Genomic DNA, 461,373 nt, shown 5'->3' on the forward strand with positions numbered 1-461,373 from the left:
CTTTGCAAGTCGAGATAATTCCCTCTTCTAGTTTTATACTTTCAAAACAAGTCATTATTTTTCATGTCCGCAATGCGGAATTTCCACGCAAGACAATCCGCCTATCGGCATTTCCAGTCTCCAGACACAGGCCGATCAAAGGCTATAAATAATTGATGAAATTGATCTTCCGTAAAAACCCCTAAAACTCTTCCCGACAGCACAGCTTTCCGCGCGAATAGCTTTGACTCTGCCATCTACAGTTTCTATGGTTTCTACGTTTTCAACACTTAGTTTTCAGGCCAACGCTGCTACATGGAGTGTTTTCAATGATGAGAAAATTTTCAATTGTTTTCCTCGCTCTGCTTGCCACGGTTTTGACAGCTAGCGCTCAGGAAATTCGTTCCACGATCACCGGTCGGGTCACGGACTCGACGGACGCTGTTCTCCCTCATGCGCAGGTTCAGATCACCGACACGGATACTGGAGCTACTGCCGTGATTGTGACTAACGCTGCAGGCGTCTATTCGGCACCGTTTCTCAATCCAGGAACCTACGAGATCCGTGTTTCGGTTGTAGGCTTCAAAAACTACATCCACACCGGCCTAGTTGTGCAGAGTGAGCAGATGTTGACGGAAAACATCCGGCTGGATGTAGGCAGCAATGACGAATCAATCACCGTCTCTGCCAGCACCCCGCTGATTGACGTTACAACAGCCAATACCGGTCAGGAACTGACCGCAGAGGAAGTCTCCGATCTGCCCTCCAACGGTCGTTCGCCGCTGGCTTTTGCCCACATCGAATATGGTGTTGTGAGCAAGGGCAAGCACTCCGAATCGCAGGTTACGCCCTTTGGCAACTCCACCGCCGACGACTTCTCACTGGGTGGCGGCAGCGCTGCCAGCAACGAACTGCTTCTCAATGGTGTGCCCAACATGGAAGACTCCGGCCGCACCGCCGGTTTCAGCCCTGAACTGGATGCTGTCAACGCCGTTCACGTCGATGAGTTCTCGGCCAATGCCGCCATCGGCGATACGGCCGGTGGCGTGGTAAACATTACCACCAAGAGCGGCACCAACCAGTTGCACGGCACCCTCAGCGAGTACTACAACGGCTCACGTCCGTTTACCGCCAAACCGTACTTCACCACTGCAGGCGCAACGGTCGACTCAACTCACTTCAACCAGTACGGTGCCACCGTAGGCGGCCCGATCTACCTGCCCCATCTGATTCGCGGCAAAGACAAGCTGTTCTTCTTTTTTGCCTATGAAGGCTACAAGGGTTCAGCACCGGCCACCACCATTGCCAGCGTTCCCACCCAGGCTGAGCGCAACGGCGACTTTTCTTCTCTGACCAGCTACAGCAGCAGCGACCAGCTCTACAACCCCTGGAGCGGCACGATGAACTCCAAGGGAGTGGTCACGCGCACAATCATTCCTGGCAATATCCTCTCCAATGCCGGGCTGAGCGTCAATTCAGTTGCAGCGGCATACATGAACATGATGCCTCTGCCCAACTACAGTGGTGCCTCTACCAAGGCGGATGGCGAAAACAACTACTTTGCCAGCGATCCGACCACCAACGACTACTACTCGGAACAGGCGCGCGTTGACTACAACGTCAGCAATGCCAACAAGGTCTTCTTCGAATTCCACCGTAGCCATTACGATAATGCGGCATCCAACGTCTTCCACAACAACCTGACCGGCACTTCTTCCTATACGAACCTGCTGGGTGGCCAGATCGACGATGTACACAGCTTCAATTCTTCACTGAACCTGGAAAATCGTCTTGGCTTCAGCCGCTACGAAACCTGGGGAGGCCCCAACAGCCTTGGCATGAACCCCACCAGCGTGGGTATGCCCGGCTACATGGCCAGCAACTCGAATGCGCTGGCGCTTCCTTACATGACCTTCTCCGACACGTCCAGTATTCCCAGCCTGAGCAGCAATCCGGCCAGCACCGAGTACTACGACAACATCCAGTACTTTGCCAGCCTGACCAAAATCGTAGGCAGGCACATCCTTAAAGTCGGCCCCGACATCCGATCCAACAAGAAATCCACCCTTAACCTGGGCGCTGCCAACGGCCAGTTCGCCTTTACCTCGGCCACTGGCGACTACGTAACGGCCAACTCCTCTTCGGCCAAGCAGGGCTTCGGCGGCGCTCTCGCCCTGTTTGAATTAGGCGTTCCCTCCAGCGGCACCTATTCCGTGAACTCCGCAGCCCAGTACGACAACTGGTACACCGCCTACTTTGCGCAGGATGACTGGAAGGCAACCCACAACCTAAACGTCAGCATGGGCATCCGCATCGAGCACGAAACTCCGCTGGTTGAAAGCAACAACAAAATCGCGTCCTACTGGGACCCGAACATGACCAACGCGGTTACGGCTTCGTCCCTGGCAGCCTATACGGCATCGCCCAGCTCCATGCTGGCGGCCAGCAGCTTCTCGGCCACTGGCGGTCTTGTCTACGCCAACTCCAGCCATCGTTCGCCTTACAGCACCGCTCTGGTCTATGCCAGCCCGCGCATCGGCTTCTCGTACGCTCCGGACTTCGCCCATGGAACACTGGCCATCCGCGGCGGCGCAGGCATCTACGTCAACCCCTTCGGCGACTACTACTCCGGCTCCTCCTACGGTTATTCACAGTCAACGGCGATGACCATCGGCAACATTGCAGGTACCGCTCCTGGCACTACACTGAGTAACCCCTTCCCCACCACGGCCACCAGCACTACCGCCGCCAACCCCATTCAGACGCCCTACGGTTCGACCTATGGCATCAACACCCAGCTTGGCAGCAGCATGTCGTACTACGCCAGCGCCAAGGTCGGCTACAGCGAAAAGTGGAGCCTCGACATTCAGAAGCAGTTCGGCAAGAACTGGCTGATTGAAGTGGGATTCTTCGGTGCACATTCCGTTCACTCGATGGTTGCCGATACCCCCAGCAACACCCCGCTGCTGGCCTACTACTCGCACTCGGCCGAGGCCGACAGCACAGTGACCACCGAAATGAAGACCTCGGTGACCAACCCGTTCTACGGCCTGATGCCGACCAACGCTTCAGCCACCAGCCTGAACACCAGCAAGACCGTCACCAATGCGACCATTCTGCAGTCCCATCCGGAGTACAGCAGCCTGACCGAAAGCATGATGCCTTTCGCGAGCAGCAACTTCGACTCGCTGCTCGCACGCGTCAGCAAGCAGCTCTCGCAAGGTCTGCAGTTCACCCTCAACTACGAGTGGAGCCGCCAGTTGGGCAATGCCACCATCCTCAACACCGGCGCCAGCGCGCTGCAGAACGGCCTGTGGTACGGCGAAACAACCTCCGACTTCCCGCAGCACCTCTCCGTATATGCGCTCTACGACCTGCCCTTCGGCAGCGGCCGGCTCTTCTTCAACCACTCCAAACTTTTTGACCGCATTGGCGGCGGCTGGAAGGTTACCGGCATGTACCAGTATCTGTCGGGCACACCGGACAGCTGGGGCAATGCGATTTATACCGGCAACTGGCACGACTTCAACAATCAGCCACACAAGACCAACGGCCCCTCGTTCAACACCAGCAAATTTGACACCACCACCGCCGACCAGCCGAACAGCTACAACTGGCGCACCTTCCCGCAGTACCTGCTGCGTTCGGATCCGACCAATAACTTCGACTTCTCCATCCAGAAGAACCTGTTGATTGGACAGCGCGTGGTGATCCAGCCCCGTGTGGATGCCTTTAACGCCCTCAACCACCCACAGTTCAGTGCGCCCAACGTGAGCCCGACCTCTTCGTCGTTCGGCTACATCTCCAGCCAGCTGAACAGCAACCGCAGCCTGCAGGGCGGCATTCACATCAACTTCTAGAACAACGCAATATGAAAAGCGGGGAGATGCTGTACGCATCCCCCCGCTTTTTTGTGCCTGATGTTCTATCATGCCAAATCTTGGTTCCTGCTGTGCTCTTCCTTTAAAGCTTCTCTTCACGCAGCCGATAGCCGCGTAACCGGCCCAGCAGCGAGGCAGGACCGCTCACCTTCAGGCGCACTAGCTCCCCGTCATACTCCCGGCTGTGAATCACCGTACCAGCTTCGAGCGCGGCCAGAACGCCGCCTTCCTGCTGCGGCACTTCCAGCTCAGCCTGCAGAATCGGGTCGCTGTGCAGGGCTGCATCAATGGCCAGCAGCAGCGCATCCAGGCCTTCGCCCGCGCGGGCGGAAAGCGCCACCACGCCGGGACGACCCAAGAGCCCATCGCGCTCGTGCCCGGCCAGCAGGTCGGTCTTGTTCATGGCTTCAATGCGGGGTTTGGCCAACGCATCCAGCTCGCCCAGAACCCGCTCCACCTGCATCTTCTGCTCGTCGCCATAGGTTGAGGAGCTATCACGCACGTGGATGAGCACCTCGGCCTGGATCACCTCTTCGAGCGTGGCCCGGAAGCTGGTGACGAGGGTGTGCGGCAGGTTGCGGATGAAGCCAACCGTGTCGGAAAGCAGAATTTTACGTCGGCTGGGCAGTTCAATCGCCCGCAGCTTGGGGTCGAGGGTGGCGAACATGCGCGCCGAAGAGAGCACCTGCGCGCCGGTCAGAGCGTTGAAGAGCGTGCTTTTGCCAGCATTCGTATAGCCCACCAGAGCCACCGTGGGCACCGGCACGGCTTCACGACGCTGCCGTTGCTGGCGGCGCACGCGGCGCACAGCTTCCAGATCGAGCTTGAGCTGATCGATGCGCTTTTGAATGCGGCGACGGTCGGTTTCCAGCTGCGTTTCGCCGGGCCCGCGCGTGCCAATGCCGCCGCCCAACTGGCTCATCGCCTTGCCACGACCGGTCAGCCGGGGCAGCATGTACTCCAGCTGCGCCAGCTCCACCTGCAACTGCCCCTCGCGGGTGCGTGCGTGGCGGGCAAAAATGTCCAGAATGAGCTGCGTACGATCAAGTACACGGCAGGGCAGCGCGGCTTCCAGGTTGCGAAGCTGCGTCGGCGTCAGTTCGTGGTCAAACAGAACAAGATCCGCCTCAGTGCTGGCGGCCACCCCGGCAATCTCTTCTACCTTGCCGGAACCCACCAGAGTGGCGGGATCCAAACGCCCACGGCGCTGCAGCAGCTCAGCTACTACAACACCTCCGGCGCTGGTGACCAGCTCGCGGAACTCAGCCAGTGACTCCTCAGCGTCCATGCCCTGCCCGGAAGCAGCAGGCACAGAATCGGAACCGGCTTCCACCGGCTCCGCTGCAGACACAAGAGTACTCTGCACGTCCCGCGAAGAGACACGATCACTTTTGGAGTGGACGTGAAGATCCACACCTACCAGGACCGCACGCTCAGGCTGTACTCCTGGGTCGGCCCCACGGTCAAATTCTGCCAAACCTTGATACTCCCGCGGCGTATTAACGCTGCTCGAGAACGGCTGTCGGCGCAGGAGCAGGCGCTGCCGCCAGTCCAACACCCGCCGCAGTGATCGGCGGACGATGCTCAGTATGCTGCATCACGCTACGATTGCTTACCACGGTCGAGATGGCATGTTTAAAGATCAACTGTTCCTGACTGTTGTTCTCCAGTAGGACAGAATACTTATCGAACGACCGGATACGACCGGTCAGTTTCACGCCACTGACCAGGTAAATGGTAATTGGAGTCTTATCCTTGCGAACGGTGTTCAGGAACGTATCCTGAATATTTTGTGCCGGCTTGTTTTCCATGTGCCGATCTCCTGCTTTCCACGTAAGGGGGATTGACTGCGGTTCCGTGAAAACACAAACGAACGGTAACAGTTTCGCGGTTACGAAACCCTCTTTCCCGCAACAGTCACAACAATATCCCGGATCGTATTTGTTTTCAACCCTAAACATTGTAATTTCCGTTCCTGACAATTAAACTTTACCTCCACTTGAAACGCCTCTGGAAAACCGCCACTGATTCCTGTGGCAGCCGCAGGAGCGTGCCCACCCCAGCAACACTTATCCTCTGGCTGTTACCATAGATGCGTGCAAAAGAACGAAAGTGCTCCGTCGGCCGCAGTCCAGCCAGTGCCCATGCTGGACCTCAAACGGCAGTATCAGCCCCTTTACAGCGAGCTGATGGAAGCCATGGGCAGGGTGCTGGAGACCCAGCAATTCATCCTCGGCGCTGAAGTCGCCGCCTTTGAGCAGGAAGCCGCTGAACAGCTCGGTGTGGCGCATGCCATTGGCTGCTCTTCAGGCACGGATGCTTTGTGGCTGGCACTGGCCGCGGCCGAAATCGGCCCCGGCTCCGCCGTCGTCACTACACCCTTCAGCTTTTTCGCATCCGTCAGCGCCATTCTGCGCGCCGGGGCCACGGCCAAACTGGCCGACATCGACCCAATCACCTTTAATCTGAGCCCGAGCGCCGTTGAAGCGCTGCTGAGCAGCGAACAGGGCAAGGACGTGAAGGCCATTCTGCCCGTCCACCTCTATGGTCAGCCGGCCCATGGATTTTTCCCCACATTTGGACAAGAACATGGCGTAAAGATCATTGAGGACGCCGCCCAGGCCTGGGGCGCCGAATGGCAGGGCACCAAAGCCGGAGGACTGGGCGACGCCGCCGCCTTCAGTTTTTATCCCACCAAAAACCTGAGCGCAGCCGGCGACGCCGGCATGGTTACCACCAACAGCGACACGCTGGCCGAACGCGCCCGCATGTTGCGCCAGCACGGCATGCGCCGCCGCTATTACCATGACGAAATCGGCTGGAACACCCGCATGGACGGCTTCCAGGGCGCGGTGCTGCGCGTCAAGCTCAACTATATTGAGGGCTGGAATCAGTCTCGCCGCACCGTGGCCGAACGCTACCATACGCTCTTCCGCGCCTCCGGGCTGGCCGAAGCCGGTCCATATCCCACCAAGGGCATTGTGCTGCCCACCGAAGTGACCGGAGCACGCAGCGTGTGGCACCAGTACGTGATTCGCACCCCGCGCCGCGACGATCTACGCGCCTTCCTGGCCGAGCGCAAGATCGGCAGCGAGATTTACTACCCCGTGCCGCTGCACCTGCAGGAATCGCTCCGCTTGCTTGGCTACAAGGAAGGCGACTTCCCGGAGGCCGAACGTGCTGCCCGCGAGGTTCTGGCCCTGCCCATCTTCCCGGAACTGCGCGAAGACGAACAGGAGATCGTGGTGCGCGCCATCACCGAGTTCCTCAGCTAATGCTGTTCTTGATGCTGACAAAAGCATCGTACATCCAAGAAAAAGCCCTGGGAAACCTCAGGGCTTTTTTCAAAACACTTTTCCCCTCTACCTAAAGACCTATGGCTTCACCCCACCCTGAACGGAGTTCCTCATGCGCCTTCTTCTACGCACCAGTCTGCTTGCCCTTCTTTTTGCCAGTGGGATCAGCCTGCTGCGGGCTGAAATCATCCACGTCACCGGTGCCGATAGCGGCAAGACCGCCCATCTGAAGAGCGGCGACCAGATCGAGGTACAACTGATCTCGAATCTTTCCACCGGCTACAGCTGGAGCACCAGCCCGGCATCGACGCCGCTGCTGCGCATGTCCAAACAGTCGCAGGGCAAGCCCGGAAAACCCGGCATTGGCCGTCCCTTTCCCCAGACCTTTCTCTTCCGCACCACCGGATCCGGCCAGGGCCAACTGGTGCTGCATTCCGTGCGCACCTGGGAGCAGCCCAATCCCCACGAAAAACAGTTCACGCTTCTGGTCCAGATTGACTAGCATTCATTTGTAGCTTGAGTCCGTGCTTCCCCAGCTCCCAAAATCGGGACCTGGGGCACCCAGCGTAGATACAAGTTCTAACCGTGAAAGACCTGGAGTGCTTGAATCCTCCACCAACTGGCTCGATCATTCCACCCCGTTCGGCATACAATCAGGATGCAATGGCCAAGGTTAAGGAAAAATTCTTCGAAGTTGCCTGTCCCGACTGCGGGGCAGTGCTCAGGATCGACGCTGCGACAGGACAGGTAGTCAGCCACACACCCACACCGCGCAAACGCACATTCGAAGATCTGGAAACCGCAGCGCAAGCCATGCACGAGCAGAATGAGCGCAAGGAATCCATCTTCCGCCAGTCGCTCGACGCCGAAAAAAACAAGGAAGACATCTTCGAGAAGAAGTTTGCCGAAGCTCTGCGCAAGGCCAAGGAAGCCCCCGACGAAAAGCCCCTGCGCGTCTTCGATCTGGACTGATTTTTAGCTAGGGAATCAGAAATAAGAACCACGCAAGGAGTTGACGATGGTGGTTGTGCCGCTTACCAAAGCTGCTGAAGAACCCGCGGATGCACTGAGTGCGCTCCGTTCCCTGCCCTGGACCCGCATTGCCGCCGCCGGTACATTGATCGCCTCGGGCGGTCTGCTGCTGAGCGGTCGCCGCAAGGCTGGTCTGCTGGCTGCCACCACTGGCGTTTCACTCGCCCTGCTCGACCAGCAGAAAAACCTCCAGGACTGGTGGCGCGTTCTGCCCGGCTACATCAGCGATGTACAACGCATCCTTGATCAGGCGCAGGACGCCATCGACGACGTCTCGGCTACGCGCGAGAAAGTCGCCCAGATTATTGAGCAGATTCGGCCGGAAGAGGCTAGAGGCTAACCCCGGAGGGGCGGCGGGATGCGGTGGATCAAGGCTGTTTTCTGCAGAATTTCACAGCGCCCCTCCGGGGCGCTTCGTCTCTCTGATGCAGCAAACCCCGGGTTCCGCTACGCTTCACCCGGGGCTGTTTTCGCTTCGCCCCTACCGGGGCGAAAAACAAATTGACGCTGTGAACGCCAACAATCCCTAGCACCTAGAATCAAGAATCTAGCACCTAAAACCTAGACCCTGGCACCTGTCTTTTTCAACACCGGCAGCACCTGCTGGAACGCGGCTTCGGCCGTAATGCCGTACTTCTGGCGCAGGCCGTCCACCTTGCCATGCTCGATGAACTGGTCAGGCCAACCGACGCAGACGATGGGAACCGTCGGAATTTCGCCCGCAGCCTGCATCTCTTCGAGAGCCTCTTCGACGGCCGAACCAAAGCCGCCCATCTTGGCATGATCTTCGAAGGTGACAAAGGCGCTCACGCGGCGGGCGTAGTCGGCCAACATCTGGCGATCAAGCGGCTTCACAAAGCGCGGATCAATGACCGCAACCGACAGGCCTTCCTTTTCGAGCAGAAGAGCCAAATCTTTGGCCAGCGGCAACAGATTGCCAAGACCCAGAATCGCCACGTCGTTGCCGTCCTGCACAATGCGCGCCTTGCCTACTGGCAGAACCTCGGGCTGCGGCTTGCGCTCCACACCCACCACCACACCACGCGGATAGCGGATGGCGGCCGGGCCGTCGAGCGTAAGAGCGGTCTGCATCATATCGGCCAGCTCATTTTCGTCGCTGGGCGCCATCAGCACCAGGCCAGGAATCGAGCGCAGATAGCCAATGTCGAAGAGACCATGATGCGTCGGGCCGTCGTCACCTGAAAGTCCGGCGCGATCCAGGCAGAAGAGTACCGGCAGTTTCTGCAAGGCCACGTCGTGCACAATCGGATCAAAGCCACGCTGCAGGAAGGTGGAGTAAATGGCGCAGACCGGGCGAATGCCCCGCGTGGCCAGACCTGCGGCGAAGACCACAGCATGACCTTCGGCAATACCCACGTCAAAGTAGCGCTTGGCATGGCGGGCACGGAAAATATCGAGTCCGGTACCGTTGGGCATGGCAGCCGTAATGGCCACAATGCGCTCATCCTTGTCGGCCAAGTCAGCCAGCGTGCGGGCAAAAACCTCACTGTAAGTGGGCTTGCCGTTGGGCGCGGTGTCGCCCGTCTCGGGATCGTACGGCCCCAGGCCGTGGAACTTTTTCGTCTTGTCGAGCGCCGGTTGGAAGCCACGGCCCTTCTGCGTCAGGATGTGCAGAAGCACGGGCCGGTCGAGCGTCTTGAGGAAGCGGAAGGTACTGATCAGCAGCGGAATATTGTGGCCGTCGATGGGGCCAAAGTACTCCAGCCCAAACTCCTCAAACATGACAGAAGGCCACAGGAAGCCCTTGGCAGCCTCTTCAGCGCGCTTCACAACCTTCAGCGCGGTTCTGCCAGCATAGCGCTCCACGGCCCGCGTGGCCCGCTCGTGCAGATACTGGTAGCGCTCGTTGGTGACAATGCGGTGCAGATAGCGGGCGATTGCGCCCACGTTGCGGTCAATCGACCACTCATTATCGTTGAGCACCACGATCAGACGACGGGTGTGCTCGGCAATGTTATTGAGCGCCTCCAGCGTAATGCCGTTGGTGAAAGCGCCATCGCCCGCCACGGCAATCACATGCTCATCGCCCCCCACCAGATCGCGCGCCACGGCCATGCCCAGCGCAGCAGAAACGGAGGTGCCTGCGTGGCCCGCGCCAAAGGCGTCGTGCTCACTTTCCGTGCGCAGCATAAAGCCGTTCAGGCCGCCCGGCTGGCGGATCGTGTCAAAGCGATCACGACGACCGGTCAGAATCTTGTGGATGTAGCACTGGTGGCTGACGTCGAACAGGATCTTGTCCTTGGGCGTCTCAAAGACCGCGTGCAGAGCCATTGTCAGCTCCACCACACCCAGGTTCGGCCCCAAGTGGCCGCCGGTCTTCGAGAGGGACTGAATCAGAAACTCTCGTATCTCTTCCGCCAGCTCATCCATCTGTGGAGCGGTCAGCCGTTTCAAGTCGGCTGGCGACTGGATGGTTCCGAGCAAATTGGCCATGAAAGAGATACCCCCAAAGAATTGAAAATGCAGTAGTTGTTCCCGTTGTACACGATAAAACGAGAGCCCTTCTAGGGCTCTCGTACCGGCGTTGCCATGCTCTAGTATACGCGCTGCCGGTTCCCGGTGCCGAGCAGCTTCCAGGAAGCCTTTTTCACGAGAGTTTTTCCGCTGAACAAGCCCTTCCCGGAGCCTTGTATCGCACTCAAAGAATCCCCCGCAGCCCGGCAATTTTCTATCTCAACCGTGAATCCATCCGGCCAGAATCAACGCCAGCGAGCCGCTAGCCACGATGATCCACAGCAGAATACCCTGCAGCATGGGCCGCGGTCCCACCTGCCGCAGCGTTTTGGCTGAAAGCCCTGTGCCGATCAGGTAGAGCGTGGCCGTCAGCCCGATCACGCCCAGATGCTGCATCTGCATCATGGCAGGGTGCAGCGTCGTCAGCCATGAGTTGGCTACCGCCGCCAGACAAAAGAAAAGGATGAACCACGGCCAGTGAATGCGGGCCTTGCTTTTGCGCATCATGGCAATGCCCAGCGAGAGCGGCACAATCCACAACGCACGGGCCAGCTTGACCGTCGTGCCCACGGCCAGCGCCAGGGCACCGTATTTGGCTGTAGCGCCCACCACGGAACTGGTGTCATGAATGGCCAGCGCGGCCCACAGACCGAACTGCGTCTGGCTCAGATGCAGAGCCATACCGATGGCAGGAAAGGCCAGCAACGCCACGGAGTTCAGCACAAAGATCGTGCCCAGCGAGATAGCTGTGTCTTCCTCACTGGCCTCGGTAACCGGAGCCAGAGCGGCAATAGCGCTGCCGCCACAGATGGCGGTTCCAGCCGAAATCAGGAAGGAGGCGTTCTTTTTTACGCCCAGCAGACGGCCCAGCAGCCAGCCAGCCGTCAGGGCAAAGCTGATGCTGGCAGCCGTATAAACCACCCCGGAGCGGCCAGCCTGCAGAACCTGACCAAGATTCATGCCAAAGCCCAACCCCACCACTGAAACCTGCAGCAGAAATTTGCTGAGCTTGCGCGCCTCCAGGTGAAACGGATGCACAAACGAAAAACCGTAGGCAATGCCCAAGGCCAAAGCCACGGGCGGCGCAAGCAGCCCACTGGCAGAAAGAATCAATCCAATAAAAAAGATGTTTTTGCTCACGAAAACGAGTCTGCGCCCGATAGAGAGCCCGGGGCCAAGCAGAAGGGATGATGACTCATAAGCTGGGCTTATCGAATGCGGCTCACTTCTTGCGCACCCGCCGCGTGCGCTCGCTCACCTGCTCCAGCAGAAAGCGGCGAAACTCCTGCGCCACGCCGCGCAACTCCGCCCCACACGGAGCCACCAGCAACAGATCGCGCTCCACGCGCAGGCCAGCAACTGGCACAATGCGAAAACTTTTGCCCAGGCGCAGATCCTTGACGATGGCGCAACGCGAGACAAAGCCCGCGCCCACGCCCGCCTCCACGGCCGACTTGATCGCCTCGGTTGCATCCAGTTCCATGGCAATGCGCAGCGCGCCGGTGCGCAGGCCCTTGCGCTCAAGCGCCAGCTCCACGATGCGTCTCGTGCCGGAGCCATGTTCACGCATGAGCAGTGGAAGCTCCGCCAGCCCGGCCACTGTCAGATCTTTCGTCTTGGCCCAGCTCCGCGCCATGGGCGCGATCAACACCAGCTCATCGCGCAGGAAAGGCGCAACGGTCACACTGTTCGAGCGCGGCGGCCCCTCAATAAAGCCCAGCGCCACACGGCCCTCTTCAACGGCCTCCACAATGTGCTCGGTATTGCCGCTGGTCAACTGCGCCCGTACGCGCGGATGCATACGGCAGAACGCGCCCAACACACCCGGCAACACGTATTGCGCAATGGTGGTGGAAGCGCCCAGCGCCAGCTGTCCGCCAAAGCTGCCATCGAGCGCGGCAATCTCGTCCCGCGCCTGTTCGAGCAGCGTGCTGCTCTGCCGCGCATGATCGAGCAAAACGCTGCCCGCCACGGTCAGCCGCACACGCCGCCCGGCGCGGTCAATCAGCTGCGTGCCCAGCTCTTCTTCAAGCGCCTTGATCTGCTGACTGACCGCTGGCTGGGTCAAAAACAGCTCTTCCGCGGCCTTGCGAAAGCTCAACTGCCCGGCCACCGCACGAAAGACAACCAGACGAAAATTCTCCAGACTGGACATGCAGACTATTAAAGCATTTCGAAAGGCAGTACGAACGCCACGCACTGCGCCCAAGGTGCGGTTATTCTTGTCAGTAATGAAACTTAAGCAAGCGTGGATCCGTTCAACGAGCGAGTCGCCGAAGAGCGTTCGTATCGCCCGCTGGGCCAAACGGCTCGGCTGGTTTGTGGCTGGCCTTGTAGCGGTGGCTGCGGTCGGCTACGGCACGCTGGCGCTCTGGCTGCACGCTGCCGCCAGCGCCGCTCTGCCCCAGTTGGACGGCGAAGCCATGCTGGCCGGATTGAGCACCCCCGTCCGCGTTCTGCGCGACGGCCACGGCGTACCCCACATTGAAGCCGCCACCCAAACCGACCTCTTTACAGCGCAAGGCTACGTGACGGCGCAGGACCGCCTGTGGCAGATGGACCTGATGCGCCGCGCCGCGGGTGGCAACTTGGCCGAAATTCTGGGAAAATCCATGCTGGAGCACGACAAGGCCTCGCGCGTGCTGCTCTTCCGCCCCACCGCCCAGCGCATCTACGCCAACCTGCCCGCCGACGAACGCCAGCGCGTGGACGCTTACGCCCGTGGCGTGAACTTTTTCATCGCGCAGCATGCGAACACACTGCCAGCCGAATTCCGCCTGCTTGGCTACCGGCCCGAGCCGTGGACCGGCGTGGATTCGATCAGCATCGGCCTGCTGGTGGTGCAGATGCTCGACACGCACTGGCCCACCAAGCTGGCCCATGAGCATGTGACCAACAGGCTCCAGGACAAAAGCCTGCTCGACGACCTCTACCCGGTGGGCAGCTGGCGTGACCGTCCGCCCACCGGCCTGCCGCACGATGCGAACCGCCCGCTCCAACCCACGCTGCATCCCGCAGGCCACGACAAAAACGACGAAATCGACGAAGACGACGAGCCTGCTCAGGCAAAACTCACATTCCCGGCAGAACTGCTGCCCGGCCTGAAAGCGGTTCTGAATCTGCCCGCCTGCAGCGGCTGCATTCCGGGCTCGAACAACTGGGTGGTCAGCGGCCAACACACCGCCAGCGGCCATCCTCTGCTGGCCAACGACATGCACCTTGGCCTGACGGTGCCGAACATCTGGTACATGGCTGACCTGCAGGCCCCTGGCTATCACGCGGCCGGCGTAAGCCTGCCCGGCATGCCTTACATCATCGAAGGCCACAATGAGCACGTGGCCTGGGGCATTACCGCGCTGATGGGCGACGCGCAGGACCTTTACATTGAGAAGCTCGACGGCAAGGGCAACTTCCAGCGCAACGACGCAAGCTGGCAGCCGCTGCGCGTTTCACACGAAGTCATCAAGGTACGTGGCAGCCACGCGGTGCTACTCGACGTGCAGAGCACAGACCACGGTCCGCTGCTCAATCCGATTCTGCCCAAAGAGAAGCGCCCGCTCGCCCTCAAGTGGACGATCTACGATGCACATCTGAACTCCATGCCTGTCTACCGCGTGAACACGGCGGCCAACTGGCAGCAGTTCACCGCCGCGCTGGCTGACTGGTGCTGGCCGACGCTCAACATCGTCTACGCCGATGATGCGGGGCACATTGGCTACCACGCCGTGGGCCGCATTCCAATCCATTCCGCAGCAAACGATCTTCCTCTGCCGCTTGCTGCTAAAAATCGCCGCGAGGAATGGGGCGGATTCGACGCGGGAAGCAGACAGGCGCTGCTCTACGTACCCTTTGACAGCATGCCGTCGAGCTTCGATCCGCCGTCGGGCTTTTTGGCCACGGCCAACGCCCGCGTCACCACGGACAGTTCGAAGTACCCGATTGCCCGCGAGTGGGTTGAGCCCTATCGCGTGGAGCGCATCTATAAATCACTGGAAGGCCGCGACGGCCTCACACCTGCCGATATGCTGGCCGTGCAGACCGACGTTTACAGCGAGTTCGATCAGGAGATGGGCCAGCGCATTGCCTACGCCATTGACCACTCGACCAACGACGACCCGCGCCTGCATCAAGCCGCGAAGCTGCTGCGCGCCTGGGATGGCCGCCTGAGCACCGATTCCGCCGCGGCATCGATCATCACCCAAACCCGCATGGCGCTCTGGCCCATGCTCCTGGAGCCGAAACTTGGCAAGGACTGGAGCAGCTACGAGTGGGGCGAGTCGAACTTCGCCATGGAAGAGATCGTGATGCACGCCAAGGCTGCATGGCTGCCCAAGAAGTACAAGAACTGGGACGAATTGCTGACCGCTGCCGTCCGCCTGGGTCTACAAGACGGCCATGCGCCCAGCGATCTGCGGCGTTGGCGCTATGGCAACTGGCATGTGGTCGATCTGGAGCACCCGCTGGCCAAAATGCTGCCACTGATCGGACCCACGGCTGGCACCGGCGCGCTGCCCCTCAGTGGCGACACGACCACCGTCAAGCAGGTGGGCCGCGCCTTCGGTCCCTCGCAGCGCTTCACCATGGACTGGAGCAATGTGGACGGCTCGACGGAAAACATCGTGCTCGGCCAAAGCGGCAACCCGCTCAGCCCGCACTTCCGCGACCAGTGGAACACCTACTACAGCGGCACAACCTTCGCCCTGCCCTTCACCGACGCCGCCGTCGCACGGCAGACGCGGCATACGCTGGTGCTGAAGCCGTAAAAGCAGGGACCAGGGTATCCCTAGCTTCTAGCACCTAGAGCCTCTCACTTCGCACCTGCATTTACACTGGTCCAGGGGGGCGCATATGAGCCGTTTGACCGTGGATCAGGATCAGTGTTTGCAGGATGGAGCCTGCGTGGATGTTTGTCCCGCACGCACGCTCAAGCTCAATGAGCAGGGCTACCCGGAAGAGATTCCCGCGGCACGCTGCATTGAATGCGGCCATTGCGTGGCCGTCTGCATGAGCGGTGCACTGCACCATGCGGCGCTGCCTGACGCCGACTTTTTGCCCGTGCCTGAGAACCGGCCCTCCGCCGAGTCCATCGATGGCTTTCTGATGGGTCGCCGCTCGGTGCGCGAGTTCAAACCAGAGCCAGTCCAGCGCGAGACGATGGAAACACTGCTGGAAGTAGCCCGCCGCGCACCCACCGCATCGAACTCGCAGAAGCTGCACTGGATCGTTCTGAGCGGCCGCGACAAGGTACAGGCTCTGGCTGCGCAGGTGGTTGAGGGCGGAAGAATTGGCGGTCTTCCTCCGGCGCTGCTGGCGCAGTGGGATGCAGGCTACGACTTTGCCCTGCGCGGTGCGCCCACCGTTCTGGTGGCCTGCGCGCCCAAGGAATATAGCTGGGGTCCCGTCGACTCTGCCACCGCTCTGGCTTACGTGGAACTGGCAGCCGAAGCCCGCGGCATGGGCGTTTGCTGGGCAGGCTACCTGACGCGCATCGGCTCACTCTACCCACCGGTGCAAAAGCTGTTGCAGATTCCCGAAGGCTACGCTATTTGCGGCGGCCTGATGCTGGGCGAAGGCACCTATGGCTATCGCCTGATTCCGCCCCGCAAGCCGCTCAGCGTCCAGTGGATTTAAGACAGACGGAGGGAGCATGGACCTTCAGGCCCATGGCAACCCCTGCCCCAACCTTAGGGCCTTCAGGCCCGGCAAACTTTACCTACTCCGCATGACTTCATCTCATTCAAACCGGACGCTTCCCCGATGGGCAGGCATTGCGCTGGTGCTGGCAGCCGCGCTGCTGGCCCTGCTTCCCGAGCTTGCACGTGGCTGCTCCTGCGGCCACGACTTCGACTTCCACCTGCTCAGTTGGATGGATGCGCTGCACGCCTGGCGCTCCGGCATTCCCTATCCGCACTGGACTCCCTCGGCCAACTACGGCGCGGGCGAGCCGCGTTTTGTCTTCTATCCGCCGCTTACCTGGATGCTGGGCGCAGCCCTCGGCGCGGTCTTCAACTGGCAGTGGGTTCCGGTGGCGCTCACCTTTGTGCTGCTGGCCTTAACCGGATTGGGCGCGCGCACCATGGCCCGCGAATGGCTTGATGAAGCCCCCGCCACGCTGGCCGGAGCCATTGCCATCTTCAGCGGCTATGCACTGTTCACCGCCTACGAACGCACCGCCTTCGCCGAGCTGACCGGTGGCTTCTGGATTGCGCTGGTGCTCAAGTTTGCCCTGAGCAGGCAGGCTTCGAGCGCTCCCCTCGTCCGCCGCGCCCTCGACGGCTCAGCGGCACTACTGGCACTCTCCATCTGCGGCGCATGGCTCTCGAACCCCACCGTCGCCGTGATGGCTTGCTACATGTTGGCAGCCGTAGTGCTGGTTGCCGCGTGGTCTGTGCGCTCCTGGGCTCCGGTCGTACGTGCGGCCGTGGCCACGCCGCTGGGGCTGGGGCTTTCTGCACTCTATCTTGTGCCGGTCGCAGGCGAACAGCGCTGGGCCGATCTGAATCAGGTGAATGAAACGCCCGGCCAGATGCTCGAAAACAACTGGCTCTTCAGCCACCACGCCGATCCCGTGCTGGCCTTCCACGACGTGGTTCTGCGGCAGGTTTCGTGGACCGCCGTGGCCATGATCGTGCTCACGCTGCTGGCCACGGCACTCTGCGCCTGGCGCAAAAAACTTCCCGGCTCGCGCTCCATCTGGCTGCCGCTGGCGCTTATTCCCCTCGCGGTCCTGCTGCTGCAACTGCCGGTCTCCCGTCTGGCGTGGGAGGTGCTGCCCAAGCTGCGCTACCTGCAATTTCCCTGGCGCTGGCTCATCGCGCTAGAAGCCCCCCTCGGCCTGCTACTGGCCTCCGCCCTCTGGCCCAGCCAGAAGCAGAATCTAAAAAAGAAACAAGCCGCAGTTGTGGCCGTGGCCTGTCTGGCCTTTGCCAGCCTCACCCTGGCTGCCAACCGCTGGTACTTCCAGAGCTGCGCGGAGGAAGACTCTCCCGCCGGCATGCTGGCCGCCTGGAGTTCCGGCGCAGGCTATCGCGGCATGGATGAGTACATTCCGTTTGGGGCCGACAACGACCTGCTGGCCACGGGCCTGCCCGATGCCTGCCTCACGGCCGACGCACAAACCCCGCTCGGCCAGAAGCAACCGCCCCCGCCCGACGCCTCACCCGACGACGACCCTCCGCCGCCGCTCTGGCAACCCGCGCAGGGCAGCTGCCTGCAGACCTTCACGGCTGATCCCAAGCGCAGCGCCCACGCCGCTGAGCACTTCGAGCTGCGGGGTTCGGTCCAGCACTCCGGCTTCCTGATTCTGCGCCTGCGCCGCTATCCGGCATGGAAGATTCGCGTCAACAACCAGCCGGTAAATACGAATCAGCCGGTAAACACGCTGCCTCAGCGGGCCGACGGCCTGATCGCCCTGCCCGTCGCCGCCGGACCTCTTGTGCTTACCGCCGACTGGATTGCCACGCCCGACGTCTGGCTGGGCCGCATCCTCAGTCTGGTCAGTGTGTTCCTGCTCACAGCTCTTTCTCTACTGGAACAATCATGGAAGCCTAGCAGGCCCCGGCTCGTCTAGAATAGTTGTATGGCCGTCGATGTAAAGTTGCTCTTGAAGTCTGGCGCGGAGCTGGTGGATCGCGCTCTGGAAGAACTGCTGCCCTCGGTAAACGTCGTTCCCACGTCGATTCATGGCGCCATGCGCCACTCCACCTTTGCCGGTGGCAAGCGCTTGCGTCCGGTGCTGGCACAGCAGGCTGCGGCCACCTTGTGCGGCACAGTTCCGGCGGGCGTTGAACAGCTGGGTGCGGCGCTCGAGATGCTGCACACCTACTCGCTGATCCACGACGATCTGCCCGCCCTCGATAACGACGACCTGCGCCGCGGTATGCCCACCTGCCACAAGGCCTTTGGCGAAGCCATCGCCATTCTGGCCGGCGACGCGCTGCAGACCCGCGCCTTTGAGGTTCTGGCCGGGCTCAACTGCCCGCCCGCCGCAACCGTGCAGATCATCGCTCTGGTGGCCAATGCCGTTGGCACCGTGGAAGGCATGATCGGCGGTCAGGTGCTGGACATTGAAAGCGAGCACAAAAAACCCACCCCCGAACTGGTGGACGCTATTCACCGCGCCAAGACCGGTGCGCTGATCCGCGTGGCCGTGGTGGCTGGCGGCGTCTTTGGCGGGGCCAGCGCGGAAGACGTTGAACGCCAGACCGTCTTCGGCAGCAAAGCCGGTCTGGCCTTCCAGATCATCGACGACATTCTCGACGTCACGGTGGATTCGGCCCAGTTGGGCAAGACCGCCGGCAAGGATCTGGCCACGGAAAAGGCCACCTGGCCCGCCGTCTTTGGCCTGGAGCAGAGCAAAAAAGACGCAGCCCGTCTGATCGACGAAGCCTTTGCCGCACTCGCGCCCTACGGCGAGCGCGCCGACGGCCTCAAGGCCCTGGCCCGCTACCTGGTGGAGCGCCAGAACTAGGCAAAGCCAATCCTCTATGTTCAAGAAGAGCGCCCGGATCAACCTGCTTGATTCGGGCGCTTTTGTATCAGACCCGTACAGGGAATTCGAACCCCTTCCATCCAGAAAAATTTCCCGCCTATTTGTCTTTCCGTTTCTTCCTGTCCCACATCTGTAATGTATTCTTCGCTTTGCTGTGCGAAAATCCAATGCAGGCCATGGTGTCTGTTGACGGATGCGTACTTTTTCTTTCTTTGTTGCACTGAATGCGTTGGTTCTTGCCCTGAGCGGAGTTCCCGCCCAGCCGCAGCCTGCGTCCGGCAATACGCCGACTCTGGCGCTCACCGGAGGCACGGTCGTTGACCTTACGGCCTGGGGCGAATCTGCCCGCGACCTGGAAAATGCCACGGTCCTCATCCGCGATGGCCACATCACCGAGGTCGGCCCGTCCACGACCATCAAGATCCCCAAAGATGCCCGCGTCCTCGACTGCCACGGAAAGTACATTCTTCCCGGTCTGGTAGACGGCTATGCCGGCATGAACAATCAACGGCAGGCCAGCGCCAACCTCTACATGGGCGTGACCACCGTGGTGGTGCGCAACGACGCGCAGCACGGCGCCGTCTCTCTGAACGCCAATCCCTCGCCGCATCTGTATCTGATCGACACCGTCGGCAGCACCGATAACTGGTCGCTGCTTGGCCACCAGCCGCAGTGGGCTGAAAAACTGCAAGCTGGCACGCACCCCTCTGAATTGAGTCCGGAAGAAACAACCCGCCAGTTAAGCGACACAGCGCGCATGGGCACACGCGTGCTCTTTCTCGGGCGGAATATCACTGCGGCCAACACCCAGCGGATCATCGCCCGTGCACATCAGTTGGGCCTGATTACCTACGGTGAATTTGCCGCCACTCCTTACGAGGTGGGCATCAACGCCGGTGTGGACGTGCTCATCCGCATGGACCGCTACGACCTGGGCGATGTGCCCGATGAGTTACAGCGCCCACTGGCTGAAGACCCCTGGGGCGCGGCCGCCAACACCGCCTACGATTACGCCGGGCGCGTGCCGCCCACCGATCTGCGCCTGCGCAACTATGCACATTTTGTGGCCAGCCATCACGCCGTGCTGATGCCTGCCTTCAGCCTTTATTACGTAAATCTTCCCGGGCATCGCAATCTGTGGAAGGAACAGGCCGCGGCACTACTCGACCCCGCGCATCTGAACGAGCCATCCAATCCCGCAACCGGCGAAATGGATTATCCGCTCTCGCCCTGGACACACCGTTTGCCCGCGCCCAGCCAGCACTGGATGGAAGACAACCTGCGCAAAAAGGCCGACCAGCACGCCACCCGCCTGTGGCAGATCAATGAAGCCATCTTCTCTGAATTTCCGCACTATCTGGCCGCCAGCGGAGCCTCCGTACACGGTACGATGCCGGGAATCTCGCTACACACTGAGCTAGAGCTGCTGGTGCGCCTTGGCCTGACCCCGCGTGAGGCTCTGGCCTCGGCCACCACCAACTACGCCGTACAGTTCGGCTGGTACGAGTTGGGTGTGATTGCCCCCGGCCGCCGTGCCGATGTGCTCGTGCTCGATGCCAACCCCACCAAGAACATCTGGAATGCCCGCCGCATCAACACCCTGTTGCTTGACGGCAACATCATCGACCGCGAAGCCCTGCTGCGGCAGCGCAAATAAAGCATTATTCGCAGCGCAGCGCCGTCATCGCATCCATGCGTGCCGCGCGCCGCGCTGGAAGCCAGCCCGCCAGCAGCGCCAGCCCCAGCAACACCGCCCCCACCAGCGCGAAAAACAGCACATCCTGCGGACCGGTTCCATACAACAGCGCCCGCAACAAGGACGAAGCTGCAATCGCCAGCGGCACACCCACAGCCAGCCCCGCCACCGCAGGCAGCACGCCGCACCGGAGTGCCTGGCGCTGCACCGCCGCCCGGCTTGCTCCCAGCGCTAGGCGAATGCCCATTTCGCGCCGCCGCTGCCGCACCGCGTAATCCACCACACCGTAGACGCCAATGCCCACAATGAGCAGCGCAAAAGCCGCAAAGCCCATCATGAATTGCATCAGCATGCGCTCAACCAGCATTGCATCCGAGACCACGGCACGCATGGTGCGCACGTCCTGCACCGGCAGATCAGCATCCATGGCGGCTACGGTAGCGCGCACCGTGTTCGTCATACCCGCCGCAGCGCCGCGCGTACGTAGCGCAATCGACATATTGCGCTGCTGCTTCTGCGCATACGGGCTATAAACCACCGGCTCCGGTTCCTCCGTGGGCAGCTTTCTGCGCACTGCCGCAACCACGCCCACAATCGTGCGCCACTGGCCGTCGTAATCGTCCTTGTAGCGATGGCCGATGGGGTCTTGATGGGAGAAAAACTTGCGCGCGAGCGTTTCGTCAATCACGCTCACCGGAATGCTGCCGGCTGCGTCCTGCGCGGTAAAATCGCGGCCTGCGAGCACACGAATCCCCATGGTGCCAAAGTAGCCCGGTGTAGTCGTACTGTACTCCACCATGCTGGCTTCGCGATCGAGCTTGTCTGCGCGGCCTTCCACGGCAAAGGTTCCGCCCGTGAAGCCATCGTCCATCGGCAAACGATCTACGGCACCAACCGCCTCAACGCCAGGAGCGTTGCGCAAGCGCTCCTGAAGATCGCGGAAGAATGCGGCCCGGCTGGCCTCCGTTGCATACTTTGCACGAGGCAGGGAAATGCTGAAGGTCAGCACGCGTTCCGCCTGCAGGCCGGTGTTGGTGTGCACCGCTATTGACTACTGCATAAATAATGCAATAATACTTTCAGAGGTACGGTACCCCTATGCCCAGACTGAAGGCAAGTGCCGAGCTTTTGGAAGACCGTCGCCGTCGTGCTTTAGCGCTGTTGGATGAAGGCTGCTCGCTCAACGAAGTCGGACGACAGATAGGATGTAACGCGAGTTCAGTGATGCGCTGGCGCGATGCTCGACGGCAGCGCGGAGACGATGCTTTGCAGGTCCGTTTTTCTCCTGGACGCCCCCTGAAGTTGGGTGCTACTGAGCGCAAGAAGCTTGTTCGGCTGTTGCTCAAGGGGCCGATGGCTCAGGGTTATCGCACCAATCTGTGGACCACCGCACGCATTGCCGCGTTGATCGAGAGCGAGTTCGGCGTGAGCTACCACCCGGATCACATAGGCCGGTTGATGCACGATCTCGGTTGGACTCCGCAGAAGCCGGAACGACGCGCTCTGGAGCGCAACGAAGAAGAGATCGAGCGTTGGAAACAAAAAGAGTGGCCGCGTATAAAAAAAACGCCACAAGGCTGGGCGCCCACATCGTCTTTGCCGATGAATCGGGCTTCTTGATGATTCCCAACGTGGTCAGAACCTGGGCGCCACAAGGGGAAACACCTATCCACCGCCATCGCCAAGGACAGCGCGACAAGATCTCGGTGATCTCGGGAATTTCCGTCAGCCCTGGACGACATCATCTCGGTCTCTACTATCTTCTTTTTTACGACAACATCGGGCAGGAGGAGGTCTGTCTGTATTTGCGCGAACTGACGCGCCTCCTGCGCGGCCCGATCATTCTGCTCCTCGACAACTCATCGACGCACAAGGGAAAGCCTATCGAGCAATTTCTCGAAAAGCATCCCCGGCTGCGCATCGAGCACTTTCCGTCCTATGCCCCGCAACTGAATCCAGACGAAGGCGTCTGGTCATTGGCCAAGCGGGAACTGGCCAACAGCTGCCCAAAGGATGTGGACGAACTGATGGAAGACATACTTGGCTCCATTGACGGAATTCGGAACTCGCAGGCAAAACTGCGCGGCTGCATCGCCCAATCCGAGTTGTCCATTTCTTTGCGCTGAATCATTGCACTATTTATGCAGGAATCAATAAGACAAAACTCTTGACCAGCAGGCCAGCCGCAGCCAGCATCAGCACGGCCAAAGCAACTTCGCCCGCCACCAGCCAGTTCATGGTGCGATTGCGGGCACGTAGGCTGCTCCACGCGCCACTCAGCCCCGCGCCACCGCTTGAACGCAGCACCGCATTGGGATTCGCGCCCGTCACGGCCAGCGCCGGAATCAGGCCTGTCAGCAGGCCCGTCATGAGCGAGAGTACAACCGTAAACAGCAACACCATGCCATTCAACTGCAGACTCACGGCAAAGCCAAGCTCCGAGGGTGCAATCACACGGAAGACGCGCATGAGCGTCAGCACCAACACTATGCCCAGAGCCCCGCCGCTCACACTCAGCAGTACGGTTTCCGTCAGCATCTGCCGCAGCAGGCGCGCCCGGCCCGCGCCCAACGAGGCACGAATAGCCATCTCCTGTGTGCGATCGCTGGCCCGCGCCAGCAAGAGTCCCGCCACGCTCACCGAAGCCAGCAACAACACACAACAAGCAGCCACGGCAAAGATCGCAAGCGGCTTGCTGACTTCGCCCGCCAACCACGCGCCCATCGTCTGCACCTGCACGCGCCAGCCTTTATCGGTCTCGGGATACTGCGCCTCCAGCCGCTGCGCAATCATGCTCATCTGGTTCTGCGCTTCGGCCAGCGTCACGCCCTCCTTGAGCCGCGCCACCACACCGTATTGATGTTGCCTACGCCCGAGCGTGCCCGTCTCCGTTTCCAACAAAGGTGCCAGAAACTCGCCCGTCATCGCGCCGGGAAAGGAGTAGCCGCGCGGCAGCACGCCGATGATTGTGTAGGCAACACCGTCGAGCGTCACCGTGCGGCCCAGTACATGCACATCGGCAGCAAAACGCTTGCGCCAGGCCGCATCGCTGAGCACCAGCACGTGTGGCGCGCCCAGCCTGTCTTCCTCTTCCGTAAAAAAGCGGCCCATCTGCGGCTCAATGCCAAGCACACGCAGAAACTCCGGCGTGGTACCGCTGCCAATCACCACCTGCGGCTGGCCAATGCCCGTGAGCGTGCGCTGACGCACCTCCGGAGAAATAGCCATGGCGTTGAAGGCCGTGTTCTGCCGCTTCCAGTCCATGAATTGTGGGTAACCAGCGCCCTCATTGGTGCCACTCACGTGCTTTGCATCCAGCGCCAGAATGCGCTCGGCATGAGGAAACGGATAGGGGTTCACCAACAGCGCATGCACCACGCTGAAGACTGCCGTATTCACGCCAATGCCGCAGCCCAGAGTAAGAATCACAATAGCGCTCAGCCCGCGATTGCGCCTGATGTTGCGCAGGGCAAAACGCAGGTCCTGCCCGAGGCGATCCAGCACGCTCCAGCCCCAGGCCGCGCGGGTACGATCACGCAGCAAGGCGGTATTGCCAAAGCGCAAGCGCGCCGCCCGCGTGGCTTCTTCGTCGCTTGCGCCTTCGGCCCGCAGTTGGCTGGCACGCTGCTCCATGTGGAAGCGCATCTCCTCTTCCATCTCGCGATTAAAACGATCCGCGCCGAACCAAAACCACACCCTGCGCAACAGCTCCTGCAATCGCTCCATCCTGCGGCTCCTTCGCTCTAAGAAAACCAGGAACAAGAAAATCAGGCCGGCTGAATCACCCGCGTAATCGCCTCCATCACCCGCGTGAACTCGCTGACTTCGGTGGTCAGTTGTTTGCGGCCCGCTGCCGTCAGCTTGTAATAGCGCGCCCGGCGGTTGTTCTCGCTCAACCCCCACTCGGCCTTCACCCAGCCCTTGGCGAGCATGCGCTGCAGGGCCGGGTAGAGCGAGCCTTCTTCCACGCTCAGCACCGACTGCGACATACACTCGATGTATTGCGCAATGCCGTAGCCATGCATGGATCCCTCACTGTCCAGACTGCGCAGAATCAGCATGTGCAGCGTGCCGGGCGGAACTTCGCTCTTGCCCATCGCGTCTCTCCCATAGTTTATCTATGGGAGAGAATGCACCTACTCCCCATTCCCTGTCAATTCCCCTGCCAAAAATAAGCAGCATCGCGCAGGCTGCCAACCCGCGCGATGCTGCTCATTTCTTCCGTTGTTTTTGATGAAACAAAGCCGCTCAGTGCGCCTGCAGATGCGCCAATATGCCCGCCGTCGCTTCCACCTGCCCCAGCCGGGGAAAGATCTTCTCGATCGAGTGCTGATGCGAAGTTGCAGCGCGATCCGTCATCGCATCCGCAGCCAGCACGACGTTGTAGCCCAGCTCATAGGCCGAGCGCGCCGTTGACTCCACGCCGATGCTGGTGGAAACGCCAGCCAGCACGATCTGTGTTACGCCCAGCAAGCGCAACTGCGCATCCAGATCGGTAGTCAGAAATGCACCCCAGCTCTTCTTCGTTACGCGTAGATCGGTAGGCTGCACGTCGAGTTCCGGCACCAGTTCGGCCCAGTCGGCGGGCAGATCCCGCATGAGCCAGCTCACATCACTGCGGCCCGCCGAGCGGCCAGCCACATTCACCAGCACCACCGGAAGATTGCGCGCCCGAAAGCTGGCGGCCAACAACGCGGCGTTCGCTAGCACATCGCGGATGGGGTGCGCGGTGGGGATCTGCACGATTCCCTTCTGCAGATCGATCATCACTAAAGCTACCTTCTCGTCCAGTTGAGTCAGCGGCATCGTTTCTCCTTGGTCGCAACGTCAGCGCGAGTACTTCGCGGCTATTCTTTTTCCTTCGATGCAAAATGCATGCTCGTCGGCACAGCCAGCAGCAACACTGCGACAAAAAACACCCAGCGATGCAGCTCACAACCACCCACCAGATTGCCCACCCGCAGCAGTTCATAGCCTGCGGCAAGGTTTCCCAGCCCCCACAACACGTTCACGGTGGGCGAAGAGAGTCCACGGCCGGGCGGCTTGGCAAAAGGTGTTGGAAAACGGTCGCCGCAGATTCCCTTCACGGTGTGCGGCACAGAGTTGGCCAAAAATAAGCCCCCCACAAAACATGCGCTCAGTTCAGTCCAGATCATGCTGCCTTCTCCCTGTTTTTTCTCTCTGCAAGGGACATGCTCACGGCGGACTCCAGCGCACGCTGCACCTCGCCCCGCTGCAAGCCGTACCACAACGCGCCCACGGCACTGGCAACACCACATAACATCACCGCTGCAGATGTACCCAGCCGCGCAGCCAGCGCGCCCAACAGCAAGCTGCCCAGTGGAGCTCCTCCAAAAAACGCCATTGTGTAATAGCTCATCACCTGCGTACGCTTCTCTTCGCTCACCAGCGACTGCAGGATCGTGTTGCAGGCGCTGGCTCCCTGCATCAATCCGTAGCCGACCAGAGCCAGCGCCAGAAGCGAGAGCCAGAGGGTGTGCGAAACACCCAGCAGCAGCAACGCCACCGACTGCATCCACGCCGACCACAACAGAGCGCGCGGCAGACCCAGCGCCGTGCGACGCGAGGCCAGCAGCAGCGTGGAAAGCATGGTGCCCACACCGGCCGCGGCCAACAGCCAGCCGAGCGTCTGCGCTCCGCCCTGCAGGGTTTCCCGCGCAATGGCTGGCAGCAGCACGGTGAAGGGATAGCCCAGCAGGCTGAACAACGCAAAGACCAGCAGAATAGTGCGAATGCCGCCGACCGCGCTCACGTATTGCCAGCCGGTTCTCACCTCGCCCCACAGCTCCTTCTGCTGCGGCTTGCGCTCCATCGGACGCACATGCATCAGCAGCAACGAGGTAATCACGGCCAGGTAGCTCAGGCCGTCGATCAGAAAACACCAGCCCTCGCCCGCCATCGCAATCACAGTTCCGGCCAGCGCCGGACCAGCCAGTCTGCCACCGTTGGCCAGCAGTGAATTGAGCGCAATGGCATTGGCCAGGTCTTCGCGCTCCACTACGATCTCAACCAGAAACGCCTGCCGGGCCGGCATATCGAAGGCGTTGATTACGCCCTGCGCCACGGCCAGAGCAATCAGCTCCCACAGCCGCGCCACATGCGCCAGCGCCAACGCCGCCAGCAGCAACGCCTGCAACGATGCCGCAGCCTGCGTCATTACCAGCAGACGCCGCCGCTCCCAGCGATCCACCCACACGCCCGCCACCGGCCCCAGCGCAAAGCTAACAATTTGGCCCGCAAAGCTGACCACGCCCAACATCAGTGCCGAGCCCGTCAGCCGGTAGACCAGCCAACTGGTGGCCAGCCGCGTCATCCATGTGCCAATCACCGAAATGCCCTGCCCGGCAAAGAACAGGCGGAAGTTGGCCGAGCGCAGCGCCCGCACGGCATGAGCCTGCCGCAACCAGCTCACGAGCGCGCCCCGCGTTCTTCCACCAGACGGCGAAAGAGCCCCGTGGCTTCCCGCAGAATCAGCTGATCGCTTTCTTCCAGCTGGCCAATCGCCTGACTGAGCCAGACCAGCTTGGCCGTGCGCATGGCTTCGCGCATCGTCTGACCATTTTCCGTGAGCCGAACAATCATCTGCCTGCCATCGGTGGGGTGCGGCGTACGCTCCACCAACCCCTGCTCCTCCAGTGTGGCCACGGTTGCGCCCATCGACTGCGGCTTGACGCCCTCGGCCCGAGCCAGCTCAGCGGTGGTCGCAGCGCCCTCCCGACTCAACCGGCCCAGCACCATCGATTCGCTCATCGAGAGCCCGTCGGTATGCGCCTCGGTACGCATGCGCCGGATCAACACTCCCATCGTCTGCACCAGTTCGGCTACGTCGAACGGCTCCATCTTCGTTTCCATGCTCTGGTTATAGAAGAAGAAAGGAAAACTTGCAAGATTACCTTCCAAGTTTTCCTGTTATTTTCTTCGGACACTCCAGCGGAAGCTTCGTTGACCAGATTCGACTTTGTATTCCCTCTGCCGGGGAACCTGCAACGATCAATTAACGTAAGCTAGATACTGTAAAGGCATGCAGGCTTCCGGCCTGCTGCTCGACCACCATCCATTCCATCCCTCATGCAAAAAGCCGCCAACTCGCCCCGTACAGTCCCCCACCACAATCGCTGGCTGGTTCTGATTTCAGGCTACAAGTTCCTGCAGACATTGCTCTTTGTGGCCATCGGGCTAGGAGCACGGCACCTGATCGGCAAAGACGCCGGCGATGAGCTAGCCGCATTGGCCGATCATATGCATTTCAACTCCGAATCCCACCTGATCGACTTCCTGCTCGACAAGGCGGAGCTGCTCAACGACCCCCTGCTGCGCCGCATCGGCATAGCGGCCTTCTGCTACGGGGCCCTGAGTCTGGCCGAGGGCATTGGGTTGTATCTGGAAAAGGCCTGGGGCGAGGTTCTTACCCTGCTCATTACCGCCTCGTTCCTGCCTTTTGAACTGATAGAGGCAGTCCACAAGCTCACGCTTGTGCGAGTGGGCCTGTTGGCGGCCAATGTGTTGGTATTTTTCTATCTATTGCAATTGGTAAGCAGGCGGCGGCGGGCGCAGATCTAAAATCTTCAAGCAATTGATTCGCATAATTTTACACGAAAACACGCCGAGTTGTCTTGTGCTGGACACCCTGTGTGCTGTGGATAACTGGGACACAATTCGCCTTTTGTTCCCCAAACATAAAGACTTCCATCTGTCCACATGTAGAACCTTTTCAGTAAATACGCTCTCGTACTTTGATTTCTCTAACCTCAATTAATTGATAAATTTCCCGATTTTGAGCGCAAATTTAGGGACATTTCCACTTTTTCCCCTTGGCGTGAAATGGGAACGGAGGTAGTATCAAACCTGTTGGTGGAAATTTTTGGAGCTGAGTGGAGTTTTGGGGCTTCCGAGAGGGATTCCAGACCCACCTCACTCCGGTTTCCTCCCCTGAATGTATCTTTCCGGTAGCCGTACGCGCTGAGTTTTAGTTGGCCTACCGGCGGGACAAGTGGTCATGCTGACCCGGCTTTCCGCAGTTGCGGTAATTCGGGCAGGGCAAAAGAGGCCAATGACATGTTTCGCGGCAACCATCCGGCGAAGGTGGATGACAAGGGGCGGTTGAAGCTTCCGTCTGCGTTCAAGCAGATGTTGGAAGCCAGATCCGTCACCCAGTTCTTCATCACCAGCGAGGATGGCGAGTCAGCCCAGATCTGGCCCCTGCCTGATTGGGAAGAGCGCGAAAACAAGCTGGCCCCTTACAGCATGGACGAGTCCATACAGTGCTACCTGGACCAGACCAGTTATTACGGTCAGCAGGTAGAGATTGATTCGCAGGCGCGGGTGCTGTTGCCACAGATCCTGCGCAGCAGTGCCCAGCTCGACGAGGAAGTCGTAGTACTGGGTAAGATGCAATATCTCGAAGTGGTGCATCGCGCCACCTTTGAGAACAGGCTGCAGGCGCGCAAACTGACCAGCGAACATCGTCAGCGGGTAGCCAGCATTCTGCAACCCGGCCCGGTGGCCTAGAGCCCCTCAGGGGGGAGCACATGACGCATACAAGAGACCGCCATGTGCCGGTTCTTTTTCAACAAGCGATCGATTTTCTCCACGTGCGCCCCGATGGTACGTATGTGGACTGCACGCTGGGAATGGGCGGCCACGCCGAAGGCATTCTGCGCAGGCTTGGTCCGAAGGGTCGGCTGATTGGTTTTGACCGCGATCCCGAGGCTTTTGCCCTGGCCAGCGAACGCCTGAAGCAGGCAGCGGCCGAGATGGGTGCCGAAGCTCCGGAACTGACGTTGATTCCCGAGGCCTTCAGCTCCATTGCCAGCCACATTTCGTCCGCCTCAATGGACGGCATTCTGGCCGACTTTGGCGTCAGCAGTCTGCAACTGGACGAGGCACGCAGAGGTTTCAGTTTTCAGGCCGACGGGCCCCTGGACATGCGCATGGACACGCGCTCCGGGCCAACGGCCGAACAAGTGGTGAATGAGATGGACGAGCGTGAGCTTGCCGATCTTATTTACGAGTACGGTGAGGAAAGGAGGTCGCGGACAGTCGCCAGAGCAGTTGTGCGCGGACGACCGATTACTACCACTGGGCAGCTTGCCCGTGTGGTCGCATCGGTCGTCCACACAACAAACTCTCCGATTCATCCCGCTACCAGAACCTTTCAGGCTCTCCGTATCTACGTGAACCGAGAACTAGACGAGATTCGAGCCTTGTTGGAGGCCGCACCTGATCTGTTGAAGCCTGCGGGGCGAATCGCCGTCATCAGCTTTCACTCGCTCGAAGACCGAATCGTAAAAGACAGTCTTCGAGACGGCGCACAACGTGGCGTTTGGCAACTGCTGACGAAAAAACCAGCGGTGGCTGAAGAAGAAGAAACCTATCGCAATCCGCGCGCACGCAGCGCCAAGCTGCGCGCCGCCGAACGCACCACAGCCAAGGATCCGGGCCCACAACCAAAGATGCCCAGTTTCCATCGCTGATCAACCAGGGCCCAGCAACGAGCGGAACCAGAAAGGAAGCCAGACAGAGAACAGGGGACCATGCAGTTCTTATTCCCTATTTCTTGTTCTCTGCCTTACAGGAGTATCCCCATGGCGACCACTTCCCACAGCAACGGACGCAACTGGAGCGCTCGCATTGCCGAGCACAACGCCGAGTTGATGGCGCAGCAGCCGCTGCGTCGTCGGCGCATCCGCACCCCCGAGCACTTTCTGAATAAAGGCTTCGACAACTCCCGGTTGGTCAAGGCTCCTGATCCGACCCGCCTGCGGGAGATGCGCATCTTTGGCGCAGCCATGACGGTGCTCTTCTCGCTGGTGATGGTCTATGGGCTGCAGCACTTTTACGCCATCGAAAGCAGCTACCGCGTGGAGCAGGACAAGCAGCGCGTAGAGCAGTTGCGCGAAGACAACCGCAAGCTGCGCCTGACCCAGGCCGAGCTGACCGAACCACGCTACATTGACGCCATGGCGCAGAAATACGGCTTGCGCGCTCCGCTGCCCGGCCAGGTAATTCACGATCAGGGCCGCTACGATGTGGGCGCACCCGTGGTGGCGCAGATGACCGCGCCGCAGCCTGCCGCTCCGCCCACCGGGCAGTAAGCCCAGTGCCCAGCACAACGCTTTTTCCTGCCCGGCCCCGCAAGGCCGGGCTTGCTCTATTCTCAGCCCTCTTTTTATCGGACTAGAAACACCATGCCAGCCGCGCCTAAAACGCCCCGTCTCCGCTTTCAAGCCCAACGCGTGATTCCGCTCAAGCGGGCGCGCTTCTGGCTGATCTGTCTTTTCTTCTTCCTCTGGGCCGCTACCATCAGCACACGTCTGTTCTGGCTGCAGGTGGTGCGCCACAAGGACTTTCTCAGCCGCGCCCAGCACCAGCAGCAGCGCATCATTGAGCTGGCTCCGCGCCGTGGTGTGCTCTACGACCGCAATCTGCATGAGCTGGCCATGACGGTACAGGTGGACTCCATCTACGCCGACCCCAGCCAGGTGGACAACAAACAAGCACTTGCCCATCAGCTGGCCGCCCTCGTCCACACCGACCCGGATGACCAGCAAAGCAGCGAAGGACAGATCCTCAGCCGCCTGCAGAACGGCCATAACTTTGCCTGGATTGCCCGCCGCGTACGCCCGGAAATCAGCGACGCCATCAAAAAGCTGAACCTCAAGGGAATCTTCTTCCAGAGGGAGTTTCAGCGCTTCTATCCCGACAAGGAACTGGCCGCGCAGGTGCTTGGCTACGTGGGCGTGGACGATAACGGACTGGGCGGACTGGAGCAGAAGTTCGACAGCGACCTGCACGGCACGCCCGGCACTATGAACGCCGCCTTCGACGCCCGCCGCCACATCCTCGGCAGCCAGGAATACGATCCGCATCCCGGCCGCAGCATGGTGCTCACCCTCGACGAGAACATTCAGTTTCAGGCCGAGCAGGCGCTGGAACACGCCATGGAGCGCACCGACGCAGACAACGGCACCATCGTCGTGCAGGACGTACATACCGGCCAGATTCTGGCCCTCGCCATCCGTCCCACGTACAACCCGAACCAGTTGCGCCACACCTCGCCAGCCCTCTTGCGGGACCATGCCGTCAGCGACGTCTACGAACCCGGCTCGACCTTCAAGCTGGTCACCTACTCGGCCGCGCTCGATCAGCATGTAGTTACGCCGGAAGACATCGTCGACTGCCAGGGCAGCGTCATCAATGTTGCTGGCCGCACCATCCACGACGACAAGGGCGACCACTTTGGTCGCATCACGGTGACCGAGGCGCTGGAACACTCCAGCAACGTGGGTGCCATCAAGCTGGCCCTCGGCCTGGGCAACGACCGCTTCAATCAGTACATTCGCGCCTTCGGTTTCGGTTCGCGCTCGGGCATCGAACTGCCCGACGAAACCCGCGGCCTGCTGCGCCCGCTCAATCGCTGGAGCGCTTCGTCGATCGCCTCCATCGCCATGGGGCAGGAGATCGCAGTCACACCCATCCAGCTGGCCACCATGGTCTCCACCATCGCCAATGGCGGCGTTTATATGCCGCCCCACATCCTGCTGCCCAACCAGAACACCACGGCCACACAAGGAAGCCAGTTCAAGCCCGGCGAAGACTTGCCCAATCCTCTGCCTGCCGATGCGCATCGCGTCATCACCAGCCTGACGGCGGCCGAAATGCGCAAGATGCTGGAGGGCGTGGTGCTGTACGGCACCGGCAAACAGGCCCAGCTGAACGGCTACAGCTCCGGCGGCAAAACCGGAACCGCGCAGAAGATCGATCCCAAGACCCACACCTATTCGAAGAGCATGCACGTGGCCTCGTTCGCTGGCTTTGCGCCGGTCAACAATCCGGTGATCGCCGTGGCCGTCATCATGGACAATCCGAAAAAGGGCTACTACGGTGCCGAGATCAGCGCTCCGGTCTTTGCCGAGGTGGCGCAGCGCGTGCTCGAATATCTTGGCGTGCCACACGACACGCCGCTGCATGCCGTGCGCAATCCGGCCAGCCTGCCCGCCGTGCATGAGGACGAAGACTCCGGCGGAGCCGACCTGAACGCCCTCTACGACGCCGCCAACACGCTGCCCAGCGACGATCCGCTGCGCAATGGCGCGCCACAAAGCACGCCCGCGCCCGCACCTGCCCAACCGCAGAAGAGCACAGGCAAACAGAGCGCACCGCAAACCGTTACGCTGCCAGTCAAGCAGACGCCGCAGCCCGGCATCGCCACCAAAACCATCACCATTCAGGATGGGAAAAAGCTGAGTGTGCCTTCATTGACCGGCCTGCCCGTTCGCAAGGTGATTGAACTGGCCGCTTCGTCGGGCATCAATGTGCAGATTGTCGGCTCGGGCAACTGCCGCCAGCAAATGCCCGCACCCGGCACCATGGTCGCCGCAGGAACCCGCGTTATTGTGCGCTGCGGACGGTAGAGCAAAAAATACAAGGAAAAGGGGTACGGCAAAAGCCGTACCCCTTTTCCTTATTCAAATTCAGAACAGCTTAAGCTGACTGCCGCTCCTACTAGCCCAAAACCCTTGCAAAAATCGCATCCACATTGCCAAGCTGGCGCGTGTAGTCGAAGGTTTTTTTCAGCTTTTCAGGCGTCAGCAGAGCCGTAATCGAAGCGTCCTTGGCCACTTCGTCGCGGAAGACCAGATCTTCCTTCCACGAGCGCATGGCGTGGCCCTGCACAAGGCGATAAGCATCCTCGCGCATCATGCCGGCCTCGGCCAGATCGAGCAGTAATTGTCCAGAAAAAATCAGTCCGCCGGTCGATTCCAGGTTCTTCTTCATCCGCTCGGGGTAGACCAGCAGACGATCGATCAGGTCGGTGGTTTTGGCCAGCAGATAGTCGGTCAGAGTGGTCGAATCAGGGAAGATCACGCGCTCCACCGACGAGTGCGAAATGTCGCGCTCATGCCACAGAGCCACGTTCTCAAATGCCGCCTGAGCATTCGAGCGCAGCACGCGGGCCAGACCGCTGATCTGCTCGCTGGTGATCGGATTCTTCTTGTGCGGCATGGCGGACGAGCCCTTCTGCTTTTCACTGAAGTACTCCTGCGCCTCACGCACCTCGGTACGCTGCAAGTGGCGCACTTCCACGGCAATCTTGTCCATAGTGCTGCCGATGATGGCCAGCACGGAGATGTAATTGGCATGGTTGTCGCGCTGAATGACCTGCGTGGCTATGGGCGCGGGCTTCAGACCCAGGCGCTCGCAGATCTTTTCTTCGTGCTCCGGCTTCAGGTGGCCAAAGGTGCCCACCGCGCCCGAGAGCTTGCCGATGCGCATCTCTTCAGCAGCCGCGTCAAAACGAACCAGATTGCGCTTCATCTCGTCGTACCAGTTCAGCAGCTTCAGGCCAAAGGTGGTGGGCTCGGCGTGAATGCCGTGGGTACGACCGATGGTGGGCGTGTGCTGGAACTCAATGGCACGCTTCTTGAGCACTTCCAGAAATTTGACCAGACCGATGCGAATCTGTTCCGAAGACTCCTTGACCTGCAGCGCCTGCGCCGTATCCACAATGTCGTTTGAGGTCAGGCCGTAGTGCAGCCAACGCGACTCGGCGTCCAACCCCTGCGCCTTGAGCGTCTCAGCCACGGCGGTGGTGAAGGCGATTACGTCATGCTTCACCTCGGCCTCAATGGCCTGAATGCGCTCCACTGAAAAGCTGGCCTTGGTGGCAATAGCCTCAGCGGCGGATGTGGGAATGATGCCGAACTCCGCCAGCACGGTGCTTGCAGCCGACTCCACTTCGAGCCAGCGGCGGTACTTGTTCTCTTCGGTCCAGATGCGACCCATGGCCGCGCGCGTGTAGCGATCGATCAAAGCAAAACTCCTTGGGGGGTGGGGCGTGCAGCGCTCACTGCCGCCGGAGGTTGGGACGCCAGCCGTACCGCACAAGGGGCACAGGCCAGCCATGCAGCAAAAGGCCAACTCTTCGATTGTACTTGTTTCAGTCCGCGCCGGGCGGTCCAGAGCAGTTACGCCTGGGGAATCCCCAGCTTCTGGTGCAGTTCGTCGTAGAGCAGGCCCCGGCCCGGCTTGTAGGGCTGGAACCACTCGCCATCGATCACCAGCTGTGGCACGGCCCGCTTGCCCACGTGCTCGATCACCGCATCGCTGGCCGCCGGATCATTGTCCACATCAATCACCGTATAGGCAATGTTGTGCTGGTCAAGGAATTCCTTGGTCATGCGGCAGTCGCGGCACCAGTTGGTGGCATACATCAGGACCTTCATGGGCCCATTTTAGAGCATTTTCGGAATACACGCAGACTTTTTAAGGGGCTTGCAAGGTGCCTTTTTCTTGAGGAAAAAGGCACTTAGCATCCTGCTTTCGGTCTACAGCAATTCCGAAAATGTTATCCCCTTACTCCGCGCGGCACAAACAGACGAATTTGCCGATTCGCAAAGTTCCCACGCTGGGTGCCCCAGGTCCCAATTCTGGGACCTGGAAAAGCACAAACACAAGATGCAACTATATGCGGTCAAAGACTTAGCTCGGCTTGCGGCGCTCACGGAAGAAATTGCGCAGCATCTCTGCCGCGTCCTCTTCCAGCACACCCTGATCGACGATCATTTTGTGATTGAGCCGGGGATGATTGAGCACCTCCAGCACCGAGCCGCAAGCGCCGGTTTTGGGATCGGCGGCGGCAATCACCACACGGTCCAGCCGCGCATGAATCATGGCCCCGGCGCACATAGCGCAGGGCTCCAGCGTCACATAGAGCGTGCAGCCGGTCAGCCGGTAATTGCCCACCGCAGCCGCAGCCGCCCGCAGAGCCACCATCTCGGCGTGCGCCGTCGGGTCCACGTCGCGCAGGGTACGGTTCTGCCCCCGCGCCACGATCTCCCCCGCGCGGACGAGAACCGCGCCAATCGGCACTTCGCCAGCTGCGGCGGCTAACTGGGCTTCGGCGAGAGCTTCGCGCATGAGTTCAGGATCGGTCATAATGCAAACTCAATCCCCTTCAGATGAACCATATTCAAGACAGGCAAACTGCGCGACTCCAGAAATCCGGTCAGCGGCCAATCCACGGTCATCACCAGATACTGATTCGCCACACTGGATAGCGCGGCATCTGTAAGTCCAAAGCGGATTGCTGGCGAATCTGAAGCTATTTTGGCAGACTCTTCGTATAGCTCAGGAATCACTTGAACTCGCTGCGAAAAGAACTCTGACCACGCGGTCTTTCTCCAGTCAGGAAGTGAATTCGCCAGATTGGAAACCTCTGTAAGGACATGCGGAGTCGTAAACCATGAAGGAAAAACCTTCAGGAGTTCCGCAAGGAGAAGATAGTCGCAGGAGTCAAACATCCCCAGACGCTTGAAGGATGTGAGCAAGGAAAAATCAAACGTACAGCGAAGATGCAACAGGAGCAAATTCGTATCAAGAACAACAGAACGGCCCAGATAGGGCCGCACCTGTGGATGCTCCTTTAGCTTCATGCCGCACGCTGCTTAAGAGATACAAACTTCCCGTCTGCTCCATCTACAATCACAACTTTAGCTATTCGGTTGAATCCGAATGGACTGGACGACATTGAGGTGACAGGATAGCTGAAGGTAATGGCCCAATTGTCGCCTCCCATGCGCTTCGTCGGGATTCGCTTGATCTCCTCCAGACGAATCTGTTCTCTCGCAAGAGGATCGATTTCATGTTGATATAGCTCAGAAAAATGCAGTCGCGCAGCCTCGATTGCTTCCTTGACTGTCAATACCATCGCCCCTCCTTCAATGCCAACATTCTACCCCGAAATCACATACTCAACTCCGCCGGCTGCTGCTGGGTCATGCAGTGCAGCGTGCCCAGGCCCCACACCAGATCGACGGCGTGCACACCCACCACGTCGCGGCCGGGAAAGACCTCGGCCAGCGTGTTCAGCGCAATGCGATCGTTCTTGTCATTGAAGGTGGGAACCAGCACCACACCGTTGGCAATGTAGAAGTTCGCATAGCTGGCCGGCAAACGCTGGCCACGGAAGAGCACGGGCCGCGGCAACGGCAGCTCCACCACCGTGTACTGCTTGCCAGAAAGCGTGCGCGCGACCTTCAGACGGGCCAGATTCTCCGCCAGCGGCTCGTGATTGGCGTCGGTCGTATCGGGCTCGACGGCGGTCACAATCACGTCTTCGGCCACAAAGCGCGTGATATCGTCCACGTGGCCATGCGTGTCATCGCCAGCCACGCCGCAATTCATCCACAGCACCTGATCGATGCCGAGGTAGTCGCTGAAAATCTGCTCCATCTGCGCGCGGCTCACGCCGGGATTGCGCTGCTGCACTTCGCTGAGCAGGCACTCTTCAGTGGTGAGCAGAACGCCCGCGCCATTCGTGTCGATGGAACCACCTTCCAGCACCACGCGGCGGGTTTCGCCATTCACTTCGACGGTCGGCTGCCACGAAGGAAGCTGCAACAGATCGGCCACGCGGCCCGGCAGCTGGTCGTCGAGCTGCCAGTCCTCGTACTTGGCCCAGGCATTGAAGCGCCAGTTGTTCAGGCCGACTTTGCCTTCCGTGTTACGCACGAAGATGGGGCCAGAATCGCGGGTCCAGATGCGATTCGTCGGCCACTGATGAAAGCGCACATTTTCGCGCTTGACGCCATTGCGCTTCAGGATCGAATGCGCCCGGCTCTCTTCGCTCGGGTGCTGCACCACGATGTGCACGACTTCGTGCGCCGCGAGCATGCGGACGATCTCGGCATAAACCCAGGGAATCGGCTGGAACTTGCCCGGCCAGTCTTCCGGATTGTGCGGCCATGCCAGCCAGGTGGCTTCGTGGCGATCCCATTCAGCGGGCATGCGGTAGCCCAGTGCGCGCGGTGTCTGGTTCGCCATCTTACTTCTGCTCTCCGTCTATGTAGCGCTTGGTCAGGTCGCCAAAAGCGTCGATGCGGCGATCGCGCAGGAAGTGCCAGTTGCGGCGGGTCTCTTCGATCAAGCCCAGATCGACCTCAACCACCAGAATCTCTTCCTCGGTGTGCGAGGCCTTGGCCAGAATGCGTCCAAAGGAATCGGCCAGGAAGCTGCCGCCCCAGAACTCCAGGCCCGCGCCCTCGGCACGATTGCCCAGAATGTCACCCTGCTCATGGCCCACGCGGTTCACGCCTGCCACAAAAACACCATTGGCAATGGCATGGCCGCGCTGAACCGTCTGCCAGGCGTCGTACTGCGCCTCGCCAAACTCAGCCTTTTCAGCCGGATGCCAGCCAATGGCGGTGGGATAGAAGAGAATCTCAGCTCCGCGCAGCGCCGTCAGCCGTGCGCCTTCCGGGTACCACTGATCCCAGCAGACCAGCGTGCCAATGCGCGCCTTGGGCGTGTCTACAGCCTTGAAGCCCAGGTCGCCCGGGGCAAAATAGTACTTTTCGTAGAAGAGCGGGTCGTCGGGAATGTGCATCTTGCGATAGACGCTGGCAATCTCACCCTGCTCATTCAACGTAACGGCGGTGTTGTGATAGAGCCCGGCGGCGCGGCGCTCAAAGAGCGAAGCCACAATCGTCACGCCCAACTCGCGGGCCAGCGGCCCCAGAGTGGCGGTCGAGGGACCGGGGATCGGCTCAGCCAGATCAAAGAGCGCCGTGTCTTCCCGCTGGCAGAAGTACTGTGCGCGGAAGAGCTCCGGCAGGCAGATGACCTGTGCACCGCGTCCGGCGGCCGTGCGAATGTGACCGATGGCCGCCTGAAGATTGGCCTCCGGATCAGGGCTCATGCGCATCTGGATCAAACCGACTGTGAACTTCCGCATACTCTTTCTCTCAACCTCGCATTTGCTCTTGGCGGCGAATACCACCTCCATTGATCGTACACAAAAAGAGCACCCCCACCGACGGCAGAGGTGCCCAAACAGGAGTGATATTTATATGCCGGACCCATTCGATCCGTGGGCAGGAGGTGCCTGCTGCAGCCAGCCCCGGATCCGCCGCCGCAAGGGCACCTCGACCCCGTAATAGCAGCCCACCGCTGCGCAACCCAGAGCCGCCCAGCGCGCCAGCAGCGGAACCTGCGGAAATCCGTCCCAGAGCAGGAAGACCTGCTGCCAGATGTACAGGCTATAGGAGAGCAGCCCCAACTGGACCATCCACGGCCACTCCAGCACCCGGCGCGGCCAGCCGCCTTCGCCGGTCAGCAGCCACAGCAGAAAGAGCGCCACCGAGCCACACTCCAGGCCGATGCCCACAATGCTGCTGGCCCCCTTGGAAAACGAGCCCATCAACGGGCTAAGCCCATAGACCACCCCGCCGCACAGCCAGGGAATCGCCCTGCGGAAGCGACTGCTGCGCACCCACTCCAGCAGCGGGCCACGGGCGGCGAATGCCGCCGCCACGCCCCACAGAATCTGGTCGGCCCCGCTCTGGAACATGATCACGTCGTAGCCCCGCAGGTGCGGCCAAAGCAGATCCGTGACCAGACGCAGCAACGGCAGCAGGAAGAGCGCGCTTACCACCAGCGTTTTGGCCTTGCGCGCTCCCAGCAGCACCAGGCAGGCCGGCCAAAAGAGGTAAAACTGCTCTTCAAGCGCCAGCGTCCACAAATGCCCGAAGGTTCCTCCGGCAGCAACCGTGGGATGGGTCCACAGAAAGCCGTAGTTCCATGTGTAGGTGGCGGCGGCCAGAATCGATCCCGGATCGATGACCGCATGGCAGCCCCAAACCACCGCCAAAAGAATGAAGAAGAAGTACGCATAGAAGGCCGGAAAGATGCGGGCTACGCGGCGGGCGTAAAATCCGGCAATCGAGATTCTGCCCTTTGCCTCCAGTTCGTTGAGCAGCAGTGTGGTAATCAGAAAGCCGCTCAGGACAAAAAAGACCTTGACCCCAAAGCCGGCGCAGCAAAAGAAAAGGCGCAGTGGAAAGGCCCAGGCTTGACCGATCCAGTGCATTCTGCCCCCGGAGTGCGCCATAAGCACGGTAAAGACGGAATAGGCGCGCAGGCCATCCAGATAGGGAATGCGGGCGGAAGTTCGCAAAAGGTTGTTCTGGGGTTCGGTCTGGCGATCGATCACAGCGATTTCAGGCATGGTAAATCCTTATTTTTATAGATAGATAAGTTGAACCCAAACTAAACTTGAGCCCATACTAAAACAGTTCCGCGTAAAGTCCACGCTTTTTCCGCTTTTCCGCTTCAATTGCCTTCAGCTCTGCCTCTGCCTGTCTCCTGTTTCAGGACCACTTGCGCCGGTTTTTCGTCCTCTTTCGGAGTAAGTATCCCGAAAAATGCCCGAAGCCCCATTGATTCCATTAATTTATGAGAGTAGCCTCAACTTGAAATTTGCCCGTTTCGCTCGGCTGATTTTGTGAACCCATTTTTGCTCCACCGAATCGACTAAGAAGAAGAGGATCAGAAGCACATGCTCGAAACCTATAACGGCCTGGCGCTGCCCAAAGACGGCGAACCCATCGAATATTCCAACGGCGCGTACAAAGTTCCCGATCACCCGATCATTCCCTTCATCGAGGGCGACGGCACCGGCCGCGACATCTGGAAGGCCGCCCAGCGCGTCTTCGATGCGGCGGTGGAAAAGGCCTACGGCGGCAAGCGCGCCATCCGCTGGTTCGAGGTGTATGCGGGCGAAAAAGCCTATCGCAAATTCAACACCTGGCTGCCCGATGAGACAGTTGCCGCGGCCAAGGATCTGCGCGTCTCCATCAAGGGACCGCTCACCACGCCGGTAGGCGGGGGCATTCGCTCACTGAACGTGGCGCTGCGCCAGTTGCTGGACCTGTACACCTGCGTTCGCCCGGTCAAGTACTACCAGGGCGTGCCCAGCCCGGTGAAGCATCCCGAGCAGGTCAACATCGTCATCTTCCGTGAGAACACCGAAGACGTATACTCCGGCATCGAGTTCAAGCAGGGCACGGCCGAGGCCGCCAAGCTCATCGACTTCCTGAACAACGAGATGGGCAACAAGAAGAAGGTGCGGGCCGACTCCGGCGTAGGCATCAAGCCGATCTCCATCTTCGGCACCAAGCGCCTGGTCCGCAACGCCATCCGCCACGCCATCGAGAGCGGCCGCAAAACTGTCACGCTGGTCCACAAGGGCAACATCCAGAAGTTCACCGAAGGCGCATTCCGCGAGTGGGGCTATGAAGTGGCCCGCGAGGAGTTCCGCCAGGAGACGGTGACCGAGCGCGAGAGCTGGATCCTCGGCAATCTGGACGCCAACCCGAATCTGACGGTGGAAGAAAACGCCCTCCTGATCGAGCCGGGCATGGAGTTTGCTCCCGACAGCTTCAAACAGCAGGTGATCGCCGAGGTCAAGGCGGTGCTGGAGGCCATCGGCAAGAGCCACGGCAACGGTGCGTGGAAGAAGAAGATTCTGGTCAATGACCGCATTGCCGACTCCATCTTCCAGCAGATCATCATCCGCCCGTCGGACTACAGCGTGCTGGCCACCACCAACCTGAACGGCGACTACATCAGCGACGCCGCCGCGGCCCAGGTGGGTGGACTCGGCATTGCGCCCGGCGCCAACATCGGCGACGGCTACGCGGTTTTTGAGGCCACCCACGGCACCGCTCCCAAGTACGCCGACAAGGACGTCATCAACCCCGGCAGCGTCATTCTTTCAGGCGTGATGATGCTGGAGTTCCTGGGCTGGAAAGAGGCCGCTTCCATGATCGAAACTGCCATGGAAAAGACCATCCTGCAGAAGTTTGTAACGTACGACTTCGAGCGGCAGACGGCCGGTGCCACCAAGGTGGGCACCAGCGAGTTCGCCACCCGGATCATCGCCAACATGTAACCCGCACAACCCCGTTCCCCGGAGGTCAACATGCGCAAGAAGGTCAGCATCATAGGAGCCGGTAACGTCGGCTCCTCGGCTGCCCACTGGATCATGGCCAAGGAATTGGCCGACGTGGTCCTTCTCGACGTGGTGGATGGTCCGCCGCAAGGCAAGGCCCTCGACCTGCTGCAAGCCCTTCCCATCCAGAAGTCCGACGTGCGCATCCTCGGCACCAACGACTACGCCGACACCGCCAATTCCGACATCGTGATCATCACCGCCGGCCTGCCGCGCAAACCGGGCATGAGCCGCGATGACCTGCTGCAAACCAATTTCAAGATCATGAGCGACGTGGTTGAAAAGGTGGTTCGCTACTCGCCAGAGTCCATCCTGATTGTGGTTTCGAACCCGCTGGACGCCATGGTGCAGGCAGCATACAAGAAGTCCGGCTTCAACCGCCAGCGCGTGCTGGGCATGGCCGGCGTGCTGGACGCGGGCCGCTTCCGCAGTTTCATCGCCCAGGAACTGGACGTGAGCGTGGAGAACGTGAACGCCGCAGTACTGGGCGGCCATGGAGACACCATGGTGCCGCTGGTTCGCTATACGACGGTAGCCGGCATTCCGCTCACCGAGTGGCTGCCGCAGGAGCGCATCGACGCCCTTGTACAGCGCACCCGCGACGGCGGAGCCGAGATCGTCAAACACCTGAAGACGGGCAGCGCCTACTACGCTCCCTCGGCCGCCGCAGTTGAAATGGCCGAAGCTATCCTCAAGGACAAGAAGAAGATTCTGCCCTGCGCGGCCTACCTGGAGGGCGAGTACGGCATCAGCGGCTACTGCATTGGCGTGCCCTGCAAGCTGGGCGCGGGCGGCATTGAGCAGATCGTGGAAATCCGCCTGAACCCCGACGAAAAAGAGGCCCTCGACAAGAGTGCCGCCGCCGTCCGGGAACTCTGCGCGGTGCTTGACCTTTAGAGCATTTCTCCAATACACGTGCAGTGTCGAATTGCGTCCAAGGTGGCTTTTTCTTAAGGAAAAAGCCACTCGGCATCCAGCTTTCGCTCTACAGCAATTGGAGAAATGCTATAAATCTGCGGAGACGAACACCCAACAAAAATGCGGCCCACATGGGCCGCATTTTTGTTGCTTTGTGCAAGATAGCTCGCCCCTGAATCTCGCTTTCTGCACGCATCAAGAAAAGCCCAAAAAAGAAGGAAGCCGGTCTGACCCAGAGGGCCATGCAGGCTTCCTTGGCTTAGTACGAGAGGTAAGCGAAAATCCAACGCGCAAGCGGGCTCACACGACGGAAGGAGGTTTAGACTTTCACGCCGCAGAAGCTCACAGCGAGCCCCATGGCGTGAAACATGGTAGCCTTGGCCGCCAGCGCACGATCAGCCGCCTCGGCCGTGGGCGCATAGGCCACGCTAATGTGATTGGAAGGATGCCTCGCCATGAACTGATCCTGGGTGACGCCGTGCAAACGCACATGCTGCACCGGCCACTGCGTGGTCACCTGGGCCCAGCGGCGATTGGTTTCGGCCTCGGGCAGATCCACCACCGTAGCCCGGCCCAGATCCACCTTCAGTTCACCCGCCTCCACGTACACGCGGCTCCAGACCAGCTCGCCCGGCTTGCAGACGCCCTTCAACGTGCCGCCGCCCATGCGGAAGTACATGGAGGGTTGGCGCTCACTGACTGCGCCCTTGTAGCCACCCTTCAGATGCGAGGCCGGAACCGCGCCTGAGATCTGGAAGAGCCAGATGAAATCGTCGATCGGCTTGCCATCTGCTCCCGCGCCCTTGTACCACTCACCCCAGCGCACATCGTGCAGCGTAGTGGCGGGGTCCAGTCCCATGGCCGTCCACACCCGGTTGGTCACAATCGAATCCACACCCACGCACTCATCCACTTCATTGAAGTGGGGCAGCGGTTTGCCCGCATACAGCTCACGTCCATCCGTTGAAAACACCGGAGGCCGTTCCACGTTGTTCAGCAGGCCCTCCACCAGATCAGAGGCCGGAACCAGATCCTTCAAGCCCTGCTGGTACTGAATGCCGATGCAGTCGCAACCGAAGGCGTCGGCCATGCGCAGGGCAGCAATGTACATCTTGCACTGCAGCAGAATCTGCGCGTCGGTCAGGTCCGTCTCTTCGTTGGGCCCGGTAAGGAACTTCAGGCCGGCTGCATCCAGCCAGTTGCGCACCTTCTGCGCCTCGGCGTCGGAAATTTCGCGCATGGCGGCAAAAAGCGCCGACTGGCTCAGCCGCTCCTTGAAGATGCCGGCTGGATTCATCAGCCCATCTTCAATAATCGCGTTGGCCATGCCCATGCAGCCTTCGTCAAAGACCGCCAGAATCGCCTTCTTTGCCTTCAGCTCGGCAGCCAGAGCTTCTCCCAACTGCTTTTCAGCGGCAGGCACTTTGGCCGCATCAAAGGCGTGCACATGCGATGTATCGTGGATAAATTTCTTGTTTTTGATCCACTCGCCCAGACCTTTTTTGAAGAGCGGATCGGTGAAATCCTTGCTCCACAGCGAGGTGTACTGCACACCATACTTGCGCAGGCAGCCATTCAGGTTCAGCATGCCCACCAGCCCCGGCCACTGCCCGCTCCAGTTGGCCACGGTCAGGATCGGCCCGGTGTGTTCGAGCAGGCCAGCCAGCACATGCGCGCTGTACTGCCAGACCGACTCGGCCACCACGATGGGCGCATCTTTGGGAATGGACTCAAAGACCTTCATGCCCATGCGCTGGCTCTGGATGAAGCCATGCTTGCCCGCCGCGTCATAGGGATGGGCGCGCCGCAGCTTGATTCCCTCGGCGGCAAAGGCCGTGGTCAATTGCTTTTCCATCGCCTCCTGCGCCGGCCAGCAAACTTCGTTGGCCGAGGGGCGAAGATCGCCCGAAGCGACCAGAAAGACTTCATTGGCCGCATAGCTGAGGGGTGCGGCGACCTGGGGAAGTGCATACGTTGCTGCCATGAGGTTTCTCCTTCGGGCTCCGCCCGATCAAAGCTGCGCTCGGCCACATGGGCCGGGTAGCGCGGGAAGCAGGAAAAATCCGTTTACTTTAGCGCTACCGTAATCTCGCCCAAATCTTCTCTCCTGACTCGGACAATCGTCAAGAGAAAGTTTTTTTCAAGCGCAAATCCTTGCTGCTGCACGCGAAGAAATCCAGCCTTCCGGCACAAAGCCTCATCAAACTCCGTTTTCCTGCACATGCAACAGCCGCGCCTTTTTCTGCCGAATTCCACCCCAATTCCGCACCTCAGACTGCATGATTCCACCCTCTTGACTGTGCCGTTGACTGTAGCGCTAGAGCTAGGGCATGTAGAATGATCCCCTGAAGCAGTCGAGCAGACCGCTTCCACCTTCGAATTGCGCGAGGAATCCCCCGATGGCCACTACCATGAAGGACATTGCCCGGGAGCTGGGCGTTTCCATCATCACGGTCTCCAAAGTCCTGCGCAACCACGCCGACATTGGCGAAAAGACCCGTCAGCGCGTGCTCGACAAGGTGCGCGAGATGAACTACACGCCCAATCTGGCGGCGCGTTCGCTGGTAACCGGGCGCACCTACCTGGTGGCTCTGGTGGTACCCGATCTGCTGCACACCTTCTTTGCAGAAATCGCCAAATCGCTCTCAGCGGCGCTGCTCAAAAAAGGCTATTGCCTGACCATCTCCACTACGGAAGAGGATCCGGCTCTGGAGGAGCGCACCATCGAGCGCCTGCTGGCCCGCAGGGTGGACGCACTGATCATCGCCTCGGCGCTGAGCCACAGTGCAACGCTTGAGCGCGTGCAGAGCGAGGGCCTGCCGCTGGTGCTCATTGACCGGCGCTTTCCTATGCTCGACGCCAACTACGTGGGCGTGGACGATGAGCGTGTGGGCGAGTTGGCCACCAGCCACCTGATCACCATCGGCTGCAAGCGCATTGCCCACCTTCGCGGGCCCGACACCAGCTGCGGGCGCGGCCGCGTGGACGGCTACCGAAAGGCCATTGCCGCCCACGGCCTGAAGCTGCACGCGGCTTCCATCAGCGATCTGTCACTGGCCGACGCCCACGGCATCGCGCAGGGCGAAGCGCTCACCCGCCGTCTGCTCCAGGTGAAGACGCCGCCCGACGGCATCTTCACCTTCAACGACGCCATGGCCATCGGCGCGATTCACGCCCTGCAGGAAGCTGGCCTGCGCGTACCGGAAGACGTGGCCGTAATCGGCGCGGGCAATCTGTATTACAACGACGAGCTGCGTGTGCCGCTCTCCACCATCGACCAGCAGACCACGCAGGCAGGCGAGCACACAGCCCGGCTGGTGCTTGCGCTGCTGGAAGCCAAGACGCCGCCCAAGCCCCGCACCATTCTGCTGGAGCCGCGTCTGGTGGCGCGCGCCAGCACCCGGCGAGCAGCTGCGCACAACAAGAAGAAATAAGCACTGCGCCGGAAAACAGAATAGGCTCCAAAATCCCGGGGCTAAAGCCCGCGCTTATTTTTCCGACTTCATACGAGGGTTAAAACCCTCGCCTCCCTCCGCGACAAAAGCCCGAGGGAGAATCGGAGGGTGCCGTGGCCTTCAGGCCCGGAAAAATCGCGCAACAAAAAACGCCGGAGCATGCGCCCCGGCGTTTTCCTTTTCTGTGTACTCCGCTTACAACACCTTGTCGATGGTGACGATGTCCACCAGCCCCTTGGCTCCATAAAGCGCGGGCAGAATCTTCTCTGCCGAATGCTTGCGGCGCAGCTCGGCCACCTTGTCGGTGCCGCGACGGTAGGCAGGCAGATACATACGCCCCAGCAGCGGATGGCGGCCCCATGCACCACTGAGCTTGTCGGAGCGTTCGAGGCTGACCAGGAAGTCCTTGCGCAAGGTGGCGGCCACTTCCGGCTGCGGCTTGCCCTCGCCCCAAGTCAGGTAGGAGGACTGGTTCTTGGCGTCGTCCTGCAACAGAGCCAGCAAGACGCCAATCTGCAAATCTTCGTCAGGCAGCTGCTCTACTTCCGTCACGCCGTGGGCGATCAGGATGGCGTTGTTGGCAATACCCTCGAAGAGCGTAGCGGCGCGCGTGTTCATGGTGAGCACCGAAGCCTCAAAGCCCGCCTGCTTGCGGTAGTACAAATTCTGCAGGTAGGCAAAGGTGGTCACGTGGCCAGGAACCACTTCGTGGCTCACCAACTGCTCGAATTCGGGGTAGGAAATCGAGAGCGAAGCATTGATCTCATAGGTGGCTTCGTACTCGGGCTCGCCGCTGGCCTTGCGGGCGCGGCCCAGGTAGTTCATGGAGCCGGAAAACCACGCATCCTTAATGGGCAAAAAGCCAATGTTGGCGCGCGGCACGGGAGCGAACTCCGCAGGCAGATAGGGCAGCAGATTCTTGGCGCTCAACTGGTCAAAGTGGGCAATGACGGCCGCACCCAGACCGCGCACGCTGGCCATGGGAATATAGCGGGCGTTACGCCATGCGTCCACCGCTTCCAGCAGACCGGCTTCGGGCTTGTAACCCGCCTTGGCCAGCAGTTCAGTCACGCGGGCACGCTTGGCCTCAGGCTGGCTGGGCTCAGGCTTCAATCCGGTGGAGGCAAGCACCGAGCGCTCGTAAGGCACGGCCGCGCCGTGGCCCAGAACTTCCAGCGCCAGATCGTACATGGCCTCAACACTGATCGCAATTCCGGCCAGATACTCGCCGCGCTGGCCGCCAATCTTTGCGCCTTCGCTGCGCAATCCGGCAATCGCAGTGGGCAGATCCACAAGCTTCAAATACTGAGCAACGGCCTCGCGGTCGAGTTCCTTGGCGGAAACGCCGCCGGGCTCGCGCACCTGCTTAGCCAGCGGGTGCGTGTAGGCTTCCGGCAAGGGCTCGTCGCTGAACCAGGAGTCGGCGATAAAGCGGCCGGTGCCAGAGGCGCAGAGCACATCTCCGCCCCACAGCGTGTCAATGGCCAGAATCGCATGGGCAGTAAAAATTGCAGCTCGATCCATTTACTTCTCCTTCTTCTGGCTGATGTACCAGACGTAGAGGCAGAGGCCAACAAAAAGCACGATGGCCAGTGGCTGGCTGATGAGGTCATTGTCGTAAAACGGGCTCTGAATCAGCTCTTCACGATAGCCGGGGATAAGCCGCAAAGCCGCGCCCAGCACGCCACCAAGCGCACCACCAGCCATTAGACCGCTGGCCAGAATCACGCCCCGTTCGCGGATCGAGCGGCCCTCGTCGCCACCGGTATTCTCCGACTTTTTGTTGACAAAGTGCGAAAGCACACCGCCCGCCAACACCGGCGAGGTGAGGCTGAGCGGCAGATACATACCAAGGGCAAAGACCAGCGAGGATTTGCCCAGCATCTCCATGATCACCGAGATGACAGCACCGATGCCAAAGAGCACATAGGCCACCGGCTGACGGCTGAGAAAGCTGACCACCAGCGCCTTCATGATGGAGGCCTGCGGGGCAGCCAGCACCTGACGCGCGTCGCCCGGCGTCGCCTCGCCAAACTGGAAAGCGTGCGCCAGCAGAATGATGGTGAGGCCCGAGGCGATGGCCGCCGTAATCACGCCCAGAAACTTGACCTTCTGCTGCGCGGCCGGCGTGGAGCCGAGCCAGTAGCCCACCTTCAGGTCAGTGATGAACTGGCCCGAGACGCAGAGCGCCGTGCAGACCATGCCGGCAATGGCCATCACAAAGAACATGCCGGTGTTGCCGCTGATGCCAAAGTTGAGCAGCACCACGGAGGAGACGATGACGGTGAGCATCGTCATGCCCGAAGCAGGATTATTGGCCGTGGTGGCAATGGCGTTGCCGGCCACCGAGGTAAAGAAGAAGCTGAAGAGCAGCACCAGCGCCAAACCCGCCAGCAGCGCGGTCAAGGCTACCTTGAAGCTGGCAAAAAAGAGGCCGACAGCAAGCGTCGAGACGACCACGCCGACCAGAACCAGCAGCATCGGCACATCGCGGTCGGTGCGGTCGCTGGTGGGCTCCTCGCCGTGGCGGAAGGCGCGCAGGGCGATGGAAAGCGAGTTGAGGATAACGCGCATGGACTTGAGCACGCCGAAGATTCCAGCGGCGGCAATGGCACCTACGCCAATAAAGCGGACGTAGTTGCGATAGATTTCGAGCGCGCTCATCAGCTCCACCGGCTTGACGCCGGGATAGACCGGCGACCCCAGATGGCTGCCGAAGAACCAGATCAGCGGAACGAGAACAAAGTTGGTGAGCACGCCACCCGCGCAGAACATCAACGCAGCGCGCAGGCCCATCACGTAGCCCAGACCGAGCACGAAACCCAGCGCGTCAAAGCTGAAGACCATGCGGCCCTTGTCGGCCAGCGTACGCACGGCGGGAATGAACTGGAAGTCAACGTACTCCTTCCAGACGTGGAAGGTGGTAGCAAAAAAGTCAAAGACTGCGGCCAAGCCCGTGGCCTGAATCAGCAAGCTGGCCTGCGAGCCGCCGCGTTCGCCGGTTACCAGCACTTCGGTGATGGCAGTGGCCTCCGGGAAGGGCAGCTGACCATGCATTTCGCGCACAAAATAGCGACGCAGCGGAATGAGGAAGAGCACGCCCAGACAGCCGCCGGCCAGGCCAATGAGGATGGTCTGCCACGGATGCGGCGAGAGCTGCAAGATGTAGAGCGCGGGCAGGGTGAAAATTGCGCCCGCCGCCACACTGCCCGAGGCCGCGCCAATGCCGATCACAATCACGTTTTCGAGCACCGTGGAACGGCGTTTGAAGACCCGCGCCAAGCCGATGGCAAGGATGGAAATGGGAATGGCAGCTTCCATGCCCTGCCCGACCTTGAGGGCCGAGTAGGCCGAAGCCACGGAGAAGAGAACGCAGAAGACCATACCCCAAAAGAGGGCGCGCAGAGTTAGTTCGGGCTGGCCGGAGCTGGCCGGAACCAGCGGCTGATAGCTTTCGCCTGGAGCAAGTGGTTGGTAGGCATTGTTGGGAAGGACGGAATGGGGTTCGTTCATTGATTCCTCTATCACGGCGCGGCTTTCAGTGCGTCGCGCCTGCCCACGCCGGGGTGCGCGGGACTGTCACAGTCTAAATCAGAGAGCAGAGTACAGAGGACAGTTGGTTTGTGCCAAAGCTGGAGATATGGACTTTTTCGTACTTTCATCCTTTCCCCATGCTTTATGCATACTTTTCACCGCTTGCTGTCAGATGCAGGCGGCGATTGATCTGGCAAATGAAGCGTATTGCGTGCTTCCCCACCCTAGCCACAAAAACAAAGACGTGGCGAGGGTGAGGCACCCGAAGTGTCGTGGTATTTGTTTGCCGAGTCAATAAGCGTCCGCTGTTGGCTGCCCGCCGCCTCTGTTCTCTGTTTTTAAACTTCTTTGTATGCTTGTAACGCTGGTTGGTGCACAATAGATGCTCAGGAGAAAGAGCCTTGCCTCGCATACACTTCCATCTGCAGCTGGTTGAACTAAAAGACAAGATGATGGCCATGGCCGCCCTGGCCCAGCAAGGGGTGGAATCGGCCGTGGACGCGTTTCTGCAGCGCGACAAGGGGTTGTGCAAGTTCGTCAAGCAGAACGAGGCAGCCATCAACACGGCCCAGCGGGAGCTGGACGAGATGGCCTACGAACTGCTCGCCAAGGAACAGCCGATGGCTGTGGATCTGCGCTTTATTCTGGCCGTGATCAAGATCAACGGCGACCTGGAGCGGATTGGCGACCAGTCAATGGGCGTGGCCCGGCGCACCAAGGAGCTGATCGAGCTGGAGGATGTTGCGCTACCGGTGGACTTTGAGTCCATGGGCGAGTACGCCGGCCGCATGATCCGCACGGCGGTGCAGGCGCTGCTGGAAGGCGATGCGCGGCTGGCCGATACGGTGCTTGAGATGGACGACGAAATCGACCGCATGAATCACCGGGCCCACGACGACCTGCTCCGCATGATTCAGGAACAGCCGCAGAATACCCAGCAGGCCATGAAGGGAATTTTTGTAGCCAAGAATCTGGAGCGCATTGCCGACCATGCGGCCAACATCGCCACCGATGTCATCTTCTGGGTGCGCGGAGCCGATGTGCGCCATCAGCTGAGCCTGATGGCCGAGTAGCGGAAGACAGCTTCTAGCCACCAGCTTCCAGCTCTTTTTGCCGGAACCAAACTCCTCGATTTAGCCAAAGTCCTGTCCATGACTGGATGAGCTGACAGCTGGCTGTCAGCAAAAAGATGCTTTTCAAATACCGGATGGCCCGGGTTCCACACATGCGAGGAACCCGGGCCATCCGGTTATTTATTTTGCCTAAAAGCCGCTACAGCATCGGTCAGCAGAATGAGCCTTTAGCTTCTAGCTAGTAGCTGGAAGCTAGAAGCTGCCGTCTTACCCCTTGGCGAACATGGCCTTGATGCCGCGCAGCGCCTGCCGGGTTCTCTCCTCGTTTTCGATCAGCGAGAAGCGTACGTGGGTATCGCCGTAGTCACCAAAGCCGATGCCCGGGCTGACGGCCGTCTTGGCCTCGTTCAGCAGGAGTTTCGAGAACTCCATCGAGCCCAATTTGGCGTACTGCTCGGGGATTTTGGCCCAGACGAACATGGTGGCTTTGGGGCTGATGACGGGCCATCCCAGCTTGTTCAGACCATCGACGAGCACATCGCGGCGCTTACGATAGATTTCGCAAATTTCGGCGACGCAATCCTGCGGACCTTCGAGCGCCAGAATCGAAGCCACCTGAATCGGCGTAAAGGTGCCGTAGTCGAAGTAGCCCTTCAGGCGGCCAAGGGCGGCCACCAGCGTCTTGTTGCCGCACATGAAGCCCACACGCCAGCCGGGCATGTTGTAGCTCTTCGAAAGGGTGAAGAACTCAACGGCCACGTCCTTGGCACCGGGCACCTGCAGCACGCTGGGCGGCTTGTAGCCGTCGAAGGCGATGTCGGCGTAGGCAATGTCGTGAATCAGGTAGAAGCCATATTCCTTGGCCAGCTCCACCAGACGAGCCAAAAACGGCAGCTCCACACACTCCGTAGTCGGATTTGACGGGAAGTTGACGATGAGCGCCTTGGGCCGCGGCACCATGCGCGGAATCAGGTCTTCCAGCTCGTGCAGGAACTGCTCACGATCTACGATGGGCACACTGACGACGTGCGCACCGGCAATCACCGGGCCGTAGATATGGATGGGATAGCTGGGATTGGGCACCAGAACCGTATCGCGCGAGTCCAGAATGGCCAGACAAAGGTGGGCAATGCCCTCCTTGGAGCCGATGGTGACGATGGCCTCGGTGTCGGGGTCCAGATCGACGTCATAGCGCGACTTGTACCAGTTGCAGACGGCCTTGCGCAGACGCGGAATGCCGCGCGAAACCGAATAACGGTGGGTGACGGGCTTGAGCGCCGCCTCCACCATCTTTTCAACGATGTGTTTGGGGGTGGCTCCATCGGGATTACCCATCCCGAAGTCGATAATATCTTCGCCGCGCCGGCGGGCGGCCATCTTCATCTCGCCGGTGATGTTGAACACGTAGGGGGGCAGACGTTGGATGCGGCTGAACTCTTCCATATCGACCAGTTTAAGACAGAAAGTTCACGCTTGCCGACTGTCTGAGGCAAAGTTGCCCGTTTCCCGATGCCGCATCGAGCCTACAGAGCGGGAAAATAGAGCTCTCCAAAGTACATTCAACCGTCCGTAAATTTTCATGATCCTGCTTGCCTTGCCGATGACCGGCCCAGACCTTGAAGTCAATGCCTGCAAGGACGTAACGATGGCAATTTTGAAAAGTATCCGCGACCGCTTGATGGCCTCTGTGCTGCTGCTTTCGGCTGTAGCCACAGGCATTGGCCTGTTCGGTCTGATGAAAGCCGCGGATCTGCGCGACCGCATGGACCAGATCGCTGGCCCCATCGCCGGGCGGGCACGGCTCACCGATGAGGTTGACGTCAATCTGATCAACTACATCCGCATGCAGAAGAACGTAATTCTGGCCTCCGGCGACCAACAGCGGCAGGAATTTGAACGCCAGCAACAAGGCTATTCCACGGCTTTTGATACGGCGCTGGACGATTGGGAACCGATCGCCTCCGATTTGGGCAAGCAGGACATCCACGACATCCGCATAGCCTTTGACGAATACAAAGAACTGAACCACCATGTGTTGCAACTGGTTGATGGCGGTCATCCAGATCAGGCGCAGGCGCTTTCGGTCAGCAAGAGTTTTGAAATTTTTGCCCGCATCCGCAAACCGCTGGACACCTCAAAAAAACGCGCCGCCGAAGATCTTGCCCGCCAGAAGGATGAGACCACCACGCTTTTCCATCATCTGTGCTGGAGCCTGGGTCTGGCCATTCTGCTGGGCGTGGGCTTTGGTGTGACCTTGTCGTGGTATGTGGTGACTGAAACCGTGCGTCGGCTGAACCGTGTGCGTGACTATGTGCGCGACATGGCCGAGGGCGAGGGCGACCTGACCAAACGCATCAAAATCGTGCACGAGGACGAACTGGGCGAGGTTGGTCACTGGATCAACAAATTTCTGGAGGGCGTTGAAGAGATCATCGCGCACGTGGCCGATAACACCGAGCGGATCGCGGCAGCGGTCGGGTATATTGCTAGTTCTGCACAAAGCATTGCCACCTCCAGTCAGAGCCAAAACAGCAAGGCAATCGAAGTATCGGATGCCATGCACAATATGGCCTTCAGCGTCTCCGAAGTCAGCCAGCATGGCGAACAGGCGGCTCTTACCGCGCAGGAGGCAGGCCAGGCAGCGCAAGGCGGTAGCCGGATTGTTGATAACACAGTGGCCATCATGCGCGAGATTGCTGACTCGGCCCGCCATAGCTCCGAAACGATCCAGCAACTGGATCAATCGAGCGACCAGATTGGGCGCATCGTGGCCGTGATCAACGAGATTGCCAGCCAGACCAGCCTGCTGGCCCTCAATGCCACCATCGAAGCTGCCCGCGCCGGTGAACAGGGTCGCGGATTTGCCGTAGTGGCGGGCGAAGTGCGCCGCCTTGCGGACCGCACCACCCAGGCCACCAAGGAGATTGGTTCCATGATCTCCAGCGTGCAACAGACCACCCATCAGGCCGTTGAAGTAATGGACCAGAGCACGCGCAAGGTGGACCACGGCATGGAAATGGTGCAGCAGTGCAGCACGGCGCTTGCGCAGATCACCTCCCGCGCCGGCGATGTGGAGCACATGATCAGTCAGATTGCCGCCACCGCTACGGAACAGGCCACCACCACGCGCGAGATGAACTCCAGCATGGGTTTAATTGCCACTATGGTGCGCGAATCGTCCAGCTCCGCACAGGAGTCGGCAGGAGCCTGTCAGCAGCTCTCCCAACTCACAGGCGACCTGAAACAACTGGTTGGCCGCTTCAAAACCAGCCGGTCGGCCACAGCTTAAGCACACTCACTCCAAGAAAAAAACGGCTTCTCCGCAGGGGGAAGCCGTTTCTGTTTTCGCCGTGCGGGGTGGGCGAATTTATACTTGAAAGATCATGAGCGAGTTTCTTCCTGTCGATGAGCAGCTGGACCTGCTGCAGAAGGGTGCGGCTGAGATCATCCGCGTCAGTGACCTGCGTGAACGGCTTGAGGAGAGCCGCAAGACGGGCCGTCCGTTACGGATCAAGGCCGGTTTTGATCCGACCTCGCCCGACCTGCACCTGGGCCACACCGTGCTGATGCGCAAACTGCGCCATTTTCAGCAGCTCGGCCACACCGTTATTTTTTTGGTGGGCGACTTCACCAGCCTGATTGGCGACCCCACCGGCCGCAACGTGACGCGCAAGCCGCTCACCCGCGAACAGATCGACAAGAACGCCGAGACCTACAAGGAACAGGTCTTCAAAATTCTTGACGCCGACAAAACCGAAGTCCGCTACAACAGCGAGTGGCTCGGCAAGATTGACTACGAAAAGATCATCCGCCTTTCAGCCCACTTCACGGTGAGCCAGATGCTGGAGCGTGACGACTTCCACAAGCGCTATGAGGCCGAGCAGCCGATCAGCCTGCACGAGTTCCTCTACCCCGTCATGCAGGGCTACGACTCGGTCTGCCTGGAGTGCGACGTGGAGCTGGGCGGCACCGATCAGAAGTTCAACCTGCTGTGCGGCCGCGAACTACAGCGCCACTACGGCCAGAAGCCGCAGATCGTGCTGATGACGCCCATCCTGGAAGGCCTGGACGGCGTGCAGAAGATGTCCAAGTCGCTCGGCAACGCCATCGGCATCAATGAGCCCGCCAGCGAAATGTACGGCAAGCTGATGAGCATCAACGATGATCTGATGTGGAAGTATTTTGTCTTCCTCACTGATCTTCGTCAGAGCGAAGTGAATGCGATGAAGGCCGACGTAGCCGCGGGCAAACTGCATCCGATGGCCGTGAAAAAGCAGCTGGCCCGCACCATCGTCGCCGGTTTCCACTCCGAGACAGCCGCCGCCGAGGCCGATGAAAACTGGGCCAGGATGTTCCAGCAGAAGGAAGCGGCTGAAAATCTGGAAGAGGTCAATCTTTCCATCGCCGATCTTGCCGGACCCAATCCAGGAGAAGTCCGTCTGCCCAAGCTGCTGGTGGCTCTGGGGCTTGCCGCAAGCGGCGCTGAAGCCAACCGCAAGATCGCCGAAAAGGCAGTCAAGCTGGATGGCGAAACCGCTGCGGGCAACATCTTCTCCGTAGCCTCGCTGCCGGCCAAGGTGAATGTGCGCATGGGTAAACGCGCCAAAATCGCCGTCCTCGCATAGCTTCAAAACACCCTCATCCTTCCCAGCTCCCGCCTTTGGGCGCTGGGAAGGATGATCCATCCCTTCGCCTCCCTTCCCTTTCGTGCCCCCTCCGCCGCAAAATCAGGAAAAGCGCTTGCAGGCAGACTTCGCCTATGGGATATAACAAAATCAGGGATGCTGTACCCGCAAGCCACAGCTCCAAAGTTGCCGTGACCATCAGGGAACGGCAACCTTGCACGATTTTTCTGGGGCTACCTTTCCTGATTTTGCTCTAGTCGTCTATCCTGTTGAACGCAGTCAGGATCCTCCTGGAAAATTGCTTTTTGAAGATCCCGTGAAAAGGCGTTCCGCCAGCGCCATGCAGCTCTTTTTATGACTAATGTGGAGAGAAGTTCTTTCGACAGGAATCAGGCACGATGCAACGGGTCGCACTGATCTATAACCCGATCTCTGGCCAGCACTCAACGGCACGCAAACAACTTCTGGAGCGTGTGCTTGCAGTGTTACGCGGGGCAGGCCTCACGGTTACTCCTTTTGAAACCGATGGCCCCGGCAGCGGCCCGGAACTGGCGCAGCAGGCCGTCCGCGAGGGCTATGACACGGTGCTGGCCTGCGGCGGCGACGGCACCATGCACGCCGTATTGCAGGGGCTGGCCGGTTCGCAGACCGCCCTCGGCGTCATTCCCTTCGGCACAGCCAATGCGCTGGCAGCAGCGCTCGGTTTGGCCGGTTCGCCTGTGCGTGCGGCCAAAAAGCTGCTCACGGCCGAGCCGGTACGGATTCCCGCCGGTCGCATCTTCTATCGCGACGAAGCGGGCCAGGAGCAGTCGCGCTACTTTCTGGTGGCTGCCGGCATTGGCCCGGACGCGCTTCTGATGGCCTCGATGGATGCGGGCCTCAAGCGGCGGCTCGGCTATCTGCTCTATCTGATTCAGGGCTTCCGCATCTGGGCGCGGGGCGACTTCCCGATGTTCGCGGCACTCTTCGGCAAGGATCGCCCTTACACACGCCGCGTCTCACAACTGCTGGTAATTCGCGTCCGCTCGCTGGGCGGAGCGGTGGGGGCGCTGGTGCCCGGCGCCAGCCTGCACTCCGATTCCCTGCGCATGCTGGCCTTTGCCACCCAGAGCCGCTGGCAATATCTGAAGTTTGTCACCGGAGCGGTGCTCGGCCGCCATCGGTTTTCGCGCATTGTGGACCTGTTCGAAACCAGTCACGCCGCCTGCGCCATGCCCGACGATCCGCACACCCAGCTGCTGGCCGAGGCCGACGGCGAAGTACTCGGCCGCCCTCCCATCCGCATGGAAGTGGTGCCCGACGCCGTCACCCTGCTGGTGCCGCCGGAGAGAAAGATATAGGGTCCTCCTTAAAACACAATGGCCTCCGCCGCAGCTGCGATGGAGGCCGTTGTGTTTGCTTGCCAGCTTACTTCTTCAGCGGCTTGCGAGCGAAGTAGTAGAGAGCAAAGGCCAGAGCAGCAAAGCCCAGCACCGACACAAAATCGTTGTAGAGGATGGAGTGCGGGATGGCCAGAGGATTGTCCTTATTGAAGGCCGTTTCGTAGCCCTTGAGCGCCACGCCTACCAGACCCACCAGACCACCGGCGGCGATCAGACCGCTGGCGAACAGGGAACCGGGAGAAACCTCGCTCTCAGCCTCGGTTTCGCCATTGCGTTTGGCAGCCTGCTCCACCAACCAGCGCACGACACCGCCAATGAAGATGGGCAGCGTGGTGCCAATGGGCAGATACGCACCCACGGCAAAGGTGAGCGAGCGAATGCCGAGCAACTCCACGGCAATCACCAGCGCCACACCCAGCAGAACCAGTCCCCAGGGCAGCTTGCGGCTCAGAATGCCGTTGATGACGGTGGCCATCAGACGGGCCTGCGGGGCGGGCGCGGCAGCCGAGCCGATGCCCTGCACCCAATGCACTGCAATCGTGCCCGTAGCCGGCGCATACAGATACTTGCCGTCCTGCAGTTCCGTGGAACCGATGGCGTTCAGCAGCACGTACTCCGACTTGGGATGGATCGTGGTTTTGTTAGCCGCATCCAGAACGCGAATCTGCTCCGGCAGGTGGCGCACATCGTTCTGCACCGTCACGCCGGGATGTTGCGCGGAGAGAGTCCACGGCTGATTCATGGAGTGGAATTCCTGCAGGCCGGTGTTCATCAGGTTCAGCGTAAAGCCGATGACGAAGGTCGAGACGATCACGCCCACCATCAGCGCAATCTGCTGCAAGCGCGGCGTGGAACCGATGATGTAGCCGGTCTTCAAATCCTGCGAGGTGTCGCCGGAGTTGGAAGCCGCAATGCAGACCGCGCCGCCGATGGTAATGGCCAGCGCGCTGTAAGCGGGAGCCGTCCAGCCAAACAAGAGGAAGATGGCGGCGGTAGCCATCAACGTAGCAATGGTCATGCCTGAAACCGGGCTGGCCGAGGAACCAACCAGACCCACAATGCGTGAGCTGACTGTGACAAAGAGGAAGCCGAAGACAACCACCAGCAACGAGGCCGAAAGATTCGCGCCCCAGCCCACGTATGCGCCCGGAACCGGCTTGAACTCCAGAAAGAGAAACATGCAAAGGAAGATCAGCAGCGAGCCGATGATCACCACACGCATCGACAGATCGTCTTCGGTACGCTTGGCCTTGACCTTGGCCGCGCCCGCCCCCATGCTCTTCATACCGGCAGAAAGCGCACTGATCAGGGTAGGAATCGTCTTGAGCAGCGTGATCAAACCAGCCGCAGCCACGGCACCTGCGCCCATCGGCTTGATGTAGGTGGCCCAGATCTCGCTCGGCTCCATCTGCGCGATGGGCGTCAGTCCGGGATAGATCGGATGGCTGATTTCCTTGCCAAAGAAGTAGATCAGCGGCATAACCACCAGCCAGCTGAAGACGCCGCCAGCAAAGATCACGCCCGCAACCTTGGGGCCAATGATGTAGCCCACACCCAGATATTCACTGGTGGCATCGGCGTTGATCGACGAGCCTTTGAGCACATGCTGCGGGCCAAAGTCGGGCCGAAACTCGGGATTGCCCGGCCACAGACCGAAGAGGTTGCTGTTCTGAAAAAAAGTGTAGAGCCCGCCCAGGCCCAGGCCCAGAAAAACGCGACTAGCGAGCGATCCGCCCTTTTCACCGGCGATCAGAACGTCGGCGCAGGCCGTACCCTCGGGATAGGGCAATGCTCCATGCTCTTCGACGATCAGCTGACGGCGCAAGGGGATCATGAACAACACGCCCAGCCAGCCGCCGATCAGTGCCAGCATGAAGATGCGCGAGTACTCCAGATCAAAGCCGAGAAAAACCAGCGCCGGCAGGGTGAAGATCACGCCCGAGGCAATCGACTGGCCGGCATTGCCGGTCGTCTGCACAATGTTGTTCTCAAGGATCGAAGCCTTGCCAAAGGCGCGCAGAATGCTGATCGAAAGCACCGCGATGGGAATCGAGGCCGCCACGGTCAGGCCGGCACGCAGGCCCACATAGACCGTGACGGCGCCAAAGATGATGCCAAAGATGGAACCCAGAAGAATTGCCCGCAGGGTAAATTCGGGCGGTTTCTGGTTGGCAGGAATGAAGGGTTGAAACTCAGGCACGGGAAGCCTCCGAAAGCTTATATTTCAATTGTAAAGTGGTCAACGATGCCGAGTGTATCAGCCAGAGGATAAAGAAGGGAGGAAGAGAATTTTCTTGCTTCCCCACCTAGCCACAAAAACAAAAACGTGGCGAGGATGAGGCACCCAGGGGTGTTGCTATTGTTGCCGGATCAATCCTGCTTCGCAGGCGCAGCCGTTGAGCCACGCAGCACCAGCGAGGTGCTCACCAGAAATTCGCGCTGAATCGGCTGGCCCGAGGCAGACTCTTCCACCTGAATACGCAACGCCTCAAAGGCAGCATGGGCCAGATCCACGCGGGAAAGGCGGATGGTGGTCAGCGGCGGCAGGGTGAACTCGGCAAAGTCAATGTCGTCCAGACCAACAACCGACAGATCATGCGGTACCTGCACTCCAGCCTGATAGGCAGCGCGCAAGACGCCGATGGCTGTTGTGTCATTGGAGCAGAGAATGGCCGTGGGTCGCTGCGCATGGGCCTGCAAACGGGCAAAACCCGCCACGCCACCCTTCAGCGTGTGGTCGCACTCGATGATCCACTCCGGCCGAACCGCAAGACCCGAAGCCTCCAGAGCAGCACGAAAATCCTTTTCGCGGGTAAGCGCCGAATGCAGCTTGCGCGGCCCGGCAAGGAAGGCTACGTCCTGGTGACCGAGTGCGGCCAGATGGCGCACCGCCTCATGAATGCCGGTGGAGTAGTCGAGCAGGATGGTGCTGGCCTTAGGATCATCGAGCTGGAACTCGGCCAGCACAATGGGCACATTGCGATGGGTCAGCTGGTCAAGCACCGGCTCTTCTTCGCCGAAGGTCATCACGGCCACGCCGTCCACCTTGCGCTCCAACATGCGGCGCACGCAGTTGGTCAGCACCGCGGCATCGCTATTCGACGAGCTGACCAAAATCTCATAGCCGTGGGCCACGGCAATCTCTTCAAAGCTCTGCACCAGCTCCGGAAAAAACGGGTTGGTGATGTTTTCCACAATGATGCCAAACAGGCGACTGCGGCCAGAGACCAGCGTGCGGGCATGCGTGTTGGGAAAGTAGTTGAGCTGATGGATAGCCTGCCAAACGCGCTTGCTCAGCTTGTCGCTCACCAGCGATGAGCCGTTGATGGTGCGCGAAACCGTGGCAATCGATACCTTGGCCAAGGCTGCGACAGTACGAATGTCGGGAGTTTTGGAAGCGGATTTTGGAGCAGGCTTTCGCGGCACGACAGGGTCCTGATGCAGAAGTAAACGTTTGTAAGAGCAATGGTATTGCATTCTGAAGGATTTTGCCTGGGTCAGTTGGCAAAATCTCTCAGAATGCTGCGATGGAACCGGCCCGCTGCAAAGCAGGATCAGCTGATCGTCCTTTGTCTCAGTCGCGCTCGGCAATCAACAGACGAATATCGCGCAAATTATGGCCGGTGGGGCCGGTCACAACCGCATCGCCCAACGCCGTGAACATCGGACAGGCGTTGAAAGCCGCCAGGCTTGCCTTCAGATGGAAGCCGAAGGTGTGGGCGCGCTCCACTGTAGTGGGGTCGGCAATGGCTCCGGCCACCTGCGTGTTGCCGTCAATGCCGTCGGAACCCGCGCTGAGCACCGTCAGACGCTCGCCCGGATGCCTTTCCAGATCGAGCGCGCAGGCCATCACAAACTGCTGGTTGCGGCCGCCCGCACCGGGCGTTTTGTTGATGGTCACTGTCACTTCGCCCACCGAAATCAGGCATAGACGCTTGTGCACGGCACGCAGCGCATGGAAGCGCTCCATCAGATAGCGGGCCGCATCCTTGTAGTCCCAGTCGTCGCAACTGTTGTCTACAAATACCGTATATCCAGCCTTTTCGGCCAGATGACGGGCGTTCTCGCCCAGATCGTGCGCCGAAAGCAGCACCTCATAAACAGAGTCGCGGAAGATCTCGTCTTCGCCGCTCATTGCCGCAGCCGAGGTGGCCGTGCGTGGCGAGGAGTTCTTGCCAAGCAGCGGAAGCTGGAAGATGGGCGGAACCCAGCTCTTGTTGCCCGGCGACTCCGGCAGATCCGTGCGCTCAAAGAAGGCGCGCACCGCAGGCGGAAACTTCTCGGCCAGATGGTACTTTTCCATCAGGGTACGCACATCGTCCACGGTCGAGTGGTCAGGCGAAGTGGGCCCGGAAGAGAGCGCATCCAGCGTGCGCAGCGGCACGTCAGGCAACAGGATGTTGACCTTGGTGGCCTCAGGCGCGGCCATGGCCAGACGACCAGCCTTGACCGCCGAAAAGTGCTTGCGCAGCGTGTTGACCTCGTTGATGGGAGCTCCCGACAAGAGCAGCGCCTGATGGAAGGCCCGTGTGTCTTCCAGGCTGATCGAAGTATCCAGCGGCAGATCAAACATGGCCGAACCGCCCCCCGAAATCAGGAAGAAGACCAGCGTATCCTTCCTGGCCTTGCGCAACATGTTCAGCGCGGCACGGGCAGCCAACATGCTTTCGTCGTTGGGCAGCGGATGACCACCCTCAAAGTAGCGAATGCGCCAGGAGCGCTTGGCAGGCATCTGCGGCGAACAACAGATGCCGCGAATGCCCTTGCGGCGCTTGAGCCGGTCAAAGAGCGTTTGCAGCATGGGTTCGGCAGCCTTGCCGATGGAAACAATAAAGATGCGCTTGTAGGCCGAGATGTCAATCGTATCTGGTCCACCGCCGTCGGGCAGCAGGCGGCGCAGCGTGTTGCCGTCAAACGCAATGCGGCGATCAAAGGCCGAGCCAATGTTGCAGGCCTCGAGCGCACCTTCATAAATTTCGGTAGCCTTGGCGTGCAGCGCGTCAATCGCGATATCACCAACCGGGGTCATCTGAGCGTCTCCTGAAGCCAGCCGGCGAGTGCGTCTTGCATGGGCTCGATCCGGCCGGTAAAAAAATGATCGGCGTCCTCAATCAGGGCCAATCGTCTGGGTGAATGGGCTTGGTGAATGAGCTGCTCCAGCTCCTCGGCGGGGGCGTATTCGTCTCTGTTTCCGCTGAGGAAGAGCTTGGGGAGGAAGCAGGATTCAAGGAAGGGATATTCGTAGCGCCGGCCTTCGGCGCTCAGGGGAAGGCCCAGGCAGACCAGAGCGCACACGCGTGCAGAAGCAGAGGCGGAAGTACCGGGTGGACAACAGGCAGCTAGACTCATCGCGGCCCCAAAACTGAATCCCGCAACGACTATCGGCCGGTTGTATTCGTTCTTGAGCCATTCCAGAGCAGCCAGCACATCGCCGGATTCCGCCACTCCATCGTGCTTCCCCTGGCTGAGGCCAGTGGAACGAAAGTTGAAGCGCAGGGTGGGAAGGCCAAAGCCCCAGGCCGGGTCATTCAGCACCTTCATGGCGTGATAAACAACCTTGTTGTGCATCGTGCCTCCACCAAGTGGATGCGGGTGGCAGACGAGAGCAACCAGGTTGGATTCCGGAAGCCCTTCATTCAAAATAGCTTCTAATCTTCCTGCCGGTCCCTCCAACTCCAGACTGCGCACCCTGGCTCGCAATGGAGCGACGGTTTCTCCTGCCGGAACGGCAGGAAATACAGCTGTATTGGCAGGCTTCATTCCACGCTTATTCTAAGCGCTTTTTAAGAGGAAAAACGTCCACTGGTCAGACCTTTTCACTCTCTTTTGCGGCTTTTCCGGTAATTCAGGTAAGCAAGAGTGTTTCAATTCAGGACACTGGTGAAAAATCTCCAATTCCCCGGCAAAAAGCTCCCAATCTCCCCCTCGAAACGCCTTCCACATCGGCCTGCAACCACAGAACAGCGTGAATTCCATGCCCCAGTGGGATATTCTGGCTGCATCATGACCGAGACCAGGAAGCCTGAAGCGGTCCGAGCGAAGTTGGACCCGATCGCATTGACCCGCCAGTTGTGTGAGATTGAATCTACCACCTATCACGAGGGAAAAGCTGGAGATTTCCTTGAGCAGTTGCTCGTCGGCCGGGGCTGGCAGGTGGAAAAAATGCCGGTTCCGCAGCCCAACGACGGCAGCACCGGCGAGCGCTGGAATATCTACGCCAGCCTGCCGGGCACAACGCCGGAACTGACCTTTTCCACGCACATTGACACCGTCCCCCCCTACATTCCCTTCCGCGAAGACGACGCCTTCCTCTACGGACGCGGCGTCTGCGACGCCAAAGGCATCATGGCTGCGCAGATTGCCGCCGCCGAGGAACTGCGCGCGGCAGGCCATAAAAACATTGCACTGCTGTTTGTGAGCGGCGAAGAACGCGACTCAGCCGGCGCACTAGTGGCCAATCAGAATCCCCGCCCCAACCGCTACCTGATCAATGGCGAGCCCACCGACAATCGCATCGCTATTGCCTCCAAGGGGGCGTTGCGCGTCTCGCTCAAAGCCACCGGCAAGATGGCCCACTCAGCCTACCCCGAACTGGGCGACTCCGCCGTGCACAAGCTGATCACGCTGCTCGACCGTCTGCTCAAAACCGAGTGGCCCCGCGATGAATTCGCGGGCGACACCACGCTGAACGTCGGCCAGATTCAGGGCGGCTATGCACCTAACGTCATCGCCGACCACGCCGAAGCGCAGGTGCTCATCCGCCTGGTCACGGACTCCTCCGTCATCCGCGAAAAGATTCTGCAGGCAGCCGAAGGCCTTGCCGAAGTGGCATTTACGCTAGATCTGGCCTTTGTACGCCTGAAAGCCGTCGACGGGCTGGAGACGATGGTGGCCAAATTCGCCACCGACATTCCCGGGCTGACCCACTGGGGCGAACCACTGCTGCTCGGTCCCGGCTCCATCCACGTGGCCCACACGCCCGACGAAAAGATCGCCAAGAAAGAGCTTCTTGAGGCAGTCGATCTCTACGTGAAGGTAGCCAAACAGTTGCTCGGCTAATGTTTGTTCTTTCTCCGTCGTTGCACTGCGTTTGGTGTCCAGATCCTACTTTGCGAGTTGGACACCAAACATCCTGCGAGTGCTACCAAACAAAATCCGGGCTTTCCTCCCTGACGTTTTTCCTTCGTTTTTGCTGCACAATTTAGATCCCGAAAGCTACCCTCATGACCACGCCCAATCAGACCGAACTCGATCAGCAATGGATGCAGCACGCTCTGGCACTGGCTCGCCGCGGCACGGCGCTCACTTCGCCCAACCCATCGGTGGGCTGCGTACTCCTCAATGAACAGGGAGAAAAGACCGGCGAGGGTTGGCACGAATACGACCGGCGGGATCACGCCGAAGTGGCCGCGCTCAAGGATGCGGCAGCACGCGGCACAAAGGTTGCCGGCGGCACAGCCTATGTGACGCTGGAGCCCTGCAATCACACCGGCCGCACCGGTCCCTGCTCGCAGGCATTGATCGAGGCAAGGGTAAGGCGCGTCGTTATCGCCACACGCGACCCGAATCCCGTGGCCGTGGGCGGCGTGGAAACACTGGCCGCCGCAGGGATTGAAATGACGGTCGGCGTTTGTCAGGAAGAAGCCCGCCGCCTGAACGAAGCCTTTGCTTGCTGGAGCCAACGCAAGCGCCCCTTTGTGCTGATGAAGGTAGCCGTCTCGCTCGATGGCCGCATCGCGCCCGCTCCCGGATTTCATCGCCACAGCCAGCCCTACTGGATCACAGGCGAAGAAGCCCGCACCGATGTGCAGCGCCTGCGTTGGCAGGCTGACGCCGCAGTGGTCGGCATTGACACGGTGCTGTCCGACGACCCGCTGCTGACCGATCGCAGTGGCCGCGTGCGCCGCCGCCCACTGCAGCGCATCGTGCTGGACTCTGCCCTGCGCATGCCGCTCGACTGCAAGCTGGTGCAGACGGCTGCCGAGGATCTGACCGTCTTTACCGTCTCCAGCGACGCCGACCGCACCGAAGAATTGCGCAAGCGCGGAGTACGTGTGGTGCAACTACCCGCCGAAAGCGGCCGCGTTCCCCTCGACGAAGTGCTCACCCTGCTTGGTCAGGAGGGCATTCTGACGTTGCTGACCGAAACCGGATCGCGCATGAACACCGCGCTACTCACGGCCGGATTGGTGGACCGCCTGCGGCTCTACGTAAGCCCGCAACTGATGGGCTACGATGCTGTGCCCGCCTTCCGTGGCCTCTCCAGCCCGCTCCCGCTGCCCAACGCAACCACCGAACACTTCGGCCCGGATCTGGCTGTGGATGCGCTGCTGAACGATCCGTGGCAGAACAGTTAAAAGCAGCTGTCAGCCATCAGCTGTCAGCTTTTTGTAGTCTGCGGTTGCTTTTAAACTCTACAGAGTAGCTACGCCAGCTTTTTCAACATTCGTTTCGTGCCCGTTTTTTTTCAAAGGAAGAAACATGCCATCCGCAACGATCAAGCTTTTTCTCCCTCGGGGAGCGGCACGCAGTTTGAGAACTGCTGAGATTTCCAACTGGAGTGGTAAGGCTATTGCAGCTCCGCGTACGGAGCTTGATGAGCTACTTACCCGCGAAGAACTTGATAAACCTGGCGTGTATATTCTGACAGGAAGAAACCCTAAGACAGATGGTCCTCATGCATATATCGGAGAAGCCGAAGTAATCAGAGAACGACTCAAACAACATCGGACAAAAGAATTCTGGGTTGCTGTAACGGTTTTTGTCAGCAAGGATGAAAACCTGACCAAAGCACACGTTCGCTATCTTGAATCCAGACTTCTGGAAGAAACGATTCGGGTCAATAGATATTCAACCGATCAAAATCAAGCCGGAGGAGCCAAACTTCCGGAATCAGATCGCGAAGACATGGAAGTATTTCTGGAACGCATTCGGCAACTCCTTCCAGTACTAGGAACAGACATTCTTTCTCCTATTTCGCAACCTTCAGTACAAGGTGAATCCAATAATCAATTGTTTTGCGAAATGAAGGGTGCCAAAGCAATTGGCCAACGAACTGTGAATGGATTTGTTGTTTTTAAAGGCTCCACTGCATCCCTAAGTGAACGACCTTCTGCGGAGAACTACCCCTACTCCTTGGTCCAACGCAAACAACTTATTGCAGACAAGGTTCTTATCGAAAAAGATGGTTTTCTGTCTTTTGATAAAGACGTTGAATTTTCCAGTCCCTCTGCCGCAGCTGCCGTGATTCATGGTGGAAGTGCAAATGGCCTTACAGCTTGGCGAACCAAAGATGGCAAAACGCTCAAATGGATAGACAGCCAATAGCCTGACTATTGCAGGCTTGGTCTCCGACATCCCTGCCCCAGGCTCCCTTACAATAAAAGTATGTTCACAGGAATCATCGAACAAACCGGAACGCTGGTCAGTCTGGAGAGCCGTGGTGGCGTGCGCCGCATTACGGTGGAAGCTCCGGGGCTTGCCGCGCAGCTGCGTGAGGGCGATTCGCTGGGTATCTCCGGCGTCTGCCTGACGGCGCTCGACCTTGACCCCACCTACTTCCACGCCGATGTGGCACAGGAAACGCTCGACAAGACCTCGCTCGGCGCGCTCGCCAAGGGCTCCAAGGTCAATCTGGAGCTGCCCACCGCCGCTGGCAGTCCACTGGGCGGCCACATCGTGCAGGGCCATGTGGATGGAACCGGGACGCTGGTCTCGATTGAGCCGGTGATTTCTCGCAACGATCCGAACTTCGACGAGCAGACCACCGACTGGACGCTCAAGGTGAAGACGCCCGAGAACGTTCGCCAGTGGATGGTGCCGAAGGGCTCTGTGGCGCTTGAAGGCATCAGCCTGACCATCGCCGACTTTGACGGCGAGACGATCACGGTGGCCATTCTGCCGCTCACCTACTGGCGAACGAATCTGCATGCACTCAAGATTGGCGCGCCGATCAACGTCGAGGGCGATGTGGTGGTCAAGCTCGCCTACCAGCGCATGATCGAAGAGCGCGGCACGCAGAGCTTCGACCTGAGCGAAAGCTGGCTGGTGGCTTCAGGCTTCTAAAGCAGGCAAAAAGAAACCAGGCTGCAGACAAACCCAGGCCTGATTCTGTTTTGAAAGGTCACGGCTTCAGCCGTGACAAACCAAGCCATAAAACCTTTGGCCTTCAGGCCCCGAGGGATGTTTTTAGGCTAGCAGGAAGCATAAAACGCCCCTCAGCGGCTAAAGCCGGTCCTCTTTTTCCCTGCTTGTGGCACGACTGAAGTCGTGCCCTTTCAAAGCCCGTAACCAGAAAAAGGGAACCGCATGAAGCGGTCCCCTTTTTCTGCGTCTGCACACACTATTTGGCAGCAACCTTGGGCGGCGCAGTCAGGTACTCGTCTCCGGTGCGGTTCAGCAGGATGGCGCGGCGGTCGGTGAGCAGCTTCAACTGCGAAGTCAGCTCGATAAACTCCTTCTTCTCTTCGGTGGTCAGCTTTTCGCCATCCTTGCCGGCCAGTTTGTTCAGCTCATCCACCCGCGCCTGCAGCCGGGGAATCTCACGGTCGATCAGCACAGGCCGAATGACGTTGGTTTGATTCTTGCCCGCCGTCACGTCGTTGCGATTGTTCTCACCCCATGCGGGCAGAATGCCCACGTGGCCGAGTTCCACACGCACGCCCGCCGGACCGTAGTCGCGCTTGACCGCTGAAAACAGGCCGATGAGCGCATCCCGCGGGTCGCCGGTCGAATCCGGCATGAGCCCTTCCACGTAGGTGCGGGACTGGTTCGACAAAAAGTTGCCGAGCGAGTAAAAAATGACGGTGTTGCGATCGTCCTTGCCGTCCGGGCCTTCGTGGGTACGATAGGTTTCCACCGGCTGCAGCACATGCGGATGATGGCCCACAATCACGGTCGCGCCCGCCTCCATAATTTTGTGCGCCAGCTCCACATCTTCCGCACGCGGCTGAGTGGCATACTCCACGCCCCAATGGATGGAAACCACCAGCAGATCGCACTGGGCGCGCGCGGCCTTCACAGCAGCCAGCACCTGCTCCTCGGTGGCTTCGGTCTCCGCCCCCGGCTCACCGGGATAGGGAAAGAAGTTTACGTGGGGCAGGTCGTCGTTGTCGGGATTGCGACCGCCGTTAAGCCAGCGCGTCATGCCCAGCCAGCCAACCTTGATCCCGTGGGCCTCAGTGAAGACCGGCTTCCAGCTCTCGGCTTTCGAGTCGCCGGTACCGGAAAATTGCAGACCGACTTCGCGCAGATGCTCGCGGGTTTCGGCGAAGCCCGCCCACCCCTGATCCATGGCGTGATTATTGGCGAAGGAAACGATCTTGATCCCGCTGGCCTTGAGCGCCATGGGTAGATCGATGGGCGCATCGAAGAGAAACGCCTTGGTTCCGTGCGAGTGATTAGGCGCAACCGGCGTTTCCAGATTCACAAAGCCAAAATCAGACGCCTTGAAGACGTCGCTGACCCCGCTGAAGAGCGCAGTCCATCCGTCGACACCTGCTCCGGCGGAAGCAGCGGCGGTACGCACGGCCTCGTGCGGAATCACGTCGCCCGCCACGGCAAAGCTGACCTGCGCCACATCGTGCGGATAGGGAGTTACCGCGGCTGCGGCAGGCAGGGGCGGCGCCGTGCAAACCGCCGCAATCAGCAACGCGGTAATCACGACCAGTGCAGACCAATCGCCAGCGCGGCGCGAGGACTTTTGCAGTCCCCGAAAGGTACGAAATCCAGAAGAAAATTTCATGAGCGCTCCCCGCGTCCGAGGGGGAAAAGCCGGACGCAATCAGCATACAAGATTCGTTTCACCAGGGCTGAGGTGGACTCACACGGCCGCCTGAGGTCTCGCGCCAGGCCTGCCGCAATAATCTGATCATGCTGCCCGCCTGCTGCGCCCGCGCCTTGCGAGGCAACGCCCGGCTCAGGCGATTGCGCCAGAAACGCAGCGCATAAAAGAAGAGAAAGAGCCAGAAGACCAGCCGCGCCTTGCCGCCATGATGTTTGCCAAAGTAGAGCAGCATGGAACGCAGTTGCCACAACTCAATGCGCGGGTTGAAGGCATTTGCGCCCGGCGCGTCGCTGCTCGACCCTCCGCCCAGGTGCGTCACCACCACGTCGGGCCAGTAGTAAACGCCGTAGCCCGCCTGATGGATGCAGCGGCACAGATCGACCTCTTCGCTGAAGAGGAAAAAGCGTGGGTCGAAGAGCCCGCTTGCGGCAAGCGCCTCCCTCCGCAGGATCATGAATGCGCCCGTCACCCAGTCCACCGGCGCGGCCACGGCAGGGTCTGCCCAGCCAAACAAGCGCGTGTGGCCAAAGCGTTGGGAGAGGTTGAACAGGATCAGCGCCTCGCCGCAAAGTGAGGGAAAGGCCCGCGCCGAGGGCTGTCCACTGCCGTCTTCCGCAACCAGCCGCGCTCCGCCCGCGCCCGCATGGGGCTCGGCCCGCATGTGGGCAATGGCCCGGGCCAGTGCGCCGGGATGAAAGAAGGCATCGGAGTTGAGCAGCACCAGAAACTCGCCCTGCGCGGCCTCGATGGCCAAATTATTGGCCACGCCAAAGCCCAGATTCGCGCCCCCGTCGATCAAGCGCACGCGGCCTGCGAATTCAGCCTCGACCATGGCCGCTGAACCATCGGCAGAGGCATTGTCCACCACGACAATCTCCGCCGATTCTTCTGCAGGCAGGCGCGCGCATTCTTCTTCCACCGCCAGCAGACAGCGGCGCAGCAGCTCCCGCGTGTTGTAGGAGACGATCAGAATCGACGCCGTGAAAGCGTAAGGGCCAGTGCGCATCATCGCAGTGAAACAAGTATAGAGCGAGGCGGGCGGGGCGCGAAAAGCCTGCCCGCTCCCCTGCCCATGGGGCCAATTCCATCCTCTGCCGCACGGCTTGCCTATATGCTGGTCTTGTGCAAGTCCGCTTGTACGTTGGGTCCATCTTTCACGCCTCACCGGAGAAGCTCACATGCGCAGGACGCAATGGAAATGCCGCATTCTTCAGATCGTGGTCCGCTTATGCGTGGCATCCCTGCTGGCCGCCTGCGCCTCTGCGCAAACGCCCGGCTTCACCACGCTGCGCATTAGCAATCAGGTGCTACTGCCCCGGGTCACGCGGCTAGGCATCAACCTGGGTGAGCAGAACTACTACGACTCCGGCATCATGATCAAAAATCTGCTCTTCCGCAATCCGGGATTCGAGGGCGAGAGCTACCGCACCATCTTCCGCTGCGGACAGGCGGCGGCGCACCGCTGCACAGACCTGCGCGGCGGCATTCAGTTCCCGGCCGGCTATTGGAACGGGGCCCGCTACGAAGTAATCGACGGCGTATGGTCGGGCCATCGCGGTCGCGTCACCAGCGCCTCTGCGGAGAATGGCGGCTTCAGCCTCACGCTCGATGATGGCGCTCCAGTGGCTCCCGGTGACTGGATTGTGGCGGAGAAGACGACCAACAGCGATCCGGCGGCGGGTTGGTGGCCTGCCACGGGCGGCGGCGGCAGCCTGACGGCGGAGCATGCCGATCTTTCCCCAGGCACGGCAGGCAAACAGGCGCTGCGCTTGAATGCATCTGCTCCCGGAGCCTATGCGCAGGTGAATGCCTATCTGGATTCGGTCGAGGGCATGAGCTTTCTGCAACTGCGGGGGCGCTACCGGCTGAGCTTCCGCGCCAAGGCCGCATTGGCCGGACAAAAACTGCACATTCACGTGGCGCGGCTGGCCCCGGGAAAACCCCGCTACATCAATCTTGATCTGCCGCTGAGCGCCGCCTGGAAGCAGTATGACGAGGACTTCTTCGCGAGCGAATCGAATCTTCCGCCCGCGCCCATCGAAGTCAGCTTCCGCGTGGAAAGCGGCTCGGTACTGCTGGACGACGCCAGCCTGATGAAGGTCGATGGCGACCCGAGCAACCACACCGCCTTCCGCGATGAGGTGGTGGAAACCCTGCGCCAACTGCATCCCGGTCTGCTGCGCATGATGAGCAGCGGAGCCGGGCTGGGCAGTTCCATGGACAATCTGCTGGCCCCGGCCACGGCCCGTCTGCGCCCCGGCTATCGCAGCTGGTATGTACGCAGCGAAGATATTCCCTACGGCATCGGGGAGTTCCTCGAACTCTGCCAGGCGGTGGACGCCGAACCGTGGATCACGCTGCCCGCTTCAACCAGTCGCGAAGAAGCGCGCCTGCTGGTGGAGTACCTGATGGGCAGTACCAGGACCGATGGCGGAGCCCGGCGCACGTCTGCCGGCCACGCCACTCCATGGACCAGCACATTCCAGACCATCCACCTTGAACTGGGCAACGAGACCTGGAACGGCGTCTTTTCCGGCGAAACCATGGACGATCCTGCCGTATATGGCCGCCGCGCCAACCAGATCTTCAGCTCCATACGCACCGCCGCCGGAAGCGAGGCTGGCCACCTGGACCTGATCGTGGGCACACAGGCTGCCAACGCGGGCCGCAACCAGCCGCTGCTCAGCTCCGCGCCCCAGGCCAATTCGCTGGCCCTTGCGCCTTACCTGATGTTCAGCGTCAATGACTGGAGCAGCGACGCCAAGCTCTACGGACCGCTGCTGGCCGAGCCTGAAATGAGCGTGCGCGAAGGCGTTCTGCACAATGCCGCACGTTCCGCCGCAGGCCGTCAACTGGCTATTTACGAGGTCAATCTGCACACCACCGAAGGCAGCGCACCCGCCGCCGTGCTGGACCGTCTGACCCCTTCGGCAGCGGCTGGCATTACAGTGACAGCCTTCATGCTGCGCATGATGCGGGAGTACGGCGTACGCGATCAGGCCCTGTTCAGCCTGCCACAGTGGGAATTCAAGCGCCGCGATGGCACGCCGGTCAAGCTGTGGGGCAGCGTGGTCCAGATGGGCGCAAATGGCCGCAAACGCCCCCAATTTCTAGCCGAAGAGCTGGCCAACCGCGCCATCCACGGCGATCTGGTGCGGGTGGACGTGAGCGGCTTCCAGCCCACCCACGATCAACCCCAGGGCAACGACGGCGTCGAGCTCCGCAACGTACACGAAATCGACGCCTACGCCTTCCAGAACGGGCGCAGCCACTCTCTGCTGGTCTTCAACTACGGACTGGAACAGAGCCGGCACATTCACCTGGAAGCGCCCGGCCTGAACGGCAAAGCCAAGCTCTGGCGGTTGGTCAGCCCAGGGCCCGGCGCGACCAATGAAAGCAGCGAACAGGTCACAATCCGAGAAGAAAGCTTCTCCGGCACGGAACTGGAGTTGCCTCCCTGCTCGATGGCCGTGCTGGAGTGGAGCGAGTAGGCTGCAGACTTCCTGTAATAAGTCCTATCTTGATAAGAGACTCATTCTGAGCCAGTACAGGTAACTAACACAAGTTACCTGTGGAATAGTGACTCCACGCATCAAATCAGGATATGTTTATTCAGCACTTTACAACGATTCAATCTGGGTCCGGTTGTAGCGCGCATTTCTGCGCAGTGTTGGGATGAGTCACTGAAACTACTTTTCACTCGGAAGCTGTTTCCTTGCACTCCGCACACTTAAGCAGACGCAGACAAACCAGGAAAACCCAAAGTGCTGGAAGCACATGCGGCATTTGCCACCCCCTGGTAACCTACACGTGTTACTTATGAAGCCAGCTTTCTTTGTTTCTATCAAGCCCGTTTCATGCTTGGCTGGCAGCTTTTCATTGATTGCTTGTATTTCTGTACATTTGTATTGCTTAAGCAAGGAAATCAACGTTCAGTTATGAGGAAATTGTTGTAAGCTGACTACTGTTTCCCTCTCTCGGCCAAAAATGCAAGTATGCGGCCTGGAGCATTCCTCCCCTGACCAATTGAATCCATCTGCTTATCGCACACCCCGCGGTAATGAATTTTTCTGATTTTTTCGGACGCGCGTGCCGGAGGTCGAACTGGCGCGCAGTCAGAGATAGGAAGAGATGAACAGCAATCCGAAGTATCCGATTGCGCTCCTGGGCTTGCCCCTGAGCAGCGTAACCGCGGAAGAGGCAACAAACCGGATTGAACAACTGATTCTTTCTGGTGGCTCGCATCAGGTTTGTCCGGTCAATCTGGACGTATGGCTGAATGCGTTGGACGATCCGCATCTGCATCGCATCATGGCCGGCTGCAGCTTGGTGGTGGCCGACGGCATGCCGCTGGTCTGGGCTTCGGGCCTGCAGGGAAGCCCTCTGCCTGAACGGGTCACGGGCGTGGATCTGGTTCCTCGTCTGGCCGTGCTTTCGGCACGCAAGGGCTACAGGATCTTTCTTCTGGGCGGCAACTCCGGCGTGGCCGAACGGGCCAAAAAACTACTGGAGCGCACCTATCCGGGCGTGCAGGTTGTGGGCACCTTCTGCCCCGCCAAAGAAAATCTGATCCGCATGGATCATGACGAGATTTTGCAGCGCGTGCATGAGGCCCGGCCTGACATTTTGCTGGTAGCCTTCGGCAATCCCAAGCAGGAAAAGTGGATCTGGATGCACCGCAAGCGGCTGGGCGTGCCCATCGCGATGGGTGTGGGCGGTAGCTTCGACATTCTGGTGGGCGATACGCGCCGCGCCCCACGCTGGATTCAGCGCTGCGGAATGGAGTGGGCAATGCGCTGCGTACAGGAGCCAGCCCGGCTTGGACCGCGCTATCTGCGAGACTTCATCGGGCTCACCCGGCATCTTCCGCTGGCGCTTCTGGCCACTTGGCTGCAGCCGCACCAGCCGGGTCCATCCAGCCTGCAAACCACTGCAACGCCAGAGGTGCTGCATGTGACCCTCGATGGCCCGTTGACCTCCGAGCTTTGCGAGCCGCTGATGAAAGCGAGCCGAGAGTGCATTCAAACAGGCAAGGTCATGGTGGTGCATCTGCAAAAAGTTCGGTGCATGACGCCTGCCGGTCTGGGCGTGCTGATGGAAGCCCGCCGCACCCTATTGGACGCTGGTCTATCGCTATCGCTGGCCGGACTGAGCATGCGCACGCGTTTGCTGCTCTACGCATGGTGTGCACAGCCGCTCTTTGACGAGTGGCAGAGCTCCCTTTCGAGCAGCCGTCCGCTGGTCGAAGCAAAACATATTGACCTGAACACCAAGCCGGAATCCGCCGTGGCCCAAAGCCGGATGCAAAGCTGAACCGAATCCGTGCGGACGCTCGTCGGCACGGATTCAAGGTGCAACCGTGCGTCTTTTTCCGCCATGTATTTTGCTCCATGGATTGTAGAGTTTTCCTGAGCGGTTTTCCCGTCGGCTGCGAACCAGCAAAACTAGCGCAGGTTTGTCCGGTGGCTACAGGGATCTAAAGTAATTTAAAGAACGGGCAGCACTGGCCAGGAGAACAGACACGCGCTCATGTCGGTGATCACACTTATTCCCGGATTGATTTGCCTGCTGATGCTGGCCTCCGGCTCCTTGCGCAAAGTACTACTGAGCGTCTATCTGCCCACGCTGCTGCTGCTACCCACCTACTACGTGGCGCGGTTGGCCCATCTGCCCCCGCTCTCGTTCAGTGACGCGGTCGCCCTTCCTCTTGGCATCGCGCTGTTTTACACGTTAGGCCGCCGCTGGCACTTTTCCTGGATGGACCTTTGGGTCTTTCTCTATGCCTTTGCCGTGGTGCTGTCAGAGGGCCTGAGCACGGAGTTGGCCGACGGCAACTGGGTTCACCTGCTCAGCACCGGCCTTACCGCCTCACAACGGGTGGGCACCAACATCGCCGACTCCGGTCTTATGTTCTTCCGCAATCTGCTGACGATCGTCTTTCCCTACATGGTGGGCAAGCTGATGCTGGAGCAGCCCGACGCCTCGGGGCAGAATGCGCGCCGCCCCTTTGTGCTGCGCTTTTGCACGCTGCTTTCCATCGTCGGCTGGTACAGCATCGTGGACTTTGTCACCAAGCGGAATAGCTGGATGCGGGTTGGCTCCATCCTGTTTCCGTCACAGGAGTCGGGCTGGCCGCAGATGGTGCGCTGGGGCTTTGGCCGCATTGCCGGACCTTACGGCCATGCCATTCTGGCCGGCATGATCTTTTTGATCGGCCTGATCTACTGCATCTGGTTCCTGCAGTCGGAGCCCACGTGGGGCCAGCGCCGCCTGATCAAATCCCTGCCCATCACCCAGCGCACGCTGCTGCTGGGCGGCGTTGCGCTGGGCCTGCTGATGGCCCAGTCGCGCGGCCCATGGATGGGCATGGGACTCTCACTGGTCTTCCTGCTGCTCAACCGCTACCTGCCGCCGCTCAAGGCAGGACTGGTCTTCCTGGCCTTTCTCAGCCTCTTTGGCACGGCCAGCTACGTCTACGGCAAGCACTATACCGACAAGGAAATCACACAGGCCGTCAATGAAGAGCAGCGCAATGTGATTTACCGCCGCAATCTGCTCAAAAATTACGCGCCCCTGGTTGCCGAGCGGCCCATCTTCGGGTGGGGCATCACCACCTATCCCACGGTGCATGGCCAGCGCTCCATCGACAATCAGTATTTGCTGCTGGCCCTTACCGAAGGAGCCTTTGGACTGGGACTTTTTCTGCTGATTGCGCTCGGCAGCCTGTGGAAGATGCTGCGGCTGATCATGCGTCCCATCGACGAGGAAACCCGCCGTCTGGCCTTTGCCCACATCTCGGTTTTCATTGGACTGCTCACCTCGCTGGCCACCGTCTACATGGGCGAGCAGGTGGTCATGCTCTTCTTTTTGATGGCGGGATGGGTGCAGAGCATGCACCCCAAAGCACCAGGCGACGGATGGACGGCGGGAGCACGCTTCCGCATCCTGACATAAACACACTCCACGTAACTGCGCCGGAACGCTTGCTCCGGGGCCTGCACTGCATCAGGAACTTCAACACAGGAGAGAGAGAACAATGGCGGCAATCCTCCAGACTCTGGCATGGGCAATCACAGCCTGTTCCGCTCCCCTGTTTCTGGATCTGGCACTTTCGATCGCAGGCAATCTGATACGCCTGATCCGGCCGGGCAGGTCGCACACCACAACGATACGCAGCCTACGCATGGCCGTAGTGGTTCCGGCCCACAATGAAGCGCTGATGATCGCCCACACCGTGCGGTCGCTGCTGGCCGCTGGCTGCACGAGCGCCACGGAAGCCGCTCAAGAACCGCCACACTCCGGTCCGCAGTTCCCAGTGCGCATTTACGTAGTAGCCCACAACTGCACAGACCGCACGGTGGAAGAGGCAGCGCGCGCCGGAGCCGTGGTGGTCAGGCTCGATCAGTTTCAGGGCAAGGGAGCCGCCCTGCGTTGCGGATTTGCCGCCGCCCGAGCCGATGCGGCCGAGGCGTTTCTGGTAGTGGACGCTGATACTACGGTCCGGCCGAATCTGCTGGAAGCCATGCGTCAAACACTGGAGAGCGGAGCCGATGCCGCCCAGTGCCGCTACGAGCTGGCCGCGCCCGAGGAAAGTGGCTTGCAGGCCCGCGCCCGACTGCGCGTGCTGGCCTTTCGCGGCATCAATGTGGCCCGCGCCCGTGGCCGCGCCGCGCTGGGGCTCTCCGCCGGACTCTTCGGCAACGGATTTGCCCTGACCGCCAGCCTGCTTGAGCGTCTGCCCTTTCAGGCCGACAGCATCTGCGAAGACATTGAGTACAACGCCCGCCTGATTGCCGCTGACCATCGCGTCACATGGGTGGAAGAGACGGCGGTCTATGGCCCGCTCTCCGCGCCCGGCACCGCCCAGGCAGCCCAGGAGGCACGCTGGGAGGGTGGACGGCTGCGCGTGGCCCGGCAGTGCTCTCTACCGCTCTTAGGCGCGGCTCTGCGGAGCAATCCCGCTGCTCTCGCCATGCTGGCCGAGCTCTGGAGCCTGCCGCTCTCGCGTGGTCTGCTGCTGCTGTTGCTGGCCTTTCTGCTGCCTGTACACTGGTTGCATCTGTATGCGGCAGTCTGTCTGGCCACCACTCTTGCTTATGTGCTGGAGTCGGCACTGCTGGGCAGGCAGCCGGCGCTGGAGCTGGCCGCACTGGCTGCGGCTCCCCTCCACCTGCTCTGGAAGCTCATGATTACCCCTCTGGTGTTGCGGCAATCCCGCCGTCGCGCCGCATGGAAGAGAACCCGCCGGGAGGCCATTCAAAAATGAACGCGATTGACCCGGCGAACATTGGGACAGAGGCTATCTACCTGCAGCCGGAGCCCGCAGAAACAGCCCAGAACGAAGGCAGTCGGCACATTGGCCGTAACGTACTGGCCACCATCCTGACCCGCGTGGTGAACATGGCCCGCGGCGTCTGCATCGTCCCGTTTCTGCTGCGCCACATCGGTCTGGAAGCCTACGGCATCTGGACCACCGTCTTCATTCTGGTCTCTTACGTCGGCCTCACCACGCTCGGGCTTTCGAACGTCTACATCAAGTACACCGCCGAGTTTCATGCCCGCCGCGAATACGACCGCGCCAACGCCCTCCTCTCCACCGGACTTACCCTCACCATTCCTCTCTGCAGCGCGCTCTTTGCTGCTTTTGTGCTCTGCTGGAACTGGTACGCGCCTCTGCTGCACCTGCCCGCAGCCTACGCCGCCGAGGGCAAAGAGGCCATTCTGATCGTGCTGGCCGTCTTTTTGTCCAGCATTGCGCTGAGCGCCTTTGGCGACACCCTGACCGGCATGCAGCAGATTGCCTCCACCCAGCACTTTCTTACCCTCAGCCTTCTGGTGGAGTTTGTGCTGATTGTGGTGCTGGTCAGTCAGGGGCGCGGGGTGCGCGGTCTGGCCGAAGCCTATCTGGCCCGCACCATCCTCAACGACGGACTCACCATCTGGTGGGCGTGGCGCAAGCTGAAGTGGATGCGCATCTCGCCCCGCCTGATGAACCGCGAATCCTTCGGCTACATCGTCCACTTTGGCGGCGTGGTGCAGGTGCAGACCATGCTGGATATTTTTCTGGCTTCCGTGGAACGCGTAATCGGCCTGAGCCTGATCGGCGGCGCGGCGGCTGGCCTGATGGACGTGGCCAAAAAGTGGCCGGTAGCGTTTTCCGCCGTGCCCATGGCCTTTTTTGGAGCCATGCTGCCGGCCGCCTCGCATGTGGACGCATCCAACCAGGGCGAAGAGCGCGAGCAACAGTTGCGCAGGCTTTACCTGAACTGCGCCCGCTACTCCAATCTGTGCACCGCCCTTTTTGTGGCTGCCATTGTTTTTTGGGCCGCGCCCATTCTGCGCATCTGGCTGGGGCCGGAGCTCACGATGCGCCAGACCCTGCTGCCCCTCTTCGTGGTCTTCAGTCTGGCCACACAGATGCACATGATGACCGGGCCGGGAACCTCCATCTTCCGAGGCACGGGCCGCGTCTATCTGGAATTCAGCTACTCCATTCCCAATCTGCTGCTGCTGGCCGTTTTCCTCCCCCTGTCACGCTGGATTACGGGCGCGTGGACTCCGCTGGGGATCGGCATTGCCGTGGCTCTGGCCACCTGCGGATCGGCCTGTGTACTGATCGCGGTGGCGCACCGGGTGCTGAAGCTGACGGCCCGCGACTTTTTTGAAGCCGTTCTGCTGCCGGGCCTGATTCCTTACGCTTCCGCCCTGCTTTTAAGCTGGCCGCTAACCCAGCTGGTGCAAGCCTGCGGACGATGGACCGGAGCCGCTGTGCTCCTGCTGGTAGGGGGAATCTATCTGGCTCTCTCCCTGGCCATGCTCTACCGCTTGATTTTTACTGAAGCTGAAAAGCAACATGGCCAGGCCCTGCTGCATAAAGGAATGGCATTGATCTGCCGACAGGAGAAGGTAGCATGAGAATCCTAAAAAGCATCCTGCAATGCGCTCTGCCGCTGACCTGCGCGTTGTCGCTCGTGGCGCAACAGGCTGCCGTACCGGCGGATCCGCAACTGAAGCAGAATCCCCTCGATACTTTGCGCAATTTTCAGCCCTCGGCCGACGAGGAGTACCGTCTGGGCCGCGGCGATGAAATTACGGTGGGCTTTGCTGGCCGTCCAGACCTGCAGGCCAAGCTGGTAATCGGCCCCGATGGGCGCATCACGCTGCCTTTGGCAGGCGATCTTCCGCTAGCCGGTAAGACCCGCGCCGAAGCTGCGCAGGCCATTGAAACTGCCCTCGCCAGCTATTACCAAAATTTGACCGTGCAGGTAACAGTCACCCGCTACACAGCCAACCGCGTGCTGGTTCTGGGCGCGGTCACCACCCCCGGTCTGGTCAGCTTTGAGGGCACGCCCACGCTGCTGGAGGCGCTTTCAAAGGCTGGCATCAGCACCGCTCCCGGCAAGCCTGCCCAGATTCCCGAGCGCTGCGCCATCTATCGCGGACAGGATCAGGTGGTCTGGGTGGAGCTGAAAAAGCTGATCGACTCCGGCTCCAGTCTGGCCGATCTGCGCTTGCGCCGCGACGATGTGGTCTACGTTCCCAGCCTCTCGGAAAACTTTATTTCCGTGCTCGGCGAGGTGCAAAAGCCCGGCGCCGTGCCCCTGACCAGCTCCTCCACGCTCAGTTCCGTGCTGGCCGAAGCCGGTGGTTTTACCGCCAAAGCTGGCAACCGGCCTCACATTCAGATTGTGGACCCGGCCGGCGGCACCTCCCGCGTCGTCTCCTTCAACGATCTGCTGAATCCGGCCAAGGCGCTGGAAGTCACGTTGAAGCCGGGGGAAATGATCTTTGTGCCGCAAACCGGTTTTGCCCGGGGCACTTATGTTGTAGAGCGTCTGGGGCCGCTGATTACCGCAGGCACCTTCGCCGTTGCAACCGGAGGTCTGCTGTGAAACAACTCACGTCAAGCACCAACCAGCTTCCGGCCGTTCCCGCTGCTTCAGGCGTCTTTGCCCATGCCTCTACCGGAGCCGTCAACGACCACGCCGCCGAGCAGGCCATTCTGCAGCCGGAGATTCTGCGTTCGCTCAAAATGCATCGCATACTGGCGCTCTCCATTGCTCTGGCCGGGGCCTTGTTTGCGCTCTACTACTTCCACCGGCTCTGGCCCATCTATCAGGCGCAGGCGCTGGTCTATGTGCAGCCCGCCAGCAACGGCGTGGCCGATGCCGGGCAGAAGCAGTGGCCCTACGACAACGAATCCTACGAAACCTATCTGCAGCAGCAGATCACCAACGTTACCCGCCGTGATGTACTGCTTGCCGCGCTGCACAAACTCGGTCCCGGCCCCTGGATAAGCCCGGGCGAAAGTGAGCAGGACGCCGCCGACCGGCTGAGCCACAGCGTGGAAGTGGTGCGCAACGGTTCCTACCAGTTCTTCATTGGCGTCAGCACGCACAATGCCGATCAGGCAGCGCAGCTGGCCAACGCCATCACCCACAGCTACATTGAGAGCACGGCGCGCGACCAGAACTCCGGCAACGAGCAGCGCCTGACCGTATTGCACGAGGAACGCGACCGCATTCAGGCCGAATTGGCCGCCGATCAGGCCGAGCAGGACGCGCTGAACAAGCAGTTGGGCGTGGCCTCGGTGAGCGCCAACAACCAGACGCCCATCGACGAAGACATCAACCGCACCCACGCCGTGCTAGTGCAGGCCCGCACCGCACACGACGAGGCCGAGGCCAAGCTGGCTGCGCTCAACGCCAGCTCCGCCACGCTCGACTCCGAGGCCGACGACATTGTGGCGAACGACCCCGGCCTGACCAGCCTGAAGACCTCGCTCTACCAGCGCAAGGCCGCACTCGTCTCGCAGATGGCCAACCTGACCCCCAACCACCCACTCTACAAACAGGATCAGGTCGAGCTGGACAAGATCAACAACTCCATCGATCAGATGACGCACGAACTGCGCAGCCGCGCCTCCGGTCGCATCCAACAGAAGCTGCGCGCCGATCTGCAGCGAACATCAGCCGTGGAAGATCAGGTAAACAGCCAGTTGCGCCAGTTGGTGGGCACAGCCAGCAGCGCCAGCTCCAAGCTGCAACGTTCCAGCGACTTGAGCAGCGACATTGCCCGCCTGCACGAGCGCTACGGCAAAATCGACAGCCAGCTGCACGACGTGCAACTGGACGCCGGCAGTCCCAGCGCCGTGGTGCTGATTGCCGCCGCCGTTCCGCCCACTCATCCCAAGCGTTCCGGGGTTCTGCGCAACACCTTCTTCGTCTTTTTCGCCTCGCTTCTGTTCGCCGTAGCAGCAGCCGTGGTGCGCCACAAGCTTGATCCCCGTATCTACACCGCCAGCGATGTCCGTCAGGTTCTGGGCGTAACTCCGGTGGCCCAGCTGCCCGACATGCAACAGGTGAGCGAAGCAGTCTTTGACGAGCATCTTCTGCGTCTGGCCGGAGCGCTGGAACAGGCCCGTATGCAAACCGGCATGAAGAATCTGGTGCTGACCGGAACCGACACCGGGGTGGGCGTAACCACCCTGGCCAGCCGCCTGCGCTCCATGCTGCACGCCTCACCGCTCTCGGCCAACGTGGCCCAGGACGCAGCCGCGAGCGACTCCGCGCAGCTTCAGGTCAGCGACTCCGCTCCCCTGCGTGCCTCGGCCGACGCTGAATACCTGGCCCGCTTCTCCGACTGCACGCTGGTCGTGCTCAGCTCGGGCGTAACCACCCGCAGCCAGCTGCGCTCCACCGCCGAAGCCCTCAAGCAGCTGAATATCTCCGCCGTGGGCTTCGTGCTCAACCGCATTCCGTTGCGTGTAGCCGACAGCGAGTTCCGCAACACAGTGCGCGACTCCGAGCGGCTGATTCAGCAACAGGGCCGGGAACGCCACAGCTTGGGTCAGGAGTTTTCTCTGCGCCAGACTCCCGTGGCCGCATCCGAGCTTGCCGCCGCTCCCGCACCGCAGCTGAATGAACCGCTACCAGAAGCTGCAGCCCCAGCCGTGGCTGAGGAAACTCAACCTACCCCATCTTCCCTGCCCGACCAGCAGCAGACTGCGCCCGCTGTCGCACCGATCCCGGAAGCCCCTGCTCCGCAAGCTCTGCCCTTGCCTGCCGCCGCCACTCCGCAGATCGCAGCCCAACAGTCGCCGGTCCAAAAGCCTCCACGCCAAAATCCTATTGCCCAGCAATTTGTCGCCCAACAGTCCCTGGCCCGACCCGACCAACAGGAAACGATCCTCCCGGAGCAGGAGCAGCTCGCAACCTGGAACGCACAACAGGAAAATCTGCGCACGCTACTCTTTGAAGCCGGCCTGAAGCGGCAACGCAAAACCGGGCCCACACCGGCAAGCAACGAAGAGGCTCCCCCTGCGACTGCCAGTGCACCCAAAGCAGCCCCACCAGTTCAGCCGGTTAGGCGCAAGCCGCAAAACCCCGCGCCGATTCCGCCCCACGTGCGGGAGGTTTTGGCCACACCCGAGATTCTTCCTCCCCGGGAATACATTCCGGTCCGCGATGAGGACAGCGAGAGCGAAGACAGCGCCCGCCGTGATCGCCGCGCCGCCTTTGACGATGTGCAGATCCTGCCCTCTATCCGTGGACAGTACCGGAAGAAGACGTAACGGCAGAGAGCAGAGAACAGAGTGCGGGAACCCAGGATGAAAGTGGGGGATGGAACGGCTTTTGAGATTTGTGCTTTCCCGGGTCTGAAAATCCAGACCCGGGGCACCCAGCTTCAGAGGACAGCCTGGTTTTTATCCCTCAGCTCTCAGCTTTTCGCTCTCTGTTCTCTGGCAGCCAAAAAAGAGGGCGCGCCAACTGGCGCGCCCTCTTTTTTTTAACTGCCCAAAGCTAGTTGTGCAAGACCGCGCGATAGCGGACCTTGCCCTTCTTCACCTTTTCAATGGCCTCATTGGCCTTGTTCATCGGGAAGAGTTCGGTGGTAGCCTTCACACCGTGGCGGGCGGCCACGTCCAGCATCTCGCGCAAACGATACGGGCTGCCGATGGGGCTGCCGGTGATCGAGCGCTGGCCGGAGATGAGCGGAAACGCATGCACCGAAAGCGGCGACGGCGGAACACCCACAAAGCACAATGTGCCGGTGGGGCGTAGCGCCTGAATGTAGGTGCCCCAATCCTGATCGGCGTTGGCCGAGTTCAGAATGAAGTCCATCGTACCGGCGGCTTCCTTCAGCGCCTTCGATTCGCGGCTGTTGATGAAGTTGTGAGCACCCAGTGCGCGGGCCTCTTCTTCTTTGGCCGCCGAGGTTGAGAAGGCCGTGACCTCCGCGCCGAAGACGCGGGCAAACTGAATGGCAATGTGGCCCAGACCACCAATTCCCACCACACCCACCCGCGACGAGGGGTTGATACCGTGATCGCGCAGCGGGTTGTATACCGTAATGCCGCCGCAGAGCAGCGGAGCCGCCGTCTCGCTTGATAGAGCGTCGGGGATCGGCAGCACAAAGCGCACGTTCGCGCGCACGCTGTCGGCGTATCCGCCGTTACGGTGCACGCAGGTTGATTCCGCCTCCGGGCAAAGATTCTCCATGCCCTTCATGCACCACTCGCAACGGCCGCAGGAGTTCGACTGCCAGCCGAGTCCAACGCGCTGGCCAACTTCCAGTGAGCGCACCTCACTGCCCACCTCGGCGACCGTACCGATCACCTCGTGGCCGGGTATGAACGGATACTGGCTAATTCCCCAGTCATTGGCAATCAAATGAAGATCGCTATGACAGATTCCGCAATGTGTGACAGCGATCTCCACATCCTGGCTTCCCAGTGTGCCCGGATCGTAATGAAAGGGCAGAAGCTCTGCTCCTGCCGCGTGTGCTGCAAGTCCCTGTATTTGAGCCATGGTCGGTTTAGATTCCTCGTAAAACCCCAAAATCTTGCGCGTAGGTGTTTGTACACTATCACGTCTGAAAATTCGCAAAAAAAGACGAAATAATCCTTATCCTAGTTTAAACCGGCTCCCGGCAAGATGCGCAGGCTGATCACCTGAAATCCGGTAACCGGTCCTGCCGTGGGTATTTCCACAACCGTTTGCGGAGTTTCCCCGGAAAGTATTTCCGGGTGCGCCGCCGTCGGACGTTCCAACACATTCACCACGGAAAGCGGCAGACTCGAAAGCTCTTGCCCGTCAACGGTGGCGTCGGCTTCCGGTAAAAGAAGACTGGCATACAGGCGATTGGCCGCGTGACGCTGCCGACTTGCGGCCAGCAGAGTCTTCCAGGGACGCGTCTGCCCGGGAGGCAACGGCGGATCTGTCAGACGGTCTAAAGTACCGGAATCCGAGACAAGAAGGCGAACTACCCCCGCTTGCAGCCGCGCTGGAAGCTGCACAGCAAGCTGGACCGCATGCGGTTCCTGTCGCCAGGGCCGCAGCATGGCCGCCAGCGTCACGGTATCGCCAGCATGCACCGAATCTGTGCCCAACAGCCGCACCTGCTCCAGTTCAAGCTGTGCCCGCTCGTCCATCTGCTCCACCCGCAACTCTATACCGAGCACGGCGCTGGTGCGTTCGCCGCTGGCATACAGGCGCTGGAAAAGATCGCCCACGGCAAGGGCGGCGCTCATCTGCGCCGGAGCGCCCTCGGCCGACACTGCCCACTGATCCACAGGCACATCGGACTCTTTGCCCAACCGGATCCGGCCCGTCAGATGATAGCTGGCCTCGGCATGGCTTCGGTTCGACTCCTGCAGCGCCTGATAGAGCACGGCCATGGCCACCTGCGGCGTCAAACCCTCCTGATCCAGAATCTCCGCATGCAGTGTGCGGCCCCCTGCCATCTCCAATGAAAGCGGAATCATGCGCGCCTTCGCCCCCAGCACGCCCCGGATGGCCGAATTGCGATCCTCGGTAAACGCGCCGATCGTCCGGCCGGTGTTGATGATTTTAAAGGCGTTCAAGGGCGACGCCAGCGTGGCCACCACCACGGAAGCCGTCATGGGCAGTGAAATCGTTCCCGCCTGCAGCACGGGATGTCCGCAGGCAAGCAATTGCTTTGGATCAATATAGGTAACCGTGCAGGTGGCAGCCATCTCTACATCGCCCCGCACCAGTTGCATGCTCACGGCCGAACCGGGCACAATCCGGTCTTCCGTCTGCCCCTCTGCAGCCTGCTCTGAAGCGCCTGAACCGCCTGCCACTACCTGCTCCAACCCCGTACCCGCCATGGTCTGCTGCCAGAAGCGCACGGCTTCGGGGTTGAAACCACTGAGCACCAGCGGCGTTTCCATGGGCTGAAGGTTCAGCCCGGCAGCGCTGGCCGCAGTTACGGAAATTTCTTTCCCGGCCAAATCCCGCAGCGGTAAATCGCGCACTTCCAGCATTTGCGCAATGGGCGTGATGCCGGCAATGGGGTCGCGGCTGAACTGGCCGATGCGATAGGAAAGCGCCCCCAGCAGCTTGCCGTCCGCGTAGACCGGACTGCCGCTCATGCCCGCCACCACCCCCGTATACTCGGGCTTGGCGCCGTGCAACTGGGCCAGAATCATGTCCTGTCCGGGACCACGGGCTCCCCGCAACACACCCAGAATCTCCACGTCCATCGGCTCGGGATCCACACCGCGAAAAACAGTCCAGGCCGTGGCCTTCATGCCTGCACGGACCTGATCCAGCGGGAAAAATCCGCCTGTGGAAGGCGGCGGCGCAGCCTGAGCGGCCAGCAGGGCTCCGCCCCAGGCCAGAATCACACTGCTGACAAGTACCTGGAAGCAACTCTTCTTCACGTCTATTAGAGTACAGTGCAGGGCTGGGAGGCAGGGGCGAGAGACTTGATGAGGACTTAGGGACTGGGAACTCTGGGACCAGGGTAAAGAGAGCAATTACAAAACAGGTACGGCTTCACACCCGGTTTCAAAAAACACCCCAGACCTAAGAGCCGACGCTGTCAATGCGCTCCGAGTCCCTGGTCCCTGCCTTTAAAACACTCCCAAGTGCAGCAGAATGTCATGGGCATAATACCCAAGCACGATGACGGACATTCCAACCACTGCCCACTGCGCGACGTGCAGTGCCGGCTCAACCTTGCTGACCCGGGCAACAATCGAAGCCTGAGCGCTTCGCATCTGTTCGAAAGAATCGTCGAGAAAAACCTGATCCTCTTCATCGCGGGTCAGGCTTGAGCGATAGATGTGCAGTGCGGCCATCACAACCACCAGCACTGTCCAAACGGACCACATAAGCGGAGCAAACGCCATAGACAACCCCCGTGTTCTGCATTCGGAACCCTGCGGTTGGCGGCTCGAAAAAATAAATCCGAGCCCGGAAACCGAAGGTCCCCTTTCGGCTGAACATCATACTCCGGAAAACAAATGACTGGCTTGCCAAAATTATGCAAATTTCCCACGGGGCACACGGCCCGCTCCCGAGGCAAGCTCTGGCATACGGACGAATCGCTCCAGGTTGCGGCCTAACTTATATATTCTCAGCGGCAAAAGAGGCGGCAAGTGGGCAGTTTTCCCTTTCGGGAAGCAGCGCCGATTCTCCTGCCGCCCTGCCTGCCATTCCCTGCAGAATAGATTTCGAGCTTTTGGAGCGATTCAGGCAAAAAATCTCTTCCCGCCAAGCATCTTTTTTCCGCTGACCGCATCAGTATGTGTAAAGGTTCCGCCCGCGAGTTGATGCTCTGGCCGCAGGAACGATAGTCTGGAAGAGAGATTCGCAATTTTCACCGATTGGAGACACCATGGCCACTACCTCGCTGCCCGTTCAGGAAGAAGTTAAGAAGGCCCCCCTCACTCTGACCCCCCAGGCCATCGCCAAGGTTCGCGAGATCATGGCCAGCCAGGAACCGCTGCCCGCCGGTCTGCGCATTGGCGTGGTGGGCGGAGGCTGCTCAGGCTTCCAGTACTCAATGGCCTTTGAGAACCAGGCCGGCATGATGGACAAAACGTTCAGCTTTGACGATCTGAAGGTTTTTGTGGACGCCACCTCGCTGATGTACCTGAATGGCTGTACCGTCGATTACGTTGAAACGCTTGAGGCCGCCGGCTTCAAGTTCGACAATCCGCACGTCAAGTCGACCTGCGGCTGCGGTTCCAGCTTCAGCGTCTAGTTTTAAGAGCTTGCGCCCCGCCCGAACACGTAGACCGGGCAACGCGGCAAACCAGCCGCGCCGGCGCAGGAGATTTTCGCCCATCCGGGCAAACAGCAAGGCCCGCTCTTCGGAGCGGGCCTTGCTGTTTGCTTTCTGCTTTGCGATAAAAAAACTTCCCTACTGGGAACTGCTTGAACTGGAGCTGGTAGAAGTAGAGCTCGTTGAACCGAAACTGCTTGAACTGCCAAAGCTGGACGAGGAGCTGGAAGAGGACGAACTGGACGAACTAAAACTTCCAAAAGAAGTGGCACTGGTGCCCGTAGAGGCAGAATTGGCCGTGGTCGCCGAGCCGCCGCTGACCGTTTTGGCATCGCTGAGCGGGTCGTAAACGAACTCCCACTCGTTGTAGTGGTTCTTCTTCTTGACCAACAGGATCGATTGGTTGGGACTCATGGGCGAAACGCCGATGATGCCCAAGCCGCCAAAGGTATTGCCGGAACTGCTGCCAAAGCTACTGCCGGAGATCAGACTGGACGAACCGGAAGTGCCGCTGGAAGAGGTCGAACTGCTGGCCGATGTGCCGGACGTGCTCGCGGAAGTGTCACTCGAAGAAGTGCTTGAAGAAAACATCGAGGAAGAAGAGGTTGCGGAATTGCCAAAAAGCGAAGAGCTAGAGCTGGACGATCCGTCGCTCGGCCCGGTTCCTGACAGCATCGAACTGCCGCTCGACGATCCGGCCCCGGCCAGTGGCTGGCCGAAGAAGCCCAGCGTGGCTGTTTTGGCCTGCCCGTAGTGGATCAGCTTCCACTCATCCTTGCCGGTGGACAGATCAATATACTTGCGACGCAGAAAGCGAATCTCCTGCGTCTTGACCAGCGCATCGACGGTGGGTGGATAGGCGTGGAACTTGCGGTAGTAAAGCTGGATGGCGCGCCGGTACTGCATGCCGCGGTGCCAGTTCTCGCGCTCGCGGTCCAGCTGCAGCTCGCGCGCCACCCGCGGCGCAGCCACGGTGAGTGAAAGCGTCAGCAGAAACAGCAGGAACATGACCGCCACCAGCATATAGCCGGCCTCAGCATCTTTTCTGCGCATTGTCTGTGGCTCATTCATGCTTCACCCCTAGCTTCTAGCTCCCAGCTTCCAGCACCTAGAACCTCGTCCCCTTAAAACGGCGACAGTGTAATGTTCTGCGTGTTCTTGTAGGCCAGGTCGGTGACTTCCACGCTGCTGGGGCGGATGGTTCCGATCTGAAAGCGGCGGTTGATGATGTCGCCACTTTTGGCTACAAAAATATCTTCCCCGTGCATGAAGAAGGCTTGCAGCGTCTTGTCACGGTTCGCCTTGTAGCCGAAGTACTTCAGGTCAATCTCGGGCGGCTTGGGCGGCGGAGGCGGGCCAACCGGCACAACTGCCACACTGGCCGCGGTCTGCCGCGCACTCTTCACCGGCTGCTCAATGTGCACGGCCGGGGCCGTATCCGCTGAGAAGATGTTGCGTCCAGAGCCGGAAATCTCCACCTGCTCACTCTGCGCCAGAATGTCGAAGTGCAGGCGCGGATCGATTCCAACATTGGTGAGCTTCTGCGCCTGCGGTCCCATCGACGGCTCCTCCGGCGAGGGCTTGGGCGCATTCGCTAGCGTCGGCTGCGGAGAAGGCACGGTGCGCACCGGCGTGGAGGGTGAGGAAAGATTGTCATAGATCTCGTAGCCGCCAATCAGCGCAATCACCGCCAAGAGGATGATGAACAGCCGAAGCTGGCGCTTGTTTTCAGTTCCCAGAGCTAGAGCCATGGTTATCGCGCCTCCTTCTGGATGTTTGACTGCGTGTTTTGCTGGCGATTTTCGTTCTGTGCATTTTGCGCGTCCAGCTCTTCCTTGGTGGGCAGGCCGCTGGCCACCGCATCGGCGGGACGCAGCCAGGTGGAAACCTGCAGGCGCAGATTCACCGCGCCGCCCTGCTGGCCGGTCAGGCTCATGGCGCGAATCACAAAGAACATGGGATCACGTTCAATGCTGTTCACAAAACGCAGAATCTCTGGATAGCCGCCGCTGATGCTGATGTCGAGCAGGATCTCGGTCAGGTCATTGCCCGGTTTACCCTGCGCATACTGCACACGGGTCAGGCGCACGCCCGACTTCACCTGCAGGTCGCCCACGCGGCCAGCGATGGCCGAGTAGTTAGGCGGCACACGCTTCGAGTAGAAGCCGCCCATCTGCACACGCACCTGCTCCACGCTCTTGTCCAACCCGCGCAACGGCGCAATCTCCAGATCGAGGGCGTGCAACTGCACCTGTTTGCCGGCCAGCTCATCGCTCGCATGGCCATGAGTTGCACTCCAGTCCATGCCCAGGCGCACGCCCAGCACTATGGTCAGAAGCAGCAGAAAAGCAGCGCCGGCATAGTGCCATACGAGAGGCGAAATCAGCCGCTCACGCCAGAGGGTAGCGGAACTAGGCGCGCTCATTGAGCACCTCCGGAATAGGGGCTGGGCTTGCCGGAATGCCGGATGGGACCGGGCGGCAGTAGATGCGGCTCAAAGTGACTGGACTGCGGTGGGCGCGGATTTCCAGGACCTGCGCCCATGCCATTCATGGGCCGCGCTCCCGGCTGGGGCGGCATGGGCCTTCCCGCGATCTGCACCGGCACAGGAGCCGCAAGCGGGCCTTCCTGCTGGATGGCAACGGCGGTGGGCTTGCGTTCGCCGGGAGCTGGCGGATTGTAGTCGGCGATAATGTCGACGGTAAACCGGCTGGAGGCGCTGATCGGTTCCTGCTGCCGCATGGCATTCATGCCGGAGCTGGTTTCAGCGTTTTCACCGACGATGCGCGGCATCAAAAAGCGTTTGGAGTGTTCCAGATTCCGCACCAGATCCACGGCCCGGTCACGAGGACCAACCACACGCAGACGCACGGAAATGTGGCCGTCTTTTTCTCGCGTGGGTTCGAGCGTGGAAACCTGCACACCGGCTGGCAGCACGGTTTCCAGATTCTCCATGGCCAGCGTCCAACTAAAGGCCTTCAGCTCAAAAAGTTTGTTCAGCGCTTCGGTCTGGCGCAGCAGCAGCGCGTTGTCGGGCTTCTGCATCAGCGACTGATAGCTCAACCGCTCGGCACCGACCTCAGCAATCCGGGCGTCGAGCGCGCGGACCTGGGCACGTACCTGTTCCGCCTGATTGTGCAGCAGGTGCAGGCCAAAGACACAGCCCGCACTCAGCACCAGCAGCCCACCAATCACAATGCGCAACTGGCGGAGCGCCGGTCCCATGTCAATGTACGGGCGCGTGGCAAGATTCAGCGTAATCTTCATCTAGTTTGCCCCCGCCATGGCTCCGGTTACGCCGGCCAGCGCGGCCTGACCCAGGCTACTGGCCACGCCCGTCTGCGGATGCGGCACAAGTTCGTCCACCGCCAGCTCCGGCATTTCGATCAGGCTTTTGAATTCGTCCACCGGCAGGTAGCCGGAGTAGAGCAAGCCTGCCGGAGCGGCCTGCAGTTTGTCTTCGTAGTAGGCCACGGCCACGGCTACGCCGCGCTGAATCTCAACAACGCGCGTCGCGGCAGCCTCGGGCAGCTCCATGCTGCGGTAGAGCTGCAGATCGCTGGCCGTGCTAATGCAAGTGGTAAGTGCCTGAGGGCTCAGGTGCACGCTCAGCACAGCTTCCAGCGAACCGGCGGAGTGAATCGCCTCCAGCGCGGCCAGACTTGAAGAGAGCACCGCGCCGGGCTCGTGGCCAGCCTGCCGCACCACGGCCTCATACTCGGCGAGCACCGTGCCGGGCAGAACCACCACCAGCACGCGGGTTTCTTCTTTGGTGTGGGTCAGCACCTGATAGCTCACCATGGCGTGTTCAATGTCAAAGGGAACCATCTTGCGCAAACGGAAGCGCAGAATCGGCAAAGCCTCGCTGACCTTGGAGGAAAAAGCCTCAAAATCCAGGACGAAGACGCGTACCGAGGAATCCGGAAGCACCAAGCTTACCGCGCGCTTGCCGGGATTCACCTGGCCAAGCACCGCGCGAATGGCCTCAGCCACGGCTGCGGGGTTACATAGGTTAGCCTCGCTCCATCCGGGTACAAGCACACCCTCCGCCAGTGGGGCAAAGGCAAAAACCGGCGGCTTGCCACAGGCCGCAACCACACCCAGCGGACCGACCTCAATGGCTGCGGGCGGACGACCACCTCTGCGCACCACCAGAGAGCCCAGATTCACGTTGGCCTTGTTCAATATCGATTTCACTAGCGGGAGGCCTCGATGAAGGTGACCTTGTTGATCTCCTTGAGCGTCGTCAGGCCACGGCGGACGCGATCAATGGCCGACTCACGCAGAAACTTCATGCCTTCCTTCTGCGCCATGCGTCGGACCTCGGAGGTTGGTTTCTTGTCCAGAATCAGTTCGCGAATTGTGTCGGTCAAATCCAACAACTCGTGAATAGCGGTTCGGCCGCGATGGCCAGTGCCACCGCACTCGATGCAGCCGCGACCTTCACGGAAAGCAAAACCACGCCACTCGTCAGGATTCAAACCACTGGCAAGCAGCGCGGCGTCGTCGTAATAGACCGTTTCCACACAGTGCTCGCAGATGGTGCGCACCAGACGCTGGGCCAGAATGCAGTTGAGCGCCGACACAAAGTTGTAAGCCTCAACACCCATGTTCAGGAAGCGGCCGAGCACGTCCACCACGTTGTTGGCGTGGACGGTGGTAAAGACCAAGTGGCCGGTCAGCGCGGAGTTGATGGCAATCTGCGCCGTCTCCTGATCGCGGATTTCGCCTACCAGAATCTTGTCGGGGTCATGACGCAGAATCGAACGCAGACCGCGCGCGAAGGTCAGGCCCTTCTTCTCATTGACGGGAATCTGGGTGATGCCGCGAATCTGGTATTCGACCGGATCCTCGATGGTGATGATCTTGTCTTCGTCGCTCTTGATCTCGTTCAGCGCGGCATAGAGCGTGGTCGTTTTGCCGGAGCCGGTGGGCCCGGTAACCAGCACCATGCCGTAGGGCTCGCGAATGTAGCGGCGGAAGCTGCGCAGATCGTCTTCGGCAAAGCCCACCACATCCAGCGTGAGGTTGCGGAACTTCTCGCTCATCGACTCCTTGTCGAGTACGCGGAGCACCGCATTTTCTCCATGAACCGTGGGCATGATGGAAACACGAAAATCGATCAGGCGGCCCTTGTAGCGCACGCGAAAACGACCATCCTGGGGCACGCGACGCTCGGCAATGTCGAGCTCGCTCATGATCTTGATGCGGCTCAGAATCGTGGCGTGGTGTTCGCGGGCGATGGGCGCCATGGCGGCCTGCAGTACGCCGTCGATACGGTACTTGACCACGACGCTATCGTCGTTGGTCTCGATGTGAATATCGCTAGCCCGCCGTTCAAGAGCGGTGAAGATGGTGGTATCAACGAGGCGAATGATCGGGCTGATGTCTTCTTCGCTGGTCAGCTTCTCAATCGAGATGTTCTCGTCCTGATTGTCTTCGCTGGCCAGTACGTCGAAGGTCATGCCCTCGCTGGCTTCATCGAGCACACGCTGCGACTGCTCGGTCTTCTTCAGCAGATCGGTAATCTGCGTAAGCGTGGCCACACGGGCAACCACGCGGCTACCCAACAAGCCGGCAATCTCGTCGAGCACCATCAGACAGGAGGGATCGCTGACGGCAATCACCAGCGCATCTTCCGTCTGCTCGATGGGAATGAAGTTATAGCGAAACATCAGCTCGACCGGAACTGTACGCAGCAGGTCGTGCTGAATCTTGAAGTTCTTCAGGTCGACAAACTCGGCCCGGTAGCGGCGCGCCAGAACCTCGGCATGCTCGCGCTCGTCCTGCGGCGCGGCCAAAGGCGCGGGAAGTGTGGTGGCATCGGCCATGGCGGCTTACCCCTGTCCCCCGCCGGCACTGCCCAGCGAAAAGATGGGCAGATACAGCGAGATGAGAATGATGACGACGACAATACCCATAAGGATCAGAATCGCCGGCTCAATGAGAGCCAGCGCGGCGGCCAGGGCCGTGGCCACGTCTTCTTCAAAAAACTCGGCAACCGAGTTGAGCATCTGCGGCAACGCGCCGGTCTGCTCGCCCACCGTAATCATCTCGGTGGCCAGCGACGGAAAGACGCCGGTGCCAGCCAGCGAATCAGCCAGCGTCTTGCCTTCCTGCACTGTCACAATCGAGCTGAAAACGGCATCGGCGATGCGCTTCGAACTGATCGAGCGGGCAGCGGTTTCGAGCGACGGCACCAGCGACAAACCGCCGGTCAGCAGCGTGGAGAGCGTACGCGAAAATAGCGCCACCTGGTACTTTTGCCAGATTTTGCCAAAAACCGGCGACTTGATGCGAATGCCGTCGATGGTGTCGCGGCCGTTCTCGGTGATGGAATAGCGATAGAGGCCGAACAGCGCCAGGGCCGTCGCGCCCACAATGTAAAGAATGTTGTGCTGCAACCATTTGCCAAAGTTCAGCAGCATGGTGGTCATGGCCGGCAGTTTGCTGCCCATCTGGTCATAGAGCACGGCAAACTGCGGCACCACCACAGTGAACATGAAGGCCATCAGGCCAAAAACCAAAGTGAGCAGCACGCCGGGATAGATGAGCGAGCCAACCAGCTTTTTGCGCAGGCTCAGCGAAACCTTCTGGAAGCTTACGTAGCGCTCCAGAACCTCCTGCAGATTGCCCGAGCGCTCACCGGCCAGCAGCGTAGTGGTGTACATGACGGGAATGCCGTGCTGCGCCTCAAAGGCTGCCGAGAGCGACTGGCCCGTCTTCACCCGGCCACACACATCGGAGATCTGCGCCGCAAAAGTCGCATTCTTCTGGATTTTTCCAAGCATTTCAAGCGAGCCAAGAATTGGCAAACCGGCACGAACCAGGGTCAGAAACTGCTGGTTGAAGATCAGAAACGGCTCCAGCTTGACCTTGCGCCGGTTCATGCCCAGTCCGCCGCGAGCCTTGACCGAAAACACATGGTAGCCAGCATGGGTAAAGCGAGCGCTCAGCTCCTCGGCTGAGGCCGCCGTATGCACTTGTTCCAGCACATGGCCGCGCTCGTCGGCCATTTTGACTACAAATTCCGCCATGCTTCCTGCTGTTTTCTGACTTTCGCCTGGGGTTTTTCGCCCGTGGTCGGTCCAATAAAGCCCTACTGGTCAAGGGTATCAGCCCTGCCAGCAGAATAGACGCAAGCTTTGCGCGATCCGTTCGCCCGGGAAGCCCTGCCGGGGACGGCGTTGGGCAAGGGGACAGTCTGATCCGTGCCGCAAGTGCTGCAAAATGAGCGGGCTTAGCCCCTTAAAGGATGCTTCCGCTCAGCTCAGGTAGCTGGCCAGCGCCTCCACGATTCCCTTCCGCACCAGCTCTTCGCGGCTACTCACCGGCTGCCAGCCCAGCTGCTGTTTGGCGGCGGAGCAGTCGAAGTGCGCCTTCTGGGTCCGGCTCTCCCAATCGCGATAGCTGGGCATGCGCCGCTCCGGGAAGCGCACGGCCAGCTTGACCATCCACTTGACGATATCCTTGCGGTAAAAGCTGGCGATGAACGTTGGACGACGGTCGATGCGCATCTGCCCGGCGCGGTCCAGTTCGTCCAGATATTCCTGCGCCGTCAGGCAGGGATCGGCCACCAGATTAAAGCTGCGGCCCTCGATCCCGGGCGCGTCCAGGGCCGCAATCAGCCCCCGCGCCACGTCTTCCACCAGCACCAGCGGCAGCTTGTTGCGGCCCTCGCCCCAGATCTGGCAGACGGCGTCGGACCACCACATGCCCACCCCCCAATGGAAGGGACTGCCTCCCCGGCCAATCACGATGCCGGGGCGCACGATCACCAGCGGCAAACCGCGCTCACGGTGGAGATTTTGCAGCAGTTCCTCGCTCTCGGCCTTGGCCCGGGCGTACAGATTGCGCCGGCTGATCTGCGGATCGAGCGGCGTGGCTTCGGTAATGCTTCCGGCCCGGCCGCCCGCGTAGTAGGAGTCGATGGTGCCTGAGTAGATCAGCCGCCGGACCCCGGCAGCCAGCGCCGCCTCACCCACCAGCCGCGTGGCCTCGATCTCGTACTTCTGGTACTCCGCCCAGGTTTTCACATTGGCCCGGGCCAGATGAACCACGGTTTCCACGCCCTGCATGGCCTGCTGCAAGGAAGCGCTGTCGAGCGTATTGCCCCGCCGCACTTCCACTTTTGCATGCAAATCAGCAGGCAGACTGGCTGTGCTGCGCACCAGCAGGCGCACGCTGCGGCCCGACTCCACCAGCTGCCGCACCAGTTCGCGGCCAATAAACCCGGTTCCGCCCAGCACCAATACGCTGGCGGTTTCACTCTTTGCCGCAGCAGCTACGACCGGCGGCTCTGGGTGAGGAACTTCCGCGCCGATCCGCTCACACTGGCGCAAAACCTGCACACCACGGCTGGCGGCAATACGCTCGTCGAGCGGACCGGAGGCGTAAAACGCATCCATCGCCCGGGCAATGCTCTCGCCGTAGGGGCTGCCGCGCTTTTCCAGATGGAGCTTGGAAAAAATGTACTTTTTTAGCGTTCTATTCGCCTGCTGGCGCAACGAACGGGCCTCTTCGCTGACCGCCGCATGGGTTGCAAAGTCCAGATCCTTGGCAAAATGCTGGTGCAATGTGTAGGTGTTGTGCTCCAGATCGGCAGTAGCTGCCGCCAGACGGCCGCGCACATGGACGTAAAACTCGGCGTAGGCGGGAATGAAGCGCATACGCAGCTCGATCGCGGTTACGCCTGAGCTTCCATCCACCTGCCAGCGGCGATAAAATTTCCGCCCGGTGGGCAGGTCGATGGGGTCGCTGGCCCGCACGGCCAGATTCTGCGACTCGCCCACCAGATCGAGCACAAAGGCGATGGCGTGGGAGCCGGTTTCCAGTGCGATGTTGCGTTCATCGCGCAGCATCCATGTGTCGAAGGGACCATAGACCGACTGCGGCAAAAAGCGGTTCCACACCACGCGAATTTCATCGATGGGGCCGAGCAGACCGGCGCGCACATCGCTCCGCAGCCGCTGCCAGGGCTCCGAAAAGAGAAAATTGTGCCCCACAGCCAGACGTCGGCCGCGTTCTGCCGCAAGTGCCGCTAGCGCCTCACCCTCGGCTACGGTCGCGCACATGGGCTTTTCCAGCAGAACGTCCACACCTGCTACGAGCGCGGCCTGCGCTGCCGGAAAGTGCAGATCAGGGGGCAGAAGAATGTGGACCGCATCCAGATTTCCAGCGGCTAGCATTGAGTCCAGCGAGTTGTAGGCCTGCGCGCCCCAGCGGCCCGCCAGCGCCTCGGCCCGGCTGAGCGCCGTATCGCAGACCGCGGCCAGCCGCACGCCTGCCACCGAGGCCAGGGACTTCGCATGCCAGTCGGCAATGTAGCCGGCTCCCACCAATCCAACCTGCCGCATCTTGCCCGCCTGCACCTTGCTCATTTCGTCCTCGTCTTCCCGCTTTTATATTCGATAATTCGTAGGCCGCTGCCCGTCCGCCGACGCAGATGGTACTGCATCATTCCCTGCCAACCGGCAGGATGCGAGAGCACGGCAAAGAGCGCGTAAAGGCCCGCATCGCGGCCTGACCAGCCCCGCCCGAGCCCCACCCGGCGAATGCGCAGCCAGCGCACTGCATAGAGCAGCACAAAGGCCAGCAACGAAAACCCCCGCGTGCAGCATGCCGCCAGCAGCGCGGCCAGCGGAACCAGCAGACCCCAGAACCACAGCCGCCGCATCTCCGCTGCGAAATAGCCTTCGCCGCTGTGCAGCGCCGCCACCTGGGCATAGGCATGGCCCGCGCGACAGGCCCGCCGCCACCACTGGCCGAAGCGCAGAATCGCTGCATCGTGGCTGGCCATGGGCGCGTCCACCATGCGAATCTTCCATGCTGCCGCCCGCACACGCAGACAGAACTCATCGTCCTCGGCGGCAATCACGTCCTCGCGGAATCCACCCACCTGGCGGAAGACCTGAGCACGGATCAGAAACAGGCCGCCGCAGGCGGGAATCTCGCCCGGAGTCTGCTGCCACTCCAGATGGCAGAGCCGGTTGTAGACGCTCTGCTCGGGGTGCATCTCCACCAGTCGGCCACGCACCAGAGCTGCCTCGGGGTGGGCATGCAGTTCCACAGAGCCATAAGCCAGCCAGCCTGCGTCCAGTACACAATCGCCATCGACGAACTGCACGAACTCCGTGGCGGGAGCAAGTTCCAGCAGGCGCTGAAAGCCTTCATTGCGGGCCCGGGCCGCCGTAAAAGGACGCGCTGGGTCCAGTTCCACCACCACTGCACAGCCCAGCCCCCGCGCAAACTCCGCACTGCCGTCGGCTGAGCCGGAATCCACATAGACGACGGTGGCCGCAAGGGATTGCGCCGCGCGCAGGCAGAGCTTTAGCCGCGCGCCCTCGTTGCGTCCAATGGCCACAATCGCGGTTCTTCTATTCCAAGCGGAATCCATTGCAGACCATTCTACGAGGGCGAGGTAAAGTTTTCTCCTTAGCGGGTCGGTAGGCTGTTCAGCGCATCCAGAACCAGCCCCGGCGTGAGCACCTCAGGCAGCAGCCGTGGGCTCGATTCCCCCGGAACGTAGAGCGCATAGGCCGGCACGCCACTGCGGCCAAGCGCTGTAAGCGCCTCGGTAATGGCTTGATCGTGGCGGGTCCAATCGGCCTTGAGCACCAGCACATTGTGCGCGGCAAAGGCCTGCTGCACCTGAGGCTGGCTGAGCGCCACACGCTCGTTCACCTGACAGCTCAGGCACCAGCTAGCCGTAAAGTCCACAAAGACGGGCTGCCCGGCGGCCTGCGCCTTGGCTACCGCATCCGCTGACCACGACTGGGGTGCGCTGTGAGCGGTTCCTGTTTCGGTTGAACTCTGCGGCGCGCTGGCCAACCGCTGCGGCGCCAGAGCGTCCAGCGCCACCACGCAAAGCAGAATCAGCACGGCGATGATCGTGGCCCAGCGCTTGGCCGGCCAGCGGCCCAGGAACCAGCCCGCCACGGCCAGCAGCAGGAAGCCCGCCAGCAAAGCCGCCAGCAAGCCTGCGCCATAGCTGCCCGCAAGCACCCAAACCAGCCAGATGACAGTGGCAAAGATGGGCAAGGAGACGGCCTGCTTCAGGTAGTCCATCCACGCACCGGGCCTTGGCAGAAGGCGCGTCCAGGCCGGTTGCAGGGTAAGCACGAGGTAGGGCGCGGCCAAGCCCAGCGCCAGCGCCGTAAAGACGGCAAAGGTGACGGCGGGCGAAGCCGAGAGCGCATAACCCACCGCCGCTCCCATGAACGGAGCGGTGCAGGGCGTGGCCACCACCACGGCCAGCACACCGGTAAAGAAGCTGCCCGCAAAACCCTGCTTCTGGGCAAGCTGGCCACCTGCGCTGGTCATGGAAAGACCGATTTCAAACTGCCCGGCCAGCGACAGGCCGAGGAAAAAGAGCAGCCCGGCCATCAAGCCCAAAAAGACCGGCGACTGGAACTGGAATCCCCAGCCAAGGCCGGAACCCGCCGCCCGCAGGCCCAGCAGCACCGCCACCAGAACCCAGAAGGAAGCCAGAATGCCCGCCGTGTAGACCAGTCCGTGGGCACGCAAAGCGCCACGCTCCTCATTGCCGGAGTTCACCAACGCCAGTCCCTTCAGGAAGAGCACCGGAAAGACGCAGGGCATCAGGTTCAGAATCAGTCCGCCCAGAAAGGCAAAACCCGCCGTGCTCAGCAGCTTTCCGAAGGACTTCCCCCCGCTCGCGGGAGCCGCCGCCACGCTTCCCTGCACTGCCACAATCTGGTAGTTGCGCCCGTCGGCCAGCTCCACCACGCCCTTCAACTGCGTCGGCTGCGTGGTCAGGTACGGCCCCTTTTTCAGGTCAAGCTGGAAACCATTCGCAGTCGCGGTCAGCTTCTGCGGGGCGGGATTATCGAGAGTGTCTTCGTCCTCGGGAAAGAAGAGCGCCTGCGACTCGCTGCGGCCTGTTTCCACGGCCAGACGAAAGCCAGTGCTGGTGGGCTGGAAGACGGCCTTTGCGGCTGCCGGAAGCGGCTGGGGCAGTTGCGCCTCAAAACGCTGGAAGAGCGAGAGCGTCGCGCCGTCGGCTGCGGTTTGCGCGGCGGCCACCGGCACGTTCAGCTTGAGGTCGGCTTTGCCGGGCAGGCAGCGCTCCTGGCAGACCAGCCAGCTTACATGGGCGGTCAAGGGCAGGGTTGCGCCGGGCTTTACGCTGCCATCCAGCTTTATCTGCACCGGAAACAACGCCTCGCCCTCGTAGCCGTAATCCATCAGCGGGCCGAGCGGCAGACGTTTGGGCGCGGCAAAGCTGAGCGGACCAGCCGTCACGCCCTTGGGCAGCACCCAGTCGATTTTGGGCGGCTCACCGGCATCGCCCGCATTCTTCCAGTAGATGTGCCAACTGGGTTCGACCTTGAAGTACAGGCCCGCATCAAGCACCCCTGACGGGCTCACAGCGGCCTCTTTGCCAACCAGCTGCACCGTCACATGCGGAGCCGCAACCGGAGCGCTCACCGCGCCAGATTGAGCCGTAAGCGGCAGCGCTGCCGCAAGCACACCTAAAAAGAGGGAAAGAATACGAGACATATGCGGGGAATCCGGCTCCTGACCGGCTGCATTCAGTCTATCGAAAGCCTGCGGCTACGGAGAAGAAATGCACGGGCGAAAGTGGTTGAATTCTGCTGCGGCCCGCGTGAGTCAAGGAATGGGATCAGGCGGTTTTCCCCTGCGCACGAATTTCCAGGCAGAGTTCCTCCGCGGCCTTCTGCAACTCTCCCATGGAACGAATTGCAGCCGCCAGATCGCCATCTCCAGCATGCTTTTCCACCACCTGCGCCATGCGACGCAACTGCTCTCCGCCCACATTGGCCGCGGCTCCCTTGATGGAATGCGCATGGCGTTCGCTGGCACTCCGGTCGTCGGCCTGCAGGGCATTCTCCAGCGCAATCAACAGGCGGGGAAGATCCTCAAGAAAACCGTCAAGGACAATGCGCACGAGCTCCTCGTCGCCCATCATCCGCTCCAGAACCTCTTCCCGATGAAAGATGGCTGGGGCCGAATGAGGTGCATTCACCCCTGCGGAAGCAGGAGGAAGATCCCCGCCCGTACGGAAGGCCCACTCGGCAATCGCCTGATACAAAGCGGCCGCAGAGACAGGCTTGGAGAGAAATCCATTCATGCCAGCCTGACGGCAGAGGTCGCGATCCGTCTCCTGAATGTTGGCCGTCATGGCAAGGATGGGAATCTGCCGATTCCGCACGGAGGAGTCGTTTCGACGAATTCTGCGTGTGGCCTCCACGCCGTCCATCTCGGGCATGCGCATATCCATCAGCACCAGATCGTACTGTGCCATCTGCAAGGCTTGCAGCACTTGCAGACCGTCATCGACGGCCTCTGCCGCCACGCCCAGCTTTTTTAAGAGTCCCAGCGCCACCTGCTGATTGGTTGGATTGTCTTCCGCAACCAGAATGCGGAAATCCGGCGGCAGGGGTGGTTTTTCCTTCACTCCTGCGCCCCTGCCAGCCTGTTGCGCATCCGGTGTAAGCTGCGCATGGCTGACCACACGCAAGAGCCCAGCCAGAAGATCGGCAGAACGCACTGGTTTGCTGACGATTGCGGCCTCCAGCAAACGGGGAAATTTGTGGGTGTTCGGCTGCTCCCCCAGGCGCACAAGCAGCAGAATGCGCGTCGCGCCCCAGGCCGGACCCGCCAGCAGAGACGCGGAATCCTGCGCCATGGTGAGCATGCGCAACGGAACAATGGCCACGGGATAGGATGCTCCGGCAAGAGAAGCAGCGCGGAGTTTTTCGATCAGGGAAGTAGCTGAATCCGCCTCTTCCGTCTGCATGCCCCAACCATGCAGGCAACGCAGCAGCATCTGGCGGCTAGCCTCATTCGATTCCGCAACCAGGATGCGGCTCTGGCGCAACAAAGCAGGTAACTCGATTGCAGACTGCACCGACGCGCCCATCGCAATCTCCAGCGGCACCACAAACCAGAACTCAGAGCCCTGGCCTTCGCGGCTGTTCACGCCCATTTCGCCCCCCATCAACGCCACCAGACTGCGCGTAATGGCCAGTCCCAGACCGGTTCCTCCAAAGCGGCGGGTGGTGGAAGCATCCACCTGCGTGAAGATCTCAAAGATCGTTCCCAGCTTGCCTGCCGGGATGCCGATTCCGGTATCGCGCACGGAAAAACGCAACTGGGCACGGTCCTGCGCAATCTGCCGGACAGCCACGCGCAACTCCACCTCTCCGGCAGTCGTGAACTTGATGGCGTTTCCCAGCAGATTCGTCAGCACCTGACGCAGACGCACCGGATCGCCCCGTAGCAAAGGGGGCACATCCAGATCGACGGAAAACACCAGCTCGATTTTCTTGTCGAGGGCCTGCACGGCGATGCTTCCGCTCAACTCCTCCAGCATCGTCCCCAGATTGAACTGGACATTTTCCAGCTCCAGTTTTTTGGCTTCGATTTTGGAGAAGTCCAGAATGTCGTTGATGAGCGCAAGCAGAGAGTGGCCAGAGGAAACTGCGATTTCAGCATAACGTTTCTGCTCCGCTGTCAGCGGTGTATCCAGCAGCAGATCCAGCATGCCGGTCACGCCGTTCAGCGGAGTGCGAATCTCGTGGCTCATGTTGGCCAGGAACTCACTTTTGGCCGCGCTGGCCTCGGAGGCTTGCAGGGCCAGATGGCTGGCGCGCTCGGTAGCTTCCCGCAGGGACTCTTCCGTGCGGCGACGCTCGGTAATGTCTTCGGCGTGGGTGAGGTAGTAAAGCGGAGCCCCCTGACCGTCGTGCACCAACGAGATGCTAAGGCGAACCCAAAGAATATGCCCATCTCGATGGCGATAGCGCTTCTCCCATTCCAGCGTTCGATTCGACCTCTGCCGGAGCAGTTCCACGGCCTTCAGGGTGGAGTGCGTTTCCTCGTCCAACGAAATATTGCGCCAGGTCAAGCCCAGCAGCTGATCCTCTTCATAGCCAAGCATCTTGCAGAATGCCTGATTCAGTCGCTTCCATTGCCCGTTCAGGTCGCTGAGGCAGATGCCGATGGTGGCGTCTTCAAAGAGCTTGCGGAAGCGCTCCTCGCTTTCGAGCAGCTTCTGTTCCGCCGCCAGCCGCACACCAATATCGCGCAGAATCGCACAAGTTCCAATCAGCTCACCACTCTCATGGTGAATGGGCGAGAGGGAAACCGAAGCCCAGATCTTGCCGCCATCCAGGGCCTGCAGAAGCATGTCGAAGGGAGGAACTCTGTAACCACGCGCAATCTGTTCGCGCAGGCTTTTGGCATGTTCAGCCTCCTGCCGCGGAATCAGAATGCGAATATTTCCTCCCACGATTCCGGCAGAATCATAGCCCAGCAGCCGCTCCGCGCCATGGTTCCAGGTGGTGATGGTCCCCTTCATGTCCATGGCCAGAATCGCGTCTTCAGAAGATTCAACCACCGAGGCCAGCAGGGCCTGCGCCTGTTCCGCCTCCTGTTGCCGCGTAACGTCGCGGATGATCAGGGAAATGGCCGTCGCTTCGCCCTCGGCATTGCGTACGGACGATGCGGTCACTGCAACCTTGATGCGCACTCCATCCTTGCGCAGCCCTTCGCCGGCGGCGCGCATCGTCTCATCGCCGTTCACGACCCTCCGCGTCTGTTCGCCCAACAGCGAACGGCGCTCGGGAGCCATGATCAAAACCAGAGGCCGACCGATCATCTCTTCTTCCGTGTAGCCAAAAACCCGCTCCGCAGCGCGATTCCAGGTCAAGATGATTCCGGCAGGAGAATAGGTCACAATCGCATCTGCAGAAGACTCAACCACCGTCGCCAGAAAATGCCGCGCATCCTCTGCCGCCCGCCAGCCGCTCAAGTCCCGCGCCGAGGCCACAAAACCCGCAATGCCGCCCTGTTCTTCGAAGATAGGACAAACGTGCGTTGCCTGGGTGTAGAGCGTTCCGTCCTTGCGCTGGTTGATGAGTTCGCCTTCCCACACCTTACCGGAGAGAATCACACTCCAGAAGACACGGTAAACTTCCGGCGACTGACGGTCCGACTTGAGAATGGCGGGTGTTTTGCCGAGTACCTCTTCCCGCGTATAGCCGGTCATGGTTGTAAATGCAGGATTGACAAACAGAATGACGCCCGCGCGATCCGTAACGAGCAGCGAAGTTTTGCTCAGCGCCGCATGCGAACGCAAGCCGCTCTCGACGATCTGCTCTCCGGTCAATGGCACATACGGCTCCCGCAACAGAGTCTGTCTATCCATATATCGGCATCCGCTCCGGCTGCGCGACAGCTTTCGCAACCAGCAACGAATGAAGCGTATGACTTCTTTTGCCCGTCCGCAAGCCTTCTCCAAAGCTCTTCCGGGAGGAAAATGATCCTCCAGTTCTTCTGTCGCAAGCCGATAAAGAGCCCGGTGAACTCCTTGCCTATCCGCGCCCCATCCCCTACAGCGGAACAAGCCGCGCCGGCCACAAGCACGCAGGAACACGCCAACGTATGCTTCATTTCCAGACAGCCGATTCTGGACCGGCTTGGTCGCGTTCATGCATACAGCCTGCTGCCTCGCACGGAAGAGGGCACTGTCGCCAGCCAGCAGCACGATCTGGGAACACGCGGGCTGATCGACAATACGCTTCTGTACGGCTTTGATCAGCTTACGCAAGGAGCCGCCGCCATGATCCCCTGCACGCCTGAAACCCTGCAGGACGGGATCACCGAAATGCTGCCGCCCACGCTTACCATCCTGCAGTTGAAACCCGGTCCGGAAACCTCAGATGAGCTTCTGCAAGCCTGCAGCGCACGGAAGAAAGCCGGATTTCGCTTCTGCATGGCGGGCAGCGAAATCGGGCGCGTTCCTGCGGCTCTGGTAGAGATGATGGACTACGTGAAGGTGGATTTTTCTTCCACCCCGCACAGCGACCGGGAAGACCTGCTGCAGAAGGCCATCGCTTGCGCCGCCGCGCCCATTGCGGAAAAAGTGGAGACGGAGTCGGACTATAATCAGGCCTCCCGCGAGGGCTTCGGCCTCTTCCACGGCTTTTATTTTTGCCGCCCGGAACTCTTCCGCAAGCACGAAGTGCCCGCCAACCGGCTGGCTCAACTGCAGATTCTGCGCCTGTTGCAGCAGGAAACATGCGATCTTGCCGAGGTGGGCAAGTGGGTACGCAACGACACTTCCCTCACCTACCGCATGTTGCGTCTGGTCAACTCGCCGATCTGCGCCATCCGTCAGGATGTGCGCTCGATTGAAACCGCGCTGATGATCCTGGGTGAAATGACCTTTCGCCGCATGGCCCTGGTGGCCGTTTCCAGCGAACTGAACACCGGCAATTCGGTGGAGATTCTGCGCATGGCTTTTCTGCGCAGCTACTTTTGCGAGCAGATGGCCGAAAGCTGCAAACTCAATGCCGCGGAACAGTATCTGCTGGGCATGCTCAGCCTGCTGCCCGTCATGCTGGGCCGTCCCATGGCCGAGCTGACGGCTGGTTTGCCCCTGCGAGACGATCTACGGTTGGCGCTGGCCGGAAGCGCCAACCGGGAACGCATCCTGCTGAGCTGGCTGGAAGCCCATGAGGCTGGAAACTGGAATACTGCCAACAAGATAGCCCTGGCAAACTCGCTGTCCACCGAACGGCTGATCGCTTCCTACATGGAATCCATTGCACACGCCGAGGAACTGCTGCGGCTGGCGCTGTAGGACAAAGAGCAGAGATCAGAGAACAAAGTACAGAGGCTGAACAGGCTGCGGAAAAACTTATTTTGGGAGGGAGGCGAGGGTTTTAGAGCAAATTCAGAATGACCGTGCAGTCTGAAAGAGTGTGCAGGATGCCGTTTTCTTGAGGAAAACGACACTTTGGTCCATCAACTCCCTCTACAGCAATTCTGAATTTGCTATAACCCTCGCAAATGTCCCGGCATAAGAGTTATGCGCTTCAGCCCCGGGGACAATTCTTCTCAACCTTGCATAAATTTGGCCCTTTTCCATCGTCTGTTTTGCTGCGGGCATTTTGTGTGTCGGGAAAAATACCCGTGCCTGAAGACACGTTCTTCGGCCTCTGTCTTTCGGGGGCATGAATGCCCCCGCTCCCTCCCTGCCTGCTCCTGAAATGAGTTATTCCGCAGCCTGCAAAACCTCCCAAGAAGAGTTTTTCGCAACCAGCCCTTGCTCACTGCCATTTCCCTTGCCTCTCCTACTGCAACTGAACCTCGAAGCCCCGGGGATCGGCAGGAACTTCCGCAACCCAGGCCGCGCCTTCCTGCCGCAGCGCCGTCGAACTGCCCGGCACCCGGTTCTTGCCAGGCGTCCAGCCGTAGACCTCCAGCCGATAGCTTGTGAACCATGGATGGAAGCTTCCCTGCTGCGCTCCTGCAATCAGGTGCAATGAACCGTCCGCCGCAATGCTGCAACGGAAGTGAATCCGCAGCAGATCGCCCTGCTGATAGTTAAAGCTGTGGCCGTCGTCCTGATACAGATCGCCTGCGCACTCCGCGCCGCCAGCCGCACTGCCAAGATAAACACGCAGGGTCAGCGGCCCGCTGGGCGTTTCGCTGGTGCTCTGGGTGAGCGGCTGCATGGGAAGTATGGCACCGGCACGCACAAAGACCGGCAATTCGCCGAGCGTGGGGTTCAACGTCCGGGGCTTGGCCTGCACGACTTCATCGCGTTTTTCCAGATCGCGGCCAGCGTTGGGCACAGCCGATTGCACTGGCTGGCCGGTCCACCAGTCGTACCAGAGGCCGGGCGGCAGATGAACCTCATAGGGCGCAACCTCTTCCGGCGAAGGACTGGCCGCAATCAGCAGACTGGGTCCCAGCAGGAACTCGCCCGGAGCATCCAGATCGAGCGGATGTCCATCGGCGGCGGCATGCGGAAATTCCAGAAAGAGCGGCCGCGTAACAGGCAGGCCATCACGCGAGGCCTCTTCGGCCACGGTGTACAGGTACGGCAGCAGGCGATAGCGCTCCTCGATGAAGTGGCGGCGGATCGCCTCGTGCTCCGGCCCGTCCACCCACGGCTCGTGGTCGCGTGTGCCCTTGGCGGCGTGGTCGCGGTCAATGGGCTGGAAGGCGGCCAGTTCCAGCCAGCGCGTCAGCAGGTCGGGCGGGGGCGATCCGGCAAAACCACCCACGTCGGCACCGCTGAAGGCAAAACCGCTCAGGCCCAGATTCAGCAGTTGCGGGGTGGTCTGGCGCAGATGGTTCCACGTCGAGCTGTTGTCGCCCGTCCAGGTGGCTGCGTAGCGCTGACCACCGGCATAGCTGGCGCGGGTCAGCACAAAAGGGCGCTCGTTGGGTTCGAGCGCGCGCAGGCCATCGTAGGTGGCGCGGGCGTTCTCCATGCCGTAGACGTTATGAATCTCCTGATGGCTGGCCACGCGGGGCAGAAAGCCGGGCTCGTCGATGCGGTGCTGCACGCTGTCCGGCATGGTTTTGCTGGGGTAGCGGAAGACGGCCGGCTCATTCATGTCGTTCCAGAAACCGCTCACACCCAATCCGGCAAAATCCTTGTAGAGCGTACCCCACCACTGGCGGGTAGCCTGCCGGGTAAAGTCGGGAAAAACCGACGGCCCCGGCCAAACCGGCCCCACATACGGGGATCCATCCGAATTCTTCACAAAATGGTCGCCCGCCGCGCCGGAGTCGTACGGGACATAGTTCTGGCCCGGCAGATCGGCGATGTGCAGGTCGGTAATCAGTACCAGATGGAAGCGCTCGGCGGCCAGCTTTTTCACCATTGCGGCAAAGTCCGGGAAGGCCACGGGATCGACCGTGAAGGGACGGTTCTTCTGCTGGTAGTCAATGTCCAGATAGAGCACGTCGGCGGGAATGTGGTCGGCCCGCAGGCGGTCGGCCACTGCTTCCAGTCGCAGACGGCTTTCGTAGCTGTAGCGCGACTGCTGAAAGCCCAGCGCCCAGAGCGGCGGCAGAGGCGCGGTGCCGGTCAGCCACGCGTAGCCGCGCACCACGTCCTTGGGCTCGGGGCCGTAGATCAGGTAGTAGTCCAGCGGGCCGTCGGGTGCGCCAAAGGAGGTGCGGTCCGGCAGCTCGTGGCCAAAGTCAAAGAAGCTGCGCCAAGTGTTGTCGAAGAGCACGCCCAAGGCCCGCCCGGCGCGGAACTCGATGAAGAACGGAATGCTCTTGTAGAGCGGATCGTTCGACTCCTGCCAGCCGAAGTTGTCGGTATTCCACTGCGCATAACTCTGCCCGGCGCGGTCGAGCGGCCCCGGCTTGTCGCCCAGCCCGAAGTAGTGCGCGTCGTCAGCCTTGCGCTTGAAGACGCGGAAGCGCGTACCCTCCCAGCGCACCGGCTCGGCGTCCTGCTGAAGGATGCGCCCGCTCCGGTCGGCCACGGTGATTTCCAGATCCGGCGCAATACTGACCCGCAGAGCGGCCGTGGCAAATCCGGCGGCTTCCGGCTGCACGGCCACATGGGAGGCACGAGCGGCAGGCAGAACCGCCCAGGAGGCGTCTTCAGGCAGAGGCGCATCATGGGCCTCCCGCACCCGCAGCACGGAATCGCTGAGTGCCGTCACCCGCAGCCGGGTTGCACCCTGGCTCACTTCGATGCCATCAGGCAGGGCGTGAAAGAGTGGGGTTCCGGACTGCGCCAGAAGCGCCAACGGCCAGAGAAGACAGAGCAGGACAAGACGAATTCGCATCATGACGGGCTCAGCAGAACGCCTTACCCTGCCTCAACGCAATGCACGGCAGATCGATTGACGATCATTTTCACTTCTTCTGCCAACCTTTGCCGTTTCTGTGCCTTGGGGAAACTTTTCTCCTCTGTTACAGAGCTTTCAAACAGGAAAAGGCCTGGGAAGAGTTGCTTCCCGGGCCTTTGCTTTGCGATTTTGTTGCTTTCTTACACCCACTCGCCCTTGCGCATCAGCGGCTCTACCGTGCCCGAGGCGGTTACGCCGTCAATGTCCAGCTCGCCCGAGCCGATCATCCAATCCACATGGATCAGGCTGTCGTTGGCGCCCTTGGCGGCCAGCTGCTCGGCGTTCATCTTTTCACCCTCGCGTACGCAGGTGGAATAAGCCTGCCCGAGCGCGATGTGCGAGGCAGCATTCTCGTCAAAGAGCGTGTTCAGGAAGGTGAGTCCGCTGGCCGAAATCGCCGAGGAGTGTGGCACCAGAGCCACCTCGCCCAGGCGGCGAGATCCCTCATCGGTGTCGAGTAGCTTTTCCAGCACCTGCTGGCCACGGCTGGCACGGGCTTCCACAATGCGACCCGCCTCAAAGCGCACCTGAATCTCCTCGATCATCGAACCCTGATGGGAGAGCGGCTTGGTGGCCGTCACCACGCCCTCGGCACGCTCCTTGTGCGGGGTGGTGAAAATCTCTTCGGTGGGCATGTTGGGAATGCCGTACAGGCCATTGCCGGCCATGGAGCCACCGCCCATCCACAGATGATCGTCGGCCAGTCCCAGACGTAGATCGGTTCCGGGGCCCTTGTACTGCAGATAGGAATAGCGCTTTTCGTTCAGCAAAGCGGCCCGCTGCTGCAGGGCTGTGTCGTGGGCCTTCCAGGCAGCCACGGGGTCGGCTTCATTGATGCGGCTGACGGCAAAAATCGCCTCCCACAGCTGGGCCAGCGCCACTTCCGGCGTGGCATCGGGGAAAATGGCCTGCGCCCAGGCCGGCGATGCCGCCGCCACAATCGTCCAGTTGATGGCGTGGCGGGTGATCAGTTCCAGCGCGGGACGATAGGCGACCGAAACGGCCCGGCTGGCGCGGCTCACCTTGTCAGGATCTTCATTCGCCAGCAGCGCCGGGTTGGCACCAGAGATGGCCAGACGCGCCGCACCACTCTTGAACGCCTCGGCAAAGCCTTCGTAGAGCCACTTCGGGGCGTGATCAAAACTGGCATCCGGGGCGTGATGATAGCGGGCCAGGGTGGCCTGATCGTCGCTAAAAAGCGTGGTGACCAGCGAAGCGCCTGCCTTGTAGGCCTGCTCGGTAATGCGGCGGGCCAACTCCAGCGAGTCCAGCGAGGCGGTCATCACCAGTTCCTGACCGGGTTGAAGGCCGAGACCCACCTTGACGGCCACTTCGGCCAACAGGTCAAGTTTTTCGGCAAAGCTGCGCGGATTGGTTTCTGACATCTTCGTATTGCCTCTCAGATTCCATCATCGCAGCCGGATCAGCCTGCGGCAAGCCTGGAACGAGGCCGTGTTACCCTAATCCTGAGTTGGCGGCATGACTACTGCGCCGCGCCGAATCCACGGCCGGAATGCCCCGGTTTTTCGCAGCAAGGCATCCTCTGCCCTCTGTCAGGAAACATGAGTTCCGTGATCAATCCTCTACTGGAAACCGAGAGTCCCGACACTGCGCCTGCGTACTCCCTTGCCTTGCCGGAGACTTTTCACCCCTGCCGCGGTCTCACCAACGGCCATCTGCAAACCATTGTGGGCAATTACCTGCCCCGTCCGGCCTTCACGCTGCAAGCCGAGTCCGAGGCCGTTCTGGTGGATGCAGCCGACGGCAGCCGCGTGCTCTGCCACTGCCACTGGCAGCCGGAAGCGGTGCGCAGCCAGCGCCTGACGCTGGTTCTGGTTCATGGTCTGGAAGGCTCGTCCGACTCACGTTACATTCAAGGCATTGCCCAGCGCGGCTGGCGCTCCGGCTGCAACGTGGTGCGGATGAACATGCGCAATTGCGGCGGCACCGACGCGCTGACGCCCACGCTCTATCACTCTGGGCTCTCCGGCGATGTAGCCGCCGTGGTGCGCCACTTTGCAGAAAAATTCAGCCTGCAACGCATGGCGCTTGTAGGCTACTCGATGGGCGGCAATCTGGTGCTGAAGGCGGCCGGCGAGTGGGGTACACAGGCACCGCTGTTGGCGGTTGCCGCGGTCTGCCCGGCCATCGATCTGGCAGCCGGATCCGACGCCCTGCATGAGTCCATCAACCGATTCTATGAGCGGCATTTTCTGCGTGGCCTGATGCGCCGCTACCGGCACAAGACGGCCCTGTTCCCTGGGATCTATCAGGGATTCGAGCAACCGATCCGCTCCCTGCGCGACTTCGACGACCGGATTGTAGCCCGCTACTGCGGCTTCCGCAACGCCGACGATTATTACCACCGCGCCGCCGCCGCCCGTGTAGTGGACCGCATCGCGCTGCCCACCCTCGTCCTCTGCGCGGCCGACGATCCCTTCATCCGCCTGACCACGGAAACCCGCGCTAAACTTGAGGCCAACCCCGCCGTTCATTTTATTGAGACGGCTCACGGTGGCCACTGCGCTTATCTGGGCCGCGCCGCGGGCAATGAGATTCACTGGGCCGAATCCAACCTCATGCGCTTCCTGCTCAGCGTGGCCGGAGAAGACCATGGAAGCTGACTGGGAAGTGGAGATCGGCGGCGACGGGCCGGTGATTGAGGCACGCTGGGCTGGATTCATTGATCTGCGCACCGCGCCGCAACGCATCGACGAACTGGAAGAAGCCAGAAAATTTCCTCCGCTGGGGGAAGCGCTTGTGGCCTTGAATGCGCCCGGCTCCCCCGCGTGGAGCGCCAAATGCGATGTGTGGCTGCAACTTGAAAAGGACACATGGGATGCGGACGAACTGGACGCTCCAGCCGACGAAGCGTTCTACGCCGCTGCCGGCTACATTGATCTGCTTGCCACCGAAGAGAAGGCCGCGCTCGATGAAGCCTTCTGCCGCAAGTTGGTGCGCGCACTCCGCGCAGAGCCGCTGACCCATTGCCGGGTGGACCTGATTGTGCGCCGCGCCTGGATGAGCACAACGCTGCCGGATCCGGCCACCGCATCTGCGCCCTTCAGCACCGGCCTGACGGCTTACCTTACCGCCTGCGGGGCAAGTGAAGAATCCGCCCAGAACCGACTGGCCAACTGCCTCCGGCTGCTTGCCCATATACTGCAAACCGGTTCAACGCTACAATAAGAGAGCGACCACGCAAAATCGAGTGGGCGAGTAGCTCAATTGGATAGAGCACCGGCCTTCTAAGCCGGGGGTTTCGGGTTCGATCCCCGACTCGCCTACCATAACAGCCCGCAGTAAAAGTAGACATTGCGCAGAATTTTACGCTCCCCAGTACGGACGACCTTCGCTCGCGCCGGGCGTCTATTTTTGTTCCCTGTGAATCAGGTATTTTGAAGGCATCAGTGCCCGCGCTCTGGGCATTGCGACACCCCTCGCATCCCCTTTCTCCTGGAAAGACTGACATACCCGTTCCACAATTTAAGACTTAGAGCATCATTAAGACTTTTCTTGCTTATACCGATAAGTAGAAGACTAGGGTCTGCTCACACTACCTGCTTGGTTGCTTGTGTGAGCAAGCCCCAGAGTAAACAGATTTCCTGTAATAAAAATCATCGTTTATTTCCATGATGCGAATGACAGGAATTCTGCCTATGTAAGTCTTTTTGGGGAGCTAAGATGATTTTTCTGCAACACATGCATGTTTCACGTAAGTTTGCAGTGGCGTTTGGTTTTCTTGCCACTCTAACTCTGATTACCCTGATTTACTGCACATGCGCACTGCTGTCCGGTTAAAAGTCGAACAGAATCAGTTGGTTGGGATCGGCAGTTAGTGAGTTTGTGTAGTCCTTCTGCTGAAGTGCCTGTGAGATGGGCATTTTCTCGAACAGAGTTACCGAGAGCACTTGCAGCAAAGTGTAGAGTGAGCCGGACAGTTCGAGTCTCTTCTTGACGATGGCGACCAGGAGGTAGACCGAGACAGCTATCCATATTTGGGTCTTGACGGCGTTTTCGCTGGTGCCGAAGAAGACCTTGATGCGCAGATGCTGCTTGATCCATTTGAAGAACAGTTCCACTTGCCATCGGCTTTTGTAGAGAGCGCAGATGGTGACGGCAGGTAGTGTGAACTGATTGGTCAAGAAGAGTAGATCCTTGCCGGTCTCTGGATCATGAAAGCGAATGCGGCGCAGGTGGCTAGGATAATCCTTGCGGCTGTGATACCCGTTAAGGGCGATGGACTGGTCTGCCAAAATGCCGGTCTGCTTGTCCACCTGTTGGGAGTAGATACGTCGGGCATCCAAGTTGTTCTTGGCGCGGGTGACAAAGAATGCTCCGGCCAAGTGGAGGCGATACAACCGGGCGTAGTCGAGATAGCCACGATCCATGACATAGTAAGCGCCAGCCTGAGGAATGATCTCGTCGAGCATGTTGACGTCGTGCAGATCGCCCGTGGTGACACGGATAAATGTGGGTATGTTGCCGCGTAGATCGAGCAGGGTATGCATCTTGACGGCGGACTTGGTGGAGCGAAAATGCGCCCACGGAAACAAGGTCAGGCACAGATCGATGGTTGTAGAGTCCAAGGCGTACGCAGCGGCATCAAGGTCCATGCCGAGGTCTTCCGTGGCGTAGAGCTTGCGGGCCTGGACCATCAGTCGTTGCGCGAGTTCAGCATAGATGCGCCAATCGCGGCTCTCGTTGGCCTCAGCCAATGTCGAACGACGCACCGGAGAGCGGAATCCCATGGCATACAGCTTGGCAGGCTGTGCGCACAGGCAGGCTTCGATGTCACGCAGGCTCTCGCGATAGGTCAACTGAGCAAAGGCCATAGCACGGAACTGCTCGGTACAACTGAGGTTGCGCACCCGGCGGTCGCCGCCATAACGGGCCACACTGCGGGCAAACGAAGTCCACGGAAGGAAGTCCATCAACTGCGCGAACAGCAACTTGCCAGCGTTCACAGCCGCCTCCAGAAAGCATCTCTGGAATCAGCATCGCGGCATTTTCAAATCGACACCACCCCAAAACGTCCGCAACCCTCGGCCCATCAGACGGTTGCAGGCAGCAAGTTAGTCGTCAACCGGACAGCAGTGGCACATGCGCATTTCATTTTTTTGCTGTTCAAACCACCGACCTTATGGAAAATGGCTACCCGGCGCTCGGTGCATTGGGGGAAATGGAACATTCCTTTGACAGCATGCGCCGTACAGACCAAACGATTGGCCGATGCCAGGACGCTGACTGTGCCACAAAATCAGTCAACAAACATAACTACATGCAGAAGATCTACGAACAGTCAGAAGCTGCCTACCTAACAACAATCGATAATGAGCAGGAACGATCCCGTTACCAGAAGGTACATGAAAGTTTTGTAAGTTACTGCAACCTGAGCAATGCTGCGCTGGCTACCTTCCAGAGCGGCAAGCGCGATGAGGCTGATACACAGCTCTTTTCCAAGCAGGCTGGCTCTCTGGTAGGCGATGTAGGCTCAGGCCTTGTTGATGTCATTCAGCTCAACAAAGAGGAACATACCAAACAGTTGATTGAGTCGGCCACATACAGCCATCACGCCATGTGGACCAGCTTGACCATCAACATTGTGATTCTGCTGACCTGCCTGTATAGCTGGCGCTGGTTATCCGGAATCATTTTGACTCCGATCCGCAATGTGCATCACGGACTGGAAAGGCTTGCCGAAAAGGATCTGACCGTTCAGGTACCAGCCACAAATAATGACGAAATCGGCCAGATGGCCGAGGCACTCAATCAGTCTGTTCTCTCTCTGAGAGAGTTACTCGGGGCCGTTTCCTCTACGGCACACGATGTCGTGCTCACGGCCGAGGATGTAGGCAAAAGCGCAGCCTACACTGCGGAAAATGGTCAGAAACAGCATCTACAGACCAGACAAATTGCCGCTGCCTCGCAGGAGATGAGGGCAACGATTGGCGAAATTGGCCAAAACGCCGAACAAACCGCTCATTCCAGCCGCATTTCAGCCGAAGCTGCTTCAACTGGAAATCTGGTCATGCAGAACGCTGCTGACTCCATGGAGCACATTGCGCAAACCACCGTGCAGGTATCCGAACGCATTCAGGTTCTGGCCAAACGCTCGCAGGAAATTGACACCGTGGTTCACGTGATTCAGGAGATCAGTGAACAGACCAACCTGCTGGCCCTCAATGCCGCCATCGAAGCCGCGCGCGCCGGAGAACACGGACGTGGATTTGCTGTCGTAGCCGGCGAGGTTCGCCGTCTGGCCGAACGCACACGCAGTGCCACCGAAGAAATCACCCACACAATCAAGGGTATTCAGGAAGAAACCTCGTCCACCGTCAACATGGTGAATACAAGCCGCAACGCAGTGCAATCTGGAAGCGAGGAAACACTGCGTGCCCGCGAAGGCTTGCAGGAAATTCTCAGCGCTTCGCAGCAGGTTGAAAGCCAGGTGGCAATGATCGCCACGGCAGCCTCACAACAGACCTCCGCAGCAGTTTCCATTGCCCAATCCGCGGAAGAAATTGCAACAGCTGCCGAAGAGAGCATTCAAAGCGCCGAAAACGGCAAGATGAAGGCGCAGCAGCTTCTTAACAACGCCCATAATCTGGAGAAGCTGATTCAGCAGTTCCGCATCAGCTAGATGCCAAAATACCTCAGATAGCATCATTCAACATCACAGCTCTCTGCAATACAAAGTGGCCGCCGGTCTTCCGGCGGCCACATTTTTTTGATTCCAGGTAGTCGAAAAAAAGATGAACGACCTGTCCCTGCCATACGGCCTACACCCAGGGTTGCGGCACTGGTACATTCTTGGAACGATATACTTAGCACAATGAACCCCCGCATCTCCGACCTTACTGCCATCTTCTTTGCCATTACCGGCTTCACCTGTTGGGTGCTGGGCGATAGTTGCGTCAAGTGGGTTGGCCAGTTCGGTCTTCCTCCCGATGAAGTCGTCGCCTTCATGGGATTCTTCATGGCGCTGGTACTGGCCATACAGGCCTTTGCGCGCGGCCACGGCGACAATCTGCGTCCCCGCTCCATTCCTCGTCAGTTTGTGCGTGCGCTGCTCGATATGTCGAACAACATCTGCGTGGTGATTGCCCTGCGCCATCTGTCGCTGACCATGTTCTACATACTGGTATTCACTTCGCCGCTTACCATTGCCCTGCTCTCCGCGATCTTTCTGCGCGAACACATCACCCGGCGCAAGACGCTGGCGTTGGTGCTCGGCTTTTGCGGCGTGGTGATTGCGGTTGCACCGTGGAGCCATACGCAACACGTTGATCTGATCGGCGTGGCCAGTTGCATGGTCTGCGTTGCATGCTTTTCAGTGAACATGGTCTGGTCGCGCGTGCTCACCCGCACAGAACCGCCCGAAAGCCTAGCCTTCTGCTCAGGTGTAGTCACGGCTCTTGCCGGATTTGCTCTTTGCAGCTTCCATGCCAAGCCCCTCACGCCCACGCTGTGGCTGACCTTGATGATGATGGGCTTCTTCTGCGCAGCGGGAACACTCTGTTTTTACATCGCCGTCAAGCACACCTCGGCCAGCAACGTCTCGCAGTACCACTACACACAACTGCTGACCGGCACGTTGGTCTCCTACGCTGTGTGGCGCGACAAGCCCGGCCTGCCGATGCTGCTTGGCGGTGGGCTGATTCTTGGCTCCGGTCTGTTGATCGCTCTGGCGGCGCGGAAGCAGACCATGCCTGCCCCGCTCTCCGTTTAAAATACTGCGGACACGATATTCTGATACTCACGATTCTGTCCAACAGATCGTACATGCCTTCAGGATGGAGCAGCATTGCACCAGCAAACAGCCTTCATTGATCGCGGCGAAATACGCAGGATCTGTCTTCTTGCCTTTCCGCTGATTCTTTCCAATCTGACCCAGCCCATGCTGGCCAGCGTGGACACGATTCTCTCCGGCCATCAGAAGTCGGCCGCCGTGCTGGGCGGTGTGGCCATGGGCGGCGTGCTGTTCAACACTATCTTCTGGAGCTTTGGATTTTTGCGCATGGCAACCACGGGGCTTGTGGCGCAGGCCTGGGGCGCACGAAGGCCAGGCGACCTTTGCGCCCACGTTCTGCGCGCGCTGGGCCTTGGCCTAGCCATCGGCCTAGCGATCCTGGCCCTGCAAAAGCCGCTGATTCACTTTGCGCTGGGCCTGCTGGGCGGCAGCAATGAGGTGCATGCGCAGGCGCTTGTGTATTGCAGCATCCGCATCTGGGCCGCGCCGGCCACGCTCATCAACTACGCCGTTCTGGGCACGCTGCTGGGCCGTCAGCAATCGCGCACCGCACTGCTGCTGCAAGCCTCTATTCAAGCGGTGAATCTGGTGCTGGCCCTCTGGCTGGTCAGCGGCTTGCACTGGGGCATTGCCGGCATTGCCACGGCCACACTCAGTGCCGAATGGTTCGGCTGTCTGCTGGGCCTTGCGTTGCTTGGCTTGCAAATAAACTGGCACAGCGTGGAGTGGAACCACCTTCTGCATGCCGAACAGCTCCTGCATTTGTTCCGCCTCAATCGCGACATTCTGGTGCGCACCCTCGCGCTGGTCGCAGCCTTTGCCTGGTTCACACGCTGCGGCGCACAGGCTGGAGACGCCGTGCTGGCAGCCAATGCTGTACTGCTCAATCTGCTTTCCATTGCGTCGTACGCGCTCGATGGCTTCGGCAATGTTACCGAAGCGTTGACAGGAGAAGCACTGGGCGCACGTAACCGCGCACAGCTCGTTCAGGTGCTGCGCGCCTCGTTTGTCTGCGCTCTGCTCACTGCCGTTCTTTTGTCTCTGTTTTTTGTACTGATGGGCACGCACATCATTGGCTGGTTCACCAACCAGCCCGCTGTTGCGCACGAGGCAACCCTCTATCTACCATGGCTGATGCTACTGCCCATGGTGGCCGTGTGGGGCTATCAGTTCGACGGAATCTTCATCGGCGCAACGCGCTCCACAGACTTGCGCAACAGCATGCTGATTTCGCTGAGCCTCTTTCTTGCGCTCAGTCTGCTGCTGGTTCATCTGTGGGGCAATCACGGACTCTGGCTGGCCTTCACCTGCTTCATGGCCCTGCGCGGACTGACGCTGGGCCTGCGCGTTAAAGCCATTCCACAATTGATCGCATAAAAATGCTCAGCGCCAATGCAAAACGCTGCCTGTCTGCACCGTCACTGGCTTCAGAATCCCTGAAGGCAGCAGCGGAGAATCCTTGCGGTAGGCGCTGATGTTGGTGTGCGTGTAGTGCGTCTGACCGGTGTTTTGCAAATCACCGATCAGACGGTTGGGCCAAAGATTCGCTACTTCAATTTCAATCGTGTTCTCGCCCCCGTGCAGTTTTCCATCGATGCGCACTGCGTACGGCGACTGCCACGTAGTGCCCGCCACACTGCCATTCACGCGCACCGTAGCAATCTCCCGCACATCGCCCAACTCCAGCCACAAGGGCTTGTCATGCTCTTCTGCGCTCACCTGTAAATGGCTGTGATAGACGGCGCTGCCGGAAAAATAACGAATCCCTGCGAGCTTCGATTCTGTCCATGATTTAAAACTCTCCACCGGAATGCTGGCAGGCGCGCCCCATCCTGCTGGAAATGCCAGCGTCCACCGCGATGTTTTTGCAGGAGTCGAGTTGCTCACCGTTCGGGAGTGAGATTCTCCGCTGGAATCCAGCAGGTTATAGCTTCCAGCAGTCAGCGCGACCAATTCTCCTTCAGAAGTCGTGAACAGATCTCCGCCCTTGCGGATTGCCGGGAATGCTTCGGCTCCATTGCGTTCAATGCGTACTAAATGCAAGCCAGAAGCATGTGTGAAGACCACAAAGGTTGATCCATACGCAGGAAAGGACAATGGAATTTCCGTGCGTCCCTCTGCAGTTTCACGATACGCTGCAGCGGTCTGCACGGAACCGTCGTCTGCCGACCAAAGCTCCGGCGTGCGGCCCTGCACACGGAAGGAAAGCGTAGCCTCCACAGCATGCGCTCTGGTGTTGCGCACAAAATAGATTTCTGCTTCCGCTGTGGAGCGATGCACATAGTCGAAGGCAGGCTCATTGCCCACCTGCGCTGCAGCGTGCACGGTGAATTTGAAGTCCAGCGCAACGCCCAACACAGCAAAAGCATCCTGCGCTGAAGTGGTGCAGACAATCGTTCCTTTTTCGTAGTGCGCGGTCTTTGTCTGCGGATTGCAACCCGACCAGAGTGCTGCGGCAATCCTACTGAACTCGCCTTTTTGCTCACTCGTCTGCAGACCCAGCGCTTCTGTTGGCTCCGCGCCAATCACCACTCCACCCTGCGCCACAAACTGCTCAACCCAGCGCAGAGCGGCCAGTGAAAACCTGCCCGAAGACGGCAGCGCAAGCGCTCGGTACTCCACGCCCTCCGGCGTATGCAGATGCGCTCCGTCAAATTGCAAACGATGCAGCAGAGCGTCTTCGTTCACCACGTCGTAGTCGTACCCAGGCAGCGTATGCGCGGGATCGTCGTTCTTGGAGCGCACAAAATTCGGCACCTGATCCGAGTAGAAGTAGAGCAGATCGCTGACCGGCCTTCCCTGCTGTAACAAGAATTGAGCGCGATTGAGCGCGGCCAGAAACGGCCCTGTCTGATTCCACCAAGTTACATTCGGATTCAGATGCGTGCCTGCAAAATACTCCTGCCCGGGCTTGCCATACTCCGCGGGCGACGAGGTGAATTCATGCCAGATGATGTGATTGAGCCCTTCGGTAAAAGCATAGTCAATCGCCGGCTGCACATTGCTGGCCAGCGCTTCGCTCCACGCAGAACGATTCATGCTGGTGGGTCCTTCGGCGGCCACCAACGGCTTACCGTAGATATGCGCCGCGCTGGAAGCTTCTTTCACAAAGTAGCGCTCATTGTCGGCCACGCGATGCCAGCCGGAATCCGCCCAGAACTCCGTCTGCGGAAACGAGGAACTGCGAAAGGTTTCGAGCGCATCGATCGGTGCGCCATGCGGACCACCCGACTCAGGGTGCGTGCCGAGTCCAACCTTGTGGGCATGTTCGGCAAAGCGGTCGTAATAATTTTCCGTAATCAGGTCGGCCACGGTGCGGCGCAGGTCAAACAGAAACTGATTGCTGACTGCGCGACTCGTCAGTAAGCGGCCCGCAACCACCGGCAGATAGGGCAGCGGATCGTAGCCCCGGCGACGCTGAAACTGCTCGCGAAAATCCTCCGTCCAGTTAGCTCCGCCCGCCTCCCAACTGTCCGTCACAAGATAGCGCAGGCTCGTTCCTACATACAGCTTGGCCACGGCCAACAAGGGTTCCACCGCCTGCTGCCAGTAGTGATCAAACGCCGCTGCGCTCAGTGCGTCGAGCGGCAATCCCTGCACCTGTTCCGCATGATCCACCAGTGTTTTATAAGTGTCGGTGTAGCCAATGCGCAAAACTTCCCAGGTGCCGTCAGGAACCTTCCACTGCAGATTGCCTCCCGCATCCATCTGCGCGCTCAGGTCCAGCACTTCGCTCACTTCCGCATCCTGTTCGCCGGGCGTGGCAATTCCGTTGCGCAGGTATTTTTCGGAGGGCGGCATGGAAAAGCCTGTCTCTATGGTCGCAGTCTTAAACCATAGATCCGGATTCGAAGCACGACGGCTTCCCGGCGCTCCCGGCAGCGCTGCGCCATGATGCAGCGGATAAGCCAACACGGCGATGGGACGGTAAAATCCATTCGCAACGTGCGGCGCGGTCAGCCTAACGCTGTACGAGCCACCAGTCACCGTCGTGCGTGACCACGTGAGCAGCTTCATTGCGTCTTCCGGCTGCACAGTTTTTCCGCCGATAATGCCCACATCCCAGCGGCTGGTTACATTCAGGCTGATTTCAAGGCCGAGTCTTTGCGCTTCCGCAAGCGCATGCACAAACAACTCATTCCACTGCGGACTGCCAACCGCAGGCCCTTGCTTCACCTCGCGGTTTCCCTGCTCGCCCGAGCCGTCGGCGTCCACCAGAATCGCGCCACCAATGCCTTTGGCCTTCATGCCCTCCAGATCGCGGGTGATGGCTTCTTTGGTTGTGTTTCCATTTAGCCACCACCAATAACAGCGCGCCCTTGCTTCGGCAGGAGGCGTTTTGAATCCTGCGCGCAGCGCATCGACTGCAGTGACGCTCGCCTGGGCGTGAAGGCTGACGGCCAGAAAACCTGCCAGCAGAAAAGAAAAAATTGTAGAAATGCCCGCACTCACAGAGCTCCGTCGCACGCAAAACCTCGCTTTTTCCTGGCAGATGTCGTTCTGATTCGTTCTGGCCCTGCGTGTCGGCTGCCAGTCAAATTTCAGAAAGAGATTGCAGACGTCCGGCAGCACTGGCTACCGGACGTCCCTGGATCGAACATTAAAAGTTGATGCGAGCAGTAACCTGACCCAAGCGTGGGTCGTTGCCCTGGCTCCACGTCAGTGTACCGGCTCCGCTTGAACCCGTGGTGGTCAGCGTCGAATTTGGGGTTCCGTAATTCGGAGTGTTGGCGATGTTGAAGAACTCACCTCGCAGTTCGAAGTTGACCTTGTTGTGAATCACAAACTTCTTGAACAGCGAAGCATCGGCGATGGGTAACACCATCTGGCGAATGCCTGGAAGGATAGTGTTATAAGTTGCCGTCGTCAAGGCATAGCCAGTGGTCGCCGTCGTGGTGGCCGTACGCAGCTTCCATGCCGGAGAGCCATCGCCATAACTACAGGCCCCCGTCGATAGATTGCTATTCCAGCCGCCCGGATGAATCACTCCCGAGGCATCGAGGTAGCAGGTATTGAACTGGTGCAGCATGCTGCGGTTGTTGCCGCCGCCATGCAGGTTCGCACCCGCAACCCGGTCCACCTGACTGCCGCTGGCACCGGGATAGCTGATCAGCAAACCGTTATGGCTACGCACCACGGCGTGGAAGGACCATCCACCAAGCACCATGCGGCTGTAGTAGTTATTGCGGAACAGCGTCGGGAATTCATAGCTGCCCAACACATTCCACAAACGGTTCGGCGAAGAAGATTCGCGACGGAAAAGTTGGTCCCAGTTATCGGTGCTATTCAGATAACCCGTTGCATTCATCTGCTTCGACCATGTGTAGTGGAACTGGAAACTGAAGCCATCGTTGAAGCGCTTGTGCACACTCACCTGCATGGCGTTGTAGGAGGTGTAGCCCAGCGGACGGTTATACATGGTGATGCCGCCAAACTCGGGATACGGAGCCAGCAAGGCCGACTTAACAATGGTTGAGGCATTCAACGTCGAGTTACTCGAAATCAGACCCGACATCGGGTTGGAAACCAGCGTGTTCAACTCCGTTGCGCCCAGAGCAAAATCTGAGGACGGCAGCGCATTGATAGCTTTGCTTACCTGCATGTGACGGCTGGCGTTGGCCACATAATCCACTTCGATGACCGCATTCCGCGGCAACTGGTATTCCACTCCCAACGATCCGAAGAACAGCCGCGGCTGAAGGTGATTGGTATCTTCCGGCGACAACGCCTGGCCAAGCGCCGTTTCCAGGCCTAGCGATGAACCGGTTGGCGACACCAAACCACTTGGGTACGGATTGGCAAACGAATGGGCAGGCGTGGAAGGACTGCTGCTGGTAGTCGACGTATAGCTGGTGCTCTGGCTGAAACCTGTCGCTCCCGGCTGATCGAAGGTCGGCATATAGATCATGCCGAAACCGCCGCGCAGCACGGACTTGTTGGTCAGCTGATAGGCCAGACCAAAACGGGGCTGCCAGTTATTCAGTTCCTTGTTATAGCCCATGCGATGCGAAGAGCTGGCAAACTGCAGGCCGCCGTTCAGCGTCAAGCCGCTCACCGAAGATTGCAGCGGGTTGGTGCAGATGGCGCAGAATCCAGCATTCATCTGGTTATGCCGCTCCGTCATAGGAGCTTCGTAATCCCAGCGAATGCCCATATTCAGTGTGAGTTTGTTTTTTAAGCGCCAATCATCATGCAGGAAGAAGCCCACATACTTCTGGTCGTAGGCCATTGGACCATACCAGTTCACGGTGTCACTGTTGATGGCACCCGTCAGGAACGAGGCCATCGGATCACCTGAAGTGGAATCGCTGGTTGTGTAGTTCTTCTGCGTGAATCCACGTGTGAAGTTGAAGGTTCCGATGTTCGAGGCAGCCGCACTGGTCGAGATCAGATCGTAGCGCAGATCTTCCCCCTCAAAACCCACCTTTACCGAGTGGTTGCGGATCACCTTGGTCAGCACTTCGTTCCAGGAAGAAGCCGTGGCTTCGCTGTACTGGCCGCCACCGCCTGTGATGCTGCTATATCCATTTACACCATTTGTAAATGAAATTCCAGGAAAGGTCTCACGAGGTACCGCCGAGGCAAAGGTACTGGAAAATCCCAGACTCGTCAGGTTGAAATTGTCACCGTAATAGGTGAGCGAGAAGGGGTGATAGACAAAGCCCAGACGGCTATCGAGCACCAGCGAGGGCGAAAGCTGATAAGTCCAGTCAACCGACGCACCGGTATCCTTGCGGAAGTGCGAGTAGCCCGGGCCACCGACGCCGTTGCCGTTGATGCCAAAACCCTGCACCGGGTAAAGCTGGTTGCGGATGCTGCGGAAGAACAGGCCGGTCAGCGTCTGCTGCTCGGTCAGCTTGTGGTCAATGCGGGTGATGAACGACCAGTAATGATCCTTGATTGTGTCATCGCCGGAGATGTAGTTGACGCTGCTGGTCGGATTGGCCGAGTTCGGCTCCGGAAAGTACTTAATGATGGCCGCCGCCACCGGATCGATGGCGCTGGCAACGTTGTTATTGGCGAAGTACGAGGTGCGGTTGCCACTCGAATCGATCGGCGAATTCGGGTTATAAAGCTGAATACCGCTGGTGCAGAAGCCGTTCGAGTTGAAGGTGCTGCACAGGCTGGAAAAATCGCCCTTGCGCATGGCGTCGGTGGGCATAAATCCCGTATAGGGGTTCGGCGTGTTGGTCTGAATATGCTCGTAGGCCACCATAAAGAAGCTCTTGTCGTGGCCGTTGTAGAGCTTGGGCAGCCGGATCGGACCATCCACCACAAAGCCGGGTTGCTGCCAGCGGTTCACCGAAGGCTGGCCCTTGGTGCTCTGCGTGGTCGACTGTTTACGCTGGGTAGTGTTGGCGTTCAGGTCGGTGTTCTGCAGGATGTAATACGCCGATCCATGCAGTTCATTCTGGCCAGTCTTCACAATGGTGTTGATGACAGCGCCATCTGAGTGGCCATACTGCGCATCCACCAGCAGCGTCTGCGTATTCACCTCTTGTACAGCCTCGGGGGAGGGCACAAAGTCGGTGTAGGTGACAGCCGAAAGCCGCTCCGGCGCATCGTCCGGCATGCCGTTCAGTTCCAGACGATGCTCATTGCCGAGACCGCCAATCTGCATCTGCGAAGCGGTGCCGCTGTAGGGCTGGTTGTACTGGCTGGCCGATCCGGTAATGAAGTTGCCAGAGTAAGTGCCCGCAGCCAGCGTAGCTTCCACAAAAGGATTGCGGCCAATGTTTGGGAGCTCGACGACCTCCTGCTTGTCCAGCACCTGACCGAGCGAGGCCGATCCGGTGTCCAGCGTCTGCAGGTCCACCGTCACCTGAATGCTTTCACTTTGGGTTCCTACGGAGAGTCGCAGATCCACGATTCCCTTGTCCGAAGCATGCAAAACGACCCCGGTCTTCTCCGCCGAACGGAAACCGTTGGCCGCCACCGTCACCGAGTAGGTTCCCGGAGTCAGGAATGGAATGACATAAGCGCCCACCTGATTGGTTGTATCCAAAGTTTTAAAGTGAGTGTCAACGTTTTCAGCCGTTACCGTAGCACCCACGACTACCGCTCCGGTTCCGTCTGTAATTGTTCCCGAGACCCCCGCCAGATATTGCTGAGCATGCAGGCCAAGGGAGAACAGACATAGAACAACGGCAGAAAGAACTCCCGGAATCCAGGCTCTTCTTGCCGGCAAGTGCTGTAGATTCGTCACCATTATTTCCTCCAAGTGTGTTTGCCCCGGCATCGGCGCATCCCGTCGAACAACATATGCCAACCCAGATCTGAACCGGCGTTTGGTGCTGATCTTCGCCTTGATGCGGTTCTTCAGGTGGCCTGCCATCCGGTTTCTTTCCCTGCGCCAGAGCTGCGTTTATGCACGCATTGCTTAAAATGCAGGTTGCAAACTCGAGCGGATTCTCCGGATTGCAAAGAACGCCGGGCAAGTTAATTTACCGGAAGAGTTCCTGTGGTTTACCGGGGAGAGGTTTCTTCCCCACCCTGCGAGACACCCATTAAAACACATGAAATCTGCCGTTTGCATCTAAGAAGTCACGTCCAACTCTTAACCTGTTAAGAGTTCTTTCAGCCCGCCATGCGCACCAGAAAACCGCTCGTCAACAGTGAAAATTCAGTGGTAGACTTGGGACCGTGCTCAAGGAGCAGGGATGAACGCGATTGGAAACAGTCCGGTCCAGACTGCGGTTGCCCCGCTACAGGAAGAACCCGGCCAGGAAGAGAAATGGGCTCTGATTCAACGCATCGCCCAAAGTGAACAGCTCAGCCGCTCAGCCCGCCTGCGCGACTTTCTGCTCTATGTGGGCAAGCGCTCACTCGGCCCCGGCACTCCGGAGGTTCATGAGCAGGAGATCGGCGCCCACGTCTTTGGGCGTTCGCTCGACTCCCGCCGCCTCCACCACACTTAAGTCGTTTATTTATAACCACTTAAGTCTTCGGACTAAAAACCGGGTCGATTTTTGTACAGTATTTTGTACAGTAGCCGGTCGGGTTTGACCCATTTGGGCGAATCGAGCAGAATCCCCGTCTGAAGCGGGAGAGCCCGATGCTGTCCGTCTACACACGTCATTCCGCAGACTGCAAACACTACGGCGACAAGCTGTGGCGCCGCTGCAACTGCCCCAAATGGATTTGGGGTTCGCATGACGGCGAGTTCTACCGCCTGAGCGCAAAAACGCGCCTCTGGGACGAGGCCGAGCAATACCGCCATCGTCTGGAAAATCCAGCGTCCGTTCCCGCCCAGCCGGTTTCGCAGTCAGCACCGATGCCCGAGCACCCGGCTGTCGTTTCTCCCGCACCAGTTTCTTCAGTTCCCTCCGCCCAAATCCCAACTCAACCACCGCAAAAGCCCAGAGTGACCATCGTGAAGGCCGTTGAGTCTTACCTGGCTGACGCTCGCAGTCGGGAGTTGAAACCCGCCACGCTTTCAAAGCTCGATACCATCTTTCGCAAGCAGTTCCTCGTCTGGACCCGGGTGCAAGGGCTGGATTACCTCGATCAGATCGATCTCGACGCGCTGCTCTCCTTCCGAAGTACCTGGAAGGATGGCGGCTTGGCCAAGCAGAAAAAGCAGGACCGTTTGATCGGCTTCTTCTGGGCCGGCGTCCGCCGCGGCTACATCAGCCAGAATCCGACCATGGGGCTAGGAAAAATCAAGGTCGTGCAAGTCCCTACCGACTACTTTCCTCGCGACGAGTTTCAGAGAATAACGGACGCGACCTCAAGGTGTGGCGACAAGCGCGGCGGCGTCGTTCCAATAGAGGACAACCGGACACGGCTTCGCACAATGACCCTGCTGATGCGCTGGAGCGGCCTCCGCATTCGCGACGCAGTGACTCTTGAGCGGCATCGCCTTCATGGCGACAGCCTTCTTCTCTACCAGGCCAAGACCGGAACACCGGTCTATGTGCCGCTCCCGCCACAGGTGGTCGAGGCTCTCCAAAATGTTCCTCCCGGTCCGAAGCCGAATCCACGTTACTTTTTCTGGAGTGGCAATGGGCAGCCGAAGAGCGTCGTTGCCGATTGGCAGCGCAGCTATCGCCGCCTCTTCAAACTGGTCAACCTGACTCAGGCTGATGGCTCTCCGAAGCGCTGCCATCCCCACATGTTCCGGGACACCTTCGCCGTTGAGATGCTGCTTGCAGGTGTGCCCATCGACCAGGTTTCGCTGCTCCTTGGACACGCTTCGGTAAAGATCACCGAGAAAAGCTACTCTCCTTTTGTGAAGGCAAGGCAGATCCAACTTCAGGACAGCGTTCGTAACGCGTGGGAAGTCGGTGCGACCATCGTGCCGGATCCAGAGAACAGTCCGTCGAATGCTGCGAGTTCCGGTCACAGGAAAGCAGGCTGGCAGCTCATACGCTCGGCAGACCGGCCGAAAGCCGGTGAAGAGCGGACTACTGCAAGCGGGGAGCGGCGTACCTTGCCATATGACTCTGAACCTGCGCATGAACCAGTTCCCAGTTCCGATCGAGCGTCTGGAAAAAGAGTTCGGGCAACCGGTCGTTGAGAACGAGCGTCCGCAACCAGAAGCGAAAGAACATTGCCTCCATGACATCCTCGGGTACCTGCGCAGCGTTGCAGAACTCAATTGCGAATTGCAGGCGCTCGAAAGCAGGAGTCATCTCCCACTCTGCATCGGCTTTGGTGGCGGGCGGCTTCCCTAGCCAGGTCTCTGGTACAGCCCTCGCGGCCTCGATTCGTGCAAGGCGCTTTTCGACGGCCGGACTCCAGGAGGGGCTCGGCAGATCATCGTAGATTTCGTTCAGCAGATTCCGGATTTCGGGCACTTCCGTACCTAATTGCTGTCGTAGCCCTTCCCGGTCGTCTGCAAGCACATGGTTGCGTCGGCAAGCCAAAGTCAGCCAGGCGTTGAGGAAGACGCCTTCTAACGCAAAGGAGCTGATCCCCTCATCCAATGCATTGAGCACGGCAGCAGCGAGTTCGGACGCGGCGAATCGCTTCTTCTTCGATAGCTCCGACCGGCCTAACTCATGATGCAGCGTGTAGCAGAGCGCGACGGCCTTGCTGTCTGCGTCCAGTCTCCGTTGATACTCACGGAGCGCTTGTTTCCATTCCCGGTACTCAGCCGGAGGCAACCGGTCTCGATTCTCCTCGGTCACAACCAGCCCTGTTTTCGAGAACGCATAGATGAGCGCGGGACTCACATTCGCTCTGCGGAACAATGCGACCATCTCCTCGCTGAATTGACGCTGAAGCGATTCTGCGACCGGGCTGGGAATATCGGTCAAGGAGACAACTTCGCTGCCTAAGCCATGGACGAGTCGTAATCCATTTCTGGTCTTCTCCCTGCGTCCGCCTGACTGAATGGTCATCTCAAACTCCCGCGAACTCCATTGTACGTTCACCGCTCGAACCTCCCTTTCCTGCTCACAGGTGTTCCCTGCCACAGAGATTTGACCGAGCGTTTGACCTGGATTACATGTATCCGGAGCGATTCCGGATGTTCTGGGTCGAGCCCGTATCTTCGACCAACGTCCGTTACTTCCAACAGCGCAAGTCAGAATCTTGAGAGGTGCCAGATGGAACTCCAACATGAACCGCAAAACTTTTCAAACAGCCTGGGCTTCGCAGAGGCAACCTCTGGCGTGCCCGCTCTGGAAAGGCACTACACAGTGGCAGAACTCTCCAAACTGTGGTTCTTCAGCGAGAACACGATACGACGCCTTTTCACAAAAGAACCTGGAGTAGTAAAGATTGCGCGCCCGCATACCAGACTCAAGAGAGGATATACCTCCATAAGAATTCCTGAGCAGATTGCCCAACGCGTTCACAGGCGCCTGCAGGGACTGTCCTGAGATCTCTCTTGGAAGCATACCAAGCAGGCAACTCCGCATTTCCTTGCATTCGAGCTATACGCTCGCCTCAAGCAGGGCTGACGAATTTGACTGAGTTTTGCATCGGAGACATGCTCGATTCCATTTGAGGGGGGCAGGAAAGATAACGAGAAGTGGAACTGCTTAGGATGCAGCAGTACAGACCCCCAACACATGGTCTATGACCTACGGAGGAGATCCTTGTTTAATTCAATCACAGATTTGTCGAGCAAGTTGGCCACGACCGGCTATTTCATCGACCCGGTGATGACCAGGATTGTCTTCCTGGCGGCGAAGTTGCAGAAACCGCTGCTGCTTGAAGGACCTGCGGGGAGCGGCAAGACGCAACTCGCAGTCTCGGTTGCTCAGGCGGCTGGGACGCATATCGAGCGGCTGCAATGCTATCGCGGTGTCACGGAGGACAAGGCCATTGGGCGCTTCGATGAGAGCCTTCAGCGGCTTTATATGGAGTTCTCGAAGGGGAACGGAGAGAGCGGGAGTTGGCGTGAGTTGCAGACCAACCTCAAGGGGCGCGATTTCTTTCGACCTGGTCCGCTGATGCGGGCGCTCGAATGCGAAAAGCCATGTGTGCTGTTGATCGACGAACTCGACAAGGTGGATGAGGGATTCGAGGCGTTGCTGCTGGAGATTCTATCGGCGTGGCAGCTCTCCATTCCTGAGTTTGGGACAGTTGAGGCCAAGAGTATTCCGTTTGTGGTGCTCACCAGCAATGAGGAGCGGCGGCTGGGCGATCCAATTAGGCGACGCAGTTTGTATGTGCGGGTCGAGCATCCTACGCCGGAGCGCGAGGCGGAGATCATTGCCAGCCGCACACCGGGAGCTGGCGTAGAGTTTCACCGCGAGATCGCGGGTATTGCACGCTCGTTCAGAAATTATTCGCTGGAGAAGCCGCCTTCGGTCTCGGAGATGATCGACTTTGCCAATGCGCTGCGGCTGATGGGCAGCGATCATGTGACGGAAGAGCAGCGGGATGTGCTGCTTCCCTTCCTGGCCAAGACCGAAAAAGATCGTCGTCATCTGCTGCTGCGCGAAGGATTCCAAAGTTTGCTGGTCGATGGGGCGCGGTATGCGCAGGATCTCGGAATCTCAGGAGGCGATGCGCTATGAAGTGGCTGCTTGCGCTACTTATCTTTTCTCCAATTGCTGGCTGGGGGCAAGCGCACACTGCTCTTGCCGAGAGCTTTGTGCGGCACTATGCCAGCCGCTACGGCGTGCCTGCGGAGTTGGTTGCTGCATTCATTGATGTCGAGTCGCGCTGGAATCCGCGCGCCGTCTCCAGCAAGGGCGCTCTCGGCTTGATGCAATTGATGCCAACGACTGCGCGGCGCTTTGGTGCTTACCAGCCTTTCGATCCGGAGCAGAACATTGCAGCGGGAACGCGCTATTTGACCACGCTGATGTGGGAGTTTCACGGCGATTTGAGGCTTGTGGCTGCGGCCTATTACGCCGGCGATCGATGGGTCGGCAAGCGGCAACTCGACTACAACAACCCGGATGTCATTGCTTACGTCGAATCGGTTCGGCGTCATTATGTGGCGCGCAAGCTCGCTGCAAATTCATTGCACAGGAGGTAACTCGAAATGAGATTTCGCTGGTTTTTCCCGATAGCAGTGCTGCTTCCACTGCATCTGTTCGCCGCTGACAACGCGGTCAAGCCGCGCGTTGCGACGATCACCATCAACCCGTCGGAGGTGACGACGTTGCACCTGCGACCGGAGTTCGAGTCGACAATCCATATGCCGGAGGAGATCACGTCGGTGATTCTCGGCAGTCCAGGTTCCTTCAAAGCGGAGCACAACGAGGGCGAGACAGAGTATGTGTACGTGAAGCCCATCACGAAAGAGGCCGCTGAATCGAACCTATTGATCGCGACGAAATCCGGCCTTCATGTGACCTTGGAGTTGATCAGCGATGGGGTTGGCGCGAGCGGATCTGCTCTGCCTGTTGACTTCTTGATTGAGTACCGCACATCCAGGAGTTTCCTGATCGCTGGCAGTGCAAGTGCCGAGCACACGAAAGTTGAACCAACAGGAATCGCGTCGTCCTCTACTCAACCTCGGATTTCCGCGGCAGCGAAACCGCTCTCTGCTATCGACGAAGAGTATGAGTTGCAGATACGCGTCAATGCGCCGGGTTGGACGAAATGGGAGGGCAAGCAGATTGAAACTTCGCTCGGCGACATACGCCAATGGAGCAATCAGACGGTCATTTCGTTCTCGATTCTCAATGCCTCCGATCAGCCTGTGGAGGTTGTGCCGCCGCAGATTCAGATCAGCGGCCGCGCGGCGAAGAAGAAGAAAAAGAAGGAAGGTAAGAGTCTCACTGCGGATCAGCTGTTGATTCGCGAGTATAGGCTGAGCACGACAAGGATCGAGGCCGGCGCGCGTGCGGATGGAGTCGTCGTCTTCGACCGCCCAAACTTCAAGCAATCGACGGAGAAGCTTTTCCTTCAGATAGCGCAGGCTGACCAAGTGGACAGGCCGATGCTGATTCGTCTGCCCTTTACGCCGCCTATCGCAGGCGGACCACGGTAGGACCCGACCCAGAAAAAGGAGATGCCATGAACAGCAACGAGAACAATGGATCGAGGATTGCCCAGTTTGACAATGAGGATTCTTTGGAAGCGCCGCGTCCGCAGCCTCCGCTTCCGACGGAGCCTGTATTGGATGAAAATCGCGCGGATGCGCAACAACCCGCGGGCCATGCGACGAGAGAAGGCAGCGACGGCAAGACCGGCATCGAGAAGAGCAAGCTGATTATGCTTGGCGGCGGATTGCTGGCTGCCGTGCTCTTCCTTGCTCTTACAAGCCTCGTCAACCACTCCTCCACTACAAAGAAGATTGCCGAGAAGCAGCCAAATCATCCGACACAGCAACAGGCGTCAGGCCCATCCAAAGGAAGCGTCACGCCGTTGATGGAGACAGTTCATACCGACGTTCAAGAGAACACGAGCGGGCAGGTGCATCCAGGCGACATCAAGCGCACCAGCACTCCGGCGCCGGGCGCGGGCGATAACTTGGGTGCTGCGTCGCCTGCAAAGCCACATGCAGGGAGCGCGGCGGGCGCAAATACATTGGGCGCCATCCCATCGTTCTCCGACACGCAGCAGAAGTGGGAGGAGCCGCAACCGTATGGCGATGCCGGCCACGCATCGCCTGTTCAGGCGCAGCAATCACAGAATGCTCTGAAGGAAGCATCGCTGGTATTTGTGCGCGCCCCTGCACAGTCGCAACCTGCTGGCGCTGTGACTCACGCGTCGGTGGATACGGGCACGGTGCTGGAGATGACGCCTGGTTCGCGGATTGAGGCGAAGCTGGAGACACAGATTTCGAGCGCAGTGTTGGCTCCGGTTGTGGCCGTGGTCGAGTACACCTATGCGATTGGCGACCGCATCGTTGTGCCAGCGGGCGCGCGTGTTTACGGGCAGTTGCAGCAAGCGGACCGGTCTGGGTTTGTTGGAGTCAAGTTCGATGAGATCGAGTTGCTGGATGGACAGCGAGAGAAGATCGAGGCCATTGGCGCTGGACTCGATCTTGGGCCGATCAAGGGAAACGTGTACGGAAAGAACACCGGCAAGAACTTCTTGATCAAGGCTGCGTCGGGTGTTGGTTCACTGGCCGCAATGCTGGTCGGCAACAACTCCAGCGCGGCGTTCTCTGAGGGCGACCTTCTGCGCGAGCGGGTAGCAGATAACGTGGGCAACGCGGGCGACTCCGAATTGATGAGTCTGAACGCAACCAGCAGGATAATCGTCTCGGTTCCTGCCGATACGAAGATCTACATCGTCTTTACCAAGCATGAAGAGAGCCAGACTGGATTGCACAGAGTGGCTGGCCAATAGGATCGCGTTATCTGCATTCGACGCCCCGGCCTCAGAACCGGGGCATTTTTGTGCCTGTAGACGGGCCTGCCAGATTGTGTACAGTTGCCGCCGCGAGCCAGCGTGATGGGCACTATTCAGATTCCAGTTGTGGCCCTGGCCGGGTGCCCTATCGAGCGAACTTTTGACCAATAATCGGTCCCGTTATGTCGATGTGCGTTTGACATAAAACCGTTCCCGATATGTCACTGTGCGTTTGACATATTTCCGCACGGCGCTCTCAGCGATTCTGTGACGGAACAATCTATGCTCTGTGAGGCTATGTTTGGCCATAGCAAGGATTTGGAAGCATTTGCGATTGACGAGCCTCCTGCTGTGCGTGGGTCGGCATTGAATGCTGTTGCTCGGTGAACGGAGATCACTAACCAGATGCGCTCATGCTGCGCCCCCCCTCCGCCTCTATATAGATGAACACCACGGGCACCGATCAATAGATGCAGGCAATTTGACCGAATCCTGGTTTGGCCACAACTTCTCTCCTGACACGGGTGCCCCGAGCAGCCGCGTCCAGGAGAGTGAGTCATGAAAACCGCATTGGCCTTCTGGCGGGGCTCGACAGTGCCCGCCGCATCTCTATCAACCTTTCAGCATCCTGGCGCGATCAACTGGAGACGCATCTCTCTGCTCTTCACGCTTTGGATCATTCTCGCCGGCAATCTCGTCGCGCCCTTCGCAGCGGTCGCGCAGAACCTCGGCACCTCGCCACAGTTCGGCAAGGCAGTGCAGGGCCAGCAGGCGACCACGGTCGAAGGCACGGTCCTCAACATCGTGAACTGGGGCTGCAATGTAATCGCCCCGGTGATTGCAATCGCGTGCCTTGGCGTTGCTGGCTGGCATTTCAAAAGTGGCCGCGGCTATATGGGATGGGGCGTCACGGGTGTTGCATTGCTCGTGATCTCCGGTCTCGGACGCATGGCCGAGGGTTTTATCACGCAAGCTCAGGGCATTCAATAACGAGGTCAAAACGCGATGCCCGTGCCGCAATTCCTTTCCGACCTTCTTCAACTGCTGTTCGATCTGGCAGTGCCAGCAGCGTTTTGCACTCTGGCTGCCGCGGGGGTGAGCCTGCGGCATGAAGGAGGCATCAACTTCCACATCAATGGCAAGACTGGGAAGTGGGTGCTTTGGACTGTGATTCTGCTGACACTTCCCCAGCTTCTCTCGTGGATTGCGGCGCAAGGCATCACCGTTCCATCGGCGAGCGGATCGGTCGGAACCAGCTGGCTCGCCAGCATGGAGTTGGTATTCAAGAACTTTGTCAATCAAATCATTGTCGCGAAGTTGGTGCCGGTCATTGCCGGGTACTTCGTGCTCAAGGCGACGCTCGATATAGCAGCAGGAGAGAACCCGTTGCCATCCATCATTGCCGCGCTGTTTCTGATGTCGCTCTCGGCTACGATGCAACTCTTTCAGGGCTGGAATTCCCGCGGTCAATACGCTACGACCGACATGCTCGGCTCACTTTGGAACTATATCGTTGGGCAGATCATGCCCGCGGCGGCTGGACTCGCGTGTGTGGGCGCTGTTGTGAACTTCGTGCGGCACAGGCCGTGGACGCGGCTTGTCTTTTCAGCAATCGGGTTTCTGTGCGTGACGGGTTTGCTCAAACTCTTTCAGGCGATGGCGGCGTAAGGAGGATGCGATGAGTCTTGATGGCGCAGTTGTGAACCTTGCCTCGTGGGCCGGGAACGTCATGATGCCGACGATGGCCGGCGCGTTCTTTGCAGGGGCCGTTTATCGCTACAGCAAGGGCGGACAGTTCGAGCAGCTTCTCTATGGTGGATTCGCATCGCTGATGTGCTCTGGAATGTTGCGCGCCCTTGAAGGCTTTGTGCAGAATGCTGGACCGACAAGCGCGGACGGATATTGGACGGCTGTGATGAACCTGGTGAACTGGGTCGCCAATGTGATCCTGCCAGTCTTCGCGCTGACGCAATTGGCGGCGATGGCCATGCACATGGGCGGCGTCGTTTCGGAGATTTATCCAGGCTCCACATGGATACGCAAGTTCATCGCGGCGATAGGAGCACTGATGGTCTCTGGAATCGTTCGCTTTGCCGAGTCGATGGTCACACAGGCGCATGGAATTTGAAGAAGCACGACTTGAAGGAGACGAACATGAGCCTCGATCTGACACCCGTTCATCGCAACCTGCACACCAAAGTGACGTTCCTTGGACTGGAGTTCGAGGACTTGATCCTCGTGCTGGCGCTTGCGGCTGTGATGAACATCTTTGGTCACTTCGTCACCGGGAATGCAAAGGTTCTGGGGATGCCGCTGAGCCTGTTCATGGAGTTTGTTGTGCCGTTTCTTGCAGTGCCCTTCCTGATCTTGTTCAAGTACGGCAAGCCGCGCGGCTATTTGACGGACCTCATCAAATCTTTGATCTCGCCGCGTGCCTGGTGCGCACTTGAGCGAGATTCGGAGTTGGTGCAACCTTACATCGTTGACGACGAGGAGTGATTCTATGCGGACATCATTTCAAACCCGCAAGGACGGAACGATGGCGATTGTGGCCGATGCCGAAGCGGCGCGAGTGATCTTCGCGAGTGTGCTCTTTGCCGCGCGATTCCATGACACGATTACGCCGCTTGTGCCTCTGGCGCAAAAGGCACTCGACGCGGCTGGAAAGGATGCCAATGACCAACGCAGAGCGCGATAAGAAGATGAAGGCTCCGGCCGTGTGCGAACTGTTACCGCTGCGCGACCTACCGCAGGGCGACCACGTCATGGTACGCACGAACGGCGCCTTTGTCGCTGGCTATGAATTGAAGGGCGTGCTCTCCTACTTCGCCACGGATGAGGACAGGAATCAGGCAAAGTCGATGCTGGAGGCGCTGATCCGCGGAGTGCCTGATGTGAGTATGAGGATTCAATTCCGCTACGAGATCTCCGAGCATCTGGGATTTCTATTCGATGACTATATGAATCAGCAGCGCACTCAGAAGTCAGAGGTCATGGCGCTCGACGCGCATCGGCTCAAGATGTGGAAGCTCAAGGAACAGAGCGGCTTCTACTTCGAGAACCGGCTCCATGTGTACTTCATCTGGGACCCACGCATTCATGCCAAGCTCTACCATTCAGCGCAGCAGAACCGGCGTCTTGGCATCTTCACGCTCAGCCAGAAGAAGGCAATCCAGCGAACGCGCAAGGAGCACGACACCTATCTTGCCGAACTCGAATCGATTCTGCGCGGCATCGAAAGCTCGATGGAGACGGCCAATCTTTCGCCGCGCCGGCTTTCGACACAGGAACTCTTCGAGGAACTGAAATATGCGCAGCACCCGACGCGGCGCGATCGACGCCCTTACTATCCTGGCGAGGATCTGATCCAGTATCGCTCCGCGCGAGAGCAGGCTACAGAGGCCAGCATCCTGAACGAGACTGAGACTTACCTCAACATCGATGGATACCTCTATTCAGTGGTGAGCCTCAAGGAGTTGCCTGATGCGACATTTCCGGGTGTGCTGCAACGCTTTTCGACCCTGGGATTCCCGGTGGTCATCAGCGCACAGGTGTTTGTTCCCGACCAGGTGAAGGTTCTCAAGGGATACAAGAAGCGCCTGCAGAAGATGATTGCCGCGCAGAAGGACGCGAACGGAAACTTCAAATCGAACCCAGAAGCCGAGGTTGCGCAGGCTCAGTTGATGCAGGTGCAGCGGGACATCATTTCGAGTTCGCTGAAGACCGCGAAGCTGAGCCTGTCGGTTGTGGTGCGTACCTCTCATCCGGCGGTGACATTCGGGGATCTCGAACGGGCGGAGCGTGATCTGGCCAACCGCACACAGGAAGTATTGAACGCCTTCACCCACATGAATGGCGCCAAGGCCGTCGTCGAGACCATCGCCAAGCGCCGCCTCTTTATCGGAACGTTGCCAGGAATGGGTGAGAGCGACAAGCGCGAGCAGGACATGCTCACACCGAACGCCGCTGACCTCGTCCCCGTCGAGATGCCCTGGACGGGTACGCGCAAGAGTCCGCTGATTCTCTTCGAGACGCCTTACCGGCAACTGATTCCGTATTCAATGTTCGATCCTGATCTATCGGATGCGAATGGCCTGCTTATGGCCAAGAGCGGCGGCGGAAAGACGCTGGCCGCTCAGCAGATGCTCTTGATGGCCGCGCGCGCGAATGCATTGATCTCTATTCTGGAGCGCGGGGATTCCTATCAGCCGCTGGTCGAATTGATGGGCGGCGAGATGATTCAGATGTCGCTCGACAGCGTTCAGACGATCAATCCCTGGGATCTGCCAAAGAATGAGGACAAGCCATCGAACGATCAGCTTTCGTTCTTGAAGAACTTGACGCGGCACATGCTGGGCGAGAATACGCCGCCCGATCTTGATATTGATTTGTTGGACAGTGTGCTGCTCGAAGCGATTGCATCCACCTACAAGCGGTGCAGCGCCAAAAGCTCGAACCCTATTCCGCTGTTTGGGGACTTGGCGGCGGAACTGGCGCACTGGCAGGACCGGGACCGGAATCAGAAGATTAACGCCATGGCGCAGATGGCCTCGACCAAGTTGCGCGCGTGGGTAGATGAAGGGCCGTATGCCAAGCTCTTCGACCGGCCGACAACGATTCAACTCGATAATCCATGGCTCTACTTCAATGTCGAGAAGCTGAAGGACGATCCGCGGCTGGAACGGGCGATGAGCCTGTTGATTGCGCATACGGCCACGCACCGTGCTTCGGGGTGGACCGGTCAGCCAAGCATCGTGCTGCTCGACGAGTGCTGGGCGCTTCTGGAATCGCCGATCCTGGCCTCTGTTGTCGTGCAACTCTTCCGTACTGCCCGCAAGCGTAATGCCAGTGTCTGGGGGATCAGCCAGACGCCGGAGGATTTCGTTGGCACGCCCGACAAGCCGAACGAGCATGGCGCGGGCATTGTCAAGAATGCCACGACCAAGATCATCGGCAAGCAACCCGGCGATATGCGGGCGCTCCGGGAGCACGTTCATCTGAACGAGACGGCGCTCAACCAGATCAAGACGTTTGCCCATCCGAAGAAGGGCCACAGTGCGGAGTTTCTGATCGCCATCGGCGAAAAGGCCGAGTCCACGCACGCAATTCGGGTTGTTCCAAGTCCGGTCGATTACTGGATCACCACAACGTATGCACGCGAGCGGACCTACCGCAGGTGGTGGCTTGCCAGACGCGCAGGCATTCCGCTGATTGCAGCCTATGAGGCGCTTGCCGATCGGTATCCGCGTGGATTGGCGGAGTTGGCTCCGCTTCGAGAGGAGTTATCGGGAGAAGTTCAGGAGGTAGTGACGAAATGAACAACACAAATCGTGAATCACAGGACGACTCGTTGCTGAACGGCGTGCCCTATCAGGCGGGGAGTGAATCGACGCGTCAGACCAGACGCTGGCGGTGGCTGGCCACACCAACCTTGGCACTGGCAATGGCGGTGATGCTTCCATCGCGTGCCCAAGCTGGCATCTTCGACATCTTCGGTGAACTCTTCAGCACCATTCAGAACGATATGGGGGCTGCGCTCAACCAGATCAACGAATTGACGCAGGAGATGCAGCAGTTGCACCAGCAAATCGTGTGGCCTCTGGCGCTGGTAAACCAGGCACGGGGCTTCGTATCGAATTCGATCAACAGCTATCGCGGTTTCATGACGCAGGTTTTCACGCTGAAATCGCCCAGTGCGACACTGGCCAGCCCACAGCAATTAGAGACGATCCTGCACAGTCGGCAGTCGTCTCAGATTCCCGCTCTTCAGGCGAGCTTCGCGACAAACTACGGGACAGTGCCGGCGGTGAACGCGGCCTCTCCACAGGACCGGGTGATGATGGACATCGACGACGCCTTGGGCCAGCAGAGTCTGAAGACGACCCTTATCGCGGACCAGGGCCAGGACGTCATTCTTGCAACCGCGAACCAGATGGAGAATCAGGTTGCGTTGAGCACCCCAGGTTCCGCGCCGTTCATCACCGCACAAGCACAGGTCGCCAACCTTCGTTGCCAGGCATTCATGCAGAAGATGCTCGCTGCGGAACTCCGTCAGGAGGCAGGCCGCATCGCTCATGACAACGTGCTGGTGAAGCGGAAATCGACAGCTACTGGCGCAATCAACAGTCTTATCACCGGCACGCTGAGCCGGTAAGGAGGAATCTCGATGGCAGACATGAACAACAAGACGAACAAGCTGCGGAAGCCTTTCTTCTGGCGCCGCAAAGAGCTTATTGTCGCTGAAACGGTGCGGCTGGTACCGGCTATTGATGCCTATCACCCCAAGGATCATCCATGGTGGCGGCCAACGGTTTGGAAGGCGGTCGCTCTGGCGGTGGTTGCCCTGATGCTTCTCCCTGGCCGTGCCAATGGGCAGTTCGGGATCGACATTGCAGCGATCATGGCGGCGTTGTCGAAGGTGGAGTCGTTGATGAGCACCTATGTGGCTGCACCGCTCAAGACGATCAACCAGACACAGCAGACTGTCGCCAAGTACGAGCAGGAAGTTGTTTACCCCATCGCGGCGATCAATCAGGCCAGGAAATCGGTCACGCAGTTTGAAAACCAGTTCAGCCAGGTAAGCAATCTGTTCAAGGGCAACGTATCAAGCGCAACGCTGCCGCAGTCGCAGAATCTGGAATCGATTCTGCTCTCTCGTAATGCAGGGAATCTCTCAACCGTCTCTCCGCAATTTCAGAACGTGTATGGCGTGGTGATGCCGCAGAATGCCGCGTCGCCACAGATTCGCAATATGACCGACATGACAGACGCACAGGCGCAAGACGCAATGAAGCGCGCCATTCAGATCGACGCTCTGGCCGATGCGGAGCTGGCCGAGGCGGACAAGATGGGCCAGCAAATTTCCGCTGCTGCTCCGGGGAGCGCTCCGATTCTGGAAGCGGAGGCGGATGTCTGGGTGGTCCGTGCAAATGCGTACACGCAGTCGGCTCTGGCTGAGTTGATGCGCACACGCGGTATCGACATCGCCAACCAGAGCAAGTTGTCTAAGCTCGCTGCAACGGACTCGACGAGCAGTAATGGCCTCATCAATGGCGTTCTGACGAACAGGTGATTTCGATGATACTTTCAGTTCTCCATCCCGGCGTGACGTCGCTTGCGTTGATCTATTCTTCGCAACTGAACCTCTTTGAGCAATTCCTGACGCAGGCTGTTTCAGGGATCGACTCGACCAGCATCACGTCAGGGATGCAGAACGTGGGCTACGTCATTCTTGTGGTCGGATTTCTCTGGCAGGTATACCAGTCCGCGCTCCACGGTGGCGATGTGCGTGGACTGGGTGCCGGCCTCATCAAGTATGTAGCGACTGCAATGGTGGTGATGAACTACCACGCCGTTTTTACGACGGTCAACCAAGGCTTTGTGAACGCGGGCAACTGGATAAGCAATGCTTCAGGGGGACTCAACCTTCTGGATAACTGGAGGACCGACATACAGACGCAGTTCAGCCAGATTGGCTTTCAGAATTTGTGGGGTTTAGTAACCGGATCTGCTGCGGGCTTGATCGACGCCCTTCTCATAATTGTTGCTTATCTTCTCTATCCGCTGGTGATCGTGATCTTCGGATTCTTCTACATCCTCTATGGCAGCATCTTGTACATCTTTGGACCGCTGGTGATCTCACTGATGCCGCTGGGAGCGACCAACCGCATCGCCAAGGCTTATGTCGAGAACGTCTTCATCTGGAACGCCTGGCCGATTCTCTATGGCGGCTTCGGCGCACTTCTGAGCGCGGTGCAGATGGGCCAGGTAGGCCAGATGCTCAGCCAGAATAGTTTCTTAGGCGGCCTTGGCAGCCTGGAAGGATCGGTTCTGATTGGTTTCGCCAGCATCATCTTCTCGCTGGCCATTGCTGTGATTCCATTCATGGCCAAACGAATTGTATCGGGCGACGTTGGCTCGACAGCAGGCGCGCTGATTGGCGCCGCCGTTACGGCCATTACTGCGGGCACGGCGGCCATTGAGGGTGCGGCCGTTGGCGCGGCGGCAGCAAATGCCGGGAGTTCAGCGGGCGCCTCCGGCAACGCGACAAACACTGCCGCGGCAACCGGTGGAGGTGGAAAGGCACCTGCGGGGATGGGCAGTGGCAATCAACCCGTGCCGGCACAACGCGGAACAAGTCAAGGCAATTCTTCATCGAGCGCAGGCAACCAACCCGCGATGGATATGAAAGCCAGTAACACGTCAGCAGTTGAAGACGGCACTGGGCAGATGACTGATGGCTCACTTACTGCTGCGAGTCATGCGGGTCTTATTCGCAGTTCCATAAAGAGTGCTACCGGAAAAGATCAACCTGTCAGTGCGGGAGAGGACAACGCGGGCGCACAGGAGAGTCCTGCTCCTGTGCGCGGCTCTGGTGCAGGGTCTGGCTCTGGCTCCAAGTCGGGTTCGGCTGCCCCAACATTCGCGAGTGTGAACCGTGGAAATCCGTGGGCCTGGAGTTCGTACGCTCCTCATCCACGCAGGGATGGGATCGCGACATGGGGCGCCTATCATGCGGCGCGAGTGGCTACGAAGGCCGCTGTGACCGGAAGAAGAGCAATCGACAACGCTGGAAAAGCAAGTGACTGAGTGAGTCTTCGAGAGGAGAGTAAAGATGGCAAATGCAAAGACCGTTACGCAAGCGAATGAACTCAATGTACGCCCCAAGTATTACGAGGTGGATGGAGCGCTGAAGGCAAACGCGAATCGGGCGTGGCTTTTGGCATTCTTGACGATCCCGGTGGCCTTGGTTGCGCTCGGGCTTGCGGTCTTCGCTCGCCTGCAACCACCAACGGTGATTCGCATCGGCGCCAATGGCGAGGCGGTGGTTGTCGGCCAACCAACAAAGGGCGGCGTAGCGTCCGCGAGTACTGGGACAGATGCTTTTCTCGACCAGGCATTCGTCAAGCGGTTTCTTGATGGCTATCTCAATTACGCGCCTTCCAATGTCGATGAACGTTGGGCCGCAAGCCTCAACATGATGACGCGCAATTTGCGCAGCTACACCATGAAGGCAATGGTTGACGACAACACGCGCGGGAAAGTCGATGATGACCAGATCCAGTCTGTCTTTCATCTGCGCGAGATCGACACGGAGCCTGGAGAGCCGCTGACCTTTCTCATATACGGAGTCAAGGACGTACACCACGTTTCAAACGGCTCGGAGGTTACGGACCACTTCGTCAATGAGTATCGGATTCGCCTGATCGCCGACCACAGGACCGACGTGAACCCAGACGGACTTTGGATTGCCGAGTACAGTGAGCGACCAATTGATGGCGAGCGGCGTGACCGCATACTTGCCGCGCCAGACCGTGTAGTTGGACAGGAGTAACGGAGGAACGAGATGGAGACAGCAGTTGCAAAGTTGACACCAGACCATCTGCAAAGCGACAGGCCGCAGTTGGCAACCACTGCGATGCCGAAGCGTCCGCGTAAGCCGCGTGCGTCCGAAGAAGTTGCTCGATACTTCCTGGCCAAGGAAGGATCGACGCCGACAAAGCCCGAACTTGGCGAGGAAGCGCAAAGCGAAAGTGATGCCTTGATCAAAGCCTTTCGATCGAAGGGAGGCGTGATCTATGTAGTTACCGCTTTTCGCGCGGAGGCAGAGGTCCAGGGAGGCAATCCGATTTTGGTAAAACGGCCACTTGAGAAGTAATTTGTCGAAAAGTAGCGGGCACATAAGGTCAGCAACGAGTTTCAAAGAGGAGATACACCTTCAGGCAAAGTCATTTTGTCGGGGTCACTGTCAACCTCTCTTGAACCCTCAACGCATCGGCGATGAGGAATTCCATGCTGACCCGGTTTTCATTCCTGAAACTTGGGTTCGGTCAACATTCACCACTGACACGGGCAACCAGGCGACAAGGAATGACAGACAGGGTTAGTTCAACCTCTCAGTCACTCGATTGGCACTCAACTGGCGCGCCAGACAAGTGAGGAGAAAAGATGACAGCGACAAGGCCACAAAACACGACAGGCGAATCGAAGCTCATTCTTGAGCTGAAGATCGATGTGACTGGAGAAGTGACCCGCAAGGCTAGCAAACTGGGCCGGAAAGATACGCTCGAGGGAAAACTCCTTGCGCAACTCTATCCCGGCATCCGAGTAGCGCGCGTGAGTGTACCGGCGGAGTTGACACCATACGAGCAATCGGTGGTGGAAAACCGCATGGCGCAACTCTCTTTTGGTGGAGTGGAGTACAAGCTGGTTGGCGCAAGCGGTTCGGCGAAGGACGGCAAGTTCTACTTCGTCGATCAGCCACATGCAAAGCCAATCGCTGAGCGCTTTCAGCATTGGCCGGAGGCAGCGATCGTGTACTTTTCGATTCTGATCTCCGATTGCAAGCTGGTGACAGAGCAACCGGACTTCCGCATCGTTGTTGTCGAGGATCATGTCCTTGGCACCAACGATTGCCGCGGATGGATTCGGGAGTCGCTCTATCGCAAACTCCATCTCTCGCCGGATCGATTCTGCCAATTTCGATTGGCATTCGATGCGCGCGAACCGAAGCAGGCAAAAGGTGCGTTGAAGGCGATGAGTGATCGTGTAGCCGACAGGCTTGCGGTCGATTGCATTTTGCCCGAAAGTGCCTGCAAACCCAATCTCAAGGGAGGAAGCAGATTTCTTCCACAGATCGGGACTTCCGGCCGTCTGTACACAGGTCCAGCGGTGCTCGGGATCAAACAATGGTCTCGCGTCACCGAATACGGATCGAGTTACACGCTGGTCGAGCACGCTTCGGATGAGGCTCTCCAACTTGAGATCATGCCTCGCGCAATCGAGGAAGTTCGCAAGGTGAGGAAGGCCTGGGACGATGGCGACTATGAAGGCTTGCTGCGTGTTCTTGGCAAGTCTGAAGAAGACGCCACGTTCGACATGAGCTTCGATCCTGAGGCTCTGGAAGGCGGAAACAATTCGCCTTCGGAAGAGTGGGAGCCGGCGGAAGCGGTTCTCCTGGCAGACAAAAGCGGAAACAGTATCCGGTTTCCCTATGTGTCGAACCAGATCAACCGCAAGTTGGCACGCTGGGCATTCCGCACATTGACGAGTGGCGGCTTCAAGTTGCCGGCATTCGCGCTCTCCGATGACGGCATCCTGGTCGAGCACGAGGGCAAGATACTCGCGGCCTCGGACTGGATACCGGAAGACACCGCCATCACAAGCGTTGCGGCCGAGCAGAGTCTTTGCATCCGCTATCCAATTCGGATGCAGGAGGACTTGCTGCCCGTCCGTCATATCGCAGATTCGGAACTTGTCCCGATGCTTGCACGCGCATTGGGAAAGCCCGATCTGCCGGAGCCGTTGATTGCCTACATTCTGAAACGTCAGCTTCGCATGGAGGGAACCTACATCCTTCATTCGGAGACGGCGAAGCGGAACGGCGGCGACTTCGACTTCGATACCATCTGCGCCATGCCGTCTGACCAGTTTCCGAAGTTCGTTGGCGGACGGATCGCGTATGGAGAGAGATTCCATCAGGAGAAGACCAAGCAAAAAAAGGCGAAGTCACCTTGGTGGAACGTGTACTTGGTTGCGATGAAGGCTAGAGGAAACCGGATCGGCTCCATCACCGATCTGAAGACCTCATGCCTTGCAACCGGACGACCTGATCTTGCCTACAAGCTTGTCGAGCAGTTGCAAAACGCGCTCGACTCGCTGAAGCATCGGGTCGAGATCGACGAGTCGGTCATCAGCGATATTCGGAAGGAAGTCAGTCCGGCGCCCTGGCTCAGATATAAACGTGAGCGCAGAGTTTCGGATTTGCCTCTTCATCTTGAAGTCGCCGATACCGACAAAGTCGGCCGTCTTTACAACGTCCTCCGTAAGGAACTGGGAGACATCCTGAATGAACGCATGGCGGTCGAGGACTTCCGCGGCATTTTCTCTGGCCACACCGTGACCAAGGAGATGTTCGAGGAGTGCCAGCTTGTCAATGCGATCTATGGCGATGTTGCGGCCCAGATCACCGAGCGCGAGGAGCAACTGAAGCTGGAGTACGGCAACTCGCAAGCACTGTGGGAAGCTGTGCGCACCGGCGATGACAAAGACCAACGGAGATCGGCCGTGCTTGCTCGAAACAAGGCGCAAGCTGCGCTCTGGGAGTTTGAACAGGATGCCAAGGAACAGTTCAGTGGATTGCATCTGTTCATGCACTACTGGGCGCAGGGAAAGCAGGACAACCGGCGTGCATGGGCGCAGGCGATGAACACCATCGTCTCGAACGGACGCGGATCGGGAGCCGTGCTCTTCCAGACCTTTCCCCAGGAGGTTGTCGATGTCTTTGCCGAGCAGACTGGAGGCAAGAATGCTCCGGTTCGCCTGCCAAAGATGGTCAACGGCTACGTCCGGTTCGACGATCAGCAACGGGCATTTCTCGTTGAACGGATCGAGAACGCGGATGGGCCAGACGGAGAGAAGTGGATATTCCTCTTCCAGTACAAAGGCAAGCGGACACTGATCTTCGAAAACACGGGCGCTCCTCAATAACGAACGCTCCTAACCTGCTGAGATGAGGCTCAAGCATTCGTGCTTGGCCTCATTTCGCAGTTGCTTCTGTCGCCCCCAATGGAGGCGAGTGGGAGGAGATTATGAAGTCAATTCTAGGAGCAGTTCTCGCTCTTGCCGCCATCGGCGCTGCGGCACAATCCACCAACTTCAGCCAGATTCAGCACATCGAAACGGCCCTCAATCACCTCACAGTGATCGATCTTGCCGAACCGATTATCACGGTCGCGGTAGCCGATCCTGACTCGATCCAGATTGAACGCCATGATGACAAGGTATTTCTCAAGCCGCTGAAAGATGGCGTATCGACCAATCTCTTCATCTGGACAGCATCGCGTCAGATTGCGTATGAGATTGACCCCGCCGGCGATCTTTCCAAGATGAACGTCATTGTCCGCAATGCGCCAGAGCCTGTGCAACACAAGCCGGATCACGAAGCAGAAATGCCAGAGCCGAGCGATCGGGAGATTCAGAAGATTGCTTCGCTCGTCTTGACGCAGGCATTGATGGGCACCGAGAGCATCGTGCGCGAGAAGAGCAAGATTGCAGTGAGCGGCGTCAATGTGACGTTGGAGCAGGTCTTTCGCTCGAAGGATGCGCTCTACATCCGTTACACGATTGCCAATCAATCGACGGTGCCATTCAGGGTCACTACGCCGGACATAAGTGAAGTCAAGTCGACCAAGCATCCCATCTCCATGGAGAGTTTGCGCGACCACCAGCTCTCACCGCGTACCTTCGGCAAATTCAAAGCCGATCCGGGCGTGAATGTCCCGGTAGTCAACGCGGAATTTGAATCGACCGACATTGCGCCAGGATCGAAGAGCACGGGTGTTGTCACCATTCACGTCTCCCAGGGCAGCCAACCGCAGCTCTATCAATTGCACTTTGGCAATGGCCAGGGCGGACCCATCGCGGTCGAGGCGGTGCTATGAGTACGGACATTCGTGGCAATGTGACGACGGAAGAGACGCGCCATGCGATGCGCACGCTCTACCGGAAGGACGCTGAAACCAACCTCCAGGCGGCATTCGCTTCTGCGCTCGCCGACGATCTCAAGCCCATCGACGAGAACGGAAAGTGGCGTCCCAGCACGCTGCTTGTACTGGGATGCGCTTTATTGCTGGCATTCGCCGGAGTCTTTATCTACTTCAGTATCGGAGGCCATCGATGAGTCAGACCTATGACCCGCCGCGCCGGGATCAATCAGGCCCCGCAGATCTTGCGGGGTTTCTTGTTCTTGGGGGGTGTGCTGTACTGGGTGTTTTCTGGTACATCGCTGTTTCGCGCCTCCACCTGAGAAGCGACCAGTGCCTCGAAATCTTTCTCGATCTCCTGATCGGCATCTTTGGAATTGCGTTGCTGCTGTCGCACTTCATTGGCCGCCGCGAGAAGCGCGAAGAGATGTGGCCGCACCCCGCCGTAACGATCCCCGGTGCGAAAGACGCAGCCATCGTCGAGGCTGCAATCTGCAACCAGGCCACGGTACTCGGCTACAACGTCCACAAAGAGCCGTGGCTCTGGCCGGATTCGGTGCGCATCAAGCATGGCGTCATTGCCGGCGGAACTGGAGCGGGTAAGACTACTTTTCTCGAAAACATCATCGCTCAGGATCTTCAGCGGCGATTTGGCGATCGCCCCATGCCGATGATTATCTTCGACGGCAAGGGCGATCAGGAGTTCCTGGAAAGACTGCTGCCGCATATCGAGGCCGCCGGACGGTTGCAGGATTTGCGCGTGATCGACCCATCGAATCCTCGTGAGTCCGCACGATACAACCCGTTTTACTCTGGCGATGCGCTCTATCAGGAGCATGTCAACTTCATCTTCCAGTCCTTCGGGCTGAAGGAAGACTTCTTCAAAGGCCACCAGGAGGCATACCTTTCCGACTTGGTCCGCATCCTTTACTACGCCGGCAAAGTCTTCAACGTCTACGACGTGCTGGTGATGGCGCTCGACGAAAAGGTGCTCGCGGAGCAGATCGCGCGTGCAAAGGCGCGCATCGTGACGTTGCCCGAAGTCACCATGCAGATGCGCCTCAACTTCGAGATGTCGGTCCGCATGATCAAGCGTTCGCTCGCAGACCGGGATCGAGTCGAGAAGATTCAGGGGCTATTGAACGAGCTTTTGGCCTTTCTCGAAGATGAACTGTCGATCGTCACTGGCTCCTACCAGGATCTGCTGACGGTCGATGAAGTCGTCGAGAAGGGACTGATTCTGTTCGTCTCGCTCAATACCAACAAGAACAAACGCGCCTGCGAGGCGCTGGGCAAGATACTGCTCCAGAACATTCAGCTTATGGTCGGTAAGCGCTATGCGCGGCCACGCTCAGACCGCGACGGGAGTGAACCGCTGTTGAGCGTGATCCTTGACGAGTTTGCGCCGTTCGCATATCCAGGATTCACGCAAGTATTGCAGACTGCCCGCGGCGCGCGCGTCACATTCCTGTTCTCCTTCCAGAGCATCCCGCAATTGCAACGCGTGAGTCAGGCATTCGCCGATGAGGTGTCGTCTGCTCCCGGCACCAAGATGATCATGAATGGCTCTGAGGAGAACACGGCGCAGTGGTTTCTTAAGGCATCGTCGCGGGTAGTGCGGAAGCGTCGCAGCCTGTCCGTTCGCAGGACGGGCATCTTTACGACCAAATACATGGAGACTGGCACCGGAAGCGAGAGCGATTTCCGCGAGACCCGCGCACGGGAAGACCACATCAAGAACCTGCCCGTAGGACAGATGGAGATTCTGATGGTCGATCCTCGCGAAGGAACTCGGCACTCGCATCTTCACGTGCGTAAGCATCCGGTCTATCAGTTGGAGGGATTCATCTCGACTCTCTATCCCAAGATGCGGGGCTATCTCGATCCAGCGGTTGGCGCCAACCTGCGCTTTCGGGAAGAAGGAGAACGCCGCGTCAGGAGGCGGAGTTCTGGCTCGCTGGCAGGATTGCCACCAGGAGGGCAGTCATGAATAGATTCGGAGTCGTTCTTGCATTCGCCGCTTTGATTCTCGTTCCTGTCGGCCTACCGGGGCAGAACCAAGCCGCCGCTTCTCACCACGCAGCACACAAGCCACAGGGATTTGCCGACTATGCACTGGGCAAGATCAACCCCAATGACACGAACTACGGCGAAGACCTTGATGCGGCGCGAGGTGCGACCGTCACGCACACCATGGACGATCTTTACTTCTGGTCGAATGTGGTGGCACTGATTCTGCTGTCCGGCGTGACCACTGCCTTCCTCTTTCATCTGCGCGCCGCCGATAAGAAGGAGATCACTGCGGCCACGCTGATCGCGCAACTCTGGAATGGACGCGTGAGTGACAGGATAGAAATTGAGCGGCGCACTGATCAATACAACAGCCTCGTTGACGAGCACAACGCTGTCGTCGAGCGCGAGTTGATAGCCAGATCGCAGCCGGCGCCTAGCGAGGATTCTGACGCAACTGACCTCAAACGCTCGGTTGAGAATCTCGATACCAGGGCAAAGGCCGGAACTCTTCCTGCTCTCGCCGAGAGCACAATTCATCCGGTTGCCGGTCCTTCCAACACACCGATATCCGCAATGGAAGCACAGAGCCAACAGCAGCGAACAGTTCTGCTTGAGCGCCGGATCGAGGCGATGAGAAACACCGAGCAGAATCTCAAAGAGCGGCTCAACCAGACTTCGGCGTTGCTGGAACAGGAGCGCCAACGAAACCAAGTTCTGAAAGGGGCATAGGAGGTAGATAGATGGCAGACAAGATTCCGTTGAAATCGCCCACCGATTTCGCCGATCCGAAGGATTGGAGAGCGTACATCCGGGAGACGGTGCCGTCAGATGAGGTTGACTACACGCTCGCATTCGGACGGACAACCCTGTTCATTCGCTTCTATGAGGGGCGTGGGTTGAGCTTCCCTGATGAGTTTCGCGCGGAACTGAATCGCATCAAGGATATTCGCGAGCCAGAGAGAACTGCGTTGCTCGAAGCTCTGAACGGTCGAATCTTCACCGCCATGACCCAGCTTCTTCTTGGCACTTCAGAAGCAGCCAATTCCGCAATCGGCGCCAGTGCCGAGCCAACCAACTCCCGCGAAACGGTTGAAAACCTGCTCGACTATCTGGCGAAGAAGAATGCGAGTTTTGCGCTCTGGACTCACTATTCGAAGCAGATCCAGCAGACCCTAGACGCTCCGACGTGGGAGGAATTCGTTGCGAAGGAGTTCAACGGTGCGGATGATAGCGAAGCAGAGTTCACCCTCTTGATGGGCCAACTGGGCAAACTCCTTGCCATCTTCCGCGACAGAAACCTCGTTTTTCCGACGCTCCATCTTGAGCGAATCCAGTTCCTGCATCATCTGCGCGGACCGGAACGGAATCTACAGGCGCGTGCGATTGTCCAGTATCTTTTGGAGGTGATTGCGCCATGCGCGTCCGCATAATCAGCTTCGGAACCAACTGGTGGGCGGCACATTCGAGCGACCTGAACGATCCAATGTGCTTCCGCCGGAATGCGGCCTGGTTCAATTCTGCCGGCCTGAAATATGGCCGGCGCTTGCGTCTCTGCTGGGTATTCCCTGGCCAGATTCGATTCAATCGCACCAGCGGTTTGCACCCAGAGTACCCGCTGCGATCCGCTGGTAAGACATTTCAGTGCACTGGGCCGAATTATCTGCATGGCCGGACGCATCTCCTGTTCTCCACTCCGGCCAATCCTTTCGTTCCCGATTGCTTTCTGGTCACGGTCAATGAGCGGATGCACGGCCAGATTTCGTTTGCATCGCGGGCATGGAGATCCGATGGAACTCAGCCAATTTCAGTCAGCTTGCGTGGGCCACGGTACGAAGCGATGGTTCTTATGTGCGCCACAGATTGGATCGAGACGAACCTTGGACGTTGGGCAGTCTCCGCTGACGGTAAGCGTCTTGAACTTGATTCGAGACCATCGGGAGGAACGGAATGAGATACCGCAAGGGCTACATTGCACTATCGGATGATCGGGACTTGCCGCTTCTGGTTATGATTCGGAACGCGCGCGCGATCACCTACGACCAGATTAGCGCGCTCTCTTTCATTGAAGGGCGCGAGCAGAGCAGGCGCTCCGTCCATTGGAGGTTGTCGCGCTTGGAAAAGAACGGGATGGTGCAACGCATGATGTACGATCAACTTCTCTCGCAGCCGATCTTCGCGATCACGCGCATGGGTCTCGAATTTCTCGAATACCGCGGCCAGACTTTGCTTGCGCTTCCATCGACAGTCAGAGAGATCGTGCGCAAAACTCAGATTCTTCACTCGGTCGAATTGGCAGGCATCCGCGTCGCTTTGGCTGAAAATGGAATCCTGAAATCGTGGCAGTGGGAGCTTGAGGTTGTATCAAACAACCTCGTTTATGGAACCAGAGACTCAAAGGATTTCGACGCGGTTGCGGAGATTGCTGTGGGCAATCAGTCAAAGAGCTTTGCAATCGAGTTCGAGAGAACCCTCAAAGGAAGCGCGCGCTACGAGGAATTGTGCCGCGTAATTGCTGCGGAAAAGGCCACAGACACGGTGTTGTATCTGACTCCGAACTCGCAGATTCTCTACGTTCTCGCCAGCGAAATACGCAACGTCGGCAAGCGAATTGGGTTCGCACTGAGCACTGCCTTCCAGCACGACCTTCTCGATACGCGAGTGCTCACGAATCTATCGAAGAGCAATGTTGTCTCCTTTCGCGAGTTTCTGTTTGGCTGAGAGGCGTGCCGTGGCGCAACTTCCGCTCAAGATGGGCATGACATCGCAGGTTTGTCTGTGGGCTGCCACTCCTATACGTAATGCCCTCCGATTCCAATCCCATTGACCTCCCATTTGCATCCCATTGAACAAATCCACAGCCTCGTATCCTTCGATGGATGTGCAGGATGCATTCTGACTATCCCCTTGTTTGTCGATTGATTTGTGGTGGTTTTGTAGGGATGGTGATTGTTTGGATGATATGGGCGAAAAGTATGCTGAATCGACAGGCTTGCGAACGTGATTTGTTGATGCGCGGAACAGATGAACACCATCACGGAGAACACAGAAGTGCGCGTCTGGTATACGGCAGCCTCGATTTCTGGCAGCCCAACGGACCGGATTCGCGGTGTGCTTCTGCGCTCCTGGTTGCTTAAAGTTGCATTCGAAGCGTTTGCTCTCCTCCCAAATCAAGAGGCCTGGTTGTGACAGTTCGTGATTGCAATTGGCTCTCATGGTTGTCACTGTCTGTCGTCCGGTTGCCTCTGGATTGCAGAATCGGCCGCACGTGTTTCTGCAATCTGTTCCCGATTTGATTGGTTCCCAGCGAACCATTCTTGTTCGCCCTGCCAGGTTTCATCACCCACTGTTCAGAACAAATCCCACTTCACAAGGAGGACCTCATGCCGGACATTGGTCCGATCACTGCGGCACGCGCCGCAATTGTCCCCACCTTTTCCAAGCAATTCATTCTCAGGTTTGCAATCTCTCTTCTGCTCACGAGTGCAGACGCCGATGTCATCCTGACCTTTGCCCCGTCCGTATTCTCAGCCCTTTTCAATGCACCGATTCTGCGTGCTGCCTTCGCGATCTTGATTCTCGGATTGATCGCGTCGCTTGCGCGTATGTGGTTCCTGACCTTCAGGGATCGTCCGTAGTCAACCATCAAGCCGTTCAAAAAATCAACAGAAGGGAGAGATCACGATGGAACGCAGTCTTGGAAAGATGTTCGCATACCAATTGTTCGACTGGCGCAATTCCGTCACTGGCACCATTCAACAAACAGTCGCCGCATTCCTGAAGCTCGGTGAGGCAATTGCTACCCGCTGGATTCAGACGCCGAAAGGCGTCCTGCTTTTGCAAATGGCTCCCGAAAATCCCGAGTCGGGCGCCGTCTATGTCTTCGACCGTCAGCGCGAGGTCTGGTACATGCTGTCGTTTGAAGGCTGCGAAGACCGCTTCACTTCGGAGAGCTTCGACCGCGTCTTCTCCGAATACAAGCTGTTCAGCTATGTGGAGCAGCCTGGTCTGCTGCTCGCCCAGTCGCAACCGGCTCACGCGTGATTCGCGTCCCACAACGCCCACCGCAGTTTTCTGGTTCAACCCAAATTCACAAACTGGAGGAACACCATGCGTCAATCCGCAAGTCGCATTCGCTCGCTCGCAAATCGTTACGCCCTCGCAGAAGCCGCAGCCTTTCCTGGCATCGGCACGGAGCGCGTTCGCTTTCCCGACAACCGGAGGCCCGCTGCCGAATTCCGGCACAGCTTTCCGCGCTTCGCCCATCAAGTGTGAAGCACTGCGCGAGGGCTCGCCAACTCAATCCGGGCCCTCGCCTTCTCGCGTCGTTTCAAGCTGCAAAACACGAACCAACAGAGCCTCTGCGCAATTTGACCGAGTTTTGAGGTCGGGGTACAACCACACTACCTCAGGAAAGGAGGTCCAGCGATGTTCACGAAATTCTGTGTAAGTCGGGAGACGGCAAACAACTTCATCCACCTATTTGTGAACCGGCGCGCGTATGGGATGCAGGCAAACCAGCCCTTGCCGAATGGTTCCGTTCCATACTACCTGGCACGGGATTGGCAGACGAAACAGCCGAAGTCGCTCGACGTGGATGTGGTGCGTATGCACTTGAACGGCGACATCACGATCAACTTGTACGCGATCAATCCAGAGACCCAACGCTCGAAGTGGGTCGCAATCGACGCCGACTTCGATGGCGCCGTGCAATCGCTCTTTCAGTTGCAGTGGGAACTGAAGCAGGATGGCGTCGAAGCAGCGCTGGAGCAATCTCGGCGCGGTGGCCATCTCTGGATCTTCGCCGACACGCCACTGTTGGCCGCCGAGTGCCGAATCTACATCTACAACCTGGCGCTTCGACTCGGGGTTCCAGTCAAAGGCAGCGGTCTCAAGGAAGGCATTGAAGTCTTCCCGCGACAGGACCGGATCGATGACGGTGAGTACGGAAACGCCATTCGCGCGCCACTCGGCGTACATCGAAAGACGAATTTGCGGTACTGGTTCTATGACGCCGACGTGACCCCGGAGGCGCAACTCGTCTACCTCAACGGCCTGAAGAAACTCACCGAGGTTGGGCTGAAGACCTTCATCCAGGGAATGAGTCTTCCCGAAGCGTACAAGCCTGTTGTATCCGCGCCGTACATTCCGATAGCTTCTTCGGCTGGGCAACATGAGTTCCGAATCCTCGAATACGTTCGCACCACGCGCAAGGATAGCCGCAATCTGTGGGCGCGGTGCCCATCCTGCGCACAGATTGGACAGGATCGCACCGGCGACAATCTCGCAATCCAGATCAAGAATCCGCGCTTCTACAGGTGCTGGGCCGGTTGCACGAAAGAAGAGATTCGTGCGGCATTGGGACAACCGATCCGTAGACATCAAGCTGTGTAGAGGAGGAGAACCCGATGAAATCATCTTCTCAGGTAAAGGTCTCTGCCACGACGAACGGTGATTCAGAAGCCACGCGGTTCGCTCGGTATGGTCTGGCTATTCCGCGGCAGATATTGAAAGCTTTGGAGAATCGCGGCATCTACTGTCAGTCCAGTGTTTCGATTGAGCACCAGCATCTGGCCAAGCGATACGTTTTGCGCGCCACGGAATCCGGCGGCGCTGTCGCGGACATGGGCCGCTACTGTGCGTATCTCGATGCCGATGGAACTCCACTCCCGTGGTTGCAGCCAATCGATTCACTATCCGGCAATGGGCGACACGCAATTGTGATTGCGCCAGAGTTGGGCCGAATCGAAATGCTGCGCATTGGCCACACCTATGAAGTAGCAATCTCGAAGCACTCGCTTGTGAACAATGGGAGCCGAGTCCGTCCCGTCATAACTTCAACATTGCTCTTCCGTGGCAATCAGGGAACGCTTGCCGTCGATCTATGGAGTCCGGAGAACAGGCGACTGCTTGGTTCTATCGCACCGGTCTTCTACACGCAGGCCGGGGAGATACGGCGGCATCCTGAGCGCTTCGATGATGCAATTCGCAAGATCACCGGCGCGCTTGCGTGCCTTGGCTGCAAGCATACGCACGTCGCGGTTCCGCCTGTGATCACAACTGGCGGTGCCTCATGAGGAGCGCAATTGAAGTTGGTGAGCCGGATTGGAAGCCACTTGAGGGAGTCATCTCCTCGGAAGATTGCGAATTCTTCATGTATATGGGGCACGTCGGAGGGATCGTGCTCTACAAGCACCGCGATACACGCCGGTATCTGAATATCGACGCAGCGACCGAGCAGTTTTATCGGTATGCCGACGGCGACTACATCAAGATCAACCGGGAACAGGCACTTGAGCACGTGTACGGATCAAAACAAATCTGATGGACGGGGGGAGATCATGGGCAAGAGCGTCAACAAAGTCATTTTACTGGGCCGTGCCGGTAAAGACCCGGAGGTCCACATTTTGCGGAGCGGAACCCTGGTCAATCTACCGCTCGCGACCAGCGATGGTTACAAAGATAGCCGAGGCGAGTGGCAAGAGCGCACCGAATGGCACAACCTGGTTGGCTTTCAACGGATCGGTGAGATCCTTCGCGACTATGTGAGGAAGGGTTCACAAATCTTCGTAGAGGGCGAACTACGCACCCGCTCCTGGGAGGATCGGGAGTCAGGACAGCGGAAGTTTCGCACGGAAGTCGTCGTGCATGAAGTCAGCCTCCTGTCACACGGACCTACCGTGAACGGCTCGAACGGACCGGAGCCATATGCCAGTGGGAACGGCTTCGTACCGCAAGAATTCAGCGCCGAACAAGAGATTGAGGCATCAGAGGTGCCCTACTAAAACTGGGTTTCGTCGCGTCCACGCTTTCACCGAGAGCGCCTCATGGGGCGCTCTCGGTGCGTTTGGGCTCAACAGAAAGCCCACTGGAGGTTTCGCACAGAAGGAGTTGAACTATGGCAACAGCAGCGAAATTCGCAGGAGCGGAGCGGGAGAAACTCTTCGCTCAACTCGAAGTGCCATTCGATCCGGCTCAGGTCAAATGGCGTGTCATGCGCACATCGGATGATCGTCGGTCTGGCGCAATCCTTCCATTCGCCGACCCGCGAGCGTACACAGACCGGCTCAACCAACTCTTCACGCCAGCGGGGTGGACGCGCGAGTACACCATCTCCACCGTGCCATCACTGACTCGCTTGGACAGAGGCAAGGTCATTGTCACCAGTAAAGTGCTGGTAGCGACCGCCGTCACAATCACTCGGCTTGGCAGCCACACCGGCACCGGAGAAGAGTGGGCAGACAAGGAAAACGCCGTGACTGCAGCGGATGCGCAGGCCTTCAAGCGCGCTTGCAGTTGCTTCGGCCTTGGGCGGTATCTCTACCGCCTCGAGGAGTCCTGGGTACATTTGAATCAGCGCGGAGAACCGGTTGCGCTTCCTGTGTTGCCGGCGTGGGCGCTGCCGCCGGGAGTGACGATGGCTCCAGCAAACGGCCAGGCAGTCGATGCGCGTGGCCCTGTCGATCACAAGTTGACGGCCGAGATCGAAGGCTTTCGCAACACACTGGGCGAACACATCTACGCAGAAATCTTGCGGCGGGCCGGCCACAGTCGCGATGCACGGACGATCCCGAATGCAGAGCGGCAGAAGAATGTCGTGGAGTGGATGCAGGCCACGGCGCGCGGCTTTGAGCGGCTTCACACACTGGCAGAGATGGCGGGCGATGCGCAGTTCACCGCTATTCTGCGCAATCTGAACATCACTTCAGCCAGACACCTGCCCAGTCTTTCCGCACTGAAGCAATTGGTTGCGGATCTCGAAGCCATCTCCGACCAGCAAGTGGCGTAGAAAATCAGTTCACACAGAGAGGTGCATCATGGCAGAGATCAGCATCCTGCGTCCGAAGCGCAACCTCATAAGCATTCCAGTCAACGAGGCTGTCTACTGCGAGAGTTGCGCTTGCGTCTCGAATTCTGTTGGAGGCTACTGCGGCCTTTGTGGCAATATCTCGGTTTGGCCGCTGGCTGAGTTCGTCCCACAACCGCCAACGAGCCCGAGCCCCGGAGCCGTATCGGCTGTAAGGTCTGTTCCAAGCTGGTACGGCGGGTTGGCCAGGGCGGCGTAAGAGTGAACCATCGACAAACCCCGACAGTCTGGGAGGCACCATGACCATTTTGGCTGACGATATTGCGGCCATTTCGTCTTACAATGACGGTATTGTTGTGGAGACTTCCCCCATGGCCACGGCATTGGAACAATACTGGGCAGAGCGCAGGCGAATCTGTGATGAGACTGTCGGCCAGTTGCAACAGTCCTCCACGGATGTCGATGCCGAGCGTGCCTGGGACTATTTCTGCTCCTACCACACAACGTTTCTGCGCGAGTATTTGAAGCGCAGCGTGAACGATCTTGGCGCGCCCTTGCGCCGATTGTGGGGGTGGCACTTCGGACTCATTCGCGAAGCCAGACGCGCTTTCTTGAGAAACGCGAGAGTCGAGCTGTGGATACCGTTTGCGTACAGCCCTTTGACTGCGGTTCGTGTCCCAAGCAAGACCGGCAAGTACGATGAGGTCGAGTGGCCGGACGATGACGGAACACAATATGAGTTGGGCAAGCCCATCGTTGCTGTTCACTGGCGCAACGATAGCCTCTTCATAATTCTTCCATCGGGCGCGTACGTGAATTTCAAAACGTTCACCTACACCAAGAACGGTGTCATTTGGAACACGCAGGAAGCGCTGCACAAAGCCTTTGTCCGGCAGCTTGCCGGCTTTCAACCTGAGTTGCGATTTGCAGAAGAAAGATTCGCAGCGCTTCGCGCAAGCTGGGACAAGAAGAAACAGTTGACGCGCGCCACCGCGAGTTCACGGCGGATCGAAAAGGCGGCAGAGACCTGGAGTCAGGTTCATATTCCCGAGCGCCAGAAGCTCGACATCCTGCGCAGGGCGGAACTTTTCGAGCGGAATGACGCCGCAGCCCCGCGTGGTCTTCTGCTCACTGGTCCTCCGGGCACGGGCAAGACTTTCATCGCTCGCACGCTTCGAGAGATGATGGGTTGCGACTTTCAGATGCTCTCGCTGGCCGACCTGAAGCAGCAGACCGTGGGGGCAAGCGGCAAACGTGTTCGCGAGGTATGGGATCGGGCAAGAAAGCACCAACCGGCGATTATCTTCATCGACGAGTGCGAAGGGATTCTCGGCCGGCGCGGCGCAGCCGAAACCGATGCGTTTGCCACTGACATCGTCCACGCATTTCTCGCCGAGTGGGACGGCATCCGCGGGAATGCGCAGGTCTGGGTGATCGGAGCCACCAATCGGCGCGACATGCTCGATGACGCCATTCTCTCGCGGTTCGGCTGGGAGATCGAGTTGCAACTCCCCGGAGTGGAAGATCGGCGCCAGATACTTTCGCAGGAAGTCAAAGCACTGGGCCTCTCGGTTGATGCGCCCCAGGAAGCGGCGGCGCTGACCCAGGGAATGAGCGGCCGCGATCTCAAGCAACTCGCGCAATCCGTGCGTTCGGTTGCGTATCCCGCAGAACCCGCGCAAGAACATTTTCTGGATGCCATCGGAGCGGCAAGAAAATCGCACAATACCAAGGTGGACCGCAAGGCCGGCTGGGAGACGCTGGTGCTCGACGATGCGATTTTAGACCGGCTCAAACTGGTCTGCGCGCTGCTCCGCAACGCGGAGAAGTGGCAGGCGCAAGGAGTCTCGATTCCTCGGAGCCTGTTGTTGGCCGGTCCATCCGGCGTGGGCAAGACGCAGGTGGCCCGTACGCTCGCCAACGAAAGCGGGCTGACCTTTATTGCGGCCACTACGGCCGATGTGAAGGCGAACTATCTCGGCCAGAGCGGCAATCGGGTGAAACTGCTCTTCGAGCGCGCGCGGTCCAGCGCGCCGGCGATCCTGTTCCTGGACGAATTGGACGTCATCGCGCCTGATCGCGCGGCGGCGGGGGGCAATGACCAGTTGACCGATGAGATCGTCGGCCAACTGCTCCAGGAGATGGACGGCATCAGCGCCCGCGACAGTCATGTCTTCCTTGTGGCAGCCAGCAATCATCTTGAGCGAATCGACGCCGCCGTTCGCAGCCGGTTTCAGGAGAAGCTCATCATTCCATTGCCGAAGCATCAAGCCCGCGTCCGTCTGCTTGCGAATCTGTTGACGGGAAAGAAGATCGACTTTCCGTTGAACGACGGTGCCGTTCTACTGGCAGACCAGGTCAAGGAACGGGCATTGAGTGGGCGCGACCTCGAAGGCTGGGTCCAGGCTGCGGAGCAGAAAGCTCTGCTACGGGCCTTGCAGGATGGTGGCCCGGAGAACTTCGCTATTGGGTTGGAGGACTTTGGGTAACAGTTTCAGATGCAGTGAAGCTGTCGGTGCCAAATCCGTCATTGACGTGTCAAACATATGTTATTTATGCGCTATTTGTTCGGTATTGTACGATACTCACTGCAGGGATCATATTTAGGAGGTCTTTCATGGCGGCAACTGCATCGCAACCGAGGCCAGATCTCTTCGCACACCGGGAGGCTCTGCGGCTTCCCGCAACAGCGGTCGTTGCGAAGTTGGTGGAGATCGTCGGGCGCAAGCTCACTGCCTATATTGGTGGCGTGAAAGATGCCCGCGCAGTGGATCGCTGGATCGTCGGCGGCGAGATCTACGGCGACGCAGAGAGTCGGCTCAGGTTCGCCTTCCAGGTGGCGCGCACCTTGAGCGAACACGATTCGCCCGCTGTCGCACAGGCCTGGCTGACGGGCGTGAATCCGGAACTGGGAGACAGAGTGCCGCTGCGTTTGCTGCGCGAGAATGAGATTGATGCAGTGGCGCCAGCCATCCTCAGCGCAGTGAGAGCATACCTCGGCGACAAGTAGACGGGCAATTTACCCCAAAACCACATGGCTAATATGTTGCTTATTATGCCGTATAATAAAGATAAAGAGGCAACATGTTGGCCGTATATCTCAAGACCGTGCAAGAGGTGCGGATAGGGATTGCAGGGCGGTTCAAGGCCCGGCGTCTTGACCTAAACCTGACGCAGAGAGAACTGGCGGCGCGCTCGGGCGTGACCTTCAGTTCGCTGAAGCGATTTGAGCGCGAAGGATTGATCGCGCTGGACTCACTTCTTAATCTGGCCTTGGTGCTCAATTGTCTGGACGATTTCGACAAGTTGGCTGCGGAAAGCTTGGCCATCTCAGCCACCCAGTCGCTCGATGCCCTGCTGGCCACTCCGGCGCGGCGGCGCGGAGCAACGGGCAGAAAAGGACGCAGCCATGGCATATAGTCCGACAGAGTTGCTGACTGTTTATCTGGATGCACGCGACCAAAGCAGCGAAGCGGAGCACCGCAAGGTTGGACGCCTCGCGTTCAAGGACAGACAGATCTTTTTCGAGTATGACGCCGCATTCCTTGCGTCAGGCATCGAGATTTCTCCGATCAAACTTCCCCTCAGGCCAGGAGTATCCATTGCCGATACCACGATCTTCGACGGTCTGTTCGGCGTATTCAATGACAGTCTGCCGGACGGATGGGGCCGCCTTCTGCTCGACCGCACGGTGGAAAAATATGGTATCCATCGCGGCCAACTGAATCCGCTCGACCGGCTGGCCTATGTGGGGCGGCACGGCATGGGCGCTCTCAGCTATGAGCCCGAGTTGAGCCAGCAAACCGCCTACGATGTTCCGCTGGCACTCGACAAGCTTGCTGAGGAATCGGCCGCCGTGCTGTCTGGAGAAAACGAAGAGGTCTTCGAAGATTTGCTACGGCTCAATGGCTCCTCATCGGGCGCTCGGCCCAAGATCGTGGCGCAAGTGAGCCCCGACAAGAAACGAATCATTCACGGGCGACAGGAACTGCAACTCGGCTTCACGCACTGGATGATCAAGTTTCCGTCTTCTCAGGATGCGCGGGACGCGGGAGCTATCGAATACGCCTATAGCCTGATGGCAAAAGATGCAGGCGTATTGATGCCTGAGACTCATCTTTTCCGTACGAAAAGGAACAAATACTTCGGCACCAAACGCTTCGACCGGGATGGAGATGCCCGCATCCACATGCATAGCCTGGGCGGCTTGATCCATGCCGATCATCGCACTCCCAGCCTCGACTACGACATGGTTCTACGTGTGACACAGGCCTTGACCAGAAATATCCGGGAAGCAGAAAAGGTCTATGCGCTGGCCTGCTTCAACGTTCTCGCTCATAACCGCGACGATCACGCGAAGAATTTTTCGTTCCTTCTGAACGCGAGAAACGAGTGGATCTTCGGGCCTGCTTATGACCTCACCTTTTCCTATGGCCCGGGCGGAGAGCAAAGCATGCTCGTCATGGGAGAGGGAAGGAATCCCGGTACAACCCAACTTCAGGCATTGGGCAAACAGCATGGGATAAAGAGCGCGCCGGAGATTCTGGCGAAGGTAAAAACGGCCGTGGCCAACTGGCCCCGCCATGCCGAACAGGCAGAGGTCTCGCGAAAATCCACTCAAGAGATTACAGGTAAGATCAAGTTGCAATAATTGTGCTGGTCGCTGAACACGGGCTGGTTTCCGGGGAACGAATCCACCCTTCGGAAGAAGGCTGGCGAGACCGGTCAACTCTTATGAACTACCTCGAATGAGTACCCGTCCGGATCCAGTACATCCGCCGCGTAATAGCCTGGATAATATTCCAGCCGTGCCCGCGGCGATATGTTGTCCTTCGCTCCAGCCGCTATTGCAGCTTGATAAAACTCGTCGACTTGAGCGTTGCTCTGTGCGTCAAAGCCCCAATGGATCGAGCCAGGATCAGACTTGCCTTGCTTGAGCCAGAAAAATGCTCTCTTCCCGTCTCCGATTCCCCAAAGGTCGGCGTGGCCATGCTCTCCTTTGTAGGGCAGGAAGAAGCGGATTTTCAAGGGCTTCAGAGCCGCGTCGTAGAATGCCACTGAGCGTTCAACATCGCTCACCGTCAAGATGATGTGGTTGATCATGATCTCTCCTTCAGAGTGCGAGGGTTGTGATTGTCTTTTCGCCGTTGGGAATTGCGCTTACGGAAAGCCCCGGAATGTTCATGCCTTGCGCGCGCACTGTCTGCACTTCGTCGATCCCGATAAAGCCAAGAATCTGGCGTAGATATGGCTCCACGGTGTCCCATGACTTCCACGGTCCTTCAGAGAACACCCCACCGGACGCCAGCACCAGGATTGCTTTCTTCCCCTTGGCCAGCCCCTCAACTCCCGCTCCCGCGTAGTTGAAGGTCTTTCCGGCGCGCACAATATGGTCAATCCATGCCTTCAAAGAAGAAGGCAATCCGAAATTCCACATGGGAGAGGCGATGACGAGCAAGCCAGCAGACAACAGTTCCTCCGTGAGTTCGTCGGAAAGACGAAGCGCATCCTTTAGAGACTCTGCCTCTGCTTTGTCTTTGGCAGAGATCCCCTTGACGGTCTGATAGTTCAGATGAGGAAGTGGGTCTGTTACCAAGTCACGCTCAACGAAACTTGCGTTGGGATAGAGAGACCTCAGGCGTTCTCGCAATGTTTCTGTTAGTTGACGGCTTGCAGACTCCGCTCCTCGCGGGCTCGATTCGACGATCAGAATTTGTTTCATTTCGATTTCCTCTCTCTCTAGTCGTTGATGTGCAATCGTGCAGATCAGTTCCAGCCGTGCAGCGTCTGGTGTAGAAACCACGTGCGACGTTCGGCTTCATCGATCCAAACTTCAAGCAGGCTTGCAGTAGCAACATCCTTGAATTCATCGCAAACTTCATGAGCAGCGCGCATAAGCTTCGTCAAACAGCGGCTGTCGGCGAACAATTCTTCGAGCATGCTCTTGGCTGTGGCAGATTGTTCATCGCTATCGAGCAATCGTTGATGTTGGGCGATGTCGCCGATGGACCGCAGAGTTGTGCCGCCGATCTTGCGAGTCCTCTCCGCAATAGGGTCTGTCATTGCGAAAATTTCCTCCGCCTGCTCCTCAAGCAGCAGGTGATAGTCCCGGAAATGAGGACCGCTCATGTGCCAGTGAAAGGTCTTTGTCTTCACATAGAGCGCAAAGACGTCTGCGAGCAATTGCCGCAAGGTTTCAGAAATCGCTGCGACAGCCGCCGACGAAAGATCCGTCGGAATATCAAGACTTACTGCGATTCTTCCCTTCAAGGGCTTTCTCATTTGCCTGGATGTCACTCCCTCCCCTGGAGAACGCGTCAACCGAGCCTTTGTGCGACCTTCGATCATTCCGACCTCCCAGATTTTCCTGGTAGATCTAGGTGTACTGGAATCAGTACACCCAGGTCTTGGATATTCTGGGCACCGCTGGGACATTCGGGGCACTCAATTGCTGAGTCAAAAGCGGCACCTATATCATCGAAGAAAATATCGGCCACTCCGGGAGGGAGAAATGACCGCTAACCGCGACGCAGTCCGAGAGCGATTTGAAGTTCCCGGATTTGTGAGTGAAAATCGCCCCGAATTTGAGAAGGTTCGCTCGGTCTCAAACCGTTCGGAGCAACCACTCTTTTTCGCGCGGTATCGGCACGATAAACCGAATCTCGGTTTGCTCGAACAAACGCCCTTTGCGGATCAGGTCATAGTGTCAGTGGAACTTCGCCCGTTCCGACCGATCAACGTGTTTTGCGACGGTCATCACAAGCGGAAACCGGCTTCTGAAGCTGGTGCACTAGCTCTCTACGATATGCGCAGGTCATGGTGCGCAGACATCAGAGATCCTTTCGACACCTTGCAAGTCTTCCTGCCAATGATCAGCTTTCGGGATTTTGCGGCGGAGCGCCGCAGTAGCTTTCTTGACTTCCGCTACGATCTCGAAGAGCCACATTACGATGCAGTCATGCTGCACTTGATGCAAGCGATGCTGCCCGCGCTGGAGCGACCGCACGAGGTAAGTTCCCTATACCTGGATTCCATATTTCTTGCCGTGCGTGACCACATTGCCGAAGCATACGGCGATTTCACGACAAGGGCTACAAGCGACAGGCTTGGCCTTACCGCTCGTCAACTTCGACAGGCTCTCGAATACATTGAGGCGAACCTAAGCCAGGATGTCGGCCTTGCCGATGTGGCAAACGCATCGGCCACTTCAGTGAGTTCACTCGCCCGTGGCTTCAAGACCGCATTAGGTATTTCGCCGCACCGCTGGGTGCTAAACCGGCGAATTGCCTTGGCGCAGCGCCTGATTTACAAGGGTGCTACGCCGCTCAACGAAGTTGCCATTTCTTGTGGGTTCGCTGATCAGAGTCATCTGACGCGCGTTTTTGTGCGCAGTGTTGGTAGCTCCCCTGCTGTTTGGCGGCGGAACGCCCAACGCTGAACAGGTGCACTGCGGATTATTGCCGATATGTCGCCATTGCGCACGTTTACGTATCTCGGCGCTGCTCTGAGAACGTGACCGTTCACCAGGCAGTTGCTGGTTGATCAACACTCTCACACGTATCTGTCGGGGAAATTACTGGTCCCTCACGGGATTGCCTAGCGGCAGAACTCTGTATCGGTTGCGGGATCGATAGTATTCCGCACCGGAACCTATCAAGCAGCCTTTGCGGCCTTCTTCTTTGCCTTTGGCAGCGGCTGAACCGTAGCGTTCAGGTTCGCCTTGGAAACGCCCTTTAATGCCGCCCAGCGCTTGATCTGCGCTTGACGGACGCGTTCGCGTCCCTCTGCGCTCGTCTTCTTGCGCTTCTTCATCTTTCGGACAACCGGGACGACAATGGTAGCTGTCTTGGACGGTCTACCCGGCTTGCGTTTGATTGAAGTCGTTCCTGCGGAACTCAAAGTGCCTTGGCTTGCATAAGACGCGCAATCTCGGCATCGATCTCGAAAAGAATGGATTCCGTCATGGTGCGGTCAGCACCTCCCCAAGCAGGATAAGCGATGAACCGACTGGTTAACACCTAACCTTGCTTTGCGGTATCCTCTGGCGCGTCGCAATATCACCAGTCATTTCAATCAAACCCAGCAGAAAGGATCTCGATGGCCAGGAGTGTCGCAAAACTTAAGATGGGCTTCTACCCGCTCCCAGTGAGCGAAGGTGCCAATCTTCGTCAGCTTCTCAGCTTCACAGGACCGGCATCGGTGGTAGATCCCTGCGTGGGGCAAGGCGTGGCTCTCAACCTGATTACCCATGGCGCCGATGTGCGCCGCTATGGCGTAGAACTCGATACAGAGCGAGCACTGCTCGCAAGCGCGACGGGGATCGAGACGATCCAGGGCAATACGTTTGACGCAATTGCCAAGCCGGAATCCTTTTCGCTGTTGTACCTCAATCCGCCTTACGATTCCGAGATCGGGTCAGTCGGCAATAGCCGCATGGAGCGTCTGTTTCTGGAACATACTTTCCGTTGGCTGGTGATGGAGGGCGTGCTGGTGTTGGTCATTCCCTTCGAGCGCCTGCACGAGTGCGCCGGGGTGCTCAGTTCGCATTTCGCCTGGCTGAATATCTTTCGCATGACCGACGATGAATCAGTCCGCTTCCGGCAGATCGCTGTCCTGGGAATACGCCGCAATGTGCGGGGCGTGGCGGTCGAGGAGGCGCGGCGGCAACTTCAGCGTATCAGCCCGTATGGCAGTTTTCAGGCTTTGCCGGAGTTGGCGCCGGGCGCGTGTGAACCGTATACCGTGCCTTCGACCGGCGAGGGAGCGCTGAGTTACCGCGGGCTGCCGTATGACCTGCTGGAAGACTTGCTGCCGCTGTCGGGCGCATGGAAACAGACATTGCCCTTTCTGATCCCGCGCGAGGACGTGGCCACGGGCCGTCCGATCACGCCACTGCACGGAGGCCACGTTGGGTTGCTCTGCACGGCGGGTCTGCTGAATGGCGTCTTCGGCCAGGGCGACGACCGGCACATCGCACGATGGCGGTCGGTCAAGCATGTGACCACGTTCGTCGAAGAGGACGGCGATGAGCAGATCATCCATCACCGGGAACGGTGGACGAATGAACTGCGATTGGTCTATGCCGATGGAAGAACCCTGAAGCTGACAGAGACGCCGGCAAAGCCGGAAGGAGAGGACGATGCAGAATGCACACCTGAGACTCGGGTTGCTTGAGTATCACCGCATGACGGAGAAGACCTCGACGCGGATTCGGCTGCGTGTAGACCGCTATGTGGGCGAAGACGAACAGGCGCATCTCATCAGCGTCTTCGGCAACGACTCCGACGTGGGCGCGATCACGGCGGCGGTTCACGAGAAGGCCACCTTCACGCTGACTTTCCCGGACGGCGAAGTGAAGGAGGTGTCGCTCGGCGAGCACGCCTCCTGCTACAAGGGAGCCGTGAGTTTGCCGGACCGAAAGCATCCCGTACGGCACCTGGTGGCTGTTTCGGAAGCACTGTACACCAATGGTGGCGTGGGACGGACGATTCTGCTGGGATACCAGCTGGATCAGGCCTGGACTACGCTGGTGAGTTTTCTCGGACTTCCAGCTGACCCATCATGGGCCGAGCACGTTCTCGGTATTGTCGAGGCGGAAGAGCGCATCAAGCCACTAGACGGTATTGGCTGCCAGCCGGTGTTGATCTCGGCGACAACGGAGGAATTGCTTGAATGGATCGGAGATGAACTCCGCTCCGGTGCTTTGAGCTTCCCGGAAAGAAATGGCCCAATTGTCTGGCCCCGATTTTCACTTAAATCATCACCGAATCTGCCTCTGCCGACAGCCCAATCAATAGGCTTTGGTAGGCTTTGGTAGGCTTATTCCCTAATAGTCCAGCAATGCCATGATCAGAATGGTTCCATGTGGTCTGGCGTCATTTTTTGAGCCACGGTAACGTGGCCGTCTGATACCGCGCAAATTCCCCCAGAAACTCCTCGGCCCATGCTGCTGCCTGCTCGACTGCCGCTTCCAGCACGCCATCTTGATATTCGATCTTGTGCCAATGTCTGTGCTTCGCATAGGCATCCTCGAACATCCAGGTTGCGCCCCTGCCTTCTTCTTGCAGAACAACGGTTACGCATTCTGCAGCTTTGGCTACGTGTGGGATCTCATAAAGATGACCGGATGCTTCGGTATTCTCGATCACAACGAATTTGGAGGAAAGCGCGAATCGCATGACTTTCTGTACTACGCCTTCACCCATCTTGTCGGGCTGTTCCTTAATGATGTAGGTGTAGTAACCGAGATCCTGCAGTTTTGCCTCAATTCGCTTCAGCCGATCAAGAGCAGTTCCTGTGTCTTTTCCAAGAATCAGCACAGAATCCGAGTCCTTAAGAATCGCGTCTGCACGCTGCCATACCAGCTCAAACGCGGATTTTACGGATACGGCAAGCGCGTCGGGCGTGGTTGTAGCGGGAAGTAGTAATTGCCAGCGCACAAAGATATGGACATCCTCCGTATCGCTTGACGGGTCCGAAAAGGGATGTCCCTCATGGATGAGACGTTTAACCGCGCGTTCCATCGCCTCTGCAAAGGCATATGCGGAAAACTTGTGCTCCCAATACTTGGTATAAAGATGTTCTTCAATTGAACACACAAGGCTTTCACCGTTGCGCGTTATCGTGGTGTCAGGGAAGTAGTTGTCCATCACAGAGATGGCCACGTCACCCGGCATCTCTGATAAATTAAGGTGTTCCAGTTCTTCGAGGCTGAGCGGATCGCCATCGTCCTCCCGGAACGACTCCCACTCGTCTTCGACCGTCTCACTCGTTTTTTGGAATTCTTCGGGATCAACTGACATATATAGCCTTCCTTTCCGTCCCAGTGTCTGTCCGCAGCAATAAATTTCGATTAGTGAGTGTACCCATCTGCGGTTTGTAAGTTTCTGACTTCCTCGGGATTTTCCGGCAACGCATCAATGTAGTGCATTACCAGCATGGCCTCTAGTGGTACTCCTTCAATGGTTGGCTTCTTCGGTTGATCGGGTTTAGAGCCTTCGATCCGGTCAATAATGTAGTTCCTAATCTCCGTGACCTCCGACCATCCAGGGGCATCGCCTCGTTCGATTGCGGCAGGTTCGACAAAATCAGTTTTCAGTTCTTTGGTCAAGATTGAGCCATCTTGGTCATCTCGAAACCCTGCGACACTGATTCGAAGCGGGCCTTTGTAATAACGCCGCTCAACTCTCAACTTCGCCACAATTCTGACGTGCCCTTTGGTTGATCCTGCATAGACAAGCACGTGATCCGCCAGAATGACGCTGTGCTCTCCAGGAAGGTGAAGGTTTTCATCGTGGTTCCATTTCTTTCCAAGCAGGACGATGATTGGACCTAATGGTGTGCCATCTTCAGCGAACGTCTCGATGAACGGGAAGGGGATATTAGTCGGTATCGCTGCGGCAAACCCTGGGGGATTTGAAAAAGTGACTGCCCAGGAGTGCAGCATAACGCGAGCCAGAATGACAGGAATTGAAATATCTGTATTCCAGTCCAGACTCTCAGTGTCGATGTAGGTCCGCGTAACTATCCCACGTCCCCGAGCCATTTCGATCGCAGCAGGTGTGAAACCGCTGGTGGAGATTATCACGCCCTGGTTGGCTCGAACATCATCTCGCAGACTTACGAAGGCCCCAAGTTCCGCGACATCGATGGGTCGTGAATGATCCTTGCACTCTATGATCATGAGAACCGGATATTGAGCGACACGGACGCGGATCGAGACATCTATCTGGCGGGGAACTTTCGAATGGTATCCGACGATCTCGTCGTCAAGCGTTACAGTGGCGCCCTCCGGTGCAAACTGGGTGTGTATTCCGTGAATGAGCTTCTCGAATCGTTTCCATTTAGGGTCGGTCATGCGGATTGCCACCTTAATTTATTATTACCGCAATCAACCACCGGCGCAGCAACTTCGTTCAAGTCGGCCAACATCCGCCTGAATATCACTTGAATCCTAGCTGGGGATATCGGCCGGCAATGTTCAGCGAGGAGTTCTGTCGTTCCTGGTTTATGACCATCTGGCGTGTTGCCAGATTTTCGGCAACTGAACTTCAGTTTGCGCGCGTTCAAGAACAGCTCCGCCTCCCTTGTCCATAATCAACTGAATTCTCCCCAAAGTGTCTTTCGCGAGGTATCCGCATGGAAAACACGTTCGAATACCTGCGCACCCATGCGGTCGAATTGGGCTCGCGCATTCTCGAAACATATCCGCCGCTTCAAGGCACGAAAGACCCTGTTGCGCCGCGCATTGCAACACTTTTACGGAGGGCGCTGCCCGCGCAGGCACTTGCCATCACAGGCACTGCAAAGTACCTTCGCAAAGCCAAGGCGGCGCGGATCGTGGCCGAATGCGGGGCCGGCAAAACCTATATGGCGTTAGGTACGATCCATGTGCTGGCGGAGGGGCGACCCAGCACTACGCTGGTGATGTGCCCTTCACACATTACACACAAGTGGGCGCGTGAGGCTCTGCTGACTGTGCCGTGCGCCAGAACCTTTCTGATTGAGGATATGCGCAACGGAGGCGATCCCAAGAAGCCGCATGGCATCTGCGAAGTCAAGCTGAGCAAGGGCAAGATCGTGTACGGGGGGCTGCGCTTGTCTCTCGCCGAGTTGCGGCGCATGGGTCGCAAGGAGTGGCGGAAGCGTTGCTCCGGCCCAGCCTTCTTCATCACTGGTAAGGACAAGGGGAAGCTGGGCTACTACTGGGAGCACGCCTACCTCAAGGCAAAATCCGGGCCGAATCTCGGAGGCATCATCAATCCCGACACCGGCGCTGCGATCCTGGATTCGGAGCGGCAGAAGCTTACCCACCTCGACTTCGTCGACAAGATCAAGCTCTTTGAATCGCTGACTCTGCCACATGAGGGAACGACGCGCTATTCAGCACTGTGGCAGGCCGACCGCGAACGCATTCAGCGTATGGCGCCAATTGAGTACATCGGCCGGTATATGGGCGGATGGTTCGACTTTGCCATCGCGGATGAGTTGCACCAACTGGCCGGTTTATCCGCAGGATCGAATAATGGGGAGGAACGCTTCAGCGAGCCTGTCTGGCAGCATTCGGTGGAAACTTCCTGCCCATAATAATCACAGGGTGTGCGATCTTTGGCTGGTCACCAAAGGAGGTGCACACATGTCAACTGAAGAACGTACGATCAATGATCCGTTGATCGTACAACTCGCATACCATTTGAAGGTCTCTGGATACAGCCTGTCAGCTACAGAAAAACGCATGGCAGCAGCACGCGGATTCCTGCTCTATCTAGCCAAGGAGCGCGTCGATGTTGCCAGCGCTACAGGCGCGCACGAACCAGCGTTCCTGGCCTTCAAGTTAAACCTTTACCGAAAACGTCATGGTCATGCGCCGTGCGATATGAGAAGTTGGCGCTGGGGCTATACCAGCGGCGTGCACATTGTTATGCGATTGGCTCAAGGGAAGTGGCCGCCGACTACAGTGCCAGCGAGTCCACAAGAAACATTCCGCCGGGATCTCTGCAATGCATATGCGCAGTGGCTGTCAGACGTTCGCGGCTTGGCGGTTACGACCATTCCAAACCGTAAAGCAGAGGCTTACCGGCTTCTTGAATCGCTGGGTGAGAGAGGCGGAGATGAATTGCTCCTTGCCCAGATCACCGTTGCCGACCTCGATCATTACCTGACGCAGCGTGCTCCGCAACTACGGAGGGCCACTCGTCAAAAGCTGGCGCTGTGTCTGCGTGGATTCCTGCGCTATCTCCAAATCCAGGGACTGATTCAACAGGATCTCTCTGGGACAGTTGTCAGTCCGCAGCGATATGCGTTTGAAAGTATCCCTCCAGCGCTGCGCGCCGACCACGTCGATGCGGTGCTGCAATCGGTGAAGATGGATCATACTCCAAAAGGACTACGTGACCAAGCGATTCTTCTTTTGCTCGCAACCTATGGGCTGCGAGCCGGCGAGGTGACGGCCTTGCGCTTGGACGACATTGATTGGCGCAAGGAGCGACTGCGTGTTCGGCATTCGAAAACAAGGTGTGAGTCTTTTCTGCCGTTGCTTGCTCCTGTTGGCGAAGCCATCTTGGCATACCTGCGCAATGGCAGACCACAAACGAAGGCGCGCGAGGTATTCCTGCGCGTCCGCGCTCCATTTCAATCGCTCCGGGCAGGGTCGAGCCTCTATCACATGGTTGAGCACCGATTGCAGAAAGCGGAGGTCATCCTGAAACGCAAGCATGGCCCCCATGCGTTTCGTCATGCTCGGGCAGTCGGTTTACTCAATGCGGGAGTAACCATGAAGACGATCGGCGATGTGCTGGGACACCGGTCTCCTGATTCAACAGCCATCTATCTGAAGCTTGCGACACCAGAGCTGCGGGCCATCGGACTTGAGATACCTGTGGAGGTGATCCCATGATGAAATGGCCCGATACAAACGATGCAAGCATTCTCCAATACTTCCGGAACACCAGGTTGCGTCCCGCCAGCATAAAGACATACCAACCCATGCTGGAAGAGTTCCGGCAGTTTGTATTAGATCACTCGCCTGAGCTGTGTGTCTCTCGACAGATATTGGAAAAGTGGCTTCGTCACCGGTCGAGCTTTTCTTCGACACACACGATCATGCACCGGGTGTGGCCAATCAATCGTTTTCTCGACTGGCTCGCCAACCACGAACTGATTGCCTCAAATCCGTTTGAGGATTTGCGAAAAGAGGTTGGCATTAGCGACACAGCCCAGATTGTTCGGGCTTTATTGAGTCCCGACTGCGCCGAGGCTCTGAATACTCTCAGGCCAGTATCGGCTTTTGCCAGTCATCTTGGACCCGTAATGCAGAATTACGTTTCTCTCAAACGATCTTTGGGTTACCGTTACTGCACTCAGGAGAAGCAACTGCTTCGACTCGACCGGTTTCTGCAGGAACGCGCCGATCTTGCCGGACAACCGATCTCCATCCTTACCGAAGCGTGGGGCAAGTGGAATCCCACCTCGCAGCACTTGCTCGAGTGTGAACAAACGGGAAGAATACTCGCGAGGGCATTGCAACGCATAGACCCAACAGTTGCCATCCCGCCAGTGGATCCGCGCTTGAACAGGCAGGTCCGACGGAATCAGCGCAAGCCGTATATCTATTCCAAGTCGGATGTATCACTTCTGCTGAAGACTGCGCTGTCGTTTCCCTCGCCAGAGGCTCCGGGGCGGCCTCTGATGCTGTACACGATGATCGTGCTGGGTTACTGCGTTGGGCTTCGCATCGGTGAGATCGTTCGCCTGAAGGTTGGAGATATCGATCTTGCAGACAAAACGATCGAAATCCGCGAAACGAAGTTCTTCAAGTCGCGGCGATTGCCGGTTACAAATTCAGTGAGCGCTGCGCTGGACGATTATCTGAAAGCACGGCGTCTGGAAGGCGCACTCGATGATCCGTCGGCGCCATTGTTTTGGCAACGCCGGGCAGCAAAAGAATATCGTTACTACACAATCCGCGCCTTGCTGGTAAAGATCATTCGACGTGCGGGTTTGAAGCCTGATCCCGGTACTGCTGGACCGCGTATTCATGACCTGCGCCATTCATTTGTGGTCGGTCGCATTTTGACTTGGTATAGGGAAGGTGTCAACGCGCAGGAACGGCTCCCGTATTTGGTCACTTACCTGGGACACAAAGACATCCACTCGACCCTGGTGTACATAACAATCACGCAAGAACTACTGCAGCACGCCAGTGAGCGGTTCCGTTCGTTCGGCGCACACGTCATCCAGGCGAAAGCAGGAGGTGATACATGCAAGTGACCGCCACCTTACCGCAATTGCTGCATGGTTTCTTCCAGAATTGGCTGATCCAGCAACGCGGAACTTCTCCGCACACGGTGATTTCCTACCGGGACACATGGCGACTGTTTTTGCGCTTCGTTGCAGAGCAGCGCCAGCAAACGGTCGCCAAGCTCACAATAGAGCAAATCACAGCGAAGGAAGTGCTCGCCTTTCTGGATCATTGTGAGAAGGGTCGGAAAGTCTCCATCGGTACGCGCAACTGTCGGCTTGCGGCACTGCGAAGCTTCTTTTCATTCGTGACCAGCCGCGAGCCTCTGCTCGCGGCGCAGTGCGCAGAAATCCTTGGAGTTCCGACAAAACGGGCGCCAGTTCGTTCGATACGGTCCATGGAGGTTGAGGAAATCGAAGCAATCCTGGCACAGCCGAATCGAAAAACTCTGGAGGGCCAGCGCGATCATGCACTGTTGGCTCTACTGTACAACACAGGCGCCCGCATTCAGGAGGTGCTTAACTTGTGCCCCCAGGAAATTCGATTTGAACCGCCCGCCCGCGTTCGCATCATTGGCAAAGGGCAGAAAGAACGGTACTGTCCCCTCTGGCCCGAAACGGTGGCCCTATTGAAGGCATTGCTCATCCGCCAGCCCCGAGGCAAGCAAGAGCGGATCTTCGTGAATCGCTATGGCGACCCGCTTGGGGCTTCCGGAGTCCGTTACAAGCTGCGCAACTATGTGATAGCAGCCGCAAAGCAAACACCCTCTTTAAGCTCAAAGCGCGTTTCACCGCACCTATTCCGGCATTCGACGGCTTGCCACCTCCTGGCTTCAGGAGTCGACATCACCGTAGTCCGTGACGTGCTCGGACACGCCCAACTGGATACGACAAGCCATTACGCCCAATCCAATTTGGAAACAAAGCGGAAGGCGCTTGAAAAAGTGGCGGTTCGCCCGGACAAGCCGCCTCGCTGGAAGCGCGACCAGGATCTCTTGGCCTGGCTAGACTCACTCTCAACTTAGCATGCCGTACAGGCAACAAATAATGCGGAGGAAGACGCGGATCAAGAGACTCATAAACACTGTCTTTGAAGTGCCTGAAGCTCCACGCGCCCGCGTTCCTCCCCATTATTCGATCCTGCGGATAAGCCGGCTAATCGTCAGCTGACGATTAGCCGGGGACACGGCACAGGGTAACGGTCTCGGCGTACTTGGACGAGCGGCAAAGCGGCTGATAGCGCTCACCGGCACTCTGATGGGCGGCTATGCGGACGATCTCTTCAACATCTTCTACCGCATGGAGCCGCGCACGATGGCCGGCGAGGGATTTGCGTATGGCGGCCAGGGACGACGCGACTTTCAGCAGCAGTATGGTGTGCTGGAGACCATCGAGAAGGTGCGGGAGACAGACAACGCCTGCTCGCGGGCGACGAAGAAGACGATCCAAGTTCTGAAGAAGCCGGGTGCATCGCCGCTGCTGTTCGGAAAGTTCCTGATGAATACAACAGCGTTTCTTTCGCTTGAAGACATTGCGGACAACTTGCCGCGATACGACGAGAGTGTGCTATCGGTTGAGATGGACGAGGAACTGGCCAAGGCCTACGAAGAACTCGAAGAGGACATACGGTCGGCCATTCGGTCGCATCGGGGCAACAAGAGCCTGATGAGCATTCTGCTCAACACGCTACTGCTCTATCCCGACCACCCTTACGGCTTCGAGGAGATCTGGGCGCGGGCCTTCGACCCGGAGACCAAAGAGTATGTGAAGTTCCTGGTGACGACGCCCCAGAATCTCAAGGAGGATGGTCTCTACGCGAAGGAACGCGCCCTAATCGCCGATATACGGGAGGAATTGCGGCAGGGACGGCGCTGCCAGGTCTATGCGACCTACACGGGCGAGAAGGATGTTACGCTGCGGCTGGAGACGGTGTTGCGACAAGCTGGATTCCGAGTCGCCGTGCTGCGCTCTTCGGTTGCCACAGACAAGCGTGAGGATTGGTACGAGCGGCAACTGAAAGGCGGAGTTGAAGTTGTGATCTGCCACCCGAAGCTGGTGGAGACGGGCCTCGACCTTTTGGCCTTTCCGACGCTCTATTTCTACGAAACCGGGTACTCGCTGCATACGTTGCGGCAGGCCAGCCGCCGCTCCTGGCGTATCGGCCAGCGGCACGCGGTGCGCGTGAAGTTCGTGACCTATACGGGGACAATGCAGGAGACAAGCCTCCGTTTGATGGGCAAGAAGATGCTCGTCGCGCTGATGATGGAGGGCAAGTTCTCTGGTGAAGGGTTGCAATCGCTCGACACCGACGAAGACCTGATGAGCGCCATGGCGCGCGAGTTGGTCGAGAAGGCCGGCGTCGGGGCAAGTGCCGATCAAATGTGGCGCGAGTTAGAGAGAGAACGGGAGCGGGTGTTGCCACAGCCGCCTGCGTTGAAGGCAGAGGAAGACGACAATCCTGTCTTCGACTTGTCTGCAACAGAACCGATTGATCCAGCAACCGAACGCGCGGGCATTCATCTTGTTGAACCTCAAGCGGGCGTGAAGGTGCGCAAGAAGTCCTCGCCATGGTCCACGGGCACAGGGCCAGCCGTGCAACTCAGCCTTTTCGGCTGAGGTTATCTCCCTGGATTCTGTTGATCAATAGACTTCCCAATGGCTGTGAACGGTGATAGCGTAGCCAATGGGAGAATCGTTCCAGCGATACCGGCGCTAGCCGGAGCGCAATCAAAGGCAAGGAAAAGGGTCGGCGCGAGCTGGCCCTTTTCCTTGGTGGAGACATTCCATGCCGAAAGGACCGTTTCTTCCCTCGGAATTTGTGCCTACAAAGTTCTCGACGGCGCAGGACAAGGCCGAGTTCGGTAACACGTTCTTGCACTTCATCGAGTCAGAGTGGGCGCGGACGGCTTTCTCCAAGAGTTTCTACAACCGCCTTTCGATGTGCTTTTCGCACATAGCGCATTACGACGCCGCAGGTTTCTATGCGACATGGTTCACTTCGGATGCCGACCGGCTTCGGTTCTTGCGGCATACCATCGCATGGCCGTGCTGGGGCGATCCAGAATACACCTTTAGCGACGTTGAGCGCGCGATTCAGCAGGAGATTCGAAAGCGCAACTATCTTGCGCGCTATGAACTGCGCGCTGCCGAGGCTGTGCGTTCTCGTGAAATGGATACACTCAAGTTGCTTGAAGCAAAGTATCGAACGGTAGCCAGCGATAAGGCGGATGCAGACTCTGCACCCGCCATTTCACCACCAGCCGCACAAGAAGCAGCCAGGACAAAGATGCCCGTGCAAGCCAGCCTCTTCTAACCCCAACATGGATTGATCTTGAAATCCGCAGACAAGGAGAAAAACTGCAATGGCCAAACTTGAAGCGCAGGTTCTGCTACGAGAGTTTAACTACAACGGCGTTCGCATTCCAGATCCGGCACCGCAGATGAGCGTCGAGGAAGTTCGCGATTTGCTGGTTCCATCGTATCCGGAACTGGCTACCGCAACCCTCACCGGCCCGGAGGATACCGGAACCACTCTGCGCTACACCTTCAGCCGCGCAATAGGTTCGAAGGGGTGAGCCGTGCCCACGCCCGCATTGTCGCAAGAAGAACTGGTGGCGTTGTTTCTCAAGAAGGCCGCGGAACCGCCGCCGGAAGCCAACCTCATCCTGGTGAGGCATCTGCAATGCAAAGAATCCTGCGATCTCGCACGAGCCGTCTCAGAAGCCATTCGGCAGTATGCAGCGCCGGGAAGTTATCGGCTCCCGACGCCGCCGGAACTGCTTCCGCCAATGGGGTAACAACACTTGCGCCCGCCTTCGGTCAGGCATTGCCATCGCTCGCCGGGGTTCGCGGCGAGTATAACCATGAGGTCAATGCAGAACTGGTCTATGAACTCTGCGCTGCTCTGGTGCGCGAGGGGTTGGGAACTGCGGAGACTTGGAATAAATCTGGCGGCAACGCGCTCGCATTTGCCCAGCACGCCATGATGAGCGCGATTGGCACCGAACGTGGCGATCTGCTGCAACGCAATGTCGAGTATCACCTCGAAGTGAGCGATCAACTCGGCCGCGCTGGGAGCGATGCGGAGCTCGAAAGCGGGCAACTGGTTGTCACCGTCGAGTGCGGTGGATCGGGGTACTTCAGGATTGGACCGGCGCTTGATGCGCTGGAGGCTGAGGCCGAGGGGCTGGGGGCAGCGTTCTATTGGGCGCTGACTTTCGCGCTTTATCGCGTGATGTGGATCTACAACCACGACAATGCGCTGATGTACGAAGAGCGGATGCGCGATTATGCCGCGGAAGACGACGTAGAGAACCAAGGGCAGTATGAGTTTCCCGAAGTGGAGAAGACACTGCCGGAGTGTATCCAGAAGACGCAGAAACGCGAATCTCCTGACTGGAAAGCACGGGACCGCGATCTGCTGCGCAGGTTTCGCAATGGAAAATTCAGTTCTTGGTTCGAGCAGTTGCGGCGCATTCAGCGCCTGTCGCGGCTTCCCCTCAAGCAGTCGCGAGAGTTCCTCGAACTTGGCTATTACGACGATCCACCGTTGCCGTCTTTGCTTGTCGCCTTCAAAGAGCATGACGCCATTACCGCCTGCTTCGACGAAGAGGGCCAGTCCATGATGGAAGGCACCGCAGAGCCGACTGTGTGCGTTGTCTTTTCGCCGCGCGAACCGGAGCAAGTTCGCCACGCTATTCGAGTCGTGGATCGCTTCATAGCGCTCATTTGTGAACTCTTTCAGTTGGTCGAGGTGATTCAGGAGAAATGCGATGCAGGTACATCTATCGATCGGGGAGAACCATCGCTTCGAGCTGCATGAGGCTCTGCTGATCTATCGCGACCGACAGAGCAGTTTCATCACCCGCCACGATGTGACCACCCGCAAGGACGCGCCGCCCACTCTCGGTCCGGCGCAACCGCTCACCGTAGCATTCATCGAGTCTCTGACGCGATCTCTCAGCGGAAGCGTGCAGGCCGAAGTACTGCCGGCCAACATCCTGGCCAAAGCGGACCGCATGATCGTCTGGTGGACTCCTGCACGATGCCGCCAGATGTTCTTCGAGAACTCCGAAGGCAAGGCCGCGAAGCTGAATGGCTGCATATTCCCACAACCTCCATTGGTCTGGCGGGTCTCGAATGGCGAACTCAACATTCGGGCACTCACCGAGAGCAAGCGCCCTGATAGTTCAACGAAACTTGCCGTCGCGCCCTACTGGAATCTCTCGGACGATGGGCGCGTATGCACCGGCACCATGCGACGCCCGGACAGCGCGTCGGTTGCGTCGATTCCGGCCTGGGAGCGCGGCTTCTACGAGAGCGCCTTCACTCACGCCAATGTTGGCCGCCTCACGCGCCATGAAGGTGGATTCGATGGGCTGTGGAGTGGCCTGACTGGCAAGCGCCAGAAGTTCCCAGTCGAATCACTCATCGCTCTTCCGCAGACGCTCACGCAGTTCGTGCGCGGAGAGAGAGGCTGATATGCGCATCGAGCACGCGATTCCAAGCGATCTGTTGGGCCAGAAACCGGTGCGCATACTGGTCGTCGGCGCTGGCGGGACCGGTAGCGCCATCGTCATGGGCCTGCCTTATCTCGACCAGGCGATGCGGGTCTGGGGCCGGTTATCGGGGCTGGATGTGGTCATGATGGATGCCGATACCGTCTCTGAAACGAACTGTGTGCGCCAGCCATTCTCGATCTCCGACATCGGACAGAACAAGGCAACCGTCCTCATCAATCGCATCAACCTGTTCTGGGGAACGCGGTGGCGGGCCGAGCCTACTTACTTCGATGAGCAGACTTTCGCCCGGATCAATGACCGATCCATCGATCTACTGATTGGCTGCGTGGACACCAGAGCGGCGCGAAACATCATTGCGCGCGCACTGACCAAAGCCAGGAACCGCACCGCCTATTGGCTTGACCTTGGCAACAACGCGGCCAGCGGCCAATTCGTTCTCGGCCAGCCATTGAATGCGCGCAATCGCAGGAAGGCCGCACGATTGCGCACCGTAAGCGAACTGTATCCAGAGATCCTCGATGCTGTGGCTGGTGAAGACCCGTTGCCAAGTTGCTCGGCTGTCGAGGCATTGGATCGCCAGGAACCTTTCATCAACCAGGCCTTGGCATCGGCGGCGCTGGCGATGCTGGCGCGGCTCTTCCGCTACGGAAAGATTTCGCATCACGGAGGCTTCTACAACGCACAGTCCAATCAGATTTGTGGACTACCTGTCGATCCCCAGCTTTGGTCGAAGACGCGGAGACGCTCACTGCGATCCAAATCCAGCAATCAAATTCCATCGGGAGTGAACCATGTTCAAAGAACTTCTACCAGTCCTACGCGACCGCGCAGTGTTGCTCACGGTCACGCTTGTCGATGCAGATCAGATTCGGGTGAACATTGTGCCGAAGAAACTCAAAGACGGCGACAATGATGCTCTCACCACCCCACTCAGCGTGACCGGCACTGCCGAAGATCTGGACGCCGAGTTGTCCTCGACAATCATCAGCTTCGTCGGCTCCCATCTCCAGATGAAGAATACCCTGGAGAAGGCGAAGGCCGAGATGGATGCGGCTTCCAAGGTAGCTCAAGCCGAGGCGCGTGCGAAGTCGAAGACGCCGGCCAAGACAGTGCCGCCGAATACGGAAGTCACGCAGTATGCTCCGACCGCCAAGCCCACTGAGCCCGCGCCCCAGAAGCCCGCAAGCCTTTTCGATATGCCGGCACCGGCGGCTACAGCCATTGCCGCACCAACCGCCCCCGACGAAGACCCTGGATTCGCTGAAATCGACGATGACGACGCCCCCGAAGAATTCGAAGAACTGGATGAGGTGGCCTGACGGCCACCATTCCTCTCTTCAAGAGGGATTCAGATGGCCAGATACGCGCCCGGAACCTGTTCACATCAACCGAGAATTCCGCGTAGGCTGACCGGCGAACAATGGGCGACAATCGTCCATCTTCACTTAGCACAACTACCCGAACGTTGGCGCGATACAGAACAGGAAGATATCAAGAACCTTTCATCTATTTCGCAGGCCGCGGGCCGTGGCAGGCATCAAGGAACCGGATGGCGTACTCGGTAAACTCGTACCAGCCGTCAACATCAGAACTTACCTGCTCCTCAAACCTGTCAAAATGGCTGTTAACTTTATAGTTTCTTCGTATTAGGCCGGTTCGCTCATACGTATCTGGGTATACATTCGACGGAACGTCGAAGTCTTTTGGCCCGTCATAAGGTCTGGCTCCGAAGGCCCAAAGCACAAGTTCCATTCCATCGGCAAGTAGCTCTTTCTTGAGGAATTTGAGGGTTTCCTGGCAGATGACCTCCAAATGTTGTGCTTCATCGGGCGTGAGCTGCTTCAGCGTCTCGATGAACGATGGCGATACTGAGTCGGTCTGCTGAGATGCCGTGGCGAGTAACCCTGCCCACATCTCCTGTAGCGTCTCGGTGGCCTCAACCGAACAGGCCTCCATGATCGGCAATAGCAATCGCGTCGGGACAGCATTCGCTGGCAAGCCTGCCTCGCGAAGAATTCGCTCTGTCTTCCGGACCGTAGAGACCAGATTTTTCGCTCGGTAGACCCGAGCCTTATCCGCGAGAACAGCTCCGAATTCGTCGAACATCGGGCCGGCCAATCTGTGCAACAGATCAACAGCCTTATCAACTGGGCCGGATTTCACAATTTCGCCTAAATCGCTCATGATCACGTCTCACGTCGCTGAATTTTCGGTATGGTTGCCGACATCTTACCACTCCCCAGTACCATCCAATCGGTGTGCGGCTGATGAAACAGCTACAGACCTGCCAAGCGGTCTGGATATTACTGATTATTAGGCGGTTCCGTCTGCTTTACAACTCCTCTTAAGCGGTAAAATAGTTCGATATGAGCGACAGGGAAGCACTGATAATTGGAAACTCGGCGTATCCAAAGGGCTCGGCCCTGCGGAACCCTACGAACGATGCTCGAGATCTAGCCAAAGCTCTCAAACGCTTCGGCTTCACTACTGGCGTGGTGAGGGACGGCACAATCGAAGAAATGGAGAATTCCCTAGCGTCCTTCAAAAAGCGCCTCAGAAGCGCGAAAGTAGGTCTTCTGTTTTTTGCCGGCCACGGCATCCAGATGAAGGGTGAAAATTACCTTATTGCGATAGACACAAAGACATCCGACGAGGCAGCGGCGCGTCATTCTTCCCTTCCCCTGAATCAGGTCATTGAGTCAATGGAGGACACGCCGACCGACACAAACATAATCATTCTCGACGCATGTCGAAACAACCCATTTGAACGCGCGTGGACGCGCTCCCTGTCCCCCCGTGGACTCGCGCCTGTGTACGCTCCCAAAGGCACCCTGATTGCCTACGCAACTTCGCCAGGGCAGGTGGCGTCCGATGGCGATGGGATAAACGGCGCATACACGGCCGCTCTGCTGCAACACCTGGACGCAGTGGACTGTTCAATCGAGATAATGCTTAAGCGCGTCCGTAATACGTTAAGTGCAGCCACTCTTGGCAAGCAGATTTCATGGGAGCACACATCTCTGTCGAGGGAATTCTTCTTCAATCGCAGCGTAGGCGTGAGGATTGACCTCTACGGCGATTCCGCACTGCGGGACAAGTTCTTTGTATTGGATCAGAAAACGATTTCTCACCGAGTTATTGAGGGTTTGAAGTCTCACGACTGGTATACACAAAACCCGGCACTTGATGCGTTTACGGAAACTCAAATGGCGAAGACCACGGTAGATTCACTGTTTGTGGTGGGACGAAATGTTTACCAAGCTGCATGTGGCGGGTCTCGTAGTGCTTACCATTTCATCGAGAATTTCGCTTCGTTGGCTTCCGACCTACCTTCAGAGAAATGGCGGGCATTGCTCGATGGCATGCTTTTTGAGGTGTTTTTCGATTCGCACGGTGAGATTCGCAAGGAACTGAAAAACGATCGATTTGAAGAGGTTTTCAAGCTTCAGCAATTCCCGTACCTTGCAGGGAGTTTCGACTTTATCTCGGAGTGTGTCATCCCTTTTTCGGATCGTTTTCATGTCCAGCCGGGCCGCAATCGTGAAGTTGCACTGGACGTAATCACACGAAGCAGCGCAAATAACGTTATCGTCGAGGAAGTACTCCTAGGAGGGAAAGACATTTTCTGGGTGAAGGGAGAAGATGAGGAAGAAGTCGATTCAGATGAGACATTCAAGATGCGCTCTAAATCTCGTAAGGACTTCGAGCAGGAACTGGCTACAGGTCTAACCCTGCCAGTGCACCTCCTGAGAGTGTCGTATCCAAATGTCCCAAACGTTCCTGGATCATTGAAGGTGCCGTGGGGATGGACCGTCGAAGCGAAACCCCAAGAGTGAGACGGGAAGACCACCAACGTACTGTCGCGTCGCATGTCAAGCGACGGTTTCTCAAGCATGAAAACTACCGGTACCGCCGATGTCGACTGGAAGGCTTTCGGAATGATGCTAATCCCCTCACCACTCGGGGTGCGCCTCAAAAAGATGTCGTGAACATCGCTACTCCTTGGTCTTGAGCTTGCTGTCGTTTTCCTGGATGAATGCCTCGATCTCAGGAGCGCTGGCAAGAATGCGGAGCCACTGTTCCTTGTAGAGGGTGACGGGGAAACGTCCCATTCCGTAAAGGGATACGGCGCCTTTCTCGCTGACCTTCAGACTCAGCCCTGTTGAATCCTTACTCTTGAGCTTTGCGTTTTCTGCCCGCAGACGCTCCAACTCCGCTTTCATCTCCGCTTCGTTCATGCCGACTCTCCCAGTCTATTTTTCGCTTCAACCGTCTCACTGCGCACCGGTTGCGCCATGCCGCAAGGCTCTGCCGCTTCGGCCAATAGCGCCTCTATCCGCTCGACTTCGAGTCGCCTCAGTTTCGCGGTGCTGGACCACTGCTCCATCCGTTCAGCATCCCTGGAGAACTCGGCGGAGATTTCCATCCATCGGCTCTCATTCGCACGGGCCGCATTGAGTGCGGTCTGAAGCGTCTCGATTTGCTGATCCCTTTGCTGATCCGTGGATGAATTCATTTAGGGCGTGTTAACACTATCTGAGGGCTTCGACGATCAAAACGAAATTGATAAAGGCGAGGAAGATCACATCGAGTTTTTCGAATCTGGAGAAGATGCGGCGGAAGCCCTTCAGCCTGCGGAAGAGGCGTTCCACTTCGTTACGCTTCTTATAGAGTTCGCGGTCGTATTCCCAGGGATCGAGCCGGTTGGATTTGGGCGGAACCACCGGAATCATGTCTAGATCAAGTACCAACTGCCGCGTTTCGTTGCCCTCGTAGGCCTTATCCATCAGCATCGGAAGACCTTCCGGCATCGGCCCAAGATCTTCCAGCAGCGCTCGGCCTTCTGGCGCATCGTGCGCGTTGCCCGGCGACAGAGCAAACACTACCGCCGTTCGAGCATTCGCGGCAACCATATGAATCTTGGTGTTCCATCCGCCGCGGGATTTGCCGATGGCCTGAGGTCCATTTTTTTTAACGCGCCTGTTCCATCGGGATGGACCTTGATCGAGGTTGAGTCGAGCGAGAAGGCTTCAATCTTGATGCGCACGATCTGCTCGGTCTGCAACTTCTCGAAGACGCGATCCAGAACGCCATTTTTGGCCCAGCGATTCATGCGCGTATAAATACTATGCCAGTTGCCAAAGCGAGGCGGGAGACCGCGCCATTTGCATCCTTGCTCGGCAACATACAGAATCGCGTTGAGAACTTGGAGGTTCTGCAGTTTCACATTCCCGCGCTGAATCGGCAGGCTATCTTTAATCTTTTTGTACTGCTCGGCCGTGATCTCCATTAACTCCAATTATAACAAATTTAGTGTTAACACGCCCTAGTTGAATCGCATGAATCCAGAATTAGCTGAACAGAGTCTCTTGATCCGGCTCTTGTAGAGCGAGAAGTTCCGGGTCGTTGTTGCACACCTTGCCGACATGATCACTCACCGTCCAGGCTTCCATCTCTTCGGCAGGATAGGGCTGAAGCAGGCCTCGCGATGGAGTGGACTTGCTGTCTGTGTCCAGCCAGCGTTCGTAATTCTTCGGGGCGACGATCAACGATCACTGGCATGCGGTCTTTGATCGGAGCCATCCGTTCGCTGGGTGTGGCAGATTAGCAGTTAATCCATCACTCGCCACGCGAGGACGTTTCTCTTTGTTGAGGAACCGGTCAGGTTGATACTGTCTAAGACCAGTTGGAAATGCGGGATCGATCCGTCAGTGCGCCTTATGCGGCTCACGAATGGGAGGAACGCGGAGTCATCAGCGACGAAGTCCCAAGCACTCTCGGTGCCTGCCATTGAGGTTCCTTCTAGGATCAGTACACTCCCAGTTCCGCTCAGATTAGGCAGGAATGCCACCACCCCGTAGACGCGATGCTGTGCGTCATCGTAGTTTGAGGTCCAGTTGGATGGTTCCGTTCCCACCGGAGCACGATTGAGTACCGTGTACTGGCGGATATGTGCGTTAGAGAACACAAAATTCATTTTCGGCTCGAACAGTTCCACCCAAGGATTTGCTGCCGCGGCTCCGATCAGAACAATATTTCCCTGCTTTAGGTCGTTGGGGCGCACGTCGCGAGCATAATTGACATCGAGTTTGCTTTTCTGAGAATAGGCGATCTGCGCTAGTCCTTTCACGATGTCCAAATCAACAATCGATGTGTATCGTCGGCTCGCAAGGTCTGTAGGATTTACCTGCCCAGTAGGGGTGTCTCCAACGCTTTGCGCCCGATACCCCCCGCCCAGATAGCGCTCCAGATCGACGCTTTGCCCGGTGGCGCTCTGCCACATAACCAGCCCCGTGTCGCTAGGAACAGCGATCGTTGTCTGGTTGGGACGAAAGAGAATGCTCCATAAGGGATGCAGCGATGATGAAGTTGCTGTCTGGGTAACGAAGTGTTTCGTGCTCCTGACTCCAACCACTAGCAGCGCCGCGAGGAGGACGATGACCAGTATCCAGGAAAGTCGTGCAGCTCGGAAACTCGAAGGGAGCGTTGAGATGGCTTCACTGGAAGAAGATACGGCAGAACTGACTGTGGGGACTGAAGAAGAATCGGTAGTCGGGTTCTTCCCTTGATTGGGTTCGAAGACAGGGACATAACTTCCTCTAGGCAGGGTAATGCGAACCGGTTCATTCACCCCCTCTCCGCTGAAATAAAGATCGAGGCGGTGCCGTAGGCGGCTGGCTTGGGGTCTGACGATTCCATCAATGGATGAATCGTAGTCGAGGGGGCGACCGAAGACCGTAGTTCCTATCTTCTGCTCGTTGATCTCGCTTGCGTGTCCGCTCAAAGTGAGATCACAGATACAAATGAGGAAACTTGAGAGGCGTTCGCTCTTCCCGAATGTGGAGGATTCTACAATCCTCCGTACCAAGGCACGTTTGACCTCAATTGCGGCATTCTTGGACGAGAGACCGTCTCTGGTGCTAACAGCACTCATCATTGCCCCCATACACCTTCCAGTAGATCACGGATGTGTGAAAGCAAGATCAACCACCTTTAACGCTATGTTCATGTACCAGTTGCCGCGCTGTTGTCTGATACACGCCAGAGGATAAACGGCTTAGGCGATGTACCTGTGTCGTCGCCGCGAAATGTCTTGGAACTCTCTTGCACCGCTGCTAGGTTCGGTCTCGAGGACGGCATAGTCCGCTCACCAAGAATCCCAAATCCAATTGCCGTTCTCGAGGAGTGCCGCCGTGATTCGAAGGTTTCCGCTATACCCAGCATCAGCAAGTCGCAACGATGCTGATAGCACCTCAACTCGAGCCAGCAGTTGTACGGCTCGATACGCGCTTCTTGTCGTCTTGCTCTTCCTGTCAACCGCGTTTGCACACGCTCAGTTCGACACGGCCGAAGTTCTTGGGAGCATCAAGGATCCGAACGGGGCTACGATCCCCGGAGCCACTGTTGTGCTTATGAATTCGGCCAAGGGGATCAAGGCCACTCGCCAAACGGATGCAAATGGGATTTATGAATTTACGAATGTCCAGGCAGGCGAATACAGCCTCGATGTGAAGGCGGATGGCTTCGCGACTTCAGTGACCGACCGGTTTACCGTTAATGTCGGAGCAAGGCAGAGAGTTGATGTTGGACTGAAGCTGGGGGACAACACGGAGAGCGTAACGGTCTCCGGTGCAGCCAGCCAGTTGGAGACTGATACCAGCGACCGCGGTGAAACGGTTCAAGGGACCCATGCGGTCACGCTTCCCTTGAATGGGAGAGCGTATGCTGACCTGTCCAAACTCGTCCCTGGAGTTCGTCAGTCCCTGATTGGGATTGTGTCGAATCCGCCGAGGGAGGCATCCTACAACGTCAATGGTCTAACTGCGCAATCTAACAATTTCCAACTCGATGGAATCGACAACAATGCGTATCAAGAGGCGAACCAGGGTTTCTCGAACGAGGCAGTCATCCCATCGCCCGACGCTGTTCAGGAATTCAAGGTTCAGACCGATAACTACTCCTCCGAGTACGGTCGCGCCGGCGGTGCCATCATCAACGTGAGCACGCGTAGCGGCACGAACCAGCTTCATGGTGGTGCTTACGAATATCTTCGCAACACCGTTCTCAACGCATTTGGACCCTTCTATGGCACTGGCGTGAAGCCGACGCTGGTGCAGAACCAGTTCGGCGGCACATTCGGCGGTCCCGCCCTCAAAAACAAGCTGTTCTTCTTCGTGGATTACGAAGGCCTCCGTTCCGTTTCTCATTCTCTTTCTACGGCCAATTTGCCAACCCAAGCAGAACTTGGAGGACTGTTTACCTCGGACGGCACATCAGGAGGAACCCCGGTTCCAATGAAGAATCCCTACACTGGAGTGGTCTACACCAACGGCCAGGTACCGCTCTCGGATCCCAATATTGATCCTTTGGCGCTGACGACGTTCAAGCTATTACCTACACCGAATATTCCTGGCGCAGCCATCACGGCAAACAACTTTCAATTCTTACCAGCTTCCACTGACTTCGAAAACAAGGGAGATGGGCGCACCGATTTCGTCATGAACCCTCGTCAGAATGGCTTCTTTCGTTATAGCCAGCGGGCTGCTTCAACTTTTCAGCCCGGCAATATCCCTGGATTAGCCGGTGGAAATAGTGCAGGAACTCTCTACGCACGCACTCGCCAACTCGCGGCGGGCTACAATTGGATTCTTTCCACTAACTCCATCCTGCAACTTCGCTTTGGTCAAACATGGACGGAGAGCGGTAAGACGCCGCAACTGATCGGTCAACAGAACCTCATGGCTGGTATCCCGAATGTTCCCACAGATCCGGCTCTTGGTGGAGGACTGAATACCCAGACTGTCACTGGTTATTCGCAGTTCGGTACTTCTTCATCGGCTCTCCAGTTCACAAACCCGACGCAAGCGAATCCTAAAGTGAATTACACCTGGATCAGAGGCAAGCATAGCCTGAAGGTTGGATATGAATACGGCTGGCTGTCCCAGGCTATCTCGGACTTTCATCCGAAGTTCGGGTCTGACACCTACTCCGGTCAGTTCAGTTCGACCGGCTCCGCCACTACCGTGCAAGCCGCAAACCTGACCGACTTTCTGTTCGGTGCCAGGAGCAACTACGCGCTCAACGCTCCGAATGAAGTGAACTATCTTCGCTCCTGGCACTTCGGCTACATTCAGGATGACTGGAAGCCACTGCCCAAGCTGACGATCAACGCCGGTCTGCGCTATGAGTTCATGTCTCCTTTCTATGAGCAAGACAATAACATGCTCAACTTCGATCCAGCCAACCAGCAATTGCTTCATGCGGGTAATGGCACCGACGTAAACAGCATCACGTCTGGTCACGTCTACAAACTGCACTACGTTGGAGGGTCTTCACTCGCCAATCGTGCCCTAATCGATCCCGACTATAAGGACTTCGGACCTCGTCTTGGTTTTTCTTATCAAGCGTTACCTGGCACCGTGATTCGCGGAGGCTATGGCATCAGCTATGCCTATTTATTCCGGTTTGGCGGAGAAGGGCTACTTGCGTATAACGGTCCGACGAATTATTCCGCGACACTGCCCAACAACCAAACGCCTTCCCAGGAACTTTGCACGTCTCTGACGCAGGATCCCACGACATGCTTCCGCCGCACCCAGGACGGCTACCAGACCAACTTCGCCGGGCCAAGCAACTTCTCCACCATACGCGCGCAAACTCGCTATACCCCCAAAGACTTCAAGACTGGTTATGTGCAGGCTTTCCATCTCTCCGTTCAGCAACAACTGCCCTGGAAGACCACGCTTGAGATCGCATATGTAGGCAGCCACGGAGTCCATATCCCAACCCTCGCTAACTACAACCAGGCAAGACTCTGCACCGCAACTGAAATCTCCTCGGGAGCATGCGCGTCAAATGGCAGCGCTTCCCTGTTGAACCGCCGGCCCATTGCGAACTTCACCGACATTCTTACGGAGACCAACGCCAACTTTCTTACCTATAACTCTTTGCAGACCAAATTCGAGCATCGCTTCGCGAACGGCCTTTACCTGATCAACTCCTTCACCTGGTCCCAGGCCTACGACGCATCCGGCGCCGATCTTGAAACCAACAATGGTGATAGCGCAAGCGTGAATATCGCGAATATCGCCGGGGATCGTGGTCTGTCTGGATACAATCAGCCCCTGAATGACACAACGTCCTTCATTGTTGATCTCCCGTTCGGTACTGGTCGCAGATGGGGTTCAGCAGCGCCAAAGTGGGAGCAACAGGTTGTGGGTGGATGGCAGTTGACAGGCATCAATTCCGTCACCAGTGGGGTGCCAATCAACCTGACTTATACAGCAAACTCGAATCAGGTAGTATCGACGGCCAGTTCCACTTATTCCCTTCGTCCGAATCTCGTCAGCACGCCAAATAGTGTGTACGGTCATTCACCGACAAAAACCAGCAGTGCTGTGAACGGATACCTCAACATCGCTTCAGTCTCAGCGCCTGCGGGATCACAACTTTTCGGCAACTCCGGACGCAACAATCTCCGAGGACCCGCCTTTGGCCAATTCAATCTTGCCGCGCATAAGAGATTCAATCTTCTGGCAGAAGCTCAAACTCTCGAATTTCGAGTTGAAGCCTTTAATGTGCTGAACGCAACCAACTATATCAGCCCAAATACCAGCATCGGAACAGAAGGAGCGACCGGCGTCCTGAGCAAGAACGGAAGTTTCGGAACGTTCAGCGGTAGCACGAGTGTATTTCCTTCGCGTCAGGTGCAGGTAGCGCTGCGGCTGGCATTCTAGCACGGGCCCCGAAGAACAATACCGTTTGCGGGTGGCGGCGGCATCCAGCACGCCGCCGCTACTCGGAAAGCGCATTTCGCAATTTGTTCCAAATCCAAGTACATCAAGACGAACCTTGACTATGCCTAAGAAATTCTCTGGAGCAAACGCAACCAGCATGCTACATCCCCTTCACGCAATTCATGGTCGACGTCAGTTCCTTCTGTCCTCAACCGCATTTTCGCTGGCGGGACTATTTCAGCCGCAGCTGAGTGCCCAACTTGCCAGTTCCGAAGCCCCACAGGGAGACGATCCTCAGCTCGCGATCATACCTAGAGATACGCGATTGAAATTCAACCCGAACGGCTGTCCACGCCCGTTCGCGGGAAACACAATAGTTTGTCATCTGCCGCAACAATGTCGACTCCGCGACACCGTTACAGAGCTCGGAGATGCTCTACTGTCTAGTACTTTCGCGAATAAGCTAGCGATTTTGCCCAGCAATAGTTATCACGTCACCATCCTGGGCGGGGTAACCGATATGGACCGTAACGAAACTGAATGGCCAAAAGATATTCCAATGAAAGCGTCCATCCTAGAGTGCACTCGCGTCGTCGGGCAGAGATTCGAGCAGTTCAAGACCGTCGAGGAACTGCCACTTCGGTTCCGTCTAGATCAAGAAAAAACGCTGGCGCCTCAACTTGCGAGCGGGCTTCAACTCTTGCCTGCGGACATAAACGAGAAAATGAAGCTCCGCAGGCTCCGTAATCATTTGGCTGATGAAGTCTTTCGGTATCGCGCGAAGAATCATGAAACGTTCGGATTTCACATTAGCCTTGCATACCAGATGCGCGGCTTTACTTCTGAAGAATCGAAGGAGTATGAAAACATCCTCGAACGCCACCTTCCGATCATTCTAGCCGCCGCACCAGTTATAGAACTTGGCGCCCCAGAGTTTTGTACGTTTGAAGACATGTATCGTTTTGAGATTCACACCCTTCTACGCACCTAGGTGCGAACATGAGGTATGCCAAACAGTGTTCGCTCAACATCCATGTTTGATTACTGCACAATGGGGCTAAGCATGCATCGTTTTGGATCAAAGCGTGCCTCTTGTCTCTTCCCCATTTTGCTCGTTGCTTTTGTGGGTTTCGCGGAGCTCGTATTCGGCCTGCGGTCAATCGCACAAACCACGCAATCGACGGCCAACAATCATCAGAAAGAATTCGGAAGCAACTGAAGACGCTTGCGCTGCTGATGCGGCATTCAGGGCAGCGTGTTTCAGATGCGACTATATTGCAGCGAGAGCGGTGTCCTTACGGATCGCATTCGATACTTGATCTGCGGCATTGGATTATTCGAATAAAGCGGAAGAGCTTTCGGGTGGCTCGCTGGAGGAGGACACCCGGAAAGTTTTCTGCCTCAATACTTCTTCATGGTGGGGTCGACCTCCGAGGCCCAGGCGATGATGCCTCCAGCCAGGTTGATGACGTGTTCGAAGCCGTTCTGCTTGAGTACCTCGGCGGCCTTCTGGCTGCGTACGCCGCCCTTGCACTGCACAACGACCTCGCGGCTGCGATCGATCTCGGAAAGCCGCTGCGCGACTTCGCCGAGCGGGATGAGCTGGCCGCCGAGATTGGCGATTTTGTACTCGAAGGGCTCGCGCACGTCGAGGATGTAGACTTCTTCTCCGGCATCGATGCGCTTTTTGAGCTGCTGTACCGTGATCTGCGGAACGCCGTTCTTAATCTCCTGCACGTTGGATGGCGCAGGTGGCGCGATGCCGCAGAACTGTTCGTAGTCGATGAGTTTGGTGATGGTGCGGTGTGTGCCGCAGATGGGGCAGTCTGGGTTCTTGCGTAGCTTGAGCTGACGGAAGCGCATATTGAGCGCGTCAACCAGCAATAGACGCCCGGCGAGCGTTTCGCCTTTGCCGAGGATAAGCTTGATAACTTCAGTGGCTTGGATGACGCCGACGAGGCCGGGCAGGATGCCGAGCACTCCGCCTTCGGCGCAACTGGGGACGAGGCCGGGCGGTGGCGGCTCGGGATAGAGGCAACGATAGCAGGGCGCGTCGGGTGCGGCGAAGACGCTGGCCTGGCCTTCGAAGCGGAAGATGGAACCGTAGGCGTTGGGAATGCCGAGCAGGACGCAGGCGTCGTTGACGAGATAGCGCGTGGGGAAGTTGTCGGTGCCGTCGGCGACGACGTCGTAGTCTTTGAGGATGTCGAGAGCGTTGGCGCTGGAGAGGCGCGTTTCGTGCTTGACGACTTTGAGCGCGGGATTGAGCGCGGTGAGTTTTTCGGCAGCGGAGTCGAGCTTCTTGCGGCCGATGTCGGGCGTTGCATGAATGATCTGCCGCTGGAGGTTGCTGGCATCGACCACATCGAAGTCAACCAGACCGAGTGTGCCGATGCCGGCTGCTGCAAGATAGAGTGCAAGTGGCGACCCGAGGCCGCCGGTGCCAACGCAGAGCACCCGCGCGCCCTTGAGACGGCGCTGGCCCTCGATACCAACTTCGGGCAGAATGATGTGGCGCGAGTAGCGCGCAAGATCGTCGTCGGTCAACTCGGGAAGGTCGTGGAGTGAATCGATAGTGGACATGATGTGTGTGCCTCGGGACTTTCTTGCTGTTCGATGTGCGCCGCTTAGCGGCCGCCGGCGATGGAAGGGATGATGCTGAGCGTGTCGGAGGGCTTGACCTCGGTGGCGTCCTTCGCGGGGAGATAGCGCACGTCTTCGTCGTTCAGATAGAGGTTGACGAAGGCGCGGAGTTTTCCGTCGGCGGTGAACAGGTGTTTGCGGAGATCGGCAAAGGAAGCGGTGAGCTGATCGAGAGCCTCGCGCACGGTGGTGGCTTCGACTTCGACAGCGTCTTTACCTGCTGTGTAGCCGCGTAGCGGCGTGGGGATGAAGATGGTCACGTGTGTTGCTCCTTTTCATTCGATGCGGAAGTGCGGGGCAGAAGTGCGGGTTTGGTTGCGAAGGATTCAGGTGTGGCGCTACGAATCCCCGACGACGATCTGCTGCGGCTCGAAGCGCTTGTCTTCTTCGCTTGCGCCGGCGAGCAGAAATGAGTTGGTGATTGCGGCGTGGCCCTTTTCAACGGCAGTGATGATGTAGGCGCAGCCGAGCCAGTGGGCTTCTGCCAGATCGGTTTGCGACCACTGGGCAGGATGGTCGGGATGCGAGTGATAGAAGCCCGCAATGCTGAGACCCTGGGTGCGTGCCGTGCGTTCGATTTTGATCAGCTCGATGGGTGAGATTTGGTAGCGGTTATGCGCGGAGTCGGTGCGCGTATTTCCCGCGGGTACGGCCGCCTGGATCGACCATCCACCGGTGGACGGCGTGCCAAGCAATGCACCGCAGCACTCGTAAGGGTAAGTGTGCTCGCCGTGTTTACGAATCTCCGCATAGACAGCGGCGGTGAGGTGGACTGTGCTCATATCTCCTCCCAGAAACGCTCGCTGAGGTACTTATCAGCCGAGTCAGGAAGTACGGTGACGATGATGGCCTGTCGGCCAGCGGCAGCTTCTTCGCGAGCGATGCCGAGACTGGCGGAGACGGCAGCAGCGGCGGATATGCCTACCAGCAGACCGACCTCACGGGCCATGCGGCGTGCGACCTCGTACGCAGACTCAGTTTCCACTTCCACGGCGCGATCGGCAAGCGCGGGATCGTAGATGGACGGCACGATGGAGGTGGCCATGAACTTGAGACCTTCGAGGCCGTGAAAGGGCGAGTCGGGCTGCATGCTGATGGCCTGGACGGAAGGGTTGAATTCCTTGAGGCGGCGCGTGGTTCCCATAAAAGTGCCGCTGGTGCCGAGGCCAGCGACGAAGTGCGTAACGTGGCCCGCGGTTTGCTCCCAGATTTCAACGCCGGTGGTTTCGTAGTGGGCGCGCCAGTTGGCGTTGTTTCCGTACTGGTCGAGATAGCAGAAGCGTTCTGGGTCGCTGGCGGCCAGCGCACGCGCGCGGCGAATGGCGCCGTCGGAACTCTGATCTGGATCGGTCCACTCGATCTCTGCACCGTAGGCCTGGAGAATACGCTTGCGTTCGGGAGAGACATTGGCGGGCATGACCAGCGTGACTGGATATCCAAGCGCCGCGCCGAGCATGGCCAGCGCAATGCCCGTGTTGCCGCTGGTGGCGTCGAGGATGGTCTTGCCCTTGCGCAAAGTTCCGCGTTCGAGAGCATCGCGCACCATGGAGGCAGCGGCACGATCTTTGACGCTGCCGCCGGGGTTGAGCCACTCGGCTTTGGCCAGCAGCGTAATGCCGTGCAGGTCGCTCACAAGCCGATCGAGGCGCAGCAATGGCGTGTTGCCGATGCGATCGGTCATCGTAACACCGAGATCGGTTACGCTGGGGCGCGAATTGTGTATGGCTGAGTCCACCTTGTCCCTGGTTCTGTGTCTGTAGAGAAAAACGAAAAAGCCCACCGCCAAGAGTTGCTGGCGTGTGGGCTGTGGTGGTTCGTACCTTGTACGGGCCGACTAGAAGCCGATTGTACAGACGCCAGTGATCGCGTTGTCATAACGACAACAGCAGACAGCAATGGCGATCTGGCAATTTCGGCTCATCTACACATAGTTTTTCACAGGAGAAGGGTGCTGTAAAGAGAAGGCGTGGCTGGGACTGGTCTCGGGAGACAAGAGGCAGCGAATCTGACCGAAGGCGCTTGAACCTGCGCAGTGCTTGGAAATTGACCCGAACAACACATACGCGTCGCGTTGTCGCACCTGACGCCGATGCGATGCGGGTGTATTGCTCAGGTTTGCATTCGATTCAAGAGGATCAGTGTGTGCCGTATTGATCTTTTACAGGCTCAGGAAGCTGATTCAGCGGCGCGGGAGGCGCGGAAACGCGGCTCCAGGCACGGCGAATCGCCTGCGTGCCCGCTGCCGGGTCAAAGACGCCGACGACGCAGGCGCCGCAGCTTTCACACAACTCGCCCACGCAAGGCTTGAGAGATGAGCGGAGGCAGATGCCGCAGTAGGTGATGCCGGTTGTGGACGAGACCCAGCCGAGACGTGTGCCATGCCCATCCGGGGCGGCGACGATGGAATAGAGAGTGGTTTCGCTCATGGAATGCTCGATATCTCCCGTGGGGGAAGGGGATAGGTGCAAAGACGGAAAAACCCACGATCACTCGTGGGTCACTCGGATGCATCCTGGCGCGATATCTAGCTCGACACGCAGGACCACATGACCCATTGTCCGCGATAACAACGGCAGAACATCGGCATCGTGTTGTGGAGCTCCCTGTACATAGTCATGAGGGTAATATGCATTGGACGAAAACTCAATGGGGCAGTACCCGAATGTGCATGAATGTTTGTTCACGGTCATGACACGCCAGTCTGGGAGTGGAACAAAATCATCCCACAGAGGAGGTTTACTCCTTCATGCATCGGCTGTGCATCAGAAATCCATGAAATAACCGGGAATTCTGCAAACGGAAAAGATGCCAGACAGATGTGACTGGCATCTTTCTTTGTAAAGGGTGTGCCTTTTGACTCAGGCGAGGCCAGGGTTGCGTCCATGGCGCAGATCCCACAATGCCGCGACGAGCGCATCGACTTCTTCGCAGGTGTTGTAGAGTGCGAATGTGGCGCGTACGGTGCTTTCCAGACCGAAGCGGCGCAGGATCGGCTGAGCACAGTGATGACCGCTGCGCACGGCGATACCTTTGCGGTTGAGATAGTCGCCGACCTCTTCGGTGCGGAAACCATCCAGCACAATCGAGAGAACGCCGGCCTTTTCCTTTGCCGTGCCGATGATGCGCAGGCCGGGAATCTTCAGCAACGCCTCAGTGGCATAGGTGAGCAGGCCGTGTTCGTAGCGCGAGACGTTGGCGATGCCGACGCGGTTCAGATAATCGATGGCCGCGCCAAGTCCAACCGCGTCGGCGATGTTGCCGGTGCCGGCTTCGAAGCGTTGCGGTGGTGGCTGATAGAGCGTCTTCTCGAAGGTCACGTCCTGGATCATGTTGCCGCCGCCTTGCCAGGGCGGCATGTTTTCAAGCACGTCCGCTTTGCCGTAGACCACGCCGATGCCGGTGGGGGCAAAGACCTTGTGTCCGCTGAAGACGTAAAAGTCGCAACCGATGGCCTGCACGTCGACGCGTGTGTGTGCAATGGCCTGAGCGCCATCGACCAGAGTGCGCGCGCCGTGGCGATGCGCCGCAGCCACCATCTCCTGAACTGGAAGAATTGTGCCCAGCGCATTGGAGACGTGGGTGATGGAGACCAGACGAGTCTTTGGCCCGAGCAGCTTTTCGTACTCGTCGAGCAGGATTTGTCCGGAGTCGTCGACCGGAGCCACGCGCAGCTTTGCGCCTTTTTCCGCGCACAACATCTGCCAGGGAACAATGTTGGCGTGATGCTCCATCCAGGTGATGACGATTTCGTCGTCCTCCTGGATGTTGCGCCTTCCCCAGCTTTGCGCGACAAGATTGATGGCCTCTGTTGCTCCGCGCACGAAGACGATCTCCCGCGGGGAACTGGCGTTCAGGAAGCGGCTCACTTTTTCGCGCGCCGACTCGTAAGCGTCGGTGGAGCGCGCCGCTAACTCGTGCGCGGCGCGATGCACGTTGGAGTTTTCGTGCTCGTAGAAGTAACTGATGCGATCGATGACGGATTGAGGTTTATGAGTGGTGGCTCCATTGTCGAGCCAGACGAGCGGATGCCCGTTGACGACCTCGCGCAGGATGGGAAAGTCACGGCGAATCGCCTCCACGTCGAAGGAGGTGGAAGAGAGATTCACATCGCGAACAACATCCGGCTGATTGATTCCAGGCTCTACCACGGGAATCACGTCGATTGAAGTCAGCGGGCGCGGTTGACGGTCTGCGTCCGCAGGGGCCGCGGCCTTGTAGTCCGGCGCGTGCGCAACTGTACCGGGCAACTGCGGCGAGTTGAGATCGAGAGGCGTGGCAAAGGGCGTGTTCAATTCAGCCTTCTGCGGCGCGGCCGGAACTGGACCGGGAATCGAAGGCGATGTGGAGAAGATAGGACGCGCATCCTCAAGGAACGAGAATGTGGGCACAGCCGATGAATCAAACGCATTGAGCGCGCCGGGAATGGCGGGCGCGGGCGGCTGTGAGGTTGGCGCCAGTTCGAGATCGGGCAGCAGGGAAGAGGGAATGGTGGCATAACTCTCTTCGCCGGGAACGGGCGCGGCGGCCGCCTGCGAAGGACTTTCAACCGGAGGCTGTGCGGCTTGCGGCTGTATGGTTTGAGGTTGCACAGTTTGTGGTTGCGCAAAGATCGGCCGTGCATCCTGCAGAAATCCAAAACTTGCGTCGGATGGTGGAGTTACACCACCTCCGGGCAAAGCATAGGTTGCAGGCGACTGGGGAGCAACCGAAGCCGATCGCAGATCGGGAGCGATGCCGCGGTCTGGGATATTCACAAAGCCGACCGGTTGCAACTCGCGTTGTGCATCGACAGCAGGTGCGCCAAATTGCCCTGGGAGAGCGGGTGCGCTGGGGCTGGGGATGGCAGCGTATGGATTGCCAGTCTGCGCCGAGTTAGGCGGCAGCACCGCCTGCGCAGCCGTGGCTACGGGTGGTTGCGTTTCGTTGGGCAGAGCGTTGAAAAGAGCGTTGGCCAGACGCGCCAACTCGGCCGGAGAAGGCAGGCCGGGAGCGAAGGCTTCGCTCCCGTGCAAACCCTGCACTCCTGTTGACCAGTTGCCCGTCTCCTGCGCCGAAGGCAGCGTCCGATCACTTGTACTCATGGTATTGGCCCACTTCCACGCCGTCGAGCAGGGCAATGGCATCGTCTGTCAACACGGCCGCCGAGCAATAGAGCGAGATCAAGTAGGAAGCCAGCGAACGCTGATCGATTCCCATGAAACGAACCGACAGGCCCGGGCTTTGTTCGCCGGCAAGGCCAGGCTGGAAGAGGCCCACGACACCCTGCTTCTTTTCTCCGACACGAAGCAGCAGAATCTTCGTGCTTTGATCTTTTTTGAGCAAGGGAATTTTGTTGGACGGAATCAGCGGCACGCCGCGCCAGGTGAGGAAGGGCGTACCGAAGAGCGTCACCGTCGGAGGAGGAACGCCGCGGCGAGTGCACTCCCGGCCAAAGGCCGCGATGGCGCGGGGATGGGCGAGGAAAAGCGATGGCTCTTTCCAGACCTTGGTCAGCAGCTCATCCAGATCGTCCGGCGTCGGAGCGCCCTTGCGGGTTTTGATGGTCTGCGCTTCGGAGACATTGTGCAACAAGCCGTAGTCGGCATTGTTGAGCAATTCGCTCTCCTGCTTTTCCTTGACGCTCTCAATCACAATGCGCAATTGTTCGCGGACTTGATCGAAGGGGTTGCTCAGCAGGTCGGAGACGCGCGTGTGCACGTTGAGCACGGCGTTGATGCTGCCCAGCCGATACTCGCGCGGCGACTCTTCGTACTGCACATAAGTAGAGGGCAGCTGTGACTCGTCCTCGTGCGCACAGAGCGACTCGATGACCTTGTTCTCATCTACCTTGTTCAGACGGAAGGTTCCAGCTTCAAGAGGCTTCCAATCAAGAAAGCGAACCAGCCAGCGTGGCGTAATGGCTCCGAACTGTGGAGCGGTCTTGGTGACATTGGCAAGTTGAAATGCGGATTCCTCGCCGAGAGATACGCGGCTAACTTCGTCTGCCACAGAGGGCCTCCTTGAGGTTATAAACGTGATGATTATAGTGCCGGCTTGTTAGAGCAACAATGAAATTTTGCGGAAGTGGGGATCAAGTCCGACGTGGGTCGAGTGTCCGGAATAGCCCTTGTGCTGGCGCTATGTTCCTGCAGAGGGGCGATTCGACCGATCGGTCAGTATTTGGAAACCGAGTGGTCCACACGATCCGACCAGGCGTGGATGCCGCCGGACATGTTCCAGACATCGGTAAAGCCAGCTTTTTGAAGAAGCTGCACGGCCTTGGCACCACGGGGCCCCATCTTGCAGACGGTGACGATCCTCTGATGGGGGTCCAGTTCATTGACTCGCTTCGAGAGTTCCGGAAGGGGGATCAACTGCCCGCCAATATTAGAGATTTCGTACTCGTATTCATCCCGTACATCGAGCAGAAACAGGTCCTGGCCTGCATCCAGCCGCTTCTTCAGTTCTTCAACACGGATCTCCGGAACGCTCAATTTTTTCTCCTTGCCTTGTATCGGCTCGGCGAATGCCCGAATTGCGCTTTCGCCCCGATTTCAGCCCAAAATAGAAAACCCACCTGCCAGTCAAACTCTGGCGGTGGGTACCTTGGAGGCGGCAGCTTGTAATAGAGCTTTAGCTGATCCCAATCCTCACGCCAGAATGCTTCTGCGCACTACAGATCGCAGCGCAACAACACATTTTGGCGGTCATGGAAGTCAGCAATTTCATGAAATGAATCTACCACATGTCTTTTGGTTCCGCAAGCATGAGCCGAACAAACGCTCCAAAACATCGGACCGATCAAGGTCCAGACTTCGCAAGGCATTTTCCCAACAAAGATGATTCCCTGGCTTGAGATATGGCTCTATCATAGAGTCTGCTTGGCTTAAATTCACCTTCCAGCGGATGCAAGACATTTCCGTTCCACAGTGCGTGGTGCGAGCGGAGACGTGTAGATGGCGGCCGGTGGAGGCGCGGAGATCCATATTGAAGTTGCGGAACTGGACGATGTGGTTGGCGAGTGTCCTGGCGGTGGGTGCAGTGGCGCTGTGCGCGCAGTCACCGGAAGACGTGGTGCAGTGGAAGGCGGACACAACCGGCGAGCAGGGGACGGCGCAGGGAGCGTTTCGCGTACACCTGCATGCCGCGATCGGCTCTGGATGGCACATCTATGCGCCGACGCAGCAGGCGGGCGGTCCGGTGGCGATGAGTGTGACGGTGCCACCCGGTCAGCCGTTCGCGGCTGCGGGCGCGCTTGAGTCGAGCGTCCCGCACAAGGCGCACGACGAAAACTTCGACATGGAGACCGAGACTTACGAGGGGGCAGCGGACTTCAATCTGCCGGTGAAAGCGAGCGCGGTGGGCGTGGCAACGCTGCGGCTGGATGTGCGCTATCAGGTGTGCAATGCAACGTTCTGCCTGCCGCCGCATACGACGCATCTTTCCGTGGCGGTGAACGTGGCGGCGGCGAGTGCAAAGAGCGCAGGCGCGGCCAACACGACGCCGCACGCGAGCCAACCGCAGCCGCAACCGGTGGGGACAAGTCAACAGCCTGCGCAAACGGCCCAGACTGCGTTCCCGGCAACGGCTACTGTGCAGAAGCCGGTGGCCAACGCTCCGGCTACGACCAGCGGCGGGGATGTGCAGCGCGCTGAGTCGCAGGGGCTGTGGCAGTTTGTGTGGCTGGCGATGGGCATGGGTGCGCTGTCGCTGCTGACGCCGTGCGTGTTTCCGATGATTCCGATCACGGTGAGTTTTTTCACGCATCAGGGCGGAGGCTCGCGGGCCTCGGCGGTGTGGAGCGCACTGCTCTACGCGGTGGGCATTATCGGCACATTTACAGCGCTGGGGCTGGCGCTGGCATTCTTCTTCGGCGCTGCGGGCGTGAACCAACTGGCGGCCAATCCGTGGGTGAACCTGTTGATTACGGCGATCTTCGTGGGTTTTGCGTTGAGCCTGTTCGGAGCGTATTTTCTGCAGGTGCCGCCACAGTTGGTGGCGCGGCTGGACGGAGTGGCCCGGCGCGAGGGCACGGGGCGCACGCTGGGCATTTTGCTGATGGGCTTTACGTTCAGCCTTACATCGTTTACCTGCACGGCGCCGTTTGCCGGAACGCTGCTGGTGATGGCGTCGCAGGGAAGCTGGAAGTGGCCGCTGGTGGGGATGCTGGCGTATTCGACCGTGTTTGCGCTGCCGTTCTTTGTGCTGGCGCTGGTGCCCCATGCGCTGGGCAGCCTGCCGAAGTCGGGCGGGTGGCTGAATCAGGTGAAGGTGGTCATGGGGCTGCTGGAACTGGCGGCGGCGATGAAGTTTATTTCGAATGCCGACCTGATCTGGCATTGGGGCGTGTTTACGCGGGCGACGGTGCTGGCGGTGTGGACGGCCGCGGCGCTTCTGGCGGTGTTGTATCTGCTGGGCAAGTTCCGTATGGAGAGCGATACGCCAGCGACGGTGGTGGGGCCGTTGCGGATACTGCTGACGCTGGGCGCGCTGGCGCTGACGGTGTGGCTCGGGAGCGGACTGCTGGGTCGGCCAATGGGCGAGTTGGAATCGTTTTTGCCGCCGGCGGACAGTCAGGCAACGACGACGGCACCGTCAGCCGGACAGGCGTGGATGGAGAACGACTACGCGGGCGCCCTGGCGGCGGCGCGGGCGGCGGGCAAGCCGGTCTTTGTGGACTTTACGGGGTATACCTGCACGAACTGCCGGTGGATGGAAGCGAACATGTTTCCACGGCCCGAGGTCGCACAGCGGATGGGACAGTTCGTTCGCCTGCGCCTCTACACCGATGGCGACGGAGCGCTCTACGAACAGCAACAGAACTTTGAGAAGCAGCGGTTTGGGACGATTGCGCTGCCGTATTACGCACTGCTGACGCCCACCGGTGAGACCATTGCCACGTTTCCGGGGTTGACGCGCAATAGCACGGAGTTTTTGACGTTTCTGGCCAAGGCTCCGGCCGGGCCGGCGGTGGCGCGGCCTGAAGTGGCGCGGATGGACATGCACGAAGAGGAGATCACCCATGCAAGCAGTAACTGAGATGGTCGCGGAAAGCCGCGTGGAAGAGGCTTTGGCCAAGCTGGATCGCATTGCCGGCCTGGTAGGCAATACGCCCCTGCTGGCTATCGACTTCAAATACGAGGGCGCTGAGCGGCGCGTGTATGCCAAGTGCGAGCAGATGAATCTGACGGGGAGCATCAAGGACCGCATGGTATGCCGGATTCTGCGCGCGGCCTACGCAAGCGGCGAGTTGAAGCCGGGCGACACGATTGCGGAGGTTTCCAGCGGCAACACCGGCATTTCGTTTGCGGCCATCGGCAGCGCGCTGGGGCATCCGGTGACGATCTTCATGCCGGACTGGATGAGCGAGGAGCGGCGGCGGCTGATCCGCAGCTACGGCGCGGAGATTGTGGGCGTTAGCCGCGAACAGGGCGGATTTGTGGGCAGTCTGCGGTTGAGCAGGGAGTATGCCGCGAGCCGGGAGAATGTGTTTTTGCCGCTCCAGTTCGACAACCAGGCGAACGTGGAGGCGCACTTCGAGGGAACCGGTCCAGAGATCGAGCGCCAACTGGCGCACTGCGGTGTGCAGGCGGATGCTTTCGTGGCCGGAGTGGGCACGGGCGGCACGGTGATGGGCGTGGGCAAGTATCTGCGCAGTGTGAACGCAAAGGTGCGGGTGCACCCAGTCGAACCGGCCGAGGCGCCGGGGCTGAGCCAGCCGGAGCATCAGGGACATCACCGCATCCAGGGAATCTCCGACGAGTTTGTGCCGGCCATCGTGGACCTGGACGCTCTCGACACGCCGATTGCGGTTTCCGATGGGGATGCTATTCTGATGGCACAAGCATTTGCCACACAGATGGGACTCGGTGCGGGGATATCGTCCGGGTGCAATTTTCTGGCAGCGGTGCGTGCGCAAAATGAGCTTGGCCGGGATGCGGTGGTCGTTACGGTATTCGCGGATGACAATAAAAAATATCTGAGCACCGACCTGATGCGTACCGAACCAAGCAGGCCAGAATACTTGAGCAGCACTCTTACACTACGCAAGATCAGTGTCATTCATTCGCAAGCAGGCAGTCAGAGCTGAGCAGGGAACGCCGCAAACAAGAACATAAAGGGCCGCCGGACAGGTGGTTATGGACGTGTCTTTGCAGTGCAGGAAACCGCGGTTGTGCCGCCGGCCAAGGCGAGCGAACCAGATGGAGTTCGAGCATTGAGTCATGTGCCTCATCCATGGGAGCAACTGAACGCGCAGACCGACGAGGGGTTGGCGGCGGCGTTTCTGGCTGGGCAACAGGATGCTCTGGCGGTGCTGTTCGATCGCTATCATCGCCTGGTCTATAGTGTTGCGCTCCGGATTCTGCGCGACAGCGGCGAAGCCGAGGACGTGGTGCAGACGGTTTTTCTGGATATTTCGCGGGCGATGGCGAATTTTGACCCGGCACGGGGCACACTCAAAGTGTGGTTGATGCAGTACGCGTATCATCGCGCTCTGCATCGCAAGCGGCATTTGCAGGCCAACCGGTTCTATGAATGGGTGGAACTGGAAGGGGCAAGTGCCGAGCTGCGCATGACAGTGAGCGTGGATCACGCGCTTGAGCAGCGGCAACTGGTCAGCACGTGGCTGAGCAAGCTGGACGCAGACAAACAGCAGATCCTGGAGTTATCGTATTGCGAGGGGATGACGGCTGAGGAGATAGCGGCTCAGTTGGAGCGGTCGGTGCACGCGGTGCGTCATGACCTCTATCGCGCGCTGGCCTATCTGCGCAAAGCGATTGCGCAGCAAAAAGAGCGCGAGGAGCGGCGGATGCGGGAAACGATGGAAGGAGCGCGAAGCAGGAATGCACAAGCGTTTTGAAGAGTGGTGTGCACTGGCTGTAATGGGGCAACTGTCCCCAGAGGCAGCGGTCGCGCTTGAAGAACATGCGCGATGTTGTCGCGCGTGCAAAGAGTTTTTGGCGGACGCGGGGACGCTGCGCGGCTATATTGAGCCGATGCTGCTGCCCGAGACGGTGGCTGAGGCAACGCCACCGGAGGGAATGCGGGAACGGTTTCTGCGACGTGCGGCTGAGCAGGGTCTGACGCTGACGCCGGGACCGGCAATGACCGGAGCAAGCGAACCGGCGAACGAGGCGAAGCGCGCCATCTCCAGAAACCGAATGAGAACGGCGCGAATACGCTGGCAGGTGCTGATCGCGCATCCAGGGATGCGGATGGCGGGGCTGGCGGCGATGTGCCTGTGTCTGGCTGCCATATACGCTACGTCACGGTGGCACGCGGAACACACGGCGACACAACCTCATGCAATGGCATCGACGGCGCGGGTGAGCGCGACCGTGGCGGCAAGTGTGCCCGGAACACCTGACACGGCGAACGATACACATTTGGAGGCGCTGAAAGCACGGCTGGGTGTGCTGAAAGAGTCTCTGGATAAGGCGCGGGCCCGGAACGCGGAGCTGACGCGCACGGTCAACACTCTGAGCGCGCAGGCGGAGCGCGACAAGAGCGTGGCAGCGCAGTTGCAGCAGGCGCAGGAGCAGCAAGGCGCGACCGAACAGCGCGCGGCGGCACTGGAAGCGGAGCGCGACAACCTGAGCGGCCAGTTGGCGGCGGCGCATCTGGCGCTGGGCGAACAGCGCAACGTGGTTGCCGAGGCGAACGATCGCTTGGCGCGCATGCAAGCCGAGTTGGAACGGCGGCAGCAATACGGACAAAATCTGGCGACGGCGCAGGAGATGATCTCGTCGCGCAATCTGCACATCATCGACATCTATGACAACGACGCCTCGAATCGCGCGCGGCAGCTCTCAGGACGCGTGTTCTATGTCGAGGGCAAGTCGCTGGTGTTTTATGCGTACGATCTGCCGGATGCGCGGCGCAAGAGCCGGGACACGGTGTTTCGCGTGTGGGGCGAGACGGCCGGGACACGCACACCGAGCTATCAATTGGGCGTGATGCGTAAGGAGACCAACGGGAAGGGCCGCTGGGTGCTTTCGTTCAACGATCCCAAGGTTCTGACCCGGATCAATGCGGTGTATGTATCGACGGACTCGCCGACACTGGCGCCGGAGAATTCGCACCGTCTGATGTACGCATTTCTGGGCAACGCGAATCACCCGTAAAGGGGTACCTGCTAATTTCCGATAAGGATCCCGTAAAGATCCGCATAAATTCTGGCGAACAGGCACTTCCGCTGCGGCATACGCAGATAGGAGGCCATTCATTTGAAATTGTTCTTGCGGAATTTCGCATGGGTCGCAGTACTCATGCTTGTTGGCATAGCGGCGGCGAACGCACAGTCTGAGAGTGCGACGATTACCGGACGGATCACCGATGGCACGGGTGCAGTGGTGCCGGGAGTGCAAATCGTACTGGGCAGCGCGGATCGCGGTACCGATCTGCACGCAACCACAAATCAAGCTGGAATCTACGTTTTTCCGTTTGTGCGGCCTGGAGTCTACAACCTCACCGTGCAGAAGCCAGGCTTCCGTAGTGTGGACCTGGTGGGTCTGGTGGCCAATACCCAGGCACACCTGGAGCAGAACTTCCAACTGAGCATCGGCGCGACCTCGGAGTCGACGACGGTGAATGGCTCTGTTGCCGTGATGGAGGTTTCGACCGGCGTTTCGACGACCATCGATCAGCAGTTTGTGAAAAACATGCCGCTGAACGGGCGGGATTTTCAGGCGCTGATTGCGATGACGCCGGGCGCGGTGCGCACGGGCGGTGCGGGTCTGTTCAGCTTTAACGGGCAGCGCGACAACACAAACTACTTCACAATCGACGGCGTTGCGGCGAACACGGGCATTCGTCAGACGCAGGGCGCGGCACTGGGCCAGGCGGGAGCGGGCCAGGCGCCTACGCTCTCGGCTCTGGGCACCACGTCTAGCATGCTCTCGTTGGACGCTCTGGACCAGATCAAGATTCAGAGCGCCAACTACTCGGCGGAGTTTGGCCGCTCGGCCGGTGGGCAGATTCAGTTGACCAGCCGCGGTGGTACGGACCAGTATCACGGCTCGCTCTACAACTACTTCCGCAACGACGCGCTGAATACCTGGAACGCGTATACCAAGTTCCAGAACACACTGCCCACAAAACCAGGTTTGACCAAGCCTCCGCTGCGCATGAACCAGTTCGGCGGAACGTTTGGCGGTCCGGTGCGGATTCCGGGCCTGTACAACGGGCTGCACAAGACCTTCTTCTTCGTTTCGTATGAGGGTGCGCGGCTCCGCACGCCGACCAGCGGCTCGTCGGAGACGGCGCCTTCGAGCGTGCGCAATACGACCTACATCAATTCGGCATTGCTGCCCTACGTCAACCTTGCGCCGTTGCCAACAGGTTTGGACGAATACTCGGAACCGGCGCTGTTTGCGTCGTACTCGAACCCGGCTTCGACGAACACGACCAGCGTGCGCATCGACGAGAACGTAAACAGCAAGTTGTCGCTGTTCGGGCGGTATAACCATGCGCCGTCGTACTCAACGGTCCGCTCGATCTCTTCATTGAACGAGTTGGACACGACGCACGGTGATGCGAAGAGTCTGACGCTTGGCGCAACGTATCAGCTAGCGCCGCTTGTGGCGAACGAACTGCGTGCAAACTGGTCAAAGTCGGGTGGTTCGCTCGAGAGCACGCTCGATACCTTCCACGGTTCGACGCTGCCAACCGATGCGATGTACGCGCAGATGTTCCCCGCGGCGTATGGATCTACGCGCAAGAACTCGATGTTCGTCTTTGGCGCATATCCGTCGTCTTGGGCGGAAGCGTACCAGGTGGGCTCGTCGACAGACAACGAGCAGCGGCAGATCAACGTGGTCGACAAAGTGTCGTTTATTCTGGGCCAACACCACCTGACGGCGGGCGTGGATTGGCGGTATCTGTTCCCGGTGGCCGCGCCGACGGTTTATTCGTCGAATGTCGCCTACTACAGTGATGCGGATCTGCTTTCTGGGTATGTGACGGTGGGTCAGGTGGAGAGCAGGGATGTGGTGGTCGTGCATCAGCAGGACACGGCACTCTACCTGCAGGATACGTGGCGTCCGCGCCCCAATCTGTCCTTGGATCTGGGCGTGCGTTGGGACTACGACCCCGCTCCCATGGCCGTGGATGGGCAGTCGCTCTACGTGGTTGAGGATCCAACCGACCCGGCGAATGCAACGCTGGCTCCGGCGGGAACACGGATGTATCCGACCAACAAGACGCAGTTCGTTCCACGCATCGGCGCGACCTACATTCTGAAAAACAAGGACCACTACGAAACCCTGATCAAGGGCGGTTATGGCCTGTTCTATGTGGCTTCGTCCGATACCGCTCTGCAGGCAACGAACTACTTTCCGCATGACCGCCATACCGCGCTCTTTAACATCTACTGGATGACCGATCCCTTGCCGCCGGTCTCAAGTACGAGCGGTCCGCCTTACACGGATCAGAACATTCTCGGCTACTATCCTGGATTCACGACGCCCCGCGTACATGAGTGGAATCTGTCGATGCAGCAGAACCTCGGCGGACAGCAGAGCGTGACGCTGGCCTATGTGGGTTCGGCGGGACGCAAACTGACGCGCCTGGGGCAGTTCTCGGGCTCGAACTACAAGAACCGCTTCCTGAACCTGACCGAATACTTCAGCATGGACACGTCAGACTACAATTCGGCGCAGCTCTCGTATGTGCGGACGATGTCACACGGACTGCAGATGCTGGCAAATTACGTGTTCGGCAAGTCGCTGGATACGGCCTCGGGAGATACGGTGATTGCGGCTAGCCCGACGGGGTTACCCATCTCCACGGAACGCGGCCACTCAAGCTATGATGTGCGGCACTCGTTCAACGTATCGTTCGACTGGGAGCTCCCCAAACTGCGCACAGGCAATCGCCTGCTGAGCGCCGTGGCCAATGGCTGGGCAATGGATGGCATCGTGACGGCACGCTCGGGCAATCCGTTGAACGTCTTCGTGAGTTACAAGTTGGCGACGACGGGCACCGCGAATGTTCGCCCGGACGTGGTGAAAGGTCAGCCGTTCTGGGTGAAGGATGCGACCAAGTTCGGTGGCAAGAAGCTGAATTCGGCGGCATTCGATGCCACGTTCCTGACCAACGGGAGCGGCCGGCTCCAAGGGAACGAACAGAGGAACTCGATTCCGGGCTGGAACTTTGCAGAGGTGGAGTACACAATTCGGCGCGATTTCAAACTGGGCAAGTTCGGTAACCTGCAGTACCGGTGCGATGCCTTCAACCTGTTCAACCAGACGAACTACGCGCCGCCGAACCAGCAATTCGGATCGATTGCCAGCGGAAAGTTCACGCCAAATTCGCGGTTCGGCGCAAGCACGAACACCTACGACACAACGACCGCGGCAGGCAACACCCAGTTCGGTGGTGGCGGTTCGCGCGTATTGCAGATGGCTCTGCGGTATAGCTTCTAAACTTCGGCAGTAAGCATATAACGCCGGGAAGGCCGATTTTGAGCCCGCCCGGCGTTTCTTTCGTAGAGCGCGCGGCCGGGTTGAACCGGACAACCGAGATGAAGAAGGGATTGCAATGAAGGCAACGATAGTGCGCATAGGCGGCGCGATTTGCTTAGCCTCGATGCTGGCAGTGGGGACCGAGGCGGTTGCCCAGGAACCGGCAATGGATAGGACGCAACTCACCAGCGCCTATGCCAGCCACGACGAGAATCTGCTGACGCAGAGAATCGAGTCTCTGACAGCTGCGCACCCTGACGATCCGGAACTGCTGGCGTGGTCGGCGGTGTTTGGATGGCGTCATGAGGCGATGGCGGCGGCTGACAAACTGCGCGGGACAGCGAAGGAATCAGCATGGGCGGCGCTGGCGCGTTGCGCGGTGGACAACGGATGGGAGGCGCGCAACGCCTGTGAAAATGCCGTGACCGCCGCGCCGGAAAACAGCGAAGTGCTGACGTTGGCCATGACGGCGATGACGCGCAAGCTGCATACATCGGTGTCGAAGGAGCAGACGGCGACGTTTGTGCACGAGTTGGAAAGCTTTGTTGGGACGCATCAGGCACAGCTTGACAAGACAGCCGAAGGGCTGACGCTGCAGGCCGAAGCGCTGCAAGCTGCCAACAGGATGCAGCAGAAAGATCGCACCAAGGATGTCGAGACGCCGGTTGACCGCGCGCTCACGCTGGGTGCCGGGAATGTGCGCGCCGTGTTGTTAAAAGCAGAGTTGCTCGGCCACCGCGACAGATCTGCCGCCGCCCAACTGCTGGCGGCAACGGCTAAGAACTCGGATTCGCTGGCGCTGCACCTGGCGTATTGGCGAGCGGCGACGTCCGCTCCGGGCAAGAGCAAGGACGCATCCATAGCCATTGCCGTGGCAAATGCTCATATATTTCTAGCCAAGCTCAAGCCGGACGATCTTGCGGCGCAGGGGATAATGGGCGAGCTGTCGTCAACGCCCGAGTTGGAGCAGGCCATCGGAAAAGTAATTGTGGAGCTGTTCCCGGACAGCGCGGCTGCGGAAATGGCAAGCTATCGGGTAACGATGATCGACGATCCGCATAGGACAGCGGACCAGAACCAGCCCATGCAGGCGGCGGCGCTGGAAGCCTATCTCGACAAACCTGTCCATCGCTCGACGTTGACAGTACATCAGGCGAATGAGTCACTGAGCTACATACTGCCCAAGCTGGAACCACTGGATACGGAGCGGCTCTACAAGTCGTTGGCCGCGCTGGATGGGGATTCCGCGCTTGCGATAGAGGCGCTGGCGGAGCATAAGTCATATCTGCCTGAGTTAGAGTCTTATGCGGAAAAGCAGCTCGATGCACAGTGGAAAACCCTGCAGGAACGATTGCTGGACCAGACCGACAAGGATGGGTTTGTGGAGTTCGAGTTATCGGAGGTCGTTGCGCCGTGGCAAAATGCGCTGGGTCTTGTGTATCTCGAAGAAGGCAAGCTGAAGGAGGCCGGGCAGAAGTTTCAGGCATCGCTCGCGCTGTGGCCTAAGAGCGCGGACGCGGCCGTGCGGTTGGGTAATGTGTATGCGGCCGAAGGAGACACAAAGAAGGCTGAGGCGCAGTATCTGAAAGCGCTGGAGCTTCCCTTCTACCGTGCGGGCGAGCACGTGGCAGTGCAGGCGCTTCGGTCGAGCTATCTTCAGACGCATCCGGGCGACAAAGATGGACTTGCCACCTATCTGGCGCCAATTATCGACAAGGATCGAGAACGGCGCAAGGCTGCGATTCTGCGCGAGCGAATCGCCGCGCCGCAGGCGATACCAGCCTTCCAACTGAAGACGTTGGACGGCAAAGAGCTTTCGAGCGAAAGCCTGAAGGGCAAGGTGGTGGTGGTGAACTTCTGGGCAACATGGTGCGGGCCGTGCCGGCGAGAACTGCCGGACCTGGATAAGCTGTATCTGCGGTACAAGGACGACTCCAAGGTGGTGGTGCTATCGATGTCAATCGACGACGCGGATACGCCGGTGCAGACGATTGCAGATTTTGTGAACGGACACAAATACGCATTTCCGGTGCTGCTCGGAGCACAATACGGAGTGGAGCACAACATAGCGCCAATTCCAATGACGTGGTTTATCGATCCGGAAGGACGGAAGGCTTTTCAGAAGATCGGTTACACGAAGGATCTGGAAGAGGAGTTTGGCTGGCGTATGAAAGCGATTGAAGAAAAGCCTTGATGAGGAATGAAAATGAGGCGGTGCTCAGTCAGCTGACTTAACATCGCATAAAACAGTGAGAAGGTGCGTCAAAAAATGAGCCCCGCGTGGTGCAAGAAGGAAAGCGGTAGCTTGGATTGGCGCACTCGATTCATGCCGCTCGACACGCCGTCTTCGGCCTCGCCAAGTCCGGAAACATAGCGGTTGGCCGATTCCTGGCCTTTGATATTGCTCCATAAGTCCTCGACCGGATTCAGATTTGAAGAATAACCCGGAAGCGTTTCCACATCTGAATATTGGCTAGACTACTCTGAGGCTGGACGATCTGATCCACTGGAGGACTCGCCTTCGCTTTCGCACGGCAAAGCTTATAAGAGCCGGAGGGGGGGCGATGATCTGCCGATTTCAGAAGATCGTTAGCTATTTGAAATCTGTTTTAACTGTGGCGCTAACCGCCATAAAATGAATGCAAATGGGCGATTCATGGGCATGTAATGCCGCATCAATATACTCAGAATATGGCGATAATGTCAACTGCGGAGCAACGCACAGAAATGCAAAGTCGTGGGTTGTCTGTGGACCCGCGCTGGCAACTTGTCGAACGTATCGTTGCGTCGCCCCACTTGGCAAAGTCTGCTCGTCTGTGTACATTCCTTTGCTACATATGTGAGGAGGCCCTGCTTGGCAGGGGCGACCAACTGAACGAGCAAAGGATCGGTGAAAAGATTTTTGAGCGGAAGGCCGGATACGACTCAGGGGAAGACAATATCGTCCGGTCGAACGCCAGCAGGCTCCGGCAACGGATCGAAACCTATTTTCTAAACGAGGGCCAAAACGAGACCGTCCGTTTGTCGTTGCCTCGCGGAGCTTACGTTCCTGAATTCACGAGCATCGCTTCGCCCTGTGAAGAACCCGCGAGTTACACCGCATCCCAGCGCGATCTTTCACCCATCTCCCGCGAAACCGATTCGAGAGATTCCATCAAAAGGAAGGCTGGCGTTGTTAGGGCGTGTTAACACTATCTGAGGGCTTCGACGATCAAAACGAAATTGATAAAGGCGAGGAAGATCACATCGAGTTTTTCGAATCTGGAGAAGATGCGGCGGAAGCCCTTCAGCCTGCGGAAGAGGCGTTCCACTTCGTTACGCTTCTTATAGAGTTCGCGGTCGTATTCCCAGGGATCGAGCCGGTTGGATTTGGGCGGAACCACCGGAATCATGTCTAGATCAAGTACCAACTGCCGCGTTTCGTTGCCCTCGTAGGCCTTATCCATCAGCATCGGAAGACCTTCCGGCATCGGCCCAAGATCTTCCAGCAGCGCTCGGCCTTCTGGCGCATCGTGCGCGTTGCCCGGCGACAGAGCAAACACTACCGCCGTTCGAGCATTCGCGGCAACCATATGAATCTTGGTGTTCCATCCGCCGCGGGATTTGCCGATGGCCTGAGGTCCATTTTTTTTAACGCGCCTGTTCCATCGGGATGGACCTTGATCGAGGTTGAGTCGAGCGAGAAGGCTTCAATCTTGATGCGCACGATCTGCTCGGTCTGCAACTTCTCGAAGACGCGATCCAGAACGCCATTTTTGGCCCAGCGATTCATGCGCGTATAAATACTATGCCAGTTGCCAAAGCGAGGCGGGAGACCGCGCCATTTGCATCCTTGCTCGGCAACATACAGAATCGCGTTGAGAACTTGGAGGTTCTGCAGTTTCACATTCCCGCGCTGAATCGGCAGGCTATCTTTAATCTTTTTGTACTGCTCGGCCGTGATCTCCATTAACTCCAATTATAACAAATTTAGTGTTAACACGCCCTAGAAATCAGTTTATATCTTCGTCGCTGTTCCGCCCCAAAGCGGTCAGCCCGGTAATCCAACGCATTCCCGAATAGACGGCTGACCGGCCAATCTTCACACCTGAATCAGTATTCCGCCTGAGGTAAATCCAAATGAAACCATCCAAGCTTTACGAGGCGCTTCATGCGCTGATCGGCGAGCGTGTGCCTCTGCATATCTGGGGCGCGTGCGGCGTCGGTAAGTCGCAGATCGTTGCGCAGGTTGCGGACGATCTCGACTTTGATTTCCTGGACGTTCGCGCCGTGCAACTCGATCCGGTCGATCTGCGCGGTCTGCCGCGCATCAAAGATGACCAGACCGAATGGGTTCCGCCCAAGTTCCTTCCCACTGCCGGGAAGGGTATCCTCTTTCTCGACGAACTGACGTCAGCTCCGCAGATGACGCAGGCTGGCTGCTATCAACTGGTGCTCGACCGCAAACTGGGAGAGTATGTGTTGCCGGACGGCTGGCTGGTCATTGCCGCCGGCAACCCGGCCTCCGAGCGGGGTGTCCATTTCTCGATGCCGCGGCCGTTGCGGAATCGTTTTGTCCATCTCAAACTCGAAGCGGATCTCAACGACTGGTGCAAGTGGGCCGTAGGCGCGGGCGTGCGGCCGGAGATCATCGCATTTCTGCGCTTCAAGCCGGACCTGCTGCATACCGCCGATGCAACCTCGGATGCCAATGCCTGGCCCACTCCCCGATCCTGGGAGATGGCCTCCAACGTTCTGCGCGGCATTGCCAACCGGCAGAAAACCACGTTCCTATCCGGGGCAAGCGAGTTCGAGGCACAGTTGCTCGACGGCACAGTTGGGCCTGCGGCTGCGGCAGAGTTGATTGCATTCTTGCGGCTCTTTCGCCAGTTGCCGTCGATCGACGAGATACTGCTTAGCCCAGAAACGGCACCGTTGCCGACAGAAACATCCGCGCAGATCGCCATTGCCACGGCGCTGGGGCGGGCCATGACCGACAGCTCTGTAGCCAGAGGACTCAAGTACCTCGACCGTATGCCAACCGAGATGCGCGTCATGGCTATGCGCGATGCGGCGGCGCGGGACACCGCTATCACCCACACGCCGGAGTTTGTTCGCTTCGGTGTGCAACAGGAGGCCATTCGATGATTACTGAACGAGCCATGCTCGCCGCCGTCCATATCAGCATTTGGACGGCCATCAAACACGACCGCAAGATCAGCCGCGACGTTGCCGACCAACACGGAGCGCACCAGGGCGCGGGCCGCTACAACAAGCAACTGCTGCGCGGCGCCGACAAACTCGATGAACTGCGCACGCTGGCTGGGCAGGTGCGGCAGTATTTCTACAGGATCACGCTGCCGTGGTCCGATGAGGGCTTCCGCCTGCTGCCATCGAACCTCTACTTCGACTTGACAGCCCGTATGCGCGAGTTTGAGGCCAGCTTTGAGCAGGGCGTGGAGAGCTTTCTTCATGTCTATCCGCAGTACATCGAGCAGGTACGCCCGGAGCTGAACGGCCTGTTTCGAGAGGAAGACTATCCTGCCGCCGACAAGCTGCGCAAGAAGTTCGGTGTGAAGCTGGAGATACTTCCTATCCCGACTGGCAACGACTTTCGCGTGCAGATGTCGGCCGAAGAGCAGGCGCGCGTGGCCCGCGAGATCGACGCCAATGTTCGCGAGTCCTTGACGCGTGGAACCGAGGATTTGTGGAAGCGGCTCAGGGAGGTGGTCTCGCACATGGTGGACCGGCTCAACGAGCCGGAGTCCCGTTTCCACGCGACGATGGTCACGAATGTCTTCGACCTGGTGGAGTTGCTGCCGCGCCTGAACGTGAATGGCGACGCCGACCTGAATCGCTTCGCAGACCAGATCAGGCAACGGTTGTGCAACTTTACGGCGCAGGACCTCAAGAAGCACGACCTGCTGCGCGTGGCCACGGCAAACGATGCCGCGGAGATCGTTGCCGAGATCGACAGCGTTCTGCGTGATCGCGAAGCCAGTGTGCCGGAGGAGGCACCAAACGCTCCAACGGTCGATGACATTCTCTCCCGTATGTCTGCGTACATGGAGGTGCCACTGGCGGCATGAGACATGAGACACCAGCATCCATTCGCATTCAGAAGGCGCGGACAACTTTGTTGCTCGACCATCCGTTCTTTGGCTCGCTTTTGTTTCGCTTGAAGGGGCGAGAGAGTCGGTCGATTCCAACCATGGCGACTGATGGCGTGTCGCTCTACTTTAATCCCGATTTTATCGATACGCTGAACTCGGCAACACTGGTCGGGGTGTTGGCCCACGAGGTCATGCACCCCGCGCTCCAACATCATGTACGGCGTTCAGGGCGCGATCCCAAGCGGTGGAATGAGGCGTGCGATTACGCCATCAATCCACTGCTGCTCGATGCTGGCCTCAGTCTGCCGAACGGCGTTCTTGTCGATCACCGTTTTCGCGGCATGAGCGCCGAGCAGATCTACAACCTGCGCGATGCAGAAGCACAGCCGCAGTCTGGTGGCCAGAACAGTTCAGATGCCGGTGCCGGAACTGGCGCAGGCGAAACGCCAGAAAAACAAGGCAGCACCGATGAGCCAACTGCGCCAGAGACAGAGGGCGGCATCGGCCAGGTTCTTGATGCACCACAACCTGACGAAGAGACGCCAAGTGCGGAAGAGCAGGCGCGAGAGTGGAGTGTTGCTGTCAACCAGGCAGTCACGCTCTCGAAGCAAGCAGGTAAGGCTCCTGCGGGTCTGGCCCGAACTCTCGAAGGAGCCGCAGAGGCAACGGTGGACTGGCGCGAACTGTTGCGCCGGCTCTGGTCAGACACCATCCCTGCCGACTCGAGTTGGATGCGGCCCAACCGCCGCCACATCTGGAACGGGCTCTATCTGCCAGGGGTTGTGCGCGAGGGTGTCGGAGAGATCGCCATCGCTGTCGATTGCTCCGGCTCGGTGAATGGCCGGTTGTTGCGTCTCTTTGAGGCTGAGGTCTGCTCGATCCTCGAAGGTCAGCGGCCAAAGTGCGTTCATGTCTTGTACTTCGACACAGAGGTACACAAAGTGGAGACCTATCAAGCCGGAGAACAAGTTCATCTCAATCCCATTGGCGGAGGAGGCACAGACTTCGGTCCATGCTTCGACTGGCTGGACGAGCAAGGCATTCAGCCGCAGACGCTGGTATTTCTGACCGATCTTTATGGGGTGTTTCCCGAATCCACCCCCGACTATCCCGTGCTCTGGGCCTCAACCGGCGACCGTCATGCACCCTTCGGCAGCGTTATCCCCATGCAAGCGGCATAGCCAATGCTCGGCTCATTGGAACTGACGTGCTACGGAGCATCCCCATGAACAAGCAGTTCTTCATCTTTACCGATGGCTCGGCCATCGGAAACCCAGGCCCTGCCGGCTGGGCAGCTATCGTGCTCCACAGGACGAAGCGGCAGGAAATTGCAGGATCGGTTCCGTGGGCGACCGTTTCTGAAATGGAACTGCGCGCCGCAGTCGAGGCACTTCGCCTGACGCCAACCGGCGCGCGAATCGAACTGCGCTCTGACTCGGAGTTGCTCATCGACGGAATGCGATTCCGGGTCTTTCGCTGGCAGCGGTTTGGCTGGCGCAATAGCCGTGGCTTCGAGTTGCAGAACCAGGAACTCTGGCGCGAATTGCTCCAGCTTAACGAAGTGCGAACAATTCGTTGGCGCTGGATTAGAGGGCACAATGGCCACCCGATCCAATCCCGCGCAGATGCGCTTGCCTACCAAGCCGCCAGGCAGCCACCATTCAGGAACGAATTGCCGCTTGATGCTGCTGGCATACCACAACTCCAGTGAGGGAGAAGACCATGGCAACGATTGCTGAAACAAATTCGCTTTTTGAGATCGACGCGGAACTCGACGGCCTTCTCGATGAGATCGAGGAGCAAACTGCTCTTGGCGACGAACCTGACGGGGATCTCGTCGCCCGCTTCCAGCAGTTCTGCTCGGCCCACGACGAAAAGGTGGACAGGATCGGGCGCTTCCTGCGCCGGATGGAGGCGCGTGAGCAGTTTTGCCGCGCCGAGGCTGCTCGCCTCGGCGACCGGGCACGAGCCGCGGCCGGCAAGGTTGAACGAACGAAGAACATGGTGCTCTACTACCTGATGAGCCGTGAGCTCAAAGCGATCGAGGGACGCGAGTTCACCTTGCGCGCCCAGAAGAATAGCCAGGAGTCTATTCGGATCACAGACGAGTCGGCACTTCCGGTGGCTTTTCGCCGGATCGACGCTCGTATTAGCGGCGTTCTCTGGGAAACTGTTCTGGCAAGTCTCCCCGACGAACTCAGCAGAATGCTTGAGAGTGCCGTAGATGAGTCAAGGCCAGATAACGACACGATCAAAACTGCCATCCAGCGCGAAGAAGAAGTTCCCGGCGCTGAGTTGCGGCGAGGCTGGCACCTGAGGATCAAGTAGCAATGAGACCCAACCTCTGAGGACATGAATTTCTCCGGGGCTAGTCAGAGTGTAGCCAACCCAGAATCTCCCGGGGGATTTGGGAATACATAGCGACATTTCAGTGGTAATCTCCGGATAGCCGGTAAGATCCGCCCACACCGCGCCGCACACGTTGGCTTTTGAAAAAGATAAAGCCGCTCATTCTGGATGTCTTCGCCAAGACAGTAGGATGAGGATCTGCTTCGCACGCTGACGCTAGATTGCTCCGAGAGCTGTCGCTCTGTCCTCACTCATCGCACCATCGTGGTCGGTTGTAACTTGACTTTCTCGCCTGATCGAATCGCATCTGTCGCCACTTTGACCACTTGATCGCCAGCCTTCAAATCTCCGAAGACTTCGATATCACTCTCGACGGTCAGGCCCGTTTGAACCGTAACCCACTCGGCTTTGCTATTTTGCACTCTGATGACAAAGGTATGCTGCTGATCGCTGGTGACAGCAGAAGTGGGTACGAACAGCGTCGGATAGCTGCGATCCAACGGACATTGCACTGTCGTATAGCTACCCGGCGATAGCTTTCCATTCGTATTCAGAACGTCAAGCTCGACAGGCATCGTCCGGGACTTTTCTTCTACTTCATGGGAGATGCGCTGGATAGGAGCAGTGAATTTCTGAGCCGGATAAGCAGGGACGCTGAAGGTCACCTTTTGGCCCTCCTTTATATCACCCACCTGCGCTTCCGGCACCGGCACAACCAATCGCAACCGCTTGTCATTAACAATTTGGAGTATCGGCTGTGCACCGGCCTGGCCCGACGCAGGACCGATGAGCGCTCCAGGATGGAGATTTCGGGTAGTCACGACCCCATCGAATGGCGCTGTGATGCTGAGATAAGATTCGGTCTCACTTACGCTCTTTAGCGCATGACGAGCAGCAGTAACATTCTGCTCTGCCGCCGCCACGATTCCTTGATCGGCGGTGACGGTTTGACCTGCGACCGCCACGTCATTTTCTGCGAGCACTCCGGGAGTCTTTGCCGCCGCCGCCATATGCAGGTAGGTACCGTTGTCAGAAGCCAGCTTTGCCTGTGCCGTTGCGAGTTGGGATTGAGCTGCATTCACCGCGGCCTCTGCCTGGGATCGTTGGCTGTTGAGTTCCGGCGCCGTCAATCGAACCAGAACCTGGCCGCGCCGCACATGCGATCCACGATCCACGTTGACGGTCTGTACGAAGCCTGTGACCTTGGGAAAGATATCCACGGATTCGTAGGGGAGTAACTCCGCCGGTAGGGTAATGGTCGTATGCAGCTTGCGCGACGCTACCGCCACAGTATTTACCACCGTCGCCGAATTGGGGCCTGAAGGCGAGGTCTTCTGATCTGCACTCCTATCAGGCGAACTATTGCAGCCGAGCGCAGCAAGGAGCAGAACATTGGAAGCTAAGAGCAGGCGTTTCATCGTGCGCCTCCTGTTTGTTTGTGAACCATTTGCTTTCAGGATCTTCGGGATCGAGGGATCTGGAGACGGTTGAAGCATTGCGCTGCGCGATCCCGAAAACCATGGGAAGAAGGAACAATGTCGCTACCGTTGCCACAAGCAAACCACCAATCACAGCACGCCCCAAAGGCGCTGTCTCTTCAGCCCCTTGTCCAAAGGCGAGCGCCATCGGGATCATGCCCGCGATCATAGCAAGACTCGTCATAAGCACCGGCCGCAAACGCTCTGAGGCGGCGGCTCTCGCCGCCTCGTGGGAAGCCGCACCCTGAAGACGATTTTGCTCCGCGAAGCTGACCAGAAGAATTGCGTTGGCGACTGCGACACCAACCGCCATGATGGTGCCCATGAAGCTTTCGAGGTTCAGCGTCGTTCCCGTCAACAGAAGCATAAGGATGGCTCCTGCGAGAACCGCTGGCACCGTGGAGAGCACCACCAAGGCCAGGCGAAGCGATTGAAAGTTCGCCGTGAGCAGGAGCAGGATGACTCCAATTGCAGCGGCGAGACCGATAGAAAGCTCCACAAAGATCTGTCGTAAAGCGCTGACCTGGCCCCGTATTTGAGTTTCAACTCCGCGCGGTGGCTTCCCCGCATCGACCAAAGCCTGCTGGATGTCATTATTGGCAAGCCGGAGGTCGCGATTGGCGACGTTGGCAGAAAGCGCGAGCATCCATTGACCGTTTCGCCGATCAAGCTCCCCAGGCACGGCTGTTGCCCGTAAATCGGCGAGTTGGTTCACCAGCGGTTTAGTGCCGGTCGAACTGTTGACGGGGATATTGCCTATGTCCGCCATCGACGTCATCTTCGCCTGGGGCACCTGAATCTGTACCTGATAGGCGATTCCAGATCGGGGATCACGCCAGAAGCTGGGAGCAGTGAAGCGGCTGGATGCGGTGGAGTCCACAATCGACGTTGCCACATCGTTTGCGGTTGTGCCGAGCTGACCGGCAATCGTCCGGTTCACATGAACTTCGATAGCCGGATACTGCTGCGGCTCCTCATACTCCAGATCGCGCAGAGAGGAGACGGTTGCCAGCTTTTGTCGCACTTTTTCGGTGTAGGTGGCAACGTCAGCATACTGCGGTCCCGCGATTGTCACCTCAGCCTGGGAAGACGATCCGAAGCTCAGGATCTGGCTTACGAGGTCGCCTGGATCGAAAGAGAAATGAACATCCGGAAACTGCTTCGACAGTTTTTGTCGGAGCTGGTTCTCGAGGCTGGCGACCTTCAGAGGTGATCCCCGCTTCAACGAGACATTGATAATTGCTTGCTGGGGGCCACTCGTAAACAGATAGACCGTATTGATCGGATAGGAAGAGCCTTGATTTCCGACGTATCCAATACTCAGCTCCAGGTTCTCTTCGCCAGCGACGTTTTGAATCGTGTCCAGAATCCGCCGCACAAGGTCCTCGGTAACGGCAACGCGTGTTCCGTCCGGTGCGTCGATCTTCAGCCGAAATTGCGAGGACGCAGCGGAGGGAAATATTTCTTCGGCGATGTGAGGCGTGACAAGCACGAGCACGAGCAATGCGGTGACGCCGTACAAAGCGAGAAGCATGCCTGGAGCACGCATGGCGCGATCCAATGTCCGCTCGAATGCTCCACGAAAACGATGGAACCGTTCTTCCCGGTGCCCTGTGCCATTTTCGTCCTTCAACTTCAGCATCCAGTTCGCCAGTACGGGGACGAGGGTACTGGAAAGAAGATAGGACGCAAGCATCGCGAAGCCGACAGCAAGAGATAAAGGCAAGAAAAGAGATCGAGCCGGTCCCGTCATGAAAAAGGACGGAATGAAAACGGCCATTACGCAGAGCATGGCCAGCAATCGCGGTCGTGCAACCTCGCGGCTGGCCAGCAAAACAGCGCCTGCAGTATTTTCCCCGGCGGCCAGATGGACATGAATGTTTTCAAGTAGGACGGTTCCTTCATCAACCAGCACGCCGACAGCGAGGGCGAGCCCACCCAGGGTCATGATGTTGATGGTTTCTCCTACGAGCGTAAGCAACACGACGGCTGTCAAAAGCGCCAGCGGGATCGTAATGACCACAATGAGCGAAGATCGCCAGTCACGCAGGAACAAAAACAGCGTGAAGCCCGTAAGAAGCGCCCCGATCAGTCCCTCGCGCAAAACAGAGTTAAGAGCGTCCCGCACATATTGCGATTGGTCGAACTCATAAGTGATTTTTATATCGTCTGGAATGAGTGACTGAAAGCGCGGGAGATTCTCTCGCACCTGGTTAACCACGGTGAGCGTAGAAGCATTGGGCCGCTTTGTCACCGGGATATAAATCGTTCGCTTGCCGTTCCGCAGACCATAGCCGGCGAGAAGATCGGATGAGTCCGAGACGCTGCCTATATCACGGATGTAGACCGATGGCCCGGACCCAAGCTTCAACGGTATTCCAAGCAAGTCGGTAATCTGAGTCACATTCGAGTCGGTCGTGACGAGGGTATGGGTCGTGCCGATATCGGCGTTGCCGGAAGGTTGAACAATGTTTCCGGTGGCGAGGGCCTGGGCCACGTTCTCCGTTGACAGCCCATACGCTTTCAGCTTCTCTGGATCGACATTGATGACGATTGTGCGCTGGTTGCCCCCGAACGGAGGGGGAGAAGTTACCCCAGGCAATGTCGCGAACACTGGGCGGACGCGATTGAGAGCGAGGTCCTGAATCTCACCGAGCGTTCGTGTCGGGCTTGTGAAAACCATATACCCAACAGGCAAGGTTCCGGCATCATAGCGGACTACGAAGGGGGCCACGGTGCCTGCCGGCATATATGCTCGTGCCCGGTTTACCTCAGAGATAGTCTCCGAGAGCGCCTCGCTCATGTCGGTGCCCGGATGGAAGGAGAGGCGTAGAAGTGTTGCGCCCTGGATTGACTTAGCCTCCACGCTCTCAATGCCGTTGATGTATAGGAAGTGGTACTCGTAGTAGTAGGAGAGGAATCCCTCCATCTGCTGCGGACTCATGCCCCCGTAAGGCTGAGCAACAAAAATGACGGGTAAATCCAGATTTGGAAAGATGTCGACGCGCGTTCGCAATATCGCCAGGATGGAGGACAGGCCCAAAGCCACGACTAGAACGAGAACCGTGATGGGGCGGCGAAGAGCAATTCGGATCAGCCACATGGTTGTTATCTTCCTTCCGTATGGCTTTGAATTGTCTGCAAGAAGGGTTGAATATCGCCTTGCGCCGCGGCAACTCCAAGTTCCGCGCGCCACACACTCAAGCGGGCGATAGCGTCATCAGCTTGAGCCTGAGCCAAGACTCCTTCCGAGGCCGCAACATCCACTACGGTCGCGAGCCCGGAACGATACCTCGCTTGCTGTTGTTGTTCATTTGCCTGTGCGGCGGACAGTTCAACCGGGGTGTTGGCCGCAATTTGACGCGCCCCCGTCAGCCTCGCGCGAGCTTGCGCAATGGCTGCCGAGACATCATCGAGCGACTGGTTGTACCGGGCCTCTTCTGCCTGAACATTTGAAGCCTGCACCTTCTTCTGTTCTCGAATGCCGAAGAAGTCAAACGCCGAAAACGTCACCTGGAAGCCCGCTGCCCAGTTGAACGTGTCCGGTGCCAGTCCTGCCGTGCCTCCAGGAAAATGCCCGCTCGCATCTGTTCCAGCGCCCCTGCCGGACACTGCCGCAAGTGTGCTGAAGCTCGGGACGTAGCTTCGATCGAGCAGATGTTTCTGCGCCTCTTGTTGATGGACCCGAGCGTCTTCTTCAAGAACTGCCGGATGGGAAGTCGGTAGCGTCGAGGCAAGCTCGGCAAGGGGAAGCACCGCGAGCATTTGAGAGACGTCGATCTCAACTTCCTTGTCGCCGTCGGGAAGATACTTTGCCAGCGCTAAACGGCGAATCGAGGCTTCCGTCTCTGCCTGGATCAATTGATTGCGGGCCAGGGCAAGTTGCGCGTTTGCCTGCGATGCGTCGGCCCCTGGACGGAGTGTGTTGTCAACCAGAACATGGACCGCCTTGTTGAAGGACTCATTCCGCTCGACATTTGCCTGTGCAACCTTAACAAGCTGTTGGGCAGCTGCAAGATCGAAGAAGGCGCTTGCTGCGTTTGCCGTCACCTCAAGCGTGGTCAGAGCCGCTGTCTGCTTCGCGGCTGCGCTCCCCTGAAGGGCGATATCGATTTTCGCGCGCCGCGCCCCAAAATCGAACGGTTGCCAGCTCATCAACATCCCGCCACCGCTGCTCCAAGCGCTCCGGGAAGGATCGGACGCGATCACCGGACCCGAAATAGTCGAAATCACACCTTGTGGAAGCAGTAGCCCATAGATATTGTTCGCCGTCGCCCGATTTGTTTGCCAGAGCAAATCAGTTCGCGGCAGGTAGACCGTTCGTGCGACACCGACTTGGCCATTTGCCGCCCTTGTTTCTGCTTGTGCGGCTTGGATCGCAGGGTAGTTCTTGCGCGCGAAATCGATCACCTCCGCTAGCGTGATCTTTCGATCATTTGTCGTTCCCACGCTCTGTGCGGAGGCAAGAGGGGAACATGCCGCTTCAAGGATGAGCGTGCTTGAAAGGAGCAAGAAACTAAGGATCTGGTTACGCATGGTAGTACCGTCGTTGGGATTTCAGAACCACATCTCGAACTACACTCATTGCGTACTCCTCGTGCTGATTCGGGCATTCTGGGTCGATGACCGAAGGCCAAAGCGAGACACAAAAAAACCTGCGGGCTGAAGCCTCGCAGGCTGTGCGGCGTTCCTTCCAATCTTCCAGAGTGTTACAAAATGGAAAATGCAAGATCGCGGTCGCACAACTGCGCGGGAATACGACAAGCGATGGTCTTAAGATGGCTCACATCATCACGTTAGCTTAACGTGCAGGCTGCGTCAAGAAAGTTTCCCCCGTGCTAGGGGCTCCCCGCGCGGGTCCCTTTCACGGATTTGACACGAGATGGACGCAGAGAGCTGATCGTGGGCTAGAAGCTAGCCCGAGCCATTCCTGAACAGAGAGATGTCCCCTCTGGACAGTCACGCGGGCAAATGCCGCTCAGACGGCTATTCAAGCGGCTCCGGGTGTGTCGTAACCTATTCGGAGATAACCATTTGATCAACACCATTTGCTGCGAATCGGGAAGGCCGAATCATCAACATGGCCAGATCTTCGACCTCACGGCTCCCCAGAACCGTCCATTTTCGGTTATCAGGCCGGATTACCCCCGAAACGCCATAAGCTCCGGGAGCCTCCTCGGACCGCAACCAAGCAGGATGCCTCAAGGTTCCAGTCGCCATACCAACGCCGGTTACTCCTGCAGCCTGTTGCCATTGCGTGTTCAGGATGTGCTGACAACAGCGCTTCGCCATGTCAAGGTTTTCTTCTATATCGATATCCCCGCGGACTTCACAAGAACTGCATCGGCTGGATCTTGAACCGGACCGCTTGGCGCGCCGGCCACATCGCCAGAGCGGCGATAAACGGGGTCAGCGAGCACGACATCCTGCTCCAGACCAGGCACAAGTCAGCCGAGATGCTCGCCAAATGCGCTTCCGGTGGCTGAAGCAGACGATCTCGTTTCCTGCCAATCCCAATCACACCATTGCACCCAAACAAATAAGGAGAACATCATGAGGCCCCGCCGGAACCAACTCTGCCCGATCCACCCCTCCCTCTGCTGCTGCGGCAGAGAAGCAATACCAAGAGAAAGACACCAGCGCCAGCTGGGCGTTCGACGCATTGAAGACCCACAACATCCCCGGGGATACCGGGAACTGAGTTCGAACGGAGAAATGCGGAAACTCCTCGACCGGAAGATTGCGGCCCAGCGTGGCAAGTGCGCCCTCTGTAACGAACCGTTCACTGATTATAGCGACATCGTACCCGACCACATTCATCCCCGAGGAATGGGAGGGGCATGGCGTGACGACCACCCAGAGAACATTCAGGCAGTCCACTGGTGGTGCAACAGGGACAAGGGATCTAGCCGAGTGTGATTTTCGGCCCGTGCGTTATTTCCTCCTATCTGTACCGTGGAGCAACTCGATCATGTCGCCCTCTAACCGGCCGACGGAACCGTGAAACTCCTTCTTCAGGGAGATTGGATTCGTACTGTAAGATCCTCTATCCGAAATCGGTGACATCGACCGTCGATGGAATTGGTGACACCTGTTGCCTATCCGAAACCATACTGCGCAGAAATACCGTGGACATATGTTTCATTGAACGCTTTGCGAGTGTAATCGAATGAGTCAGTAATTGGTCTTCGGGTCCACTGCAATTGCGCATGAGCAACGGACTCCGCGAATTCGTCGGATTCTTCGCGTGAAATCTCTAGTCTCCGCCTCAGCGCACATTTGCGCTCGAAAAGGAGACTCCCCCAATGTCCAAGTATGCTGTGCGAAAACTGTCATTTGTTCTACTCCTCGTACTGTTGACCGGCCCTGTTGGCCGGGCGTTCGCCTCAGGTCCGGGGCAAACCTCCACGTCCTCCCCAACATCGAGCAGTTCCTCATCGCCCACCGCGGACGGCATTACCGGGACCGATCCGGAGCCCATCGAACCAGACATCGTGAGCATCATTCTCACTTTGCTCAATCTGGCGTAAAATCCAGTCCATAGCGCCCCCTGGCGGCCGTCCGAGCGGAGAGGAATGGATGCATTTAACTGATCTTGATCTTCTGTTTTGGACGGCCGGCTTCGGAGCACATTTAATCCTTTTCTGTGTCCTCCTCATCCGCCGCCGTTTTAAGGAATTCCCGATTTTCTCTGCATTTATTTTTTCAAACATCGTAAGGACGGTAACACTCTATTTCGTCGAGCGGCATGGGAACAAAGCCTGCTACTTCTACACCTTTTGGTCGCTCGGGCTGCTCGACACCGGGTTGCAACTTGCGGTCGTCTACGAGATGTACTCCCACACTTTCCGCCCCCTCGGGCGATGGGCGCGCGACATTCGAGGCACGTTGTCCTGGCTTTTGGCGGCAACAATTATTGTTGCCGCGGGCCTGACCTGGCTGGCGGCACCGCCTGTGCGGCTCTGGATGCAGGCAGTTGTCATCAGGAGCAACTTTTTCTCATCCGTCTGCCTGAGCGAACTCTTCGTCTGGATGGTTGTCCTTTCAGTAAAGTCGGGGCTTCCATGGAAGTCCCATGTCGCTCGAATTTCCCAGGGGCTTGGTGTTTATTCCAGCATCGACCTGTTGATCGAGACCGGGCACAGCTACTTCGGTGCGGGCCGGAACACGCAGGTTTATGCGCTGTTGTCTCACTTCCGCATGAGTGCTTATCTGGTCTGCGTTGCGTACTGGATCATCATGCTTTGGCGCAATGCTCCGGAACCGAGGAAGCTTCCAGACAGTTTGCGCGGGCAGTTGATTCGGTTGCAGCATTCTGTGGACTCGGACCTTGAAAAAATTCGTGTGAGGAAATGATGGTGAACACCCGCACGGTCGTTTATCTATTCTCGGTCGCGATTCTTGTGACTGCACTTCTGGTGATCGCCGCGCATTATCTTCGTCGCGCCCGGAGATCTTCACGAAATGATTGGGAGAACCTTTTGAAACGGTTGACTGCTGTGGACCGCAGTTCCATTGCGGAAGTCGCGCTCGACATTATCGACGAGTCCGGGCAACAGCGAAGGGATGAGGGGAGCGCGACTCTCGATGCGGCACAGATATGGAAGCTGGTGGGCGGGCTCGACGGTCTGGAAGTGCTGGCGGCAAATTGCGCCGTACTGATCGATTTGGCATTTTACGTTCAGCAGTGGTATCCCGAGGCGCTTCTTGTGACAGAGCAGATGCGTCTGAGCGCCAGGGAAATCCAGTGGCATGTCGAGAGACTTCGCGGCGCAAAGAGAACCGGCAAGCTGGAGAGCGCATTTCCCATGTATGCCCAACGCGCGGTCGCGACGTATTATCTTATGACGCGCCGGCTACTTGCTCTTTATGAATTGGGCAACCATGTCATGCTGGCCGATTTGGAGAAAGCCATCTGAGGACGTGATGCGGGTCTGGTCGCCTATTTCAGAGAGGTTTGGTGCTCATGTGGCATTTGACCGCACCTGGCTCCCGTCTACGCTGCAGAGGATGTCTCTTCCAAACACATCAGAACGGCGGCGACACGGCCGATCACCTCGACTTCCTTCCGGTATCTCCAGCGTTGACCGATCGCATAGGAAAGGGTATGTGGAACCAGGGTCAGCCATTCCGCATTCTTGTCAAGTTCGCACCAGCCGCAAAAATAGCCTGCATGCGTCAGAAGGAAATAGATCGGGCGATCGAATTCGTTCGTCCAATCTCTCCGGTGAGCGATCGAGCGTCGCAGAGTGTTGATCAGGACAATAGCCCCAGGCCGGATCATCGGATCGAGGGTCTTATCCAACCGCCCGATGATGCCGCGGCGGAATTGACTCGGCAGAGGACCCTCCGGCGAAAGGAGAGTCGTACTATCAGGGATGGGTTCAACGGCGATGCTGTCGGGAAGCCACGACCGCGCGTGCTCTTCTAATGGCCCATCTGTCAGGAGAAGGGTCGTATTGGGACCCAGCGGGCAATTGCGCTCCAATGAATTCTTGGCGGCGCTCGAACAATAGGCAAGCAGTTGCTCAGGGGAAATGCTGTAGATGGCCGCAAGCACGATCAGCTTGATCACAGAGAGACCCCGCCCATCGCGCTCGACACGGTTCAGCCAACTCGCGGAGATTCGGCAAGATGGGTTTTCCCTATCCTGTGCAATACGTAAGCTACGCTCCTCCACTTCACGCAGAGTGAGTCCCCACTTCATCCTGACAGCACGGAGCTTGGCGCCAATCTGTTTCATCTGGAGGCCTCCTGCCGAAACCGCAGATACTTGGGTGATTCATCAAGCGCGCAACCCGTCGCAAAAAAGTAACTTTCAGTACTGTTACCTGCCTCTCGACCACTAGGCCGCGGCCTCGTCCTGACCTGATCACTCAACTGCCGATCGACCACTCACCACATGAGTGTTCTTGGCTCAGATGCGCGAGTTGCGATGGCGCTTCGGCAAACTTCTTCACGGGAAACTCGCCGACTCAGCATGCCGGGACTCGGATCGACAGCAAAATTGTTCAAAAAGCCCAGCTATCCAGTGGTTCATGCCAGGCCGTTTGGCTGACATACTCATCCACAGCGTGATTCATCCATTGATAGGAAATTCGTCCGGCAATCGTGAGCGCGGCAAGTAGCAAGAGGCCGCAAACCGTGTTGGAGACTGCGCCGCAGATGGAGAGCCGTCTCGAACGCAAGCTTGCATCGCAGAACTCGCGGTGATCACCTCGAAGGAATGGCCTATGCTTCTTGAAACCCAGAGTCTTCGTTGAAACCAATGCGGTATTCTCCCTCGTCGTTGTCATTCTCATCGTCCTCCTCCGGTGACTCTTGCCGCAGATCGCTCACCCTGGTAGCCGCAAATGCCGCTCGTTCCCGCTTGTCCCGGCGGACATCGAGAAGTTGTTCGCCGACCGTGTGCTTCGGCGAATGCACGTATTGGACATAGGCTTCGAACAGAGATTGATTGGGAATACCACGCTTCAAGAGATCAGGCAGATGGCGCTTATAGGCGTCCGCTAGGGATTCGGGAGTGATGGTGTAGGAACGCCTTCTGCCGTCCGTGGAAACAGAGGCTTGCAACCAGCCCTGCTCGATCCAGAGACGAATCTCGTCCTTTCGTATATGCAGCGCCCTTGCAAGACTCTCCAGAGAGAAGAGGTCGCAGCGAATCTCTCGTACTCCGAGGCGATTCCTCTGCAGCATACTTCGAACCGACTGGGGTGTGCGACCGAGTTTCTTCGCGATCTCGTCAACAGACCGCTTGACAATCTCCTCGCGCACGAACTCGACTTCCTCGTCCGTCCAGCGGCGATTGGCCACTCTCCCTTTGAGCCCGTACTGGATGACGAAGCGCCAGCATTGTTCGCTGGGACGCCCGGTGTTGCGCTGCAATCGAACGACCAGCTGCTCAAGTTTGTTTCCAGAGAGGACCTTGGCCTGAGCGGCAAGAGCCAAGGCCTCTGGACTCCAGCGTCGGGAGTCCTCAGAGGATGGGGGAAGATTTGCCATACACGCCTCGCTTTGGGGGCACTTCAGGATCGGTTGGTTCATGGCCAATCCGGTCCAGAGTCTTGTCTTTGTCCAAGGCAAAAGAATGAGGACTGTTTGTCTGTCGCCTATCTTTCCTGAGACACCCGTTGCGAAAGAGCACCAGATCTGACTCTCACAGGTCGGTACGACCTGGACTCGCGCTTGGGGATGCAAGCGACGGGTGTGGTCACGATTCTCGGACTGTGTTGAGAACAGTCCCGGAATGGCTTGAGACGAGTCTGCCATTGATTGAATTCGCATTGCAAGGGAAACAGGTTCGCAGGATGCGACATTCTTTTCGAACTCAGCTGCAATCTAACGAGGAGGGTCCCAGTGCGGTAAATGCGGGATATGCGGTGCCAACTTCACGGACTATGGCGACATCGTGCCGGACCACATCAGTCCACTGGGAATGGGAGGGGTATGGAGAGACGATCACCCGGAGAATGTTCAAGCCGTTCACTGGTGCAACGGAGAAAAGGGATCCAGGCGAAACCGAATCTCGATTCTGTGATGTGCCTTAGTGCAGTAAAACCTCGAAGTCATATTAGAACGGCTGCACAGTTCCCAGGTTGTGGCCAGTCAAACTGCGGAATCGGCTAGTGTGAAGATCATCAAATTGGAATAGTAAAGTTCATTTTCGAATACTCTTCCCTAACGTGAGCTACGCTTTTTGACTTTCAGAGAAGCCTTTACCGACGTTGCTTGTGTAATTTCCTTTTCAAGTATGTCCACGAATGTTCGCAGTTCTATGCCTATCGCCTGACAGTAGTCCCGTAGTTCAATGACGTCGATCCTGCGCTCGCCTCTTTCACATTTGCTCACCACACTTTGGTCGCGTTTCAAGAATTCGGCTACATCAGTCTGCGTTCGTCCTGAATTTTCACGGGAACGCCGAAGCGTCGCGAGAAATATCGCGTATTCTTCGCCGAAGTTTGATTTCACTCGGGGCATGAGCGTTGGCTGTCGCTCAAGTTAATAGGCGAAGTACGAATAGTATAAAATCGACTATTTAATTTGGAGGACAAACGCTGCCGCACCAAAAGTGCCGGATCAGCATTGATGGAAGCTGGTTATTGCAAATTATGCGATAATCGACTATTTTGAGATTATCGTTAGGTCGCTCACTTCTCCATTTCGCAATACCAGACCGCGAGGATGCATGAGCTCCGAAGCAGCCTATTTCCCGGACGCGCTCGCAAGCACTTCTGAAGTGCACGAGGCGCTTGGCCGTCCGCTGGAAACCCCAGCCCTGCTCGCCGGAGAGGTATCGGAACGTCCGCATTCGGCCGCCATCTGCATCTCCGAATCCTCCGACGAATCTCTCCTGGAGCAGGTTCGGGATGGGGCCAAAGACGCGCTCGCTCTGCTTTTCCGCCGCTATGCTCGTGCCGTGCACAATGTTGCCTACCGAATTCTGAGGAACGAGGCGGAGGCGGACGATCTGGTGCAGGAAGTCTTTCTGTTCATCTTCCGCAAAGCCGCGCTTTTCGATAGCGCCCAATCGGCAGCGGCTTCGTGGATCATCCATGTGGCCTACCATCGGGCCTTCGACCGGCGTCGCTACCTGAATACGCGCCATTTCTACACCACTCAGGAACTGGACGACACATCCCTGCGCCTGGCCGACAAAAGGGAGGAAATCCCGTTCCACTCGCAGTCGATGGAGGGTATCCTTGGAAAGCAGTTGATGGCGCGGTTTGATGCCAGGCTCACCCCGGAGCAGCGGGAGACCATCCAGCTTTACTTCTTTGAGGGGTATGCTCTCAAGGAGATAGCTGAAGCCACGGGGCGCTCCATCGTCAACGTAAGAAGTCACTACTATCGCGGGCTGGAGCGGATGAAGAAATACGTTCTGCCCGAAAAATTGCGGTCAAAGTGAGTAAGACACCACAAAACGGCTCTGCACAGGGAGCTTGGACGCTGCCGCTCGATCCTCATCATGAGTTCGAGTCGCTCTGCGCGCTCTCGACGACAGGCGAATTGACCGCGGAGGAATGGGCGCGGCTCACCGAACACCTGGCCCACTGCGACGCCTGCCGAGAAGCCAAGCGTCAATATGAGCAAGTGATCTCGACGACAATGCCTGCGCTGGCGGTGGAATCCGCCGCAGAACATGAGGATGAGAGCGCACCCGGTTCATGGTCGATCGAAGAGGCTGAAGCCCGGCTGATGGAATCGCTCCGCGACGAACCGGCGCCGGTACGCGTAGCTTCTGTCTCTTCCTCCTCATTAAGGTCCATCTCGCGTTGGACGCCCGCGCTCCGCTACGCCTTGGCAGCATCCATTCTGTTGGCTTGCGGTTTCGCTGGCTATCGAATCGGCGTTCTGCGGGAACGTGGTTCAGTAGCGATCCATGTGCCGGCGACTTCGTTGGCGGCAAGCAATCCGGCCCGCATGAATCCTCCGGCATCCTTCCCTGCTCCCTCATTGGCAAAGAAGATCACCCCGGACGATGGCCAAGCCAGGGCGTCGCTAGACCAGGCCCGGATGAGCGAAGTGGAACTGGCCAAGCTGAAAGCGCAACTCGCCCAACTGGAAGACGAACTGACGAAGCGAAGTGCAGATCTTGATCGCAGTATCGAGGCTCGGGCGGATCTGGATCGGCAGTTGGCCCTGGCGCAGGCCAATCAACAGAGCCTGCAAGCAAAGCTCAGCCTGACCAGCGAACAGCCTCCCCAGGGGACTCCGCAGTCGCTCGAACTCAAGACGCAAGTCAGGGACCTCACCGCAGCGCTCGCGGACAAGGACAGAGAGATTGGCGAAGAACGGGAGTTGCTGCAACACGACCGCGACATCCGGAATCTGATTGGCGCCCGCAATCTCTACATCGCCGAGATCTACGACGTCGCGAAATCCGGAGACACGCAGAAACCCTTTGGGCGTGTCTTCTACACGAAAGACAAATCACTCATCTTCTACGGCTACGATCTCGACCAGCAGCGGGGTGTCCGGAAGGCCAGCACATTTCAGGCGTGGGGAAGCCACGGAGCCGACAGGCAGAACGCTGTCAGCCTCGGCCTTCTCTATCAGGACGATGCCAACCAGAAGCGCTGGGTGCTGAAGTTTAAGGATGCAAAGACGATTGCGAAGATCGATGCTGTGTTCATCACGGTCGAGCCGGACGGCGGGAGCGCGAAGCCAACCACCAAGCCCCTGCTATTCACTTACCTCCGTCTCGACCCCAACCACCCCTAGCAACGCAGTTCACTGCGATCCATGGATTCGGTGCGCTATGAAATCAATCCTTCTTGCAGACGACGAAGCTCTCATCTGTGCTGAGTTCAAACGGACTCTTGAGGGCTTCGGATTCCAGGTGTCGACAGCTCATACCTTGGAGAGCGCCCTGCGTTCGATTCGAAAAGCTCCATTCGACGCGATCCTTCTTGAATTCAACCTCCGATCGGAGCGCAGAGCCCATCCAACGACTGGAAATGGCGTCAAGCTGGTTCGCCAGCTTCGCGCCATGCATGTTGCTGTTCCCATCCTGATGTACACGGCAATGACCGGAGAACCGTACGAATCAGCTTCCCTCGAAGCGGGCGCTGACGAATTCATCACGAAGACCGCCGGACTTCCTTCCCTTGTCTCTCGCGTTCACGCACATATTCGCAGGCGCGAACGCGATTTGAGAAAAGCGTCAGCGGGAACCAGTAGCCGCAGTGTCTCCAGATCTCCTGAATCGACGCGTACGCGGCGCGCCGTGAAAGCCTCGGAATAGCGCCCATCGCTCAAAGCGCCGCCCAGCAAAAATACTCCATGTACATGCGATTGCACGGACTCCCGCCGCCATCAAGGCGGTGAGTCGTAGATTTGCTGTCGAAGCGCAGCCGTAAAGCTTGGCTCAATTCCAGCAGCCCTCTCCATTCTGCACATCCGATATGCCGCACTTGCTCCGCGCGCGTCTGGGCAGTCGGTAACAATCGCCGTCACAATTGATCCGCCTCTTCCGTAAGTGAGGTGAACAACCATCCTTTGCGCCCGTTTGAGGAGTCCCACTTGAAACTCTTTCATACCCTTCTGCTGCTGTTGCTGACTCTCAGTGTCTCCATGCTGCTCGATGCTCAATCGACCAACGCAACCCTCAGCGGCGTTGTCGTCGATTCTGCAGGGAAAGTCATTCCTGACGCGAAGATCGAAATGCTGAATGAAGCAACCGACGTGCACTATGCCGGCCAAACAAACGGCACCGGTATTTATACAGTCTCGATCCTTCCTCCCGGCCAGTATCGCGTACAGGTCTCGAAAGACGGATTCAAAACAATCATCAAGCCCGGCATTATTTTGAACGTTCAAAGCGCTCTGGCATTGAACTTTACATTGCCGATTGGAGCCGCCTCCGAGACTGTGACTGTAGAGTCCGGCTCATCGTTGTTGAATACTACCGGTGCCTCAGTAAGCACCGTCATTGACAGTAAGTTTGTTCAGAACATCCCTCTTAACGGGCGAAGCTTTCAGGACTTAATTTCGATGACACCGGGGACGGTGACGCAAAGCCCGCAAGCTGGTGTGGGGAGCGGTTTCGGGGACTTTAGCGTCAACGGCCAGCGGACGGAGTCCAACTACTACACTGTCGACGGCGTATCGGCGAACATCGCTTCAGGTAATGGATATGGAACAGCCGCGAATCCCGCCACGAGCGGATCGGCTCCAGGGGCGACTGCGCTCGGAACAACGCAGAGTCTTATCGCCGTCGATGGGCTGCAGGAGTTGCGTGTTCAAAGTTCGACCTACTCCGCGGAATACGGACGGTCTCCCGGTGGGCAATTCTCTTTGGTGACCCGCTCTGGAACCGAAGCCTTCCACGGAAGCGCCTTCAACTACCTGCGTAACAATTACTTCGATGCCAATGATTGGTTCAATGACAACCATGGAACTCCGATAGCTGCCTTGCGCCAGAACGACTTTGGCGGAACCGTGGGAGGTCCCGTCATCATACCCACTGTCTACAATGGATTGCACCGCACCTTCTTCTTTGTCTCGTATGAAGGCTTGCGCCTGATGCAACCCCAGGCCGCAACAGTCCAGTACGTTCCCGATACTTACATGAGGCTCCAAGCTCCAGTTGCTCTTCAGGCGATCTTGGATGCGTACCCAAAGCAGACCTCTGGTCCAACGGACATCGACTATGGAACCCAGTCCAATCCAAGCTTGGCCACGTTCATTCAGTCCTTTTCGCTCCCAAGCCAGATCGACTCCACCAGCGTCCGTATCGATCATATGCTTGGATCGCGCCATACTCTTTTCTTTCGTTACGGGGTTACACCAAGCTCAACTTCGTCAAGGACATTGTCTGAACTGATACGAAGTCAAGTGAATACCCAAACGTACACGCTGGGTCTGACGAGCCAAATTGGGCGTGGAGGAGCCAACGAGTTCCGCCTTGGCTATGCACATACTCTCGCCTCTTCGCAGGGCAGCCTGGATAACTTTGGTGGAGCGATTCCCGTCAAACTACCGGAGGCTATCGGGCTGGGCGCTTATGCCAGTCCGCAAGTAGCCTTTCAGCTTTACTTCTCGAGCATTGGCCTATCTGCACTCCAAACACTGGCGGCTAACAATAACGGACACCAGTGGAACTTGGTAGACAACGTGACCCTGTCGTCTGGACACCACAGCCTGAAGGCAGGAATTGACTTTCGAACCATATCGACGACTGCCGTGCCAGCCAGCCCGCTTGCCGAATCGGAATTTGCAAGTTCTCAGTCAGTGCTTGGCAATGCGGCGGACATCTCGGTCATCGAAAAGAATTTGAGTGCAACACCGGTATTCCATGAGACGGCCATCTTCCTTCAGGATGAATGGCGAGTATCTCCGAAACTCACATTGTCGTCCGGTCTGCGGTGGGATCTGAATCCGCCACCCACAGATGCTCACGGAAACAATGCATACACCCTGGTCGGGAGCCTGTCCGATCCCAGCACCTTGGCGCTGGCCCCCCGCGGAACCTCGCTGTGGCAAACAAGCTGGTACAATTTTGCGCCAAGACTTGGAATCGCGTGGAGGGTAAGAGACAGCCCTCGATCAGGGACCGTCATTCGTGGGGGCGGCGGAGTCTTCTTCGATACCAACAATGAAGAGGCTTCAAGCGCATATGAAGAAGGGATCGGTTTCTCTGCCTACCAATTCTTCTTCGGCTCTGCGTTGCCCTTCACCAGTGCACAGTTGAACTTTGAGCCATCGACAACAGCGCCGTATACCGCGAGCACAATTTACGATTTTCCAAGGCACCTTCAGGCACCCTATACCCTCCAGTGGAACGTGAGTATGGAGCAGGCTCTTGGTTCCGAGCAGGCACTGACACTTTCCTACGTGGCTGCCAATGGAAGGAGACTCCCTGGAGAACAATCTCTGTCCTTGACCGCTCTCAATCCAAACTTAGGCGGGGTGGTGTACCTTCAAAGCGGGGTCACATCCAACTATCAGGGATTGCAAGTCCAGTTTCAACGGAGAATGGAGCACGGCCTTCAGGCATTGGCTTCCTACACCTGGTCGCATTCGATCGACTACGGTTCCACTTACAGTGCGTTGCCTTTGATCCGCGGCAATTCCGACTTCGACGTCAGGAGCAACTTCTCCGGCGGGGCAAGTTGGGATCTGCCTTCTGGAAGATGGTCAAAAGGTGTTCAAGCAGTACTCGGTCATTGGGGCCTTGATGGCCGAGCGATTTTTCGCACCGGCTTTCCTGTGACCCTGAATGGCAACTTCCTGACAGACTCGTCTACGGGAAATCAGTATTACTCAGGCGTGAACCGCATACCAGGCCGGCCTCTATATCTATACGGCCCCCAATATCCGGGTGGCCGTGCGATCAATGGTGGTCCTCTTGCATCCGAGCCGGCATTTGTTACGCCCGCCGGAACTGAAGCCGGAAACGCACCAAGAAACCTGGTTCGAGGATTTGGAGCCAAGCAGATCAATTTGGCTGCGAGGCGTGACTTCGGAATCTTGGATCATGCGAAACTCCAATTCCGCGCCGAAGCCTTCAACATCTTTAATCATCCGAACTTCGGCTACATCGACCGGTACCTGACAGATGCAACCTTCGGTACCGCAACCGAGATGCTCAATCAGAGTCTTGGCACGGTAGCTTCCCAATACCAACAGGGGGGCCCCCGTTCCATGCAGTTCGCATTGAAGGTGATTTTCTGATGCCAAGCCAATCTCATCAAACATTTGGAAAGATGACTCTGTCGCTTGGACCGGCCATTTGCATCAGCAGACGGTACGGGGCCAGGGTGATCTCTGGCAAGGCGATTATTTACTTGGCTATCTCAATCTCGACTCTTGTCAATTCAGGGGCAATGAGTGCAGAACCCAAGCGACCGATTACTGCCGGGGACTGTGTCGGAGTTCGCGACATCGCGTTTGACGAAACCGGATGGCAGAACACGATCAAGATCAGCCCTGATGGTAATCGAGTTGCGTACCTTGTCAAGTCTCCCAATCTCGAGACCAATACAAATGACACTGAGCTCAATATCCTCGAATTGCATGGCGGGCCTGGTGGAGCCGGAAAGCGCGTCTTAGTCGGTGATATATCGCAGGCTCGCTGGACTGGAGATTCCCGCCACATGGTCGTACTTCTCGGAGAACCAACCGGTCGAGCCATCCATATTGTGGATACGAGCACTGGCCGTCATACCAGATTGGTCAAGGCCGCCACGGACATTGTGGAGTACTCCGTGGATGCGCGAGTTCGAACCATAGCCTACGCCACAAAAGTGTCGGAAGAGGACACCAGCTCACACCATTCGCAGCGAGACATCGCGCAAGGGTATCGCATCTCCTTCCCGCAGGTTACCGAAGACGCCTGGCCACGCAGAAGGGTGTTTGTCGTCCGGCTGCGAGGCGGCCACTGGTCTGCGCCACAACAGGTCTCGATAACTTCGCCCCTGAACGGGCACAGACTGTCGGACTTCAATCATGCAGCAAATTCCGGGTTGAACCTGAGTCTGTCGCCGGATGGGAGAGCATTGCTGATCGGCTATCTCGACTTTTCAGAGGAGATGTCTGCAGAATGGCGCGCGAGCGCCTTTATAAAGCTCCGGGACAGCAGCGGTCTGCTCCATGCCGTCGGGCCGCTCGTTCTTTATGACATGCGTAGCGGAAAGACTTCGGTTCCTTTGATCACTCCGTGGATCGTCAGTGCACCGATGTGGTCCTCCGATAGCAAATCTTTTCTTGTGGCCGCAATGGCTCCAATCGGCACGCAAATGGAGAAAGACGACCAAGTTAACCATACTCTCGGACACGGATCGCGGTCTCGTCTCTTCGTCGTTGATCCGGGGACTGGGCGCGTTGAGGTAGTCGCTTCGCATCTTGCTTTTGCATGGGAGGGTGCTCTCTATTGGGCAAGCTCCGGTGAAGTCTACTTGCGCAGCACAACGTTGAATAGCGTCGAGAGAATCGCCCGGCAAGGTGAAACCTGGCGTGAGGTATCTGTAATCCAGTTGCCGTTCAAGGGAGACCTTAAGTTTGCCACGGATGGCAAAGATATTGTGGGAGCCTTCAGCGATTCGGAAACTCCTCCAGAGCTCTTCTCATACCAACCTGAATCCCAGGAGTCGCCCAGACTTGTCTCCTTGAACCCACAGTTTCGAGATCTGACGCTTGCTCCAACGAAAGAGATTCACTGGGCCACATCAACCGGATACGATGCTACCGGACTTCTTCTTCTCCCGCCAGACTACGTAGAGGGAAGGCGATACCCTCTCGTGATCCAAACAAAGCCATTCGCTCGTGGTTTCACCTGCGGCTTTGGCCACTTCCCGTCTTTCGCACCTCAACCGATTGCTAACGCAGGAATCATGTATCTGGGAGTGATTGCGACAGAAGGATCCAATCAAAAGGAGGAGGAATTCTATCCAAAAGGTTATCCGGGAACGGGCGGATCGGGAAGTATCGCTGAAGCCGCATTCCATATGGATTTGTGGGACAGTGGCGTCAAAGCTCTGGAGGAACTCGGTCTCGTCGACAAAAAACGGATAGGGATCATCGGGTTCAGCCGAACCGGTTGGTACACCGAGTTCGCCTTGGCTCACTCTACAATTAACTTTCGTGCGGCGACGGTTGCCGACAATGTTCAATACAGCATGGGAGAATACTGGCTTCACCACGACACGGAAACAATCGATGAATATAACAATCTGTACGGGGGGCCTCCCTATGGAGCATCCGCAAAGAACTGGCTCGACTATTCGGTATCCTTCAATCTGGACAAGATTCATACGCCGCTACTGATGGAAGAGATGGGGCACGGAGAGGCGTTCGACAATCCAAATACCGTCCCAACCGATTTGGCTGCGGCATTTGAAGTGTTCGCAGGTCTGAATTTGCTTGGGCGACCGGTTGAGCTTTTCTACTATCCGAACGAGGAGCATGCACCGGATCATCCGCAAGCGAGGCTTGCAACGCTGCAACGGAACATTGACTGGTATCGGTTCTGGCTTCAGGGGTACGAAAGGCCGACCCCTGAGGATAAATCTCAATACGCTCGATGGTGGAAACTTCGCGACAAACAAGCTGACGGTAACTAGTTCCCTTCCGGCGGCATTCGGCGAACACATCAAAGAATACGCAACGCCCTTCTCATATCCATCTCGATCTGGCATTTCCAGGAGGTAAGGGCCGATGATGCAGCTTATCGCATGATCGGCCCTCACGGTTATTCCGAGTCAAACACGCCTACTCGTCGGCGTCGTAGGCACTCGGTGTGCATAGGTTGTGGCTCTGATCGCGACTCAGGCCGATGGGCTTGGCGCCGAAATTGTCCACTTGCTGAATTGAAGTGGTGGCGGAAAGCGTGGTCAGTACTTGTGGTTTCATGTAACGCATGGTCATTCCTCTTTTCGGTGCGAATTTCCGTGCCAACAGGGCTAGCGAACGGTCCAGTAGACACGGATCTTGTTTGCTTCGGAGGTTAGTTGTCGAGTCTTCAATTCAGAAGTCCACCGACCGGAGCCTCTTCATGAGAATCGGCAAATCTCCCCGAAGCCAAAGCTCGAATGCAATTGCACGCATGATGCTGAATCCCCACTTGGGCTCCCGGCCGGTAAGTGTGACTTCGATGGCCGGTTTCAGGCGTGTTGGTTCTATGAATCCCAAATCTGCGAGGCAAGACGAGCGGAATAGCTCTTCAATCGCCGTTTTTTGATTTTGAAGAGCTATCAGTGGACCGCGGATGATGGAACCTTTCCGCCGACGTTCCAGGACCTCAACCGGAACAATGTTCTTGAGCGCTCTGCGCATTAGGGAGCGTCTGCGCCCAGGTCGGACCACCTGCTCTCTGGGAACGCGAGCGAGAAAGTCGACCAGGTCGCGGTCGAGATAGGGATAGCGAAACTCAAATCTGGCGAGACACCCCGGACGAGTATGGGGTAGCGTTTCGGAAATCGACCTCCACGCCTGAGCGAATGAAAGCCTGCTTGGCATGCTGCCAAGGTAGCGTTCATTCGTCCCGCGTTTCGGCTGTAATCCGAGACACTTTTGGGCTATGCGGGGCTCAATCCATGGAGGAAGATCGTCGAGCCTGAGCCGAGGCGCCCGATAGAGATTCCCGGTGAACTTCAGAGTTTCAAACAGTAGCTGAATCAGTGAGGCTCTGCGTGATAAGCTCCATCTCATCGCTTGACTCAGCAGATGCGGTATCCGGCCCGACACTAGGCAATCGGCCAGTTCAGGAAATGGCAGAGGCAGCCCCCCTAAGAGTTCATCCCCGCCAATTCCAGAGATGATCGATTTGTAGCCGCGATCTCCAATTGCGGATAAGATTGCGCGCTCTTGTTCGAGGAAGGTGCGGTCCATGCCGGGCCACAAGGGCGCGTTTGAACCGCAAAGGGAAGCATCGGCAGACTCGAACGCTTGAACAGCGGTGGGAGTTTCAATGTGTATTCCGTGCTTGCCTCGTTTCGCTTCGGTGATTACGAAGTATGACTCCTCATTCCAGTTTGGCTCTTCGGAATCATAATAGGAGAGCGTGTCGAGGAGTTTATCTACGCCAATGCCGTTTGATCTCCGGATATCGTCCGACATGCAGACGATGGAAGTTGAATCCATGCCGCCACTGAGTTCGGCGAGAATCGGAGCGCCGGGCCCGCTGCGGCGTTCAACCGACTTTCGGAAGAGTGCAAGAAAGTGTTCTTCATATTCAGCATCTGATTTGTAGAGGATCTGTCTTCTTGCCACCGGACTCCAATACGCCGTCTTTGTAACACGGTTGCCCTGGATCGCAATATAGTGAGCTGGTGGTACCGCCTCAATGCCTGCATAGGGAGTGAGAGCCTGAATAGGCTGCGCACAGAGGTAGGCTGCTGCATATTCTTCGTTGAGAGAATATCGAGCCCCATGTGCGAAGAACGTTTCAAGGTAGGTAGCCCAGCATAGAGTACCGTCATGATTGCTGAAGTAAAGCGTGCGTGCGCCCGCGTGGTCACGTGCCAGGTACATGACCTGATCGTTTGTGGACCAAAGCGCCAGCGCCCAATCGCCAATGAAGCTTGAAAAGCACTGTGTGCCCCAATACTCAAAAGCCGCGAGCACAATGGCGGTGTCTGAGGTCAGAGGATCAATAATGCCAAGCTTGCTTTTCAGCTCCACATGGTTGTCCAGGCGCCCATCGAACACGAGAAGGTTGCCCACACGATCCGTCGCAGGCTGCGACTCCAGTTGTGATCGCTGATGTGTCAAAGAGGATTGGAAGCCCATGCCAACCATGTGACTGGTGAGCACGAATGTTCCGGCGGAGGCGTAGCGATGTGTTGCCGAAGCAAAGGTCATAAGTTCACCTCTGTCCACATCTTGGCCGATAGATTTGCGTATTCCGAAAATAATGCTCATAGTTTCTGCCTAGCAGCGTTCGAGGACGCGGTAGATTTCCGGGATGTAGGGCTTGTCGTTTACGACCCTTCCGTCAACTTCAACCCATGCGTGCGACTTGAACGGAAGCACCTGAGCTCCGATGACCATTTCCGCACTCCATCCGAAACGCCGAAGGAGGATGGTAGTGGCTGCGGATCGCTGCAGACACAAGACAGGTTTCACATAGAGAGAGCAAGCAAGATCGATCGCATGGCAGATTGCCTCCACATCAGGCGTCCTTCTACCTGTCCGAGAAGCGACGGCCTCACCTCTGACACGGGCGTGTATCTGTTGAAGCGATCCAAATCGCATCATGAAGTCGATCTTGGCAAGCTGCGTGTAGCCTCGAAGCACAAGTGGAAGTGTCATTGGATACCCTCCTCGGGGATGGCTAGCCCAAGTTCGCTGCACAAAAATGCGAGCCTGTGCGTGAGCGCTTCGATGCGTACAGAAAGTGGCAAGCTGGGGGTATGGCCACGCTCTGAGCTATAGTCGACCAGGATGGAATGCCGCTGGTCCTTACGGTTCTGAAGTCGGGCTGCCATCTTGCGGACATGCGCGGGATCACACTGCATATCCTTGTCACCGGTGACAAACAATGTCGCTGGATAGTTCACGTTTTCGCGGACTCGATGGTATGGCGAATAGGCATACAAAGCGTGAAAGTCATCCACGTCGTCAACTGTGCCATATTCCTCTCGCCACTTCTTGGCATTGCCAAACTGCTCGTAGCGGAGCATATCGAGAATTGGTGCGATGCATAAAACAGCCTGAAAGAGTTCTGGTCTTTGCGTCATAGCGGCGGCAACGAGCAACCCCGAGTTAGAGCCTCCGAAGATCGCAAGACGCTCTGGCTCTGTGATGCCATTGCTGCATATCCAGTCCGCCGCCGCGAGAAAATCATCGTAGGCGACCTGTCGACTGCGGCCGCGGGCTGCCTCATGCCAGTTCTTTCCGAATTCTGAACCACCGCGAATGTTAGGCAGGGCAAAGACACATCCCAATTCGAGCATGATCTCGACGAGGATGGAGAACCGCGGCGTCATGGAAATCCCGAATCCGCCGTAGCTAGTGAGAATCGACGGTCGGCACTCTCCGTGTTTCGTTGTGCAGCGGGAAACAAGCCACATTGGTATCGGAGTTCCATCTTTCGATGGATAGGCAACCCGTTGAACCTGATTGTCGTCTTTACCGGATATTCCCCAAGATTCTGCCCAGGTGGTGTACTGGCGGTCTATCTCGCTGAATTCGAGGATCGTTGGCGGCTTTGAGAACGATTCGTATCTGAAGAAGGGAGTGTCGCAACGGGTGCTGTACGCCGGCAGCATACCAAACGATCCTGCCGGCGGCTCGGGTAGTGCTCCGAGGAAATCTCCAGCTCCGGTCCAACGCTGAATAATAGTTGCGCCGTCGATGTCGTACGAGACGAAGATATTGTCCCCGACGAAGCGGATGTCCGCGATAGGTGCATGCCCCTCAGGGACTATGGTTGTTCCTTCGCTCCCGTCCCTGGCCAACTGGAGAATTCGTCCCTTTGGCGCGCCGGTGAAGGATACGACGAAGAGCAATCCGCCGTTCAACAAAGGAATACAGGGCAGCGCACGATTAACAAAGACTGCTTGCCAATCGTGGTCATCCTTGCGAGAGGCAAGATAGAGATCGACCATCAACTCAGAATCGCCTTCATGAAGGACAACAGCCCCGAGATTGATGCCGTCAGAGACTAGAACAAGCCCGCCACGCGATGTCCTTGGTATCGACAACAAGACCTGATCCTGGTCGACTGGTTCTCCGAAGCAGTGGTAACGAACCTGATGCAAATGGTTGTCCGGATAAGGCGTTGCAGTCTCGTGGGAGTAGTAGAATCCGGCGTTATCGGATGCGAAGGCTATGCCTCGGGCGTAACCACCTCCGAGATGGTCGTCCAAGGTATGACCACTCTCGACGTCTACAATGTGGATTTCCTCGGTCCTCTCGCCACCATGTTTCAGTGTGTATGCAAGAAAGCGGCCGTTTTCCGAAATATGGTAAATTGCCACAGACACATATGGCCCTTGCTCGGATGGATCGACGAGAATCCGATCTTTGCTCGTCACAGCTTCCCGGACGTAGAGGCATGCTTGCTCCTGGCCTTTGAGCCTGCGTCGATAGAAGCAGAGGCCGCCGACTCTCGCAGGCTGGTCCGTGCATTCGATGTCCAAGAGTTCGCGCACGCGAGTTCGTAACCTGTCTATGCCGTCCACTGCGGCGAAGTATTCATCATGGTGCTTCTGCTGTTCTTCGATCCAATACTGGGTTGCTGAAGACTCTCGATCTTCCAGCCATCGGTAGGGGTCAGCGACACTCACCCCGTGCAGTACTTCCAGGAAAGGTTCGGGAATCTGATTGCTTAAATGCATAGCGCCTCCAACAACTCGGGCGATCGAGTAGCGCGATGCAAGTGCCGAGCCAGGCTCCGTGTATAGCTTTGAAAGTCGAAATCGGCACGACGAGGCGAGTTCAACCAGTCTCCTCTCCCATAGAGGCAGCTGGCGATTGCAAGAACAGGAGCAAGGATGAATGCGCGATCAACTACGGGTTCAGGGAGTAGATTGAGCCAAAGTTCTTTATAGATGGACCTCGCCTGCGCTTCCCATCCGCGCACACCCTCGCCTTGCCGCACAACATGTTGCATCAGGAGTTGAAAGGTCAGGAATGGATTACCAACACTTGCTTCCGCCCAATCAATGAATACGCACCGCGTATCGTCCAGGAGAATATTGCCGGGATTGATGTCGTTGTGTGTGAGGGAGTCAGGGATCTCCAGTTCCTGCATCTGATCGCAGGCTGCATGGAGGACTCCGCCGATTTCCGATAATTCGCTTCGTCCGAGGCGCGGCACTTTAGTGGATACCTGGTATTCCATCACCTCTTCGAGATAATCCATCCATGGATCTATTTGCGATTCAATTCTTGGAAGTCTTTGATCGCAACACCCGTTGAAGATCAGATTGTCAACCAAGCTTATGCTTCTGTTCTGGAGTGAAGCCAAGGAGCGAGTCGCTCGCGCGAGATTTGACGAACTAAAGTCCTCGCAAAGCGTCCGGCCGACCTCTTCCATTACCCAGGCATTCCAATCTTCTCGTGCAGCGACGAGGGGAGGAAGAAACTGAGGAAAGTGCTGGGCGAGAGTTCTTGTTACGGTGAACTCATGAGCATTGGGAAGGCCTGTAGCTTTCAGCCAATAGGCCGGACCCTTTCGTGTGCCAAAACGAACCAGAACGAAATGTCCCCCGGTAGAGAGCTGATTGATCTCCTCACTGAACTCAACGACCCGGTTGCGATCGCTTTCCTGAATCCATCGCTGGGCTTCTACTATCCACCCAGGACGCGAGAAGGGAGAACAGGTCGTATCGTTGTCGAGAAGAATGCCCATCAGACATTGAAGTTCGTTGTCGCTAAGAGAGATATGGTTGAGAGCAACGGCGCTGAAGCCTGCCTGTTCGGAGCGCCATTTCGGAGTCCTCACTTCAAGGATGGCGCATGGACTCGCTCCGGAATCACTCTCGATCAGATCGAGAACTGTTGTTCTTATATTCCACTTTTTACAAATCAAACCGGTCAATTGTTCCGCGGCGCGCGACCATTTTGGAATACCAATCCTAGGCAATTCAGCTTCGCGCCTGCCTTTGATGGCGAGCAGTTGGAGGGTCTGCGGCAGCAGGAACGCCAATCGGTACTCTGTGTAATTGGTCATGATAGGCTCCGCGATTGTGGCGTCTTGCTAAGACAGTCTAAGCAGATGCTTTGACTGCAACGTCTGCATGAACTCATCTACGTCCTTGGCAATCACCGATTCATCAGCCCCGGTATCCCGAGCCAGTTCCGCCACGATGGCGTCAACCTGCATGCCACGCTGCAAGCGTTCCCAGACATAGGCTCCCGTCGAGTTGAGCGTCGTCATGAAATTGCGAGGAATATCGAGAATCACCGCGCCGTCGCGATCGATGATGGACCGAATGTGAGGAACGATTTCAACCATTGTCCATGTCTCCGTGTGGAATTCTTCTTGAACATCTGCAGGGCGCACCAATCCTGCCTCTCTGCCCCTACCTGTTGCGGGCGCAGAAAGTCGAAATAAGTCAATCCAAGTGGGGCAAGTGGATGGTTCTCAGATTTGCCGGGTAAGATCGCTCGTGATGAGCAAGACAACCGGTGTTCCTTTGAGCGCAAGCACCGCTAATTCAACTGTGCGGTGAGTCTGACACTTCTCAATCTCAGATGCAACAGAAACAGATTCGCAGAAAGCGACAAAATGAAGATGCAGAGCCCGCTCTAACGCCATGCGGTCTCACGAGTGACTTGCAGCCGTTCGTCATTAGCGTGAAGTAGATTCATTTCCACGTGCGATTCTCGCGCATTCCATCCGGCTCCATTCCGATGGCGCCTCGTGCATGTGCTGCTTGAAAAAGCGGTTGAAGTCCTGCACCAGGTTGTAGCCAAGCAGCGCAGCGACTGCACTGACCTTGGTGGGAGGAAAAATACTCAGCATCCAACGGGAGAAGGCCAAGCGGACCTCGACTTGATACTGCGCCATGGTCAGCCTGTACTCGCCTGTAAATGCGCGCTCGAGTGTACGCATCTCGACCCCGAGTTCTTTCGCTATGGTCGCCATCCGCAATTGGACGTTGCCGTGAGAAGCAAGGATGAAGTGATGCACAACTCGGGCGGGGCTCTTCAGGAGAACCGCAGATGAGTCGGCCCCAGGCAAGGCTCTCAGTGCCCGGATCTCGGCAATGACATCTCTCTCGATCGGCGACCAGGTGCCAGTAGAGGCGCTTATCACGGCTGTTCCCTCCGGGCAGATGACGAGCGTGTCGGCGATCCCGATAAGAGTGAAGAATAGCCGTTTCAAGAACTGAGGAAGACTCAGCATTGAATCTCCGCACAGTGGATGTACCGATGAAATGGGCGTTTTCCATGAGACGGCTTCTTGCAGGCATCAGTTTTCTTCACTTCTAAAGGGAGCGCAGAATCTGAACCGTGCACTGGCGAGGATGGAACTTCCGCCAATATAGGCAGGAGAATACGGCCTCGTGAAAACGTCAATCGCGGGGTTAGGTCTGTTGCTTATGCGAAACAAGAACAATTTGATCATGCCGAATTGTCGAGACGCAGGCTAGAGTTGTGTCATTTCGTCGCAAGGAATCGCGGAGGAGCGACATGCTGGCAGGAAGCGACTTCAGATGGTTGCTCGATCGTCTCAAACCGATGCGCTCGCGGATCGTGCTCGGTTTATTGTGCATGTCTTTCGCGGGGATCGCCGCAACCATTGATCCTCTGATGATGCGCAGTTTGATCGACCGGGCTCTGCCTCAAGGCGACCTGCACTTGGCGATGGAGTTGGCCGGCGGAATCGGCCTTTGCTATTTCGGCAGATCCGCTCTCTATACGATAGGTTCGCTTGTCAATTTCTCCATCGCCCAGCACTGCATCCGCGATCTGCGCATCGCTCTCCTCGATCAGATGAACCGGCTTTCGGCCGACTATCACGAGCAGACGCCAACAGGTGAGAAACTGACACGGATCGAACATGATGTCGACGAGATCGCCAATCTGGGCGCGGAAACCGCCAATCAAAGCCTAAGAGCCGTTCTGTTCTTCGTGCTCAACCTGGTGATGATGGCCAGGTTGAATCTGCCCATGACTCTGACCGTTTTGCCTCTGATGCCGCTATTCGCCATCATCCAGCGACGGTTCAGCGTGTTGTTGAAGACGAGAGCTGATGAGGCGCGTAGCGAAGTTGGCGTGGCAGCCAGCATGTTGAACGAGCACCTTGCAGCAATCCCGCAGATTCAACTTCTCGGCGCCGAGGAGAGATCCGCGCATCAGGCTCGATCCTTATGGGAGGGGATGCTGCGGGCGCAGTGGGTTCAACGGCGCACGCAAGTGGGGTTCAGCCTTTCGATCGGCGCGATCCTGGTTGCGGCCATTCTGGTTGTGCTCGCTCTTGGCAGCGCGAAGGTAGTTGCCGGCACCCTGACTATCGGTGGTCTGGTGGCCTTCTACGCCTATGCCACGCGGGTGTTTGATCCGATCAGTTCGGCGATGGACCTTTATGCGCGGCTCCAAACGGTCGGAGCGAGCATTCGCCGGGTACGCGAACTGCTTGTGCTTGAGCCCAGCGTACGGGACACCGGAACAATACGCTTCAACTCACCCCAACTGCATCGCGGCTTCAGGATCGAGGATGTGTCCTTCTCGTATGGAGGAAAGCCCGCACTGCGGAACATCATGCTTCGGATTGATCCGGGGGAACGGCTTGCAATCATCGGTGCGAGCGGATCGGGCAAGAGCACCTTGGCTCGCCTTCTTGTGCGCGCAGCCGACCCGGAAGCCGGTTGCATCTTCCTCGAAGAGCAGCCTCTCGCGTGCTACACGTTGGCGTCTCTGCGCGATACGGTTCGATTTGTCCCGCAGCACCCAGTGCTCTTTCAAGGGACGATCCGGGAGAACCTGCTGTATGGCAATCCTCTGGCGACGACCGCAGACATGCTCCGAACCATCGAGGCGGTCCAGCTTGCGCCTGTTCTCAGAGCACTCCCCCACGGCCTGGACACTCCGCTTGGGCCGGGAGCAGCTGGCCTTTCGGGGGGAGAACGCCAAAGGCTGGCCATCGCCCGTTCGCTCTTAAGGGAGTCTGCCGCGCTCATTCTGGATGAAGCGACTTCGGCTTTGGACGCGCCGACAGAGTATGCCGTGTTTGCATCTCTTGCAGAATTTCGACCACATCAAACGCTCATCGTGATCTCGCACCACATCAGTTCACTTACGTGGGTAGACCGCTTCGCTCTGCTTGATCAGGGGCGAATCGTCGCAACGGGAGACCATACTATGCTGTATGCGCAGTCGGCTTTGTATCGAACATTGTTCGACGCTTCAGCTCACAACGGAACGTGAGCAGGATTCCTTCGGTCTTGTGTGGCTCCGCTGGGACTTTCTGAATCCTGGCATTGGTGTATTTGCCTAGCCTCACATTATTGGTGTCGGAGATCATAGAGGCTGCTATCGAATTGGGTGTTCGCCGCAGGCAGAACGCCGGTGTGGCCGACCATATTGGCGTGGCAAAGTTGGAGTTAACCAAGTCAGAGGTGTTGTCAAGAATCGCCTTCTCAACATGAGGATTGCCCGGAGCTAAGACGGAGAGGAGTCCGCGAGCCGTGCTGCTTCATCCAATGTACATGGCCTCTGAAATCACGATTCCAGATTCGACAACCTCTGAAACCGCTCGAATGCAAGGCTCAACTGTTTCTGTCCTTCTGCGCCTGGAGGGACTGGCGGCTGCGTTGCTTTCTGCTCTACTCTTTGCCCGTACCGGCGCCAGTTGGTGGCTGTTTTTATTGTTCTGGATGACACCCGATCTGAGCATGTTGGGCTATCTTGCCGGTCCCCACTGGGGTGCGCGCGTCTATAACGCGATTCACTCCTATAGCGCCGCGGCGGCGCTGGCGCTCTGCGCGATATTGCTGCGCACTCCCGCTCCGTTGCCGTTCGCGCTGATTTGGCTTAACCACATCGGTGTGGACCGCCTGTTGGGCTATGGATTGAAGTATCCACATGGATTTGCTTGGACTCACCTGGGTATTCTGGGTGTAAAGCACAAGAAGGGGGCAGCTCACGTGCTCATCGCAACGACTCCAGCAACACCTTACTATGCGGTAATCTTCACCTCTATCAGAACTGAGGGCGACACCGGATACGGGGAGATGGCGAATGCCATGGTTGAACTCGCCGCGAAGCAACCGGGATTCCTCGGAGTCGAGTCCGCCCGAGAAGGGTTAGGTATCACGGTTTCCTACTGGGAAAGTCTTGAAGCCATCGCTGCCTGGAAACAGAACTCCGCTCACCTCACGGCCCAAAAACATGGTCGCGAAACTTGGTATCGAGCCTTCAAAACGCGCATTTGTCGAGTCGAACGAGATTACAATTTCCAACGAGAATAGCGTACTGGATTGTACCGCTCACTTCAGTTGACAGGCAGGAGTAAGATGCGCTGGTAGACGGTTTTCTGAACGAATTCAAGCTAGGCGATGAGGATGTCCGCATTGCCGTCATCGAATCCTATGGAGTAGTCGGTGAGAATTGGGGCAGCGGCCATTGCTTCTTTTTTGTCGTGTTGCCCAATGGGCATGATGACCTCTCCAGCTTGGCGAGAACGACGGCATAGCGTGCCGGTCTCGCGGATAATCGCGATATCGGATCGGTTCAGGCTACGATGGCGGACCTCTCGCTATAGCGGCGAGAACGCGATCCTGTGAACTCACAAAACGACAGATGGGCAATAGAGAATGTACACGATCAGCGGGACATCTTCTTTGCTGTGATCAGGCAGGCAATACCTATCTTTAAAAGTTTAAATCTCGAATTCATGTAAGCTGGTGCCCCTTCCAGGAAACGCTGAAGAAAAAGATGTCGAAAAGTTCATCTCTCCGCTACGGAGGCAAACGCTCACGATGAATGGAACGAACCGTCCATTCACTACGCAGGAACTTTGGCATGCGCGGGAAGGCAGTTTTGCCTCCAATCCTGAAAATGCGGAGGGCCGAATGCCAGAATCGATGATCGTCACGATCATCAACATGATCGCCATTGCATTCAGTGTCAACTGTGATGAGGTGTTGCAGGTTGATGCGCTTCGCCGAGACCCCACAGACAACAGATTTGGAGTGTACCCACGATGCAACACCTTTTTGAAATTACCCTGACACGCGCGGGTTCGTTCACGCTAACGCGTGTGCTTTCGCAACGGAAGCGAAGAAGAGCCAACCGCATGAAGGTGTGTGCCGTTTCCGTTTGGGCAGTCATACTGGTTTCATTTGTTTCGGGGAATGGAATCGCTCAGTCGCAGATCGCGCGCGTATCGACTGCTGACGACTTTCTGCCCGACGCTCCCGTGCCTCCGCAAATTGATCCATCGCTTGGGAATAGAACTGCGACTCATGCGACAGGGGCTGCTAGTGTATCCGGCAAGATAACGGACTCGACTGGCGCGGCGATCCCTAACGCACAGGTCACCCTGATGTTGACAGGGGGAAGGCAGATTCAGACGCTGCAGTCGAGCACCGATGGTGGGTTCACATTCTCGAAACTTTCTGCGGGCTCTTATTTGATGACTGTCGATGCCGCGGGATTCGCGTCGTTCAAGACAGAGGAGTTCTCGATCACCGACCAGCAGGCCTTCTGGGTTTCCGATATTTTACTTGCGGTTGCAGGCGGAACTACAGATGTAGTCGTTCGTCCCACCGAAGTGATTGCGGCCGAACAAATCAAGGCTGAGGAAAAGCAGCGTCTTCTTGGTGTGTTTCCCAACTTCTATGTAAGCTATGTCCCTGACGCAGCACCTCTCACGTCGCGACAAAAACTCTCCTTAGCGACTCACGACACGCTTGACTGGACCTCCCTTGTGGGTGTGAGCGCGGGCGCGGGCATCGAACAGGCAACCAACTCATTTAAGGGTTACGGACAAGGTGCAGAAGGATACGGCAAGAGATGGGGGGCGCTCTTTGCCGACGGGCGAATCTCTGACTTTCTGAGTCACTATGTCTTTGCGTCGGCCTTTCATCAAGATCCGCGCTATTTTTACCAGGGAACCGGAACGAATAAGTCCCGTCTTTATCATGCATTGAGCAGCGGCTTTGTCGCCCGCAGCGACAACGGGAAAACGATGCCGAACTATTCATATCTGCTTGGAAATATTTGTGCTGGCGCCCTTTCGAATGCCTACTATCCATCCTCTGATCGGGGAGTCAATCTGGTCTTCACGAATGCGGCGATTGGCATCGCGGGCCGGTCGTTTCAGGGCGTAATACAAGAGTTTGTTGCCAAACGATTGACGAAGCATGTTCCTGAGCCCAGTGCGCCAACATCCAGTAACGGATCGACGACTCGTCCATGATGCTGAAGGAGAATGAATGCCTCTGCACTGAAGGATGAGGGCCGGTCCGCAGAGATCGATCTTGGATACTACACAACTCACCCCTTTTGCAGTTACGTCCCAGAAATGCGGATATACAGAGGGCTTTCATTCACGTAGAAGGAGAGTTTTACGAGATGTGCGTCATGATAGTTTAAGGTCTTCTGCTTGCTGTGCATCAATTCTGATCGGCCCAGTCGGAAACGAGGCGTCGTAGCTAGCCCAAATCGGTGCCCTGTTCCCAGCCAATGCCGGATACCTGGTCGGGCCATCTTGTATGGCGCAACCGAGCATACATATCGTCGAGTACCTCATCAGCTACATGAATCCGAAAAGGCTCCACTACAGTACCTCTCTCTTGGCCATGGGGCGTGACCAGTCGAGCGCTCGATACAAGGCCTGGATCAAATCATCCCCCCGGATCAGGGGGGGGACTTGGAAGTGCTTCATGGACATGTTTTGGTAAACGACCCGGTCAGGAACGAATCATTTCGGACAAGTCACGGCCAGTTGACAGCCCAGTTTTGTTCGCTTAAAACGGAAGCTCTTCCGCCTCAGCCGACGGAAGATCCCCAAGCCAAGGTCTACAGAGCGATGACAATTTTGCCTATCTGCTCGTTGCTTTCGAGGTACCTGTAGGCTTCGACGGTTTGATCAAAAGGGAAGGCCCGGGCGATCTTCGGCTTGAAGGAGCCATCCGCCAGATGATCGTAGATGTACTTCTTCATGGTTTCCCACTCCGGGGTGCCACGCAGTTCGCCAAAGGTGTAGCCGAAGATGCCGATGGTCCGGCCAAAGGCAGCCATGGGGAAGGGCGTGGGTTTGCCGGAGAGCCCGCCATACAGGAAGATGGCGCCACCGTTCGCCGTGGCCTGCGCGAGAGTGTTGATGTAGTCGCCGCCAACAGGATCGAAGACAATGCGCGCACCCTTGCCGCCGGTGATCGACTGCACCCGGGCCACCAGATCCTCCTCTTCCGTGACGATGACGTGGTCGGCGCCAAGGGCTATGAGCTGATCCTTTTTGGCAGAGGTACGGGTGGTCGCGATGGAGATACCGCCTTGTGCCTTGACGATCTGGATGGCCGCGAGCCCAACGGACGAGCTGGCAGCAGTGATGATGACAAAGTCGCCGGCAGCCACTTTGCCGAAGGGCACGAGCGCGCCATAGGCGGTCGAGTACTGCATCCAGACAGCGGCAGCTTCAACCGCGGAGAAGGAGTCAGGAACGTCTGCAAGAACGCTGGCGGGAACGACGGCCTCTTCGGCAAGCACCGGGTACTGGTTCATCGAAAAACCAGGAATGGTCCCGAAGCGCTTGCCGATGAGAGTGGGATCGACCTCGGGACCAACAGCGATGACCTTTCCGACCGCCTCGTATCCGAGGCCGGAGGGCAGGCTCACCTTTTCCATGTAGAAGCCGTGAAAATACATGCTTTCGGCCCGGTTAAGGCCCACTGCTTCCACCTTGAGCAGAACTTCACCAGGACCAGGCTGGCGCTCGGGCAGATCTTCCATATGAAGGACTTCGGGACCACCGAGCTGATTGAAGTGGATAGCTTTTGGCATAATGTGGACCTCTCTTGTTGAGAAGTAGATGCGGACGGCCTGAAGCGCGGCGCAAAATTTGCGCGGGTTCCAACGACGCTTCTGTGATGCAAGAAGACAATCCATCCCCAGCAACAACCTGCCGTCTGATTAGAGCCTTTACCGTAATAGTGTAGACTATTTTTTGGCGAGACTCTGCGGCGAACAAAGACATGGGAAAACCCCTTGCAGATGATCTGCGCCGCAAATTGCTTTCTGCCTACGATCAAGGCGAAGGTTCGCTTCCAACACTTGCGATTCGTTTCCTGGTCAGCGTCGGTTGGGCAAAGAAAGTTTCCGCTGCGCGCAACCGCACAGGGCAAGCCGAGAGGGTGCCGCATCAGCCCGGGCGCAAGTCGCGTGCCGGTGTCGAGGCACAACAACAGGTGATTGCCTGGGTTGCAGATCAACCAGATCTCACGCTGGCCGAGATACAGCAAAAGCTGAAGTCCGAGGCCGCCGTTGTGCTGAGTCTGAGCCGAGTCGGAGCCCTGGTAAACAAACTCGGTTTGCGGTTGAAAAAAAGTCGCTCCACGCCACCGAACGCGACACCGAAGCAACCAAAAGCGGCGCGAAGAGTTTGTCGCGAAAATCCGCTCAATAACACCGGAACGCTTGATTTTCCTGGACGAAAGTGGTGTTACCACTTCCATGACACGACTCTATACGCGTGCTTCGGGCGGAGGCCGGATCTGTGAAGGAACGCCCGATAGTCGCTGGAAAATGCTGACCATTTTGGGTGCTCTCAGCAACCGCGGCATGATCGCCGCGATGACCATTGAAGAGGCCACAGACGGCGATATTTTCCTCGCCTATCTGGATCATTGCTTGTGCCCGCAACTGCGTGTGGGCGACGTGGTGGTGATGAACAACTTGAGTTCACACAAGGTTGATGGGGTCGAGCAGCGCATCGAGAAATGCGGCGCTGAAGTGCTTTACTTACCGCCCTATTCACCCGACCTGAACCCCATCGAAAAAGCTTGGTCGAAGCTCAAAGGGCTGCTCCGATCTGCCAAGGCTAGAACCAAAGAAGCGCTCGACCAAGCCATCACAGAACTGCTTCCGCAGATCACCCCGGAGAACGCATCGGCATGGTTCAAACACTGCGGATGCGGTCTATAGAATTACGAGAAATGCTCTAGTACTACAGTTGTAGATAGAAGATCGGCAGAGTCGAACCGCGCTTTCGATAGTGGCAGCACATGGCTCGGAATTGATGTCGTCTTCGCCACTCGGACCAATGCAGCAGATGTTCAAGTCCGTGCCATCCGCGCCACAGCATTCCGGTGAGCAGGTGGCGCAGTTCGGGTACGCTGAGTCGTACCTGCGCGTCGGGAGTTTTTTTCTCCACGTGCTCGCAACACGGACAACACTGCATGGGCCAGCATGGACAGTGTAATGTGCCGATACCAGCCCTGCCAGTGGCGCACTTCGTAGTGATCCAGTCCGCATTCGCCTTTCGCGGTCTCAAAGCATTGTTCGATCTTCCAGCGTTCACCAGCCACGCGGACCAGTGCTTCAATCGTGTCTTTCCCGTCGGGGGCATAACACAGATAGTAAGCACACTCCGGCTTCTCATCGATACTGCGTCGCACCAGAAGCGCCCGCGTCCAACCATCCTGCTTCGATAACTCCATCAACGCCCAGTCGTAGAGCCGTTCGCCTTTGCTGCCGAATCCGGCGGAGAGGCGCTTCCATTGAGAGGCGGGCAAACTCTGCGCAATCGCATCGACTCGATGCTGCATAAAATCCGATTGCCACAATCGCTGATCCGAGGCCACGGCCAGCACGTAGGCCATCTGCCGGCTTTCCAGAAACCGGCGCATCTTGCTATCGTGGCCATATACCTCGTCAGCTGCAACCCAGGCCGCCGCAGCGCCAGCTTCCAATGCGCGCCCAATCATGCGCCGTGCTAACTCCGGCTTCGTGGCAAACTCAACCGTGTCCGGAATTCCAGCCTCACCGCGGCGCTCGCGATCCGCAGCCCACTCTTGTGGAAGGTACAGTTCACGGTCCACAAGTGCCGCGCCTTTGCAGCTGCCATAGCAGAGAAACACGCCTACCTGGCTGTTCTCAATGCGTCCGGCCGTGCCAGTGTACTGGCGCTTGACACCCGCTGAGTGACGGCCTTTCTTCAGAAAACCCGTCTCATCGACGATTAGAACAGCATCCGGACTGCTCAACTCTTCTAGAACGTAATCGCGAAGCTGATCCCGCGCAGCGCCAGCATCCCAGCGAGCACGGTCCAACAGATGCTGTACTCGATAAGGAGCCGCTTCTTGCATCCACTCAGCCAACTGCCAACCGTTCTTACGCTCGCAGCCGCTCAACAAACCCTGTAAATACGCCAGACTTCGCGCTCGTGGCTCTGAACGTACAAACAAATCTGCAATCAGGCCATGCGCCCGCAACAACTCACGCTTCCAACCAGATAGTCGCTTCTCCATAACTAACGCCGGAGAGTCGTATCCCAGAGCAACTCAAGATTATCACTTATCTACAACTGTAGTACTAGCCCTAACGCCATTGGACAGGAAATCGCCCGGTATCGGTTGAATCCTAAAATTGTTGGTCGCGATTGGGATATCAGTTGCCTGATACCCCAACCGCTCAGATTCCGCACGAGCGCTCACCGGCGCATGCTGCTCCGATCTCGGATGATTGGCGGAGAAGTGTCGCGCGGGACATGATCAGAATTTCTTTTGTGACGTCTGTGATTGACTACCCAGCAAGGGCGATCTGCCCAATTACGGATCGAGGCGCTTCAAGTTGCGGAGTATCACTGATAAAGCGCATGAGCACATTGCTAACCCCCTTGAGAGCCGGAGTGAGCAATATTCACGGACGGATATTTGCCTTTTCCGCAGCAACCTGAGTTGTCAGTTCGTCAAGCAGCTTCTGTGCATCGAAGACGATTCCGCCGCGAACGGTGTATCGGAGCGCGCGCACTTGCACCGGCTTTCCGTCAGCATCCAGGCGCGTAGCACCAGTTCCGTAGAGCACTTTGAGATCTTCAAGCGGGTTCGCGTCGAGCACCAGCAGATCGGCCGTATAGCCTGGGCGAATCACTCCTAGCTGATGGTTTCCCAGCGCAAGCGCGCCGGCCTCGGTGGCGGCGTGCAACGTCTCGAGCGGACTGAATCCGGCCTGTTCGAGTAACTCGAGCTCGCGAATTGTGCCAAAGCCCCATAGGTTGTAGATAAATCCGGGGTCCGACCCAACCGCAACCTGGCCGCCACGGTTTTTGTAATCGTTGATGAAATCCATCCAACGATAAAATACCTGCGACCAGTCTGCCTCCTGATTGGATGTCCAATGAGTGAAATACGAAGACTCTGGATTCTTTGCATCGGGAATCCATTGATGGAGTAGTACGGGAGGCGCAAAGTCCTTCTGCCAGCGAAGGGTTTCAGCCCGTTCCACATCACGGTTCGGCTCATAAGCCACCATGGTGGGCACCATCGCAAAGCCGGTCTTGGTGGATGCGACCAGAAGAGAATCGATCACGTTCGTGTGCAGTTTGTTCAAGTCGGCTTGCAGCCATGCCGCGCCGGTTTGGTAGAAGCGCTCGGAGGTGTTGGCGAAATTGTAACTGGGCGGCAGACGCTGAATTTGTTGCGCGGTGAACGATGCCTCGGCATAGCCGTAGTGATGCTCTATGGTTGTGGCTCCTGATTCAGCGATGCGCACAGCGTTCATCGGATAAACCGCACCCTGCGCAATATGCACGGCGAGGCCCATCTGCTGCTTGCGGGTCTCGGCTCCAACCGCTGCAAACACGTCGGGATATTCGCCAGGAAGGCTCGCCATCTTCACGCCGTCAATGCCCTTGGCTTTCCATTCGCGAACAATCGCTGGCGCATCCTTTGCGCTGTGAAAGCGTGGATCTTCTAACGACTCAGACCAGAAAGGATAAACATACAGCCGCGGGGCAACAACCTTTGCAGAGGCGACGCGGCGCTTCTCGGCAACCATCTGCTCTGGCGACATTTCCCCAATGGAAAAAACACGCACTGTTGTGACACCATGCGCAATCAGAAGTTTGTACTGATAGTCGAGCGGAACCAGATCGATGAAGTGCATGTGCATATCGATGAATCCCGGGACCACGTAACTGCCCTTGGCTTCAATACGACGAATTGAAGCTGCCTGTTTCGTGTCGGCTGATAAACAGCGAGATGGGGTGGCCGAGGGAAGAATGGATTCGATTCGATCCCCACGAACGAGAATGTCGCGAGGGCCTTCTGGCGGCGCTCCAGCGCCATCTATCACCATCGCATCACAAACTATCAATGTGGTAGATAGGGTAGAAGCGAGTTGCTGCGCCTGCGAAGACGCCGCAAAGATGACCACGGCAAGAATGAATCCGGCCGTAGTCCGAGCAGCGACAGCAGTGCGTTGATCGTGGAGGACTTCGTACATCAAGGAGGGCTCCTTAGAAGATCACATGCAGCGACATTTGCACTTGGCGCGGGCTGCCGATGGTCGCGGTTGTTACGCCAAGACCGGCTGCCGAGCCATACAACGTGGAGCCGGAAGTTGGCGTCTGGTTGAAGCTGGAGTTGAAGTAGGTGTAGTTTCCTGGAATGTCAAAGCTAGACGTGTTGGTCAAATTGTAAACATTCAGACTGTACTTGGCGGAGATGGCTTCAGTCACTTGCGTCACTTTGACGAGCGCAATATCGGCTCGCTTTTGATAAGCCTGACGGAAGATATTGCGTTGTCCTTTGGCGAAATCAGTTTCATAGGTATCGCAGATAGCCTGTCCGCCAGCACTGAGTCCGCATGGAGGAACGCCGTTCTGTCCTGGCGACAGCAGTGGAATGGCAAAGGCGTCCGGATTAAGAGCTGGCTTGCCGAATGCTCCCGATGCTCCGGTCTTGGCGCGTGCCGGAGTATATCCAGCCTTGAGTGGAAGAATGGGGCTGGTAATACCATCATTGACGCTGTAATAGATACTCGCGACAGCGCCCGAGTAATCCAGAACGCTATAGGGTTGGCCACTCTGGATGACGGTAACTCCCTGAAGTGACCAGCCATTGGCAAGTCTTGCCCGTAGTGTGTTGTGCGCAAAGAAGTCGCGAAGCTGATACGAGTAGTTGAAGTCGATCACATGCGTACGATCAAAGTCCGATGATGCATATCCATCGCGCAGATTGAGTGGGTTGTTGCCATTGTAGAACGTCCCCAAAGCGCTCTGCTCGTCCAATGAGTGGGAGTATGTATAGGACACACCGGCTGAGATACCATGACTGAGGCGCTTCTCCAGATGAGCCTGTAGTGCGTTATAAGATGAGATGCCTTCTGCGCGATAGCTCACGGATTCAGCGCCGTAACCGATGTAGGGAACACGAAGATCGATGTTGCCGCCTTCATAGGTGCAGACTTCGGGCGAGCCATTGGGCAGTACTAGAGGATTTCCGTATCCAGAGTATCCATTGCAGGGATTAACCTGCGTAGTCGCCGAATCGAGGACGTTGTAACCGTAGGTGTAATTTTCACCGTTGACAGAATGTGAGGGAGTTGCGATTTGCGCCTGGTTCAACGGAATGGGAATGACGCCATGGCGACCAAGATTGCCAACATAGCTGAGATCGATTGCCAAATCGTTGCGCGGCTGCCACTGTATGTCAAAAGTGTAGTTGATGGTGTAAGGCAGCTTGTTGTGAATATCGTATCCGGCAAAGGAAAAAACGCGTGCTCCCTGCCGAATCGCAGCCGCGTTGGGTAGGGATTGAACGATGTCCGCCGGGTTGCCGGTGGGCGCGGCAGGCAAGGACGATCCCCATGGACTGCTGAGTGTACTGCTTGCGTTGGAGGTAACGGAGGATACCCACGGTGGTGCCTGAGTCACACCGAACGGACCACCAGTAGTAGCACCCTCGGCAAATGCGGGCGAGAGATACGAAAACAGTTCGCCGCGGTCATAGTAGATGCCTGCGCCGCCACGCACAACCACCTTCGACACGAAACGGGGAGGTGTATAGGCAAAGCCAATGCGTGGCGCGAATCCCCACTGGCGCCCTTTGAGCGTGGAAGCGCTGACGCCCGGAGAAGGGTATTGCTTGTTGTTACCAGCGATGATAAAGCCGTCGTTTGCGCCGATCACGCCCGGCTGTTCTCCCGCGGTAGGCGTGTAGTTATATCGGGAGGAATCAAAGTTGAAGAGCTTGCCATTCTTTTCCGTTAGCGGACCATTCCAGTCATAACGAATTCCGGCGGTCAAACTCAGATGCGATGTAACCTGGAACTTGTCCTGGATGTAGCTTCCAAGCTGCTGGGCGCGATAGTAGCGATTGGCATCTCCTTGGAGAAAGCTGGTTCCAGAAAAGAAGCCCGTGGAGGTCAGGGGCGCTCCAGCCAGTAGATCAGAGAAGGTGCCAACGGTGATGGACCCCTTGTCTGTGCGCTGGTTGCGCACATTCAACTGCGTATAGGCATAGCTTGCTCCGAATGTGACATTATGCCGTCCCTTGATCCAGATTGCATTCGATGCACCCTGCCAGCGATTCTGAAACACACCCGTAAAGGAATACTTGGTAGCACTGGGACCGATGTTGAGTGACTTGCTGAAGGGGCTGGCATTGCCTAGAATATTGCCGATGTTGATGCCGGGAAAGGTGTCGAATCCGAAGGTGTTGATGCCGATGCTGGAGGGGGAAAACGGCTGATCATTCGTGGAGTAGGCCTTTTCGCGAACGAATCCGAAAGTCTGCGTCCAATCGAGCGAGGGCGTAAGCGCGACGGCGTTGTTGATGGATGCCACCTGGCTTCCCGCATCCACATGCTGCTTGAAACCATCCACGTAAGAGTACGAAAAGGGATTGGCTGAGGGGTCATGCTGATAGTAGTACTTTGCCGAGAGGATATCCTTCTTCGATGCGTTCCAGTCCAGGTCGGCAACCGCTTGCTTCGAGAAGAAGTACGCGGTGCCGGGAATGACGGCATTGTCCTGCACGCTGCTGTTGGGATTGGTGATGTTGGTCCCATTGTCGGAGGGGATCAGGAACCTCCCATTTGGCAACTTGTATTGCATGAGTTTAAGCGCAACAGGACTTAGATTGCCGGAGGTCAAAAGCACACCATTGTCCGTTCCGCCGTTGGTCGCATTGCCCAGCGCAGCCAGCGTGTCGGCGCTGCGATCATCGCTCAGGCCAATGGGCACGGCGAGGCGTGAAATGCCAGTCTCTTGGTCGGAGACATGCAGCTGCTGATAGGCTGCATAACCGAACAGTTTGTCCTTCACCAGCGGTCCGCCTAGCGCTCCACCCGCAGTCCAACGATGCAGTTCAGGAACCTTTTGGTTGGCGGGGATATTCGGATCCTGCTTGAAGAAGAAGGGGGCTGCGTTGAAGGCATTTGTCGCGCGATAGCTATAGAAGTTTCCGTGCAGGTTGTTGTTGCCTGCGCCGGTGCTGATGTCGATATGCGCGCCGCTGGTTGCGCCCTGTTGCGCATCGTACATCGAAGTATTCACGCGAACCTCGGTGATCGTCTCCGGCGCAGGCGTGGGCAGCGCTTGTCCGATGGAAAGATAGATCGATGCTCCGGTCGCAATGACTCCGCCGGCCGCGGTGTCTCCTTGTCCGGTGCTTGGAGTGACCCGCGCGGATACCACCTGACTGGTGCTTTTGCCGTTGAACAGATTACCTGCATCAATTCCGTTCACTTGAAAGGTGTTGCTGGTATCGCGCTGGCCATTGGCCCAGATCGCCTGATTGCCAAGCCCGGTATTGGAGCCCGTTCCGCCCAGAAGTTCCGCATTGACGCCAGGCGCCAGAATCGCCAACTGCGTAAAGCTTCCGGTCGCCAAAGGAACGCTATCGATCTGTGCTCGATCCAGAACATAGCCGTTGGTGGTATCCACCGCATTCAGTAAGGGAGACGCCTCAACCGTTACCGAGTCGTTTACTCCGCCCACCTGAAGATGCACATCGAGCGAGACACTTCGTTCCGCCTGCACACGAATGCCAGGATATTTCGCCGTATTGAATCCCTGCTGCGCATAGGTCACTGTATAGACGCCAATTGGAAGATTGACGAACTCATAACGGCCATTCGTCTGCGTATTACCAGAGCGCGTCAGGTGTGTCTGCTCCTCGACGACCGTCACCACAACTCCGGTGAGCAGGCTGCCGGAGGGCTCGGAAACAGTCCCAGTAATACCTCCAAGAGTTTGCTGCGCCGGAAGATAGAGAGGAAACGCCAGCGCAGCAGCAACCGCGATCAGCAACGGATAAATGGATAGCTTTCGGAAAACAGACAGCATAAAACGGACCTCCAGATGAGAATATCTTGCGTGGGGAAAGATCACTTCCCGGTTCGCTCGAATCCACTGGAAGAGAGTAGGCAACGGCGAAAGCCGCCGCTTTCAAGGGGTACTCTGTGTGGATTTCGAAGAGCCTGTCCGGGGGCATTCTGATGAACTAGCTGAAAACAGCCTTCAACCGCCGTAACTCCTCTGGCGGGGTATCGAGCGGCACCGTGCATCCTGGCGCAAAGATCAAACGGCTTCCCACTTCGCGAACCGCGTCGTGATACGCCTTCTTGAGATCGCCAACATCGAGAAAACGATAGGCGTTTTCATCGATGCCGCCAATCAAGATACCTGCGTAGTGAGGCTTGACCTGTTCAAGCGAGATCCCGGTTGCAGCGGCTGAATAATTGATCGCCGCCGAAGGCCATCCCGTGTAGAAGAGATCCAGATAAACCTTGCTGCCGTGAATATGCAGAACATTGAAATGCGCCGAACGCGCCGCCTCCAGCACAATGCGGTCGTAAGGCTCGCTCCATTTGCGATAATCCTCGCGAGTTAGTGCGGATTCATCAGCGGTCGGGATAGCCAGAAAGATGCCTGCGGCACCTGCCGCTAACGCACGTTTGACGTGGTTGGCTTGCGAGTGTGCAATGACCTCCAAGGCGTCAGCCAACTGTTGCGGGCTCTCTTGTTTGAGCCTGCGCACTTCGGCTTCGGTGGAGAGTTTTTCCACGACATTCCACGGCGCGAATACCGTTTCAATGAAGTATGTGCGGTCGGGAAGCTGGTTGCGAATCAGTTCGAGGGAACGCAATTGTTCTGGAAATGGATTTTCGATGACCTTCAAATCCCACCAGTTCTTGCCGGTCGAGGCTGGGTAAGAAAGGTCGCTCATGACCTTGATAAAATCGGTTCCGTAGTCCAGATGATATTGCACCGTGGCCTTCGCAAATGCTTCAGGTCCATTGCGCTCTATGCCCAGATGCTGCCATATCGAGTAGGGCGTACGGTCCAGTTCTCGCCCCGTCAGGAGCCGCTCCAAGCGTTCGCGGGAAGTCAGAGAAGCACGGGAAGAAGCACCACCCGTGGCTTGTGCACGCAAGCGCGTAGAAAATGCGGCAGCAGTAAGGCCGAAGAGAACATTTCTGCGGGTAACCGGCACGGATACACCTCAATAGGAACAACCCCGAAAGGGTCATGAATTAAAGAAGAGGAATGGAGACGAACAAGGAAGGGCGCGCGTTAGCTCAAACGCTGGCAACAACAACCAGCGGAACAGACGCGTACGATTTGAAGCAATCCAGTCATGCGGATATTGAAAGAGTACAGAACATCCGAATTTGCGTCAACCGCAAGAAGTTCCGTCTTCAGAGCTCCGGTCGATTGAGTGGCGATCCAGCGACTCTCAGGATGACACGTTGTCATCCAGGATGAAGCTCTACTATTTCCCGACACCGTTTACCTTCTTGGACGCATCACGATTGACTTCGCGCACGAAGCTTGCGAGCTCGTCGTTGAAGCGGGCAGTGTCATCGAAGAACGGGGCGTGTCCGGCATCCGCATACAGCGAGAGCCTCGCGCCGGGAACAAGAGATACGGTCCTTTGAGCCATAAGAGGCAGAGTGAGGCCGTCTTTCGCACCGTGGATGACCAGCGTCGGCACACGAACCGAGCGGAGTACCTCGTCGCCATGATCGAGTGAAACTCGCGGGATTGCCGCGTGCACGCTTGCCGGCAAAACTCCAGCGCGGGCGAGGATCAAGTCCAGCTCAGCCGGCTTCGGGGGAACCACGAAACACGCGCTTATGAAGCGGCGAGTGGCAGCGGAGCGGACTGTTGTGTCCGGCGATTGTAGCGGCTGCACGAGCGCGGCATTGCCGTCTCCAAACAGCTCCGGCGAAAAATGGGTCACGGCATCCACCAGCACCACGCCCGCCAAGTTCGAATCGCCGTGATCGCGAATGTAGTTCATCACCACGACTCCGCCGAGAGACCATGCCACCACCACCGGTCGATGCAGATGTGCAGACTTGATGACCGCCGCCAGTTCGTCTCCCCAGCGGTGGCCTTCCGTGTAGAACTCGTCGCCGGCCGGGCGGTCGGAACATCCGTGACCGCGCAGGTCGTACGCCACGAGGTGGAATTCCTGTGACAGCGGACTGTCAAACTGACGAAGCCAGGATGCTCGGCTGTGCGCCAAACCATGGACGAAGAGAATGGCTGGCCCATCTTTGCGGCCACGTTCTTCCGCCGCGATGGTAAGGCCGTCAGGCGTGTGGACTGAGAATTCCCGTGAGACGTACCGTGGACTACCTGCACAGGAAAGTTCGGTCTGCGCTGCGGAATACACGCAGACGGTAAGTGCGAACACGCTGCCGAAGAGCATCGCGGATATGAAAGAAGAGCGCATGATCTGTTGCCCGCCTTGGTGGAGTCTGAATCTTATCTACGCTGCAAAAGCTCGTTTTGGATACTTCGCTTCGGGCAAGTGATCTGCAGGATGCTTGTCCCGATGCTCGACATATTCGACAAGCATCCCGTCGGGATGGCGGACGAGCATATTCCAACCGGTAGGAACCGGCTTGGGCGCTTCGAGCACCTCCGCTCCGAGTGTTGGCAGATGCCGCGCGTAATTCTCGATGTCGTCTACCAGAAACGTGGCATGCGTCGCGGTGAAAGGCGCAAGACTCTCTGGGGTACCGCCGATGAACAGAATGGAGGCTACCTGAGCGAGCTTCAAGCCGTACTCCGGGTAATCGAAAGCCAAGCGCGCTTTCTGGCCGATAAGCCTTTCATGAAAGGCAATCGCCTCATCGAAGCGATCCAGTGGCAAACAGCGCCGAACCAGGATGTTCAAGATTCTCATGATGGGCCACTTCCTTCAAAGTTGCTTCCAACAACGGCGCGCGATACTGCAAAGCTGTCTTCGAAGAGCCTGTACCGGACGATCAAACCATGCCGAACGATGAACTCGAATGCGAATGCGCTCTCAATCGTTCCGCCCGTGCTCTTCACCCGTGAGACAAGTTCTCCCAGGGCGACCGCTTGCTCACCATCGACGACTATCGACTGGACTTGGAAACGAACGGACTCGATCCACCGGCGAAGTTCGTGGAAGAAATCCGCGACGCCAGCTCGTCCCTTTCTCTTTCCGATCCAGGGAACGTGGTGAACATCGCCGGCAATGTCCCAATCGACCTCTTCGCTGAACTCGGATGCGATCAGTTCGGGTGGTTCAGCAGACGCCATCTTTGCAAACAACCGCTCGACCGTGTCGCGCGTGCTTTGAGCGCCCAGCAGCGGTTTCCAGTCCACCGAGGTGGCGACTCCAGGTTCCAGCCAGCGCAGACGACTCTGAAGACCGGCGCTGGAAAAAGCGCTTTGGATGTCATTGCGAGACTCGCTGAAGTGCTCCCAACCAGAGTAATGCAGCGGAAGGATGACCGCCTTATCGAACAGACGCGCGGCGCGCACGCCTTCTTCGGCTGTCATCGTCAGGTGACTCGGGCCAGCTGCGCTCACCGTTGCAGCTCCCATGAAGAAGACGGCAGCCGTGATGTTGAAACGGCGGGCGATCTCCTCAATGCCTTCATACCAAACCGTGTCTCCAGAAACATAGAGACTGTCATTCGGCGCGTCAGTGAAGGCCAAAACAAATCCAGTGACAGGCCCCCTGTCTCCGCCGGACGGACCGTGCCGAGCCGGTGTTCCCGTCACCCTCACCGTACGACCTGCGGGGCCAGCAATCTCGACGCTCTGCCAGGCGGCAAGTCCTACAGCATGGCCGCCGAGTCGGTCTGCTCCATCTACAGTTGTGAGAACCTGCGTAGCGCCAGCGAGTGCCTGACGGCCCGCATGGTCGAGGTTGTCATAATGATGATCGTGGCTCAGCAGCACGGCATCGACCTTCCCTAACTGATCAGCACTGATTGCCGGACCTTCCCACTTTTTGAGGGTGTATATGTCGGTCGGATATTCGGTTCCCGCCGGGTCGAAAGTCGGGTCGGTGAGAAAACGTACTCCGCCCAGTTCGATCAGCGCCGTCGGACCTCCAATGTATGTCATCGTAAATGCGGGCATTCGTCACCACAACTTTCCGGGAATAACACAAAGATTATGCAACCTTGCTTCGATTGCGGAATGTGCGAAGAATCAGCAGGATTGTGAACGAATGTGCCTGCCGGATAGGTCGCTCAACTTGTCACCAGATCGAATCCGTCGTCTTTCCATCCTGCTATTCCGCCGATCATCTTTTTCACCTTGCGGCCCAGACTTGCAAGGCTCGCTGCCGCACGGTCGGCCGCACTACAATGCGGACCACTGCAGTATGCGACAAAAAGAGCGTCCGCAGGAAACTGCGTCAGGTTGCGTTCGTTGATGCGCCTATATGGAAGATTGACCGCAGACTCCACATGGCCTGCGTTGAACATCTCTGGAGTCCTTACATCCAGAAGGATGAAGTCCGAGTACCCCGCCGTGATTGAGCCATGTACGCTCCAGCAGTCGGTTTCATACAAGAGAACGGACTGAAAGTGAGCTAACGCGTCCTCAGGGTTTGCGACTGGAGTATCGATAACGGGGCGATTACTAACACTAGAATCAAGCACAGTTGTTCCTTTCTATCGTGGTCTCAACTTCCCGGTGATAAGGTCGTTTCATCAACGTCACAACTTGATCACAACCTTGCCAAAGTGGCGGCCTGACGCGAGGTATTCGTACGCCGCTTCCGCTTCATCGAATGCGAATCTACGATCGATGATCGGCTTGATCCGGTGAGCAACGAAGAACTCGTTCATCGCCGCAAACTGTTCACCGGAGCCGACACTGATGCCGTTGATGTCGGCATTATTCAACTGCAGGAGAAACAAGTTGGACTGCGGTCCGTGACCGGTGAGGACACCGATCTGCGCAATCTTGCCGCCGGCCGCGAGAGCGCGAAGCGAACGATCAAAAGTAGCTGGCCCGCCATTTTCAATGATGTGAGAGACACCCGCGCCATCGGTCAGCTTACGGACTTCGATGTCCCAGTCAGGCGTCGTAAGGTAATTCACCGTCGCCCAGGCGCCGAGGCTCATGGCACGTTCGCGTTTTTCGTCGGAGGATGACGTTACGATAACTCTGGCGCCAATCGCTGTTGCAATCTGAAGAGCAAAGATTGCAACGCCACCTGTTCCTTGCACCAATACGGTATCTCCGGCTGTAAGCTGTCCACGCACCACGAGAGCTTGCCATGCCGTCACAGCGGCGCAGGGCAAGGTCGCGGCCTCCTCTATGCTGAGTACGTCAGGTATGGAAACCAGGGACTTCTCTGGCACGGCGACCAGTTCCGAGAGTACGCCATCGGTGTCACCTGCACCGAGAGCAGAAGGACGGTAAGCCTCGCGAAAGGGGCCGTTAAGCCAGGCCCGAAAGAAGGTTGGCGCGACGCGATCACCTTTACTCCAGCGCATCACCTCCGGACCGATCGCGACGACACTGCCTGCACCGTCGGAGAGCGGCACCAGACCTTCGCGGGTCGGGCCGCCGTACTGGCCGCGCAAGATCATCAAGTCACGATAGTTGAGGCTGGCAGCCTCAATGCGCACGAGCACATCATGTGGGCCAAGCTGAGGCGGTAGTTTCTCACCTTTTTGCAGGCGAAGTCCCTTTGCAGCGGAAACCAGTCCATAAGATTTCATCTCTGCCTCCGGTGTTCGATATATGTCGAACAAGATGATTCGACAATAATCGAACATTGAAGGGCTGTCAAGCTACGCGCTTCTTGATTTTTCTTTTACAATCGACACATGGCTTTGCGCACAAAAAAGAAGCGCCCCTCGGATTCTGACCTTGCTCGGGTGTTGTATGCGCTCGGCGATCCCATTCGTCTGGAGATCGTGCGGCAAGTCGCGAGGCAGGGAGCAGTACCGTGTGGTGGATTCGGCATGGATATGCCAAAATCTTCGCTCTCGCACCACTTCCGTGTCCTTCGGGAGGCCGGCATTCTCGGATCTCGCACTGAGGGTACTTCGATCCACAATTTTCTGCAATCCGAGGAATTAGAGAAGCATTTTCCTGGACTACTGTCCGGCGTATTGGGCAACTTGTAGCGCCTGCAATCTGAAATAGGGCTGCACTCACATCCCCTCTGCTTCTAGCCCAAAACGATCTCTGGCAGTTCGGCAAGCGTGGCAATCTGCGCGTCGGGCGTCTCCGGGATTCGCTCGGGCGCTTGGCCGAAGCGGTTGCACCACAGGACACGAAAGCCAAACGCCTTGGCAGAGTAGGCATCCCAGCCATTGGAAGAGAGAAAGCAGACGCGCCCGGCTGACACATCGAACCGTTCACAGGCCAGTTCGTAGACAGAAGGATGCGGCGTGTAGCGCTTGACTTGACACAATCTCAGCCATAGTCGAATAATTATTAGACTATGGCTGAGATTAAGAACGCCTACCTGCATTGCCGCGATGTGCTGCTCGAACGGCTCGGTGAAGCCGCGCCCGGCCGTATCCAACTTCTCACCGGTCCCCGGCAGGTGGGTAAGACTACGCTGCTTTTGGACATTGCCGCAAAGTTCGGCGACCAAGCCATCTATGCGGCCGGCGACGATCCGGACGCCGCTCTGCCTGGTTTTTGGGAGCGCCGCTGGGCTGAGGCTGAAACGCGAGCGAAGCAGGGGACGGCGGTTCTGTTGTTAGATGAGGTGCATCATTTATCCGATTGGGCGGGACGGCTCAAGGGGCACTGGGACCGCGCTCGTCGGCGCCGCCTGCCCATTCATGTGGTAGCTACCGGGTCTTCGGCCCTTCGCGTCGCCCAAGCCTCGCGGGAGAGTCTGGCTGGACGTTTCGAGCGTTTGACGCTGAGTCACTGGCCCGCCGCTTCGCTGGCTACAGCATTTCATCTCTCTCCGCAGGAAGCCGCCATCAATCTCGTTCTCTTTGGCTCCTATCCTGGCGCCGTGGAATTTCAAAAATCTCCCGAACGATGGCGCGCTTATGTGCGCGATGCCATCATCGAGCCTGCTATCGGCCGCGATGTGCTGGCGCAAGGCGCGGTACGGCGTCCCGCTCTGCTCCGCCAAGTCTTTGCTATCGCCGCCGGCTCACCCGCGCAAATCGTCTCCTTGCAAAAGCTGCAAGGGCAACTTCAGGACAGCGGAGCTATCGAAACAGTTGCCAATTATCTGGCCCTGCTCGGAGACGCATATTTGATCGCGCCGTTGGAGAAGTATTCGACGCAGGTTCTCAGACGCCGTGCATCTCCGCCGAAACTCGTAACGCTCAACAACGCTCTCTTGTCAGCCATGCACCCTGATGGCGCTCCTAACCAGGATCGTGAGCCGGGACGCTTCGGCTTCTGGGTAGAAAACGCCTGCCTGGCCTTTGCGATCAACCAGGGCCAGCAGGTAACGTATTGGCGCGAGGAACCGCTTGAGATCGATGCCGTCATGGATGGGAGTTGGGGGAAGTGGGCCGTGGAGGTCAAGACCGGGAGATTCGATGTCCTGGCGCTTCGCGGCGTGCTTGAATTCTGCCGTCGCAATCCGGCGTTTACGCCTCTGGTCATCTGTGCGCCAGGCGATGAAGAGATTGCCCGGCGCCACAGCGTCGCAAGCGTCAGTTGGGAAGACTTCCTGATCTCCGGTCCGCCGCAAGGTTGATTTGTAGTCTCTGTTCCCGCTTGTTCACAGTTCCTTGACCGCCATGCAGGAGTACTGGCAAACAAGCATTCTCGACACCTGCATCGAGGTGAAAAAGCTTCCACTGTGGCACATCCAGAACTCCGGATCAGGATGGCAGGCAGACATACACAATTCAACTCTTGGCCTGCATCGGCTGAAGTATAACTGTTGTAAGAGCGCTTCAGAATCCTCCTCTTTCGCCATGAGGGGAAGTCCGAAGATTGGCGTTCTGGGAATTTCAGGAAATGTTTGTACTCTTTGGGACAGTTGTAATCTGCAATTTTACTGGAAATAGTACATCCCCCTTATAGCCATAATCTGCCATCGAGCCGAGTGCGATCCGCTCCGGAACTGGAAACTGCACGGCACTGGCAGTCACACCTTCGGGCAGTGTCCAATGGAAATGTGGCGGCTCGCCTGCATCTCCTGGATTCATCCAGTAAATATGCCATCCGGGTTCCAGAGAAAAAAAGACTCCAACATCATTCGGCTGCAATCCAGCGTAAAGCGCTTCATCTGCAACTACGAGCTTCACACGTAAGTGCGGCGCATCCACCTGAGGAGAGGCAGCTTGCGCAGGCAGGCAAAAAAGAAAAATAACCCCAAGAAACATTGAAAAATAACGCACCCGAATGAGTCTCCCATTGTAGTCAGACATGAAGTCTTTGAAGGCACACGATTTGCAACGAACCAAAAATCCTTAAAAAGATCGCCACTCGTGCCTGCCCATATTTCACGACACAGGCAAACACGAGAGAGACGATTTACTCCTGAATAAAATCCGCCTTAAAAACCCGCTGGGCCCGTAGTATCGGGTTCGGCTAGGAGTTTTTCGATTGTTGATTCGAATTCCTTTTTCAACTGGCCATAGAACTCGCCACTCGCAGGTGAGGCAAATCCAGTGTGTGTAGCCCTGACCGTCCCATCCCGTCCAATAAAAAAGGCCGTGGGCCAGCTGTCTAGATTTACAGCTTCGGGCACCTTTTCGTTCAACTGATCCGGCGTACCAGCTATCAGATAGGTAAATTGCACCCCATAGTGCTTCACAAAGGCATGTTCCCGCTTCAAAGTTTTGAGCTGCTCTGGTTCCTCAAAGTCCAGCGCAACAATTTGCAGCCCCTTATCGCGGTACTTCTTATCCATCTCCACTAGAAATTGCGCTTCATCATGGCAGTTTTCGCACCAGGTACCGGTGATACTCACAATAAGTACCTTGCCCTTGAACTGTGGGTCGTCACTTGAGACGATCTTTCCGTCGGCATCAGGAAATTTGAAAGTGAATTTTTTCTTAGGATCGAGAATGCCCGTGTGAGTCTGATAGTTATCCGGCTGAGGCAATCCTTTCGCCTCTGCCTCACTTGCGCGATAGGCAACCAAGTTTCGCGCGATGCCTCCGAAGCCATCTTTTGGAGCATCGTCTGTTGCAAGTCCGCCGAGCTGCACGATCTTCAGAGAACCATCACCCTGCACAGTAATCTCAATCGCACCAGGACGTCCGCCATCGTAGTGGCTGAGCAGCCATTTACCGTCCTTGAAGTTCCCCGAATAGGCACCACTATCTCCATCCACACGCAGGATTGTTGCTTCTACATATGCATTGTTTTGCTTGACGACCAGACGAAAAGCCTTTTCTCCTTTTTCTGAAAGACTGGGCAGAGTAATGATCCAGGAACCATCAATCGAGGGAACATTTTTGGGCACATCAGCTGATTCAACATGACGCACGGCCTCGAACTGTGTGCCCACATCCGGCAATACTCCATTGGCAATGGCGGCCGAGATACCGCCCGCCAGTTTTCCGTCCTTCAGTTCTGCCGTGATGGTGGACTGGTAGTGTTCGAGGACTAAAACCAGCTTACCGTCTTTGAAGCTTGCACTACTTGTTGTGTTGTTCGGCCTTGAACCATCAAAGAGTGTTCCTTTGAGGGAGGTTCCAGAACCACTGATATCCAGACGGAATGGAATCGCAACACCGTGTCCAATGACTGTGGCATCCCAGCGACCGTCAATCGCGTCAACCGAATGCGCTGTCTGAGCCATTGCGGCGGTTACGCTAATGGCTGCAAACAATGCAGCAGCCTTCATGAATCGTATTTGTTTTTTCATCACACTGTTTCCTTCTCTGGTTTGTTGCGTAAGGCACGAAGGCAATGACACCAACAAGTTCCCTTCGACGCGTGGTTGATGAACAGATCAGAAGGTCAGCCGCAAACCAAGCTGAACATTGAATGGTTCGCCGGGTCCGATACCGGGTGCTTCTTCGCTTGATCCTATAGTCGAGCTGATCGTGCCAAAGCCATTCGCTTCTGTGGAGTAGTCAATGGAGGGAAATCCAAGATTGGTCCGATTGAAGACATTGAACAGCTCCGCTCTAAACTGTCCCTTGATTCTTTCTGTAAAATTCACGCTCTTGAAAACAGACAGATCCACATCGCTATACCCAGGCCCCACCAGCTGATTACGGCGTTCGTTTCCATAAGTACCAGTTGTGGGAAGGCTGAATGCATTCGTATTAAACCACTGGACCTGATTATTGACGATCTTGTGACTGATCCCCGCAGTTGGGTTTCCAACGATGTTGACAAACTGCGAATAGTCTCCTGTGCCTGTTGTATCCAAGTATCCAGCAACAATGGTAAACGGGTTTCCGGAGCGAACGCTGATTGCACTGTCAAGTGACCAACCACCGCTAAGCCACCCTGGCAAAGCCGCTAATTTCGGTACAACATAGGATAGTTCCGCTGTAAGCGAATGCCGTTCATCCGTATCAGCATTGCCATAATTTGCCTTCAGATCAAGATTATTCTGTGGCCAGTCGGTGTTACTGTAAGATGCTGCATCATTATTCTGCGGAGCGCTGTCATTGTCCAGGTTATGCGACCACGTGTAAGCCAATTGCCCTGAGAATCCGTGCCAAATGGATGTCTTCAGAACAGCTTGCAGTGAGTTATAATTCGACGTTGCATCGGTTCCGAGTTGGTTGATGACGGTCACGTTCGGGAACTGGGCATAGTAAGGGCGCGTGGAATCCACCACTGTGCCTGTACTATTAGGTGCGGCAGGATTGATGTCCGCCATATCCGTCAAATGCCTGCCCTGCAGGCCAACATAGCCGAGCTGCACGATCGCCTTGCCGCCAATGGATTTTTCAACTTGCAGATGATAGGTATAGTCACGAGGAGTCTTGAATCGCTGACTGACTGCAAATACTGACGTGGAATTGTCCAGAATGGCATTGGCAAAGATAGGCTGTCCTGCAACAATGGTGGTCGCATTCTGTGCATATGTGTTTACAGGATCCTTGCCACCCGGATTTGCCTGAATTCCACTAGCGCCGCTGTTGGGGGAATTTGCCTGAACGAAAATGTCAAATGCTGGCGTGTCGTAGTAAATGCCAAATCCACCCCGCACCACGATTCCACTTTTCTCGCTCGGCTGATAGGAGAAGCCTACCCGAGGCGCAATATTCAGATAGTCACGCGGATACAGAGAATCAAGCCCACTGCCAAGAAAAACGACGCCACGGCCGGGGATAAATGTGGACAGATTTTTGTCCCCGTTATGCACCGGTGTTGTGTATTCATAGCGAACGCCGAAGTTCAACGTCAGATGCCGGTTAAGATGCCAGTTATCGTGAGCAAAAAAAGCGCCTGAATTGTAGTAGAGATTGCGGGTGGCTGTTCCGTAGGAGATTGACGAAGACGAGGAATACCCCGCTAGAAAATCAGCTAAGGCTGCCGTATTGGTGCTGATTGATGTATCTGCAGACCAAGGTCCGCTTTCGCCATTGAAGATCAGCGTACCAAGCGCATTGTTGTAATAGAACTCATTTGCCTGAGCATGACGAAATTCTCCGCCAAGTCGAATGGAGTGGTGCCCAATATCCCACGAGAGAGCATCTGTCACATGACCTGTAACGTCCACGCGACCGCCAATTCCATTTGGACCGATGGTATCGAAATTACCAATCTCAATCGTCGGAGATCCAGAGAAGGGGGATTCCGTATCAAAATATTGCTGCACATTCTGGTCGTGCTTGAAGTCGCGCGATTTCTGATTTGTGCTATCAGAACCCAATTGCAACTGGTTGGTTAGGCGAGGGCTCAGAATACTGTTCCAAATTACTGAATAGTTCTGAACGTGCATTGGGCCAGCATCGTAATACCATTTCAGATACGTACTGACAGGAACGACCTGCTGCCCTTCACCTGCATACCAGCTTGCTGAGAGATTATTGTTGTCGTTAATCTTCTGATCGACCTTAATGAAAAAATTGTGGCTGTAGCCGTACTCCAGATCGGGAGCAAAGTAGTTGCTCGCTGAATCGGAGGAAGCAGCCGTCAGCGCCGCCGAAGGCCACAGCGTATTGAGCGCCGTCGTTGCAGCTGAATTCTCTGCGACAGAGTACTGCTTTAAAAGACTCCTTGCATCCGCTTGGTAACCCGTTCCCGGCTCGGTACCATAGCTGCCTGGACTGATGGAAAAGGTCTGCTTTTCATACGAAAGGAAGAAGAAGGTTCGATTCCTCTTGATTGGACCACCTAATGAACCGCCCCAGTTCGTACTGCGGTTAGCAGGCTTCTTGTTGTCTTCTGGAAGGAATGGCGACGCAGCGGCTAGCGCTTCATTGCGGTTAAAGTAAAAGGCACTGCCGTGCAGGTCGTTCGTGCCTGACTTGGTGACGAGGTTGAGCGTTCCACCAGGGTTGCGTCCAGTCTCAGCACTTCCTACCGTCTGCAATGAGAATTCTTCAATCGCATCTATTGGGAAAAGAACGCCGGAAATTCCGGATTGTCCGTTCTGGTTTGCCGTTGCTTGATTGCGGAATGGATCGTTGTTGTCTGTACCATTAATCTGGTAGTTCACCTGCTGCACGCGTGTTCCATTGATCGCGCCCGTCAGTGAATTGTTACTGTAGCCAGCAAATCCAGGAACTAACGCTTCTGTCGCAATAAAACTGCGCCCGGCAATTGGTAAATCTTCAATAGCAGTTGTAGATAGATTCGTTGTCTGCGCCGCCGTTTCTGTATCCAGAGATATTGCAGCTGCAGAAACCTCGATGGTCTCATCACCATTGGCAAGTTGCAACTTCAGATTGAGCACATAGGCAGAGCCAGCCTCCACCTTGATGTTCTTGACTGCAACCTGCTTGAATCCAGCAGTAGTTACACTTAGCGTGTAATTTCCAAGAGGAAGGTCTTGAAATTGATACTGGCCTGCACTGGAAGTGCTCGATGCGTAATGCGCGCCTGTCGCTTGGCTCACAGCACTGATTTGAATGTTGGTGATTACGGCGTCAGAAGGGTCTGTCACGTTCCCGACAATGCTGCCGCGAAAAACTTGCGCGTTCAGCACTGGAATCCATGCCACTACCAAGAATGCAACCAGAATGGGTAAATAACGGAATCTTCGATCAATTGCCACGGGCTTATCCTCGCTGTCGGTTAGTCCTAGCCGCCGACTCTATGCAACTTCGAAGATGTGCCCGGTTCTTTCGCTAAAAGTAAAGGCCCACTCAATGTGTACATGGAGTGGGCCAAACGCGCTCAAAAGAAATCTTGTCAAGATTCCTTTTCGAACTGTGCTGCATACACTGCTGCGTCCCCACATGGCGTACCATTCGGGCAACAACAACAAGCATTGGCAGGCTTATTCATAAATTCGGCTCTTGACGAGAATGTGTAAAGGCCATCGTTTTACGCGGCTTTCTGAAAGGCGACGAGTTGGGTTCTTGTGGCGGCCAGCCGTTGCGCTTTCAGCAGCAGGTAGTTGAGATTGCGGTAGCCGCGTCCGCGTCGCAACAGCGCTTTGATGTTGCCGTTGACTGCTTCGACCACCCCCAGGGGAACCTTTGTTCTGCAGTAGTTCAGGATTCCCTCCAGATGGCGAAGCAGCATGTCGGCCAACTTCTCCATGGGCTTGAGCCGCTGCCAGCGCAACTGATCGATCCAGTTCTTCAGGTAGCGCAACATCGCGCCCTCATATCTGTAGCTCCACAGCCGATCCAGACTTTCCTTGAGCAGGTACGCCTTCATCACGCGCCGGTTCAGCGCAAACAGTTCGTTGAGTTGCTGTTTTTGGCGCGCGGTCAGATGCACCCAGCGCGTCAGCAGCAGCCAGCGCTTGCCCTTGACCAGTTCCCGCGCCGGCCCGCCCTTGCGGAAGAACTCCTGGCGGCGCACCTCATCCACAGCCGCTCCGGCGTGCTTCATGATGTGAAATTTGTCATAGATGATGCGGCAGTTGGGCAGCCACTCGGCGATGCTCTGCTTGAACGGTTCCCACATATCGACGCAGGCAGCCTGCACCGCGCCACGTTGAAAGGGGCTCAGTTGCTTGGCGAAGAACTCGTCGAGCGTTTCCTTCTTCCGCTCCGCGCCGAACCACAGAGGCTCGGCGGTCCCGAGGTTGCTCACCACGGTGATGAACTTTTGCTTTTTGCCCACAAAGATCTCGTCCACACCCATCTGCCGCAAGGCCGGCTTGCGCCGCGACTTTGCCCAACGCGCCAGATACCGCTGATCGATGGCCCGCACCGTGCTCGCCGCCAGACCAAACTGCCGCGCTACTCGGCTGGCTGCGGAGCTTTCGCAGGCTTGGCCTACCGCATCCTCGAAACGCTTGCTGAAGGGCGCTTTGCCAGGAAGCAGCGGCACCTTCTCCGCCTTGACGCCGCAGTCCAGGCAACGAACCCGGTACAGCTCGATCACCACCGTGGTCAGATACTCGAAGCACGGCAGATCGCGCACTTCCCGCTCATAGCTGGCTACCATTTCGCCTGTTGGCCTGCCGCAGCCGGAACAGACCAGCAACTTGTTGGCCCGCTTGCGCCGAACCCAAAGCTTCAGCCTTTTGCCAGGCTCGTCAATCTCATGCGGTAGACCTTGTAGCCCGGCCATCCCAATACCCGCGTCCAATCGTTGTCGCGCATCGGGAGGAGAATAGCCGATTCCACACCTCAAGCAAAACCCGCGAAAATCACGCTGCCTTACAGATTCCTGCGCAGAGCCATAAATTCAATCTCACTGGTGTCCGGTTAGATGTCGAATAGATTCAGTTGGTTAGAAAGAGTTACTTGGTCAGATCGGTAGAGATTTGGCTGAAGAGCGCTTGAAATCTCGGTTTTCTCGAAGATCGATACCGACAGAATCTGTAGACAAGTGTAGAGCGAGGCCTCTAGTTTCAGTTCCTTCTTGACGATGGCGATCAAGACATAGGTGGCGATGGCACACCAGACTTGGCTTCTCACGGCGTTCTCGCTAGTAGCCAGAAATCGCTTGATGCGCAGGTGCTGCTTGATCCATTTGAAGAACAACTCAACCTGCCAGCGGCTTTTGTAAAGCTCGGCGATAGTCAGTGCAGGCAATGCCGTGTTGTTGGTCAGAAAGACCAGTGTCTTGCCCGTCTCTGGGTCGTTGAAGCGAATGCGGCGTAGATGGTCCGGGTAATTCTCTGCCGAGTAGAAGCCATTGAGCATGATGCGCTGATCGCAAATGATCCCGCTGGCCCGGTCCACAGGGAACGAATACACGCGTCGCGCATCCATGTTCTCCTTGGCACGTGTGACGAAGAAGGCTCCCGCCCGGTGCATCGCGTACAGCCGCACGAAGTCCAGATAGCCCCGGTCCATGATGTAGAAACTGCCTGCCTCGACAAGAAGAATGTCGAGCACGTTGACATCATGCAGCTTGCCGTCGCTGATGTGAATGAACGCTGGAATCGCGCCGCGCAGGTCCAGCAGTGTATGAAGCTTGATGGCCGCCTTGGTGGATCGAAACGGCGCCCAGTCGAATAAGCTCAAGCATAAGTCGATGGTGGTGGAGTCCAGAGCGTAAACGCTTGCATCGAGTCCCAGCACCGAAGGATCTTCTGCGTACAGTGCCCTGGCATGAGAGATCAGCCGCAGGGCCAGTGCGTGGTAGATGCGCCAGTCGCGCAGGTTCAGCGCATCGGCCAGTGTGGAGCGGGCGGGCGGTGCCGCAATGCCCATGTGGAACAGCTTGGACTGGTTGGCCTCCAGGCACACCTCAATGTCGCGCAGTGACTCGCGCCAAGTGAGTTGAGAGAAAGCCATGACGCGAAACAAGTCGGCACAACCGAGCGTGCGTACTCCCGCATCGCCCTTGTGCCGTTCGATGATGCGCGCAAAGGTCTTCCACGGCACAAACTCCATCACCTGCGCAAACAGCGTCTTGCCCACGTTCATGCGGCACTCCCGGTCGTTGAATCCCGAAAGCATCGCAAATGACCCACGTGTAATTCAAATCGTGGACACCCTAAAATCGCTGTAAACCAAACTTGGCAATAAACTTGACGGCGACCCGGCTAAGTTAAACCGGACAGCAGTGATTCAATCTAACGAATAAGCCGAATATAGTCAATCTGCGAGAAACGGCACGGGGCAATCCGACGACACAACATATTTGTTTGCAGCAAGATAATGATTGTGACTGCAATCATGCATCGTTCACTCATAGACGTGACTCCCCCAGTTGCACATTTTTTCTTCTGCTCATGCTGTCGTGCATACATCACGCTCAACATTGCAAGGGTGCCTTCAAGATTGATTGTCATTGCCGTCTCCTTATGCCTTTGGATATCGGCTGGATGCTTTTGTGCAACCTGCTCCTGTCAGGTAGGAAGCATCTCGATCAGCGGCTGCTCTCCTTCAAGCAGATAGTAGGCTACAAACTTCATAGGCTCGGTGGCCGAAGCATTATCGAAACGCGCAATGACTGCTTCAGCTGGCTCGTAGAAGGTACTTCCTGTAGGCAGCGACTGCGGCAATCCTCCTTCCACTTCCATCACCGCTGCGCCCTCGACAATGTAGCCGACGACCGGGCAAGGATGTTTGTGGCGTCCGCCGGCCTGACCCGGCTTGAAGGTAATTTCGTAAGCTTCCACCGAGGTGATTGTTTTCCTGAGCGGTCTGCTCAAGAGTTCTTTTCGGAACACGTTGCTTTGCTCTTTCATCTTGGCCTTCAGAGAGTGCGCTGCGCGTTATTGAAGATCGCGTGGCTGCATACTTTACAGGTACAGGTTGTCTGCGAATAGCCTGTGGTTCAGTTTTCCGTCGGCAGTTTCATCCAACTGGGCGGGCTCAGAACGTACTGTGCCTCTCCTTTGCCGAAGGACCAATCGACGTGGGAATTCTCTGTGAGTGCGATCATGACATCGTCGGGAGCAATGCCTACAACCTTCCGCAGCCGCTCCGCAATCTGCGCGTAGAGCGCTTGCTTCTGTTCGACTTCCCGTCCTTTGCTGAGGAAAATCTGCACCAGCACGAATCGCTCTGTGCGCTGCATTCCCAAGTAGCCAGGATCGATGAACAACTCATCGGCGCCATGCGCCGTGACCACAATAAAGCATGGCGATGGGAATTGAGGCATGTATCACCGCTCTCGAGAAGAAATAGAAGGTCCCAGAATTGAGAGGATTCCCCGCCGCGTTATTGCCCAGTGTTACTGCTTTATTCCCATCTGCTCGACTCCGTTCTTATGTAGGATGATGTGGGTGACTTCGCCTCTTTCGTTTGTGAAGAATTTGATCTGAGAGTTGACGGCCTTATAGAAATATTCCGTCTCGGATTCTGCGTAAATTGGCAGATTGGGCGAATCGGTCGGGTTGTACTGGATGATGGACTGGGCTGAGAGCTGTCCGTGATCAAGAGTGATGTTGATCTTGAAGGTTCGATTCAGTCGGTAAGTTCCGACGTATTCTTGCAGGGTCTTAGAGGAGACAGTGATCTCTTTGCGTTCACTAGGCAGAACGACCTTTTCGCCGCGGGCGAGGGCGCCGATATTCTGAGCGATAGCACCGGGAGTTGATCCATCCACGTTGCCCAAGACAATAACCGTCAGCTTATCGTCGGGATGGTAAGTCATATTCGTCCGGAACCCCTTAGAGCCACCGTTATGCCAAATCACCTTGTGCCCGTTATCGATACGCACGATCAGGCCGCAGGCGTAGTTTTGCTCATTCACAGGAGTGGTCATCTTCTCAAGCGACGCAGACGAGAGCAGCCTGCCGCCAAAGAGTCCCTGCCCCCAGCGCAGAAGGTCGTGGGTGGTGGAATAGAGTGCGCCAGCAGCATATATGACGCTCATGTCAACATAGCTCGTGTTATCGAATCCGCGCGACGTAGGCTGGTAACCGGAGGCGCGACGCGGCAGGACCATTCCGGCAACGTCATATCCCGAATCCTTCATGCCCAACGGGTTAAAGATGTTTTGCTGCAGGAAGTCGGCGTAGCTCAGCCCGCTGACCTTCTCGATTAAAAAGCCAAGCAGCACATAGTTTGAGTTGCTGTAGCTGTAGTTCCACTGTTCAACAGACTGAAACTCAAGTGGTTTGTCGCGGAAGCGCACTATCAGTTCCTCGGGCGTGGCGGGTAGGGACTGGGTTGCGAGGTAGTCCGCAAAGTTGGTGTAGTTGGGAATACCCGAGGTCTGGGTAAGCAGGTGATGGATGGTGATCTTATCCCAGGCGGTTGGGGCATCGGGAAGGTACCTTTTGATCGGATCGACGGTCTCGAATTTGCCCCGGTCCTCAAGCAAGAGAACACAAGCAGCGGTGAACTGTTTGGTCATGGATCCTAAGCGAAATTTAGTTGCAGGAGAATTGGGGATCAGCCACTCTAGGTTGGCGTAGCCGTATCCTTGATCGAGCAGCGTTTCGCCATCTTGGTCGACCAGAATCGAGCCCATAAATTGTGGGCGATCCTTGTCGGCTTGATAAGATGCAATGACCTGCTGCATGCGCGGAACGGGATCTTTCTCCAATTTCATTCTTGTGCGCTCCTTTGAACGAGGCAATTCGTACTCTGGATGCTGGGCAGGATCGAGTCACGATAACCGCACATCTGTCGCGACACTGCTTAGTTTGAGTTGCTGGTCGACGGTTGCGTCAGTGTCTGCATCGAGAGGCACTCCGCCTCAGGTGATCGGGGCAAATCCATGGGCACTCGAAGCGGAGTGGGTATCGATGGGCAGGTTAGGTTCCAGATACACGCCGTCTCCATTGCTGGCGACTTGGCGAGTAAACCCAGCAGCTAGGTTTTTCACCGTGATGGTGATTTCTGCAATCGGAGCGCCCGACGGGTCGGTAATAGTGCCGCAGATGGAGCCGTTGATAGACTCCTAATGGCTGCGTCGCCAGATCCGGTGGGAGCGGGGAGCGAGTTAAGCACGAGCGATTGGAGTCAACAAAGCTGCAACATTAATTACGCCTTCGTAAAAAGACTTAGGAAGCACTTGGGCTTGAGGTTACGACAATCCGAATTGTATGTCAATCCAAAATTCATTTCTGGAGAGTCCGGCAACTTTCCCAAATCGGATGACGCGAGTAGGAGTTGGGATGGCGTAGGAAACGTTTTGGTTACCATCGTCGGCGTGCCTAAATATAGCGTGAGGTCATGGCTTGAACCTCAATTGGTCATGCGCAAAGCGAAAATCAACGTCATCCACAATGGACTGATAAGCTACATACCGTGAGGTCCTAATGCTCATTCAGAGAAAATGGTTAGACCCACCTGTCGATTGGGTGGATTCATCTCTGCAACCTGGATTGAGTCGCGAGGACATTGCTGTCCTGCTAGCGAGAGGGACGCCGCGCCGTTTCCGTAGTCTATTCTCAAACGTTCATCGGTTGCCACCGGGATATGCACTGGATCGGTCCGTAGATGGCAAGCCAGCTCCTGTTCGGAGATGGAGCGCCTTGCGGGGTGGCTCCATGTACCTTGGGTTAGGTTTGGAGGAGAGAGCGTCGCAATTACGCAAACTCATCTGGAATAGTGTTCGACACCATGCCGACGGGAAGAGAGTTGGGTTACTGCTGTCCGGAGGATTCGATTCAACGCTCCTGGCGACTTTGATGGCTCAAGAAGGTATCGATCTCCGGTGCTATACGGTGGAAGCTCCCGAACTCTATCCGAGCGAATGGAATGAAGCTCTGGGGACCGCCATCCGACTCCAGATTCCAATCAGAAAGATCATGGTCACTCTTCCCGACATGTTGAAGAGTACAACGATCCTGCGATCCTGCAAACGTACTCCGAATGTGTGTCTGACAACAGCCAATATACTCGCGGCATCACGAGCCGCATTGGAAGACCACTGCGATATTGTCATGCTGGGAACCGGAAGCGATGAGCTTTTCGGTCCAAGTACAAAAGAGGTGGAGACCATTTGGAGATTCGAGCACCGGGCGAGGTTGATTGGAGAAACTGCTGCCTGGTCACTTCTACTCGGTGACCAATCAACAGACAGAACCGAGTTGCTCTATAGAGGAAATATGACTCCGTTTACGGAGAAGCACATCCAAACGTTATTCCCGGATATGGATGTGGTTGCACTTCTTGAGGACGACATCGTCGAATTCTATCGAGAGTTGCACGCAGAAGCTCCGGATTTTCGATACGAGAGTCTCACGCTTCAACTCGAATTGGAAATGCGTTCCTCGGATGTACTCATGCATGAACTTGCCACAGCCGCTTATGCTCACGGTATGCCGATTGCGTTTCCATTCTATGACCAGGCCATTGCCGAGTTGGCAGCAGGTACCCCTTTGGGAGTTAAGGCCTATCGTGGATTCGAGGAGAATGGCTCATTCGACAAGAAGCCAGACGATTGGACAGGGGTCATCAATAAATATGTTCTTCGATATGCGTTCAAGGATCTTATCCCCGATAGCGTCAACAAGAGACCAAGACTGACAAACACATTGCCCTTCTCATGGTCGATGAGGGATGAAGACAAGAAGTTGATTTTCGAGTGCATTGAGGGAAGTTCAATTTGGGAGAGATTGGGAATGAACCGGAAGGCGCTGGCTACATTTACCGGAGAGAATCTCTGCAAAGGGGAATTCTGGATGATGCCACGCCGGTTCTTGTTGCTCTATCAACTCTCCATCTGGGAAGACTGCCCGTCTATCGATTTCGCCACGCATTGAGTGCGCTGGCGAATGTTTGTGTGCCGTCTTCCAGCCAAGCTGCGGTGGCATTATCGCCGAGCGCTTCGGTCCGTTCTTGTTGCGCTATGCTTTGGCAGGACAGGCCGACTTAACGAATCGGCCGTTCTGCTTTCTCGCAAAGACTCTTCGGTTTCGATCGCTGTGGGGTTTTGGATTGAAATGCTGGGTTGCGGCTGGCCGAGATCAAGTTGGCAATGATGCGAAATGCACCAGGCACGCCCTCCGGCATTTGGCGAAAGAACGCGTACGAGGTGTAAATATAGACACCTTTTCCGTAGTGGGACCAGAGCAAGCCGCCCCGTTGCGGGGCTTGGTCGGTATCATGCACCGCTGTCGGTGCGGCGAATTCTGAAGCCCATTCTGCAGCAAAGCCGTGACCGCGCTCTTCCACCCAATCCTGAAAATCCGCAGGGGTAATGCGGTTGGGCCAGGAGAGTAAAGGGTCGCTGCTATCGAGCTGAACCGCACTGTCTTCCTCCACAACGGTCTCGGCATTCCCGGGTACCGCCAGCGCGTAGGGACCATAATTGTGGTTGAACTCAGCGGCCTGGTACTGAACGACAAGGACGCCTCCGGCCTTTACATAGTCGAGTAGACGACTGTTGCTGGCGCGCAGATCTGTCCGCGTGGTGTAGGCGCGAATACCGATCAGGATCGCATCGTAAGCGGTTATGTCGCCCGCCGTTAGATCCTGCGCCGACAGTTGCGTTACCGGGATGCCAATCTGCTTCAATGCGTCTGCCACGGAGTCTCCCGGCCCCATGACGTATCCGACTCTCAGTTGCGAAGTGGTCTTCAGATCGACTGCCGTGGCGGTGTAGCTGGCTGGTCGCGCCTCTGGAGAGTGGCGCAGGCCTGGATACCCGAGAGTTGTGAAGCCCTCACTGTACTGTTTGCCGCTAGCTGTTGCGATAGCGGTTACTGTGAACTTCCTGGCCGTCAGATTGTGCAGGAACAGATGGAATCGGATCGGTTTCTCCTCGCCGGCGTGGGCAAGGTGAAAAGTGGCCGAGGCCGGTTCCGAACTCCATCCCTCGGGAAGCTGCAGTTGAAGAACGCCGTCAACGGCATTCGGCATATTGCTGTGTACCGCGGCCTCCAAATCGAGATTCCGCGAGCCTAGCGGAATGAGTCCATGGCGCGGTGCCAGCGTAACTGAGATGGCTGGAGCCACAACCAACGGTTCCAGCTCAGTTCCCAGCGCGTTGATGCGCTGCACCGACTGGACGACGGAATCGATGGAGGCTTCAACGCCTTCGAAGGCGATGGAAAGATGAGCGCTCAACGGGTAAGGCGCGGTGGGCAGGCCAAGGTCCTGGGGATGGCTTAGATCGTAGTAAGACTGCTCCAGGCTGGGTCGCGTGAAGTAGGGACGAGTGGGTTCAGCATCTACAGGCACAGTGCCGGAAAACACGGAATTGATTCCCTCGCCCGCCGCCAACTGAGCGGGCAGAGCGGACTGAGCCTTCAGGTCCCATTTGCCTTCGGCGGGTTGAAGCTGCGCCACCACAAGCTTTACTTCGCGGCTTCCCTGGTTCGCGATATGGAGATTCACGCGCAGATTCTGGCCGGGCACAACGCTCGGCGCCGTTGGCAGGATACTGAGCATTGGACCGCCTGGAAAAGCGGCTGGGCGTGGGGCGTCGGAATCGAGGGTGGCAACCAGCGAAATGCCGAGAGATTGGAGCAGTGCCAGATTGAACTGCTCCTCCTTGATGCCCAGCTCATGATCCATGTCGAAGCGCGCGTCGGCGGGCAGCGTGCTTGCCTGAAGATCCCGTCGCAACAGACGGGTGGTGGTCAGCCCCTCTGCCAGCGTGTCGGCGCACTTTTCCGGAACACTCGCGTCGAATTGTACGGTTGCGCTCTGCACGATTTGGTCTAGCTTCTCCAGTCGATTGCGCCACGGCGCGCGATCCTCAGCAGGCGCGTAGTCGGCGATGGCCGCGAGCGTGGTATCGATGCCGTCGAAAAAGCTTGTCTCCTGCAAGCTGGTTCCGGTAGCTGGCGTGGGCGTTACTAGCCGCGAAGCGTATAGATGGTAAGCCGAAGAGTACGGTCCTGCGGGCTGGATGCCGGCACCGATACCTTCGTCCTGCGATTTCTGCTGTGCAAGCCCTTCCTGGCCCAAGTCCAGGTAGCTGCGGCCGAAGAGTGGATTGTAGGTACCCTCGGGAACCGTTACCGTTGCGCTGGGCACTCCCTCGATCCACTCGCCAGTCACGTAGTTCTTGAACCGCAGCGGGGCATAGTGGCCTGTGGCGTAGTCGAAGATACCCTTCTCACTGATGTGCGCCACCGGAACGTGAGCATAGACCTTTAGCGGCGACCATGGCCTGAGCCCAGCGGCGATCTGATCTGGAAAAACCTGTGGGTCTCCGGCGAGCTTGTACGCCTCCTGGGCCATGAGGCCGGCTGTCTGGTGGTGGCCGTGGCCGTCGGAGACGCTGCCTGCAAAGACGCTGGTGACGACCAGAGGACGGCTGATGCGCACCTGCCTGACAACGTCGTAAAGGACGTGGTCGTGGCCCCATTTCTTCAGTGCTTCATCCAGCGACTTGGAAAATCCGAAGTCGGCCATGCTCGTAAAGCGTTGGCGGACTCCGTAGAAGTCGCCTGCGGCGAGCAGTTCCTGAGTGCGGATGAGTCCCAATTCATCCCAGTAGTCGCTCGTCATCAGATTCTGCCCCCCCTCGCCGCGGTTCAGGGTCAAAAGCGTCGTATCGACACCTGCACCACGGCTCTCGTAGGCAAGCATGCCCCCATCTTCGTCATCTGGATGGGCAACTACCATTATGAGACTCGATCGAGTCTTCAGCTTTTGCAAGCTTTGCCAAAGGCCAGCAGCGCCGCGATCAATGGTCAGCGAATACGCTGAAGGCAAGGGGCGATCTAGCGCAACAGGGGATTGGGCCAGAGATGAGGCTACCGTCAGAGACACTGCCAGGCTAAGCGCCGCAAGCTGCCGAGGATGTTTCATGGTTCAATCTCCATTGCGCAAATGCAGGTTTAACTGCGATTGTCGTTTGCTCTGCAAGCGTCTGATCTAGGGAATAACATTTTTGTTGCATCTTTGTAAAGGTTCTTTATAATCTTCGAAAGACCGGGAGATTTTACCGTCCCTTTTCATTTTACTTTTTTCAGGGTCCGACCCTCTTTTAGACCGAGTTGTGCGGTTGGGGACGAGTTCAGAGCTGAGCGCGGATTCTGGAAAGAGTGGCCAGAGCGCATCTTCGAGGAGAGCGATTGAGTCTGCGAATGACCAATTTGGCGAAAGGTATGGCGGCGCGCCCGTCAGATCTCCGCTTGCAGAACAGTCGCATTGTGCTTAAGTTGGTGCGCCAATACGCTACCTGCTCGAAAGCAGATCTAGCGCGCCGTTCCGGGCTGTCGGCGCCGACCGTGGCGGCTGCAATTACCGAACTTGCCGATCATGGATTTGTGGAGTATTTGGGCGAGGGACCATCCTCGGGCGGACGACGACCGGAGTTATTGCGTTTCTGCCCCACACATCGGATCGTGGCGGCGGTCGATATCGGCGGAACGCGTCTGCGCTTGATGCTTGCAGACCTGAACGGTGCTACCGTGGCCGAGCGCAAATGCCTTCTGGCACCCTCCGAAAAGGATCCGGCCGCAATTTGCAGGCAGATTCACGAACTGATTCTGGGTGCCTGCGCCGATGCCGTGATTAGTCCGGATAAGATCGTGCACCTGGCGGTTGGTGCGCCTGGAATCACCGATGTAAAGCGAGGCGTGGTGCTCTCGGCGCCTAACCTGACCGGCTGGACCGACGTTGCCCTGCAGCAGATGCTTGAACAGCTCTGCGGCATCCCAGCCACAATAGAGAATGACGTCAATCTGGCAGCCATTGGTGAGCACTGGCGCGGTGCAGCAGAAAATGTTGACCAGTTCATCTTCATCGCCATGGGAACCGGCATTGGAGCTGGAATCTATCTGAACGGCCAACTCCATCATGGCGCGCAGTGGAGCGCTGGCGAGATGGGCTACCTGCCGGCGTCCGGCATGGAACGAGAAATGCCGGACGCCGAAGCCCTGGGCCAACTAGAACGAACCATCGGTGGAGTCGGTATTGAGCGGAAGTGGCGCGAGCTACTGCTGCTAAGCGGCCAGGACGGTGACCGCGCCCTGATGGACCTGCCGGCCACGGGCATCTTTGACCGTGTAGGTGCGCAACAGGACCTCGAGGCCATTGCTGTTCTGAATTACACTGCGCGGCAGCTTGCTGATGCCATCGTCATCGCCATGCTGATCGTCAATCCCAGCCTGATTGTGCTGGGCGGCGGCATAGGTTCACACCCATGCTTGCAGCGGGAAACCGAGCGGCTGCTCGGCGAAGCACGTTTTTCCCTTCCGACGGTGCGAACCAGTACGCTCGGTTTGCACGCACAGCTCTATGGGGCTGTTGCATTGGCGTTGGAAGCGGTCGAGAACCAGCTCGTTTGTTGAAGGCCGACGGCCTTCATTGACTTCTCAGGGCTGATCGGCACGAGTAAATAGACGAAGCTGCTGGAGTTCCAGCTTCGATGAGAAGAAAAATTATCCCCAATTCCTGCAACCAAGTATCTGGCCGTAGCAAAACGGCGGTGAACGGTCGCTCCCATTCGGCATACTTTCAAAGCCGGAGACAAAGAGCGACGCGGACCGCCGTTCCGGTTTGAGACCAACCCATTTATAGGAGGCTGTATGATCCGCAGGTTAGTTTTTCCTCTTCTGCTTGCCACTTTCGCGGTTATCCTTTCGCCGACAGTTGAGAATACGGCCATGGCGCAATCCCAATCGATCAACGGCACCATTCGCGGTACGATCAGTGATGCCAGTGGCAATCCCATCGTCGGCGCCAAGGTAGTTGTGACCAACAAAGATACCGGCTATACGCGCACGCTCGTGACCAGCGAGGAAGGCGTTTATATTGCGCCCAATCTTCCACTCGGCCTTTACACAGTCGCTGCGTCCTCGGGGGCATTTGCTCCCTATACGCAAACCGGCATCAGCCTGAGCGCTGGCAACGATCTGACCGTCAACGCCGCTCTCAAAGTTGGTTCGGTCTCCACCGAAGTCAAGGTCACGGCCGACGCGTCAATTCTTGAAACCACGCAAACAGACCTGGGCCGCACCATTGCCGAGGTCGAAGTGCAGAACCAGCCGCTCACCTCGCGCAACCCCTACAACTTCATTCTCTTTCAGCCTGGTGTGAGTGGACATCCTAACAACGAAAATGGCATTCCCCGCACAGTCAATACCAATGGGCTGGTTGATCGTATCAACTACCAGCTTGATGGCGGGGTGGATACCGAGACCGACCGCTATGGTCTGCGCCTGTTCGCCATTTCCGACTCCTACGTGAAGGAAGTCGAAACCGTCTCGAACGCCTTCAATGCCGAGTTCGGAAACACTTCGGGGATCATCTACAACGTCATCACCCCGTCGGGGACCAACAATATTCACGGTGTAGGGCAATATCTCTGGCGTCCTGAAGCCGCCTCGGCGTGCCCCTCGCTGCAGAACTGCGCAGTCACCACCAAGCCCGACCTGCATGTGGACGATGTGGTGGGTTCGGTGGGCGGTCCGGCCGTCAAGAACCGCTTCTTTTATTACGCGGCCTACGAGCACTTGAAGCGCGCCAATCCACAGGCGCTCACCATCACTTCGGCTAACCAGACGCTGCTGGAAAACGACGGCATCTCCTCCTCGCTCTTCGAGACCGCGCCCCAGGTGCAGCGGGCGCAGTGGCTCGATACGCGCGGAGACTACAACATTAATGCCAAGAACTCCGTGTTCATCCGCTACAACTACTTCCGCAACACCTACCCATACAACACCAACGCCGGCGGTCTCTATGCGCTGGATGCGGCCAGCGACTTCCGCGACCGCGCTCACATCATTGCCGCGCAGTTGATTACCACCTTCTCGCCGACGCTGCTGAACGAGTTCCGAGGATCGTGGCCCTACCGCAATGAAGCGCACATCAACAGCGCCACCACTGGCGCTGGTCCCGTGGTCACCATCTCTGGCGTAGCCAACTTCGGTGGATCCAACGGAGTCGGCGATCGCTTTCAGGAGAAGGTTCCTTCGTTCTCCGATAACCTGACTTGGATCGTCGGCAAACACCAGTTCAAGTATGGCGTGACCTTTCAGCGCAACGACGACACGCAGCTTCAGGACATCTACACGCAATATACCTTTGCGTCGATTGCCGAATGGCTGAGCGCCAAGAACGGCACCTCGCCCTATCTCTACTCCTCACTCGCCGCTTCCATCGGCCATCCCGGTGCGGGCTACCAATCCACCTTTTTTGGCTTCTTTGCACAGGATTCATGGAGGCTGCGCCGCAACCTGACCGCCAACTATGGCCTGCGCTATGACCAGTACCGTGCTCCCGCTGGCCTGCCCAACGCACCGCTCACCGACACACAGAGCTTCAATACGCCGCTTGGCGACTTCGCGCCGCGTCTTGGCCTCGCCTACAGTCCCACCAAAACAACCGTGGTTCGCCTTAGCGGCGGCATCTTCTACGCTGCCACTCCCACCAACGCCTGGTATACGCCGCTCTATAACAACGGCTTGGTTGGCACCGGCTCCTACATAGCCTCGGTCTCCGATAGCTATGGTTCTGGCCTGAACTACGGCTCCTCCAGCGCCACCGACATTGCCGCCATCGCTGCGGCCAACGCGAAGGCACAGGCCAGCGGATGCCTTACCACATTCCCTGCATCGCCTTCGGCCATCTCCACCTCCTGCATCGCCACCCAAAGCATCACCACCTTGAGCCACAACTTCAAGAACGAGTACACCTGGAACGGAAACCTGCAGGTGGCGCAGCAACTCGGCAACAACGATTCGCTCACCCTTGGCTATGTGCTCACCCTGGGGCGTAATTCGATCTACCTGCGCAACAGCAACCTCATCAATCCCACCGGCTACCTGGCCGATGGCCGCGCCATCTACTCCAGCACTCCATCGGCTACCACGCGCGCCAATCCCAACTTCAACAACATCACCACTGCCTATTCAGGCTCCAACTCCAGCTACAACGCGCTGGTTGCCTCCTACGAGCACCGCACATCCCTAGGACTCACCGTTGCCGCCAATTATGTTTGGAGCCACTCCATCTCCAACACGCCCGAGGGTTATTCCTATGAGTTCTCCGGCTCGGTTGAGGATCCTGACAACCCCAAACGCGACCGCGGCAACAGCGGCGTCAACCGTCCCAATTCCTTCACTTTGTCCACCACATACAGCCCCACGGTGCATTTTGAAAACAAGACGCTCAACAGTATTGTGAGCAACAACCTCTTCGCCGTTCTCGGCAACTTTGCCACAGGTGACGAACAGACCATCACTACCAGCACCCATCTGAACGGTGACAGCACATCGACAAGCCGCCCACTCAACGTCGGCCGCAATACAGTCCGCGCCCCCAATGTGGCTCAACTCGATTTGCGCTACACACGCCAGGTGACCACACTATGGAATCGCATTAAACCATCGATCTTCATTGAGGCCAACAACCTTCCCAACCACATCAACGCAGTGACCATCAACACTGCCGCGACTACAAATTCTGCAGGTGTCATCACCAAAGCGCCAACTCTGGCACCCACGGGAGCATCGCCACTGGAGGCACGAATCCTGCAGTTCGGCGCAAAGTTCGATTTCTAACTCCCACCTCGCGCCCAGTTGGCTTATTCGCTGCTGGGCGCATTTGTTTGATAGGCTCAATGGCAGAGGCCATCTCATGGATTCCTGTTCCAAGTTTCCTGCCCCTGTCTATCGTGATGCGGTTCTCTCGCCTATTTTTGAAGATGCCAAGCGTCTCTTTCTTGGTCCCATGCTGGAGATTGATCGCGCCCATCTGGTGATGCTGGCCGAGGCTGGCATCAACTCTGCTACCGTTACCGCCGCCTGCTTGAAGGCTCTCGACAGTTTGGATCGCAATGAACTGTTAAATACTGCCTATGATGGGACGGTCGAAGATCTATTTTTCCTCGTAGAAAGGAAATTGAGTGATCTCTGCGGCGCAGAATATGCCGGTCGTGTTCACACCGCCCGCTCGCGCAATGATCTAGACCTCACCATTTACCGAATGGTCCTTCGGAACAATCTTCTTTCTATCCACGAAGCATCTCTCAATCTGCGTTCACGCCTACTCTCCTTGGCAAATCGCTTCCGTACGGATGCGATCCCCGCATACACGCACAACCAGCCCGCGCAGCCAACCACACTCGGTCATTATCTGATGGCCCATGTCGAGGTCTTTGAGCGTGACGCTGCCAGAGTCCACGATGCCTGGCCGCGGCTGAATCTCTCTCCGTTTGGAGCTTGCGCCATCACTACCACAGGCTTCCCGATCAACCGTGCTCGCACCGCTGCGTTACTTGGGTTCGATGGCCTCCAAACCAACTCCTACGGCGCTATCGCCAGCATCGACTACTTGACCGAGAGCTGTGCCTTGCTGGTAACTTCCATGCTCAATGTCGGTCGCCTCGCGCAGGATCTGCTTCTTTATTCAACTGCAGAATTCGACTACCTTAAGCTTTCCGATGGCTATGTGCAAATTTCCAGCATTATGCCGCAGAAGCGCAACCCAGTTCCTCTCGAACATGTGCGCATCCTTGCCTCGCGTGCCATGACGGAAGCACAGGCCGTTCTCAGTAGCCTGCATAACACCCCCTTTGCTGACATGAATGACAGCGGGGACCCTCTACTGGCTCTAGTAGACGTTGCATTTACGGATGCCTGCCGTGCCCAGAAACTGCTGGATGGAGTTCTATCCGAGGCATCCTTCAACACCGCCAGGATGCGCGAACGTGCCCAGGGCAGCTTTCTGACCGTAACAGAACTAGCTGATACGCTGGTGCGCACTGTGGAAATCTCTTTCCACCAAGCCCATGCTATCGTCTCACAGGCCGTTGCAAATGCGCAGGGCATCTTCGATCACAAGCAAATGGTAGAAACGGTTCTTCAGGCACTCGCTGCTGCCGGGGTTCCCGATCCACCCGAAAGCCTGCTGATGGAGGCGCTTGATGTTGATCATTTCATCCAGATTCGCTCGGTTCCCGGAGGCCCAGCGCTGGCCGCAATTGAGCCAGAGATTGAACGTGCTCAAAAGCAACTCGAAACAGATCATGTCTGGCTACACGACAGGCTCCTGCAGCTGAACATCGCTTCAGCGGAGTTATTGAAAACCGCCTCTCAATGGAAATCTGCCTCTCAATAAGAAACATTTTGGCGAAGAATAAGCTATTGAAATTAATCCAAATGGAGGTTTTAACCCTCTGACCACCTTGACGCTGGCAGTCAAGGAGATTCCCTCACGGAAATATCCATCGCTTGCACGGAGGATATTGTCTCGACAGCTTCCGACCTGATCGTTGCCAATCACGCCGGTGGCGCAGTAGATTACTGCGGACGGAACCGCAGGTTCACTTCAAGATGAATTCATGTTGAATAATCGTTGAATCAGCCGTGGCCCAACTCGCAACACTAACGAATCGCTGAGAATCAGAATGCATTGGTAGAAATCCCAGCAACTGCAATGAACAGCTTTCATGCTCCGCAAACCTGTTGTCTGGGTAGTTCATGCCCTCAAAACGCCCCCAGAATTGCCCTCTGACGGGCTGGGGCTGTTTGGGTGGCCTCCACACTCTTCGACGAGTGGCCAGAAATGCCCCTATGGTCAATTCTGGGGCAAGTTTTGGACGTCAGCGGAGCAAACCGGGCAGAACTGGGAACTCGTGTCGATACAGCATTCAGCGCGATCAGGTGCAGCATCTCGCTCACCGTAGTGCAGCAGTCAGGAAGAATTGCAACTTTGTACTTTTCGGCAGATTTTGAGATTGTTGTGTGGGTTACGCAGTTCTGCGTCATCATGCCGCAGATCAACAACTCTTCTACGCCGAGTTGATGCAGAGTGGCTTCGAGTGTCGTGTGGTGGAAGCCGTCGGCAAATTGCTTGACCACGACGGGAGCTTCAGGCGCCGCTGCCCGGATAAGTGGATGAATCTCGGCGCCGTGTGTGCCGGCGTTGAAGAAGGGAGCTATCCCTTGCTGGCTATCAGCAGTATGTTGCACCAGGATGACAGGAACTCCCACCACATGCGCTTTAGCAATCGCTTGTTCGATGTTGGCAAGCGTGGCGCCGATGTTCCAGAGTGGAAATTTCCCTGCAGGCAGATAATCGTTTTGTGGATCGATCACGATCAATCCGCGGTGACTGGCGGCCATATTGAACTCCCTTGTAATTGGATTGTAATCAGATGAGGCAATTCCTTGTTGAAGCTTACCCTATGCTGTCCGGCGCGTCCCCACCCATGCTACGTTGCTTCCGCCAGAAGTTTCATGAGCGGTGCTTCCCCATTGCCAACCGACCAATCGGCATAGTCATTCCCTACCAGGGTTATGAAGGCATCCTGCGGCCGGACGCCAGGATGTTCGGCAAGAATCTGGGCAATGCGGCGGTGCAGTTCCACTCTCAGGTCGCGCGACCGCCCGGAGCGTAAAGTAATCTGAATGATGACTATGTCGGCGGACCGTTCAATGCCGAGATAGTTTGGATTGTAGATCAGGTTGTCCGGCTCGTATTCATTGACCAGTTGAAACCGGTCCTCCGGTGGGATTCCTATGACCTCAACAAGTGCCTTGTGGATTCCATCGGCGATCGCGCGCCGATATGGGAGTGACTTTCCTCGCTGCAATGAGATCAGACTGATCGGCATATGCCACAAATCCTTTCTACACCAATATGCATCTATCCATGTCAGAAGTTGATCACGATCTTGCCGAAGTGCTGACCTGACGCCAGATAGTCATACGCCACTTGCGCCTCGTCGAATGCAAATCTACGGTCTATTACCGGTTTGATCCGGTGAGCTATAAGGAACTCGTTCATAGCCGTGAATTGTTCGCAGGAGCCAACGCTGATGCCGTTAATGTCTGCATTCATCAATTGCAGGCGCATGAGGTTGAATTGTGGGCCATGACCGGTTAGCACACCGATCTGTGCGATTTGTCCGCCAGCAGCCAGGCTCTTAAGCGAGCGATCGAAGGTGCCTGGCCCGCCCAACTCAACAATGTGAGAAACACCGATGCCGCCAGTCCATTTGCGGACCTCAACGTCCCAATCGGGCGTTGAATGGTAATTGATTGTCGCCCATGCGCCGAGATGTGCAGCACGTTCTCGCTTCTCGTCGGAAGAAGAAATCACGATGACCCGAGCGCCCAGCACTGCTGCTATCTGCAGAGCAAAGAGTGCGACGCCGCCCGTTCCCTGCACCAATACCGTATCGCTCGGCGTGAGTTTCCCGCGCACCACAAGCGCTTGCCAAGCCGTGACCGCCGCGCAGGGCAAGGTTGCGGCTTCCTCGAAATCAAATGAATCGGGAATGCGGACCAGGGAATCCTCTGGTGCCACAACCAGTTCCGAAAGGACACCGTCGCAGGCCCCGCCACCGAGAGCGGTGGAACGATAGGATTCGCGAAACGGACCATCGATCCAGTCGCGAAAGAAGTTCGGAGCTACACGATCGCCTTCGCGCCATCGTGTAACCTCCTTGCCAACCTCCGCCACAATGCCAGCGCCGTCGGAAAGCGGCACCAATCCTTCGCGGACGTTCCCATACTGACCGCGCAAGATCATCAGATCGCGATAATTAAGGCTGGCCGCCTCGATACGAACAAGCACATCTCTCGGGCCAAGCTGCGGAGGCTGCTCCTCGCTCTTCTTGAGATGCCAGCCATCTTCGCTGGAATTGAGTCGGTAGATTCTCACGGAGGCTCCTTTGTGCGACAATAATCGAACATTGGGCGGTCGTCAAGTGTGCGGCTGGGTAAATTCCCTTTACAATTGAGGCATGGTGGCGCACGCAAAGAACCGGAAACCTTCAGAGCCCGAACTTGCAAAGGTGCTTTGTGCGCTTGGCGATCGGGTTCGTCTCGATATTGTGCGAAAACTCGCCCGCGACGGCGAGATCCCATGTGGAGGATTCGGAGTGGACATGCCGAAGTCCTCTCTCTCGCATCACTTTCGCGTGCTGCGCGAAGCCGGTGTTATTGGCTCGCGTCCAGAGGGGACTTCCACCTACAACTTTTTACTATCGAAGGAACTGGAAAAGCGGTTCCCAGGACTTCTTCCGGGTATTTTGGACAACTTATAGATTCTTGGATCGAAGCAAAAAAGAGAACATCCAACACACATGAGCGATCTCGCTGAAAGCCGTTCCTCGCTTCTCTTCAAGCCCTTTGATCTCCAAAATCTGGTTTTGCCAAACCGCATCGTGATGGCTCCCATGACTCGCGCCAAATCGCCGGAGGGGATTCCCGGTCCTGATGTGGCGGCTTATTATCGCCGCCGCGCCGAGGGCGGCGTGGGCTTGATCGTGACCGAGGGAACCTACGTTCCGCATCCTGCGGCAGGCTCCTATCCCGATGTGCCGCACTTCTACGGCGAGCAATCTCTTGCGGGATGGAAGCGGGTGGTTGATGAGGTTCATCAGGCGGGGGGCAAGATCTTTCCGCAACTCTGGCATGTTGGCTTAACCCCGGCTGCGGATGGACAAATTCGCCCTGGCGCGATAGGCCCTTCCGGGCTTGCCAACCGTGGTGTAAAGATTACCGAGCCGATGACGCAACAAGATATCGACAACGTGGTCCGCGCTTTTGGCGAGGCCGCACTCTCGGCACAGCAACTCGGATTCGACGGCGTGGAGATTCACGGCGCGCACGGGTATCTTCTGGACCAGTTTTTCTGGGATGGAACCAACCAGCGTACCGACGGGTATGGAGGCGATCTGGTGGCGCGCACTCGTTTCGCGGTGGAAGTAATCCGCGAGATTCGCTCCAAGGTGGGACCGGAGTTCCCAATCTGCCTCCGTTATTCGCAATGGAAGCAGCAGGATTACAATACCAAACTGGCCCTAAACCCCGGCGAGTTGGAGCGGTTTCTTGCCCCCTTGACCGACGCGGGCGTAGATCTTTATCACTGCTCGCAACGTCGCTTCTGGGAGCCTGAATTTGAGGGAAGCACGCTGAATCTGGCGGGTTGGACCAAGAAGTTGACCGGCAAACCTACCGTGACCGTGGGGTCGATCACCTTGAATCAGGATGTCACCCGTACTTTTACGACTGCGGAATCCGCTGCCGCAACGGGGATCGATGAGTTGCTGGAACGGCTGGAGCGCGAGGAGTTCGATCTGGTCGCCATCGGGCGCTCGCTGATCGTGAATCCCGCCTGGCCGCAAATCATTCAACGCGGAGCTATCGATGATCTGCTACCCTACCAGCGGGATGTATTGGCGCAGTTGATTTAGGACTTAGCCAATACGCACAGCAGCAGGCACTCATTCGGCAAGCGCCTGCTCCAGGTCATTGCAGAGGTCGTCGGGATCGTCCAATCCAATCGACGTTCGGAAGATACCTTCTCCCGCATAGAGTCGATAACTCTCTTCTGCCCGGGCATCGAGGGTGAAGGAACTGCGCAGGATCTCATTGGTTGGAATGTAGTAGATAAGACTGCGTTGTTTCCCGAGTGAAACCGCGTAGTTGAATAACTGGGCGCGCTTGGCGATGCGGCGCGCGGCAGCCAGTCCATCGCCTTTCACTTGAAAAGTCAGCATCCCTGAAAAATTCTCCATCTGCCGCCGCGCCACTTCATGTTGCGGATGCGACGCCAGCCCCGGATAGATCACGCGCTTGACGGCATGATGCGACTCAAGAAACTCCGCCACCTTCGACGCACTCTCCTGATGCGCGCGCATACGGAACGAAAGCGTATGCAGGCCGCGCCGGATCAGCCATGCGTTGAATGGGCTCAGTGCGCCACCGAAGTGAATCAGTGCATGACGGCGAAGCTCGGCCAGCGCTCCACGCCTGCCGATCACAACGCCGCCCAGCGCATCGCCATGGCCGTTCAAGTATTTGGTCAGCGAGTGCAGAACCCAGTCGGCTCCGAGCGTCAGAGGCCGAGTTGCCAGCGGCGTTGCCAGCGTGGAATCCACCGCAAATTCGGCTCCGGCCCGGTGCGCAATCTCCGCAACGGCGGCCAGATCCGTAAGACGCAGGATGGGATTGCAAGGCGACTCCGCCCACACCAGACGCGTGTTGGGACGAATGGCTGCTGCTACAGATTCCAAAGCCGAAAAGTTTGCATTCGTCACTTGGATGCCAAAACCAGGCAGCGTATCCCGCGCTAGCTCGGCGACACCCGCATAGCAAACATCGCTCAGAACAAGGTGATCGCCGCTTTTCAGCGTACCCAGCAACAGCCCTGCTGCCGCGCCCATACCGCTCGCGAAACAGAGTGCATCCTCGCCTTCTTCGAGGCTGGCAAGCTTCTCTTCCAACCCTCGCACGGTTGGTGTCGACCAGCGAGCATATAAGTATGGATCGTCTTCTTTCAGATCGACGGCAGAAAAACCGGAGCTGTCAGGATCGGTAACAAAATTCGTCGACAAGATCAGCGGAGCCTCAACAGAGTTCGTCGTCGGATCGGGCTTTTCACCCACATGAAGCGCTCGTGTTCTCAGCGCCAATCCTCTCTTCTCAACCATTCTGTTCGTCCTTGCCTTTTCTGCCAAACACAATGCGCTGCGGCCCCGATTCGTTGGGCTTACTCACTCTTAGGATACCGTCTATAGTCCAAGAGGTGTGCCACTCGGCGGAACGTATCGAGTGGCCCTGATTGGCAATCGACTATCGCGCTGCCTGCATCCGCTCCAATGCTTGCTTCAGGTCGGCAATCAAATCATTGGTATCTTCCATACCAATGCTCAGCCGCACCAAACGGTCACCGTAAGGCGAGGCGCCACGAGAGTGATTCAGGTTGTACGTCACGGCCAGGCTTGTCGTCCCTGCCCAGCTATAGCCAATCTTGAAAAGATCAAGCGCATCCACGAAGGCACGCACCTCGGCGCCGCTGAATTCCTGGCTAAAGACGATGGAAAACAGTCCGCTCGCTCCAGTAAAATCGCGCTTCCAGAATGCATGACCGGGGCAGCTTTCGAGTGCCGGATGCAGTACCGTCTGTACCACCGGTTGCGCGGAGATCCAGTTGGCGATCGTCAGCGCCGAAGCCTCCGCGTGGCGCAACCGCACGGCCAGTGTCTGGAGACCGCGCAGCGCCAGGCTGCATTCGTCCGGAGAGACCGATAGTCCCAAGCGCGCACGGGTTTCGCCAAGGCGCTCGAACAGAGCTTCATCGCGGACGGTGACCGAGCCCATCAGCAGGTCGCTATGCCCACCAACGTACTTCGTCAACGCCTGCACGGAAATATCCACGCCATGCTCGAAGGGCTTGAAGAGCACACCCGCAGCCCAAGTGTTGTCCATCGCCACCATCACACCACGCGCATGCGCGGCAGCGGAAATTGCCGGCACGTCCTGCACTTCCATCGTGATCGAGCCGGGACTCTCGACCCAGATCAGGTGCGTGTTGGAACGGAAGTACTCGGCGACCGCTGCCCCTCCATCGGCTGGATAAAAGGATGCTTCCACTCCAAAGCGATGCAGCAGCTTGACGGCCAGCAACCGGTTCGGCACATAAACGTTGTCCGGAATCAGCACGTGGCTGCCCGCCGAAAGCATCGCCATGTCCACAAGCGTGAGCGCCGCAAGGCCGCTCGGAACAAGCAGCGTGTGCATCCCACCCTCAAGTTCGGCAATCCTGCCCGCTAAAGCAAGAACAGTCGGCGTGCCGTGGATGCCATAGGTGTATCCATCCGCCTCAACATTCCACCCGCCCACGGCGGACTCGCAATCGGGAAAGATGACCGTTGAGGCGCGCTCCACGGAAACATTCAGCGCCCGGAAGCCTCCCGGCACTTTGGCGTTGCTATGAATGAGATTGGTTTGCCAGTTCTGGGCCATCCGTGAATCCGCTCTCCACCGGCGGCAATCGACCCTCCGCCATCGCATTCAAATATACCGCAGCGCAGTTCTTGCTTTGCGGAATGGAGAGACATCCGTATTTTCGTTGTGAGCCATAACGTGAGATAGCCGCGACGCCGAAGTCCTGCGTCGTACTCCGCCCAGTTCTTCAGCGGGCACTTCATCTTTGGGATGTGGTGATGGCGCGACGCGTTGTGCTTGTTCGGCATTGAACGGGCTGCCTTTCGGAAATCTGTCTGAGAGTCCTTAATCTCCAAGCCTATTCGTGCAACAGCGCCAGAAGAAGGTGTTAGGCCGGCTGCAACTTTGCCTGCGCACTGACGCATCTTGGTTGACCCACTCACTACATACACCCTATAATCGAGATCAATGGTTTTGATCAATCATCTCGCGGCTTGTTGTTGTACACGCCCTGTGTACGTGTGGCCGCGTTCTGAATGTCCTCTGTACCATCCATAGACGACAGATTTAGCAGACGATAGGCCCACGTATCCGCCGCTGAGCATATGTGGGCTTTTCCTTTTTTGCGGCACTAGACGAGAAGCCTCGTTGCACGGATACCGACAATGACATTGGCGCCAATTTTGGCTCCACTTTATCCAACACACATCGAGGGCTAATATGAAAGCACTTTTCCTCTTTCTTTTCGCCACGCTCGGCCTAACTGCCTTTCTAGGTGCGGCAAATGCGCAAACCACTGCTCGCTTGACTGGAAAGGTCAGCGACACATCGTCCGCGCGCATCAGCGACGCCAGTATCAGTGCCGTCAATCTCAGCACGGGGCAGCAACGCCAGGTTGTCACAGGGGACGATGGGGTATTCGTCCTCGCCGAACTTCCCATCGGTGTCTACAAAGTGACAGCTTCACATCAAGGCTTTGGCTCCAAGGTCGTGCCATCTATCAATCTGGGCGTCTCCGAAGTAGTAACCCTGGAGTTCTCACTTGCACCGAGCGCAATCGAGCAGACAGTTACGGTCGAAGCTGATTCTGAACCATTGATCAATACAACAACCAGTCTTGGCACTTCACTGAATACTCAGTCGCTGGCGCAGTTGCCCATCAACGGCCGCGACTACGCACGGTTTGCCCTGCTGACGCCTGGCGCGGTTGCAACCACAAACATTCTGGCCAACATCTCTTTCAATGGACAACAGATCACTGCAAACCGCTTTTCAATCGATGGTGTAGATGCCTCGCGCGTAGACTACCCCTACATTGCAAATGGGTTCGAACGTGGCGCACGACTGCTCACCGGGAGCCTGGAAACAATTGCGGAGTTTCGCGCCCTCACTAGCGTCTACCCTGCCGAATATGGTCGAGCTTCAGGAGGCTACGTCACTATTGTCACCAAGAGTGGCGGGAATCAGTTCCATGGCACCGCCTACAACTTCCTGAGAAACAACCTCTTCGATGCCCGCAATTATTTCAATACAACATCGCAGCAACAGGCCCAGTTCCGCTTCAACAACTTTGGCGGCAGCTTGGGTGGACCCATTTGGCGCAACAAAGATTTCTTCTTCCTCAATTACGAAGGCTCGCGTCAGAACGTCGGCATTACCGGAACCGGAACCACGCCGAGCGCACTGCTGCGACAGCAAGTACTGAGCGCCTCGCCCGCTCTCGCCCCCTTGCTTGCGCTATACCCGGTTGGGACTAGTTCCACCAGCAACACCTTGATCGACTCCTACACAACGAACCAATCCGATGCTGTACGTGAAGATACCGGGAGCGCTCGCATCGATCACACTTTCAGTGACCACAACACGTTTTTTGCCCGCTTCAACGTGAACGACTCCTACATCTCCGGGCCAGTCTACGGAGTCTTTCCGAACTCGCTTGGAACCGGCGATCATCAGCAGGTCCCGATCCGCGTGACCAACATCGCAATTCACGACCAGCATCTGTCCGGCTCATCTTTTGTGAATGAATTTCTGGTGGGATTGCAGCGCTACGACAGCATCATCAATTCCAATGAATCGTATCCGCTGACTACTATCACCGGTCTCTCGATTACGCCTGGCACTCGCGGCATCAGCAACAATATAAATACGAGCTATCAAGTTGGCGACGATATGAGTCTGGTTCATCGTACTCATACATTCAAATGGGGCATTGGATCGTATCGTATCGATCTGAACAACAGAACCCTTGCAACCACCACCATTACGTTCACGTCCATCGCCGACTTCGTCAAGAACAGCGCCTACAGCGCATCTCAAACAGGCGCGAACCCAGGCTCATCGACGCGTGCCTATCAGGTCGACTCCTATATGCAGGACACCTGGCAGATACATCCTGGATTCACTCTCGACTACGGCATTCGCTGGGACTATCAAACAGCCGCATACGATCCATTGAACAAGCAACAAACATTCAGTCTGGCCACAAACGCGCTGGGAGCGGCGGGCATCCCATTCTATAACGACACAAGGCGCGATTTTTCGCCACGCGTCGGTATCTCCTATGCGGTCTCGCCGCGCTACGTTCTGCGCACGGGATTTGGTATCTTCTACCAGCAGTTTCCACTATATTCAACCAATCAGATTGCAACCAATAATGCTGTTGGCACAACCTCGCTGCTGCGCTCTCAGACACCGGCGCTGAGCTATCCGCTGACGCCCTTTCTAAGCCAGACCTCCGCTGCTCTGCCCGCGGTTGTCGGATATTATCCGAACAAGCCCGACATCTATGCCGCGCAATGGAACCTGACCAACGAGATTGCGCTCAACAACGATACGGCCCTTACCCTTGCGTATGTTGGTAATCGCAGTCTCCATCTGCGGCAGAATCAGAACATCAACTATGTCACGCCTTCCACCGGAAAGCGCCCGATATCCGGCTACTCCAACATCATCATCGAGCTTGCCGGCGGCGTATCCAACTACAGTGCGTTGCAGGCTCAGCTAACCCGCCGCCTCGATAGCGGCGTGCAGGCAAACGCGGGCTACACATACAGCCATGCACTCGACAACGTGCAGGACTATGGCGTATCGAGCGGCTATTACTTGCAACCACAGACGAACAACAACTGGACCGCGGAATATGGCAATGGGACCAACGACATTCGCCATAGTTTCAACTACAGCCTGACCTACGATCTGCCTTTTGGAAAACATCAACGCTACCTCAATCGCGAACCAGGCGTTATCGATCAGCTTGTGTCGGGGTGGCAAATCGCGAGTCTCGGCGTAATACGCACGGGGACACCGACAACTGTTTTCATCGGCGTCAACACTTCTGGCAACGGCAGCACGGCCAATCAGCGGCCGAACCGTGTTGCGGGCGTGAGTCAGTATGCTGCGCACAAATCGGTGCAGCAGTGGCTCAACCCGGCAGCATTCTCGCTGCCAGTCAGCGGCACTGTCGGCAACCTGGCGCGTAATACGGTCTACGGGCCCGGCTTCAACCAATTCGATGTTTCCCTGCTGAAGCGAGCGCACGTAAGTGAAAGAGTGGCTCTGGAGCTGCGCGCGGAAATCTTCAATCTTCCCAACACGCCCAATTTCACTACGCCGAGCAACACTTACAACACTTCTACGTTCGGCCAAATCCTTAACACTTTCGGCCGCACGCTCGGCAACGGTACTGCGAGGCAGATGCAGATGGCCGCCAAGATCATCTTCTAGAAATCCTCGCGTTCGACGACTAACAAGATTCGACCACTTTGCAGAAAGGAGCGTTGCCTTGAACAAATCTATTTATCGAATTCCTGAAGCGCTCCTTTCTGTGTGGGCGCTTCTTACTGCGGTTTTCTTTCTCACGCGCACACTGGGTGATCCATCTGTCCTGCTACTACCGATTGGTGCATCAAAGGCGGATGCGGCGCTGTTTCGCGCACAATTAGGGCTGGATCTTCCTCTCTGGAAACAGTACTTGCATTATATAGAGCAAACACTGCATGGCAATCTTGGTGAAAGCTTCTTGTTTGCGAGGCCTGCACTTGGCGTCGTTCTTGAACGCCTTCCTGCGACTCTGCTGCTGGCTTCAACGGCTCTGTTTCTTGGGATGGCTATTGGTTTGGCGATCGGTTCACTGCTTGCTATTCGCCGGCATGGAATCTTGCACCGTGTTCTCGCGGCGTTCGTGATTCTTGGACAGGCTACACCTGTGTTTTGGCTCGGCATGGTATTGATCCTGCTGTTTGCTGTTCAGCTCCACTGGCTTCCCACCGGAGGTTACGGGCATTGGAAGAACCTGATATTGCCGTCGGTCAGCATGGCGCTTTTTCTGAGCGCGCACATTGCACGAATGGCGGAATCGACCATCAAACAGGTACTCCATGAAAACTACGTGCGCACTGCCCGAGCCAAAGGGCTTAGTCCTCTGTCGATTTATCTGTGGTACGTGCTGCGCTCCGCGCTCGTCCCCATCGTTACGCTCATCGGCATCCTCGCAGGCGAAATGATTGGAGGATCTGTAGTCGTAGAGACGATCTTCGCATGGCCCGGAATCGGCAGACTCATCTATCAGGCCATTGAGAACCAGGACTTCCCTGTCGTCAGCGCAGGCATTGTCCTAATATCTGTTGGAGTCATCGCGATCAACTTTCTCGCGGATATGGTGCATCTCTGGCTGGATCCCCGCATACGGACTCATGCATGAGCGAGACGCCGCCAGTCCTGCAGACAAAGAGCACACAATGGCCTCGTTCGTTCCGCCACGTCGTTGTCCGTCTAGGCGCCGACGGCCTGATCGGCGCAGCGCTTCTGCTTCTGATTGTTGTTGCCGCAGGGCTGGCGTCGTGGTTACCGCTTGCCAACCCACTGCACATCGATCTCCATGCACGTTTTACACCCCCCGGTTCTTCGCATCACCTGCTTGGCGCCGATGCCCTGGGGCGCGATGTGCTTAGCAGAATTGTTTTTGGCGGGCGCTTTACAATGGCGGTTGCGCTTAGCGCAACCGCACTCGGGCTCCTGCTTGGCGTCTCGGCGGGACTGATGGCCGGATACTTCGGCGGCCTGTTGGACCGGCTTCTGATGCGTCTTGTCGATATCGTTCTCTCGATTCCTGTGATGTTGCTTGCCCTGCTTGTCATTGCCGCACTGGGTCCAAGCAATCTACACCTGATTTGCGTGCTCGGGCTCACCAGTTGGGTGCGATTTGCACGCATTGTACGAGCGGAATGCCTTTCTCTCCGCAAGCGTGGCTTTGTCCTTGCTGCACGCGTCATTGGCGCAGGCCCGTGGCGCATTCTGTTTCGCCATATTCTTCCCGTAATCTGGCCTTCGATCCTCACCATCGCCTCACTCGAGATGTCACGCATCGTACTCATGGAAGTTGGCCTGAGCTTTCTTGGCCTGGGCGTGCAGCCACCCGCTCCCGGATGGGGACGAATGCTTGCCGAAGGCCGCAACTATCTGACCACCGCGTGGTGGCTCACGGTCGTTCCAGGATTGGCAATTGTAGTTACCGTACTCAGCGTCACTCTTATGGGCAATGCCCTTCGACGTAATTTGGATCATTGCTCGTATTGATCGATCTTAACCAAAAGGATATACATTCATGACTGTCGCCGCACCTGCAACTCGCCGCATCGAGAAACTGCAAAAAGAGATGGTCGCCCGAGGCATCGATGTTTTGATCTGCTTTAAGCCGGAGAATACCTTCTATATCAGCGGCTTCAATCCCATCATCTATAGCCATCCGGTGATTGCCATTGTTCCTGCGACTGGCGATTCTACTCTGCTCGTTCATGCCCTGCGCGATGACCATGCTCGCACCAGCACATGGATTGCGGACATTCGGCTTTACGGCTCCTGGTCGACCAAAGTCACGATCTGCCCGAACTGGCTCGACGCACTTCAGCTAATTCTCGAAGAGCTCCACCTTACAAAAGCGGCGATTGGAATCGAGGAAGATTATCTGCCAGTCGGCCGTCTGAAGAGCCTTGAGCAGATTCTTCCCCAGGCGACGTTTGCCAATGCAAGTGGGGTGATTTTCCGCTCGCGCGTTATAAAAGACGAGACAGAGATCGCGAGTGCACGTATAGCAGCGCATTTAGCTGATCGTGGCATGACCGCCGCGATCGATACTCTCGCTGCTGGCGGCTCCGAGCGCGATGTTGCAACAGCGGCCATGCGCACGATGAATGAGACATGGAATCGGAAATACCCGGAAGTAGAAGTTTGCGCCTTCGGCAGTCTGGAAGGCGGCGTACAGAACGCGCTATGGTGCTGGTGCTTATCCGGCAAGCGTGTACTCATCAACTGCGACAGCCCAAGCGTGCGACGACCAGAGCGCGGAGAGATTGCGCTTACCTTTATTTGGGCAATCGCTAACGGCATCTATGTTGAAAACGAGCGTTCTGTCGCGATCGGTGCGCTAGCCACCGAACAGCAGCGCGCGTACGACGCTATTCTGCAGATACGCGAAGAAACTCGGCCGCTCATTCGTCCAGGTGCGCGGGTTGCCGATCTTTTTCTTGCAGTCAGGAGCGCCTATCAACGCCTCGGCTATGGCAAGTACTTGCCGGGCCGCATCGGTCACGGCATGGGACTCGGCGCACACGAGGAGCCTTCGCTCGACGGAAAGTCCGATTTAGTCTTTGAGCCTGGAATGATCTTTACCTTTGAACCAAATCTGCGCATACCAGAGTGGGGCGGGTTGCAACACTCCGACACATTGCTGATCACACCAACCGGTCATGAATCGCTGACCATAACTCCGAACGGGTTTCTCCAGGTGCAGGTATAGTCTCATGCCATTGCTTGAAGTCGACCATCTCAGCGTCCACTTCCGGAGTCCTTCCGGCACGGTTTACGCTGTAAACGACATCTCTTACTCGCTCAGCGAGGGCGAGACGCTTGTTGTCATCGGTGAAAGCGGGAGCGGCAAGAGCGTCCATGCGCTCGCCATCGCCGGACTTCTTCCGCCTTCTCCGGCCACTACGACGAGCGGGCAGATTCGATTCCTGGGGCGCAACCTCACCGGCCTCTCAGGAGCGGAGCTACGCAGGATTCGGGGAAGTCAGATCGGTTATGTTTTTCAAGACCCCATGTCCTCGCTCAACCCGGTTCTCACAATTGGTCATCAACTTGAAGATGTTCTGCGCGCGCACTTACAGCTGAGCAAAAATGCGGCGAGGAACCGCGCCGCCGAGCTACTCGATCTCGTTCATATCACCGCCCCGTTACGAGTTCTCCGCCAATATCCTCATCAACTCTCCGGCGGCATGCGGCAGCGTGTTTCCATTGCCATTGCGATTGCCTGCAAGCCCAAACTTCTTATCGCCGACGAGCCGACGACGGCGCTGGACGTTACCATACAGTCGCAGATCGTTGGCCTGATCCGCGATCTGAAACGGCAGTTGAGCATGGCGGTTCTCTGGATCACGCACGATATGGCGCTCACTGCGGGTATTGCCGATACGGTGCAGGTCATGTATGGCGGCAGATTACTTGAGCGAGGCCCCACTCGTTCGATCTTCGCCGATCCGCGCAATGCATATACTTTTGGTCTTCTCCACTCCATTCCAGGTGCGGGGCAAGCGAAAGGAACGCGGCTGTTTCAACTCAGCGGCCAGCCACCCAGCGCGCACACTCCGCCCATAGGCGACCCGTTTGCTCCGCGCAACCCGTTTGCCACGGAGCGATGCCTTCGCGAAATGCCTCCGCTGTCGCCCGTATCCGATGGACCGCCTGACCATCTTGTAGCTGCGTGGTACGACCTGCGAACTAAGTTAGCGACCAGCACTGTGGGGGACCAGCCATGGTGACAGCGCCGCTATTGCGCGCCGAAGCGCTTACTCAGGTCTACGGTCGCCAAAATGGATTCTTCGCACATGCCGATGTGACGCCCCCTGCGGTTGATCGCATCTCGCTGGCGCTCTATCCGAATGAGACACTTGGCCTGGTAGGTGAATCAGGTTCTGGCAAGAGCAGCCTGTGCCGCCTACTTCTCAGGCTTGAAGAGCCATCGTCGGGAACAGTATGGTTTCGAGAGCAACGCATGATGTCAGCAAACAAGCCTCTCCTCAGCGAGTTCCGCAAAAACGTTCAGGCTGTCTTTCAGGACCCATACGATTCATTGCATCCGCGCATGAGGGTAGAGCAGATACTCGCCGAACCTCTCGTCATCTTTGACTCACAGATGAGACGCAATGAGCGCGATGAGCGGGTGGCACTAGCGATGCGGCAGGTTGGACTCGATCCGACCTTGGCGTCGCGTTACCCGGCACAATTCTCCGGGGGGCAACTGCAGCGAATCTGCATTGCGCGCGCCCTGATGCTGAAACCGTCGGTTCTCATAGCGGACGAACCCATCACCGCGCTCGATGTTTCTATCCAGGCGCAGATCGTGAATCTTCTGAAAGACCTTCAGCAACAGCTTCGTATCACGTATTTATTCGTATCCCACGACCTGAACATGGTTCGCTATCTGTGCGATCGTGTGGCGGTCATGTATCGTGGCAGGATTGTGGAGACGGGTCCGGTCGAAGCTATCTTTTTGGACCCGCGACACAGTTACACGCGTGCATTGCTGTCCGCGACTCCAGCGCCTAACCCCGATGCTCCTCTGCCTTTGGCCCTCGCCTATACCGGTACCACCTTTGAGTCTCCGCGATCCGCAACATTGACCGAAGTAGACGCCGGGCATTTTGTACTGCTGGACGCCAAGGAAAGGAGACCAGCATGATCGTGCGCCCCCTCTTCGCACGTGCCTGTGCCGTAGTGATTCTCAGCCTGGTCCCGAACCTTCGAGCCCAAAGCACACTCACCATCGCCCTGTCGGCAAACATCAACACACTCGATCCACAGATGAGCGGATCGGTCGGCTCGGACCTCAGCGTCTCCAGTCACCTCTATTCTTCTCTTCTCACCAGGGGAGCTGACCTCAAGCTGCACCCATCGATCGCCAGTTCATGGAGAGCCCTCGACAACAACACCTGGGAGTTTCATTTGCGTGCCGGCATTCGCTTTCCTGACGGCGAACCCCTGGATGCGGCCACCGTTGCCTGGAACATTGCCCGCGTCCAGAACCCGCATATGAACGCACGCATCCGTCCATGGTTTACTTCGATCAAGCAAGTTCAGGTTCTGTCACCAACACTGCTTCGCATCGTTACAACCGCGCCATTTCCAGCACTTCCAGAGCAACTCAGTATGCTCTTTCTGATGGCTCCACAATGGACTTCTCAACATAAGCCAGCCATTTCCGCGATGGGGACAGGCCCATACGACATCGCTGTTTTTGCCGTCGGCGATCGCATCGAACTTCGCGCCAAAGCGCATTACTGGGGCATACAACCATCGTTCGACCGTGTCGTCTTTCGTATTCTTACCGATCCGGAAAGCCGCGTATCGGCGTTGCTCGCAGGCGAAGTAGACTTCATTCGAAACATTCCCGTAGAAGATTTTGCGCGCATTCGTTCCAGTCATCGTGCTTACGCGGGGGCGGGCAGCAGCGCGCGCGGCATGATCGTCAAGTTCAACACACTCACGCCGCCATTCAAAAATAATCGCAATCTTCGTCTTGCTCTCAACTATGCCGTAGACAAGCAAGCCATCCTCGACACGATCCTCTCTGGAGCCGGGAGTGTGCTGAACTGCCAAATGCTCACGCCCGAGTACTTTGGCTACAATCTGTCGTTGCGCCCTATCCCCTACAATCCCGAAAAGGCCCGGCAACTGTTCAGACTCTCCGGCGTGCCCAAAGGCACCATCATCGATTTGGATGTGCCTATCAATGTTTACTATGCCTCCGACGAAATAACCCAGGCAGTCGCCGGACAGATCGAAGAGGTCCTCGGAATCGGCATCCGCATTCATGAAATGGACTTCAGCATATACATGAACAAATACGTCAAAGCGCAATCCATGGCTCCTATGCAATACATTACGCAGGCATGGCCCACGCTCGATGCGGATGGACTGCTGACGCTTTTCGCGCCCGGCAATCCTTATTCCTATTGGGACGACAAGCAGTTTGGAGACCTGCTTCTCCAAGGCCGCTCTTCTATGGATGTCTCGACACGCAGGCTGGCGTATCAACGGGCAACGCAGAGAATGTGCGACGAAGCTCCCGGAATATTTTTACTCACCGAGCCGCTCACCTATGCCGTATCCAATAGGGTGAGCTGGACTGTTCGGAACGACGATTGGATTCAAGCCAGTGATTTCGCACCCGCCGCAAGTACAAGAACACGGGGGAAGCGATGACTCTGTTCGACGGCTCCACGGTTCTTGAGAGCATCGCCGCTCACGAGTATGGCCCCGACGTGTCTGCGGTTCTTGCACTGCGTCAAAAGCAGGTCGGCCTGATGGAGCGTGCCTACCGCTCGCTGTTTGAACACACCGGCGCCGATGGTCTAAGTGTCGAAGAGCGCGCCTTCTTCGCAGCTCATACAGCAACCGCAGTAAGAGAGTTGAGTCTCGCAGCTCACTACCGAACACTTCTCGATAGGCAAATTGAGACCGGCATCTCAGCTCCGCTTGATGCAGCGATATCCGAGCGTCTCACGTTGCTTTTCCAACTTATGCGTCTCATGACGACGTCTCCTTCAGCAGTCACGCGAAAGAACATCGCAGATCTGGAGCGTGCCGGATTGACTGCCGCTGAAATCGTAACCTTCGCACAGTTGGTTGCATTTGTTTGCTATCAGGCCCGCGTACTCCACGGACTGCGTCTCTTCTCGTCGCAGAACGACCCGGCAATCGCAACGCTGGAGCAGGACGTTTGCACGCCCGCGATCCATCGCAATTTCACTCTGGAAGTGTTGCGGTGGCAGCCATGGCTGCAGCCTGTTACGCTGGCATCGGCTACACCGGTGCAGCGCAGCGCGCTGGCGGAATGCGGTGTACCTCCCAGGGACTCCGCCTATTTTCGCGTGCTGGCTCACGCCCCCGCCGCTCTGCGTGAACGCACACGCCTATACAATGCAATCCTGTTCGATAGCGGCGGGCTTCCGCGTGCCGAGCGCGAGTTTGCCACTGTAGCCGTTTCACGCAGCAACGGGTGCGTCTACTGTGCGTCGGTGCACGCTCGCCGATTTGCTGATCTCACAAAGGCTACCGCGCCCATCGATGCATTTCTGCGGCAAGGTAACGTGACAGGACTCAGCCCGCGACTACAGGCGATTGAGCGCTTTGCGCGCAGGCTTAGCGAAGCACCGGGCAAACTCGGCAGGAACGACCTGGAGCAGCTTGAAAACGCCGGCTTTACCAAACTGGAGATTCTCGATCTCATCCAGGCTACGGCCTTATTTGCCTGGGCCAACCGCTTGATGCTGACACTGGGTGAACCAGAATCCGCTTTAGGAGAGACAGCCAATGCTCAATAAACTCACTCGAAGGCAAGCGCTCGCCGGAACCCTTGCTACAGCCGCGGCAGCGTGGCTTCCACAGAACGTCAAGGCATCGTCACCGGACTCGCCAAGCCAAAAGTTACACACAGATCAAAAGGAGAACGCCATGCAGATAACGATCAACAACGCCACAATCAACTATGAGATTGCGGGAACGGAGAACGAGCATCCGATGATTGTTCTCCATGGCGGCCGTGGATTTGGCACATACCCTGGAGTCTTCAGGACATTCAAACCGCTAGCCGACCGCTACCGCGTAATCGGTTACGACATGCGCGGTCACGGGCACTCCAGCCTGACTCCACCGTATTCCTTCAATCAACTCACCGACGACCTGGAACAGCTTCGCCTCAAGCTAGGCGATGGGCGCCCCATGATTTTGGAAGGAGGATCTTTCGGCGGTATGATTGCGCTCAGCTACGCCGTCCGTTACCCTCATGGTCTGAGCCATCTGATCCTGCGCGGTACTGCGCCAAGCTGGCACCACGAATTGGAAGCTATGGAAAATTTCCGCGCCCGCGCCGCACTCAAGGCTCCAATGGCCACCGAGAAAATGCTCGAGAAGATATTCACGCCGGCCATCATCGACGACAACGAATTCCGCCTCATCATGTTCGCTCTCTATCCCATGTATGTGGAAGATGGGCAGCCCATCGATCGCGACCGGATTCTTGAAACTGCGCGCAGTGGCATCTATCATGCCAGGGTGCACAACGACTTGTTCGCAAATCATGACTACGACGTCACCGACCGGCTCTCAGAGATCAAGGTTCCCACGCTCGTCCTCTGTGGCGATTCGGACTGGATCTGCCCGCCGAGCCAATCCAAACTGATTGCCGAGCGCATTCCACACGCTAGGTTATACATGGTTCCCAACTGCAATCACGGCGTTCCCGACGATGTCGCGGTGCGGGAGACAAAGGCGTTTCTCGCAAACCATGCATGATCTTTCTCCGCTTATCTCAAAGAACCCATACGTTCGATCCAGTGAGGATATATGAGTAGTACGAAAGCTGCGCCGAGTGCGGCGCCCGTACGCAGCAGGGTGAGTACCCTCATGCGGCGCATCGAAGAGGACATCAATCTCGGCACCTTGGGAACTGGAACCTGGCTGAAACAGGCGGACCTCGAAAAAGCGTATCAATGCGCCCGAATCGATCTCCGTGAAGCCCTTGATCGGCTCTCTGAAAAAAGCCTGGTGCGGCTTGAGTCCAATCGCGGCTACAAGGTCGTCGAAATCGACGAACGCAAATTAAGCGAAATTCTGCGGGTACGGGCAATTCTGGAGGTGGCCGCCGCGGAGGAGATTATCGACAAATTCGATGAGCACTCGCTGCGCAAGCTCAAGCTTCTGGCAAAGCATTTCGAACAGGTAGTCCAGAACGGCACAGTTGTCGAGCAGGAACAGGCAAACAGGTCTTTCCATGCCTCCATGCTGCACTTTTGCGCGAACGCTGAACTCGTTGACCTGATCTTCGAATTGAGAAACCGCGCGCCGCTATCGACCAATCGTCGCAAGAACACGACCGCGCGCCTGGCTCTGGCTGCAAAAGAACACTTTGAAATGATCGAATGTCTTCGTCTACGCAATCTACCGAGACTCCGGGCAATTCTTCGCCATCACGTACTCGGTGAAATTCTAAAGGGAGATATTACTGCATAGACCACGGGCCTGACGTTCCCAGGCAGGCTCTGACCTCACACCCTGCATCAAATTCATCTCGAACTAAGGAGAAATAGAATATGCACCTGAATCTTCGTACATCGACAATCGGACTGCTGCTTCTTGTCGCAGCCTCTCCCACAATCCTGATTTCCTCCGCGAATGCACAGGCCACAATTGGCGCGGGGGACGGGAAGAATACGATCTCCGTGGACTTCTACAAAGTTCCGCCTGGCAAGCAGGACGAGTGGCTTGCTCTCTACAGGAAATATCATCTTCCCATCATGCAATATCAGAAAGCCCATGGACAGGTGATCAGCGAGACCGTATACACGCGGGCAATTCACCATGTAAGTCCGGACTGGGATTTCGCCATCGAGATTGTTGCGCCACCGGCAGACAAGCGACCCAAGCCCGAGTACTCGCGCAGCCAACTCATACGCAAACTCTTTCCCGATATCGACGATTACGTCAAGGGAGAAAAGGCCCGCTGGTCGCTCACACTCGCACACTGGGATGAAAGCTGGGTTGAAGTCGATATCGACAAGCATCCGTCGCTCTACGAACCGTTCTAATCGCGGCGAGTAACTGTCCTTAATCTTCAATCAGTCTTTCTCACTCACATTGGGATACGGGGCCACAAGTGGCTCCATATCCCGATAGGATCGAGTCATGCAAGCACTAACCTGTTGTCCGTCATCTTCGACCTTTTCTAGGCATCCTTCAGTGCAAGCGAGGTTGATTTGACTGCGTCAAACTCTTCTGGCAGCTCCACGCTCCGCCGCGTCGTACTGCTGGCGTTTCCGTTGATTCTCTCCAACCTGACTCAACCGCTGTTGGCCAGCGTCGATACGATTCTCTCCGGGCACTTACCTTCGGCGGCCGCGCTGGGCGGCGTCGCTATGGGCGGGCTGTTTTTCAATGCAATCTTCTGGAGTTTCGGTTTCCTGCGAATGGGGACCACGGGCCTGGTGGCGCAGGCGCATGGCGCCGGAGATGAAGACGAGCTTGCGGTCCACGTCGTACGCGGTTTTGCGTTGGCGCTGGGATTGGGGTTGGCCGCTGTTCTGTTGCGTACACCGCTCGTTGCGCTCGCTTTGCATCTCTTGGGCGGCAGCGCCCAGGCGCAGGCCCAGGCAGAGATCTATTGCCGCATCCGCATCTGGTCGGCTCCAGCGGCGCTGGCAAATTATGTAGTGCTGGGAACGCTGCTCGGCAAGCAACGTGCTCGCTCCGCGCTACTGCTCCAAGCCTCGATTCAAGTGATCAATATTGCCGTAGCGCTGGGTTTGGTGTTAGGCGCTCACTGGGCCGTGGCTGGAATTGCCGCTGCAACCCTGGTAGCCGAATGGTGCGGCTGTCTGCTCGGAGTCGCACTGCTTGCGCACACCATGCACTGGCAGCATCTGCCGTGGTCAAGATTCGGCGAGCGCGAAGGACTGTACCGCCTGTTTGCTCTCAACCGCGATATTCTGCTGCGAACTGTCAGCCTCGTGGCTGCCTATGGATGGTTTACGCGCTCCGGTGCTCGGGCAGGAGACGCCGTATTGGCTGCCAATGCCGTTTTATTGAATCTTCAGGCCATCGCCTCCTATGGTCTCGATGGTTTTGCCAACGCCACAGAAGCTTTGGTGGGCGAAGCGATCGGAGCGCACAACCAGCAACAATACCGCGCTGTGCTGCGCGCTTCCACACAAGCGGCCGGTCTTGCCGCTGCTGTTTTCTCGCTATTGTTTTGGGCGTTGGGAGTGCACATGGTGCACTGGTTCACCAATCAAGCGCCTGTTGCCGATCTGGCCATCCGCTACCTGCCCTGGGTGATTGCACTGCCGCTGATTGCCGTATGGGGTTTTCAATTGGACGGTGTCTTTATTGGCGCGACGCGATCGCGCGATCTGCGCAACAGTATGATCATCTCGCTGGCCGGGTTTCTAGCACTCTCTGCAGTGCTGGAACGCGCGATGGGAAACAATGGATTATGGCTTGCTTTTACGGGATTCATGGCGTTGCGAGGCGTCACCTTAAGCCTGCGCCTCAAGGGAATTCTTCAACATATATGCGATATTTCCGCTGTACCGGCCGATGTGAATGCAGCAGCGGATGCGTTATAGCCTCGCCGAATTTAGCTTCAAATTCAACGAGGTCAATTGTGCGACCTCGCTCGCGCGACCAACGCTATTCACTTATTTTGGGGGCTCAAGGAAAGACCATATGTCCATCTGCCTGCAGCGGCGCATCCCTAAAACCTCTGCTTGCGGCGATGGTCGAATTCTTGGTTTCGATGAGCGAGAACACGGGAGCGGCGGTTTGAGACGGTATCTTGATGCGATAGAAACTGGCTCCATCGACATCCTCGAGCCAAAAAGCGTATCTCGCATCTCGAGCATCGTAAGCAATCTCCACATGGTCGAAGTCAATGTTGTGGACGTGTCGTACGAAAAAGCCATGCGCTGGCAGCGGTCCGAATCGGCTGGGCTCTGGATAGGCAGTCTCCAACTCAGGAGGCATTCTCTTGGTCTGCTCAGGACTACCTCCGCCCGTATGGTGCAGGTAGACATCGCTGAATTGAACATCCTCGATGGGATGATTCGGAATGCCAGAAACGAATGGCGCATAGGTTGCCGCAGCTTGATAACTAACTATATTGGAAAAGCGAATCCGCTTCAGCGTGCCAACCGTCGCACCTTGCGGCACAGCCAGACGGCTACCAAGGCGCAGAAAAAGAGGTGTGGTAGTGATATTACGCATCGTCACACCAGTGATTGCTACATCCTCCAAGCGCCCGCCGTCCACATTCTCAATTGAAAGACCACGGCACGTATCAAACACGCAATTTGAAATGGCGATATTGAGAAAACCTCCCGCTGACGACGTCCCCAGCTTTATACGGCCGGTCGGCACCTGAGACGCCGTTAAGACCAGCTTGCGCAAACTACCGTCCAACAAACTACCCACTTCATACATCCCGGTAAGATAGCAGTTTGTAATTGTGACGTTTTCGGTCGTTCTCGCATAACCAAGTGAAAATGAACTTTTCAGACAGATGCCATCGTCCCAGGGAGAGTTGACACTGCAATTCGACACCCTCACATTGCGGCAACAATCGATATTCATCGCGTCGCGATTCGTATCGATTTTCAAATTGTCGACCGTCAGATTATCGACAGCCGTGGCGAGAACTCCGACGTGGCCTCCTTCAAGCAGAGAAAAGTCCCGAAGCAGTACGTTGTGGCAATTCTTGAGCGCGATCGCTTTGTTAGCGACACCCGGAGACTCGGCCTTCGGCAGCCCTTCATTGTGCCTACCCGTTCCTTTTCCGCCACGGCTCAGATGCTTTCCCCAGATCAGGCCATATCCTTCGATGACGACATCGTGCAAGCCCTCGCCCCAAATGAGGCTGTTATGCCAGTGGTTGTGTCCGTAGTCCTGGTACGTCTCCCAAGGCCCGTTTGGCTCTGCCGCATCATAGCCACCCGAGATCACGCCATCGACCGGGACCTGTGCGGAGACTATCGTAGCGCCCAAATCAAGCAGGACCCGAATATTGCTTTGCAGACGAATGGAATAAGAAGTGTAGGTTCCGGCCGGAAAATATACTGTCCCACCTCCAACGCCTGAAGCGGCAGCAATTGCCTTGTTGATGGCTATGCTATCGATCTGTAAACCATCGCCGACTGCGCCAAATTTTCTTACATTGAAATATAGATCGCTGAAGGAGATCTTCTCGGGGACATCTGACGTGGCCGCCAGCATCGTGCATGGACCTGCCGCACCGGCAGCGCCCAACAACCCCATCTTCACAAACTTTCTGCGAAACAGATTTGTCATTTGTGATCCTGGATCGGTCCAACCGGAATCCGACTTAGGCACTCTTCTGCCTTCTTTTGTACTTAGCATAAAGTGCTTGAGAGTCCCGAGATCTGAAGGGGTGCGCATCAAGCGGCCAATCGTGTTCCATCGGTTCTGGACAGGTCCAGCCTTGATCGAATGAATTTCGCCAGGGTTGTGTTTTCTGGGTCAGTTGCGAGAAATTCCGGAAGCGTATTTCGCAAGGCGATGGCTACAACCTGTTCCGAGGGCGCGAGTCCTGGGCGAATGGTTCTGAACCAGGATCCGAACGATTTCCAGACCAATCCGGACTTGGTTGCAGAAAGAATCTGCAGCAGGCCCTGAGCGATGATCCCGAGTTGGATGTGGCGATGATACGCGTCGATCTTGCGCCGAACCGCCTTGCGGTACTCCTCGGTTTTGCGGTGCAGATATTGGTTGCCGCTGACCCGCCGTATGGGCGTCATGGACGCCATCCAAAAGTGATAGGCGTAGGCGCCGATGACGTGCAGCGCCTGCTTGAAGGATACTTCGATCTTGAATCTCAAGCCATAGATGCGAATGATGTCGAGCGGACACAGTGTCAGGTCGGAGGACATCAGCAGGATCGTTCCGCGTCGCGGATGAGAGACCGCGACGAAGCGGACCAAGATGCCGGCCGGGCGCCACCACAGGTCGGCAGAGCGATATCGGAGTGTAACTCCTTGCTCACCATAGACGGGGCTGAGCGCCTCTTGCAGCAGGTCGGCTTGTTTTAGCAGCGCCGAGACTAGCGTCTTTTTTCCGTACTTTGCCGGCCTGCCCCGCCGCGGCTTGTTGCCGGAAGAAGGTGTTGCCGGAAAGAAAGCCACGCTGTTTTTTCTGACCCGCGTGACCAGGTGATTTCCTTTGGCGAGAAGTCCGCGAACCGTCTTGCCGTTGGCATAGTAGGCATCGACCACGAGATAGCACGGCACCAGCAGACCGATGGAGTCCAGCAGCAGAATCATCTTGTCGAGCAGTGTCCTCTGATCGCGATTGGAAAACACTGTGCCTTCATGGATGCGACATGCCAGGGGCAAGGCGAATACGCTGGCCATGGCTTCAGTGAGTACGGCGATCGCCTGGCAGGAGTGGCCGAATATGTACTCTGGCTTGGTGTTCGACTCGGATTCCTGATGCAGCTTTTTGACTCCGGGCATCTTGCGTCCGGCCTTGGCGACTTTGAGTCCGTCGCCAACCAGAACTACCCTGCCGTTGACGCGCAGGATGCCGGGGTGAATACGGAAAACCAGAGCGCACCAGGCTTGAGTGATCTTGTTCAGATCGAGGCCAGGGCTGTGCAGGAAGTCGAGAAGGCGGTCGTAGCAGGCGGGCTTCAGACCCAGTGCGCGCACGATGCTGGTGACCCCCATCATTTCCGTGCGAACTGTCATTCCTGCCAGACAGAGAGCCATCCACAAGAACGTCCGGCTACGCACGCAGGCGGACCGCAACTGGCATACCAGAGTCCACCATTGGTTCCAAAGAGTCACGAGATACCCCCGGCGACACAATCACCATAGAGTATAGCACTCATATGCTATACTTTAGGCACGAGGAAGACTTATGACCCAAAAACGGATTAAACAAATCGAACAGAGGATTGCGCGGATCAAGCATGCGCTACAGGAGATCGGCGCGATGCGTCCGGGCTCGCTGACCCGCCAATTCAAGGATCGCGAAAACCAGATGGGGGCCTATTGGCAGCTCAGCTATACCCGCCAGAAGAAGAGCCGCACGGAATATGTACGTCAGGAATCAGTAAAGGAGATTCGCGCCCAGATTGCGACCCACAAGAAGTTCAAGCTCTTGGTCGACCAGTGGGTTGACCTGAGCATCGAGCACTCACGCCTGACCATGCAGATTGCGAAACCTGGAACCATCCGATAGGCTGGATCAGATACTCGCAAGGAGAATCCAGAATGGCCAAGTTGGGATCCGATAAACGGCCTGCGGTAGTTCGCGTACAGACGATGCCTAAAGGCGAAGAGATCGTCGCCCTTTGTGAAGAACGCCATTGGAAGGTAATCGTCGGCATCGAACCGGACCTACCCGAGGATCTCTCCGACATCGATCTGCTCCTGCGCTCCCTCGCCGGGAAGCCCTCGGCTCCTCGCGCGGCGCCAAGGATCGGCCGCAATGATCCTTGCCCTTGCGGGAGCGGCAAAAAGTTCAAGAAGTGCTGTGCGGCCCATTGAACGCATGGAAGTGCAACCACTGAACCTTGCAAATCGCGGAACCTAAGGCTAACTGACTGACCAGAACTCGGTACTCTCAAGTTAGAACCTATCCATTGAACTTCTGCGCATCTCCGGCAGGATATTCTTCGTGCTATGCGTAATCGCCAGTGCTTACTGGTATCCGGAGTACCTGTGGAGTGGGGTCCAACTTTTCGATGTTATGCCTGTTTGGTTCCGGCTATGCCGGGTTAGGGGCCTGGACATACGTCACAGGCTCCCCGACCGCGAAGGCGTAGGGATGTATCAGGCGTCCGAAGAGCGCCTCGTGATGAAACACCGCGTAAGGATTTCTGCGAGTAATGGGAGACTGGAAAGGCGGTGTCCGGCTTTCCAGTCTCCCATTCCAGCGTGCGTTTGCCAGCCCAAATGCGGACAGACTAAAGATGCCGCGCGGCAAGCCACTTCTGAACGATGTCAACATACTGATCGGCGTTGTAGACGAATGCATGCCCCTCTGCGCTTGGCGGGTGCGTATCTGGCACGACTGCGTAAGTCATGTCGGGCACCAGCGACCCTTCGTCACGCGCTGCGCTCAGCAGCCATGTCCCCTCAATGGAGCGTTCAAGGCCATCGGATTCGCTACGGACCACGAGGACGGGGTGAGGTATGCGGTGAATCCAATAGGTACTGTCCGCCCCGGCGGAGAGATAGTCCTCGTACGTCACAAAAAACTGCGCGGACGACTCTGGCACGAACGGCATATCGCCGGGATTCGTATCATGGTTCTCCAGGACTGGCGAACTAGGGCCCTTGTCAATCTGCATCCGCTCACTCCGTTTTCCCGCCTTCAGGGCTTCGTGCGCGGCCTTTCGACGCAGCTGGTACACATCCGCATTTCCGTATTTGTTGTGATTTGCCCATGGAAGATTCGCCATGGCTGCGCTGACGATCACGCCTTGGATCACGGGATCCCAATGCGTTGCCGCATAAAACAGGACATGGGTACTTCCAAGGCTTTGGCCATGGATAACGATTCGGCGATAGCCCATGGCTTTAGCGGTTTGAAGCGCAGCATCAATGTCAGTGCTTATGTCGTAGAAGTTGTCACGGCTCTCGTTTTCTGAGCCGGACTGACGGTCGTTGATGGCCAGCACCGCATAGCCCTGTGGCGAGAGGCCAATGCCGAGCGCGCGCACAGGGACCTGAGTGAAGTCGTTTCCGCCGCCGTGAACGGAAATAATCATGGTCGTGTCGGCGGCAGCCTTGTTCACCGGTCGCCATAGGGCCGCCTTATTCTTGACGCCGTCGACGGTCTTGATGCTGAGGTACGTCAATGTAGAGCCCGGCAGCGCCTTCATTTGGTCTATACCGATTCCCGGCTGACCATTCGGGGGGAGGGTGGGTGTTGGTATTGTCTCGTATTCGACAGTCGCCGCTACATGAACCGTCCCCTGAGCGGCCACGGTCAAGCTGGAGGCCAGGGCGGCGGCCAGCGCTAATGCGACGCGGCCCCACTTGGCATACGTCCGAAGGTCAGCAAAGTTCTTCATATCCTCAATACTCTCATTTCGTGGCCTAGTGCTTTTAGAACCTATCCATTGAAATTCTTCGCATCTCAGGCAGTAAAGTTTTCGTGCTATGCGTAATCGCCAGTGTTTACTGGTATCCGGAGTAACTGTGAAGAGGGGTCCAGCTTTTCGATGTTATGCCTGTTTGGTTCCGGCCACACCGGGTTAGGATCAATATGCGATCTGATCGATCTACATGGTATGTCTGCGCAGCGAAGTACCCCGTGAGCAGGCACTTTGTGGCCTCAGCCTAGATTCCGAGCGCGCGAGGAAAGCGCGCGAGTTCGTCCGGCGTTGAACGATCGGGAACGGAACAACCAGGGGCGGCGATGTACTTGGCGCCAGCTTCCTTCCTCGCTTCCGCCAACTGTTTTCGTATTTCCGCTACCGTCAGCTTCTCGTAGTCGATCTGGTCGACGCCTCCGGCAAATGGCTGAGAGTACCGCTTGCGGAATTCAGAGATTGGAATCCCGCTCGCTTTGACAGAGTACTGAATGACCGGAGCATTGAAGTCCGTGAATTGATCGAGGTACGGCCTCTCAAGATAGTGCAGATGAAGAACCGTCAGCTTCGTATCGGCAAGCGCATCGAAGACACGCTTGTCATAAGGCCGGGTATATCGTACATAATCCTCGACAGAGCCGAACTTGCTTTCCGCATTGAAGATGCTGACAAGCGCGCCGGACGCGCCAATGTCCTTCGCGCGCTGGATATGATGGATGGTCGATTGCGTGATGGCATCTAATGCGCCGTGCCAGGCGTCGGGATTCTGTTGCTGGAATTCATGAAGGCTCTTGATCTGCTGGTCCTGAACCTCTTCCGATTTTCCCAGGTTCGCAAACTGCTGCTGCGATTGAAACAGGATCATGGCGGTCATGTAGGGGCCGTAGATCGTGTCGATGAAGTAGGCGTCTCCGTTCAACCCATCGCGGACGAGTTTGAGCGTTTCCAATTGATCGGGATACGGCGAGTCCAGCGGCTTCAGTTCATACCACTTGCCGGTCGTCGATTGGGGGTAGTCGAAATCATTCATGACCTTGACGATGTCGGTGTTGTAGGTGCGATGGAACTCGATATGGTCCTGTGCCTCCAGTTGCGCTGTCGGACTCTTGTAGTGGTGGTAGAAAGTGAAAGGGGGACGATCAAGATCCTGCCCTCGCAGGGCCCGGTCAACCCGCTCCTTATGGCTCAGGGTTGATGAGCCCACTTTGCTGCCGAAGACAGGTCTGGCAAGCGCAAGGCCCGCGGTTGCGGTAGCTGCAGAAAGGAAAGCGCGTCGATTCATGGTCAGGTCCTCCCGGAAACATGCAACGCACTTATCAAAAGTTCAAACTTCTGTGTGCGTGGGTTAAGTGTGTCGTGTACGCGTAGACGGAAACGGATTGTCTGGCAGAAGGATAGCGCTGTACTTTCCCTGCTCGGCAAGATGTACATGCAGCAAAGCGGCTCCAACGCCGGATGCGCCAATCGAATATCCGGTCTCGGCATTGACCTCCCATGGCTTAACACGCGTCCATGCCTGGTACCAGCGATCGCCTTTGCCATCGAGGTTCGTGGCATGGCTCGCGAGCTGCCCTGCTACGCGTTGCGCAAAGGCCAGATACTCTGCGCGCCCGGATGCGGCCCACAGTCCGAGAAAGAGATCGATGACCGCCGCTGAACCGCAGCACTGGCAAGCGACATTCCAGTAGCCGGGAGCCAGATTCTCCGGAATTCCGCTTTGGATGACTCCCTGCGCCAGCCGGTCGGTCCAGAGTTGATACTCAGGCTCACCTGTAATTCTGTGCAACTCGAAGAATGTGCGCGCGGTTCCCGCCGGTCCGTGGCAGTAACCCAGGTAGTACAAGTCAGTGAGGTCGGGAAACCGGTATGGAATCAGCGCCGCATTTCCATGCACGGTGGCGATGGTCTGAAGGTGTAGAGCGCCCTGCCGGGCTGCGTCGAGGTATTTCTTTTCTTTCGTCTCTCCATACAGGCGCGTCAGGACATAGGCGACTCCGGTCGTCCCACCCTCGAAGTTGGGGAAGTAGGCATCCTTCGGCAGTCCAGGAAACGCCGGAAAGCCCCGCCAGCTGAGACCGCCCCGCTCTTCTTTGATGGCTAGCTCAAGAATGCGATCGCCCGCCTTCTTCGCAACGGCGCGGTACTCATTGTTCTGAAACGCGTCCGACGCGTAGAGCAGATAGAGAACGATGCTGCCGTCCGCAGCGACGCCGGGAGCGCCGGACCATGCCACGCCCGAGCCCGCCGACCGTGCGTCCGCTACGATCGCGTCGGTCGCTGACTTTGCAGCTTCCCGGTATTTGGCATTGCCGGTAGCTTTACCAGCCTCGTTCAGCACAAAGGCGAGTCCGCTGAGCCCGCCGTAGAGAGATAAGTTCAGCCCTGGCCCCGAGAAGAGGCCTACCGACGGTTTGTCGATCAAATCGCGCCATGTAGCGGCAAGGTAGTTCGCTCCCTGAGCAGCGGTGTCAAGATACTTCGTATCTCCGGTAGCGTGTGCCAATTGGATGAAGAACAGAACGGTTCCCGCGCTTCCGCTATAAATTGCGTTCGTGGCCGAGACCGTCGTTGCCTTGTCTGGATGATCGGGATCGGGAAGCCACCATACGCCTCGTTCCTCTCGCTTCTGTGCGCTCTCGATCCACTCCGCTGTGCTCTTCGCTGAGCGCAGCAGGTCGGCGTTTGGCGCAAACGAGCGTGCGGTGGATGGTGCCCCAGAGGCCGGCAGATCCCAAGCAGATAGTGCGGGTACGATTGCGGCAGTCAGGGCGCCGGAACGAAGGAACTTACGGCGTGTGACGCTAAGGCCTATGCGCTCGTTTGTGATGGTATGCATCGCGTTCTCCCGGAGACTAACCCTGACTCGCCTCAAAAAGATGCGGCGAAAGAGCAGATGAGTCTCATCGTTCAACTCAATGAAATTAGGGAACTTCTTTTGGGGGGACTACGCGAGGAGGGGGACAACACGAACGCACGTCAACGCACGCAAGGAAGGTTCTACGAACAGGTGCGCGCCGCGTCAGACTCATCCATGATTTAGTATCACGCATCGTTTGAAGGTGTCAACCAGCTCCTGGCGCGGAAGAGATGAGCGACAGCAGGTTGGTTGACTTCTGAGTGCGGATCACGTTCCCGCTCGTAATTGCCTCGATTTGCGCCGGTTCCACTTATCTTGGGAATAAGGTGTGCTGAACCACATATCGAGAATTTCCATCGCGATAGTCTCTGAAGTGGATCGCAAGCTGAGCGCCAGCACGTTGGCATGATTCCAGATACGCACACCCTTTACGGTTTCAGCATTGGCGCAAAGAGCCGCGCGAATCCTGGCCATCCTATTGGAGGCAATCGATGTTTCGGTTCCTGTCCAGCAACAGACAATTCTCTCCTGGGCATCGCCACGCGCAACTGCCTCAGCGGCATTGCGACTGCTCTGCGGCCAATCGGTTTCCGGATCGCGCTCCACAACCGAACCGAAGCGAAGCGCAGAAGTTCATGATTGCGCTGCTTGAGGTCTCTGATCAGGAACTTGGTCAACGACGTTTTCTTGCCACTGTCGAAGACCACTTTCATCGATCCCCCGATGTGCTACTCGAAGACTAGAGAAACTGCCGATTGCGCGGCGATGGCCGCAGTTTACATAGTAGGAGTGGCGGTGCCAATCCGCGTATTATGTCTGCGCTCTCTTTCAGGCAGATTGCGGAGAGATATGGCCTATCGCCGCCTCAGTTGAAACTCAGAGCCAATCGCTGCAATCGTTTTGCCGTCCAGCACTTCTGCCGCGCGGGCAAACACGACCGTCTCTTCAACTCGAATGTGCGCGGAATAGAGTGCACTGAGCCGACTGGTGTCAGCAATCAGTTGTTGAGTCCCTTCGGATCCGAGTGCTCCGCTTCCGATCCATTGGGAGTACAACTGCTCGACAGAATCGTGTAGACCGTTGGCCTCGCGATGGTCATTTTCAAGCCGGTCAATCTCTTCAATGTCTATATCAGATGCTCGAAGCCGCGGGAACAAGGACTCTTCTTCGTCTGCCGTATGCCTTTTTCCGCCTACGCGAAAATATTGAATTGCTGCTTGGATCGCACTGCGTTCCTCGGATGTGAAGGCTCGACCTTGAGCACGGCCAACCACGACACATAGAATGCCAAGAAAGCTTTCAATCCGTCGATGACAGTCTTTTAACATGCCAATCGGATCGCTAAATCCGCTGTCCAACTTTGCACCGATCTGTACCGCCATGTTGTTCCTCCCCATTCCCACTGAATCTGATTTGTCGTCTATCTCCAAACATCATGCGCCCTGTAGCACGTGGAGTACTGTCGATTTCTTTACCTGCGGAGGAGGCTGGATATAGCCCTTGGGCACATACGAACAGCAGGGCTCTTCGGCGAGCGGATTTCCAGTCAATGCGTAGGCACGAGAGCGTGATCCGCCGCAGATCGCTTTGAACTCGCAGGCGCCGCACTTGCCTTCGAGCTTCGACGTGTTCCGTAGATCCTGAAACAAAGGCGATTCGCGATAAAGGACTTCGAGATTCTGCTGGCGGATGTTGCCAGCAGAAAGCGGCAGAAAGCCACTGGGAAAGACTTCTCCCCTATGCGAGATAAAGACGAAGCCTTTACCGTCATTGAGACCACGTGGTGCGCGACCGATCGCATCGGCTGCTTTCTCCTGCGCCCCGACGACGGCTGTTCCATCCCGGCGTTCGGCGGCTCGCTGCTGTAGAAGGAAACGCCGGTAATGTTGCGCCTCGGTAGTCTTGATGTCGAATCCCGCCGTTTTTGAAAGGCTGTAGATCTTTCCAAAGAGCGCTTCAAATTCATCCGCATTGAGCAGATCGTTCAGTTTGCCGCGCCCGGTTGGAACCAGGAAGAAAACGCTCCAGAGGGTAATGCTAAGACTCTTCATGAGGGTGACGATGGCGTCGATCTCCGCGATGTTTCTGCGGCTGAAGGTCGTGTTGATCTGAACCGGAAGTCCAACCTCGTTGGCCCAACGGACCGCATCGAGTGTCCGGGCAAAGGAGCCGCTCAGTCCCCGGAACGCATCGTGCGTCGCGGCGCTCGCACCATCCATGCTGACGGCAAGTCGCGCCAGTCCCGCTTCCTTGAGCCGGGCAACGATATCTCTTGTCAGCAAGGGCGTGGCACTGGGCGTTAGAGACACGCGTACGTCCACCGAACGCGCGTGGGCAATCAATTCGAACAGATCAGGCCGCTTGATGGGATCGCCACCCGTGAGCACAAAGACCGGAACCTTCATCGCGGCAATTTGATCGATAAGTTGCTTGCCCTCATCAGTGCTGAGTTCCAGCGGGTCACGATCCGGTTGTGCGGAGGCGCGGCAATGCACACACGCGAGGTCACAGGCCTGCGTTACTTCCCAGATGGCAATGAATGGGCGCTCATCAAAATCGGTCGTGTTGATCTGCGGGTTCATATGCCTATGGAACCGCAAAGGCGACCGTCCATGCAGTGACTTAAGTCGCGCTGCTAGAATCTCCGAGTGACCGCTGAACGCATCGACCTGGCCGTAGTTCTCGGCAAAACCGCGTTGCTCTCGGGCCTTTCTCAGCCCGAGTTGCAGATGCTCGCCTCCCGCACGGTGCGCAAACTCTTCAGCACAGGAGAATTGCTGTTTTCTGAAGGCGAGCCCTGCCATGGCTTGCACATCATTGCACGGGGCAAGGTCCGTATCTTCAAGACTTCTATGAGCGGGCGGGAACAGGTACTCGCCGTCAACACACCAGGAGAGTCCGTTGCCGAAGTGCCCGTCTTCGATGGAGGGCCGTTCCCAGCTTCCGCGGTCGCGATTGAAGACGCTGAGATTGCGTACATTTCGCGGCGCGATTTCCAGGCCTACTGCATGGAGCATCCCGAGGTCGCGCTCAAGGTGCTCCAGGTCGTAGGCACCCGCCTGCGGCGACTGGTGGGAATCATCGAGGAGTTGTCCTTCACCACGATCCGGCAGCGGCTGATTGCCGCGTTAGTGAAACTTGCGCAGAGTGAGGGCACGAAAACCGCGCGAGGCATTGAATTTCAGCTTCCTGCGACCCATCAGGAACTGGCCAACCAACTTGGCACCGTTCGCGAACTGATCTCCAGAAACCTGATGCGACTGCAAGCTGAAGGGCTGTTGGATGTGGATGCACGGCAGATCGTGGTCAAGGATATGAAGGGTCTGAGCGCGCTGCTCGAAACTACATCCTGACCTGCGAGTGACATAAGTTACTGCTGTCTGATAAGGCACCCTCTACTGTTGCTGGTGGAGAGTGCATCATGTCTACCTCAACACAGTCCATCCGCGAAATCGTCCAAACCCAGCCATCAGCCGCCAGAGTCTTTGAGCGCTTTGAAATTGATCTATGCACGCAGGCGGAGAAGTCCCTCGACAAAGCGTGTGCGGAGTTGCAGCTCTCCGTCGACCAGGTGCTCGAAAAGCTGGCAAATGCGGATGCGCAGGAGCATGGCAACTCCTTCGCAAATCCCGAGACGCTCTCGATGGAGCGACTGATCCAACACATCGTTCGCGTTCATCATCAGTGCGTCCGTCAGGAACTGCCACGCCTCACCGAGATGGCGCAGAGACTGGCAGGCAAGCGCAGTGATCGGGCTCCCGAATTGACGAAGATCGCGGAGTTGATTGACGAGTTGCGTACCGATATGTTCGCCCACATCCAGAAAGAAGAGAACGTCTTGTTCCCGTTCATCGCTCAGATGGATCAGGAGGCGATTGTCGCCTATCCGCCGGCACATGCATGCTTTCGCTCGGTATCGCATCCCATTTTCATGATGGAGCAGGAGCATGAGTCGGCCAATCGAATCATGGCTGAACTTCATTCCCTTACCGAGGGCTTTGTAACACCAGAATGGGCATGTGCCACGCACATCGCATTCTTTGCGGACCTGAGCGAATTTGAAGCTGACATCAAGCAGCATGTACATCTAGAAAACGATGTGCTCTTTCCGCGCGCAATGAAGCTGGAATCTGAGTTGAACAGCCGGGGGTGATCCATGTCGACCACTTTTCAGATCGAATCTCACAATGATCTCATTGTGCGCGAACACCAGAAGAGCCTCATGCTCCGCGCCTGGATTCTGTGCGGGCTTTTCTTCATGGCTCTGCCGGGAACATTGCTCGGCTTCTCGAATCTGATGGCGATCAGCACCAACCACGGCCTTGGTACTTTGCCTGCTGCGTGGATGGAAGGTCACGGCCACGCGCAGATGTTTGGCTGGATCGGCAGCTTCATCCTCGGAATCGGCTTCTACTCACAACCGGCGCGGGGCCGGTCTGCGATGAGACTGCCGTTGCTGTGCTTCGTGTTGTGGACATCGGGCGTCGCGATGCGCTGGTCTGCCAGCATCTACGGCTGGCATTGGCGTACGCTCTTGCCGATTTCGGCTGGATTTGAACTGATCGCAGTGCTATTGTTTCTCTCTGCGGCGTCTCACCACAAGTTGCCTGAAGCCGACGAGAAGAAACCTAAGAGATCTTCGATGGAACTTTGGATGGTTTCAGTGCTGCTCGGAACTTCAGGACTCGCAGCGGCGGTTATATTCAACTGCATTGAGTGCCTGCAACTCGCGATCCATGGCGGTCTCCGGTCCTTTCCGCACGCACTCGACCAGAAATACCTTGTGTTGCTTGGTTGGGGCTTCCTTGTTCCGGTCGTCTGGGGTTTCTCAGCGCGCTGGCTGTCCGCCTTTCTGGCGATTGCCAAACCCAATGCTCGCGTCTTTCGAACAGCCTTGGCTCTAGATCTAGTAGGCGTGCTCTGCGGCGTTTGTGGGTGGAGCAAGCCGGCGACGATTCTGCTTGCCACGAGCGCAATCGCGATAGGGATTGCGCTGCACCTCGGTGAACGCCTTCACGGACTCGCCAAAGTGCAAGGCATTCACCCCAGCTTTCCGTCCTTCATCCGCATCGCCTACGTGTGGCTGATCGTTGCCGGAACCATGAGCGTGTGGGCTGCCTTTGCGGATCAACATGGAGGCATCTGGGGCGCATCGCGTCATGCGCTGACCGTAGGCTTCGCGGCGACCATGGTGTTTACTATCGGGCCTCGTATCCTTCCGCACTTTGCAGGTGTGCAAGGTATTTTCAGCAAGCACCTCATGTTTCTCAGCCTGCTTCTGCTGCAAGTTGGCTGCACGCTGCGCGTTTCGTCTGAGCCGCTGGCTTATGAGGGCATATTTCCATTTGCATGGAAGACCCTTCCTATCTCCGGGATGTTGGAGCTCGGCGGAGTGCTGCTGTTCGCCACGAATCTCGCGCTGACGCTTCTGTTGGGGCGCTCCGCATTCGCTGCGATGCACGGCAACGATCATGCAGCGGCATAGAATTCATGCCGCTGCATTTCAAATCGTGCCCTATGCGTTCCACACGCGCTTCAGTTAGTGGCGTCCGCTTCATCTCCCGGATGTGCCCACGCATATGCTGATCCCAGCCAGGAAGTCTCTGGTTCAGTTTCCGGCACATGCGGAATCAGCGCCCACAGGCCGATGAGCGCCAGTCCCACAAGATTGGGAAACAGCAGTGGGGCCATGGGCGGAGCACCGTTCACAAGCTTGTCGAAGAGATCGTGTCCCGGTTCAATCAGGTTGGCGCGCATATGAAACCAGAAGCCGAGTACACCGACGAATGCCTGGCTGAGCATGACAACCAGACAAGCGTCGAGGAAGCGGCGCGTCACTGCGATGACAAGAGGGATGAGAAGGAAACAGGTGGCGAAGGCAGACGAGATGACGGGGATCCATTCCGTGTGAGCGAAGAAGCCGTTTGAGGCGTGATCGGTCAATGAGAGAACGAAGTTTCCGAAGAAGCCGCCGAGTGCGAGCAGGATGACCCACCGGGCCCATTCCGCAGAGCGCGCCGCCACCATGCGATTCATGAGCAGCAAGAAGCCAAGTCCGGTGTAAGCAAGCGGCGCTGCAAACGGCGCAGCATAGGTGAGGCTCTTGAGGGTTCGATCAAGAAAGAAGCGGCTTTCGAGGTGATAGAGAACGCCGCCAAGACCTACCAGAACAGCAAGTGCTCCGACCAGGTAGCCGACATCGCGCCATGGCGACTGAATTTCCCATATCCATCGAAGCGCAATTACGATTCCCAGCACCACAGGCGCGCCGATGGAGAAGTACAGGGGAATGTACTCCGCCGTTTTTTGGAAGTGGTTGACGGAGTGTGCAATGTAGATGTCCGCGGCGAGAATCGCGAGATTCGCCGTGACAAACAACTCCACCCATAGCTGCGGGTCGTGAGCCCGGCGAAGACGTGGATCGGTGACGAATTTTTGTGCATGCGCGAGCAGTTTATTTATGCGCATGCTCTCTCCGCAGTTCGTCGGCCTGGTGCTGGAGCTCAATGGTCTTTGAGAGCAGCTCGTAATTTCCGTGCCATTGGACGAAATCTGCGCCGCCCATGAATGCGCCGTGCTTGCTGGTGCGTCCGTCATAGTGCCAGAGGTTGAAGTAAGTGAAGTCGATGGTGTGTGTGAAGGGTTGGCCGGTCAGCGTGCCGTCCTTGTGCAGACCGTCCATGATGTCCTTGGCGGCGAGCACCTTGGCATTCGTGCTATTGATCACCTCTTCGCCCTGAGCGTAGACGCGGTCGATACGAGCCTGCGTGTGGCACTGTGTGCAGACCTGCTTCATGTTGATCTGGGCTTGCAGGTAGTTGGGGCGATGCGTGGTGACTGCATCGGCAAGATACCAGCCGAGCCGATCGGAAGGATTGTGCGTCACCTTGAGGCCATTGATTCCTGACATGTGGCAGGTGGCGCAGGTCGGCACGAACATGTCGCGCGTTGTGAGCGATTTTGGACTTGCGTCAAGGTTCAAAAGATTACGCTGAGCGGCGAACATGATGCCGTGTTTGGACTCGTTGTAGATCTCGATCTGCGAGTGGTCCGGTCCCATGTGGCATTGCCCGCAAGTTGAGGGAAGCCGCGCGAGTGCGACCGAACTCGTGTGGCGGGAGTGGCATTCCGTGCAACTACCGATAGTGCCGTCGTCGTTCGGCTTGCCGATGGCGTGGCACTGTTCGCAGCCGGAGGTGATGGCTGGGTGTCCCTCGGGGAGAGTGAGAGGATTCGGCGGACGCTTGGTGCCGCCTGGCTGGAACTGTTCACTGTAAGCGACCTGTTCGGGACTGAGCCCCTTCTCCCCGTGAACCGCTGCCCAACTCGGAGCAGCGTGCCGGCTGCGCAAGAACTCCTGGTAGACGCCTTCGTGGCAGGAGCGGCAATTGCCAGCGGTCAGATGCGTACTGATGACAAAGCCGTGGTGATCGACCTTCTGTTGTCCGGGGCCTGGCTGATGGCAATCCAGGCAGTTGATGCCCTTCTTCGCGTGCGCGGACATCTCGTACTCATGGACAACGGAGTACTGGAGCCGCGCGTGGCACTCCGCGCACTTGCCTGATGCTCGAACAAAATCCGCGGTCGGTTGGGCGGTTTCGACGCGCGGCCGCTGCCGATTGATGAGAAAGGCAGAGAGAATCAGAGCAAAAGCGACGACAACAGCGAGGAACACGGAACGAAAGGACATAGGGCCGAACTCCAGAGGGAAAGGGGAGCGAAATCCATTTTGCAACGGCTAAACCGAAGATAACCGAATGGTGGAACTGTAGCAGCCTGACTAGCTGATACGCATCAATTTCGAGAAACGCGGTACAGGATGAATTCGATTCCAGCACCCTTGGTAAATCTAGGTGACAATGCCTGGCCCTGAAAGCGACTTAAGTCACTGAAATCAGTGCTCGGTCTCGCTTCGCCAGTCCAAAATCACCCTCCGCGCACGAAAGCAACAGCGGATTGATGCCCCGGTGACTTAAGTCCCTGCATCGACACCTGACTTACCTCTACTGTGAGTTCATTGCGGTAATCCAGCGGGAGGCTCCCATGATCTTCACCACGGTTCGATTCTGTCTTCCCGGAAGGTCACCAGTATTGACACAGGTGCATCTGCTTGTGGCTGGCTGCATGGAGAGCACGCATAAGGATCTTCAGTCGAGGAGTAACCATGTCCTATAAGCGCTATTGGGTGGCTCTGGCCATCGTCATCATTGGATCGTTTGCCGTGCTCGGAGGCGTGGGCCGGAAGATGATCAGCGAAGCTCCGCCCCTTCCCGACGTCTACACCACGGATGGGCAGCTTCTCTTCACCGGAAGTTCCATCACAGACGGGCAAGGTGTGTGGCAATCGATCGGCGGCCAGGAGATCGGCACCGTCTGGGGCCACGGCGCCTACGTCGCGCCCGATTGGAGCGCCGACTGGCTGCATCGCGAGTCCGAGATGCTGCTCAATATCTGGGCAGCCAGGTCAGGCGCATCGAACTTTGCCTCTCTGGGGCCGGATCAACAGGCTGTATTCAAGGCTCGCCTGATCCGCGATATGCGCACTAATACTTATGATGCCGCACGCAACCGAGTCACAATCGACGCTGATCGCGCCGCGGCGTTTGTGCAACTGAAGGCCTACTATACCGATGTCTTTGCGAGCGGACGGTCGGAGTACGCCATCCCGCACGACGCACTGACAAACCCCGCCAAGCAGCAGCAACTCGCGACGTTCTTCTGGTGGACCTCCTGGGCGGCCAGCACGGAGCGTCCGGGCTCCGATGCCACGTATACCAACAACTGGCCGCATGAGTTCCTGGTCGACAATGTGCCGACCTCTGGATCTGTTTTGTGGAGCATTCTCAGTTTTGTGGGTCTGCTGGCCGGTATCGGTGGCCTCGTCTGGTGGTACGCCTCTCAGGAGAAGGAACTCGTTCATGGCCCTTATCCAGCGAACGACCCGTTCCTTGCTTTTCAGCCGACTCCCTCACAGCGCGCGACATTCAAATATTTCCTGGTCGTCGTCATCCTCTGGGGCGTACAGATACTGATGGGCGTCCTCACAGCTCACTACGGAGTCGAGGGCCATGGTTTCTACGGCTTCCCTCTCGATAAGTATCTGCCCTACGCAGTCACTCGTACATGGCACCTGCAAATTGCGATCTTCTGGATTGCTACATCATGGTTGGCAACCGGGCTTTACGTCGGTCCCGCCGTCAGTGCTCACGAACCAAAGTATCAGCGGCTCGGCGTGAATGTGCTCTTCGGCGCATTGATCCTCGTGGTCGGCGGGTCGCTCGCCGGCGAATGGCTTGGAATCCAGCAGCGGCTCGGTAATGCGTGGTTCTGGTTCGGCAGCCAAGGTTACGAATACGTCGATCTGGGACGATTCTGGCAGATCCTGCTGTTCATTGGCCTGGTTCTGTGGCTGGTACTGATGGTCGCGGCCCTCAAGCCAGCGCTCGTTCGCAAGAGTGAAGACCGGTCGCTGCTTATCCTGTTTCTCATCTCGAGCATCGCCATACCGCTCTTCTACTCGGCCGGCCTCATGTACGGCCAGCGCAGTCACCTGGTCACTGCCGAATACTGGCGCTGGTGGGTCGTTCACCTCTGGGTCGAAGGGTTCTTTGAAGTCTTCGCGACAGTGGTCATCGGATTCCTCTTCACGCGGCTCAAGCTGATCGAGATCCGCACCGCGACCAAAGCCGCATTGTTTTCGACGACCATCTTCCTCTCCGGAGGAATCATCGGCACGTTTCATCATCTCTACTTTGCCGGTGCGACGCCTGCGGTCATCGGCCTGGGAGCAATCTTCAGCGCGTTCGAGGTGGTGCCGTTAACGCTGATTGGCTACGAAGCCTGGGAGAACATCCGCCTTGCGCAACCCGCAAAGAAGGCTCCTTGGATTGCGAACTACAAGTGGCCCATTTACTTCTTCGTCGCGGTTGCGTTCTGGAATCTGGTTGGAGCCGGCTTGTTTGGCTTCCTCATCAATCCGCCCATCTCACTCTATTATGTGCAGGGACTGAACCTCACCCCTGTCCACGGACACACGGCGTTATTCGGCGTCTATGGGATGTTGGGACTGGGCCTTACTCTCTTCTGCCTGCGCGCACTGAAGCCAGGCCGCAAATGGAAGGAAGGACCTTTGAAGTTGTCTTTCTGGTCTCTCAACTTTGGCCTGATCTTCATGGTCATCTTGAGCATGTTGCCGGTGGGACTTCTGCAAGCCTGGGCATCTGTCGAGCACGGTACATGGTATGCGCGTTCGGCGGAGTTCATGCAGTCCGGCACCATGCAGACCCTGCGTTGGATGCGCGTTCCGGGAGACATCCTGTTTTCGATTGGAGCAGCTCTGTTCGCGTGGTTTGTTCTCGGATTGTTGACCGGCCACTCCTACAGCAAGTCGCTGTCAGCAGACGAGAGCGCTTCAGCCTCTGATGACGTGGATCACCGCAGCATCGAACTCGCCGGACGTTGATTGACCGGCGATACATCCAGCGGCATTTTCTTACGATAGTGCCGCTGGCCTTCTTCCCAAGAGACAACATGGAGGGGCCATGGACTATACATTTCTTGCCAACCTGCAACAGGAATTCACACTGCCGGAAAAGGGTATTCTGAGCCACATTCTGCACAAGGACGACAACGTCAACGTCACGCTGATTGGCTTTGCCGCAGGCGAAGAACTGTCCGCGCATTCGGCACCGACTCCGGCCATTCTCTACTTTCTTGAGGGAGCCGCCGAGGTCCAGCTTGGCAATGACAAGGTCAGTGCTCTAGCTGGCTCCTTCATCCATATGCCGGCAATGTTGCCGCACGGCATCTCGGCTAAATCTCCCGTGAGAATGCTGCTTGTCCAGATCAAGACAGGAGGCCATTGAATCCCATGAAAGCCGATCAACAGGCACCGCTTGCAGATCGGATTCAGCTCAAGCGTGTATATGAAGCGTCATCTGGCGCAGACGGATCGCGTTTTCTCGTTGAACGTCTGTGGCCTCGGGGCATCAAGAAAACGTCGTTGGAGATTCAGGCCTGGCTCAAGGACGTTGCTCCGAGTGTCAGCTTGCGGCGGTGGTTCAACCACGATCCTGCGCTGTGGAATGAATTCCGAAGGCGCTATTTTGCAGAACTCAAGGAGAACCAAAGCTCGTGGCTTCCAATCCTCGAAGCAGCAAGCTGTGGCACGGTCACGTTGATCTATAGCTCTCATGATCCAGAGCACAACAATGCCGTTGCATTGAAGGAGTTCCTCAACAAACGGCTCCATCAAAAAGACGAAGAGTGAACTCGCACCGGGCCCTATACAACCTTGAGACGCTACTTACGCCGCACCTGAAGCTGAAAAGATCGACTGCGTTCAGACTCTCGAACGACTGCGTGCCTTCGGCCCGACAATAGCTCCTGAGCGCTGATGCTACCAATAACGAGTCCGCTCTCTCGATCCACTACGGGCATGCTCATTACACCGGTAGTCGCCATCTCTTCCGCAACCGCGCGGCAGGTCTCATCGGAGTAGGCCAGCACTTCCGGCAAATCTTGATGCGCGTCTTCCTTCCGTACCGCGTCGGCTGGATGCTCGGTCATGACGTCCGCCACGCTGATCATCTCAAGCGGGTCGACGCCATATTCGCGGGATAGGTGATATCCGCGGCGACTGAGCTTTTCTGTCAGAATCGATCGCGGCATGATCAGCGAAGTTACTAGGTACGACGCGATACACGCAAGCGCAAGTGGCAAAAGTGCCGGTAACGCGTGGGTCAATTCCAGAGAGAACAGGATCGCCGTGAGCGGGACACCCAGTGCTCCTGAGAGCATCGCGCCCATCCCCATCAATGCCCACAGTGCCTGCGTTTCGCCCGGCATATGCGCCAAGCGAGCCGCTGTTTCTCCCAATGCGGCACCGATCATCAGCAGTGGCGCCAGCACGCCACCCGACGTTCCCGAACTGAGCGAGAACGCCCACATCAGCGATTTTGCGACCAGCAATCCAAGTAACAAACCAATTGGCGCATTTCCGCGCAGCAGTTCGGCGATGTTGTCATAGCCGACGCCCAGTCCTCTCGGAAAAAAGAAACCACCCAGCCCAATTCCAATGCCACCAATTGCCGGCCACCACATCCAAAGCACTCGCAGGCGGCTGCAGAAGTGCTCGAATCCATCTTCGAAGCCATACATCAATTTGCTCAGACCAGCCGAGGCAAAACCAACCAATATTCCCAGCGGCCCAGCGACCGCGAGTGTCTGCCCGAGAGGGATAGCTGAGTGCAGCTCGACCGGGAAGATTGGCCCCGCACCGAGCCATACAATCCGCAATGCGCCAGCTGCCACGCTCGCAACTGCCACCGGAACCAGAGAACGCGGCCGCCACTCGAAGAGCAACAACTCGACCGCCAATAGAATCGCCGCCAGTGGCGCGGCAAACGTCGCCGACATTCCGGCCGCCGCACCGGCAACCAGCAATGTGGTCCGCTCGGCGGCGCTCAGTTTGAGCCACTGCGCCACCAAAGAGCCAAATGCACCACCGGTCATGATGATCGGCCCCTCGGCTCCGAAAGGTCCGCCCGATCCAATTGCGATTGCCGCGGAGAGCGGCTTCAGCACAGCGACCTTGGAATCTACACGAGCTCCACGCAACAGGATCGCCTCAATGGCCTCGGGAATCCCATGCCCGCGAATCTTGTCCGAACCATAGTGCGCCATCAGACCGACCAGTAGTCCGCCCGCCACGGGAACAAGTGGCATGATCCATGGCGATAGCAGTGATCCTGCGGGTCCCACCGGAGCCAGACTCAGTCTGTGGTAGTAAAACGCATTCGTTGCCAACGCAATTGCGCGCAACAGGAGAACCGCTAATCCGGCCGCTCCAGTCCCTATGAAAAGAGCAGTGACAGTCAGCAGCCAAACCCGACGATCGACAGTAAAGTCCCTTAGTGCAGAAGGCCGTGACTTCATCGCGTTGCTTCCGGCTTGCGATCCGATACATGTAAGCGGACGCGTTTCAAAGCCTCTGCAAGCCGTGGCGCCAGTTCGTTCAGTTCTCGTGCATGCTCATTCGACAGCTTGCCTAGGACCTGGTTGCCCTTGCGCGTCACCCGCAAAATAACTCGCCGCCGATCACTCGTGTCCTCTACACGTGACAGGAGACCTTCCCGTTCCGACCGATTCACCAACTCAACCGTACTGTTGTGCTTCAGGCCGAGCCGCTCGGCGGCGTAAGCAATCGTCACAGCCGTGCCATCGGGGGCTCCTGCTACCTGTAAAAGGAGTTGGTGCTGTTGCGGCTGCAATCCCGCCTCAAGCGCAGCGCATTCACTGAAATGCAGAAACTGGCGCAGGGCAAAGCGAAAATCGGCCAAGTTCCTAAGCAGCACGATCGAATCATCGTGTGAAATTCGAGCACTCATATTTATATCGTTACACGATATAAATAGATTAGCAACCTGGCGTGCCCTGTTTATCCGCCAACCCTGATAGAAAAAGAAGTACTACGTTGTGCCTAGATTTTGTTGCGGCCGAAGCTCTCACCGTGAGTCTCATTAAGCATTGCGACAAAGGCCGGGGCATTGATCCGCAGCCGCGAGAGCAGATACTGAAGTGGCTTGCCAATTGCGGCAGCCTGAGATTCAAGAGTATCCATCATCGCAGACGGAGCCTGATCGTAAAGCTTCTTGAGAAAGGCTGATGGGCCCTGAGTTGTGATGGAATACGGCGCCAGAGAGGAATGCGGAAAGTCCTTGATGTTGTAAGTAACGATCACCTTAGCATCCGCTTGTACAGCAGCTGCCAGAACATGACGATCCTTGAAGTGGTTGGTCATCCCTGGAATCAAGTCCTCGTAACCTTCAACCCACGCCTCCTGAAAGTGCCGTCGGATTTGCGTTTCACGATAGAGGGTCTTCTCGGCAGAGAGACCGAAGTCTTCCTGAAGAGATCGGCTCACCTCCGCCATGATGTCGTCAGACCATTTCGGTAGAAAGAGACGTGGACCAGCGGCAAGTCGAAGCAGCGTGTCCGCAAGGGGCATGGGGATAAGCACACATGCATCCAGGAGGACGACTGAGGGACGCTTCATTCGTCCGAGCCGCCGTTCGGGATCGCGTTCCGCTCATACAGACCCGCTTCAAACGCGTCTCGCGCAATCAGGTCCAGGGCAGCCAACCGTTCCTCGTCGCGCTTCTTCGCAAATGCCAAGACATCGTGCAAGTAAACGCGGCGCTGGTTGCCTACTCTGTGGTGAGCCATCACACCACTATCCAGCAGCTTGATGAAGAATGGACGCGACATGCCAAGCACATCAGCCGCTCGCTGCGTCGTAATCACCTGGTTATCCGGAACGAGAGTGATGGTCCGGCCGTGAGACATAAATCCCACCGCTTCCCTGAGAACCTTGAAGACGCTGCCGGGAAGTTCGATTCGCTCTCCGGTCTGGCTTACCAAGGCGGGTATACCTCTATGCAGCGCTCGCTCCAGGGCCTGCACCTGTTGCTGCTCTGCATCGGGGGGCGTGATCGTCTTTTTGGCGGTGATTGACATGATGTCTCTAGTTTAGCCCATACTCGAAATACTCGCAATGCGCGAAATAATCGGCACACTCTTCTGGGGAATCACGGTTGGGACTTTTGTGGGTATGCTCGGAGTAATCGGCAGCATAGTGTCAAGTTCGATCCACAATCCAAACCACAAAAAGCGCGGTCTTGTACGACTTTGGTGGTCTTAGGCGTTCCCCACGGGCTTGTAAGTCGTTGAAAAACCTAGTGCGAGTAGACTGTTCCTCCAGGCGCATCCTGCTTATCTGGCGTTGCTGGAGGCTCCCATGGCCTTCGCACGTACCAAAGCCGCACAAAGGCCATTGCGAAGCACCTTCGGAGCCGTCATTCATCGGATCTACCCAAACATGGAAGCCGCGAGTTTGTCTTTCGCATCCGATGTAATAGTCGGATTGCTTAAGGCTCTCTTCAACCTGAATAAGGATGCGGGATTGATCGAGTGCGAGAGGCTTCGACTGTATTTCAAGTCGCTGATCCAACACTACCTTGAGTGTGTTTTACCCGAATGATCATGCTCTGCGACGAGGCAAAATCGGCGTCCAGATGAGGAGAAATGTCAATGACAATCGAGCCGTTCGTTCCCGAGTATTCAGCCGAGTTGGTAGATGACCTGCGCAACCGCCTACGTCGCAGCCGATGGCCAGATGAAGTTCTGCAATCGGGCTGGGACTATGGCGCCAATTCCAATTTCATGCGCGAAGTTTGTGACTACTGGGGCACTGAATTCAATTGGCACAGAGAGACGGAGCGGTTTGCCGCTTTTCCGCACTTCAAGACGACGATTTCCGGCCAGGAGATTCATTTCCTGTATGCGCGCGGCAAAGGACCTGCGCCGATTCCGCTCGTCCTGACACACGGCTGGCCGGGATCATTCCTTGAGTTCCTTCGCATCATACCGTTGCTTACCGATCCTGCCGCCCATGGCGCGCCCTCAACGGATTCCTTCGACGTGATTGTTCCGTCACTCCCCGGTTACGGCTACTCTGGTAAACCCGGTCGCGGTATGAACATGCTGGCTGTTGCCGACCTGTGGGCCGCCCTCATGACGAAACTGGGGTACGAACGATTCGCTGCGCAGGGCGGAGACATCGGCGCCGGTGTCACCACCGCACTGGGACTGCGTCATGCCGAGCGTGTCCTGGGTATTCACCTCAACTTCATTCCCGGATCCTATCGTCCGTTCCTGCCGCCCAGCACAAGCCCGACAGAAGAAGAGCAGACTTCACTCAAACAAGCCGCGCAATGGGTAGAGCAGCAGGGTGCCTACTGGCACATGCAGCGCACCACGCCATTGACAGTCGCTTATGCGCTTAGTGACTCACCTACCGGTCTGGCAGCATGGATTCTGGAAAAGTTTCGTAACTGGTCCGATTGCAATGGAGACCCACGCAGCACATTCCAATCGACGAATTGTTGGCCAACGTCACGCTCTACTGGATGACCGAAACGATCTATTCATCCTTTCGTATGTATTTCGAGAACGCGTCCGCTCCTCTCGCATTTGGAGAGCATGATTTCGTCACGGTTCCCTGTGCCATCGCGCATTTTCCCAAGGAAATCTACCTTCCGCCACGCACGTGGGTTGAGAGAGGTTACAAGGTGTGTCGATGGACAGAGATGCCGCGAGGCGGCCACTTCGCCGCGTGGGAGCAACCAGAATTGCTGGCGCAGGACCTGCGATCCTTTTTCCGTGGATTACGTTGATCCACTCAAGGCACACGTCTATATGACTATTGGTCATAGGAAGGTGGATCTTTGGTAGGAGATTAGCGCGGTACTGTTTGAATCAGCCCGTTTCTAATCTCCCCCTTTCAAACCGTGCGAGCGGTTTTCCCGCACACGGCTTACCGATGATCTTCCTGGTGTGGCTTGCGCCGAATAGCCCACAGTTCCGCGCAGACGGTACAGTCCCATTTCCTGAAGCTGTTCGCCGGTCCAGAAGGAGCGTTTCGACTTGCGCTGGCCACCGCGCCGCAGAAGCCAACGTGCCAGCCGGTTAAAGACGAAACGATCCATCTTGAGGAACTCCCGCGAACAAGTGCCTGTTCGGAAGTAGTTCCCCCAGCCGCGCAACACCGGGTTCAGCTTTGCGATAAGTTGCGCAACGCTTTCCCCGCTGCTGCTCGCGCCTGTGATTTCACGTATACGGGCACGCAGACGATTCATCGCTTTAGGTGACGGCCATCGGTTCATAAAATGCCACCGTGGGTTTCGCAAGACACTGCGTCTCTTGCGAATTGTGCAGCCCAAAAACACGAATCCCTGTTTGCCGCGCCGCAAATCCACGAGGCGCGTTTTGTCGGGATGCAGCTTCAGACCGAGCCTATCCATTACCCGCTCGATCTGCCGCAGCGACTCCCTGGCCTGCGATTCACTTCGCGACATCACCACGAAATCATCGCAATATCGAATCAGCCGCCCCAACGAATTGCATCGGAGTTGCCAGACACGATCCAGGCAGTGAAGATAGATATTGGCAAGCAGGGGTGAGATCACTCCCCTTACACAAAAGGTAATTTCGAATTTGAACGGGTAGTGAGGGGTTGGCGAAGTAGTGACACCGTGCTTGATCTTCGCCGTAAGAGGTAATACGTTTATGGCAAATGGCCCGATCGACCAAAGCGGACAAGGCTCGGCGGTTGAACGCCGCCTATGCCATGCTCCAGCGCAATACACCGTTGTCCACGGCCATGCAGCGATTGTCTGGGCAGTTCGACCTGTCGGAACGTCAAGCCTACCGATATCTGGAGGAAGCGGCACATTTGGAGCGATTTGTCGAGGTCACCGAGGCTACGGTGCCGATCACCCTCAAGGTTCCAGCGCGGACAGCACGTCTTCTCCGGACGTGTGCGAGAAGCAGCGGGCTGACCATCGGAGCCATAGTGACACGAGCATTGGCCATATTTCTGAACACGCAGAGAAGACATGGCTAAGCCGCGCTCAACGCCCGGCCCGCTTCAAGTTCACGTTGAGTATCTGTTTGACCGATTGCACGATTCCAAGCTTTCCCAAGCCTACAGTCTTCTTGTGCCCATTCGGGAGCGTCCCGTTGGCGGCAGTGTGAAGGAGTTCGATCATGAGGATGGCAGCAATCTACGCGCGAGTATCATCCGACCAGCAGCGGGAAGCGAACACGATAGCGAGCCAGACGGCATCGCTGATCGAATTCGCTCAGGGGCACGATCTGGAAGTACCTCAAGAATGGGTTTTCGAAGATGATGGCTATAGTGGTGCAACGCTGGAGCGCCCAGGGCTTGAGCGTGTGCGGGATCTGGCCGCAGAAGGACAGATACAGGCTGTGCTGGCATACTCACCGGACCGCTTGAGCCGCAAGTATGCCTACCAGATTCTGTTGATGGAGGAGCTCGCCCGCAACGGCGTCGAGACGTTATTTGTTAAGGCACCGCAGGGAGCCAGCGCAGAAGACCAGTTGCTTGTGCAATTCCAAGGGATGATCGCAGAGTATGAAAGAGCGCAGATACTGGAGCGGTCACGTCGAGGTAAACGACATCGGGCCCAGTCCGGTGAGGTCAGCGTGATGAGCGGCGCTCCGTATGGCTACCGCTATGTCCGCAAGACCGACGAGGCGCCAGCCGCGTACGTCGTACTTGAGGCCGAGGCCCGTGTGGTCGAGTGCATCTATGAGATGTACACAGTAGAGGGCCTAAGCATTGGTGAGATTACCCGACGGCTCAACGCTGAGGGTATTCCAACTCGCAAAGCAAGCGCCCGATGGGAGCGCTCGACTGTCTGGGCCGTACTGCGCAACTCTGCGTATCGTGGTATTGCCTGTTTCGGCAAAACGCGCGCTTCTTCCCGGACACGCGTGATCCGTCCGCAGCGTCGGCGGGGTGTGATTACGCCCAGTATGACAGCAGGCCACGAACGACCTCGGGAAGAATGGATCGAGATTCCTGTGCCGGCACTGGTAAGCGAAGAACGATTTGCTCGTGCTCAGGAACTTCTACAGGAAAACAAAGTACGATCACGCCGCCGCACCATTGAGCCAAGTATCGTGCAAGGGATGGTCAGCTGCCAGAAGTGCGGCTACGCATTTTCGCGCACATCGACGCAAACAAGCGCACGCAAGATTCACTACTACAAATGCATTGGCTCGGATAGCTGGCGAAAATTAGGTGGCCCGGTTTGCGATAACGCCCGCTTCGTCCGGCAGGATCTGCTTGATCAGATCATCTGGGCCGAAGTCATTAAGCTGTTGGAAGACCCAACGCTCATTCAGCAAGAGCTGGATCGTCGGCTGGCAGCAGCGCGCTCGTCGGATCCAACCAAAAAGCGCGAGCAGAGTCTGCAAAGAGAACTAGTGCATGCGGGCAAAGCCATCGAACGACTTCTCAGCGCCTACCAGGAAGAACTCATGTCGATCGAGCAGTTACGTGAGCGCATGCCAGGGCTACGCCAGCGCGAGCAGGCGCTCCGTGCTGAGTTGCAGGCAATTGTCGACCAGGCTAATGAGCAGGCAGCCTTTCTGCGGTTGGCGGAGAATCTTACCGCGTTCCTTGCCCGCCTGCGTGGCGCTGCTGATACGCTGAGTATCACTGAGCGGCAGAGAATCGTCAGGCTGGTTGTGAAAGACGTTCTGATAGGTGACGACACCATCACGATTCGTCATTGCATTTCAGTCCCGCAGCAGGCCCCACCGCAGGGTGGCCATCTACCGCCAAGCGGGACTGACGGCAGAAATTACCTTTTGTGTAAGGGGAGTGATCACTCCGCCTTGCGGGGTTCCCGCCAGAGTTTTCTTCACCGCGCCATCCTCCATCACTCCCGCCGTCAACCACTGCCGGATCAACTTCAATGCCCGGCGATCCGAGATGCGCTCCTTGACCAACACCATCAGTTTTTCCCTGTCGATGCTGTCGAAGTAGCTCTGAATGTCTGCATCAAGAACGAAGTTATAGCCCTGGTTGCCCGCTTCGCGGATCGCTTCCAGTGCTTGCGTGGCGCTCCTCTTCGGACGGAATCCGTAACTGCACGGCAGAAAATCCGCCTCGAAGATCGGTTCCACGACCAGCTTCGCTGCCATCTGCACCACCCGGTCTCGCACCGTCGGTATCCCCAGTGGCCGCTGCTTCCCATCAGCCTTCGGTATCCATCGCCGCTTTACCGGTACAGGGCGATATTGGCCTGCCCTCAAGTCGGCCTGTATCCCTTCGAGAAGCCGCTCCACTCCTTGCTCCTCGATGGATCGCAGCGTGATGCCATCCACGCCCGCCGCCCCTCGGTTGCTGCGCACCCGTCTCCACGCTTCCCACAGGACGTCACTCCTGTAGATCCGGTCGTATAGCGCGTGGAAGCGCCGCGTCTTGTTCTGCTTGGCACACACCCATAGCTTGCGTTGGAGTTGTCGTACTTTATCAATCGGGTTGTTGGCCGTCTCCGGCATGCCCTCGCACTTACCTCCTTGCAAGCTCGATCAAAGCAGGGCCCCTTCCCTCCAGCGTGTTGTCTTGCACGCCTTCTCAGGTGTCGGGTCGGAGGTGGCGCACTGGGTTCCCCCGTGTGCTGGCCACCGTCCGCCGCTCAAACTGGACGTGCAGTTTTCCCGCATCCAGCTTTCACGAAGACTCTCGCTTCTGGGATGCAATCGAAGGAATTAATTGAATAAGGTTTACCAGCCCATACTCACCGTACAGCTTGCTTTCAGGGAGCTGTCTCCAGCCCTTGTTCCGCCAGCGTTTACAACGGTGCGACCGGATGCGTTGCAATATCCAGCCGTTGAGTCTGTTGAAGAGCTTTCGGACGTGGGCGCGCTTGTAGTAATTTCCCCATCCCCGAATTACAGGGTTGAGGTGCGCAATCAGTCCTGATGTATTCAGTGGCACACGTCGCCGAGTTCGTTCACGCACTTGATCCATAAAGCGCTGGATCGACTTTCCCTTCGGATACGCATAGAGATCACCGTCACGTACCCCGGTTCGGATCTTTTGAGGCATCAGCCTGAGTGGCCGCTTGCCTCGCTTGATCTTGTAACCAAGGAATTCGAATCCCTGTCGGACATGGACGATCCGCGTTTTCTGCGGATGAAGTACCACATCCAATTGCTCCAGTATCTTTTGCGCTGCTACTATCGCCGCTCGCGCCTCTGCCGCGGATTTACAGGTGATAACCCAGTCATCCGCGTACCTCGTTATCTGATACCCCTTGCGACGCATTTCCCGATCAAACGGAGTCAGGAGTACGTTACTCAAAACGGGTGAAACCACCCCGCCTTGTGGGGTCCCGCGCTCGGTGGGATAGAGTCGCCCTTTGCTATAACTTCCAGCCTTGAGCATTGCCTGTATCAGGCGCAGCACCCGGCCGTCGGCTATTTGTTGGGCTACCAGTGCAAGAAGTTTCTCGTGGTTGACAGACCCGAAGAAATCCTTCAAATCCCCTTCTACGATCCACTCCGACCCGCTCTGGATTTCTTTCCACACCTTGCGCATTGCGTCCTGCGTCGATCGCCCTCGCCGATATCCGAAGTTGGCTTCATCGAATATCGGCTCGAATATTGGCTCCAACCGATTGAGCAGCGCCTGCTGGCATACCCGATCAAAAATTGTCGGGACCCCTAACATCCGATACTCCCCCGGCTTGCCTAGTTTCGGGATTTGCACCTGCCGCACCGGTCGTGGCTGATAGACATCATCCTTGAGTTCCCTGTGCAACCGATCTAACTGCTGATCCAGTTGCGCGGAAAACTCTTCCAGGCTCTGTCCATCGACTCCTCCACTGCCCCGGTTAGCCCGCACCTTCTCCCAGGCCATCTCCAGGTTCTTCCGCTTGTATACCTTGTCGATTAATGAATGGACCTTCTTTGCACCCGTCGGGTTGATCCAGTCCGACAGTCTCCTCGGGCGGAAATGTACGGGTATTTCACTCATGGAACTGATCCACCTTTCCGTCCTTACTCACTGCCTTCCTCTCTCTTCCCAACCGCCTTCGCCGACTGCCTTCCCCGGCCCACTTCCGCCGCCGGTTGCCCGGTCACATGGCTTTCACCATGCTTCAGGTGTCGGGTCGGAGGTGGCGCACCGAGTTTCCCAGATGCTGGCCACCGTCCGCCGCTCAAACTGGACGTGCAGTTTTCCCGCATCCAGCTTTCACGAAGACTCTCGCTTCCGGGATGCAATTGAAGGTATTAACTGAACCAAGTTCACAAGCCCGTACTCCCCGTACAGCTTGGTTTCGGGTAGCTGTCTCCAGCCACCGTTACGCCAGCGCTTGCAGCGGTGCGACCGGATGCGATGTACGATCCAGCCGTTGAGACGATTGAAGAGCTTTCGGACGTGGGCGCGCTTGTAGTAATTGCCCCATCCCCGGATTACAGGGTTGAGGTTCGCGATCAGTTCTGAAGTTTTCAGTGGCACGCGTCGCCGAGTTCGCTCGCGCAGTTGATCCATGAAGCGACGGATCGACTTTTCCTTTGGGTACGCATAGAGATCACCGTCACGCACCCCGGTTTTGATCTGGTGAGGCATCAGCCGGAGTGGCCGCTTGCCTCGCTTGATCTTATAACCAAGGAATTCGAATCCTTGTCGAACGTGGACTATTCGCGTCTTCTGCGGATGAAGTACCACATCCAATTGCTCCAGTATCTTTTGCGCTGCTACTATCGCCGCTCGCGCCTCTGCCGCGGATTTACAGGTGATGACCCAGTCGTCCGCGTACCTCGTTACCAGATACCCCTTGCGACGCATTTCCCGATCAAACGGAGTCAGGAGTACGTTACTCAAAACGGGTGAAACCACCCCGCCTTGTGGAGTCCCACGCTCGGTAGGATAGAGTCGCCCTTTGCCATAACTTCCAGCCTTGAGCATTGCCTGTATCAGGCGCAGCACCCGGCCGTCGGCTATTTGTTGGGCTACCAGCGCAAGAAGCTTCTCATGGTTGACAGACCCGAAAAAGTCCTTCAAGTCCCCTTCCACAATCCACTCCGATCCGCGCTGGATTTCTTTCCACACCTTGCGCATTGCGTCCTGCGTCGATCGCCCTCGCCGATATCCGAAGTTGGCTTCATCGAATACTGGTTCGAATATCGGCTCCAACCGATTGAGTAGCGCCTGCTGGCATACCCGATCAAAAATTGTCGGGACCCCTAGCATCCGATACTCCCCCGGCTTGCCTGCTTTCGGGATTTGCACCTGCCGCACCGGTCGTGGCTGATAGACATCATCCTTGAGTTCCCTGTGCAACCGATCTAACTGCTGATCCAGTTGTGCGGAAAACTCTTCCAGGCTCTGTCCATCGACTCCTCCACTGCCCCGGTTATTCCGTACCTTCTCCCAGGCCATCTCCAGGTTCTTCCGCTTGTATACCTTGTCGATTAATGAATGGACCTTCTTTGCATCCGTCGGGTTGATCCAGTCAGACAGTCTCCTCGGGCGGAAATGTACGGGTATTTCACTCATGGAACTGATCCACCTTTCCGTCCTTACTCACTGCCCTTCTCTTTCTTCCCAACCGCCTTCGTCGGCTGCCTTCCCCGGCCCACTTCCGCCGCCGGTTGCCCGGTCACATGGCTTTCACCATGCTTCAGGTACTGTTCAGCCGTCCGACTACTGGCAACGCATTGCTCGCCTTTTCGCTCTCGCTTATAGGTCTGCTTACTCCGGTGCCACCCGGAGACGATGCCAGTCCTCCTGAGGTCACGCATTGTTCTTCCGTACCGTGCAGCCCGCAAACACCTTGGTGCGGTGGGTGAATGAGAACGCCTTCGCCTTCATAGTGCAGGCTCGACCTTGCCCCACCTTTGGCCGACCGGTTCATCTTCGGGGTAGCCCCCATCGATTACAGCCCGGTACTTCTCCGCATACCCTTCGGATTCCACCTCACGATGGACACCCTGTCCTCCGAAGTACAACAGCGAGCGGCTTCAGGTTCACCTTGGCTGTATCCGGCTTTCGCCTTCGTGCCCGTCTAGGCTTCTCCATACCTTCTCTCTTCTCCGGCCAGCGAGGCATTACCCCCGCTTTTGGATACAGCGCCCCTCATCCGAGCGCTGGAGGGACTTTAACCCTCCTAAACAATGCGCTGCTCAGCGCACACTATTCAGCCGTCCGACTACTGGCAACGCATCGCTCGCCATTTCGCTCTCGCTTATAGGTCTGCTTACTCCGGTGCCACCCGGAGACGATGCCAGTCCTCCTGAGGTCACGCAATGTTCTTCCGTACCGTGCTGTCTGCAAACACCTTGGTGCGGTGGGTGAATGAGAACGCCTTCGCCCCCATAGTGCGGGCTCGACCTTGCCCCACCTTTGGCCGACCAGTTCATCATCGGGGTGGCCCCCGTCGATTACGGCCCGGTACTTCTCCGCATACCCTTCGGATTCCGCCTCACGGCGGACACCCTGTCCTCCGGAGTAACGCAGAGAGCGGCTTCAGGTTCACCTTGGCTGTATCAAGCTTTCGCCTTCGTGCCCGTTTAGGCTTCTCCATACCTTCTCTCTTCTCCGGCCAGCGAGGCGTTAACCCCGCTTTTGGATACAGCGCCCCTCATCCGGGCGCTGGAGGGACTTCAACCCTCCTGAACAATGCGCTGCTCAGCGCACACTATGAACCCCTCGGACTCCCTCCCGGCTCCGCTCGACTTCAGCCTTTCGACCTTATACCAGCGGTCTTTGCCCGACAAGGCTGCCAGGTAGGGCCTCTCCTGTTCCACAGTTTTCTCTGGAAACGTGCCGCCGCCCTATACCCCGGAAAGGTCCAACAGACGTTCCGGATCAAGTCTGCTGTCTGTTGCCTTCGCCATGACATGACTGGCTCGGCCCTTTCAAACACCTTTCGGCTGTTACTATGACGTGGCTGCGGCGTTCACTTTCGTTGCGGCCCGCTTCCTTGCTCTCCACCGTAATGGACTTTCGACACCCCGCTCTGGCCGAACACATCTCTGTCTGCGGCTGGGGTCTGCTACCGGGCGCTCCGGCGCTTACCCGGACAAGACTTCCACTTGCTAGAAAACTGCGTCTTTCAGGACGCACCATGTCACGAGGTTTGTCACTGGTAACGGGAGCCTCGAGTGACCTTGGGGCTGAGTTCGCCCGCACACTAGCGTGGAGAAAGATGAACCTTGTGTTAGTCGCAAGGCGCGCTGAACCGATGGAGCGACTGGCCGACGAACTTCGGAAGCGACACGAGATCGAGGTGTTGGTTCAGCCGATGGATTTGGCCTCACCCGGCAGCGTCGCAACTTTGGCTGAGAGATTGGACGAACTTAAAATCGCACTGGGCATTTTGGTGAACAATGCAGCGTTCGGCCCTAGCGGACCCTTTCTGCTGTTGCCAGGAATGTCAGCAACTGCTGCGTATAGTACCGGCAGCGCACCTATTTCTGAACTCTGTGACATGAATCGAACCATCAAGCGTGTGCCAAGCCCGGTCGCTTTGTCATAGATGCTTGTGGCGACTAAACCGGGATGGGCTGTGGTCGCGATAACGCGGGAACCGTATGTGATCCGAGTATGAGACGAAGCGGCGGATTCTCGGCATCAACTGCGACAAACAAAGCCTTCGATGTTGCATTCCGATCACCGGTATTTTCGGGCTTGAAACCTGCGTGGATCGTCAGTAGCTCTTTATAATATTGACATGGCTAAGATGAAGGCGGTCGTTGTTTCAGCGTTCGGCAGTGCAGACAAGTTGCTTTATATAGATACGGCTGAACCTCGCTTACAAAGTGGCGAAGTTCTCATCCGAATTGAAGCGACGGGCGTTGGGCAGGTCGACATCATGGCCCGCGAAGGCCGTTATCGATTTCAAACGCCGGGCTTTATCCCCGGCTTGGAGATCGCAGGCGAAGTTTGCCAACTGGGCCCCGGAGCGGATCCGGAATGGTTAGGACGCAGAGTGCTTGCACTTCCCTCGGAGGGTGGCGGTTACGCTGAACGGATCGCAATAAAGGTGGAAGATCTTATCCCACTGCCCGATGAGGTGTCCTCGCGAGAAGCCGTAGCTCTGGGAATGAACGCTCTTGTCGCCGCAGCCGCTTTGGAGCGCGCTCACCCTGGAGCGGAAGAACGAATATTGGTACGCGGCGCCGGTGGTGGCATCGGCATCATGCTCACCCAGCTTTCGGCACGTGCAACGGACTCGGTCACGGCGACAACCTCCTCTCGCGAAAGAGGACAGCGGCTTTCCGATCTAGGGGCTTCCGCGATTTGGAACCGCAATGTCGACCCGGAGCTACCGTCCGACAACTTCGACGTCATTCTCGATACGGTACTGGGACCGGAAACGCTAATCTACATTTCCAAGTTGCGAAACAACGGGCGTTATGTGATGTGCGGAGGGGTTGGTGGACCGCCCTCCTCAGATTATGGAACGGGTCTACTTACCAATTTCCATAAATCGCCGTCCCTCTTTGCGCTAAGCTTGAATTCCTTTCGCTCCGACGCTTTAAAACACCTCGCAGCTAACGTGTTCGACAGCTTCCGCAAGGGCCAACTTTCAGCTGTGTTCGATTCTGACATTCCGCTTAGCCAGGCAGCGGAGGCACACAAGCGACTGGAAACAGGCGAGCCTTTTGGTAAGATTCTGCTCATACCCACCGACCGCCGATAGTCGAGACACATATCTACCGCATTCCCCCAGAAGCGACTAGAATCGCCACCCTGACACGTCTGATGCGAGGAATACATCGACAGGAGCCATTCGGAAGGTTGGCCTGACCGGCCGAGCGGAGTTTGTGGACCTCCGCTTTTCAAGTTCCCCACCAAACATACTCTTCAACAAATGCTGGCGGACGACTGCAAATAAATGCCAAGACGTCCCATCCGGTTGTAGGAATCTCTGGTGAAATAGCTTTACTTGTCCCGGACAATTAAAGCTGCTTCAGTTCGCTCCAGAGGAGCGTCCTGTGAGTTGGCTCGCGCTGTTACAGTGCCCGCGCAGGAATTCCAATAAAACTCTCACTTTGGGCGATGAATCGAGCCTCGAAGAATGAAGTGCGTATAACCTTGTGCAGTCCCATGTAAAGTTACAGACTAATCGTCTCTTTGTTGGATATTCCATCTTCCTGCATCCGCGGCTTATCGACGTTATCAAGCACATACGCCTGGAGCGGCGTAACGACGTGCGCATTGAGTACGAAAGCTGGCTTACAGAAGCAATCGTGAACGGTGTGGGTCCGCTCAATCGGACACGTCGAAAGTCTCTTGCGATTTGCGGGCGTCTGCTCTCCTCCTGTTGACCGCATCCATCGGTTCTCTTGCTATGATCTGCCACGCTTGCGTAGCAAATCCATCAGTTCGACAAAGCAACAGTGCTAATGCAATGTCTCATACGAAGAAAGCGTTGGCCATGTCTACGTCGGACAGATAGGTATCAATGCGCGCAATCTTCCCATTCCGCAAGGAAAAAACCGTGGCAAGATGTTCATCCAGTATCTTCCCATCTCGCTCGGCGGTATTGTTCAGTGAAAGTGCAACCCCATACTGCCCGATCAATATATGTTTGAGCGTAAAAGTAAGGTTGTAGCTGGTGATAAGTCGGGCGCGCACTACCACGGCATCAGCGCCTTGCGCTTCACCGGAGATCAAACTACTTCCGGGAAGAGACCAAACCGCATCTTCCGTAAATAGCGTGTGTAGCAGCTTCCAATCGCGATTGCGTAATGCTGCAATAAAGTTTTCTGCAATGCTGGACTTCTCAGCTTCTGTTGCCATGGTGTTTTGATCTCTCGCGCTTGCCCGCTTCTCCCAAAAGGGTTGCAGTCGCAGCATTGTTCAACTACCATTGAACATAGCAGATTGAGTCGCACTGTTCAATGCAGCCTGAACAATATTTCGGAGTACGGGACCGCTCAAAATGACGACAAAGACGCAACTCGATCTCTCGCTGGTGCTGAACGCGCTAAGCGATCCGACCAGACGTCTCATCCTCCTGCGTCTACGCAAGAGGGAATACCGCTGCTCAGAGTTTGCTGATTTAGGCCCGAAAACCCGGCTAAGCTATCACTTTGCATTTCTAGAAAAAGCGGGTCTGGTTACGATCCGAAAAGAAGGTGTCGGAAAATATCTGACACTTGCACAGCAAACTGCTGAAGAAAATTTTCCGGGGCTCTTGAAGTCTGTGCTTTACGCAACGCATCCTTGAAAAGATGCGAGTTGGCTTGGACGCGTATCAACCCACGCTCATGCAGTCGAAATGAAAGAGGCTACAATCGTGAAGCATTTGCGCAGTCCTGAATGGACTTGGCCGGTTCTTGCAGCTTACACGCTGTTGCAGATGTGGGCGGCGCATGCCTGTGTCTTTTTTGCGCATGAATATGCGCATGCCTTCACGGCTTGGTTGCTGGGTTGGAAGAGCAATCCATTTGCGCTGCACTATCCCCGCCCCACGCTAGTCGTGTTCCTTATACAGTTGGGCATCAACCAGAATGTTGATGAAGGGCCAATCTTTGCAAGTGGGCACGGGCCGCAGGCCGCTATCATCGGAGCGGCCGGGGCGCTGGTTGGGAATGCGCTGATTACCTATACGCTGAGCCGCTGGGGATATGCCAAGGTGAAGCAAGTAGGTTCTCGCGGCTGGGCAATGTTTGCCTATTGGACTACCGTAGCCAGCCTAGGCAACTTTCTGGATTATGTCCCACTACGAACCTTCACGCTCGAAGGAGACATGGGATCGATCCAGCGAGGTTTCGGCTGGCCACCGTGGATGATTTTGGTAGTTCTTGGAATTCCAACTCTGTTGGCACTGATCTACTTCTTTGCACGGATCGAGCGAGCGACTCTGGCGTGGCTTTTTCCGCAGTCCGCCGCAAAGCGGTCCATCATCGCAATTCTGACAGCCTTCACAATCTTCGGCTTCTATGGCGCAGCCGGGCTGCTTGAAGGTGGTCCAGTATCCTACAGACTCTCCGTGATTTCTGTTGGCGTCTGTTTCCCTTTTATGGCATTTCTAGGAGCAAAGCTGGTACACCATAGGGCAGGTCGCTCGTCCGTTTGAAAAGAAAGAAGACTTAAACGGTGTCTCAAGGGAGAACTCCACGCCGGTTTTGGCTTCTTGCCCGTCAGTGATCCCGAACTTCTGGTGCAGGAAGTGTTTGAAGAGCCATTGGTTGTTTGCCTGCCCGGCGGCCACTCGCTCTCCGTAAAACATGCGATTCGCCCGGAAGTGCTGGAGGGATTGCCAATGATTGCAATGGGGCGTCGCGCTCTTCCCTTGGCGTGTGAGGAGACAGACAATTACTCTTGATCCCTGGGACTTGAGTTGATCATTGTCGGAGTGCTTCTCTTCAAAATGAAGCACTGTACTCCGTGGCGCAAGGGACCTGGATCTATCTATTGCCAGCTTCGCTGGCTCACTCCGGTGATGGAGTTGTAGTACGACCACTGTCGGATCGGCTGTTCACTCACAAGTACGGCGTTTTCGTACGGCAGGACAGTGCCGATGAGGTCCTGGGAGATTTTCTCATTCTACTGAACATCGCACAATCGAGTGACGTGTTGTGTCAAAAAAGAGCCCCGCGTGGTGCAAGAAGAAAAAGGCAGTATCGATTGACGCACTGGGGCCATGCCGCTGCGCACGCCGTCTTCGGCTTCGCCAAGTCCGTCAACACTGCAGTTGGCCAATTCCTGACCTTTGATGTTGCTCCACTGCTGTCCGGTTTAACTTAGCCGGGTCGCCGTCAAGTTTATTGCCAAGTTTGGTTTACAGCGATTTTAGGGTGTCCACGATTTGAATTACACGTGGGTCATTTGCGATGCTTTCGGGATTCAACGACCGGGAGTGCCGCATGAACGTGGGCAAGACGCTGTTTGCGCAGGTGATGGAGTTTGTGCCGTGGAAGACCTTTGCGCGCATCATCGAACGGCACAAGGGCGATGCGGGAGTACGCACGCTCGGTTGTGCCGACTTGTTTCGCGTCATGGCTTTCTCTCAACTCACTTGGCGCGAGTCACTGCGCGACATTGAGGTGTGCCTGGAGGCCAACCAGTCCAAGCTGTTCCACATGGGCATTGCGGCACCGCCCGCCCGCTCCACACTGGCCGATGCGCTGAACCTGCGCGACTGGCGCATCTACCACGCACTGGCCCTGCGGCTGATCTCTCATGCCAGGGCACTGTACGCAGAAGATCCTTCGGTGCTGGGACTCGATGCAAGCGTTTACGCTCTGGACTCCACCACCATCGACTTATGCTTGAGCTTATTCGACTGGGCGCCGTTTCGATCCACCAAGGCGGCCATCAAGCTTCATACACTGCTGGACCTGCGCGGCGCGATTCCAGCGTTCATTCACATCAGCGACGGCAAGCTGCATGATGTCAACGTGCTCGACATTCTTCTTGTCGAGGCAGGCAGTTTCTACATCATGGACCGGGGCTATCTGGACTTCGTGCGGCTGTACGCGATGCACCGGGCGGGAGCCTTCTTCGTCACACGTGCCAAGGAGAACATGGATGCGCGACGCGTGTATTCGTTCCCTGTGGACCGGGCCAGCGGGATCATTTGCGATCAGCGCATCATGCTCAATGGCTTCTACTCGGCAGAGAATTACCCGGACCATCTACGCCGCATTCGCTTCAACGACCCAGAGACGGGCAAGACACTGGTCTTTCTGACCAACAACACGGCATTGCCTGCACTGACTATCGCCGAGCTTTACAAAAGCCGCTGGCAGGTTGAGTTGTTCTTCAAATGGATCAAGCAGCACCTGCGCATCAAGCGATTTCTGGCTACTAGCGAGAACGCCGTGAGAAGCCAAGTCTGGTGTGCCATCGCCACCTATGTCTTGATCGCCATCGTCAAGAAGGAACTGAAACTAGAGGCCTCGCTCTACACTTGTCTACAGATTCTGTCGGTATCGATCTTCGAGAAAACCGAGATTTCAAGCGCTCTTCAGCCAAATCTCTACCGATCTGACCAAGTAACTCTTTCTAACCAACTGAATCTATTCGACATCTAACCGGACACCAGTGATGTTGCTCCATAAGTCTTCTACCGGATTCAGGTGAGGAGAGTAACCCGGAAGCATCTCAATTTGCAGCCAACGACGCTGGCTCTCTAGATACTGCTTCATCTTCCGGCTCATGTGTGCAGGCAATTCATCCCAGATCAGAATTACCTTTTGCCCGCGCAAGTGCCTCTTCAGATCATGCACGAAAGCAATCCAGGCGCTCGTCGTTGTAGCTGCTTGGTTGGGTCTGAAGCCACAACCGGCAGCGCTTGCCGTCCCTGCGATAGCCGAGCGCCGCACTGATCGACAGCTTCTCCCAGTTGAAGTCATAAACCAACACCGGAGTCTCCCCCCTTCGGTGCCCAAGTCCGCCTTTCCGGCGGTCTCTCCCAGACTCCGCTTTCGTCTTGGAAGGGCTGACTACACCAAACGTGAAAATCGTAGGCTAGCGATCTCCAGACAGTGCGAGCCAAGTGGCAAGAACGGCGTTTGAACTAAGTCGCTGGTACGTTCTGACGCAGCGAAGGCTAGGCTCAATGCTCCTACTGAACGAGGCGATAAAGATATATCTTATCTCTCAGCCATCCGAAGCCAGCGTCCCTCTGAAGTAGTGTGTGCCGACGGCGAGGGGAACAAAGGTCGGACGTATTTGTTTAGCGTCTTGATTCTGCATCCAGGAATGTACTTGTACAGATTCGGCGAATCGGTACTCTGTGAGCATGGAATCGCTGGTTGAGGAAAACGCTCGGCTTCGGCGGGAAAACGCGGAGTTAAGGACCGCCAACGATCGATTGGAATTGCGCGTACAAGAGTTGGAGCGCCGGGTGCAGGAGTTAATGCGCGCTCTGGAAGAGGCACAACGGGCCGGGAAGCGTCAGGCTGCGCCGTTTTCGCGGCACAGGCCGAAGGCCCAGCCTGCCAAGCCCGGGCGGAAAGCAGGAGCCAGATATGGCTGCCGTAGTCGGCGTCCGATTCCTACTGCGATCGACCAAACGCTGGAAGCTGAACTGCCGGACTGTTGCCCGCACTGCGGCGGCGAACTTGAAGAGGCCAAGATCGAAAAGCAGTATCAGACCGAGATACCGCAACCCAAGGTGGAACGGATTGAGTTTCGAATTCATGTGGGCCAGTGCAAGCGTTGCGGCCAACGGGTGCAAGGCCGGCATCCGCGCCAGACCTCGGATGCGGTGGGTGGCGCGGCGTCGCAACTGGGAGCGCGGGCGGTGGCGCTGGCCACGGAATTGACCAAGGGCATGGGCCTGTCGCATGGCAAGACGGCGGCGGTGCTGGAGACAGCCTTCGGGTTGCGAGTGAGCCGCGGCGGTCTGGCGCAAGCCTTTGCCCGGATGGCGCGGAAGGCAGAACCCACTTATCAGGAGTTAGTACAACAGATTCGCGGTTCGCCCAGCGTGACGCCGGACGAAACCGGTTGGAAGGTAGGCGGACAACTGTGGTGGATGTGGGCCTTCAGCAGTGACAAGCTCACGGTGTATTCCATTCAGCCCGGGCGCGGATACGAGCAGGCGAGTGTCATCCTGGGAGATGACTTCGACGGCTTTCTGGTGCGCGATGGATGGGCCGTCTACCGGCGCTTTACTCAAGCTGTGCATCAAACGTGCGTGGCGCACTTGCTCAGGCGCTGCGGCGAAATGCTGGAGGTGAGCACGCCGGCAGCGGCGGCGTTGCCGAGCACCGTGAAACAAATTATGCAAGCTGGCCTGAAGCTGCGGGATCGCCGGGATCGAAACCTGATTGGTGAGCAAGGGCTGGCGATCGCTCGCGGCCGCCTGGAAGCGCATTTGGACCGTGTCTTGAGCCGTAACTATCGTGCTCCGGCCAATCGACGCCTGGCCAACCACTTGCAGCGCGAACGAGAGGCCATCTTCACTTATCTCTACTACCCTGGCCTGGATGCGACCAACTACCGCGCCGAACAAGCCATCCGTCCCATGGTGGTCACACGCAAGGTCTGGGGCGGCAATCGCACCGAAAAAGGCGCACATACACAGGGCGTACTGGTCAGCATCCTACAGACTTGCCGCCAGCAGCTCCGGCCCGCTACCGAGTTCCTCCAGAAGATGCTTCACCTTCCCAAACCCAAACCCTTGGAACTAGTTCCACCCACTCCCCGCTAAACAAATACGATCGGACATCTTCACCTGTACGTCGGTGATCTGGAGGAATCCCGTAACTTTTTCACCGGCCTTGGCATGACCCTGGCACGGTGATGGCCCCCAATGCAGATTGCCGATTTCGGCGCAGGGGGGCTTGTTCACGCATCGCATTGCCATCAACACGTGGCAGGGAGTCGGCGCTCCACCGGTGCCCGCAGGCACAGCTCGCATCCGTCATTCTGAGATACGCTTCGCCGTACTGGAACATTTGCAAGCTGCGCTAGCTGCAAACCCCGCTGCAAAACGATAGAACAGCCTAATACTTCATTTTCGCCAAATCCTCAACCAGACCGGCACCGGTCGGATTCCAGCCCAGGGCTTTGCGCGTCCACTCGCTGGAAGTGGGCATATCGAATCCAGCAAAGTGTGCTAACCATTCGAAATGGTTCGCGGCTTCTTCCCGCGTGAGCGACTTCACCGGTACACTCAAACCCCTGCCGATGGTCTCTGCAATTTGCCGCATCGGCACACCTTCTTCCTGCACAGCATGATAGACAGTGTACCCGTCACCCGTTTTCTCCACGGCCAGCCGGTAAAGGTGTGCAACATCTTTGACAGGAGCGGCTGGCCAGCGATTGGAACCGTCGCCGACGTAAGCGGAGATGCCCTTGTCACGGGCGAACTGAACAATGTAGGGCATCAGCCCTTGCCTATGCGGGTCATGCACCTCCGGTAGACGCACAACGGCTACGCGGACGCCGCGCTCCGCAATGGCTTTCGCCACCTGCTCTGGGTTACGCGGCAGGTTCTGGTGAGTGGCGGGGGAATCGCTCTCCATCCGCAATTGTCCAGGTTCGCTGTTCGGAATACCCGTACCTGAAGTTACGATCAGCAGTTTGCCCGACTCCAGTACGGACCCCAAAGCTTCGATGGCCTTGCGCTCGTTCTCGCCGTTTTGCGCGAACTTTGAGAAGTCGCGGTCAAATGCCAGGTTGACGACGGCATCAACGCCCGTTGCACCACGGCGCAGGCTATCCAAGTCTTCCATATTACCGTGATGCACCTCAGCCCCGGCGGCAATCAACTGCTCCGCACCGGCGTCGCTACGCGTCAAACCTCGCACCTGGTGCCCTGCTGCGATCAGTTCCTTCACCAGTTCAGTGCCGATAAAGCCTGTCGCACCTGTAACAAGAACTCGCATTGTGATTCTCCTCGTTGCTTCCATAGAAGGCGTTATTACCCTTGAGAGACCTCATACCAGCCTTTCGCATTCAGGGCTTCTCCCTACTATACGATACATATCAACACGTCGTATCGATAAAGACACAGCGCTACCTTCGAAAGGGGGACCGCGCGCCACTTCGGCGTTATGATGGAAAGCAAGGAACGAAGCGAGAGTCTATTGGCTACCCGAAAATCAGCATCTTCAACTCGTTTACCGCCCAAGCAGTTTGAGCGCGTATCCCGCGCTCTCGCCGAGCCTCGCCGAACCCTGATCCTGAAGCAGATTTCCGAGGCGGGAGGTGAGATCAATTGTGGCGATCTCGCGGCCCAACATGAGATCGGTCATCAGACGATGTCGCACCACACGAAAGAACTAGAAAATGCAGGGTTGATCGACATTCGACGTGAAGGACGATTCGGGTATATTTCTCTAAATCGGGATATTCTGCGCGCGTTTCTGGATGAACTTTCAGAAATCTAAATGAGGCCGGAAGCTAACGCCGAACCTGGACTAAAGACTGTGCAGGCAGGGTCACTGGCGCCCGAATTCTCGCATCACAATGGGGCTCTCGGCAATTCACGAGTTAAGTCTTGGGATGTCGCATTCTCGGAAGTTGGGTGCTGTGGCACCTGAACGACGGTCCCTGCCGGGTTGCGCAAACGAACGTTTACGCAACAATCTTAGTGAAAGCCCAAATCCCAGCATTTTGAGTTGCAAAAAGGTATTGAGTGATAAAGTCATTGGCAATACCTTTCCGCAACCATGCTCATCGGCTACGCACGGGTTTCGACCAACGATCAAGACATGACCGCGCAGGCATCCGCCCTGAAGGTGGCGTCTGATCGTACGAAAATGACCCAGATCTCAACGGTTCAAATGTGGAGCAATCCAGGCATGGCTTCCAACCGGGTGCCTGTTCGCACTCTCTGAACACAGACCCGTCCAACGGGTTACCATGCAAACAGGAGCCGTCCATGCTCAACGAAACCGCAACCCTCAAGCTCATCCTCACCGGAGCCACCGGCTTAGTCGGCGAAGGTGTGCTCTTGGAAGCACTCGAACACCCTGCTGTTGGTCAGATTCTTATGGTCAGCCGCAGGCCCTCCACCTTGGTCCACCCGAAGCTTAAAGAACTTCTCGTCCCCGACTTCATGCACATCGAGAACGTCACTACCCAGCTTACCGGCTACGATGCCTGCCTCTACTGCGCGGGCATCAGCTCCGCTGGTATGAACGAGGCTGACTACACTCATATCACTCACGACATCACCATGCACTTCGCCGAGGTGCTCGTCGCCCTCAATCCTCAAATGATCTTTATTTACGTTTCCGGTTACCTGGCCGACAGCACCGAAAAGGGTCGTGTTATGTGGGCTCGTGCTAAAGGCCGCACCGAAAACGACATCATGCGCTTGCCTTTTCAGCACGTCTACAGCTTCCGCCCCGGCTTCATGAAGCCTTTTCCGACGCAGCGCAACGTGAAGGGCTATTACAAGCTCATCACCTTGCTCTACCCCATTCTCGACAAGCTATTTCCCAACTACGTCAGCACAATGCAGGAACTTGGCCTCGCAATGATCAAGTGCATTCTGCGTGGCTACCCGAAGCAGATTCTGGAAGTCAAAGATATTAACCAGCTAGCAAACTCCTGACTACCCTATTTACACTTCCCATTTTCTGGCGCCAGATAGGATACTCGAGTGTTGGTGGGAGTTGCGTTGCCGTTTTCATGAGCATCTCAGCGGTTCTCGCAAATGGTTTCACATCTCATAGCGAACGCCTGAAAGTTACTCCAGCTTGTCAAAAAGTTGTTTCGCCGCTTGCTCACTCACAGCCTCTTTAGCTGGCTTCGCCTCTTTGACAGGACCTCTGAAGCCAAATATTGACTGGAGCCACTGTATTCAGCCGGTTTAGCATCCGGGGATGTGGCTGCGAATAAGCTGGCTGCAAGATAGGTCCCGGGAACGCTTTTCTCGTCATCTGAGCGCCGCAGGTAGTAAGAGGGGAAAGTACCAGGAAGGGGGGCGAGGCTGTTACGAACCTCGCCGACAGGGCTCTGGGCGGCAGGCATTCTCAAGGCTTATCGGAACCAGCGCAGTTTCGATCGCCCTGAAGTTACGGGTGTGGCAGCGTCCCGTCTGAGTGTCGTTGTTCCCTCACTTCAGAGGAGACCTCGTTGAAGGCGTAAGAATTGTGGATTGAACGGCAACGATGTTGGATCGATCCCAGTCCTTGGTTTCCTCGGCAAACTCGGGACTCCCCATGTACCGTCGAACGACCTCGCCGGGATCTTCGCCCTCCGGATAGGAAACCAGCACGAAAGCCTTTGGCTCGACGCTGTCCTTTACGGTCCAGATGCCGTGGGGCTCAATCCCAAATAGCGAAAAGCTATCGAGATGGCGGGGATACACCTGGTTCATGTAGATGTCGAGCGTCTCTTTGCTGCGCAGGGTGTACTGGCGAAGTTCAAACGTTCTCATGGAAGGCTCCTTGCTCAAAGACTTGGTTCGAGAATTTACTGGTCGTCAGTCAACGTTTGCTGGACAACGACCGTGGGAGGCATTGGCTCAGAAAATGTTGATCAGAAACAGGCCTGTGACCACCATGACCGCGAAGGTCACACCATGGATCGAGAAGGCTGCCTGCTTCGAACCGCCTGAGCCCAGTACGTTCGACATATCGCCGAACGCGGTCAGGGATTCAACGAGAAGCGCTATGCCCACCGTCTGCTGGTTCGTCGTAAGCATCAGGGTTAGGACAACCAAACCGGATACGATGTCCCGGATACCTTTGAGGCGTAGCCAGGCCCGCGTGTCAGGATCAGGTGAGGGCAGTTTGAGGCCGAAAGATCCTGTCATCTTTTCGGGGGATGCGATGTAGAGACTGCCAATGATGATGATGCCGACCGCGAGGAGTGCGGCCACTGAAAGCGGGATGGTCGTGTGCATGATGTATCTCCTTTAGAAAATCTAGCAACGCTATACAAGACGCCGGGCATAGCGAGAAGGATTCAATAATCCACGATATTTTCTAGCAGTGCTATTATTTGCTTATGAAAACGACGGTAGCTCCAAGTCGGATTGCGGAAAGGAAACTGCGCGACCGGCAGGCGCGACGGGCACAGATCATCAGCGCTGCGCGCCGAATTGCGGAATCCGAAGGATGGCCCAGTGTGACCGTTCGGCGGCTGTCCGACGAGATCTCATATAGCCAACCCGTTTTGTATGCACACTTCGGGAGCCGCGAGGGGATCCTCTCCGCGGTTGCTCTCGAAGGATTTCACGAACTGGGTGTTGCTTTGGAAAAGGCAAAGAAGCGTGCGAAAGACGATGCTTCGATAGAAGGATTCGCGTCCGCGTACATGGCGTTCGCGTCGTCGTCGCCCGCACTGTACGAAGTAATGTTTTCCCTTAGCCTCAATGTACCTTTCGCAGCCCCTGCGACTCCGGCCGAGTTGCAATTCGCCTTTGCGCAACTCATGGAACTCTTTAAAAGCCAGGGCTCGAAGTCAGAGGTCCTCTCTGAGGTGTTCTGGGCCGGACTCCACGGGCTTGCCGAGCTCACCAGAACCAAACGACTTCCGCGTAGCCGCCAGAAAGAGCGCCTCAAGGTCCTTGTCGAGCTCTTTAATCGCCGCGCTGAACAGGTTCCACAGTTGTAGGATCAATACGTTTTGCTTAGTCAGATGGCGCGTCATTCAACGGCGGTCGTTCGCATCGGGAGCACCTTTAACGCGGTTGTCGTCAGTTGGCCGGGACGGATGGTCTATTAAAACAGCGACCATTTGACTCGTGTGAACCAGGTCGGCCCCGGCGTTCCCGACTATCGAAAGCGGCAAATGCACGCGTCAAGGACGTGCCTCCATCGCGCATTCTTCTAAGAAATGCGCTTCTTGGCATTCTGTTTACTAACGAGAAGCCGACGAGCGGTACTAATCCGACGCGTGAGTGCATTGACGATATTGCATCCATCTAGAGCTTTTCATTCCCGAGGGAAGGGTTTTTGAGGATGGCTAAGGCTGAAGAAGGATTCTATTAGAGTCACGGAGTGCGACGATCAAAGCCGATTCTGGCTTCCTTGATCATGTCCCAGTTGTGTCCGATCCAATGGGTCAAGGTCCGAATTGGCTCCAAAAGGCTCAGACCAAGAGGAGTAAGTTCATACTCCACCCTTGGGGGAACCTCCGCAAACACGTGACGTGACAGGAGGCCGTCCCGCTCCGCTTGGCGCAACGTAGTGGTGAGCATCCGTTGCGAGATGCCATCTATCGACCGTTGCAGTTCAGAAAAGCGCGCGCGATAGCCCGACTTCCTCGAAAGCGCAACAAGGAGCAGGATGCTCCACTTGTCTCCGATCTTTGCCAGGAGGTCGCGAAGCGGCTCTGTTTCTTCACTTCTACACATGAGGGCGACTGGTCCTCTGACAGCGTCTTTGTTGGACTTTTTCATAGGTTACTTCCAGCTCCGTTACTAAGGTGAATGTGCCGTCTTCCCTAAACGTAGCACTTATTCGATGATGTAGGTATTGATTCGTAACCATCAACTCGATCACATCGGGACTTTCGAATCGACGGGCGAATAAACCACGAGGCGCTCAGGCGTTTGCTTCACGAATGCAAGGAGATTCCAATGCGTGTATTTCTTACCGGGGGCACGGGCCTGATCGGTTCAGCCATCGTTCCGGAGCTCATCAACGCTGGGCATCAGGTCCTTGGCCTTGCTCGGTCGGAGACGAGTGCAAAAGCACTTCTCTCCGCTGGTGCTGAGGTCCTTATGGGAAATCTCGAAGATCTCCGCACTCTCTCGGACGGTGTGAGCCGGGCTGATGGAGTGATTCACTGTGCCTTCGAACTCGATTTCGCAAACTTTGAAAAAAATAGCGAAACTGAGAGGCTAGCAATTGCGGCTTTCGGTGCCTCGCTTGCAGGCTCTGATCGTCCTCTGATTGTTAGTTCGGGACTTGGGCTGGAAGCACCGACCCGTCCGATCACGGAGGATGTTGATTCGCCTACCGTTTCAGCGTCACCTCGCGGTCCGGAACAGGCTGCACGTTCGCTGCGTCAGCAGGGCATCAACGTCACAGTCGTGCGCGTTCCCCAGGTTCACAACACAGTCAAGCAGGGGCTCATTACGAGCCTCATTGCGGTAGCGCGTCAAGCGGGTCAATCTGCGTACGTGAATGAAGGATTGAACTGCTGGCCGGCCGCGCATGTAACCGACGTTGCGCGTCTCTATAGGCTAGCGCTTGAGAAGCGCGAAGCCTCCCGTTACCATGCAGTCGCCGAAGAGGGAGTCCCGCTTCGAGATATCGCCGCCGCCATTGGCCGGGGCCTTAAGGTTCCCGTCGCTTCTATCTCATTGGAAGAGGCACGAGCCCGATTCGGTCGCATCGGCGGATACGTAGGGATGGATCTTTCGGCATCGAGCGCGTGGACGCGGAAGCGGCTCGGTTGGATCCCAACTGGGCCTGGGCTTATGGAAGATCTTGACCGTACGCGCTATCTAGAAAACTCAGATTCTTGAGGCGAAGCTGTCTTACCCTTGAGAGTCTTGACTGCTGATTGCAGGCCTTACCGCTCATTCAGCGGGAGTGCAGCCAAGTTGCAGGTCAGTTTACGACTCGGCGATAATGCGTAAACGCACATCATCGTAGGCGACAGCTAGCGTTCACGGAGACTAACCCTCGGAGCAGGATTCAACGCACGGTCAATGGCCGATCCATTGGAAATTTGGGCCGGCCGGGGACGCTCATCGCGATGAATAGGGCAGAACTCTGAGTGGATGAGAGCGGACTGTGGGGCTAATGAATGGGGCACCTGCATGGCGTATTATCCTTAGAACAAGGACGAAAAGCGCGTGGACCAGTAGGTGCACGGGGTTGCCGCACAATGAAGGGGATCATGCGACATGCCAGTCTATTTTTTGACCTTCCTCGGAATGCAAGCTGCCTCCATATTGCTGTACATCGTGGCTCTGGGATTTGTGGCCGTCAGGCGGCGTCCGATGCCCATTTGGATCGGCGGCCCTGCTGCGAGCCGGCTGCAAAGCGCCAGCGTGGCGTTGATGTGGTGGAACGTCGGCGTCGGCTGGTTGCTGTACTTCAACGTCTACCGCATCCATGTGGACATGAATGCGCTTGGTAATGCCGCCCTGCAAGCATTTAGCCGTGGCTATACGAGCCGATTGCCGATCGTAGTCTTGCCCTACGGTCTAATGTGCTTATTGGCGGTGCTGGGACTGTGGAGCAAGCCAGGTCGCATCTCGCGCCGCGCCCTGTGGGGAATCGCAACACTGCTTGTATTGAACATCCTCAGTACACCGTTCGCAGCAGGGGCGCAAGGAGATATTCAAGACCATGGATTCACAGCGCAGGCGTACCAACAACTTCAAATGGCGCATCTCTTCCGTAGCGTGCTGGTCACCATCGCCGCTGTTTGGGCCATTGTCGAGGGATGGGGTCCGCCAGAAGTTGATGCTTAGATTGACGGTGCCAGCCAAAAGCACTCTTTGAGTGCCCGTAACGCATGATTGCAGGATTACTTTTCGAAAGCGCCCTCCTTTTACCCGATGGTTCCTTGTTCCTGCGGAGTCTCATGTTCGGCAAAGCCGACTGTGTGCTTTCTGGCCTCGCGCTCGCCGCTCACAATCTAGCTGTTCCGGCAAGAATCTTGAAAGCTTGGGCGGCTGCGTTAGGCAGTTTTTCCAGCAAACCTTTTCGGAGAACACCCCACCGTCCTGGTGAACGATGTGCTGAAAGCGCTCGACGACTGAAACCCTACAGCCAGCGCAATCTCGCCGATGCTTCGCTTTCCGCGTCGCAGTTCATCCTTCGCCACGGCCATCCGCCAATGCATCAGGTATTCAATCGGTCCCACGCCCAGCACGTCCTTGAAGCGTGTCGCAAAACCCGACCGCGACACGCCACACAAACGCGCCAACTCCGCCACGTTCCACTCGCGCGCAATCTCGCCATGCATGGCCAGCAGCGCGCTTGCGATGGCAGGATCATGCAAGCCGGCAATCAACCCCGTCGACCGGTCATTCTCGTTCGGCGTCTGCCGCCGCAGCATCTCCACCAGGATGAGTTCCATCAACCGCGTGATAAGAAACTCGCTGCCCGGCCCCGGCTCGAGCGTCTCCATCTCATTCAACTTCAGCAACGACCGCACGCGCCACGACGACGTATCGTCCGCCGCAACATGCAACAGCGACGGCAATAGCTCCCATAGCAAGCTCTCATTCGCCGTATCGAAAACAAAGCGCCCGCCGCGCAGCGTAACCGGCGACTCCGTGCCTTCGCCAAGTTGCAGCGAGACACTCTTCGCTGCAGCCACCAACTCTTCGCTGTCTTCCGGCTCCATTGTCGGGTCTGAGGTGAGCACAAACGGCGTCGAGGTATGAATCAGAACGAAGTCGTCCGGCCGTAGTAGCACCGACGCAAGTTGAGGCCGCAGCAGGTGACACTCGCCCCGCTCCACGCGGCAGAACAGCAAATCGTCGCGCTTCCGAAACGCTAAACCCCATCGGCCAAAACCTTCAATCTTCGACCACAATGTGGCCCGGGGTCGAAGTAGTTGCACAACATCGAGAAACGGATCCATGCATCTAGGATGCCGCAGTCGCGGCTTGTTTTGGGTTTTAGATAAATAAATTTGGCGTTTCAGCTATCGACCGTACAGAAGTCCAGGCCTACCTTAGGGACATAGGAGAACCACCATGACCAATCTAGAAGCCTTGAACGTGTACCAAAGCTACGTGGAAGCCTGGAAGCCGATTCCCGACGCGCAGCGGAAGAGCATCCTCTCGGAAGTCTTCGACGAGAACGTGGAATATCTCGCGCCGTACTACGTCGGTGGCGCCAGTGCAGCAATCGAAGACATGGAGCGCTTCCAGAAGCAGTATCCTGGCGCCCACTTCGACATCGAAAACGTCTCCACGCATCACGAGGTTGCGCTGTTCAAGTGGGTGCTCATTCTGCCGGACGGAAAGGTCACGGTGAAAGGCCACGATTGCATTCGCTTCTCACCTGCCGGCAAAATCGCAAACCTGCTCACATTTGGTCCAGCGTCCCCGAAGCCATAACCAGCAAGCCCGTAGCGAAGTTGCTGCGGGCTTTGTCATTTGCGCGCGATTGGCGATCCTGCGTTCAACACTGCCCTCCGGTCGGGTCTCACCTGAGGCGAACGATCTCAGGAAGCATAGACTTTCGGTGTTCCAGCAGCTCCGAGCGAGCGAAGCTTCTTCTTTAAAGCTTTCGAAACGGAACTCTTTTCTTCCGCCATTTCGGCATGCCCCTTGTCTTCAAATACCACGTCTGAGGTATTCACCAGGGTTGGCCCCGACAACTCGCTTGAACGCCTTACTGAACGCAGCGTCGGACTCGTAACCGACAGACCGGGCAACGTCGATGAGCTTCTTGTCACGCTGTTCGAGTAACTGCATCGCCTTCTGCATCCTCCACTCGGTTACGTATTCCAGCGGTGTTTGTCCGAGCAGCTCTTTAAAACGCGCTGCGAATGCGGAGCGAGACATGCCCGCCGCTTCGGACAGAGATTCGACCGTCCAGGGCGTATTCACACTGTCGTGAATGGCACTGAGGGCAGCGCCCATTTGAGGATCGAAAACCGCACGAAGCCATCCTTTGTTGCGTTCCGGTCCCGACGCAATATGCGCACGCAGCATTTGGATAAACAAGACCTCGGCCAGCCGAGTCGCGACGACTCCAGATCCCGGCGCCTGTTCTGCCATTTCTGACGCCAGCGCCTGCACTGTGTTGTGAAGAGCCAGCGTACGTGCCTCATCGGCCTTCAACAGAATGAAGCTCGGCAATAACTGAGTGATCGGCTTAAGGCTGGCGTGATCAAAGCTCAAGGACCCACAGACGATTGTCGTCGGTGCGCCGCCGCCGCCACAAAGAACCACATTGCCGTTGGCCCTGGCCCCGATCTCGCGGAAAGTCCACCTAGGACGTGTTCGCGGGCTGTCACGCAAAACAATCGAAGTCCCCTTAGCCAGCAAAAAGCAATCACCACCGGTGAGCGGAATCGACTCCGGAATCCCTTCCACACTCAGCCAGCAGTTGCCGCGCGACAGCATGGCGAAGTGCGCCAAATCTGTGGGTGACATCTTTTTGTCGAACGGCGTGACCTTTTCTTCGGTCTGATTTTCCTGTTTCACGCCCCACGGGGCTGTGGCTTCGAGCCTGTGCAGACCGAAAGCGGTTACGTGCATCGTTCTGAAGATGTCTGTTATCGGATCCAACTGAGCCTCCATCTGCTCTCGAAAGCCATCGTGTTCTGTGAGGACTGTACGAAACTGCGCAGCTTCGCTTGTAGGAAAAGCGCAGCATTAGGTAGAAGAAGCCTTGACGGACATTCTCCTTCCTTCCAGCGTCACAACTCAATCAAAATGTTCAAAACAGCTCACAGAAGCCATCTTTCTGGACGAATAGACAAAACTCTTGGACTCCTGAGCAGTTCTCGTCCACCGCCAAAGAATCTACCTTAGTGTACCGAATGCTTCACACATTCCGAAGGGAGTAAATATGGGAAAGCTTGAAGGAAAAGTTGCAGTCATCACCGGTGGGGCTACCGGGATCGGCCGCGCCGCAGCAAAGCGCTTCATCGAGGAGGGCGCATTCGTCTTCCTCTTCGGCCGCCGACAGGAAGCGCTCGACGCCGCTGTGGCCGACCTCGGGCCTAACGCCCGCGCGGTGAAGGGCTCGGTCTCCGATCTGGCCGACCTCGACCGGCTCTACGCGGCGGTAAAGGCCGAGCGCGGAACCCTCGACATCGTCTTCGCCAATGCCGGGGCGGGAAGTCCGCTTGCGCTCGGCAAGATCACCGCCGAGCACATTGACGAGACCTTCGACACCAATGTGAAGGGTACGATCTTCACGGTCCAGAAGGCGCTGCCGCTGATGGGCAAGGGTGGTTCGATCATTCTGACAGGCTCGAGCGCTGGTACCACGGGCGCTGCGACAATGAGCGTTTACAGCGCGAGCAAGGCGGCAGTGCGCAACCTCGCGCGGACCTGGGCGGAGGAACTGAAGGGCACCGGCATCCGGGTAAACGTGCTGTCGCCCGGGCCAACGGCGACCGAACTCGCAAAGGCGGCCCTGGGCGAAGAGGGCCAGAAGCTCTACGCCTCGATGACGCCGCTCCAGCGCATGGCCGATCCGGCCGAGATCGGGGCTGCCGCTGCCTTTCTCGCGTCGGACGACAGCAGTTTCATGACTGGCAGCGAGCTCGCCGTCGACGGCGGCCTGGCGCAAATCTGACGCATTACACCTGGTCGCAAATTCAACAAAAAAACAACGAAAAAGGGAGAAAACATATGACTAATAATCTTGGACAAAAACTGGCGGGCAAAGTTGCGGTTATCACAGGCGGAAGCAGCGGGATTGGCCTGGCCACGGCCAAGCGCTTCGTGGAAGAAGGTGCGCACGTCGTGATCACTGGGCGACGAGAGAAAGAGCTGAAGGAGGCCGCAGCCTTCATCAACAAAAACGTTACGACGGTCGTGGGCGACGTGTCGCGCTTGGAAGATCTGGACCGGCTCTATGCCGTCGTGAAAGAGAAACATGGTCACATAGACATTCTCTTCGCGAACGCGGGCGCGGGTACAATCGCACCGCTCGCGGTGGCTACTGAAGCACATTTCGACCAGACCTTCGATGTGAACGTAAAGGGAATGTTCTTTACGGTGCAGAAGGCCCTTCCCCTCTTCAATGACGGCGGCTCGATTATCCTGAACTCTTCTGTTTCGAACGTGATGGGGCTCCCAGGGTTTACCGCCTACGCCGCGAGTAAGGCGGCTGTGCGCAACTTCGCGCGTGGCTGGACCATGGAGCTGAAAGACCACAAAATCCGCGTGAATGCGATGAGCCCCGGAGCAATCGATACCCCGGCCTTAGAGACGACGACGGGCCTTACCTCTGAACAGGCCAAGCAAGCGGCCGCCCAGTTTACCACTCAGATCCCAATGGGTCGCAGAGGCATGCCCGAGGAAATTGCGGCTGCCGTCACGTTCCTCGCCTCCGATGAAAGTTCATATATCACCGGCGTGGATCTCGCCGTCGATGGGGGCATGGCGCAGGTCTAACCCCGGCGCGGTCCCGTGCCTGGCCCTCGCCAGTCGCGGAACCACGTTTCTCAAATTTTAGTTCTACACGAGATCGGAGAAATATGATGAGCTACGCAATCGTAGGATTCGGAAAGATAGGTCAGGCTCTCGCCCACGCCTTCGCTCGTAAAAACATCGATGTGACCGTCGCGAGCCGCCGCCCCCCTGAGGCGTTGGCGCCACAGGCTCGGGAGATTGGACCCACGGTCGTCGCCAAGTCGCTGCTGGATGCACTCGAGGCCGACACAATCATCTTGGCGGTTCCGTTCGGGGAACATCGCGAGATTGCGAAAGCCCTGCCGAGTTGGAAAGGCAAGACGGTCATCGACGCGATGAACTCGTTTCCAGTCCCACCTGAGGAATTGGACGGTCTTCCGTCCTCCGCATTCGTTGCGAAGTCGTTCGCCGGCGCTAAGTTGGTGAAAGGTTTTAACCACTTGGTTGCGGCCACACTGGCTACCGACCCGATCGTTGAGGGCGGCCATCGAGTTGTTTTTCTGTCGAGTGATGACGAGGACGCGATCGCTCCCGTGGCGGATTTGGCCAAACAACTTGGGTTCGCACCCGTCGAGCTTGGAAAGCTCAATGAGGGTGGCGCGCTGGTGCACGCACGCGGTAAAACTTGGGGTCGGCTCATCTTCCAGGATCTGTTCAAGAAGCAGCAGTAATCGATCTACGGCCGTGTGATTTGGCCCGAGTAGAAGGATTCCAAAACATCCGATTCGATCGGACACTATCCGATTTAAGGGAAATGGAGAAATTTCGATGAGTATCGAAAAGAATGTCCAGGTTGTGAGGGATTTCTTTGCAGCAATAGGCAGTGGCGATAAGCAACGTGTGCTTGCAATGGTTGCCGAAGATATTGAATGGATCATTCCGGGCGAGAACTGGCCGCTGGCAAGCACGCACCGCGGGCATGCGGGATTGGCGACTGTGCTCCAGAAGGCGTCCGAAGAGATAGAAACTTCGTACCCAGAGCCCCCCGAGTTCGTAGCGCAGGGAGATCGGGTTCTGGTTATCGGCGTCGCTACGGGGAAAATCAAAGCCACGAACAGGACGTTCAAGGACGATTGGATCTTCGACATTAGCGTTCTAAATGGCAAGGTGACGAAGATCCGCGAGTATATCGACACCCAGGCCCTGGCGCGGGCCTCCGAGATACCCATGAACCCCAAGCTCTGAGGCAGCGACACCGATACCACACGAATCGATTCGTAGAGTCAACGATGGCGGATCAATCATTATGGCCGGGTCAGTTGCTTTGGTGAAAGTTTTCCTGGTTTCGGTGTGTATTCGGCGAGCAAGGCGGCATTGTACCCCACACAAGAAATCCTAATGGACGCTATTGAACTGCGTAGCGAGCTTCTTCATTGCTGCATTTTCGCGGATGACTTCGCCAGTATCTTGGCTGCACAAAGCTATCTCTGCGGCGATTGAGCGACCGAGAATTCTCTGATCAATATTGCCAAACGATCCCGGGACGAGTCTTCCCAACCAAGCGCCCCAGGCAGGGGTATGAGCGTTGCCGACAATGATGCCAGGACGAAAGATGGCGAGGCGGGTAAAACCGACGCTGCGCACGGTGTCTTCCTTCATGCCCATGACTCTCACGTAGCGAAACCGGCTGCGCGCTGTGCTTCCAACCGCTGAAAGCAGGCAGAACTGGTCGATTCCGGCGTCATGGCAACCACGCGCAAAGGCACCGACGACTCCGAGCTCAAGTCGTTTTAATTCTTCTTCGCTCCAGCGCATCGATCCAGAACCGACACCCACACAGCTTACGGCGCTGACGGGACCTTGGCTCAAAACTCCGCGTGCAAGGGCGGTAGTGCGCTTGTCAAAGTCAGCAGCGCCGGTATCAAGAACGACGTTGCGTATCCGTGATCGCGGCTCAATGGGCTTTCTGGTGACCATCACCACTTCACGGCATTCCGGAACTGCCAGCAGTTCCGCGACGGCTGCACCGCCGACTTGTCCGGTACCACCAAGGATGATTACTGCAAAATTCTGTTTCACAAACAGGACCTCCGCCGGCATAAAGGAGGAGACAGCCGGGTTCAACCTAAGACAGAAGCATACTTGATCTCGGCTCTGAATTGAGCCCGTGAGGTATAGCTTTCCTCCATCGAGAGCTGACGACCGATTCCGGGGCGCGGTGTATAGATACACCCGTTAATCCTGATTTCGACCGTTGGGAAGCAATATCTCAAGCTCATGAATCATTGTTCGGTATTTCTCTGGCTGCTTGGCTTGCAGCAATGCCAGGTTCATCAACTTCCAGCGAATAGCCGGAAGGTTGCTGATGTCTGGTGTTGCCAAAAGTGTCCAGTCAAGCTTCAGTTCATGAAATGAAAGCAGGAAACGCATGGCGCGTTCGTCCAGACGCGAGCGTATTTCTGAAATGAGTTGTGCTCGCGCCGCAATGAGAACATCAAGAGAAGTTTCCTCAGTCGTCATGCCAACGAATTCCTGCTCGAATGCCTGCTTTATATCCCTCAAGTGCGGTTGCAAAACTTCGTGTGCCGGCCGATTGTGACTGAGGATGTACACGAGGAAGGTCTGAAAGAGAGTATCGCCGACGCCTTCTTTTGCCAGCAGGTATTGAATGTCAAACAAGTCCCGCGGATGTTGACGGTCAAGGGCCGCAACCATCTTTCCAGCGTATAGATCGGCGAACGACACCACTTGTATTTCGGCAAAGCCAAATCGTTCTTCTGCGCTTGGGCACACGGTCCTCAGTTCAACGGGATGGACGGTTCCTCGGAGCACCGGTGTGACCTCAATCTTGGTCTGTGCCGACCGGTAGCGAACAACGATCCTGGTTCCGTCAGAAGCCGCATTTTCTGTGACAACGCTGCCCGGGATCGCTTTGCGAATGCTTTGAGCGATGCGTCCGAGTGCAGATCGTATTTCCAAGAGCGAAGCCTCTCGGTCCGCAATCGGTAGGTAAACCAGATCGATGTCTACTGAAAGACGAGGAAGATCTCGAATGAAGAGATTGATTGCAGTTCCACCCTTCAAGGCAAAGCAGGTCTCTGCTGCCACGTAGGGAAGCGTCCGCACCAAGAGCGCCGCTTGTGCTTCAAATACTTTAGAGGGCATCGCGATCACCTTCTGCCGGGAACAACTCCGCTGGTAATGTGATCTGGTAGCGCGTATCGAAGCGGCCGGCGGGAACCAGTTGGCGCTTTCCATGGCCAAGATCGATAGAAGATTGATCCAGATGTTTCAGCCATGCGTGGCCGTGCCGTTCTGCATACCAGAGGAAGAGACGCTTCACCTTCACGCTTCTGCATTCCTTCAAAAGTTTTCCCAGCAACTTGGGACGAAGGCTGGTCATGCCTTCCATGACGACATCGACCTGATGAAAGCTTTCGTGCCGAGGAAGTTCATCCATCATTTCAAGGATTGCTCGCTCGGGAACAGACATGGTCAACGACCAATCCCAGGGGCCTTTAGCTTCAGCGTCCCTCGTTTCGGCGGACGTCTCTCCTGAACGCAGATCGAAGCGCCACATCTCTATTCCTGTTCCCGTGCTTGCAAAAAGACGGTCAGAACGGAGTTCGAAATGTGCCTTCAATGGAAGTTTGGCCAGCCAGGATGGTGCCGCCTGCCCATACAGGTACACCGTTGGAGACTCGCCGGTTTCAAGGTAGTGGGCATACCCCGAGAGTTCCACTGCTGTTCGACCACCCACATGCAGCGACTTGTGCATGATCTGCTGAAGTGAGAGGACTACAACATCCCAGCGAAGCAGGCCGTTGGCGACTTGCCCTGGCCGCCGATAGACTCTGGGGCCTATGCGTTCGAGCCAACCGCCATCCACGTAGTCCCGTATCGACGAACGCGAAAGACCCTGTGCTTGAAGCCATGTACTGTCTGCCAGAAATCCCTCAGGCAAAGCAAGGAGCAGACGGTTTATCCGGGAATGTCTTTGTGCGCCCATAACGCACATAATCGTCTATTCTAAAACCAAAGTCAAGTTCATGATTTTCTATAATAGTGCACTATGAACGCATATATAAGATTATCTACAAACCGACATCCGACACAAATTCGGTTTGGAAGCATCTCTGAGGCCCAAAAGCCACCAACCAGAGAAGAGAAACTGGGCTGATTCCACACGATCAGCCCGATGGCCACTTGGGTTGTAGTTTTGCCCGCATTTTGCCCGCAAATAGTGCCCAGAGGGCCGTTTTTGCCGGTTATGCCGGTTCGTAAGTGATGTTCCTTCTATAATTTGCGGTTTGCGTTACATCATGGCATGGAAGAGGTCATCGGTTCGATCCCGATCAGGTCCACCAATTAAATCAACGACTTAAAGACGGTCCCGCCTACTGGCTTGGTAGCATTTTGGTAGCAAATTCCAAAACCTTACCGCGAGCAGGACGTGAGATTGCTGGTTTCTTCCTCTCCGAAGAGGCGGCTTGTAGAACTTCTCCTTTCAGTGTTGCTTCCCCATCCGAAAAGTTTTCGACCCTTTGCCTGACCCTGGTTCTGGTCGGGTGTTGGCCCGTGGTGCCGGTCCCCATCAGCTCTTCATGGATGGACGTCACCGTGGAGCGCACACCGTCCTCCATCGTTTGCATGTAGACATCGGTCGTGGTGGCCACCCGTGAGTGGCGCAGCATCCCCTGAATGTCCTTGACATGCCCCTTGTCCTTGGCCAGCGTCGCAATGGTGCGCCGGATGACCTGGAAGGTCAGCTTGGGCAGCCCCAACTGCACGGCTAGCTTGTGCAACACCCTTTTCCGGTAGTTGCTCGGGTCCATGAAGTTTCCGCTGCGGCCGGCGAAGATGAAGTCGTCGGGCGCGGCATATTTCGAGATGCGCCGCCACTCCTCCAACTCTTCGACCTGCTCCCCGGTGACCGGGATCGCCGTAAGGCTCCCCTTCGTCTTACCCCAGGGACGGATCTTCCCCTTGTAGATGGTCTCCCGGATGTTGAGCTTGTTGTGCTCTTCATCGAGAGAAGACCAGCGGAACGCGAACAGCTCTCCCGGACGGAGAGCGTTGGTCATGTCAAGTTTCAGCAGAATCCGGTTGCGGAGTTCGAGTGCGGCCAGCGCAGAACGCAGTTGATTCCACGTCAGCACTGTCTTGTCGGTGTCCCGGAGGTTGACCGGTGTCTTGAGCTTGCGCGCAGGATCTTTGATGAGGAAGTCCTGATCGACCGCCTCGGCAAAGATCGAACGAATGTAAGCTCGGCACTGCAAGACTCTGTCCTTGGACCGGGTTTTTGCCAGCTTGTTGAGGTGGGCCTGGAGAACGAGCTTGTCGAAGCGTTCCAACCGGATTTCTCCAAACTCGGCGAGCAGGTCAGCCTCGATCAGGTGCTTCTTGATCTTGGCCGTCTCCTCTTTCCAGTCCGCCTCTTTGAGCGGCAGGTAGCGGTTGTGGACAAACCAGAGCAGAGTGACGCTGCCATTCCTGACAATCCCCTCTTCGGTGGTATGCCCCGTCAGCCGGGCGATCTCCCGCTCCAGCTTTTCTCGCGCCTCGAACTTCGTCATCTCCGATTTCAGTCCGAGCACGACCGGCGTGATGATCGGTTTGGGCTCGTTTGCAGCCGGGTCGAGAACGGTGCGGCGAAAGTAGCCGTACCACTTCTTTCCCCGAACCATCACCCAACCCTTCTGGTGCGATGTACCCATGTGTTTCTCGATTTCTGTGGGGAAAAACAGTGGGCGTCCCCATTTTACCGTGGTTTTCTACGTAAATTGGAGAGCCTTTCCCGCTCGTGGACGAACTCTTCGATCTGGCTTTGGCGATATCGTAAGACTCCATCGCCAATGCGAATGACGGGCAGCAAGGGGGCTCGACGCGAGGAATGATCCCAGACCCAATCCGTGCTGACGTTGAGGCGATGCGCCACATTTTCGGCAGTGAGCAACGGGTCTGTCTCAGGCGTTTGCGGGGAAACAGCGGCCAGCGGCATAGGACGTAACTCCGAAAGCAAGCTGGGCATCAAGGGATGCCGGATACCATAGCCTGTCCCGCAGAAAAAAGGCCGTCCAATACTTCGTATTTATCGGGTGATAATTGGGAGTTATCGGGTTGGCCAAACTATCACTGCAAGTGATAGATATTGTTTGTCTTATTATGCATTCGCTGGTCCTGGTCAAGGCTGGCGAACCGGGTCAAGACGGATCGGCCTGATGCCTTTAAGGTGGCGCGCAGTTATGCTCGGCTTTCAGGCGCGCACAGACGCGCTGTTGGCCCAACTGAACGAACCTGATCTTGGCCTGGGGCCGGAGGCTGCAATCAAGGCTGTTGCTCAACGTCTCAATCAAGCACAGCAGGTCGAAACGCAAGCGAAAATGGCCGAGAAGCGCTTTAAGGAACTAGGGCGCGTTAACACTATCTGAGAGCTTCGACGATCAGGACGAAAATGATAAAGGCGAGAAACATGACGTCGAGTTTCTCGAATCTGGAGAAGATACGGCGTAATCCTTTCAACCTGCGAAAGAGCCGCTCAACCTCGTTGCGCCTTTTGTAGCGTTCGCGGTCGTATTCCCAGGGATCGAGGCGGTTGGATTTGGGCGGAACCACTGGAATCATGCCTAGATCAAGTACCAACTGCGGCGTTTCATTGCCCTCGTAGGCCTTATCCATCAGCATCGGAAGCCCTTCCGGCATCGGTCCAAGATCTTCCAGAAGCGCTCGGCCTTCTGGCGCATCGTGCGCGTTGCCGGGCGACAGAGCAAACACTACAGCCGTTCGAGCATCCGCGGCAACCATATGAATCTTGGTGTTCCATCCGCCGCGGGATTTGCCGATGGCCTGAGGTCCGTTTTTTTTAGCGCGCCTGTACCATCGGGATGGACCTTGATCGAGGTTGAGTCGAGCGAGAAGGCTTCAATCTTGATGCGCACGATCTGCTCGGTCTGCAACTTCTCGAAGACGCGATCCAGAACGCCGTTCTTGGCCCATCGATTCATGCGCGTATAAATGCTATGCCAGTTGCCAAATCGAGGCGGAAGACCGCGCCATTTGCAGCCTTGCTCGGCAACATACAGAATCGCGTTGAGAACCTGGAGGTTCTGCAGTTTTACATTCCCACGCTGAATCGGCAGGCTATCCTTGATCTTCTTGTACTGCTCGGCCGTGATCTCCATTAGCTCCAATTATAACAAATTTAGTGTTAACACACCCTAGTGATCAAGTTAACGCCGCCTAGCTTCCAATCTGCTGATCAACTGTTCTTCGGTGTGTAGCGTTAGCTGATACTCGCGCACCAGGACTTGGTTCCCGAGATCGCCGAGAGCGTAGTGGGCATCAGCTGTGGACAAGCGCAGTAGCTTTATCACTCTTACCCATAAGGTTTCCGATAAACTTGATGACGCACGCGCGATGTTCCAGGGCAATGATGAAGCTCTGAGCGATTTCACCGAGCGGGAGATTGCGACGCTAAATCGGTTACTCAAACGTGTGGTGAGTCATTTGGAAAGTGCAGACGAATCGCTCGGGATGTTCGTAAAGACATGATTCCGTCGAAGGGCCTGTGATAAACCAGATTTTGCCATTCATTGATGATCAGGGCAATAGGCCATTCCTACGCTGTACCCCGGGATGTGCGAGATTCTTCGGTTCGATGGTAACTACTACCGTTTGATAGCAGGGGGTATGCGTTTTGATCCAGTTCGATAGCGTCTGCTCGACCACGCCCAGCGTGCGCGCTGCTTCCGCAACGCTCTGGCCCGATTCAACCAGCAGAACCGCTTCCAACTTGAACTCGTAGGTGTAGATCTTCCGCGGTAAACGCCCCATCCTTGCTTTTTCTTCGCTCGCATCTCGGAACGTTATATTGGGACGTTTTGCGGGGGCAAGGTCACATTCACGGTTCGGCATCTTGTTGCATTAAAAATAGTGCAGTTTTGATTATGGCTTCAGGTTTTCCGAATCGCACAGGTGAGCATTTTGCGCATTTTCGATTATTTTGATCATCTTTATGGACATATCATACGTATATTCGTTAATGTTTCCTGCACGACGTATATGTGGGGTCAGCGTCCGTTCATTTCCGTGCCCTGTATGAATTCCTTTTTCTGTAGAGGCTAAGGAGGGAAACCATGAGAAAAGTCCAGATGAGGTCGTTCAAACGGCTTGCTGTCATCGTAGTTCTCGGAGTATCCGCTTGTTGCGCGGGTCCTCTCGCCACCGCTCAGAATGCCCAAGGATCTATTTTGGGACATATCACTGATTCAACCGGTGCGGTTGTGGCCAATGCCACCATCACCATCACGAACCTGAAAACCGGCGTGGTCAAAAACATCACTACCAGCGACAGCGGCGACTATACGGTGCCTCAACTGGACCCTGGAACTTACTCCGTGCAGATTGCCGCGAACGGCTTCAAACCTGAAGTCAGTCTGGGATTGATCGTCGAAGTGGATCATGCTCTTCGTCAGGATTTCAAGCTCAGCGTCGGCAGCGCACTCTCTGAAACGGTGACCGTCTCTGCTGAAGGGCAGATGCTGCATACCGACGATGCGACGATTGGACAGGTTGTCAGCGGTGAATTGATGGAGATTCTTCCCATCGAAGGCCGCGACTTCACTAACATGTTGCAGATCGGCGTGGGAACCACGACCACTCCAGGTGGCGTCCAGCAGGCAGGTTTCAATCTGCAAGGCATGAACAACACCTACCAAGAGGTGAGCATCAACGGCGCTCATGCTGACTCCATCAGCTACAACATCGATGGCATCTACGATACAGATTATGTCTTTTCCGCAGCGATGGCCAAACCCAGTGAAATGGCTATTGCGGAATTCAAGACCATGAACGGATCTTACGGCGCGCAATATGGCGCTGGCTCCGCGCAGGTCAACGTCGCGGTCAAGAGCGGCACCAACCAGATTCATGGCGGCGGCTATGAATTCAATGAAAATGCCGCCCTGCAGCGGGGTAACCCATCGATTGCGGCTTACAATCGCGTACAAGGCACAAACAATGCGGTAAACGCGCCTTACAATCAGAATCAGTTCGGCGGAGTTTTGGGTGGTCCAGTCACGATTCCCAAGCTCTACAACGGCAAGGACAAGAGCTTCTGGTTTGTCGGCTACGACGGTGGCAGGCGTAATAAGACACAAGCGCCGAGCACGATGTTGGTTCCCAGCCAAGCAGAGTTAGGCGGCGACTTCAGCGCTTGGGCGTATCCCATCTACGATCCAAGCACCACAGGAACCCAAACCGTCACAGCTACCAATACCACCGGGCGTTCGGTGTTTGCTGGAAACAAGATTCCCGCAAGTCGGCTTGATAAGACCGCCCAAAAGATTGCGGCATTCTACGCCACACCTAACATCTCAACCTGCACGGACACCATCAGCCTTACAGTTTCCGCGTGCACGAACTATGCTGCAGGTACTGTAACTACCAAGCGTTCGGACAACGGGATTGCGCGTTTTGATCATAACTTCGGTGTGGCAGACCACATCTTTGTGACCGGCGTTCTTGGCAACGACACAGAAACATCCCCCAACATTCACTATGGCCAAGGCAATCAGACCTACCAGCGCACCCGCTTGGCAGGCGCAACCTGGGCCCATCCGTTCAGCGAGAAGCTACTGAATCAGGCAACGATCGGATATAGCCGTGAGCACTTCCTTACCGGCCCCACCACGGCGTACGGACCGAATCTTTCTGCGGAAGTAGGACTGGCCAATACGATTGCCGATCCGATAACCTATGACCTGCCCAGCATCAGTTTGTACGATTACGGAGGCATTGGCGGCGGTTCCCCCACAGCCTTCTTTGATGATCTTTATCAAGGCGTGGACACAGTCACTTGGATCCACGGCAAACACACCATGAACTTTGGCATGGACTTTCGGCGTGTTTTTGTCAAGGAACAGGATAACTACGGCGGCACAGGAAGTCTGACCTTTACCGGCGAATACACGGCATCGTTGATCGGCGAATCCGGTACCACCTTGAATTCCGCCAAGGATGCTCTTGCCCCTTACAAAGGCAATGCCGTAGCTGACTTCTTGCTGGGCGATACACAATCTGCCTCTGGCCCTCCACCGCTTGGAACCGACCTGTACAGACTCTGGGGCAACAATGAGCACCTTTTCTTCCAGGATGACTACCGCCCCAGTGATCGCCTCACTGTTAACCTGGGTCTGCGCTGGGAACGTCCCACCAGCCTGCACTCGCAAAACGGCAGCGGCTACTCCTTCAATCCTAATAACGGCGGATCGTTCAGTTGGGTGAAACAGTCCTTTGTAACTCCCATTCTGGCTGCTGGTGGTAATTCGGCCTGGCTTGGCTGCTGTGCTGATAGCAAATTGGTACACCTGGACCAGAAGGATTTTGCGCCACGCCTGGGCTTTGAGTACCGCCCGCTGGGCTTCAACGACAAACTGGTCATTCGCGGCGGCGCTGGTATCTATTACGACACCTATAACCGCTACTACGATGGTTCGCAGTACGACGACAACCGTCTGTACACAGAAGCGGCTGCTACGTATACGACAACCACGGGCGACGAGAAAGTCTCTCCGCAGGCTATTTCCACACTGTGGGGCGCGCCAATCACGGCGCTTCAAGCATTCACCGAGCCGGTTACACAGTATGCGTTGAACAACCAGGTCAACTGGTACGGCAACAAGAACCCCTCCAACCAGCAACTCTCCATCGGTGCCGAGTACTCGTTTACATCCACCCTGCTCTTCGAGGGCGCGTATGTTCGCACTCATGGCATCCATGAAGCAACCCAGATCTACATCGGCGCGGCCCGTCAACCCACCGTTGCTGGCGATGTCTGCAATAACTACCAGACTGCTGCTACCGCTCCGGCAAGTTGCGCAACCGACACGAACTTCCAACCCATTCGCTCGCGTGTTCCCTACGCGAACATGCCCAGCAACCTGTATGCCAACGGTAACTTCTTCAACTCGAATTACGAGGGGTTGCAGTTTCAACTAATCCAGAGACCCTGGCACGGTGCACAATACCATCTGAACTACACCTATTCGCAATCCATGGATGTTACTTCTGGCATCAACAACATCTATGGTGAACAGGGCATCATTCAGGACGCAAACAACGCCAAGGCGCAGTACGGCTTCTCTGGCGCGGATCAAACCCACCGTCTGGTGGCAACCGGTTCTTACGAGTTGCCTGCTGGGCATGGCAAGGCTATCGATGTTCAGGGCTTCAACTGGCTGGTCGGCGGCTGGACCGGCGGTGGCGTTTACACACTCGCCTCCGGATTCCCGTTTGCGATCAACGGAGGAGTCGGTAACGATCAGACCGGAGCCAGCTCTTCACGGTATCTGGCTAACTACTCTGGAACTTCGACTTCCGGATTTAAACGCACTCCGAACAGTTGGGCCGATCCAGCGAAGTATTCCACGCCTTCGTTGGGAACCTATGGAAACACGAACAAAAGCCCGGAGCGCGGCCCCTACTTCACCAACCTCGACCTGAGTCTCAGCAAATCCACCAAGATTGCCAAGACTCAGAATCTGCGCATTCGTATGGAAATTTTCAATGCAACCTCTACCTGGCATTCTTCGACCTACCAGATCATCCCCAGTTCCGCGACAGCCGGAGGAACGACTCTTGGCACTCTAGGAAACTATGACCCCACAGTCGGCGTAGCCAGTATGTTAGGTAGTCTACCGACCTATCGCACCATTCAGATGGGCTTGCAGTACACGTTCTAATTTTAGGACGATATGCATGCTCTTGTCAGAATCAGCTTGGCAAAAGCATGCGGTTGGATCTCTACACCCCGGATTCCTCGACTGACAGAAGGCTGTTTCAGTAGAGGAATCCGGTCATTTTTTGATCAAGGGATTCCTGAATCATGAAGCTTGAGATTTGCGTGGATTCTGTCGAATCATCCATTGCAGCAGCCTGTGGTGGCGCTCAAAGAGTCGAGTTGTGCAGCGCGCTGAGTGAAGGCGGCATCACGCCCAGCAGCGGTCTGATCTATGCGGTGCGCAAGGCGATTTTCATCGACGTTTTTGTCATCATTCGTCCGCGCGGCGGAGACTTTGTATATAGCGATTTTGAGTTCGAAGTTATGCGCAAAGACATTTGCACCGCCAAGCAACTGGGTGCCAACGGTGTCGTGCTGGGCCTGCTCACTGCCGAAGGTCGAGTAGACAAAACACGTACACGTAGCCTGATTGAACTGGCTCGACCGATGCAAGTAACCTTTCATCGCGCCTTCGATGTCGCCATCAACCTGGAGGACGCCCTGGAAGATGTGATTGCCTGTGGCGCCGACCGTATCTTGACCTCCGGCGGCGAAGTAAGTGCGCAGCGCGGCGTGAAAACCATTGCAACCTTGAACAAGATCGCCAGCGGTCGTATTCACATCATGGCCGGTGGCTCCATTCGCGTGTCCAACGTACGCGCCATCGTGCAGCGCAGCGGCGTAAACGAAGTCCATACGTCGCTGAGCACGAAGATTGCCAGCACAGCACATCATGGCAATCAGCATGTTCACATCGGTTCGCAACCTAATGAATTTACACGCTGCGTGGTGCTGGAAGAGGATGTGCGCGCCATGGAATCCACGCTGGATGTAGTTCGCGTAGAGAAAGCGGAAAAAGTCATCATGAAATAGGCGGTTTGTTATTGGGTCGATAACTCATCCAGAATGGGATGATTCAGCCCCTGGATGGTGAGTTGACTTCCGCCATCCAGATCAAAGAGCGTCACCTCGTTAATGCCTTTGTTGAGCCACGGTGCGGGAAGATAAAGCGTCTTTTGCGGTCCAACCTTCCAGAAGCGGCCTAAGACTTGTCCATTGATCCATACTGTGCCCTTGCTGAGTTGGCGTGTATCAAGAAACGTATCGCTGGGCTTGTCTGTCGCCAGTTGTGTCCGATAAAAACACGGGCCTTCACAGAGCTTTTTCGAGTAACTTAGCGTAGCTAGGTTCTGCATCTTCAGCGGATAGATCGACCAATCCGTCAGCGGTTTTCCATCATAGTAGACCTGGCCGACAATCCCCGCTCGTTCCCTGTTGATGAATTTTCCGTAGTTGACTCGGCCGCTGTTTTCCACCAAGATGTCTAGCCGAGTACCGGGCGCACTAGCAGGAAGAACAATCTCCGATTGATTCAAGCGGCGGTCCACTGTGCCCTGTAGTTTGCCGTCCAGGTAAATACGTGCGTAATCGTGCAACGTGTCAAATTTCAGCTTGGCATTCACGGGGCCATAGGATAACTTGTTGATCTTCGTCCGGTACAGGATGTACCCATAGGATTGGTCTACATCTTCCATCGTCAGCGGAGTCTGCGCGTGGATTGCAGCGGGAAGATTGTCCCAGAGCGAAGCCGACCATTGCAGTTGCATAGCAGGCAAAGCAACGGGCGCTGCGGTCTGGGGTGGGGCGGGCAGCGCGGCATGTGTAGCTTGCTCGATGACCTTGCGGAAGGCAAAGTATTTGGGACGCAGTTCTCCACCTTCGCCGACAGCTACATCATAGTCATAACTGGTCACGTCGGGTTGATAGTTTGAGCCGTCGCTGTTTGCGCCATTCATCCAGCCGAAGCTGGTGCCTCCATCAAACATATAGAGGTTGACGGAATAACCTTGGGCAAGCATCCACTTCAATTCTTCAATCTGCTTGGCTGCATCTGGAGTTTCATGTTTCGCGCCCCAATGATCAAACCATCCGTCCCAATACTCGCCACAGAGAAATGGCCCATTGGGTCTGAACTTCTTGAGCAAGTCAAAGGAGCGCTGTGTATCACCAGGGCCGAAGTTAATAGCTGCTGGCAACTCAGGCAGCGCGCCCTGTTGCAATACATCCGCGCCATCGGCGGTATATAGCATTGCTTTGGTAAATCCACTCTCCATCAATACATGATGGATCTGCTCCATATACGCATGATCTTCTCCATAAGACCCATACTCATTCTCCACTTGAACGGCAATGATCGGTCCACCGTTGCCGATTTGAAGAGGCGCAACTTCCTCTCCTAACCGATGCAACCAGCGCGTGGCGGCTTGCAGAAATGCAGGATTGTCGCTGCGAACGACCATGCCATGATCTTTTAATAGCCATGCAGGATAGCCGCCAAACTCCCACTCCGCGCAGGCGTATGGACCGGTCCGCAAAATCACATGCAGACCTTCCTGCTGCGCCTCACGAATGAATTTAGCTATATCGTTATTGCCGCTGAAGTCATAAACTCCGGGTTGTACTTCATGAGCATTCCAGAAGGCGTAAGTGGTGATGGTATTCAGTCCCATGGCCCGCGCTTTTCTGAGTCGGTCGCGCCAATACTCGCTCGGAATGCGTGTGTAGTGTATGGAGCCGGCGATGATCTGATACGGCTTGCCATCGAGCGCAAAGTGGTCCCCTTGCACAGCGAAGGTATGAGGCGCAGAGGATTGCGCCTGCATCGGTGACGCCCCCATGATACAGATGGCCATTGCGCACAGGCACATAAGTGAGGATTTCGGTTTCATCGTGATCTCCGTTTAATGAACTTTCGCGGCAACATGAATCTATAGATAGCACAGTAAAAATGGCCGGAAATATTTTCCCGGCCATTCGTTTATACGCCCAATTGTAGATTAGAGATAGGACGTGATGATTCTTCCTTGCCGAATATCGGGTCGGGTTGAGGGACAAGACGGAAGATGAAATGTCCCCCGCGCTGGACATCGGCATAACTAAACCATGACTTGGTATACGCCCGTCCGTTGAACTTCACATTATGGATGTAGATGCTCTCAGGAGTTGTACGCTGCGCTTCGAAAACTAGTTCCTTGTCTCTAGCCAGACGCAGCGTGACACGGTCGAAGAGCGGCGTCCCAAAGACGTAATGAGCACTGACTGGATCAACCCCATAAAAGCCGATGGCGCTGAGAACGAACCATGCCGACATCTGTCCACAGTCTTCGTTCCCGGCAATGCCATCGGGCGTATTCGAATACATCTTGGTATTGAGAAAGTGAATGCGCTCCTGCGTCTTGGCAGGTTCACCGGCGTAGGCATATAGGTAGGCGATATGCTGGCTTGGCTCGTTGCCGTGCGCATACTGGCCCACCATGCCGGCAATGTCCGGTGGCGCATCGGGCGGAAGCTCTGAAGACATATTGAAGAGCGTATCGAGCTTGGCCACAAACGCTTTGTCGCCACCCATCAGTTGAATGTAGCCGGTTACGTCGTGCTGAATGCCAAATGTGGTCTGCCAAGCATTGGATTCGGTATAGTCTCTCCACTTTTTGAAGTGGCCCATTTCGATCGGATTGAAAGGTAGAGCCCAGGAACCATTCTTGAGTTTGGCACGCAGAAATCCAGTTGACGCATCCCAGTGATGCCGATAGTTGAGCGAGCGAGAAACTAGAGACTTGGCGCTTTCACTGTCGTTGAGTTGAGCCGCAACATGCGCGATGGCCCAATCATCGTAATCGTATTCGAGTGTCTTGGAAACCGATTCCTCTTCGAGATCGGCGGGGATATATCCCAGCGAGCGGTACCACGACAGGCCGCGGTAATGGTCTTCGAAGGCACGTTTCTTCATTGCCTTGTATGCGTCTGGATAGTCGATTCCTGTAAATCCCTTGACGCAGGCGTCGGCGATCACCGCCGCAGAGTGGTAGCCCGTCATGCAGCCGGTTTCCTTGCCTTGCAGTGGCCACACCGGCATACCATGCGGGCTTTCTTGCGCCATGCGGATCAGGCTGTTGACCATGTCTGGAACGCGATCAGTGTGGATGAAAGTAATCAATGGATGTTCGGCGCGATACGTGTCCCACAGTGAGAAGGTTGTGTAATTGCGTTGCCCATGTGCAAGCTGATGAATCTTTCCGTCCATGCCACGATAGCGTCCATCCACATCGTCGAAGAGAGACGGACACAGCATGGTGTGATAGAGAGAAGTGTAGAAGACCGTCTTACGATCAACGTCTGCGGTTTCGATGCGGATCTTGCCCAGTTGATCGCGCCATTGCTGTTCTGCGGCTTGTAGTATCTGCTCGAAATCCCAGCCCGGAATCTCCGCATCGAGATTCTTCAACGCGCCCTCGGTGGACACACCGGAGAGTCCTGCCTTGATGAGAATCTGCTCATCAGCATGGGTCTTGAAATGTGCCACAACCTTTAAATTCTTTCCCCTCAAGTCGCCTGTCGGATTTGCTGTCAAATGGCCATCAAGATAGAAATCTAGGCGATCAAATGGTCGCGAAAACTTGAGTGCAATGAACATCTCACGTCCGGCGGCCCAAGCCTTGGTCGCGTGGCCGGCAAGAATCGTATCGTTGCCAGCAGATCTTACACTGCACCACGCGATGTTATTAGGAAATTTTCCGTATGCATGCGTCAGGTCCAGCAGGATGTGACTGCTTTCGCTGGCCGGAAACGTATAGCGATGAAACCCCGCATGCTCTGTGGCGGTCAACTCCGCTTTTACATTGGAATCGTCCAAAAGCACAGAGTAATATCCCGGATGCGCATGTTCGTTTGCATGGGAAAAACGCGACCGGTAGCCTGTGCCGGGGTGTTTGCGATCACCGGGATGCAAACGCACCTTACCTGTACGCGGAACCACCAGAAAGTCGAGCAGGTCACCGCAACCGGTACCGCTCAAATGAGTATGACTGAAGCCCATGATTGAGTTATCGGAAAGATGATAACCCGAGCACCAATCCCAGTCCGTGTTATACGTGTCTGGACTTAGCTGCACCATGCCGAATGGCACCACTGCTCCGGGGAAAGTGTGGCCATGTCCGCCGGTACCCAAAGCTATATTCACAAAAGGAAACAAGTCTTCATCCTCGGCGTTCGCATTGGAGTTTTTTGCAAATGCTTGCAGCCCAGGCAAGCCTGCCGTAGCAGCCATACCCAATATCGAGAGTCCCCGCATGAGCTCCCGCCGCGTCCATAAATTCGTATCCATGAATGCACTCCGTCTTTGTGAAATATGCTGTGATTACAAGTCGGGTCTGGCGTGTTCATGTGCCAAACGAGATCGCGACGCAGGTGTAACTCAATGCTCGTTTTTGTTCGCTTCTGCTTTGTTGGCTAGAGTCACCGTCGGCAGTCCCAACGCGGAAGCGGAAGGTAAATCCTTGTTCTTTTCAAAGTCTCTGGTGACGGTAGCAAAGCGCTCGCCACGCCGCTGCCATTCTTCGATGCGCAGGTCATAGCGGACGGTCACATTGTCCAGCCAATAAGGTCGGTTCTCACTCAGCCACACTTGCTTGTACTCGTTCTTCGAAGCCGAATATGCATCGCGCAGATCCTGGCAGCGGCCAAACATGCTGCTAATTTCGTCCAGCATGTTATGAACCTCCGAGCTGTGCGCCTGATCGTGCTGACGGAGCAGCACCTGAGCGTATGCCTCCGCAATTTCCTGGCATAACTCAAACTTCAAGCCAATCAGGTCCAGACGGCGCGCACCCATATCCATGGCGGTCAACGCGTCAACTTCCTTCAAGCTGGGATTGGCGGCGCGGGCTTGCTCAATCAGCACAATCGCCTGCTCGGCGTGAATGCGCATTTGAACCGCAAAGGGCAGCACCTTGGCCGATGCTTCCTGACCTTCGGCGCTCCAGGGATCGAGCCAGAAAAGTTGATCACTGTTCAATCCACTCTTCGACTGGCTCAATGCAGCATGAGCGAGCATCAACTCCTTCTCAGCCTGATTGATTTTGCCGCTGGCATCACCATGAAAGAGCTGTCCATAGGCATCCTGATACGCGCTGATTGAACTCTCGCCCGGCTGCCATGCGGCCACCGCGCCGAAGAGCGTGCCGTACCAGTCCATATTGAAGAGGCCTTCGCCATCATCGTTCCAAATGGTGGTCAGAGCGCCCGTCGAACCAAGCCTTTGTCCGTCGCGAATGAAGCCTTGGATATTGCCGAAGGCTGATTGTGCAACCGGAAAGACTTCGTTCCAGTTACCGTCTCCCGGGGCCACCCAGGTCTCGATACCCGCCTTAGCAAAGGGTTCGATCATCTTATCGAATCCTTTGGTGTCCCAATAGTTCCAGGGCACGGCGATCATATCCTTGGGTAAGCCGGCCACGGCCGCAGGGTCGGAGCCACCAATATCTCCCCAGAACAGCAATCGACGATGGAGCGGCGCAAGTTGCTCATGGATCTTCAGCAGGAAATCGACGTAGACCGGTCCGTAGCCCTTGGCTACTACCTGCGGATGCGTGCGACCCACGCCCAGATCGAAGGTCTCATCGGCGCCGATGTGCAGAAAGGGAGAAGGGAACTCGGCAGCAACCTGCGTCAACCAGTCTTTGATCAGGGGCAGCGTACCAGGCTGCCCAGGAGCAAGCACGTGGCCGTGCGGCGTCTCGGCGACATCCTGATAGATGTCGTATTTCAGCACGTGGTGCAGGTGCCCGAATGCCTCCTGTTCCGGCACAATCACGACATGGAACTGGCGGGCATACTGGACAAGCTCGGCAACCTCGACCGGAGTGAGTGCACTGTCCGGCGGTGCGGCCAATGGCTGGTTGGGATAGAGCAAGGTGTGTTCGATATAGGGCGAATAAATGTTGACCTTATAAGAAGCAAAGATCCGGATCTGATGCTTCTGAAACTCCAGCGTGGGAAAAGGGCCGCGAGAAAGATCATCGTCAATGCCGCGATATTTCATTGCTGGCCAGTCACGCACCGTGCCCAGTGGTAGAGTCTGCTTGCTGCCGGGAAGCGGAAGTAACTGCTTGAGAGTCTGCACGCCATAGAAGATGCCGGAGCTCGATGCGGCGACGACCCAAGCCTGATGCGGCTCAACAGCCAGCACGTAGCCTTCGTCCTCCATCTGCGCATCTAGTGTTAGGTGATGCTGTGCCAGCAGATCTTTGGCCTTAGCAGAGCCACTGCGCAGCAAAAGTACCGAATAGGCCGTGCTGCTATTGTCCGCGATAGAAATCTGCGGCCGCGCTGCGTTTTCCAGATCCTGCGCGGCAAACTCGTCCTCGGCGTCATGGCCGGGGACGTTGACCACCATTGATTGCAGCAGCGCAGTTTGGCCGGAAAAATGAGCTTCACGCGGAGCGGGCAGCAACCGCACCTGGGCCACGGCCATAGTCGGAAGTGCAATGAGTAGAGGCAGAGCAATTCTCGCCGCGTGCTTTGTCCGCAGCTTGAGCATTCCAAGCCTCACAACATCGGGAAAGAAACCAGACATATCGCGCACCTCAAAAAATCAACTTAGTGACCGTTTGACATTAATTTGATCATTGTATACTGATCGCACAAACATTCTTCCGTGCCGGATACGCTTTTTTCCGGCTAAAGGCAGCCCGCAGACGACAGGCAAGAATCTTCTGCCTAAAATCCATTTCTTTGCTAGATCTTCACGCCAGTCGTGAGAAAGTTCAGCCAGAGATCCGTGACAAAAGCCTATTCCACGCCTTCCTCCGCCAACGGTGTCGAGAAGCGCCGTTACAATGTTTTTCTTCTGCTGGTTGCCGGTCTGGGCGGCCTGCTTTACGGAATTGATGTGGGTATTATTGGCGGCGCATTGCCCTATCTGGAAGCAACGTCGCATTTGACGGCAGCTCAGCTTTCCGTGATTGTGGCGGCCGTGCTTCTGGGCAGCGTCTTTTCCACGCTGTTTGCGGGCGCGCTGGCTGACTGGATGGGGCGCAAGCCGCTGATGGTGCTGAGTGGCGCAACCTTTGTCCTCAGCATTCCCATCATTGCTCTTTCGCATGGCTATGGTCCACTGTTTTTCGGGCGTCTGTTGCAGGGCATGAGCGGCGGATTTATCGGCGTCGTTGTTCCGCTCTACTTGGCTGAGTGCCTATCGGCGCGTGATCGAGGCAAAGGAACGGGTGCATTTCAGTGGATGCTCACATTGGGCATTGTAGCTGCCGCTCTGGTGGGCATCTATTACAGTTACCGCGTTCAAGCGGTGGCTCTTTCCGCTGATGCCAACACCTTGTTTGACTTCAAGAATCAGGCTTGGCGGCATATCTTCTGGGTATCGCTACCACCCGGAGTTCTGTTTATGCTGGGCAGCCTGATGGTGACGGAGTCGCCACGCTGGCTCTTCCGCCGTGGACAAAAGGAGTTGGCTTACAGCGCGCTGCTGCGCTCACGAACACCAGAACAGGCGCAACTCGAGATAGGAGAGATGGAAGAAACAGCACATCTCGAATTTGCCAAGCTCTCCGCCAACGCGGCAGGAAAGACGTCACGCGGCTCGGTGCTGCATCGCAAGTATGTCATTCCCTTCTTGCTGGCTTGCGTGATTCTGGCCTTCAATACAGCCACCGGCATCAATTCGATCATCGGCTACAACGCCGGAATTCTGTTGCAGAGTGGCCTCTCCGACCTGCAAGCGCACTGGGGCTATGTACTGTTCACCACGGTCAATTTTTTGATGACCATGGTGGGGATGATGCTGGTGGATCGTAAAGGGCGTAGGTTTCTGCTGACGTTGGGCGCGGGCGGAATCATCCTCTCGATGGTTGGGGTGGGGACTCTATTTCTGCGCACGGAAAAAATCAGCGTGGACTCCCGTGATGCAGTGCAAGCGATGGTCGGTCCTAGTCAGGAATTGAGCTTGCACTTCGATGCGGCCGAAGCCAAAATACTGCTGGCGGCAAAGGGCGATACAGGCAAGCAGATCAATGCGGGCCGTGCCTCGATGGCTGTCATCTATGCGTACGGCGGTTTCACGGCGACCACCAACTATGTGCGTTCCGACGACAAAGGTGCGGCCGCGTTGCAAATCAACCGCAGTAGTTGCGTTCCCGATACCAAGATTGCGGCATTCTTCCAGAATCCCTTTGCGAATCTGGATGCGGCCCGCGTTGCGCCGCTGCGGATTGTCAAAGTGCCGATTGGCTTGGTGCCGGACACACGCCACGGTTGGCTGGTCGCCATGGGGCTCTACTTTTATATGGCTTTCTATGCCGTCGGCCCCGGCGTTTGTGTATGGCTGGCGCTGTCTGAGTTGATGCCTACCCGCATTCGCTCCAACGGTATGAGCATCGCACTGTTGATCAACCAACTGGTTTCAACCACATTGGCCGGCATTTTTCTGCCTTTCGTCAGCAAATACGGCTACTCTTCTATGTTCTTTCTGTTTTCGAGTTTCACCGTGGTGTATTTCCTGGTAGCCCTCATATTTTTGCCAGAAACCAAAGGCAAAACGCTCGAAGAGATTGAAGCGCATTTTGAAGGCAAAGCCTGGAAATAAAATGCGGTACTTGTTGTAATTACCAAATCATGCGGTCACGGTAATAGTCATGCTCATCCCATCCTTGGCACAAAAACAAAGATGCGCCAAGGATGGGGTACCCAAAATTGTGGCGGTCAGGACGATCTGGCATGATGGTTCCTACAAGTTGCAGGATGAATCGGTCGCATAACTACCGTGAAGCCGCGTCCCGAATCTTCGTTTTTTTCCTGGCGCAATGTGCTGTGGCGTTGCTGCTTTCCATCGGCTGCGCACGCGCCTGGGCCGAAGCTCCTCTGGATTGCTCGCAAACCATTGTCGTCAGCTCTGCCCAGCTCAACACACCTGAAGCAACCGCAGTTGAAATGCTGCTGGACGAAGCAGGCAAACGTACCACGCAGCGTTGGGAGACGGCGCACAGCTTTCCTGCGCACGACGCAGGTTGCACCATTGTTGTTGGCACGCGTGCGCAGATAGCGCAAGTTCTGCCGACGGCCATTCGCTCAACCTCAATTCTCCCTCCTGATCGACCCGAGGCCTACAGCCTTCATGCGTTTCGTTTGCATTCTCGATCGATGATTGTGATCACGGGTAACGATAATCGTGGCCTGCTTTTTGGCATCGGAGCCTTGCTGCGCAAGTTCTCGTTCTCTGTCGGCAAAGCCACTCTTCCCGCGCCATTGTGCCTGATCGAAGCGCCGCAGAAATCCATTCGCGGCCACCAACTCGGCTATCGCTTCAAAAACAATACCTACGACGCGTGGACGCTCACGCAATTCGAGCAGCAAATACGCGATCTAGCCATCTTTGGCGCCAATACCATCCAGCTCATCGCGCCTAATTCGGACGATGCCGCTGCGAGTCCGCTCTTTCCCGCGCCGCCGCTCGACACCCTGCTGGGCATTTCGAAAATTCTTGCCCGCTACGGACTCAACTGCGACATCTACTATCCCGAGATGGAAGCCGACTACGCCCGTTCAGACGATGTGGCCTGCGAACTGACGCGCTTTGAAGAACTCTTTCGTCAGATTCCTCATGTCGATGCTCTTTGGATTCCAGGGGGCGATCCAGGCCACACACCGCCCGCGCTGCTCTTTCCGTTGATTGCCAAGCAAGCCGCGCTGCTTCACCGCTATCACCCCGACGCGCGCATCTATGTTTCCGCGCAGGGCATGAATAGCAAAGAGTACGAGGAGTTCTATCGCCTGGTAGCGCAACATCCGGGCTGGCTCTCCGGCGTCTTCTTCGGACCGCAATCTCGCGACAGCTTTGAAACCCAGCGCCGTCGCATCCCCGCCAATATCCCTCTGCTCTTTTATCCCGACATCGGCCACACCCTGCACGCGCAGTTCCCGGTGCCGCAGTGGGACCCGGTCTACGAGCTTACGGAAGGCCGCGAACCCATCGACCCACGCCCGGTCGATGAAGCAGTCATTTATCAGCATTTTGCCGCACTGCATACGGGCTTCATCACCTACTCCGAGGGCGTCAACGATGATGTCAACAAGATCCTTTGGACCCAATGGGGATGGAATGCTTCCACCTCCGCACAAAGCATTCTGGAAGATTACGCACGCTTCCTGATCGGCCCACAGTGGACTCAACTCTTCGCGGATGGAATCGTCAATCTGGAGCGGAATTGGCGCGGACCCATTCTGGCGAATCCGCAAATCCACCAGACGTTGCATGCCTTCCAGCAGATGGAGCAATCCATCGACGTACCCAAAGATAATTGGCGTTTCGAAATGGCTTTGTATCGGGCCTACTACGATGCTTTTCTGCAAACCCGGCTCACTGCGGAGACGCTTCAGCAAGCGCAGACTTTTGATCTTTTGCACACAGCCAACAGCACAGACGCCGCACTCAACAGCGCTGAAGCTGCGCTGCAACCACCTGCTACCGTTCCTGGTTCGGAGCTGCGCACGCGCGTCTTCTCTTTGGCGGGAGATCTTTTTCACCACATCGGTTTGCAACTGAGCGTTCAACGCTATGGTGCATCCAACTGGGAGCGCGGCGCAAATCTGGACCGCATCGACATTCCGCTGAACGACCGCGTCTGGCTCCGTCAGGAATTCCGACGTATTCGCGCCTTGCCCGCCACAGAGCAATCTGCTGCGTTGGTGGATCTGGTGCGCTGGGACGCGCCGCCTGCTGGAGTCTTCTACGACGACCTTGGCAACCCGGCGCAGGAGTCGCATCTGGTGCGTGGCGCGGGCTTTGCTGCCGACCCGGAGTTTTATTCTTCCGTCATCGACGGCGTCGCCGACCATACTCCCGAAGATGGCTGGCGCTGGTCGCAGCTCACCTATGCCGAAGCTCTTTACGAGTTTCCGCTGCAGTTGCATTACATGGGGCTGGACCCCAGACAGCGTTATCGCCTGCGCGTTGTCTACGCGGGTGAAGACTACGCGCTGCCGCTGCGGCTCACCGCGAACGGTAGCATCGTGGTTCATGTCGCTCTGCAACGACAAACCAATCCGCAAACCATGGAGTTTGACCTTCCGGCAGAGGCAACCAGCAGCGGCGCGCTCGACCTTGCATGGACCCGGCCAGAAGGATTGGGTGGCAGTGGTCGTGGCCGACAGGTTGCCGAGGTTTGGCTCTTTCCTGTGCTCTCTGGCGACGCAAACTCTGCCCCATAAAAAATTGCCTCGCGGGATTCACTCCGCGAGGCGTTTATTACGGATGATTCCGTATTGTAGGGCTGAAATTCTGCTTACTTCTCTACCACGGCCTTGGAAAGGTTGCGGGGACGGTCAACGTCGACTCCGTGCTCCAGAGCCATGAAGTAAGAAAACAACTGCAGCGGAACGACTTCCAGAATTGGCAACAAATATTCAGAAGCCTGCGGTATAAACACACAGTCCTCGACCAGTTTGACCACTTCCTCGTTGCCGGCATTGGCGATGGCGATCACCTTGGCTCCCTGTGCCTTCATGTCGGCAAGCAGTTGCAGCGTCTTTTCATATCGCTGCACGGAAGCCTTCAATTCATAGTCCACCGTAGCCAGCACCACCAACGGCACTTGGTCGCTGACCAAGGCATTGGGACCGTGCTTCAGTTCGCCGGTTGGATAGCCTTCAGCATGAACATAAGAGGCTTCTTTCAGCTTCAGCGCGCCTTCCCGGGCAATGGCGTAGTGAATGCCCCGTCCCAGATAAAGGAAGGTAGAAGCCGAAGCGAATTTACTAGCCAAACCAGCCATTGTCTCTCGCCAACTATCCAACGCACCGTCAATCTTGGCCGGCAGAGAGCGCAGTTCCTCGATATAGGCGGCCAGCGCAGTCTTTTCGATCCGGCCCAGTCGTTCGCCCTCAAAGAGCGCCAACAGGTAGAGAACGGCCAGTTGGCAGGTGAAGCTCTTGGTGGCTGGAATCGCTCTTTCGACGCCCGCTGCCAGCGGCATCGAAACATCAGCTTCGCATGCCATGGTCGAGGCGGCGACGTTGGTGATCGCCAGTGTCTTCTGCCCGCGCCGACGCGCCTCATGCAAGGCTGCCAGCGTGTCCGATGTCTCTCCTGATTGAGAAAGCACCAGCACGCTGGGGTGGCGCAGATCGCGATTTCCACGGCAACTGTATTCACTGGCATATTCCACATCGACAGCCAGACCACATAAGTCTTCGAGCAAAATTTCTCCAGCCAGACCACTATGCCTGCTGGAACCGCTGGCTGCGATCAGAATTTCGCTTCCGGAATTGGTCCAGGGCGTCAGCCGATTGGCAACCTCCCGGTTCAGGCCCTTGCCGTCCAAGTAAAGAGCCAAGGTGCAGCGAAGCGCCTCCGGCTGTTCGTAGATCTCGCGCAACATTTCATGGGCATAGCTTGGCATCTAGACCACCTCTGTGGGCTGCTGTCGCAGACAAAAATCGTTCAATTACGATCATATAATGCTTAAACGATCATAACGGCGAATTTTTGTGAACCTAAACGACGTTTGTCTTCGATCACTTCTGACATCGCCTCTACACTGCCATGATTCGCAGGTTAGAATCTCAGTGAGATGTCCGAATCCATCAATCGCCGTTCCGAACAGATCATCAAATATCTTCTGAGTGCTGGAACCGCCACCATCGAAGAACTTCTGGCTGTTGCGGGCTCCTCTGCGCCCAGTATCCGGCGCGACCTTGTGCGTCTGGAGAGCCGCGGGCTGATTCGCCGCACGCATGGCGGCGCAACCCTGGTGGAGCCGCTGCTCTACGAACCTTTCCGCTACGACAGCTCCTTCCTGGCGCGCGAACAGCGCTTTGCCGCGGAAAAGCGCCGCATCGGTCTGGCCGCCGCTGAATTGGTGCAAGCCAATGAAACGGTGGGTCTTACGGCTGGAACCACGACCACTCACATTGGCCGCAGCCTGCGCCACCGCGACAAGATTCAAGTCGTCACCAATGCTATTAATATCGGCATGGAGCTTTGCAATCAGCCCGGCATCCGCACTTTTTTGACCGGCGGTGCGGTGCCTTGGGCCTGGTCCTTTTCGCTGACCGGAAACGCCGCGCTGGCCTTTCTCGACGACGTTTATCTGGACAAGGTCTTTCTCAGCGTCACCGGCTTGGATGCCAAGCGTGGAGCGACCACCATGGAGGCCGACGAATCGCTGGTCTTCCGCAAAATGCTCAAGCAATCCAAGCAGGTGATCGTGACCGCGGACTCTAGCAAGCTGGGCAAAGTCAGTTCCGCCTTCATCTGCCCAGTCAATGAAATTCATCTCCTGATCACCGACACCGGAGCCAGCCCGGAAGCGGTCGAACCTTTTGAGAGCCAAGGCGTCCGCGTTCTCAGGGTTTGATTGGATCAGTTTGGTTGGATCAGGGAGCGAGTAACTGCTCTCCGGTCATCTGGAAGGCCGTGCCCGCCTGCTTCGGATCGGAGGGTTGCGATCCTCGCACAACCACTCTGTATCGTCCGCTGCGGATGGCTCGTTTCCCCTCCGCATCCACAGAACTCAGTTGGCGCGGATCGAGCACAAACTGCACTTGTTGCGACTCGCCCGCCCGCAGATGCACGCGGTGAACGCCCTGCAAGCTCAGTCGTGGCGCTCCGGCATCTGGGGGCGGAATCAGATACAATTCCGCTACTTCGTCTCCTTCCCGCTCTCCCACATTCTTCACCGTCGCGCTCACCTGCAGCGGATGCCCCGCCTGCAGGTGCTGCGCGGAGAGTTTCGGCGCGGAATACATGAATTGCGTGTAACTCAGGCCGAAGCCGAAGGGATAGGCGACCGGGCCATCAAAGTAGCGGTAGGTGCGATGTGCCATCGAGTAGTCGGTAAACGCGGGTAAGTCCTTGGCGGAGCGATAGATGGTGACCGGCAAGCGCCCAGAAGGATTGGTCGCGCCACTCAGCAATCGTGCCAGCGCCTTACCACCGGCTTCGCCCGGATACCAGGTCTCGACCAGCGCCTGGACGCTGGAATCAAGCGCTACCGCACTGCCGGAACTGAGCGCTACAATCACCGGTTTGTGCAGCGAAGCGAGAGCTGTCAACAGCTTCTTCTGGGGGGCGGGCAGTTCCAACGTTTCGCGGTCGCCGCCGAAGAAACCTGGCACCTTGATTCCCAAGGCCTCGCCTTCAAGATTGGGCGAGAGGCCGAGCGTTGCCACAATCACATCCGCCTGCGCGGCTGCGGCCACGGCTTCCTGGATCTGCGCTGCGGCGGGTGCCTCCCACTTCAGATGAATGCCCTCATCCTCGCCGGTATGCTCAAGTTCCAGCCGGATCGCGTGCGGATCGGTGGTGGTCCAATGCAGAGTGACGGAGTCGGGGCGTTTCTCGACGCTGCCATCGTCATCGAGCAGCTTGTTGCCGTCCACCCACAAGCGATAGCCGTCGTGTCCCTTGCAGTCGAAACAGCGATCAATGCTTACCTGAAGCCGATAGTTGCCCGCTGCTGGCGGCTGCAATGTACCGGACCAGCGAATCGAGTACACAGGTCCTAATCCAGCCACCGGCTCGATCCGATCCAGATCGAAATCAACGCGCGGGTCTACACGCGTTGCAACGGGCGCGCCCTGAAACTTGGTGTTATTGAAGTACTCAGCGCGCAAACCCGGCTGCGCATCGCTCTGCAGCGCCGTACGCGCCACGGGAACCGCAACGCCCTCTGCCAGCACCGAGCCTTGCGCGTAGCTGAGCTGCGCAGTGGCGGGCAGTCCATCCCGCAATCCCTCGAAAATCGTCTTGGGGTTCTGCGCGGTTCCGTGATAATTGGCCTCGATCACTTCGAGCAGATCACCGGTGGGACCGATCACAGCTACGCGTTTGCCAGCAAAATCGTAGGGAAGCAATCCATAATTCTCCAGAAGGACCATTGATTCTTCGGCTGTCCGCAGCGCCAGTCCGCGGTTGGCCGGTGTATCGACGGCATCAGCGGCAATCGTCGCATAGGGAGAGCACGAGACCGGTTGCAGCATTCCTAGCCGTAAACGGGCCAGCAGCAGCCGGTGCAGCGCCTGATCCACATCGTGCAGGGTAATCAGGTTTTGCTGGAGTGATTCATTCAAGTGCTGATAGGTGCTGCCGCAATCCAGATCCACGCCCGCTTTCAATGCTGCGGCCGCGCCATGCGCATCGTCGGCGGTATAGTGCAGGAACTCGGTGATTTCATCGACAGCATCGCAGTCGGAAACCACGTAGCCCGCGAATCCCCACTGCCGACGCACGCGCTGCTCGATCAACGCGGTGTTGGCGCAGGCCGGGGTGCCGTTGATTGCGTTATAGGAACACATCATGGCCTCCGCATGAGCGTCGCTGGTCACGATGCGAAAAGCGGGCAAGTAGGTATCGGCCAGATCCTGCGCGCTCACCTGAGCATTGAAGCCGTCGCGCAGTGACTCCGGACCGCTATGCGCCACAAAGTGCTTGGGAGTGGCATCGGCACGGCGATAAAAACCCTCCGGCCCCTGGATGCCGCGAATAAATCCGCCGGCCAGCAGGGAAGTCAGATACGGGTCTTCGCCATAGGTCTCCTGGCCGCGCCCCCAGCGTGGATCGCGAAAAATGTTGATGTTGGGCGACCAGATGGACAGGCCCGCGTAGCGAGGTGAATCGGCATTCTGGTGGGGATTGAACTTGGCGCGCGCCTCGGTTCCCACCACTTCGCCCACTTGCTGCAGCAGCGCTGGATCAAAGGTTGCCGCCAGACCGATGGCCTGCGGAAACACCGTGGCATAGCCGTTGCGCGCGATGCCGTGCAAGCCCTCGTTCCACCAGTTATAGGCCGGAATCCCGAGTCGAGCAATCGCTGGAGCACGATCCTGCAACTGCGCAATCCGCTCTTCCGGTGTCATCTGCGCAATCAGCCCGTCGATCTGTCGGTCCAACTCCACCGGTGTCAGGCTTCCCGCACATTCCCGCAGGGTAGGCCCCGATTGCGCGAACGATAACATCGCCGCGAAGAGCAGCGACAGAAAAAGCAATTTCGTCATGGTTTCCGCTCCGTTCATCATCGCCTTCAAATCTCCGGCATGGCTTGTTATCCCAGCGGTTCGCTCAGTAATCCGGACCGCTCCGCGGCCAGCTTCACGATCAGTTCGCCGTAGAGCGTATTGGCCCACGCAAACCAGGGGCGCGTGAACTTGCTCGCATCGTCTTTGTCGAACGACTCGTGCATGAAGCCTGTTCCGGCGGTGGTATTGCGCAGCCATAACAAGCATTGGCGCGTCTCGCGCGGATCGAGCGAAGTAAAGGCGCGCATCAGAATAGACATGGGCCAGATGCTGTTTAACCCTTCGTGCGGCCCGCCGATTCCTTCGCCAGCCTTGCCGCGAAAGAACCAGGGATTGGCGTCACTCAGCGCAAAGGAACGCGTTCTGCGGTAAAGCGGGTCGCCCGCGCTGCAGCAACCCAGATACGCAAGGCTGAGCAATCCTGGAGCATTGGCGTCGTCCATCTTCAGCACATTGCCGTAACCGTCCACTTCGTAAGCCCAGATGCTTCCGTGCCGCGCGTCCTCGGTGGTTCCGTACTGATGCAGCGCTCTCTCCACCTCGGCGGCCAGCGCTTCGGCTTCCGTTGCCAGCTTGGCATCGTGCAAAATTTCGGATGCCATCTGTGCCAGTTGGTGCAGGCTCATCACTGCAAAAAGATTGGCGGGAACGAACAGCGGATAGGTGCAGGCGTCGTCGGAAGGTCGGAACATCGAGAAGATCATACCCACCGGGCGCGCCGGATTTCCCCAGCCGCCCAGCGCACAGGTCTCTGTCGGCGAGGTCGAGCTGCGCTGAAACGAATAAGGCCCCAGACCGGTCTTGCGCTGCTGAGCGCGGAAGGTGCGCACAATCGTCCACGCCGCTTCTTGCCACTGTGCATCGAAGGGCCGCGTATCGCCGGTCTTGCGCCAATAGCCATGCGCCAAACGGATCGGATAGCAGAGCGAATCGACCTCCCATTTGCGCTCGCCCACACCGGCGTGGTGCTCGGTTTGGTCGCCCACCGCCCAATTCAACGGCGTATCGCTGGGGCTGCGCAGGAAGGCGTTGGCATAGGGATCGAGCAGAATCATGCGCGCCTGGCGACGGATTACGCCCTCCAGCAGCACGCGCAGCGGCTCGTCCTGCTTGGCAAGGGGCAGATACGGCCACATCTGCGCCGAAGAGTCGCGTAACCACATGGCGCTGATGTCGCCGGTTACCACAAACGTGTCCGGCTTGCCCTCGAAACTTCCCGGCCACACCGTAGTGTCCAGCGTGTTGGGAAAGCAATTTGCAAAGATTGTCGCCAGCGCCGGATCGGCGATGCGCCGCTGTAGTTGCGGAATCAGCTCTTCGACAGCAGTGCTCGTGAACCGTCGCGCTCCCGGCGCAGGCCGACCTTGCGGCAACTCCAAAGCTGCCAGCCCGTTTCCAGTCGCCGCCCAGGCCTTCGGTCCCAGCGCAAGTGTGGTCGCCGCTCCTTGTAACCATATTCGCCGATTCATCTCAACCATTTCGTGCTCCTATAGCGGCTCTCCAATTGCTGTACACCGAAGCCTCTGCAACGGAGTGGCTTTTCCCTCAAGAAAAAGCCACTCCGTTGCACGATCTACAAAGGGCTACACCTATTGGAGAACTGCTTTAAGACATAGTCTCAGCACATCGCTTGCAACTGGCGCTGGCGGCGAAACAATGCCACCGCCTGACGTACATCCGCCTCCAGCATCTCCCAAACACTTACCCCACCGCTGTTTGCGGTCACTCCATTCTCTCCCCTGCGGAGCGCGCCATGCCGACGCATCAGCGACCCATGTAAGCAGGAGACGCCGCTTTGCTGCGCCACTTCCGGCAGATTCTGCAGCGTCAGACCTCCACCAGCCATCACCTGCAATCGCTCGCCGGCCTGCTGACGCAAGCGCCCGATAGCCGCCGCGCCTGTCAATACATCGGCTTCGCCCCCCGAGGTCAGCAGAGACTCCGCGCCGGTCTGCGCCACTGCTTCGAGGGCCTCGCTCAACTGGGGCGTTTCATCGAAGGCGCGGTGGAAGGTCGTCTTCATCGGATAAGCCAGTTCCACCAGCGTGCGGCAGCGGTTGATGTCCACGTGGCCATCCTGGTGCAATACGCCCACCACAACTCCTGCTGCTCCAAGACTTTTAGCCTGCCCGATCTGGCGCCGCATGAGGAGAAATTCTTCCTCCGAGTAGGCAAAATTGCCTCCGCGCGGACGAATGAGAACGTGAACGGGAAGGGAAAGCGCGTCTGTCGTTGCACGCATCAGTTCAAGACTTGGCGTTAGGCCTCCGATCGACAAATTGGTGCACAACTCGATGCGATCCGCCCCTCCTGCCTCGGCAGCCTTCGCTGCTTCCAAGCTCTCGGCGCACAGTTCAAAGCAAAAATTTTCCATGATAATTTGTAAAAAAACGTCCAATCTTTGGGAAATTGTTCTTCAGCACTTCACGTCGGGAAGGTGGAAATCTGTGCGAACTGGCAAGCCGACCTTCAGATCTCCGAAAAGTGAAAAATGGTTATTTCCTTATCCGAGTTTATACTGGAACGATTATATTGGCATTAAATGGTCACTTTTCCGTGTTTGGAGGATCATTTTGGCAGAGACTAAAGGGAGCCCGCGTCCAGTTGGCAGGCGATTTTACCCTGTGGAATCGTGTCGCCTCAGCATCGTAGAAATTGATCGACTCACGGAAAGGACGAGTGAAGAAATGCACTATTTCCTCGGCGTAGATTCAGGGGGCACCAAGGCTGAATTTGTACTGGGCAATGAGACCCAGGAACTGGCCCGCGTCCGCACCGGTACCATCAAGCGCATGAAGGTAGACGCGCAGACTGCCGAAGCCAATCTGCTGAGCGGGTTGCAGCAATTGACGGAAGTCACCGGCGTGGCGATGGACTCCATCGCCAGTTGCTGCATTGGCACTGCGGGCGAGACCGTCCCTCTGGTGACTGACTGGCTGCGGCGGGTTTTTGCCCGTCACGTCAGTGGTGAGCTATATTTGATCGGCGATGTTGAAGTTGCGCTAGACTCGGTTTTTTTCGGTCAGCGCGGAATTTTGATTCTCTCCGGCACCGGCTCCAACATTGCCGGCCGCACCGCCGAGGGAAAGATGGTGACCGCAGGCGGCTGGGGTCCGGCGCTGGCCGATCAGGGGTCGGGGCATTACATCGGCGTGGAAAGCCTGCGCCGCGGGTTTCTGGCCATTGACCGGCAACTCCCCACGCGGTTGCTGGATCTGGCGCAATCGTTCTGGAATCTGCATTCACTGAATGAATTGATTGAGTTTGCCAATGCGAATCCAGCGCCCGAATTTTCCAGGCTGGTGCCGATGGTGCTGGAATGCGCCGTGCAAGGCGACGTTGTGGCAATGGAAGTTCTGGAGCGCGGCGGCGTGGATCTGGCCAATTTGGCTAGCCTGCTGATTGAACGCATGCGCACTCTGGAAGCCGAGTCGCAGCAGCCGTTCACGCTGCCCACCGTGGCCGTGGCTGGCAGTATTCTGACTCATGTGACGATGCTGCGCGAGGCTCTGGTGAGGCACATGCGCAAGCGTTACCCCTCGATTGTGGTTTTGGATACGCCAGCCGATCCACCAGCAGGCGCTTTATGGAATGCTCGCCATCGCTTTACCCGCGCCGCACAGACGGCTGTTACCGCGCTATAGAACTTGGAATTTGCAACTCGAACGATAAACTGCGTATCACTGGAGATTCAACCATGAAGTCTTCTTGCAATCCCATAAGATTCCTGCGTAGCCGTCTCTGCGGCGTCGGACTTGGGCTCCTGCTGTGCGCCCCTCTGATGCTGGCGCAGCAGAGCTTTCCCGATATCAAGCCCGCACCGCAACAGCTTGACTGGCAAGACCTGGAATTCGGCGTCATTATTCACTTCTCCACCAATACCTTTCTGGATCGTGAATGGGGCGACGGATCGGCCGATCCAGCAGTCTTCAATCCCACGCAGTTCGATCCTGATCAGTGGATGAAGGCGGTGCGCGACTCCGGTGCCAAGTACGTGGTCTTTGTCGCCAAGCATCATGACGGCTTCTGCCTGTGGCCCACCGAGCAGACCAAGTACAGCATCAAGGCTAGTCCCTGGAAAGACGGTAAAGGTGATATGGTTGCCGAAGTTGCCCGTTCGGCGCGCAAATATGGCCTGAAGTTTGGCATCTATCTTTCGCCCTGGGACCGCCACGAACCCAAGTACAAAGACTCTGCCGCGTATGACAATTACTATCAGGCGGAACTCACCGAACTGGCGCTCAACTATGGCGATCTGGTCGAATTCTGGTTGGACGGCGCAGGCAGTACAGGTCACGTCTACGATTTCAAGAAGATCATCGAAACCCTGCGTACTTACCAGCCCAACACCACCGTCTTCGCCGACACCGGACTCTTCGAATACGGCGATGCACGCTGGGTGGGCACAGAAAGTGGCCGCGTTCCTTACGAGAATTGGAATGTGATCGACCGTCACGGCTATTTGCGCTGGCGTCCGGTGGAAGCCGATACGCCGCTGCGCAATGAGCATTGGTTCTGGCATCCGAACGACGAGGCTTCGGTGAAGAGTCTGCATGAGCTGCTGGACACTTATGATCAGACCATCGGCCACGGTGCGCAGTTGATGCTGGGCCTTGCGCCGGATCGTCGCGGACTATTGCCGGACAGCGATGTGGCCCGCCTGCAAGAGTTTGGCAAGGCGGTGCGCGAGCGTTATGCGCATAACCTGGCTCTGCAACATGCGCCCACCAACGTAGAAAACGCCGCCGCCCTCGATGGCAATCCGGACACCTTCTGGAGTGCGCCTGCGGGGTCGCATCACTCCACTCTGGAAGTCAATTTTGCCAAGCCGGTTACCTTCAACCGTGCGCTAACCATGGAGTGGTTGAACAACGGCCAGCGCGTGCAGAAGTATTCAATTGATGTATGGAATGGCAAAGAGTGGAAGAGCGTGGCCGCGGCAGAAGCTATCGGCCACAAGAAGATCGACATCTTTCCGACCGTCACCGCCAGCCGCGTACGGCTTAATATTCTCACCAGTACGGATGCGGCCGCGATTCGCGAATTCCAGATGTATAACGTGGCAGAAACGGGAGAGGGAAAATGAACTTCCGCAGCCTGGGGCGCAGCAATCAAGCCCAATGGACGCTTGTGCTTTCTTTTGCGGCAGCCCTGGGCCTGCTTGCGCCCTGGGCCGCCGGCCAATCTATGCCGATTCGCGAAAAAATCGACACTGGCTGGCAGTTTCGCGGCATTAACGACACCCAGCACCCAGGCGTGGGCGATTGGCATTCCGCCACGCTCCCCGGGGAGGTGCAAACCGACCTGCAAGCCGCAGGACTTATCCCCGATCCATTTCTGGTGGACAATGAAAAGCGCTTGCAATGGGTGGGCGAGCAGGATTGGGAATATCGCACCACGCTTCGCCCCTCCACTTCTACACTGGCCCGGCAACACATCGAGCTGGTTTTCGAAGGCCTGGATACCTTTGCCGATGTGACGCTGAACGGCCAGCCGCTGCTGAAAACCGACAATATGTTCCGCGTCTGGCGGGCCGACATTCGCCCGCTGCTCCACTCCGGCGACAACGAACTCCGCGTGCTCTTTCACTCACCGTATAAAGTCATGTCGCCGGTGGTTGCTGCGCTGCCGTACATCCTGCCTGGCAGCGGCTACGAGGTTTTTGATCGGGCCAAGGGTATTTATCCCGTCGGCCATTACATCCGCACCGCGGGTTACGAATATGGTTGGGACTGGGGGCCGAAGCTGGTCACCATGGGAATCTGGCGACCGGTTCACATTGAGGCTTGGGACGATGCGCGCATCACATCCTTGCACATCGAGCAGAACTCGGTCACCGCGCAGCGCGCTCTGTTGATCGCTGAAATTGAGATCGAAGCCAGCCAAGCGGGCAAAATGTCGCTGGATCTTAATCTTGCAGGCAGCGGCTCAGCGGCGGCCAGCAATCTTCACTATCACGGCGTGCAAACGCTGGATGTCGGCGTGAACCACATTGCCATTCCGCTGCGCATCGAGCATCCCCGGCGCTGGTTCCCGGTTGGCTATGGCCCGCAGGATCGCTATCAAGTTTCGCTGGCGCTCAAAGACGAAAACGGCGCGAAGAGCCTCGACCTGGCCGAAGAAAAAATTGGTTTGCGCGCGGTGGAACTACGCCGCCAACCCGACCAATGGGGCGTCAGCTTCACCTTCGTCGTCAACGGCATTCCCATCTTCGCCAAGGGTGCCAACGTCATCCCCATGGACAGCTTTCCGGCCCGCGTCACGCCTGTCCGTGAGCGCGCATTGTTGACCGCAGCCCGCGACGCTAACATGAACATGATTCGCATGTGGGGCGGCGGCTACTACCAGACCGACAGCTTTTATCAGATCGCCGACGAGCTAGGCATCATGGTGTGGCAGGAGTTTGCCTTCGGTGGCGGCATGGTTCCTGGCGACACTGAATTCCAGAACAACGTGCGCGAAGAGGCTGTGCAGCAGGTGAAGCGCCTGCGCGACCACCCCAGCGTGGTGCTCTGGTGCGGCAACAACGAAGTGGAAACGGCATGGAATTCCTGGGACGATCACCTCGATTTCCAGAAGAAGATCACACCTGAGCAGCGCGAACGCGTTTGGCAAGACTATGTGGTCCTGTTCCGCGACATATTGAAAAGCGTGGTTGTCGAGCAGGGCGGTGGCACGCCCTATTGGCCCAGTTCGCCCGGTGCGGATTTTCAAGAGCGTGCCAACAACAGCCACAACGGCGACATGCACTTCTGGGATGTGTGGAGTGGCGCAGCGCCCATCGCTGACTACAACAAGGTGGAGACGCGCTTTCTTTCGGAGTATGGATTTCAGGGCATGCCCGATCTGGCAACGGTTCGCGCCTTTGCGGGTAACGAAGAGGATTTTGCCGCGCCCGCTCTGGCTAATCACGAGCGCTTCCTTCATGGTTTCGACCGCATGAAGCATTATCTCGATGAAGAGACAGGCCCCGCGCATAACTTCGCTTCTTTCGACTATTTGAGCCAATTCGTGCAGGCCGAGGCCATCCAGACCGAAGCGGAACACTTGCGCAGCCAGATGCCGCGTACCATGGGGTCGCTTTACTGGCAATTGAACGATTGCTGGCCGGTGGTCTCGTGGGCGAGCATCGATTACTTCGGTCGCCCCAAGGCTCTGCAATACTACGCCAAGCGCTTCTATGCGCCGCTGGCGATTGCGCCTGTGTACCAAGACGGCAAGATTCAGACGCACATTGTTTCGGACCGCTTGGAACCCGTCAGCGGCACTTTGCGCTTGCGCGTGATGGATTTTAGTGGCCACGTGATTGCCGCATCCGAGCAACCCATCACCATACCGGCACTCACTTCGCTCAGCATCGTTCCGTTGGATCCCAACTCTCTGGCGAACTTCGATCCGGCCAGCGATGTGACTGTTTTTGAGTTTGTCGCCAACCACGAAACCCTCGCCAGCCACACGCTCTATTTTGTCAAAACGCGGGATCTCAAGCTGCCGCAGCCTGTCATCGATGCCCGCGTGACAGTTGCCCCGGACGGCAAAGGCTATCGCGTCCGCCTGCAATCAAAGACTCTGGCGCGCGCCGTGCAAATGACCACGCCCGGTTTCGATGCGAACTACTCCACGAACTTTATTGACCTTCTGCCCAACCAACCAGTCGAGGTCCAACTCAATACAACGGCATCGCTTTCTCAACTTCGCGCCGCGTTGCAACTGACATCGGTTGCCAGCGCCGTACGCCCAACCCACTGATGCTGCTCTTGAGTCGAATGATTTGAGGACCACATCCATCCCAGGAGATACCACCGATGAGAAAGACCCTGCATGCGCTAGCCGGAGTGCTCATACTGATAGGCATAGCGGTTCCCGTTTGTGCACAGCAGTCAACTCGGCACTGGGCCATCGAGGTCCACGCGGGCGCGGGAGATATTCTGCGCTCCACCACCGATGCCAAAACCGATGCGGCTGTGCGCGCCACGCTCGCCGAGGCCATTCAGGTTGGCAGCGCGGTGCTGGACAAGGGCGGCTCATCGGTGGATGCGGTAGAAGCTGCGATTCGCACGCTGGAAAACTCGACACTCTTCGATGCCGGTCGTGGCGCGGTCTTCAACGCCGACGGAAAAAATGAGCTGGACGCGGCCATCATGGACGGTTCCAACCTGAAAGCCGGCGCGGTGGCCGGCGTCACTCGCACCCGCCATCCCATCAGTCTGGCGCGCGCGGTCATGGATAAATCGCCGCATGTAATGTTGATTGGCGAAGGTGCAGACAACTTTGCCGGACATGTGGGCCTGGAGCAGGTGGACCCCAGTTTCTTTTTCACTGAAACCCGCTGGCAGGAACTGGTGGAGCAACTCAAGCGGGAAGGTCGTCCGGTGCCGCCGCGACCCGCAGGCGCGCCGCCTGCGCCGCTGACAACGTCAATTCCTTCGTATGCTCCTGCCGTCGAGCGTCACTATGGCACCGTTGGCGTGGTCGCGCTTGACCGTCAGGGCAACGTTGCCGCAGGTACATCTACGGGCGGTTCGCAGGGCAAGTTGCCGGGGCGTGTAGGCGACTCGCCGATCATCGGCGCAGGCACTTATGCGTCAAATAACTCCTGTGCCGTATCTGCCACCGGCGTCGGAGAGTACTTTATCCGCCTCACCATTGCGCGCGAGGTCTGCGCGCTGGTGCAATACAAAGGCATGCCCTTGCAACAGGCTGCCGATGAGGTAATCCATAAGGAACTGGAAACACTGCACGGCGTGGGCGGAGTCATTGCTCTCACACCCAGCGGTCAAATGGCATGGAGCTTCAATACGCCTGGAATGAACCGCGCCTGGGCGCGCGAAGGCGGCAAGCTGACCATCGCCCGTTACAGCGACGAACCGTCCCGCGGTGAGCAGAAGTAGCTCGCCGCGCAACATTGGCTCGGGGGGAGCTTCCGAGCCCACTCACCAGATCAAAAAAGGAACGCCGACACATGCCTACTGTGTTTACCGCGGAACAACTATGGGACGGAATCAGCATGCTCCATCACCCCATGGTGGTGATCGAAGACGGGTTGATCGTTTCCATCTCCACGCGCGCGTCCAAAGAGCTTCCGGCCCAAGCTCAGGTACTCGATTATCCCGGCGCGACGTTGGCACCAGCTTTCTTTGACGTTCACATCCACGGCTGCAGCGGGCACGACGTGATGGAAGCCACGCCTGAAGCTCTCCGCGCGGTGGGCAGCTTCCTGGCCTCGCGCGGCACCGGCAGCTATCTGGCAACAACCGTGACTGCGCCGCTGGATGCGACTCTTCGCTCGCTCTCGGGACTGGCAAAGCTTTTGTCGCAACCCACGCCCGAAGCGCAGGCCCGGCCGCTCGGCATTCATCTGGAAGGTCCATTTCTTTCTCACCAGAAGCGGGGCGTCCATCCGCCCGCAGATCTGCTCGAACCCAGTTGCGCCACTTTTGACCGTCTCTATGAAGCTGCGGAAGGCCACGTTCGCCTGATGACTCTGGCTCCCGAGTTGCCCGGCGCGGCTGAGTTGGCCGCTCATGCCACAGCGCGCGGCGTGCGCATCTCCATGGGCCACTCCAACGCCACCGCAGCTGAGGCACGCACCTGCATTGCTTCTGGAGCCGTCAGTGCGACGCACACGTTCAACGCCATGCGCGCGCTCGACCATCGCGAACCCGGCATTCTGGGCATCGTTTTGGCCAACGATGACCTCTTTGCCGAACTCATCTGCGATGGAATCCACACCGCGCCAGAGATCGTCAAGCTGTGGTGGAGTGCCAAAGGGCCGCAACGCGCTATTCTTGTCACTGACGCGATGAGCGCCACGGGCATGCCTGACGGCGAATATTTGCTGGGTGGATTTCCCGTACAGGTGGCCAACGGAAAAGCGATGTCTGGCGGTGTTTTAGCAGGCAGCGTGCTCACGCTGGACCGCGCACTCACCAACTTCATCGCATATACCGGCGCGCCCCTGGAGCAGGCGCTGCGCCTGCTCACAGCCAACCCGGCTTCGATGATCGGACTGGCGGATCAAGCTAGTTCTCTAACCGTGGGCCGTCCAGCCAATCTGGTGGCCATCGGCGTTGCAGGAAATTTGCTGGCCTCGTTCGTGCAGGGTAAGCAAGCTCATTCTTCCCTAGGCGCTGCTTGATTTTTTCTGTAAGCGAGCCGATTGGTGATGGCAGTCCGTGGTGTAAGTCCTGGTTCCTGCGCCTGAGGTTGCCGTTGTGTTGCTTGGCAGCGCCTTGCGAGTCATCTCCCCGCTTTCAATCGCGCAGGTTTGTGAGAGCAGCGGAACGATGTGGCCTTGAGTATCCCTGGGGAATCCGTGTTCGGCCCATGCGAGCAGGATTTGTTTTGCCAGACGAGCCGCGTCATTACCGCTGGGAGCGCCAGAGGGCACGTGGGCTCCGCCCTTAACGAGCGTTGCATCAGGAATAGGTAAGATCCCAGTTAACGCCGGGCGCGAGACCCTACTTGATCCTGGTCGCCAGTGCGCTGCAACGTTGCTCCGAATAGCTGACAGGGCGATTGATGCGCGTCACCATGTCACTCAGTTCCGCAGCGGTCGTGAAAATACGATGGTGGCCGGTGATACTGCGATAGGAGCCGGTCAGAGGCGGATGCGGTGGATAGATGAGCTGGGGGATGGGAATCAGTGCCAGATTTTTGTTGAAGCCATCAATAGAATCCTTGGGACTCCGTCTGCCACGTAAATTCCACGCACGTCGATCTTGCTGTCGGGACCATATCTATAGGGGAGCAGAATGATGGACCGGTGTCTGCCAGTCCCGTTACCCTGGCAGTAATGGGCGACACCAATGAATTATTGGTGAGATTGACCCACTCGGCGACGATGAACGAGTTCTTCGAACCATCGAAGACGTGAACCATGATGGAGTCTTTGTGTCCCTTCTGGCATGCCCAGCAGGGACACAAAGACTCCATCACCATAGTGATTGATGCCGCCGATGTTGCTGATGATAGATAGCGAGTTTAAGGTTCTGTCCCTTGGCCTGCCGGAAGTTTTGTACCAGTAGCTCAGTTATTTACTACTGCATAAATAATGCAATAATACTTTCAGAGGTACGGTACCCCTATGCCCAGACTGAAGGCAAGTGCCGAGCTTTTGGAAGACCGTCGCCGTCGTGCTTTAGCGCTGTTGGATGAAGGCTGCTCGCTCAACGAAGTCGGACGACAGATAGGATGTAACGCGAGTTCAGTGATGCGCTGGCGCGATGCTCGACGGCAGCGCGGAGACGATGCTTTGCAGGTCCGTTTTTCTCCTGGACGCCCCCTGAAGTTGGGTGCTACTGAGCGCAAGAAGCTTGTTCGGCTGTTGCTCAAGGGGCCGATGGCTCAGGGTTATCGCACCAATCTGTGGACCACCGCACGCATTGCCGCGTTGATCGAGAGCGAGTTCGGCGTGAGCTACCACCCGGATCACATAGGCCGGTTGATGCACGATCTCGGTTGGACTCCGCAGAAGCCGGAACGACGCGCTCTGGAGCGCAACGAAGAAGAGATCGAGCGTTGGAAACAAAAAGAGTGGCCGCGTATAAAAAAAACGCCACAAGGCTGGGCGCCCACATCGTCTTTGCCGATGAATCGGGCTTCTTGATGATTCCCAACGTGGTCAGAACCTGGGCGCCACAAGGGGAAACACCTATCCACCGCCATCGCCAAGGACAGCGCGACAAGATCTCGGTGATCTCGGGAATTTCCGTCAGCCCTGGACGACATCATCTCGGTCTCTACTATCTTCTTTTTTACGACAACATCGGGCAGGAGGAGGTCTGTCTGTATTTGCGCGAACTGACGCGCCTCCTGCGCGGCCCGATCATTCTGCTCCTCGACAACTCATCGACGCACAAGGGAAAGCCTATCGAGCAATTTCTCGAAAAGCATCCCCGGCTGCGCATCGAGCACTTTCCGTCCTATGCCCCGCAACTGAATCCAGACGAAGGCGTCTGGTCATTGGCCAAGCGGGAACTGGCCAACAGCTGCCCAAAGGATGTGGACGAACTGATGGAAGACATACTTGGCTCCATTGACGGAATTCGGAACTCGCAGGCAAAACTGCGCGGCTGCATCGCCCAATCCGAGTTGTCCATTTCTTTGCGCTGAATCATTGCATTATTTATGCAGGAATCAATAGTGTAGCGCAACGGCTGAAGGGCATTTTTGCTTTGTGCCGGAATCAGTGCGCGGGCGAACTGAGTGTGCCACCACCGAGTGCGGTCATGAGGGCTGCCGAATCGCTGAAACGCGCAGAAGCAGTGGCGATTTCATTCTGCTCGGTGGTGAGTGTGTTGAGCTCGGCATTGATGAGTTGCAGACGGCTGATGCCACCGAGCGCTAAGCGATCGCGGCAGATAGCTTGTTGCGCGCGTGCATGGGAAGAAGCTTCAGCAAGATGCTGGAGTTGGCTGGCATCGTGTTCGAGAGCGGCAAGAGATTTTGCAACCTGATAGAGCCCATCGAGCACGGTCTGTTTGTAGGCGGCGAGGGCCTTGTCATAGGCTGCATCGGCGGCGCGCTTCTGGGCTTTGAGCTGGCCGCCATTCCAGACGGGCTGCGAGATGCTCCCGGCAAGGCTCCAGATGTTGAGCCCATCGATCAGGTCGCCAATGGATCGGCGCTCGGTTGAGAGCGAACTCGAGAGGGTGAAGCGTGGATAGAGATTGGCCTGCGCGATGCCGGCTTCGGCTCCACGTTCGCGTACAAGAGCATCGGCGGCGAGGATGTCAGGGCGCGTGGCGGCGAGCGTTGAAGGCAGCGTGTAGGCGAGTTGTTCGGGCAGTTGCAGGGAGTCGATGGCGATGATCTCAGTGGGTTGATCCGCGGGCTCGTGACCGAGGTAGACGGAGAGCTGGGCGCGTACTTCATCGAGATGCAAGGCGAGAGGCGCTAGCTGGGCGCGGCTTTGTGCAATGAGCTGGTGCTGCTGCTCAACTTCCGATTGCGTGATGCCGCCTGCAGCAAGTTGAGCTTCGAGGATAGCGAGCTTTTCATCTTCGAGGGCGAGGATGCTTTCGGTTGTGCGGATCTGCTCGCGGGTGCGGGCTTCGTCGATGGCGTTGAGAACGACATTGCCAGCGAGGGTGAGCTGCGCGGCGGCAAGCTCGAAGCGCTGTGCGTCAACCTGTGCGCGGCTGGCGACGAGGGCGTGATGCGTGCCGCCGCTAAGATCGAAGGTGTAGCTAACATCGAGGCCGACCGTGGTGAGGGCGAAGGCATCGGGATTTTTGATGGAGTTGGGTAAGCCCATGGTGTGCAGATCGTTCTGCTGTTCTTTTTCGCTGGCGCTGAGGGCAACGGTGGGCGAGAGTTTGGCGCCGCGTGTGGCGCGATTGTTCTCTTCGGCCTGACGCAGGCGGGCGCGGGCTTCGTCGAGGGTGGGGCTGTGGGCGAGGGCCTCTTCGACCATGCGATTGAGGACGGGGGAATGGAAGCTCTGCCACCATGCGGCAGCGATGCTGTTGCTTGCGACGAGGTGCTGCGCGGTGGCGGCATGTTGCGCGTTGGGCGCGGCATCGGTGTGCGTTGTTGGATGCGCCGTGTAAGTCGATGCAGAGGGTGGCGCGGGTGGCTGATAGGGCGAGCGCGCATGACATCCGGCCGCGAAGGGCGCGGCGAGGAGCAGCACGGGAAGCAGATGATGCGAGTGCGATGGGTTCATCGGTGAGCGCTCCTTTGCTAGTCGAGAGTCTTGCGGTAGAACTTGACAGCGACGGTCATGACGAGGGTGGTGAAGAGGAGCAGCGGCCAGAGGTTGGGCCAGAGCTCGGGCCAGGTATTGCCCTTGAGCAGAATGCCGCGAATGAGGCGGTTGAAGTGAGTGAGTGGGAGAAACTCGCCGAGAGTGCGCGCCCATGCGGGCATTCCCTGAAAGGGGAACATGAAGCCCGAGAGCATAAGATTCGGCATGAAGTAAAAGATGGTGAGCTGCATGGCCTGTAGTTGATTCGAAGCAAGCGAAGAGAGGGTGACGCCGACGGTGAGATTGGCGGCGACGAAGATGAGCACGGAGGTGTAGACGGCAATCACGCTGCCGGCGAAGGGAACATGAAAGAGCACGATGGCGGCGGAGAGAATGAGCGTGGCCTGAAAGATGCCGATGGCGATGTATGGGATGATCTTGCCGGCCATCACCTCGATGGAACGAATAGGTGTGGCGAGGAGATTTTCCATGGTGCCGCGTTCGCGCTCGCGTGTGATGGCGAGGCCGGTCATCATGACCATCATCAGGGTGAGGATGACGCCCATCAGGCCGGGAACGATGTTGTATTGGGAGATGCCTTCGGGGTTGTAGCAGCGCTCGATGCGGAGTTCGAAGGGGGCATCTGTTGGCTTGAGATGGGCGAGCGGTCCGCGCAGATCGCGATTGAAGGCTTCGAGGGCGAGCTCGTTGACGGCGGCGACGGCATTGCCGGCGGCCATGGGGTCGGTAGCATCGGCTTCGACGAGGAGAATGGGGCGCTCGCCGCGTAACATGCGGCGGGTAAAGTCGGGCGGAATGTTGATGACGAAGATGGCATCGCCCTGGGAGAGCAGATGATGGGCCTCGGCTTCGTTGGCAGTGCCCTTGATGTTGAAGTAGTCGGAGTGCGCGAGGGCGGCGATGAAGCTGCGCGTGAACTCGCTTTGATCATCACTGACGATGACGGTGGGCTGATGCTTGGGGTCGCTGTTGATGGCGTAACCGAAGAGCACGAGCTGGATGAATGGAATGGCGACGATCATCGCGAAGGTGATGCGGTCGCGGCGTAGTTGCAGAAACTCCTTGAGCACGACGGCCCACCAGCGGCGGAAGCTGAAGAGCTCGGCGAGAATCATGCTGCGCCTCCAAAGTTGTCGTGCGAGCGATTCATGAGATGGATGAAGACATCTTCGAGACTGGTCTCGACCTCTTCGATGCTGGGCGGATCGGGGAGCCGCGCGATCTGTTGCAGGTTGGCGTGCATGAGCTCGGGATCGCGTCCGCTGGCGTGGAGTGCGGTGCCGAAGGCGATGACCTGATCGATGCCGGGCATCTTTTCGAGGCGTTCGGAGAGCGCGGTGAGATTGTTTCCACGCAACTGCCAGGTGGAGAGTGCTTCGTTGCGGATGATTTTGTCTTCGGTACCCTGGGCGAGGAGCTTGCCGTAGGCGATGTAGGCGAGCTTGTGGCAGCGCGAAGCCTCGTCCATGTAATGGGTGCTGACGAGGACGGAGACGCCGGTTGCGGCAAGGCGATGGAGCTCGCGCCAGAAGTCGCGGCGGGCAGTGGGGTCGACGCCGGCGGTGGGTTCGTCGAGCAGGAGCAATTTGGGCTGATGCAACATGCAGGCGGCGAGAGCGACGCGCTGCTTCCATCCGCCGGACATGGAGCCGGCAAGCTGATCGGCACGGGCACCGAGGCCGAGCTCGTCGATGGCGCGTGCAACGAGCTTTTTGCGATCAGGGAGTCCGTAGATGTGGGCCACGAAGTCGAGGTTCTCGCGGACGGTGAGATCTTCCCAGTAGGAGAAGCGCTGGGTCATGTAGCCGACATTGCGCTTGATGGCGCGGCTTTGGTGCATGAGGTCGAAGCCGAGGCAGGTGCCCGAGCCGGCATCGGGGGTGAGCAGGCCGCAGATCATGCGGATGGTAGTGGTTTTGCCGCTGCCGTTGGGGCCGAGGAAACCGTAGATCTGGCCGCGCTCGACCTCAAGCGAGACGTTATCGACCACGCGGCGCGGCCCGAAGCTCTTGGTGAGTCCATGGACGTCGATGATGCGTTCGGAGTTCATCGCGTGACCTCAAGGGGCTGGCCGGGATGCAGTTGCACATGGAGCGGATCGTCGGGGTGGGCTTCGATCATGTAGACGAGCTTGGCGCGGGTTTCGTTGCTGTAGATGACAGGAGGCGTGTACTCGGCTTGGGTGGAGATGTAGGTGATGCGGGCGGTGGCATCGGGTACGCCATCACGGTGGAAGCGGATGCTATCGCCAAGATGGAACGTGGCTAGATCTTCTTCCGGCACAAAGAAGCGGAGCTTGATGTTGGACGCAGGCAGAAGGCGCACAATGGGCGAGCCGGCGGGGATCCACTCGCCGGTGCGGTAGAGGATGTCGAAGACGAGGGCCTGCTGCGGAGCATTTACCGACTTCTGATGCAGACGCCATTCGGCCTGGGCAAGAGCGGCGCGATCGGCGGCGACGATCTGCTGCTGGGCGCGGATCTGGGCGGCACGCGAGGGAAGATCCGCGACTTCAATCTGGTGCTCAAGTTCGCGCACGCGGGCCTCGTCGATGAGGACGGTGGATCGGCTGTTTTCAGCCTGCTGCGCGGTGATACCGCCGACCTTAAATTGAGCCTCATCGCGCAGGCGTGTGCGGTTGGCCTGCTCGAGAGTGGCGCGGGCCTCGATGAGCTGGGCATCGATGACACCGACCTCGGGAGGACGCTTGCCGGTGAGGAGGTCGTCGAGCTGGGCCTCGGCGGTTTTGAGCTGTGCGCGTGCCTGATCGCAGGCCTCGGATTCGCTTTGGGATTCGAGGGCAAAGAGCGGCGCGCCGGCGACGATGGTCGATCCGCGCTCGCCCATGAGGGCATCGAGACGGCCAGCCTGCGAGCTTGAGATGTTGACGAAGTCACCTTCGCCATAGCCCTGCCAATGCGTGCCCTGCGGTTTGCGGCAGCCAGCGGCAAGCAGCAGAGAGAGAGACAGGGTGAGGGCGATGCAAGGGCGTGGCATCATGGTGTGGGTTCCTCAGAGTGTGGCGTTGGGTTGGCCGTAAAGTCCGTAGCCGAGCAGGGCGAGAGCGTGGTGGACAATCTCACTGGGGCCGAGGCGCTCGTTGTCGGGCAGATTGCGCCAGAGGTTGATGGCCAGTGGCATCATGGTCAGGCCGATCATTGAGACAAAGATGAGGCCGGGCTGGATGGCAGAAGGCACAAGGCCCTGCTGCTGTTCCCGGCGCACAAGTTCGGCCAGGCGGCGCATGGGCAGTTCGGAGAGCAGCGCGATGATGCGGGAACGCAGCAGCCCCGTCTCGCTGACGACCTCGCGGATCCAGAGATTGGGAAGCCAGGGACTGGTCTGCGCTGCCTCGACAATGCCGTGAGCCAGGCTCGAGAGAACGTCGAGTGAACGCTGCCAGCAGAGTTCGTCAATCTTCCAGATGGTAAAGACAAAGGTACGGATGTGCTCGTCGAAGAGGGCGTCGAGCAGGGCCTCGCGATCGGCGAAGTAGTAGCGGACCATGGCTGGGGTGACGCCGGCGCTCTGGGCAATGGCCGAGTCGGGAACACCGGCAATGCCGCGATTGGCAAAGAGGTCGAGGGCCGAGGTGAGAATCCGTGTTCGGGCCTGCTGGCGGTCTTCGGTCGCGGGACGTCCGACACGTCGTTTTGGAGAGTAGGCTGACATGGTCTTGATATTAATTAAAAAAATAAATAATTACAATACTGAAGAAAATAATTTATTTTTACTGCTTGCCTTTCTGTCTCGTGTTGTGCTGTAGAAGTAGCGGATTCTGAAAGGTTTTGGCGAAGAATGTCCGAAGCGGAAATAAAGAAAATCTTACGCCGTGCGTACACTGCGGGATGGCGTCGTTTGATGCCTGAAAAGCTGGTGTTTTCCTGTGGAATTTTTTTGGCTAGGTTGACTATAGGCAAGAAGTACAAGCCGACCTATGATCGGTCGACTTGGTACTCTGCGGCAGAAACGATACTATTTTTTTACAGAACCAGATCGCGGCAATTTCTCGGCATAGGTCCAAAACTCATCTATCGACATCTTGAAATAGGAGCTTATTGCCGCCATCATATCCAAAGCCGGGATCATATTTTCAGCGGCCGATCTGGGCGCCAGCAAATTTCAATCTCTCTCCGCCGATAAACGCAGCGCCACCGTAAGCAGTCTGGCTACCGTTCTGGCCGCTGAAGGCGTAGCTCCACTCGCAGGTACAACACCAGAGAGCCTTGCCAACGAAGTTTTTATCAATGCGGCCCCGTGGAATTTCGTATACCGCATCGTAAGCCTTGTCTCCGAGTAATACGTCGTAATTGATCCCTTCGATCAACGCCGCCACACCTGTAGTTTCTCCGCGCTATCCGGGCATAAGGCGAAAGCGCCGAGGTCGCCAGATATTTACGGAACGGCACATCGAGTTTACGGTGTAAGTGTCGTCTGACGAGCGTCTGGACATCAGTTGTTTTCGGGCAGACGATGACAGTGTGAACGAAATCACCGAGAGTACAGACAAGCCAGAAGCACCGAAGCGGATCCATCACAGTGTGGACGAGAAGCGCCGTATTGTTGAAGCGATGTTTGTGTCGGGCACGTCGCTTGCTCGTGTTGTACGCGAGCAAGGCGTGAACTCCGATCAGGTATTTTGGTGGCGCTATGAGTATCGCAACGGGATTCCGGGTGGTCGTACGAAACCTGCAACGAAGCTGTTGCCAGTTGTTGTGGCGGAGCCAGAAGTGGTGGCTGCAGCGCGAAGCGGCCTGAGAGGCAGGCTGTGGAAGTATGGAAATCGCTGTGGCGATTCCACCACTCCCACAGCCTCGACGGCGACGGGATATTCCCCTCAAACTGCGCGTATATGAGCGCCAGTCTGAGGGCAAGGCCATCATCTTGAGGATTCTGAGCCAACTTTTGACCCAGAATCGTTGCGGGATTCGGCTAGGCCGGAGTGCTATTTCCGGGGTCAAACCGAGGTTCAATTGCGTGCCAAAAGGGTTCCAAAACGACTTCCTGCGTTACTCTATTTTATAGAAAGCATTGATACTCCATGTGCTACAAGCCAACTATAAGGCGGTGGAGAATTCATACTCTTTCAACGTCATGTTCCACCCCAAGAAGCTTGGCCAACACATTTACTTCACGACTGCTGGAGATGAAGTCCTTACAGACAAGATTCAAACCCACCTCACGAGTTCTTCCAACATACAGGGGAAGTGGGACTAAAGTACCATTTTCAATGTCTGACTTTATTGAGTATTTCGGTAGCCAACCAAAACATAATCCATTACGAACTGCACTGATTGCTGATTCGATTGTCCGAACAGCGAAAACACGTTGCGCTGCAAGTTGCGGTTGGTGTTTCAGACTTCCAGATGCTGCCCCTGAAATAGTCACCAACATATGTTGCATAATATCTGCACGCGTGAGCTTGTGCTTGATGGAATGTAGAGGATGATCCTTGCGAGCAACTGCAATCATTTCGACAACAAGAATTGGTTTTACAAACATCTCGCTTGAAATTAAGCCGGTTATGCATAGTTGGGTACCATGCAAAGAAAACTCGACATCTGCAGAGAGAAAAGTATCCTGCCAAAGTTTCAGATTGAGATGAGGATAGCGCTGCGAAAATTCCGCTAATGCCGCGTAAAGGCGATCATTCGGAAAGATGCTATCCACGGAAAGCCTGATTTCCGAAGTTCCGCTAGACGCCATCAGGCTAGCTCTCTTCTCCAACTGGTGAAATCCAGCCAGATAAGGCTCTACATCTGCAAGCAGAGCTCTTCCTGCCTCTGTTAATTGTGATTTTCTTCCCTGTATTTCAAACAGTTGCACTCCTAGCTGTTCCTGTAGGCGCCCTATCACATAACTAATCGTCGATTGGGAACGATTTAGCTTTTTTGCAGCGGGAGCGAATCCTCCCAGGAGCACTACATTTTGAAATACTTCCCAGGCGTCCAGAGTTGTGTTCATGGCATAAGAATGGATTGGCTTAACCCATGTAGTCAACCGAAAAGTCCTGTTTCAACATGCCACAGCCGCATCCTCTCTGAGCTGCAGAAACAGTGCGTCAGTCTCAAGATGCGGTGGGACTTGCGCGGCGCTATCAATCGACAATATCGATCGATCTAAATCGATTTATTAATCTTGACGGCAGTATTTGTTCTCATGCATCATCCCTGTTCTAGAGAACGCTTACCCGGTCGGAGTGACGCGAAATTAAGCGCAAGAAAATACGCACCGCAAATCTCATTGCGCATTAGCGCGCTCTCTGCTTCAGAGAGCCATTCGCTCTTGTGTGGATGTAGTTCGCTGTTTCGAGAAAACGATTGCTAAGGCGCCATAGTACCCAGCATCAGTCTCGTATGGATGATAGCTTTCAACCCCAGTGTATGTGGGATTGCGAAGAGTGCTTCGGTTTTGATCTATGCACAAGTACAGGCGCAGATGCAGATCGTTCGCAGAACAGTGTAATGCAACCTCGAACGGACTTCTGCGCGATGAGGGAACGAGTCCATAACAATTCACCACACATGAAAGACGTATTTGCAGGAAAGAGAGGCTAGAATGAACAAACCAATCGTAGACAACATCGGAAAAGCAGAATCTAGTGGCTTCCAGAAACATCCTTTGTCGAAACAGAAACTGTGCACATTGTTGGCCATGTTACTTGGTAGTGTGATGGCCGTTTGGAGTCAGGCTACCAACTCGGCAGATCTTACTGGTACCGTTACAGACACTTCGGGTGCCGTAATCCCAAATGTGTCGATTACGGTAAAGGATGTTGACAAAGGAGTGGTTCATAGTTACCAAACGAATCAATCGGGGTTGTATGATACGGGACCTATTGTTCCAGATGACCACTATGTCGTGACATTCAAACTGCAGGGTTTTGAAACATTGCAGCGCGGTCCAATGATTTTACGCGTTGGACGTATCGGAATGAATGTTGAACTTGGAGTTGGACAGGCGACGCAACAGGTTGTGGTGAACGAAAGCGCACCGCTGTTAGAAACGGCGACTCCGGAGCTTTCCTCTACTCTTCCGGAAGACACGCTACAAGCACTTCCCCAAGTTGGATCGCCAGACTGGCAGCAAAATATCGTACTGTTGCCTGGAACCAAGGGAACTCCGTCTGGGTACAATAACACCACTAATCCCGGCATGGGAGGCGTCTCAGCCAATGGCAGTATGCCTTTTTCCACAGCACTGCTAGATGGCGCCATGTCGAACTCTCCGCAGGCTGACAATGTTATTGTCATGCCGGTGTTTGACGCGATTGCTGAAGTCAAGATCAGTGATTCGATGTTCTCGGCGCAGTATCCGACTGGTGGCATTCTATATAACCAGATCACTAAGGGCGGTAGCAACAGTATTCATGGAATGGCCTATGACTACATACAGAATACTGCGTTTAAAGCTGCGACCTATGCTTTTGGAACGGGCTCTGTGGCACCGCTGAATTACAACGATTTTGGCGGTAATCTTGGAGGCCCTGCTCTGAAGAGCCGCGTCTTTCTGTTCTTTGATTGGGATCATACTATTAGCCATGGCGGAGGAAGTCCGAGCTTTATTAACGTTCCTACCGAGGCAATGCGCAGAGGCAATTTTACTGGCCTGCCAACCATTTATGATCCAACTTCCCAGATCGTCAATGCTACAACCGGTATCGTTACTCGTAAATCTTTTGCCGATGAGAATGGAAACGGCAATGTGATTCCCACTACGATGCTTGATTCCGTAGCAAAGAAGATCCAGGCTTATTTCCCAGCGCCGACGCCTGGTTTAACGGGCACTACGAACAACTACGAGTACATATTGAATTCCACAACGAGCATCCAGAAGTATTTTGGCCGTATTGACGCGGATATAACACCAAGCAATCGTATTACTGGATCGGCTTCACACAATCAAAACGATTCGCCTGCTCTTAGTCCAGTTTGCCCCATTGACTGCGACCATACGTTTACAACTGGCAATGTCATTAGCCAGCTTTCGGATGTGTGGACGCTCAATACAAATCTGATTAACGAGGCCAGAGTCGGATTCTACGGAGAATACGATAACGAAACGCCGGACTCTATTGGTAAGGGTTATCCGACGCAGTTAGGTTTGCAGTTTGCCAAAGTAGATGCGTTTCCAATGGTTAATGTCAGTGGGTTCTACGAATTACAACTTGGTACCAACTTCATCGACAAAGAGAATTTGTTTGATTTGTCGGACACGGTAACCTGGATTCATGGAAAGCATGTAGTCCATGCGGGCGGTCAGGCAATCATCGAGCGCGTTGATGCCACGGATTGGGGCGGGATTAACCCATCCAACGTATCTTTCAACGGCGGCTATACCGCTAGCAGCAACAATACAACTTCAACCACAGGTAGCGCCTATGCCGATTTCCTTTTGGGCTATGTGAATGGCTGGTCTGCCAGCAACCACCCGGAATATGGTGGACGGCAAAAGGGTGGTGCCGCCTTTGTGCAGGATGACTGGAAGGCGACTCCTAAGTTGACGTTCAACCTTGGACTTCGTTGGGAGGGAAGGACGGGATGGTCCGAAGTATCGGGCAACTCGCTTAGCTTCGATCCAACGCTCACTAACCCAGCGAATGGCGAGTTGGGTGCAATGTGGTATCAGTCCACGCATGCGAATGGGCGTACGGCTCTCCAAAGTTCGCGCTTCAACAACTGGTTGCCACGTATTGGTGTCGCATATCAACTGACATCCAAAACGACTGTGCGCAGTGGATTCGGCATTTATTCGTTCCCGTGGAGCGCATTGTGGGCATCGGGACAGGGATCGGCATACGGAACGAGCGGGTCTGAGTCTGATTCGACTTCCAACGCCTACCCGGTTGTGATGCTTTCTGCGGATGGAAATACGAATTATCAGGGAAGCAAAGGATCGAGCATCAATTCTCTGTTTGTTTCTGCGCCTAACCAGCCACAATCATACAATGGTCAGAGCGTAGGCTATGAGCAATATCACACTCCAATTCCGATTCTAAAGGAATGGAATTTGGATATTCAGCGTCAGCTTACAGACAACATGATGGCTGAGGTTGCGTATATTGGAAGCCGTGGCACGAACCTTCCTTATATCACGGATCTGAATCAGGTTCCTGTAAGTGAACTCGGAGTCAATGACTCTACATATCGTCCGTACCAGGCGTATCAGAGTATTACTGGTTTCAATTCCAAGGGCGTTTCAAACTACAACGGATTTGAGGCCGTAATTGCTCGCCGCATGAGCAACGGCATTGAGTTTAACTTCAACTACACGTGGTCACACATGTTGTCAAACCAGGATTCTTCTGGCTGGAACTCCTTGCAGGGAACGCAGGCATACCAGAATGCCTATGATCCTTCCTCGAATTACGGAGCCTCCAACTTCGATGTTCGCAACATGTTTAAGGGGCAGGTAATTTACGAGCTTCCGTTTGGAAAGGGGCGTAAGTTCTTTAACCAGAACCAAGCCTTAAATGAGGCGATTGGAGGATGGACACTATCAGGAACTTGGCTGGGGCAGGGCGGAAATCCATTTACTCCCTACATGCTCACCAACAACAGCTATGCCCTTTCTTCCAACATGGAGTGGTATCCAAATCAAGTCGGAAATCCAAAGTCGCATAATGCCGGCGTTAATGGATGGTTTAACACGGACGCATATGCAGCACCGACTGCCGGAACGCTTGGAAACACGAGAAGAAACAGCGTGTATGGTCCAGGGTTGCATGTGATGAATATGGCAATCCGGAAAAACTTCCCGATTTACCGGAATGTCTCATTCAACTTTAGCGCAAGCGCTTCCAATGTCTTGAACCATCCATCTTTTGGCCTGCCAGATCAGGTAATTGGCACCGGACACTCAGCGACAATTCGTTCGGTCACTGAAGGTGGCCGTTCGCTCGAACTCGTTGGCAAGCTTGTGTTTTAATCCTCTCGCATACCTCCTTTTGCGCGGCTATGTTTTTTATTGAATATAGCCGCGCGTTTTTTAAGAGCGTAATTGCGGAACTCCAGCAGATACCTTGATCTCAAAGTTGATTTATAAAACCAATACCTGGCCTCCAACAAATGGAAAGGATGCTGAGTTGAAACGAATCACGCGACGAGCATTTCTGACGAATTTTGCGAAAACAATTTCTCTGGCTATGCTGTGCGTTTTTCAGCATAGCGTAAATTTGCAATCGGTTGCGTATTCGCAGACGTCGTTTCAGAATCCGGTTCTATGGGAGGATCTGGCCGACGGGGATGTATTGCGCGTTGGCGACCGGTATTACTACTCGGCATCGAACATGCATTACTCGCCCGGGGCTCCAGTCTTGAGCTCCACGGACCTTGTGCACTGGAATTACATCGGTCATTCGGTGCCAGTACTTGATTTCGGTCCTTCTTACAACCTCGATGGCGGCAGCGCTTATGTGCGCGGTACCTGGGCTTCTTTCCTCGGTTATCGGAAGAGCAATCAGACGTTCTATTGGGGTGGCTGCATAGATTTCAACAAGACCTATATTTATACGGCCAAGGCGGCAGAAGGTCCCTGGCAAAGACATGCAATATTGGGCAAGTGTTATTATGACGCCAGTTTTCTCGTGGATGACGACGATACGATGTATATCTCCTACGGGAATACGACTCTGCACGTTGCACAACTCTCTGCTGACGTCACCAAAGAAGTACGATCCGAAATTGTTTTTACTGCACAGAAAGAAATTGGCATGTTAGAAGGTTCGCGCATCTACAAGATTCAAGGTAACTATTATATTTTCACTACGAAGCCGGCTAATGCTGAGTACGTATTAAAGTCCTCCTCCGGACCGTTTGGACCGTACACGGCGCACGTGTTTGTGGAAGACGCGACCAGCCCCGTTGCGGGTGCGGGACATCCGCACCAGGGTGGTATCGTGCAGACGGCGGCGGGTGCTTGGTACTACATGGCTTTTATCGATGCCTATCCTGGCGGACGATTACCGGTGCTTGCGCCAATGCGCTGGAATGCGGATGGATGGCCAGAGTTGGAATTGCAAAAGGGTGCGTGGGGAAATTCCTATCCATTGCCGGTAATACCCGCAACGCAGTCGAGCAGAACGCAGTTTTCCGATTCATTTCATACGTCGAAACTCGGTCCAGAGTGGGAATGGAATCACAATCCCGACAACACGAAGTGGCTGACAGGGCGAGGACTACTGCTGAAAACCGCAACTGTCACAGATGACCTCTATCAGGCTCGCAATACGCTTACACACCGTATACCTGGGCCAGAATCCACGGTAACGGTTTCAATTCAGCTCTCGCAGATGAAAGACGGCGATAACACGGGTTTAGCCATGCTTAGAGATACATCAGCATGGGTTGGAGTTGTGAAAGAAAAAGGTTCTTACAATGTCGTTCTTAAAACTAATTTGACGATGCGCGAGGGATGGAAAACTGCGAACAAGGGTGATATAGAAAAAAGCATCGTAGTTTCTGGCAACAGAATCTGGCTTCGTATCTCGACTGACATACATCCAGGCGTAGATCGACATGCGCAATTTTTCTATAGCACTGACGGTAGAAGCTTTCAAGCAATTGGTGATCCGGTGAAGTTGAATGACTCGTGGAACTTCTTCATGGGATATCGCTTTGCCATTTTCAACTATGCAACTCAATCTTTGGGAGGCAAAGTCATTGTTTCGAGTTTTGATATCCTTCCATCCCAATAACTTTAATCAACGCTGGAAGACGGAATCTGGTTAGGGTTCAATCGCGGCGGACGGTGGAATGTGCAATACGGAGGCATCTACGTTCTATTCAACAGTAGGCAGAAAGAGGTGTGAAATGATCCAGAGGAAATATATTGCTGCGGGATTTTTAGCGATTGTGGCGCTCGTAACCCAGGCAAAGGCACAGGTGGAGACGAAGGTTCCCGCAGTCGTTCCTGATGCAAAACCTGTAACTGTCGAGCACATCAAGGTACATGGAAGATCTTTAGAGGGGAATCTTGAAGGCGAGGCAATAGATCGCGACGTCCTGGTCTTTCTGCCTCCGAGTTATAGCAAGGATGAGTCCCGGCGCTACCCAGTAGTGTATGGCCTACATGGATACTTTATCGGTGCAGAGCAGTGGTCGCACGAGATTCACGTGCCGCAAACGGTTGAAGGCGCGTTCGCTCGCGGAGTCGGAGAGATGATTGTTGTCCTGCCAGACGCAAAGACCATCTACAACGGTTCAATGTATTCAAACTCAGTAACGACCGGAAACTTTGAGGATTTTGTAGCACAGGATCTGGTTGCCTACATTGACGCACATTACCGCACGATTCCCGACCGTGCAAGTCGCGGTCTTGTGGGGCATTCGATGGGTGGCTACGGTGCGTCTCGGATCGGCATGAAGCATGCGGATGTCTATGGAGCACTCTATATCATGAGTCCGTGCTGTATGTCTGCACGTCCATCCGGCCCGGACGACAAGCAGTTGGAAGATGCCGTGGCTCATGCCAAAACGCCAGCAGATCTTGCAGGAATCCCCGTATTTGCCAAGGCTCAGTTGGCAGTTGCAGCAGCTTGGTCGCCGAATCCTAAGAATCCTCCTCTTTATCTGGATCTGCCGACAAAAGGAGGTGTAGTCCAGCCAGATGTGATTGCCAAGTGGACCGCCAATGCGCCATTGGTATTTGTTGATCAGTATATTGGCAATTTGCGGAAATATCGGGCCATTGCCATGGATGTAGGCGACCAAGATGGATTGCGCATCGATGCTGGAAAACTACACCAGGTGCTGGATGACAACGGAATCCCTAATTCCTTTGAGGTTTATCCGGGAACGCATACCAGTGCGGTCGCGGATCGATTTCAGAATTATGTGCTTCCGTTCTTTGCGCGGAATTTGAGTTTTGCACCGGCTTCGACAAAGTGACAGTTCTGACGCAGATTTTTAAATTTACAGGATCCTCTGTCTTGTCTAGATGATTGCCATGCAGTCTGATTTTTCGATTGCATCAGAAGTGAGCGGTAGTTGCGCATTCTTGGTTCAACTAGCGCTCACTTCTTGCTATAAACCATGCCTGTATGCTGGCAGTGAAGGAGACAACGCTCGTTCCTGTCGTAGGATTTGTTCCAAATGAAACAGTAACGCCACTGGGAAGGCTGCTGGCGTCTAAAAGGCTACGGGTGATCCTCCGGCTTTGCCGGGGGATACTTACCCAGAAAAAATAATGGACTTGCGCGGAGGGCTCTAACCAACTGCAAGCGGCGCTCAGTCAAGACTGAGCGCCGCTTGCAGTATTGCAGGTTTATGGTCGCGACTATTCCGGCAGCACTATGCTGATTTTTACTTCGGTAGTGTCCAGAGCCGAAGGAGAAACCTTGAGTGCGATCTCCTCATGCTATTCATTCGGATCAACTTATGTAAAAGCGTGAACCGCTCCTTTGGCAGGATGAAATTCGACTCCGCGGTGTATAAAGGCGCTCTAGCAGGGCACCAGAGTGCTCTCCGCTTTCAACCGATTCTGCTTTTCCGAGTTCGCGTTCTGGAGAGTATCAGGAATCAGTAGTTTTGACAAAAATAAACGTTTGTTTTAAAGTCTTGTTTAGGTGAGTATGAAACCACTAACAACCAAATTGAAGGGCGATGAGGTGCGGCGAAGGCTTATTGAAATCGCCGGTCAGATCTTCGCCGAAACAGGCTATGAGGCGGCCACTGTTCGTCAGATTACCGATAGGGCAAAGGTGAACATTGCTGCGGTGAACTACTACTTCGGAGACAAGTTCCAACTGTATCGCGCTGTTTTACAGTCGGTCACAGAGAGGCTGCTCGAGCTGTTGAAACAATCTTGCGTCGAAGGTTCGGCCGAGGAGCGGTTGCGCAACCTGGTCCACTGCGTTCTGGAGGTATCCAGTAGCAGTGAAGAACCCATGTGGGTACATCTGCTCATGGCGCGCGAGCTTGTAGAACAGCACGATGATAAGACGGAATTGTTTATCGAGGCGATTCGGCCGATCCACGAGATTACGGCTTCCATTGTGACAGATCTATTGGGAGAGCAAGCCGATCCAGTCGCAATCCGAATTGCTACGGGTTTGGTGATTCCCATTTGCGTGAACCGAATACCGCAGCAGCGGATTGAGCAGAAACTCTATTTGGGAACAGACTTCAGCCAAGTCAGCTTGGAAGAGATGGTTGAACTGCTTTATCGGTTCCTTTTGGCTGGAATTCGGGGACTATCGGAGAGGCGTTTTTCCTAATAAGCACGTCGCAAGCTGATATTCCGAAACAAAACACCAATGAAACACTCTGTCGGTCGATTGTTTAGGTACAGACAGGAGAGGGAGCCATGAGATTTTTTGTCTTTAATTTTCGCCCAGATGTGAAAACTGGCCTGCAAGCGGCCTCGCTATTGCTGATGAGCAGCCTGCTGATCGCGACGGGCTGCAAGAAATCGTCCGTAGCCGGTGCCCCGCCTTCTCTGGAGGTTGCTGTGGCGACGGCTGAGCAGCGGGATGTACCCATCTATGGAGAATGGGTTGGCAATCTCGATGGTTTCGTCAATGCCCAGATTCAGCCACAGGTCTCCGGATATCTGATCCGGCAGGATTACCACGAAGGCCAGCAGGTTCACAAAGGGCAGGTTCTGTTCGAGATTGACGAGCGCCCATTTCAAGCAGCTCTCGATCAGGCTCAGGGACAACTGGCGCAGGCGCGGGCGCAGCTAGAATTGAGCCGCATCAACGTACGGCGCGATCAACCCCTGGTTGCAGCTCATGCACTGGCGCAAAGCCAGTTGGATAACGACACTCAGCAGGCCGCGCAGTATGCGGCCGTAGTGCAGAGTGATGAAGCTTCGGTGCGCACGGCGGAGTTGAATCTTGGATGGACCAAGGTGCGTTCGTTGGTGGATGGTGTTGCGGGCAAGGCCGTGATGCAGGTTGGCAATCTGGTCAGTACGACGACCGCACTGACGACGGTTTCACAGGTCAATCCGATCAAGGCATACTTCGCAATCAGTGAACAGGAATATCTGAATCTGTCAGACTCAGCCAAGCGCCAGGGAGTGACCGATCTGCTGCGCGTTGGCAGCAAGATTCCGCTAGAACTGTCACTGTCCAACGGGCAGGTTTATCCACAAAAAGGAACGATTGTATTTGTAGATCGCGGCGTGGATAACACGACGGGCACCATCATGGTTGCGGGAGCCTTTCTGAATTCATCCAATCTACTGCGTCCTGGCCAGTATGCCAAGGTGCGGGCACTGACCAATGTGCAGAAGAATGCAATTCTGGTGCCGCAGCGCGCGGTGATGGATCAGCAAGGGCAGCATTTGGTTGTGGTGGTTGGACCGAACAATATGACAGAAACCCGGATTGTGACAGTGGGTAGCCAGGTGGGCAGTGACTGGATCATTACCAGCGGTATTCGCGCTGGCGACCGAGTTGTTACCGAAGGCAATGGCAAGATTCGTGGACCAATGCCCGTTCGCCCGGTCGCTGAGCAGGCGACTGCGCAGGGAGGCCGCTAATGATTTCGAAGTTCTTTATTCGTCGTCCTGTATTTGCCATAGTGATCTCAATCATTATGGTGATCGTGGGCGTCGTATCCTTACTCAGTCTTCCGACGGCGCAATATCCCGATATGGTTCCACCAGAAATTCAGGTGCGCGCCAGTTATGCCGGTGCCGATGCCATCACGATGACGCAGTCGGTCGCTACACCGATTGAGCAGCAGATGAGCGGCGTCGATCACATGAACTACATGTACTCGACCAACGCCAACAATGGATCGACGGCTCTAACGGTTAATTTCAAAACAGGGACGGACCCGAACACGGATCAAATTCTGACGCAGTTGCGCTATTCCCAAGCGCAGGCACAGTTGCCAGCTCAGGTTACGACGGCGGGCGTAACGGTGCAGAAGGCACTGTCGTCGCCGTTGGTGATCTTCAGCTTGGTGTCGCCTAATGGAACATATGACGCCAGCTATCTGTCCAACTACGCATACATCAACCTCGTGGATCAGCTCTCGCGCGTAGAGGGTATTGGCCGCGTACAGATTCTGGGGTCCTCTCAATACGCCATGCGCATCTGGGTCAAGCCAGATCAAATGGCGAAGTTAGGCATTACGGTCACGCAAATTACATCGGCGCTTCAGGCGCAAAACGATGTTCACCCTGCGGGTAGTGTGGGTGGTGAGCCGACCAACAATCCGGAGCAGTTCACATATGCTGTTCGTTCGGATGGCCGTCTGGTCAGTGAGGAACAGTTTGGCAACATCGTTTTGCGCGCATCGCCGAATGGTGAAATCGTACGCCTGAAGGATGTGGCGCGCATCGAGTTGGGCGCGCAAGACTATTCCATGCAGAGCCGCGCCAACGGCAAACCTTCGGCCACGATTGCTCTCTATCAGTTGCCAGGATCGAATGCCGTGCAGGCTGTGAACAATGCGCGCGCCGAGATGGAAAAGGTCTCCAAGAGTTTTCCTCAGGATGTGAACTATGTTGTCTCTCTGGATACAACCAGAGCCGTCAATGCAGGCATCAAGGAGATCATCGAGACGCTGGTTATCGCGCTGCTTCTCGTCATGCTGGTTGTTTATATCTTCCTGCAGAGTTGGCGCGCAACACTGATTCCACTGCTTGCTGTCCCGGTCTCTTTGATCGGTACTTTTGCCATATTCCCAGCTCTTGGATTCAGTATCAACACACTCTCTCTGTTTGGATTGGTGCTGGCCATTGGCCTGGTAGTCGACGATGCCATCGTAGTAGTCGAAGCGGTCGAGCACCACATTGCGGAAGGATTGAGCCCCAAAGATGCGTCCTTCAAGGCGATGGAAGAAGTTTCCAGTCCGGTCATTGCCATTGCGCTTATCCTGGCTGCTGTCTTCATTCCCACCGCCTTTGTTGCTGGCATCAAAGGGCGGCTATATGAGCAGTTCTCCATCACGATTGCTGTCTCTGTTCTCATCTCAGCTTTTAATGCCTTAACACTCAGCCCGGCGCTCTGTGCGCTTCTTCTGAAGCCTAAACAGAAAAGAACTGGGCCGTTGGGACGTTTCTTCGCTTGGTTTAACCAGACATTTGTGCGTGGTACCAATGCTTATGTAAGAACTTCGGGAATGCTGATCCGGCGTTTTTCAATTGCACTGGTGCTATTGGCGGTTTTTAGCGTGGTCGGAATTATGATTGGCGGCCGTCTCCCAACCTCCTTCCTTCCGGAAGAAGATCAGGGCTACATGATGGTCAGTCTGCAACTTCCCTATGCGTCTTCGATGGCACGTACATCAGAGGCTGCTACGCAGGTGGAAGGCATTCTGATGAAAACACCTGGTATAGAAAATGTGTCTACGGTTCTCGGATTCAATCTGGTTTCCGGCGCGCAAAGCACCTACAACGCCTTCTTCTTTGCGGAACTGAAGGATTGGGATCAACGCAAGGGCAAAGCTGAGGAATACGAGACAATCAAGCAGTCTTTGCAGCGTCTCCCCGGCGAGGTTCGCAACGGCCTTGCTTTTTCGATCACACCGCCCGCGATTCAAGGTGTAGGTGCATCGGGTGGCGTTACATTCGTTCTGGAAGATCGTTCCGGCAAACAGAGTACGGACTATTTGGCAGACAACACGGATCGTTTTATTGCCGCGGCTTCGAAGCGTCCTGAAATTGCCATGGCTCTGACAACCGCTCTACCGCATGTACCGCAGATCAATGTGGAAGTGGATCGAGCCAAGGCTATGCAGCAGGGCGTCAATCTGAGCGATGTCTATCAGACGATGCAGACCTTCATGGGCGGCTATCTGGTCAACTACTTCAATCGCTTCGGTCGGCAGTGGCAGACCTACGTCGCGGCCGATGCGGATGCACGATCCAGCATCGATAACATCGGTCGTTTCTACGTGCAATCGAGTAACGGAAATCGTGTCCCGCTCAATGCTTTAGTCAACGTAAAGCATATCTCTGGACCGGAATTCAATATGCGCTACAACGAGTACAACGCATCGCAGATCCTGGTTACAGGTGCTCCTGGCTATAGCTCTGGCCAGGTAATGGCGGCTCTTGAAGATGTTTTTCACCAAACGATGCCATCCGACATGGGCTATGACTATATGGGCATGTCGTATCAGGAGAAGGAAGCGCAAAAGGGAACATCGTCTCTGATGACCTATAGCTTCTCGATCATCTTCGTGTTCCTCATTCTAGCTGCGCAGTATGAAAGCTGGACATTGCCATTCAGCGTACTGCTGGGTACTCCGCTGGCAATCTTCGGCGCATATCTGGCCTTATGGTCTCGTTCTCTTGAAAATAACGTTTATGCGCAGATCGGCTTGGTGATGTTAATCGGACTGGCTGCAAAAAATGCCATTCTGATTGTCGAATATGCCAAGGCTAATTTGACGGCAGGCACACCGTTGGTTGAAGCCGCGCTTACGGGGGCCCGTATTCGTTTGCGACCGATTTTGATGACGGCCTTTGCGTTCATTCTTGGTTGCGTCCCTTTGTGGGTGGCAACGGGATCGGGTGCACAGGCGCGACGCACGCTGGGTACAACGTGCATTGGTGGCATGTTGGCTGCTTCGCTGTTGGAGATCTTTCTGATTCCTGTGCTCTTCGTGCTCGTGGAACGCGTCGCGCACCGCTTTAGCAAGGAAAAACTGCCTGTAAGGCAGGAGCCTTCATCGGAACCCGATCAACTGGGAGGTGCACAATGAACGCGCTGATCACCGCACGCAATCTGACTACCGTAGCAAGCCTTATGGTCGCTTTGACAATGGCTGGATGCCGCGTTGGTCCGGACTACAAGCGTCCCGTAGTGCCTACGGCTCCCGCATACCGCGGTGCCGATGAACCTGTTGCGGCCGGTGCTGCTGCGGGGAGTACTCCGCAGCCCGATGTAGCGAAGAAGAGTCTGGGCGACGAAAAATGGTGGAGCGTTTTTGGCGATCCACAGTTGCAGGAGTTGATTCGCAAGGGCCTCGCACAGAACTACGATGTGCGCGTTGCAGCCGAGCGCATTGTGCAGGCGCAGGCGCAATTGGGCGTTACCAATGCTGACCTGTATCCTTCGTTGAACGGTACCTCCTCCTTCACCAGTCAGCGCTATGCCAAGGGGGAGTTCGGTTCCGATCCCGTTCTGACCAACTTTGGCAAGCTGGGCTTGTCGGCTTCGTGGACACCGGACTTCTGGGGAAAATACCGGAGGGCTTCGGAAGCGGCGCGTGCGCAATTGCTCGGTTACGAGTGGGCGCGCCGGGCTGTGCTTGATACAGTAGTTTCCAATATCGCTACTGCGTACTTCCAGTTGCGTACACTCGATATGCAATTGGAAATCAATCAGAAGACCCTGGCCTCGCGTCAGGATTCTCTCAAGCTGACACGAACGCTTGAAGCGGGCGGAAGTGATTCCATGCTTGATGTCCGTGAGGCCGAGCAACTTGTTTTTACTTCACAAGCGCAGATTGCGGATTTGGAACGGCAGATAGAACAACAGGAGGATACTCTTTCCACGCTGCTCGGTGATACTCCGCACTCCATTGCGCGTGGCCAGAGCATCGACCAACAGCCTCTGCTCCCATCGGTTCCAACTGGAGTTCCGTCCGAACTGCTCGAACGCCGCCCGGACATTCAGCAAGCGGAAACCGCTCTGATTGCGGCCAACGCAGAGATCGGTGTGGCCCGTGCGGCTTATTTCCCGCAGATTTCACTGACGGGCGCTGCAGGCTCAGACTCCAATGCACTCTCGCGTCTCTTTACTGGTCCAAGCTATGCCTGGAACTACGGTCCCAGCCTGAGTGTGCCGATCTTCGACGCTAAACGGATTCGCAACAACGTGCGTGTAAGCGAATCGGAGCAGCGCCAGGCCGTGCTCACCTATCAACAGACAATCGCCAATGCTTTTCGCGATATCTCCAAGGCGCTGATCGCATACCGCAAATATCGCGAGTATCGTGAACACGAAGAAGAGATTGTCACTTCTGCTGCCGACGCCTTGCATCTGTCGAAGATTCGTTACGAGCAGGGACAATCGTCGTATCTTGATGTGCTAACCAACGACCATACTTATCTGTCGGCGCAGTTGGATTTGGCGACAGCAAAGCAGAACGAATTGCTGTCGCTGGTCCAGGTCTACGGTGCCCTGGGCGGCGGTTGGCAGCAATGATTCTATTGCTGCCAGAGCAGCGCGCTATGTGCTATCAGAAGAGAAGGCCGAGTGAGTTGAGCCTGTTCGATCCTTTTTAGAGTAAAAGCCAAGCGAATGTACCAATGGACAATCCTTTCAGGGTGGCCTTTTCCTCAAGGAAAAAGCCACCTTGAGTCCTCTCTGCAAGGGGACGTTCACCCTGATTATGGTCTAGCTAGACGCTGACTCCTCATCGGGTACAGCCCACGGTGACGGAAACATCTCGATTCCAAGGTGTTTCAACTTCAGTGGTCCCCTTAACCAGACAGCCAACAGGGTAGCGGCCTAACAACCGCTGCCATCACCACCGCACGCCGGCGCGGACAGGTGAGGTGTGCCTGTTCGCATGACCGCCACATTTCAACAACCAGGTGAATGTCATGTTGAAAGCAATCACGAATGAATAAAATCGGCGAAGGTTGCTGCGACAGTGTAGACCATTCCATTACACTCCGGCTTGGCATCTGCTGGACGCTTCTTTCATTGCTGCGCAAAAGCCCGTCGTCCTACCCTCTAGCGAGCGCCTGCCACGCAGGCGGGTCATCTTGGCCCACCCGACGGTCTGGTCCTCTGGCATCCAGTACAATTTTTATTTGTCAAACTGTTGACCAGTCTGCCACCAGATATGACGTAATGCAGTTACGTTAGCCAAATCGCTTACGATCACGTTCAATTGCCTGATGAATCTCTTCGGACTGCATCTGATTCATCAAAGTATTTGGGAATTCGTCCGTACATGTTAACCGCCGTATGGATGGCCTGTAATGTTTGCTGCAATATATCCAGAGTGTCTGACAGATTGGTGAGCATACTTAGGAGTTGAGGCGATGTGGCAATTTCCTTATCGTCGGAATAGTGCTCCGGATGATTTGTAGTAACAAGCAAGCGGATGGGGCCTTTGTCGCCATTCTTTTTGCGTATCCTATCCATGGTTTTGTGTATGAGAGGGTGGGGCGGTTGCATCAAAAGTAGTCGAGCCGCAGTCTTCCATGGAAGATTGAGGTCCAGAAAGACCACTAGCGGATAAGGGGCGTTCTTCGCTATTGCATCATTCAGGGGCTTGCCAATTGGCATACTGTACTCATCTTCTTTTTCTCGTGTACCAGGTTGCCCCAACACTCCGGGCCGATGCCTACTTTTGGCTTCCACTGATACTTCCTGCTTAGTAATGCGGTGAGTGGCAGTAAATTCAGCATGGCGGGTTGATTCGTCATGCTCATCCTCATGTTCAATATCGAATCCAGCCCGAATGCAGATCGCTTCTGCAAACAGTTCATGCCGTGCACCTTTGAATTGATCGCTGTTCTTCAGTCGCTCAACTAAATGTTTGTCCAAACGCGCGGTATCGTTCACTACCCAGAGGTCGTAGGCAAAGCAGAAATACCCGAGCATTGGCCCCGTCATCTGCGAAAAGGAGATTCCTTCCGGTGTCATCTCCTGTTTGTTCATGTACGTCATAGCCGTGTACCGCATCTCCATGATCGGATGTCGCGTACCTCTGGGCTTTGCTATTTCAGCTTCAAACCACTCGCGTCCAAAGATATTCTGAAAGAAGTTGAGCAGGATGTCTGTGAAGTATTTCGCCTTATCTGCGGGTTGCCAGACCTGCCTTCCCCCTGCAATAACCAACTTGTAGCCATTGACTTCAAGCGCCTTTGGCGGTCGAACATGGCCGAATTGCCGGATGTATTCCTGATCCTTCTGATGCTGCTCTTACGCGTCCTTTGCTGTTGAATGGCCTGCTTGATGTTCCGGTAAACTTCCACATAGTGACCGAGTGGCATCCGGTCGACAACAGCAAAGCCCGCAAAGAGATCGCCAATCGCCGCCGACATCATCACAACTCCAAAACCAGCTTTGTCTCCAATCTTCAGGACCATCAGAACGCTGGGCCACGCGATGAGCTGGTCGATGACTCGAAAGAGGCCGCAGTTGCCGAACTCGGCAACGCTCTGACGGTGCTGAGTATGGAGGGCAATAACTTCGACGAATTTACGTTGTCCGTTGTCATCCACGATGAGGACCACGCCAGAGTGGAACACGCCGTCGAGGAGTTTCAGAAGCTCTTCACTCAGCATGATGGCCTGTTGTACGAAGAGCATTACAACCTGCTCAACGCATTCTTCGCCACGATCTCCGGCAACCGGCAGTTAAGCTGTGGGCGCTCAATTCCAACTATGCCGCCCTGTCGTTCTTATTTACCGTTGATGCCGGTTCCCCGTGGAATCCGCATCTGGAGAAGGAATACCTCGTCGCTCTTGAATCGACGCATGGCACGCCTTACTACCTGAATCTGCACTCCGGTGATGTGGCGCATACGCTGCTGCTGGGCGCAACTGGTTCGGGCAATACATCCTCGGATATCTCTGGAATTACTTCAGCATGGCTCAATGCTCTTGACCTTGGCAACCCCAGTCCCAACGGAAAGTAGTGGGAGGAATCGATGCAGGACAACCCATTCACCTTTCTTGGATTGGCAATCAGCCAATTGCTTTCGTCTAAGAGCACTGTACTCCAGGCCACGGGACTCGACATCTTCCGTGGCTTGGCCGTGATCCTGATCGTCTGGTTTGGCGTGAAATCCGCCCCCTCCGCCTTGCAGGGTTTCGGCGGAGGATTTCAATTCGCCAAATTCGCCGGCCTGATTCTGATAATTTCCTTTGGTCTGGGCATGTTGACGTGCTGCTCGACGCCGATTCCCGGCGTCTGCTACAGCTTCAGCGATCTCATGACTCAGGAAGCGCTCAATCTCTCCGGCGAGATCGAGTCCGACCAGACACAGCAGATCGCCACCACCATGGTCAATGCCGAGCAGCAACTCGGCACGTCACCGGGCAGTTTCAACATTTTGGAAGACCAAACCTTTCTCATTATCGCGTTGCTCCTGGCGGCGATGCAGGCCGTTTCCTTCGCCGTGATCGCCTACGGCTATGTTGCCTCAGCCATATGTGTACTGATTGGCCCGATCTTCATCCTGTGGTTCATCGTGCCGAAGCTCGATTGGCTCTTCTGGGGATGGTTCAAGGCCTTCATCGGCTTGAGCTTCTACCTGGTGACGGCCTTGGCATTCATCTATATATTCTCAAAGGTACTGACCTCGATGTTCAGTGTCATTGGCACAATCAGCATCTTGAACGCGCTGACGATTCTGCCCGCGTTGTTTATTACGCTCCTCGTTTGCATCTTTGGTTTACTCAAGATTCCGGAACTGACGGAATCTATCCTCAGCGGCCGCAGTGGAACCGAGAACCGCAACATCTTCCGAACCGATTCACGCGAAATCCAAAACTCACGCGCCACCGCTTGTTGACTTCGCGCATCCACCAATACTGCGCGCCGTACGCGTCCGTATATGTCCACGAAATGCATCCCTCCGGTGTTCCACGAAACCTGATAAAAAGCAATAGTTCGTGGACTCAAGATCCGGCGGTGGCCTACTTTTACTCCGCCGCAAAACACCGCTTCCGCAGTGTTCTGTGGTCTATTTATCTCTGGCGCTCATAGATGACGCCCGGTACTTGGACAGCTTCTGCCGTCGCGGTTCACTGGTAATTGCCGCCCTCGCCAGTCAAGTACTGACGTAATCCGGAGGTCCGATGCACCAACGAAAAAGAATCAGCCTTCCCACTTGACTGGAACTACTCAGATCACTGTTAGCTGGTGGTCGTTATGTTAGTGGAAATGATCGTTAAAGATTTCGGGGTGCTTCAGAAAGCAGCAGAATAATTGCTTTCTCTCCTCGGAACTCGTTACTTAAGTCCATTGTCGATGGTAACTTTACATACAGAAAAAAAGGTTTTAGCATCGCTTTCGCTATGGCAGAACTATCGCTCAATCCTTGAGTTTTGCTTGCTTGTCGACTTACATGTATTCAATTTTATGCTGAGGAATCGTGTGCCTGAAGACAGGCAAAAAATATCGCCCTAGAGCTAGTTGGGCGATCAAGTATGAAACGTGCCAGTGCCGCATGTTTTCCTGCCGTGTGAGTTATTTCTCTGTCGATCGAGAGATTCACACGGGAGGTTTGAATCTACTGTGTTTTTGGCTGCCGTCATCACACAAAAAACGCACGTCGCAATAACGCCAGAAAATCGGTTCACCCAACATCGACGAGGCGTTTCTTTATCGGCATCATGCGCGAAACATGTTCTTGCGCGATATTACGTGAGCATGTTTTCGGATGCACAGGAGGAACAATGAATCTTGTAGGCCGTTTCACAACCCAACGGACATGCATACGTCGGATGAGCAAGTACTTTGCCTCTGTACTTGCAGTTTTGTTTGTATTGAGCAGTACGTCAGCACTTTTCGCACAGCATGTGAGCAATCCGTATGCCGGAGCAACCCAGTATGTCAACCCAGACTACACCACAGAAGTCAATACTGCCATTGCGGCACAAACGTCAGGCTCCACGCTGGCCAAGCAGATGGCGGTTGTATCCACCTATTCCACTGCCGTTTGGCTGGACAAGATTGCGGCCATCAACGGCGGGACAGCAAACGGTGGTCGTCTGGGATTGCAGGGCCACATCACAGCAGCGCTTGCGCAGCAAGCGGCATCGGGTTCATCCGACCCGATTGTGGTTACGCTGGTGATTTATGATCTGCCTGATCGCGACTGCGCCGCGCTTGCTTCCAATGGTGAACTCAGCATTGCTGGTGGCGATACGCCCATCGGCAGCAGCACGCCACTGACGGGAACAGGGCTGCAAGAATACGAAAATGATTTCATTACCCCCATCTACAACATTCTTGCGCAATATGAGAGCAATACAAATATTCGCTTTGTGCTTGTAGTGGAAGATGATTCGCTGCCGAACATGATTACCAATACCGGCTTGAGCTATACGTTGGCCAACTGCGTTGCAGCCAACAATGGTGATAGCTATCCCACACTGTCAATGAATGGCGTGTACGTGCAGGCCATTCGCTATGCGCTCAATCAGTTTCACTCGTTGACCAATGTCTACAACTACCTTGACGTAGGGCACCATGGATGGCTTGGCTGGCCGGCCAACATGACCCTTGCGGTTCCGTATTTCTATGATGTGGCAGTGGGAACAACGGATGGTGTGAGCAGCATCGACGGTTTCATCACGAATACGGCCAACTATGGTCCAACCAAAGAACCGTTCATGACCGCAACGGAAGAAGTAGGCGGCAGCGAAGTCTACTCATCCACCTTCTATCAATGGAACCCGGAAATTGATGAAGAAGACTATGCGCAGACTTTCTATACAAATCTTGTTGCCGAAGGATTTCCTTCCACTATAGGTTTTCTGATTGACACTTCCCGCAATGGCTGGGGTGGCAGCGCACGGCCAACAGCGGCTAGCACCAGCACCGTTCTTGATACCTTCGTGGATGCAACGAAGATTGACGAACGCGATGACATGGGCCAATGGTGTAATCAGAGCAATGCCGGAATTGGCGTGCCGCCAACAGTAACCCCGGGGTATTTTGCCAATCTGTATGCCTACGTTTGGGTAAAGCCTCCGGGAGAATCGGATGGAAACTATCCGGGCAGTGTGTATAACGGAGTTACTTCAACCACTGGCGACAACAACTGCAACCCTGCTCACGACAATGCGCTGGCCAACAATATGGTCACCGATGCTCTGGCGAACTCTCCCTCTGCAGGAACCTTCTGGACCGCGGAGTTCGCAATGTTGGTTGAAAATGCCTATCCGGTGATTGCAACCACAACTACGGCCAGTTTTACCCTGGCACCTTCGTCGAGCACGCTGTCGGTAACGGCAGGAAGCACGGCAACTGACACCGTCACCGTAACTGATGTAAACAGCTTTAGCGGAAGCGTTACGCTCGCAGCTTCTGGCTTGCCGACTGGCGTCACCGCAGCCTTTGGCACCAACCCCACCACCGGAAGCAGTGTAGTTACATTCACCGCTAGCAGCTCGGCAACCGCTGGTACTTCCACCGTTACCATTACCGGAACCTCCGGCACGCTTACTGAAACCACCACTATTGCGTTGACGGTGAGCGCCGCATCAACGGGCAGTTTCACCATCGCGCCGTCATCGAGCACGCTATCGGTAACGCCAGGAAGCACTGCAACCGACACGATCACCGTGACCGATGTAAACAGCTTCAGCGGCAGCGTTACACTCGTGGCTTCTGGTTTACCGACTGGCGTCACTGCGACCTTTGGCACCAACCCCACCACCGGCAGCAGTGTGATTACATTCACCGCTGGCAGCTCGGCAACCGTCGGCACTTCCACCGTCACCGTCACCGGAACCTCCGGCTCGCTGACTGCAACCACCACCATCGCGCTCACCGTGCAGGCTGCATCGACGAGCTTTGCCTGCCATGTTGGCTACACCATTTCCAGTCAGTGGGCAGGAGGATTTGGCGCCGCCATCAGCATTGAGAACACCAGCAGCACGGCCATTACCAGTTGGACGCTGACCTGGACCTTCGCCAACGGACAGACCATTTCGCAGCTCTGGAATGGTTCTGAATCGCAAAGCGGATCGGTCGTCACAGTGACCAACTTGAGTTACAACGGCAGCATCGCCGCCGGTGCAACTCTGTCGGGCATGGGATTCAATGGCACATGGAACAACACCACCAACGCCGTGCCCACGTCCTTTGCTGTCAACGGTACTACCTGCCAGTAAGCGGTCGACTGTACATGAAATTCGCGGTGAGCTATTTCGTTCAGTTCACCGCGAATTTCATGAAAATATGTACGGATGAGGGGCAGACCCAACATTGCTGTCGCCAGGAGCAAGCTGCCAACCAGATTGCTGGCGGTAGAGAAGAAAAAGCTGAATTCCAATGGATTGTAGGGAAAATCGCGGCGGATCAATGGGCAACCGAGAGTGTTGCACCTGGTTAGATTTGTGCAGACAAATGTCCATCCTGCCAGAATCCGAGCGTAGGCGCAATCGATTGGAAGCCGAGATACTTTCTGATTTTCCGACATTGATACTGATGCGTGATAGTAGTGGACAAGGTACGCTTTTCCGCACAACGTTTAGCAAGGAGGAGATTTGAATGAACCGTCGTCAGTTCGCAGCTTATTCTTTGGCCGCAACCGCGGGCGTTGCACTCAATCCGTGGCGTAGTTATGCTGCCGACCCAATCTCCATGAATCAGACACCCGGCTCTGTACCTGAATCATTGATCAAAGACGTGCGATTCCCTGATGGTTTCCTCTGGGGCGTGGCCACAGCGTCTTATCAGAATGAAGGTGCTTGGAACGAAGATGGCAAAGGCGAATCGATCTGGGATAGATTTACCCACACGCCCGGAAAAGTAAGAGGTGGCGTGACGGGCGACGTGGCCTGCGATCAGTATCACCGCTATGCGCAAGACGTAGCACTCGCTAAAATCCTTCATCAGAAGAGTTACCGGTTTTCGATTTCCTGGCCAAGGATTCAGCCAACAGGAATCGGTGCTCCTAACATGAAGGGACTGGATTACTACAGTCGCTTCGTCGATACTCTTCTTGCCGCTGGAATCCGTCCGTGGTGCACCATGTATCACTGGGACCTTCCTCAAGCTCTTGAAGATCGTGGAGGTTGGCCGAACCGGGAGTTAGCTAACTATTTCGCCGACTATGCCTACATTCTCGCCAAGCATCTAGGCGATCGTATAACGGTTTGGGCGCCATTTAACATGCCTTGGGCAATCGCTTTCATGGGGTATGCGACCGGCGCTTTTCCGCCTTGCCGAACCAGCTTCAGCGATTTTTTGAAGGCTGCTCACACCCTTGCGCTGGCCCAAGGTGAGGCTCATCGCGCAGTGAAATCAGCCTCTGCGAAAGCGACCGTAGGAAGCGCATATGAGATGGCGCCAGCGTATCCTAAGACGGACTCAGAAGATGATCGTGCAGCAGCCGCCCGGTACCACGCCATGAATAATGTCTTCTTCCTGGAAGCAGCTATGAGTGGCCATTATCCCAAGGCTTTTGTTGGAGAGCCCCCTTATGACGCAATGGGTTTCAAGGCTGGCGACGAAAAACTCCTCTATGCTCCGCTAGACTGGGTCGGTTTTCACTATTACACGCGTCGTATAGTGTCCGACGCGAGCAAGGAGAAGTTTGAGAGCGGAGGCAATTTCAGCGGCACCGAGATCGAAAACAATTCGCAGGGTGGACGCGATCCGTACACGCGGTTTCGTGCTGCGATGCCTACAGAAGGTCCGCTTACCGATGCTGGCCTGGAAGTGTGGCCACGGGGGATCTACGATCTCGTGACTCAAATTTCAAGAGAGTACAACCATCCCATCATTGAAATCACCGAAAGCGGATGCGGCTATCTCGATGGTCCAAATGAAGAAGCAAGTGGCAGCATTCCCGATGAACGCCGCATCCAGTGGTACTGCGAAACGCTTGCGGAACTTGTGCGCGCAATCAACGATGGAGCTCGTGTGCGTGCCTTCCATGCCTGGACATTACTCGACAACTTCCAATGGGCAGAGGGCTACACGGAGCGATACGGTTTGATCTACACGGACTTCCGAAACCAGAAGCGCACGATCAAGGAATCCGGATATTGGTATAGCCGGGTGGCTGCCTCAAATCGACTCGGTGTGTGAGACCTAGTAACACGGGCGTTCGCCAATTTTGGTCTACATGAGAGTGATAGGTTGTATGCGGAGCTGGATTTCCACTTATCTTACCGCACGTTTACGGTCCGACTTTCCGGGACCACGTCAAACAAACCGGGACAGAGTAAGCAAAAGATTGCGGATATTGAAATCAATACATGTCGGCGAACGTCTTAGTTGTTGCTGAAAGGTTCGCCGACATACATCGTTTAACGATCCGTGAGACAGATACGGAGGCTACAGCTTCATCGCTTGTTCTACAGCCACAGCAACAGCCACCGATGCGCCAACCATCGGGTTGTTGCCCATGCCTATCAAGCCCATCATCTCGACGTGAGCTGGTACAGAAGACGATCCAGCAAACTGAGCATCAGAGTGCATCCGTCCCATGGTATCGGTCATGCCATACGAAGCCGGACCAGCGCCCATGTTATCGGGATGCAGCGTTCTGCCCGTACCTCCTCCAGAAGCCACCGAGAAGAATTTCTTCCCGTCGAGCAAACGCTCCTTTTTGTAGATTGCCATCACTGGATGCTGGAAGCGTGTCGGATTGGTCGAGTTACCGGTAATAGCCACATCAACCAATTCCAAATGCATGATCGCAACGCCCTCGCGTACATCGTCGGCACCATAGCATCGAACGGCAGCGCGCTCGCCAGTCGAGTACGCCTTCTCCCGAACGACATTCAGTTTGCCTGTCGCATAGTCAAACTCGGTCTGCACATAGGTGAAGCCGTTGACACGCGAAATGATCAGCGCAGCATCTTTACCCAAGCCGTTGAGGATCACGCGTAGCGGTGTTTTGCGTGCGTTATTGGCAGAGCGAGCCAGGCCGATGGCACCTTCCGCGGCGGCAAAAGATTCGTGACCAGCGCAGAAGGCAAAGCAGCCGGTTTCTTCGCGGAGCAGCATGGCGGCAAGGTTGCCGTGGCCTATGCCGACCTTGCGGTCGTCGGCGACAGAACCTGGAATGCAGAATGCCTGCAGGCCAGAGCCAAGCGTCTCGGCGACTTCGGCGGCTACGGTCTGGTTCTTCTTGATGGCCGCAGCAGCGCCGATCAGGTAGGCCCATCCAGCATTCTCGAACGCAATGTTCTGAATGGACTTCACAATCTTGCGAACGTCCACGTTTTTGTCGAGGCAAATCTTCTCCGCGGCTTCCAGCGACGTAATGTCGTTGGCGGCAAGATAGGAGTTGATCTGCGCAATTCTTCTTTCGTATCCTTCAAACAAAGCCATGATCTTCTCCTTTACTGCTTGCGCGGGTTGATGGTTTTGACGGCGTCGGCAAAGCGGCCATAGGTGCCAGTCGCTTTGGTCAACGCGGTTTGCGGGTCTATTCCCTTGGCAATCGACTCCATCATCACGCCCAGACGCACAAATTTGTAGCCGATGATCTCGCTGTCCGCATCCAGAGCCAACTCCGTCACGTAGCCCTCAGCTAATTGAAGGTAGCGCGCACCTTTTTCGCTGGTGCCATACATTGTGCCCGTCACACTCGTCAGGCCCTTGCCCAGATCTTCGAGTCCCGCACCGATGGGAAGCCCACCCTCAGAGAATGCCGTCTGTGTGCGCCCGTAAACGATCTGCAAGAACAACTCGCGCATAGCCACATTGATGGCATCGCAGACCAGATCGGTATTCAACGCTTCCAAAATGGTTTTGCCGGGCAAGATTTCAGCTGCCATGGCGGCGGAGTGCGTCATGCCGGTACAGCCGATGGTCTCAACCAGTGCTTCTTCGATGATGCCCTTCTTGACGTTGAGCGTGAGCTTACAAGCACCCTGTTGCGGAGCGCACCAGCCCACACCATGGGTGAGACCCGAGATGTCGCTCACTTCTTTTGCCTTGGTCCAGCGGCCTTCTTGTGGAATAGGTGCCGGGCCGTGATTGGGTCCCTTGGCAACTACACACATCTGTTCAATTTCATGCGTATGCATCTGGAGTTGTGCTCCTTTGTTTGGTTGGGTTATGAACAATGGGTTCGTAAAATTCGATGGCATCGTATGGCATCAAAATTCACCTGAAACCGAATTGATTTTAGATCCGTTGCTTTGGAGAGTATGTGACCGCCAACGCAGAACATTGAATGGCCATTTGGAGATGATTTAGCCATTTAGGCGATGGAATCTGCCTTTAACCGCCCTCCAAAATGGAATGGCTAATGACTCCTACTGCTCAGGTAGGTGTCCGCATACCTTACCAAAACTTGAATTGAGCTAAGTGAATCAGGATAACTATCTCTGCACTCTGTCTCGTTGCATAGTTTTAGGGTTTCGCATAAGCTCCAGCTGTTCAGTCTCCTGTGTGCGATAGGTGTGCTTAATGATGTCTACATCCGACATAACTACCAGACCTTCCTCTACCATCTGGTCGATAAGCGGGAGAAACGCCTGAAGCTTTTCTCCCGTATCTACGGCTGAAAGCATCATCGAACAATCGTAGGAAAGGTGGATGGCCTTGTCCTTGTGAATTCTATGATGTTCTCCTTAGCAGAGAATGCCGCGGTAGACTGTAACGCCAGCAATATCGTTGGCGCGCATTGCTTCAACGATTGCCTTGTATAGGGGCTTGTCCTTCTATAGATAGGCTTCATCGACATAGATGCGCATCATCTGGGCTTTGCCCTCGATCTTCGCATGCGCAGGTGGAACTGGCTGCTTGGGCTTGGTAATCTGGCGGGTTTTGTAACATAGGTTTCCTGGACTTCGATCATTCCCGTTCCATCCAGTTCCTCTAATTATCCGATAAGTTCGTTGACTTTCTCGCGAGTCTCAATGAACTCAATCTTGAGAGGCATATGATCTCTAAAATCGGCTCTTGACGAGAATGTGTAAAGGCCATCGTTTTACGCGGCTTTCTGAAAGGCGACGAGTTGGGTTCTTGTGGCGGCCAGCCGTTGCGCTTTCAGCAGCAGGTAGTTGAGATTGCGGTAGCCGCGTCCGCGTCGCAACAGCGCTTTGATGTTGCCGTTGACTGCTTCGACCACCCCCAGGGGAACCTTTGTTCTGCAGTAGTTCAGGATTCCCTCCAGATGGCGAAGCAGCATGTCGGCCAACTTCTCCATGGGCTTGAGCCGCTGCCAGCGCAACTGATCGATCCAGTTCTTCAGGTAGCGCAACATCGCGCCCTCATATCTGTAGCTCCACAGCCGATCCAGACTTTCCTTGAGCAGGTACGCCTTCATCACGCGCCGGTTCAGCGCAAACAGTTCGTTGAGTTGCTGTTTTTGGCGCGCGGTCAGATGCACCCAGCGCGTCAGCAGCAGCCAGCGCTTGCCCTTGACCAGTTCCCGCGCCGGCCCGCCCTTGCGGAAGAACTCCTGGCGGCGCACCTCATCCACAGCCGCTCCGGCGTGCTTCATGATGTGAAATTTGTCATAGATGATGCGGCAGTTGGGCAGCCACTCGGCGATGCTCTGCTTGAACGGTTCCCACATATCGACGCAGGCAGCCTGCACCGCGCCACGTTGAAAGGGGCTCAGTTGCTTGGCGAAGAACTCGTCGAGCGTTTCCTTCTTCCGCTCCGCGCCGAACCACAGAGGCTCGGCGGTCCCGAGGTTGCTCACCACGGTGATGAACTTTTGCTTTTTGCCCACAAAGATCTCGTCCACACCCATCTGCCGCAAGGCCGGCTTGCGCCGCGACTTTGCCCAACGCGCCAGATACCGCTGATCGATGGCCCGCACCGTGCTCGCCGCCAGACCAAACTGCCGCGCTACTCGGCTGGCTGCGGAGCTTTCGCAGGCTTGGCCTACCGCATCCTCGAAACGCTTGCTGAAGGGCGCTTTGCCAGGAAGCAGCGGCACCTTCTCCGCCTTGACGCCGCAGTCCAGGCAACGAACCCGGTACAGCTCGATCACCACCGTGGTCAGATACTCGAAGCACGGCAGATCGCGCACTTCCCGCTCATAGCTGGCTACCATTTCGCCTGTTGGCCTGCCGCAGCCGGAACAGACCAGCAACTTGTTGGCCCGCTTGCGCCGAACCCAAAGCTTCAGCCTTTTGCCAGGCTCGTCAATCTCATGCCGGTAGACCTTGTAGCCCGGCCATCCCAATACCCGCGTCCAATCGTTGTCGCGCATCGGGAGGAGAATAGCCGATTCCACACCTCAAGCAAAACCCGCGAAAATCACGCTGCCTTACAGATTCCTGCGCAGAGCCCTAAAATCTGGCCCTGGCATTCCGTGTTGATATATGTTCAAATTCTCAAAGACCCGACTGTAGGCATGAATTGAAACCGTGTCTGAGTACAAATTTAGAGAATATTGAAAAATGGATGCAGAAATGCTTGAAAAGAGGATGGAATGGCAATGCAATTTTCTGGGATGCACTATTTTCCTGTAGAGTGGCCTTTCCTGTTGGCCTTATTCCTGCTCTTCTCCCTGTTGGTCGTACTGATCGAACTGAGAGTTTTGCATTATGCCTACGAACGAATGGGCATTTCGTCGCATTGCGCGCTATTGATTCTGTTGTCGCTGTATCTGGTATTGAGAAACCGGATTGTGGCAAGAGGGGTTGTTGCTGCCGCAGTGGTGGCACTCGTAACGCACTCCATGGCACAGCCGGTGCGTGGTGTTGGTATTACACTCCCGGTCTTTATTCCGCCGATTGTGGCTGTGATCTGCGCTCTGCTGCTTTCGTGGCGGAAGGCAGCACCACTCGCTTACGTGGGAGGAAGCATGGGCGTGCTCATTGGTGCTGACCTGATGAATCTGGACAAGATTCACGGACTGGGCGCACCCGTTGCTTCGATTGGTGGAGCAGGTACTTTTGATGGCGTGTTTCTGGTTGGAATTGTGGCCGTATTGCTGGCCTCCCTGATTCAGCCAGGAGTAAGACGGACTGCGTGATAAGGCGAAGCTTCATCAATTTTCCGGAAGCCCGTTTTCATTGCCTGTCTGGCTTACAATGGGTTATTCGGCCGGAGGATTTCTTTGGCGTATTTGTGGCAATTTCAATGTAGAATCAGTTCCGTAAAAATTCATAAGAGAAATTTTAAAAAGTTAACGGTTGCGCGCTAAGTTATAGAAACGATGACTTCCCAAAAGTCAATGCGCTGTAGTAGCATCGCTCCGGCTCTCTGTCGGTAGTTCAGGCGCGTCTTCCTGCGGCCCATCCTTTTTACTCATTTCATGGCTCCGGCACCTGACTTATCGTGAGAGTGCGCTGTTTGATTCAGAAGGACTTTTCTGCGTCATTGCACGGGGCGTTCCTACGAAAAAATCAGCCCTCAACGTCAACCCTCTACCCATTCCTGGGAGTGAGAATTTTTTATGATCCGAACCATGGGAAAGATTTTTTCCCTTGCTGCATTGGCGTTTACAACACTGCTTGCACACGCTCAACTCAGCATCGATACCACTACGGCTTCTGACTGGAAGATCTCCAACGGAACCCTCACCCTTAATTTTGATTCCAGCACAGGCCATGTATGGAGTCTCTACTTAAATAGTACTAACCTGGTAGATACGACTTACCTGGGAAGCGATGGCAACCCTGATGGCCTGTATATGGATAACAGTGGATTTGGCACCGGTACGGGCACAGCGAGTTACCACCTCGACAGTGGGCACTACCTTGACTGGTGGATTACGGTTCCATCCAGTTCTACGAATGCCTTCACCTATACGCAGCACTGGTTTCTGCTGCCCAACGATGCCACGCTGTATGTCTATTTTGTGGCGGCCCACTCGGCAACCGATATTTCCGGTTCTGTCGGGCAGGTTCAGTGGGTCTTCCGTGTCAGTCCCACGCTCTTCACCAATACTTACTCTGTGAATAGCGGACTGAATAATACCGGAGCCACGACTATTACTCTACCTTCCGCCTCTGTTTTGGGAACCACCGATACTGGCCGCGCGGTTCAGGATGCCACCACCGATTTGCATGGTCTGACGATTCCTTCCGGGTTCGGGCGTGAGTTCTACACCAAGTATGATTACTCCAGTTATGAATATCTGCATAAGGGACACGGTGTCTACGGTTCGACTTACGGAGCCTGGACTACCATTCCCAGCACAGAAACCCTTTCCGGCGGACCGACCAAACAGGATCTGATCTTTACGGAATCGATCATCATGGCAGAGGCATTCTCTGACCATCTGGATAATGAGCTGGCCTACACGCCAACGCAGGACGTGGCTTCATCGCGTTTTTATGGCCCTTTCGGTTTCCACTTCAACGCGTTTACTAGCAGCCTGACGACGTCGGCCCAGCTTTATTCCGAAGCACAGAGCAATGCCACCACGGGACAGTCTTTGTTTGATTCCCAGGCAACTCTGGTTAGCAATGGCTATGTGCCGCGCACTACGTCCTATCGTGGCACGGTGAAGGCCACAATTACCGATGGTGGTTCCAGCACGGCGAACAATGCCTGGGTGGTCCTTGGCGATAACGAGAAGAATTTCCAGTATTCCTCCAGTGGCCTGCAGTATTGGGCAGCGAACAGCGCGGGGATTGTAACTCTTTCCGATGTTGCTCCGGGAACCTATCGCCTGAGTGGTTATGTTCTGGGCAAGTTTGGTGAGTATCGCAGCGATGATGTGAAGGTGACCGCTGGCAATACCACCAGCGTGACGGGGACTTTTACCGAAGAGAAATTTGGCAGCAGCAGTCCTATCTGGACAATTGGTACGCCGGACCGTTCGGCACATGAGTTCCAGCACGGCAAAAATAGCTCTGGCTACGATGATCGCGAGTACTGGGGCAACTGGAACTATTGGTCGGACTTTGCGTCCAATAGTGGCGCGGTCGTTTACTACGCCACGGCAGTTGGGGCTACGGACGCGACGGCCAACCTGAGCAAGTGGAACTACTGCCAGTGGGGAGAGTTTGATCCGGGGATTTTTGGCGGATATTACAGTTCCAGTGATGATACGACCGACGGGTATGACTACATCATTCCATCCTATGTGGCCGATCTTTCCACGACGAGTGGGACGGATGGCGTAACAACCAGCGTTCCGGCATGGGATGTCTATTTTACTGCGACCTCTGACCAGTTGGCGCAGGGATCGTATGTAGCCCTCTCGATCGGCCTTGCGGCAACCGAAGCCTCCGTGACGGCAACGCTGAACGGGCATAAGCTCGTCTGGTCGGGCATCAATAAAAGCGATGCCATGGTGCGCAGTGGTCTGTCGGGCTACTATCAGTGGGTTGTCTTCCAGTGGCCAGTCGCTGACCTGAGCGCGGCGGAGGATTCCAATCTGTTGACGCTCCAGGTTAGTCAGGCGGACGGCGTAGAATATGATGCGCTGCGGATGGAGATCACCGATACTTCCGCAAGTCCCGCCACCACCGGATGGCACGACTACGAGTATGTTGATAGCTCGGGTTATACTGCTGCGGACGATACGGTGGCCAATAACTAGAACGTGCCTGCACAATTATTTGATCGGTGCTGAGTGGATTTTCCTCAGGGAGAATCTACTCAGTGCTTTCCGTGTTTGAAGACTCTGCTTCGACTGTATGCGGCAGCCAGTCGCGGGAACGAGCGAATCAGCTTATGCTGGAAGAGCAATGGTTTCCATTAATCTTCATGCGATGGCCGTCTTCACGATTGTGGAGTTTTCCGGCGTGGTCTCTGGCGCGCTGGCTGGCGCGCTCCAGGCAAAGCGCAGCCGTACTTATCAGTATGATCTGATCGGCGTGTTGGGGTTGGCCATCATCACGGCGCTGGGCGGCGGCATTACTCGCGACGTGCTCTTACAGAAAGGTCCTCCGCTGGCCTTCATGGATGTGCGCTATCTGTTGGTGGCGCTCAGTGCGGGTCTGTTCGTGCTGTTGTTTGGCGGCCACACGCATCGCTGGATTGAACGGGGGATCTGGCTGGCCGATGCGGCTTCGCTGGGGCTGTTCAGCGTGGCCGGCGTGAGCCGTGCGCTGAACGCTGGCTTGCCCATGTTGCCGGCGGTGTTGTTGGGGCTGATTACCGCTGCCGGCGGCGGATTGCTGCGCGATGTGCTAATGGGCCGCACGCCTCGCGTCTTCGAGCGCGGAGAACCCTACACGCTGGCTGCACTACTGGCTGCCTTTGCCTTTTTGGGCTGCGAAAAACTGGGCTTCGATCGTTCAATTTCCACGGCCGCCGGCTGCACGGCCGGGCTGGTGCTCAAGCTGCTTTCGGCGCGCTTTCAGTGGAAGACGCCGGCGGTGAACGCGAGCCTCCAAAATTAGTGGAGGTGAGCCTTATTCGGTACTGCATGGCAGTGCCCGGTTAGGCTACAGTGGAGAGTGCACAGCGCACTGCAAAACCAAAATGGTTAGTTTCGACGTACGATGCCAAACGCTACCCAGTTCGAAACGGAAGCACCGTCAGCCGCAGCCCAGCCGGGCGAGCGCGCCATACGCGAACAGTTGAAAAAGCTGTTGGCGCATCCGCTGTTTACCCACAGCAAACGCTATCCGGTATTGCTCCAGCACATCGTGGAACAGACGCTGGCCGGTCACACCGGCGAGCTGAAAGAGCGCCTGATCGGCGTAGTGGCCTTTGGTCGCCAGACGGATTATGACGTCAGCATCGATCCGGTGGTGCGTATGACCGCCGCTGAGGTGCGCAAGCGGATCAGTCAGTACTATTACAACCCTGAGCATGCCGGTGAGCTGGTGATCGAGCTTTCCGCAGGCTCCTATGTGCCCAGTTTTCACCTGCCTGCAGAGACAGTGAGACTGGCAGAGCATGCGCTGGAGGACGCGCCCACTGCCGCAAAGGCCGTGGCGAATCAGCGACGGTTTTGGCTGCTTGCGCCGGTTGTTCTGCTGCTGGCCTTCTTGGTCGGCTTTGGGCTGGGGCGTTTGCCGCTTCCATGGCAAAAGAGCAACCTGGAGCGATTCTGGGAACCGATTGCCACTGCTCCAGGCCGGATTACCTATTGTCTGGGTGAGCCCGATGAGGCCATCGACCGGGAACGTCATACACCGGAGGAGATTAACGGCAGCCTGAATGTCTCGGATGTTCTGACGCTGGCTCGTTCGCTGGCCCCGCGCAAGGGCGCTTTTCGCGTGGTGGCTGCGCCACAAACCAGCTTTGAGGCGTTGCGGGAAGCTCCCGTGGTGCTGATTGGAGCCTTCGATAATCCATGGACCCTGCGCATCACCCAGAATCTGCCCATCGGCTTTGAATTGAGTGGCAGTATCCGCAAGGTGGTTGACCGCCGACAGGGCAAGGTCTGGACCTTTGACGGACAGGGGGCCAGCACGAGGCCCGCCCGGGATTATGGTGTGGTGGCCCGTATTCGCGACAGAGTGACCGGTCAGCCGGTGATTCTGCTGGCGGGTATTCTGGGAGAGGGAACCGAGGCGGCCAGCGAAGTTGTTTCCAATCCTTCCTATCTGAATGCAATGCTCGACAAGGTCCCGAAGAACTGGGATCAGAGAAATCTGGAGGCAGTCATTGAGACTGAGATCATCGATGGCCATCCCGGACCGCCGACCGTGCTTGCCCTAGAGAGCTGGTAAAGCCGTGTTTTCCGCGAAAAAATGTATGATACAGGGCACTCAGGGGCGTGTGTCTTTATAGGTAATACGTTATTTATCCTATATATAGATGGAAATCAACAAATCTGATACACGTTCAATCTTCTGCTTCCGCTTTGTATCCTGTACTGTTCCTTGCAGAAACCGCCTGAAAGCGGGCAGTGCTTCTGTGGAACGCTGTCTCGCGTAGTGCGGAAAGGAAGATACATGAAGCCCTTTGGTTTCCCTGGTTTTCTCTCGCTCTGTGGCGCTCTGGCGCTGCTGGCAACGGGCTCTTTGAGCCACGCACAGAATGCTGACCGGTCGTGGATGAACCCCTCGCTTACGCCCACGGAACGGGCTGATCTGGTGCTCAAGCAGATGACGCTGGACGAAAAACTGAGCCTGCTGCACGGCAACGGCATGGCCCACACCGGGAACTGGGAGACGCCGCTGACGAGTCAGGGGAACGGCGGCGCGGGGTACGTGGTGGGGATTCCGCGGCTGGGCATTCCCCCGCTTTATATTTCGGATGCGGCCTATGGGGTGCGCAGCAGCGGTGAGAATGGTCGCTACTCCACGGCGCTGCCTTCGAATCTGGCGGCGGCCTCTAGTTGGGATGTGGATTCTGCTTGCGCCTATGGCGCGCTGATCGGTCGCGAACTGCGTGCGCAGGGCTATGACATGACGCTGGGCGGCGGTGTGAATCTGGCGCGGGAGCCGCGCAATGGTCGCACTTTTGAGTATGCGGGCGAGGATCCGCTGCTGGCCGGAGTCATGGTGGGCAACCTGATGAAGTGCGAGCAGGCCCAGCATGTGGTGGGCGACATCAAGCACTACGCTGTCAACGATCAGGAAACGGGGCGCACTCTCGTCAACGAGGTCATCGCCAAGCGGGCCATGCAGGAGTCGGATCTGTTGGCCTTCCACATTGCGCTTTCCATCTCCCATGCGGCGGCTGTGATGTGCTCCTACAACCGCGTCAACGGCGATTATGCCTGCGAAAATGCGTACACCCTGAACGATGTGTTGAAAAAGCAGTGGGAGTTTCCGGGTTTTGTGCTGAGCGATTGGGGCGGCACGCACAGTGTGGAAAAGGCCTCGGCGGCAGGTTTGGATCAGGAACAGCCGATGGCAGACTTCTTTGGACCCAAACTGAAGCAGGCCGTGGAAGAGGGCAAGGTGCCGCTGGTGGAGATCGACGAACATGCGCGCCGCATTCTCTATGCAGAGTTCGCTTCCGGCATCGTGGACGACCCGCCGCAGAAGAGTGTGGTGGACGCCGAAGCCGGGCTGGAGATTGCTCGACGGATCGAAGAAAAGAGCATCGTGCTCTTGAAGAACAGCCAAAATGTACTGCCGCTTTCGGCCGCTGTGCATCGTATTGCGCTGATTGGCGGCCATGCGGATGTGGGTATGATCAGCGGTGGTGGTTCGGCGCAAGTGGATCCGCCGAGCGGTAACGTGATTGCCCCGGAAGGGCAGAAAACTACCCACTGGCAGGATCATGTGTGGTTTCCGACCTCGCCCATGCAGACTCTGGAGGCCCGGTTGCCGCAGACGAAGATCACTTTTGGTGCGGGCAGCAACCTGCAGGCAGCGGCAGAACTGGCTAAGAATTCCGACGTTGCGATTGTCTTTGCGCATCAGTGGACGGCAGAGGGCATGGACCTGCCGAGCCTTGCGCTTTCTTCTGATCAGAATGCCTTGATCGAGGCCGTGGCGGCAGCTAATCCGCGCACCATCGTAGTGCTGGAGAATGGCACGGCTGTGACCATGCCCTGGCTCAGCAAGGTAGCGGGCGTCGTGGATGCGTGGTTTGCAGGCAGCGCCGGACATAAGGCTCTGGTCAGTGTTCTGGTGGGCGACGTGAACCCCAGCGGCAAACTGGCCCTGAGCTTTCCGAAGAGCGAACAGGATCTGCCCCATCCGGTGATTCCCGCGCTCAGCGAGGAAGACCAGAAGATGGGCATGGGGCCGGTGAGTATGGGCGCGCGCGCCTCCAACTACACCATGCACTACGACGAAGGCGCACGGGTGGGCTACAAATGGTATGAAAGCGAGCAGAAACAGCCGCTTTTTGCTTTTGGTTTTGGCCTCTCGTATACCAGCTTTGCCTATTCCGGATTGAGCGTGGACGCGGCTCGCCAAACGGTGCAATTTACAGTGAAAAATACCGGCGCACGGGCGGGCGATGAAATTGCCGAAGTCTATGCGAGGCTGCCCAAGTCTGCCGGAGAAAGTTACAAACGGTTGGCGGGATGGAAGCGTTTGACGCTGGCTCCGGGTCAGTCGCAGACCGTTACCGTAGCGCTCGACAAGCGCGTGCTCGCGGTCTATGACGAAGCCAAGGAGGACTGGACGCTGACGCCAGGCGAGTACGGTGTGTTGATCGGTGGCTCTTCCGATAGCACGCCGCTGACGGGCAAACTTTCCATACAGTGATTGTGCAGAAATAAATTGCCGGAGTGGATTCATGCTCTGCTCCGGCACTGTTTCTGGCATGCGCGCGGACCTATAATGATCTCAATTTCAATGCATGTTGAGATTCGAGGCTTGCCATGGCGCACGTCAAACTTAAAAACAGCTATCATTCTCTGGCCGAGCGTATCAATTTATTTCCGCAGGGCGCGCCGCCAACGGAACTTCTCTTCCGCATCCTGGAAACGCTTTTTACGCACGATGAAGCGGAGCTGGTGGCGCTGCTTCCCATTCGCCCCTTCAATGTGGAAACAGCTGCCGGGCGCTGGAAAAAATCGCCTGCCGAGAGCCACAAGGTGCTTGAAGCGCTGGCCTCGCGTGGCATGCTGCTCGACATGGAACGCGACGGTGAGCAGATCTTTGTGTTGCCGCCGCCCATGGCCGGATTTTTCGAGTTCTCCATGATGCGCATTGGCAACAGCTACGATCAAAATTTGCTGGCCGAACTCTTTCATCAGTACATCAATGTGGAAGAGGATTTTATTCGCGACTTGCTGACGGGCGGAGATACGCAAATCGGCCGCGCGTTTGTGAACGAACAGGCGCTGCCCGCCGAGTCTACGCTTGACGTGCTGGATTACGAGCGGGCCAGCGAGGTCATCCGCACAGCCGAGCACATTGGCATTGGTGCATGCTACTGTCGCCACAAGATGCAGCACATGGGCAAGGCCTGTGATGCGCCCATGGATATTTGCATGACCTTTTCCGGCGCGGCGCAATCGCTCATCAAGCACGGTATTGCGCGGCAGGTCGATGCCAAAGAGTGCCTTGACCTGCTCGATCAGGCATATGCGCACAATCTGGTGCAGTTCGGCGAAAATGTGCAGCGCAAGGTGAGTTACATCTGCAACTGTTGTGGCTGCTGTTGCGAGGCGCTGTTGGGGGCCAAGCGTTTTGGCTTTCTGAATCCGGTGGCCACCACAAATTATTTGCCCGAGGTTGCAGCGGAAGGTTGCACTGGCTGCGGCAAATGCGCCGAGGTGTGCCCGGTGGAAGCCATGGGGATGGTCTCGGCCAATGATCCGCAGCAGAGCAAAAAACGCAAGGCTCGTTTGGACGAGCGGCTCTGTCTGGGCTGCGGTGTGTGCGTGCGGGCCTGCGCGCAGAATGCGCTCAAGCTGCGGGCGCGGGAAAAACGCGTGCTCACCCCCGTGACCACAACGCATCGCGCCGTGCTGATGGCCATTGAGCGCGGTAAATTGCAGAACCTGATCTTCGACAATCAGGCGCACTGGAATCATCGCGCCATGGCGGCGATTCTGGGCGTGATTCTGAAGCTTCCTCCCATCAAGCAGGCCATGGCCAGCGAGCAGATGCGGTCGCGCTATCTGGCGCGGCTGCTGGATGCATAGCGACAGTTGGCCTGAAGCAGGGCTTCCTGCGAGAATGCAGTGCAGGGAACTCTTCCATCGGAGATGTGGAAGCAGAAAGAGCGCATGTTGATTTGTTGTTTACGTAGAACCGTCGTATTGGCGGCGTTGGTTGCATTCACGGGTTGTTCCGTGCGCGGTGCGCAAACTTCCACAACTGAAACGCTGGTGCTTTTTCGCCATGGTGAGAAGCCCCAGAAGGGCCTTGGCCAGTTGACCTGTCGTGGACTGAATCGCTCGCTGGCTTTGCCCAGTGTGCTGATCGGCAAGTATGGCAACCCCGAGGCTCTTTTTGCACCGGACCCCGCGGTGCAGGTGCATGATGGCATCCTCAGCTCGTATTCCTACGTGCGTCCGCTGGCCACCATTGAGCCAACGGCGATCCGGCTGGGCATGAATGTGAATGCGCAGATTGGCTATGACCAGATTGATCGCTTGCAGCAGGAACTGACCAATACGAAGTACGCATCGTCGACGGTCTTCATCGCATGGGAGCACGTCTATGAAGAGCGCTTTGCACGGAATCTGATCAAGAGCTTCGGGGGCGATCCGGGGCAGGTTCCCGCGTGGAGCAATTCGGAGTACGACATGATCTATGTGATTCGACTGACGCACTCAGGAGGCCGCACCAGCGTTGCTTTCAATGTCGATCATGAGGGACTCAACGACAGAATCGGCGACGAGTGTCCAGTGCGCTAGATGTGCGTTTAGCACGCAAAAAAAGACCAGCGCTGGATCGCCGAGGAGGCTTTTTGATCGGGCGCTGGCCGGGAAGAAAATTCATCTACAAAGAAAATTAACGAGTGGGGCCAGCAAAGGCCGCATGATAAATCTGCTCGGCTTCCTGTTGCGTCATTGAGCGCGGATTGTTCTTCATCAGTCGCGTTACGCTGAGCCCGGCAGCGGCCAATGATGCGGCTTCCGAGGGATCCACGCCCAGCGCCCCCAGGCGCATCTCCAGGCCCGTCGCATCGATTAACTTCCATAGCTGTGCAATGCCCGCTTCGGCGGTGGCCGCAGCAGAGTCGGCAGATGCCGCGCCCAGAGCCAGTGCCACTGCGGCAAAGCGATCTGGAGCGGCTTGCAGGTTGAAGCGCATGACGTGCGGCAGAAGAATTGCGTTGGCGTGGCCATGCGGAATGTGATGCACTCCGCCCAGCGGATAGGAAAGCGCATGCACTGCGGCGGTGTTCACCGGACCAAGGCAGAGTCCGCCATACAGGCTGCCGAGCGCAAGTTTTTCACGCGCGGGAACCGACGATGGACTCTTCACGGCCTCTTCCAGCGCGCTGGCAATCAGGCGAACGCCTTCGAGCGCCCACACGTCCACCACGGGATGCGCGAAGCGATTGGTATAAGCCTCAATGCAGTGCGTGAGCGCGTCCAGGCCGGTGGCAGCGGTGACCGCCGGTGGAACGCTCAGCGTTAACTCCGCATCGACGAAGGCTGCGTCGGGCACCAGATGCGGGCTGACCACGCCCTTCTTCAACTGATCGGATTCATCCAGCAGAATGGCGTTGGGCGAAACTTCACTGCCTGTGCCTGAAGTTGTCGGCAGGCAGACCAGATGTGCCATGCGATGTCGGATCAGTCCAATGCCAAAGACGCTTTGGATCTGTTGTGCGCCATCGAGCAGCGCGGCCACCAGCTTGGCCATGTCCAGCGCGCTGCCTCCGCCCAGCCCAATCACCACATCGGGTTGAAACCTCTGCGCGCGCTCCAGAATCGTTTTGAAGTCGTTGACGGTTGGCTCGGCGGAGAGGGAGGTATCAACCTCAACCGCGTCAAAGCCCTCCAGCATGGCGTGTGCATGGGCAAGATTGCAGGCCGGAGCCAGCACATAGCAGCGACGCAGATTGTGCTCCTGCAGATAGGCGCGGCATTGTGCGCGGCAGCCGCTGCCAATCACCAGATGCGGCGTTTGCAGCAGAGTAACAGTGTTCATTGTGCGACTCCAGTGGCTTGCGCTTTCAGAAGCAGTTTTGCGGCGTTCAGGCTTTGGGTTGCAGCCGCGCGCAGGCATGCGATGTCGTTGGTCAGATAGAGCAGATCAACGCCAAGGTCGAGGAAGAACTGGTAGTCGCTCTGGGCGCAGGCCGTGGCCACCAGCTTGTGGTTGGCGCGCGCCGCCTTCACAATCCTGCGGCAGGCCGCTTGCACATCGGCGTGGCCGGTTTCGCCCGGATGGCCAAGGCTCGCCGCCAGATCTGCCGGTCCAATGAACAGATCAATGTCGGGCTCGGCCGCCAACTCTTCCACTTTGTTGAGTGCCGCCGCTGACTCGATCTGCGCCAGCAGGCACAACTCATCATTCAACTGTTGTTGCTCACGCGGAACGCTCGGCACAATGCCGTAGTTTACTGCTCGCGACACGCTGAAGTAACCGCGTTCGCCGGCGGGTTGAAAGCGTGCGTACTGGTGCAGTTCATGCAACTGTTCGATGCTTTCGACCATTGGCACATCCAGAATGTCGGGTCCGCACTCGCAGGCTTTCAGCACATTTTCCCGTCGCGTGTCGGGAATGCGGATCATGGTCAGCATGCCGCTGCCCGAGGCCATGCGGCACAGATCAGCCGCCTGGGCAAAGCTGATGGGCGCATGCTCCATCTCGATCCACACCGCCTGATAGCCGAGATGCGCACAGATCTCCAGAAAGATCGGATCATAGAAGTACAGTGCCGCGCCCAGGATCGGACGGCCTCCATTAGCTGCAAGTGCCTTGCGAATGCGATTCATTCCGATGCTCCCTGTTGGCTTGTTTCGGGTTTGGCCAACACTTCCCGCCCTAACCAGCTCCACAACGTTGCGCCAGTGGGTGTGCTACGTGAGAAGAGTGCGACGATCAGTCCAACTCCAAACAGCAACACATTGCCCAGCGCACCAATCGTGTACTCGTGCCAGGGATAGTTCCATGCATGTAGATTTACGATGTGGCCGTCGTTCATGGTGAGCGTGGCCCAAGTGGTAAAGACAAGGTTGACTGCGATGCCCGCGATGGCCGCGGTTTTACCGGCCCTGCGGCTCAGAAAGGCAAGCAGGAAAAGGCCGGCGAGGCCTCCGGCGACGATGGCTGTGATGGTGTAGTAGAGCGAGAGCGCGCTGCCGCTGATGGTGGCCAGTCGCAGCGCTACGCCGATGGCTAGCAGGCCACAGACGCCAATCGATAACTTGCCCACACGCAGCTTGCGCTGGTCCGTGTGCGACGGAAAGAACTGCGCGTAGAAGTCTTCGGTGAGAATCACGGCCAGACAATTCAGATCCGATGCGAGCATCGACATGGCTGCCCCGAAGAGCGCGGCCAGAAAGAGCCCCGCCAGACCGATGGGCATATGCGTCACCATGAAGTGCGGAAAAACCTGATCGGGCTTGGTGATGCTGCTTGGTAGCGACTCGGCGGTGAGCCGGTAAAAGGTCCACAGCAGACTGCCAATCAGCATGAAGGCCGTCCATGCGGGCAGGCAGAGCCATGCGCCCATATTGATGCCGCGCAGAGCCTGATCGTCGCTGCGTGCGGCCAGATAGCGTTGCACTACGGTTTGGTCCGCGGTGTACTTCTGCAGATAAAAGAAGAAGCCGTAAAGGCAGAGCGTCCAGAAGGTGGGTTTGGCAAGATTGAAGTGCATGCTGCCGAGTGCCATCTTGTTGTTGGCGATCATTGCGCCGATCATCTGCGACGACGTGCAGGGGCTATGGAAGAGTAGCAGAAGAATGGTGACAAGAATACCGCTCCACAACACAAATCCCTGCAGCACATCGGTCCAGATCACTGCTTCCAGGCCGCCAATCAGCGTGTAAAGCACGGTGATCAGGCCAAGCACCAGAATGATGCCGCCAATGGGCCATCCGGTAATGCCGGTGACGGAGAGCGCCAGCAGATAAAAGACGAAACCCATCTTGGAAAAATGGCCGAGCGCGAAGGCAAACGAAGCGTACATGCGCACCGGCAAGCCAAAGCGCTGGCCAAAGTACTCGTAGACGCTCATGGAAACTGCGCGGCGGAAGAAGGGAATGATGACTTGGCCGATGAGCGCCACTACGACGACGAACATGATGCCTGGAACCAGCAGATTCCAGTCGCCCGCATAGGCCGCGCCAGGATAGGCAATGAAGGTAACACTGGTGATGATGGTGGCCAGCAGCGACATGCCCGCGGCCCAGCCGGGAATGGAGCGTTCAGCCACGAAGTAGCGCGCCGTGCTGGTCTGGCGTCGCGCCGTGCGCAGACCAATGGCCACCAGAGCCGCAAGATACAGCGCCACTACCAATCCATCCTGCCAGTGCATGGTTACAGCTCCTTTGCGGCGGCCAGCAGTCGGCGGCCTTCAGCCATGCGTACAGCCAGCCGCATGGCGGCCTTCATGTTGCGCGCATCGGCTTGATTCTTGCCGGCAATATCGAAGGCGGTGCCGTGATCAACCGAGGTACGCAGGATGGGAATACCGAGCGAAACATTGACCGTCTCTTCGAAGTCAATCAGCTTCATCGGGATGTGCCCCTGATCGTGATACTGCGCCACGAGCAGATCGAATTCACCGCGCAGGGCGCGCACATACGCAGTGTCGGGCGGCAGCGGGCCGTGGCAATCGTAGCCCTGCGCACAGGCTGCGGCGATGGCCGGAGTAATTACGTCAAGATCCTGACGGCCGAAGAGTCCATGCTCACCGGCGTGTGGATTCAGGCCCAATACACCGATGCGCGGCTGCCGCTGCAGCATCAGACGCACCGCCTCGGCACCCAGTTGAATGGTGCGCAGTACACGCTGCTCGGTAGCCTGGCAGGCTTTTTCCAGCGGCACGTGCGTGGTCACATGCACTGTGGAGACACGTTCGCTGGCCAGCAGCATGCGCGATTCCGTGGCCTGGCAGAGTTCGGCAATGTACTCGGTGTGGCCGGTGAACGAGCGACCGCTCAGCGTCACGGCTTCCTTGTTCAGCGGTGCAGTCACCATGGCTGCGGCCTCGCCATGTAGGCACTTGAGCGTGGCTTGGCGCACGCATTCGACGGCGGCCACGCCATACTCGGCACGCAACTGGCCATAGGCAATCGGTGCCGAATCGTCGAGCGTACCGGCAAATTCAAAGCTGCAGGGCAAGGCCTGGGGGTCGATACCGGTCAGTTTGCCGGCGCTTTGTACGGTTGCCTTGTCGCCAATCACCACCCAGTCAGCTAATCCTGCAATCGCAGGATCTGCCAGCGCCTTGAGTGCTACTTCAGCGCCAACGCCCGCCGGATCGCCCAGCGTGATTGCAATTCGTTCCATCATTCTTTCCCCCTGTCGGGCAAACTCGACGGCCCGGATCAATGTCTTCTCGCTGCCAAAACCGCCGGATTTGGTCATGATCATTGCGTTCTCTGCCATGCCGCCTACGATTACGCCCCACGGCAGGCCGGCTTCCACTTCGCCGCCTAGGAGCAGGCCGGTTGCACCGAACGCTTGCAGCACAAAAGCTGCCGTGTCACCGCCGGTCAGCAGCAGTGCGGGTTTGTTGCCTTCCGCTTCCCGCTGCCAGAGTGTGCGGATGCTCTCTTCGTTTGTCTGTTGCCAATCCAGTTCCACTGCTGCACAGTCCGTCGCGCACTCTGCAAGCTCATGGCCCGGTTGCGTACCACCAGCGAGCGCACGCATTTGCACGCGCGTTACAGAGTGATCGGTTCCGCTGATGACCAGTGTGCGACCGGCCAGCGGACGCTTCCTCTGCTGGCGCACTTCCGACTTCATGCTGCCGGCCAGTGCTTCAGCCAATCCGGCCGAACCACACCATAAAATGCGTTGCGGAAGACTGCGGGCGGCACGCACAATTCTGTCCAGATCGGCCTGTTCGCGGGCATCGCAGAGCAGAATCGATTGGCTGGCGGCCAGTGCAGCGCGCATCTGTTCCTGCAACGACTCCACACTGCCCGCTGGGATCAGCGCCGTACGCTCCCGCTGGGACCTGGGGATCTTTTCCCAAAGATTCTGGATCCGGTCCTGCCCAGTGAAGTCGCGCACACAGAGTTTTCCGTCCCGCACCGTACGTCCCGCGCCGGGAAAGGCGGGCGCATAGACCACGCCCTCACATTGCCAGCGAGCCGCCAGTGCCTGCAATTCTTCTCCGGGATTGCCCCTGCCCGCTGAGTCCACTTTGTGGAACAGCAATGTCTCCTCGGCAGCCGGCAAAAGGCTGAGTCCGGCCATGTGCGGTGCAGCTTCCTCAGGTTTCAGGTTTCTGCTTTCCGCGGAAGTTGCCCAGACAGAGCACTCTTCAGGAAGTTCAGCTTTCCATCCGCTGATCTGCACAAATGCTGAAAAACCAGCCTTTACAAAGGCCAGCGCACTGTCGCAGACGCCGGTCAGGTCGTCGGCAACCAGCAAAATCGTGGGCGGGTGGGGGCGAATCCATCTTTCAGCAGGCCGGAGCATGCTTTCAGGCTGCAACGGGCCATCGGATTGGGAACGAATGGGGGCCATGGCAAAATTATTGCCATAATATACAGTTTATTTTTACTTTTACCAATCGCAACTTACAGCAGAAGCCAAGGTTCTTTTTGCGGAAACAAAAATTCCGCACTGCGAAGCTGCAGGCCGATGGGGTCAACACCGGCCTCTCATCTTTAAATCAGCTTTGCAATCAGCGCCGCCGATTCCAGCACCGCGTTGCGGATCTCTTTCTCGCGTTCGTCGCTCATGCGCGAAAGCGGCGTGGAAACGCTCAGTGCTGCCACCTGTGCGCTGCTGCCCGTGCGCAGAACGGCGCCAATGCAGAGCCCACCCAGCACAGACTCTTCGCGGTCGTAGGCGAAGCCTGTTTTCCGGATCTGTTCAAACTCCTCAAAGAGTTTGTTGCGGTCCACGATGGTGTGGGGTGTGCGCGGAAACAATCCATACACTTCGAGAATGCGATCAATCGAGGCTCGATCCTGAAAAGCCGTGATTGCCTTACCCATGGCGCTGCAGTGCGGTGGTAGCACGCGGCCAATGCGGTTTGAAATACGGATCTCGTGAAAGGTCTCCACGCAGTCCAGCACCTGAATCCGGTCGTCGAACAGGCAGGCAAAGCTGACTGTTTCGTTGAAGTGGTTGGCCAGATGCTCCAGTTCGGGCCGGGCTTTTTCCCGTAGTTTGCGCGCCTGTTCCTGCCGCCATCCCACCTGCAGCTTGGGCGCAAGCTGATAGGTTCCGTCCACCTGCTGCTGCAGATAGGTACAGCGCTCCAGCGTGAGCAGAACCCGAAACGCAGTCGATTCTGAAAGTTGCGTTCGCTGGCTTACCTCTTTGAGAGAAAGCGTCTGTTTGCCGTCAAAGGTGTCCAGAACCTCAATGGCACGGCTGATGGAACGCAGAAAATATTGCTCGTTGCCGGAATCGTTTTCCTTGGCGTGCAGTGCCCATTGCGGAATGCGTCGACGAACTGTTTTTTCGGGTTTTACTGACGGCTGTTTCACTGTGCGCGGCATCTGGGACCACTCTTTCCGGTAAGTTAAGATGCTTTGCGGCCCCGACCTCGGCCACACCGTCATTGTAGAGGCATTTACTTTCGTATTTTAATTTTCATGAAAGAAATTACCACTGTCTTGAAGGCTGTTTTTGAGAGGTACTTTGCGCCAATGCAGATCAGCGTGCACACTGTTTTGTTGCGGCGTAAACATAGAGTATTTCGGGATTTGCAACAATAATTATAGTGTTTTGGCAATTATTAAGGGGAGGACGTTCCCCTGTTCCCGCAGTATTTTTCGCCTGCCTTCTATTCCGCATTCCGGTCAAGAAACAGCTTGTTGCGTACTTTTGGCGGAACGCCTGCCGTGGTATTGGCCACGGCAGGCACCTCGGGACTCTGTCCGATGGTTTCCTTACTTCCAATCCTCTGGCAGCATGCGGAAGGTGTTGTAGCCGCCGCTCAGATTGCGGGCAGTAAAGCCGTGCTGCGCAAGGATGCGGCAGGCGTAGTAGGCCCGCTGGCCCACGCCGCAACTAACCCAGATTTCGCGCTTGCCGGGCAGTTCCGCCAGACGGGAGCGCAACTCTCCCAGCGGAATGTTGACGGCATGGGGGATGGTTCCAGCCGCGAACTCTTTGGGCTCGCGCACGTCGAGCACAAAGGCTTCCGTGTTCTTTAACTCACGCCAGTCGGCCAGACCCAGATCGCCGCGCATATGGTTGGAGGCGATCATGCCCGCCATATTCACGGGATCCTTGGCTGCGCCGAATTGCGGTGCGTAGCAGAGCTCGGCCTCTTCCAGATCGTAGACCGTTCCGCCCAGCTGAATCATGGTGGCGATCACGTCAATGCGACGCTCCACGCCTTTCACGCCTACGGCCTGCGCACCCAGCAGGCGGCCGTCGCTGGGGCGAAAGAGCAGCTTGAGGTGGATGGGCTGCGCGCCGGGATAGTAGCCGACGTGATGGCCGGGGTGCAGGTAGATGGATTGATAGTCGCTGACGCCGGCACGCTGCAGCGATTTTTCCGATGCGCCGGTGAGCGCTGCGGTAAGGCCGAAGAATCCGCAGACGGTTGTGGCCTGCACGCCATGGAAAGCCGCGCTGCGTCCGGCGATGACGTCTGCGGCGATGCGGCCTTGGCGATTGGCGGGGCCTGCCAGCGGAATCAACTCCCACTGGCCGGTGATGCGATTGCGTACCTCGACGGCATCGCCCACGGCCCAGATGTGCTGGTCGCTTGAGCGCATCTGTTCGTCTACGCGTATGCCGCCACGCTCGCCGAGTGTGAGTCCTGCAGATTGGGCTAGCGCGGTTTCTGGCCGCACGCCCATCGCCAGCACCACCAGATCGGCTTCATATGCGCCTTTGCTGTCCGTGTGGACGATGAGCTTTTCCTGCTGTTTTTCGATAGAGGCAAGGCCTTCGCCGAGTTTGAGCGTAACGCCCGAGGCCAGCAGTTTTTCCTGCGCATAGGTCGCAAGTTCGGGGTCGAGCGGCGGCAGAAGCTGCGCGGTTTTTTCAAGAATGGTTACGTTCAGGCCGCGATGGGCAAGGTTTTCCGCCATCTCCAGGCCGATGAAGCCACCCCCAACCACGATAGCGTTCTTGGCCTGGCCGGCATCGATCCAACCGCGCAAAGCACGGCTGTCCGGTACATTGCGCATTGTGAAGACGCCGGGTAGATCGACGCCGGGCAGGGCTGGCTTGATCGGTGCTGCACCGGGCGAAAGCACCAGTGCGTCGTAAGGCTCAACGGATTCTTCACCCGTGGCAAGCGTGCGTACGGTGAGTGTGCGCGCGGCGCGATCAATGGCGATGGCCTCGCAGCCGGTGCGCACATCAATCTGAAAACGCATGCGGAAGAGTTCCGGCGTGGCCAGCAGCAGCTTGGCCTCATCGTGAATCACATCGCCCACATAGTAGGGTAGACCGCAATTGGCGAAGGAAACATAAGGCCCGCGCTCAAAGACGATGATCTCCGCAGCTTCATCCATGCGCCGCAGCCGTGCCGCGCAGCTTGCACTACCGGCAACGCCCCCCACAATCAATACCCGCTTTCGAGTCACTCCAGCCTCCTTGTTCATCCGCATTCTATTGGATTCGCCGAGCGGGGGCAGTGATGCAAAGAGCGATTGTTTGGAATGATTTCAAGTTGGAGGGTGAATCTTGAGCGGCTGTGGGCGGCGCTTGCTCTTCTGCTGCGAGATTTGAAATGCCTAACGGGTGCCTGTCTAAAAACAAGACAGATGGAGTGTGGAAGAGATTTTTTTGGTGCAGGCAGTGCAGGCCTTGATTGCAGGATTCAGCGAGGAGCAATTTTATTTGGCGTGAAGTCACGTGACCAGTGTGCGTGGGTTTTTGTGGTGTGGCTTTCAATGCGTGCTACATTAAAGTTCTTCAAGGTCGCAAGGCGACTGAAGATGCCAGGGACAGGCATAAAAAGCAGGCGGAGGGCGAAAGAGAGCCTTCCGCCTGTTCTTGTTTTTACGCCGCAGAGTTTTTATACCGAACCCAGAAGTCGGCGTTTAGGATAAAGCGAGGAGAGAAACAATGTCGCAGATTTCCCCGTCGTTGTATGTACCCCAAGAAATTTTTGCCAACGAGCCTTTTACCAACTTTGCCGTGGACGATGCGCGTCAGGCGATGGAGGCCGCGCTTGCGCAGGTGGAAGCTCAGTTGGGCCGCAGCTACGATCTGGTGATCGGTGGCAAGCGGGTGCAGACCGCGGCCAAGATCACCTCGGTGAACCCGGCGCGTCCTGCCCAGGTGGTGGGTGTGCATCAGAAGGCCGAGGGAGAGCATGCTGAACTGGCCATGCAGGCCGCGCTTGCCGCCTTTGAGACGTGGCGTTTTACGCCCGCGGCTGAGCGCGCTTCCTGCCTGCTGCATGCGGCGGAGATCATCCGTCAGCGCAAATACGAGTTCATGGCGTGGTTGACCTATGAGACGGGCAAGAACTGGGCCGAGGCCGATGCCGACGTGGGCGAGACCATTGACTTTCTGGAGTTCTACGCGCGTGAGGCGCTCAAGCTCGCTGCGGCCACCACGGCCATTCAGTACCCCGGTGAGCGCAATCAGCTCTTCTACATTCCGCTGGGCGCGGGTGCGGTGATTCCGCCGTGGAACTTTCCGTTTGCCATCATGGCGGGCATGACGGCGGCGGCCATCGTCACCGGCAATACCGTGATCCTGAAGCCTTCGAGCGATGCGCCGACGATTGCGGCCAAGTTCATGGAGGTGCTGGAAGAAGTGGGCGTGCCAGCGGGTGTGGTGAACTTCTGCCCTGGTGCGGGTGGAAGCTTCGGCAATGCGATTGTGGAAGACGTGCGCACGCGCTTCATTTCCTTCACCGGCTCGAAGGCTGTGGGCCTGCAGATTCACGAGAGTGCCGCCAAGACGCGTCCCGGCCAGATCTGGATCAAGCGCACGGTGCTGGAGATGGGTGGCAAGGATTCGATGCTGATCGCAGCCGACGCTGAGCTGGACAAGGCAGCCGACGCGGTGGTGGCTGCGGCCTTCGGCTTCAGCGGCCAGAAGTGCTCAGCCTGCTCGCGCGTGATTGTGGAAGCGCCGGTTTACGATGCATTCGTGGCCAAGCTGGTAGAGCGTGCCGCAAAGCTGACGGTGGGCGATCCGGCCAAGAACCATAATCTAGGCCCGGTGGTGAATCGCGCCGCGCTGGATTCGATCCTCAAGTACATCGAGATCGGCAAGCAGGAAGGCCGTCTGCTGCTGGGCGGCAATGCGCCTTCCATTGAGGGCGGCTACTTTGTGGAGCCGACGATCATTGCCGATCTTGCGCCAGACGCGGTGATTGCCCAGCAAGAGATCTTCGGACCGGTGCTGGCCGTGATCAAGGCGGCGGACTTTGACGATGCGCTGAAGATTGTGAACAACACCGAGTACGGCCTGACGGGTGCAATCTTCTCGACCGACCGCGCTAAGCTCGAGCGTGCTGGCCGCGAGTTCCACGTGGGCAATCTCTACTACAACCGCAAGTGCACCGGAGCCATGGTGGGAGCGCATCCCTTCGGCGGCTTCAACATGAGCGGCACCGACTCGAAGGCTGGCGGCAGCGACTATCTGTTGCTGTTCACCCAGGCCAAGAGTGTGGGAGAGAAGCTGTAGGGTAGGGAATAAGGCACACGGGCAGAAGTTGTGAGGTTTTTACATCTTCTGCCTTTTGCTTTTGCGTTCTTTTCGGGGATGCATTCGCTTGCGTCCGGGTGCAGCTTGAGTCGTTCCGCACATGCTCCCGGGTTCCCCGTGCTCCACTCCTGAATATGTAACAATCTTTATAGGCATTGTTGCTCTTTTTGCGCCATATTCTTTATCTCATTCATCCCGGCATGAGCTCGCCTGGCGCGGGACGTCCTGAGTCTTTCTGCGTCCGCCCTGAGCTCCGGAAAGTGAAGGTTTCTCTGTATGATTCTCATCCTCATGGGTGTCAGCGGCATCGGCAAAACCACCATCGGCAAACTCCTCGCCTCTCGCACCGGCTGGCGCTTTGAAGACGCTGACGATTATCATCCCATCGAAAACAAGCAGAAGATGGCGGCTGGCGTTCCTCTCACCGACGATGATCGTCTGCCCTGGCTCAACATTCTCCACGACCGCATGTCGCGCTACTTTCAGGAGAATCGTCACACCATCTTCGCCTGCTCCGCCCTCAAGCAGAAGTACCGCGAGCGCCTCATCGATGGCTTTGGTTCCGACGAGTACCGCCTCATCGACATTGTTGTTCCCATCGAGATTTTGAGCGCCCGTCTGCGTGCCCGCAATCACGAATTCATGAATCCTGATCTGCTGCAGAGCCAACTTGCCACCTTTGAGGCACCTGCCGATGCGTGGAGCATCTCTGCCGCCGGTCCTGCCGACGAAGCTGTCGATGAGATCATGAACCTGCTTCGCAAAGAGGGTCTCTTTCACGAGGATGCCGAAGAAAAGACGGCTGCCGATCTGCTCAGCCTGCAGGGCCGCGTTGCCGTCGTCATCGGTGGCACCGGCGGCATTGGCCGGGCGATTGCTCTTGGTCTGGCCCAGGCGGGCGCAGATGTTGTGCCTACTGGCCGCCGTCCGCAGCCGCTCAATGAGGTTGCCGACGAGATTGAAAAGCTGGGCCGCCGCACCCTCCGTCTTCCTGCCGATGTTTGCGACAGTGCTTCCATCACCAATCTCTGCGCGGAAACTGTTCGTACGCTTGGCAAGGTCGATATTCTCGTCAACTGCGCTGGCCGCATCAGCCACAAGCCCACGCTCGACTTTCCCATGACGGAGTGGAAAGAGATCTTTGACACCAACCTTGACGGCACACTGCGCGCCTGCCAGATCTTTGGCCGCGAGATGATCGACCGTGGCTATGGCCGCATCATCAACGTCGCCTCGCTCAACAGTTTTGTTGCGCTCAACGAGGTTGCGGCCTACGGTGCCAGTGCCTCCGGCATTCTCTCGCTTACTCGTTCGTTGGCCGTCGAGTGGGCCCGCAAGGGGGTTAGCGTCAACGCCCTCGTTCCCGGCATTGTTCGCACCCCGCTCAACGCTCACCTGCTCGATTCCTCAGCGCGTGGCCACGAGCTGCTGATGCGCACGCCCATGGGTCGCTTCGGCAAAACCATCGAAATGGTTGGAGCCGCCATCTTTCTGGCCTCTGAGGCCGCGGCCTTCCTTTGTGGACAGTCCCTGGTTGTGGACGGTGGTTTTCTTGCTTCCGGCGTTAACCAGTAATCGTTCCTTGTCACAAGGTAAAAAGAAAATGAGCGAGCCGGATCGAATCCAGCTCGCTCATTTTCTTTTTACCCTGTGCTCTATTCGTTGTTGGCCGGAACTTCGTGCAGCCAGCCGGGAGATTTGAGCAGTTCGCGGGGACGGCTGCCGTCGGCGGGGCCAACCAGTCCGTCACGTTCCATCATGTCGACCAGATGGGCGGCGCGGCCGTAGCCTACGCGCAGGCGGCGCTGCAGCAGCGAGGTTGAGGCTTTGCCGAATTCGAAGACCAGACGCACCGCATCGTCGAAGAGCGGATCGTTGTCGTCCTCGTTCGTGCTTGTGCCTTCGGGGTTGCCGTGCTCGTCCTTGGGCGATTCGAGGAAGCCTTCCATGTAGTCGGCCTCGCCCTGCGCCTTCCAGAAGCCGACCACCGAGGCCGTCTCCTTTTCGCTGACGTAGGGCGCATGCAGGCGCACCAATCGGCTGGTGCCGGGGGGCAGAAAGAGCATGTCGCCGCGGCCCAGCAGCGATTCCGCGCCGTTGGTGTCGAGAATGGTGCGTGAGTCCACCTTGGTGGCCAACCGGAAGCTGATGCGGGTGGGTACGTTGGCCTTGATCAGGCCGGTAATCACGTCCACTGAAGGCCGCTGCGTAGCCAGCACCAGATGAATGCCCACGGCGCGGGCCATCTGCGCCAGTCGTGTAATCGATTCTTCTACGTTGGCGCGGTCCAGCATCATCAGGTCAGCCAACTCGTCGATGATGATGACGATGAAGGGCAGCGGACCCTCGTCCTGCTCGTCGCCTTCAAAGAGCGACATCGCCGAGCCTTCGTAGAGTTTGTTGTACTGATCGATGTTGCGCACCGAGCGGCTAGCCAACAGCTTCAGGCGGCGCTCCATCTCGCGCACGGCGTTGCGCAGAGCGTTGGCGGCCAGTTTGGGTTCGGTAATGATGGGCGTAAACAGGTGCGGAACACCCTCGTACATGCCCAGTTCCACTCGCTTCGGGTCCACCAGAATCAGGCGCACCTGCTGCGGAGTGGTGCGGAAGAGCAGGCTCATGATCATGGCGTTGATGGCCACGGATTTACCGCTGCCGGTGGAGCCGGCGATCAGCACATGAGGCATGCTGGCCAGATCGGCCGTGACGATGCGACCGTTGATGTCCTTGCCCATGGAGAGCGTCAGCAGGCTTTTGGCCTTGGCGAAGGTTTCGCTTTCAATGATCGAGCGCAGATGGATGGTTTCGCGCTCGTGGTTGGGCACCTGAATGCCCACCGTGCTTTTGCCGGCCATGCGCTCGATCAGGATGCTTTCAGCGCGCATGGCCAGGCACAGATCGTCGCTTAGGCCGGTCACGCGCGAGTACTTGACGCCAGCCTCGGGCTTGAACTCGTAGGTGGTCACCATGGGGCCGGGATTGATCTGCACCACACGGCCGCGCACGTCGAACTCGGCGCATTTATCTTCGAGCGTCTTGGCCTCTTCGCGCAGAGCTTCCTCGCGGATCGACTGCGGGCCTTCGCCTTCATAGAGCAGGGTGCTGGGGGGCAGCTTGAAGCCGCTGATGGTTTTGGGTGCGACGGCGATCTTGCGGGTTTCCAGGTCAGCGCGCTCATGAATCTGAATGTCGTCCTGAATGTCGTCGGACTTGGCCAGCATGGGCGTCGGTGGCACGGGGGCTGGTCCAGAGATTGGTCTGGACGCTGCAACAGGCGCTGCCAGCGGTGCAACGTCGTCCTCCTCCGACCATGGCGCGGCAATCGGGCGGGCTGCTACCGGAACGAGGTCTTCATTGTCTGACTGCGCGGGCGGCTCAGGCGTGGGTGTTGCGGTGCGTTCCGCTTCATTCTGACGATAGGCTGCATCGATCTGATCGTAGGCCGAGCCGGGTTTTTCCTCTGCTTCAGCCTCGGACGGCACTGTGTTCTTTGCCGCTATGGGTTGGCCAGAGCTGCGTTCCCAAATGCTTTTTCGGCGGTCCTTTTCTTTTTCGTCGTCGGCATTGAGGCGGGCGCGCTGGTAGGCGGGAATCTCATCCAGCGGATCGGCCTGCGGGGCGCGGCGTCGGCCAAAGAGCATGGCCAGCCTGCTGGGCGGCTTGGGAAATTTTTCCGTGGCAGTCAGGGGGCCGTCTTCCGCGTCTTCGGAGTCTGTGTCGGGGCGGTAGTTTGCCCACAAATCCTCCTGCAACTGTTTTTGCTCGGCGCGTTCTTCGCGCCAGTTCTGCCAGCGGTCCCGCAGACTCATTCCGTCTGGCCAGCGGTCGCCAAAGGCTTCCAGAATGGCTTGCAGTCCTACCGCAGAGGCGAAATAGAGGCCGAGCGCGGCAAAGAGTCCGGCCACGATCCATGCGCCCTGAATGTTCAGGTACTGGACCAGCAGGGTTGCACTCAGCCGACCGACCACGCCTTCCATGGGAACCATGTGCAGCCACAGCCAGCGCCATGGCGCAAGACCAAGGACGGCGGGCAGAAAAATGAGCGCTAGCAGGGTTCCCATCCAGCGCAGCAGTGCCGGGCCGCCGGGGCGTGAGCGAGCCCAGGTCCAGCCCAGGCTGGCCAGCCAGAGCGGCATCAGAAAGGCTGTAACGCCGAAGGTCTGCAGCAACAGATCACTGCTGTAAGCGCCCAGCAGGCCGATCCAGTTGCGCACCGCGTGGGGATCGCTGGTGGCGGCGGCCGTGTTCAGCGAGGGATCGGTGGCGTGATAGGTGGCCAGAGCCAGCAGCAGCAGGGTTGCCGCCAGCAGCAGCACCAGACCCAGAAAAACATTGACCGGGCGGCTGCGTGTGGGCGCCAGAACAATACGAAGGGGCTTCATATGTGAGCGTTTCCGTTCTGCCGCGGCTTATGGCGTCTGCCGGCCGGGTGCCGGAATGGCGCTCGGCCTCCAGGTGCGCGGCGGGCCAGCCGAACGGGCGAATCATCCCAGAGCAGCTTTCATTATCCCCGGACGGGCAGAGGAAATTGCCGCAAATCCCGGCAGGGGAATCTGGAGGGCCAACCCCACGGAACAGGGAACAGAGAGCAGAGAGCTGTGCAGAAGAGGGCAAATAAATCGGGGCGAGCCGTTTGGCTCGCCCCGATTTATTTGCGTCGATTGCCGTTACATGCCTATGAACTGCGCGCCCCAGACGAGCAGAGCAATGCCCAGCAGAATGCGGTAGAAGGCAAAGATGGCGAAACCATGCCTGCGCACCCAGAACAGGAACCACTCCACCACGCCAAAGGCCACAATAAAGCTGACGACGATGCCGATCAGCAGTACCAGCCAGCGTTCGCCGCTCATCTCTACGTGGGTAGCGGTGCCAGCGGCCAGAGCGGCTTTGCTGGGGTGCAGTTCCTTGATCAGATCCCAGACGGTGGCAGCCAGCATGGTGGGAATGGAGAGCAGAAAGCTGAATTCGAGGGCGGCAGGCCGTTCCAGGCTGACCAGCTGCGCGGCGGCAATGGTCGACATGGAGCGCGAAGTGCCCGGAAAGACCGCCGAGGTGGTCTGGCAAAGGCCAATCCAGACGGCCTG

General features: G+C 57.1%; 380 protein-coding genes, 1 tRNA gene, 6 pseudogenes and 1 riboswitch (1 of these 388 only partly in view). Of the genes and pseudogenes, 211 read left to right on the forward strand and 176 right to left on the reverse strand.

Annotated features, from left to right (window positions below):
* Positions 1–308: 308 nt before the first annotated feature.
* Positions 309–3,839 (forward strand): carboxypeptidase regulatory-like domain-containing protein, encoded by a 3,531-nt coding sequence (locus ACOBR2_RS13920; RefSeq protein ID WP_420236719.1) that lies wholly within the window; start codon positions 309–311, stop codon positions 3,837–3,839.
* Positions 3,840–3,942: 103 nt separating this feature from the next.
* Here the strand turns inward: ACOBR2_RS13920 and hflX are convergent, their stop codons facing one another.
* Complete coding sequence (gene hflX / locus ACOBR2_RS13925; RefSeq protein WP_420236720.1) at positions 3,943–5,211, reverse strand: GTPase HflX; 1,269 nt, start codon at positions 5,209–5,211, stop codon at positions 3,943–3,945.
* Between the two features lie 148 nt (positions 5,212–5,359).
* Positions 5,360–5,671, reverse strand: coding sequence for an RNA chaperone Hfq (gene hfq, locus ACOBR2_RS13930; RefSeq protein ID WP_420236721.1), 312 nt, complete (start codon positions 5,669–5,671; stop codon positions 5,360–5,362).
* Positions 5,672–5,956: 285 nt separating this feature from the next.
* Between hfq and ACOBR2_RS13935 the strand changes: the two genes are divergently transcribed.
* The 4 genes from ACOBR2_RS13935 to ACOBR2_RS13950 all read left to right on the forward strand — a co-directional run bounded on the left by ACOBR2_RS13935 (position 5,957) and on the right by ACOBR2_RS13950 (position 8,528).
* Positions 5,957–7,135: a DegT/DnrJ/EryC1/StrS family aminotransferase gene (locus tag ACOBR2_RS13935; protein WP_420236722.1), complete on the forward strand. Its 1,179-nt coding sequence runs from the start codon at positions 5,957–5,959 to the stop codon at positions 7,133–7,135.
* Positions 7,136–7,268: 133 nt separating this feature from the next.
* Positions 7,269–7,658, forward strand: a complete 390-nt coding sequence (locus tag ACOBR2_RS13940) for a protease inhibitor I42 family protein (RefSeq protein ID WP_420236723.1) — start codon at positions 7,269–7,271, stop codon at positions 7,656–7,658.
* Positions 7,659–7,819: 161 nt separating this feature from the next.
* Positions 7,820–8,128: a hypothetical protein gene (locus ACOBR2_RS13945; protein ID WP_420236724.1), complete on the forward strand. Its 309-nt coding sequence runs from the start codon at positions 7,820–7,822 to the stop codon at positions 8,126–8,128.
* Between the two features lie 46 nt (positions 8,129–8,174).
* Positions 8,175–8,528, forward strand: coding sequence for a hypothetical protein (locus ACOBR2_RS13950; protein ID WP_420236725.1), 354 nt, complete (start codon positions 8,175–8,177; stop codon positions 8,526–8,528).
* A 221-nt stretch (positions 8,529–8,749) separates the two neighbouring features.
* Here ACOBR2_RS13950 and dxs read toward each other — a convergent pair whose 3' ends face one another.
* The 3 genes from dxs to ACOBR2_RS13965 all read right to left on the reverse strand — a co-directional run bounded on the left by dxs (position 8,750) and on the right by ACOBR2_RS13965 (position 12,818).
* A complete protein-coding gene (dxs, locus tag ACOBR2_RS13955; RefSeq protein WP_420236726.1) occupies positions 8,750–10,642 on the reverse strand; it encodes a 1-deoxy-D-xylulose-5-phosphate synthase in 1,893 nt (630 codons plus the stop codon).
* Between the two features lie 240 nt (positions 10,643–10,882).
* Positions 10,883–11,803, reverse strand: a complete 921-nt coding sequence (locus ACOBR2_RS13960) for a YeiH family protein (protein ID WP_420236727.1) — start codon at positions 11,801–11,803, stop codon at positions 10,883–10,885.
* Between the two features lie 82 nt (positions 11,804–11,885).
* On the reverse strand, positions 11,886–12,818 hold the full coding sequence (locus ACOBR2_RS13965) for a LysR substrate-binding domain-containing protein (protein WP_420236728.1): 933 nt from the start codon (positions 12,816–12,818) through the stop codon (positions 11,886–11,888).
* A gap of 76 nt (positions 12,819–12,894) precedes the next feature.
* On the opposite strand from ACOBR2_RS13965, the gene ACOBR2_RS13970 reads away from it, so the two are divergent.
* From ACOBR2_RS13970 to ACOBR2_RS13990, 5 genes are all read left to right on the forward strand, one after another.
* The gene (locus ACOBR2_RS13970) at positions 12,895–15,426 is read left to right on the forward strand and encodes a penicillin acylase family protein (protein ID WP_420236729.1); all 2,532 of its coding nucleotides are present in this window, start codon (positions 12,895–12,897) and stop codon (positions 15,424–15,426) included.
* Between the two features lie 85 nt (positions 15,427–15,511).
* Complete coding sequence (locus ACOBR2_RS13975; RefSeq protein WP_420236730.1) at positions 15,512–16,294, forward strand: nitroreductase family protein; 783 nt, start codon at positions 15,512–15,514, stop codon at positions 16,292–16,294.
* A 91-nt stretch (positions 16,295–16,385) separates the two neighbouring features.
* Positions 16,386–18,233, forward strand: coding sequence for a 6-pyruvoyl-tetrahydropterin synthase-related protein (locus ACOBR2_RS13980; protein WP_420236731.1), 1,848 nt, complete (start codon positions 16,386–16,388; stop codon positions 18,231–18,233).
* A gap of 9 nt (positions 18,234–18,242) precedes the next feature.
* Positions 18,243–19,133, forward strand: a complete 891-nt coding sequence (locus tag ACOBR2_RS13985; RefSeq protein ID WP_420236732.1) for a polyprenyl synthetase family protein — start codon at positions 18,243–18,245, stop codon at positions 19,131–19,133.
* A gap of 214 nt (positions 19,134–19,347) precedes the next feature.
* On the forward strand, positions 19,348–20,811 hold the full coding sequence (locus ACOBR2_RS13990; protein WP_420236733.1) for an amidohydrolase family protein: 1,464 nt from the start codon (positions 19,348–19,350) through the stop codon (positions 20,809–20,811).
* Between the two features lie 4 nt (positions 20,812–20,815).
* Here ACOBR2_RS13990 and ACOBR2_RS13995 read toward each other — a convergent pair whose 3' ends face one another.
* Complete coding sequence (locus tag ACOBR2_RS13995) at positions 20,816–21,892, reverse strand: FtsX-like permease family protein (protein WP_420236734.1); 1,077 nt, start codon at positions 21,890–21,892, stop codon at positions 20,816–20,818.
* 56 nt (positions 21,893–21,948) lie between these two features.
* Between ACOBR2_RS13995 and ACOBR2_RS14000 the strand changes: the two genes are divergently transcribed.
* Both ACOBR2_RS14000 and ACOBR2_RS14005 read left to right on the forward strand, forming a co-directional pair.
* Positions 21,949–22,470, forward strand: a complete 522-nt coding sequence (locus tag ACOBR2_RS14000) for an IS630 family transposase (RefSeq protein ID WP_420236105.1) — start codon at positions 21,949–21,951, stop codon at positions 22,468–22,470.
* Positions 22,470–22,976, forward strand: coding sequence for an IS630 family transposase (locus ACOBR2_RS14005; RefSeq protein ID WP_420239962.1), 507 nt, complete (start codon positions 22,470–22,472; stop codon positions 22,974–22,976). The genes ACOBR2_RS14000 and ACOBR2_RS14005 overlap by 1 nt, the downstream gene beginning before the upstream one ends.
* A 13-nt stretch (positions 22,977–22,989) precedes the next feature.
* Here ACOBR2_RS14005 and ACOBR2_RS14010 read toward each other — a convergent pair whose 3' ends face one another.
* The 6 genes from ACOBR2_RS14010 to ACOBR2_RS14035 form a co-directional block, all read right to left on the reverse strand.
* Entirely contained in the window at positions 22,990–24,576 is a 1,587-nt protein-coding gene (locus tag ACOBR2_RS14010) for an ABC transporter permease (RefSeq protein ID WP_420236735.1), read from the reverse strand.
* 41 nt (positions 24,577–24,617) lie between these two features.
* Positions 24,618–24,947 (reverse strand): PadR family transcriptional regulator, encoded by a 330-nt coding sequence (locus ACOBR2_RS14015; RefSeq protein WP_420236736.1) that lies wholly within the window; start codon positions 24,945–24,947, stop codon positions 24,618–24,620.
* Between the two features lie 151 nt (positions 24,948–25,098).
* A complete protein-coding gene (locus ACOBR2_RS14020; RefSeq protein WP_420236737.1) occupies positions 25,099–25,656 on the reverse strand; it encodes an isochorismatase family protein in 558 nt (185 codons plus the stop codon).
* Positions 25,657–25,697: 41 nt separating this feature from the next.
* Positions 25,698–26,006: a hypothetical protein gene (locus tag ACOBR2_RS14025; protein ID WP_420236738.1), complete on the reverse strand. Its 309-nt coding sequence runs from the start codon at positions 26,004–26,006 to the stop codon at positions 25,698–25,700.
* Positions 26,003–27,283 (reverse strand): MFS transporter, encoded by a 1,281-nt coding sequence (locus ACOBR2_RS14030; RefSeq protein WP_420236739.1) that lies wholly within the window; start codon positions 27,281–27,283, stop codon positions 26,003–26,005. Before ACOBR2_RS14030 ends, ACOBR2_RS14025 begins: the two co-directional genes overlap by 4 nt.
* A complete protein-coding gene (locus tag ACOBR2_RS14035) occupies positions 27,280–27,723 on the reverse strand; it encodes a MarR family winged helix-turn-helix transcriptional regulator (protein WP_420236740.1) in 444 nt (147 codons plus the stop codon). The genes ACOBR2_RS14030 and ACOBR2_RS14035 overlap by 4 nt, the downstream gene beginning before the upstream one ends.
* 216 nt (positions 27,724–27,939) lie before the next feature.
* On the opposite strand from ACOBR2_RS14035, the gene ACOBR2_RS14040 reads away from it, so the two are divergent.
* The 5 genes from ACOBR2_RS14040 (at position 27,940) to ACOBR2_RS14060 (ending at position 33,284) form a co-directional block, all read left to right on the forward strand.
* Entirely contained in the window at positions 27,940–28,431 is a 492-nt protein-coding gene (locus ACOBR2_RS14040; protein ID WP_420236741.1) for a DUF2127 domain-containing protein, read from the forward strand.
* A 495-nt stretch (positions 28,432–28,926) separates the two neighbouring features.
* Positions 28,927–29,379 (forward strand): division/cell wall cluster transcriptional repressor MraZ, encoded by a 453-nt coding sequence (locus tag ACOBR2_RS14045; protein WP_420236742.1) that lies wholly within the window; start codon positions 28,927–28,929, stop codon positions 29,377–29,379.
* A gap of 20 nt (positions 29,380–29,399) precedes the next feature.
* Positions 29,400–30,344: a 16S rRNA (cytosine(1402)-N(4))-methyltransferase RsmH gene (gene rsmH, locus ACOBR2_RS14050; RefSeq protein ID WP_420236743.1), complete on the forward strand. Its 945-nt coding sequence runs from the start codon at positions 29,400–29,402 to the stop codon at positions 30,342–30,344.
* A gap of 111 nt (positions 30,345–30,455) precedes the next feature.
* Complete coding sequence (locus tag ACOBR2_RS14055) at positions 30,456–30,965, forward strand: cell division protein FtsL (protein WP_420236744.1); 510 nt, start codon at positions 30,456–30,458, stop codon at positions 30,963–30,965.
* Between the two features lie 93 nt (positions 30,966–31,058).
* A complete protein-coding gene (locus ACOBR2_RS14060; protein ID WP_420236745.1) occupies positions 31,059–33,284 on the forward strand; it encodes a penicillin-binding protein in 2,226 nt (741 codons plus the stop codon).
* A gap of 91 nt (positions 33,285–33,375) precedes the next feature.
* Here ACOBR2_RS14060 and purB read toward each other — a convergent pair whose 3' ends face one another.
* The 8 genes from purB to ACOBR2_RS14100 all read right to left on the reverse strand — a co-directional run bounded on the left by purB (position 33,376) and on the right by ACOBR2_RS14100 (position 39,877).
* A complete protein-coding gene (gene purB, locus ACOBR2_RS14065) occupies positions 33,376–34,683 on the reverse strand; it encodes an adenylosuccinate lyase (RefSeq protein WP_420236746.1) in 1,308 nt (435 codons plus the stop codon).
* A gap of 155 nt (positions 34,684–34,838) precedes the next feature.
* Positions 34,839–35,096, reverse strand: a complete 258-nt coding sequence (locus ACOBR2_RS14070; RefSeq protein WP_420236747.1) for a glutaredoxin family protein — start codon at positions 35,094–35,096, stop codon at positions 34,839–34,841.
* A gap of 256 nt (positions 35,097–35,352) precedes the next feature.
* A complete protein-coding gene (gene tadA / locus ACOBR2_RS14075; RefSeq protein WP_420236748.1) occupies positions 35,353–35,808 on the reverse strand; it encodes a tRNA adenosine(34) deaminase TadA in 456 nt (151 codons plus the stop codon).
* Positions 35,805–36,281, reverse strand: coding sequence for a hypothetical protein (locus ACOBR2_RS14080; RefSeq protein WP_420236749.1), 477 nt, complete (start codon positions 36,279–36,281; stop codon positions 35,805–35,807). Before ACOBR2_RS14080 ends, tadA begins: the two co-directional genes overlap by 4 nt.
* Before the next feature lie 20 nt (positions 36,282–36,301).
* The gene (locus tag ACOBR2_RS14085) at positions 36,302–36,580 is read right to left on the reverse strand and encodes a hypothetical protein (protein WP_420236750.1); all 279 of its coding nucleotides are present in this window, start codon (positions 36,578–36,580) and stop codon (positions 36,302–36,304) included.
* A gap of 35 nt (positions 36,581–36,615) precedes the next feature.
* On the reverse strand, positions 36,616–37,695 hold the full coding sequence (locus tag ACOBR2_RS14090) for an agmatine deiminase family protein (RefSeq protein ID WP_420236751.1): 1,080 nt from the start codon (positions 37,693–37,695) through the stop codon (positions 36,616–36,618).
* A 1-nt stretch (position 37,696) separates the two neighbouring features.
* A complete protein-coding gene (locus ACOBR2_RS14095; protein WP_420236752.1) occupies positions 37,697–38,605 on the reverse strand; it encodes a carbon-nitrogen hydrolase in 909 nt (302 codons plus the stop codon).
* A 111-nt stretch (positions 38,606–38,716) separates the two neighbouring features.
* The gene (locus tag ACOBR2_RS14100) at positions 38,717–39,877 is read right to left on the reverse strand and encodes an acyltransferase family protein (protein ID WP_420236753.1); all 1,161 of its coding nucleotides are present in this window, start codon (positions 39,875–39,877) and stop codon (positions 38,717–38,719) included.
* Between the two features lie 330 nt (positions 39,878–40,207).
* Between ACOBR2_RS14100 and ACOBR2_RS14105 the strand changes: the two genes are divergently transcribed.
* Together ACOBR2_RS14105 and mdh are read left to right on the forward strand one after the other, a co-directional pair.
* Complete coding sequence (locus ACOBR2_RS14105; RefSeq protein WP_420236754.1) at positions 40,208–41,602, forward strand: NADP-dependent isocitrate dehydrogenase; 1,395 nt, start codon at positions 40,208–40,210, stop codon at positions 41,600–41,602.
* Between the two features lie 30 nt (positions 41,603–41,632).
* Entirely contained in the window at positions 41,633–42,559 is a 927-nt protein-coding gene (gene mdh, locus ACOBR2_RS14110) for a malate dehydrogenase (protein WP_420236755.1), read from the forward strand.
* Between the two features lie 340 nt (positions 42,560–42,899).
* Here the strand turns inward: mdh and ACOBR2_RS14115 are convergent, their stop codons facing one another.
* Entirely contained in the window at positions 42,900–44,564 is a 1,665-nt protein-coding gene (locus tag ACOBR2_RS14115; RefSeq protein ID WP_420236756.1) for a fucose isomerase, read from the reverse strand.
* A 415-nt stretch (positions 44,565–44,979) separates the two neighbouring features.
* Between ACOBR2_RS14115 and ACOBR2_RS14120 the strand changes: the two genes are divergently transcribed.
* Complete coding sequence (locus ACOBR2_RS14120) at positions 44,980–46,014, forward strand: LacI family DNA-binding transcriptional regulator (RefSeq protein WP_420236757.1); 1,035 nt, start codon at positions 44,980–44,982, stop codon at positions 46,012–46,014.
* A gap of 216 nt (positions 46,015–46,230) precedes the next feature.
* Here the strand turns inward: ACOBR2_RS14120 and ACOBR2_RS14125 are convergent, their stop codons facing one another.
* A complete protein-coding gene (locus ACOBR2_RS14125; protein WP_420236758.1) occupies positions 46,231–47,559 on the reverse strand; it encodes a hypothetical protein in 1,329 nt (442 codons plus the stop codon).
* A complete protein-coding gene (locus tag ACOBR2_RS14130) occupies positions 47,560–49,548 on the reverse strand; it encodes an OPT family oligopeptide transporter (protein WP_420236759.1) in 1,989 nt (662 codons plus the stop codon).
* A gap of 422 nt (positions 49,549–49,970) precedes the next feature.
* On the opposite strand from ACOBR2_RS14130, the gene phoU reads away from it, so the two are divergent.
* Complete coding sequence (gene phoU / locus ACOBR2_RS14135) at positions 49,971–50,642, forward strand: phosphate signaling complex protein PhoU (RefSeq protein WP_420236760.1); 672 nt, start codon at positions 49,971–49,973, stop codon at positions 50,640–50,642.
* Positions 50,643–50,909: 267 nt separating this feature from the next.
* Here phoU and alaC read toward each other — a convergent pair whose 3' ends face one another.
* On the reverse strand, positions 50,910–52,085 hold the full coding sequence (gene alaC / locus ACOBR2_RS14140) for an alanine transaminase (RefSeq protein ID WP_420236761.1): 1,176 nt from the start codon (positions 52,083–52,085) through the stop codon (positions 50,910–50,912).
* 202 nt (positions 52,086–52,287) lie between these two features.
* Here alaC and ACOBR2_RS14145 point away from each other — a divergent pair, with 202 nt between their 5' ends.
* The 3 genes from ACOBR2_RS14145 (at position 52,288) to ACOBR2_RS14155 (ending at position 56,607) form a co-directional block, all read left to right on the forward strand.
* On the forward strand, positions 52,288–53,931 hold the full coding sequence (locus ACOBR2_RS14145) for a methyl-accepting chemotaxis protein (RefSeq protein WP_420236762.1): 1,644 nt from the start codon (positions 52,288–52,290) through the stop codon (positions 53,929–53,931).
* Positions 53,932–54,025: 94 nt separating this feature from the next.
* On the forward strand, positions 54,026–55,267 hold the full coding sequence (tyrS, locus tag ACOBR2_RS14150; RefSeq protein ID WP_420236763.1) for a tyrosine--tRNA ligase: 1,242 nt from the start codon (positions 54,026–54,028) through the stop codon (positions 55,265–55,267).
* Between the two features lie 398 nt (positions 55,268–55,665).
* Complete coding sequence (locus tag ACOBR2_RS14155; RefSeq protein ID WP_420236764.1) at positions 55,666–56,607, forward strand: diacylglycerol/lipid kinase family protein; 942 nt, start codon at positions 55,666–55,668, stop codon at positions 56,605–56,607.
* A gap of 67 nt (positions 56,608–56,674) precedes the next feature.
* Here ACOBR2_RS14155 and ACOBR2_RS14160 read toward each other — a convergent pair whose 3' ends face one another.
* From ACOBR2_RS14160 to ACOBR2_RS14175, 4 genes are all read right to left on the reverse strand, one after another.
* Positions 56,675–58,849, reverse strand: a complete 2,175-nt coding sequence (locus ACOBR2_RS14160) for an OPT family oligopeptide transporter (protein ID WP_420236765.1) — start codon at positions 58,847–58,849, stop codon at positions 56,675–56,677.
* Positions 58,850–59,019: 170 nt separating this feature from the next.
* Positions 59,020–60,075 carry a LacI family DNA-binding transcriptional regulator gene (locus tag ACOBR2_RS14165; protein ID WP_420236766.1) on the reverse strand — a complete coding sequence of 352 codons (1,056 nt, stop codon included), beginning with the start codon at positions 60,073–60,075 and terminating at the stop codon, positions 59,020–59,022.
* 148 nt (positions 60,076–60,223) lie between these two features.
* Positions 60,224–61,678: a glycerate kinase type-2 family protein gene (locus ACOBR2_RS14170; protein WP_420236767.1), complete on the reverse strand. Its 1,455-nt coding sequence runs from the start codon at positions 61,676–61,678 to the stop codon at positions 60,224–60,226.
* A complete protein-coding gene (locus ACOBR2_RS14175; RefSeq protein WP_420236768.1) occupies positions 61,675–62,217 on the reverse strand; it encodes an alpha/beta hydrolase in 543 nt (180 codons plus the stop codon). The genes ACOBR2_RS14170 and ACOBR2_RS14175 overlap by 4 nt, the downstream gene beginning before the upstream one ends.
* 435 nt (positions 62,218–62,652) lie before the next feature.
* On the opposite strand from ACOBR2_RS14175, the gene ACOBR2_RS14180 reads away from it, so the two are divergent.
* The 4 genes from ACOBR2_RS14180 to ACOBR2_RS14195 all read left to right on the forward strand — a co-directional run bounded on the left by ACOBR2_RS14180 (position 62,653) and on the right by ACOBR2_RS14195 (position 66,714).
* Positions 62,653–63,708 carry a M20/M25/M40 family metallo-hydrolase gene (locus ACOBR2_RS14180; protein WP_420236769.1) on the forward strand — a complete coding sequence of 352 codons (1,056 nt, stop codon included), beginning with the start codon at positions 62,653–62,655 and terminating at the stop codon, positions 63,706–63,708.
* Between the two features lie 164 nt (positions 63,709–63,872).
* The gene (gene ribD / locus ACOBR2_RS14185) at positions 63,873–65,006 is read left to right on the forward strand and encodes a bifunctional diaminohydroxyphosphoribosylaminopyrimidine deaminase/5-amino-6-(5-phosphoribosylamino)uracil reductase RibD (RefSeq protein ID WP_420236770.1); all 1,134 of its coding nucleotides are present in this window, start codon (positions 63,873–63,875) and stop codon (positions 65,004–65,006) included.
* A 124-nt stretch (positions 65,007–65,130) separates the two neighbouring features.
* Positions 65,131–65,976 carry a GIY-YIG nuclease family protein gene (locus ACOBR2_RS14190; RefSeq protein ID WP_420236771.1) on the forward strand — a complete coding sequence of 282 codons (846 nt, stop codon included), beginning with the start codon at positions 65,131–65,133 and terminating at the stop codon, positions 65,974–65,976.
* Positions 65,977–66,036: 60 nt separating this feature from the next.
* On the forward strand, positions 66,037–66,714 hold the full coding sequence (locus ACOBR2_RS14195) for a riboflavin synthase (protein ID WP_420236772.1): 678 nt from the start codon (positions 66,037–66,039) through the stop codon (positions 66,712–66,714).
* Positions 66,715–66,991: 277 nt separating this feature from the next.
* Here ACOBR2_RS14195 and ACOBR2_RS14200 read toward each other — a convergent pair whose 3' ends face one another.
* Both ACOBR2_RS14200 and ACOBR2_RS14205 read right to left on the reverse strand, forming a co-directional pair.
* Complete coding sequence (locus ACOBR2_RS14200) at positions 66,992–68,392, reverse strand: CapA family protein (RefSeq protein WP_420236773.1); 1,401 nt, start codon at positions 68,390–68,392, stop codon at positions 66,992–66,994.
* Between the two features lie 58 nt (positions 68,393–68,450).
* Positions 68,451–69,443: a glycosyltransferase family 2 protein gene (locus ACOBR2_RS14205; protein ID WP_420236774.1), complete on the reverse strand. Its 993-nt coding sequence runs from the start codon at positions 69,441–69,443 to the stop codon at positions 68,451–68,453.
* Between the two features lie 169 nt (positions 69,444–69,612).
* Between ACOBR2_RS14205 and ACOBR2_RS14210 the strand changes: the two genes are divergently transcribed.
* The 7 genes from ACOBR2_RS14210 (at position 69,613) to ACOBR2_RS14240 (ending at position 82,007) form a co-directional block, all read left to right on the forward strand.
* Positions 69,613–71,925, forward strand: a complete 2,313-nt coding sequence (locus ACOBR2_RS14210; RefSeq protein WP_420236775.1) for a hypothetical protein — start codon at positions 69,613–69,615, stop codon at positions 71,923–71,925.
* 640 nt (positions 71,926–72,565) lie between these two features.
* Positions 72,566–73,747 (forward strand): WecB/TagA/CpsF family glycosyltransferase, encoded by a 1,182-nt coding sequence (locus ACOBR2_RS14215; RefSeq protein ID WP_420236776.1) that lies wholly within the window; start codon positions 72,566–72,568, stop codon positions 73,745–73,747.
* Between the two features lie 216 nt (positions 73,748–73,963).
* The gene (locus tag ACOBR2_RS14220; RefSeq protein WP_420236777.1) at positions 73,964–75,388 is read left to right on the forward strand and encodes an O-antigen ligase family protein; all 1,425 of its coding nucleotides are present in this window, start codon (positions 73,964–73,966) and stop codon (positions 75,386–75,388) included.
* Positions 75,389–75,470: 82 nt separating this feature from the next.
* Entirely contained in the window at positions 75,471–76,700 is a 1,230-nt protein-coding gene (locus tag ACOBR2_RS14225) for a glycosyltransferase family 2 protein (protein WP_420236778.1), read from the forward strand.
* Positions 76,697–78,349, forward strand: a complete 1,653-nt coding sequence (locus ACOBR2_RS14230; RefSeq protein WP_420236779.1) for a lipopolysaccharide biosynthesis protein — start codon at positions 76,697–76,699, stop codon at positions 78,347–78,349. The genes ACOBR2_RS14225 and ACOBR2_RS14230 overlap by 4 nt, the downstream gene beginning before the upstream one ends.
* Positions 78,346–79,326: a polysaccharide biosynthesis/export family protein gene (locus tag ACOBR2_RS14235; protein WP_420236780.1), complete on the forward strand. Its 981-nt coding sequence runs from the start codon at positions 78,346–78,348 to the stop codon at positions 79,324–79,326. Before ACOBR2_RS14230 ends, ACOBR2_RS14235 begins: the two co-directional genes overlap by 4 nt.
* Entirely contained in the window at positions 79,323–82,007 is a 2,685-nt protein-coding gene (locus ACOBR2_RS14240; protein WP_420236781.1) for a hypothetical protein, read from the forward strand. Before ACOBR2_RS14235 ends, ACOBR2_RS14240 begins: the two co-directional genes overlap by 4 nt.
* A 229-nt stretch (positions 82,008–82,236) precedes the next feature.
* On the opposite strand, the gene ACOBR2_RS14245 is transcribed toward ACOBR2_RS14240, so the two are convergent.
* The 3 genes from ACOBR2_RS14245 to ACOBR2_RS14255 all read right to left on the reverse strand — a co-directional run bounded on the left by ACOBR2_RS14245 (position 82,237) and on the right by ACOBR2_RS14255 (position 85,574).
* Entirely contained in the window at positions 82,237–83,244 is a 1,008-nt protein-coding gene (locus tag ACOBR2_RS14245) for an NAD(P)-dependent alcohol dehydrogenase (RefSeq protein WP_420236782.1), read from the reverse strand.
* 101 nt (positions 83,245–83,345) lie between these two features.
* Positions 83,346–85,121 carry a SpoIVB peptidase S55 gene (locus ACOBR2_RS14250; protein ID WP_420236783.1) on the reverse strand — a complete coding sequence of 592 codons (1,776 nt, stop codon included), beginning with the start codon at positions 85,119–85,121 and terminating at the stop codon, positions 83,346–83,348.
* Between the two features lie 192 nt (positions 85,122–85,313).
* Positions 85,314–85,574, reverse strand: coding sequence for a hypothetical protein (locus ACOBR2_RS14255; protein WP_420236784.1), 261 nt, complete (start codon positions 85,572–85,574; stop codon positions 85,314–85,316).
* A 506-nt stretch (positions 85,575–86,080) separates the two neighbouring features.
* On the opposite strand from ACOBR2_RS14255, the gene ACOBR2_RS14260 reads away from it, so the two are divergent.
* A complete protein-coding gene (locus ACOBR2_RS14260) occupies positions 86,081–86,449 on the forward strand; it encodes a HesB/IscA family protein (RefSeq protein ID WP_420236785.1) in 369 nt (122 codons plus the stop codon).
* 159 nt (positions 86,450–86,608) lie between these two features.
* Here the strand turns inward: ACOBR2_RS14260 and ACOBR2_RS14265 are convergent, their stop codons facing one another.
* The 11 genes from ACOBR2_RS14265 to ACOBR2_RS14315 all read right to left on the reverse strand — a co-directional run bounded on the left by ACOBR2_RS14265 (position 86,609) and on the right by ACOBR2_RS14315 (position 102,665).
* Positions 86,609–87,523, reverse strand: a complete 915-nt coding sequence (locus tag ACOBR2_RS14265; RefSeq protein ID WP_420236786.1) for a hypothetical protein — start codon at positions 87,521–87,523, stop codon at positions 86,609–86,611.
* A 71-nt stretch (positions 87,524–87,594) separates the two neighbouring features.
* On the reverse strand, positions 87,595–88,221 hold the full coding sequence (locus ACOBR2_RS14270) for a hypothetical protein (protein ID WP_420236787.1): 627 nt from the start codon (positions 88,219–88,221) through the stop codon (positions 87,595–87,597).
* Between the two features lie 2 nt (positions 88,222–88,223).
* Entirely contained in the window at positions 88,224–88,895 is a 672-nt protein-coding gene (locus ACOBR2_RS14275; RefSeq protein WP_420236788.1) for a hypothetical protein, read from the reverse strand.
* Entirely contained in the window at positions 88,892–89,737 is an 846-nt protein-coding gene (locus tag ACOBR2_RS14280; protein WP_420236789.1) for a fimbrial assembly protein, read from the reverse strand. Before ACOBR2_RS14280 ends, ACOBR2_RS14275 begins: the two co-directional genes overlap by 4 nt.
* Positions 89,738–90,667: a hypothetical protein gene (locus ACOBR2_RS14285; RefSeq protein ID WP_420236790.1), complete on the reverse strand. Its 930-nt coding sequence runs from the start codon at positions 90,665–90,667 to the stop codon at positions 89,738–89,740.
* Entirely contained in the window at positions 90,667–92,301 is a 1,635-nt protein-coding gene (locus ACOBR2_RS14290; RefSeq protein ID WP_420236791.1) for a GspE/PulE family protein, read from the reverse strand. Before ACOBR2_RS14290 ends, ACOBR2_RS14285 begins: the two co-directional genes overlap by 1 nt.
* A 6-nt stretch (positions 92,302–92,307) precedes the next feature.
* On the reverse strand, positions 92,308–93,507 hold the full coding sequence (locus ACOBR2_RS14295; protein WP_420236792.1) for a type II secretion system F family protein: 1,200 nt from the start codon (positions 93,505–93,507) through the stop codon (positions 92,308–92,310).
* Positions 93,508–93,735: 228 nt separating this feature from the next.
* Positions 93,736–95,850 (reverse strand): NAD-dependent epimerase/dehydratase family protein, encoded by a 2,115-nt coding sequence (locus tag ACOBR2_RS14300; protein ID WP_420236793.1) that lies wholly within the window; start codon positions 95,848–95,850, stop codon positions 93,736–93,738.
* Positions 95,847–96,866: a glycosyltransferase gene (locus ACOBR2_RS14305; RefSeq protein ID WP_420236794.1), complete on the reverse strand. Its 1,020-nt coding sequence runs from the start codon at positions 96,864–96,866 to the stop codon at positions 95,847–95,849. Before ACOBR2_RS14305 ends, ACOBR2_RS14300 begins: the two co-directional genes overlap by 4 nt.
* Before the next feature lie 38 nt (positions 96,867–96,904).
* On the reverse strand, positions 96,905–98,992 hold the full coding sequence (locus ACOBR2_RS14310; protein WP_420236795.1) for a protein-disulfide reductase DsbD family protein: 2,088 nt from the start codon (positions 98,990–98,992) through the stop codon (positions 96,905–96,907).
* A gap of 124 nt (positions 98,993–99,116) precedes the next feature.
* Positions 99,117–102,665 (reverse strand): PAS domain S-box protein, encoded by a 3,549-nt coding sequence (locus ACOBR2_RS14315; protein ID WP_420236796.1) that lies wholly within the window; start codon positions 102,663–102,665, stop codon positions 99,117–99,119.
* 153 nt (positions 102,666–102,818) lie between these two features.
* On the opposite strand from ACOBR2_RS14315, the gene ACOBR2_RS14320 reads away from it, so the two are divergent.
* Positions 102,819–104,102, forward strand: a complete 1,284-nt coding sequence (locus ACOBR2_RS14320) for an EAL and HDOD domain-containing protein (RefSeq protein ID WP_420236797.1) — start codon at positions 102,819–102,821, stop codon at positions 104,100–104,102.
* A gap of 493 nt (positions 104,103–104,595) precedes the next feature.
* Here ACOBR2_RS14320 and ACOBR2_RS14325 read toward each other — a convergent pair whose 3' ends face one another.
* The gene (locus ACOBR2_RS14325; RefSeq protein WP_420236798.1) at positions 104,596–107,067 is read right to left on the reverse strand and encodes a glycoside hydrolase family 31 protein; all 2,472 of its coding nucleotides are present in this window, start codon (positions 107,065–107,067) and stop codon (positions 104,596–104,598) included.
* Positions 107,068–107,267: 200 nt separating this feature from the next.
* Positions 107,268–108,512, reverse strand: a complete 1,245-nt coding sequence (locus ACOBR2_RS14330) for an aminopeptidase (protein WP_420236799.1) — start codon at positions 108,510–108,512, stop codon at positions 107,268–107,270.
* Positions 108,513–108,689: 177 nt separating this feature from the next.
* Between ACOBR2_RS14330 and ACOBR2_RS14335 the strand changes: the two genes are divergently transcribed.
* From ACOBR2_RS14335 to ACOBR2_RS14345, 3 genes are all read left to right on the forward strand, one after another.
* A complete protein-coding gene (locus tag ACOBR2_RS14335) occupies positions 108,690–109,751 on the forward strand; it encodes a YheT family hydrolase (protein WP_420236800.1) in 1,062 nt (353 codons plus the stop codon).
* On the forward strand, positions 109,741–110,316 hold the full coding sequence (locus tag ACOBR2_RS14340; RefSeq protein WP_420236801.1) for a hypothetical protein: 576 nt from the start codon (positions 109,741–109,743) through the stop codon (positions 110,314–110,316). Before ACOBR2_RS14335 ends, ACOBR2_RS14340 begins: the two co-directional genes overlap by 11 nt.
* A 24-nt stretch (positions 110,317–110,340) precedes the next feature.
* Positions 110,341–110,417, forward strand: a tRNA-Arg gene (locus ACOBR2_RS14345).
* Positions 110,418–110,924: 507 nt separating this feature from the next.
* On the opposite strand, the gene ACOBR2_RS14350 is transcribed toward ACOBR2_RS14345, so the two are convergent.
* Complete coding sequence (locus tag ACOBR2_RS14350; RefSeq protein ID WP_420236255.1) at positions 110,925–112,094, reverse strand: IS4 family transposase; 1,170 nt, start codon at positions 112,092–112,094, stop codon at positions 110,925–110,927.
* 314 nt (positions 112,095–112,408) lie between these two features.
* On the opposite strand from ACOBR2_RS14350, the gene ACOBR2_RS14355 reads away from it, so the two are divergent.
* From ACOBR2_RS14355 to ACOBR2_RS14365, 3 genes are all read left to right on the forward strand, one after another.
* Entirely contained in the window at positions 112,409–113,770 is a 1,362-nt protein-coding gene (locus ACOBR2_RS14355; RefSeq protein WP_420236802.1) for a methyl-accepting chemotaxis protein, read from the forward strand.
* Between the two features lie 192 nt (positions 113,771–113,962).
* A complete protein-coding gene (locus ACOBR2_RS14360; RefSeq protein ID WP_420236803.1) occupies positions 113,963–114,859 on the forward strand; it encodes a DMT family transporter in 897 nt (298 codons plus the stop codon).
* Between the two features lie 75 nt (positions 114,860–114,934).
* Positions 114,935–116,257 carry an MATE family efflux transporter gene (locus ACOBR2_RS14365; protein WP_420236804.1) on the forward strand — a complete coding sequence of 441 codons (1,323 nt, stop codon included), beginning with the start codon at positions 114,935–114,937 and terminating at the stop codon, positions 116,255–116,257.
* A gap of 6 nt (positions 116,258–116,263) precedes the next feature.
* On the opposite strand, the gene ACOBR2_RS14370 is transcribed toward ACOBR2_RS14365, so the two are convergent.
* Both ACOBR2_RS14370 and ACOBR2_RS14375 read right to left on the reverse strand, forming a co-directional pair.
* On the reverse strand, positions 116,264–119,332 hold the full coding sequence (locus tag ACOBR2_RS14370) for a glycosyl hydrolase (RefSeq protein ID WP_420236805.1): 3,069 nt from the start codon (positions 119,330–119,332) through the stop codon (positions 116,264–116,266).
* A 148-nt stretch (positions 119,333–119,480) separates the two neighbouring features.
* On the reverse strand, positions 119,481–123,089 hold the full coding sequence (locus ACOBR2_RS14375; RefSeq protein WP_420236806.1) for a TonB-dependent receptor domain-containing protein: 3,609 nt from the start codon (positions 123,087–123,089) through the stop codon (positions 119,481–119,483).
* A 451-nt stretch (positions 123,090–123,540) separates the two neighbouring features.
* On the opposite strand from ACOBR2_RS14375, the gene ACOBR2_RS14380 reads away from it, so the two are divergent.
* Both ACOBR2_RS14380 and ACOBR2_RS14385 read left to right on the forward strand, forming a co-directional pair.
* Positions 123,541–123,798, forward strand: a complete 258-nt coding sequence (locus ACOBR2_RS14380) for a hypothetical protein (RefSeq protein ID WP_420236807.1) — start codon at positions 123,541–123,543, stop codon at positions 123,796–123,798.
* A 137-nt stretch (positions 123,799–123,935) separates the two neighbouring features.
* Positions 123,936–125,399, forward strand: coding sequence for a tyrosine-type recombinase/integrase (locus ACOBR2_RS14385; protein WP_420236808.1), 1,464 nt, complete (start codon positions 123,936–123,938; stop codon positions 125,397–125,399).
* Here the strand turns inward: ACOBR2_RS14385 and ACOBR2_RS14390 are convergent.
* The gene (locus ACOBR2_RS14390; protein ID WP_420236809.1) at positions 125,287–126,258 is read right to left on the reverse strand and encodes a hypothetical protein; all 972 of its coding nucleotides are present in this window, start codon (positions 126,256–126,258) and stop codon (positions 125,287–125,289) included. The genes ACOBR2_RS14385 and ACOBR2_RS14390 overlap by 113 nt on opposite strands.
* A gap of 669 nt (positions 126,259–126,927) precedes the next feature.
* On the opposite strand from ACOBR2_RS14390, the gene ACOBR2_RS14395 reads away from it, so the two are divergent.
* From ACOBR2_RS14395 to ACOBR2_RS14560, 34 genes are all read left to right on the forward strand, one after another.
* Positions 126,928–127,854 (forward strand): AAA family ATPase, encoded by a 927-nt coding sequence (locus ACOBR2_RS14395; protein ID WP_420236810.1) that lies wholly within the window; start codon positions 126,928–126,930, stop codon positions 127,852–127,854.
* Complete coding sequence (locus ACOBR2_RS14400; RefSeq protein WP_420236811.1) at positions 127,851–128,321, forward strand: lytic transglycosylase domain-containing protein; 471 nt, start codon at positions 127,851–127,853, stop codon at positions 128,319–128,321. Before ACOBR2_RS14395 ends, ACOBR2_RS14400 begins: the two co-directional genes overlap by 4 nt.
* Before the next feature lie 6 nt (positions 128,322–128,327).
* A complete protein-coding gene (locus ACOBR2_RS14405; RefSeq protein WP_420236812.1) occupies positions 128,328–129,281 on the forward strand; it encodes a hypothetical protein in 954 nt (317 codons plus the stop codon).
* 26 nt (positions 129,282–129,307) lie between these two features.
* Complete coding sequence (locus ACOBR2_RS14410; RefSeq protein WP_420236813.1) at positions 129,308–130,588, forward strand: hypothetical protein; 1,281 nt, start codon at positions 129,308–129,310, stop codon at positions 130,586–130,588.
* Between the two features lie 561 nt (positions 130,589–131,149).
* The gene (locus ACOBR2_RS14415) at positions 131,150–131,581 is read left to right on the forward strand and encodes a hypothetical protein (RefSeq protein ID WP_420236814.1); all 432 of its coding nucleotides are present in this window, start codon (positions 131,150–131,152) and stop codon (positions 131,579–131,581) included.
* A 15-nt stretch (positions 131,582–131,596) separates the two neighbouring features.
* On the forward strand, positions 131,597–132,259 hold the full coding sequence (locus ACOBR2_RS14420; protein WP_420236815.1) for a hypothetical protein: 663 nt from the start codon (positions 131,597–131,599) through the stop codon (positions 132,257–132,259).
* Positions 132,260–132,269: 10 nt separating this feature from the next.
* Complete coding sequence (locus ACOBR2_RS14425) at positions 132,270–132,719, forward strand: hypothetical protein (protein ID WP_420236816.1); 450 nt, start codon at positions 132,270–132,272, stop codon at positions 132,717–132,719.
* 26 nt (positions 132,720–132,745) lie between these two features.
* Positions 132,746–133,090 (forward strand): hypothetical protein, encoded by a 345-nt coding sequence (locus ACOBR2_RS14430; RefSeq protein WP_420236817.1) that lies wholly within the window; start codon positions 132,746–132,748, stop codon positions 133,088–133,090.
* A 4-nt stretch (positions 133,091–133,094) separates the two neighbouring features.
* Positions 133,095–133,289, forward strand: a complete 195-nt coding sequence (locus ACOBR2_RS14435; RefSeq protein ID WP_420236818.1) for a hypothetical protein — start codon at positions 133,095–133,097, stop codon at positions 133,287–133,289.
* A complete protein-coding gene (locus ACOBR2_RS14440) occupies positions 133,267–135,909 on the forward strand; it encodes a VirB4 family type IV secretion system protein (RefSeq protein ID WP_420236819.1) in 2,643 nt (880 codons plus the stop codon). Before ACOBR2_RS14435 ends, ACOBR2_RS14440 begins: the two co-directional genes overlap by 23 nt.
* Positions 135,906–136,745, forward strand: a complete 840-nt coding sequence (locus ACOBR2_RS14445; RefSeq protein WP_420236820.1) for a hypothetical protein — start codon at positions 135,906–135,908, stop codon at positions 136,743–136,745. The genes ACOBR2_RS14440 and ACOBR2_RS14445 overlap by 4 nt, the downstream gene beginning before the upstream one ends.
* A gap of 12 nt (positions 136,746–136,757) precedes the next feature.
* A complete protein-coding gene (locus tag ACOBR2_RS14450; protein ID WP_420236821.1) occupies positions 136,758–137,663 on the forward strand; it encodes a hypothetical protein in 906 nt (301 codons plus the stop codon).
* Between the two features lie 5 nt (positions 137,664–137,668).
* The gene (locus ACOBR2_RS14455; protein ID WP_420236822.1) at positions 137,669–139,180 is read left to right on the forward strand and encodes a hypothetical protein; all 1,512 of its coding nucleotides are present in this window, start codon (positions 137,669–137,671) and stop codon (positions 139,178–139,180) included.
* A gap of 25 nt (positions 139,181–139,205) precedes the next feature.
* On the forward strand, positions 139,206–139,925 hold the full coding sequence (locus tag ACOBR2_RS14460; RefSeq protein WP_420236823.1) for a hypothetical protein: 720 nt from the start codon (positions 139,206–139,208) through the stop codon (positions 139,923–139,925).
* 12 nt (positions 139,926–139,937) lie between these two features.
* Complete coding sequence (locus tag ACOBR2_RS14465) at positions 139,938–140,249, forward strand: hypothetical protein (RefSeq protein ID WP_420236824.1); 312 nt, start codon at positions 139,938–139,940, stop codon at positions 140,247–140,249.
* Between the two features lie 290 nt (positions 140,250–140,539).
* The gene (locus ACOBR2_RS14470; RefSeq protein ID WP_420236825.1) at positions 140,540–143,080 is read left to right on the forward strand and encodes a hypothetical protein; all 2,541 of its coding nucleotides are present in this window, start codon (positions 140,540–140,542) and stop codon (positions 143,078–143,080) included.
* 101 nt (positions 143,081–143,181) lie between these two features.
* Positions 143,182–144,033, forward strand: coding sequence for a hypothetical protein (locus ACOBR2_RS14475; protein WP_420236826.1), 852 nt, complete (start codon positions 143,182–143,184; stop codon positions 144,031–144,033).
* A complete protein-coding gene (locus ACOBR2_RS14480; RefSeq protein ID WP_420236827.1) occupies positions 144,030–144,272 on the forward strand; it encodes a hypothetical protein in 243 nt (80 codons plus the stop codon). The genes ACOBR2_RS14475 and ACOBR2_RS14480 overlap by 4 nt, the downstream gene beginning before the upstream one ends.
* A complete protein-coding gene (locus ACOBR2_RS14485) occupies positions 144,269–146,065 on the forward strand; it encodes a type IV secretory system conjugative DNA transfer family protein (protein WP_420236828.1) in 1,797 nt (598 codons plus the stop codon). Before ACOBR2_RS14480 ends, ACOBR2_RS14485 begins: the two co-directional genes overlap by 4 nt.
* Positions 146,062–146,817: a hypothetical protein gene (locus ACOBR2_RS14490; protein WP_420236829.1), complete on the forward strand. Its 756-nt coding sequence runs from the start codon at positions 146,062–146,064 to the stop codon at positions 146,815–146,817. The genes ACOBR2_RS14485 and ACOBR2_RS14490 overlap by 4 nt, the downstream gene beginning before the upstream one ends.
* Before the next feature lie 11 nt (positions 146,818–146,828).
* Positions 146,829–147,518 carry a hypothetical protein gene (locus ACOBR2_RS14495; protein WP_420236830.1) on the forward strand — a complete coding sequence of 230 codons (690 nt, stop codon included), beginning with the start codon at positions 146,829–146,831 and terminating at the stop codon, positions 147,516–147,518.
* Between the two features lie 517 nt (positions 147,519–148,035).
* Entirely contained in the window at positions 148,036–148,806 is a 771-nt protein-coding gene (locus ACOBR2_RS14500) for a replication-relaxation family protein (RefSeq protein ID WP_420236831.1), read from the forward strand.
* A 662-nt stretch (positions 148,807–149,468) separates the two neighbouring features.
* Positions 149,469–149,723 (forward strand): hypothetical protein, encoded by a 255-nt coding sequence (locus tag ACOBR2_RS14505; RefSeq protein ID WP_420236832.1) that lies wholly within the window; start codon positions 149,469–149,471, stop codon positions 149,721–149,723.
* 46 nt (positions 149,724–149,769) lie between these two features.
* Positions 149,770–150,129, forward strand: a complete 360-nt coding sequence (locus tag ACOBR2_RS14510) for a hypothetical protein (protein ID WP_420236833.1) — start codon at positions 149,770–149,772, stop codon at positions 150,127–150,129.
* Between the two features lie 66 nt (positions 150,130–150,195).
* Positions 150,196–150,360: a hypothetical protein gene (locus ACOBR2_RS14515; RefSeq protein ID WP_420236834.1), complete on the forward strand. Its 165-nt coding sequence runs from the start codon at positions 150,196–150,198 to the stop codon at positions 150,358–150,360.
* 153 nt (positions 150,361–150,513) lie between these two features.
* Positions 150,514–151,479 carry a TOTE conflict system archaeo-eukaryotic primase domain-containing protein gene (locus ACOBR2_RS14520; protein WP_420236835.1) on the forward strand — a complete coding sequence of 322 codons (966 nt, stop codon included), beginning with the start codon at positions 150,514–150,516 and terminating at the stop codon, positions 151,477–151,479.
* 14 nt (positions 151,480–151,493) lie between these two features.
* On the forward strand, positions 151,494–152,162 hold the full coding sequence (locus tag ACOBR2_RS14525; protein ID WP_420236836.1) for a hypothetical protein: 669 nt from the start codon (positions 151,494–151,496) through the stop codon (positions 152,160–152,162).
* 104 nt (positions 152,163–152,266) lie between these two features.
* Entirely contained in the window at positions 152,267–152,410 is a 144-nt protein-coding gene (locus tag ACOBR2_RS14530) for a hypothetical protein (protein WP_420236837.1), read from the forward strand.
* A 16-nt stretch (positions 152,411–152,426) separates the two neighbouring features.
* Positions 152,427–152,870 carry a single-stranded DNA-binding protein gene (locus ACOBR2_RS14535; RefSeq protein WP_420236838.1) on the forward strand — a complete coding sequence of 148 codons (444 nt, stop codon included), beginning with the start codon at positions 152,427–152,429 and terminating at the stop codon, positions 152,868–152,870.
* Between the two features lie 113 nt (positions 152,871–152,983).
* The gene (locus ACOBR2_RS14540; RefSeq protein WP_420236839.1) at positions 152,984–153,874 is read left to right on the forward strand and encodes a Rad52/Rad22 family DNA repair protein; all 891 of its coding nucleotides are present in this window, start codon (positions 152,984–152,986) and stop codon (positions 153,872–153,874) included.
* Between the two features lie 317 nt (positions 153,875–154,191).
* Positions 154,192–156,381, forward strand: coding sequence for an AAA family ATPase (locus ACOBR2_RS14545; protein ID WP_420236840.1), 2,190 nt, complete (start codon positions 154,192–154,194; stop codon positions 156,379–156,381).
* 128 nt (positions 156,382–156,509) lie between these two features.
* The gene (locus ACOBR2_RS14550; RefSeq protein WP_420236841.1) at positions 156,510–156,902 is read left to right on the forward strand and encodes a DUF2384 domain-containing protein; all 393 of its coding nucleotides are present in this window, start codon (positions 156,510–156,512) and stop codon (positions 156,900–156,902) included.
* 74 nt (positions 156,903–156,976) lie between these two features.
* Positions 156,977–157,312, forward strand: a complete 336-nt coding sequence (locus ACOBR2_RS14555) for a helix-turn-helix domain-containing protein (RefSeq protein ID WP_420236842.1) — start codon at positions 156,977–156,979, stop codon at positions 157,310–157,312.
* The gene (locus ACOBR2_RS14560; protein WP_420236843.1) at positions 157,302–158,543 is read left to right on the forward strand and encodes a type II toxin-antitoxin system HipA family toxin; all 1,242 of its coding nucleotides are present in this window, start codon (positions 157,302–157,304) and stop codon (positions 158,541–158,543) included. Before ACOBR2_RS14555 ends, ACOBR2_RS14560 begins: the two co-directional genes overlap by 11 nt.
* A 74-nt stretch (positions 158,544–158,617) precedes the next feature.
* On the opposite strand, the gene ACOBR2_RS14565 is transcribed toward ACOBR2_RS14560, so the two are convergent.
* Genes ACOBR2_RS14565 through ACOBR2_RS14575 form a run of 3 tightly spaced genes read right to left on the reverse strand, consistent with a single transcriptional unit; the run spans position 158,618 to position 160,240 of the window.
* A complete protein-coding gene (locus tag ACOBR2_RS14565; RefSeq protein WP_420236844.1) occupies positions 158,618–158,995 on the reverse strand; it encodes a VOC family protein in 378 nt (125 codons plus the stop codon).
* A gap of 10 nt (positions 158,996–159,005) precedes the next feature.
* Positions 159,006–159,614, reverse strand: a complete 609-nt coding sequence (locus tag ACOBR2_RS14570; protein WP_420236845.1) for an FMN-dependent NADH-azoreductase — start codon at positions 159,612–159,614, stop codon at positions 159,006–159,008.
* A gap of 44 nt (positions 159,615–159,658) precedes the next feature.
* Positions 159,659–160,240, reverse strand: coding sequence for a Dps family protein (locus ACOBR2_RS14575; RefSeq protein ID WP_420236846.1), 582 nt, complete (start codon positions 160,238–160,240; stop codon positions 159,659–159,661).
* Positions 160,241–160,403: 163 nt separating this feature from the next.
* On the opposite strand from ACOBR2_RS14575, the gene ACOBR2_RS14580 reads away from it, so the two are divergent.
* Positions 160,404–161,330: a helix-turn-helix domain-containing protein gene (locus ACOBR2_RS14580; protein ID WP_420236847.1), complete on the forward strand. Its 927-nt coding sequence runs from the start codon at positions 160,404–160,406 to the stop codon at positions 161,328–161,330.
* A 215-nt stretch (positions 161,331–161,545) separates the two neighbouring features.
* On the opposite strand, the gene ACOBR2_RS14585 is transcribed toward ACOBR2_RS14580, so the two are convergent.
* Positions 161,546–161,704, reverse strand: a complete 159-nt coding sequence (locus tag ACOBR2_RS14585) for a hypothetical protein (protein ID WP_420236848.1) — start codon at positions 161,702–161,704, stop codon at positions 161,546–161,548.
* Positions 161,705–161,989: 285 nt separating this feature from the next.
* On the opposite strand from ACOBR2_RS14585, the gene ACOBR2_RS14590 reads away from it, so the two are divergent.
* Both ACOBR2_RS14590 and ACOBR2_RS14595 read left to right on the forward strand, forming a co-directional pair.
* Positions 161,990–163,066 (forward strand): DUF6094 domain-containing protein, encoded by a 1,077-nt coding sequence (locus ACOBR2_RS14590; RefSeq protein ID WP_420236849.1) that lies wholly within the window; start codon positions 161,990–161,992, stop codon positions 163,064–163,066.
* Positions 163,067–163,076: 10 nt separating this feature from the next.
* A complete protein-coding gene (locus ACOBR2_RS14595) occupies positions 163,077–163,709 on the forward strand; it encodes a hypothetical protein (RefSeq protein WP_420236850.1) in 633 nt (210 codons plus the stop codon).
* Positions 163,710–163,767: 58 nt separating this feature from the next.
* On the opposite strand, the gene ACOBR2_RS14600 is transcribed toward ACOBR2_RS14595, so the two are convergent.
* Positions 163,768–164,694, reverse strand: a complete 927-nt coding sequence (locus ACOBR2_RS14600; RefSeq protein ID WP_420236851.1) for a hypothetical protein — start codon at positions 164,692–164,694, stop codon at positions 163,768–163,770.
* Between the two features lie 50 nt (positions 164,695–164,744).
* Positions 164,745–165,749: a restriction endonuclease gene (locus ACOBR2_RS14605; RefSeq protein ID WP_420236852.1), complete on the reverse strand. Its 1,005-nt coding sequence runs from the start codon at positions 165,747–165,749 to the stop codon at positions 164,745–164,747.
* A gap of 281 nt (positions 165,750–166,030) precedes the next feature.
* Here ACOBR2_RS14605 and ACOBR2_RS14610 point away from each other — a divergent pair, with 281 nt between their 5' ends.
* The 12 genes from ACOBR2_RS14610 to ACOBR2_RS14665 all read left to right on the forward strand — a co-directional run bounded on the left by ACOBR2_RS14610 (position 166,031) and on the right by ACOBR2_RS14665 (position 176,471).
* Positions 166,031–166,978 (forward strand): hypothetical protein, encoded by a 948-nt coding sequence (locus ACOBR2_RS14610; protein ID WP_420236853.1) that lies wholly within the window; start codon positions 166,031–166,033, stop codon positions 166,976–166,978.
* Positions 166,979–167,027: 49 nt separating this feature from the next.
* Positions 167,028–168,287: a site-specific integrase gene (locus ACOBR2_RS14615; protein WP_420236854.1), complete on the forward strand. Its 1,260-nt coding sequence runs from the start codon at positions 167,028–167,030 to the stop codon at positions 168,285–168,287.
* The gene (locus tag ACOBR2_RS14620) at positions 168,284–169,660 is read left to right on the forward strand and encodes a tyrosine-type recombinase/integrase (protein ID WP_420236855.1); all 1,377 of its coding nucleotides are present in this window, start codon (positions 168,284–168,286) and stop codon (positions 169,658–169,660) included. Before ACOBR2_RS14615 ends, ACOBR2_RS14620 begins: the two co-directional genes overlap by 4 nt.
* The gene (locus tag ACOBR2_RS14625; RefSeq protein WP_420236856.1) at positions 169,651–170,655 is read left to right on the forward strand and encodes a tyrosine-type recombinase/integrase; all 1,005 of its coding nucleotides are present in this window, start codon (positions 169,651–169,653) and stop codon (positions 170,653–170,655) included. The genes ACOBR2_RS14620 and ACOBR2_RS14625 overlap by 10 nt, the downstream gene beginning before the upstream one ends.
* A gap of 232 nt (positions 170,656–170,887) precedes the next feature.
* Positions 170,888–172,246 (forward strand): helicase-related protein, encoded by a 1,359-nt coding sequence (locus ACOBR2_RS14630; RefSeq protein ID WP_420236857.1) that lies wholly within the window; start codon positions 170,888–170,890, stop codon positions 172,244–172,246.
* A gap of 169 nt (positions 172,247–172,415) precedes the next feature.
* Positions 172,416–172,943, forward strand: coding sequence for a hypothetical protein (locus tag ACOBR2_RS14635; protein ID WP_420236858.1), 528 nt, complete (start codon positions 172,416–172,418; stop codon positions 172,941–172,943).
* Positions 172,944–172,992: 49 nt separating this feature from the next.
* Positions 172,993–173,205 (forward strand): PRTRC system protein C, encoded by a 213-nt coding sequence (locus ACOBR2_RS14640; RefSeq protein WP_420236859.1) that lies wholly within the window; start codon positions 172,993–172,995, stop codon positions 173,203–173,205.
* A 3-nt stretch (positions 173,206–173,208) separates the two neighbouring features.
* On the forward strand, positions 173,209–173,427 hold the full coding sequence (locus ACOBR2_RS14645) for a hypothetical protein (protein WP_420236860.1): 219 nt from the start codon (positions 173,209–173,211) through the stop codon (positions 173,425–173,427).
* A 29-nt stretch (positions 173,428–173,456) separates the two neighbouring features.
* Positions 173,457–174,452 (forward strand): hypothetical protein, encoded by a 996-nt coding sequence (locus ACOBR2_RS14650; protein ID WP_420236861.1) that lies wholly within the window; start codon positions 173,457–173,459, stop codon positions 174,450–174,452.
* The gene (locus ACOBR2_RS14655; protein WP_420236862.1) at positions 174,403–175,110 is read left to right on the forward strand and encodes a PRTRC system protein B; all 708 of its coding nucleotides are present in this window, start codon (positions 174,403–174,405) and stop codon (positions 175,108–175,110) included. The genes ACOBR2_RS14650 and ACOBR2_RS14655 overlap by 50 nt, the downstream gene beginning before the upstream one ends.
* 1 nt (position 175,111) lies before the next feature.
* Positions 175,112–176,065, forward strand: coding sequence for a PRTRC system ThiF family protein (locus ACOBR2_RS14660; protein ID WP_420236863.1), 954 nt, complete (start codon positions 175,112–175,114; stop codon positions 176,063–176,065).
* Positions 175,983–176,471 (forward strand): PRTRC system protein E, encoded by a 489-nt coding sequence (locus ACOBR2_RS14665; RefSeq protein ID WP_420236864.1) that lies wholly within the window; start codon positions 175,983–175,985, stop codon positions 176,469–176,471. The genes ACOBR2_RS14660 and ACOBR2_RS14665 overlap by 83 nt, the downstream gene beginning before the upstream one ends.
* Before the next feature lie 187 nt (positions 176,472–176,658).
* Here the strand turns inward: ACOBR2_RS14665 and ACOBR2_RS14670 are convergent, their stop codons facing one another.
* Complete coding sequence (locus tag ACOBR2_RS14670; protein ID WP_420236865.1) at positions 176,659–177,336, reverse strand: Abi-alpha family protein; 678 nt, start codon at positions 177,334–177,336, stop codon at positions 176,659–176,661.
* A gap of 182 nt (positions 177,337–177,518) precedes the next feature.
* Here ACOBR2_RS14670 and ACOBR2_RS14675 point away from each other — a divergent pair, with 182 nt between their 5' ends.
* A complete protein-coding gene (locus ACOBR2_RS14675) occupies positions 177,519–178,988 on the forward strand; it encodes a caspase family protein (RefSeq protein ID WP_420236866.1) in 1,470 nt (489 codons plus the stop codon).
* 159 nt (positions 178,989–179,147) lie between these two features.
* Here ACOBR2_RS14675 and ACOBR2_RS14680 read toward each other — a convergent pair whose 3' ends face one another.
* The 5 genes from ACOBR2_RS14680 to ACOBR2_RS14700 form a co-directional block, all read right to left on the reverse strand.
* Positions 179,148–179,390: a hypothetical protein gene (locus tag ACOBR2_RS14680; RefSeq protein WP_420236867.1), complete on the reverse strand. Its 243-nt coding sequence runs from the start codon at positions 179,388–179,390 to the stop codon at positions 179,148–179,150.
* Complete coding sequence (locus ACOBR2_RS14685; RefSeq protein ID WP_420236868.1) at positions 179,387–179,668, reverse strand: hypothetical protein; 282 nt, start codon at positions 179,666–179,668, stop codon at positions 179,387–179,389. Before ACOBR2_RS14685 ends, ACOBR2_RS14680 begins: the two co-directional genes overlap by 4 nt.
* Before the next feature lie 16 nt (positions 179,669–179,684).
* A protein-coding gene (locus tag ACOBR2_RS14690) for an IS5 family transposase (RefSeq protein WP_420236869.1) occupies positions 179,685–180,442 on the reverse strand; the annotation gives its coding sequence in 2 pieces (ribosomal slippage) (positions 179,685–180,127 and positions 180,127–180,442; 759 coding nt in all).
* A gap of 61 nt (positions 180,443–180,503) precedes the next feature.
* Positions 180,504–180,701 (reverse strand): SOS response-associated peptidase family protein, encoded by a 198-nt coding sequence (locus ACOBR2_RS14695; RefSeq protein WP_420236870.1) that lies wholly within the window; start codon positions 180,699–180,701, stop codon positions 180,504–180,506.
* A gap of 62 nt (positions 180,702–180,763) precedes the next feature.
* On the reverse strand, positions 180,764–181,936 hold the full coding sequence (locus tag ACOBR2_RS14700) for a hypothetical protein (protein ID WP_420236871.1): 1,173 nt from the start codon (positions 181,934–181,936) through the stop codon (positions 180,764–180,766).
* Positions 181,937–182,345: 409 nt separating this feature from the next.
* On the opposite strand from ACOBR2_RS14700, the gene ACOBR2_RS14705 reads away from it, so the two are divergent.
* Positions 182,346–185,888, forward strand: a complete 3,543-nt coding sequence (locus tag ACOBR2_RS14705; RefSeq protein ID WP_420236872.1) for a carboxypeptidase regulatory-like domain-containing protein — start codon at positions 182,346–182,348, stop codon at positions 185,886–185,888.
* 157 nt (positions 185,889–186,045) lie between these two features.
* Positions 186,046–186,879 carry a DUF1868 domain-containing protein gene (locus tag ACOBR2_RS14710; protein ID WP_420240015.1) on the forward strand — a complete coding sequence of 278 codons (834 nt, stop codon included), beginning with the start codon at positions 186,046–186,048 and terminating at the stop codon, positions 186,877–186,879.
* A 410-nt stretch (positions 186,880–187,289) separates the two neighbouring features.
* Here ACOBR2_RS14710 and moeB read toward each other — a convergent pair whose 3' ends face one another.
* From moeB to ACOBR2_RS14750, 8 genes are all read right to left on the reverse strand, one after another.
* A complete protein-coding gene (gene moeB / locus ACOBR2_RS14715; protein WP_420236873.1) occupies positions 187,290–188,471 on the reverse strand; it encodes a molybdopterin-synthase adenylyltransferase MoeB in 1,182 nt (393 codons plus the stop codon).
* A gap of 44 nt (positions 188,472–188,515) precedes the next feature.
* A complete protein-coding gene (locus ACOBR2_RS14720) occupies positions 188,516–188,791 on the reverse strand; it encodes a MoaD/ThiS family protein (RefSeq protein WP_420236874.1) in 276 nt (91 codons plus the stop codon).
* Positions 188,792–188,869: 78 nt separating this feature from the next.
* A complete protein-coding gene (locus ACOBR2_RS14725) occupies positions 188,870–189,313 on the reverse strand; it encodes a Mov34/MPN/PAD-1 family protein (protein WP_420236875.1) in 444 nt (147 codons plus the stop codon).
* Positions 189,310–190,212, reverse strand: coding sequence for a PLP-dependent cysteine synthase family protein (locus ACOBR2_RS14730; RefSeq protein WP_420236876.1), 903 nt, complete (start codon positions 190,210–190,212; stop codon positions 189,310–189,312). The genes ACOBR2_RS14725 and ACOBR2_RS14730 overlap by 4 nt, the downstream gene beginning before the upstream one ends.
* Positions 190,213–190,666: 454 nt before the next feature.
* On the reverse strand, positions 190,667–190,957 hold the full coding sequence (locus ACOBR2_RS14735; RefSeq protein WP_420236877.1) for a hypothetical protein: 291 nt from the start codon (positions 190,955–190,957) through the stop codon (positions 190,667–190,669).
* 432 nt (positions 190,958–191,389) lie between these two features.
* Entirely contained in the window at positions 191,390–193,612 is a 2,223-nt protein-coding gene (locus tag ACOBR2_RS14740) for a family 2A encapsulin nanocompartment cargo protein cysteine desulfurase (RefSeq protein ID WP_420236878.1), read from the reverse strand.
* The gene (locus ACOBR2_RS14745) at positions 193,599–194,519 is read right to left on the reverse strand and encodes a family 2A encapsulin nanocompartment shell protein (RefSeq protein WP_420236879.1); all 921 of its coding nucleotides are present in this window, start codon (positions 194,517–194,519) and stop codon (positions 193,599–193,601) included. The genes ACOBR2_RS14740 and ACOBR2_RS14745 overlap by 14 nt, the downstream gene beginning before the upstream one ends.
* A gap of 164 nt (positions 194,520–194,683) precedes the next feature.
* Positions 194,684–195,004, reverse strand: a complete 321-nt coding sequence (locus tag ACOBR2_RS14750; protein WP_420236880.1) for a rhodanese-like domain-containing protein — start codon at positions 195,002–195,004, stop codon at positions 194,684–194,686.
* Between the two features lie 493 nt (positions 195,005–195,497).
* Between ACOBR2_RS14750 and ACOBR2_RS14755 the strand changes: the two genes are divergently transcribed.
* From ACOBR2_RS14755 to ACOBR2_RS14780, 6 genes are all read left to right on the forward strand, one after another.
* A complete protein-coding gene (locus ACOBR2_RS14755) occupies positions 195,498–197,549 on the forward strand; it encodes a protein-disulfide reductase DsbD family protein (protein WP_420236881.1) in 2,052 nt (683 codons plus the stop codon).
* Positions 197,533–198,600 (forward strand): PLP-dependent cysteine synthase family protein, encoded by a 1,068-nt coding sequence (locus ACOBR2_RS14760; protein ID WP_420236882.1) that lies wholly within the window; start codon positions 197,533–197,535, stop codon positions 198,598–198,600. The genes ACOBR2_RS14755 and ACOBR2_RS14760 overlap by 17 nt, the downstream gene beginning before the upstream one ends.
* A 135-nt stretch (positions 198,601–198,735) precedes the next feature.
* Positions 198,736–199,371, forward strand: a complete 636-nt coding sequence (locus tag ACOBR2_RS14765; protein ID WP_420240016.1) for an RNA polymerase sigma factor — start codon at positions 198,736–198,738, stop codon at positions 199,369–199,371.
* The gene (locus ACOBR2_RS14770) at positions 199,355–200,635 is read left to right on the forward strand and encodes a hypothetical protein (RefSeq protein WP_420236883.1); all 1,281 of its coding nucleotides are present in this window, start codon (positions 199,355–199,357) and stop codon (positions 200,633–200,635) included. The genes ACOBR2_RS14765 and ACOBR2_RS14770 overlap by 17 nt, the downstream gene beginning before the upstream one ends.
* A gap of 144 nt (positions 200,636–200,779) precedes the next feature.
* Complete coding sequence (locus tag ACOBR2_RS14775; RefSeq protein ID WP_420236884.1) at positions 200,780–203,935, forward strand: TonB-dependent receptor domain-containing protein; 3,156 nt, start codon at positions 200,780–200,782, stop codon at positions 203,933–203,935.
* Between the two features lie 115 nt (positions 203,936–204,050).
* Entirely contained in the window at positions 204,051–206,168 is a 2,118-nt protein-coding gene (locus ACOBR2_RS14780; RefSeq protein WP_420236885.1) for a redoxin domain-containing protein, read from the forward strand.
* Positions 206,169–206,236: 68 nt separating this feature from the next.
* Here ACOBR2_RS14780 and ACOBR2_RS14785 read toward each other — a convergent pair whose 3' ends face one another.
* Together ACOBR2_RS14785 and ACOBR2_RS14790 are read right to left on the reverse strand one after the other, a co-directional pair.
* Complete coding sequence (locus tag ACOBR2_RS14785; RefSeq protein WP_420236886.1) at positions 206,237–206,434, reverse strand: hypothetical protein; 198 nt, start codon at positions 206,432–206,434, stop codon at positions 206,237–206,239.
* Positions 206,435–207,165: 731 nt separating this feature from the next.
* Positions 207,166–207,923 (reverse strand): IS5 family transposase gene (locus ACOBR2_RS14790; RefSeq protein ID WP_420236869.1). Its coding sequence is split into 2 segments (ribosomal slippage): positions 207,166–207,608 and positions 207,608–207,923, totalling 759 coding nucleotides; the frame shifts between segments, so codons are not numbered across the junction.
* Positions 207,924–208,093: 170 nt separating this feature from the next.
* Here ACOBR2_RS14790 and ACOBR2_RS14795 point away from each other — a divergent pair.
* Genes ACOBR2_RS14795 through ACOBR2_RS14815 form a run of 5 tightly spaced genes read left to right on the forward strand, consistent with a single transcriptional unit; the run spans position 208,094 to position 212,394 of the window.
* Positions 208,094–209,101 (forward strand): AAA family ATPase, encoded by a 1,008-nt coding sequence (locus tag ACOBR2_RS14795; protein ID WP_420236887.1) that lies wholly within the window; start codon positions 208,094–208,096, stop codon positions 209,099–209,101.
* Positions 209,098–210,042 (forward strand): hypothetical protein, encoded by a 945-nt coding sequence (locus ACOBR2_RS14800; protein ID WP_420236888.1) that lies wholly within the window; start codon positions 209,098–209,100, stop codon positions 210,040–210,042. Before ACOBR2_RS14795 ends, ACOBR2_RS14800 begins: the two co-directional genes overlap by 4 nt.
* On the forward strand, positions 210,039–211,247 hold the full coding sequence (locus ACOBR2_RS14805; protein WP_420236889.1) for a DUF2201 family putative metallopeptidase: 1,209 nt from the start codon (positions 210,039–210,041) through the stop codon (positions 211,245–211,247). Before ACOBR2_RS14800 ends, ACOBR2_RS14805 begins: the two co-directional genes overlap by 4 nt.
* Before the next feature lie 44 nt (positions 211,248–211,291).
* Positions 211,292–211,777: a ribonuclease H family protein gene (locus ACOBR2_RS14810; protein WP_420236890.1), complete on the forward strand. Its 486-nt coding sequence runs from the start codon at positions 211,292–211,294 to the stop codon at positions 211,775–211,777.
* Positions 211,778–211,788: 11 nt separating this feature from the next.
* The gene (locus ACOBR2_RS14815) at positions 211,789–212,394 is read left to right on the forward strand and encodes a siphovirus Gp157 family protein (protein WP_420236891.1); all 606 of its coding nucleotides are present in this window, start codon (positions 211,789–211,791) and stop codon (positions 212,392–212,394) included.
* A 272-nt stretch (positions 212,395–212,666) separates the two neighbouring features.
* On the opposite strand, the gene ACOBR2_RS14820 is transcribed toward ACOBR2_RS14815, so the two are convergent.
* Genes ACOBR2_RS14820 through ACOBR2_RS14830 form a run of 3 tightly spaced genes read right to left on the reverse strand, consistent with a single transcriptional unit; the run spans position 212,667 to position 218,429 of the window.
* Positions 212,667–213,833, reverse strand: coding sequence for an efflux RND transporter periplasmic adaptor subunit (locus ACOBR2_RS14820; protein ID WP_420236892.1), 1,167 nt, complete (start codon positions 213,831–213,833; stop codon positions 212,667–212,669).
* Positions 213,775–216,996, reverse strand: a complete 3,222-nt coding sequence (locus tag ACOBR2_RS14825; protein WP_420236893.1) for an efflux RND transporter permease subunit — start codon at positions 216,994–216,996, stop codon at positions 213,775–213,777. Before ACOBR2_RS14825 ends, ACOBR2_RS14820 begins: the two co-directional genes overlap by 59 nt.
* A 5-nt stretch (positions 216,997–217,001) precedes the next feature.
* Complete coding sequence (locus ACOBR2_RS14830) at positions 217,002–218,429, reverse strand: TolC family protein (RefSeq protein ID WP_420236894.1); 1,428 nt, start codon at positions 218,427–218,429, stop codon at positions 217,002–217,004.
* Positions 218,430–218,515: 86 nt separating this feature from the next.
* Here ACOBR2_RS14830 and ACOBR2_RS14835 point away from each other — a divergent pair, with 86 nt between their 5' ends.
* The 4 genes from ACOBR2_RS14835 (at position 218,516) to ACOBR2_RS14850 (ending at position 221,812) form a co-directional block, all read left to right on the forward strand.
* A complete protein-coding gene (locus ACOBR2_RS14835) occupies positions 218,516–218,698 on the forward strand; it encodes a hypothetical protein (RefSeq protein ID WP_420236895.1) in 183 nt (60 codons plus the stop codon).
* A gap of 910 nt (positions 218,699–219,608) precedes the next feature.
* The gene (locus ACOBR2_RS14840; protein WP_420236896.1) at positions 219,609–219,812 is read left to right on the forward strand and encodes an HNH endonuclease signature motif containing protein; all 204 of its coding nucleotides are present in this window, start codon (positions 219,609–219,611) and stop codon (positions 219,810–219,812) included.
* Between the two features lie 660 nt (positions 219,813–220,472).
* Positions 220,473–221,249 carry a hypothetical protein gene (locus ACOBR2_RS14845; protein WP_420236897.1) on the forward strand — a complete coding sequence of 259 codons (777 nt, stop codon included), beginning with the start codon at positions 220,473–220,475 and terminating at the stop codon, positions 221,247–221,249.
* Positions 221,246–221,812 carry a hypothetical protein gene (locus tag ACOBR2_RS14850; protein ID WP_420236898.1) on the forward strand — a complete coding sequence of 189 codons (567 nt, stop codon included), beginning with the start codon at positions 221,246–221,248 and terminating at the stop codon, positions 221,810–221,812. The genes ACOBR2_RS14845 and ACOBR2_RS14850 overlap by 4 nt, the downstream gene beginning before the upstream one ends.
* A 77-nt stretch (positions 221,813–221,889) precedes the next feature.
* Here the strand turns inward: ACOBR2_RS14850 and ACOBR2_RS14855 are convergent, their stop codons facing one another.
* From ACOBR2_RS14855 to ACOBR2_RS14870, 4 genes are all read right to left on the reverse strand, one after another.
* Complete coding sequence (locus ACOBR2_RS14855; RefSeq protein WP_420236899.1) at positions 221,890–222,636, reverse strand: helix-turn-helix domain-containing protein; 747 nt, start codon at positions 222,634–222,636, stop codon at positions 221,890–221,892.
* Between the two features lie 268 nt (positions 222,637–222,904).
* A complete protein-coding gene (locus ACOBR2_RS14860; RefSeq protein WP_420236900.1) occupies positions 222,905–223,081 on the reverse strand; it encodes a hypothetical protein in 177 nt (58 codons plus the stop codon).
* Positions 223,082–223,124: 43 nt separating this feature from the next.
* Complete coding sequence (locus ACOBR2_RS14865; protein ID WP_420236901.1) at positions 223,125–223,841, reverse strand: hypothetical protein; 717 nt, start codon at positions 223,839–223,841, stop codon at positions 223,125–223,127.
* A 729-nt stretch (positions 223,842–224,570) separates the two neighbouring features.
* Positions 224,571–224,870: a helix-turn-helix domain-containing protein gene (locus ACOBR2_RS14870; RefSeq protein ID WP_420236902.1), complete on the reverse strand. Its 300-nt coding sequence runs from the start codon at positions 224,868–224,870 to the stop codon at positions 224,571–224,573.
* A 208-nt stretch (positions 224,871–225,078) separates the two neighbouring features.
* On the opposite strand from ACOBR2_RS14870, the gene ACOBR2_RS14875 reads away from it, so the two are divergent.
* From ACOBR2_RS14875 to ACOBR2_RS14895, 5 genes are all read left to right on the forward strand, one after another.
* Positions 225,079–225,798 (forward strand): RNA polymerase sigma factor, encoded by a 720-nt coding sequence (locus tag ACOBR2_RS14875; protein ID WP_420236903.1) that lies wholly within the window; start codon positions 225,079–225,081, stop codon positions 225,796–225,798.
* Complete coding sequence (locus tag ACOBR2_RS14880; protein ID WP_420236904.1) at positions 225,795–227,114, forward strand: anti-sigma factor domain-containing protein; 1,320 nt, start codon at positions 225,795–225,797, stop codon at positions 227,112–227,114. The genes ACOBR2_RS14875 and ACOBR2_RS14880 overlap by 4 nt, the downstream gene beginning before the upstream one ends.
* Positions 227,115–227,151: 37 nt before the next feature.
* The gene (locus ACOBR2_RS14885) at positions 227,152–227,637 is read left to right on the forward strand and encodes a response regulator transcription factor (protein ID WP_420236905.1); all 486 of its coding nucleotides are present in this window, start codon (positions 227,152–227,154) and stop codon (positions 227,635–227,637) included.
* 278 nt (positions 227,638–227,915) lie between these two features.
* Positions 227,916–231,068, forward strand: coding sequence for a carboxypeptidase regulatory-like domain-containing protein (locus ACOBR2_RS14890; protein WP_420236906.1), 3,153 nt, complete (start codon positions 227,916–227,918; stop codon positions 231,066–231,068).
* Between the two features lie 152 nt (positions 231,069–231,220).
* A complete protein-coding gene (locus tag ACOBR2_RS14895; protein WP_420236907.1) occupies positions 231,221–233,455 on the forward strand; it encodes a prolyl oligopeptidase family serine peptidase in 2,235 nt (744 codons plus the stop codon).
* Between the two features lie 148 nt (positions 233,456–233,603).
* Here the strand turns inward: ACOBR2_RS14895 and ACOBR2_RS14900 are convergent, their stop codons facing one another.
* From ACOBR2_RS14900 to ACOBR2_RS14930, 7 genes are all read right to left on the reverse strand, one after another.
* Positions 233,604–233,753 (reverse strand): hypothetical protein, encoded by a 150-nt coding sequence (locus ACOBR2_RS14900; protein ID WP_420236908.1) that lies wholly within the window; start codon positions 233,751–233,753, stop codon positions 233,604–233,606.
* Positions 233,754–233,858: 105 nt separating this feature from the next.
* Positions 233,859–235,754, reverse strand: a complete 1,896-nt coding sequence (locus ACOBR2_RS14905; RefSeq protein ID WP_420236909.1) for an asparagine synthetase B family protein — start codon at positions 235,752–235,754, stop codon at positions 233,859–233,861.
* A 9-nt stretch (positions 235,755–235,763) separates the two neighbouring features.
* A complete protein-coding gene (locus ACOBR2_RS14910) occupies positions 235,764–236,144 on the reverse strand; it encodes a lasso peptide biosynthesis B2 protein (RefSeq protein WP_420236910.1) in 381 nt (126 codons plus the stop codon).
* A complete protein-coding gene (locus ACOBR2_RS14915) occupies positions 236,141–238,174 on the reverse strand; it encodes a prolyl oligopeptidase family serine peptidase (protein ID WP_420236911.1) in 2,034 nt (677 codons plus the stop codon). Before ACOBR2_RS14915 ends, ACOBR2_RS14910 begins: the two co-directional genes overlap by 4 nt.
* Positions 238,165–239,511 (reverse strand): phosphotransferase family protein, encoded by a 1,347-nt coding sequence (locus tag ACOBR2_RS14920; protein WP_420236912.1) that lies wholly within the window; start codon positions 239,509–239,511, stop codon positions 238,165–238,167. Before ACOBR2_RS14920 ends, ACOBR2_RS14915 begins: the two co-directional genes overlap by 10 nt.
* A 27-nt stretch (positions 239,512–239,538) precedes the next feature.
* On the reverse strand, positions 239,539–239,796 hold the full coding sequence (locus ACOBR2_RS14925; RefSeq protein ID WP_420236913.1) for a PqqD family protein: 258 nt from the start codon (positions 239,794–239,796) through the stop codon (positions 239,539–239,541).
* Between the two features lie 336 nt (positions 239,797–240,132).
* Positions 240,133–240,690: a helix-turn-helix domain-containing protein gene (locus tag ACOBR2_RS14930; RefSeq protein ID WP_420236914.1), complete on the reverse strand. Its 558-nt coding sequence runs from the start codon at positions 240,688–240,690 to the stop codon at positions 240,133–240,135.
* A 287-nt stretch (positions 240,691–240,977) separates the two neighbouring features.
* Between ACOBR2_RS14930 and ACOBR2_RS14935 the strand changes: the two genes are divergently transcribed.
* The 4 genes from ACOBR2_RS14935 (at position 240,978) to ACOBR2_RS14950 (ending at position 245,709) form a co-directional block, all read left to right on the forward strand.
* Positions 240,978–242,714: an ABC transporter ATP-binding protein gene (locus ACOBR2_RS14935; RefSeq protein WP_420236915.1), complete on the forward strand. Its 1,737-nt coding sequence runs from the start codon at positions 240,978–240,980 to the stop codon at positions 242,712–242,714.
* A 281-nt stretch (positions 242,715–242,995) separates the two neighbouring features.
* Complete coding sequence (locus tag ACOBR2_RS14940; protein WP_420236916.1) at positions 242,996–243,757, forward strand: DUF4260 family protein; 762 nt, start codon at positions 242,996–242,998, stop codon at positions 243,755–243,757.
* A gap of 510 nt (positions 243,758–244,267) precedes the next feature.
* Positions 244,268–244,519: a hypothetical protein gene (locus tag ACOBR2_RS14945; RefSeq protein WP_420236917.1), complete on the forward strand. Its 252-nt coding sequence runs from the start codon at positions 244,268–244,270 to the stop codon at positions 244,517–244,519.
* Positions 244,492–245,709: a carboxypeptidase-like regulatory domain-containing protein gene (locus tag ACOBR2_RS14950; protein WP_420236918.1), complete on the forward strand. Its 1,218-nt coding sequence runs from the start codon at positions 244,492–244,494 to the stop codon at positions 245,707–245,709. The genes ACOBR2_RS14945 and ACOBR2_RS14950 overlap by 28 nt, the downstream gene beginning before the upstream one ends.
* A 235-nt stretch (positions 245,710–245,944) precedes the next feature.
* On the opposite strand, the gene ACOBR2_RS14955 is transcribed toward ACOBR2_RS14950, so the two are convergent.
* Together ACOBR2_RS14955 and ACOBR2_RS14960 are read right to left on the reverse strand one after the other, a co-directional pair.
* Positions 245,945–246,070, reverse strand: coding sequence for an epoxide hydrolase N-terminal domain-containing protein (locus tag ACOBR2_RS14955; RefSeq protein ID WP_420236919.1), 126 nt, complete (start codon positions 246,068–246,070; stop codon positions 245,945–245,947).
* A gap of 241 nt (positions 246,071–246,311) precedes the next feature.
* On the reverse strand, positions 246,312–247,295 hold the full coding sequence (locus ACOBR2_RS14960) for a zinc-dependent alcohol dehydrogenase family protein (protein ID WP_420236920.1): 984 nt from the start codon (positions 247,293–247,295) through the stop codon (positions 246,312–246,314).
* 191 nt (positions 247,296–247,486) lie between these two features.
* Here ACOBR2_RS14960 and ACOBR2_RS14965 point away from each other — a divergent pair, with 191 nt between their 5' ends.
* Positions 247,487–248,011, forward strand: coding sequence for a helix-turn-helix domain-containing protein (locus ACOBR2_RS14965; RefSeq protein ID WP_420236921.1), 525 nt, complete (start codon positions 247,487–247,489; stop codon positions 248,009–248,011).
* Complete coding sequence (locus ACOBR2_RS14970; protein WP_420240017.1) at positions 247,914–248,435, forward strand: IS630 family transposase; 522 nt, start codon at positions 247,914–247,916, stop codon at positions 248,433–248,435. The genes ACOBR2_RS14965 and ACOBR2_RS14970 overlap by 98 nt, the downstream gene beginning before the upstream one ends.
* A gap of 131 nt (positions 248,436–248,566) precedes the next feature.
* Here ACOBR2_RS14970 and ACOBR2_RS14975 read toward each other — a convergent pair whose 3' ends face one another.
* From ACOBR2_RS14975 to ACOBR2_RS15015, 9 genes are all read right to left on the reverse strand, one after another.
* Positions 248,567–249,760: an IS701 family transposase gene (locus ACOBR2_RS14975; protein ID WP_420236922.1), complete on the reverse strand. Its 1,194-nt coding sequence runs from the start codon at positions 249,758–249,760 to the stop codon at positions 248,567–248,569.
* Positions 249,761–250,151: 391 nt separating this feature from the next.
* A complete protein-coding gene (locus ACOBR2_RS14980; RefSeq protein ID WP_420236923.1) occupies positions 250,152–251,735 on the reverse strand; it encodes an amidohydrolase family protein in 1,584 nt (527 codons plus the stop codon).
* Positions 251,736–251,748: 13 nt separating this feature from the next.
* On the reverse strand, positions 251,749–255,582 hold the full coding sequence (locus ACOBR2_RS14985) for a carboxypeptidase regulatory-like domain-containing protein (RefSeq protein WP_420236924.1): 3,834 nt from the start codon (positions 255,580–255,582) through the stop codon (positions 251,749–251,751).
* A 157-nt stretch (positions 255,583–255,739) separates the two neighbouring features.
* Complete coding sequence (locus ACOBR2_RS14990) at positions 255,740–256,672, reverse strand: uroporphyrinogen decarboxylase family protein (protein ID WP_420236925.1); 933 nt, start codon at positions 256,670–256,672, stop codon at positions 255,740–255,742.
* A 339-nt stretch (positions 256,673–257,011) separates the two neighbouring features.
* Positions 257,012–257,956: an alpha/beta fold hydrolase gene (locus ACOBR2_RS14995; RefSeq protein WP_420236926.1), complete on the reverse strand. Its 945-nt coding sequence runs from the start codon at positions 257,954–257,956 to the stop codon at positions 257,012–257,014.
* 60 nt (positions 257,957–258,016) lie between these two features.
* Positions 258,017–258,427, reverse strand: coding sequence for a VOC family protein (locus ACOBR2_RS15000; RefSeq protein ID WP_420236927.1), 411 nt, complete (start codon positions 258,425–258,427; stop codon positions 258,017–258,019).
* Between the two features lie 5 nt (positions 258,428–258,432).
* A complete protein-coding gene (locus ACOBR2_RS15005) occupies positions 258,433–259,635 on the reverse strand; it encodes an MBL fold metallo-hydrolase (RefSeq protein ID WP_420236928.1) in 1,203 nt (400 codons plus the stop codon).
* A gap of 128 nt (positions 259,636–259,763) precedes the next feature.
* Entirely contained in the window at positions 259,764–260,087 is a 324-nt protein-coding gene (locus tag ACOBR2_RS15010) for a rhodanese-like domain-containing protein (RefSeq protein ID WP_420236929.1), read from the reverse strand.
* 147 nt (positions 260,088–260,234) lie between these two features.
* Positions 260,235–261,248 (reverse strand): zinc-dependent alcohol dehydrogenase family protein, encoded by a 1,014-nt coding sequence (locus ACOBR2_RS15015; RefSeq protein ID WP_420236930.1) that lies wholly within the window; start codon positions 261,246–261,248, stop codon positions 260,235–260,237.
* Between the two features lie 108 nt (positions 261,249–261,356).
* Here ACOBR2_RS15015 and ACOBR2_RS15020 point away from each other — a divergent pair, with 108 nt between their 5' ends.
* Positions 261,357–261,659: an ArsR/SmtB family transcription factor gene (locus ACOBR2_RS15020; protein WP_420236931.1), complete on the forward strand. Its 303-nt coding sequence runs from the start codon at positions 261,357–261,359 to the stop codon at positions 261,657–261,659.
* Positions 261,660–261,703: 44 nt separating this feature from the next.
* Here ACOBR2_RS15020 and ACOBR2_RS15025 read toward each other — a convergent pair whose 3' ends face one another.
* A complete protein-coding gene (locus ACOBR2_RS15025) occupies positions 261,704–261,949 on the reverse strand; it encodes a hypothetical protein (protein ID WP_420236932.1) in 246 nt (81 codons plus the stop codon).
* A 30-nt stretch (positions 261,950–261,979) separates the two neighbouring features.
* Between ACOBR2_RS15025 and ACOBR2_RS15030 the strand changes: the two genes are divergently transcribed.
* Positions 261,980–263,212, forward strand: coding sequence for an ATP-binding protein (locus tag ACOBR2_RS15030; protein ID WP_420236933.1), 1,233 nt, complete (start codon positions 261,980–261,982; stop codon positions 263,210–263,212).
* A gap of 259 nt (positions 263,213–263,471) precedes the next feature.
* Here the strand turns inward: ACOBR2_RS15030 and ACOBR2_RS15035 are convergent, their stop codons facing one another.
* From ACOBR2_RS15035 to ACOBR2_RS15080, 10 genes are all read right to left on the reverse strand, one after another.
* On the reverse strand, positions 263,472–263,891 hold the full coding sequence (locus ACOBR2_RS15035; RefSeq protein ID WP_420236934.1) for a protein-disulfide reductase DsbD domain-containing protein: 420 nt from the start codon (positions 263,889–263,891) through the stop codon (positions 263,472–263,474).
* 128 nt (positions 263,892–264,019) lie between these two features.
* The gene (locus tag ACOBR2_RS15040) at positions 264,020–265,339 is read right to left on the reverse strand and encodes a peroxiredoxin family protein (protein ID WP_420240018.1); all 1,320 of its coding nucleotides are present in this window, start codon (positions 265,337–265,339) and stop codon (positions 264,020–264,022) included.
* Between the two features lie 87 nt (positions 265,340–265,426).
* The gene (locus tag ACOBR2_RS15045) at positions 265,427–268,657 is read right to left on the reverse strand and encodes a TonB-dependent receptor domain-containing protein (RefSeq protein WP_420236935.1); all 3,231 of its coding nucleotides are present in this window, start codon (positions 268,655–268,657) and stop codon (positions 265,427–265,429) included.
* A 272-nt stretch (positions 268,658–268,929) separates the two neighbouring features.
* Positions 268,930–270,132 carry an ISL3 family transposase gene (locus tag ACOBR2_RS15050; protein ID WP_420236936.1) on the reverse strand — a complete coding sequence of 401 codons (1,203 nt, stop codon included), beginning with the start codon at positions 270,130–270,132 and terminating at the stop codon, positions 268,930–268,932.
* 137 nt (positions 270,133–270,269) lie between these two features.
* Positions 270,270–271,439, reverse strand: coding sequence for an IS4 family transposase (locus ACOBR2_RS15055; RefSeq protein ID WP_420236937.1), 1,170 nt, complete (start codon positions 271,437–271,439; stop codon positions 270,270–270,272).
* A 149-nt stretch (positions 271,440–271,588) separates the two neighbouring features.
* Entirely contained in the window at positions 271,589–271,807 is a 219-nt protein-coding gene (locus ACOBR2_RS15060) for a hypothetical protein (protein ID WP_420236938.1), read from the reverse strand.
* 57 nt (positions 271,808–271,864) lie between these two features.
* Positions 271,865–272,137: a cupin domain-containing protein gene (locus ACOBR2_RS15065; RefSeq protein WP_420236939.1), complete on the reverse strand. Its 273-nt coding sequence runs from the start codon at positions 272,135–272,137 to the stop codon at positions 271,865–271,867.
* A gap of 158 nt (positions 272,138–272,295) precedes the next feature.
* A complete protein-coding gene (locus ACOBR2_RS15070; RefSeq protein ID WP_420236940.1) occupies positions 272,296–272,622 on the reverse strand; it encodes a tautomerase family protein in 327 nt (108 codons plus the stop codon).
* Between the two features lie 72 nt (positions 272,623–272,694).
* Positions 272,695–274,020, reverse strand: coding sequence for a serine hydrolase (locus ACOBR2_RS15075; protein ID WP_420236941.1), 1,326 nt, complete (start codon positions 274,018–274,020; stop codon positions 272,695–272,697).
* Positions 274,021–274,167: 147 nt separating this feature from the next.
* Positions 274,168–274,365: a carboxypeptidase-like regulatory domain-containing protein gene (locus ACOBR2_RS15080; protein ID WP_420240019.1), complete on the reverse strand. Its 198-nt coding sequence runs from the start codon at positions 274,363–274,365 to the stop codon at positions 274,168–274,170.
* A 598-nt stretch (positions 274,366–274,963) separates the two neighbouring features.
* Between ACOBR2_RS15080 and ACOBR2_RS15085 the strand changes: the two genes are divergently transcribed.
* The gene (locus ACOBR2_RS15085) at positions 274,964–276,181 is read left to right on the forward strand and encodes an asparagine synthase-related protein (protein WP_420236942.1); all 1,218 of its coding nucleotides are present in this window, start codon (positions 274,964–274,966) and stop codon (positions 276,179–276,181) included.
* 109 nt (positions 276,182–276,290) lie between these two features.
* Here ACOBR2_RS15085 and ACOBR2_RS15090 read toward each other — a convergent pair whose 3' ends face one another.
* A complete protein-coding gene (locus tag ACOBR2_RS15090) occupies positions 276,291–279,182 on the reverse strand; it encodes a PIG-L family deacetylase (RefSeq protein WP_420236943.1) in 2,892 nt (963 codons plus the stop codon).
* 326 nt (positions 279,183–279,508) lie between these two features.
* Here ACOBR2_RS15090 and ACOBR2_RS15095 point away from each other — a divergent pair, with 326 nt between their 5' ends.
* The 3 genes from ACOBR2_RS15095 to argH all read left to right on the forward strand — a co-directional run bounded on the left by ACOBR2_RS15095 (position 279,509) and on the right by argH (position 285,440).
* On the forward strand, positions 279,509–280,669 hold the full coding sequence (locus tag ACOBR2_RS15095) for an ROK family transcriptional regulator (protein WP_420236944.1): 1,161 nt from the start codon (positions 279,509–279,511) through the stop codon (positions 280,667–280,669).
* A gap of 315 nt (positions 280,670–280,984) precedes the next feature.
* On the forward strand, positions 280,985–283,882 hold the full coding sequence (locus ACOBR2_RS15100) for a carboxypeptidase regulatory-like domain-containing protein (RefSeq protein WP_420236945.1): 2,898 nt from the start codon (positions 280,985–280,987) through the stop codon (positions 283,880–283,882).
* Positions 283,883–283,958: 76 nt separating this feature from the next.
* On the forward strand, positions 283,959–285,440 hold the full coding sequence (argH, locus tag ACOBR2_RS15105; RefSeq protein WP_420236946.1) for an argininosuccinate lyase: 1,482 nt from the start codon (positions 283,959–283,961) through the stop codon (positions 285,438–285,440).
* Between the two features lie 368 nt (positions 285,441–285,808).
* On the opposite strand, the gene ACOBR2_RS15110 is transcribed toward argH, so the two are convergent.
* The 3 genes from ACOBR2_RS15110 to ACOBR2_RS15120 all read right to left on the reverse strand — a co-directional run bounded on the left by ACOBR2_RS15110 (position 285,809) and on the right by ACOBR2_RS15120 (position 287,990).
* Positions 285,809–286,447 (reverse strand): isochorismatase family protein, encoded by a 639-nt coding sequence (locus ACOBR2_RS15110; protein WP_420236947.1) that lies wholly within the window; start codon positions 286,445–286,447, stop codon positions 285,809–285,811.
* Positions 286,448–286,536: 89 nt separating this feature from the next.
* Entirely contained in the window at positions 286,537–286,938 is a 402-nt protein-coding gene (locus ACOBR2_RS15115; protein ID WP_420236948.1) for a tautomerase family protein, read from the reverse strand.
* Positions 286,939–286,979: 41 nt separating this feature from the next.
* Positions 286,980–287,990: a zinc-dependent alcohol dehydrogenase family protein gene (locus ACOBR2_RS15120; protein WP_420236949.1), complete on the reverse strand. Its 1,011-nt coding sequence runs from the start codon at positions 287,988–287,990 to the stop codon at positions 286,980–286,982.
* Between the two features lie 82 nt (positions 287,991–288,072).
* Between ACOBR2_RS15120 and ACOBR2_RS15125 the strand changes: the two genes are divergently transcribed.
* Together ACOBR2_RS15125 and ACOBR2_RS15130 are read left to right on the forward strand one after the other, a co-directional pair.
* Positions 288,073–288,375 (forward strand): ArsR/SmtB family transcription factor, encoded by a 303-nt coding sequence (locus tag ACOBR2_RS15125; protein WP_420236950.1) that lies wholly within the window; start codon positions 288,073–288,075, stop codon positions 288,373–288,375.
* 39 nt (positions 288,376–288,414) lie between these two features.
* Positions 288,415–289,527 carry an NADH:flavin oxidoreductase gene (locus tag ACOBR2_RS15130; RefSeq protein WP_420236951.1) on the forward strand — a complete coding sequence of 371 codons (1,113 nt, stop codon included), beginning with the start codon at positions 288,415–288,417 and terminating at the stop codon, positions 289,525–289,527.
* A 30-nt stretch (positions 289,528–289,557) separates the two neighbouring features.
* On the opposite strand, the gene ACOBR2_RS15135 is transcribed toward ACOBR2_RS15130, so the two are convergent.
* The 3 genes and pseudogenes from ACOBR2_RS15135 to ACOBR2_RS15145 all read right to left on the reverse strand — a co-directional run.
* Positions 289,558–290,766 carry a trans-sulfuration enzyme family protein gene (locus ACOBR2_RS15135; protein WP_420236952.1) on the reverse strand — a complete coding sequence of 403 codons (1,209 nt, stop codon included), beginning with the start codon at positions 290,764–290,766 and terminating at the stop codon, positions 289,558–289,560.
* Positions 290,767–290,908: 142 nt separating this feature from the next.
* Positions 290,909–292,081, reverse strand: a complete 1,173-nt coding sequence (locus tag ACOBR2_RS15140; RefSeq protein WP_420236953.1) for a cystathionine beta-lyase — start codon at positions 292,079–292,081, stop codon at positions 290,909–290,911.
* Positions 292,082–292,188: 107 nt separating this feature from the next.
* Positions 292,189–292,311, reverse strand: a pseudogene (locus ACOBR2_RS15145) (IS5/IS1182 family transposase); the annotation flags it as partial.
* A 412-nt stretch (positions 292,312–292,723) separates the two neighbouring features.
* On the opposite strand from ACOBR2_RS15145, the gene ACOBR2_RS15150 reads away from it, so the two are divergent.
* The 12 genes from ACOBR2_RS15150 to ACOBR2_RS15205 all read left to right on the forward strand — a co-directional run bounded on the left by ACOBR2_RS15150 (position 292,724) and on the right by ACOBR2_RS15205 (position 307,182).
* Positions 292,724–295,729 (forward strand): carboxypeptidase regulatory-like domain-containing protein, encoded by a 3,006-nt coding sequence (locus tag ACOBR2_RS15150; protein ID WP_420236954.1) that lies wholly within the window; start codon positions 292,724–292,726, stop codon positions 295,727–295,729.
* Positions 295,730–295,787: 58 nt separating this feature from the next.
* Positions 295,788–296,705: an ABC transporter permease gene (locus tag ACOBR2_RS15155; RefSeq protein ID WP_420236955.1), complete on the forward strand. Its 918-nt coding sequence runs from the start codon at positions 295,788–295,790 to the stop codon at positions 296,703–296,705.
* Positions 296,702–297,580: an ABC transporter permease gene (locus ACOBR2_RS15160; RefSeq protein ID WP_420236956.1), complete on the forward strand. Its 879-nt coding sequence runs from the start codon at positions 296,702–296,704 to the stop codon at positions 297,578–297,580. The genes ACOBR2_RS15155 and ACOBR2_RS15160 overlap by 4 nt, the downstream gene beginning before the upstream one ends.
* 28 nt (positions 297,581–297,608) lie before the next feature.
* Positions 297,609–298,799, forward strand: a complete 1,191-nt coding sequence (locus ACOBR2_RS15165) for a M24 family metallopeptidase (RefSeq protein ID WP_420236957.1) — start codon at positions 297,609–297,611, stop codon at positions 298,797–298,799.
* A 4-nt stretch (positions 298,800–298,803) separates the two neighbouring features.
* Entirely contained in the window at positions 298,804–299,820 is a 1,017-nt protein-coding gene (locus ACOBR2_RS15170; protein WP_420236958.1) for an ABC transporter ATP-binding protein, read from the forward strand.
* The gene (locus ACOBR2_RS15175; protein WP_420236959.1) at positions 299,814–300,740 is read left to right on the forward strand and encodes an ATP-binding cassette domain-containing protein; all 927 of its coding nucleotides are present in this window, start codon (positions 299,814–299,816) and stop codon (positions 300,738–300,740) included. Before ACOBR2_RS15170 ends, ACOBR2_RS15175 begins: the two co-directional genes overlap by 7 nt.
* Positions 300,737–302,263, forward strand: a complete 1,527-nt coding sequence (locus ACOBR2_RS15180; protein WP_420236960.1) for an ABC transporter substrate-binding protein — start codon at positions 300,737–300,739, stop codon at positions 302,261–302,263. The genes ACOBR2_RS15175 and ACOBR2_RS15180 overlap by 4 nt, the downstream gene beginning before the upstream one ends.
* Positions 302,260–303,384: a peroxidase-related enzyme gene (locus tag ACOBR2_RS15185; RefSeq protein WP_420236961.1), complete on the forward strand. Its 1,125-nt coding sequence runs from the start codon at positions 302,260–302,262 to the stop codon at positions 303,382–303,384. The genes ACOBR2_RS15180 and ACOBR2_RS15185 overlap by 4 nt, the downstream gene beginning before the upstream one ends.
* Before the next feature lie 130 nt (positions 303,385–303,514).
* Positions 303,515–304,354, forward strand: coding sequence for an alpha/beta fold hydrolase (locus ACOBR2_RS15190; protein ID WP_420236962.1), 840 nt, complete (start codon positions 303,515–303,517; stop codon positions 304,352–304,354).
* A gap of 111 nt (positions 304,355–304,465) precedes the next feature.
* Positions 304,466–305,071, forward strand: a complete 606-nt coding sequence (locus ACOBR2_RS15195) for a GntR family transcriptional regulator (RefSeq protein WP_420236963.1) — start codon at positions 304,466–304,468, stop codon at positions 305,069–305,071.
* An 80-nt stretch (positions 305,072–305,151) separates the two neighbouring features.
* Positions 305,152–305,646: a hypothetical protein gene (locus ACOBR2_RS15200; protein ID WP_420236964.1), complete on the forward strand. Its 495-nt coding sequence runs from the start codon at positions 305,152–305,154 to the stop codon at positions 305,644–305,646.
* 168 nt (positions 305,647–305,814) lie between these two features.
* Complete coding sequence (locus tag ACOBR2_RS15205; protein ID WP_420236965.1) at positions 305,815–307,182, forward strand: MATE family efflux transporter; 1,368 nt, start codon at positions 305,815–305,817, stop codon at positions 307,180–307,182.
* An 85-nt stretch (positions 307,183–307,267) separates the two neighbouring features.
* Here the strand turns inward: ACOBR2_RS15205 and ACOBR2_RS15210 are convergent, their stop codons facing one another.
* Both ACOBR2_RS15210 and ACOBR2_RS15215 read right to left on the reverse strand, forming a co-directional pair.
* Positions 307,268–308,899 carry a rhamnogalacturonidase gene (locus ACOBR2_RS15210; protein WP_420236966.1) on the reverse strand — a complete coding sequence of 544 codons (1,632 nt, stop codon included), beginning with the start codon at positions 308,897–308,899 and terminating at the stop codon, positions 307,268–307,270.
* 107 nt (positions 308,900–309,006) lie between these two features.
* Positions 309,007–310,413 carry a transposase gene (locus tag ACOBR2_RS15215; protein WP_420236967.1) on the reverse strand — a complete coding sequence of 469 codons (1,407 nt, stop codon included), beginning with the start codon at positions 310,411–310,413 and terminating at the stop codon, positions 309,007–309,009.
* A gap of 73 nt (positions 310,414–310,486) precedes the next feature.
* Between ACOBR2_RS15215 and ACOBR2_RS15220 the strand changes: the two genes are divergently transcribed.
* Both ACOBR2_RS15220 and ACOBR2_RS15225 read left to right on the forward strand, forming a co-directional pair.
* Positions 310,487–310,810 (forward strand): DUF6788 family protein, encoded by a 324-nt coding sequence (locus ACOBR2_RS15220; RefSeq protein WP_420236968.1) that lies wholly within the window; start codon positions 310,487–310,489, stop codon positions 310,808–310,810.
* A gap of 32 nt (positions 310,811–310,842) precedes the next feature.
* Positions 310,843–311,118, forward strand: coding sequence for a PBPRA1643 family SWIM/SEC-C metal-binding motif protein (locus ACOBR2_RS15225; protein WP_420236969.1), 276 nt, complete (start codon positions 310,843–310,845; stop codon positions 311,116–311,118).
* Positions 311,119–311,537: 419 nt separating this feature from the next.
* Here ACOBR2_RS15225 and ACOBR2_RS15230 read toward each other — a convergent pair whose 3' ends face one another.
* From ACOBR2_RS15230 to ACOBR2_RS15255, 6 genes are all read right to left on the reverse strand, one after another.
* Positions 311,538–312,650 carry an alpha/beta hydrolase gene (locus tag ACOBR2_RS15230; protein WP_420236970.1) on the reverse strand — a complete coding sequence of 371 codons (1,113 nt, stop codon included), beginning with the start codon at positions 312,648–312,650 and terminating at the stop codon, positions 311,538–311,540.
* A 268-nt stretch (positions 312,651–312,918) separates the two neighbouring features.
* Positions 312,919–313,953, reverse strand: a complete 1,035-nt coding sequence (locus ACOBR2_RS15235) for a uroporphyrinogen decarboxylase family protein (protein ID WP_420236971.1) — start codon at positions 313,951–313,953, stop codon at positions 312,919–312,921.
* 63 nt (positions 313,954–314,016) lie between these two features.
* The gene (locus ACOBR2_RS15240) at positions 314,017–315,507 is read right to left on the reverse strand and encodes a lanthionine synthetase LanC family protein (protein ID WP_420236972.1); all 1,491 of its coding nucleotides are present in this window, start codon (positions 315,505–315,507) and stop codon (positions 314,017–314,019) included.
* A 288-nt stretch (positions 315,508–315,795) separates the two neighbouring features.
* On the reverse strand, positions 315,796–316,134 hold the full coding sequence (locus ACOBR2_RS15245; RefSeq protein WP_420236973.1) for an RpiB/LacA/LacB family sugar-phosphate isomerase: 339 nt from the start codon (positions 316,132–316,134) through the stop codon (positions 315,796–315,798).
* A gap of 248 nt (positions 316,135–316,382) precedes the next feature.
* Entirely contained in the window at positions 316,383–316,910 is a 528-nt protein-coding gene (locus ACOBR2_RS15250) for a hemerythrin domain-containing protein (RefSeq protein ID WP_420236974.1), read from the reverse strand.
* A gap of 51 nt (positions 316,911–316,961) precedes the next feature.
* Entirely contained in the window at positions 316,962–318,110 is a 1,149-nt protein-coding gene (locus ACOBR2_RS15255; RefSeq protein ID WP_420236975.1) for a TIGR04053 family radical SAM/SPASM domain-containing protein, read from the reverse strand.
* Between the two features lie 66 nt (positions 318,111–318,176).
* Between ACOBR2_RS15255 and ACOBR2_RS15260 the strand changes: the two genes are divergently transcribed.
* The 3 genes from ACOBR2_RS15260 to ACOBR2_RS15270 all read left to right on the forward strand — a co-directional run bounded on the left by ACOBR2_RS15260 (position 318,177) and on the right by ACOBR2_RS15270 (position 321,013).
* Positions 318,177–318,881: a Crp/Fnr family transcriptional regulator gene (locus ACOBR2_RS15260; RefSeq protein ID WP_420236976.1), complete on the forward strand. Its 705-nt coding sequence runs from the start codon at positions 318,177–318,179 to the stop codon at positions 318,879–318,881.
* Between the two features lie 68 nt (positions 318,882–318,949).
* Positions 318,950–319,681, forward strand: coding sequence for a DUF542 domain-containing protein (locus tag ACOBR2_RS15265; RefSeq protein ID WP_420236977.1), 732 nt, complete (start codon positions 318,950–318,952; stop codon positions 319,679–319,681).
* Positions 319,682–319,684: 3 nt separating this feature from the next.
* Positions 319,685–321,013 carry a hypothetical protein gene (locus ACOBR2_RS15270; RefSeq protein ID WP_420236978.1) on the forward strand — a complete coding sequence of 443 codons (1,329 nt, stop codon included), beginning with the start codon at positions 319,685–319,687 and terminating at the stop codon, positions 321,011–321,013.
* Positions 321,014–321,063: 50 nt separating this feature from the next.
* Here the strand turns inward: ACOBR2_RS15270 and ACOBR2_RS15275 are convergent, their stop codons facing one another.
* A complete protein-coding gene (locus tag ACOBR2_RS15275; RefSeq protein WP_420236979.1) occupies positions 321,064–321,996 on the reverse strand; it encodes a hypothetical protein in 933 nt (310 codons plus the stop codon).
* Positions 321,983–323,218 carry a multiheme c-type cytochrome gene (locus ACOBR2_RS15280; RefSeq protein ID WP_420236980.1) on the reverse strand — a complete coding sequence of 412 codons (1,236 nt, stop codon included), beginning with the start codon at positions 323,216–323,218 and terminating at the stop codon, positions 321,983–321,985. Before ACOBR2_RS15280 ends, ACOBR2_RS15275 begins: the two co-directional genes overlap by 14 nt.
* A gap of 474 nt (positions 323,219–323,692) precedes the next feature.
* Between ACOBR2_RS15280 and ACOBR2_RS15285 the strand changes: the two genes are divergently transcribed.
* The 3 genes from ACOBR2_RS15285 to ACOBR2_RS15295 all read left to right on the forward strand — a co-directional run bounded on the left by ACOBR2_RS15285 (position 323,693) and on the right by ACOBR2_RS15295 (position 326,797).
* Positions 323,693–325,990, forward strand: coding sequence for a nitric-oxide reductase large subunit (locus ACOBR2_RS15285; RefSeq protein WP_420236981.1), 2,298 nt, complete (start codon positions 323,693–323,695; stop codon positions 325,988–325,990).
* 79 nt (positions 325,991–326,069) lie between these two features.
* Positions 326,070–326,393: a cupin domain-containing protein gene (locus ACOBR2_RS15290; RefSeq protein WP_420236982.1), complete on the forward strand. Its 324-nt coding sequence runs from the start codon at positions 326,070–326,072 to the stop codon at positions 326,391–326,393.
* 5 nt (positions 326,394–326,398) lie between these two features.
* Positions 326,399–326,797 (forward strand): DUF488 domain-containing protein, encoded by a 399-nt coding sequence (locus ACOBR2_RS15295; protein ID WP_420236983.1) that lies wholly within the window; start codon positions 326,399–326,401, stop codon positions 326,795–326,797.
* A gap of 32 nt (positions 326,798–326,829) precedes the next feature.
* On the opposite strand, the gene ACOBR2_RS15300 is transcribed toward ACOBR2_RS15295, so the two are convergent.
* The 4 genes from ACOBR2_RS15300 to ACOBR2_RS15315 form a co-directional block, all read right to left on the reverse strand.
* Entirely contained in the window at positions 326,830–328,254 is a 1,425-nt protein-coding gene (locus ACOBR2_RS15300; RefSeq protein ID WP_420236984.1) for a chloride channel protein, read from the reverse strand.
* A gap of 206 nt (positions 328,255–328,460) precedes the next feature.
* Positions 328,461–328,916, reverse strand: a complete 456-nt coding sequence (locus ACOBR2_RS15305) for a MarR family transcriptional regulator (RefSeq protein ID WP_420236985.1) — start codon at positions 328,914–328,916, stop codon at positions 328,461–328,463.
* A gap of 92 nt (positions 328,917–329,008) precedes the next feature.
* Positions 329,009–329,584, reverse strand: a complete 576-nt coding sequence (locus ACOBR2_RS15310; protein ID WP_420236986.1) for a PIN domain-containing protein — start codon at positions 329,582–329,584, stop codon at positions 329,009–329,011.
* Complete coding sequence (locus ACOBR2_RS15315; RefSeq protein ID WP_420236987.1) at positions 329,581–330,045, reverse strand: excisionase family DNA-binding protein; 465 nt, start codon at positions 330,043–330,045, stop codon at positions 329,581–329,583. Before ACOBR2_RS15315 ends, ACOBR2_RS15310 begins: the two co-directional genes overlap by 4 nt.
* A gap of 280 nt (positions 330,046–330,325) precedes the next feature.
* On the opposite strand from ACOBR2_RS15315, the gene ACOBR2_RS15320 reads away from it, so the two are divergent.
* Genes ACOBR2_RS15320 through ACOBR2_RS15330 form a run of 3 tightly spaced genes read left to right on the forward strand, consistent with a single transcriptional unit; the run spans position 330,326 to position 331,763 of the window.
* The gene (locus tag ACOBR2_RS15320; RefSeq protein ID WP_420236988.1) at positions 330,326–330,568 is read left to right on the forward strand and encodes a hypothetical protein; all 243 of its coding nucleotides are present in this window, start codon (positions 330,326–330,328) and stop codon (positions 330,566–330,568) included.
* Between the two features lie 50 nt (positions 330,569–330,618).
* Positions 330,619–331,500: an epoxide hydrolase family protein gene (locus tag ACOBR2_RS15325; RefSeq protein ID WP_420236989.1), complete on the forward strand. Its 882-nt coding sequence runs from the start codon at positions 330,619–330,621 to the stop codon at positions 331,498–331,500.
* A complete protein-coding gene (locus ACOBR2_RS15330; protein WP_420236990.1) occupies positions 331,497–331,763 on the forward strand; it encodes an alpha/beta fold hydrolase in 267 nt (88 codons plus the stop codon). The genes ACOBR2_RS15325 and ACOBR2_RS15330 overlap by 4 nt, the downstream gene beginning before the upstream one ends.
* 93 nt (positions 331,764–331,856) lie before the next feature.
* On the opposite strand, the gene ACOBR2_RS15335 is transcribed toward ACOBR2_RS15330, so the two are convergent.
* On the reverse strand, positions 331,857–332,555 hold the full coding sequence (locus tag ACOBR2_RS15335; protein ID WP_420236991.1) for a group II intron maturase-specific domain-containing protein: 699 nt from the start codon (positions 332,553–332,555) through the stop codon (positions 331,857–331,859).
* 107 nt (positions 332,556–332,662) lie between these two features.
* On the opposite strand from ACOBR2_RS15335, the gene ACOBR2_RS15340 reads away from it, so the two are divergent.
* Both ACOBR2_RS15340 and ACOBR2_RS15345 read left to right on the forward strand, forming a co-directional pair.
* Positions 332,663–332,992 carry a hypothetical protein gene (locus ACOBR2_RS15340; RefSeq protein ID WP_420236992.1) on the forward strand — a complete coding sequence of 110 codons (330 nt, stop codon included), beginning with the start codon at positions 332,663–332,665 and terminating at the stop codon, positions 332,990–332,992.
* Between the two features lie 149 nt (positions 332,993–333,141).
* Positions 333,142–334,254 (forward strand): annotated as a pseudogene (locus ACOBR2_RS15345) (recombinase family protein); the annotation flags it as partial.
* A 477-nt stretch (positions 334,255–334,731) separates the two neighbouring features.
* On the opposite strand, the gene ACOBR2_RS15350 reads toward ACOBR2_RS15345, so the two are convergent.
* The 3 genes from ACOBR2_RS15350 to ltrA (ACOBR2_RS15360) form a co-directional block, all read right to left on the reverse strand.
* On the reverse strand, positions 334,732–335,463 hold the full coding sequence (locus ACOBR2_RS15350) for a reverse transcriptase domain-containing protein (RefSeq protein WP_420240020.1): 732 nt from the start codon (positions 335,461–335,463) through the stop codon (positions 334,732–334,734).
* A 172-nt stretch (positions 335,464–335,635) separates the two neighbouring features.
* The gene (gene ltrA / locus ACOBR2_RS15355) at positions 335,636–336,943 is read right to left on the reverse strand and encodes a group II intron reverse transcriptase/maturase (protein WP_420236301.1); all 1,308 of its coding nucleotides are present in this window, start codon (positions 336,941–336,943) and stop codon (positions 335,636–335,638) included.
* A gap of 219 nt (positions 336,944–337,162) precedes the next feature.
* The gene (gene ltrA / locus ACOBR2_RS15360; protein WP_420236302.1) at positions 337,163–338,470 is read right to left on the reverse strand and encodes a group II intron reverse transcriptase/maturase; all 1,308 of its coding nucleotides are present in this window, start codon (positions 338,468–338,470) and stop codon (positions 337,163–337,165) included.
* Between the two features lie 1,570 nt (positions 338,471–340,040).
* On the opposite strand from ltrA (ACOBR2_RS15360), the gene ACOBR2_RS15365 reads away from it, so the two are divergent.
* Both ACOBR2_RS15365 and ACOBR2_RS15370 read left to right on the forward strand, forming a co-directional pair.
* Entirely contained in the window at positions 340,041–340,451 is a 411-nt protein-coding gene (locus ACOBR2_RS15365) for an SDR family NAD(P)-dependent oxidoreductase (RefSeq protein WP_420236993.1), read from the forward strand.
* A gap of 195 nt (positions 340,452–340,646) precedes the next feature.
* Positions 340,647–341,618: a zinc-binding dehydrogenase gene (locus ACOBR2_RS15370; RefSeq protein WP_420236994.1), complete on the forward strand. Its 972-nt coding sequence runs from the start codon at positions 340,647–340,649 to the stop codon at positions 341,616–341,618.
* A gap of 716 nt (positions 341,619–342,334) precedes the next feature.
* Here ACOBR2_RS15370 and ACOBR2_RS15375 read toward each other — a convergent pair.
* Entirely contained in the window at positions 342,335–342,778 is a 444-nt protein-coding gene (locus tag ACOBR2_RS15375; protein ID WP_420236995.1) for a nuclear transport factor 2 family protein, read from the reverse strand.
* Between the two features lie 85 nt (positions 342,779–342,863).
* Here ACOBR2_RS15375 and ACOBR2_RS15380 point away from each other — a divergent pair, with 85 nt between their 5' ends.
* The 4 genes and pseudogenes from ACOBR2_RS15380 (at position 342,864) to ACOBR2_RS15395 (ending at position 345,963) form a co-directional block, all read left to right on the forward strand.
* Positions 342,864–343,151, forward strand: coding sequence for an ArsR/SmtB family transcription factor (locus ACOBR2_RS15380; RefSeq protein WP_420236996.1), 288 nt, complete (start codon positions 342,864–342,866; stop codon positions 343,149–343,151).
* 51 nt (positions 343,152–343,202) lie between these two features.
* On the forward strand, positions 343,203–344,003 hold the full coding sequence (locus tag ACOBR2_RS15385; RefSeq protein ID WP_420236997.1) for a hypothetical protein: 801 nt from the start codon (positions 343,203–343,205) through the stop codon (positions 344,001–344,003).
* A 24-nt stretch (positions 344,004–344,027) separates the two neighbouring features.
* Positions 344,028–344,252 (forward strand): annotated as a pseudogene (locus ACOBR2_RS15390) (LysR substrate-binding domain-containing protein); the annotation flags it as partial.
* Positions 344,253–344,793: 541 nt separating this feature from the next.
* On the forward strand, positions 344,794–345,963 hold the full coding sequence (locus ACOBR2_RS15395; protein WP_420236937.1) for an IS4 family transposase: 1,170 nt from the start codon (positions 344,794–344,796) through the stop codon (positions 345,961–345,963).
* Here the strand turns inward: ACOBR2_RS15395 and ACOBR2_RS15400 are convergent.
* Both ACOBR2_RS15400 and ACOBR2_RS15405 read right to left on the reverse strand, forming a co-directional pair.
* Entirely contained in the window at positions 345,949–346,158 is a 210-nt protein-coding gene (locus tag ACOBR2_RS15400; protein WP_420236998.1) for a transposase, read from the reverse strand. The genes ACOBR2_RS15395 and ACOBR2_RS15400 overlap by 15 nt on opposite strands.
* Positions 346,151–346,294: a hypothetical protein gene (locus tag ACOBR2_RS15405; protein WP_420236999.1), complete on the reverse strand. Its 144-nt coding sequence runs from the start codon at positions 346,292–346,294 to the stop codon at positions 346,151–346,153. Before ACOBR2_RS15405 ends, ACOBR2_RS15400 begins: the two co-directional genes overlap by 8 nt.
* Positions 346,295–346,673: 379 nt before the next feature.
* Here ACOBR2_RS15405 and tnpC point away from each other — a divergent pair, with 379 nt between their 5' ends.
* Both tnpC and ACOBR2_RS15415 read left to right on the forward strand, forming a co-directional pair.
* Positions 346,674–348,089, forward strand: a complete 1,416-nt coding sequence (gene tnpC / locus ACOBR2_RS15410) for an IS66 family transposase (protein ID WP_420237000.1) — start codon at positions 346,674–346,676, stop codon at positions 348,087–348,089.
* Positions 348,090–348,098: 9 nt separating this feature from the next.
* Entirely contained in the window at positions 348,099–348,182 is an 84-nt protein-coding gene (locus ACOBR2_RS15415; RefSeq protein WP_420240021.1) for a VOC family protein, read from the forward strand.
* A 202-nt stretch (positions 348,183–348,384) separates the two neighbouring features.
* Here ACOBR2_RS15415 and ACOBR2_RS15420 read toward each other — a convergent pair whose 3' ends face one another.
* The gene (locus tag ACOBR2_RS15420) at positions 348,385–349,269 is read right to left on the reverse strand and encodes an SDR family oxidoreductase (RefSeq protein ID WP_420237001.1); all 885 of its coding nucleotides are present in this window, start codon (positions 349,267–349,269) and stop codon (positions 348,385–348,387) included.
* Positions 349,270–349,437: 168 nt separating this feature from the next.
* Between ACOBR2_RS15420 and ACOBR2_RS15425 the strand changes: the two genes are divergently transcribed.
* Both ACOBR2_RS15425 and ACOBR2_RS15430 read left to right on the forward strand, forming a co-directional pair.
* The gene (locus tag ACOBR2_RS15425; RefSeq protein ID WP_420237002.1) at positions 349,438–349,773 is read left to right on the forward strand and encodes an ArsR/SmtB family transcription factor; all 336 of its coding nucleotides are present in this window, start codon (positions 349,438–349,440) and stop codon (positions 349,771–349,773) included.
* Between the two features lie 494 nt (positions 349,774–350,267).
* A complete protein-coding gene (locus ACOBR2_RS15430) occupies positions 350,268–350,945 on the forward strand; it encodes an epimerase (protein WP_420237003.1) in 678 nt (225 codons plus the stop codon).
* 504 nt (positions 350,946–351,449) lie between these two features.
* Here ACOBR2_RS15430 and ACOBR2_RS15435 read toward each other — a convergent pair.
* Both ACOBR2_RS15435 and ACOBR2_RS15440 read right to left on the reverse strand, forming a co-directional pair.
* A complete protein-coding gene (locus ACOBR2_RS15435) occupies positions 351,450–351,773 on the reverse strand; it encodes an NIPSNAP family protein (protein ID WP_420237004.1) in 324 nt (107 codons plus the stop codon).
* 87 nt (positions 351,774–351,860) lie between these two features.
* Complete coding sequence (locus ACOBR2_RS15440) at positions 351,861–352,241, reverse strand: DUF4267 domain-containing protein (RefSeq protein WP_420237005.1); 381 nt, start codon at positions 352,239–352,241, stop codon at positions 351,861–351,863.
* A gap of 104 nt (positions 352,242–352,345) precedes the next feature.
* Between ACOBR2_RS15440 and ACOBR2_RS15445 the strand changes: the two genes are divergently transcribed.
* On the forward strand, positions 352,346–352,954 hold the full coding sequence (locus tag ACOBR2_RS15445) for a TetR/AcrR family transcriptional regulator (protein WP_420237006.1): 609 nt from the start codon (positions 352,346–352,348) through the stop codon (positions 352,952–352,954).
* 379 nt (positions 352,955–353,333) lie between these two features.
* Here the strand turns inward: ACOBR2_RS15445 and ACOBR2_RS15450 are convergent, their stop codons facing one another.
* Positions 353,334–353,741 carry a winged helix-turn-helix transcriptional regulator gene (locus ACOBR2_RS15450; RefSeq protein ID WP_420237007.1) on the reverse strand — a complete coding sequence of 136 codons (408 nt, stop codon included), beginning with the start codon at positions 353,739–353,741 and terminating at the stop codon, positions 353,334–353,336.
* Positions 353,742–353,921: 180 nt separating this feature from the next.
* On the opposite strand from ACOBR2_RS15450, the gene ACOBR2_RS15455 reads away from it, so the two are divergent.
* Together ACOBR2_RS15455 and ACOBR2_RS15460 are read left to right on the forward strand one after the other, a co-directional pair.
* On the forward strand, positions 353,922–354,815 hold the full coding sequence (locus ACOBR2_RS15455) for an SDR family oxidoreductase (protein WP_420237008.1): 894 nt from the start codon (positions 353,922–353,924) through the stop codon (positions 354,813–354,815).
* Between the two features lie 384 nt (positions 354,816–355,199).
* On the forward strand, positions 355,200–355,772 hold the full coding sequence (locus ACOBR2_RS15460; protein ID WP_420237009.1) for a hypothetical protein: 573 nt from the start codon (positions 355,200–355,202) through the stop codon (positions 355,770–355,772).
* 209 nt (positions 355,773–355,981) lie between these two features.
* Here ACOBR2_RS15460 and ACOBR2_RS15465 read toward each other — a convergent pair whose 3' ends face one another.
* The gene (locus ACOBR2_RS15465; RefSeq protein WP_420237010.1) at positions 355,982–356,893 is read right to left on the reverse strand and encodes an AraC family transcriptional regulator; all 912 of its coding nucleotides are present in this window, start codon (positions 356,891–356,893) and stop codon (positions 355,982–355,984) included.
* Positions 356,894–357,008: 115 nt separating this feature from the next.
* Here ACOBR2_RS15465 and ACOBR2_RS15470 point away from each other — a divergent pair, with 115 nt between their 5' ends.
* Positions 357,009–357,374: a nuclear transport factor 2 family protein gene (locus tag ACOBR2_RS15470; protein ID WP_420237011.1), complete on the forward strand. Its 366-nt coding sequence runs from the start codon at positions 357,009–357,011 to the stop codon at positions 357,372–357,374.
* Between the two features lie 219 nt (positions 357,375–357,593).
* Here the strand turns inward: ACOBR2_RS15470 and ACOBR2_RS15475 are convergent, their stop codons facing one another.
* Positions 357,594–358,553 (reverse strand): AraC family transcriptional regulator, encoded by a 960-nt coding sequence (locus ACOBR2_RS15475; RefSeq protein WP_420237012.1) that lies wholly within the window; start codon positions 358,551–358,553, stop codon positions 357,594–357,596.
* A 283-nt stretch (positions 358,554–358,836) separates the two neighbouring features.
* Between ACOBR2_RS15475 and ACOBR2_RS15480 the strand changes: the two genes are divergently transcribed.
* The 4 genes from ACOBR2_RS15480 to ACOBR2_RS15495 all read left to right on the forward strand — a co-directional run bounded on the left by ACOBR2_RS15480 (position 358,837) and on the right by ACOBR2_RS15495 (position 361,598).
* Positions 358,837–359,571, forward strand: coding sequence for an SDR family NAD(P)-dependent oxidoreductase (locus tag ACOBR2_RS15480; protein ID WP_420237013.1), 735 nt, complete (start codon positions 358,837–358,839; stop codon positions 359,569–359,571).
* Between the two features lie 56 nt (positions 359,572–359,627).
* Positions 359,628–360,395 carry an SDR family NAD(P)-dependent oxidoreductase gene (locus ACOBR2_RS15485; protein ID WP_420237014.1) on the forward strand — a complete coding sequence of 256 codons (768 nt, stop codon included), beginning with the start codon at positions 359,628–359,630 and terminating at the stop codon, positions 360,393–360,395.
* An 83-nt stretch (positions 360,396–360,478) separates the two neighbouring features.
* The gene (locus tag ACOBR2_RS15490) at positions 360,479–361,084 is read left to right on the forward strand and encodes an NADPH-dependent F420 reductase (RefSeq protein WP_420237015.1); all 606 of its coding nucleotides are present in this window, start codon (positions 360,479–360,481) and stop codon (positions 361,082–361,084) included.
* 97 nt (positions 361,085–361,181) lie between these two features.
* Positions 361,182–361,598, forward strand: coding sequence for a nuclear transport factor 2 family protein (locus ACOBR2_RS15495; protein ID WP_420237016.1), 417 nt, complete (start codon positions 361,182–361,184; stop codon positions 361,596–361,598).
* A gap of 150 nt (positions 361,599–361,748) precedes the next feature.
* Here ACOBR2_RS15495 and ACOBR2_RS15500 read toward each other — a convergent pair whose 3' ends face one another.
* From ACOBR2_RS15500 to ACOBR2_RS15520, 5 genes are all read right to left on the reverse strand, one after another.
* Positions 361,749–362,432 (reverse strand): hypothetical protein, encoded by a 684-nt coding sequence (locus ACOBR2_RS15500; RefSeq protein ID WP_420237017.1) that lies wholly within the window; start codon positions 362,430–362,432, stop codon positions 361,749–361,751.
* 156 nt (positions 362,433–362,588) lie between these two features.
* Positions 362,589–363,518: a nucleotidyl transferase AbiEii/AbiGii toxin family protein gene (locus tag ACOBR2_RS15505; RefSeq protein WP_420237018.1), complete on the reverse strand. Its 930-nt coding sequence runs from the start codon at positions 363,516–363,518 to the stop codon at positions 362,589–362,591.
* On the reverse strand, positions 363,508–364,371 hold the full coding sequence (locus ACOBR2_RS15510) for a type IV toxin-antitoxin system AbiEi family antitoxin domain-containing protein (protein WP_420237019.1): 864 nt from the start codon (positions 364,369–364,371) through the stop codon (positions 363,508–363,510). The genes ACOBR2_RS15505 and ACOBR2_RS15510 overlap by 11 nt, the downstream gene beginning before the upstream one ends.
* 379 nt (positions 364,372–364,750) lie before the next feature.
* The gene (locus tag ACOBR2_RS15515; protein WP_420237020.1) at positions 364,751–366,070 is read right to left on the reverse strand and encodes a tyrosine-type recombinase/integrase; all 1,320 of its coding nucleotides are present in this window, start codon (positions 366,068–366,070) and stop codon (positions 364,751–364,753) included.
* A 44-nt stretch (positions 366,071–366,114) separates the two neighbouring features.
* On the reverse strand, positions 366,115–366,384 hold the full coding sequence (locus tag ACOBR2_RS15520) for a helix-turn-helix transcriptional regulator (protein ID WP_420237021.1): 270 nt from the start codon (positions 366,382–366,384) through the stop codon (positions 366,115–366,117).
* A gap of 214 nt (positions 366,385–366,598) precedes the next feature.
* Here ACOBR2_RS15520 and ACOBR2_RS15525 point away from each other — a divergent pair, with 214 nt between their 5' ends.
* Positions 366,599–366,784: a hypothetical protein gene (locus ACOBR2_RS15525; protein ID WP_420237022.1), complete on the forward strand. Its 186-nt coding sequence runs from the start codon at positions 366,599–366,601 to the stop codon at positions 366,782–366,784.
* Here the strand turns inward: ACOBR2_RS15525 and ACOBR2_RS15530 are convergent.
* A protein-coding gene (locus tag ACOBR2_RS15530) for an IS5 family transposase (RefSeq protein ID WP_420237023.1) occupies positions 366,777–367,534 on the reverse strand; the annotation gives its coding sequence in 2 pieces (ribosomal slippage) (positions 366,777–367,219 and positions 367,219–367,534; 759 coding nt in all). The two genes, ACOBR2_RS15525 and ACOBR2_RS15530, sit on opposite strands and share 8 nt — an antisense overlap.
* A 166-nt stretch (positions 367,535–367,700) precedes the next feature.
* Here ACOBR2_RS15530 and ACOBR2_RS15535 point away from each other — a divergent pair.
* Positions 367,701–367,904: a hypothetical protein gene (locus ACOBR2_RS15535; protein WP_420237024.1), complete on the forward strand. Its 204-nt coding sequence runs from the start codon at positions 367,701–367,703 to the stop codon at positions 367,902–367,904.
* Positions 367,905–368,048: 144 nt separating this feature from the next.
* On the opposite strand, the pseudogene ACOBR2_RS15540 reads toward ACOBR2_RS15535, so the two are convergent.
* Positions 368,049–368,186, reverse strand: a pseudogene (locus ACOBR2_RS15540) (transposase); the annotation flags it as partial.
* Positions 368,187–368,602: 416 nt separating this feature from the next.
* Here ACOBR2_RS15540 and ACOBR2_RS15545 point away from each other — a divergent pair.
* Both ACOBR2_RS15545 and ACOBR2_RS15550 read left to right on the forward strand, forming a co-directional pair.
* On the forward strand, positions 368,603–372,094 hold the full coding sequence (locus ACOBR2_RS15545; protein ID WP_420237025.1) for a carboxypeptidase-like regulatory domain-containing protein: 3,492 nt from the start codon (positions 368,603–368,605) through the stop codon (positions 372,092–372,094).
* A 143-nt stretch (positions 372,095–372,237) separates the two neighbouring features.
* Complete coding sequence (locus ACOBR2_RS15550) at positions 372,238–373,005, forward strand: copper homeostasis protein CutC (RefSeq protein ID WP_420237026.1); 768 nt, start codon at positions 372,238–372,240, stop codon at positions 373,003–373,005.
* Between the two features lie 8 nt (positions 373,006–373,013).
* On the opposite strand, the gene ACOBR2_RS15555 is transcribed toward ACOBR2_RS15550, so the two are convergent.
* From ACOBR2_RS15555 to ACOBR2_RS15565, 3 genes are all read right to left on the reverse strand, one after another.
* A complete protein-coding gene (locus tag ACOBR2_RS15555; protein ID WP_420237027.1) occupies positions 373,014–374,861 on the reverse strand; it encodes a glycoside hydrolase family 35 protein in 1,848 nt (615 codons plus the stop codon).
* 89 nt (positions 374,862–374,950) lie between these two features.
* Complete coding sequence (locus ACOBR2_RS15560; RefSeq protein ID WP_420237028.1) at positions 374,951–377,296, reverse strand: GH92 family glycosyl hydrolase; 2,346 nt, start codon at positions 377,294–377,296, stop codon at positions 374,951–374,953.
* Between the two features lie 90 nt (positions 377,297–377,386).
* On the reverse strand, positions 377,387–379,444 hold the full coding sequence (locus tag ACOBR2_RS15565) for a glycoside hydrolase family 20 zincin-like fold domain-containing protein (RefSeq protein ID WP_420237029.1): 2,058 nt from the start codon (positions 379,442–379,444) through the stop codon (positions 377,387–377,389).
* A 306-nt stretch (positions 379,445–379,750) separates the two neighbouring features.
* Here ACOBR2_RS15565 and ACOBR2_RS15570 point away from each other — a divergent pair, with 306 nt between their 5' ends.
* Together ACOBR2_RS15570 and ACOBR2_RS15575 are read left to right on the forward strand one after the other, a co-directional pair.
* Positions 379,751–381,568 carry an MFS transporter gene (locus ACOBR2_RS15570; protein WP_420237030.1) on the forward strand — a complete coding sequence of 606 codons (1,818 nt, stop codon included), beginning with the start codon at positions 379,751–379,753 and terminating at the stop codon, positions 381,566–381,568.
* Positions 381,569–381,723: 155 nt separating this feature from the next.
* Entirely contained in the window at positions 381,724–384,189 is a 2,466-nt protein-coding gene (locus tag ACOBR2_RS15575; protein ID WP_420237031.1) for a hypothetical protein, read from the forward strand.
* 74 nt (positions 384,190–384,263) lie between these two features.
* Here ACOBR2_RS15575 and ACOBR2_RS15580 read toward each other — a convergent pair whose 3' ends face one another.
* Positions 384,264–385,379 carry an SIS domain-containing protein gene (locus tag ACOBR2_RS15580; RefSeq protein ID WP_420237032.1) on the reverse strand — a complete coding sequence of 372 codons (1,116 nt, stop codon included), beginning with the start codon at positions 385,377–385,379 and terminating at the stop codon, positions 384,264–384,266.
* 171 nt (positions 385,380–385,550) lie between these two features.
* Between ACOBR2_RS15580 and ACOBR2_RS15585 the strand changes: the two genes are divergently transcribed.
* On the forward strand, positions 385,551–386,336 hold the full coding sequence (locus tag ACOBR2_RS15585) for a DeoR/GlpR family DNA-binding transcription regulator (RefSeq protein ID WP_420237033.1): 786 nt from the start codon (positions 385,551–385,553) through the stop codon (positions 386,334–386,336).
* Between the two features lie 19 nt (positions 386,337–386,355).
* On the opposite strand, the gene ACOBR2_RS15590 is transcribed toward ACOBR2_RS15585, so the two are convergent.
* The 3 genes from ACOBR2_RS15590 to ACOBR2_RS15600 form a co-directional block, all read right to left on the reverse strand.
* Complete coding sequence (locus tag ACOBR2_RS15590) at positions 386,356–388,974, reverse strand: glycoside hydrolase family 3 C-terminal domain-containing protein (RefSeq protein ID WP_420237034.1); 2,619 nt, start codon at positions 388,972–388,974, stop codon at positions 386,356–386,358.
* 47 nt (positions 388,975–389,021) lie between these two features.
* Entirely contained in the window at positions 389,022–390,473 is a 1,452-nt protein-coding gene (locus ACOBR2_RS15595) for a glycoside hydrolase family 125 protein (RefSeq protein ID WP_420237035.1), read from the reverse strand.
* Between the two features lie 140 nt (positions 390,474–390,613).
* Positions 390,614–391,369 carry a copper homeostasis protein CutC gene (locus ACOBR2_RS15600; protein ID WP_420237036.1) on the reverse strand — a complete coding sequence of 252 codons (756 nt, stop codon included), beginning with the start codon at positions 391,367–391,369 and terminating at the stop codon, positions 390,614–390,616.
* A 313-nt stretch (positions 391,370–391,682) separates the two neighbouring features.
* Between ACOBR2_RS15600 and ACOBR2_RS15605 the strand changes: the two genes are divergently transcribed.
* The 7 genes from ACOBR2_RS15605 to ACOBR2_RS15635 all read left to right on the forward strand — a co-directional run bounded on the left by ACOBR2_RS15605 (position 391,683) and on the right by ACOBR2_RS15635 (position 401,109).
* Positions 391,683–392,639: an N-acetylglucosamine kinase gene (locus ACOBR2_RS15605; protein WP_420237037.1), complete on the forward strand. Its 957-nt coding sequence runs from the start codon at positions 391,683–391,685 to the stop codon at positions 392,637–392,639.
* A 53-nt stretch (positions 392,640–392,692) separates the two neighbouring features.
* Positions 392,693–394,081, forward strand: a complete 1,389-nt coding sequence (locus ACOBR2_RS15610) for an alpha-L-fucosidase (RefSeq protein ID WP_420237038.1) — start codon at positions 392,693–392,695, stop codon at positions 394,079–394,081.
* Entirely contained in the window at positions 394,078–396,744 is a 2,667-nt protein-coding gene (locus ACOBR2_RS15615) for a beta-mannosidase (RefSeq protein ID WP_420237039.1), read from the forward strand. The genes ACOBR2_RS15610 and ACOBR2_RS15615 overlap by 4 nt, the downstream gene beginning before the upstream one ends.
* Positions 396,745–396,800: 56 nt before the next feature.
* On the forward strand, positions 396,801–397,886 hold the full coding sequence (locus ACOBR2_RS15620; RefSeq protein WP_420237040.1) for an isoaspartyl peptidase/L-asparaginase family protein: 1,086 nt from the start codon (positions 396,801–396,803) through the stop codon (positions 397,884–397,886).
* Positions 397,887–397,957: 71 nt separating this feature from the next.
* Positions 397,958–399,133, forward strand: a complete 1,176-nt coding sequence (nagA, locus tag ACOBR2_RS15625) for an N-acetylglucosamine-6-phosphate deacetylase (protein ID WP_420237041.1) — start codon at positions 397,958–397,960, stop codon at positions 399,131–399,133.
* 948 nt (positions 399,134–400,081) lie between these two features.
* Positions 400,082–400,603 carry an IS630 family transposase gene (locus tag ACOBR2_RS15630; RefSeq protein ID WP_420236105.1) on the forward strand — a complete coding sequence of 174 codons (522 nt, stop codon included), beginning with the start codon at positions 400,082–400,084 and terminating at the stop codon, positions 400,601–400,603.
* Complete coding sequence (locus ACOBR2_RS15635; RefSeq protein ID WP_420239962.1) at positions 400,603–401,109, forward strand: IS630 family transposase; 507 nt, start codon at positions 400,603–400,605, stop codon at positions 401,107–401,109. Before ACOBR2_RS15630 ends, ACOBR2_RS15635 begins: the two co-directional genes overlap by 1 nt.
* Positions 401,110–401,182: 73 nt before the next feature.
* Here the strand turns inward: ACOBR2_RS15635 and ACOBR2_RS15640 are convergent, their stop codons facing one another.
* From ACOBR2_RS15640 to ACOBR2_RS15665, 6 genes are all read right to left on the reverse strand, one after another.
* The gene (locus tag ACOBR2_RS15640) at positions 401,183–402,664 is read right to left on the reverse strand and encodes an efflux transporter outer membrane subunit (protein WP_420237042.1); all 1,482 of its coding nucleotides are present in this window, start codon (positions 402,662–402,664) and stop codon (positions 401,183–401,185) included.
* A 17-nt stretch (positions 402,665–402,681) separates the two neighbouring features.
* Positions 402,682–403,821 (reverse strand): ABC transporter permease, encoded by a 1,140-nt coding sequence (locus ACOBR2_RS15645; RefSeq protein WP_420237043.1) that lies wholly within the window; start codon positions 403,819–403,821, stop codon positions 402,682–402,684.
* Positions 403,818–404,756: an ABC transporter ATP-binding protein gene (locus tag ACOBR2_RS15650; protein ID WP_420237044.1), complete on the reverse strand. Its 939-nt coding sequence runs from the start codon at positions 404,754–404,756 to the stop codon at positions 403,818–403,820. The genes ACOBR2_RS15645 and ACOBR2_RS15650 overlap by 4 nt, the downstream gene beginning before the upstream one ends.
* A complete protein-coding gene (locus tag ACOBR2_RS15655; RefSeq protein WP_420237045.1) occupies positions 404,753–405,706 on the reverse strand; it encodes an HlyD family secretion protein in 954 nt (317 codons plus the stop codon). The genes ACOBR2_RS15650 and ACOBR2_RS15655 overlap by 4 nt, the downstream gene beginning before the upstream one ends.
* Before the next feature lie 12 nt (positions 405,707–405,718).
* Complete coding sequence (locus tag ACOBR2_RS15660; RefSeq protein ID WP_420237046.1) at positions 405,719–406,378, reverse strand: TetR/AcrR family transcriptional regulator; 660 nt, start codon at positions 406,376–406,378, stop codon at positions 405,719–405,721.
* 421 nt (positions 406,379–406,799) lie between these two features.
* Complete coding sequence (locus ACOBR2_RS15665; protein ID WP_420237047.1) at positions 406,800–407,042, reverse strand: hypothetical protein; 243 nt, start codon at positions 407,040–407,042, stop codon at positions 406,800–406,802.
* A 145-nt stretch (positions 407,043–407,187) separates the two neighbouring features.
* Here ACOBR2_RS15665 and ACOBR2_RS15670 point away from each other — a divergent pair, with 145 nt between their 5' ends.
* Positions 407,188–407,562: a transposase gene (locus ACOBR2_RS15670; protein WP_420237048.1), complete on the forward strand. Its 375-nt coding sequence runs from the start codon at positions 407,188–407,190 to the stop codon at positions 407,560–407,562.
* Between the two features lie 220 nt (positions 407,563–407,782).
* On the opposite strand, the gene ACOBR2_RS15675 is transcribed toward ACOBR2_RS15670, so the two are convergent.
* Positions 407,783–408,670, reverse strand: coding sequence for a LysR family transcriptional regulator (locus ACOBR2_RS15675; RefSeq protein ID WP_420237049.1), 888 nt, complete (start codon positions 408,668–408,670; stop codon positions 407,783–407,785).
* A 594-nt stretch (positions 408,671–409,264) separates the two neighbouring features.
* Here ACOBR2_RS15675 and ACOBR2_RS15680 point away from each other — a divergent pair.
* The 7 genes from ACOBR2_RS15680 to ACOBR2_RS15710 all read left to right on the forward strand — a co-directional run bounded on the left by ACOBR2_RS15680 (position 409,265) and on the right by ACOBR2_RS15710 (position 422,819).
* Complete coding sequence (locus ACOBR2_RS15680) at positions 409,265–412,633, forward strand: TonB-dependent receptor domain-containing protein (RefSeq protein WP_420237050.1); 3,369 nt, start codon at positions 409,265–409,267, stop codon at positions 412,631–412,633.
* A 106-nt stretch (positions 412,634–412,739) separates the two neighbouring features.
* The gene (locus ACOBR2_RS15685; RefSeq protein ID WP_420237051.1) at positions 412,740–414,401 is read left to right on the forward strand and encodes a glycoside hydrolase 43 family protein; all 1,662 of its coding nucleotides are present in this window, start codon (positions 412,740–412,742) and stop codon (positions 414,399–414,401) included.
* Between the two features lie 115 nt (positions 414,402–414,516).
* Positions 414,517–415,593 (forward strand): alpha/beta hydrolase, encoded by a 1,077-nt coding sequence (locus tag ACOBR2_RS15690; protein ID WP_420237052.1) that lies wholly within the window; start codon positions 414,517–414,519, stop codon positions 415,591–415,593.
* A 683-nt stretch (positions 415,594–416,276) separates the two neighbouring features.
* A complete protein-coding gene (locus tag ACOBR2_RS15695) occupies positions 416,277–416,921 on the forward strand; it encodes a TetR/AcrR family transcriptional regulator (protein ID WP_420237053.1) in 645 nt (214 codons plus the stop codon).
* 89 nt (positions 416,922–417,010) lie between these two features.
* The gene (locus ACOBR2_RS15700; RefSeq protein ID WP_420237054.1) at positions 417,011–418,192 is read left to right on the forward strand and encodes an efflux RND transporter periplasmic adaptor subunit; all 1,182 of its coding nucleotides are present in this window, start codon (positions 417,011–417,013) and stop codon (positions 418,190–418,192) included.
* Positions 418,192–421,371, forward strand: a complete 3,180-nt coding sequence (locus ACOBR2_RS15705; RefSeq protein WP_420237055.1) for an efflux RND transporter permease subunit — start codon at positions 418,192–418,194, stop codon at positions 421,369–421,371. The genes ACOBR2_RS15700 and ACOBR2_RS15705 overlap by 1 nt, the downstream gene beginning before the upstream one ends.
* Positions 421,368–422,819: an efflux transporter outer membrane subunit gene (locus ACOBR2_RS15710; RefSeq protein ID WP_420237056.1), complete on the forward strand. Its 1,452-nt coding sequence runs from the start codon at positions 421,368–421,370 to the stop codon at positions 422,817–422,819. The genes ACOBR2_RS15705 and ACOBR2_RS15710 overlap by 4 nt, the downstream gene beginning before the upstream one ends.
* Before the next feature lie 690 nt (positions 422,820–423,509).
* Here the strand turns inward: ACOBR2_RS15710 and ACOBR2_RS15715 are convergent.
* Positions 423,510–424,469, reverse strand: coding sequence for a hypothetical protein (locus ACOBR2_RS15715; RefSeq protein WP_420237057.1), 960 nt, complete (start codon positions 424,467–424,469; stop codon positions 423,510–423,512).
* Positions 424,470–424,495: 26 nt separating this feature from the next.
* Between ACOBR2_RS15715 and ACOBR2_RS15720 the strand changes: the two genes are divergently transcribed.
* The 5 genes from ACOBR2_RS15720 to ACOBR2_RS15740 all read left to right on the forward strand — a co-directional run bounded on the left by ACOBR2_RS15720 (position 424,496) and on the right by ACOBR2_RS15740 (position 431,405).
* Positions 424,496–425,131: a hypothetical protein gene (locus tag ACOBR2_RS15720; RefSeq protein ID WP_420237058.1), complete on the forward strand. Its 636-nt coding sequence runs from the start codon at positions 424,496–424,498 to the stop codon at positions 425,129–425,131.
* Between the two features lie 152 nt (positions 425,132–425,283).
* Entirely contained in the window at positions 425,284–426,150 is an 867-nt protein-coding gene (locus ACOBR2_RS15725; RefSeq protein WP_420237059.1) for a type IV secretion system protein, read from the forward strand.
* A 1,009-nt stretch (positions 426,151–427,159) separates the two neighbouring features.
* Positions 427,160–429,481 carry a glycoside hydrolase family 6 protein gene (locus ACOBR2_RS15730; protein ID WP_420237060.1) on the forward strand — a complete coding sequence of 774 codons (2,322 nt, stop codon included), beginning with the start codon at positions 427,160–427,162 and terminating at the stop codon, positions 429,479–429,481.
* Positions 429,482–429,495: 14 nt separating this feature from the next.
* Positions 429,496–429,702 carry a hypothetical protein gene (locus ACOBR2_RS15735; protein WP_420237061.1) on the forward strand — a complete coding sequence of 69 codons (207 nt, stop codon included), beginning with the start codon at positions 429,496–429,498 and terminating at the stop codon, positions 429,700–429,702.
* A 158-nt stretch (positions 429,703–429,860) separates the two neighbouring features.
* Positions 429,861–431,405, forward strand: coding sequence for a glycoside hydrolase family 1 protein (locus tag ACOBR2_RS15740; RefSeq protein ID WP_420237062.1), 1,545 nt, complete (start codon positions 429,861–429,863; stop codon positions 431,403–431,405).
* Positions 431,406–431,654: 249 nt separating this feature from the next.
* On the opposite strand, the gene ACOBR2_RS15745 is transcribed toward ACOBR2_RS15740, so the two are convergent.
* The 4 genes and pseudogenes from ACOBR2_RS15745 to ACOBR2_RS15760 all read right to left on the reverse strand — a co-directional run bounded on the left by ACOBR2_RS15745 (position 431,655) and on the right by ACOBR2_RS15760 (position 435,501).
* A complete protein-coding gene (locus tag ACOBR2_RS15745) occupies positions 431,655–432,656 on the reverse strand; it encodes a GGGtGRT protein (protein WP_420237063.1) in 1,002 nt (333 codons plus the stop codon).
* 11 nt (positions 432,657–432,667) lie between these two features.
* Complete coding sequence (locus ACOBR2_RS15750) at positions 432,668–433,357, reverse strand: iron-sulfur cluster assembly scaffold protein (protein ID WP_420237064.1); 690 nt, start codon at positions 433,355–433,357, stop codon at positions 432,668–432,670.
* Between the two features lie 170 nt (positions 433,358–433,527).
* A riboswitch (Fluoride riboswitch) is annotated at positions 433,528–433,598 on the forward strand.
* Between the two features lie 56 nt (positions 433,599–433,654).
* Positions 433,655–433,984: pseudogene (locus tag ACOBR2_RS15755) on the reverse strand (DUF190 domain-containing protein); the annotation flags it as partial.
* A 281-nt stretch (positions 433,985–434,265) separates the two neighbouring features.
* Positions 434,266–435,501 (reverse strand): ISL3 family transposase, encoded by a 1,236-nt coding sequence (locus ACOBR2_RS15760; protein WP_420236124.1) that lies wholly within the window; start codon positions 435,499–435,501, stop codon positions 434,266–434,268.
* Positions 435,502–435,723: 222 nt separating this feature from the next.
* Between ACOBR2_RS15760 and ACOBR2_RS15765 the strand changes: the two genes are divergently transcribed.
* The 7 genes from ACOBR2_RS15765 (at position 435,724) to ACOBR2_RS15795 (ending at position 445,422) form a co-directional block, all read left to right on the forward strand.
* On the forward strand, positions 435,724–436,269 hold the full coding sequence (locus ACOBR2_RS15765) for a DUF1614 domain-containing protein (RefSeq protein WP_420237065.1): 546 nt from the start codon (positions 435,724–435,726) through the stop codon (positions 436,267–436,269).
* Positions 436,270–436,704: 435 nt separating this feature from the next.
* Complete coding sequence (locus ACOBR2_RS15770) at positions 436,705–438,789, forward strand: polysaccharide lyase family protein (RefSeq protein WP_420237066.1); 2,085 nt, start codon at positions 436,705–436,707, stop codon at positions 438,787–438,789.
* A gap of 148 nt (positions 438,790–438,937) precedes the next feature.
* A complete protein-coding gene (locus ACOBR2_RS15775) occupies positions 438,938–439,594 on the forward strand; it encodes a trimeric intracellular cation channel family protein (protein WP_420237067.1) in 657 nt (218 codons plus the stop codon).
* A gap of 102 nt (positions 439,595–439,696) precedes the next feature.
* On the forward strand, positions 439,697–440,875 hold the full coding sequence (locus tag ACOBR2_RS15780; protein WP_420237068.1) for a hypothetical protein: 1,179 nt from the start codon (positions 439,697–439,699) through the stop codon (positions 440,873–440,875).
* Positions 440,876–441,100: 225 nt separating this feature from the next.
* Positions 441,101–443,317: a beta-glucosidase gene (locus tag ACOBR2_RS15785; protein ID WP_420237069.1), complete on the forward strand. Its 2,217-nt coding sequence runs from the start codon at positions 441,101–441,103 to the stop codon at positions 443,315–443,317.
* Between the two features lie 116 nt (positions 443,318–443,433).
* The gene (locus ACOBR2_RS15790) at positions 443,434–444,705 is read left to right on the forward strand and encodes a 4Fe-4S dicluster domain-containing protein (protein ID WP_420237070.1); all 1,272 of its coding nucleotides are present in this window, start codon (positions 443,434–443,436) and stop codon (positions 444,703–444,705) included.
* Positions 444,706–444,789: 84 nt separating this feature from the next.
* Positions 444,790–445,422 carry a hypothetical protein gene (locus ACOBR2_RS15795; protein ID WP_420237071.1) on the forward strand — a complete coding sequence of 211 codons (633 nt, stop codon included), beginning with the start codon at positions 444,790–444,792 and terminating at the stop codon, positions 445,420–445,422.
* A 97-nt stretch (positions 445,423–445,519) separates the two neighbouring features.
* On the opposite strand, the gene ACOBR2_RS15800 is transcribed toward ACOBR2_RS15795, so the two are convergent.
* The 6 genes from ACOBR2_RS15800 to ACOBR2_RS15825 form a co-directional block, all read right to left on the reverse strand.
* Positions 445,520–446,668 carry an iron-containing alcohol dehydrogenase gene (locus tag ACOBR2_RS15800; RefSeq protein WP_420237072.1) on the reverse strand — a complete coding sequence of 383 codons (1,149 nt, stop codon included), beginning with the start codon at positions 446,666–446,668 and terminating at the stop codon, positions 445,520–445,522.
* A complete protein-coding gene (locus tag ACOBR2_RS15805) occupies positions 446,665–447,459 on the reverse strand; it encodes an HpcH/HpaI aldolase family protein (protein WP_420237073.1) in 795 nt (264 codons plus the stop codon). The genes ACOBR2_RS15800 and ACOBR2_RS15805 overlap by 4 nt, the downstream gene beginning before the upstream one ends.
* A complete protein-coding gene (locus tag ACOBR2_RS15810; RefSeq protein WP_420237074.1) occupies positions 447,456–449,006 on the reverse strand; it encodes a sodium:solute symporter in 1,551 nt (516 codons plus the stop codon). The genes ACOBR2_RS15805 and ACOBR2_RS15810 overlap by 4 nt, the downstream gene beginning before the upstream one ends.
* Positions 449,007–449,008: 2 nt before the next feature.
* Positions 449,009–451,171: a 4-hydroxythreonine-4-phosphate dehydrogenase PdxA gene (gene pdxA, locus ACOBR2_RS15815; protein ID WP_420237075.1), complete on the reverse strand. Its 2,163-nt coding sequence runs from the start codon at positions 451,169–451,171 to the stop codon at positions 449,009–449,011.
* Between the two features lie 143 nt (positions 451,172–451,314).
* Positions 451,315–452,157 (reverse strand): IclR family transcriptional regulator, encoded by an 843-nt coding sequence (locus ACOBR2_RS15820; protein ID WP_420237076.1) that lies wholly within the window; start codon positions 452,155–452,157, stop codon positions 451,315–451,317.
* 393 nt (positions 452,158–452,550) lie between these two features.
* The gene (locus ACOBR2_RS15825) at positions 452,551–454,206 is read right to left on the reverse strand and encodes an FAD-dependent oxidoreductase (RefSeq protein WP_420237077.1); all 1,656 of its coding nucleotides are present in this window, start codon (positions 454,204–454,206) and stop codon (positions 452,551–452,553) included.
* A gap of 484 nt (positions 454,207–454,690) precedes the next feature.
* Between ACOBR2_RS15825 and pruA the strand changes: the two genes are divergently transcribed.
* The 3 genes and pseudogenes from pruA (at position 454,691) to ACOBR2_RS15840 (ending at position 457,864) form a co-directional block, all read left to right on the forward strand.
* On the forward strand, positions 454,691–456,268 hold the full coding sequence (gene pruA / locus ACOBR2_RS15830) for an L-glutamate gamma-semialdehyde dehydrogenase (protein ID WP_420237078.1): 1,578 nt from the start codon (positions 454,691–454,693) through the stop codon (positions 456,266–456,268).
* A 312-nt stretch (positions 456,269–456,580) separates the two neighbouring features.
* A pseudogene (locus ACOBR2_RS15835) lies at positions 456,581–456,973 on the forward strand (gluconokinase); the annotation flags it as partial.
* A gap of 63 nt (positions 456,974–457,036) precedes the next feature.
* Positions 457,037–457,864, forward strand: a complete 828-nt coding sequence (locus tag ACOBR2_RS15840; protein ID WP_420240022.1) for an SDR family NAD(P)-dependent oxidoreductase — start codon at positions 457,037–457,039, stop codon at positions 457,862–457,864.
* Between the two features lie 80 nt (positions 457,865–457,944).
* On the opposite strand, the gene ACOBR2_RS15845 is transcribed toward ACOBR2_RS15840, so the two are convergent.
* Together ACOBR2_RS15845 and ACOBR2_RS15850 are read right to left on the reverse strand one after the other, a co-directional pair.
* The gene (locus tag ACOBR2_RS15845; RefSeq protein WP_420237079.1) at positions 457,945–460,671 is read right to left on the reverse strand and encodes a DNA translocase FtsK; all 2,727 of its coding nucleotides are present in this window, start codon (positions 460,669–460,671) and stop codon (positions 457,945–457,947) included.
* A gap of 285 nt (positions 460,672–460,956) precedes the next feature.
* Positions 460,957–461,373, reverse strand: the 3' portion of a protein-coding gene (locus ACOBR2_RS15850; protein WP_420237080.1) for an undecaprenyl-diphosphate phosphatase. The gene runs 462 nt beyond the window's last position; 417 of the gene's 879 nt are visible here — the last part of the coding sequence; its start codon lies beyond the right edge, outside the window — the gene reads right to left on this strand; the stop codon is at positions 460,957–460,959.

Source organism: Telmatobacter bradus (genome assembly GCF_048629425.1).
Lineage (GTDB): Bacteria > Acidobacteriota > Terriglobia > Terriglobales > Acidobacteriaceae > Telmatobacter > Telmatobacter bradus.

Excerpts from the sequence above, each read along its gene's own strand:
- ACOBR2_RS15525 (WP_420237022.1), top strand. The coding sequence starts at position 366,599 with ATGCTCGGCTTTCAGGCGCGCACAGACGCGCTGTTGGCCCAACTGAAC.
- ACOBR2_RS15090 (WP_420236943.1), bottom strand. The coding sequence starts at position 279,182 with ATGAAACATCCTCGGCAGCTTGCGGCGCTTAGCCTGGCAGTGTCTCTG.
- mdh (WP_420236755.1), top strand. The coding sequence starts at position 41,633 with ATGCGCAAGAAGGTCAGCATCATAGGAGCCGGTAACGTCGGCTCCTCG.
- ACOBR2_RS14505 (WP_420236832.1), top strand. The coding sequence starts at position 149,469 with ATGCCGGACATTGGTCCGATCACTGCGGCACGCGCCGCAATTGTCCCC.
- ACOBR2_RS15295 (WP_420236983.1), top strand. The coding sequence starts at position 326,399 with ATGAAAGCCGATCAACAGGCACCGCTTGCAGATCGGATTCAGCTCAAG.
- ACOBR2_RS15845 (WP_420237079.1), bottom strand. The coding sequence starts at position 460,671 with ATGAAGCCCCTTCGTATTGTTCTGGCGCCCACACGCAGCCGCCCGGTC.
- ltrA (WP_420236302.1), bottom strand. The coding sequence starts at position 338,470 with ATGAGTGAAATACCCGTACATTTCCGCCCGAGGAGACTGTCTGACTGG.
- ACOBR2_RS15365 (WP_420236993.1), top strand. The coding sequence starts at position 340,041 with ATGTCACGAGGTTTGTCACTGGTAACGGGAGCCTCGAGTGACCTTGGG.
- ACOBR2_RS14870 (WP_420236902.1), bottom strand. The coding sequence starts at position 224,870 with ATGCCCCGAGTGAAATCAAACTTCGGCGAAGAATACGCGATATTTCTC.
- ACOBR2_RS15455 (WP_420237008.1), top strand. The coding sequence starts at position 353,922 with ATGCGTGTATTTCTTACCGGGGGCACGGGCCTGATCGGTTCAGCCATC.
- ACOBR2_RS14000 (WP_420236105.1), top strand. The coding sequence starts at position 21,949 with ATGCCCAGACTGAAGGCAAGTGCCGAGCTTTTGGAAGACCGTCGCCGT.
- ACOBR2_RS15745 (WP_420237063.1), bottom strand. The coding sequence starts at position 432,656 with ATGGCTTTGTTTGAAGGATACGAAAGAAGAATTGCGCAGATCAACTCC.
- ACOBR2_RS14485 (WP_420236828.1), top strand. The coding sequence starts at position 144,269 with ATGAGTCAGACCTATGACCCGCCGCGCCGGGATCAATCAGGCCCCGCA.
- ACOBR2_RS15470 (WP_420237011.1), top strand. The coding sequence starts at position 357,009 with ATGACCAATCTAGAAGCCTTGAACGTGTACCAAAGCTACGTGGAAGCC.
- ACOBR2_RS15180 (WP_420236960.1), top strand. The coding sequence starts at position 300,737 with ATGATCGTGCGCCCCCTCTTCGCACGTGCCTGTGCCGTAGTGATTCTC.
- ACOBR2_RS15305 (WP_420236985.1), bottom strand. The coding sequence starts at position 328,916 with ATGAGTGCTCGAATTTCACACGATGATTCGATCGTGCTGCTTAGGAAC.
- ACOBR2_RS15195 (WP_420236963.1), top strand. The coding sequence starts at position 304,466 with ATGCGGCGCATCGAAGAGGACATCAATCTCGGCACCTTGGGAACTGGA.
- ACOBR2_RS14825 (WP_420236893.1), bottom strand. The coding sequence starts at position 216,996 with ATGTGGCTGATCCGAATTGCTCTTCGCCGCCCCATCACGGTTCTCGTT.
- ACOBR2_RS15515 (WP_420237020.1), bottom strand. The coding sequence starts at position 366,070 with ATGGGTACATCGCACCAGAAGGGTTGGGTGATGGTTCGGGGAAAGAAG.
- ACOBR2_RS14660 (WP_420236863.1), top strand. The coding sequence starts at position 175,112 with ATGCGCATCGAGCACGCGATTCCAAGCGATCTGTTGGGCCAGAAACCG.
- ACOBR2_RS15055 (WP_420236937.1), bottom strand. The coding sequence starts at position 271,439 with ATGAACGTGGGCAAGACGCTGTTTGCGCAGGTGATGGAGTTTGTGCCG.
- ACOBR2_RS14495 (WP_420236830.1), top strand. The coding sequence starts at position 146,829 with ATGGCAGACAAGATTCCGTTGAAATCGCCCACCGATTTCGCCGATCCG.
- ACOBR2_RS14510 (WP_420236833.1), top strand. The coding sequence starts at position 149,770 with ATGGAACGCAGTCTTGGAAAGATGTTCGCATACCAATTGTTCGACTGG.
- ACOBR2_RS14770 (WP_420236883.1), top strand. The coding sequence starts at position 199,355 with ATGCACAAGCGTTTTGAAGAGTGGTGTGCACTGGCTGTAATGGGGCAA.
- ACOBR2_RS14555 (WP_420236842.1), top strand. The coding sequence starts at position 156,977 with ATGTTGGCCGTATATCTCAAGACCGTGCAAGAGGTGCGGATAGGGATT.
- ACOBR2_RS15675 (WP_420237049.1), bottom strand. The coding sequence starts at position 408,670 with ATGAACACAACTCTGGACGCCTGGGAAGTATTTCAAAATGTAGTGCTC.
- ACOBR2_RS14430 (WP_420236817.1), top strand. The coding sequence starts at position 132,746 with ATGAGCCTCGATCTGACACCCGTTCATCGCAACCTGCACACCAAAGTG.
- ACOBR2_RS15330 (WP_420236990.1), top strand. The coding sequence starts at position 331,497 with ATGACCGAAACGATCTATTCATCCTTTCGTATGTATTTCGAGAACGCG.
- ACOBR2_RS14330 (WP_420236799.1), bottom strand. The coding sequence starts at position 108,512 with ATGTCAGAAACCAATCCGCGCAGCTTTGCCGAAAAACTTGACCTGTTG.
- ACOBR2_RS14850 (WP_420236898.1), top strand. The coding sequence starts at position 221,246 with ATGATGGTGAACACCCGCACGGTCGTTTATCTATTCTCGGTCGCGATT.
- ACOBR2_RS14035 (WP_420236740.1), bottom strand. The coding sequence starts at position 27,723 with ATGGAAACGAAGATGGAGCCGTTCGACGTAGCCGAACTGGTGCAGACG.
- ACOBR2_RS15225 (WP_420236969.1), top strand. The coding sequence starts at position 310,843 with ATGGCCAAGTTGGGATCCGATAAACGGCCTGCGGTAGTTCGCGTACAG.
- ACOBR2_RS15640 (WP_420237042.1), bottom strand. The coding sequence starts at position 402,664 with ATGAACCCATCGCACTCGCATCATCTGCTTCCCGTGCTGCTCCTCGCC.
- ACOBR2_RS15655 (WP_420237045.1), bottom strand. The coding sequence starts at position 405,706 with ATGATGCCACGCCCTTGCATCGCCCTCACCCTGTCTCTCTCTCTGCTG.
- ACOBR2_RS13945 (WP_420236724.1), top strand. The coding sequence starts at position 7,820 with ATGGCCAAGGTTAAGGAAAAATTCTTCGAAGTTGCCTGTCCCGACTGC.
- ACOBR2_RS14520 (WP_420236835.1), top strand. The coding sequence starts at position 150,514 with ATGTTCACGAAATTCTGTGTAAGTCGGGAGACGGCAAACAACTTCATC.
- ACOBR2_RS15235 (WP_420236971.1), bottom strand. The coding sequence starts at position 313,953 with ATGAATCGACGCGCTTTCCTTTCTGCAGCTACCGCAACCGCGGGCCTT.
- ACOBR2_RS14280 (WP_420236789.1), bottom strand. The coding sequence starts at position 89,737 with ATGAAGATTACGCTGAATCTTGCCACGCGCCCGTACATTGACATGGGA.
- ACOBR2_RS14680 (WP_420236867.1), bottom strand. The coding sequence starts at position 179,390 with ATGAACGAAGCGGAGATGAAAGCGGAGTTGGAGCGTCTGCGGGCAGAA.
- ACOBR2_RS15565 (WP_420237029.1), bottom strand. The coding sequence starts at position 379,444 with ATGGCCGTGGCCCAGGTGCGGTTGCTGCCCGCTCCGCGTGAAGCTCAT.
- ACOBR2_RS15150 (WP_420236954.1), top strand. The coding sequence starts at position 292,724 with ATGAAAGCACTTTTCCTCTTTCTTTTCGCCACGCTCGGCCTAACTGCC.
- ACOBR2_RS14190 (WP_420236771.1), top strand. The coding sequence starts at position 65,131 with ATGCCATCCGCAACGATCAAGCTTTTTCTCCCTCGGGGAGCGGCACGC.
- ACOBR2_RS15510 (WP_420237019.1), bottom strand. The coding sequence starts at position 364,371 with ATGTGCGTTATGGGCGCACAAAGACATTCCCGGATAAACCGTCTGCTC.
- ACOBR2_RS13975 (WP_420236730.1), top strand. The coding sequence starts at position 15,512 with ATGAGCCGTTTGACCGTGGATCAGGATCAGTGTTTGCAGGATGGAGCC.
- ACOBR2_RS14040 (WP_420236741.1), top strand. The coding sequence starts at position 27,940 with ATGCAAAAAGCCGCCAACTCGCCCCGTACAGTCCCCCACCACAATCGC.
- ACOBR2_RS14730 (WP_420236876.1), bottom strand. The coding sequence starts at position 190,212 with ATGACCGATCGCATCGGCAACACGCCATTGCTGCGCCTCGATCGGCTT.
- ACOBR2_RS14830 (WP_420236894.1), bottom strand. The coding sequence starts at position 218,429 with ATGCGTAACCAGATCCTTAGTTTCTTGCTCCTTTCAAGCACGCTCATC.
- ACOBR2_RS14545 (WP_420236840.1), top strand. The coding sequence starts at position 154,192 with ATGACCATTTTGGCTGACGATATTGCGGCCATTTCGTCTTACAATGAC.
- ACOBR2_RS14675 (WP_420236866.1), top strand. The coding sequence starts at position 177,519 with ATGAGCGACAGGGAAGCACTGATAATTGGAAACTCGGCGTATCCAAAG.
- ACOBR2_RS15630 (WP_420236105.1), top strand. The coding sequence starts at position 400,082 with ATGCCCAGACTGAAGGCAAGTGCCGAGCTTTTGGAAGACCGTCGCCGT.
- ACOBR2_RS15425 (WP_420237002.1), top strand. The coding sequence starts at position 349,438 with ATGATGGAAAGCAAGGAACGAAGCGAGAGTCTATTGGCTACCCGAAAA.
- ACOBR2_RS14270 (WP_420236787.1), bottom strand. The coding sequence starts at position 88,221 with ATGGCTCTAGCTCTGGGAACTGAAAACAAGCGCCAGCTTCGGCTGTTC.
- ACOBR2_RS15725 (WP_420237059.1), top strand. The coding sequence starts at position 425,284 with ATGCAGGACAACCCATTCACCTTTCTTGGATTGGCAATCAGCCAATTG.
- ACOBR2_RS15240 (WP_420236972.1), bottom strand. The coding sequence starts at position 315,507 with ATGCATACCATCACAAACGAGCGCATAGGCCTTAGCGTCACACGCCGT.
- ACOBR2_RS14995 (WP_420236926.1), bottom strand. The coding sequence starts at position 257,956 with ATGCTCTTCGGCAGCGTGTTCGCACTTACCGTCTGCGTGTATTCCGCA.
- ACOBR2_RS15450 (WP_420237007.1), bottom strand. The coding sequence starts at position 353,741 with ATGAAAAAGTCCAACAAAGACGCTGTCAGAGGACCAGTCGCCCTCATG.
- ACOBR2_RS14965 (WP_420236921.1), top strand. The coding sequence starts at position 247,487 with ATGGGAAAACCCCTTGCAGATGATCTGCGCCGCAAATTGCTTTCTGCC.
- argH (WP_420236946.1), top strand. The coding sequence starts at position 283,959 with ATGGATTCCTGTTCCAAGTTTCCTGCCCCTGTCTATCGTGATGCGGTT.
- ACOBR2_RS15340 (WP_420236992.1), top strand. The coding sequence starts at position 332,663 with ATGGCCCGATCGACCAAAGCGGACAAGGCTCGGCGGTTGAACGCCGCC.
- ACOBR2_RS14625 (WP_420236856.1), top strand. The coding sequence starts at position 169,651 with ATGCAAGTGACCGCCACCTTACCGCAATTGCTGCATGGTTTCTTCCAG.
- ACOBR2_RS15465 (WP_420237010.1), bottom strand. The coding sequence starts at position 356,893 with ATGGATCCGTTTCTCGATGTTGTGCAACTACTTCGACCCCGGGCCACA.
- ACOBR2_RS14875 (WP_420236903.1), top strand. The coding sequence starts at position 225,079 with ATGAGCTCCGAAGCAGCCTATTTCCCGGACGCGCTCGCAAGCACTTCT.
- ACOBR2_RS15200 (WP_420236964.1), top strand. The coding sequence starts at position 305,152 with ATGCACCTGAATCTTCGTACATCGACAATCGGACTGCTGCTTCTTGTC.
- ACOBR2_RS14525 (WP_420236836.1), top strand. The coding sequence starts at position 151,494 with ATGAAATCATCTTCTCAGGTAAAGGTCTCTGCCACGACGAACGGTGAT.
- ACOBR2_RS14640 (WP_420236859.1), top strand. The coding sequence starts at position 172,993 with ATGGCCAAACTTGAAGCGCAGGTTCTGCTACGAGAGTTTAACTACAAC.
- ACOBR2_RS14405 (WP_420236812.1), top strand. The coding sequence starts at position 128,328 with ATGAGATTTCGCTGGTTTTTCCCGATAGCAGTGCTGCTTCCACTGCAT.
- ACOBR2_RS14810 (WP_420236890.1), top strand. The coding sequence starts at position 211,292 with ATGAACAAGCAGTTCTTCATCTTTACCGATGGCTCGGCCATCGGAAAC.
- ACOBR2_RS14795 (WP_420236887.1), top strand. The coding sequence starts at position 208,094 with ATGAAACCATCCAAGCTTTACGAGGCGCTTCATGCGCTGATCGGCGAG.
- ACOBR2_RS15810 (WP_420237074.1), bottom strand. The coding sequence starts at position 449,006 with ATGCACTGGCAGGATGGATTGGTAGTGGCGCTGTATCTTGCGGCTCTG.
- ACOBR2_RS15770 (WP_420237066.1), top strand. The coding sequence starts at position 436,705 with ATGGGAAAGATTTTTTCCCTTGCTGCATTGGCGTTTACAACACTGCTT.
- ACOBR2_RS15780 (WP_420237068.1), top strand. The coding sequence starts at position 439,697 with ATGCCAAACGCTACCCAGTTCGAAACGGAAGCACCGTCAGCCGCAGCC.
- ACOBR2_RS14275 (WP_420236788.1), bottom strand. The coding sequence starts at position 88,895 with ATGAGCGCGCCTAGTTCCGCTACCCTCTGGCGTGAGCGGCTGATTTCG.
- ACOBR2_RS15585 (WP_420237033.1), top strand. The coding sequence starts at position 385,551 with ATGTCCGAATCCATCAATCGCCGTTCCGAACAGATCATCAAATATCTT.
- ACOBR2_RS14020 (WP_420236737.1), bottom strand. The coding sequence starts at position 25,656 with ATGCCGCTGACTCAACTGGACGAGAAGGTAGCTTTAGTGATGATCGAT.
- ACOBR2_RS14015 (WP_420236736.1), bottom strand. The coding sequence starts at position 24,947 with ATGGGCAAGAGCGAAGTTCCGCCCGGCACGCTGCACATGCTGATTCTG.
- ACOBR2_RS14095 (WP_420236752.1), bottom strand. The coding sequence starts at position 38,605 with ATGCGGAAGTTCACAGTCGGTTTGATCCAGATGCGCATGAGCCCTGAT.
- ACOBR2_RS14120 (WP_420236757.1), top strand. The coding sequence starts at position 44,980 with ATGGCCACTACCATGAAGGACATTGCCCGGGAGCTGGGCGTTTCCATC.
- ACOBR2_RS15230 (WP_420236970.1), bottom strand. The coding sequence starts at position 312,650 with ATGAAGAACTTTGCTGACCTTCGGACGTATGCCAAGTGGGGCCGCGTC.
- ACOBR2_RS14125 (WP_420236758.1), bottom strand. The coding sequence starts at position 47,559 with ATGGATCGAGCTGCAATTTTTACTGCCCATGCGATTCTGGCCATTGAC.
- ACOBR2_RS14975 (WP_420236922.1), bottom strand. The coding sequence starts at position 249,760 with ATGGAGAAGCGACTATCTGGTTGGAAGCGTGAGTTGTTGCGGGCGCAT.
- ACOBR2_RS15265 (WP_420236977.1), top strand. The coding sequence starts at position 318,950 with ATGTCTACCTCAACACAGTCCATCCGCGAAATCGTCCAAACCCAGCCA.
- ACOBR2_RS15420 (WP_420237001.1), bottom strand. The coding sequence starts at position 349,269 with ATGCGAGTTCTTGTTACAGGTGCGACAGGCTTTATCGGCACTGAACTG.
- ACOBR2_RS15070 (WP_420236940.1), bottom strand. The coding sequence starts at position 272,622 with ATGCCTCAATTCCCATCGCCATGCTTTATTGTGGTCACGGCGCATGGC.
- alaC (WP_420236761.1), bottom strand. The coding sequence starts at position 52,085 with ATGGAAGAGTTCAGCCGCATCCAACGTCTGCCCCCCTACGTGTTCAAC.
- ACOBR2_RS13990 (WP_420236733.1), top strand. The coding sequence starts at position 19,348 with ATGCGTACTTTTTCTTTCTTTGTTGCACTGAATGCGTTGGTTCTTGCC.
- ACOBR2_RS15635 (WP_420239962.1), top strand. The coding sequence starts at position 400,603 with ATGATTCCCAACGTGGTCAGAACCTGGGCGCCACAAGGGGAAACACCT.
- ACOBR2_RS15085 (WP_420236942.1), top strand. The coding sequence starts at position 274,964 with ATGTACCTTGGGTTAGGTTTGGAGGAGAGAGCGTCGCAATTACGCAAA.
- rsmH (WP_420236743.1), top strand. The coding sequence starts at position 29,400 with ATGACGCATACAAGAGACCGCCATGTGCCGGTTCTTTTTCAACAAGCG.
- ACOBR2_RS14060 (WP_420236745.1), top strand. The coding sequence starts at position 31,059 with ATGCCAGCCGCGCCTAAAACGCCCCGTCTCCGCTTTCAAGCCCAACGC.
- ACOBR2_RS14685 (WP_420236868.1), bottom strand. The coding sequence starts at position 179,668 with ATGAATTCATCCACGGATCAGCAAAGGGATCAGCAAATCGAGACGCTT.
- ACOBR2_RS14610 (WP_420236853.1), top strand. The coding sequence starts at position 166,031 with ATGGAAAACACGTTCGAATACCTGCGCACCCATGCGGTCGAATTGGGC.
- ACOBR2_RS15495 (WP_420237016.1), top strand. The coding sequence starts at position 361,182 with ATGAGTATCGAAAAGAATGTCCAGGTTGTGAGGGATTTCTTTGCAGCA.
- ACOBR2_RS14465 (WP_420236824.1), top strand. The coding sequence starts at position 139,938 with ATGGAGACAGCAGTTGCAAAGTTGACACCAGACCATCTGCAAAGCGAC.
- ACOBR2_RS14595 (WP_420236850.1), top strand. The coding sequence starts at position 163,077 with ATGACGGAGAAGACCTCGACGCGGATTCGGCTGCGTGTAGACCGCTAT.
- ACOBR2_RS15375 (WP_420236995.1), bottom strand. The coding sequence starts at position 342,778 with ATGCTGCGACTGCAACCCTTTTGGGAGAAGCGGGCAAGCGCGAGAGAT.
- ACOBR2_RS14570 (WP_420236845.1), bottom strand. The coding sequence starts at position 159,614 with ATGAAACAAATTCTGATCGTCGAATCGAGCCCGCGAGGAGCGGAGTCT.
- moeB (WP_420236873.1), bottom strand. The coding sequence starts at position 188,471 with ATGTCCACTATCGATTCACTCCACGACCTTCCCGAGTTGACCGACGAC.
- ACOBR2_RS15035 (WP_420236934.1), bottom strand. The coding sequence starts at position 263,891 with ATGTCTGACTACAATGGGAGACTCATTCGGGTGCGTTATTTTTCAATG.
- ACOBR2_RS14985 (WP_420236924.1), bottom strand. The coding sequence starts at position 255,582 with ATGCTGTCTGTTTTCCGAAAGCTATCCATTTATCCGTTGCTGATCGCG.
- ACOBR2_RS15765 (WP_420237065.1), top strand. The coding sequence starts at position 435,724 with ATGGCAATGCAATTTTCTGGGATGCACTATTTTCCTGTAGAGTGGCCT.
- ACOBR2_RS14605 (WP_420236852.1), bottom strand. The coding sequence starts at position 165,749 with ATGACCGACCCTAAATGGAAACGATTCGAGAAGCTCATTCACGGAATA.
- ACOBR2_RS15595 (WP_420237035.1), bottom strand. The coding sequence starts at position 390,473 with ATGGTTGAGATGAATCGGCGAATATGGTTACAAGGAGCGGCGACCACA.
- ACOBR2_RS14820 (WP_420236892.1), bottom strand. The coding sequence starts at position 213,833 with ATGAAACGCCTGCTCTTAGCTTCCAATGTTCTGCTCCTTGCTGCGCTC.
- ACOBR2_RS14490 (WP_420236829.1), top strand. The coding sequence starts at position 146,062 with ATGAATAGATTCGGAGTCGTTCTTGCATTCGCCGCTTTGATTCTCGTT.
- ACOBR2_RS14905 (WP_420236909.1), bottom strand. The coding sequence starts at position 235,754 with ATGAGCATTATTTTCGGAATACGCAAATCTATCGGCCAAGATGTGGAC.
- ACOBR2_RS14440 (WP_420236819.1), top strand. The coding sequence starts at position 133,267 with ATGACCAACGCAGAGCGCGATAAGAAGATGAAGGCTCCGGCCGTGTGC.
- ACOBR2_RS14085 (WP_420236750.1), bottom strand. The coding sequence starts at position 36,580 with ATGGTATTGACAGTCAAGGAAGCAATCGAGGCTGCGCGACTGCATTTT.
- ACOBR2_RS14775 (WP_420236884.1), top strand. The coding sequence starts at position 200,780 with ATGCTTGTTGGCATAGCGGCGGCGAACGCACAGTCTGAGAGTGCGACG.
- ACOBR2_RS14445 (WP_420236820.1), top strand. The coding sequence starts at position 135,906 with ATGAACAACACAAATCGTGAATCACAGGACGACTCGTTGCTGAACGGC.
- ACOBR2_RS14415 (WP_420236814.1), top strand. The coding sequence starts at position 131,150 with ATGAAAACCGCATTGGCCTTCTGGCGGGGCTCGACAGTGCCCGCCGCA.
- ACOBR2_RS15485 (WP_420237014.1), top strand. The coding sequence starts at position 359,628 with ATGACTAATAATCTTGGACAAAAACTGGCGGGCAAAGTTGCGGTTATC.
- tnpC (WP_420237000.1), top strand. The coding sequence starts at position 346,674 with ATGGAATCGCTGGTTGAGGAAAACGCTCGGCTTCGGCGGGAAAACGCG.
- ACOBR2_RS14835 (WP_420236895.1), top strand. The coding sequence starts at position 218,516 with ATGACCGAAGGCCAAAGCGAGACACAAAAAAACCTGCGGGCTGAAGCC.
- nagA (WP_420237041.1), top strand. The coding sequence starts at position 397,958 with ATGCCTACTGTGTTTACCGCGGAACAACTATGGGACGGAATCAGCATG.
- ACOBR2_RS14335 (WP_420236800.1), top strand. The coding sequence starts at position 108,690 with ATGAGTTCCGTGATCAATCCTCTACTGGAAACCGAGAGTCCCGACACT.
- ACOBR2_RS14950 (WP_420236918.1), top strand. The coding sequence starts at position 244,492 with ATGCAACACCTTTTTGAAATTACCCTGACACGCGCGGGTTCGTTCACG.
- ACOBR2_RS15660 (WP_420237046.1), bottom strand. The coding sequence starts at position 406,378 with ATGTCAGCCTACTCTCCAAAACGACGTGTCGGACGTCCCGCGACCGAA.
- ACOBR2_RS14055 (WP_420236744.1), top strand. The coding sequence starts at position 30,456 with ATGGCGACCACTTCCCACAGCAACGGACGCAACTGGAGCGCTCGCATT.
- ACOBR2_RS14130 (WP_420236759.1), bottom strand. The coding sequence starts at position 49,548 with ATGAACGAACCCCATTCCGTCCTTCCCAACAATGCCTACCAACCACTT.
- ACOBR2_RS14360 (WP_420236803.1), top strand. The coding sequence starts at position 113,963 with ATGAACCCCCGCATCTCCGACCTTACTGCCATCTTCTTTGCCATTACC.
- ACOBR2_RS14565 (WP_420236844.1), bottom strand. The coding sequence starts at position 158,995 with ATGATCAACCACATCATCTTGACGGTGAGCGATGTTGAACGCTCAGTG.
- ACOBR2_RS14300 (WP_420236793.1), bottom strand. The coding sequence starts at position 95,850 with ATGAGCAAGGTGCAGGCGGGCAAGATGCGGCAGGTTGGATTGGTGGGA.
- ACOBR2_RS15795 (WP_420237071.1), top strand. The coding sequence starts at position 444,790 with ATGTTGATTTGTTGTTTACGTAGAACCGTCGTATTGGCGGCGTTGGTT.
- tyrS (WP_420236763.1), top strand. The coding sequence starts at position 54,026 with ATGAGCGAGTTTCTTCCTGTCGATGAGCAGCTGGACCTGCTGCAGAAG.
- ACOBR2_RS15135 (WP_420236952.1), bottom strand. The coding sequence starts at position 290,766 with ATGGTTGAGAAGAGAGGATTGGCGCTGAGAACACGAGCGCTTCATGTG.
- ACOBR2_RS14470 (WP_420236825.1), top strand. The coding sequence starts at position 140,540 with ATGACAGCGACAAGGCCACAAAACACGACAGGCGAATCGAAGCTCATT.
- ACOBR2_RS15430 (WP_420237003.1), top strand. The coding sequence starts at position 350,268 with ATGCTCAACGAAACCGCAACCCTCAAGCTCATCCTCACCGGAGCCACC.
- ACOBR2_RS15445 (WP_420237006.1), top strand. The coding sequence starts at position 352,346 with ATGAAAACGACGGTAGCTCCAAGTCGGATTGCGGAAAGGAAACTGCGC.
- ACOBR2_RS14230 (WP_420236779.1), top strand. The coding sequence starts at position 76,697 with ATGAACGCGATTGACCCGGCGAACATTGGGACAGAGGCTATCTACCTG.
- ACOBR2_RS15615 (WP_420237039.1), top strand. The coding sequence starts at position 394,078 with ATGAACTTCCGCAGCCTGGGGCGCAGCAATCAAGCCCAATGGACGCTT.
- ACOBR2_RS14585 (WP_420236848.1), bottom strand. The coding sequence starts at position 161,704 with ATGAAGAAGCGCAAGAAGACGAGCGCAGAGGGACGCGAACGCGTCCGT.
- ACOBR2_RS15555 (WP_420237027.1), bottom strand. The coding sequence starts at position 374,861 with ATGAAACCGAAATCCTCACTTATGTGCCTGTGCGCAATGGCCATCTGT.
- ACOBR2_RS13985 (WP_420236732.1), top strand. The coding sequence starts at position 18,243 with ATGGCCGTCGATGTAAAGTTGCTCTTGAAGTCTGGCGCGGAGCTGGTG.
- ACOBR2_RS14725 (WP_420236875.1), bottom strand. The coding sequence starts at position 189,313 with ATGAGCACAGTCCACCTCACCGCCGCTGTCTATGCGGAGATTCGTAAA.
- ACOBR2_RS14380 (WP_420236807.1), top strand. The coding sequence starts at position 123,541 with ATGAACGCGATTGGAAACAGTCCGGTCCAGACTGCGGTTGCCCCGCTA.
- ACOBR2_RS15820 (WP_420237076.1), bottom strand. The coding sequence starts at position 452,157 with ATGCCGCGCACAGTGAAACAGCCGTCAGTAAAACCCGAAAAAACAGTT.
- ACOBR2_RS15170 (WP_420236958.1), top strand. The coding sequence starts at position 298,804 with ATGCCATTGCTTGAAGTCGACCATCTCAGCGTCCACTTCCGGAGTCCT.
- ACOBR2_RS15280 (WP_420236980.1), bottom strand. The coding sequence starts at position 323,218 with ATGTCCTTTCGTTCCGTGTTCCTCGCTGTTGTCGTCGCTTTTGCTCTG.
- ACOBR2_RS15320 (WP_420236988.1), top strand. The coding sequence starts at position 330,326 with ATGGCCTTCGCACGTACCAAAGCCGCACAAAGGCCATTGCGAAGCACC.
- ACOBR2_RS15175 (WP_420236959.1), top strand. The coding sequence starts at position 299,814 with ATGGTGACAGCGCCGCTATTGCGCGCCGAAGCGCTTACTCAGGTCTAC.
- ACOBR2_RS15385 (WP_420236997.1), top strand. The coding sequence starts at position 343,203 with ATGAAAGAGGCTACAATCGTGAAGCATTTGCGCAGTCCTGAATGGACT.
- ACOBR2_RS15060 (WP_420236938.1), bottom strand. The coding sequence starts at position 271,807 with ATGACAATCAATCTTGAAGGCACCCTTGCAATGTTGAGCGTGATGTAT.
- ACOBR2_RS14580 (WP_420236847.1), top strand. The coding sequence starts at position 160,404 with ATGACCGCTAACCGCGACGCAGTCCGAGAGCGATTTGAAGTTCCCGGA.
- ACOBR2_RS14375 (WP_420236806.1), bottom strand. The coding sequence starts at position 123,089 with ATGGTGACGAATCTACAGCACTTGCCGGCAAGAAGAGCCTGGATTCCG.
- ACOBR2_RS14220 (WP_420236777.1), top strand. The coding sequence starts at position 73,964 with ATGTCGGTGATCACACTTATTCCCGGATTGATTTGCCTGCTGATGCTG.
- ACOBR2_RS14655 (WP_420236862.1), top strand. The coding sequence starts at position 174,403 with ATGCAGGTACATCTATCGATCGGGGAGAACCATCGCTTCGAGCTGCAT.
- ACOBR2_RS14290 (WP_420236791.1), bottom strand. The coding sequence starts at position 92,301 with ATGGCCGATGCCACCACACTTCCCGCGCCTTTGGCCGCGCCGCAGGAC.
- ACOBR2_RS15250 (WP_420236974.1), bottom strand. The coding sequence starts at position 316,910 with ATGGCGGTACAGATCGGTGCAAAGTTGGACAGCGGATTTAGCGATCCG.
- ACOBR2_RS14255 (WP_420236784.1), bottom strand. The coding sequence starts at position 85,574 with ATGTGGTCCGTTTGGACAGTGCTGGTGGTTGTGATGGCCGCACTGCAC.
- ACOBR2_RS15680 (WP_420237050.1), top strand. The coding sequence starts at position 409,265 with ATGAACAAACCAATCGTAGACAACATCGGAAAAGCAGAATCTAGTGGC.
- ACOBR2_RS14925 (WP_420236913.1), bottom strand. The coding sequence starts at position 239,796 with ATGGTTGAAATCGTTCCTCACATTCGGTCCATCATCGATCGCGACGGC.
- ACOBR2_RS15075 (WP_420236941.1), bottom strand. The coding sequence starts at position 274,020 with ATGAAATTGGAGAAAGATCCCGTTCCGCGCATGCAGCAGGTCATTGCA.
- ACOBR2_RS14885 (WP_420236905.1), top strand. The coding sequence starts at position 227,152 with ATGAAATCAATCCTTCTTGCAGACGACGAAGCTCTCATCTGTGCTGAG.
- ACOBR2_RS14245 (WP_420236782.1), bottom strand. The coding sequence starts at position 83,244 with ATGGCTCAAATACAGGGACTTGCAGCACACGCGGCAGGAGCAGAGCTT.
- ACOBR2_RS15580 (WP_420237032.1), bottom strand. The coding sequence starts at position 385,379 with ATGCCAAGCTATGCCCATGAAATGTTGCGCGAGATCTACGAACAGCCG.
- ACOBR2_RS14205 (WP_420236774.1), bottom strand. The coding sequence starts at position 69,443 with ATGATGCGCACTGGCCCTTACGCTTTCACGGCGTCGATTCTGATCGTC.
- ACOBR2_RS14310 (WP_420236795.1), bottom strand. The coding sequence starts at position 98,992 with ATGTCTCGTATTCTTTCCCTCTTTTTAGGTGTGCTTGCGGCAGCGCTG.
- ACOBR2_RS14800 (WP_420236888.1), top strand. The coding sequence starts at position 209,098 with ATGATTACTGAACGAGCCATGCTCGCCGCCGTCCATATCAGCATTTGG.
- ACOBR2_RS15480 (WP_420237013.1), top strand. The coding sequence starts at position 358,837 with ATGGGAAAGCTTGAAGGAAAAGTTGCAGTCATCACCGGTGGGGCTACC.
- ACOBR2_RS15750 (WP_420237064.1), bottom strand. The coding sequence starts at position 433,357 with ATGCATACGCATGAAATTGAACAGATGTGTGTAGTTGCCAAGGGACCC.
- ACOBR2_RS14295 (WP_420236792.1), bottom strand. The coding sequence starts at position 93,507 with ATGGCGGAATTTGTAGTCAAAATGGCCGACGAGCGCGGCCATGTGCTG.
- ACOBR2_RS15190 (WP_420236962.1), top strand. The coding sequence starts at position 303,515 with ATGCAGATAACGATCAACAACGCCACAATCAACTATGAGATTGCGGGA.
- ACOBR2_RS15050 (WP_420236936.1), bottom strand. The coding sequence starts at position 270,132 with ATGGCCGGGCTACAAGGTCTACCGCATGAGATTGACGAGCCTGGCAAA.
- ACOBR2_RS14315 (WP_420236796.1), bottom strand. The coding sequence starts at position 102,665 with ATGGATAGACAGACTCTGTTGCGGGAGCCGTATGTGCCATTGACCGGA.
- ACOBR2_RS15380 (WP_420236996.1), top strand. The coding sequence starts at position 342,864 with ATGACGACAAAGACGCAACTCGATCTCTCGCTGGTGCTGAACGCGCTA.
- ACOBR2_RS14260 (WP_420236785.1), top strand. The coding sequence starts at position 86,081 with ATGGCCACTACCTCGCTGCCCGTTCAGGAAGAAGTTAAGAAGGCCCCC.
- ACOBR2_RS13940 (WP_420236723.1), top strand. The coding sequence starts at position 7,269 with ATGCGCCTTCTTCTACGCACCAGTCTGCTTGCCCTTCTTTTTGCCAGT.
- ACOBR2_RS14460 (WP_420236823.1), top strand. The coding sequence starts at position 139,206 with ATGGCAAATGCAAAGACCGTTACGCAAGCGAATGAACTCAATGTACGC.
- ACOBR2_RS15650 (WP_420237044.1), bottom strand. The coding sequence starts at position 404,756 with ATGAACTCCGAACGCATCATCGACGTCCATGGACTCACCAAGAGCTTC.
- ACOBR2_RS14635 (WP_420236858.1), top strand. The coding sequence starts at position 172,416 with ATGCCGAAAGGACCGTTTCTTCCCTCGGAATTTGTGCCTACAAAGTTC.
- ACOBR2_RS14170 (WP_420236767.1), bottom strand. The coding sequence starts at position 61,678 with ATGACCCCGGTTGGTGATATCGCGATTGACGCGCTGCACGCCAAGGCT.
- ACOBR2_RS15805 (WP_420237073.1), bottom strand. The coding sequence starts at position 447,459 with ATGAATCGCATTCGCAAGGCACTTGCAGCTAATGGAGGCCGTCCGATC.
- ACOBR2_RS14910 (WP_420236910.1), bottom strand. The coding sequence starts at position 236,144 with ATGACACTTCCACTTGTGCTTCGAGGCTACACGCAGCTTGCCAAGATC.
- ACOBR2_RS14200 (WP_420236773.1), bottom strand. The coding sequence starts at position 68,392 with ATGAAATTTTCTTCTGGATTTCGTACCTTTCGGGGACTGCAAAAGTCC.
- ACOBR2_RS14600 (WP_420236851.1), bottom strand. The coding sequence starts at position 164,694 with ATGTCAGTTGATCCCGAAGAATTCCAAAAAACGAGTGAGACGGTCGAA.
- ACOBR2_RS14855 (WP_420236899.1), bottom strand. The coding sequence starts at position 222,636 with ATGAAACAGATTGGCGCCAAGCTCCGTGCTGTCAGGATGAAGTGGGGA.
- ACOBR2_RS15490 (WP_420237015.1), top strand. The coding sequence starts at position 360,479 with ATGATGAGCTACGCAATCGTAGGATTCGGAAAGATAGGTCAGGCTCTC.
- ACOBR2_RS15350 (WP_420240020.1), bottom strand. The coding sequence starts at position 335,463 with ATGCCGGAGACGGCCAACAACCCGATTGATAAAGTACGACAACTCCAA.
- ACOBR2_RS14180 (WP_420236769.1), top strand. The coding sequence starts at position 62,653 with ATGACCGAGACCAGGAAGCCTGAAGCGGTCCGAGCGAAGTTGGACCCG.
- ACOBR2_RS13920 (WP_420236719.1), top strand. The coding sequence starts at position 309 with ATGATGAGAAAATTTTCAATTGTTTTCCTCGCTCTGCTTGCCACGGTT.
- ACOBR2_RS14670 (WP_420236865.1), bottom strand. The coding sequence starts at position 177,336 with ATGAGCGATTTAGGCGAAATTGTGAAATCCGGCCCAGTTGATAAGGCT.
- ACOBR2_RS15115 (WP_420236948.1), bottom strand. The coding sequence starts at position 286,938 with ATGCCGATCAGTCTGATCTCATTGCAGCGAGGAAAGTCACTCCCATAT.
- ACOBR2_RS14385 (WP_420236808.1), top strand. The coding sequence starts at position 123,936 with ATGCTGTCCGTCTACACACGTCATTCCGCAGACTGCAAACACTACGGC.
- ACOBR2_RS15440 (WP_420237005.1), bottom strand. The coding sequence starts at position 352,241 with ATGCACACGACCATCCCGCTTTCAGTGGCCGCACTCCTCGCGGTCGGC.
- ACOBR2_RS14100 (WP_420236753.1), bottom strand. The coding sequence starts at position 39,877 with ATGCCTGAAATCGCTGTGATCGATCGCCAGACCGAACCCCAGAACAAC.
- ACOBR2_RS15705 (WP_420237055.1), top strand. The coding sequence starts at position 418,192 with ATGATTTCGAAGTTCTTTATTCGTCGTCCTGTATTTGCCATAGTGATC.
- ribD (WP_420236770.1), top strand. The coding sequence starts at position 63,873 with ATGACCACGCCCAATCAGACCGAACTCGATCAGCAATGGATGCAGCAC.
- ACOBR2_RS15370 (WP_420236994.1), top strand. The coding sequence starts at position 340,647 with ATGGCTAAGATGAAGGCGGTCGTTGTTTCAGCGTTCGGCAGTGCAGAC.
- ACOBR2_RS15710 (WP_420237056.1), top strand. The coding sequence starts at position 421,368 with ATGAACGCGCTGATCACCGCACGCAATCTGACTACCGTAGCAAGCCTT.
- ACOBR2_RS15315 (WP_420236987.1), bottom strand. The coding sequence starts at position 330,045 with ATGTCAATCACCGCCAAAAAGACGATCACGCCCCCCGATGCAGAGCAG.
- ACOBR2_RS14305 (WP_420236794.1), bottom strand. The coding sequence starts at position 96,866 with ATGGATTCCGCTTGGAATAGAAGAACCGCGATTGTGGCCATTGGACGC.
- ACOBR2_RS14090 (WP_420236751.1), bottom strand. The coding sequence starts at position 37,695 with ATGGCGAACCAGACACCGCGCGCACTGGGCTACCGCATGCCCGCTGAA.
- ACOBR2_RS14235 (WP_420236780.1), top strand. The coding sequence starts at position 78,346 with ATGAGAATCCTAAAAAGCATCCTGCAATGCGCTCTGCCGCTGACCTGC.
- ACOBR2_RS14960 (WP_420236920.1), bottom strand. The coding sequence starts at position 247,295 with ATGCCAAAAGCTATCCACTTCAATCAGCTCGGTGGTCCCGAAGTCCTT.
- ACOBR2_RS15550 (WP_420237026.1), top strand. The coding sequence starts at position 372,238 with ATGAAGCTTGAGATTTGCGTGGATTCTGTCGAATCATCCATTGCAGCA.
- ACOBR2_RS14560 (WP_420236843.1), top strand. The coding sequence starts at position 157,302 with ATGGCATATAGTCCGACAGAGTTGCTGACTGTTTATCTGGATGCACGC.
- ACOBR2_RS15785 (WP_420237069.1), top strand. The coding sequence starts at position 441,101 with ATGAAGCCCTTTGGTTTCCCTGGTTTTCTCTCGCTCTGTGGCGCTCTG.
- ACOBR2_RS15290 (WP_420236982.1), top strand. The coding sequence starts at position 326,070 with ATGGACTATACATTTCTTGCCAACCTGCAACAGGAATTCACACTGCCG.
- ACOBR2_RS15030 (WP_420236933.1), top strand. The coding sequence starts at position 261,980 with ATGGCTGAGATTAAGAACGCCTACCTGCATTGCCGCGATGTGCTGCTC.
- ACOBR2_RS14735 (WP_420236877.1), bottom strand. The coding sequence starts at position 190,957 with ATGAGCGAAACCACTCTCTATTCCATCGTCGCCGCCCCGGATGGGCAT.
- ACOBR2_RS15015 (WP_420236930.1), bottom strand. The coding sequence starts at position 261,248 with ATGAAATCTTATGGACTGGTTTCCGCTGCAAAGGGACTTCGCCTGCAA.
- tadA (WP_420236748.1), bottom strand. The coding sequence starts at position 35,808 with ATGACCGATCCTGAACTCATGCGCGAAGCTCTCGCCGAAGCCCAGTTA.
- ACOBR2_RS14225 (WP_420236778.1), top strand. The coding sequence starts at position 75,471 with ATGGCGGCAATCCTCCAGACTCTGGCATGGGCAATCACAGCCTGTTCC.
- ACOBR2_RS14420 (WP_420236815.1), top strand. The coding sequence starts at position 131,597 with ATGCCCGTGCCGCAATTCCTTTCCGACCTTCTTCAACTGCTGTTCGAT.
- ACOBR2_RS15210 (WP_420236966.1), bottom strand. The coding sequence starts at position 308,899 with ATGACAAATCTGTTTCGCAGAAAGTTTGTGAAGATGGGGTTGTTGGGC.
- ACOBR2_RS14425 (WP_420236816.1), top strand. The coding sequence starts at position 132,270 with ATGAGTCTTGATGGCGCAGTTGTGAACCTTGCCTCGTGGGCCGGGAAC.
- ACOBR2_RS14435 (WP_420236818.1), top strand. The coding sequence starts at position 133,095 with ATGCGGACATCATTTCAAACCCGCAAGGACGGAACGATGGCGATTGTG.
- ACOBR2_RS14515 (WP_420236834.1), top strand. The coding sequence starts at position 150,196 with ATGCGTCAATCCGCAAGTCGCATTCGCTCGCTCGCAAATCGTTACGCC.
- ACOBR2_RS15610 (WP_420237038.1), top strand. The coding sequence starts at position 392,693 with ATGAAGTCTTCTTGCAATCCCATAAGATTCCTGCGTAGCCGTCTCTGC.
- ACOBR2_RS15460 (WP_420237009.1), top strand. The coding sequence starts at position 355,200 with ATGCCAGTCTATTTTTTGACCTTCCTCGGAATGCAAGCTGCCTCCATA.
- ACOBR2_RS14400 (WP_420236811.1), top strand. The coding sequence starts at position 127,851 with ATGAAGTGGCTGCTTGCGCTACTTATCTTTTCTCCAATTGCTGGCTGG.
- ACOBR2_RS14115 (WP_420236756.1), bottom strand. The coding sequence starts at position 44,564 with ATGGCAGCAACGTATGCACTTCCCCAGGTCGCCGCACCCCTCAGCTAT.
- ACOBR2_RS13950 (WP_420236725.1), top strand. The coding sequence starts at position 8,175 with ATGGTGGTTGTGCCGCTTACCAAAGCTGCTGAAGAACCCGCGGATGCA.
- dxs (WP_420236726.1), bottom strand. The coding sequence starts at position 10,642 with ATGGCCAATTTGCTCGGAACCATCCAGTCGCCAGCCGACTTGAAACGG.
- ACOBR2_RS15130 (WP_420236951.1), top strand. The coding sequence starts at position 288,415 with ATGAGCGATCTCGCTGAAAGCCGTTCCTCGCTTCTCTTCAAGCCCTTT.
- ACOBR2_RS15100 (WP_420236945.1), top strand. The coding sequence starts at position 280,985 with ATGGCGCAATCCCAATCGATCAACGGCACCATTCGCGGTACGATCAGT.
- ACOBR2_RS15275 (WP_420236979.1), bottom strand. The coding sequence starts at position 321,996 with ATGCGCATAAATAAACTGCTCGCGCATGCACAAAAATTCGTCACCGAT.
- ACOBR2_RS15310 (WP_420236986.1), bottom strand. The coding sequence starts at position 329,584 with ATGAAGCGTCCCTCAGTCGTCCTCCTGGATGCATGTGTGCTTATCCCC.
- ACOBR2_RS14455 (WP_420236822.1), top strand. The coding sequence starts at position 137,669 with ATGATACTTTCAGTTCTCCATCCCGGCGTGACGTCGCTTGCGTTGATC.
- ACOBR2_RS14920 (WP_420236912.1), bottom strand. The coding sequence starts at position 239,511 with ATGACCAATTACACAGAGTACCGATTGGCGTTCCTGCTGCCGCAGACC.
- ACOBR2_RS14010 (WP_420236735.1), bottom strand. The coding sequence starts at position 24,576 with ATGGAGCGATTGCAGGAGCTGTTGCGCAGGGTGTGGTTTTGGTTCGGC.
- ACOBR2_RS15520 (WP_420237021.1), bottom strand. The coding sequence starts at position 366,384 with ATGCCCAGCTTGCTTTCGGAGTTACGTCCTATGCCGCTGGCCGCTGTT.
- ACOBR2_RS14615 (WP_420236854.1), top strand. The coding sequence starts at position 167,028 with ATGTCAACTGAAGAACGTACGATCAATGATCCGTTGATCGTACAACTC.
- ACOBR2_RS14155 (WP_420236764.1), top strand. The coding sequence starts at position 55,666 with ATGCAACGGGTCGCACTGATCTATAACCCGATCTCTGGCCAGCACTCA.
- ACOBR2_RS15325 (WP_420236989.1), top strand. The coding sequence starts at position 330,619 with ATGACAATCGAGCCGTTCGTTCCCGAGTATTCAGCCGAGTTGGTAGAT.
- ACOBR2_RS14815 (WP_420236891.1), top strand. The coding sequence starts at position 211,789 with ATGGCAACGATTGCTGAAACAAATTCGCTTTTTGAGATCGACGCGGAA.
- ACOBR2_RS15590 (WP_420237034.1), bottom strand. The coding sequence starts at position 388,974 with ATGACGAAATTGCTTTTTCTGTCGCTGCTCTTCGCGGCGATGTTATCG.
- ACOBR2_RS15645 (WP_420237043.1), bottom strand. The coding sequence starts at position 403,821 with ATGATTCTCGCCGAGCTCTTCAGCTTCCGCCGCTGGTGGGCCGTCGTG.
- ACOBR2_RS15620 (WP_420237040.1), top strand. The coding sequence starts at position 396,801 with ATGAGAAAGACCCTGCATGCGCTAGCCGGAGTGCTCATACTGATAGGC.
- ACOBR2_RS14590 (WP_420236849.1), top strand. The coding sequence starts at position 161,990 with ATGGCCAGGAGTGTCGCAAAACTTAAGATGGGCTTCTACCCGCTCCCA.
- ACOBR2_RS15300 (WP_420236984.1), bottom strand. The coding sequence starts at position 328,254 with ATGCCACTTGTTCCCGTGGCGGGCGGACTACTGGTCGGTCTGATGGCG.
- ACOBR2_RS15700 (WP_420237054.1), top strand. The coding sequence starts at position 417,011 with ATGAGATTTTTTGTCTTTAATTTTCGCCCAGATGTGAAAACTGGCCTG.
- ACOBR2_RS15690 (WP_420237052.1), top strand. The coding sequence starts at position 414,517 with ATGATCCAGAGGAAATATATTGCTGCGGGATTTTTAGCGATTGTGGCG.
- ACOBR2_RS14915 (WP_420236911.1), bottom strand. The coding sequence starts at position 238,174 with ATGCATTTAAGCAATCAGATTCCCGAACCTTTCCTGGAAGTACTGCAC.
- ACOBR2_RS14215 (WP_420236776.1), top strand. The coding sequence starts at position 72,566 with ATGAACAGCAATCCGAAGTATCCGATTGCGCTCCTGGGCTTGCCCCTG.
- ACOBR2_RS14105 (WP_420236754.1), top strand. The coding sequence starts at position 40,208 with ATGCTCGAAACCTATAACGGCCTGGCGCTGCCCAAAGACGGCGAACCC.
- ACOBR2_RS14630 (WP_420236857.1), top strand. The coding sequence starts at position 170,888 with ATGGGCGGCTATGCGGACGATCTCTTCAACATCTTCTACCGCATGGAG.
- ACOBR2_RS14045 (WP_420236742.1), top strand. The coding sequence starts at position 28,927 with ATGTTTCGCGGCAACCATCCGGCGAAGGTGGATGACAAGGGGCGGTTG.
- ACOBR2_RS14740 (WP_420236878.1), bottom strand. The coding sequence starts at position 193,612 with ATGAGTACAAGTGATCGGACGCTGCCTTCGGCGCAGGAGACGGGCAAC.
- ACOBR2_RS14805 (WP_420236889.1), top strand. The coding sequence starts at position 210,039 with ATGAGACATGAGACACCAGCATCCATTCGCATTCAGAAGGCGCGGACA.
- ACOBR2_RS15005 (WP_420236928.1), bottom strand. The coding sequence starts at position 259,635 with ATGACATACATTGGAGGTCCGACGGCGCTGATCGAACTGGGCGGAGTA.
- ACOBR2_RS15840 (WP_420240022.1), top strand. The coding sequence starts at position 457,037 with ATGAACCTGCTTCGCAAAGAGGGTCTCTTTCACGAGGATGCCGAAGAA.
- hfq (WP_420236721.1), bottom strand. The coding sequence starts at position 5,671 with ATGGAAAACAAGCCGGCACAAAATATTCAGGATACGTTCCTGAACACC.
- pruA (WP_420237078.1), top strand. The coding sequence starts at position 454,691 with ATGTCGCAGATTTCCCCGTCGTTGTATGTACCCCAAGAAATTTTTGCC.
- ACOBR2_RS14710 (WP_420240015.1), top strand. The coding sequence starts at position 186,046 with ATGCTACATCCCCTTCACGCAATTCATGGTCGACGTCAGTTCCTTCTG.
- ACOBR2_RS15505 (WP_420237018.1), bottom strand. The coding sequence starts at position 363,518 with ATGCCCTCTAAAGTATTTGAAGCACAAGCGGCGCTCTTGGTGCGGACG.
- ACOBR2_RS15040 (WP_420240018.1), bottom strand. The coding sequence starts at position 265,339 with ATGAAAAAACAAATACGATTCATGAAGGCTGCTGCATTGTTTGCAGCC.
- ACOBR2_RS14980 (WP_420236923.1), bottom strand. The coding sequence starts at position 251,735 with ATGTACGAAGTCCTCCACGATCAACGCACTGCTGTCGCTGCTCGGACT.
- ACOBR2_RS14935 (WP_420236915.1), top strand. The coding sequence starts at position 240,978 with ATGCTGGCAGGAAGCGACTTCAGATGGTTGCTCGATCGTCTCAAACCG.
- ACOBR2_RS14480 (WP_420236827.1), top strand. The coding sequence starts at position 144,030 with ATGAGTACGGACATTCGTGGCAATGTGACGACGGAAGAGACGCGCCAT.
- ACOBR2_RS13965 (WP_420236728.1), bottom strand. The coding sequence starts at position 12,818 with ATGTCCAGTCTGGAGAATTTTCGTCTGGTTGTCTTTCGTGCGGTGGCC.
- ACOBR2_RS14145 (WP_420236762.1), top strand. The coding sequence starts at position 52,288 with ATGGCAATTTTGAAAAGTATCCGCGACCGCTTGATGGCCTCTGTGCTG.
- pdxA (WP_420237075.1), bottom strand. The coding sequence starts at position 451,171 with ATGGCCCCCATTCGTTCCCAATCCGATGGCCCGTTGCAGCCTGAAAGC.
- ACOBR2_RS13970 (WP_420236729.1), top strand. The coding sequence starts at position 12,895 with ATGAAACTTAAGCAAGCGTGGATCCGTTCAACGAGCGAGTCGCCGAAG.
- ACOBR2_RS14210 (WP_420236775.1), top strand. The coding sequence starts at position 69,613 with ATGCGCAGGACGCAATGGAAATGCCGCATTCTTCAGATCGTGGTCCGC.
- ACOBR2_RS15760 (WP_420236124.1), bottom strand. The coding sequence starts at position 435,501 with ATGCGCGACAACGATTGGACGCGGGTATTGGGATGGCCGGGCTACAAG.
- ACOBR2_RS15695 (WP_420237053.1), top strand. The coding sequence starts at position 416,277 with ATGAAACCACTAACAACCAAATTGAAGGGCGATGAGGTGCGGCGAAGG.
- ACOBR2_RS14265 (WP_420236786.1), bottom strand. The coding sequence starts at position 87,523 with ATGCGCAGAAAAGATGCTGAGGCCGGCTATATGCTGGTGGCGGTCATG.
- ACOBR2_RS15110 (WP_420236947.1), bottom strand. The coding sequence starts at position 286,447 with ATGGCCGCCAGTCACCGCGGATTGATCGTGATCGATCCACAAAACGAT.
- ACOBR2_RS15775 (WP_420237067.1), top strand. The coding sequence starts at position 438,938 with ATGGTTTCCATTAATCTTCATGCGATGGCCGTCTTCACGATTGTGGAG.
- ACOBR2_RS15740 (WP_420237062.1), top strand. The coding sequence starts at position 429,861 with ATGAACCGTCGTCAGTTCGCAGCTTATTCTTTGGCCGCAACCGCGGGC.
- ACOBR2_RS14070 (WP_420236747.1), bottom strand. The coding sequence starts at position 35,096 with ATGAAGGTCCTGATGTATGCCACCAACTGGTGCCGCGACTGCCGCATG.
- ACOBR2_RS14940 (WP_420236916.1), top strand. The coding sequence starts at position 242,996 with ATGGCCTCTGAAATCACGATTCCAGATTCGACAACCTCTGAAACCGCT.
- ACOBR2_RS14760 (WP_420236882.1), top strand. The coding sequence starts at position 197,533 with ATGCAAGCAGTAACTGAGATGGTCGCGGAAAGCCGCGTGGAAGAGGCT.
- ACOBR2_RS14845 (WP_420236897.1), top strand. The coding sequence starts at position 220,473 with ATGCATTTAACTGATCTTGATCTTCTGTTTTGGACGGCCGGCTTCGGA.
- ACOBR2_RS14895 (WP_420236907.1), top strand. The coding sequence starts at position 231,221 with ATGAGTGCAGAACCCAAGCGACCGATTACTGCCGGGGACTGTGTCGGA.
- ACOBR2_RS14475 (WP_420236826.1), top strand. The coding sequence starts at position 143,182 with ATGAAGTCAATTCTAGGAGCAGTTCTCGCTCTTGCCGCCATCGGCGCT.
- ACOBR2_RS15165 (WP_420236957.1), top strand. The coding sequence starts at position 297,609 with ATGACTGTCGCCGCACCTGCAACTCGCCGCATCGAGAAACTGCAAAAA.
- ACOBR2_RS15790 (WP_420237070.1), top strand. The coding sequence starts at position 443,434 with ATGGCGCACGTCAAACTTAAAAACAGCTATCATTCTCTGGCCGAGCGT.
- ACOBR2_RS14535 (WP_420236838.1), top strand. The coding sequence starts at position 152,427 with ATGGGCAAGAGCGTCAACAAAGTCATTTTACTGGGCCGTGCCGGTAAA.
- ACOBR2_RS14500 (WP_420236831.1), top strand. The coding sequence starts at position 148,036 with ATGAGATACCGCAAGGGCTACATTGCACTATCGGATGATCGGGACTTG.
- ACOBR2_RS14410 (WP_420236813.1), top strand. The coding sequence starts at position 129,308 with ATGAACAGCAACGAGAACAATGGATCGAGGATTGCCCAGTTTGACAAT.
- ACOBR2_RS14325 (WP_420236798.1), bottom strand. The coding sequence starts at position 107,067 with ATGATGCGAATTCGTCTTGTCCTGCTCTGTCTTCTCTGGCCGTTGGCG.
- ACOBR2_RS15575 (WP_420237031.1), top strand. The coding sequence starts at position 381,724 with ATGAATCGGTCGCATAACTACCGTGAAGCCGCGTCCCGAATCTTCGTT.
- ACOBR2_RS14540 (WP_420236839.1), top strand. The coding sequence starts at position 152,984 with ATGGCAACAGCAGCGAAATTCGCAGGAGCGGAGCGGGAGAAACTCTTC.
- ACOBR2_RS14340 (WP_420236801.1), top strand. The coding sequence starts at position 109,741 with ATGGAAGCTGACTGGGAAGTGGAGATCGGCGGCGACGGGCCGGTGATT.
- ACOBR2_RS15185 (WP_420236961.1), top strand. The coding sequence starts at position 302,260 with ATGACTCTGTTCGACGGCTCCACGGTTCTTGAGAGCATCGCCGCTCAC.
- ACOBR2_RS15255 (WP_420236975.1), bottom strand. The coding sequence starts at position 318,110 with ATGAACCCGCAGATCAACACGACCGATTTTGATGAGCGCCCATTCATT.
- ACOBR2_RS15285 (WP_420236981.1), top strand. The coding sequence starts at position 323,693 with ATGTCCTATAAGCGCTATTGGGTGGCTCTGGCCATCGTCATCATTGGA.
- ACOBR2_RS14945 (WP_420236917.1), top strand. The coding sequence starts at position 244,268 with ATGAATGGAACGAACCGTCCATTCACTACGCAGGAACTTTGGCATGCG.
- ACOBR2_RS15735 (WP_420237061.1), top strand. The coding sequence starts at position 429,496 with ATGAAATTCGCGGTGAGCTATTTCGTTCAGTTCACCGCGAATTTCATG.
- ACOBR2_RS15140 (WP_420236953.1), bottom strand. The coding sequence starts at position 292,081 with ATGGCCCAGAACTGGCAAACCAATCTCATTCATAGCAACGCCAAAGTG.
- ACOBR2_RS15605 (WP_420237037.1), top strand. The coding sequence starts at position 391,683 with ATGCACTATTTCCTCGGCGTAGATTCAGGGGGCACCAAGGCTGAATTT.
- ACOBR2_RS14195 (WP_420236772.1), top strand. The coding sequence starts at position 66,037 with ATGTTCACAGGAATCATCGAACAAACCGGAACGCTGGTCAGTCTGGAG.
- ACOBR2_RS15560 (WP_420237028.1), bottom strand. The coding sequence starts at position 377,296 with ATGGATACGAATTTATGGACGCGGCGGGAGCTCATGCGGGGACTCTCG.
- ACOBR2_RS15020 (WP_420236931.1), top strand. The coding sequence starts at position 261,357 with ATGGCTTTGCGCACAAAAAAGAAGCGCCCCTCGGATTCTGACCTTGCT.
- ACOBR2_RS14840 (WP_420236896.1), top strand. The coding sequence starts at position 219,609 with ATGCGGAAACTCCTCGACCGGAAGATTGCGGCCCAGCGTGGCAAGTGC.
- ACOBR2_RS15435 (WP_420237004.1), bottom strand. The coding sequence starts at position 351,773 with ATGAGAACGTTTGAACTTCGCCAGTACACCCTGCGCAGCAAAGAGACG.
- ACOBR2_RS14550 (WP_420236841.1), top strand. The coding sequence starts at position 156,510 with ATGGCGGCAACTGCATCGCAACCGAGGCCAGATCTCTTCGCACACCGG.
- ACOBR2_RS15395 (WP_420236937.1), top strand. The coding sequence starts at position 344,794 with ATGAACGTGGGCAAGACGCTGTTTGCGCAGGTGATGGAGTTTGTGCCG.
- ACOBR2_RS14005 (WP_420239962.1), top strand. The coding sequence starts at position 22,470 with ATGATTCCCAACGTGGTCAGAACCTGGGCGCCACAAGGGGAAACACCT.
- ACOBR2_RS15160 (WP_420236956.1), top strand. The coding sequence starts at position 296,702 with ATGAGCGAGACGCCGCCAGTCCTGCAGACAAAGAGCACACAATGGCCT.
- ACOBR2_RS15125 (WP_420236950.1), top strand. The coding sequence starts at position 288,073 with ATGGTGGCGCACGCAAAGAACCGGAAACCTTCAGAGCCCGAACTTGCA.
- ACOBR2_RS14780 (WP_420236885.1), top strand. The coding sequence starts at position 204,051 with ATGAAGGCAACGATAGTGCGCATAGGCGGCGCGATTTGCTTAGCCTCG.
- ACOBR2_RS14930 (WP_420236914.1), bottom strand. The coding sequence starts at position 240,690 with ATGCTGAGTCTTCCTCAGTTCTTGAAACGGCTATTCTTCACTCTTATC.
- ACOBR2_RS14575 (WP_420236846.1), bottom strand. The coding sequence starts at position 160,240 with ATGATCGAAGGTCGCACAAAGGCTCGGTTGACGCGTTCTCCAGGGGAG.
- ltrA (WP_420236301.1), bottom strand. The coding sequence starts at position 336,943 with ATGAGTGAAATACCCGTACATTTCCGCCCGAGGAGACTGTCGGACTGG.
- ACOBR2_RS14025 (WP_420236738.1), bottom strand. The coding sequence starts at position 26,006 with ATGATCTGGACTGAACTGAGCGCATGTTTTGTGGGGGGCTTATTTTTG.
- ACOBR2_RS14450 (WP_420236821.1), top strand. The coding sequence starts at position 136,758 with ATGGCAGACATGAACAACAAGACGAACAAGCTGCGGAAGCCTTTCTTC.
- ACOBR2_RS14620 (WP_420236855.1), top strand. The coding sequence starts at position 168,284 with ATGATGAAATGGCCCGATACAAACGATGCAAGCATTCTCCAATACTTC.
- ACOBR2_RS14355 (WP_420236802.1), top strand. The coding sequence starts at position 112,409 with ATGCAGAAGATCTACGAACAGTCAGAAGCTGCCTACCTAACAACAATC.
- ACOBR2_RS13980 (WP_420236731.1), top strand. The coding sequence starts at position 16,386 with ATGACTTCATCTCATTCAAACCGGACGCTTCCCCGATGGGCAGGCATT.
- ACOBR2_RS15800 (WP_420237072.1), bottom strand. The coding sequence starts at position 446,668 with ATGAACACTGTTACTCTGCTGCAAACGCCGCATCTGGTGATTGGCAGC.
- ACOBR2_RS15270 (WP_420236978.1), top strand. The coding sequence starts at position 319,685 with ATGTCGACCACTTTTCAGATCGAATCTCACAATGATCTCATTGTGCGC.
- ACOBR2_RS15600 (WP_420237036.1), bottom strand. The coding sequence starts at position 391,369 with ATGGAAAATTTTTGCTTTGAACTGTGCGCCGAGAGCTTGGAAGCAGCG.
- ACOBR2_RS14900 (WP_420236908.1), bottom strand. The coding sequence starts at position 233,753 with ATGCGTTACATGAAACCACAAGTACTGACCACGCTTTCCGCCACCACT.
- ACOBR2_RS15220 (WP_420236968.1), top strand. The coding sequence starts at position 310,487 with ATGACCCAAAAACGGATTAAACAAATCGAACAGAGGATTGCGCGGATC.
- ACOBR2_RS14175 (WP_420236768.1), bottom strand. The coding sequence starts at position 62,217 with ATGCACAACAAGGTTGTTTATCACGCCATGAAGGTGCTGAATGACCCG.